Source organism: Bacteroidia bacterium (assembly GCA_041391665.1).
Classification (GTDB): domain Bacteria; phylum Bacteroidota; class Bacteroidia; order J057; family J057; genus JAGQVA01.
In genome coordinates, this window is sequence record JAWKNO010000001.1 from 2306861 (window position 1) to 2768233 (window position 461373).

332 protein-coding genes, 2 rRNA genes, 3 pseudogenes and 2 CRISPR repeat arrays (1 of these 339 running past the window's edge) are annotated in these 461373 nt (G+C 46.2%); of the genes and pseudogenes, 197 read left to right on the forward strand and 140 right to left on the reverse strand.

Going from position 1 to position 461373, the window contains the following annotated elements:
* The first annotated feature begins 22 nt into the window (after positions 1 to 22).
* Positions 23 to 2888 (forward strand): 23S ribosomal RNA (locus R3D00_09565).
* Between the two features lie 112 nt (positions 2889 to 3000).
* Positions 3001 to 3112 (forward strand): 5S ribosomal RNA (gene rrf, locus R3D00_09570).
* A 97-nt stretch (positions 3113 to 3209) separates the two neighbouring features.
* On the opposite strand, the gene R3D00_09575 is transcribed toward rrf, so the two are convergent.
* Positions 3210 to 3497, reverse strand: coding sequence for a hypothetical protein (locus R3D00_09575; GenBank protein ID MEZ4773417.1), 288 nt, complete (start codon positions 3495 to 3497; stop codon positions 3210 to 3212).
* 130 nt (positions 3498 to 3627) lie between these two features.
* Between R3D00_09575 and R3D00_09580 the strand changes: the two genes are divergently transcribed.
* Both R3D00_09580 and dprA read left to right on the forward strand, forming a co-directional pair.
* A complete protein-coding gene (locus R3D00_09580; GenBank protein MEZ4773418.1) occupies positions 3628 to 6477 on the forward strand; it encodes an ATP-binding protein in 2850 nt (949 codons plus the stop codon).
* Between the two features lie 257 nt (positions 6478 to 6734).
* The gene (gene dprA / locus R3D00_09585) at positions 6735 to 7847 is read left to right on the forward strand and encodes a DNA-processing protein DprA (GenBank protein ID MEZ4773419.1); all 1113 of its coding nucleotides are present in this window, start codon (positions 6735 to 6737) and stop codon (positions 7845 to 7847) included.
* Positions 7848 to 7851: 4 nt separating this feature from the next.
* Here the strand turns inward: dprA and R3D00_09590 are convergent, their stop codons facing one another.
* A complete protein-coding gene (locus R3D00_09590; protein MEZ4773420.1) occupies positions 7852 to 9405 on the reverse strand; it encodes a Ppx/GppA phosphatase family protein in 1554 nt (517 codons plus the stop codon).
* A gap of 115 nt (positions 9406 to 9520) precedes the next feature.
* Here R3D00_09590 and R3D00_09595 point away from each other — a divergent pair, with 115 nt between their 5' ends.
* From R3D00_09595 to R3D00_09630, 8 genes are all read left to right on the forward strand, one after another.
* Entirely contained in the window at positions 9521 to 11788 is a 2268-nt protein-coding gene (locus tag R3D00_09595; GenBank protein MEZ4773421.1) for an MMPL family transporter, read from the forward strand.
* A gap of 95 nt (positions 11789 to 11883) precedes the next feature.
* Positions 11884 to 14478: a c-type cytochrome gene (locus R3D00_09600; protein MEZ4773422.1), complete on the forward strand. Its 2595-nt coding sequence runs from the start codon at positions 11884 to 11886 to the stop codon at positions 14476 to 14478.
* Between the two features lie 11 nt (positions 14479 to 14489).
* Positions 14490 to 15380, forward strand: a complete 891-nt coding sequence (locus tag R3D00_09605; GenBank protein ID MEZ4773423.1) for a sugar phosphate isomerase/epimerase family protein — start codon at positions 14490 to 14492, stop codon at positions 15378 to 15380.
* Positions 15381 to 15588: 208 nt separating this feature from the next.
* Entirely contained in the window at positions 15589 to 16419 is an 831-nt protein-coding gene (locus R3D00_09610; protein MEZ4773424.1) for a hypothetical protein, read from the forward strand.
* 10 nt (positions 16420 to 16429) lie between these two features.
* A complete protein-coding gene (locus tag R3D00_09615; protein MEZ4773425.1) occupies positions 16430 to 17827 on the forward strand; it encodes a hypothetical protein in 1398 nt (465 codons plus the stop codon).
* A gap of 26 nt (positions 17828 to 17853) precedes the next feature.
* Positions 17854 to 19047 (forward strand): PQQ-binding-like beta-propeller repeat protein, encoded by a 1194-nt coding sequence (locus tag R3D00_09620; protein ID MEZ4773426.1) that lies wholly within the window; start codon positions 17854 to 17856, stop codon positions 19045 to 19047.
* A gap of 347 nt (positions 19048 to 19394) precedes the next feature.
* Positions 19395 to 19622: a hypothetical protein gene (locus R3D00_09625; GenBank protein ID MEZ4773427.1), complete on the forward strand. Its 228-nt coding sequence runs from the start codon at positions 19395 to 19397 to the stop codon at positions 19620 to 19622.
* Positions 19623 to 19624: 2 nt separating this feature from the next.
* Positions 19625 to 20818 (forward strand): PQQ-binding-like beta-propeller repeat protein, encoded by a 1194-nt coding sequence (locus tag R3D00_09630; protein ID MEZ4773428.1) that lies wholly within the window; start codon positions 19625 to 19627, stop codon positions 20816 to 20818.
* Positions 20819 to 20823: 5 nt separating this feature from the next.
* On the opposite strand, the gene R3D00_09635 is transcribed toward R3D00_09630, so the two are convergent.
* From R3D00_09635 to R3D00_09645, 3 genes are read right to left on the reverse strand one after another with little or no spacing between them, the layout of a single operon-like run.
* Positions 20824 to 21915: a hypothetical protein gene (locus tag R3D00_09635; protein MEZ4773429.1), complete on the reverse strand. Its 1092-nt coding sequence runs from the start codon at positions 21913 to 21915 to the stop codon at positions 20824 to 20826.
* On the reverse strand, positions 21893 to 22465 hold the full coding sequence (locus R3D00_09640; protein MEZ4773430.1) for a hypothetical protein: 573 nt from the start codon (positions 22463 to 22465) through the stop codon (positions 21893 to 21895). Before R3D00_09640 ends, R3D00_09635 begins: the two co-directional genes overlap by 23 nt.
* Positions 22466 to 22487: 22 nt before the next feature.
* A complete protein-coding gene (locus R3D00_09645; GenBank protein MEZ4773431.1) occupies positions 22488 to 23066 on the reverse strand; it encodes a sigma-70 family RNA polymerase sigma factor in 579 nt (192 codons plus the stop codon).
* Positions 23067 to 23307: 241 nt separating this feature from the next.
* Here R3D00_09645 and treF point away from each other — a divergent pair, with 241 nt between their 5' ends.
* Together treF and R3D00_09655 are read left to right on the forward strand one after the other, a co-directional pair.
* A complete protein-coding gene (treF, locus tag R3D00_09650) occupies positions 23308 to 24888 on the forward strand; it encodes an alpha,alpha-trehalase TreF (protein ID MEZ4773432.1) in 1581 nt (526 codons plus the stop codon).
* A 91-nt stretch (positions 24889 to 24979) separates the two neighbouring features.
* Entirely contained in the window at positions 24980 to 25540 is a 561-nt protein-coding gene (locus R3D00_09655; protein MEZ4773433.1) for a YqgE/AlgH family protein, read from the forward strand.
* Positions 25541 to 25559: 19 nt separating this feature from the next.
* Here R3D00_09655 and R3D00_09660 read toward each other — a convergent pair whose 3' ends face one another.
* On the reverse strand, positions 25560 to 25793 hold the full coding sequence (locus tag R3D00_09660; GenBank protein MEZ4773434.1) for a hypothetical protein: 234 nt from the start codon (positions 25791 to 25793) through the stop codon (positions 25560 to 25562).
* Positions 25794 to 26209: 416 nt separating this feature from the next.
* Between R3D00_09660 and R3D00_09665 the strand changes: the two genes are divergently transcribed.
* The 6 genes from R3D00_09665 (at position 26210) to R3D00_09690 (ending at position 36773) form a co-directional block, all read left to right on the forward strand.
* Entirely contained in the window at positions 26210 to 28867 is a 2658-nt protein-coding gene (locus R3D00_09665) for a family 78 glycoside hydrolase catalytic domain (GenBank protein ID MEZ4773435.1), read from the forward strand.
* Positions 28858 to 30984 (forward strand): PQQ-binding-like beta-propeller repeat protein, encoded by a 2127-nt coding sequence (locus R3D00_09670; GenBank protein ID MEZ4773436.1) that lies wholly within the window; start codon positions 28858 to 28860, stop codon positions 30982 to 30984. The genes R3D00_09665 and R3D00_09670 overlap by 10 nt, the downstream gene beginning before the upstream one ends.
* 11 nt (positions 30985 to 30995) lie before the next feature.
* Positions 30996 to 33869 (forward strand): DUF1549 domain-containing protein, encoded by a 2874-nt coding sequence (locus R3D00_09675; GenBank protein ID MEZ4773437.1) that lies wholly within the window; start codon positions 30996 to 30998, stop codon positions 33867 to 33869.
* Positions 33870 to 33887: 18 nt separating this feature from the next.
* Positions 33888 to 35330, forward strand: a complete 1443-nt coding sequence (locus R3D00_09680) for a DUF1501 domain-containing protein (GenBank protein ID MEZ4773438.1) — start codon at positions 33888 to 33890, stop codon at positions 35328 to 35330.
* Between the two features lie 99 nt (positions 35331 to 35429).
* Positions 35430 to 35954 (forward strand): class I SAM-dependent methyltransferase, encoded by a 525-nt coding sequence (locus R3D00_09685; GenBank protein MEZ4773439.1) that lies wholly within the window; start codon positions 35430 to 35432, stop codon positions 35952 to 35954.
* Between the two features lie 306 nt (positions 35955 to 36260).
* The gene (locus tag R3D00_09690; GenBank protein ID MEZ4773440.1) at positions 36261 to 36773 is read left to right on the forward strand and encodes a helix-turn-helix transcriptional regulator; all 513 of its coding nucleotides are present in this window, start codon (positions 36261 to 36263) and stop codon (positions 36771 to 36773) included.
* A gap of 35 nt (positions 36774 to 36808) precedes the next feature.
* Here the strand turns inward: R3D00_09690 and R3D00_09695 are convergent, their stop codons facing one another.
* Both R3D00_09695 and R3D00_09700 read right to left on the reverse strand, forming a co-directional pair.
* Positions 36809 to 37528 (reverse strand): hypothetical protein, encoded by a 720-nt coding sequence (locus R3D00_09695; protein ID MEZ4773441.1) that lies wholly within the window; start codon positions 37526 to 37528, stop codon positions 36809 to 36811.
* A gap of 190 nt (positions 37529 to 37718) precedes the next feature.
* Positions 37719 to 38813 (reverse strand): IS110 family transposase, encoded by a 1095-nt coding sequence (locus R3D00_09700; GenBank protein MEZ4773442.1) that lies wholly within the window; start codon positions 38811 to 38813, stop codon positions 37719 to 37721.
* 369 nt (positions 38814 to 39182) lie between these two features.
* On the opposite strand from R3D00_09700, the gene R3D00_09705 reads away from it, so the two are divergent.
* The gene (locus tag R3D00_09705) at positions 39183 to 39572 is read left to right on the forward strand and encodes a Uma2 family endonuclease (GenBank protein ID MEZ4773443.1); all 390 of its coding nucleotides are present in this window, start codon (positions 39183 to 39185) and stop codon (positions 39570 to 39572) included.
* Between the two features lie 329 nt (positions 39573 to 39901).
* On the opposite strand, the gene R3D00_09710 is transcribed toward R3D00_09705, so the two are convergent.
* From R3D00_09710 to R3D00_09725, 4 genes are all read right to left on the reverse strand, one after another.
* Complete coding sequence (locus R3D00_09710) at positions 39902 to 41368, reverse strand: T9SS type A sorting domain-containing protein (protein MEZ4773444.1); 1467 nt, start codon at positions 41366 to 41368, stop codon at positions 39902 to 39904.
* Positions 41369 to 41419: 51 nt separating this feature from the next.
* On the reverse strand, positions 41420 to 42571 hold the full coding sequence (locus R3D00_09715; protein MEZ4773445.1) for a T9SS type A sorting domain-containing protein: 1152 nt from the start codon (positions 42569 to 42571) through the stop codon (positions 41420 to 41422).
* A gap of 372 nt (positions 42572 to 42943) precedes the next feature.
* Positions 42944 to 47791 (reverse strand): sialidase family protein, encoded by a 4848-nt coding sequence (locus tag R3D00_09720; protein ID MEZ4773446.1) that lies wholly within the window; start codon positions 47789 to 47791, stop codon positions 42944 to 42946.
* Positions 47792 to 47863: 72 nt separating this feature from the next.
* Entirely contained in the window at positions 47864 to 47995 is a 132-nt protein-coding gene (locus R3D00_09725; protein MEZ4773447.1) for a hypothetical protein, read from the reverse strand.
* Between the two features lie 143 nt (positions 47996 to 48138).
* Here R3D00_09725 and R3D00_09730 point away from each other — a divergent pair, with 143 nt between their 5' ends.
* Together R3D00_09730 and R3D00_09735 are read left to right on the forward strand one after the other, a co-directional pair.
* Positions 48139 to 50259: a pyrroloquinoline quinone-dependent dehydrogenase gene (locus tag R3D00_09730; protein ID MEZ4773448.1), complete on the forward strand. Its 2121-nt coding sequence runs from the start codon at positions 48139 to 48141 to the stop codon at positions 50257 to 50259.
* A gap of 9 nt (positions 50260 to 50268) precedes the next feature.
* The gene (locus R3D00_09735; protein MEZ4773449.1) at positions 50269 to 51636 is read left to right on the forward strand and encodes a TlpA disulfide reductase family protein; all 1368 of its coding nucleotides are present in this window, start codon (positions 50269 to 50271) and stop codon (positions 51634 to 51636) included.
* Positions 51637 to 51688: 52 nt separating this feature from the next.
* Here R3D00_09735 and R3D00_09740 read toward each other — a convergent pair whose 3' ends face one another.
* The 3 genes from R3D00_09740 to R3D00_09750 form a co-directional block, all read right to left on the reverse strand.
* A complete protein-coding gene (locus tag R3D00_09740; protein MEZ4773450.1) occupies positions 51689 to 51943 on the reverse strand; it encodes a hypothetical protein in 255 nt (84 codons plus the stop codon).
* A gap of 63 nt (positions 51944 to 52006) precedes the next feature.
* Entirely contained in the window at positions 52007 to 53608 is a 1602-nt protein-coding gene (locus tag R3D00_09745; protein MEZ4773451.1) for a hypothetical protein, read from the reverse strand.
* 89 nt (positions 53609 to 53697) lie between these two features.
* Entirely contained in the window at positions 53698 to 55083 is a 1386-nt protein-coding gene (locus R3D00_09750; protein ID MEZ4773452.1) for a hypothetical protein, read from the reverse strand.
* Positions 55084 to 55366: 283 nt separating this feature from the next.
* Between R3D00_09750 and proS the strand changes: the two genes are divergently transcribed.
* On the forward strand, positions 55367 to 56854 hold the full coding sequence (gene proS / locus R3D00_09755) for a proline--tRNA ligase (GenBank protein MEZ4773453.1): 1488 nt from the start codon (positions 55367 to 55369) through the stop codon (positions 56852 to 56854).
* A 13-nt stretch (positions 56855 to 56867) separates the two neighbouring features.
* Here proS and R3D00_09760 read toward each other — a convergent pair whose 3' ends face one another.
* The 6 genes from R3D00_09760 to R3D00_09785 all read right to left on the reverse strand — a co-directional run bounded on the left by R3D00_09760 (position 56868) and on the right by R3D00_09785 (position 71947).
* Positions 56868 to 59312 carry a glycoside hydrolase family 31 protein gene (locus tag R3D00_09760; protein ID MEZ4773454.1) on the reverse strand — a complete coding sequence of 815 codons (2445 nt, stop codon included), beginning with the start codon at positions 59310 to 59312 and terminating at the stop codon, positions 56868 to 56870.
* Positions 59313 to 59315: 3 nt separating this feature from the next.
* On the reverse strand, positions 59316 to 60968 hold the full coding sequence (locus tag R3D00_09765; protein MEZ4773455.1) for a glycerol-3-phosphate dehydrogenase/oxidase: 1653 nt from the start codon (positions 60966 to 60968) through the stop codon (positions 59316 to 59318).
* 257 nt (positions 60969 to 61225) lie between these two features.
* The gene (locus R3D00_09770; GenBank protein ID MEZ4773456.1) at positions 61226 to 62317 is read right to left on the reverse strand and encodes an RluA family pseudouridine synthase; all 1092 of its coding nucleotides are present in this window, start codon (positions 62315 to 62317) and stop codon (positions 61226 to 61228) included.
* Complete coding sequence (locus R3D00_09775; GenBank protein ID MEZ4773457.1) at positions 62281 to 63453, reverse strand: prolipoprotein diacylglyceryl transferase; 1173 nt, start codon at positions 63451 to 63453, stop codon at positions 62281 to 62283. Before R3D00_09775 ends, R3D00_09770 begins: the two co-directional genes overlap by 37 nt.
* A gap of 60 nt (positions 63454 to 63513) precedes the next feature.
* Positions 63514 to 68331: a gliding motility-associated C-terminal domain-containing protein gene (locus R3D00_09780; GenBank protein ID MEZ4773458.1), complete on the reverse strand. Its 4818-nt coding sequence runs from the start codon at positions 68329 to 68331 to the stop codon at positions 63514 to 63516.
* A gap of 394 nt (positions 68332 to 68725) precedes the next feature.
* The gene (locus R3D00_09785) at positions 68726 to 71947 is read right to left on the reverse strand and encodes a M43 family zinc metalloprotease (protein MEZ4773459.1); all 3222 of its coding nucleotides are present in this window, start codon (positions 71945 to 71947) and stop codon (positions 68726 to 68728) included.
* 492 nt (positions 71948 to 72439) lie between these two features.
* On the opposite strand from R3D00_09785, the gene R3D00_09790 reads away from it, so the two are divergent.
* The 3 genes from R3D00_09790 (at position 72440) to recA (ending at position 74859) form a co-directional block, all read left to right on the forward strand.
* Positions 72440 to 72817 carry a co-chaperone GroES family protein gene (locus R3D00_09790; GenBank protein MEZ4773460.1) on the forward strand — a complete coding sequence of 126 codons (378 nt, stop codon included), beginning with the start codon at positions 72440 to 72442 and terminating at the stop codon, positions 72815 to 72817.
* Between the two features lie 111 nt (positions 72818 to 72928).
* Positions 72929 to 73717, forward strand: a complete 789-nt coding sequence (locus tag R3D00_09795; protein MEZ4773461.1) for a peptidylprolyl isomerase — start codon at positions 72929 to 72931, stop codon at positions 73715 to 73717.
* A 59-nt stretch (positions 73718 to 73776) separates the two neighbouring features.
* Complete coding sequence (recA, locus tag R3D00_09800) at positions 73777 to 74859, forward strand: recombinase RecA (GenBank protein ID MEZ4773462.1); 1083 nt, start codon at positions 73777 to 73779, stop codon at positions 74857 to 74859.
* A gap of 76 nt (positions 74860 to 74935) precedes the next feature.
* Here recA and floA read toward each other — a convergent pair whose 3' ends face one another.
* The 8 genes from floA to R3D00_09840 all read right to left on the reverse strand — a co-directional run bounded on the left by floA (position 74936) and on the right by R3D00_09840 (position 88648).
* A complete protein-coding gene (floA, locus tag R3D00_09805; protein MEZ4773463.1) occupies positions 74936 to 75946 on the reverse strand; it encodes a flotillin-like protein FloA in 1011 nt (336 codons plus the stop codon).
* 161 nt (positions 75947 to 76107) lie between these two features.
* On the reverse strand, positions 76108 to 76560 hold the full coding sequence (locus tag R3D00_09810) for a MarR family transcriptional regulator (protein ID MEZ4773464.1): 453 nt from the start codon (positions 76558 to 76560) through the stop codon (positions 76108 to 76110).
* 531 nt (positions 76561 to 77091) lie between these two features.
* Positions 77092 to 77541, reverse strand: a complete 450-nt coding sequence (locus tag R3D00_09815; protein ID MEZ4773465.1) for a MarR family winged helix-turn-helix transcriptional regulator — start codon at positions 77539 to 77541, stop codon at positions 77092 to 77094.
* 105 nt (positions 77542 to 77646) lie between these two features.
* Positions 77647 to 78108, reverse strand: a complete 462-nt coding sequence (locus tag R3D00_09820; GenBank protein ID MEZ4773466.1) for a MarR family transcriptional regulator — start codon at positions 78106 to 78108, stop codon at positions 77647 to 77649.
* Between the two features lie 416 nt (positions 78109 to 78524).
* On the reverse strand, positions 78525 to 84212 hold the full coding sequence (locus R3D00_09825) for a WG repeat-containing protein (protein MEZ4773467.1): 5688 nt from the start codon (positions 84210 to 84212) through the stop codon (positions 78525 to 78527).
* 14 nt (positions 84213 to 84226) lie between these two features.
* The gene (locus R3D00_09830) at positions 84227 to 85162 is read right to left on the reverse strand and encodes a MoxR family ATPase (protein ID MEZ4773468.1); all 936 of its coding nucleotides are present in this window, start codon (positions 85160 to 85162) and stop codon (positions 84227 to 84229) included.
* A 20-nt stretch (positions 85163 to 85182) separates the two neighbouring features.
* Positions 85183 to 86700, reverse strand: coding sequence for a CHAT domain-containing protein (locus R3D00_09835; protein MEZ4773469.1), 1518 nt, complete (start codon positions 86698 to 86700; stop codon positions 85183 to 85185).
* A gap of 112 nt (positions 86701 to 86812) precedes the next feature.
* Positions 86813 to 88648 carry a UbiD family decarboxylase gene (locus R3D00_09840; protein MEZ4773470.1) on the reverse strand — a complete coding sequence of 612 codons (1836 nt, stop codon included), beginning with the start codon at positions 88646 to 88648 and terminating at the stop codon, positions 86813 to 86815.
* A 131-nt stretch (positions 88649 to 88779) separates the two neighbouring features.
* Between R3D00_09840 and R3D00_09845 the strand changes: the two genes are divergently transcribed.
* Both R3D00_09845 and R3D00_09850 read left to right on the forward strand, forming a co-directional pair.
* Positions 88780 to 89970 carry an Omp28-related outer membrane protein gene (locus tag R3D00_09845; GenBank protein MEZ4773471.1) on the forward strand — a complete coding sequence of 397 codons (1191 nt, stop codon included), beginning with the start codon at positions 88780 to 88782 and terminating at the stop codon, positions 89968 to 89970.
* A 391-nt stretch (positions 89971 to 90361) separates the two neighbouring features.
* Entirely contained in the window at positions 90362 to 92239 is a 1878-nt protein-coding gene (locus tag R3D00_09850; GenBank protein ID MEZ4773472.1) for a M43 family zinc metalloprotease, read from the forward strand.
* An 18-nt stretch (positions 92240 to 92257) separates the two neighbouring features.
* Here the strand turns inward: R3D00_09850 and R3D00_09855 are convergent, their stop codons facing one another.
* A complete protein-coding gene (locus tag R3D00_09855; protein MEZ4773473.1) occupies positions 92258 to 93634 on the reverse strand; it encodes an aldehyde dehydrogenase family protein in 1377 nt (458 codons plus the stop codon).
* 258 nt (positions 93635 to 93892) lie between these two features.
* Between R3D00_09855 and R3D00_09860 the strand changes: the two genes are divergently transcribed.
* The gene (locus R3D00_09860; GenBank protein ID MEZ4773474.1) at positions 93893 to 94822 is read left to right on the forward strand and encodes a succinylglutamate desuccinylase/aspartoacylase family protein; all 930 of its coding nucleotides are present in this window, start codon (positions 93893 to 93895) and stop codon (positions 94820 to 94822) included.
* Positions 94823 to 94829: 7 nt separating this feature from the next.
* Here the strand turns inward: R3D00_09860 and R3D00_09865 are convergent, their stop codons facing one another.
* The 4 genes from R3D00_09865 to R3D00_09880 all read right to left on the reverse strand — a co-directional run bounded on the left by R3D00_09865 (position 94830) and on the right by R3D00_09880 (position 98811).
* On the reverse strand, positions 94830 to 96383 hold the full coding sequence (locus R3D00_09865; GenBank protein ID MEZ4773475.1) for a M28 family peptidase: 1554 nt from the start codon (positions 96381 to 96383) through the stop codon (positions 94830 to 94832).
* 48 nt (positions 96384 to 96431) lie between these two features.
* On the reverse strand, positions 96432 to 97193 hold the full coding sequence (gene tpiA / locus R3D00_09870; GenBank protein MEZ4773476.1) for a triose-phosphate isomerase: 762 nt from the start codon (positions 97191 to 97193) through the stop codon (positions 96432 to 96434).
* Between the two features lie 20 nt (positions 97194 to 97213).
* Complete coding sequence (locus tag R3D00_09875) at positions 97214 to 98464, reverse strand: putative sugar nucleotidyl transferase (GenBank protein MEZ4773477.1); 1251 nt, start codon at positions 98462 to 98464, stop codon at positions 97214 to 97216.
* An 89-nt stretch (positions 98465 to 98553) separates the two neighbouring features.
* Complete coding sequence (locus R3D00_09880; GenBank protein ID MEZ4773478.1) at positions 98554 to 98811, reverse strand: type B 50S ribosomal protein L31; 258 nt, start codon at positions 98809 to 98811, stop codon at positions 98554 to 98556.
* Positions 98812 to 98845: 34 nt separating this feature from the next.
* Here R3D00_09880 and R3D00_09885 point away from each other — a divergent pair, with 34 nt between their 5' ends.
* Positions 98846 to 99349, forward strand: a complete 504-nt coding sequence (locus R3D00_09885; GenBank protein ID MEZ4773479.1) for a hypothetical protein — start codon at positions 98846 to 98848, stop codon at positions 99347 to 99349.
* 10 nt (positions 99350 to 99359) lie between these two features.
* On the forward strand, positions 99360 to 100226 hold the full coding sequence (locus tag R3D00_09890; GenBank protein MEZ4773480.1) for a DUF1460 domain-containing protein: 867 nt from the start codon (positions 99360 to 99362) through the stop codon (positions 100224 to 100226).
* 68 nt (positions 100227 to 100294) lie between these two features.
* Here the strand turns inward: R3D00_09890 and R3D00_09895 are convergent, their stop codons facing one another.
* From R3D00_09895 to R3D00_09905, 3 genes are read right to left on the reverse strand one after another with little or no spacing between them, the layout of a single operon-like run.
* Positions 100295 to 101251: an ROK family protein gene (locus tag R3D00_09895; GenBank protein ID MEZ4773481.1), complete on the reverse strand. Its 957-nt coding sequence runs from the start codon at positions 101249 to 101251 to the stop codon at positions 100295 to 100297.
* Positions 101252 to 101281: 30 nt separating this feature from the next.
* The gene (locus R3D00_09900) at positions 101282 to 102721 is read right to left on the reverse strand and encodes a sugar MFS transporter (GenBank protein MEZ4773482.1); all 1440 of its coding nucleotides are present in this window, start codon (positions 102719 to 102721) and stop codon (positions 101282 to 101284) included.
* Positions 102722 to 102781: 60 nt separating this feature from the next.
* Positions 102782 to 104047: a hypothetical protein gene (locus tag R3D00_09905; protein ID MEZ4773483.1), complete on the reverse strand. Its 1266-nt coding sequence runs from the start codon at positions 104045 to 104047 to the stop codon at positions 102782 to 102784.
* 181 nt (positions 104048 to 104228) lie between these two features.
* On the opposite strand from R3D00_09905, the gene R3D00_09910 reads away from it, so the two are divergent.
* The 11 genes from R3D00_09910 (at position 104229) to dcd (ending at position 114231) form a co-directional block, all read left to right on the forward strand.
* The gene (locus R3D00_09910; protein ID MEZ4773484.1) at positions 104229 to 105251 is read left to right on the forward strand and encodes a LacI family DNA-binding transcriptional regulator; all 1023 of its coding nucleotides are present in this window, start codon (positions 104229 to 104231) and stop codon (positions 105249 to 105251) included.
* A 55-nt stretch (positions 105252 to 105306) separates the two neighbouring features.
* The gene (locus R3D00_09915) at positions 105307 to 106287 is read left to right on the forward strand and encodes a N(4)-(beta-N-acetylglucosaminyl)-L-asparaginase (GenBank protein ID MEZ4773485.1); all 981 of its coding nucleotides are present in this window, start codon (positions 105307 to 105309) and stop codon (positions 106285 to 106287) included.
* Positions 106288 to 106298: 11 nt separating this feature from the next.
* A complete protein-coding gene (locus tag R3D00_09920) occupies positions 106299 to 107042 on the forward strand; it encodes a copper homeostasis protein CutC (GenBank protein MEZ4773486.1) in 744 nt (247 codons plus the stop codon).
* Between the two features lie 85 nt (positions 107043 to 107127).
* Positions 107128 to 107586, forward strand: coding sequence for a pyridoxamine 5'-phosphate oxidase family protein (locus tag R3D00_09925; GenBank protein MEZ4773487.1), 459 nt, complete (start codon positions 107128 to 107130; stop codon positions 107584 to 107586).
* Between the two features lie 50 nt (positions 107587 to 107636).
* Positions 107637 to 107891 carry a DUF4212 domain-containing protein gene (locus R3D00_09930; protein ID MEZ4773488.1) on the forward strand — a complete coding sequence of 85 codons (255 nt, stop codon included), beginning with the start codon at positions 107637 to 107639 and terminating at the stop codon, positions 107889 to 107891.
* Positions 107892 to 107927: 36 nt separating this feature from the next.
* Entirely contained in the window at positions 107928 to 109628 is a 1701-nt protein-coding gene (locus R3D00_09935; GenBank protein ID MEZ4773489.1) for a sodium:solute symporter family protein, read from the forward strand.
* 87 nt (positions 109629 to 109715) lie between these two features.
* Complete coding sequence (locus tag R3D00_09940) at positions 109716 to 111401, forward strand: glutamine--tRNA ligase/YqeY domain fusion protein (protein MEZ4773490.1); 1686 nt, start codon at positions 109716 to 109718, stop codon at positions 111399 to 111401.
* Between the two features lie 14 nt (positions 111402 to 111415).
* Entirely contained in the window at positions 111416 to 112138 is a 723-nt protein-coding gene (locus R3D00_09945) for a metallophosphoesterase family protein (protein ID MEZ4773491.1), read from the forward strand.
* A 37-nt stretch (positions 112139 to 112175) separates the two neighbouring features.
* Complete coding sequence (locus R3D00_09950; GenBank protein MEZ4773492.1) at positions 112176 to 113105, forward strand: hypothetical protein; 930 nt, start codon at positions 112176 to 112178, stop codon at positions 113103 to 113105.
* Between the two features lie 12 nt (positions 113106 to 113117).
* Positions 113118 to 113693, forward strand: a complete 576-nt coding sequence (locus R3D00_09955) for a DivIVA domain-containing protein (GenBank protein MEZ4773493.1) — start codon at positions 113118 to 113120, stop codon at positions 113691 to 113693.
* 1 nt (position 113694) lies between these two features.
* Positions 113695 to 114231 carry a dCTP deaminase gene (dcd, locus tag R3D00_09960; protein MEZ4773494.1) on the forward strand — a complete coding sequence of 179 codons (537 nt, stop codon included), beginning with the start codon at positions 113695 to 113697 and terminating at the stop codon, positions 114229 to 114231.
* Here dcd and R3D00_09965 read toward each other — a convergent pair.
* Positions 114191 to 114625, reverse strand: a complete 435-nt coding sequence (locus R3D00_09965) for a ubiquinol-cytochrome c reductase iron-sulfur subunit (protein MEZ4773495.1) — start codon at positions 114623 to 114625, stop codon at positions 114191 to 114193. The genes dcd and R3D00_09965 overlap by 41 nt on opposite strands.
* 86 nt (positions 114626 to 114711) lie before the next feature.
* Between R3D00_09965 and R3D00_09970 the strand changes: the two genes are divergently transcribed.
* The 3 genes from R3D00_09970 (at position 114712) to R3D00_09980 (ending at position 117790) form a co-directional block, all read left to right on the forward strand.
* Positions 114712 to 115101 carry a hypothetical protein gene (locus R3D00_09970; GenBank protein MEZ4773496.1) on the forward strand — a complete coding sequence of 130 codons (390 nt, stop codon included), beginning with the start codon at positions 114712 to 114714 and terminating at the stop codon, positions 115099 to 115101.
* Between the two features lie 71 nt (positions 115102 to 115172).
* Positions 115173 to 115535, forward strand: a complete 363-nt coding sequence (locus tag R3D00_09975; protein ID MEZ4773497.1) for a hypothetical protein — start codon at positions 115173 to 115175, stop codon at positions 115533 to 115535.
* Between the two features lie 8 nt (positions 115536 to 115543).
* Complete coding sequence (locus tag R3D00_09980; protein ID MEZ4773498.1) at positions 115544 to 117790, forward strand: TonB-dependent receptor; 2247 nt, start codon at positions 115544 to 115546, stop codon at positions 117788 to 117790.
* Here the strand turns inward: R3D00_09980 and R3D00_09985 are convergent.
* Together R3D00_09985 and R3D00_09990 are read right to left on the reverse strand one after the other, a co-directional pair.
* A complete protein-coding gene (locus tag R3D00_09985) occupies positions 117783 to 118382 on the reverse strand; it encodes a riboflavin synthase (GenBank protein MEZ4773499.1) in 600 nt (199 codons plus the stop codon). The genes R3D00_09980 and R3D00_09985 overlap by 8 nt on opposite strands.
* A 3-nt stretch (positions 118383 to 118385) precedes the next feature.
* A complete protein-coding gene (locus R3D00_09990) occupies positions 118386 to 121268 on the reverse strand; it encodes a gliding motility-associated C-terminal domain-containing protein (protein MEZ4773500.1) in 2883 nt (960 codons plus the stop codon).
* A 283-nt stretch (positions 121269 to 121551) separates the two neighbouring features.
* On the opposite strand from R3D00_09990, the gene rplM reads away from it, so the two are divergent.
* The 4 genes from rplM (at position 121552) to R3D00_10010 (ending at position 124120) form a co-directional block, all read left to right on the forward strand.
* Positions 121552 to 121998 carry a 50S ribosomal protein L13 gene (rplM, locus tag R3D00_09995; GenBank protein MEZ4773501.1) on the forward strand — a complete coding sequence of 149 codons (447 nt, stop codon included), beginning with the start codon at positions 121552 to 121554 and terminating at the stop codon, positions 121996 to 121998.
* A 21-nt stretch (positions 121999 to 122019) separates the two neighbouring features.
* Positions 122020 to 122412 (forward strand): 30S ribosomal protein S9, encoded by a 393-nt coding sequence (rpsI, locus tag R3D00_10000; GenBank protein MEZ4773502.1) that lies wholly within the window; start codon positions 122020 to 122022, stop codon positions 122410 to 122412.
* Between the two features lie 6 nt (positions 122413 to 122418).
* Complete coding sequence (gene rpsB / locus R3D00_10005; GenBank protein MEZ4773503.1) at positions 122419 to 123186, forward strand: 30S ribosomal protein S2; 768 nt, start codon at positions 122419 to 122421, stop codon at positions 123184 to 123186.
* A gap of 151 nt (positions 123187 to 123337) precedes the next feature.
* Complete coding sequence (locus R3D00_10010) at positions 123338 to 124120, forward strand: hypothetical protein (protein MEZ4773504.1); 783 nt, start codon at positions 123338 to 123340, stop codon at positions 124118 to 124120.
* 40 nt (positions 124121 to 124160) lie between these two features.
* Here R3D00_10010 and R3D00_10015 read toward each other — a convergent pair whose 3' ends face one another.
* The 4 genes from R3D00_10015 to R3D00_10030 all read right to left on the reverse strand — a co-directional run bounded on the left by R3D00_10015 (position 124161) and on the right by R3D00_10030 (position 129957).
* Entirely contained in the window at positions 124161 to 127220 is a 3060-nt protein-coding gene (locus R3D00_10015) for a DUF2723 domain-containing protein (GenBank protein MEZ4773505.1), read from the reverse strand.
* A 152-nt stretch (positions 127221 to 127372) separates the two neighbouring features.
* Positions 127373 to 128815 (reverse strand): ATP-binding protein, encoded by a 1443-nt coding sequence (locus R3D00_10020; GenBank protein MEZ4773506.1) that lies wholly within the window; start codon positions 128813 to 128815, stop codon positions 127373 to 127375.
* 110 nt (positions 128816 to 128925) lie between these two features.
* The gene (locus tag R3D00_10025) at positions 128926 to 129291 is read right to left on the reverse strand and encodes a DUF1304 domain-containing protein (protein ID MEZ4773507.1); all 366 of its coding nucleotides are present in this window, start codon (positions 129289 to 129291) and stop codon (positions 128926 to 128928) included.
* A gap of 18 nt (positions 129292 to 129309) precedes the next feature.
* On the reverse strand, positions 129310 to 129957 hold the full coding sequence (locus R3D00_10030; protein MEZ4773508.1) for a J domain-containing protein: 648 nt from the start codon (positions 129955 to 129957) through the stop codon (positions 129310 to 129312).
* 238 nt (positions 129958 to 130195) lie between these two features.
* Between R3D00_10030 and R3D00_10035 the strand changes: the two genes are divergently transcribed.
* From R3D00_10035 to R3D00_10045, 3 genes are all read left to right on the forward strand, one after another.
* Positions 130196 to 131893 (forward strand): alpha/beta hydrolase-fold protein, encoded by a 1698-nt coding sequence (locus tag R3D00_10035; GenBank protein ID MEZ4773509.1) that lies wholly within the window; start codon positions 130196 to 130198, stop codon positions 131891 to 131893.
* 85 nt (positions 131894 to 131978) lie between these two features.
* Positions 131979 to 133127, forward strand: a complete 1149-nt coding sequence (locus R3D00_10040; protein MEZ4773510.1) for a serine hydrolase domain-containing protein — start codon at positions 131979 to 131981, stop codon at positions 133125 to 133127.
* Between the two features lie 105 nt (positions 133128 to 133232).
* Positions 133233 to 133805, forward strand: coding sequence for a hypothetical protein (locus R3D00_10045; GenBank protein MEZ4773511.1), 573 nt, complete (start codon positions 133233 to 133235; stop codon positions 133803 to 133805).
* 60 nt (positions 133806 to 133865) lie between these two features.
* Here the strand turns inward: R3D00_10045 and R3D00_10050 are convergent, their stop codons facing one another.
* A complete protein-coding gene (locus R3D00_10050; protein ID MEZ4773512.1) occupies positions 133866 to 136484 on the reverse strand; it encodes an outer membrane beta-barrel protein in 2619 nt (872 codons plus the stop codon).
* 269 nt (positions 136485 to 136753) lie between these two features.
* Between R3D00_10050 and R3D00_10055 the strand changes: the two genes are divergently transcribed.
* Both R3D00_10055 and R3D00_10060 read left to right on the forward strand, forming a co-directional pair.
* The gene (locus R3D00_10055) at positions 136754 to 137785 is read left to right on the forward strand and encodes a histidine kinase (protein MEZ4773513.1); all 1032 of its coding nucleotides are present in this window, start codon (positions 136754 to 136756) and stop codon (positions 137783 to 137785) included.
* A gap of 44 nt (positions 137786 to 137829) precedes the next feature.
* Entirely contained in the window at positions 137830 to 138555 is a 726-nt protein-coding gene (locus R3D00_10060; GenBank protein ID MEZ4773514.1) for a LytTR family DNA-binding domain-containing protein, read from the forward strand.
* 52 nt (positions 138556 to 138607) lie between these two features.
* Here R3D00_10060 and R3D00_10065 read toward each other — a convergent pair whose 3' ends face one another.
* Both R3D00_10065 and R3D00_10070 read right to left on the reverse strand, forming a co-directional pair.
* Positions 138608 to 139750, reverse strand: a complete 1143-nt coding sequence (locus tag R3D00_10065; protein ID MEZ4773515.1) for a DUF3078 domain-containing protein — start codon at positions 139748 to 139750, stop codon at positions 138608 to 138610.
* A 66-nt stretch (positions 139751 to 139816) separates the two neighbouring features.
* Positions 139817 to 142867, reverse strand: coding sequence for a GH92 family glycosyl hydrolase (locus tag R3D00_10070; GenBank protein ID MEZ4773516.1), 3051 nt, complete (start codon positions 142865 to 142867; stop codon positions 139817 to 139819).
* 241 nt (positions 142868 to 143108) lie between these two features.
* Between R3D00_10070 and R3D00_10075 the strand changes: the two genes are divergently transcribed.
* The 3 genes from R3D00_10075 to R3D00_10085 all read left to right on the forward strand — a co-directional run bounded on the left by R3D00_10075 (position 143109) and on the right by R3D00_10085 (position 147666).
* On the forward strand, positions 143109 to 144365 hold the full coding sequence (locus R3D00_10075) for an aminotransferase class I/II-fold pyridoxal phosphate-dependent enzyme (GenBank protein MEZ4773517.1): 1257 nt from the start codon (positions 143109 to 143111) through the stop codon (positions 144363 to 144365).
* A gap of 195 nt (positions 144366 to 144560) precedes the next feature.
* The gene (locus R3D00_10080; protein ID MEZ4773518.1) at positions 144561 to 146534 is read left to right on the forward strand and encodes a dehydrogenase E1 component subunit alpha/beta; all 1974 of its coding nucleotides are present in this window, start codon (positions 144561 to 144563) and stop codon (positions 146532 to 146534) included.
* 106 nt (positions 146535 to 146640) lie between these two features.
* Positions 146641 to 147666: an MlaD family protein gene (locus R3D00_10085; protein ID MEZ4773519.1), complete on the forward strand. Its 1026-nt coding sequence runs from the start codon at positions 146641 to 146643 to the stop codon at positions 147664 to 147666.
* Positions 147667 to 147671: 5 nt separating this feature from the next.
* Here the strand turns inward: R3D00_10085 and R3D00_10090 are convergent, their stop codons facing one another.
* Positions 147672 to 148796: a WG repeat-containing protein gene (locus R3D00_10090; GenBank protein MEZ4773520.1), complete on the reverse strand. Its 1125-nt coding sequence runs from the start codon at positions 148794 to 148796 to the stop codon at positions 147672 to 147674.
* 171 nt (positions 148797 to 148967) lie between these two features.
* On the opposite strand from R3D00_10090, the gene pruA reads away from it, so the two are divergent.
* The 7 genes and pseudogenes from pruA (at position 148968) to R3D00_10125 (ending at position 156289) form a co-directional block, all read left to right on the forward strand.
* The gene (gene pruA, locus R3D00_10095; GenBank protein MEZ4773521.1) at positions 148968 to 150599 is read left to right on the forward strand and encodes an L-glutamate gamma-semialdehyde dehydrogenase; all 1632 of its coding nucleotides are present in this window, start codon (positions 148968 to 148970) and stop codon (positions 150597 to 150599) included.
* Entirely contained in the window at positions 150596 to 151261 is a 666-nt protein-coding gene (locus tag R3D00_10100) for a heme exporter protein CcmB (GenBank protein MEZ4773522.1), read from the forward strand. The genes pruA and R3D00_10100 overlap by 4 nt, the downstream gene beginning before the upstream one ends.
* Before the next feature lie 82 nt (positions 151262 to 151343).
* Positions 151344 to 152120, forward strand: a pseudogene (gene ccsA / locus R3D00_10105) (cytochrome c biogenesis protein CcsA).
* Positions 152117 to 152296 (forward strand): hypothetical protein, encoded by a 180-nt coding sequence (locus R3D00_10110; protein ID MEZ4773523.1) that lies wholly within the window; start codon positions 152117 to 152119, stop codon positions 152294 to 152296. The pseudogene ccsA (R3D00_10105) and the gene R3D00_10110 overlap by 4 nt, the downstream one beginning before the upstream one ends.
* 61 nt (positions 152297 to 152357) lie before the next feature.
* Entirely contained in the window at positions 152358 to 152744 is a 387-nt protein-coding gene (locus R3D00_10115) for a cytochrome c maturation protein CcmE (GenBank protein ID MEZ4773524.1), read from the forward strand.
* A gap of 14 nt (positions 152745 to 152758) precedes the next feature.
* Positions 152759 to 155884 carry a cytochrome c biogenesis protein CcsA gene (gene ccsA / locus R3D00_10120; GenBank protein MEZ4773525.1) on the forward strand — a complete coding sequence of 1042 codons (3126 nt, stop codon included), beginning with the start codon at positions 152759 to 152761 and terminating at the stop codon, positions 155882 to 155884.
* 147 nt (positions 155885 to 156031) lie between these two features.
* On the forward strand, positions 156032 to 156289 hold the full coding sequence (locus tag R3D00_10125) for a DNA-binding protein (protein MEZ4773526.1): 258 nt from the start codon (positions 156032 to 156034) through the stop codon (positions 156287 to 156289).
* Between the two features lie 347 nt (positions 156290 to 156636).
* Here the strand turns inward: R3D00_10125 and crcB are convergent, their stop codons facing one another.
* The 3 genes from crcB to gpmI form a co-directional block, all read right to left on the reverse strand.
* A complete protein-coding gene (crcB, locus tag R3D00_10130; GenBank protein ID MEZ4773527.1) occupies positions 156637 to 157008 on the reverse strand; it encodes a fluoride efflux transporter CrcB in 372 nt (123 codons plus the stop codon).
* Positions 157005 to 157655, reverse strand: a complete 651-nt coding sequence (locus R3D00_10135) for a hypothetical protein (protein MEZ4773528.1) — start codon at positions 157653 to 157655, stop codon at positions 157005 to 157007. The genes crcB and R3D00_10135 overlap by 4 nt, the downstream gene beginning before the upstream one ends.
* A 114-nt stretch (positions 157656 to 157769) precedes the next feature.
* Positions 157770 to 159308, reverse strand: coding sequence for a 2,3-bisphosphoglycerate-independent phosphoglycerate mutase (gene gpmI, locus R3D00_10140; protein ID MEZ4773529.1), 1539 nt, complete (start codon positions 159306 to 159308; stop codon positions 157770 to 157772).
* A gap of 219 nt (positions 159309 to 159527) precedes the next feature.
* On the opposite strand from gpmI, the gene R3D00_10145 reads away from it, so the two are divergent.
* Both R3D00_10145 and nadC read left to right on the forward strand, forming a co-directional pair.
* Positions 159528 to 159941, forward strand: coding sequence for a DUF4783 domain-containing protein (locus tag R3D00_10145; GenBank protein ID MEZ4773530.1), 414 nt, complete (start codon positions 159528 to 159530; stop codon positions 159939 to 159941).
* Between the two features lie 103 nt (positions 159942 to 160044).
* Positions 160045 to 160905, forward strand: coding sequence for a carboxylating nicotinate-nucleotide diphosphorylase (gene nadC, locus R3D00_10150; protein ID MEZ4773531.1), 861 nt, complete (start codon positions 160045 to 160047; stop codon positions 160903 to 160905).
* A gap of 12 nt (positions 160906 to 160917) precedes the next feature.
* Here nadC and R3D00_10155 read toward each other — a convergent pair whose 3' ends face one another.
* Positions 160918 to 162513, reverse strand: a complete 1596-nt coding sequence (locus R3D00_10155) for a helicase HerA-like domain-containing protein (GenBank protein ID MEZ4773532.1) — start codon at positions 162511 to 162513, stop codon at positions 160918 to 160920.
* Between the two features lie 135 nt (positions 162514 to 162648).
* On the opposite strand from R3D00_10155, the gene R3D00_10160 reads away from it, so the two are divergent.
* Complete coding sequence (locus R3D00_10160) at positions 162649 to 163740, forward strand: Gfo/Idh/MocA family oxidoreductase (protein ID MEZ4773533.1); 1092 nt, start codon at positions 162649 to 162651, stop codon at positions 163738 to 163740.
* A complete protein-coding gene (locus R3D00_10165) occupies positions 163740 to 164882 on the forward strand; it encodes an N-acetylglucosamine-6-phosphate deacetylase (protein MEZ4773534.1) in 1143 nt (380 codons plus the stop codon). The genes R3D00_10160 and R3D00_10165 overlap by 1 nt, the downstream gene beginning before the upstream one ends.
* Position 164883: 1 nt before the next feature.
* Here R3D00_10165 and R3D00_10170 read toward each other — a convergent pair whose 3' ends face one another.
* Complete coding sequence (locus R3D00_10170) at positions 164884 to 165408, reverse strand: hypothetical protein (GenBank protein MEZ4773535.1); 525 nt, start codon at positions 165406 to 165408, stop codon at positions 164884 to 164886.
* A 384-nt stretch (positions 165409 to 165792) separates the two neighbouring features.
* On the opposite strand from R3D00_10170, the gene R3D00_10175 reads away from it, so the two are divergent.
* The 7 genes from R3D00_10175 (at position 165793) to R3D00_10205 (ending at position 174583) form a co-directional block, all read left to right on the forward strand.
* Positions 165793 to 167631, forward strand: coding sequence for a 2-oxoacid:acceptor oxidoreductase subunit alpha (locus R3D00_10175; protein ID MEZ4773536.1), 1839 nt, complete (start codon positions 165793 to 165795; stop codon positions 167629 to 167631).
* A 28-nt stretch (positions 167632 to 167659) separates the two neighbouring features.
* A complete protein-coding gene (locus tag R3D00_10180) occupies positions 167660 to 168709 on the forward strand; it encodes a 2-oxoacid:ferredoxin oxidoreductase subunit beta (GenBank protein MEZ4773537.1) in 1050 nt (349 codons plus the stop codon).
* A gap of 123 nt (positions 168710 to 168832) precedes the next feature.
* A complete protein-coding gene (locus R3D00_10185) occupies positions 168833 to 170323 on the forward strand; it encodes a S41 family peptidase (GenBank protein ID MEZ4773538.1) in 1491 nt (496 codons plus the stop codon).
* A 19-nt stretch (positions 170324 to 170342) separates the two neighbouring features.
* Entirely contained in the window at positions 170343 to 171230 is an 888-nt protein-coding gene (locus tag R3D00_10190) for a DUF2807 domain-containing protein (protein MEZ4773539.1), read from the forward strand.
* 7 nt (positions 171231 to 171237) lie between these two features.
* Positions 171238 to 172383 (forward strand): AraC family transcriptional regulator, encoded by a 1146-nt coding sequence (locus R3D00_10195; GenBank protein ID MEZ4773540.1) that lies wholly within the window; start codon positions 171238 to 171240, stop codon positions 172381 to 172383.
* 65 nt (positions 172384 to 172448) lie between these two features.
* Positions 172449 to 173252 carry a GNAT family N-acetyltransferase gene (locus R3D00_10200; protein ID MEZ4773541.1) on the forward strand — a complete coding sequence of 268 codons (804 nt, stop codon included), beginning with the start codon at positions 172449 to 172451 and terminating at the stop codon, positions 173250 to 173252.
* Positions 173253 to 173263: 11 nt separating this feature from the next.
* Entirely contained in the window at positions 173264 to 174583 is a 1320-nt protein-coding gene (locus tag R3D00_10205; protein ID MEZ4773542.1) for a DUF5103 domain-containing protein, read from the forward strand.
* A gap of 4 nt (positions 174584 to 174587) precedes the next feature.
* On the opposite strand, the gene fahA is transcribed toward R3D00_10205, so the two are convergent.
* Complete coding sequence (fahA, locus tag R3D00_10210; protein MEZ4773543.1) at positions 174588 to 175826, reverse strand: fumarylacetoacetase; 1239 nt, start codon at positions 175824 to 175826, stop codon at positions 174588 to 174590.
* Between the two features lie 28 nt (positions 175827 to 175854).
* Positions 175855 to 177015, reverse strand: a complete 1161-nt coding sequence (locus R3D00_10215; GenBank protein MEZ4773544.1) for a homogentisate 1,2-dioxygenase — start codon at positions 177013 to 177015, stop codon at positions 175855 to 175857.
* A 119-nt stretch (positions 177016 to 177134) separates the two neighbouring features.
* On the opposite strand from R3D00_10215, the gene pckA reads away from it, so the two are divergent.
* Positions 177135 to 178715 carry a phosphoenolpyruvate carboxykinase (ATP) gene (gene pckA, locus R3D00_10220; protein MEZ4773545.1) on the forward strand — a complete coding sequence of 527 codons (1581 nt, stop codon included), beginning with the start codon at positions 177135 to 177137 and terminating at the stop codon, positions 178713 to 178715.
* An 18-nt stretch (positions 178716 to 178733) separates the two neighbouring features.
* On the opposite strand, the gene R3D00_10225 is transcribed toward pckA, so the two are convergent.
* Complete coding sequence (locus R3D00_10225; GenBank protein ID MEZ4773546.1) at positions 178734 to 179894, reverse strand: AAA family ATPase; 1161 nt, start codon at positions 179892 to 179894, stop codon at positions 178734 to 178736.
* Complete coding sequence (locus R3D00_10230; GenBank protein ID MEZ4773547.1) at positions 179895 to 181076, reverse strand: heparan-alpha-glucosaminide N-acetyltransferase domain-containing protein; 1182 nt, start codon at positions 181074 to 181076, stop codon at positions 179895 to 179897.
* A 392-nt stretch (positions 181077 to 181468) separates the two neighbouring features.
* On the opposite strand from R3D00_10230, the gene R3D00_10235 reads away from it, so the two are divergent.
* The 23 genes from R3D00_10235 to R3D00_10345 all read left to right on the forward strand — a co-directional run bounded on the left by R3D00_10235 (position 181469) and on the right by R3D00_10345 (position 205888).
* Positions 181469 to 182809: an ATP-binding protein gene (locus tag R3D00_10235; protein MEZ4773548.1), complete on the forward strand. Its 1341-nt coding sequence runs from the start codon at positions 181469 to 181471 to the stop codon at positions 182807 to 182809.
* Positions 182810 to 183490 carry an RloB family protein gene (locus R3D00_10240; GenBank protein ID MEZ4773549.1) on the forward strand — a complete coding sequence of 227 codons (681 nt, stop codon included), beginning with the start codon at positions 182810 to 182812 and terminating at the stop codon, positions 183488 to 183490.
* A gap of 469 nt (positions 183491 to 183959) precedes the next feature.
* On the forward strand, positions 183960 to 184778 hold the full coding sequence (locus R3D00_10245; GenBank protein MEZ4773550.1) for a hypothetical protein: 819 nt from the start codon (positions 183960 to 183962) through the stop codon (positions 184776 to 184778).
* The gene (locus R3D00_10250) at positions 184779 to 185789 is read left to right on the forward strand and encodes an AAA family ATPase (protein MEZ4773551.1); all 1011 of its coding nucleotides are present in this window, start codon (positions 184779 to 184781) and stop codon (positions 185787 to 185789) included.
* Positions 185786 to 187120, forward strand: coding sequence for a VWA-like domain-containing protein (locus tag R3D00_10255; protein ID MEZ4773552.1), 1335 nt, complete (start codon positions 185786 to 185788; stop codon positions 187118 to 187120). Before R3D00_10250 ends, R3D00_10255 begins: the two co-directional genes overlap by 4 nt.
* Positions 187121 to 187306: 186 nt before the next feature.
* A complete protein-coding gene (locus tag R3D00_10260; GenBank protein MEZ4773553.1) occupies positions 187307 to 188986 on the forward strand; it encodes a T9SS type A sorting domain-containing protein in 1680 nt (559 codons plus the stop codon).
* 102 nt (positions 188987 to 189088) lie between these two features.
* Positions 189089 to 189838, forward strand: coding sequence for a methyltransferase domain-containing protein (locus R3D00_10265; protein ID MEZ4773554.1), 750 nt, complete (start codon positions 189089 to 189091; stop codon positions 189836 to 189838).
* A gap of 254 nt (positions 189839 to 190092) precedes the next feature.
* Positions 190093 to 190416 carry a metalloregulator ArsR/SmtB family transcription factor gene (locus R3D00_10270; GenBank protein MEZ4773555.1) on the forward strand — a complete coding sequence of 108 codons (324 nt, stop codon included), beginning with the start codon at positions 190093 to 190095 and terminating at the stop codon, positions 190414 to 190416.
* A 6-nt stretch (positions 190417 to 190422) separates the two neighbouring features.
* Positions 190423 to 190887, forward strand: coding sequence for an SRPBCC domain-containing protein (locus R3D00_10275; GenBank protein MEZ4773556.1), 465 nt, complete (start codon positions 190423 to 190425; stop codon positions 190885 to 190887).
* A gap of 301 nt (positions 190888 to 191188) precedes the next feature.
* Complete coding sequence (locus R3D00_10280) at positions 191189 to 191557, forward strand: DoxX family protein (GenBank protein MEZ4773557.1); 369 nt, start codon at positions 191189 to 191191, stop codon at positions 191555 to 191557.
* A gap of 21 nt (positions 191558 to 191578) precedes the next feature.
* A complete protein-coding gene (locus R3D00_10285) occupies positions 191579 to 192211 on the forward strand; it encodes a YdeI/OmpD-associated family protein (GenBank protein ID MEZ4773558.1) in 633 nt (210 codons plus the stop codon).
* 64 nt (positions 192212 to 192275) lie between these two features.
* Positions 192276 to 192737: an SRPBCC domain-containing protein gene (locus R3D00_10290; GenBank protein MEZ4773559.1), complete on the forward strand. Its 462-nt coding sequence runs from the start codon at positions 192276 to 192278 to the stop codon at positions 192735 to 192737.
* Positions 192738 to 192824: 87 nt separating this feature from the next.
* The gene (locus R3D00_10295) at positions 192825 to 194255 is read left to right on the forward strand and encodes a M20 family peptidase (protein ID MEZ4773560.1); all 1431 of its coding nucleotides are present in this window, start codon (positions 192825 to 192827) and stop codon (positions 194253 to 194255) included.
* Positions 194256 to 194271: 16 nt separating this feature from the next.
* On the forward strand, positions 194272 to 194997 hold the full coding sequence (locus R3D00_10300) for an acetolactate decarboxylase (protein ID MEZ4773561.1): 726 nt from the start codon (positions 194272 to 194274) through the stop codon (positions 194995 to 194997).
* Positions 194998 to 195018: 21 nt separating this feature from the next.
* Complete coding sequence (locus R3D00_10305) at positions 195019 to 195813, forward strand: hypothetical protein (GenBank protein MEZ4773562.1); 795 nt, start codon at positions 195019 to 195021, stop codon at positions 195811 to 195813.
* Between the two features lie 38 nt (positions 195814 to 195851).
* The gene (locus R3D00_10310) at positions 195852 to 196343 is read left to right on the forward strand and encodes a hypothetical protein (GenBank protein MEZ4773563.1); all 492 of its coding nucleotides are present in this window, start codon (positions 195852 to 195854) and stop codon (positions 196341 to 196343) included.
* A gap of 12 nt (positions 196344 to 196355) precedes the next feature.
* Positions 196356 to 196718 carry a hypothetical protein gene (locus R3D00_10315; GenBank protein ID MEZ4773564.1) on the forward strand — a complete coding sequence of 121 codons (363 nt, stop codon included), beginning with the start codon at positions 196356 to 196358 and terminating at the stop codon, positions 196716 to 196718.
* A 246-nt stretch (positions 196719 to 196964) separates the two neighbouring features.
* Positions 196965 to 198761 carry a class I SAM-dependent DNA methyltransferase gene (locus tag R3D00_10320; GenBank protein ID MEZ4773565.1) on the forward strand — a complete coding sequence of 599 codons (1797 nt, stop codon included), beginning with the start codon at positions 196965 to 196967 and terminating at the stop codon, positions 198759 to 198761.
* Positions 198758 to 199693, forward strand: a complete 936-nt coding sequence (locus R3D00_10325) for a PDDEXK nuclease domain-containing protein (protein ID MEZ4773566.1) — start codon at positions 198758 to 198760, stop codon at positions 199691 to 199693. Before R3D00_10320 ends, R3D00_10325 begins: the two co-directional genes overlap by 4 nt.
* Positions 199690 to 201039, forward strand: coding sequence for a restriction endonuclease subunit S (locus R3D00_10330; GenBank protein ID MEZ4773567.1), 1350 nt, complete (start codon positions 199690 to 199692; stop codon positions 201037 to 201039). The genes R3D00_10325 and R3D00_10330 overlap by 4 nt, the downstream gene beginning before the upstream one ends.
* 70 nt (positions 201040 to 201109) lie before the next feature.
* Positions 201110 to 202366 (forward strand): ATP-binding protein, encoded by a 1257-nt coding sequence (locus R3D00_10335; protein ID MEZ4773568.1) that lies wholly within the window; start codon positions 201110 to 201112, stop codon positions 202364 to 202366.
* Positions 202359 to 202907, forward strand: coding sequence for an RloB family protein (locus R3D00_10340; GenBank protein ID MEZ4773569.1), 549 nt, complete (start codon positions 202359 to 202361; stop codon positions 202905 to 202907). Before R3D00_10335 ends, R3D00_10340 begins: the two co-directional genes overlap by 8 nt.
* Positions 202904 to 205888 carry a DEAD/DEAH box helicase family protein gene (locus R3D00_10345; protein MEZ4773570.1) on the forward strand — a complete coding sequence of 995 codons (2985 nt, stop codon included), beginning with the start codon at positions 202904 to 202906 and terminating at the stop codon, positions 205886 to 205888. Before R3D00_10340 ends, R3D00_10345 begins: the two co-directional genes overlap by 4 nt.
* An 88-nt stretch (positions 205889 to 205976) precedes the next feature.
* Here R3D00_10345 and R3D00_10350 read toward each other — a convergent pair whose 3' ends face one another.
* Positions 205977 to 207614: an ABC-F family ATP-binding cassette domain-containing protein gene (locus R3D00_10350; protein ID MEZ4773571.1), complete on the reverse strand. Its 1638-nt coding sequence runs from the start codon at positions 207612 to 207614 to the stop codon at positions 205977 to 205979.
* Positions 207615 to 207710: 96 nt separating this feature from the next.
* Here R3D00_10350 and R3D00_10355 point away from each other — a divergent pair, with 96 nt between their 5' ends.
* From R3D00_10355 to R3D00_10405, 11 genes are all read left to right on the forward strand, one after another.
* Positions 207711 to 208640 (forward strand): RraA family protein, encoded by a 930-nt coding sequence (locus tag R3D00_10355; protein MEZ4773572.1) that lies wholly within the window; start codon positions 207711 to 207713, stop codon positions 208638 to 208640.
* Positions 208641 to 208955: 315 nt separating this feature from the next.
* Positions 208956 to 209417: a hypothetical protein gene (locus R3D00_10360; protein MEZ4773573.1), complete on the forward strand. Its 462-nt coding sequence runs from the start codon at positions 208956 to 208958 to the stop codon at positions 209415 to 209417.
* A 354-nt stretch (positions 209418 to 209771) separates the two neighbouring features.
* On the forward strand, positions 209772 to 210575 hold the full coding sequence (locus tag R3D00_10365; protein ID MEZ4773574.1) for a hypothetical protein: 804 nt from the start codon (positions 209772 to 209774) through the stop codon (positions 210573 to 210575).
* Positions 210576 to 210590: 15 nt separating this feature from the next.
* Complete coding sequence (locus R3D00_10370; protein MEZ4773575.1) at positions 210591 to 210728, forward strand: two-component regulator propeller domain-containing protein; 138 nt, start codon at positions 210591 to 210593, stop codon at positions 210726 to 210728.
* Positions 210729 to 210891: 163 nt separating this feature from the next.
* Positions 210892 to 212424, forward strand: a complete 1533-nt coding sequence (locus R3D00_10375; protein ID MEZ4773576.1) for an acetylxylan esterase — start codon at positions 210892 to 210894, stop codon at positions 212422 to 212424.
* Positions 212425 to 212500: 76 nt separating this feature from the next.
* Entirely contained in the window at positions 212501 to 213271 is a 771-nt protein-coding gene (locus R3D00_10380) for an MBL fold metallo-hydrolase (protein MEZ4773577.1), read from the forward strand.
* An 18-nt stretch (positions 213272 to 213289) separates the two neighbouring features.
* Complete coding sequence (locus tag R3D00_10385; GenBank protein MEZ4773578.1) at positions 213290 to 213865, forward strand: 2'-5' RNA ligase family protein; 576 nt, start codon at positions 213290 to 213292, stop codon at positions 213863 to 213865.
* 50 nt (positions 213866 to 213915) lie between these two features.
* Positions 213916 to 214260, forward strand: coding sequence for an MmcQ/YjbR family DNA-binding protein (locus R3D00_10390; protein ID MEZ4773579.1), 345 nt, complete (start codon positions 213916 to 213918; stop codon positions 214258 to 214260).
* Between the two features lie 106 nt (positions 214261 to 214366).
* Positions 214367 to 215341, forward strand: a complete 975-nt coding sequence (locus R3D00_10395) for a hypothetical protein (protein MEZ4773580.1) — start codon at positions 214367 to 214369, stop codon at positions 215339 to 215341.
* Between the two features lie 2 nt (positions 215342 to 215343).
* Positions 215344 to 217515: a PQQ-binding-like beta-propeller repeat protein gene (locus R3D00_10400; protein MEZ4773581.1), complete on the forward strand. Its 2172-nt coding sequence runs from the start codon at positions 215344 to 215346 to the stop codon at positions 217513 to 217515.
* Between the two features lie 105 nt (positions 217516 to 217620).
* Positions 217621 to 218163, forward strand: coding sequence for a hypothetical protein (locus R3D00_10405; GenBank protein MEZ4773582.1), 543 nt, complete (start codon positions 217621 to 217623; stop codon positions 218161 to 218163).
* Positions 218164 to 218301: 138 nt separating this feature from the next.
* Here R3D00_10405 and R3D00_10410 read toward each other — a convergent pair whose 3' ends face one another.
* Positions 218302 to 218928 carry an NAD(P)H-dependent oxidoreductase gene (locus R3D00_10410; protein ID MEZ4773583.1) on the reverse strand — a complete coding sequence of 209 codons (627 nt, stop codon included), beginning with the start codon at positions 218926 to 218928 and terminating at the stop codon, positions 218302 to 218304.
* Positions 218929 to 219180: 252 nt separating this feature from the next.
* Between R3D00_10410 and R3D00_10415 the strand changes: the two genes are divergently transcribed.
* The 4 genes from R3D00_10415 (at position 219181) to R3D00_10430 (ending at position 224297) form a co-directional block, all read left to right on the forward strand.
* The gene (locus tag R3D00_10415) at positions 219181 to 221169 is read left to right on the forward strand and encodes a histidine kinase dimerization/phosphoacceptor domain -containing protein (protein MEZ4773584.1); all 1989 of its coding nucleotides are present in this window, start codon (positions 219181 to 219183) and stop codon (positions 221167 to 221169) included.
* A complete protein-coding gene (locus tag R3D00_10420) occupies positions 221166 to 221906 on the forward strand; it encodes a response regulator (protein ID MEZ4773585.1) in 741 nt (246 codons plus the stop codon). Before R3D00_10415 ends, R3D00_10420 begins: the two co-directional genes overlap by 4 nt.
* Positions 221907 to 221976: 70 nt before the next feature.
* Entirely contained in the window at positions 221977 to 223095 is a 1119-nt protein-coding gene (locus R3D00_10425; protein MEZ4773586.1) for a helix-turn-helix domain-containing protein, read from the forward strand.
* An 83-nt stretch (positions 223096 to 223178) separates the two neighbouring features.
* Positions 223179 to 224297, forward strand: coding sequence for a serine hydrolase domain-containing protein (locus R3D00_10430; GenBank protein ID MEZ4773587.1), 1119 nt, complete (start codon positions 223179 to 223181; stop codon positions 224295 to 224297).
* Positions 224298 to 224323: 26 nt separating this feature from the next.
* On the opposite strand, the gene hypE is transcribed toward R3D00_10430, so the two are convergent.
* Genes hypE through hypA form a run of 6 tightly spaced genes read right to left on the reverse strand, consistent with a single transcriptional unit; the run spans position 224324 to position 230092 of the window.
* On the reverse strand, positions 224324 to 225376 hold the full coding sequence (gene hypE, locus R3D00_10435) for a hydrogenase expression/formation protein HypE (protein ID MEZ4773588.1): 1053 nt from the start codon (positions 225374 to 225376) through the stop codon (positions 224324 to 224326).
* A complete protein-coding gene (gene hypD / locus R3D00_10440) occupies positions 225373 to 226464 on the reverse strand; it encodes a hydrogenase formation protein HypD (GenBank protein ID MEZ4773589.1) in 1092 nt (363 codons plus the stop codon). Before hypD ends, hypE begins: the two co-directional genes overlap by 4 nt.
* Complete coding sequence (locus R3D00_10445; GenBank protein MEZ4773590.1) at positions 226464 to 226703, reverse strand: HypC/HybG/HupF family hydrogenase formation chaperone; 240 nt, start codon at positions 226701 to 226703, stop codon at positions 226464 to 226466. Before R3D00_10445 ends, hypD begins: the two co-directional genes overlap by 1 nt.
* The gene (hypF, locus tag R3D00_10450) at positions 226651 to 229002 is read right to left on the reverse strand and encodes a carbamoyltransferase HypF (protein ID MEZ4773591.1); all 2352 of its coding nucleotides are present in this window, start codon (positions 229000 to 229002) and stop codon (positions 226651 to 226653) included. The genes R3D00_10445 and hypF overlap by 53 nt, the downstream gene beginning before the upstream one ends.
* A 1-nt stretch (position 229003) precedes the next feature.
* Complete coding sequence (hypB, locus tag R3D00_10455; GenBank protein MEZ4773592.1) at positions 229004 to 229732, reverse strand: hydrogenase nickel incorporation protein HypB; 729 nt, start codon at positions 229730 to 229732, stop codon at positions 229004 to 229006.
* 12 nt (positions 229733 to 229744) lie between these two features.
* Positions 229745 to 230092, reverse strand: a complete 348-nt coding sequence (gene hypA, locus R3D00_10460; GenBank protein ID MEZ4773593.1) for a hydrogenase maturation nickel metallochaperone HypA — start codon at positions 230090 to 230092, stop codon at positions 229745 to 229747.
* 123 nt (positions 230093 to 230215) lie between these two features.
* Here hypA and R3D00_10465 point away from each other — a divergent pair, with 123 nt between their 5' ends.
* Genes R3D00_10465 through R3D00_10490 form a run of 6 tightly spaced genes read left to right on the forward strand, consistent with a single transcriptional unit; the run spans position 230216 to position 237087 of the window.
* Entirely contained in the window at positions 230216 to 231949 is a 1734-nt protein-coding gene (locus tag R3D00_10465) for an NAD(P)H-dependent oxidoreductase subunit E (protein ID MEZ4773594.1), read from the forward strand.
* Positions 231950 to 231985: 36 nt separating this feature from the next.
* Positions 231986 to 233251 carry a 2Fe-2S iron-sulfur cluster-binding protein gene (locus tag R3D00_10470; GenBank protein MEZ4773595.1) on the forward strand — a complete coding sequence of 422 codons (1266 nt, stop codon included), beginning with the start codon at positions 231986 to 231988 and terminating at the stop codon, positions 233249 to 233251.
* A gap of 43 nt (positions 233252 to 233294) precedes the next feature.
* A complete protein-coding gene (locus tag R3D00_10475) occupies positions 233295 to 234746 on the forward strand; it encodes a Ni/Fe hydrogenase subunit alpha (protein ID MEZ4773596.1) in 1452 nt (483 codons plus the stop codon).
* 4 nt (positions 234747 to 234750) lie between these two features.
* Positions 234751 to 235194 carry a hydrogenase maturation protease gene (locus R3D00_10480; GenBank protein ID MEZ4773597.1) on the forward strand — a complete coding sequence of 148 codons (444 nt, stop codon included), beginning with the start codon at positions 234751 to 234753 and terminating at the stop codon, positions 235192 to 235194.
* Positions 235191 to 236291, forward strand: coding sequence for a saccharopine dehydrogenase NADP-binding domain-containing protein (locus R3D00_10485; GenBank protein ID MEZ4773598.1), 1101 nt, complete (start codon positions 235191 to 235193; stop codon positions 236289 to 236291). The genes R3D00_10480 and R3D00_10485 overlap by 4 nt, the downstream gene beginning before the upstream one ends.
* Before the next feature lie 43 nt (positions 236292 to 236334).
* The gene (locus R3D00_10490; protein MEZ4773599.1) at positions 236335 to 237087 is read left to right on the forward strand and encodes a hypothetical protein; all 753 of its coding nucleotides are present in this window, start codon (positions 236335 to 236337) and stop codon (positions 237085 to 237087) included.
* Here the strand turns inward: R3D00_10490 and R3D00_10495 are convergent.
* The 6 genes from R3D00_10495 to R3D00_10520 form a co-directional block, all read right to left on the reverse strand.
* Positions 237084 to 238052, reverse strand: a complete 969-nt coding sequence (locus tag R3D00_10495; protein MEZ4773600.1) for a DUF4249 family protein — start codon at positions 238050 to 238052, stop codon at positions 237084 to 237086. The two genes, R3D00_10490 and R3D00_10495, sit on opposite strands and share 4 nt — an antisense overlap.
* 10 nt (positions 238053 to 238062) lie before the next feature.
* Entirely contained in the window at positions 238063 to 240348 is a 2286-nt protein-coding gene (locus R3D00_10500) for a TonB-dependent receptor (protein MEZ4773601.1), read from the reverse strand.
* Positions 240349 to 240421: 73 nt separating this feature from the next.
* Positions 240422 to 241084 (reverse strand): HAD family phosphatase, encoded by a 663-nt coding sequence (locus R3D00_10505; GenBank protein ID MEZ4773602.1) that lies wholly within the window; start codon positions 241082 to 241084, stop codon positions 240422 to 240424.
* A 158-nt stretch (positions 241085 to 241242) separates the two neighbouring features.
* Positions 241243 to 244026, reverse strand: a complete 2784-nt coding sequence (locus tag R3D00_10510) for a hypothetical protein (GenBank protein ID MEZ4773603.1) — start codon at positions 244024 to 244026, stop codon at positions 241243 to 241245.
* Between the two features lie 8 nt (positions 244027 to 244034).
* Positions 244035 to 244637: a trimeric intracellular cation channel family protein gene (locus tag R3D00_10515; protein MEZ4773604.1), complete on the reverse strand. Its 603-nt coding sequence runs from the start codon at positions 244635 to 244637 to the stop codon at positions 244035 to 244037.
* A 3-nt stretch (positions 244638 to 244640) separates the two neighbouring features.
* Positions 244641 to 245669, reverse strand: coding sequence for a hypothetical protein (locus R3D00_10520; GenBank protein ID MEZ4773605.1), 1029 nt, complete (start codon positions 245667 to 245669; stop codon positions 244641 to 244643).
* A 300-nt stretch (positions 245670 to 245969) separates the two neighbouring features.
* Here R3D00_10520 and R3D00_10525 point away from each other — a divergent pair, with 300 nt between their 5' ends.
* From R3D00_10525 to R3D00_10535, 3 genes and pseudogenes are all read left to right on the forward strand, one after another.
* The gene (locus tag R3D00_10525; protein ID MEZ4773606.1) at positions 245970 to 247424 is read left to right on the forward strand and encodes a GDSL-type esterase/lipase family protein; all 1455 of its coding nucleotides are present in this window, start codon (positions 245970 to 245972) and stop codon (positions 247422 to 247424) included.
* Positions 247399 to 248694, forward strand: a pseudogene (locus R3D00_10530) (MBOAT family O-acyltransferase). Before R3D00_10525 ends, R3D00_10530 begins: the two are co-directional and overlap by 26 nt.
* Before the next feature lie 518 nt (positions 248695 to 249212).
* A complete protein-coding gene (locus R3D00_10535; protein ID MEZ4773607.1) occupies positions 249213 to 250430 on the forward strand; it encodes an FAD-dependent oxidoreductase in 1218 nt (405 codons plus the stop codon).
* 10 nt (positions 250431 to 250440) lie between these two features.
* On the opposite strand, the gene R3D00_10540 is transcribed toward R3D00_10535, so the two are convergent.
* Positions 250441 to 250638, reverse strand: a complete 198-nt coding sequence (locus R3D00_10540; protein ID MEZ4773608.1) for a hypothetical protein — start codon at positions 250636 to 250638, stop codon at positions 250441 to 250443.
* A gap of 456 nt (positions 250639 to 251094) precedes the next feature.
* On the opposite strand from R3D00_10540, the gene R3D00_10545 reads away from it, so the two are divergent.
* From R3D00_10545 to R3D00_10580, 8 genes are all read left to right on the forward strand, one after another.
* Entirely contained in the window at positions 251095 to 252753 is a 1659-nt protein-coding gene (locus R3D00_10545) for a hypothetical protein (protein MEZ4773609.1), read from the forward strand.
* A gap of 11 nt (positions 252754 to 252764) precedes the next feature.
* Positions 252765 to 256208: a GNAT family N-acetyltransferase gene (locus tag R3D00_10550; GenBank protein MEZ4773610.1), complete on the forward strand. Its 3444-nt coding sequence runs from the start codon at positions 252765 to 252767 to the stop codon at positions 256206 to 256208.
* Complete coding sequence (locus tag R3D00_10555; protein ID MEZ4773611.1) at positions 256201 to 256872, forward strand: hypothetical protein; 672 nt, start codon at positions 256201 to 256203, stop codon at positions 256870 to 256872. Before R3D00_10550 ends, R3D00_10555 begins: the two co-directional genes overlap by 8 nt.
* A 163-nt stretch (positions 256873 to 257035) precedes the next feature.
* On the forward strand, positions 257036 to 257290 hold the full coding sequence (locus R3D00_10560; GenBank protein ID MEZ4773612.1) for a hypothetical protein: 255 nt from the start codon (positions 257036 to 257038) through the stop codon (positions 257288 to 257290).
* Positions 257291 to 257489: 199 nt separating this feature from the next.
* Positions 257490 to 258191 carry a hypothetical protein gene (locus R3D00_10565; protein ID MEZ4773613.1) on the forward strand — a complete coding sequence of 234 codons (702 nt, stop codon included), beginning with the start codon at positions 257490 to 257492 and terminating at the stop codon, positions 258189 to 258191.
* 40 nt (positions 258192 to 258231) lie between these two features.
* Complete coding sequence (locus tag R3D00_10570; protein MEZ4773614.1) at positions 258232 to 258603, forward strand: hypothetical protein; 372 nt, start codon at positions 258232 to 258234, stop codon at positions 258601 to 258603.
* Between the two features lie 90 nt (positions 258604 to 258693).
* A complete protein-coding gene (gene dnaE / locus R3D00_10575) occupies positions 258694 to 262209 on the forward strand; it encodes a DNA polymerase III subunit alpha (GenBank protein MEZ4773615.1) in 3516 nt (1171 codons plus the stop codon).
* A gap of 155 nt (positions 262210 to 262364) precedes the next feature.
* On the forward strand, positions 262365 to 262832 hold the full coding sequence (locus R3D00_10580) for a hypothetical protein (GenBank protein MEZ4773616.1): 468 nt from the start codon (positions 262365 to 262367) through the stop codon (positions 262830 to 262832).
* A 105-nt stretch (positions 262833 to 262937) separates the two neighbouring features.
* Here R3D00_10580 and R3D00_10585 read toward each other — a convergent pair whose 3' ends face one another.
* From R3D00_10585 to R3D00_10605, 5 genes are all read right to left on the reverse strand, one after another.
* Complete coding sequence (locus tag R3D00_10585; protein ID MEZ4773617.1) at positions 262938 to 264029, reverse strand: bile acid:sodium symporter family protein; 1092 nt, start codon at positions 264027 to 264029, stop codon at positions 262938 to 262940.
* A gap of 84 nt (positions 264030 to 264113) precedes the next feature.
* The gene (locus tag R3D00_10590; protein MEZ4773618.1) at positions 264114 to 265367 is read right to left on the reverse strand and encodes an alkaline phosphatase family protein; all 1254 of its coding nucleotides are present in this window, start codon (positions 265365 to 265367) and stop codon (positions 264114 to 264116) included.
* 109 nt (positions 265368 to 265476) lie between these two features.
* A complete protein-coding gene (locus tag R3D00_10595) occupies positions 265477 to 266889 on the reverse strand; it encodes a SusD/RagB family nutrient-binding outer membrane lipoprotein (protein MEZ4773619.1) in 1413 nt (470 codons plus the stop codon).
* A gap of 11 nt (positions 266890 to 266900) precedes the next feature.
* Positions 266901 to 269990 (reverse strand): SusC/RagA family TonB-linked outer membrane protein, encoded by a 3090-nt coding sequence (locus tag R3D00_10600; GenBank protein MEZ4773620.1) that lies wholly within the window; start codon positions 269988 to 269990, stop codon positions 266901 to 266903.
* A gap of 116 nt (positions 269991 to 270106) precedes the next feature.
* Positions 270107 to 271111 (reverse strand): ion channel, encoded by a 1005-nt coding sequence (locus R3D00_10605; GenBank protein ID MEZ4773621.1) that lies wholly within the window; start codon positions 271109 to 271111, stop codon positions 270107 to 270109.
* A 58-nt stretch (positions 271112 to 271169) separates the two neighbouring features.
* Here R3D00_10605 and R3D00_10610 point away from each other — a divergent pair, with 58 nt between their 5' ends.
* From R3D00_10610 to R3D00_10630, 5 genes are all read left to right on the forward strand, one after another.
* Positions 271170 to 272042, forward strand: a complete 873-nt coding sequence (locus R3D00_10610) for a hypothetical protein (protein ID MEZ4773622.1) — start codon at positions 271170 to 271172, stop codon at positions 272040 to 272042.
* 12 nt (positions 272043 to 272054) lie between these two features.
* The gene (locus R3D00_10615) at positions 272055 to 272537 is read left to right on the forward strand and encodes a hypothetical protein (protein ID MEZ4773623.1); all 483 of its coding nucleotides are present in this window, start codon (positions 272055 to 272057) and stop codon (positions 272535 to 272537) included.
* A gap of 97 nt (positions 272538 to 272634) precedes the next feature.
* Positions 272635 to 273936 (forward strand): alkaline phosphatase family protein, encoded by a 1302-nt coding sequence (locus tag R3D00_10620; protein MEZ4773624.1) that lies wholly within the window; start codon positions 272635 to 272637, stop codon positions 273934 to 273936.
* Between the two features lie 10 nt (positions 273937 to 273946).
* Positions 273947 to 274921, forward strand: a complete 975-nt coding sequence (locus R3D00_10625; protein MEZ4773625.1) for a hypothetical protein — start codon at positions 273947 to 273949, stop codon at positions 274919 to 274921.
* Positions 274921 to 275382 (forward strand): hypothetical protein, encoded by a 462-nt coding sequence (locus R3D00_10630; GenBank protein MEZ4773626.1) that lies wholly within the window; start codon positions 274921 to 274923, stop codon positions 275380 to 275382. Before R3D00_10625 ends, R3D00_10630 begins: the two co-directional genes overlap by 1 nt.
* A 7-nt stretch (positions 275383 to 275389) precedes the next feature.
* On the opposite strand, the gene R3D00_10635 is transcribed toward R3D00_10630, so the two are convergent.
* The 9 genes from R3D00_10635 to R3D00_10675 form a co-directional block, all read right to left on the reverse strand.
* Positions 275390 to 278494, reverse strand: a complete 3105-nt coding sequence (locus tag R3D00_10635; protein ID MEZ4773627.1) for a two-component regulator propeller domain-containing protein — start codon at positions 278492 to 278494, stop codon at positions 275390 to 275392.
* 15 nt (positions 278495 to 278509) lie between these two features.
* Entirely contained in the window at positions 278510 to 279928 is a 1419-nt protein-coding gene (locus R3D00_10640) for an AAA family ATPase (protein MEZ4773628.1), read from the reverse strand.
* A gap of 91 nt (positions 279929 to 280019) precedes the next feature.
* Positions 280020 to 282200 carry a radical SAM protein gene (locus tag R3D00_10645; protein ID MEZ4773629.1) on the reverse strand — a complete coding sequence of 727 codons (2181 nt, stop codon included), beginning with the start codon at positions 282198 to 282200 and terminating at the stop codon, positions 280020 to 280022.
* 39 nt (positions 282201 to 282239) lie between these two features.
* The gene (locus R3D00_10650; GenBank protein MEZ4773630.1) at positions 282240 to 282680 is read right to left on the reverse strand and encodes a hypothetical protein; all 441 of its coding nucleotides are present in this window, start codon (positions 282678 to 282680) and stop codon (positions 282240 to 282242) included.
* 20 nt (positions 282681 to 282700) lie between these two features.
* The gene (locus tag R3D00_10655) at positions 282701 to 283891 is read right to left on the reverse strand and encodes a hypothetical protein (protein MEZ4773631.1); all 1191 of its coding nucleotides are present in this window, start codon (positions 283889 to 283891) and stop codon (positions 282701 to 282703) included.
* A gap of 470 nt (positions 283892 to 284361) precedes the next feature.
* Positions 284362 to 284592: a hypothetical protein gene (locus R3D00_10660; GenBank protein ID MEZ4773632.1), complete on the reverse strand. Its 231-nt coding sequence runs from the start codon at positions 284590 to 284592 to the stop codon at positions 284362 to 284364.
* Complete coding sequence (locus tag R3D00_10665) at positions 284589 to 287054, reverse strand: glycoside hydrolase family 9 protein (protein ID MEZ4773633.1); 2466 nt, start codon at positions 287052 to 287054, stop codon at positions 284589 to 284591. Before R3D00_10665 ends, R3D00_10660 begins: the two co-directional genes overlap by 4 nt.
* 509 nt (positions 287055 to 287563) lie before the next feature.
* A complete protein-coding gene (locus R3D00_10670; GenBank protein MEZ4773634.1) occupies positions 287564 to 289945 on the reverse strand; it encodes an alpha-L-rhamnosidase C-terminal domain-containing protein in 2382 nt (793 codons plus the stop codon).
* Positions 289946 to 290044: 99 nt separating this feature from the next.
* Positions 290045 to 290524 (reverse strand): gluconokinase, encoded by a 480-nt coding sequence (locus tag R3D00_10675; protein MEZ4773635.1) that lies wholly within the window; start codon positions 290522 to 290524, stop codon positions 290045 to 290047.
* Positions 290525 to 290624: 100 nt separating this feature from the next.
* Here R3D00_10675 and R3D00_10680 point away from each other — a divergent pair, with 100 nt between their 5' ends.
* The gene (locus R3D00_10680) at positions 290625 to 291038 is read left to right on the forward strand and encodes a hypothetical protein (protein MEZ4773636.1); all 414 of its coding nucleotides are present in this window, start codon (positions 290625 to 290627) and stop codon (positions 291036 to 291038) included.
* A gap of 6 nt (positions 291039 to 291044) precedes the next feature.
* Here the strand turns inward: R3D00_10680 and R3D00_10685 are convergent, their stop codons facing one another.
* Positions 291045 to 291464 carry an SUF system NifU family Fe-S cluster assembly protein gene (locus R3D00_10685; GenBank protein ID MEZ4773637.1) on the reverse strand — a complete coding sequence of 140 codons (420 nt, stop codon included), beginning with the start codon at positions 291462 to 291464 and terminating at the stop codon, positions 291045 to 291047.
* A 118-nt stretch (positions 291465 to 291582) separates the two neighbouring features.
* Between R3D00_10685 and R3D00_10690 the strand changes: the two genes are divergently transcribed.
* Together R3D00_10690 and R3D00_10695 are read left to right on the forward strand one after the other, a co-directional pair.
* Positions 291583 to 293649, forward strand: a complete 2067-nt coding sequence (locus R3D00_10690) for a M48 family metalloprotease (protein MEZ4773638.1) — start codon at positions 291583 to 291585, stop codon at positions 293647 to 293649.
* Between the two features lie 3 nt (positions 293650 to 293652).
* Positions 293653 to 295278, forward strand: coding sequence for an FAD-dependent oxidoreductase (locus tag R3D00_10695; protein MEZ4773639.1), 1626 nt, complete (start codon positions 293653 to 293655; stop codon positions 295276 to 295278).
* 817 nt (positions 295279 to 296095) lie between these two features.
* On the opposite strand, the gene R3D00_10700 is transcribed toward R3D00_10695, so the two are convergent.
* The 4 genes and pseudogenes from R3D00_10700 to R3D00_10715 all read right to left on the reverse strand — a co-directional run bounded on the left by R3D00_10700 (position 296096) and on the right by R3D00_10715 (position 301859).
* Positions 296096 to 297502, reverse strand: coding sequence for an alpha-L-fucosidase (locus R3D00_10700; GenBank protein ID MEZ4773640.1), 1407 nt, complete (start codon positions 297500 to 297502; stop codon positions 296096 to 296098).
* Positions 297503 to 297549: 47 nt separating this feature from the next.
* Positions 297550 to 299499: a DUF3857 and transglutaminase domain-containing protein gene (locus R3D00_10705; GenBank protein MEZ4773641.1), complete on the reverse strand. Its 1950-nt coding sequence runs from the start codon at positions 299497 to 299499 to the stop codon at positions 297550 to 297552.
* A gap of 2 nt (positions 299500 to 299501) precedes the next feature.
* Positions 299502 to 301547 (reverse strand): DUF3857 domain-containing protein, encoded by a 2046-nt coding sequence (locus R3D00_10710; protein MEZ4773642.1) that lies wholly within the window; start codon positions 301545 to 301547, stop codon positions 299502 to 299504.
* Between the two features lie 135 nt (positions 301548 to 301682).
* Positions 301683 to 301859: pseudogene (locus R3D00_10715) on the reverse strand (aminotransferase class V-fold PLP-dependent enzyme).
* Between the two features lie 1159 nt (positions 301860 to 303018).
* Between R3D00_10715 and R3D00_10720 the strand changes: the two are divergent.
* From R3D00_10720 to R3D00_10750, 7 genes are all read left to right on the forward strand, one after another.
* Positions 303019 to 303495, forward strand: a complete 477-nt coding sequence (locus R3D00_10720; GenBank protein MEZ4773643.1) for a transcription termination/antitermination NusG family protein — start codon at positions 303019 to 303021, stop codon at positions 303493 to 303495.
* A 384-nt stretch (positions 303496 to 303879) separates the two neighbouring features.
* A complete protein-coding gene (locus R3D00_10725) occupies positions 303880 to 311433 on the forward strand; it encodes a SpvB/TcaC N-terminal domain-containing protein (protein ID MEZ4773644.1) in 7554 nt (2517 codons plus the stop codon).
* 42 nt (positions 311434 to 311475) lie between these two features.
* A complete protein-coding gene (locus R3D00_10730; protein MEZ4773645.1) occupies positions 311476 to 312219 on the forward strand; it encodes a helix-turn-helix domain-containing protein in 744 nt (247 codons plus the stop codon).
* Between the two features lie 73 nt (positions 312220 to 312292).
* The gene (locus tag R3D00_10735; protein MEZ4773646.1) at positions 312293 to 312865 is read left to right on the forward strand and encodes a hypothetical protein; all 573 of its coding nucleotides are present in this window, start codon (positions 312293 to 312295) and stop codon (positions 312863 to 312865) included.
* A 46-nt stretch (positions 312866 to 312911) separates the two neighbouring features.
* Positions 312912 to 321386 (forward strand): neuraminidase-like domain-containing protein, encoded by an 8475-nt coding sequence (locus R3D00_10740; protein MEZ4773647.1) that lies wholly within the window; start codon positions 312912 to 312914, stop codon positions 321384 to 321386.
* A 49-nt stretch (positions 321387 to 321435) separates the two neighbouring features.
* The gene (locus R3D00_10745; GenBank protein MEZ4773648.1) at positions 321436 to 322761 is read left to right on the forward strand and encodes a caspase family protein; all 1326 of its coding nucleotides are present in this window, start codon (positions 321436 to 321438) and stop codon (positions 322759 to 322761) included.
* 275 nt (positions 322762 to 323036) lie between these two features.
* Entirely contained in the window at positions 323037 to 324323 is a 1287-nt protein-coding gene (locus R3D00_10750; protein ID MEZ4773649.1) for a VWA domain-containing protein, read from the forward strand.
* A gap of 19 nt (positions 324324 to 324342) precedes the next feature.
* Here R3D00_10750 and R3D00_10755 read toward each other — a convergent pair whose 3' ends face one another.
* Entirely contained in the window at positions 324343 to 325551 is a 1209-nt protein-coding gene (locus tag R3D00_10755; protein ID MEZ4773650.1) for a cysteine desulfurase, read from the reverse strand.
* 122 nt (positions 325552 to 325673) lie between these two features.
* Positions 325674 to 326270: a hypothetical protein gene (locus tag R3D00_10760; protein MEZ4773651.1), complete on the reverse strand. Its 597-nt coding sequence runs from the start codon at positions 326268 to 326270 to the stop codon at positions 325674 to 325676.
* A 144-nt stretch (positions 326271 to 326414) separates the two neighbouring features.
* Here R3D00_10760 and R3D00_10765 point away from each other — a divergent pair, with 144 nt between their 5' ends.
* Both R3D00_10765 and R3D00_10770 read left to right on the forward strand, forming a co-directional pair.
* Entirely contained in the window at positions 326415 to 327086 is a 672-nt protein-coding gene (locus R3D00_10765) for a response regulator transcription factor (protein ID MEZ4773652.1), read from the forward strand.
* A gap of 25 nt (positions 327087 to 327111) precedes the next feature.
* The gene (locus tag R3D00_10770; protein ID MEZ4773653.1) at positions 327112 to 328374 is read left to right on the forward strand and encodes a HAMP domain-containing sensor histidine kinase; all 1263 of its coding nucleotides are present in this window, start codon (positions 327112 to 327114) and stop codon (positions 328372 to 328374) included.
* A gap of 14 nt (positions 328375 to 328388) precedes the next feature.
* Here the strand turns inward: R3D00_10770 and R3D00_10775 are convergent, their stop codons facing one another.
* The 4 genes from R3D00_10775 to R3D00_10790 form a co-directional block, all read right to left on the reverse strand.
* Positions 328389 to 328763 carry a type II toxin-antitoxin system VapC family toxin gene (locus R3D00_10775; protein ID MEZ4773654.1) on the reverse strand — a complete coding sequence of 125 codons (375 nt, stop codon included), beginning with the start codon at positions 328761 to 328763 and terminating at the stop codon, positions 328389 to 328391.
* A 12-nt stretch (positions 328764 to 328775) separates the two neighbouring features.
* Complete coding sequence (locus R3D00_10780; GenBank protein ID MEZ4773655.1) at positions 328776 to 329021, reverse strand: hypothetical protein; 246 nt, start codon at positions 329019 to 329021, stop codon at positions 328776 to 328778.
* A gap of 113 nt (positions 329022 to 329134) precedes the next feature.
* Positions 329135 to 329803: a GNAT family protein gene (locus R3D00_10785; GenBank protein ID MEZ4773656.1), complete on the reverse strand. Its 669-nt coding sequence runs from the start codon at positions 329801 to 329803 to the stop codon at positions 329135 to 329137.
* 1122 nt (positions 329804 to 330925) lie between these two features.
* On the reverse strand, positions 330926 to 331765 hold the full coding sequence (locus R3D00_10790; protein ID MEZ4773657.1) for an HAD family hydrolase: 840 nt from the start codon (positions 331763 to 331765) through the stop codon (positions 330926 to 330928).
* A 22-nt stretch (positions 331766 to 331787) separates the two neighbouring features.
* Between R3D00_10790 and R3D00_10795 the strand changes: the two genes are divergently transcribed.
* The 4 genes from R3D00_10795 to dapB all read left to right on the forward strand — a co-directional run bounded on the left by R3D00_10795 (position 331788) and on the right by dapB (position 335129).
* Positions 331788 to 332543: a bifunctional hydroxymethylpyrimidine kinase/phosphomethylpyrimidine kinase gene (locus R3D00_10795; GenBank protein ID MEZ4773658.1), complete on the forward strand. Its 756-nt coding sequence runs from the start codon at positions 331788 to 331790 to the stop codon at positions 332541 to 332543.
* 97 nt (positions 332544 to 332640) lie between these two features.
* Complete coding sequence (locus R3D00_10800) at positions 332641 to 333522, forward strand: ParB/RepB/Spo0J family partition protein (protein MEZ4773659.1); 882 nt, start codon at positions 332641 to 332643, stop codon at positions 333520 to 333522.
* 28 nt (positions 333523 to 333550) lie between these two features.
* The gene (locus R3D00_10805; GenBank protein MEZ4773660.1) at positions 333551 to 334393 is read left to right on the forward strand and encodes a DUF5683 domain-containing protein; all 843 of its coding nucleotides are present in this window, start codon (positions 333551 to 333553) and stop codon (positions 334391 to 334393) included.
* Between the two features lie 10 nt (positions 334394 to 334403).
* Positions 334404 to 335129: a 4-hydroxy-tetrahydrodipicolinate reductase gene (gene dapB / locus R3D00_10810; GenBank protein MEZ4773661.1), complete on the forward strand. Its 726-nt coding sequence runs from the start codon at positions 334404 to 334406 to the stop codon at positions 335127 to 335129.
* On the opposite strand, the gene R3D00_10815 is transcribed toward dapB, so the two are convergent.
* Entirely contained in the window at positions 335119 to 336234 is a 1116-nt protein-coding gene (locus R3D00_10815; protein ID MEZ4773662.1) for a serine hydrolase domain-containing protein, read from the reverse strand. The genes dapB and R3D00_10815 overlap by 11 nt on opposite strands.
* A 157-nt stretch (positions 336235 to 336391) precedes the next feature.
* On the opposite strand from R3D00_10815, the gene R3D00_10820 reads away from it, so the two are divergent.
* The 8 genes from R3D00_10820 to R3D00_10855 all read left to right on the forward strand — a co-directional run bounded on the left by R3D00_10820 (position 336392) and on the right by R3D00_10855 (position 345470).
* Positions 336392 to 338854 carry a TonB-dependent receptor gene (locus R3D00_10820; protein ID MEZ4773663.1) on the forward strand — a complete coding sequence of 821 codons (2463 nt, stop codon included), beginning with the start codon at positions 336392 to 336394 and terminating at the stop codon, positions 338852 to 338854.
* Between the two features lie 199 nt (positions 338855 to 339053).
* Positions 339054 to 340232, forward strand: coding sequence for a DUF2341 domain-containing protein (locus R3D00_10825; GenBank protein ID MEZ4773664.1), 1179 nt, complete (start codon positions 339054 to 339056; stop codon positions 340230 to 340232).
* Complete coding sequence (locus R3D00_10830) at positions 340229 to 340846, forward strand: hypothetical protein (GenBank protein ID MEZ4773665.1); 618 nt, start codon at positions 340229 to 340231, stop codon at positions 340844 to 340846. Before R3D00_10825 ends, R3D00_10830 begins: the two co-directional genes overlap by 4 nt.
* Before the next feature lie 126 nt (positions 340847 to 340972).
* The gene (locus R3D00_10835; protein ID MEZ4773666.1) at positions 340973 to 341677 is read left to right on the forward strand and encodes an HAD hydrolase-like protein; all 705 of its coding nucleotides are present in this window, start codon (positions 340973 to 340975) and stop codon (positions 341675 to 341677) included.
* 48 nt (positions 341678 to 341725) lie between these two features.
* Positions 341726 to 342250 carry a WG repeat-containing protein gene (locus R3D00_10840; protein MEZ4773667.1) on the forward strand — a complete coding sequence of 175 codons (525 nt, stop codon included), beginning with the start codon at positions 341726 to 341728 and terminating at the stop codon, positions 342248 to 342250.
* Positions 342251 to 342848: 598 nt separating this feature from the next.
* Positions 342849 to 343391: a hypothetical protein gene (locus tag R3D00_10845; GenBank protein ID MEZ4773668.1), complete on the forward strand. Its 543-nt coding sequence runs from the start codon at positions 342849 to 342851 to the stop codon at positions 343389 to 343391.
* Entirely contained in the window at positions 343388 to 344305 is a 918-nt protein-coding gene (locus R3D00_10850) for a restriction endonuclease (protein MEZ4773669.1), read from the forward strand. Before R3D00_10845 ends, R3D00_10850 begins: the two co-directional genes overlap by 4 nt.
* Positions 344306 to 344408: 103 nt before the next feature.
* Complete coding sequence (locus R3D00_10855; protein MEZ4773670.1) at positions 344409 to 345470, forward strand: CAP domain-containing protein; 1062 nt, start codon at positions 344409 to 344411, stop codon at positions 345468 to 345470.
* Positions 345471 to 345518: 48 nt separating this feature from the next.
* Here the strand turns inward: R3D00_10855 and R3D00_10860 are convergent, their stop codons facing one another.
* From R3D00_10860 to R3D00_10870, 3 genes are all read right to left on the reverse strand, one after another.
* Positions 345519 to 351110, reverse strand: a complete 5592-nt coding sequence (locus R3D00_10860) for an FG-GAP-like repeat-containing protein (protein MEZ4773671.1) — start codon at positions 351108 to 351110, stop codon at positions 345519 to 345521.
* 41 nt (positions 351111 to 351151) lie between these two features.
* The gene (locus R3D00_10865) at positions 351152 to 351748 is read right to left on the reverse strand and encodes a hypothetical protein (protein ID MEZ4773672.1); all 597 of its coding nucleotides are present in this window, start codon (positions 351746 to 351748) and stop codon (positions 351152 to 351154) included.
* A 61-nt stretch (positions 351749 to 351809) separates the two neighbouring features.
* Entirely contained in the window at positions 351810 to 352403 is a 594-nt protein-coding gene (locus R3D00_10870; GenBank protein MEZ4773673.1) for a hypothetical protein, read from the reverse strand.
* Positions 352404 to 352812: 409 nt separating this feature from the next.
* Here R3D00_10870 and R3D00_10875 point away from each other — a divergent pair, with 409 nt between their 5' ends.
* Together R3D00_10875 and R3D00_10880 are read left to right on the forward strand one after the other, a co-directional pair.
* On the forward strand, positions 352813 to 353622 hold the full coding sequence (locus tag R3D00_10875; protein ID MEZ4773674.1) for an Fn3-like domain-containing protein: 810 nt from the start codon (positions 352813 to 352815) through the stop codon (positions 353620 to 353622).
* Positions 353623 to 353768: 146 nt separating this feature from the next.
* The gene (locus tag R3D00_10880) at positions 353769 to 354998 is read left to right on the forward strand and encodes a hypothetical protein (GenBank protein ID MEZ4773675.1); all 1230 of its coding nucleotides are present in this window, start codon (positions 353769 to 353771) and stop codon (positions 354996 to 354998) included.
* 12 nt (positions 354999 to 355010) lie between these two features.
* Here the strand turns inward: R3D00_10880 and R3D00_10885 are convergent, their stop codons facing one another.
* The 3 genes from R3D00_10885 to R3D00_10895 all read right to left on the reverse strand — a co-directional run bounded on the left by R3D00_10885 (position 355011) and on the right by R3D00_10895 (position 361526).
* A complete protein-coding gene (locus R3D00_10885) occupies positions 355011 to 358010 on the reverse strand; it encodes a hypothetical protein (GenBank protein MEZ4773676.1) in 3000 nt (999 codons plus the stop codon).
* Between the two features lie 199 nt (positions 358011 to 358209).
* Positions 358210 to 360351 carry a DNA helicase RecQ gene (recQ, locus tag R3D00_10890; GenBank protein MEZ4773677.1) on the reverse strand — a complete coding sequence of 714 codons (2142 nt, stop codon included), beginning with the start codon at positions 360349 to 360351 and terminating at the stop codon, positions 358210 to 358212.
* Positions 360352 to 360656: 305 nt separating this feature from the next.
* Positions 360657 to 361526, reverse strand: coding sequence for a hypothetical protein (locus R3D00_10895; GenBank protein ID MEZ4773678.1), 870 nt, complete (start codon positions 361524 to 361526; stop codon positions 360657 to 360659).
* 93 nt (positions 361527 to 361619) lie between these two features.
* On the opposite strand from R3D00_10895, the gene R3D00_10900 reads away from it, so the two are divergent.
* Together R3D00_10900 and R3D00_10905 are read left to right on the forward strand one after the other, a co-directional pair.
* Positions 361620 to 362492: a DUF1295 domain-containing protein gene (locus R3D00_10900; GenBank protein MEZ4773679.1), complete on the forward strand. Its 873-nt coding sequence runs from the start codon at positions 361620 to 361622 to the stop codon at positions 362490 to 362492.
* Positions 362493 to 362515: 23 nt separating this feature from the next.
* Positions 362516 to 363115, forward strand: a complete 600-nt coding sequence (locus tag R3D00_10905; GenBank protein MEZ4773680.1) for a DUF6134 family protein — start codon at positions 362516 to 362518, stop codon at positions 363113 to 363115.
* A gap of 2 nt (positions 363116 to 363117) precedes the next feature.
* Here R3D00_10905 and R3D00_10910 read toward each other — a convergent pair whose 3' ends face one another.
* Together R3D00_10910 and pyrE are read right to left on the reverse strand one after the other, a co-directional pair.
* Complete coding sequence (locus R3D00_10910; protein ID MEZ4773681.1) at positions 363118 to 363615, reverse strand: NADH-quinone oxidoreductase subunit C; 498 nt, start codon at positions 363613 to 363615, stop codon at positions 363118 to 363120.
* Between the two features lie 20 nt (positions 363616 to 363635).
* The gene (gene pyrE, locus R3D00_10915; GenBank protein ID MEZ4773682.1) at positions 363636 to 364271 is read right to left on the reverse strand and encodes an orotate phosphoribosyltransferase; all 636 of its coding nucleotides are present in this window, start codon (positions 364269 to 364271) and stop codon (positions 363636 to 363638) included.
* A 27-nt stretch (positions 364272 to 364298) separates the two neighbouring features.
* Between pyrE and R3D00_10920 the strand changes: the two genes are divergently transcribed.
* Together R3D00_10920 and R3D00_10925 are read left to right on the forward strand one after the other, a co-directional pair.
* Positions 364299 to 365006, forward strand: a complete 708-nt coding sequence (locus tag R3D00_10920; GenBank protein MEZ4773683.1) for an NUDIX domain-containing protein — start codon at positions 364299 to 364301, stop codon at positions 365004 to 365006.
* A gap of 31 nt (positions 365007 to 365037) precedes the next feature.
* Complete coding sequence (locus R3D00_10925) at positions 365038 to 366996, forward strand: OmpA family protein (protein MEZ4773684.1); 1959 nt, start codon at positions 365038 to 365040, stop codon at positions 366994 to 366996.
* Positions 366997 to 367879: 883 nt separating this feature from the next.
* Positions 367880 to 368618: a CRISPR direct-repeat array (repeat unit 36 nt; unit sequence GTCTTAATACCCCTCAGGGTAAATGGCCTCCATAAG).
* Between the two features lie 423 nt (positions 368619 to 369041).
* On the opposite strand, the gene cas2 is transcribed toward R3D00_10925, so the two are convergent.
* The 11 genes from cas2 to R3D00_10980 all read right to left on the reverse strand — a co-directional run bounded on the left by cas2 (position 369042) and on the right by R3D00_10980 (position 381596).
* Complete coding sequence (cas2, locus tag R3D00_10930; GenBank protein ID MEZ4773685.1) at positions 369042 to 369332, reverse strand: CRISPR-associated endonuclease Cas2; 291 nt, start codon at positions 369330 to 369332, stop codon at positions 369042 to 369044.
* A gap of 7 nt (positions 369333 to 369339) precedes the next feature.
* Entirely contained in the window at positions 369340 to 370239 is a 900-nt protein-coding gene (cas1, locus tag R3D00_10935; GenBank protein ID MEZ4773686.1) for a CRISPR-associated endonuclease Cas1, read from the reverse strand.
* A 13-nt stretch (positions 370240 to 370252) separates the two neighbouring features.
* Complete coding sequence (locus R3D00_10940) at positions 370253 to 370501, reverse strand: hypothetical protein (GenBank protein MEZ4773687.1); 249 nt, start codon at positions 370499 to 370501, stop codon at positions 370253 to 370255.
* A gap of 616 nt (positions 370502 to 371117) precedes the next feature.
* Positions 371118 to 372279: a CRISPR direct-repeat array (repeat unit 36 nt; unit sequence GTCTTAATACCCCTCAGGGTAAATGGCCTCCATAAG).
* 433 nt (positions 372280 to 372712) lie between these two features.
* Positions 372713 to 373576 carry a CRISPR system precrRNA processing endoribonuclease RAMP protein Cas6 gene (gene cas6, locus R3D00_10945; protein ID MEZ4773688.1) on the reverse strand — a complete coding sequence of 288 codons (864 nt, stop codon included), beginning with the start codon at positions 373574 to 373576 and terminating at the stop codon, positions 372713 to 372715.
* Positions 373573 to 374679 (reverse strand): type III-B CRISPR module RAMP protein Cmr6, encoded by a 1107-nt coding sequence (cmr6, locus tag R3D00_10950; GenBank protein MEZ4773689.1) that lies wholly within the window; start codon positions 374677 to 374679, stop codon positions 373573 to 373575. Before cmr6 ends, cas6 begins: the two co-directional genes overlap by 4 nt.
* Entirely contained in the window at positions 374676 to 375107 is a 432-nt protein-coding gene (locus tag R3D00_10955) for a hypothetical protein (protein MEZ4773690.1), read from the reverse strand. The genes cmr6 and R3D00_10955 overlap by 4 nt, the downstream gene beginning before the upstream one ends.
* The gene (cmr4, locus tag R3D00_10960) at positions 375104 to 375976 is read right to left on the reverse strand and encodes a type III-B CRISPR module RAMP protein Cmr4 (protein ID MEZ4773691.1); all 873 of its coding nucleotides are present in this window, start codon (positions 375974 to 375976) and stop codon (positions 375104 to 375106) included. Before cmr4 ends, R3D00_10955 begins: the two co-directional genes overlap by 4 nt.
* Before the next feature lie 14 nt (positions 375977 to 375990).
* Positions 375991 to 377067: a type III-B CRISPR module-associated Cmr3 family protein gene (locus R3D00_10965; GenBank protein MEZ4773692.1), complete on the reverse strand. Its 1077-nt coding sequence runs from the start codon at positions 377065 to 377067 to the stop codon at positions 375991 to 375993.
* On the reverse strand, positions 377060 to 378817 hold the full coding sequence (gene cas10 / locus R3D00_10970; GenBank protein MEZ4773693.1) for a type III-B CRISPR-associated protein Cas10/Cmr2: 1758 nt from the start codon (positions 378815 to 378817) through the stop codon (positions 377060 to 377062). Before cas10 ends, R3D00_10965 begins: the two co-directional genes overlap by 8 nt.
* Complete coding sequence (locus tag R3D00_10975) at positions 378807 to 379964, reverse strand: hypothetical protein (GenBank protein ID MEZ4773694.1); 1158 nt, start codon at positions 379962 to 379964, stop codon at positions 378807 to 378809. The genes cas10 and R3D00_10975 overlap by 11 nt, the downstream gene beginning before the upstream one ends.
* 21 nt (positions 379965 to 379985) lie before the next feature.
* Positions 379986 to 381596, reverse strand: a complete 1611-nt coding sequence (locus R3D00_10980; GenBank protein ID MEZ4773695.1) for a hypothetical protein — start codon at positions 381594 to 381596, stop codon at positions 379986 to 379988.
* Positions 381597 to 381895: 299 nt separating this feature from the next.
* On the opposite strand from R3D00_10980, the gene R3D00_10985 reads away from it, so the two are divergent.
* Entirely contained in the window at positions 381896 to 383791 is a 1896-nt protein-coding gene (locus R3D00_10985; protein MEZ4773696.1) for a PKD domain-containing protein, read from the forward strand.
* A 1908-nt stretch (positions 383792 to 385699) separates the two neighbouring features.
* Here the strand turns inward: R3D00_10985 and R3D00_10990 are convergent.
* Genes R3D00_10990 through R3D00_11005 form a run of 4 tightly spaced genes read right to left on the reverse strand, consistent with a single transcriptional unit; the run spans position 385700 to position 391061 of the window.
* Complete coding sequence (locus R3D00_10990) at positions 385700 to 386980, reverse strand: amidohydrolase family protein (GenBank protein ID MEZ4773697.1); 1281 nt, start codon at positions 386978 to 386980, stop codon at positions 385700 to 385702.
* Positions 386981 to 387023: 43 nt separating this feature from the next.
* The gene (locus R3D00_10995) at positions 387024 to 388883 is read right to left on the reverse strand and encodes a sodium:solute symporter family protein (protein MEZ4773698.1); all 1860 of its coding nucleotides are present in this window, start codon (positions 388881 to 388883) and stop codon (positions 387024 to 387026) included.
* A gap of 52 nt (positions 388884 to 388935) precedes the next feature.
* Positions 388936 to 389961 (reverse strand): hypothetical protein, encoded by a 1026-nt coding sequence (locus tag R3D00_11000; GenBank protein ID MEZ4773699.1) that lies wholly within the window; start codon positions 389959 to 389961, stop codon positions 388936 to 388938.
* Positions 389962 to 390002: 41 nt separating this feature from the next.
* Positions 390003 to 391061 carry a hypothetical protein gene (locus tag R3D00_11005; protein ID MEZ4773700.1) on the reverse strand — a complete coding sequence of 353 codons (1059 nt, stop codon included), beginning with the start codon at positions 391059 to 391061 and terminating at the stop codon, positions 390003 to 390005.
* A 197-nt stretch (positions 391062 to 391258) separates the two neighbouring features.
* Here R3D00_11005 and R3D00_11010 point away from each other — a divergent pair, with 197 nt between their 5' ends.
* The 5 genes from R3D00_11010 (at position 391259) to R3D00_11030 (ending at position 396273) form a co-directional block, all read left to right on the forward strand.
* Positions 391259 to 392626 carry a sulfatase gene (locus tag R3D00_11010; GenBank protein MEZ4773701.1) on the forward strand — a complete coding sequence of 456 codons (1368 nt, stop codon included), beginning with the start codon at positions 391259 to 391261 and terminating at the stop codon, positions 392624 to 392626.
* Positions 392627 to 392823: 197 nt separating this feature from the next.
* Positions 392824 to 393933, forward strand: coding sequence for an alkaline phosphatase family protein (locus R3D00_11015; protein ID MEZ4773702.1), 1110 nt, complete (start codon positions 392824 to 392826; stop codon positions 393931 to 393933).
* Positions 393934 to 394022: 89 nt separating this feature from the next.
* Positions 394023 to 394439 carry a response regulator gene (locus R3D00_11020; GenBank protein MEZ4773703.1) on the forward strand — a complete coding sequence of 139 codons (417 nt, stop codon included), beginning with the start codon at positions 394023 to 394025 and terminating at the stop codon, positions 394437 to 394439.
* A gap of 154 nt (positions 394440 to 394593) precedes the next feature.
* Positions 394594 to 395454 carry a fumarylacetoacetate hydrolase family protein gene (locus R3D00_11025; protein ID MEZ4773704.1) on the forward strand — a complete coding sequence of 287 codons (861 nt, stop codon included), beginning with the start codon at positions 394594 to 394596 and terminating at the stop codon, positions 395452 to 395454.
* 39 nt (positions 395455 to 395493) lie between these two features.
* Positions 395494 to 396273 (forward strand): SDR family oxidoreductase, encoded by a 780-nt coding sequence (locus R3D00_11030; GenBank protein ID MEZ4773705.1) that lies wholly within the window; start codon positions 395494 to 395496, stop codon positions 396271 to 396273.
* Here R3D00_11030 and R3D00_11035 read toward each other — a convergent pair.
* A complete protein-coding gene (locus R3D00_11035; protein MEZ4773706.1) occupies positions 396268 to 397290 on the reverse strand; it encodes a LacI family DNA-binding transcriptional regulator in 1023 nt (340 codons plus the stop codon). The genes R3D00_11030 and R3D00_11035 overlap by 6 nt on opposite strands.
* Before the next feature lie 177 nt (positions 397291 to 397467).
* Here R3D00_11035 and R3D00_11040 point away from each other — a divergent pair, with 177 nt between their 5' ends.
* The gene (locus tag R3D00_11040) at positions 397468 to 399558 is read left to right on the forward strand and encodes a tail fiber domain-containing protein (protein MEZ4773707.1); all 2091 of its coding nucleotides are present in this window, start codon (positions 397468 to 397470) and stop codon (positions 399556 to 399558) included.
* Positions 399559 to 399563: 5 nt separating this feature from the next.
* A complete protein-coding gene (locus R3D00_11045) occupies positions 399564 to 400340 on the forward strand; it encodes a T9SS type A sorting domain-containing protein (protein ID MEZ4773708.1) in 777 nt (258 codons plus the stop codon).
* 1 nt (position 400341) lies between these two features.
* On the opposite strand, the gene R3D00_11050 is transcribed toward R3D00_11045, so the two are convergent.
* The gene (locus tag R3D00_11050) at positions 400342 to 402297 is read right to left on the reverse strand and encodes a family 20 glycosylhydrolase (protein ID MEZ4773709.1); all 1956 of its coding nucleotides are present in this window, start codon (positions 402295 to 402297) and stop codon (positions 400342 to 400344) included.
* Positions 402298 to 402397: 100 nt separating this feature from the next.
* Between R3D00_11050 and R3D00_11055 the strand changes: the two genes are divergently transcribed.
* Complete coding sequence (locus R3D00_11055) at positions 402398 to 403507, forward strand: carbohydrate-binding family 9-like protein (GenBank protein MEZ4773710.1); 1110 nt, start codon at positions 402398 to 402400, stop codon at positions 403505 to 403507.
* 34 nt (positions 403508 to 403541) lie between these two features.
* A complete protein-coding gene (locus R3D00_11060) occupies positions 403542 to 405521 on the forward strand; it encodes a GDSL-type esterase/lipase family protein (GenBank protein ID MEZ4773711.1) in 1980 nt (659 codons plus the stop codon).
* 7 nt (positions 405522 to 405528) lie between these two features.
* Here R3D00_11060 and R3D00_11065 read toward each other — a convergent pair whose 3' ends face one another.
* Entirely contained in the window at positions 405529 to 408291 is a 2763-nt protein-coding gene (locus tag R3D00_11065) for a gliding motility-associated C-terminal domain-containing protein (protein MEZ4773712.1), read from the reverse strand.
* A gap of 220 nt (positions 408292 to 408511) precedes the next feature.
* Between R3D00_11065 and R3D00_11070 the strand changes: the two genes are divergently transcribed.
* Entirely contained in the window at positions 408512 to 409372 is an 861-nt protein-coding gene (locus R3D00_11070) for an alpha/beta hydrolase (GenBank protein MEZ4773713.1), read from the forward strand.
* Here R3D00_11070 and R3D00_11075 read toward each other — a convergent pair.
* Positions 409364 to 412312 (reverse strand): PA14 domain-containing protein, encoded by a 2949-nt coding sequence (locus R3D00_11075; GenBank protein ID MEZ4773714.1) that lies wholly within the window; start codon positions 412310 to 412312, stop codon positions 409364 to 409366. The genes R3D00_11070 and R3D00_11075 overlap by 9 nt on opposite strands.
* A 15-nt stretch (positions 412313 to 412327) precedes the next feature.
* Entirely contained in the window at positions 412328 to 413284 is a 957-nt protein-coding gene (locus R3D00_11080) for a methylenetetrahydrofolate reductase (protein ID MEZ4773715.1), read from the reverse strand.
* Between the two features lie 211 nt (positions 413285 to 413495).
* On the opposite strand from R3D00_11080, the gene R3D00_11085 reads away from it, so the two are divergent.
* The gene (locus R3D00_11085) at positions 413496 to 414326 is read left to right on the forward strand and encodes a hypothetical protein (GenBank protein MEZ4773716.1); all 831 of its coding nucleotides are present in this window, start codon (positions 413496 to 413498) and stop codon (positions 414324 to 414326) included.
* 12 nt (positions 414327 to 414338) lie between these two features.
* Positions 414339 to 415013, forward strand: coding sequence for a hypothetical protein (locus tag R3D00_11090; protein ID MEZ4773717.1), 675 nt, complete (start codon positions 414339 to 414341; stop codon positions 415011 to 415013).
* Between the two features lie 11 nt (positions 415014 to 415024).
* Here R3D00_11090 and R3D00_11095 read toward each other — a convergent pair whose 3' ends face one another.
* Entirely contained in the window at positions 415025 to 416290 is a 1266-nt protein-coding gene (locus R3D00_11095; GenBank protein ID MEZ4773718.1) for an ABC transporter permease, read from the reverse strand.
* 104 nt (positions 416291 to 416394) lie between these two features.
* Between R3D00_11095 and R3D00_11100 the strand changes: the two genes are divergently transcribed.
* The 4 genes from R3D00_11100 to R3D00_11115 all read left to right on the forward strand — a co-directional run bounded on the left by R3D00_11100 (position 416395) and on the right by R3D00_11115 (position 425548).
* Positions 416395 to 417651 carry an asparagine synthetase B gene (locus tag R3D00_11100; protein ID MEZ4773719.1) on the forward strand — a complete coding sequence of 419 codons (1257 nt, stop codon included), beginning with the start codon at positions 416395 to 416397 and terminating at the stop codon, positions 417649 to 417651.
* A 57-nt stretch (positions 417652 to 417708) separates the two neighbouring features.
* The gene (locus R3D00_11105) at positions 417709 to 419682 is read left to right on the forward strand and encodes a sensor histidine kinase (protein MEZ4773720.1); all 1974 of its coding nucleotides are present in this window, start codon (positions 417709 to 417711) and stop codon (positions 419680 to 419682) included.
* Positions 419669 to 420301 (forward strand): response regulator transcription factor, encoded by a 633-nt coding sequence (locus R3D00_11110; protein ID MEZ4773721.1) that lies wholly within the window; start codon positions 419669 to 419671, stop codon positions 420299 to 420301. Before R3D00_11105 ends, R3D00_11110 begins: the two co-directional genes overlap by 14 nt.
* A gap of 150 nt (positions 420302 to 420451) precedes the next feature.
* Positions 420452 to 425548, forward strand: coding sequence for a T9SS type A sorting domain-containing protein (locus R3D00_11115; protein MEZ4773722.1), 5097 nt, complete (start codon positions 420452 to 420454; stop codon positions 425546 to 425548).
* A 28-nt stretch (positions 425549 to 425576) separates the two neighbouring features.
* Here the strand turns inward: R3D00_11115 and R3D00_11120 are convergent, their stop codons facing one another.
* Complete coding sequence (locus R3D00_11120) at positions 425577 to 427679, reverse strand: pyrroloquinoline quinone-dependent dehydrogenase (protein MEZ4773723.1); 2103 nt, start codon at positions 427677 to 427679, stop codon at positions 425577 to 425579.
* A 622-nt stretch (positions 427680 to 428301) separates the two neighbouring features.
* Here R3D00_11120 and R3D00_11125 point away from each other — a divergent pair.
* The 12 genes from R3D00_11125 to R3D00_11180 all read left to right on the forward strand — a co-directional run bounded on the left by R3D00_11125 (position 428302) and on the right by R3D00_11180 (position 445604).
* Complete coding sequence (locus R3D00_11125) at positions 428302 to 429174, forward strand: phytanoyl-CoA dioxygenase family protein (protein ID MEZ4773724.1); 873 nt, start codon at positions 428302 to 428304, stop codon at positions 429172 to 429174.
* The gene (locus tag R3D00_11130; protein MEZ4773725.1) at positions 429167 to 430306 is read left to right on the forward strand and encodes an alcohol dehydrogenase catalytic domain-containing protein; all 1140 of its coding nucleotides are present in this window, start codon (positions 429167 to 429169) and stop codon (positions 430304 to 430306) included. Before R3D00_11125 ends, R3D00_11130 begins: the two co-directional genes overlap by 8 nt.
* Positions 430307 to 430321: 15 nt before the next feature.
* The gene (locus R3D00_11135; protein ID MEZ4773726.1) at positions 430322 to 431125 is read left to right on the forward strand and encodes an alpha/beta hydrolase-fold protein; all 804 of its coding nucleotides are present in this window, start codon (positions 430322 to 430324) and stop codon (positions 431123 to 431125) included.
* Positions 431126 to 431185: 60 nt separating this feature from the next.
* Positions 431186 to 432175: an aldo/keto reductase gene (locus R3D00_11140; protein MEZ4773727.1), complete on the forward strand. Its 990-nt coding sequence runs from the start codon at positions 431186 to 431188 to the stop codon at positions 432173 to 432175.
* Positions 432176 to 432292: 117 nt separating this feature from the next.
* Positions 432293 to 434143, forward strand: coding sequence for a hypothetical protein (locus R3D00_11145; protein MEZ4773728.1), 1851 nt, complete (start codon positions 432293 to 432295; stop codon positions 434141 to 434143).
* 212 nt (positions 434144 to 434355) lie between these two features.
* Positions 434356 to 437085 (forward strand): hypothetical protein, encoded by a 2730-nt coding sequence (locus R3D00_11150; protein ID MEZ4773729.1) that lies wholly within the window; start codon positions 434356 to 434358, stop codon positions 437083 to 437085.
* Positions 437086 to 437129: 44 nt separating this feature from the next.
* Positions 437130 to 438536, forward strand: a complete 1407-nt coding sequence (locus R3D00_11155; protein ID MEZ4773730.1) for a fibrobacter succinogenes major paralogous domain-containing protein — start codon at positions 437130 to 437132, stop codon at positions 438534 to 438536.
* Between the two features lie 108 nt (positions 438537 to 438644).
* The gene (locus R3D00_11160) at positions 438645 to 441689 is read left to right on the forward strand and encodes a TonB-dependent receptor plug domain-containing protein (GenBank protein MEZ4773731.1); all 3045 of its coding nucleotides are present in this window, start codon (positions 438645 to 438647) and stop codon (positions 441687 to 441689) included.
* 103 nt (positions 441690 to 441792) lie between these two features.
* Positions 441793 to 442230, forward strand: coding sequence for a hypothetical protein (locus R3D00_11165; protein ID MEZ4773732.1), 438 nt, complete (start codon positions 441793 to 441795; stop codon positions 442228 to 442230).
* Positions 442231 to 442262: 32 nt separating this feature from the next.
* Complete coding sequence (locus R3D00_11170) at positions 442263 to 443420, forward strand: ArsA family ATPase (GenBank protein ID MEZ4773733.1); 1158 nt, start codon at positions 442263 to 442265, stop codon at positions 443418 to 443420.
* 31 nt (positions 443421 to 443451) lie between these two features.
* Positions 443452 to 444192 carry a (Fe-S)-binding protein gene (locus R3D00_11175; GenBank protein MEZ4773734.1) on the forward strand — a complete coding sequence of 247 codons (741 nt, stop codon included), beginning with the start codon at positions 443452 to 443454 and terminating at the stop codon, positions 444190 to 444192.
* A complete protein-coding gene (locus tag R3D00_11180) occupies positions 444189 to 445604 on the forward strand; it encodes a lactate utilization protein B (GenBank protein ID MEZ4773735.1) in 1416 nt (471 codons plus the stop codon). The genes R3D00_11175 and R3D00_11180 overlap by 4 nt, the downstream gene beginning before the upstream one ends.
* Here the strand turns inward: R3D00_11180 and R3D00_11185 are convergent.
* The 12 genes from R3D00_11185 to R3D00_11240 form a co-directional block, all read right to left on the reverse strand.
* Positions 445546 to 447288 carry an NCS1 family nucleobase:cation symporter-1 gene (locus tag R3D00_11185; GenBank protein ID MEZ4773736.1) on the reverse strand — a complete coding sequence of 581 codons (1743 nt, stop codon included), beginning with the start codon at positions 447286 to 447288 and terminating at the stop codon, positions 445546 to 445548. The genes R3D00_11180 and R3D00_11185 overlap by 59 nt on opposite strands.
* A 72-nt stretch (positions 447289 to 447360) precedes the next feature.
* On the reverse strand, positions 447361 to 449304 hold the full coding sequence (locus R3D00_11190) for a T9SS type A sorting domain-containing protein (GenBank protein MEZ4773737.1): 1944 nt from the start codon (positions 449302 to 449304) through the stop codon (positions 447361 to 447363).
* A gap of 112 nt (positions 449305 to 449416) precedes the next feature.
* Positions 449417 to 450766 (reverse strand): aminotransferase class III-fold pyridoxal phosphate-dependent enzyme, encoded by a 1350-nt coding sequence (locus tag R3D00_11195; GenBank protein ID MEZ4773738.1) that lies wholly within the window; start codon positions 450764 to 450766, stop codon positions 449417 to 449419.
* Between the two features lie 4 nt (positions 450767 to 450770).
* Positions 450771 to 451148 carry a GxxExxY protein gene (locus tag R3D00_11200; GenBank protein MEZ4773739.1) on the reverse strand — a complete coding sequence of 126 codons (378 nt, stop codon included), beginning with the start codon at positions 451146 to 451148 and terminating at the stop codon, positions 450771 to 450773.
* Positions 451149 to 451369: 221 nt separating this feature from the next.
* Entirely contained in the window at positions 451370 to 452839 is a 1470-nt protein-coding gene (locus R3D00_11205) for a CoA-acylating methylmalonate-semialdehyde dehydrogenase (protein MEZ4773740.1), read from the reverse strand.
* Between the two features lie 36 nt (positions 452840 to 452875).
* Positions 452876 to 453310 carry a nucleoside deaminase gene (locus tag R3D00_11210; GenBank protein MEZ4773741.1) on the reverse strand — a complete coding sequence of 145 codons (435 nt, stop codon included), beginning with the start codon at positions 453308 to 453310 and terminating at the stop codon, positions 452876 to 452878.
* An 8-nt stretch (positions 453311 to 453318) separates the two neighbouring features.
* Positions 453319 to 453696 (reverse strand): hypothetical protein, encoded by a 378-nt coding sequence (locus R3D00_11215; protein MEZ4773742.1) that lies wholly within the window; start codon positions 453694 to 453696, stop codon positions 453319 to 453321.
* 71 nt (positions 453697 to 453767) lie between these two features.
* Positions 453768 to 454343, reverse strand: coding sequence for an LUD domain-containing protein (locus R3D00_11220; GenBank protein ID MEZ4773743.1), 576 nt, complete (start codon positions 454341 to 454343; stop codon positions 453768 to 453770).
* A 71-nt stretch (positions 454344 to 454414) separates the two neighbouring features.
* Entirely contained in the window at positions 454415 to 455500 is a 1086-nt protein-coding gene (locus tag R3D00_11225) for a glycosyl hydrolase (GenBank protein MEZ4773744.1), read from the reverse strand.
* A gap of 24 nt (positions 455501 to 455524) precedes the next feature.
* On the reverse strand, positions 455525 to 458086 hold the full coding sequence (locus R3D00_11230) for a beta-N-acetylhexosaminidase (protein MEZ4773745.1): 2562 nt from the start codon (positions 458084 to 458086) through the stop codon (positions 455525 to 455527).
* Between the two features lie 16 nt (positions 458087 to 458102).
* Positions 458103 to 459020 (reverse strand): sugar phosphate isomerase/epimerase family protein, encoded by a 918-nt coding sequence (locus R3D00_11235; protein ID MEZ4773746.1) that lies wholly within the window; start codon positions 459018 to 459020, stop codon positions 458103 to 458105.
* The gene (locus tag R3D00_11240) at positions 459020 to 460267 is read right to left on the reverse strand and encodes a divalent metal cation transporter (protein ID MEZ4773747.1); all 1248 of its coding nucleotides are present in this window, start codon (positions 460265 to 460267) and stop codon (positions 459020 to 459022) included. The genes R3D00_11235 and R3D00_11240 overlap by 1 nt, the downstream gene beginning before the upstream one ends.
* Before the next feature lie 100 nt (positions 460268 to 460367).
* On the opposite strand from R3D00_11240, the gene R3D00_11245 reads away from it, so the two are divergent.
* Positions 460368 to 461373: the 5' portion of a hypothetical protein gene (locus R3D00_11245; protein ID MEZ4773748.1), read on the forward strand. 569 nt of this gene lie beyond the right edge of the window; the window shows 1006 of its 1575 coding nt (coding positions 1-1006); its start codon is at positions 460368 to 460370; the stop codon falls past the right edge of the window.

A 461373-nucleotide genomic window follows, 5' to 3' on the forward strand; every position in this document is an offset into this window, starting at 1 on the left:
ATTAGCTGTATGCAAGAGTTAGAAGAAAAAAGAGAAGGGTGTACGGGGGATGCCTGGGCATCTGGAGGCGAAGAAGGACGTGGCAAGCTGCGAAAAGCTTCGGGGAGACGCAAGCAGTCTGCGATCCGGAGATATCCGAATGGGGCAACCCATCTGCTACGGCAGATATCCCAGCAATGGGAGGCGAACGCAGGGAACTGAAACATCTAAGTACCTGTAGGAAGAGAAAACAAAAGTGATTCCCTAAGTAGTGGCGAGCGAACGGGGAACAGCCCAAACCGGTGCGGTTACGGCCGCATCGGGGTTGTAGGACCACGAGATGGAAAGAGGGAGGAAGTCGAAGACCGTTGGAAAGCGGCACGAGACGGGGTGATAGTCCCGTAGACGTAACGAACTTGGACCTAGTGGAATCCTGAGTAGGGCGGGGCCGGAGAAACCCTGTCTGAAACTGGCGGCACCATCCGCCAAGGCTAAATACTCCCAGATGACCGATAGCGCACAAGTACCGTGAGGGAAAGGTGAAAAGCACCCTGCATAAGGGAGTGAAAAAGTACCTGAAACCGTACACCTACAAACAGTCGGAGTCTGCTTAGGCAGATGACGGCGTGCCTTTTGCATAATGAGCCTACGAGTTGCTCCTCACTAGCAAGGTTAAGGATTTAAGGTCCGTAGCCGGAGCGAAAGCGAGTCTTAACAGGGCGGAGAGTTAGTGGGGGCAGACGCGAAACCTTAGTGATCTACCCATGGGCAGGTTGAAGTGGCTGTAACAGGCCATGGAGGACCGAACCAGTATACGTTGAAAAGTGTTTGGATGACTTGTGGGTAGGGGTGAAAGGCCAATCAAACTGGGAAATAGCTCGTACTCCCCGAAATGTTTTTAGGAACAGCCTCGGGGTGAGTCTATCGGAGGTAGAGCTACTGATAGGGCTAGGGGGAGTCACATCCTACCAAACCCTGACAAACTCCGAATGCCGGTAGATATCCCCGGGAGTGAGGGCTAGGGTGCTAAGGTCCTGGTCCGAGAGGGAAAGAACCCAGACCATCAGCTAAGGTCCCCAAATGTATGCTAAGTTGAACTAACGTGGTTTGAGTGCGAAGACAGCTAGGATGTTGGCTTGGAAGCAGCCATTCATTTAAAGAGTGCGTAACAGCTCACTAGTCGAGTGCTTGAGCATGGATAATAATCGGGCATAAAGCATACTACCGAAGCTATGGTATCTGCTTAGGCAGATAGGTAGGGGAGCATTCTATGGACAGAGAAGCTGAACTGCGAAGTTTGGTGGAGTGCATAGAAAAGCAAATGTAGGCATAAGTAACGATAATGCAGGTGAGAAACCTGCACACCGAAAGACTAAGGTTTCCTATTCAATGCTAATCAGAATAGGGTTAGTCGGGACCTAAGGCGCACCCGAAAGGGGAAGTCGATGGAAAATCGGTTAATATTCCGATACTTTTTCTGACTGCGATGGGGCGACGCAGGCTTGAAACCACCGCGTGGAGACGGAATTCCACGTTAAAGGGTGTAGATAGAAGTTTTGTAGGCAAATCCGCAGAACTTGTCGAACCTGACAGTACCGCGAGGCTACGGCTGAGCGGAAAGTGTGGGTAAAGACTGCCAAGAAAACCCTCTAAGCATAGGTCAGAGAGACCCGTACCGTAAACCGACACAGGTAGTCGGGGTGAGAATCCTAAGGTGCTCGAGTGAATCGTGGCTAAGGAACTCGGCAAATTAGTCCTGTAACTTCGGGAGAAGGGACGTCTGCTTCGGCAGATCGCAGAGAAATGGCCCAGGCGACTGTTTAACAAAAACACAGGGCTTTGCAAAGTCGAAAGACGCAGTATAAGGCCTGACACCTGCCCGGTGCTGGAAGGTTAAGAGGAGGGGTTCACGCTCTGAATCGAAGCCCCAGTAAACGGCGGCCGTAACTATAACGGTCCTAAGGTAGCGAAATTCCTTGTCGGGTAAGTTCCGACCTGCACGAATGGTGTAACGATCTGGGCACTGTCTCGGCCACGAGCTCGGTGAAATTGTAGTACCGGTGAAGATGCCGGTTACCCGCTACGGGACGAAAAGACCCCGTGAACCTTTACTATAGCTTAGTGTTGCCAACGGTTGAAGAATGTGTAGGATAGGTGGGAGGCTATGAACCGGGGACGCCAGTCTTCGGGGAGCCGTCCTTGAAATACCACCCTTTCTTTAATGGTTGCCTAATTCCGCAAGGAAGACAGCGCTAGGTGGGTAGTTTGACTGGGGTGGTCGCCTCCAAAAAAGTATCGGAGGCTTCCAAAGGTACCCTCAGTACGGTTGGTAATCGTACGTAGAGCGCAATAGCAGAAGGGTGCTTGACTGAGAGACTCACAAGTCGATCAGGGACGAAAGTCGGGTATAGTGATCCGGCGGTTCCGCATGGAAGGGCCGTCGCTCAAAGGATAAAAGGTACTCCGGGGATAACAGGCTGATCTCCCCCAAGAGCTCACATCGACGGGGAGGTTTGGCACCTCGATGTCGGCTCGTCACATCCTGGGGCTGGAGAAGGTCCCAAGGGTTGGGCTGTTCGCCCATTAAAGTGGCACGCGAGCTGGGTTCAGAACGTCGTGAGACAGTTCGGTCTCTATCTGTAGCGGGCGCAGGAAAATTGCGCGGAGCTGACCCTAGTACGAGAGGACCGGGTTGGACCGACCGCTAGTGTACCAGTTGTGGCGCCAGCTGCATCGCTGGGTAGCTATGTCGGGAAGGGATAAGCGCTGAAAGCATCTAAGTGCGAAGCCCACCGCAAGATGAGTTTTCCCTTGAGGGTCGTGGAAGAAGACCACGTAGATAGGCGATAAGTGTAAGTGTGGTAACATATTCAGCTGAGTCGTACTAATCACCCGATAGATTTTCTTCGCTTTGCTTTACTGCAAAGTGCTCCATTTGCTGCTTTATCTTTACAATATGTCGAACTTATAGCGACACAGGGCCGTTTTCGGGAACGGTACTCAACTTGTGTCAACCACCTTTTAGGTGTCCATAGCGTGGGGGTCCACCTCTTCCCTTCCCGAACAGAGTAGTTAAGCCCCACTGCGCCGATGGTACTGCGGTAACACGTGGGAGAGTAGGTCGACGCCACCCTTTGTGAGGTCATTCCACCCGGAATGACCTCTTTTTTTTTGACTAATGCCATCTTTATCCCAACCCTGGTTATTGGTCATTGGGCCTGTCTCTTTTCCTATGCCATCGTAAATATAACCAGGCTTAATAATCCACTCCCCCCTACGCAAATCCAGAAAAGCCAATTGTCAGGAAACCGCCTGGTTGAAGACAAAATAAAATAAACAATTCCGGCTAATAAATTCCCGCCCAAGGCATACAACGGATGTGCGACATATGCCAAACCCTGATTTTTGGGTAACGGAAAAATCTTTGCAATAAGAAACAAAGTCCCCAAACTCACCAAAATGACTAATGCCGTTTTTCCTAAACGAATCAGCCATTCATATTTTTTTAATTCAGCCATATACCTTTTTTACCTAAATAACAATGAAAATATCAGATATGAAATTACCCTATTGGGTAGTTTTTCTTTTAAAACTTACTAGTTATCCCAAAAAAATCCTATTTTAAGAATATATGGTTATTATGAAAAAATGAACCAAACCCTGAAAATTTGCATCTTGTGTGTCTGCGGAGTTGTTTTTTCTCCGTTGCTTCAGGCTCAACCTGAAAATATTGATAGCCTTAAGACATTATATGAATCAGCCAATTATGATTCTCTTCAAGGGCATCTGGCTCACAGAATTGCAGTTTCTTCCCAAAATCAAGGTCTTAGAGAACAACAGGAAGAATGGGCGAAAATTTCCTATCACCATTTCGTAAATGGTGAAATGCCTGTCCCTCAGGCACATAGCCTTTACACCATTGCAGCCAGCTTTTTCTATAGGGGTATTTATGATAGCATGAAGCCCTATATGGAGGAGATGGAAATGATCGGGAAAGATTTGAAAGATCCCAAGGTTCTGGGCAAGGCTTATGTTGGTCTGAGCCTGATGGAAAGCAGCCTCGGAAGGCTTTCCCCTGCTGTTGATTATGCATTTCAGGCATTGGATCAGTTTCAAACGGTGAATGATTCTTTTGGGCTTTCCTCCATTCTTACCAATATTGGTGTTTTGTACTGGAAATTGGGGAATATTGAAAAAAGTGTGGAGTATTTTAAAACAGGCATACCCATTGATTCTGCCCTTGGATATAAGTGGGGAATGGCTTCCAAAACAGCGAATATCGGGACATTGCTTACTGAAAGTGAAAAGTGGGAAGAATCGTTGCCTTATTTGCGTAAAGGCAAAAATCTATATCTCGCCTACGGCGACTCCAGCGCACTTCCCCACCTGTTTGTCAATCTTGCCAATAGTTTCCGGAAACTCCAGACCTATGATTCCACATTTTATTACCTGAGTGCCGCCCGTAAGATTTCGGAACAACGAAATCTTATAGGCGATATTGACCGAATTTACTCTATTTATGGAAACGCTTACCTTGACCAGGGCAATGTAGCCCGGGCAGATTCCTGTTTCCGGGCAAGCCTGGCGTTTGCACTTGAGCAAAAAGATATCATGATTGAGCGAAATTGCTATTTTCATTTGAGTACTACGGAAAAGCAATTGGGCCGATATAAGGAAGCTCTTGACTTCCTGGAAAAATATAATGTGCTCAGAGACAGCATGCTGAATAAAGATCACTTTCAACAGATCGAAGAACTCAATATTCAATATGAAACTGCCCAAAAAGAAGCGGAAATTGCCCGGCAGCAACTAGAACTGGAACGCAGTCAGTCCCGGGAACGTACCCTTTGGTTTGCTGCAATCGGAATCGCTATTCTGGCTTTAGCAGGGTTTGTCATTTACCGAAACCGTCAACAGACCCGCAAGCGCCAGTCAGAATTAACCCTGCGGCTAAAGGAAGCGGAAGCCGAAAACCTTCGGGAGATGGATCAGCTGAAGTCGCGTTTTTTTGCCAATATTTCGCATGAATTCCGAACACCGCTTACGCTCATTCTCGGCCCACTTCAGCAGTTTATCACCGGAACCGTGCAAGGAGAGCCGGGAACCTTATACACAATGATGAAGCGCAATGCGGAAAGGCTGCTTCAACTGATCAATCAGTTACTGGATCTTTCCAAACTGGAAGCGGGAAAATTGCAACTCAATCTCAGCCGCTCTGATATTTATACGTTCTTGCGGGTGCAGGCAGGAAATTTCGAGTCTCTGGCTGAATCAAAAAATATCCGGTTTCATATTACTATTCCTCCTCATCAACTGGTTACGGCGTTTGATAAAGATAAACTGGAAAAAACTATTACCAACCTCCTGTCCAATGCATTTAAATTTACACCGGAAGAAAAAGACGTATGGTTTGCTGTCGAAAAAGTTGGTGATAAATTGGAAATTACTATTCGGGACAATGGAATCGGAATCCCTGAAGACCATCTGGAATTTATTTTTGACAGATTTTACAGAGTGGAAGCAAATGAGTATGAAGGAACCGGAATCGGACTAGCCCTCACTAAAGAGTTGATCGAACTTCACAAGGGGGAAATCAGCGTGAGCAGCGAACCTGGTAAAGGAAGCGTATTTGTAATCCAACTTCCCCTACATGATGATATCCTTACTGAAGAAACCGAAATAATACTGCCTACATCCTCATTTTCTGCACCATCCGAAGAAGAAAAACCCATACAGAAGGGAAAAAAAGAACTTCCGCTAATTCTTATTGTTGAAGATAATAAGGACGTAAGGACCTACCTCGCAGGCCTGTTGCAAACTTCTTATCGGATAGCTGAAGCAGGAAATGGCCAACAGGGATTGGAGACCGCACTGTCAGAAATTCCCGACCTGATTATCAGTGATGTGATGATGCCGGAAATGGATGGAATGGCCTTTACCCATGCAATTAAAACCGATATCCATACCAGCCATATTCCGGTGGTGCTGCTAACTGCCAAAGCCGGACGAGAGAGTAAGTTGGAAGGACTTGGAACAGGGGCAGATGACTATTTAGCCAAACCTTTTGATGAAGAAGAACTGCGTATCAGGATCAAAAATCTTCTCGATCAACGGGAGCGAATCCGGGCCCAGTTTGGCAAAGACATTATCAGACTGAGCCCTGCTGATATTATGGTGGATTCGGCAGATAAGCAGTTTCTCGACCGGGTGATAAAGGTGATCGAAACCTATATGAATAATGAGGAATTTTCCATTGAAGAACTGGGAAGTGAAGTGGGAATGAGCCGCAGTCAGTTGCACAGGAAAATCAAAGCGCTGACAGATCAGTCTCCCTCTGTATTTCTCCGCACCATAAGACTCAAAAGAGCCCGGCAGCTACTGGAAGAAAAAGCCGGAACCGCTGCAGAAATTTCCTATCTGGTCGGATTTGGCAGCCCCGCGTATTTTTCCAAATGTTTTAAGGACCAGTTTGGGGTTACACCAGGCGAAATTTCTTAGAAAAATCTGCGACATAGTTGAAATTCTTTTTGCTCAGAGGTCGGCCCTAATGTTACCTGGCAGCCTGTTTATTCCTCCAATCACATGGCCCATAAAATATCTAAAGAGTAAAGCTGAGTAGAAAAAATGTGTAAGACGCCGTGTCTGAAGACCCAGATCCGGCTATTTTTCAGTTTACCTTTTCATGATTTTTTCCATTGAAAAAAAAATAGGGAACTGCAACTTGTGCTTACAACCATGTCCACAATACCCGTTACGTGAAAGAGCGCAACCTCTATCTGCTGGCACTTGCCCTAACCAAAGGGCTTGGGCCGGTTTCTGTCAAAAACCTCATAGCTTACTGCGGTTCTGCGCAGGCCGTGTTTGACGCCCCCAAAGGTAAACTCCTGAAAACACCCAATATTGGCGAAAAGGCTGTAAATCTGGTACGAGAGTCGCGAAACCTTCAGCGGGCAGAAACGGAACTTGCGTTTTGTGAGAAGGAAGGCGTAGAGGTTATGAGCTATCTCGATGATAACTATCCCCACGCCCTCAAATATATTCACGATGCCCCTTTAATTCTATTTAAAAAAGGTGCAGTAAACCTCAACGCTCAGCCCAATATTGCCATTGTAGGCACGCGTAGAGCTACAGAATATGGCAAAGCAAAAACCGAAGAATTTGCCACCTTTTTTGCCCAAAAAGGGATGAACATCGTAAGCGGACTGGCTTATGGAGTTGATATTGTCGCACACCGTACGGTGTTGCGTACAGGGGGAATTACCACTGGCGTATTGGGACATGGGCTTGACAAAATCTATCCGGTAGGTCATGGTGCCAAAGCACGGGAGATGCTCGAACGCGGAGGGTTGCTGACCGAATATCTCACAGGAACTGATCCCGATGCGCCTCACTTTCCGGCGAGAAACCGCATCGTATCGGGGATTTGCAAAGCAATTATCGTCATTGAAGCGGCGGAAAAAGGCGGCGCACTTATCACAGCACAGAATGCATTTGACCAAAACCGCGAGGTGTATGCCCTCCCCGGCAGAGTGGGGGACCGGTTTTCAGAAGGCTGCAACAAACTGATCCGGGATCAGGTCGCCAAACTTGTTTCGAGGCCGGAAGAAGTATTGGCCGATCTGGATATCCAATGGCAACAACACGAAGATCAGTCGGGACAACTGGAGCTGGCGCTCTCCCCGCCTGAAATTCCGCTCACTGCCGATGAAGTCAAAGTGATTAATTTTCTCGCAAAAGGAGACGCGCTGGTAGATCAGATTACCGTGCATACCGGTATCCCGATGAACCGCCTCAATGCACTTTTGCTATCAATGGAGTTTAAGGATTTACTCAGACAGATGCCCGGTAAAAAATTTTCAAGAAAATAGGCTTTTATTCCTGTAGAATCTCAATACTGCGTTCCAGGGCAGATTCCAATAATTCTTTCATCGAATCTGCATGCCCAATTTCAATGCTTACATCATCTTCAGCATGAATGGTCAGGATGATTTTGTCGGGCTGAACCACTGTATTTATTTGTAAAACCAATCCTCTGTGCCCACGATCCAGGTTGTCGGCTATTCGGATGATTCCTGCAAGGACCAGCACCACACGTTTTTCATAATCAGGAAGAATACTGAAGTGGTAATGTTCTCTTCCCGGAATACTTTTGCGGTGATATCGAACCAGATTTGCCAGAAGTACCAGCTCATTGGTTGAAAACCCGGCGAGGTTGCTGTTCATAATAATATACTGCCCGTGTTTATGATGGCCGCTGGGATGAATAAAATGGCCAATATCATGCAATACTGCCCCATACTGAAGTAGTTCACGTTCTGCGCTACCCAGCCGGTGGAGTTCATACAACTGGTCAAAAATTTCGGTAGCGATTTCACTCACCTTAATGCTGTGCTGCTGATCGTAGTGATATTTTACCCCGAGATTTTGGACTGTTTTTGCGCGAAGGCTGGTATCTACTGCACCGATAAATTTTTCTATCCGTTGTTTTTTCTCCCGGATGTATTGAAACAGAATTCCTTCCTTAAGTGCATTCGAAGAAACCATAATCTCTGTTACCGGCAATTTTTTAAGTAAATAATCCACTGTCGCTGCACCCAGCGTGATCATGTCCACCCTTAGCGGATCCATGCCCTCCATAGCCAGCCTTTCTTCACGTGTGGAAGCAATGATTTTGGCAAAGATGGAGTCAAAATGGCCTTTGTCAAACAGGTAGCCATTGAGATTTTCGGCAGAGAGACGATCGCCTCTTTCAAACGCTATGAGGGTTGCGAGTGATTCGAAAGTTCCGGAGGAGCCTACCATTGTGTTCAGATCAAATTCGCGAAGCTCAGCGAGAAGACTGCTGAGCTCCTGATCCAGTATCTCATACAGCTTGTTGAGTTCGTCCCGGGTAATGGGATCTGAAGGGTTAATGGTTTCCAACAGCCGGGCTGCGCCTATTTTCAGGCTTCTCAAAAGTAAGGGTTGCCGCGCATGGGAGACCGAAAATTCTACACTGCCTCCACCAATATCAACGAGCAATACGTTCTGCCCTGAAGGAAGATGAACACTGTTGACGACGCCGTCGTGGATATAGGAAGCCTCCATATTTCCGTTGATCGGTCTTACATCAATGTCGCATGAATATTTAGCGGCATCGATAAAGTCTTTTCCATTGGAAGCACTGCGAATCGCACTGGTCGCGAAAGCAAAAACTTTCACCACTCCTGCGCCATCCATCAGCTTGCGAAACGTGCGAAGCGCTTCGATTCCCCGCTCAAAAGCATCGGGGACAATCACCGCAGCATTGATTCCTCCTTCGCCCAGTTTTACCGCCTCTTTGAATCGTCCTCTCACTACAAAATTGTCTCTTTCATCCACTTCTGCGATCAGAAGATGGAAGGTGTTGGTGCCAAGGTCGATGATGGCTATTTTTTCGGTTTGCATAAAAATCAGTTATATCCTGATACAACAATGCGGGTGGCTTTCCGGTTTAAGAAATGCTGCTGCGAAAATGGGAAAATTTAGGTTAATTCGCAGGGCGATTTGACAGGTGGACTTCATGAATATTTTACTGCGTTACCGAAAACTGCTTCTTATACTGATTTTATTGCTGACGCTGGTGCTTGGTGCCGGGTTGAGCCGGTTGAAAATTAATTTCAGTTTTGAAAGTTTTTATCCCAAAGCCGATCCTGAATTTCTGTATTATTCTGACTTTCAGGAACTGTTTTCGGAGGAGCAAAACTACGCCGTGTATATAGCCCTCAAATCGCCTGAAAAGGACATATTCGACAGCGCTTTCCTTGCTTTTTCCGATAGTATTTTCAGAAAAATGGCGTCACTTCCCAACGTGGATTCTGCCATTAGTGCCACTTCTTTTGAACAAATACGAAGAGCCGGGCTGGGGGTCAGAAGGCGTCCGTATCTCGATTTTTCCTCCAAAGAAGCAGTCAGCCAATCCCGCCAAAGGATGGAAAGGGATTCTTCCCTGGTTGGCAATCTGGTTACCCGCGATCTACGATATGTATGCACGTATATTTTTATTGATCCGACATTGTTTGATACCGGCGCCAGAGATGTGCTGGTAGATGAAATTGATAAGATACTGGAAGCATCCGGCACAGAATATATCATTTCGGGTATTCCTTATATCCGGACGGGTTATGTAAAAAAACTTCAGTCTGAACTTGCGATTTTTGTTTCGCTTGCTACGCTGCTCATATTCAGTGTATTATTTTTTACCTACCGGCATATATGGGGAATTCTCGTGCCCTTTATCGCCATTAATGTTTCGCTGGTGTGGATTCTCGGACTTATGGGCTGGCTGGGAAAATCGATTAACCTGATTTCGGAAATGCTGATTCCCATTATGTTTGTGGTGGGAATGTCGGATATTATCCATCTGGCGACACGGTACTTATTTGAAATAAAACTCGGAAAAACGAGAGAAGAGGCACTTCGTGCCACCATGAAGGAAATCGGGCTTGCAGTATTTCTGACAAGCCTGACGACCGCAATTGGCTTTGCCTCCCTGCTGGTGTCCAATGTACCTCCGATCCGGGAATTTGGATTATTTGCTGCGATTGGGGTGATGTTTACGTGGTTTATCTCTGTGGTAATCATGCCCAACGCCCTGATGTGGCTGAAGCCGGAAGTGTTTGTGAAAACCGGTTCGTTTGAAAATCATCCGATGTGGAAACGCATACTTTTGTGGGTAAACCAATTGACCTCGCGGCGCTCACCTCAGGTAATGGCGGGTACGGCCATTTTACTTGGCGTATGTATATTTTTGATTTTCCGTATTCCCCTTACTACTTTTTTGATTGAGGATATTGGTGAAAAAGATCCGATCCGCAAGTCTATGTTATTTTTTGAGGAAGAGCTGTATGGATTAAGGCCTTTTGAAATAGGAATTCATGTAAAGGGGAATCATAAGATTACGGACCGCGAGGTTCTGGTAGAAATGGAAAAAATGCAGGATTTTCTGGCTTCCAAAAGCTATTTCAGTCCTTTCTTTTCTCCTGCTACCATAGTACAGCAAGCCAATTATTTTTACCACAACAGCAGTGCACGTTACAACCGGGTCCCCGACACACAGGAGGAAACGGACGATCTGCTGGCGTTTACTTTTATCAACGGAGGGGGGCAACTGTTTGACCGGGTCGTAAGTGCCGATACACTTTCTGCGCGCATCAGCGCGAGGGGCCCCGACCTCGGAAGCGACGTGTTTTATGCCCTTTATTCCGATCTGGACAGTTTTGTAAACACCACCTGCGATACGACCATTTTTTCCTATCGGCTGACGGGGCATGCCTATCTGACCGAGCACAATCTGGAGCATTTACGCACCAGCCTGATGGGCGGCCTGGGGATTGCCTTTGTGGTGATCGGAGTGATTATGGGACTGTTGTTCAGGTCATGGAAAATGCTGATCATCAGCATGATACCTAATATTGTTCCGCTGATTCTTACAGGTGGTGTGATGGGGCTGTTTGGCATTCACCTGACTACCTCCACGGCGCTTGTGTTTGTGATTGCCTTTGGCATTGCGGTGGATGATACGATTCATTTCCTGACCCGGTACAAGCTGGAGATTTCCCTGGGGAGACCTGTGGATGTGGCGGTGAGGAATACCATTTTGGGCACAGGAAAGGCAATGATTCTGACCTCGATTGTGCTGTTGGGGGGATTTATGATTTTATTGACCTCCAATTTTGGCGGAACATTTAATACAGGGCTTTTTACAGGGCTGACCATACTTTTTGCGCTTCTGGCAGATGTGGTATTATTGCCGATACTGTTGCGCAGGTTTTGGGGGAAAGAGCAGTAGTAGAGGAACTATCTCCACCCGCACAGTACAGATCAGTTAGTTTGCCTGTTTTATGTAGATTGAGATTTATTAAATCCTGCTTACTCTACATACAAATGACTGCTCCTGCACATTCGTTTCATATTCATCTCCTGTTACCGGTCGTTATTATCTTTACTTGTTTAGCCTGTAACCCTTCTGTCCCATCACAATATCCACAATTATTAGATTCCCGCCTCCGGCTCGAACTCATTGCATCTGCTCCGCAAGTGAAAACTCCCATTGGTCTGGCCATTGACAGTAAAGACAATATTTATTTTCTCGAATCTCATACTCATTCTACACCTCAGGACTATAAAGGGCCAAAGTTTGACCGGATAAAAAAAGGAATAGACCCAAACGGAGATGGAATCCCCGAGTCGTGGGTAATTTTTGCCGACAGCTTAAACGATGGGATGAATCTTGCATTCTCTCCGGAAGATGTGTTATTTCTTGTGGAAAAAAATAAAGTACTTTCCTTCCGCGATACGAATGGCGACGGGCGAAGTGATGAGACTCTTACTCTGCTGCGAATGGATAAACCCGACGATGTGTACGATCATGCCGGATTGCTTGGGATAACCTATTCACCTGATGGATGGCTATATATATCCCGTGGCAATACCGGCAGCCAGGCCTGGGAGATACAGGGAACAGACGGGACGTCGATTAAAGGATATGGAGATGGGGGTAATGTTTTTCGCTGCAGGCCTGACGGAAGTCAGCTGGAAGAAATCGCAACCGGCTTCTGGAATCCATTTGATTTGAAGTTTACTTCCGATGGACGACTGCTTCTGACTGATAATGACCCTGACAGCCGTGGTCCAAACCGCCTGATAGAAATCGTTCCAGGAGGAGATTACGGTTATCAGTCGTTGTATGGAGGTAGCGGCATTCATCCGTTTTTATCGTGGAATGGAGAACTGCCCGGAACCCTTCCCTACGCAGCAGGTCTGGGGGAAGCACCTACAGGAATGTTGAACGCAGATTTTACCAATTTCCCTGAAGACTACACCGGCAATGTACTGGCTGCAATCTGGGAGGAAAAGCGTATCGTGAAAATTCCAATGGAATTGCGCCAAAGTTCTGTGGCCGGAACTGTACAAGTGCTCATACAAGGCGACAGCTCCTTCCACCCTGTAGCAATGGCCTCCAACAGTAAAGGAGACATCTATATCACCGACTGGCAGATCAGGCATTACCCGGTGCATGGGGAGGGGAGATTGTGGCGTCTTTCGGGTCAGAAACACAAACCCATGAAAAACAAGGAACAGGTTTATGAGAATTTGAAGAAAACGGAAACACCACGATTTAGCCATGGGCAAAATCTGCATTCACCAGCGGATTATAAAAATGTATTTCTTTCCGATGATGTTTTTCTTCAGACCATTGCCCGCCATCAGCTAGCCGTTTCAGGGAATGAAACTGTTATGATGGAAATGATTGAGGATGAAGATGCCGATATTCGTCTTCAGGCGTTACTTACATTACTAAAATCACCTGTTCTAATCTCCCGGACCAGGTTATTAAGATTGCTGGAAGACGAAAATGAGGATGTTCGGCAAATGGCGCTGATCTATACGGCAAAACATTCCCGGATGGACATGTACAATGAAGTCAATGCTATTTTATACAAAGGGAAAATTACCCCGGCACTCTTTGAAACCTGGTTGGCAACGATTCGGCATTTACAACCTGCATTTACGGTTCCCTATCTTGCTCAGTCTGAGCATTACGCCAAACAGATTCCACGTACACTTCCCCCCGGATTTATGCTTTCCATCGTAAAGGATAACCGTGTGAATGCCGAAATCCGGGCAACAGCCATTTTATTACTGGAAAAACCCGAATCCCATGTACCTGATTTACTGGACGTTTTCGCCCAGGCAAATGGTACTTTAAAAACAGCCCTTTTGCAGGTGTTTCAGAAAATTCCAGAGGAAAAAGTTGCACAGGTGTTGTTGAAAACAGCTTGTGATCAGTCGGCGGAAACCGCAGACAGAGCCCAGGCTATCGTATCATTGAGCTGGCAGCCGGCGGATTTTTGTGAGCCGCTTTCAGCTGTTTTGCAGGAAAAGAACAACCAGTTAACCGACGTAGTGGTGCGTTATCTCTGTCGTTGCAGTGATAGGGAAAAAGAACTAATCAAGTTGATTGCTGACTCGGGATCATCGGAAATCTACCAACTTTGTACAGGGAAAATAAACCCCGAAAACCGACCGAAATCCGATGCTGACCGGGCCGCATTTGCCAGCCAGCCAGGAAATCCACAAAAAGGGAAATGGATATTTTTTTCTCAAAAAGCACAATGTCAGAATTGTCACAAAGTAGCAGGCTGGGGTGGAGACTTTGGCCCTGATCTTTCCCATGTAGGTAGTAGTAAAACGGTAAAACAACTGATTACAGCGGTACTTAATCCTTCAGCAGAGATTTCTCCCGAATGGCAGGGATGGTTTGTAACAACTGCCGAAGGACAGACTTTCTACGGGAGGCAGATAGACGTAGGATTAAATAATGCCGAACTGTTGAACGTCAATGGCGAATTTGTCAACTACAAAAACCCTAAAAAATACGGAATGGCTTCTGCTTCCCTTATGCCGGAGGGATTAGAAAATATGTTGACAGAAGAAGAATTTCGCGACCTGATCACCTGGTTATCTTCCCTTAAATAAACACGGAAAAGATGAAAAACTCCCTCAACAGACGAACTTTTGTAAAAAACACATCAGCGTTGCTGGCCGGATTAGGTGCAGGTTTACCGACATTTTCTGCTAAAGAGAATTCCCCGGAAAAAGAAAAAAAAGTAGAACTGGCGATAGCCACCATTTGTCTGGACGGTTTTGGGGACGAATACTTTAAAAAAGCCTTTGAACTGATACCACAGATTGGGATAAAAAACGTGGAGTTTAATGTATGGCATTCCCGCACGATTACCCCTTCAGGTATTCGCAGTATCATGGACCGTTGTTATGAAAAAGGATTGCGTCCCATCTGCCTTCAGGGAACAGCATTTGGCGCGCCAGAGCTCAAAGATGTTACACATAAACTCTGGCTGATGGAGCAGGCAAAAAAACTGGGTTGCCGGCGGGTAAAATTTACCGGAGCAAAACGCGGAGATGCGGGTGGTTTGGAAAATGTGCTTAAGGTCTTAAAAGAACTGGCACCCGCAGCTGAGGAAATGGATGTGCTGATACTTGTAGAAAACCACGCCAACAACAATATTGAAAATATCGACGATTACGATTCTATTTTTCAGGCAGTGGATTCCACCCATGTGGGAATGTGTCTGGATATGGGACATTTCGACGGGGCGGGGGTGAGTAATTTTGATGTCATTGAAAAGTTTCACTCCAAAATTTTCCACATAGACCTGAAGGATTGCCAGTCAGTGGGAACCTATAAAACCGTTTCCTACGGGCAAGGTATTACTGATGGAGAGGGTATTGTACGTGCGATGATCGAAAAAAACTTCTCAGGTTATCTGGTCATTGAGCAGGCGCCGCCGCTGGCGGGCATCGACCTCATCGAAGAGATGCGGCGGATCAAAAATATTTTTGCTCCATTTGAAGGCTGAAAAGCCTACTCCTCATCCTTGCGGTAGACGCGAAGGCTGCTGTGCTGTTTGATTGAAAATCATGGCATTGCTGTCATATATCGAATGACGCCAGTACTATTTTCTGATTTTCTGTAAAAAATATCTCCTGCGGTTTGTGAATATTTTTTTTTTTGTAACATTGGGGTGTCGAACTAATTTTCCTGAGGTTTAAAAATTATTTTCTGCCATGAAAGTTCTGTTTTGGGCTATGATTGCCTTATGGTTATTTTTTGCCGGATGTAATTCTGATCAAACACAAATCTCGGCTTCAGGTAATGGACCGATTCCCGGTATGTCAATTCTTAGTAGTTCCTGCGAAATTTCCTTACATTTAGACATGGAGACGTATTATTTTCGCAGACTGGCGAATCAGGTACAAGGCACCATGAGCTATCTCGACAGTATTGCGGGCATTCCGGTAATTCGTCGGATGGAGCTTCAATATTGTGGCAACCTTACAGGTGAAGGAGAATGGCTGATGGAAAACAAAACGCCGTCGGTTTCCATTCCCTTTGATCATGAGCCAAGGCCGGATGATTCCCCCAAATTTCACATGGCACATATTTCCAATCAGGTGCTTAGAGTATATGATCAGGAGAGGAATCTGATGGAAGGTGTTGAAATTGACCTTCCGGGTTTAAATCAATTGCTCACCTTTTTGCCGGGAAGCCGGGGGCAACTCTGGCAGCAGGCCGTTTCAACCCTGCAAACGGAGGGAACGGTAATAACCGAAATTCCAGGCAGTTTTATGGCCGTGCGAAAAACAGACCAAGGTACAGGAGAAGATGTGGTTTTTTTGTTGAATCTAGAAGACAAAGTTTTGAATGGAACTTCCACTTATACTTCGTCGGGAGAGTTAAAATTCCGGGTGATATTGGATTATGACGATGGTCAGGAACCACCAGTGATTAAGGGAATGCATCAGGTAGAATTTGAAAATTCGGCCAGCAGTGGTGTACCTATGGTATCAGAAACACACACAGTTTTTCATAGTTTTTCCTTTCAAAAAAACCAATAATATGATTGGCATGAGAACGATACGATACGTTTTTGGGGTTTTAAGCCTGGTTTTCTCATTTACCGCAGGCTACTCCCAAAGCCCGGCAAGAAATGTCATTTTGCTTCATGGATTTGGTAATGGCGATAATGGGTGGCAGGTGTACGAAACGATGTTTGAACAGGAGTGGAATATAAATTCCCACCGATTTAACTATAATAATCTTAACGGTGTTCAGAATGCAGCAGATGATGTTTTGCAGAACCTCCAAACACTGGCTGTACCTACGGGTAGCAACAATATTATGATGGGCCATAGTACGGGCGGGCTGGCAATCCGGATGATGGAACATTACCCCAATCCGGCGCAAAAAGCAATCATGAACTCATATTTTGGTGGATACATTACAGTAGGAACTCCGCATAAGGGAATTAAACTGGTGAATTCGTACCAGAACGGCAATCTGGAAGAATTCTTTGATGATGGATGTAAAGAAGTGATTACGGATCCGGTATTATCTATTTTTAACTCAATCTTTTATAGCCCCATATCTCCTGTTGGATTCTTTATCCAATATTTGGGTGGCAAGTTAGTCTGTAATGCTGCCTATGAAAAACTGGAAGACAAACTTTCGCTTTATCTGGCTCCCAATACCCTGGTGGATCTGAAAGTGGGAAGCCCGACCCTTGCAAACCTTCCCTACACCAGTTCCAAACCCCGGATTTTTTTGTATGGTGATGAACAAAGCCCGGTACATTGGCGATTTTTGTCTTCTTTAATAGATTCAATGCCTGTAAATATTCCTCCTCCCCCGGCACCTTATGCCGCCGGAGACGAGGGATATGTAAATGCTGCAAACCAGATCCAAGCTGTTGAAACGGCTGTAGCGGGGCTGGCTGCAACTATTGGGGTAATTAATTCTTTACAGGGGAATTTCATAACCGGGGCGAGTTCATTTTATGTTGCATTTCAGTTTGCGCAGGGAGCCGCCTGGCTTAGCAATAGCGAAATGGGCTGGAACACGCTCATTGGCGCAAATGATACCTATCCCTTTACTATTACTACCAACTCAATGTTTATATGCTGGAGTCAGATTGAGGATATAGAAAGGGACTATCTGGACGGGGTCATAGATTTTCCGACTTACTGGCAGAACCTGAACGCTACGTACCAGAATCCTGCCTGCTGGGCTTCCCAGACATATACGATGCTCATAACCAACAACCAGATCAGCGACGGCCTGGCACCCAGAGTAAGCACCCGCCCCGACCCACTCAGTCCCTGCTTCCTGGGCATCGCCGACGCCAACCACCAGGAAGAAGTCCATCACCCGAATGCGACGGAGCGGTATCGGCAGATTTTTAATAGGGAAACCCCTGTTATTCAAAGCTGTGGATTTGCGGTAGCCAACTTTTTCCGGATACAATAGCCTGCTTCGTAAATAATTGCCATAATATGAAAGCATCTCATACTATTATTACATATATCCTTCTGTGGCTATTATTGGGTTGTAGTGAGCCAACTACAATACCGAAAGCCAAAATACCAAAACTTGTATGGCAAACCTTTCTTGCCTCCACTGGTGAGTTAACTTCGTCAATGAATCCGGTTGTGGGAGAAAATATTGTCATCTTCAGCGTTACAAAAGGTTTGGATTTTCAATCACCTTTAAAGGGATATGATAAGAATACAGGAGAGGAGAAATGGTTTTGGACAGATATTCACCCTGATTCTCGCGCAGTCGGGCCTTTAAATTTTCAATATTCATATAATGGGGTATTAGGATACTCTACCCGAGGGCCGGTATTTGGAGTCGAAATAGAAAGCGGAAATGTTCTTTGGACGAATACCGATTATGTGGATGGACGGCGAGAAAATAAAGGTTTCAGTAATGTGTTGATTAATGGTTTTGAAGAACCTCAGCCAGGGAAAGAACATAAAATCCATTTAGGCATAGCTGATATTGAAAAAGGGGACTGGAAAATTGCAGTTTCTCTTTTGGGTACCGAAATCTGGCGTCCCGATATTACTGATTTCACCGGGCAGGTATTACCTGGTGGGGATACCGTACTATATCTTACCGGGACGTGGTATCGTCCAGATAGTATTATTGCAACGGGTTTCTTAAAAGGCTGGAATATTACAGCAGATACTATGTTATTTGATTTTGAAAATATTGAATCGGCGGGCTATCTTCAACTCCATGAAGACTTTTTGCTGGACGGAGGTTTTTCTCTCCGCTGCTACGACCGTCAGACTGGTGTATTGCGCTGGCAGCGGAATATCCCCAATGGGGTAGGCACTTCGGGAGTCGTGATCACGGGCGACAAGGTGCTGGTCAATGACGGAGACAACTTTGCGCAAAAGCTGCATCTGTTTGACATTGAGACCGGCAGCCGCATCTGGCAAAGCGAAGTCATCGAAACCTACAGTCGTCTGGTGGTGCATAAAGGCGTGATCTACGCCACGGGCGACCGGGAACTCAAAGCCATCAACCTCGAAGATGGAAAACTGTTGTGGTCCATTCCCTCACCCCATGCGAAGACGATTTCGGGCGCATTTTTTGCGCCGGTGGTGGCCATTGACCCCAAAACCGACCGGCTTTTCACCTCCGACTATGTGTATGCGATGTGTTATCAGTTGGAGTGATTTTTCCTACTCATCATCCACATTCTCCGCGTGAAGCAAAACGCGCAAAAGGTTTTTTCGGATTCTCCATGTTCTGTGGCTGTCTGCCCTTGCAGGCGCCCTACGTAGTTCAAACTCCGGGAAGCAATGAAAAAGCACTGAAGACTTTTTTGCGCCTTTGCGAGAAATACTTTTCGTCGACCGCAGGGTTCACGCCAAGACGCAAAGAACTGCAAAATACGCAAAGGGTTTCTTGGCGGACATTGCGAGATACTCATTAAATGAATGATGTGGCTGGGCGAAATTATGATCTTTTTGTAACATTGGGGTGTCGGAATTAGGTAACCATTCAAAAACCAATACTTAACATGAAAAATTTGATTTTAGAAAGGGATTATCTGGACGGCCTGGCACCCAGAGTAAGCACCCGCCCCGACCCACTCAGTCCCTGCTTCCTGGGCATCGCCGACGCCAACCACCAGGAAGAAGTCCATCACCCGAATGCGACGGAGCGGTATGAGCAGATTTTTGATAAAGCTTTAGAAATAGAGACAGCATGTGGGTTAGCTGTGGCAGTTTTTTTTGAAATTTATTAAATATGAAAACGCTTAGATTTTCTTTTCTTTTTGTATTAATAATTTTCGTTGGGTGTAGAGAGGATGAACTGGCACCGAATAATAGGTTTGTTGCCCGATTGCTGTGGAAAACTCCACTTTATGAGAGCTTAGAATTAGCCAGTACTATGCCTCCTGTAGTAGGCAATGAGGCAGTTGTATTTAGCTTCCGTCGGACTTCGGATATTCAATCTCCTCTGATGGGATTGGATATTGGTACAGGTGAAGTGAAGTGGAAATTAACTGATCTTCATCCTGATTCCCGCGCAGTGGGACCCTCCAATTTTCAATACTCATATATCGGGGTAATGGGATACTCTACCCGAGGGCCGGTATATGGAATTGAAATAGAGAGTGGTAAAATTCTATGGACAAATGTCGACTACGCAGACGGGCGACGGGAGAATAAAGGTTTTGACCGAGTATTGATTAATGGCTTTGAAGAACCTCAAGCAGGGAAAGAACAAAATATACATTTAGGTATAGCAGATATTGAAAAAGGGGACTGGAAAATCGCAGTTTCCCTTTGGGGTACAGAAATCTGGCGTCCTGGAATCTCCGCGTTTACCGGCCATATGCTTCCTAAGGGAGATACCGTTTTGTATTTATCCGGCTCCTGGTATCGCCCGGATAGCATTCAGGCTAAAGGTTTTCTGAAAGGTTATAATATCACGACAGATACCATTTTGTTTGAACACGAAGGTCCGGAGTCATTTGGTTTTTTGGAAATCTATGAGGATTATCTGCTTGCGGGGGGTACTTATCTCCGCTGCTATGACCGTCAGACGGGGGTTTTACGCTGGCAGCGAGATATCCCCAACGGAGTAAACTCGTCGGGAGTAGTGATCACGGGCGACAAGGTGCTGGTCAACGACGGAGACAACTTTGCGCAAAAGCTGCATCTGTTTGACATTGAGACCGGTAGCCGGATCTGGCAAAGTGAAGTGATCGAAACGTACAGCCGTCTGGTGGTGCATAAAGGCGTGATCTACGCCACGGGCGACCGGGAACTTAAGGCCATCAACCTCGAAGATGGAAAACTATTGTGGTCCATTCCTTCACCCCATGCGAAGACGATCTCAGGCGCATTTTTTGCGCCGGTAGTGGCCATTGACCCCAAAACCGACCGGCTTTTCACCTCCGACTATGTGTATGCGATGTGTTATCAGTTGGAGTGATTTTCCTACTCATCATCCTTCCGATAGACGCGAAGGCTGCCAAATTTGTTCTGCACATTGACCTGGACCGGCGGACGGGCCTGCCGTGCGGTGGCATCCTGGCTTCGCGACTGATAGTGTGTCTGGTTGGATTCTACCATAACCGAATCTACCAGCATGCTGGGGTCAGAAATGACTACCCCGCCGTTTTCCATGGTTGCGTCGAGGTTCATCTGTGCGTCAGGGTCCAGATAAATATGAAAAGAGCTGAAATTGCCATCAATGTTAATTTTTTCAACTTCGGCGCTGACTTCGCGTACTTCAAACCGGGGTGCGTATTTTACGTTCATGTCCAGCGACTGATTGAGTTTGCCGATGGTAAATTTGGAGGAAGTATAATTTCCCGAAATATCTCCCACCTCGTCGAGTCTGATTTCTCCAAGATTGGCGTATAGTTCGATGTTTTGGACCTTGTTGATTTCTACCTGTGAGGCATTGCTTTTGAGATATAGGAATTCGCTCTGGTCGATATGGAGGCTTCCAAAAGAGAAATCAATGTCGCCTCCATGGAAGTAGCGGATATCCGTTTTTCCAAACTGAAGATGAAGGGTATTCCCTGCACCAAGCAGTTCTCCTGCATAAAAGTCTCCATATGAAAGGTCAATATCCACATTACCTTCGCGTTTTTCCAGCTCGATATCACCAAATTTGTTTTCGATTTCCAGCGGGTTTCCTGCCGGAAGATGAATTTCGTAATTGATTTTGATGGCAGAGGTACCGGCAATGGCCAGTTGAGTACCATCTATGCGGGTTTCAAACTGGATTTTCTGTCCAAATGCTCGTTCCCGAATAGCAACTTCTGCCAATTTTTCCTCTGCTTTTTGTTTTGTTGAAGCTTTTGCAATGATGGTAATGGTGACCTCCATATGCTTTTTGTCCCAGGTGCTGACGGCTACTTTTCCGTATTTATTTTTTACCTCAACAATATCAGCAGGGGTGATGGTATAAGTTTTATTGATAACCTGGGTAGCTTCTTCTCCTGTAGGATTATTGGGATAGGAGAAAAGCAGAGAAGCAGCGACCAGCAGGAGCAGACTAAAGACGGCTATCCTTTTCATTTGTCATGGATTTGATTTGTTCTAAAATCATTAATTGCTGGTTGAGAATCTCCATTTGCATGGTCAGGTTTTGCATCATGGCATTGACCACTACATCAGGGTCCTGGCTTTCGGGTAATTCTTTTCGCAGATCCTGATACAGATCCTGCAGGCGTTGCAGTTGGAAAAACAGTGCGTTGTCGGGTTGTACTCCTCCCTGCTCGAAAAGTCTGATCTGATTTTGTTTTGCTTTGATGGCAGTCTGGTAATAGGCTTCCATCTGATGGAGTTGTGCATTCTCAACATGGGAAGTGACCGGTTTCGGGGAAAGGGGTTGCATGGTCATTTTCCAGAAAAGGCCTCCGCTTACAAATGCAATAACAGCAATAGCGGCGGCGATTTTCCAGGTGAAAAATGGCCTCCGTTGCTGTATAGGTTCAGTTTCAGGTGTTTCTATGGCTACAGGTGTTGCCAAATCGCGGTAAATGCGGTCCCAAAGTTGTGGACTGGGTCTGTGAACATCCAGCTCACGTTTGTTGGCAAGGATGTACTTCTCTAGGTGGTCTCTCATTCTGTTTAATTGTCTTCTGGTGTCATCCCGAACGAGCGAGGCGCAAGCCCGGCTCCACGGCATCTTCCAGCATTTCCCGAAGCTTTTTCTTTGCCCGGCTAAACTGCGACTTCGAAGTAGCCTCTGAGATTCCGAGTATATCGCCAATTTCCTTGTGATCATACCCTTCGATCAGATAGAGACTAAACACGAGCCGGTAGCCCTCTGGCAAATTCATGATCGCTTCCCGAACCTGATTCATATCCCACTGAGCGCTAAATGCTCCTTTTTCCGGTTTTTCCTCACTTACGTCTATTCTGACTTCGTCAATGTCTACAAAGTCACCTTTCCGTTTTTTGAGGTGGTTGATGGAAGTGTTGATCACAATTCGCTTCAACCAGGCTCCGAAGGTAGAGTCGCCCTTAAAACTGTGGAGACTGCGGAAAGCCCTTACAAATGCTTCCTGAAGTACATCCTCCGCTTCCATGGCGTCTCGTGTGATACGCACTGCTACGTTGTACATGGCTTTTGTGTACTTTTTGTACAATTCAAATTGTGCCATCTGGTCGCCTCTCTTGCAGCGCTCGACCAATAGGTTCGGTATTTCTGCTAGTGTTGCCAATGTTTGTTCGTTTAAAATGACAATGAGATTCCTGAAAAGTTGCACCAGCTAAACAAAAGCATATAAAGACCTTTCACCAACCAAACGGAGTGAACCTGTGATAATAGGGAATGAACCTGACTGGAAGCAGAATGAATACCCTTGGGAAAATTGCCGGAAAATTGGGCAAAACCCCTTGTAGCATTGATTCTATCGGTCTTCTTTTTGTACCTTGCTGCTAATACTATTACTATAAGGAAAAATGAATCAGCAAAGGATTGCTCTGTTACTACTCGTCTGGGTGTTGGCCAGTTGCCGGCTTACACCCGAGCCCACCACCACCCATACCCTGGCCGGACCCGAAAAGCGGTTTGGTGAATTGTATGCTGATGTGGAAATGGCCGGTATTTTCCCCGACTCCAAAACATTTGCCGACCATACCCCGCTTTTTCCCGATAGCGAAATCCTGAAGAAATACCAGTCTCAAAAAACATCTGCTGATTTTTCACTGGAAACATTTGTCGAGCAAAACTTCGCTGCACCTCAGGTCGTCGGCTCTGATTTTGTAGCGGATACAACTCAGTCGGTTTCCGCCCATATTGAGCGGCTGTGGCCGGTACTTACCCGCCAGCCTGACCACGAATCTGCGGGTACGTTGATTCCGCTTCCCCATCCCTACATTGTGCCGGGTGGTCGGTTTAGGGAAATCTATTATTGGGACAGCTATTTTACCATGCTGGGATTGCAGGTTTCTGAAAACGCTTCGGGAATGATCCGCAATATGGTGGACAATTTTGCCTGGCTGATCGATACAGTAGGTTTTATCCCCAACGGTAACCGCACCTATTATCTTGGTCGTTCGCAACCTCCATTTTTTGCGATGATGGTAAATCTGCTGGCAGAGGTAGAGGGGGAGACGGTGCTGACTGATTACCTGCCTGCTTTGGAGAAAGAATACAATTTTTGGATGGAAGGAGGGAAATTGCCAGAGGGCGGAGAATTTGCCGTTGCCCACGTGGTGAAAATGCCGGATGGGGAAATATTGAACCGATTTTATGATCGTTTTCCCGAGCCGCGCCCGGAAGCTTATAAAGAGGACGTATTGCTGGCGGAGGAAAGTGGCAGAGATAAAGCAGAGGTATATGGCGATTTGCGTGCAGCTGCTGAGTCGGGATGGGATTTCTGTAGCCGCTGGTTTGAAAATCCCCAGCAAATGACAACCATCCGCACCACTAAAATCGTGCCTGTGGATCTGAATGCCCTGCTTTATACCCTGGAAATGACCCTCGCCCACGCATGGGAGTTGTCGGGGAATGTACAGCGTCAGCAGGAATACCTGAAAGCCGCAGCCAAAAGAAATGATGCAATAATGAAGTATTGCTGGTCGGAAGCCGAAGGGCGTTTTGCTGACTATGACATAGAGAAAAAAGCACATACATCGGTGCCTTCTCTGGCGATGATGTACCCACTTGTTGCCGGTATAGCCTCGGAAGAACAGGCGGTAAAAGTTGCCAAATGGATGAAAGAGGGCTTTTTGCAGCCCGGTGGGGTTACTTCCACACTCAACCAGACCGGCCAGCAGTGGGATGCCCCCAACGGTTGGGCACCGTTGCAGTGGATGACAATCCAGGGACTACGCAATTACAACCAGCTGGAGCTGGCCAATGAAATAAAGACCCGGTGGGTAAATATCGGCAGCCGCGTATTTCAGCGTACCGGCAAACTGACGGAAAAGTACAATGTCATGGACCTGACTTTATCAGCCGGAGGCGGCGAATATCCCAATCAGGACGGGTTTGGCTGGACCAATGGGGTGCTTTTGCGTTTATTATCAGAGAAATGATTTACTTCAGATTTTAAAAATTAATTTCCTTGTTGTATATTGGACTCCATCGTATCTGCGTAACTCTATCACCTGGCTAACAATATGTGACATGCTAACCAGTTCTTACAAACCCGCACCCGGCAGGTTCCTGATATCGGAGCCATTCATGCACGATTACAACTTTAAGCGATCGGTAGTTTTGCTCGTAGAGCACAATGCCCATGGCACCATGGGATTTGTCATGAACCGGCAGCTGAATGTCGCGATCAGTGAGGTGGTAGATGGAATGCCCTCACTTGAATCCCCCGTATTTATGGGCGGGCCGGTGGAGCAAAGTACACTTCATTTTGTGCACCGCCTGCAAGATTTACCGGGGGCAAAGCCCGTATGTCATGGCGTATATTGGGGCGGAGATTTTGACGACCTGAAGCGAAAAATCAGCCTGGGGCATGTGGATGCTTCGGATGTCCTGTTTTTTGTAGGGTACTCGGGGTGGGGACCCAGTCAGTTGGAGCAGGAACTGGAGCGCAAGTCATGGATCATCGCACCAGAGGCTCCATTTTTTGTCTTTCAACCAGACTACAGCGATATGTGGCGCCAGGTATTGCAGAGTATGGGAACCAAATACCGGGTGATCTCCAACTATCCGGTGGATCCCAGAATGAACTAACAGATCAAGCGGTCGGGAATTAATCTTTTGTGTATAGGCTATACTCTGCCGTAGAGGACGGAGGGGTTTCGATTTGTACGGTATTTTGGGTGGTCGGTGCGGCAACCGTATCGTGAGATGACTGATTGTAAGCGCGAATACCAAAAATAACAGCCACATATAAAACCATTGCAAAGAAAATTCCTGCGGTATCCTCACTCATTGTCGGACGAGGGGCAGGGGAAATTTTAGGAGTCTGGGAAAAAGCACGCATACAGTAAAGAATTACGATTCAGGGTGAAAACATAATGCTAGTTAATACATGATATATATATTTCGCATTTCGAATAAGCCTGATTATTACATTTCGGGAATAACCAAAATGCACGTTTCTGCATATTTACCTGAATGGCGGGAATAACAGAGCAAGCCATATTAGGGAATCGAATAATTAAATCTGTCGAAATATTAAAAGTTTCAGACCACTTTTCCAAGTTAAATTATCTCAACCTCGTTTCTATGGCTTACGGGCAGGTATTTTTTTATTAGAGACAATCTCTCTTTTCTTTTTTATTCGGCTTGATGGAAGATCGGCACAATTGTTTTCTGACTCACAGGCATGATGGAATGGGATGGAAATCCTATAACAATTCATTAAATTGTGCTCTTTGAAAAAATAATCAGAACACAATGGCCCGATTTCTTACAATATTCCTGACAGGGCTTCTGCCTGTATGGCTCTTTTCGCAGTCTATCTCTGGGCTTAAATGCGAATATCAGGAAAATCCGCTGTGTATCGGGGCTGAAAATCCCCGATTTAGCTGGATGCTTCCGGCGCTCGGGCAGAATATTGTACAATCTTCCTTTCAAATCAGAATATCCACCTCCGAATCAGACCTGAAGAAAGGCCGAAATCTGATCTGGGACTCCGGCAAAATCCTTTCTGACCAGTCCGTAAATGTCGCTTATGCGGGTCAAACTCCTCTAAACTCCGCGACGAGGTACTTCTGGCAGGTCAGGGTTTGGATCAATGAGGGAAAACCTATTCCATGGAGCGAAACTGCCTGGTTTGAAACCGGACTAAAGCCCAGTGACTGGACGGCTATGTGGATAGAGTCTAATCTATCCGAAGATCTGAAAAAATCATCTCCTTCTCCGATGTTACGCTCGGAGTTTGCTGTAAATGGGAAAATCCGCGATGCAAGACTTTATATCACCGCTCATGGTTTGTATGAAGCCCAGATCAATGGGGAAAGGGTGGGAGAAGATCTGCTGACCCCCGGATGGACCAGCTACAACAAAAGACTACAATATCAGGTGTACGATATAACGGATCAGCTTCGCCAGGGAAATAATGCTATCGGCGTTGTACTGGGCGATGGCTGGTACAGAGGATTTCTCGTTTGGCAAAATCACCGCAATACCTATGGCGAAAAACTGGGTGCTCTGGCTCAGATTGAAGTGCGTTATACCAATGGGAAAACCGCGCGGTTTACAACCGGCCAAAACTGGAAGTCAGCCACAGGCCCTGTAATCGCTTCCGATATTTACAATGGAGAAACCTATGACGCTAGAGAAGAAAAAATGGGCTGGACTTTACCCGGATATGATGACAGCGACTGGACACCGGTCAAAGTGGTGGATTATCCCAAAGAACACCTGATCGCGCAGGTAGGGCCTCCCGTCAGGAAAATTCAAGAGATCTCTCCTGTTTCTATATTTCAGACTCCCAAAGGCGAAACCGTTGTTGATTTTGGGCAAAATATGGTAGGCTGGGTAAAACTGACCGCCAGCGGAAAGACCGGAACACGTATTACGCTGTATCATGCAGAAGTGCTCGATAAAGCGGGCAATTTTTATACAGAAAACCTCCGCGCAGCCAAACAGAAAAACGAATATATTCTCAACGGAAGCGGAACCGAAACGTTTGAGCCGCATTTTACTTTCCAGGGTTTTCGATACGTGAAAGTTGAAGGATTTCCGGGAACCATCACCAAAGATAACCTCACGGGCGTAGTCATCCATTCTGCCATGGCACCCACCGGAAATTTTTCCTGCTCAGATTCGCTCCTCAATCAGCTCCAGCACAATATTCAGTGGGGGCAGAAAGGCAATTTTGTGGACGTGCCTACCGATTGTCCGCAGCGAGATGAAAGACTGGGCTGGACCGGCGATGCGCAGGTATTTGCCCGTACCGCTGCTTTTAATATGGACGTCGCAGCCTTTTACACCAAATGGCTGGGCGATGTGGCGGCAGACCAGACTCCTGAAGGGGCCGTGCCTTATGTAATTCCTCAGGTGCTCCGGGCAAAAGACGTTGGCTCCGCCGGTTGGGCCGATGCCGCAGTCATTATTCCCTGGACAGTTTATCTGACTTATGGAGACACACGCATTCTCGAAAACCAGTATCCTTCCATGAAAGCCTGGGTGGATTATATGGCGGACGGAGCGGGCGAAAATTATTTATGGGATACGGTTTTCACGTTTGGCGACTGGCTGTTTTACAGTTTACAGGATGACACCGACGGCACATCTGCCATCACAGATAAGATCCTGATCAAACAGGCATTTTTTGCCTATTCCACCGAACTCCTGATAAAAACGGCAGCAGTAATAGGGAAAAAAGATGATGTGGAAAAATACAGCCGCTTGCTTGGCCGTGTAAAGGAAACTTTCCAGCGCGAGTTTGTCACCCCTTCGGGACGGCTTGTATCCAATTCGCAGACTGCTTACGTACTCGCGCTAAACTTTGACCTTTTGCCTGAATCACAGCGTCCCGCAGCGGCAAAGCGCCTGGTGGAAAATATCCGCAGCTACAAAAACCATCTGACTACAGGTTTTCTCGGCACGCCTTACCTCTGTCATGTGTTGAGCAGGTTTGGGTATGAAGATGTCGCTTACGATCTGCTTTTTCAGGAAACGTATCCTTCGTGGCTCTACCCTGTAAAAATGGGCGCAACCACGATCTGGGAAAGATGGGACGGCATTCGTCCTGATGGAAGTTTTCAAAATGTAGGGATGAACTCCTTCAATCATTATGCCTACGGAGCCATCGGCGACTGGATGTACCAGCATATTGCGGGCATACAACTCGATCCATCTGTGCCGGGTTACAAAAAAGCCATCATTCGCCCTCGTCCGGGAGGAAAACTTACTCATGCTTCAGGAAAACTGTTGACAATGTATGGTGAACTAACTACCGACTGGAAAATAGAAGCAAATGTGTTTTCATTATCTGTTGTCATTCCTCCGAATACCACCGCGTCAATAGTTCTCCCCAAACTTTCCGGTGATGAAATTCACCAGGTGGGCGCTGGTTCCTACAACTTCTCGTATGAATGGAAATAAAATTTACGACTACTACTATGCACAAAAATGTTTTACTCCCTTTCATTATTCTATTTCTGAGTGCCTGCACGGCTCCTGAAAAAGAGAGCGACAGCTACCGCAACTGGAGCCACTATCTGGGTGATCCAGGTCGTACACATTATTCATCTCTCAACCAGATTACCCCCGACAATGTCGGCCAGCTTCAGGTAGCCTGGGAGTACAACAGCGGAGGGGCAAATGAAAAAACGGCGCTCCAGTACAACCCGATCATGGTCAATGGGCTGGTGTATGGCGTTTCGCCTGACTCCAAAGTTTTTGCCCTCGATGCTGCCACCGGAAAAGAAGTCTGGGCCAATAAACCCATGGAAGAAAGCGGACTCAGTCGCGGCATTCTCTATTGGGAAGACGGGGAAGACAAGCGGGTGATGTTGGGGATTAAACACCACTTTGTCTCCCTGAACGCCCTGACGGGTGAGTTGATTTCGTCTTTTGGCGAGAATGGAAAACTCAATTTGAAGACAGGGCTGGGACAGGACGTCAATGATGTATGGCTTGAAGCAACCACACCCGGGGTGATTTACGGAGATTTGCTGATTCAGGGATTTTTGACGAGCGAACGCCTCCCTGCCGTGCCCGGGCATATCCGGGCCTTTGATGTGCGTACCGGAGAGCAGAAATGGATTTTTCACACCATTCCCCAGCCGGGCGAATTTGGCTACGAAACCTGGCCCGAACAAGCGTGGATGTACACCGGCGGTGCCAACAACTGGTCAGGACTGACCCTCGATGAGGAAAGAGGGATAGTGTATATTCCCACAGGTTCGGCTGCCTCCGATTTCTGGGGCGGAGACCGCAAAGGCGAAAACCTGTTTGCCAACTGCATTATCGCCCTCAACGCCAATACCGGCGAACGAATCTGGCATTACCAGACCGTACACCACGACATCTGGGACAGAGACCTGCCCGCACCGCCGACGCTGGTAACCGTAACCCACAACGGCAAAAAACGCGATGCCATTGCCCAGATTACCAAATCCGCTTTTGTATTCGTGCTGGACCGAGAAACCGGCGAATCACTTTTTCCCATTGACGAAAAACCATTTCCCCAGTCAAATCTTTTTGGCGAGGAAGCCTGGCCTACACAACCCATTCCCCAAAAACCTGAGCCATTTGCCAGACAGACCTTTCCCGAAACAGACATAAACCCCTACTCCAAAGACAAAGACTCCCTGCTGGCGATACTCCAAAAATCAGTAAACAAAGGCGCATATTACCCCCCTACGGTGGAAGGAACCATGCTTTTCCCCGGCTATGACGGCGGCGGAGAATGGGGGGGCGCAGGGTTTGATCCCACTACCGGAATTCTCTACGTCAATGCCAACGAAATGCCCTGGATTCTGAAAATGATCGATGTCAGGGGAAAAGGAGGAACCACCCTTTACGATCAGGGCAAAAAAGTCTATCAGACCTATTGTATGAGCTGCCATGGGGCAGAATTGCAAGGTTCGACTTTTCACGGGACTGCTCCCGCGCTCACAGGCTTAAAAGACCGGTTGACAGCAGATTCGGTGAAAAATATCCTTGCCAATGGCCGCAACACCATGCCCGTATTTGCCTTCCTTTCCGAAGCTGAAAAAACCAGTGTCGCTGCCTATCTCATGGAAGACAAAACTTCCCCCGGCCTAAGTGGAAAAGACGAAATTATTGCTGCGCCCTATGCCCACGCCGGCTACAACCGCTTTGTGGACAGCGAAGGTTATCCCGCCGTATCTCCTCCGTGGGGCACACTCAACGCCATTGACCTTAACAAAGGCGAAATCCTGTGGAAAGTACCGCTGGGAGAATACGAAGAACTCACCGCAAAAGGGATCCCAGTAACCGGAATGGAAAACTATGGCGGACCCGTGGTGACAGCCGGCGGACTGATATTTATCGGAGCATCCAAAGACCGCACGGTGAGAGCCTTCGACAAAGCCACTGGTAAGGAATTGTGGAAATACAAACTGCCATTTTCCGCTATGGCTACCCCCTGTACTTATGAAGTCAACGGCAAACAGTATATCGTTTTCGCAGCAGGAGGAGGAAAAGTTACGAAGGAACGTGGCGATCTTTTTGTAGCTTTTGCTCTTCCGTAAATAAGGTTTTTATGATACCCCTTGAATCTCTCTGGTTTCTGACCTTTTTAGGCCGCCTCCACCCCATGGTGGTGCATTTTCCGATTGCGCTGCTGATAGTGGCTATGTTGATGGAAATGATGACCCTGCGAGGAAAAAATGAAAACTTCCGCAGTGCGATTACCCTTTTGTTGCGGCTAGGCGCTGTTTCCGCTGTTGTATCTGTTGCTTTTGGGTTAATCCTCCACGAGCAGGAAAGTTATGGCGGCGAACTGGTCGAATACCACGAATGGTCGGGGATTGTAACCATGCTACTTTCCCTGTTGGCGGTAGGGCTCAATTATCGTGCAAACAGTAAGGGCCTTGGGCTGAATCTCTACCGGGGTGTGCTGGGTTTGAGTGTGGTTGCCCTTACCGTAGCCGGACATCTGGGCGCCAGTCTTACCCATGGAGAAGACTATCTGAGCAGCACCTTTCCGGGGAATAATGATGCACACGATGACGGAAAAGCGGGCGAATTACTCGCAGAATTTACTTCTCAGCAGTCTTCCGGCGCGTTTTCTCCCGAAGACCTTGACAGGCTGAACCTCGAAGTCAGAGCCATATTTGCCCACAACTGTTACCAATGCCACAGCAAAGAAAAAAGCAAAGGCGATCTGGTACTTCAGACAAAAGATGGCGTCATGGCGGGCGGAGAAAATGGGCCCATTCTCGTCGCGGGAAATGCAGATCAAAGCGAAATGATCCGCCGCTTACTCCTTCCCCGCAGCGATGAAGAATCTATGCCGCCCAAAGGCAAAACTTTACAGAAAGATGAAATCGAACTCATCCGCCTCTGGATCAATCAGGGTGCGCACTGGGCAGATCAGGAACTGAAAATCTTCCGCGAAGCAGAACTCGCCCTGACAAAACCCGAACTTCCGCCCGCAGAAGAGGGCCTGGAAAACCCTGTCGATCGCTGGGTGAACCGCTATTTTCTGGAAAATAAACAAAAATGGACCGAGCCGATAGACGACCACACTTTTGTGCGGCGGGTGTATCTCGATGCAATTGGCCTGCTGCCTACCCCTGAACAAGCGGAGTCTTTTGTGGCAGACCATTCGCCGGACAAAAGAGAAAAATTAGTTGCCCGCCTTCTCGAAGACAATCATAACTACACCCAGCACTGGCTGAGTTTCTGGAATGATCTGCTGCGCAATGACTATTCTGGTACAGGTTTTATCACCGGCGGGCGAAAACAAATCACTCATTGGCTTTACCAGTCGCTCTATGACAACAAACCCTACAACCAGATGGTGAAGGAGCTGATTAACCCAACGCTGGAATCTGAGGGTTTTGTCAAAGGAATACGCTGGCGCGGCACAGTCAACGCTTCCCAACGAACGGAGATGCAGGCTGCGCAGAATATTTCCCAATCCTTGCTGGGGCTTAACCTCAAATGCGCCTCCTGCCATGACAGCTTTATCAGCAACCTGACACTCGATCAGTCTTACGCTTTTGCGAATATATTTGCCGATACGGCGCTGGAAATTCACCGCTGCGATAAACCTACGGGGCGGATGGCTCGGACAGGCTTCATTTATCCCGAACTCGGAGAGGTAGAGGCCAATACCGTAAAAGAACGCCTCGTTCAGTTATCAGAGATTATCGTCAACCCGGAAAATGGCAGACTTCACCGCACGATGGTAAACCGACTGTGGGCAGAACTGATGGGCCGTGGAATCATTGCACCCGTGGACGAAATGGATCGCCTTCCCTGGAGCCAGGAGCTGCTCGACTGGTTGGCGGCAGATTTTCGGGACAGTGGCTTTGATCTGAAACATACGCTTCGTTTGATCATGACTTCAAAGACTTATCAACTAGTTCCTATTGGTTATAAGTCGGAAAATGAACTGATTACCAGCGATTACAGATTCCGTGGGCCGGTGCAGCGGCGGTTGTCTGCCGAACAGTTTGCCGACGTCTTCAGCCAGTCATTGATGCCCGTGTATCAGGCCGTTGCATTTGATCCCATAGGGGACACCCTGGAGGCAAAATGGATCTGGCACCGCGAAATCAAACTCGACCGCGATGTATTGCCCGAGCCGGGGAAAAGATATTTCCGGTATGTATTTGAGCTTCCTGCAAAAGGAGAAATCGCAAATGTTGAACTGCTTGCTACTGCGGACCATTCCTTTCATCTGTATCTGAATGAAAAAGAAATTGCTGCTGGTGACGATTGGCAGGTGGTGCAAAAAGCCGATTTGACCGGGAAAGTGTTGCCTGGGAAAAATATTTTTGCTGCAGAAGCCGAAAACGAAGGCCCTATCGCCAATCCTGCCGGGCTGTTGGTAAGCCTTCAGGTCGAATATACCGATGGCAGCCGGGTGAGATTTTATAGCAATAATCAGTGGAAAACATCTGATGCCGAACCTTCTGGTAATTGGCAGTCGCTTGCTTTTGACGATAAAGAATGGAAAAATGCCCGGAACTACGGCGATTTTTTCAATGGAAAGTGGGGTCGTTTACCGGCATTTACCCACAAAAAATATTCAAACCCACTGCCACCTGTTCGCGCTTCGCTGGTCATGCTTGATCCATTTATGAAAGCACTCGGAAGACCAACCCGGGAAAATGTTACCACAAACCGAGACGATCAGGCCAACCTTTTGCAGGCACTCGAACTCACCAACGGAGAATTTTTCTACCAAACCATTCGAAAGGCGGCAGACCATTGGCTCAGTCTTTCGGGCAGTGATCCTGAAAAATTGCAGGAGCAGGTCTATCTACGGGCATTAGGGAGAAAGCCATCCCCCAAAGAAAAAACCATTGCCCGCAAGCTATTGACAGATTCTCCCGCTACCGAAAATGTGGAGGACTTCCTCTGGACGGTTGTGATGTTGCCCGAATTTCAACTTATTCTGTAACCCATTCAGCCCCAAAAGATGACACAAGAGACAACACGTCGTGAGTTTTTGAAAAAAATGAGTGCCGCTTCGTTAGGCGCGATGGCGGCAACAATCCCTGCGACAAGCTTTTTGAGCAGTTGTTCCGGTCCGGCACGCAACGCTACGGCAGATGCGGTCATATTGCTCTGGATGGGAGGCGGAATGGCACATACCGAAACCTTTGACCCGAAAGCATACGCACCTTTTGAAAAAGGCATGGAAAGCAAACGGGTGTTGAGCACCTTTCCTTCTGTGCCTACCATTGTAGATGGTCTGCATTTTTCCAAAGGACTGGAAAACATCGGTCAGGTCATGGACAAAGGCGCAATCATCCGTTCCTATCGCGCTGCCGATCTGGGATTTATACTCCATACCCGTCATCAATACCACTGGCATACCTGCTATGAGCCGCCACAGCCCATTCAGCCGCCGCATCTCGGTGCGTGGATAGCCAAAGAGCTGGGCCCCAAAAACCCCGCGATCCCCGCTTTTATTGACATCGGGCAGCGGTTTACGGTAGGGGAGGGGGAGGAATTAAAAGCCTTCCACTCCGCCGGATTTCTGGGCAGCGAGTACGGGCCATTTTTTATACCCGATCCTACGAGCGGACTGGAAAGTGTACGACCACCGGCGGGCATGGATCTAAAGCGGTTTGAGCGCCGCTACCAGCTTTACCGCGAACTCTCCGAAAAAAGTCCGCTTGGCCTCCACGGCAGCGATTACCAGCGCGAATCACTGGCAAGAAGCATGGAACAAGCCTATCGTCTCCTCAAATCACCCGAAGCCCGCGCCTTTGATCTGGGGCAGGAAACACCCGAAAAATACGCCATTTACAATACCGGGAGGTTTGGCCTGGGGTGTCTGATGGCCAAACGCCTGGTCATGGAGGGCGCGCGGTTTATCAGCGTTACCACCGAATACGAACCCTTCCTCGGCTGGGACACCCACGAAAACGGACATACCCGGCTCGAAAAAATGAAAGCCTATATTGACGGCCCGGTAGCACAACTGATCCGCGATCTAGACGAAACCGGCCATCTCGACCGGACGCTGGTCATTCTGGCCAGCGAGTTCAGCCGCGATGCACTGATGGAGGGGCGGCCCGGTGCAAAAATCAAAGATCAGGTGGACCAACCCGATGTGATCGAAGACATCAAACATTACGGCATGCACCGTCATTTTACCGATGGATGTTCGATTCTGATGTGGGGCGGAGGGATAAAGAGAGGCCTTGTATATGGGAAAACAGCCGATGAGCGTCCGTGTAAGGCCATTACCGAGCCGGTAGTGATAGACCAGGTACACCAGACCATTTATCACGCGCTGGGGATAGCAGAGGATACCCATTATGTCATAGAAGGAAGGCCCGTTTACACCACACCCGACGGCGCCGGAAGACCCGTGATGGAATTATTTGAAAAACAAGTACCTCATTCGTAATCCCCGATCTTTATGTCAAAAATCATTCGTCCATCATTCGTGAATTCGTGGCCTACAAATTCGTATCTGAAAAATATTTTTCTCTTTGAGTAAGACGCTATGACACATCAGGAAGCCCTGACACTTATCGAAAAAGCAACACCCCGGCGCGGCGGAATCTGGGCAGATCTGGGGGCGGGAAGCGGCACATTTACATTGGCTTTGGGAGAATTGGTGGGACCGGATGGGCAGGTATTTGCCGTTGATAAAAGCCCGGAAATATTCAATATCAATCCACCTGATGCACAGAAATTTGCCGGTGTATTTCCCATCCAGGCAGATTTTACGCAAGCATTGGAACTACCCAAGCTCGACGGAATATTGATGGCCAATGCCCTGCATTTTGTGAGAGATCAGGCAAAATTGTTGCGGCAACTTGCCTCGAATATCAGTCCCGGAGGGCATCTGTTGTTGGTAGAATATGATTCAGACACAGCCAACCCGTGGGTACCGTACCCGGTGTCGCGGCGGAGGTTTCGCGAGATCGCCGAAGCCGCAGGTCTGACCACCCCCGAAGAAATCGGGCGTATGCGCTCGCGCTACCACAACGGCGACATTTATGTGGGGAAGGCGGGGAGGAAATAAGAAAAAAGTTGCTGAATTGTGCAACTATTTTTATATTTACGTATATAAAAGCACAACCATTCCATGCCTTGTATTAAGACAATAGGTTCGATTAGAATCTATATATACTTAAGAGATCACAATCCGCCACATTTTCATGTGATGTACGCCGGGTTTGAAGAGTTGATCGAAATAAAATCCTTAAAAACCTATTCTGGTTGGATTCCCGGTAAACAAAGAAAAGAAATAATCGCCTGGGCAGAAAAAAATCAGCCCTATCTGATTCAAAAATGGGAAGAGTATAATTCCTGATTAAAACCAGCAACAATGAGAAGTATCAAACGAATCATCCGGATTCACAAAATAGAAGGATATAAAGTGTTTTGCCTGTTTAACAACGGGGAGTCGAGAATCATTGATTTTCAAAAGCTGTTTGCACAATGGAATGTCAGCGAAAAAGACAGGGAGTACCCCTTGCTGAAATCCGAAGCCGAGTTTCATCATATAGAAATAATTGACGGTACATTTGTCTGGAAAAACATTGAAATAAAGACAACTGATGAAGATGGCAATGAAATGATCGGATATTATGATTTGGATCCGATCGTCCTTTATCAGGCCAGTGAACCGGATGAAAGCCGCCAACTGGAAATCGGATTAATGATCAGACAAGCCCGAAAAGAACTGGGATTTACGCAGGAAGAGCTCGCCCGTAAGTCGGGAACCTCCAAACACTATATTTCCCGGATAGAGAATAACCAGTCAGGGATCGAATTAGCTACACTAAAAAAAATTGTCGAAGGCGGACTAGGGCGCAGGTTGCAAATATATATTCGGTGAGGTTGTGTTGTTAATAACATTGTAAGTCCCCAATGTCATCTCACTCTAAACCGCCACGCAATTCCGCCCCCGACATAATCGCCGCGCAGCACCTGTGTACTTTGCTGATCGAGGGTAGGGCTGCCGATCGAATAGGCTTGTTGTATATTCATCACAGGATTTAACCCTTTGATAACATGGAAAACCGCAAAAAGTCCGTGCCGGGAGTGATTCAGTACCCGTACATCCCACCTCGCATCCACCGCTAGAAAAGTATGGGGTTCGATCACGCTTTCAAACCTGCTGTACAGGATTTGCCCACCCCGCAAAACATCTTCTACAACCGGCCCTCCTTCCCCAATCGCCCATCTTTCCCTTTCTCGGGCATACAACATGCCCAGAGTGATGCTTAAAGCCGGGAAACGGCGTGTTTCTTCGGAGAGCGTATATCTTAAGTATAAATGAGGCATAAAACGGTAATCGGTTTGGACGCTGATTACCCCAAAAGAAGGATCACCCCGATATTCGAGGGTAAACCGGTTCCGCAGGCCGAGAGAATAATAGGTTAGCCCCCCGCCCAGTTCCCAATGTGGAGAAACCCGATAACCCAGATTTGCCTGTGCATACCCCGCAGGAAAAAGCACTGGTTGAAACGCTGGTGTCCGCTTGCCCTGGAAAAAATTACTTCCGCCGCTGGCGAAAACTTCTACTTGCAGCGATTGTGCTGAGGCCTGAAACCCCGCAATGATCAAAATGAAAAAATACAAATTTTTCATGGATGATAGTGTAAGTAGTTGTAGTTATTTAACAACGGAATTATAAAGTAATTGGGAGAAAGTAATCTTTCCGAAGTGAGGCAGAAACCACCAGGGACACAAAGGCCTCACAAAGGTACTGTGTTGAGAAGCAAGGGAAATTTAAAAAAAAGTTATATCTTAGATATAGAGAAGTGGGTCAAAGACCGCACTATCTCGTGTAGTCCGGGCCTTGAGTCTGGACTACTTCCGTTTTAGGGGCTAGCTGTTGTTTGGGTGTATGTTTGGGTTGATATTTGGGATCATAGGGTCGGTCCGATTTCCATAAGGCATAGATTAAACAAAGGAGTTTGCGTTGTACGGCGACGAGGGCTTTTTTCGTAAGTCCGCCATTGCGCAGGAGGAGTCGCTGGTAGAGGGCAAATAAAGGGCCTTCTTTTTTTCGCAAATGTGCCAGGGCAGGCATATACATGGCCGTTCGCAGGCGGGCATTGCCTTGTTTGGAAATGCGGGTCTTCCCCGAGAGGGTACCGCTTTGGCGTTCAATGACATCATATCCGGCATACTTAGTCAGTTGCTTGGCGGACTGAATGGCACTAAACCCATCGGTCTCTGCAATGACGGTGGCCAGACTGATCCACCCCACACCGGGGAGCGAATGGAGAATCTGCTCAAACCGTTTACAAAGCTGGGAATCGGCACGTATGAGGGCCCTGATTTGGGCTTCAACGGTCCGGATTTCTTTGTGGGTTTGGGCGATTTTCCGTTTGAGGGAACGCACGATTTCCTTGATGGAATAGTGGGCATGTTTATAGGCGTGTAGTTGATTTTCCCATGCTACCCGACTCTCTACCAGGGTATTACGAAACCGAACCAACTGCCGAATCTCATGCAACTGCTCACTGACGGGTTGCCACTGTGTCAACTTACGATGCAGCGCCATCGAGGCCAGCCCTTTGGCATCTTCCTTGTCGGTTTTGGAATCATGCCCCAGGCTTTTGAGATAACTCTTCACCCGTTTGGCCAGCTCCAGACTGACATAATACCCCTGGCCATGGAAGAAATGCAAGAGGTTCTCGTGATAGACCCCTGTTACCTCCAGCAATAGCCTACATGGAATATCGGTATCCTTGCATTTGCTGGCTAGCCATGCTTGCGCAGCCTCAAAACCCGCCTTCGTATTTTGAAAGCTACGTGTAGCGATGATCTTCTCCTGCTCGGCTTCGGTCAATCCTTTGATACAAGCAGAAAAGGTGGCTTTGGACAGGTCGAAACCCACACCGTAACGAATCCAGGACTTTGTCATAGTAGTGTAATTGAAGGTGATACAAAGAATGAATCTCTCCCCTTGACTCTTCTCACCGTTTGATTCAGGATCGCAACTTCAGTCGTCCTTCCTACAGTACTGTTCAGCCTGAAGGAGAGAACCAGATAGGACTTTTCCTTTGTGTCAGTATCGGCTCGCTTGATCCGTACTCGGGCACAAATCGGCTTGCCTATCCGGCCTCATTCTTCTTTTAAGTACTCATCATTTCTTCTACTTTGCAAACATATGAGGACACAAGGAAACTGTGCTTTGTGTCCCTCGTGGCTTCCTGGTGTCCTTCGTGGTTTATCCCAATAAGTTGATAATTCCGTTTAACAATATACAGACAAAATTAAAACTTTACTCGCCTTGTTTGAGCAAGTGCTCTCCCGCAACGACTACGAACCTGACATCTGTTTCTTTGGGCAGGAAAAGGCACAGCACTTTGCGGAAGGGCAGAGTCTCTTTCCTGCACCCGACCTGGCAATAGAGGTGCTTTCCCCCAAGACCGCCATCAACGACCGGGGCATCAAATTTGAAGACTACCGCGCCCATGGTGTGTTGGAATACTGGATCGTGGACCCCATCGCCCGCTCGGTGGAGCAGTACCGTCTCGACGCCGAAAACCAATACGAACTCATCCTCAAATCCGGCAACGGCTATATCCGCAGCGAGGCGATCCCGGGTTTCCAGATCCGCATCGAGGCGATGTTTGATGCGGGGGTGAATCTGGCGGAATTGGGGAGATTGTTGGGGTGAATGGGTACTTCGTTTTGCGAGAAACCCTTTTCGCCAACCGAAGGTTTCACGCAAAGTCCGCCAAGAACCGCAAAATACGCGAAGTACTTCTTAGCGACCTTCGTGCCCCCCATTTTGGGATACCTTTATGAAACCTTTGCGACACCTTTGCGACCTCTGCGAGAAACCCTTTTCGCCAACCGTAGGTTTCACGCAAAGTCCGCCAAGAACCGCAAAATACGCAAAGCACTTCTTAGCGACCTTCGTGCCTCCCATTTTGGGATACCTTTACGAAACCTTTGCGACACCTTTGCGACCTCTGCGAGAAACCCTTTTCTCCAACCGCAGGTTTACTTCTGTACCACAACTTTCCCCTGTGCCAGCACTTCCTGTGCCTCCGTGCGCAATTCATAGAGATATACTCCATCCGGCACCTCCCGCGTATCCCATAGCCATTGGCCTTCTTGCGTGGAGACGGTTTGTCGGGCGACTTCCCGGCCCTGTATATCCCGTACCCGGATTTCGGCGTTGCGGCTGCCCGGCGGCAGTTCCCACTCCACCCGCACATCGCCTGCGGCGGGGTTGGGATAGACCCGCACCTGCGGCGGAGTGGCTGCCTCCACCCCCACTGTATGGCTCAGCCCCAGGATGCGGATCAGCGGCCTGACCACCTGCCCGTCGTATTTCAGAAAATGACCCATCACATAATATTTGTCGTTTTGAGCCGGAATGATGTTGCGCACCGAAGCCGGGTAGTTCACCCAGTTTTTTGAACTGTCAATGCCCTCGCCGTTGAAATATCGCAAGTCAATAAACCCGTTGGCATCGGTCTTGACGATCCGGTTGCGGGGGTATCCCTGATACGAAGTGAAAAATCCACCGATCAGGAATCCCCCGTCCGTGGTCGGGCAGACTGTCGTTACCGAACTCTGCCCATGGATTGAGTTAAAATTATTGAAGGTACTATCCAGCGACCCATCGGGATTTAAGCGGATCAGGCCCAAGGTGTCAGGGTAATTGTGAATCATAAATCGCTCTCCCACAATAATTTTCCCATCGGGTTGAATGTATTTGGGTTGGGGTCCCCCGGAGAAAAAAATTCCCGAGTAGAAAGTGGTATCTAAATTCCCCGCAGTGTCTATCCGGCAGATTTTGTTGACTGGCACGGAGTCGTAATGCGTCATCCATCCCCCATATAATAATAGCCGGGTAGCGTCATAACGCATCGTTTTTTCTACATCAAAATTGGTATTGTGATGAAAACTCGAATCCACATACCCATCGGGACGAATCCGCATAAAATACAGCCGCCGCTGGAAGTTCTGGGCACTCGGGTATTTGCCGCCATCGCCCCCGGTGATTATACTCCCATCGGGAAAAATATACGGAAGATGGGTTCCTCCTGAAAAATGAGTATCCAAGGGTACGAGGTCATTATCTAAAAAGTACCCCGAATAATTCGCCCTTGCAATGCCCAAATAACTGTAAGTAAAGTAATAAATGTCATTCGCTTTCTGGACATTTCCGACTCCCTGAGTGATCCAGACACTGGGGTACCAACTGGGATCAATACTCCCGTTTTCATAAAGGCGAATGATATGCAGCCGCTTATCTTCGGGAAGGTATTGAAAACTCCCCGTTACCATCAGGGAACCATTCGCTTCTTCGTATAAATCCAACACAACCCCTAAATCCCGATGATCGGTGGGATAACGAAAACCATGCACAGGTTGAAAGGTTGTATCTAAGGCAAAGGGTTGCCCCTGCGTGTGCAAAAATGACACTCCAAAGGCAAATAATGCGAAAAGTTTTTTCATCATGAATGAGATTAGGAGGGGAGTGGTTCTGCCGCTCCCCGAAAATGAAGGCTACTTCTTTACCACAATCTTCCCCTGTGCCAGCACTTCCTTTGCCTCCGTGCGCAATTCGTAGAGATAGATACCATCCGGCATCTCCCGCGTATCCCACAGCCACTGGCCTTCTTGGGTGGAGACTGTTTGTCGGGCGACTTCCCGGCCCTGTATATCCCGTACCCGGATTTCGGCGTTGCGGCTGCCCGGCGGCAGTTCCCACTCCATCCGCACATCGCCTGCGGCGGGGTTGGGATAGACCCGCACCTGCGGCGGAGTGGCTGCCTCCACCCCCACTGTATGGCTCAGCCCCAGGATGCGGATCAGCGGCCTGACCACCTGCCCGTCGTATTTCAGAAAATGACCCATCACATAATATTTGTCGTTTTGAGCCGGAATGATGTTGCGCACCGAAGCCGGGTAGTTCACCCAGTTTTTTGAACTGTCAATGCCCTCGCCGTTGAAATATCGCAAGTCAATAAACCCGTTGGCATCGGTCTTGACGATCCGGTTGCGGGGGTATCCCTGATACGAAGTGAAAAATCCACCGATCAGGAATCCCCCGTCCGTGGTCGGGCAGACTGTCGTTACCGAACTCTGCCCATGGATTGAGTTAAAATTATTGAAGGTACTATCCAGCGACCCATCGGGATTTAGCCGGATCAGGCCCAGGGTGTCCGGGTGATTGTGAATCATAAACCGCTCGCCCACAATAATCTTCCCATCGGGTTGAATGTATTTGGGTTGGGGTCCCCCTGAGAAAAAAATTCCCGAATAGAAAGTGGTATCGAGATTTCCCTCAGTGTCTATCCGGCAGATTTTGTTGACTGGCACGGAGTCGTAATGCGTCATCCATCCCCCATATAATAATAGCCGGGTAGCATCATAACGCATCGTTTTTTCTACATCAAAATTGGTATTGTGATGAAAGCTCGAATCCACATATCCATCGGGGCGAATCCGCATAAAATACAGCCGCCGCTGGAAGTTGTTGGCGCTCGGGTATTTGCCGCCCGTTCCTCCCACCAACATACTCCCATCCGGAAAGAGATACGGGATATGGGTACTAATGGAAAAGTTGGTGTCTAAAGGCATTGAAGCACCATCAACGAAATACCCTGATGACGTACCCCTCAAAATTCCGATATTATCCACAGCAAAGTGATACAATCCATTAGCTTTTTGGACATAGTTGATACCATCAATTACCCAGAAAGAAGGATTCCAGTTATTATCAATCCTCCCATTACTATGAAGCTTAATAATATTTTGTTTGATCGAAGCGGAACTCCGTTGGAACCGTCCTACTGCTACAATTGAACTATCATTTTCTTCAAGTAAGTGACTTACATTTCCTAGAAATTGAGGAGAATTCAATTGTAGGAACTCATACTCAGATTGGAAGGTTGTATCCAATGCAAAGGGCTGTGCACCCAGCTCGCACATGCAAATCCTCAATGCTAGTAAGACAAGTACTCTGTACATAAAGTTCTGTATTGCGGAAAGACAGCTTGTTGACTGCCTTTCCCTATAATAATTATTTTACTTCTCAATCACAATTTTCCCCTGGTTTAAGGTTTCACCGTTGCCTGTTTTGAGTTCATAAAAATACATACCCTCACCGATCAAACGCGTGTCCCATAACCAATGCCCCTCTTTTGTAGCAACCATTTGATTGGCTAACTCCCGGCCAAAACTGTCTATAATCCGTAACTGAGCAGGATTGTCTAAATGGACCAAATCCCATCGAAAGGTAGCATACTCACCGGCGGGATTGGGAAATACATTGAGCTTGTAATACGCTGTACGAATCAAGTCCTGGGGATTCTGTGTTGGATCGGCTCTTTTAGCACTACCTCCTTGCTCTTCGGATGCCGGAGGATAATCCACACACCGGCCATAGCCAAAACATAAAATATTCCACGCCATTATGGCTGATCTCCCCTCCGAAGATTCCGCGAAGGCTTGTAGTTGATCTACTTCCTCACTTGTTAATTCCATAATATCCCGCTCAGTGTCGAAAATCGCTTTCCGAAAGTTGACAAACAACACCATATCATCGTGAGATGCCTGCAAGCCCGATTCCGCCAGCGGATATTTGTTGGCGATATGCGAAAGTCGACTCAAAGCGGAATCATAGAGATTATCCGCCATAAAAGATTCTGCTAAGGCATATTCATCCGCCATTGTCCCACGCCTGCGGAGCCAATACCGAACGGAATCCTGCTGATCTACCGTATCTGCCTTTAAATCAATAAGCAACATATTAGAGGTGAAAGCCATCTCACTGCTAAACCGTGCCAATCCGCTTTCTAAGATGGCGCGAGCCGTGGCGGTGTTCCAACTTGCCACAATCATATCTATCATATAGGGAGGCATCGGATTCGAGACTCCGGTTTCCAGAAAATCAATAAACCCCTCGCTGCGAGTGGCCTCCGGATTAGCAAGACATATTTCCAGAAGCATGGCATGAGGAAGTGCGTCCTGTTCAGCGGTTTCCCGCAACACCTCTTCGCTCAAATACGGTGAAAGGGAAATCAATTCCTCTCGCAAGGCCCATGCGTTCTGAGACCAATCAAGCTGAAGCTCGGTCAATAGTGCGGTAGTGCTGCCGCCGTCAATTTCCTGATTGTAGTTATAAAGAATATTGGCAAAAGCTAATTCCGCTACAGAATACTGATTCATCAGTTCGCCTTTTTTTACGCCATTAATGGGCGTGATTATACCGTTTGATAGGTTAGAAGGGCAGGTATTTGCGGTGTCAGCCAGCCCCGTGCTGACTTTAACCGGAGTAATATGGATAGGCTCGGTTGTTCCGCCATCATGGTAATAGCCAATAACCCACTGCGATTGGTTCCTGAAATTTCTTTCAGGATTATTGACAGGGGCGGTTTGGGTAAAGGTGTTTCCTGCTGATAAAGATAGATCACCCTGATAATTTCTAATCCCATGATCACTGGGATTAGAGCCAGTATTGTTGGCTATTCTTACATCAATATCATACTCCCCCATATTATGATGGTTATTGCAGAGGAATTGTAATCCGTTAAAAGCATTACTGAGGTTTCGATTTAACCCTTCCGATGTTAACCCTCTCTCTACTCCACTGAAACTGTTCTTATACACTTGATTATTCGCAGTACCCCCTTCTATAATTCGCACTCCCCAAACGTCATGGAAAAGTGAAGGATTTGACGATTCATAAAACTCGTTTTCTTCAATACGGTAATCCGAGCTTACATCTAAATACATCCCTTCAAAAGGCCTGAGGGTATCATAGCCCGAAACCAGATTTTCACCTAATTCAAATTTTGAGCGAGTAATAGAAACCTGATTCAAACTGGTAACTGCTACGCCAATGACATTGTCCTTAAACAAGCTTTCCGAAACATTGATGGTATGATTTGTACCACTTCCGGATGACTGGATACCTCGGTTAAATCCCTCAAAGACGGTTCTTGAAAGGTTGGATTCTGAGCAGGAGGTGCCAGGAAGACCCACCGAAGTACAAATCCCCTTGACGATGTAGGTGGCATCCATCGAGTGAATTCCATTATTTTTACCCGAACTATAAGTTTTCGCACTTTGCTCGTTCTGGAAAGTACAGGCCGTAAACTGCACATTTTTTACCTGCCACAGGGTGATATGGCTGGCAAAGTCGTCATTGCCCCGATAGTCGTCGTCCACGGTGAAGGTACAGCGGGTAAACTGGCTCTGGTTGTTGAGTTTGAATTTCAAAAACTCTACCGAACGCCGGTTGTTGCGAAAAGTGGCATCGCTGGCAAGTACCAGCCCACCACTGGGTTGCACACCCCCGGGAAAGGACTGCCCCATCGAGATCGCAGTTCGGGCATGTTCGAGAATCGCGCCGTTTTTGAGTTCGACCTTTCCCTGATAGGTCGGTTGTGCCAGCGGAAACTGGTCGTTGGTCGGGTTGCCCCACACTTCGATGCCTTTCCAGAATTCGCCGCAGCGATTGGTCAGCGTGCCACCATCGACAATGAGTCGGGCGTTGGGTTTGACGATGATTTTCTTGCCGATGCCCATATTGAGCAGACCTTTTACCGTGAGTGTTACCCCCGGTTCGATCACAATATCATACCCGGCATGCGTAACGGTTTCTGTATCCAGGGTGGTATTTTGGGTAAACGTGCGGGTTCCCGTTTCCCACAGCGGAGACTCCCAGATTCCCCGGCCATAGGTTCCGGCGTGAATGACTCCCCGGCAGTAGTCAATTTCCAGATCGGTAACGATACAAACTGGCAGCCCGTTATTAAAACACTGCCACGACCCCGTGGGATAGGTTGAAAGATCGTACCGATATACTCCCACATCTGTCGCCGCATACAGCGTTCCTGCCGTTCCCCCACTGCCCTCCTGAAAAACCAGGTCATTGACCGGGAGGTCGTGCTCTATGACAGGTAACGAAGCCCAATTTAGTCCTCCATCTTGGGAGGAGATCACCCGCCCTTGAAATCCGGATAAACCCATCCATACACGTTGATCGTTTTGGGGGTCAATAAGAATCGCATTCGCAAAAGTAGAAGATAAAAAAGGACAATTTAGAGTACTCCAGGTCTGGCCCCCGTTGATGGATTTCCAGAACACACCGGAGTTCTGGAAATCGGTTGCAAGATAAATTATGTTGGGATTGCTTTGCGAAACTTCAAACGTCGAAACATTTCTAAAACCAAGATTTGGGGGAGGAAATAAATAGAGTAGTGAACTAACACCACTGGAAGAAATTTTGTAAAACTTATTTTTTCTTGCCACATAAAGCTCTAGATGATTTATCGGATTTTGACGAAAGGGGTAGGGTTCATATTCATTATAGGGTTCTATCGAAACAAAGGAAGAAAACCCCACCCCCCAGTTTGTCGACTTAAATATCGCTTCATTACTCCGGGCGAAGATAATACCTGGAGAACCCATATCTCCGGTATTTTTCCAATCGACAATCGTCTGCCCACCATCGCCACCTATTTTATGAAGCCAAACATTGTTCCTGATAATTACCCCATTATCCTGTGTTCCTCCACCCATAAAATTGGGATTCTGGGGTGCATTTGCAATATCAAAAAACTGCGTTACAATCAGCGATTTAGTTAAATCCGTTCCGATAGCATTTAAGTTGAGCCAGGTTCCTAAATTCCCCCCCGAAGTGCTTCGATTAATGCCGCCATCGGTTCCCAGTATCAGCACATCATCATTTCCATTGGGGGTTAGACTAGAAGAATAGACATATAGGGCACGAATGTCAGCATGAGTGGAATACGCACCTGCAGGTGGCGTGTAAGCGGTTACTTTGGTGCTAGATTGGCCTCCATTGATGGATTTCCAGAGGTAGTTACCCCCCAAAAACATCACATCGGCATTCTCCTGATTTATTTCAAAAACGGGACGATTTTCGCGAACACCCCTATCATCTGCACCCGAAGGCAAATAGTTGGAGGAAAGCAAATTCCAGGTTGTTCCATAATCCGAAGAAGTTAATATAGGATGAGGCGCAGTTGTGCCTGCTTTGTAATTTAAGAATGTGGTATAGATCACTCCCGGGTTATCATTCGTAGTTGCCAGTATATACGCATCGGGTTGATAGTCATTCGATGAAGGAGTTACTTCAGTCCAACTCGCACCGTCATCCAGACTTACCCAAATTTGCGCATCTTTAGTTCCATCATTACTGGAAGCGGAGGAAATAAAAAGTAAATCGGGATTCCCGGGGGTTTGAGAAGGGATAGATTCCATATCAATTAAATAATTATCCCAATTCGGAAATAGATTGAAAAAATCTACATGAGTCCAGGTGGCTCCTCCATCGCTGGATTTATGGAATTTTTCTTCACTAATAGCATAAATTTTGGCAGAATTGCTCGTATTTAATAAGAGTTTATAAGTAACCGGTTGCCAAACCGGAGACCAGGAAAGGCCTGTGGCACTCCAACTATCCCCTCCGTTGGTAGATTTATATACACCAATTCCATATCGAGGGTATAAAAAAGAACCCGTTTTTCCGGTAGCTATGTAAAGGGTTGCCGTATCTCCGGGATCTCCGACAATAGAGCTTATCCCTAAACCGGGCATTCGGAGAATATCCGTCACACACCGCCAGGTTTGCCCACCATTCGCCGTCTTCCATAATCCCCCAGTATTAGATCCTGCATAAATAACTAAGGGAGTTGTACCTTGACCCGGCGGAGCATAAACGGCGGTTATGATTCCGGAATGCGAGTAGTTAACAATCGTTGGCCCCAATTGTGTCCAGTTTCCGTTTTCCTCGCAGACCCCGCCTCCAGTGGATTCAATGGAGAGAAGGTATTCATTCAGGGTATTGCGATTGCCGGAGGAGTCCACCCGGGGGTTCCAGAACCAGGCCCAGCGGGCATACATTTTGGCAAAATGCGGATCAATGGAATCATGGGTAGTCGCAAACCAGGTTTCCGCCAGGTCGGAGATTTTCCATTAAGAACTGTCGGGTGCTCTCATCAGCGCCTGAATCCATGAGGCCGTGTCGGAATTCAGCGGCGCAAGGGGCTGGGCAAAACTCATCGCCCCCGGCAACAAAAGGCAAAAGAAAATTACGTGTTTTTGCATGTATATTGGGTTTTTGTGATGGCTGAGTGTGGTGAAGAACGTGTTTTTGTAAGATAGGGGAAAATTTGACCTGATGCAAAGGAAATTCCTTCCCCCATTGAAAATCACAATCTTTATGCGGATGTTTAAGAAACATTTTTCCTATGCCTCCTCAATTTAAATTGCTATTCATCGCTTGTATTTTGGTTACTGCCTGCCAGCCGGAAAATGATGCTTACAAGTCCTGGCAGGTCTATAAAGGCGATAAAGAAAGTACCAGCTATTCCTCCATCGATCAGATCAACCGCTCCAATGTAGCCCAACTCGAAGTCGCCTGGACTTACCTCCACGACGATGTACCCGAAGGTATGCGTTTTGGCAAATATGAGTGTAACCCCATCGTCGTTGACGATGTGCTCTACGCTACGTCTTCCCGTAGCTGGGTCTATGCGCTCGACGCATGCTCCGGACAGAAAATCTGGTCGTTTGACCCCTTTGCCGGTGAGCGCGGCGGCGGCATGAAACGAGGGGTTACTTACTGGTCAGATGGAGAAGACAAACGCATTCTTTTTACTGCCGATCATTTCCTATTCGCAGTAGAAGCTCAAACCGGAAAACCTATTCCCTCTTTTGGCACGAATGGAAAAGTCAATCTCAACGAAAACCTCGGCGTCAATCCCGACTCCGTGTGGGTGATTCCCACTTCTCCGGGCATTATTTTCCGCGACCTGATCATTGTTGGTTCGGAGGTCTCCGAGTCCTACGACGCGGCCCCCGGCCATATTCGCGCCTACAACGTGCGCACCGGTGAAATGGCCTGGATTTTTCACACCATCCCCCAGCCGGGCGAACCCGGCTACGAAACCTGGCCCCCCGATGCCTGGAAATACACCGGCGGCGCCAACAACTGGGGCGGTATGAGCCTCGATGAAAAACGCGGAACCGTATTCGCCCCACTCGGGTCGCCTACCTACGATTTTTACGGAGCCAACCGCAAAGGTCAAAACCTCTACGGCAACAGCCTCGTGGCGCTCGACGCCGCTACGGGCAAACTCCGTTGGTATTTCCAGACCACCCACCACGACCTGTGGGATTACGACCTTCCGGCTCCGCCTACGCTACTTACCGTGAGGCACGAAGGCCGCAAGGTGGATGCAGTAGCCCTGCCCACCAAAACGGGCTTTCTCTTTGCCTTTGACCGCGAGACGGGCAAACCGCTGTTTCCGGTCGAAGAGCGAGCTGTGCCTCCTACGAATGTGGAGGGAGAAGAAATCTGGCCTACTCAGCCTTTTCCGCTGAAACCTGCGCCGTATGTGCGTCAGCAGATGACGGAAGCAGATATTTACGATTTCTCGGAGGAGGCAAAAGCCGCTTCTTTGCGGCGGTTTCGCGAACTGAGGGTTGAAGGCATTTACACCCCTTCCGGTCCGCAGGGTACGTTGATGGTGCCCGGAAGCCGCGGTGGTTCTGAATGGGGTGGATTTGCGGCTGACCCCGTTTCGGGAATCATTTATCTCAACGCCAATGAATCGCCCGAGATCATGACCCTGAAACCGGAGAATGACGATGAGGGATCAGGCAGCCCGTATGCGCGGGGAGAACGATTTTACCTCAACGCCTGTGCAATTTGCCATGGCACAGATCGCAAAGGCCAGATGCCATCCTATCCTTCACTGACTGATCTGGAAAAAAAGCTGAAACCAGAAGCTGCGGCAGCAAAAATCAGGTCAGGTGTGGGGAGAATGCCCGCATTTTCCCACCTCAGCAAAAATCAGGAGGCGGCAATCATTGCTTATTTGTACGACCAGAAAGGCGCGGAAAAAGTAGTGATAGAGAATAAAAATCCGGAGAAAAAAAATGGCTTCCGCAATATTACAGCATACAGCTATTTTCACGATCCGGAGGGATTTCCGGCGATTTCGCCTCCCTGGGGAACGCTGAACGCCCTTGACCTGAACACGGGAGAATATTTGTGGAAAATTCCGCTGGGCAATTATCCTGAAAGGCAAAAACCCGGTGCACCGGAGACCGGAACTGAAAACTATGGCGGCCCGATTGTAACTGCCGGAGGGCTGATTTTTATCGGAGCAACACAGGATAAGAAGTTTCGCGCTTTTGACAAAAATACCGGCGAAAAACTATGGGAAACCACCCTTCCCGGCGGAGGTTTTGCGAGTCCTTCCACCTATGTATGTGATGGGAAACAGTATGTTGTAATCTCCGTAAGTGGAACAGAAGAAAGTCCCGGCGGAGCGATCATGGCATTTGCGCTGGGAAATTTGTAATTTTACCCCATGAAACATAGGCATATATTTCTCTGGATACTGTGGATGATGGGAACGGTTTTTCTTTCGGCACAGGTAACCATTAAAGGAAACCTTACCAATTGCGACCGTGATACCCTGTATTTTTTTGAAATGGATGGTATTTCTCTGAGAGCGGTTGCAGCTATTCCGCTGGCAAAACAGGAAAATATTTATGCCTTTCAGTTTGCGCTTTCGGAGCCTCCCAAAGGATTTTACCTGTTTGGCGGAGGCGCGCAGCAGAATACCCGCTGGATGATACTGGGCGATGAGCCGGAAATCTGGATGCGGGGAGAATGTCCAAATCTCAGCCAGTCTCTGTTGGGAAATTCGCCCGACAACGCGACTTACGAATACGCCTTTCGCGCTTCGGGGCAACTCTCACAGGACTTCAACCGCTTGATTGGGCGTTACCGGCAGGCAATGCAGGCGAAGATGGAACTGACCAATATTGAGGAAGATATGGCCAGTCTGGACAAAAAAAGAAAATCCCTGCTGGATTCTATTACGGGGGTTGATCCATTTGTAGGAAAGTCCATTGCCCTGCGAACGTATCAGAGTTATCAAAACAATAAAGAAGGTTATCTCGACGAAGCTGATTATTTTGGTCGGGCATTTTTTCAGTTTTGCGACCTTTCAGATCCCGACTACAATCGTATTCCCGGCCTTCACGATGCGTTTCAGGCGTATGCTTCCACATTAGGCGCGATAGGTCTTTCGCATGACAAGCAGGTTGCTTATGCAGACAGCCATCTTGCTGCGATGGAAAATGGTTCTCGTGCGCGTAAAACAGCGATCATTGGACTCGTCGCAGGATTTCGGGGAAAAAATGAAGATGCGTTGATTTATTATACCGACCGGTACATCAATGAATTTCCCGGCGACAATCCCCGTCTTGCCGAACAGCTCAAAAAAGAAACAGATGCTGCCCGCAGCAAAATGATCGGAGCCCTTGCACCGGATATTGCACTGCCTACGCCGGAAGGCGATACGTTGCGTATCAGCGATTTTAGGGGAAAAGTGTTGCTTGTGGACTTCTGGGCAAGCTGGTGTGGCCCTTGTCGCAAAGAAAATCCGAATGTGGTCAGGATGTATAAACAGTATAAAAACAAAGGATTCGAAATTCTGGGTATTAGTCTTGACAGAGCAAAAGACCCCTGGGTACAGGCCATTGCAAAGGACGGCCTGACATGGCATCATATCAGCGATCTGAAATTCTGGCAAAGTATTGCTGCAAAAACCTATGGTGTCGGATCAATTCCCTATACCGTATTGCTGGACGCAGATGGGCGCATCGTCGCCAAAAACCTGCGCGGTGCGCAGCTGGAGGCAAAAGTTGCCGAACTTTTGGGCGAATAAAAAACCGTCGGCTAAAAGCCGACGGTGTATGCTCTCTTTGATTTTCTTTTTGTCAGGCGCAAATAGACCCGACTTCTTCAGGTAAACGAACACTGTAGATGATTTTCCTTACCGTGTCGAACTGAAGATACGGATACTCCTGAAGAATAGTCTCAATGGCTTCAGCAGACCGCTGTCCATCGTTTCTCAATTCCAGGTAACGCCGTTTGATCTGAAAGTCCCGAATGACTTTTTGGTTTAACAGATTCAGTTCGACGAGCGTCGAGTATAACTCGTCGGAAACAATTTGATAAATGGGATTAGTCATAGCTCCTCCTTTAATGTATGTACAATTAAAAGTAGGGGTGCTTCATATCGTCCGTGTTAGGTTTCAAAAATTGAACCCGACGGACATAACAATGGCATTGGTTATTTTATTATTTACAACCGTAGGCGCAAAAAAGTCCGTCGACTCAAATGAATAAGGATTAATCTTATTCTGTTGTTGCTGATTAACTAAAGTAACGTCCAGATAAAAATTCGGTTGCCTGATTCCTGCACCTGCTGTGAACATTAACCGGTCTCCCAGAATTTTTTTGACCGTTGTCAGATCCTGGTAATCGAGATATTGCGCAGCTTCGTCTGTAAGGGGCGAGCCAAACATAGCTGCTCCTACACGGAATCTGAATATATCCATCCTGAATTCTCCGCCTCCACGTATATTGAGAGAGGGTTTATAGAGGTTCGCTATGCGGAAATTTTCAGAACTAAAGCTGTAAAAATCAGGATCATTAATACTGCCCCCGCTGCTGAGGCTGGAAGAAGAAACATCTGTATATTCGACATCAAGACTGAGCAGACCATTTTTCTGAAGCATATACATCACCCCTGCGGTAACTTTAAAGGGTGTTTTCAGATTGTACGTGTATGTTCCGGGCGAAGAAGGGGTTGCTGTATATTCTTCTGTGCCGCCATTATCCAGATCAATGGAATGGACGAGCGTAGAATTAAACTGATCGGTAAGGCTGAAAAAGGTTGGCGTTTGCCCCGAAATCCCTATCCGGAGATAATCACTGGGGCGAATGATAATTCCAAATTTTCCGTTAATCCCCGTACCATTTGTGCTGAAAGTTTCGGTAAACCGCATCTGGTTTGTGGGTAGTTCCAATGGAAATCCATTATCCGGATCCGGATCATAAAACTGGTAGAGATTATTGATATCCGCTTCGTTGAAGTTGAAGGTTTGTTCATACTTGAGTGACTGGATACCGATGGTGCCTCCGATATAAATAAAGTCGTTGAAATTACCCGCCAGGGAGACAAACCATTCATTCCTTCTGCCAGATTCCAGCATCTGGAGGGTTTGTTGCATTTTGCCGGGATTGGAAAAATAGGTTTGTCCACCCCGGTTGAGTACAGTATCGATCAGCAGGAGGTCGAAGGCCAGTTGTTGGTTGGATTCGGCGGGAAGCCCCGTAGGGTAAATGCCCTGAGAGCGTTCGGCCCACATTTGGGTGATAGAGCTTAACTCGTTGTATGCAGTGGCATTGACCTCATTTTTGTAGTTTTCCAGTTGATTGCTTCCCAGTGCGAATGTATAGGAAATCAGTCCCTTATCCACTTCTTTTCGCACACGGCCATTGTCGTAGTAGTTTTTATTGTTGAATGCTACCCCCCAGTTGTTGAGGGAAAACTGGTTTACGCTTTTGTTACCGGTGTAATCCAAAAAGTCAGTCTGGTTGTTGACCATACGAAATACAGGAGAAATGGTAAAATTGGAGCTTCTAAAAAGTCCCAGGCCGGCGGGGTTAATGGTGGCAGAGGTGAGATCGGCCCCTACTGCCGAATAAGCGCCTCCCATACCGATGGCCCGGGCACTGCCCACGAGGCCATACTGGCTATGTCGGAGCGCATCCAGCTCAGTTTGTGCCATTACCTGAAGGCTGCACATCAGCAGCAGAATCCAGCCTGCATGTTGAAATATTTTTTTCATAATGGTTGATATAGTTCTCATTCAAATGTAAAAAAAAGGGCGGGTATTTACCCGCCCGAATGAAAATCTGTGTATGATTTCTTATCTGATTAATTTCTTCTGCGAACACCTGTGCTTCCGCCGGAGGATCCACCAGAAGAGCTTCCACCAAAGTTGCTGTTATTGCTTCCGGAGCTTCTGATTGTGCTTCCGCTGTTGCTGGGCGCACTGAAAGAAGGGCGGGAATTGCTTGGTGTGGAGAAAGAACCGCTGTTGGTGCGTGAAGGGGTGGAGAAATTTCTGTTTGGTGTGCTGTATGTATTGCGGTTGGTATTGTTGGTAGTACCGGTATTCGGGTTGCGATTGATGGTACTGTTGCGATTGATCGTATTGGTATTGGTGCGACCGGTATTTATTTCAGTCTCTCTGGAGGGACGGGTATAAACACGGGGAGTATTGGTATTGGTGGTAGTACCTACTCTCGCATTATTGGTATTGGACTCCGGACGGGTGTACACTCTTGGAGAGGAGGTAGTACCAGTACGACCGGTAGTAGGCGAAGCAGAACCTGTACGGTTGATTGCGGCACCTTCTGTTTTGTATCTTGGGGTCAGGTAGGGGTCATTACCGGAAGAGGCAGTACGAGTATTAGCGACACCTCTTGGACCCGTATTTCCCGTATTGTTGGTACCGGCAGGTGCGATGCGACCCGTCTGATCACCTGTACGGGGAGTATAATTGGTCTGGGAAGTGGAGGACTGGCTGGAGTTCCGAACCCGCGTATCGTAGGTCTGGGTATTACTGCTGTAGCGTCTCCAGTTGGAAGCAGGTACAAAACCAGTAGGAGGACAGTAGTAAGGTGAATAAAATCCAGAGGAATAACCAAAGGAGTTGTAACCATAACCCCCAAAAGGTGAATAGCCGAAGCCGGGGTTATAACCATAATAGGAATTTACCCACGGATTGTAATAGCTGTTGGCACCGTAGAAATTATTGAAGGGAGAGTATGGGTTAAAGTAGGAATAGGAATTGAATCCGGGCGAACCGAAACCAAAAGAAGCACCGAAGCGGGGCTGATTCCAGTTGTACCACCCATTGTTGTTCCAGGTGTTCCAAGAAGGAGAGCCCATCACATAATACAGGTCATTGGTGTAATAAGGATCATAATAACGCCAGGCATTGCTGGACTGATTAAAACGACGTACTCTGCGTGAGTAGTAAAAATCATCATCCTGATAGTAGGCATCGTTATAGCTGTCCACCGGACGGCGATAGCGGTCAGGATTGTAAACGTAGTTGTCCTGGTCAGGATTGGTATAGACATTCGATTGTTCGTTGCTATAATTGTCTTCCTGAACATCCATCACCACTTCAGATTTATCTGCACTGGTAAAATAGACATCATCGTATTCAGATGAGGAGGTATATTTGGTGCCGGCACAGGATGAAACGGCGGCCGCAACAAACGTCAGTAGTAATACTTTTATTGATTTCATACTTTCAGATTTTTACACGTAACCTAATCTCTGTAAATATACGTAGTTTTGATTGAAAAAACTATGTATAGTCACGATCTATACTATTATGACGCGAAAATCCCGCTTTCTCCATACATTTTCGGGTTGAACTTAATATTCGTGTAGAATTGAGGGATAATCGTGCAACCATTTTTCCATAAATCGTTTGTATAGATTAAACGAAAAAACTTCCGAAGGGATTTAGTTTTGTTTTCCACCCCTCTGCATTTATTTTTGCAATCCATTAATGCTAACTTCAGTTATGGCTAAAGGTAACAAACTGACCACGCGGGCGGAAAATTATCCCGAATGGTACAATGAACTCGTCAAAAAGGCCGATCTGGCCGAAAATTCAGAGGTGCGCGGCTGTATGGTTATCAAACCTTATGGCTATGCAATCTGGGAAAGGATGCAGCGCATTCTCGATGACATGTTTAAGGAAACCGGGCATGTCAATGCCTACTTCCCGCTGTTTATCCCCAAATCTTTTCTAAGCAAAGAAGCCGCTCACGTGGAGGGTTTTGCCAAAGAATGCGCGGTAGTTACCCACTACCGGCTGAAAAATGATCCCAACGGAAAAGGCATTATCGTAGATCCGGACGCCAAGCTTGAAGAAGAACTGATCGTGCGACCTACTTCTGAAACCATTATCTGGAGTACCTACCGCAACTGGATTCAGTCATACCGGGATCTTCCGCTTCTGATCAACCAGTGGGCAAATGTTGTGCGCTGGGAGCTTCGCACCCGGATGTTTCTCCGTACCGCTGAATTTCTCTGGCAGGAAGGCCATACAGCGCATGCTACCAAAGAAGAGGCGGAAGAGGAGACCCTGAAAATTCTGGGTATATACCGCAAATTTGCCGAAGAAACGCTGGGGATACCTGTAATTCGCGGGGTAAAAACCGAACGTGAGCGCTTTGCCGGTGCCGAAGATACTTATACCATTGAGGGACTGATGCAAGACGGAAAAGCGCTTCAGTGCGGAACCTCCCACTTCCTCGGGCAAAATTTTGCCAAAGCGTTTGATGTGCGGTTTGCCAACAAGGAAAATAAGGAAGATTTTGTCTGGGCAACTTCCTGGGGGGTAAGTACGAGGCTGATCGGTGCGCTGATAATGACTCACTCTGACGACGCTGGCCTTGTACTGCCACCAGTACTTGCGCCTATACAGGTTGTGATTGTGCCTATCTACCGGGAGGAATCGGAAAAAACACGGGTAGTGGAAAAATGCTATCTCATTGCTGCTCAACTCAAAGATAAGGGAATCCGTGTCAAAGTAGATGATGACGATACCAAACGCGCCGGATGGAAGTTTGCGGAATGGGAACTGAAAGGAGTACCTGTGCGTCTTGCACTTGGCCCACGCGATCTTGATGAAGGTAAAATTGAAGTTGCCCGCCGCGATTTTCAGACAAAAGAGACCATTGACTTATCCATAGGTTTCAGCGATTATATTGTGAACCTGCTCGATGAGGTTCAACAGGGAATCTACCAAAAAGCACTCGCATTCCGCGAGGCCAATACCCGTAAAGTAGATACATGGGAGGAGTTTACCGCTGCGCTCGATGAAGATCTGCCGGGTTTCCTCTACGCTCACTGGGATGGTACTTCGGAGACGGAAGAAAAAATTCAAAACGAAACCAAAGCAACCATTCGCTGTATTCCACTTGGCAATGAATTGGAGGCCGGAACCTGCATCTACTCCGGGAAACCTTCAAAACAAAGGGTGATTTTTGCTAAATCTTATTAATAGTTCCGCTGAATTACTGGATCGTGATAGTTTCGAAATTCCAGGGAACAACAATTTCTGTGGTGACGGGAGTGAAACTGATACTGGTTTCATTTCCGTCAACTACGCATTTAACCGATTTGTAGGGCAGGCCGTGGAAGATCACACGAAACTTGTCATAAGTAGGTTGAAATGCTCCGTTGCGAAATTGTGAGAGGGTGAATTTTTTACTTTCTCCTGAAACCCTGAAGTTGTGGAGGAGATATTTTCCCTCCAGATAATCATAACCATCTCCCGCATCTGAGTAGAGGATACTTTTTTCCTCACCGTTTTTATAATAAACGTGGAGGGCCATTTCTCTAATGGGTTTTTCGCCTACATATTGCATGACCGGTGCCATGGGTATGATTCCGCCTGCACGTACATACATAGGAATGTCTTCTAACGTAGCATCGGCCCATATTTCCTGCTCTCCGGGAATCGGTTGATTGGTATTAAAGTCGTACCATATACCTTCCGGAAGATACAGATACCGTCCTTCTGCATCCGGCTCTGAGATTGGACAGACCAGCAGGTGATCACCTGTACAAAATTCCTCCATGCGGTGCAGCGTCTCCGGGTCGTGCTGGTCGAGAAAAGACAACGGCCGGAGTATCGGGGTGCCATGGGTACAGTATTGCCAGAAGGCTGTATAAAGCAGGGGTATCAGTTTATACCGAAGTTCAATGGTTTTTCGCGCAATATCTGTATACTCATCGCCAAATGACCAGGGCTCCTGATCTATTTGTTTCCCGCTCTGAAGATTTTCTGCAATGGCAGTTTCATCAATCGCCGAATCTCCTGTCGCATTTGGGCCAATAGAGTGAACGCGATACAACGGGTGAAAAACGCCGAGCTGTAGCCATCTCACAAACAATTCTCCATCTGGCATATCATTAAACCCTCCGACATCGGAGCCCACATGCGAAAACCCTGAAATACTCAATCGCTGAGACTGAATGCTCGCAAGCTGAAGGTGTTCCCAACTAGCAACATTATCGCCTGTCCATACGGAAGCAAACCGCTGTCCGCCGGCATAGGTAGCGCGGGTAATCAGAAAAGGTCTCCTAGGGTACCCAAAATGTTTGACACCGTCATAAGAAGCGCGGGACATTTGCATCCCATAGACATTATGCGCTTTCCGGTGGCTGGTCATATTGCCATCGTAATCGTGCCGCACGTCTTCAGGAAAGGTTTTGTTGGGAACATCAAAGATCGCCGGCTCGTTCATATCGTTCCATACCCCTCTTACGCCCATACGTCGGATAAGGTCGCGGAAAAGACCTGACCACCAGGTACGTACCACAGGTCTTGTATAATCGGGAAAAAAACATTCTCCCGGCCATACCTTGCCTTTTACATAAGGCCCGTCTGACCTTCTGCAGAAATAGTCGTTTTCCAGTGCCTCTTTAAAAACTTTGTAGTTGGGATCAATTTTAATACCCGGATCAATGATTACCACTGTCTTAAAACCCTCTTTTTCGAGGTCGGAGATCATACCTGAGGGGTCGGGGAAATGCTGGTTATTCCAGGTAAAACAGCGATACCCGTCCATATAGTCGATATCCAGGTAGATGCCATCACAGGGGATACGCCGCTGGCGAAACTCTGCAGCAAGATTTCTGACGACTGATTCTGGATAATAACTCCATTTGCATTGGTGAAAACCTAAAGCCCAAAGCGGTGGAAGTTCGGGACGTCCGGTGAGAAGGGTATATCTTTCGGCTACAGAAATCAGTTCCGGGCCATAAATAAAGTAGTAATTCATTTCTCCTCCGTGTGCCCAGAAACTGGTGGCATCTTCCCGCTCTTTGGCGAAGTCAAAATATGACTGGAAGGAATTGTCGAAAAATACGCCATAAGCGCGACCTTCATTTAGTCCGTAGTAAAAGGGAATAGCGCGGTAGAGGGGATCGGTTGTGGCAGAATATCCAAAACAATCAGTCACCCAGTTTTGCAGCCGTTCTCCCCGAAGGTTTAAATGGCAGGACTTATCACCAAGACCAAAATAACTTTCTTCGGGCTGCGCCTTTTTGGACATTTGAACAATGGGGTTACCCCAGTCTCCATTTTCCCAGTGAAAACCCTTATCGTCATCCAGAATGATTTTGCCTTTCAGGTCAAGCAGACTTGTTTGCAGGCCTTTTTTGGCAATCCGGCAGCTGATTTCTTCCGTTTGAATATGCAAAAACCCAGAGGTTTCCGTCATTTTCCAATTACTATGAACAGCCTGGAAAGAGGGATCTATAGCATAGGAAAAATCTTTTTCAGGGTAACCATCAAGCACATATCTGAATCGAAGAATATGCGGTGCAAGGACCGTAATGTGCAGGGCTACCTGATTGTCGCAATAAATCGTACCTGTATATTCGGATTTTTCCCAGTGATGTATCGTTCCCGGAGAAAATTCCTTTTTATTAGATGCTGTTTCTGTGTTCATTGTTTATGATTTTTTGGGAAATTCGGCAGCAATTTCCATGGCCTGATCCACCCATTCGTTTTCCTGCGCCACACGTGCCTGATCCCAACCCAATTGCCGGCTTAGTTCTTCAATTACTGGCTTTTTAAGCTTACGGACGCTGTCTATGTCAAAGTAAAGCCTTCCGGTTCTTCTGCTAAAAAAATCCATAGTTGATTGAACCATTTCAAAATTCAGGCCAAACCACAGCTCTGCCATGACCAGTCCCATCGGAGTATGATCCGCTCCACTGAGGAAATGATCCAAGATAATTTCTGTTTGCTGGCCATAATTATGCACGAGATATTCCGCTTCCCAATGGTCGAAGCCCAGTGGCTGGAGTTGGCTGTGCACTACTTTTTTGAAGATTTCAACATCTTCAGCATTCTTAAAGCCGCCACCTGAAATGATAATATGTTGCGTTGTGCACTTTTGAAAAGTCTGTTGGTATTTTTTTGAAAGCCGTTTCGCTACTACATCCACCACTCTTTCGGCCATTTTCCGGTATCCGGTAAGTTTTCCTCCTGCAATAGACACAAGTTTGGTGGGGGAAATAAATATTTCGTCTTTTCTGGAAAGCTCAGAGGAGGATTTTCCTTCTTCATGAATCAACGGGCGTAGTCCTGCCCAGCTTGACACCACATCTTCCACGGTAAGGTGTGTTGACGGAAACGTATGCCTGACCCCTTCAATCAGATATTGAACATCTTCCAGATTGGTGCGTGGGTTTTCCTTATTTCCGGTATAATCGGTATCGGTTGTTCCTATATAAGTGATTTTTCCTCTGGGGATGGCAAATACCATACGACCGTCGGGCATATCAAAGTAGATCGACTGATGTACGGGAAATTTTGCATGAGGCACAACGATATGAACGCCTTTGGTCAGGTGAAGGCGTTTTTCATTCATGGACTGATTTTGTGTGCGAAGATCATCTACCCAGGGGCCGGCAGCATTGACTACCTGGTGTGCCTTTATTTGAAACAATTCTCCAGAGATGAGGTCTTTACATTCTGCCCCGGAAACTCTGTCATCTTTGTAAAGAAACCCTGTGGCCTCCACATAATTGATGGGATGGGCATGGTATAATGCCGCTGTTTTGAGGACTTCCAGAGTGAGGCGCGCATCGTCGGTGCGGTATTCGGCATATAGGCCCGCGCCTTCGAGAATGTCTGTGCGGAGGAGAGGCTCGCGTGCCATGGTTTCTTCTTTGGAAAGCATGACTCTTTGTTCTGCACTTTCCACACCGGCCAATACATCGTAAACCATCAGTCCCATAGAGGTGGTAAACTTTCCATAAGTCCCGCCCTCTATCAGGGGCAACAACATTTTTTCGGAAACAACCAGATGGGGTGCCAAATGGTGTACGATGGCTCGTTCTCTTCCGACTTCTCTTACAAGTCCGATTTCCAGTTGTTTGAGGTATCGCAACCCACCGTGGATCAGTTTGGTTGACCGGCTGCTTGTACCTGCGGCAAAATCCTGTTTGTCCACCAATGCGACAGTCATGCCTCTTGATGCGGCGTCCAAGGCGATTCCTGCACCTGTAGCACCACCACCTATGATTAGCAGGTCGTATTCTTTTTGAGCAAGAATTTGAATGAGAGATTTTCTTTCTGAGCTTGCAAAGTAATTCATGGCAGGATATTACGGGATTTTCCGGAGAGAAGCCAAATGTGCTGTAAAATAAAAAAAGAGGCACACCAGCAATCACTGCGTGTACCTCTCCTTTCCTCAAAAATTGCTATATAAATACTAACTACGCTGCGAATATCAGTATTTTCCTGATTCAAGTCAATATGTATCTATGCGAAAATGAGACATATCCTTTCCGTAATCGATAACGTGAACCATTTAGAGCATAAAAAATATTTTATTTTTTTTTCAAGCAGCCCTTATTCAGAGGGGTTTTTTGCCCAGTTGCGAAATTTTTCAATTGCCCCGGCCATATCTTCGGGCAAATCTGTATCAAATTTCATGCGCATTCCGGTTACCGGATGATCTAGTGATAGCGATTTGGCGTGTAGTGCCTGCCGGGGCAAAATTTCAAAACAATTGTGAATAAATTGCTGGTATTTTTTTGTAGGAGGCCCGTTGAGTTGTTTGTCTCCGCCATATTCTTTGTCAGAAAAAAGCGTATGGCCGATATGTTTCATATGGACGCGGATCTGGTGTGTCCTGCCCGTTTCCAGTTTACACCTCACCAACGTTACTACACCAAACCGCTCAATCACTTCGTAATGGGTTACGCCATGTTTTCCTGTTTCTCCATCCGGGTAAGGGTAGTAGATCTTGCGGTTTTTGGGGTGTCTGCCAATATGTGCGACAATGGTTCCTTTGTCCTGCTCTACATTTCCCCATACCAGTGCCTGATATTCCCGGTCAGTAGTGCGGTCAAAAAACTGTTTGGACAAATGCGCCATGGCGTATTCTGTCTTGGCAATCACAATGATGCCTGAAGTGTCGCGGTCAATGCGGTGAACCAGTCCCGGGCGGGGATTTTCTGAAGCTGTGAGAGGTTTGGGAAGGTGATCAAAATACCAGAGCAGGCCATGTACCAGGGTATGTGTTCGGTGGCCAAAACTGGGATGACAAACCATTCCGGGTGGTTTGTGAATGATCAGCAGGCTTTCATCTTCATAGCGGATATCCAGCGGAATTTCCTCAGGCTCCAGTTCCGGCGGGGGAGGGTAGGGCAGAAGGAGTTTGACCTCATCGCCAGGCTTCACTTTGTAGGAAACCTTTACCGGATTTCCATTGACAGAAATCGAACCTGTACCAGAAGCATTTTTAATTCTCGAACGAGAGGTGAAAGGCAGAAGGTTGGAAAGAAATTTATCTATTCGCAGGGGCTTCTGTCCACCGGTAACCTGAAGGGTAAAATGTTCAAACAGGCTATCCTCTTCCAATTCCGGCAACTCAGGATCATCTTTCCGGCTGTAGTGTCTGACTATGTTCTTTTCGCCGTTGCGCTCTGCTTTTTCCATTTGAATGTAGCGTAATAAAAAAGAACGATACCAAAAATCATCAACACGGAGGAGATAATCTCTGCCTGAGTAATCTCTGCTCCGAAGATATTGTAGGTGGAATTAACCCTGATTTTTTCAATAAGAAATCGTTCCAGACCATTAAAAAACAGGTAGATCCCGGAAAGCTGGCCCCAATAAGGCATACGTTTTCTGATCAGCCAAAGCCCTGCAAAAATGACCAGCGCCATCACGATCTCATAAAATGGTGTGGGAAAAACGGGCGTTGCGAGCACATGGCAATAATCGCCGGTACAGCCTTCAATGGGTATGCCATCGTTCAGGACGTTGTGAGGGTAGTTATAAGCCCACATCCAATCGGGAAGGAAACTCATCCAGTCTGGTTTCGGTGCTGTATTGGCAATTCCCCAGTCGCCGTCTCCTGCGGTTTGACAGCCAATACGTCCGATGCCATATCCAAGCATTAATGCCGGGGCGAAAGCATCTGCAAAGGGAAGCAATGGATATCCTTTTTTTACCACAAACCAACCAATTCCTACTGCTGCACAGATCAGTCCGCCATAAAATGTAAGCCCGCTGAATGAAAGCAGTGAACCTATCGGATCCTCTATAAAATCGTGGATATATTCGAGGTTGTGAAAGATTTTTGCGCCCAAAATCCCCGCTACAAAAGCAATCGTAAGCACCGTTCCCAATTCATTGAGAATGCCTTGTTCCTGCTCTACAACCTGCGGTTTGTCATTGCGGCGTTTCCAGAATTCATAAAATTTGTATCCTCCCCCTGCAACAGCAAAGGCCAGTCCCCAGGGAACAGAGCCTTTCATCGATAGGATCGCCGCCTGCGGATTGTGGGCAAATGCTGCATAATCGTCGATCATTAAACCGACTTTAAAACCCAGTATCCCAAACAGGAGAAAGTTGATCAGAATTTCCGTCTCTTTAATCGGGCCACCGAGGGTAACCTTTACTTTGTGCGTTTTAAATTCTCCCAGACCCTGTCTTCGTTTCAGGTCTGCTTGTAGCACGAGATATGCTGCAATAAAACACAACGCGACAAAAAAGCCGAAGGACTGGATGGGCAGAATAATATCCCACCCAAATATGTCATTTAAAATATCACTGATTCTTGGATACATGCAGGCAGATTTCGGTGTTTGGCCCCCAAAGATACAAAGATTTGTATTTGTTGGAGACCTTTACCGGATTAATGTTACGGTTCCTGCTCGTTGTACCCGGGTTCCATCGTTAATAGTAGCATCAATAACCCAGACATATACGCCTTCCTGAACGGCATTTCCATTCTTGTTTCGGCCATTCCAGTACTCAGACATATTGTACAGCGTTACGAGGTGATGCCCCCAGCGATCGTAGATATCCATATTCATTCGCACTACACCGATACCCACAGGGAAGAAATTGTCATTATGTCCGTCTCCATTGGGGGTAAATGCATTGGGAACATAGATGGCTCCGGGCGGTATCAGGTAGAAAGTTTTGGTTGCTGTGTCGGGGCAGCCAAAATTTGTATCGTAAGCAATCAGCATTACTGTGTAGATACCCTCTTTGCGATAGGTATGAGTGGGGTTTTCTTCATCTGATTCCCCGCCATCGCCAAATTCCCAGTGATAGGCTATCGCACCCTGAGAGAGATTGGTAAACCTGACACCCTTTTCATTGAAAATAATGGTATCGCTGATCCCCAGATCATGCTCAAAATCTGCAATCGGAGGGTCTTGTGTACCCACGGCAACTTCCAGTGTCTGCACGCAGTTGTTGGAGTCTGTTACCGTTACGGTGTAGGGACCGCCAAAAGGGATTCCATATAAATTGGTGGCGGTAGGGCCTTCCTGGGGCGGAGTAGTTTGCCAGGTATAGCGATATTCGGGAATACCGCCACTTGCCTGTACGGTTGCAGCGCCATTGTCGAGATTACAGAAAGCATTCTCGATGTCAATAATTTCAATGACAATAGGATCTGGTTGAGAAATCGTAACGGTATCAATCAGCACACAGTTGTTGGTATCAGTGACCGTAATTACGTAGTCTCCGGCAGCGAGATCAAATACAGCCTGATTGTCGCCTCCGTTGGACCATGTGTAGATATAGGGGGGGAGTCCGCCCGTAGCCTCAACAAAAGCAGATCCATCGGTACCCCCAAAGCAGGTTACGTCAGTGTACAGGGTAGTATCAAATGCAAACAGGGGTGGCCCGATTACTTCTGTACTTACGGAAATCTGGCAGTCATTGGCATCACTGACGAGTACCACATAGTTTCCTGCGGGTAGATTGGTAATGGTCTGAGTGGTTGCGCCTGTCGTCCATTCGTAGCGGTAGGGAGGCACTCCGCCAGTGATCATGGCAGTTGCAATCGCATTGCTATCTCCGAGGCAGCGCAATTCGGTTACGTCTATTTCTCCCAGGAGTTTGGGCGGTTCGTTGATTTCTGCGGTAGTTTCTGCCGTACACCCATTTGCATCTCTGAGAATGATTGCATAAGGGCCTGCGGGAAGATTATTTAGTGTGGGGCCTGGCACAAATGTATTGGCAGTATCAACCGAAAAAACATAAGGTTGAGTACCGCCGGTTCCTGCAAGAGTAATCGTACCTGATGGCGTACCAAAACAATCAGCATCACTGGTATTGACAACATTTACGCCCACCAGAGAGGGTTCTATAATCTGAACAGTTACAGAGTCGGGGCAGTCAAATTTGTCCTTGACATACAAAGTGTAAGAACCTGCGCCCAGATTGGGGAAAATGCTGTCATTGACATAATTGACTCCATCGATCGAATAGGTAAAGTCTGGCACACCTCCCAAAGCTTGTACTACGATCATTCCATCATGAAGCCCAAAGCAGGAGATATCCTCTTTTTGTGCGATGACAGCATTCAACGGTAGCGGTTCCAGTATTTCAAAGGGAACATCTGCTTCACAACCCTTTATATCTCTGATCGTAACCGTATAATTTCCTGCTGCCAGGTTGAAGAAAATATTGGGGGATCCAAACGGGCCTCCATCCAGGGACATCTGAAAAGGCGAAGTTCCCCCTTTCGCAATAATAGTGGCTTGCCCGGTGAATTCACCATTACATTCTACATCAATTTTATTGCCTACCAGTCCATAAAGAGAATCTGGTTCGGTAATGAAGAAGGCCAGACTATATTCACATATATCGGCATCTATTATGGAGATGAAGTGAGGGCCGGGTGCCAGGCCTGTAAAATGGGTACTGTTGATATATGGACCATTATCAATAGAAAACTGATAGGGTGGCATACCATCTGTCGCAGAGATCCAGACTTCTCCGTCTGATCCGCCATAACACGAGACTGGCTTGATCGAGTCTACCTGTCCCCATGGATCAGAAATTTCAAGGATTTCTGCTGAAACCGTATCCGTACAACCCAGTGAGTCTGTGACAATGGTGAAATAGGTTCCCGGAAAAAGTCCGGAGACTGTTCCACTGGCCGATGGTGGGCTATAACCGGGTATTTCAAAAATATATGAAGGCGTACCACCTGAGGCAGAAACAAATACAGAGCCCAGGTTATTGCTGCAATTGGTATTTATCTGGCTGTCGAGAACTGCAACAAGTGGGGTATTAGGTTGATTGATGGCAATACCGGGGATATTGGCTGTACACCCATTGTCATCCATTACCGTGAAAGTGTAGGTGCCGGCAGTGAGGAAGGAGAATACAGGCACAGATACAAAATTGACACCGTCTATGGCGTAGGTATAATTGGGTGTACCTCCGGAAGCAGATACGGAGATGGTTCCGGTACTGTCGCCAGCACAAAAGATATCTGTCGTACCTGTTATTGCCGGAATAAGCGGTGCTGGTTCGGATATCACTACTACGCCTGTATCTGTACAGCTGGCTGCATCTTGCACGACCACCGAATATGTTCCCGCTGGCAGGTTTATCGCTGAAGCACTGCTGGAAACGTTGGGTGTCCATACAAAACTGTTTCCACCCGCGCCTCCATAGGTAACGACAGTTGCTGTTCCGTCATTGGCACCGTTGCACTGTACGTCTGAAGAACTCATGGTTACAGTCAGCGGGGGGGTAACGTTGATCGTGACATTTTGTACAGATGTACCGCAGCCATTGCTTACGGTAAGTGTGTAAGTTGTGGTAGCGGTAGGGCTAGCCACCGGGTTTCTTATGGTCGGGTCGCTAAGCCCGGTGACCGGCGTCCACTGAAAATTGGCACTGTCGATATTAAGACCGGTTGGAATCAATGTTACACTGTTGCCTTCGCAAATGGTGGGATTGGAGAAAGGATTGAGCAAAGGTATATCGTCTACGATTACCAGTACACTGTCTATATAATTACAATTTAGCGTAGAAACAGTCACCTGATAGAGCGTATTACTGGTTGGCGATGCGATGGGGTTGGGGATACCCGTATTGCTCAGTGCAATGGGGGGGTCCCAGGAGAAGGTAAACGGTACAGGATTGCCTGAAAGAGAAAAAGAGGCATTCAACTGTGCCGAATCGCCTGCGCAAATATGTACAACCGGATCAGTCGTTAGTTCCAGCACGCCTTCCGAATCAATGGTAAACGGTTCTATAATCGGGCATGTGCCGGGAACATTGCTGGTGTAGGAGACGATATAATTGATCGGGAAAGTTGCGCCTGAAGTATTGACAATCGGGTTGCGGATATTAGGGTTGCTGAGCCCTGTAGCGGGGGTCCATAAATAAGTACCTGTACCGCCAGGATTGGGGGTCGAAGCTATGAGCTGAACCAACGAATCGCTTGCAGGACAGATCAGGGTATGATTTGAGGGCAAAATTTCACCGTCGTTGACGATAATATTATAGCCCACATTAGATTTTCCGATAATCGGGCACCCATTGTCCGCTACCGAAACGGAGAAAAAGTAATTGCCGGTATCAGCCACTGTGGTTGCCCATGAGAAGGAACCATTTACCGGGTTAATACCTGAAAAGCCAAGGGTCGCGTTGGGGGCAGCATTTCCGAGATTATAGAAAATAGAAAGCGTATCACCGGTATCAGGGTCAATGGCTGACATGTCGAACGTAAGGGTATTTCCGGCACACACCGAGAAAGTATTGCCATTCAACTGACCTCCGCTGACATTGATAGGGGTGTTGATTAAAGGTGTCTGATTGGTACAGAATATCACCACCATCTGGATATCGCGCATGGTAGAACCGATGAGTACCCCGTTTCGGTATTCTTTGACCCGAAGCGCGACAATACCTTGCTGAAGTCCATTGGGCTGAAAAGCAAACTGACCGGAGTTTGGATCAAAGTTGAATGACCCCGGAGGGTTGGTCGCCATTGGGTAAGATACACTAAAACCAGGATTGTAGGGAACCGGAACCGGAATTCCTCCAATATAATCCAATGGATCAGTCAGTTCGAAAACCAGCGAATCCCCATCATCGTCCTTTACGCCATTATTAAAGAGAAAAGGCTGTCCCTCACAGAGGAAAGGCACAGGAGCGACCGTAAAGTACGGTGAATTGTTGCAGGTTACATTCAGGTTGTCGAGGGTTGCCTCGATATACATACGAGTAATGGTAGTGACCACAGAATTGGTGATGGCATAATTGCGGCAACAAAGCTGCCAGCTGATATTCCAGTCGGGACATTGTTGGGGCAGGGTAGTGACAATCTGGTACGTATGCTCCTCTACACCAGGTAAAATGCCACCATTACACGTACTGCTGGGCTGTTGTGATGGACAAAGCGGAGACAACTCTATCAGCGATGTCCGGTCAGCTTTTAAGATGTAAGGCGCAATTCCACATGAGTCAGAACGAAATACGATATTCTGTTTATCAGTAAGATTGGATCCAATACAATCTCTGTAAATCGTAAGGGTAATGCGATAGGTATTTCCTCCCAGACATTCATATCTGAGATCAGACCCCATTGCATGGGTTGCATAAGCAGAATAACCTGTGATGACTGAAATGACAAGTGCAAGACAGGAATAAACCAGATATTTCAGGACAGTAACCTTTGCGTGCATAAAGCCATGGTTTTAGTTTTCCTTAGGCAAATACCTTCTTTTGAATGATTTCCCCCGTAAGGTTCAATTGAAAAGCATGTTAGCGTCAGGGAAAAATAGATGCAAAGTTTATTGTGCGAACGAAAGACTTTTCGTATAAACCAAATTTCCGCCTGTAAATATAAAACTGAAAAGAACGAAACAAGTACTAAAATCTCCTGACAACACAATAATCACTTGTGATTCGGGAGTAGTGATAATAATTTACTCCTTTCTGTTGAAAGTAAATTAACAATCACAATTCAGGATTCTATGTAAGATTCCTGTGATTTTTGTCGGGATTACAGGCATGAACAAGAACAAGCGATTTAAAGAAAAGGCGAATTGTTGAAGTAACCAAAAAGTTTTAAACTTTTTACGGTGTTCGTACAATTTTCCCTCTGAAGGTCTGGCCCTTATAGAATATTACATAGAAGTATATACCGGGGGACAGACCCGCTATTTCAACTTCATGTGCAAAATGGTCTTTTTGCTCCCATGTATATTTTGCCAGTTCCTGCCAGTTTCCGTTGTAGATGCCAAAAGCTACGGGCGCATCAGCGGTGGAAGCAAATTTTATCTGGAGTTTTTCCTGAAATGGATTGGGATATACCCGAACCAGTTTAGAAACATCAAACGCGATGGTGAAGGTATCTGAATACACTTCAAGGCCGTGTGAATGAATCAGTTTGAGGTAGTACTGATTTTTGCCTTTCTCCGGTGTTTCATCGGTAAACGAATAGCTCACCGGCTGAAGGCTAACCCCACCGGCTGCTAGTTCTCCGATCTTTTCAAAGATTCCCCGGTCGCCTGCCCGGTACACTTCATATGTTTCAGTCTGAATTTCTACAGGTGTAGTCCAGGTGAGTTCGACCTGCTCAAAAATCTGCTCAGCTGTCAGATGAATTTTTACAGGGTAGGTAGCGCCTGTTCTCAGTGCTTCGCCCCCTGTACCCATACCTCCGCTTCCCAGCGTATCTATCTTTACGACTGCCGAAAAATACCTGCCAAAGGTAGCGTCGTGCCATGAACCCGGTTCATTTTTTTCAGTATTTCGGAACTCCTTGTAATATGGACCCGTTACGGTTTCATGACCTTTAAACAGGTCGGGGTTTTGTCCCGGACTCAGCGTATAAAAAATCATATCCTTATGGGACGCCAGCTCCTCTGGTGCAATGGCTTTATTGAGGTCGTTGAAGTCTTTGCTGGTATAGTAAAATCTGAGCGTAACGGTGTCATTGGGTTGTACCGGAGAGGATATTTCATAATATCTGTTCATGGTGTACCACCCTTTGGGGTTGTTGACGTATGGCGCATCTGAGAGATCTTTCCCCATTTCACCGTACCCTTCGGTAACTACAATTTTGACATCGTCAGGTTGAAGATCAATTCCTGCGCTATCAAGGTTTTTAAAAGACAGCAGTAAGAAATCCTGGTCGGAGACCGGGGCTGTACCTGCATTCTTCCAGAAGTGTGTCCAACCATTTTGGTCAGTACATTTTTCATCTGCAACAAAAACGCCGGGGAAGTCAGGGATAGAAGCGGGGGCTGCACATCCGGGCACAGCATCAATACAAATATTATCCAGATAGAGATTCTGGCCGAAAAAAGATTCCAGAATTGCCTCAAAAGAAATATAAATCTGATCACCTACCCACGGATCGAGACTGATGGTTTCCCTGCGCCATTCATTACAACCTGTAGGTTCCCAGGCAACAACATTTACACTAAACGGTGAAATCGCTGTCTGAAGATCCATATGGGACTTCGAGTAAACCTGTGTGAAGTGTTGACCACAGTTACTGGAAACAGACACATCCAGGGTAAGTTCATTGGCCGGATTCATCGCTTTGTATGCCACATCAAAGCTAAGTGTCGCGCTACTCATACCGGAAAGATCAATCAGCGGGCTGACGATTGCATCCTGGGTGCCTCCAGGGCCGGCAGAGACTCCGCCATTGTGCCACATGCCATTGGTATTATATCGCAGCATATGATTTCCTCGGGCTGAGCAGGTAGACATGGAGTAAAGATCAAAAGACAGGAGCTGATCAAAGTTGCCTGCAATCCAGTCTGAAGGTACGGTATTATCCTCAAAGTCCCGGCAATAAGGAAATGTATTAACTACTTCGGTAACTGTGACATAGGCGAAAACGCGGCTGATCTGATCGTCAAATTCATTTTCGTCGAGACCTGCATTGTTTACGTCAGTGACGTGTACCAGAACATGGTGGGTGCCAGGCAGCATATTTTCAGGTTGCAGGCGAACATCCACTGAGTCGGCAGGGGAAAGTTTTCCTGACCAGTAAAAAGTTTTACCGGCACTGTTATCCATAGATTGATGGATTTTCATGGAGGTAATTTCCACATTGCCTGTATTGACCAGTCGAACTTTTGGGTAGAATGGAGGCCCGCAGCTGATGGGAGTGGGTGAAATAAGTTCTTTTACAGATACATTTCTGTAAGGAACATAACAACCCATAGAGGTAAGCAAAGAAGCACGAACACCCAGCAGCGAGTTTCTCATCCGGATTTTCTGCCCGGGGGTAAACATATTCATACAGCCCCAGTTGCCATTGTCCATATAATTTTCATACAAGTCCTGGACATCGGCAGAAAATGGATTATTGGGTCCGGGATCGTCGGCATCAGTCGTACAGGAATTGATGGTCTGGCCAGCGGTGCAATTGACTGTCTGAGGACCGGCGTCCGGAGGGGTGTCGCAGATTCTGTCTCCGTCAAGCAGGCAATTGGAGTTATCGCAGGACGTTTTACCTGGAGGATCAAAATAGGTATCCATCAGGTTGAGATAGTGTCCCAATTGGTGTACAGCTGCAGATATATTATTTCTTTGAGGGTTGAAAAAAGGAGCGGCAATCACAGGGCCATCGAAAGACTGTCCGTGGGCAGCAGCGAGGTAGGAATAACCTTCAATACCGCATTCAGTATTAGAGGCATCTTTACAGATATTATTGACAATCCAGATATTGATGTATTGATGAGAGTCCCAGAATGAAAGCGCCTTCAGACATTCATCTTGTGTGCTGGTACTTCCGGTGCAAAGTTCATCTCGTTTCAGGTTGGAAAGAGGCGTAGCTACACGCGTGATTCCGTTGGTTGGATTTCCGTTGGGGTCATTTTTGGCAAGACAAAATTCAATTTCTACGTCAGCGGCATTGATTCCCGCATTGGAGTGAAACGGCCCGCCGGCGAAAGCACCTGTATTTCTAAAAGCCTGATTGATCAGGTCTATGGCTCCATAAACACGGTCATCGGTGATATTGGATGTACTATTGTCGGGGATTGTATCGCCGGGAAGATGCATGATATGCACTACGACGGGAAGAGTGAGTACCCCTCGTTTGTTTGAGGAGAGGTCGGCCTGGCGAAAAAGCCATGCTTCAATCTCATCCGTATATCGCTGATATGCAGTATCCGTAAGGTATTTTGCCTTATGAACATCATCCGCAGCTACAGTCGGGCCGGAAGTTTGAGACCATGCCGGAACCGCAATGAGAATCCATCCTAACCATACGGACAGTCTCAGGACGCGTGTTCCCGCTGAGATATACCTATACAAACGTCTATAATTCATCATCCTTATTGACAAGCACACAGTGTAAGGACTACAATGCAAGAGAGGGAAAGCGATAAACTCAGAGGATAACAAATCAAAAACCGGGCCGCTATTTTGTGGGAGGCAGAATTTTTCCTAAAAAAAAGGAAAATGGGTTTTAGCCGAATACAGGAGGGGTGCCTGGGGGCTATTTGTGGGAAAGGAGAACAGGAAGCAGGGGTATATAAAAAAAAGAGGGAGCGGCCCTTTGGGAGAGCCGTCCCTACAGCACAACCATGAAAACACAATACATCTTAATCCCGTTGCGGGATATCTTTTATTGCTGACTGCAAACAGTATTTGCAGTTGGGTCAGTGTAGATATTAGAAGAACTTAATGCCAAAATTAATAAATTTAATATACAACAAAAAATTTAATTCTGATTTTTTTTAGATCATTTTGAAATTTTGAAGAATTTTATTCTACCGGGCTAATTTACGTATCTTTGATGAGAAAATGACAATCAAATATAATATGGAAGAAACAGAGACGAAGCTGGATAAACTGATTATCATTGGAGATAGGATCTTGATAAAACTTCGTAACCAGGAAGACCGGACAGAAAGCGGGCTATATCTGCCTCCAGGCGTTGGAGACAAGGAAAAAGTACAAACAGGATTTGTTATGAAAGTGGGGCCCGGTTATCCGATTCCGATGCCACCCGAAGATGATGAGCCGTGGAAAGACCGGCAGGAAGGCATAAAATACATACCACTTCAGGCAAAAGAAGGAGACGTGGCTATATTCCTGCAGAAGGATGCTTATGAAGTGATGTATGCTGGTGAAAAATACTTTATTGTGAGCCAGCATGCGATTCTGATGTTAGAGCGGGACGAAGGATTGTTTGAGTAATCTGCCAAAATTTTTAGTATATCGGAGGCTGTTTGCAGCGGTAATCTAAAATTTTTTATATTTTTTTTTGGTTATTTATTTTTTTACACCTAAATTGCACATATAATTAGCATGAATTCTAATTCGTACTTTGTTTTTCTGATAGTAGGTATAATACTTGGATCAGGATGTGGGAAAGAAACCCAGGTAGCAGTCGAACCAGATGTCATCATGGTCACAGACTATGGTGAAGTCGGGTTACAGTTATATGATGAGACCCCCATTCACAGGGATAATTTTCTCAAGCTCGCCAAATCGGGGTTTTATGATAGTTTAATGTTTCATCGGGTGATTTACGATTTTATGATCCAGGCGGGAGATCCTCGTACCAGGAACGAATCGACCATGCAGGATACTACTTTGGGTGATGATCCGGGTTATACGCTGCCGGCAGAGATTATCGAATCATTTATTCATACGCGGGGGAAACTTGCCGCAGCAAGATATCCTGACGATATGAATCCGGAATGGCGGTCATCGGGCAGCCAGTTTTATATTGTAACTGGTGCGCCGGCTACCTCAGCAAGACTGGACACGATGGAGATGCAGTACAACTATGTGCGGAAAGGTCGGTATTTTACTGATTGGCAGGCAGTTGTAGGAAAAGGGGAATTTTCTGGTACATTTGATGAGTACCTGAAAGCGGAGAATTTTGAGGATTATCGATATACCCCTGCTCAACGCAATGCATATAAAAATGAGGGTGGAGCACCCTGGCTGGATTTTCAATATACAATATTTGGCGAAGTTGTGAGTGGGATGAATGTTGTTGACAAGATTGGTAAAGAAGGAACAGATGCCTACAACCGTCCGGTAAAACCAATACGAATTTTAAAAATGATTGTCCCCGATACGCATTAAGCGTACACTTTTTATAGAACCATAACCATTTACGCAGCAAAAGTAATTTCTTTAAACCAATGGCAAAAGATATCAAATCTGAAAAACTGAAGTCCCTCATGATGACCGTAGATAAGCTGGAAAAGACCTACGGTAAAGGGATTGTAATGAAACTGAGCGATAATCCGGTTTCTGATGTGCCGGCTCTGTCTACGGGTTCGCTTGGTCTGGATATAGCTTTGGGGATCGGTGGTATTCCCCGTGGAAGAATTGTGGAAATCTACGGCCCTGAATCTTCAGGTAAGACTACTCTGGCAATGCATATGATTGCCGAAGCGCAAAAATCAGGAGGACTGGCTGCATTTATTGATGCAGAACATGCCTTTGACCGCACCTATGCAGAAAAACTGGGAATTGATACGGAGAACCTGTATGTCTCTCAGCCAGATTATGGTGAGCAGGCACTGGAAATCGCCGAATACCTGATTCGCTCCAGTGCAATTGATATTGTAGTCATTGACTCCGTCGCAGCACTGACCCCTAAAGCTGAGATTGAAGGTGAAATGGGCGACTCTAAAATGGGCTTACAGGCTCGTCTCATGTCTCAGGCGTTGCGTAAACTTACTGCGGCCATCTCCAAAACTAACTGTGTTTGTATATTTATCAACCAGCTTCGCGATAAAATTGGTGTAATGTTTGGCAACCCTGAAACCACTACTGGGGGTAATGCCTTGAAATTTTACGCCTCTGTTCGTCTGGATATTCGCCGTACTGCGCAGATTAAAGAAGGTACTGATAGCATAGGTAACCGTGTAAAAGTAAAAGTGGTGAAAAATAAAGTAGCCCCTCCCTTTAAGTTTGCTGAATTTGATATCATGTTTGGTGAAGGTGTGTCCATTGAAGGTGAAGTGCTGGATCTGGCCGTAGAAGAGGATATCGTACAAAAGGCGGGCTCCTGGTTTAGTTATAGTGGCGACAAACTCGGACAGGGAAGAGACGCTGCCAAACGGATGCTGTCAGACAATCCTGAACTGATGGAGGAAATAAAAGCAAAGGTAATGGCTGTGAAGGGAATTGGTGCCGGCGCCAGTGCCAGTAAAGCCCGCACAAAATCTTCCGAAAACATTATAGAAGACGAAGTGGAATCTGAACTTGCAGAATAGTACACAACGTAGTTTACATAAAAAAACGGCTGAGAGATTGATTCTTTCAGCCGTTTTTGGTTTCTATCCTAAAAAACTAATCTTCAGTTTCTTCAATTGGGCCATCATCATCTGAGAAGGATCTTCTCATTCTGGTATCGGCTTCAATGTTTTGCAAGCGGTGATAGTCCATAATTCCCAGGTTACCCATGCGGAACGCTTCTGCGATTGCCATTGGAATTTGAGCTTCAGCTTCAATAAGTTTGGCTCTCATTTCCTGTACTCTCGCCCGGAAGTATTGTTCCTCGGCGACTGCTTCAGCGCGTTTTTCTTCCGCTTTTGCCCTGGCAACCTGCAAGGCAGCCGCAGCTTCGTCGGCTTTCAACTGGGCACCTATACTTTTCCCGATATCTATGTCAGCGATGTCAATTGACAAAACATCATATGCTGTACCGGAAGTAAGGCCTTCGTTCATGATTTTTTCGGTGATCAGTCCAGGGTCTGCAAGAATAGATTCGTGTGTTTCGGCAGAACCGATAGAAGCGACAATGCCTTGTCCAACACGGGCTACAACGGTCTCTTCTCCCGCTCCACCTACCAGTTTTTCCAGCCGAACCCGCACGGTAATTCGAGCCTTTACAATAAGCTGAATACCATCTTTGGCCACAGCTTCAATCGCCGGGGAGTCTATGACTTTGGTATTAACGGAATCCCTCACAGCCTGGAGTACATCTCTGCCCGCAAGATCAATCGCCGCGGCCTGGTCGAAGTTTAGGCCGATGCCGGCATTTTTGGCAGAGATCAGCGCATCAATAACGGTATTAACATTACCCTTGGCCAGATAGTGAGCTTCCAGCGCATTGAATCTGACATCGGGGAGGCTGGCTTTTTTTGCTTTGATCAACTCATCGACAATTACTTTAGGTTGCACCCGCCGAAGGCGCATCCCGATAAGCTGACCAATACTAATACGGACCCCGGAAAACTGAGCGGAGATCCAAAGGCCAACCGGAACGAAATAAAATAGAACACCCAAAACCAAAAGAACAACAATGACCACGATAATCGTCACCGTATACAATAAGGTATCTAAAAGAATGATTGACATACAGACTATTTATTTCCTCTAATTTAGCGAATAATTTGATGGTGTAGTGGTATGAAAAAATAAAATTCCCGGTTGCGTATACAATCGGGAAAACAGAAATTTTATCAGAGGCATTGCCGGTTGGCTTTGTCTCTCTATAGGAAATAGATGTAGTGTACCTGTTAATGAGACTGAATAAAGACAAGAATTTTTTCCAATCCATCCAACATCGAGGTGAAGTCATCCGGTTTTGACTCTTTTTGCATAGCTTCAGAAAGACTTTTCATCATATCAGAAAGCTCCGCAAGAAGGTTTTCACCTTTGGAGGTAGGACGGATGTAAATCACTCTTCTGTCTTCTTTAGAGTTCTTGCGTTTAACCAGCTTGTTTTTTTCAAGTTTATCTATGGTGCTGGTCAGTGTACTCAACTTAATGTTGAAGAATTCGCCAATCTCCTTCATTTTCTTCAGATCGGTTTCATTCAGATAGCGGATAATTTCAACATCTTGTTCATTGACACCATACCGGTTAAGAATGGATAATCTTCGCTGATTAAAAGCCTGAACTAGTTCATTCAGGACACTTTCTAACCTAAGGGCATTCGGTTCAACAAATAATTTACTCAAAGTATTCATCAGGTTTCCACAATTTTAATAAAATTATAAATAAATTGAAAGCAAATTTTTCAATAAAGTGAACATCCCCGGTTTATATCTTTTTTGGGCTGGATGCTATCTTTATCAGGGATATTACCTGGGGTTCGGTATATCACGAATTGTTTTACGTTTTTGCCAACCCCCATTTGTTTTTTGTAATCAATAATTAAAATTGTGAAATATTCCGTGATAGTAGTAATACGATCTGTTGTTTTTATATCGAATGTTATAATGTAGAATGATCCGGTACCAAAAGCCGGATCAAATCTATGAATGCTGCATTTTTGAGCTAAAACAGACCGTAAAATATAAATTGGTGACAGGAAAGGCGGATGCCAAAATTGTTGTATTCAGTAAGGAAAGGATATGAAAGAATCACAATTTCCTTCTGACTAACATTTGTGGATTGGTAAAATCTTCGGTTATTCGGATAGTTACTATAAAAAAAATCAGGGATTAGTGAAATATTCTTCCACTAATCCCATTATATGATTAAATGTAACTGGATGATCAGTTGGAGGGCACGGATATTTTTGTGAAAGTCTCCATACTTTCTACAAAGTGATTAAAACGATCCTCGTTCAGACTATTTTGCATTCTCAAGGCAGTTTCGTGAAGAAACTTCCCATAGTCTTCATAAATATTTTTCCCTTTACGGGTATAGTCCAGAAAGACTACACGGCGATCTTCTTTGGAATTGGTGCGTTTCAGAATTCGCTGATTTTCTGCTTTATCAATAATGGAAGTGAGGGTACTAAGTTTGATATCAAAATATTCGGACACAGTTTTCATTTTCTGTGCACCATTTTGTACAACAAACTGGATCAGTTCCATTTCCAATGCAGAAATCTTAAACTTCTCTTTAATAAAATCTCTGTGTTTCCGGAATGCATGGTTTAGAACAACCAGGCTTTGCTCCAGACGTTTGACATCGTTATCGATAACATTTTCAGAAGACATAGCTATTGGGGTTAGGGCGTTCATAAATAAGAAACAGTGCCTGAATGGTTATTTCATGCACAGCAACCGGTAATATGGAAATACAAGAGAAAAGGCAGGGTGAAATCAGGCTTCGGGTTCGCCGGATATTAAACCCGACATTTGTTCGATTCCTTCCAGAAAAGCCTGTATCTGGTTAGATTGCAGGGACTTACACATAAACAGGGACATAGCCTGGATGTAGCGATTGTATTCCTCGTATACTTTCTGTCCTTTGCGTGTAGATTCCAGGTAAACTACCCGGCGGTCATCACGTGAATTTGTGCGACGGACCAGTTTCTGTTCCTCGATCTTATCAATAATGCTGGTCAGCGTACTGAGTTTGATGTTGAAATGCTGGCCGATTTCTTTCATTTTTTTCATCCCCTCCTGCGTGACCAATTGAATGATCTCCATTTCCAGAGAGGAAATCTGGTGTTTGGTTTTGATATATTGCCGGTGTTTCCGGTATACATCACTCATGTCAAACAAGCTTTTTTCAAGTCTCTCAACGGCAAGGGCTTGACCAGCTGTTTCCATAGTTTTCATACGTGAATTGTTAGATTAGCCAGGGAATCAATTATTTCTCAAATAAAATGCAAATATAAAATACGAACTCAAGAATATCAAATTATCTCAAAAAATTAATCCAATAATTTGAAAATACACATCTATGAAAAAACCACGAAATGTAATAGTGGTTTTACACCATATGTGTATAGCTTAAGCGAGCCATTAATATAAGGTGAAAAAATAAATAGAACAACTATTCAATTAAGTTCTTTTTTGAAAAAAAATGTAAATCATTGATTTTGAGGGGATTATTTCTGCGGAGTATTGAAAAAAAAAGTGCCGAATGAATAAAGTAGGAAAAATGGAATGTTTAAGGGTACTTGTATTTGAAAAATCGCAGGGATTTTTCCTGTATGTCACAAGGCTTGTGCAAATACGGCGTGTTGGTTTCTCTATTTTTTCCGGTCTCCTATTTTATTGCCCAGCCGGTCAATTTTGTATGAGACTTTGCCTTCCCTTACAATGGTCCAGCCTCTGATAAACTGACCAGGCGTATCAAACTTAAATTCGATCTGTGGTTTGCCTTCAAGATTGATATATCCCCAAAGTCCGTTTCGCATTACAGCAGCCAGTCCGTCAGAATAATCGCTCGCACCATTGAATACCAGCGGTACGGTTACCATGCCCTTTTCATCTATAAATCCCCACTTCCCGTCGCGTAGTACTTTGGCCCGTGATTCGCTGAATACAATTTGATTTTCGTAAACTGGCGGGGTAATAATTTTGCCTTCGGCGGTTTTGATTCCCCATTTTTCACCTTCTTTGAAAACGAGATATCCGGAAGATGGAATAGTATAGGATTCTGTTTTTACCTGAGTACGTAATTCTGGTGCGGGGCAGCCAAACTTCAAATAACTGACGCATTCTCCTGTCCGATCAATATAATATTGGAGGTTTTGTTTACTGACCATAGACAAAATCCGGCCTTCTTCTTTTTGCGTAAAATACTCTACTGTTTCATATTCAAAAGGAATAACCGCTTTGCCCAGGACATCAATAAATCCCCATTTCCCTCCTGGTCTTTTGACCGCCGCTCGTTCAAAGCTAAAATCATACGCAGATTCATACTGGAAATTGATGATCACCGTATAAGATGGTTCTGCTGCCTGACTGGTCTGGGATTGTTGTTGTTGTATATCAGGAGCAACAAAGCCATATTTACCGCCCTGCATCGCTCTTATGAGGCCATTGGACAGGTTGCCTACAAGTGTGAAAGGTAGGCTTTTATTATTTAATGGACTGTTCTCAGCCTGGAAATCCGTATTATTATTTTTGTTTCCTGATTCATTTATACCCGTCACACTTCCCGGTGCCCGGTACTGAATCTGTACGACATTGTTGCCGGGAAGCTCTGCAAATAATAGGCTTTCATCTTTAAAATTACCCGTTATTTTCTGATATCGGATTCCTCCGTAGTTTTCTTCCGAACCAGACTTATCAATAAAACCAAACAATGACCTGCCAAAGCTTTTCTTTTCTACTTTGGCATATCCTCTGTAAAAATTTTCTACGGAATGATATTTGGGCGGAATAGTAACTATGAAGTTTTCTTTATCCATAAAGCCCCACAGCTGAGTCTGTGCATCTCTGATAGCATAATTCCCTTCTGAGGCGGCATTTACGACATCAAACAAAAGCTGACCTAACGTATCAATACATACATAACGATTGAGTTTGATCGATTTTGCTATCGCAAGATGATTCTTAAACGAGGATGGGTCAAAAAATTCGAAAGGGATAACCAGCTTTCTCTGTTCATTTATGTATCCCCAGAATTTTCCGTCTCTTACTGCTGCAAGGCCTTCCGAATAGGGTTGTATTTCGTCATATCGAAGAAGGGAACATGATCCTGGATCTATCTTGTCTGCGAATGCACATAACTGATCAATTTTGTTTCTTCCTGGTTTATGCGTAGAATATATCTGGAAAAGGAGTGGCAGCAGTTCCTTCCTGCTGTCAAAGTATTCTGGCCGCAGGGTAATAATTGTCTGTAGATCTCTGATACTTTCAGAAGTATGTGCGCTATCAAATGTATTTGCATTAAGCGCCATATAGAGATAGGACAATGCTCTTCCATAACGGGCGTCCACATCTGAAGAATCCTGCCTTACAAGCTCTGCAAACCGAAGTGCTGAATGGGTAAACTGCTCTCTTTCGTAGCTCAGAACGGTTCCATTGTATTGACAATATTGTTTTAGCGAAGAGCTGTTAAACGTTTTGGGCAAAAAACGGAAGCTGGCAAATCCCATACCCTCAACACTCAGCATAAGAAGATAATTTTCTCTTGAATAGGAAAGATAGCCACGATGGAAGTTTTCTGTGCGAAAACCCGGCACCCGCATCGAGAGGATGGGCTGATCATCGCGGTAGTTGAATAGGTGTATCACTCTGGAGCTATGATCATTTCGTTCACCCGCAGTCGCGAGCATACTGCCATCAGGAGAGAATATGGCTTGTGACAAGGTTTCTCCAAAAATTCTTTTTTTCTCTACCGCTTCGCCTGCCAGATTCCAGATAAAAATAGAGCCATTGGCAGAAGCTGTCATGACGAGGCGGCTGTCAGGCGAGAAGGAGGCCGAAATAATGGGTTCTTCCTGCCCGACAAGGTATTGAAGAAATTCTCCTGTATTGCGGTTCCAGATTCCCGTCGTAGAGTCTGCCGAAGCTGTAACGACATAGCGGTTGTCTGGTGAAAAACTTACGTCCAGAACCGGGCCTGTATGGATATATTCCAGGTACTGAATAGGGCGGAGGTTGGCTCTGCTCCAGATAATTGCGAGGTTGTCATCAGAGCCCGTGGCAATATACTGACCGTTATTCGAAATACTTATGGCATTTACGGGATGTTTGTGGCCAATAAGATCTCCGATTTTTTCTCCGGAGAGAAGATTCCAGAGACTCGCCTGATTTCCATTGGCTACCAGTAAGGTCTGGCCGTCAGGGAATACCTCCATTTGTTTTACCGGTGCAGACAGGCTAAGCTCATGCAGAAGATTTAGACTATCCTTCCCAAAAACTTTAATTCTGTTTCCCGAAGCCGTAATAACTTGTGTCCCGTTGGGCGAAATAATGCCTGTACTGATTTCCGGCATCAACACTACCGTATCCGTATTATATTGAGTTGCTCCTGTAAAGAGTGGGATCAGCGAATTGGCTCTGACAAAATCATTGTATGAATCCTGAAGCAGGGAATCTACTTTATTATTGCGGGTCAGCTGATAATTGGCCAGACCTCTGTGATAATAATATACCGGGTTTAGTCTGTCAAGTTTAATCGCTTCTGTGAATGCATTATAGGCACTTCCGTAATCCTGATTGCGGAAGCTCTGAAGCCCAAGGAATCCTAAGTAACGAGCGCTATCTTCCGCATCATCTAATTTGTAATAGGTCCCTTCGATTTCTATAATATTATCAGGTTTTTCAACTACCTGCTTTAAGTCTTTTACATTCTGAATATTTCCATTCCAGACAAATTGGATGACGGGGATGAGAAGGTACACAGCAATTGGTAAAATGATCAGCATTCGAACCCATGAGCGCATGCCTAATAGCGGCATTCCTTCACGGAATATAACCTTCAGCCACGAGTCTGGGATGGGCATACCCGTTATCATGGAGTTGTCCGTACTTTTAAGTTCTCTGAGTACGGTAACATCTTCGATCTCCTCCCGTTCTACCATTTCCTCCATCTGCTCTCCAACTTTTAGCTTTTCGCGGAGGCTTCCCGGATTCATCTTCCAATTTTGTATGACAAGGTTTTTATGATATTGTTCGGCAGCAAAAGTTCCTGTGGGGGGCGGGTTAAACGCCATTACATTTACAATTTCCTTTCTTACGAGTAGTTCTGTTGGGTCAGGAAGGTTATCGATAAGTTCGAGTCGTAATTCATCAGGGATAAATCCTTTTCGAAACCATGGGATATGGCTCATTTTCAGCACATTGTGCTCTGAAATAAGTGGTGCAGATGTCTGGCCGGTTTCTTCCAGCGTTTTACCCAGGTGGAGAGTCAGATCCCATTGAAGTTCAGGGTATATGGCACAGGCCGAAATCCAAAGAAAAAGATCACTTCCCAGGTATACTTCCAATTCATCAAGTGTAACCCCCATCTCAAAATCGGGGGCAGCAGAATAGACCGCCCTGCGCCATTCTCCTAACCGCTGAGGTGCATCAGCTGCAAAGGCATGAAGTAATTGTGTAAGCGATTGTGTATTCGCCGGTAATACACGGAAATGCGCAGAAAGTCTGATTTCCTGAAGGCCCCAGTCTGCCGGTGCAACTGGGGTGAGAACGGCGCGGTCTTTCCAATCAAGAAATTCGAAAGCGTCCTGGTTAAGATCACCGGTAACCGGGTCAAGAAGATGTTCACCTTCGCCAAAAATAATGACGCGGTGTCCGGGATGTCTGACCTGAAGTTCCCGGAGATACAATGGCTTTTCGTCCATTTCTTTCCAGAACATGCGGAAGTCTGATTGAAAATAGTAGGTATCAATATAGATATCCTGGTCCTGGAGTTGTTTGGTCAGAAGAGAGAAGAAGTGCGCCTGATGATCTTTGAAATTTCGTCTTTCAATCAGAATAAGATACTCTGAGGGACGTGTTCCCGGAGAAAATTTAAAAGAAGGAAAGCCACCGGAATCGAGCGTTGCATCGATTGTACCGGGCATATCCAATACAAGCAATTCACTTTCTTGTCGCTGGCGGAGGTGAGTTGCTGCCTGGTAAATAGCCGTTTCTGTGAATACTTCAGCTTTATGGGGAAATCGAAGTGGCCAGGAATATGGCCCATCGGTACTTTTTTCACGGGAGAGGGAAAGTGAGCGTCTGTTTCTGAGGTAAAGTTCATAGAACAGTAACCCAAACAGCAGGAGCAGCGCAAGCGCCAGCCGGATAAAAGGGTAGAATCTGGCGAGCCTGGAAGTTTTCAGGACCGCCAGGTCAAAACTTACTAACGGACGGGTGTTTAATGGAAGCAGGGTACGTGTAGAAGCGGGATCCTGAAGTTCTATTACTTTACAAAACTGGTCCTGACAACCATTTTTAGTTGTGATATCGAGGCACACCCGGTATTCCTGATATTCCTGTAGGGTAGTCGGATAGGTAAATATGGGATCAGCGGAATTAATAATAGTTTTATTATCATCGCCCATATTCCATGTCCAGCTTGTAATTATATCATCATCAGCGACAAGTGAAGTGTCATCGAAGGCTACTTTTTGCCGATCCTGTAAGTCTGGGAAAGAAAAATCAAAGCTTGTCTGGCATGTTTTGGGTGTAGAAATATGAATCAACTGGCGCATCGAAGCTACACATCCATAATCATTGACAATTCGGAGAGAGACATCATAGGTGCCGGTATCTCCATAGAAAACGATTGGAGATAAAGAGTCTTCGAGTGTTTGCCCATTGCCAAAATCCCACTCACGGTGACTGATGGTATCTGAAGCGGTGTTGGTAAATGCTACAGCGATAGCACCACCTTCTTTTACAGATACACGATGAGAGAAACCTATATTTTCCAGATCGTCGCAAAACTGCTTCCTGCCAAGCACGGCATTTAGCATATAGTTTCCGATATATGAAGGATATCTGGAGGGGTCATTGGTAAGTTGATATTTTTCGAGGTAACGACCGATGTTCGTTTTTTGTCCTGACCCCATAAAAACATTATACCCCGCAAAAATAATGTAGCAGAAAAAAGCAGATACCAGTACTGAAAGACTGAGAAAAATCCACCGGTTGGCACTGATTGATTTATTTGTCCCCTTTTTCCGGCGGGTACCCGGTTTTTTTATTTCTGATTCGTTTTGTTTGACTTGTCCAAGCGCCTTTAGTTCAACGTCTTCAATAATTCTGAAGTAGTTGTCAAAGTGCCGGTAGAATTTTGCCTGATCCCGGTCATTTTTGGCAAAAATCGGAGCCAGTATTGTTTTGAGTGTTTCCTGGGGCACATCTGGCCCCAGTTGGTTAAGGATCGTTTGTACCTGAATATAAGTATGCACCCCAACCGGGAAACCGTTTTCACGCAGTTTCTCGATAAATCCCTCAAATGGGAAGAAGGAGCTATTTGATTCAGTGCTCATAGTTTCGGTAGAGATCAGGCTAATCCTCTTCTTAGTTTTTCGAGGTCCTCTTTATTTTTTGCCAGAATAGAATAGCTCATGGCGAGTTTATTGACCTGCGCTTCTATATCGGAGTTGATGTCGATTTCATGTCGGTCGAGGATATGAACCCAGGCAAGTAATTCGGCTGTGGCGGGCAATTTTCTCAAACCTTTGCTTTTGCGTATATCCATAAAGTGATTGATGGCATCTGCCAGCATACGGGATCTGAATGTATCGCTGAGCGCCAAACGGTTGGTGATGATTTTTTCCAGTGTTTCTTTATCAGGAAAGGGAATATGGTAATAGACTACCCGTCGCAGAAAAGCATCAGGCAGGTTTTTCTCTGAGTTGCTGGTGAGGATCATAATCGGCCGGTTTGGTTTGGCTGCTTCAAAGAAATCACCGGTCTCTTTCACATAAAAATTCATATTCTCCAGTTCATTGAGAATATCATTGGGTAAATCTCTGGGGGCTTTATCTACTTCATCAATGAGTACAATCGACCGTTTTTCCCTGGATTCGATAATAGCTTCGCCCATTGCTTCATATTTGATATATTCCCGTATATCTATTTTGGCTTTGTCGCGCAGCTGGGCATCGTGGAAATGTCCGAGAGAGTCATACCGGTAAAACATATCACGGGCAGAGGAGGTGGTTTTCGTATGAAAGACCTTTGGCATTCCAAGGCCGAGTTCATGGGCAATACTATAGGCCAGCCGGGTTTTTCCTGTGCCGGGTTCTCCGGTGAGTAGCAGGGGTTGGCCGAGTGCGATAGCAACATTTACTGCATCGCGGAGTGCAGGGGCGGCAACGTATCCTTCGGGTGCCTCCATTCTGGTGATTTTTTCAAATTCAGGTAGTGTAATGTTCCTGTCTTTGATGGTGCTTCCATCACCTTTGTAGATCTCAAATGTTTGATTATCAGCCATATCCTTTAGATTATGAAGTCTTACATTTCCTGAAGGGCGTATTTTTCGCGAATTGAATTTACCGCTTGTTTTAAAAATTGCTCTACTTTTGCCATTACCAGCCCATCTTTGATAATGAGATCCTGATTAAATATCTGATCGGGGAGCGCTTGAAAATCGTCAATTTCAGCCAGGTTAGTTTCTATCAGCCAGTCTTCCACATGAGGTTTTCTGACTTTATTTAATTCCGAAAGCAGCACGCAGGTTTTGCTAAACTCTGTTGCCAGCTGGTTGAGTTCTGCGATTATTTTACTTTTATAGTATTGGGAAGAAAATAGTTTGCTTACAAAGTTCCCTTCTTTTACTTCCTCCGAATAAAGTACATTTATAAATATAACAAATTGTGGCGCATCGGGATTGTCATTGATGACATTCCAAAAATTTCCGATATACCAGCGGATGAGATCAGCGGTAGATTTATTCCAGTATTCACCCGGAATATTATGTTGCATGATGATAGCATCCTGGCCGGAAACAGCCGTATGATTCATTAGATCCCTGGCCGAAAGTTTTTCGACTGGTTTACCTGCCCAGTTCAATCCTTCAAAGTACTCTGCTATTCTGACTTTCAGGAGCGTTTCGAGGTCACCTTTAAATGGCCAGTTTTTAATTTCTATGGGACGTATATATCGTTTTTTTCCACCTATATATTCGTAGCTAAACCTTGTGATCAGACTTTCATGTTTTTCATCGCGGTGGCCGTGGATGATATAAATTTTGGGTTGGCTGGCACTGGTCTGCACATGGCTGGAAACAAATTCATCGTTTTGCTGATATCTGTTGCACAGGATATGTGCATACTTTCCGATTTTGATATCTTCTACCTGAAATTCTGATTGTTTGCCTGGATTTATCCGCCATTCTGAAGGAGGGTCGGGGTAGATATCCCAGGGGTAAGCGGTAGGTTCTGTGGTCAGATCTTCGAGATAAAGGCCTCGGTAATTTTTGGCGCCGGTGAGGGTCAATATTTCTGCACTGGCATCGGTAAATGATTTCTGGATCGATGCGTATCCACCGATGCCTTTATAAAACCTGATAGCAAATCTTTGAGCAATGGCATCATTAATTTTATCAGAAGTTGCGATTACGGAAGGGATGCCGGCAGCCCGGAGATCCAACGCCTGGTTTTGGGTAGAACAGCCATTCAGGAATACCAGTTCGAGGTTGGCCTGGTTTCCAAGGAAACGGGAAAAGCCATCAGAATTGGCTATTTGGACGTGGTTGTTTTCTGACTCAAGCAGCAACTGGTAGCTATCGGCATGGCCACCATAGTGAAAAACCCTGATTCTGCCGCTGTATTCGGGATCCTGAAATACATCGATAATATCGGCCAGTGTAGCATTTGCACGTTCAACGATATCTACTGCTTTTGCCTGTTTTGCTGCGGACAATGAGTTTCTTATCCCACGCAATTCTTGCGCAAGTCCTCTCAGGTATCGGGCTGAATCTACCTGATCATTGGCGAAGGCGAGGAATATGACCGGTCTGCGGTCGGGCATCAGGAATCTGTAACGCTAAATGGTATTAAGACCGAATAGTTCAACAACGCAGTAAATTAAAAATTATGCACGATTATTAATAATTTTTAATGGAGTTAACCAGGCAATAAGGTCAGATTATTCCATGTAGCGGGCCACCCTTCGCTGCCAGTTGATCTACTTTCCGGGAAATTTCCGGATCTTCAATCAAAGGCGGTGCGTGATGAGGTTTGATCCGGGCATCAATAATCAATGCACCATGGCATCCCCAGTGTTTATGTTCAGTAAAACTGTAAACGCCATATATATCATGAGACGGATTAGATCTGGTAAATGTAACCCACAGGAAGTTGTTGAGGGTATTTGCAGTGAAATCACTATCATCCACCAGGACTATCATCGGCAGATCTTCCGGGAGCATGACCTCGTTCATGAAATCCGCAAAATCTTGCGCCTGTTTTTCTCCTGAAGCAAGGTTTTCGTAGGCAGGTGCCTGAACGGCCATTATTCCCGGGAGTGCAATTTGAGGGTTGGAGAACCCTTCAGGGAGTTTCAATCTGGGTGGCAATTCTGTCCTGAGGTTTCGTTTAACAGAACCTGCGGCTGCAATAACAACTTTTGATCCGGCATTCAGACCTGTTCCCGAGTAGTCAAGGGTATCAATGGTCGTTTTGGTCTGAAAATGAAGATCACGTCGCCAGTCAACTCTTTGGAGAACATGACTAAAAAACGCCTGAAGGTTGCTGATATTGAGCGCAGGGGCATCTTCCTTTGCGATGATCATCAGGTACTTGGCGAGAGAGGCCTGATTGAACCCCAGAATTGCATTGGCAATGGTCAGGATTTCCTTAGGGGAACGATCCTGATAAGGCACATATCGTTCGCTGCCAATAGCAAGCAGAAGTGGATGAACTCCTGCGGCATCTACAGCATGCATGGCGTGGAGGCCCGGAACTGAAACCGGAACCATTGCTTCGGTGACTTCGTGAATAAGATGGCCAAAACTTGTGTCTTCCTGTGGCGGTCTTCCGACTACTGTAAAAGGCCAGATGGCATTTTTTCTATGATATACGGCTTCCACCTTCATTACAGGAAATTCATGGGTGAGGCTGTAGTAACCCAGATGGTCGCCAAAGGGCCCCTCCGGTTTGGTTTGGGTAGGATCAATTTCGCCTACAATACAGAAATCAGCGTCAGCAGAAAGTATATGGCCATTTTTTCGCACATAACGAAAATTTCTACCGGCAAACATACCCGCAAACATCAGCTCAGAAAGCCCTTCTGGCAGTGGCATAACAGCGGCAAATGTATGCGCAGGTGGGCCTCCGACAAATATACTGACTTTCAGTTTTTCCCCTCTTGCCCGTGCTTTTGCATGATGTACGCCGATTCCCCGCTGAATCTGGTAGTGCAGGCCAATTTCTTCATTCGGGATATATTCATTTCCTGAGAGCTGAATCCGGTACATACCAAGGTTTGATTTCATCACTCCCGGCTTTTCCGGGTCTTCAGTAAAGACCTGAGGCAGCGTGATATATGCACCACCGTCCATTGGCCAGGATTTTAGTTGGGGAAGTTGGCTGATGGAAGTTTGCCCGTGAAGGACAGGCGCTTTGAACAAAGATTTTGCCGGAAGTGCCCGGATTGCAGTGAACGGTGCACTCAAAAAACTACCAGGAGCCCGCAGAAAGCTAGTTGGATCCGCTTTCAACTGAACCACTTTCTTTACCTGGTTAATCGTAGAACGGAAGATGAATTCACTGCGTTCCAGCGTACCAAACAGGTTGGCGACTGCGGGAAATGGCGATCCTTTCACTTTTTCAAAAAATATGGCAGGGCCCTGTGCGGCATAAGCACGGCGTTGAATTTCCGCCATTTCAAGGTATGGATCCACTTCATTGGAAATACGAACCAGGTGGCCATTTTTTTCCAGATCAAGGACACATTGGTATAAACTTTTATATCGCAAGCTGAATAAGTTTTGATTGGTAAATATAGAATAAAACCACAGGAAAGATGGATTGTTCAGCAAATTAGCTATTGTCACCCAGAAGACTTTCCGCTACAAAAGTGATTATTAAATTGAGTCCAAATTTTTATATGATGATTCGCAGAATTTACCTCGTGATCTCCATTTGGGGAATGATGATACCTACTTCCTACGCACAATCTGCTTATCGGCATTTATTGCTGGAACATTTTACGAATACCCGTTGTGTATTGTGCCCTGCCCGGAATGCACAATTATATTCGCTGCTCGATCAGTATCCCGGGCAGGTGCATCATATTTCGATTCATCCCAGTGTGCCATATAATAATTGCGTCCTGTATCAGCATAATCCGGTGGATAATAATGCCCGGAAAGACCTATATGGCGTAAATGCTACGCCCAGGGCATTTTTATGGGGTGTTTCTTCATCGGCAGGGACGACACTTTTACCGGAGACAACCCTGCTCAATAGCCTTGGTAAAACAGCTGTGATGGGTCTGACGGTGAATGAAGATGGTCTCGGCCCATTGCCCCAGGTAATGGTAGATATTCGCACATTTGAGACACCAGACTCAGGGGAATACCGACTCTTTGTGGCCATTGTGGAGAGAATCGTAGATTATGCAGCTCCCAATGGGGAGACCGAACACCGGAATGTCTTTCGTATGATGTTGCCTAATGCCGATGGCGAAACATTTACCCCGCACGAAAAAGGGGGGGCAGCATCATTTTCTTATACCTACACGCCTGACGCCGAATGGGATATGGCTCAAATCTATGCTGTGGCATTTGTGCAGAATATGACGACAAAAGAAGTTTTAAATTCGGGTACGGCTTCCGATCTGAGATTAAGTCTTATTGCATCATCAGACGGGATGGCGGTTGCGCAAGCTTTAGGCGGAATACCTCCATACACCTATCAATGGAATGATCCTGACTCACAGACAACAGCTGCAGCGATAGGGTTGGGGTTAGGTTTATATACGGTAAGGGTCACCGATTCCGTTGGTGTAACCATGAGTGATACGGTAAGAATTCAGACAGCTACTGCATTGGTAGATGAAAATGAATACGATCTAAAGGTTTTTCCCAGCCCGGCCAAAGAAAAATTGTTTGTGGATTCAAGGTTTCCTGTCAGCCAGATATACCTGGTAGATTTAAATGGAAGAAAAGTTGGCGATTGGAAGTTGGTACCCGGAGAATCGATAACTCTAAACCTGCCATCAGTGGAGTCCGGCATATATTTTCTGCGAATCTACACCCGGGGAAATGTAATAGACAGGAAAATTTTTGTTGAATAAGCCCTTGGGGAAGTGCTTCAATCAATGTTGTTACTTTTTGTAGGATTTCTGGGGAGATTTTTATTAATTAGTGTCATTATTCTGGGAATTTTTTTTTAACTTGACCCCCGTTAACGGGGGTCAGCCGCCAGAATCCTGATTTTAGCCACTCCCCGGAAATTTACCCTACAACAAAATGTGAACCTCCAATATTCATATTAACCTGTTTGGCGTAAATTTTGCTTTATTTTTCTAAACACACCCTGCCAGCTTCGCGTTCACTGATTAAAAATTATTTATTTGGCGGAAAATTTCTACTTTTTTCAGTTTTTGTAAACATACTCAGGTTTTGGTTTTCGTATGACGAGACCTTTAACCCTTTGTATTGTCTCTGGATTAAAACCCAAACGCCATGAACGTGAACATGATTTCCCGCGCAAGCTACCTATGGATTTTGTCTGTCCTGTTCGTTTTTACAGGAATTGCATTCTCCTCATCCCGTGTCATTGCCCAGCCACAACGTAGCTGTGGTACAATGGATTATTTGAACCAACAGATATCCTCAGATCCCAGCCTCCGTATGCGAATGCGGCAGATTGAAGATGAGACACAGATGAATGCAAAATCTGCTTTTCACCGGGTTTCCGGAAAAATAACTATTCCGGTAGTAATACATGTCGTTTACAGAACACAGGAGGAAAATATTACAGATCAGCAGATTCTGTCCCAAATTCAGGTCTTAAATGAGGATTTTCAAAGGCTGAACCCCGATCGCAATCAAACTCCAGCAGAATTTCTCTCCGCTGCTGCTAATACAGGTATTTCTTTTCAACTGGCAAATACTGACCCTTCCGGAAATCCAACCTCGGGCATTCTCCGTTACCGTACAACACAGTTCGCCTTCTACTCTCACAATAATGGCGTGAAATACAGTGCAATGGGGGGCGTAGATGCATGGCCGACAACAGATTATCTTAATATATGGGTATGTAATCTCGGAATGGGTATCCTCGGATATGCGCAATTTCCCGGAGGGCCTGCTGAAACAGATGGCGTAGTGATTGGCTATCAATACTTTGGCCGAATTGGCAATGTCACGGCTCCCTTTAATAAAGGCAGAACCTCGACTCATGAAGTAGGACATTGGCTGAATCTTCGCCATATCTGGGGTGATGGCCCCTGTGATGTGGATGATTTTGTAGAAGATACCCCCCCTACAGATAAACCTAACCATGGATGCGCCAGCGGACATTATTCCTGCGGAGCACTGAGTATGGTGCAGAATTTTATGGATTATACAGACGATGCCTGTATGAATCTCTTTACCCGAGGGCAGTCAGAGCGTATGCGTACACTTTTTGCACCCGGTGGCTACCGCCGGACGCTGTTGTTTTCACGTGGACTTCAACAAAGCACGATCCCTGAAACACCCATTGCATTTGAACCTCCCAAAGAGTTGAATGTAACCGAGCTGTCAGAAACCGTGGCCCGCCTTTCCTGGTCAGAAGTGCCCTATGCTGAAAGTTATAATGCACGCTTCCGGAGAGCAGGCGCCGGAGATTGGTCTTCACGCAATTTTGAACAAAACTTTGTCCGCACAACCGGTCTGAGAGCCTGTACAGACTATGAGTTTCAGGTTGAGAGTGTTTTTGAGGGCAATGGAACAGGATATTCCGAAGTGAAATCTTTTCAAACGCTGGGCTGTACTGCCGTACCTGTAAGCAATGGCCATAATTCTGATGATGTCCCTACCGGACTTACTGCTTCCAATATCTTTAACGATCAGGCCACGATTCTGTGGAATGAAGTTTCCGGAGCCACAAGCTATAAGCTTCAATATAAAGCCGCAGGCTCCGGACAAGTAATTTCCAAAGTCGTCACTACCAATTCTACCGCTATTTTTGGCCTTTCTGCCGGAGTTGTCTATCTATATCGGGTAAGGGCTAATTTTGGGAACAGCTCTGGCGCGTACTCTGCTACCGCCTTTTTTATGCCCGGGGCTTTTGCCAGTAGATTACGGACAAGTGAGGGAAATATGGAGTACGTTCGTACCATGTCCAATCCCGCTACCGGCAAACTTCAGGTAGAATATAGCCTGCCTGTTGAAGGGGTAGTGGAAATCTCCGTTTTAGATGTGAATGGCGAAGTAATTATGTCGTTTCCTTCTCTGACAATTCAGCAGGGGGTGCCATTTGAACTTGATACCCGGACACTTCGGAGAGGGAATTACCAGCTCCGAATCTCGGATCCCGATGGGTTTTATCAGGTAAAGGAATTTATCCTCAGGTAGATATAACCTGATAGAATATTACTTTTGATATTTGCCTCTCATGTGATAAGCCTTTGGCCTCACAAATGCCCGTATTCCGTGGTACGAAAGGGTCGCCCCCAAGCCTGAGTGCTGACGTCCCGACCACGGGAGTTTTGCACTGACCCTGTCACAGCAATTCCAGTAAACCGTACCTGTATTCATTTGTGCAAGTATGGGAGCAGCACTTTCATAGCTGTCTGAATATACTGCTGCCGTCAGACCATAGGGGGTATCGAGCATGAGTTTCACCGCTTCTTCGTCAGACTTGACTTTTTGAATGCCGATGACCGGCCCAAAAGATTCTTCTGTCATCAAACGCATCGTATGATTGACATCTGTAACAACCGTTGGTATAAAATAGTAACCCAGGCCTTCCCACCGCTCTTCACCAAATACAATTTTCCCACCTTTTAAGATGGCTCTTCCAACCTGCTGCTGCAAAAATGTGACCTGGTCTTTCCTCACCAATGGCCCCACCATCGTATCTTTTAGCATGGGGTCGCCAATTTTCCACTTCGCACTCTCCGCAACAAATGCCTCCAAAAATGGCTTGTACACATCTTTGTGCACATAAATCCGTTCTACTGCACAACAACTCTGGCCACCATTGTAAAAAGCGCCCTCTGCCGCCGCAACTGCTACCGCTTCGATATTGTGATTGTCTGCATTTACATACAATGGGTCTTTTCCTCCCAGTTCCAACTGGCAGGGCACCATTTTATGTGCTACTTTTTCATATATATATTTTCCGGTTTTGTAAGAGCCTGTGAAAAAATAACCGTCTAACGGTAGTTCCAGCAGGGCTTCTCCCGCTTCTTTTCCGCCTGTTACTACCTGGAAGATATCTGTTGGAATACCGGCCTCATGGAGCAATTGTTCAATTTTTAACCCCGTTAGAGTTGTGTACTCTGAGGGTTTGTAAAGCACAGCATTTCCTCCGATCAATGCCGGAATAAATACATTCACCCCTACCAGATAAGGATAGTTCCAGGCCGAAATATTGCCAATTACGCCCAGAGGTTCATAGACAATTTTTTCTCCCAAACCATCATCCGTAGTCATCCACTCTTCGGTCAGCCACTTCTCCGACTGCTCAATAAAAAACCGGATCCTGTTGCGGGCTCCGTTTAGCTCATTGTGCGATTGCCATAATGGTTTGCCCATCTCGCTGGTTAATGTCTGAGCCAGTTCTTCGGCATTCTTTTCCAGTAAAATATCAAATCTTTGAATAGCCGCAATTCGCTCCTTTACAGGCACTTTCGCCCATGAAGGTTGGTTTTTTCGCGCAGTCTGGTATATCGTCCGTATGATTTCAGGTGCGTCAGTTTCAATCGTTGCGATGACCGATTCAGTAGCCGGATTAATAATTTGCATGGGAGGTATTTAATATTGTTACAAATATATATACCTATTTGCGATCAGCCACAAAAAAAGACAGCAGACTTTACATCTGCTGTACTTTACCGTAAATATTTACAATCCTAATGCCTTCTTATGTACTTAAGATGCTATGATCTGTCAGAGGTCACTATATATTTATTTTTTCTGCTGTTGCGTGCATTAGTAAATCGTAAAATATCATCTATTTCTGTGTGCAGGAAATGGTAAATTTACCATCCTAATCAACAAACTATGATCTCAGTCCCTCAACGGATGATTGGTTTTTATACTTCCGGACAAAAAGGTCCTCTGCTTTTTTTTATAGGGGGAATCCACGGCAATGAACCTGCCGGAGTGATTGCGCTTCAACGGGTATTTAATAAGTTATCGGGCTTGTCCCTTCCGTTTGCCGGAAAATTTGTCGGAGTCTGCGGAAATATGCCGGCACTCTCCAACGGTATCAGGTATATAGATAGGGATTTGAATCGCCTTTGGTCTCAGGTGGAAATAAATCGGATAAAAGCTACCCCGGAATCGGAGCTGAATTCGGAGGAAAAGCAGTTGCTAGAGCTGCTGGATATCATTGAATCAACGTTTGATGGTTCCTGTTCTCCCGAAATTTTGATCGACCTTCATACCACTTCTGCTTCCAATGGTCTCTTTAGTATTGTTACGGAAGATGCCGATAACGCTCGTCTTGCTTCTTCACTGTACGCACCAGTGATTCTCCGGCTGACAGATTCGCTTGCCGCTACCACAAATATTTTTGCAAAAAACCGCGGATATAAATCACTTGCATTTGAGGCAGGACAACATGCTGATCCGACTTCCATCGACAACCATGAGGCTGCTATCTGGCTTTTGCTGGAAGCTACAGGTTGTCTTCATAAAGACGATGTCCCTGAATTTGATCGCTGGCAGTCTCAATTGATACACGCATCAAAAGGGCTTCCCCGTTATGTGGAGGTCATTTACCGCCATGAAATTTCAATGGCGGATGGCTATGAAATGTATCCGGGTTTTGCCAATTATTCGAAAGTCAAAGCGGGAGATGTGGTTGCTAAAGACCTAAAAGGACCGGTCACCGCTCCTGCCGATGGCATGATGCTGATGCCACTCTACCAACCACAAGGGGAAGAGGGGTTTTTCCTGATTCAGGAACTGGAAAAACCGTTTTTCTGATTGAATTTTACCGTTCAACAGGTTTGTCCACGACGATTCTTTCTTCCCGGTTGGCAATCTCCCACGCAGTGTAAAATACCTGCCGGGCAATTTTGGCCGTTTTCTCAAAATTGATTTTCTCTACATCATCGGTCGGTTTGTGATAATCCTTATGTGTACCGGAGAAATAGAAAATAACCGGGATGCCGTTTTTGGCAAAATTGTAATGATCGCTCCGGTAATAAAACCGCTGAGGGTCATTATCTGCATCATATTTGTAATCCAGAATAAGACCGGAGTACTCTTTGTTTACCCGCTCACTGATCGCATGAAGTTCTGTACTCAGTCTTTCGGAGCCAATGACATAGGTATAATTGGCTGAGTCAGGAGAATTTTCATATTTGCTGTCAATCCTTCCAACCATATCAATATTAAGATCGACCACCGTATTTGCCAGCGGGTATAGCGGGTTACTGGTATAATATTCTGATCCCAACAATCCTTTTTCTTCACCTGATACAAGCATAAAAAGCATACTGCGTCTGGGTCTGTGACCAGCCTCTGCTGCAAGGGCAAATGCCTCGGCAATTTCCATAATCGAAGATGTACCAGATGCATCGTCGTCTGCGCCATTATTTACCTCTCCGTTTCTGCTTACACCGATATGGTCGTAGTGGGCTGTGAGTACCAATAGTTCATCTTTTTTATCAGTACCTTCAAGATATGCCAGGACATTTTCGCCACTTTTTACGGATCCCTGGATGTCTGCGGAAAGAGAAAAATTCGCTTTTTTAAAATCTAAAACAGCAGGTTTGTCGGATGTCGCCAGTTCTTTTTTCAGATTTTCGGCTTTTGCTTTTGCCAGCCCCAGTAAATAATTGCCTGCAGTTTCAGAAAGGTATATTCCCGCCATCGATACGGTTTGTTCTCCTGTTATAGACATCGAGCTTCTTCCTGCAAATCGTTTGACAACCGTGAATACAGAGTCTGGAAGAATGAGCATGAAGGCTTTTGCGCCGGCGGCTTTATAGGTTTCTCCGCGGCTTCTCCATTCTCTGAGCTGATCCAGAAGCCGGATAGATGTCTCTGCCCCGGGATTGGGATCTCCTGCAAAAACTACCACGAGTTTGTCCTTCACATCAGTATGACGGAAATTGTTGTAGCTTTCTGACGAAAGACCATAACCGCCAAACACAATGTCCCCGGTCAGTTGTGGAGGAAGCCCCGGCCCGTAGTAGGAAAAATCATCTTTGAATGCGAATGTTTTTTTCCCGATGGACATCGTTGCCTCATTTACGCCTGACTGGTTGAGGTAAAATTGCTGGAAATAACTGCCAGATTCCGGAACACCACCCGGAAGTCCCATTCGCAAAAACTGCGATTTGATATACAGACCGGCGATTTTCTGTCCACGCTCACCGGTTTCCCGACCTTCTACCAGATCATCTGCGAGAAAGGATATATGTGCTTTTATATCCCGTGCTTCAATGGTTTTTCCAAATGTTAATGCATTTTCATCAACCTGGGAAAACCCTGATAAAGCAGTCAGTATTGAAAGTAGGATCGTATAAAATGACTTCATATTAATTCGAATTGGTGTTCCGGAAATGTAGCAAAATCTAACAATTTATCACAATGCAGCAATGATTCCAGCAAATTCGGCAGCATTCATACTGGCTCCTCCGACTAAACCACCATCTATATCCTCTTGAGAGAATAATTCTGCTGCATTGGCTGCTTTGACACTGCCTCCATATAACAAGGAGATCTGATCCGCTACACCATCACCATATTTTCCGGAAATCAGAGACCGGATAGTAGCATGCACTTCCTGCGCCTGAGCCGGGGAAGCAGTTTTGCCTGTACCAATTGCCCATACAGGTTCGTAGGCTATAATCAGCTTGCTGAAATTTTCTGCATCGAGATGAAAAGCACCTTCGCTGAGTTGTGTGCTGTTTACCTCCATGGTTTTACCAGACTCGCGCTCTTCGAGCGTTTCTCCAATACAATAGATGGGTACAAGTCCGTGTGCAAGTGCCCGATTGATTTTGGCTGCCAGAATAGCATTGGTTTCTCCAAAATATTGTCTTCTTTCCGAATGACCAATGATAACATGGGTCACACCGATAGAAGTGAGCATGGCGGCAGAGATTTCGCCAGTATATGCACCGCTTTCTTCCTGATGCAGGTTTTGGCCTGCTACAAAAACCCGGTCGTTGGATGCCGCAAGCTCTACCACTTTGCTGAGATAAGGATAAGAAGGAGCGAAAATAACCTGAGCATTTTCTTTGGTATTTCCTTCAAAAGCTTCCAATACACCGCCTGCAAGGCTCCATGCTTCGGCGGCAGTAAGGTTCATTTTCCAGTTTCCGGCTGCAATCTTTTTGCGCATAGGGGTTTTTATTAATGATTCTAAAGTCTGATTTCTGAATTATGTATGTTAAGTTCCCGTGAGCGATATTTTTCGGTGATTTCAAACACTTTGGCCAGGATCATTTTTTCTTCATGATCAAAGAGAATTCCCTTCCTCATCATGACTTTTTCGGCTACTTCAAATGCTTTTTCCAGGCGGTAGGTAGTGGTCTCTTCCCCCCCTCCCCAGGAAAAGTCGGGAATATATGACCTGTGAAATCCCGATCCAAATATGTTGGCAAAAACCCCTACTACCGTGCCGGTATTAAACATGGTATTGATGCTGCATTTGCTATGGTCAGCCATCATGAGTCCGCAAAATTGTTTTCCCGTATCGCGAAATGTTTCAGTAGGGTAGTGCCATAGTTTTACATTCGCATAGTTGTTTTTTAGGTTGGAGGAATTGGTATCTGCACCGAGATTACACCAATAACCTAGTACCGCATTGCCTAAATAACCTTCGTGTCCTTTATTGGAATAGCCCATCAGAACAGAATTGGCAATTTCTCCCCCAACTTTACTATGCGGGCCAATGGTGGAATCCCCTCTGAGTTTGGCGCCCATATTTACATGTGCATAGTCACAGATAGCATGAGCCCTGCGGATAATGGCCCCTTCATTGATTTCCACATTTTTCCCTAAAAATATGGGGCCATCTTCCGCATTGAGTACGGCTGCGCGAATTTTTACACCCGGGCTGACAAAAATATTATCTGCGCCGTAGATTCTTGTGTGAGGGTCATCAATTTTGGCCGAGGTTTCCGTACGTGTGATCAACTCAAAATCAAAGCAGATCCATTGATCGTTGTCCTTAAAAATATCGGGAAGGCAACGGATGGCGGAGGGAGAGATTTCCGTTTTCTCTGCTTTTAAACCCAGGTGTTCCAACAACCCCCGGTCTATAATGCCCCGGTGATCGGCAGGTATCAGAGTGGGCGAAAATCTGGCGACAAGTACTTCCTTTTCAGGACTCAGATAGTAGGTGTTTGGGGCCGATTCGTTGGCCAGGTGGCGAAGCTCAGGTTCAGGAAGAAACTTCCCATTCACCCATACGGCTTCAGCCGGAGGCAGTTCATCATTAAATCTTACACCCAGGTAGTCATAAGAAAGCCGTAGGCAGGATTTGCCCGTTGTGCGGCGCCATCTTTCGATTTGGGTAAAAATTCCTTTCCGGATTTCAAAAACCGGGCGGGTAAAGGTAAACGGAAGCAGGTCGAAATGGGAGGTGTCTTCAAAAAGGATATAGGTCATGGTTGGGAATTTGAGGTAAAAATAACACAAGAAGAGCAGTTCTTTAGAACTGCTCTTCTCCAAATCTTTCCTCAAAAGCAGGAAAATTCCTACTGTTTGTTATTTTTATTGCCGTAACGGCTATAAAATTTATCCACGCGACCGGCAGTATCCACCAATTTTTGTTTTCCAGTGAAAAATGGGTGGGAATCACTGGAGATTTCCAGTTTCACGAGGGGATACTCATTGCCGTCATCCCAGGTAATAGTTTCTCTGGTTTTTACGGTTGAACGGGTTTTAAAGGAGAAATCCGTAGAAATATCCTTAAAAATCACTTCTCTGTATTCTGGATGAATGTCGTTTTTCATTACGTCTCAATTTTTGCACTGCAAAGATAGAAGAATGATTGTAAATAAACAATTGCAAAAGGTAAATTTTCGTTTGGGTCTTGAAAAGGAAAATCTTATTTTTGCTATCGACGCTGTATTCCTGCTTATGAAAGGAAGATATATTACCGGTATACTGATTCTTCTCAATATCCTTCTCCTGACTTATATGGTCCAGGGGCAGAATGTATTGCTTAACTATTTTAGCCTCGCTTCGGATGGCGCCGATATTCTATTAGAATGGGAACTGCCCGACGAAGCAAATGTGGTAGAATACAGAATCTTTCGCCGGATAAACGAGGACACCAATCAGGATCACGTGGTTACCATCCCTTCAGATGGTACCGGTAAGTACCAGTACCTCGACGATGGGATTTTCAAAACCACCTCCCGTGTACTGCATTACGATCTTCAAATTATCACTGCCGGTAAAACCTATACCTTTACCAGTAGTGTCTCTCACAATCCTACCTCCATTCAGCGAACCTGGGGAAGTATAAAGTCGATGTTTAAGCCGTGAGGTATATCCTATGATCCGTTCAAAAATTGTCCTGAACTGGCTGGCAACTGCTGCCTTATTCTTTTTGTATGTACCTGTTTTTGCACAGACGTACTGCACAATAGAAAATAAAGCCCGCTGCGAATCACTACTGACTGATTTCCATCAGGCAGGCTGGCAATCACTTCCTGTAAGTGCTGTCGCTATGGAAGTCGGGAAAAAATTGCTCGGAACCCCCTATGTCGCCAAAACACTGGAAATAGAAGGTGCCGAACAATTGGTCGTCGATCTCTCCGGACTTGACTGTACTACCTTTCTGGAAAATGTCGTGGTGTTTTCCCGCCTGATAAAAAAGGACAAACTCGACTTTGAATCCTTTAGCCGAGAACTCGAAAACCTGCGGTACAGAGATGGTCAGCTTGACGGGTATGACTCCCGCCTTCATTATTTTTCTGACTGGATCTTTCACAACCAGCAAAAAGGAATTATTAAAGATGTGACAAAGGCTTGTGGTGGAAAACCGTATGTAAAGCCAATCAATTTTATGTCCACCCATACTTCAGCTTACCGCCAGCTGGCAGACAGCGCGTTTGTTCGTTCTATCCGGCTTGCCGAAAAGGATATCAATTCACGGGAATACTACTATATACCGAAAGCTGAAATCTTACAGAATGAAAGCCGCATAGAAAGTGGTGACCTGATTGCCATTACTACTTCGATCGCAGGGCTTGATATTGTGCATGTGGGTTTTGCTATCAAGAAAAATGGCCGCACACATTTATTTCACGCTTCTACGGGTTCTATGAAGGTGGAGATTTCTGAAAAACCCATCAGTGAATACCTCGCTGGCAACAAAAACCAGTCGGGTATTATGGTTTGCCGTTTGGTTGAACCATAAAGAAGGGACCATGTAGTATGGTCCCTTGCGTGTTAATCAGCGTCAGAGCTGTGAGTTGATAGTAATCCCTAAATTTCTTTCCAAACCATCGCACTTGCCCCCAAAATAGCGGCATTTACGTCTGGTAGTCCGGATGGAAGAATTTTTACCTTATTTTTGTAAATAGCCAGAAGGTTATCCTCCATATGTTGATAGGTAGGGTCAAGGATCCATTTCCCGGCCTTTGCCACACCTCCAAAAAGGAATATGGATTGGGGGCTGAGGTAGGCAACTGCATCTGATAGCGATTCTCCCAAAATTTTACCCGTATATTCAAAAGCTGCTACAGCTACGGGGTCTCCACTTTCTGCAGCTTCAAAAATGTCTTTTGGCGTAAGTTTTTCGGGTAAAATATGCGCCAGTGGACTTTCATCTTTTGACCCTGCCAACAGTTCCTGAACCGTAAGTACCAGTCCCCGCGCAGAAGCGTAGGTTTCTACACATCCTTTCCGGCCACAGGTGCACATTCTGCCTCCCCTGACTGCACACACATGACCAAATTCGCCCGCAAATCCGTCGTGCCCATAGACAAGTTCGCCATTGACGACAAATCCGCTGCCAACTCCCGTACCCAGGGTAATCATGATAAAATCTTTCAGGCCCTTGGCACCGCCATAGATCATTTCTCCAATCGCAGCTGCATTGGCATCGTTGGTTAGGACTATGGGGACTCCGGGGAAATACTCGCTGAAAAGTTGCGTCATTGGAATTACACCTTTCCACTTCAGGTTGGGCGCATACTCGATCGTTCCCTTAAAATAGTTGCCATTGGGCGCGCCAATTCCTACACCTTTAATTTCTACAGGCTCGGGAAGGGATTCGACGAGGCTATGAATTGCGTTGGAGACTACCCGAACGTATTCTCCCACATCCTCATATTTAGGCGTGGACAGTGAAGTCTCCGCCAATGCATTGCCATGCTGATCTACAATTCCGTATTTGGTATTGGTTCCGCCAATGTCTATACCAATTGCTACTGGGGTCATATGCTTCGCTTAATTCTGTATCTGGTTTTTTTATTCCTGTGCTACAATCTCCGGAGCTTTGCCGATTTTATAACCTTTTAAGCCATAAAACAGGATATATACATAACATAAAATAGGTACAAGGAAAGAAATCTGAAGTCCCGCCGAATCTGCAACTGCTCCCTGAATCAAAGGTACAAGCCCGCCTCCCAGAATCATCATCACCAGCAGGGAAGAGCCCTGAGAAGTGTATTTTCCCAACCCATCAATCGAAAGGGTAAATATATTGGACCACATGATCGAGTTAAACAAACCAATGCCAATCACAGTCCACATCGCGACCGCACCACCTGTACTGACGGTAATCAGCAGCAGCAAAATATTTACCCCCCCAAAAACTGCAAGCGTTTTGGCCGGGAAAGATTGCCCCAGAACAAAAGCACCAATGTTTGCAACTATGAATATCAGAAATGGAAGAACATCGACCAGGCTGAGTGTAAATCCGCTTTTGGTGAGTGCTGCGAAAAAAACAAAAGCAAATACTGCAAGGGTAATCGCCACCATTGTTACAAAAAGTTTTGTATCCAGTTTTTTGGATAGGCTTGCCGCTCCCAGAAACCGTCCGATCATGGCACCTCCCCAATAAAAGGCGAGAAAAACATCCGCCTCATTGGGCTTTAATCCGCCAAGGTTTTCAAGTCCGAGGTAATTGATCAGCGAACTTCCGATCGTTACTTCACCTCCTACATAACAGAATATGGCAAACATACCGAAAACCAGATATGGATATTTGAGCGCTCCGAGACCGGGTTCTACACTTTCTGAGTCTATGGGGGGAAGATTCGTAAACCAGATAACCACACCCACCAGAATAAACATGGCGGCAAAAACAAGGTAAATGGTTTTGACAGACTCAGCCGTAAGTGTGCCAGAGGCATCGACAAAAAAATCAAATACAAAATATCCGCCGATGAGTGGCGCAATGGTAGTTCCAAAAGAGTTGAAGGCCTGAGCCAGGTTTAGACGGCTTGAAGCGGTACGGGATGGCCCGAGTATAGCTACATAGGGGTTGGCCGCAATTTGTAGCAAGGTCAAACCGATTCCCAACAAAAAGAGTGCAGCAAGGAAATATCCATACACCTGATTATGCGCAGCAGGATAAAAAAGCGCGCAGGCTAGTGCCGAAATTCCAAGTCCGGCCATGATGCCGTTTTTATATCCAATTTTTTGAATCGGGTCTCCCGCAGTTGCAGAAATGATAAAGTAGATCAGAGACCCAACAAAATAGGCTCCGAAGAAAAAAGACTGCACCAAATATGCCTCGGTATAGCTCAGGTCAAATACATCTTTCAGATAAGGGATCAAAATATCATTCATACAGGTAATAAACCCCCACATAAAAAACAACAGAAACATTGTGTACAATGCGGTTGGTTTCGCCTCAACGTATTGGGAGGTAGAATTACCGGAAGGAGCAGATGTAGTAGCCATGGGATTAATAATAAGTAGATAATCAGCCCAAACTAAATCGATTTAGGCAAAAAAACAATACTAGTAATTAGGGATTCGCTGAAGGGTAAGGTTTACCTCCGAAATTTTGACATTATTATTAAATGTCTGAATCAGCCGCTTGAGCTTCTCGTCGAGTTCGTTCCGCTTTACATCTACTTTTGCCGTATCTTTGGAAAGCGTTTTGCTTTTATCCAGAATTTCCATCAGCCGGGTATGATAGAGCTTATAGGTAGAAATATATTCATTGCTGATGGACTCTAGTTCCTGCTGAATAAACTGCGCCTGGTTGGCGGCATACAGCGGGTAGTTAAACTTGGGTTCGTTTAACGCTTTCTGGTAATCGATATTTCCTCTCCGATCCTTATATTCATTGACAATTCCATCTAAATGGTAACCAAGTTCTTCCGGGCGATAATATTTTCCCAGAATTTCATGCACTGGAACATTTTCAAGGCTTCCATTGGTCAGGTTGGGATGGAGTGTTGTGACCCTGTCGCTGACAAACGCATCCATGACAGTACGGAGTGCTTCTGTTTTGACCTTTAATTTGTCGAGGTTGGAGTTGAAATCATAACTTGCGCGGGCCAGCGCTTCATAGTGAGAGATATATTTCCCAAGTGCTGCTTTAAACTGTTTCAGGTCATCAACAGAAACTTCCTTTTCTTTCACAACGGTACTTGAGACCAGATCTACAACAGCACTAATAGAGCTCAATGCCGGTACAGAGCTGGTAAGTGCGGTTGTGATCGGGCTTTCAACAATCATCTTTACGATTTCAAGAAATTTACCAGGGTTGCGATCGTTAAATTTGGGATTAGATTTAATGATCTGCTGGTCTATTAAGTCAATGATTTCGGTATTGAGCGAAAAACCGAGATCCTCATTCGTCGGACTGTTGAGCAGGCCAACATCATTGAGATATTCAGATTGGGCCAAAGCAGCGTCAATGGCATCAAAACTATTGATGGAAGCCCTGATAAAACGGGCAGTAGTTACAATTTTTTCCTTCTTTGTCCGGAGACGGGACTCTTTAGACAAAAGATCACTTTCTGTAAGTTTGTTGACCTGCTGGAGACTATTGCTCAGGTCCGTATTTAATCCCGAAATCTGGTTCTGAACATTTTTGTAGTTGGTCTTCACTTTATTGAGCGAATCTTCCAATGCTGCCTTTTCGACCTGAAGCATAAAATATTGCTTATAAATCACGGCGACAGAATCAGAGAGTGACTGCCCCAGGAGCATTTTCCCTGGCAGGAGAATGATAATCAAACTGGCAAAAAATGTAGTTAATCCTTTGATACGCATGAGCAATGGTTTTTGACTGGAAACATTCACTTGGCAAAGCAAATATAAAATTTTTCAGTGCTTCTCATTCTGATCTGAAAAATAAATCCTTTGCCCTTGAGGATATATCATTTAACTAAATCGATTTAGATATATAGTATAAATTTTTATATTTATCCCTAAATCATCGCCCCTGCTTTTTATGAAAAGAACGTCTCTGGCTGATATTGCAGATGCCCTTGGTGTATCCCGGACCCTCGTTTCAATGGTTTTAAACCACCGTGGAGACAAAAATGGTATTAGCAGTGAAACGCAGAAAAAAGTCTGGGAAAAAGCCCGCGAACTCAACTACCAGCCCAATCGTATTGCCAGAGGGCTTCGACTGGGGAAATCCAATACCCTGGGCTTGATTGTCGCCGATATTTCCAACTCGTTTTACGCCCGTATTGCCAGAAGTATTGAAGATGAAGCGGTCAAACATGGATACCAACTGCTGGTTTCCAGTTCCGATGAAAAAGAAAGCCGTGAAAAGGATCTTATTGAGCGTTTCCTTGAGCGCCAGGTCGATGGCTTGATCATTGCCAGCACATTGTCAGATACAGACACCCTGACCGGCCTTTGTCAGCAACAGGTCCCTTTTGTCCTCATTGATCGCTATTTCCCTGATATTCAGACAAACTATGTGATTGTTGACAATGCCTTAGCGGCAGAAAAAATGGTCAGTTACCTGATTGAAAATGGATTTTCGCGCATCGGGCTGCTCACGATTGCACCCGGACATATAAGCTCAATCAATGACAGAGTTAGCGGTTACAAACAGGCGCTGACTAAACATGGAATTGTGTTTGATCCTGATCTGGTAAGGGAAATCTCCTTTGACCGTCTGAATCAAGAAGTGGCCGGCGCCATTCATTCACTGCTTAGTCTTACCAAAAAAGCTGATGCAATTTTTGCGCTCAATAACCATATCGCTGTAGCCTGTCTGGAAAGTCTGTCAGAACTTGGGATTTCGATTCCTGAAGAAGTAGCGCTGGTGAGTTTTGACGATGAAAACCTCTTCCGTTTTTGCCAGCCGCCGATTACGGCTATTTCACAACCGGTAAAAGAGATGGGTAAAAAAGCATTTGAAATTCTGAATCAGGAGATAAACCAAAAAGAATCTACGGAAAACAACCACCAGATTGTTCTTCCCACCAGATTGGAAGTTCGTAACAGCATTAAATAACCCGCGCATCTGGTTTGCAGAGACTGGTTGCCACAATTGTTAAAGTGAAAAACCTATGCCCAACAGAAGATCATTTATCAAACTATCAGCCCTTGGGGCAGCTTTTTCGGGGAGTATTTTGCAGGCATGTGCTGAGTCTCCGACTGCGAAAACGGTTACCAAGCCGATCGTTATCTCTACATGGAGGCATGGATTGGGAGCCAATGAGGCTGCCTGGCAGATACTCTCGAAAGGAGGCAGAGCCCTCGACGCCGTCGAGGCCGGAGTCAGAATTCCTGAATCTGATCCCAACGAACGCTCCGTCGGATTTGGCGGCAGGCCTGACCGCGACGGGATCGTTTCGCTTGATGCCTGCATCATGGACGAAAAAGGGGACTGCGGCTCTGTCGCTTTCCTCCAGAATATCAAAAACCCGATCTCCGTAGCCCGGCTTGTCATGGAAAAAACGCCTCATGTGATGATCGTCGGCGAAGGTGCACTTCAATTTGCCCTCGCAAATGGTTTTCAGGAGGAAAACCTTCTCACGCCTGAATCTGAGGCAGAATGGAAAGAATGGAAAGCCAAACAAGAAGAAACCCGCCCGCCAGAGATTAATGTAGAAAATCATGATACCATTGGCATGGTTGCACTTGATGAGCATGGCAATCTTTCGGGTGCTTGCACCACCAGCGGTGCAGCGTTTAAATACCACGGAAGAGTAGGTGATTCGCCCATTATTGGGGCTGGTCTGTATGTCGATAATGAGGTCGGGGCAGCGACAGCAACAGGTTGGGGCGAGGCGGTAATCCGGGCGGTAGGGTGTTTTCTGGTGGTAGAACTTATGCGCCAGGGAAACAGCCCGGAAGAAGCCTGCCGACTGGCTGTCGAACGTGTGATTAGCAAAAATCCAGACTGGAAGGATATCCAGGTTGGCTTTCTCGCGCTCAACAAAAACGGCGAACATGGCAGCTACTGCATTGCCCCGGGGTTTGACTATGCCGTCTATTCTCCCGAAATCCCCAACGAAATGATCAAAGCAAAAAGTAAATTGTCTTAATCTATTTTACCATGCCTCTTCATACCCTGGAAATATGTATCGACTCCATCGCCTCTGCGATTGCTGCTCAAAAAGGTGGTGCTCACCGTGTAGAATTGTGCGACAATCTCGTAGAAGGCGGAACTACGCCCAGTATGGGGATGATTGATTTGTGCAAACAAAAAGTTTCCCTCGGTATTATGGTGATGATAAGGCCCCGGGGGGGCGACTTTCTGTATGATGATGAAGAATTTGAGGTAATGGCAAATGATATTCTGTATGCCAAAAATGCTGGTGTTCAGGGAGTAGTACTGGGGATGCTTTTGCCTGATGGCCGTGTCGATAAACCCCGGTTGGAGCAGCTGATCCGTATCGCCAGACCCATGGAAGTAACTTTCCACCGGGCGTTTGATATGACCCCTGACCCATTCCGTGCACTCGATGACCTTATCGACCTGGGGATTGACAGGCTGCTTACTTCCGGGCAGGAAGCTGAAGCGGTCGCCGGGATTGAGCTGATTGCCCGTCTGGTTGAACGAGCCGGTAATAAAATAAGCATTATGCCAGGTGGCGGGATCAATGAGTCAAATATCCACCGCATTATCTCCGCAACCGGCGTAACGGAATGTCATTCGACCGCTAAAGATCGGGTCGCCAGCCAGATGAATTATCAAAACCCTAAAGTATATATGGGTAGCCCTGGTTCTGCAGAATATGAGCGGTGGATCGTCAGTGAGTCCAGAGTGAAATCGTTGCTTTCCAACGCAAAAGAATAGTTTTTGGGTAAAAGACAATTGAAAACCCTCGCAGGTATTTTTATTTCTGAATGATTTAACCCATTTTCAGGGCAAAATATATTACATGGTAGGAAAACTCTCATCAACAGAAATCGAATCTATCCTTTCACGGAATTATATCGGCCACCTTGCCTGTACTGATGGCCTGACGCCTTACATTGTTCCCATCACCTATTATTACGATGCACCGCGTAATTCCATTATTGGTTATACGACCGTCGGGCGGAAAATTGAAACCATTCGGAAAAACCCCAAAGTATGTGTGGAGGTCTCCGAAATTACCAATTTGACCAACTGGACAAGCATCATTGCCGAAGGAACATACCAAGAACTGACCGGTAAAGACGCGTTTGAGGCTGTAAAGCTGCTCATGCATGACCTGGCAGAGATTATCAATGCAGAAGGACAGCAAAAGGTCGATTTTATCAGCGATATGGCCCGATTGGCAGAAGATAAAGAAAAGGTGATTTACCGGGTACATCTGGAAGAAAAAAATGGCCGGTTCGAAAAAAGCGAAGGCTGATTCCTTTCACACACACTCCTGCGATATTTATACTAACTAATAGCAATGTTATGCAGAAAGATTTAAAAAAATACTGGCGAACCAATCTCCTGTATATGGCTATCTTACTGGGTATATGGTTTCTTGTATCTTTTGGCTTTGGCATTTTTTTCGTTGATGCCCTGGATACGATACAAATCGGCGGATTTAAGCTGGGGTTTTGGTTTGCTCAGCAAGGGTCCATTTATGTCTTTACCATTTTGGTATTTGTGTATGCCTGGTTGATGAATCGGCTGGATGAGGAGTATGATGTGGACGAGAAATAAAATATTGATTTACCCTGGTAATTAATCTGCAAAGTCATGGGCGTACAAGCGTGGACATTTTTAATCGTAGGACTTTCTTTTGCCCTCTATATAGGGATAGCGATATGGTCAAGAGCGACCACAACGAAAGAATTTTATGTAGCAGGGGGAGGGGTCTCTCCATTAGCAAATGGTATGGCTACGGCTGCTGACTGGATGTCTGCTGCTTCTTTTATTTCGATGGCAGGGCTTATTTCCTTTATGGGCAGAGATGGCTCTATGTATTTGATGGGTTGGACAGGTGGTTACGTCATGTTGGCGCTGTTGCTGGCTCCTTATCTGCGAAAATTTGGCAAGTTTACGGTACCTGATTTTATCGGTGACAGGTATTACTCCAATACAGCCAGAGTCGTTGCAGTCTTTTGTGCAATATTTGTCTCTTTTACCTATGTCGTAGGGCAAATGAAGGGGGTGGGAATTGCCTTCTCCCGGTTTCTGGAAGTCGATTTCACTACTGGGGTAATTATCGGAATGGCCATTGTCTTTTTCTATGCAGTGCTGGGAGGAATGAAAGGAATTACCTATACACAGGTTGCTCAATATTGTGTTTTGATCTTTGCATACCTCGTCCCTGCGATTTTTATCTCTATTCTGGTAACCGGAAACCCGATTCCTCAATTTGGTTTCGGTGGTACAACAACAGCAGCGTATGGCGGTGAGTATCTGTTGGAAAAATTGAATATGCTTCATACTGACCTGGGGTTTAAAGAATATACCTCCGGCGTGAAAAGTACTTTTGACCTGTTCTGCATTACCCTGGCACTCATGGCCGGAACCGCAGGGTTGCCACACGTAATCATTCGGTTTTTTACCGTGCCCAATGTAAAGGGGGCTCGTAAATCAGTCGGATACGCCTTGATTTTTATCGCAATCCTGTACACAACGGCCCCGGCTGTAGCCGCATTTGCCCGCCTGAATATGATCCAGACAATTTCTGGCAAAGCTTATGCATCTGCTCCGGCATGGGTAAAAAACTGGGAAAAGACACACCTGATTACTTTCGAAGACAAAAATGGAGATGGTAACATGCAGTACCTTGCTGACAAAGAAGCAAATGAAGTTACCATAGACCCGGATATCATGGTGTTGGCCAATCCTGAAATTGCCAAGCTGCCCGCATGGGTAGTGGCACTGGTGGCCGCAGGTGGGCTGGCAGCGGCCCTTTCTACTGCCGCCGGGCTGTTGTTGGTTATTTCTACGGCAGTTTCTCATGACCTTTTGAAAAAAACATTTAAGCCTGATATCACCGATAAGGAGGAGTTGTTATATGCGCGTATAGCTGCCGGGGTGGCAATCTTGATTTCCGGCTACTTTGGCATTCATCCGCCTGATTACGTAGCCGCAGTTGTCGCCTTTGCTTTTGGATTAGCCTGTTCTTCATTCTTTCCCGCAATCTTTCTGGGTATCTTTGACAAACGAACCAATACTCAGGGGGCAGTAACCGGGATGCTGGTCGGAATTCTTTTTACCGCAGGGTATATTATCTATTTTAAATTTATTAACGTAACCGCAAATACCCCGGAAAACTGGTGGTTTGGGGTGTCTCCTGAAGGTATAGGCACAATCGGCATGGTCATCAACCTGGTGATTACGCTGGTTGTCTCCCGCCTGACGCCGGCACCCCCGGCAGAAGTTCAACAAATGGTGGAGGATATACGTATTCCCCGTGGATCTTCTGCTCCCATACAGGGACACTAGACATTGAAAGGAATTCCCTAAAGGGTTTACAGATTAAAATGAACAAATTTTATACCTTTGCGAAGGCATAAAAATTAAGGAAGTAGTATGAGTGCAAACGAAGAATACGTCTCGCTCAATTTTATTGAAGCAATCATTGAAGACGAAAAGAAAAAAAATGGTGGAAAACCTATATTAACTCGTTTCCCGCCTGAGCCTAATGGCTATCTTCATATTGGCCACGCCAAATCTATTTGCCTCAACTTCGGTCTCGCACAAAAATATGGAGGGAAAACCAACCTCCGTTTTGATGATACAAACCCCACGACCGAAGAAGTCGAATATGTAGAATCGATTAAAAAAGATGTAAAGTGGCTGGGCTTTGATTGGGAAGACCGTGAGTTTTATGCATCCGATTATTTCGGTCAACTATATGATTATGCCGTAGCGCTGATCAAACAAGGCCAGGCCTATGTAGATGATTCTACTCCTGAAGAAATCCGTCGTATGCGTGGCGTGCCCACCGAAGCGGGAGAGGAAAGCCCCTATCGCAACCGTTCGGTGGAGGAAAATCTCGATCTGTTTGAAAGAATGAAAAATGGGGAGTTTCCCGATGGCTCGAAAGTCCTTCGGGCAAAAATCGATATGGCTTCCCCCAACATGCATCTCCGCGACCCGATTATGTACCGGATTATCCACGCCCATCATCACCGCTCCGGTGATGCCTGGTGTATCTATCCGATGTATGACTGGGCTCACGGACAAAGTGATGCGCTCGAAGGAATCACGCATTCGATCTGTACCCTGGAATTTGAAGTTCATCGTCCTTTGTACGACTGGTTTCTCGACCAGCTTCCTCCCTTTGATCCACGACCCAGACAAATAGAGTTTGCCCGGTTGAATCTGAGTTATACCATTACCAGTAAGCGCAAACTGCTCGAACTGGTAACCGGTAAATACGTGACCGGATTTGATGACCCCCGGATGCCGACGATTTCTGCCATGCGCCGGAGAGGTTACCCTGCCTCCGCTATCAGGAATTTTGCAGACAGAGTGGGAATTGCCCGCCGGGAAAATGTGATTGATGTCGCTCTTCTGGAGTATAGTGTGAGGGAAGAACTCAATAAAACGGCGCCACGTGTAATGGCTGTTCTGGATCCGTTAAAAGTGATTATTACGAACTACCCCGAAGATCTGACGGAAGATTTTGAGGTGGAAAATAACCCCGAAGATCCGGCATCTGGCTCCCGAACTATGCCTTTTTCCAGAGAAATTTATATCGAACGGGAAGATTTTATGGAGAATCCTCCAAAGAAGTTTTTCCGGCTCGGCCCTGGCAATGAAGTGCGGCTGAAAGGGGCTTATATTATTCGTTGCGACGATTTTAAAAAAGATCCGGAAACAGGCGAAATAACGGAAATCTATGCAACTTATGACCCTGATACCCGAAGCGGTTCAGATACCAGCGGGAAAAAAGTCAAAGGAACGCTCCATTGGGTTTCGGTTGCACAGGCGATAGAAGTAGAAGTTCGGCTCTATGACCGTTTGTTTATGGATCCTGATCCTGACGGACACAAAGAACACGACTTTAAAGAGTTTCTCAATCCAAATTCTTTGGTAGTTACCCGTGCATTTGTAGAGCCTGGGCTGAAAAATGCACAGGTGCTTGATCAGTTTCAGTTTATGAGAAAAGGGTATTTCTGCGTAGATCAGGATTCTACCTCAGAAAACCTGGTGTTTAACCAAACGGTAACCCTGAAGGATAGTTGGGCGAAAGAACAAAACAAATCTTAAAATTGCGATAGCAGATGCGAAAAATCGCAATCTCTGATATACACGGTTGTCTGAAGACACTCAAGGCCCTGGTGGAAAATCAGGTAGAACTGACCAAAAATGATCAGTTGTATCTGCTTGGGGATTATATTGACCGGGGGCCAGATTCCAAAGGTGTACTGGATTATATCATGGGGTTAAAAGAATCGGGTTTTTCTGTCAACTGTCTCAAAGGAAATCACGAGGAAATGCTGGTTCAGGCTGCCGAAGATTCACGTGAAATTTCAATGTGGCTTTACAACGGAGGACAGGAGGCCCTTGCCAGTTTTGGTACAGATTCTCCTTCTGAAGTTCCTGAAAAGTATATCAATTTTGTCAAAAATCTTGACCTGTATTACGAAGTAGATGAATATATTCTGGTTCATGCCGGATTAAACTTTGTGGGCGAAAAACCGGAAAAAGATAGTAGCCAGTTTCTCTGGCGATTACATAATCCACTTCGTGACTACAAATCGATGCTGTGGATCAGGTGGTGGTATGAAGATATTGACTGGAACTGGCTTCAGGACAGAGTCATTGTCCATGGACATACCCCGGTCGAAACCGATGAAATATGGGATATGTATGATCTCCTGGAAGAAGACCAGGTCCTTGACATTGACAATGGCTGTTTTGCCAGATATAAAAATGGTATGGGACAGTTATGCGCATTTGATCTGACAAACCGCGATCTTTACTTTCAAAAGAATATTGAATAAACCCTGGCTTGTAGGCCCCGGCAAATCTCAAAATCTATTGCCCATATCTGCAAATATCATCGTTCAACTGAAGCAGGAATACACCGGACATACGGGGTCGGTATTTGCCATGACCGTGAGTGAAGATGAAAAATGGCTGTTTACCTCCGGAGATGATGGCATCATCGCACAATGGAATCTTGAAACTAAAGCGGATCAGGGAAATGCGGTACTGCGTACGGATAAAAGTGTATATACCCTGCTCTCTCTTCCGGGAAACCGGTTGATGGCTGGTACAAGTGATGGGACAATTTATGTCATCGACCTCCTGAACCGCAAAATCACCCACACCCTGCGAAAACCACCTGCGGCGATCTATCATTTGTATCTTGACCAAACGACAGAAATCGTTTGGTGCCTGCATGGGCAGGGCGGTCTGACATTATACCATAGCCATGATTGGCGTGAAATGAGCCATTTGCAATTATCGGTGAAGCATCTGCGTTCTGTATGTGAAAGTCCTGATGGTGAAAATCTTTTCATTGGTACGAGCGATAATCGCATTCTGGTACTAAACCGCGAAAATGCAAACCAGGTATATGAATGGGCGGCTCATAAAAATTCGGTGTTCTCACTTGCCATTTTACCTGAAAGCGGATACCTGATCAGCGGCGGAATGGATGCTCATCTGAATATTTGGGACACAAAAAATTTGTTCAATTTGATAAAAAGCTTACCTGCTCATAATTTTACCGTAAATGACATTGTGATTTCACCCAGTGGGAACTATTTTGCTACGGCAAGTCGTGATAAAACTTTTAAGCTCTGGAATTCTCATACTTTTGATTTATTGAAAGTAGTGGATTACGAACGGAATCTGGCACATCGTCATAGCATAAACCGTATCAAATGGTTGAACGCAGACAACAGTATCATCACATGCAGCGACGACCGGCGAGTAATTCGCTGGGACGTATTGTTGGACTAAAAAAACAGAGCAATGATTACCCCTATTGAAATCAGGCAACATACATTTAAAAAGGCCCTCCGCGGATTTGACAAAGATGAAGTGCAGGCTTTCTTAGTTGCGCTTTCTCAGGAATGGGAGCAACAGCAGGATAAATACAGAGCACTCAGGGAAGAAATGGACAAGGTGCAAGCCAGCTATCAAACACTGAAAGAAGTGGAAGATATGCTGCACCGGACACTTATGCAGGCAGAACAGTCCTCCCGCGATACCGTAGAAAATGCCCGTCAAAAAGCAGAACTGCGAATCCGTGAAGCTGAAAGCCGCGCACATGAAATTGTAAAAAAAGGTATCGAAGACCGAAATACGCTGCAAAGGGAAATCGAAGAGTTTGCCCGCAGAAGAGATCAGATCTTAACTCAGTTGAGGGTTTTCCTCAAAACCCAACTTGATCGTCTGGAATCCTTCGAACTGGCTGAACTTCCCCCTGCTTCTTTCAATCCTCTGGTTCAGGCCGGTGATAAAAATAATATAGACAACTTTCTGGGTTCAGGCGAAAATGGCACTGCAGACAGCAACCTCCTGAATGATATTATGAACGAATTGTAATATGATCCTATCTGACGCGAGAATTCTCGACGAAATCGAAAAAGGAAATATCGTAATCGAACCCTTCCTGAGAAAACGCCTTGGCAGCAATAGCTATGATGTTCATCTCGGTAAATATCTGGCAGTATATAAAGACCGGGTACTCGATGCCCGAAAACACAATCAGATTGAAGAAATCATCATCCCCGAAGAGGGATTTGAACTTCAACCTGACACGCTCTATTTGGGGGTAACCGAAGAATATACCGAAACTCATGGTCATGTGCCTTTTCTGGAAGGAAAAAGCAGTATCGGTCGACTGGGTATTCATATTCACGCTACTGCTGGCAAAGGAGATGTGGGTTTCTGCAATACCTGGACTCTGGAAATTACGGTCGTACAACCGGTAAAAGTATATCCCGGTATGCCTGTAGGACAACTCATCTATTTTGAAGTGGATGGGAATGTGATCAACCCCTACAATCGTAAGGAAAACGCCAAATATACCTCCCGTACGATCAAGCCGGTGGAGTCGATGATGTGGAAAAATCAGTTCTGAGGTATTCGTTGATAACCCAGATTTCATTTCCCCTGATTTCCTGCTTATATCTGTGCAAGGGCGCTGGTGGAGGCCCGTCAACTACCTGCCCATACTTATCATATATCCCCTCATGGCAGGGACACACAAATTGTTCGCTGTCTTCTTCATAAGCGACCGTACACCGCTTGTGCCTGCATACCAGACTGAAAATCACAAGTTCACCCTCCAGGCGGGTGGTCAGAATTTTTTTCCGGTTGAAACGACTGATTATATAAACCTGTTCCTCCAGATCAGACAATCGTCCTACCTTCATTTCCGGCTCATCCAGCAGGCTGCATCCATGGAGTAATCCCAGTGCACAAACCCCCGCTCCGGCGGTAATACTGTATTTTACAAAATGCTTTCTGTCCATCTCAATACACTCACGAGCAAAAGATCATTTGTGTAAAAAAGAACAATTTTTTTAAAAAAAACGTATCTTTACTGACGGAAAATCAAATGAAGAAAATCATTTCCATATTCCTGGGCCTATTTTACCTTATACTTTCGGTTGGGGTAAATGTCAATTACCACTATTGCCTGGGAAAACTGGATACGATTGAAATTTTTATCACCGACACACATAGGTGTTGTGATTATGAAGCGCGTGCCTGGAGTTGTTGTGAAGATGAACGTTTCTTTTTCCAACTGGATGAAGACCATAATCTGACTCAGGCAGATCCTCTTACAATTAGCCTCAAGGTTTCTCTGCTGGCTGATTTTTCCGAAAATCTTATTCCTGATTTTTCATTTTCAGAGGCCCGCATTGTCATTCCTCCTGAAAATGCCCCACCTCCTGTTTGGGAAAAAGCGTGGTTACGTTTTTGTTCTCCTATTATTTATGGTTAGTGGTTTGTTGAACTCGCATTGGCGTAATCCAACGCCTGTATCCGAATGTTTAACAAATAATTTTAACCAAAATGAAATCTTTCATTATTATCTTCTCTCTGGTAGTATCCGGACTTATATCGGGCCAACCCCTTGATGCACAAAATATTTCTAAGGGTGTTACCTCAATTTCGTTTAATGTGGAGGGGGTATGCGGCATGTGTAAAAGCCGTATCGAAAACTCTGCACTGGTAAAAGGTGTGAAAATGGCTGAGTGGGACAAAGAGACGCATATCCTGAAAGTAGTGTATAACCCCAAAAAGATTTCGGAAACAGAAGTCCACCAGGCGGTTATTGAATCTGGCCATGATACTGAAAAAATAAAAGCTTCCGATGAGGCTTACCAAAAACTCCCCGCTTGCTGCGCCTTTCGCGACGGAGTCGAAAACCACTAATAAGCCAGATGAAATATTTATTTGGCAGCCTGCTATTCGCCTGGCTTCTTATCCCTGTCTCAAAACTTGAAGCGCAGCAAGTTCATAAGTTTTTCCAGGGAAAGATATTACAGACGGATGAGTCTGGCGCTCTGCAACCAGTTGCGGGTGCTGGTGTTTACTGGCAAGGAACTACATTGGGTGCCTTGTCCGACAAAAACGGTGAGTTCCGCCTCTCAAGGACGGAACAATCCCAAAGTCTGATCATCTCTTATACCGGAAGCCAGCGCGATACCGTACAAACCGCCGGACTGGATTCGATTATTATTTATCTGAAAACAATAATCGAACTTGACGCAGTGGAGATAACGGCTCGTAACAAAACAACAGGTATTTCTTTTCTGAATCCCTTAAAAACGGAAATCATTTCTGAAAGAGAGCTGCTGAAAGCTGCCTGCTGCAATCTCAGTGAAAGTTTTGAAACCAGTCCCAGTGTCGATGTCTCATTTTCCGATGCAGTTACCGGTACAAGACAGATTCAGATGCTGGGCCTTGCCGGCCCCTATACCCAGATCACACGGGAAAATATGCCGGATGTAAGAGGGTTGTCCTCCCTGTACGGACTTACCTATACGCCAGGCCCCTGGGTAGAAAGTATACAGCTCAACAAAGGTGCCGGTTCGGTAGTCAATGGCTTTGAAAGCATTGCAGGGCAGATCAACGTCGAACTCCGCAAACCCGAAACAGCAGATCGCTGGTACTTCAATCTGTACGGAAATCAGATGGGCCGCATGGAAGCCAATATCAATTATGCTCAAAAGATTGGGGAAAACTGGTCAACAGGCGTTTTACTCCATGCAAGCGACAACTCCATCCGGCAGGACAACAATGAAGATGGTTTTTTGGATAACCCGGTAGGAAATAACTTCATTGCGGTCAACCGGTGGAAGTATATCGGCAATAACGGACTGATGTTTCAGGCCGGTGTAAAAGGAACCCTGAGCAGATTGGTTGGCGGACAAATGGACTTTATGCCTGCAGATAAAGGCTCTTCTTCAATTTGGGGGATGATTCTCAATACACAAAAAGTTGAAGGTTGGTCGAAAATGGGAAAGGTTTTCCCAGATAAACCCTGGAAAAGTATTGGGGTTCAGGTAGCTGGTGGGAACCATATTCAGCATAGCTATTTTGGACTTAACCGGTATGACGCCGAACAGCAGACTGTCTATGCAAATCTGATCTATCAGGGGATATTTGGCAATACCAATCATAAATTTCGTACCGGTACAAGTCTGCAGTACGACAAGTACGCTGAAACGCTGAACGTGAATTCCTACAACCGCACAGAGATTGTTCCCGGGGCGTATTTTGAATATACCTTATCTCTTCCCGACCGATTTTCGATGGTGAGCGGGGTCAGGGCCGATTATCACAATCTGTTTGGTGTATTTGTAACGCCAAGGATACATGCGAGATATGTTTTGGCGGAGCATACGGTTCTTCGTGCATCAGCAGGCCGAGGCCAGCGCACGGCAAATATCCTGGCTGAAAACAATGGTTTGTTTGCCTCTTCGCGGCAGATCATTATTCAGGGAGATGACCGCAATAAACCTTACGGTCTAAATCCGGAAGTCGCCTGGAACTATGGCATAAACATTACCCAAAACTTCAGGCTGGATTATCGCGATGGATATGTGAGTGCAGATTTTTACCGGACAGATTTTAAAAATCAGATCGTCATTGACCTTGACCAAAGCCCCCAGAAGGCGGTTTTCTACAACCTGAGTGGCCCTTCATTTTCCAACAGTTTTCAGTTGATGGCAGAATATGAAGTCGTCAAACGACTGGATGTAAAACTCGCGTATCGTTGGTTTGATGTGAAGACTAGTTATCAGACCGGTTTACTCGAAAAACCGTTGGTTTCGGCCCACAGGGCATTTGCCAATGTCGCATATGAAAGCCGTAGCTATTGGAAATTTGACCTGACTGTCAACTGGCAGGGTAGCAAGCGGTTGCCTTTTACGGGAAGTAACCCGGAAAACTATCAGTTACCGACGCGTTCGCCCGATTTTTTTATGGTCAACGGGCAGGTGAGTAAAGTGTTCCGCGAGAAGCTGGATGTATATATGGGGGTTGAAAATCTCCTGAATTTCAGGCAGAATCGACCATTTATTTCCAGCGAGGCTCCTTTCTCCGAATTTTTTGACAGTTCAATCGTGTGGGGACCAATCTTCGGAAGAAATATTTATCTGGGTCTCCGTTACAAAATCAGGTAGACAAAGACAGATTTTTCAGGATATATTTTCCGAGAATATCAAACTCAAGGTTCACAGGGTCTCCGACCTTTAAATCCTGAAAACTTGTATGCTCAAAGGTGTAAGGGATGATCGTTACAGAAAAACGGTCTCCCAACGCCTCAACCACTGTGAGGCTTACACCATTCACACAAACGGATCCTTTATCGACAAGCAAACCGGCAAATTTTGGGTCAAATCCAAAATAAAACATCCAGGATCCATCTCGCAATTCTATCGAAAGCACTTCACCTCGCGTATCGACATGCCCCTGTACAAAATGGCCATCGAGCCGGTCACCTACCCGGAGGCATCGTTCGACATTTACTTTTTTACCAGTTGTCCATGAACCAAGGTTCGATTTTTCGAGCGTTTCCTGAACAGCCGTGACTTTGTACAGGGCAGGTGTTTGCTGCGAAACGGTTGTAACCGTAAGACAGACGCCATCATGCGCAATACTTTGGTCAGGTTTGATTGTATCTTCAAAAGGCGTTTCCAGCAGAAAGGTGCGGTTAGAACCTTCCTCCAGCACCTCTCTGACTACACCTGTAAATTCAATAATTCCTGTAAACATACCTTAACGCATCAAAGTTACCCATCCTGTGCGCTCACCGGTTGTATTTCCGCCAAGGCCCAGTTCTTCGTAGCGAATATAATAATAATAGACACCTTCTTTTGCTTCTTTGCCGTCAAATGCCTGGCCTTCCCACAATACACCTATATCGGTGGTAGTTGTGTGCATAAGTCTTCCCCACCGGTCAAAGACCTTAAACTCTTTCAGAATCACATCCCGATAGAATTTGGGTTTAAAAATATCATTGATCCCATCCTGATTGGGACTAAAAACATTGGCCATAATAAGATTTGGACAATAATCTATACAGAATGGCTCTGATATCGGGCTGGTATTGCCAAGCGTATCCGTCGTAGTCACCGCATAACAACCAGCATAGCCAGTCAGGTCATTATTAAAGTTAAACTGAAGCAGGGTATCTGTTCCAAAACTTCCATAAGATAGTCGTGTTACCTCACGGTATGGGCCGGCAGGATTATTGGCAAATAAAACAGAGATAAAAGCGGCATCCCCATCACAACCTAAAAGCGGTTTTGTTACAGAAACCTCATGAATGAGATCCTGACAATTGCCAAATGTGGTAATGTCTGGCGGGCAGGGCGGCTCATCATCCTGTGCAAAATCGCAGGCAACCTGTGAGTCATTGAGCAGTGGATCTTTGACTCCCTGTACATTATGACTGCCAGTGGAGCGGATAAAATAACAATACCTGACAGAAGGGTTCAGATTCAAATCCTGATAAGTATGGGTATTGGCGCCTGTACCTGGTATGGTATTGATGAGTAAAAAGGGTCCGCCATTTTCGCTGCGATAAATTTCATAAGCCTCATTCATCCACGGTACAAATTCAGTCCAGGCAAGATCCATGGAGTTGCTGCCGGTTCCGGATGCGGTCAGGTAAATACTGGACCCAATATTTTTTCCGTTGCTGTTGTTGACGAGCAGTCCGAGTCCGTCAAACAATTCTACTCTATAATTATATCCTCTTACATCTGTATCGATCCCCGTATCAGTGAAGGTCGTATCGTTGTAATTCAGGGTGGCGATTTTGATAGCCGGGAATCCATTGTTATTGGCCCGGTACAAATGATAAGTATAGGGCGCCGGGAAAAACTCATCAATCACAGGCAAAGACCATGTTACAAAGATGGAACCATTGACCGGATCCGTAACAGAAACACTATCGTTGGTCATGTATAGTTCATCATTCAAAATCTCAATACAGGCCTCATTGGTTGCACAGCTTTCCAGTGCAGGGATGAGCGGTTCGATCGGTACATCATATATGGCAGTTACCACATAACAAATATCAGTTCCAAGTACACCCTCAAGGTCGGTGAGGGAATCTACAAATTGGGTGGAGAGCCAGCCTTTATTATAATTAATGAGGGTAAAACCAGCATCAGCGGGGCTGATTTCGCAGCAGACGGTATCCTCCATCCAGCCGGGCGTTCCGATTTTTCGATAGACATTGTACCCCAGCACTTTCTCTTCACAGAAGGTCGGTAACCAATTGAGCACTACAGAGCGGGAGCCTTTTGTCACCGAAAGTTCTGAAGGCGGAGGCGGAATTACCCGTATAGAAACCGCTTTATTGGCCGAGAGGGTAGTGCTGAGAGAGTTGGGAGACGAATAGCTCTTATTATCGGTTGCGTAGAAGTCGACCTGATAGAATTGTTTGCGGATATTGTCGCATGCCGTTTCCCACCGGATGGTACCTTTGATGGTATCTACCGGAAGTCCGGCGGTGTTGACTGTACTTACGGGAAGATTGCTGTATGGAAAAGAATTGCCGGGAACGGGATCCACGACCAGACCACTTAACGTCGCCGTATTTGTTACGGAAAACGGCCCATTGTTGCCGATCACCCCATTGTTGAGTTCAAGATATACGCTATCACTTTCATCGGGGTCGTAGGCGAGGTAGTCAAATTCGATGACATCACCCGCATACACACAAGTATCATTGATAGTTTTAATAACCGGAGGATTATTGTCGCAGTCGATCACCCACACGGCCATATCTCTTACGACATAGCCGAGCAGCTGTCCGTTTCGCCATTCTTCTACCACGTAAGCAAAATTAAAGATACCTTCTTTCATTGGGGAGTCCCAGGTGACAATACCAGTCACAGGGTCCATGGTGAAGGTACTAACGCCGAATGCCGCATTGTCAGGAAACCGGTAGCCATTGGCAATGGAGGGAGGGTTGGGGGGATCGTACTGATAGGACTCCCTGAGATAGTAAGCGAGCGAGTCTCCATCAGGGTCAAATCCACCCGGGTTATGAGTCCAGATTTTGCCGAGACAGGCATCATCGAGCGGTTCATTGAGGAGAAGCGGCGTATTATTTGAGCCGATAATGGCAGGGGTAATAAAAATACGGGTATAAACATAAAAAGAAACCTCTTCGGGGGAGGTGATATTGTTGACTGAGCCGTGTCTGGCTATATCCTGATAACGGATTTCGTATTCTCCCGGTCCCGGGAAAACATAGGTAGCATAATAGAGATTTCTTTTTACGGTTCCTTTTACCACGACCCCCGCTTTAGGATTCTGTATATTGCAGTCGCTGGGAATATTGACCAGGTTTCCCCCATTGGCTCGGGGTACTTGTACGAGGGTGGTGAGAAGAATTGGCGGAGAGGATATCGACCAGATTTCAATATCGGCAGAACACCGGTCAACCCCGGCTGGAGCGGGGTCAGTATAAGTAGTCAGAGTGATTTCATAGCTGTTGGAATTGTTGGGATCATTGCGTTGAGCAGTGATTTGGCCTGCAAGGTTGTGTGTAGCCAGGACTTCAGGAATTCCCGAAATAATACCGAAAAGTATTACTACGGCTATTCGTAAAGGAAAAGATATATAGGAGTTACCAGTTAGCATAGGGTGTCTTTTTGTGTTCAGGTAGCCGGAATCGTCTGAATAATATACAAAATTAAGCGAACGTACCCCCAAAACCCCAACGTTTTGTTTGAATACATGACACGCGGGCAGGGATTAAGGTTACTATTATACCATATAAAGACCCGAATGGTTGAGTCTTTCCACAGAGATAAAAAAAAAATACACAAGTGGGCAAGAAGAACGCGAATTCTTTTATTGCAGGTTGCATTTTGTATAAAATTATTCGTAATTGCACGACCATTTCAGGAACCAATAGAAACAGATGGATACTAAAAGTTATAAAACCCTCTCCGCTACCTTAGCTACCATTGAAAAAAAGTGGCTGGTAGTAGATGTTGAGGGTAAAATATTGGGAAGGGCGGCCAGTGAAGTTGCCCGGATTCTTCGCGGGAAGCATAAGACAAATTTCTCTCCACACATGGATTGCGGTGATAATGTGATCATTATCAATGCAGACAAGGTGGTGTTTTCAGGAAACAAACTGGACCAGAAGTCTTATCTTCACCACACCGGTTACCCGGGTGGTCAGCGTGAAGTAGTTGCGCGTAATCTACTGAGCGATAATCCTGTTGATCTGTTTGAAAAAGCAGTCCGAGGGATGCTTCCCAAAACCAAGCTGGGTAAAGCTATTATTAAAAATATGAGGGTATATGCTGGTGGAGAGCATCCTCATACAGCCCAAAATCCACAGGAATATAAGATCTCATAAAGAAATTATTTATTCATTACAATGAGTGATATCGTTAAAGTAGGTCGAAGAAAGCGCGCAGTAGCCCGGATATTTTTTTCTGAAGGCGGCACGGGTAAATTCGAAATCAACGACAAGGAGCTGGGAGTATATTTTCCCGTAGAAACCTTACGCATTAAAGTGCTTCAGCCATTTGCTGTTCTGCAACTTCCTGATGCAGAATTTGATGTAAAAGTGAATGTGAATGGTGGTGGTATCACCGGCCAGGCAGAAGCAGTAAGAATGGCCCTTGCACGGGCGCTGACCGACATGAATGAAGAATACAGAAGCCCGCTTAAAAAGGCTGGGCTGCTTACCCGTGACCCACGGCGTGTAGAGCGGAAAAAATACGGACTGAAAAAAGCAAGAAAGAGTACTCAATTCTCCAAGAGATAAGCGGATATGGAGCAACCTACCTACCAAGCATTACTGGACGCAGGCGTTCACTTTGGCCACCTCAAAAAGAAGTGGAATCCCTATATGTCTCCATACATTTTTATGGAGCGCAATGGAATCCACATTATTGATTTGAATAAAACGCAACGGATGCTCGATGAAGCAACCCGCGCTGCCAGACAACTCGCAATCTCCGGTAGAAAAATTCTTTTTGTCGCTACAAAAAAGCAGGCTAAAGATATCGTCGAAGCAGAAGCAAACCGCGTGAATATGCCGTTCGTTACCGAACGCTGGCTCGGTGGTATGCTTACCAACTTCGCCACTGTACGCAAGAGTATCAAACGGATGAAAAACATCGAAAAGATGAAGTCCGATGGTACTTTCGAACGGATTAACAAGAAAGAGCGACTGATGCTCTCCCGCGAACAAGCCAAACTTGAAAAAATCCTGGGTGGTATCGCTGAGCTCAATCGTCTGCCTTCAGCTCTGTTTATTGTGGATATCAAAAAAGAACATATCGCAGTCGCTGAGGCTCGTAAACTGAATATCCCTACCATAGGCATGGTGGACACCAACAGTAATCCTAATCTGGTGGACTTCCCGATCCCTGCCAATGATGATGCTACCAAGTCGATTCAACTGGTTCTTTCTACCATCTCAAACGCTATCGCTGATGGTCTTGACGAGCGCAAAAAACGCCGTGAAGATGATCGCGTGAAACACGAAGCTAATCGTCAGCGTGAAGATGAAGCTGTTTCAGTTGATGAAAACTAATTGATATAACTGAAATTCAATCCAGGAGGCTGTACCTTTAAGGTGCAGCCTCTTTTTTTATATGCAGCATTTTGGATTCTTCTTTCGTCTCACTGGAAAATGATCTATGCTTCAACCTATTCTTCCCCCGCCCCCTAAACCTCAGTTCCTGATGCTGTGGCTTCTGGCCATTCTTTTCCTGCCCGCGACCTTGCAGGCTCAGAGCTATGAAGATGTGCTATACCTCAAAAATGGATGGGTTCTTCGCGGTACACTTATTGGCTCGGCCAATGATTCGCTGGTCCGGATAGAAACCCGTGACCAAAATTTATTTGTATTTCCCCATGCTGAAGTATTGCGTGCCGAACAAAAAGTATGGGTTGCGAAAAGAACCTCACGGCCAGTTCCTGCTTATCGTACGACAAAAGAAATCAACTATCGGGATAAAGGCTATTTTCTGCTTGCGCAGATAGGTACGCTGGCAGGCAGTGTCAGTACCGTCAACAATGAAAACCCTAACGTGTTTAACCCTCATATTATCAATGGATACCGGTTTAATCACTTTGTCTCGGCAGGTGCAGGGGTTGGGATAAATCTTCTCGACAGGGGCGCTTATATGCCGGTTTTTCTGGATGTCAGAGGTGATCTTCTGAAACAGAAGATGACACCCCACTATTATACAAATGTAGGATACGCCATTCCGTTATATGCAAGGGAAGATGTCGTGGGTTGGTGGGGAGAGCCGATTATGACTGACTTTAATGCCAAAGGTGGTATCCTTATGGATGGCGGTGCAGGGGTTAAAATCTATACTCCATCGGGATTCGCGTGGTTGCTTACTGGTGGATACCGTTTTCAGCAAGTCGAAGAGTCGTATAAAACCTGGGGGGATGTATTGATCTCTGAGAAATATACCATCCGGCGTATTTCCCTTCAGGTAGGAGTAATGTTTTAGGCTAAGGAAGCAATATTACTTCCTTAGCCTGAAACATGGTTTATTTCATCAACCGAGGATCAATCTTTTGCATTTCTGCAGTCAGCAGATCAAGTTTTTCTTGTTGTCCTGTCTGGCTGTAATGCTGCTGAAGCATTTGAAGAGGAAAGAAAAATTCGCGGGTTTTGGGGAAATAGTCTTTGTTGGATGAATAGTACAACAATGTTTCCATCGCGAGTTTTTTCCCGTAATCAAAGAGTTGATCTCTTTTTTCTGTTTCTCCCAACCGGTCATAGATCAGACCATTTCTCACAATCATATATGGGTCAGGGGTTACTACCTCTACCGGGAATTTTGCCTCTGTGAAGTCCATGACTTCTTTGGCATACACTTTATTTTGATTGATCCGCTGCTCATGCGCTGCAATAACTTTTGCCACGCTGTCTGCTACTGCCGGGTTGCCGGCATTACGTGCACGAAGGGTATTGATTTCCGTCAACAGATCCTGATTTTCTCTTAAATACCCATTTGCCAACCTGTAGAACGTATTGTGATAATTGCCCAACATCCGCATGATGTTTTCATCGTAGTAGATTTTGGGGTTATCGAGGTTGGTGTATTTGAATACGGTGGTCATATTTGTGCGCATTCTTTCCAGATCAAGATCTCCGGAGAATGGATCGTAAGGATCATTTTTCCGTGGTTTTTTTAGCGGTACAATGCGGTATGCCAGACCTTCGAGACGGAGGTATGGATCCAGACCGAGGAAGCTGTTTGGCGTAACCGTATTGGCAAAATAGATAGGACGCTCCCAGTTGTTGGCAGCGGTATTTTCCAACAAGTTGAGGATAAGAATATCCTTAAGTTCCAGATATTTATTATTCTGTCCACCTCGTGTCGGCACTTCCCATGACATGGGAGACTGAACAAACGGCATATCTTCTGGATAAATAATTCCTTTCTCCAGGAGTGATTTGCCATTTGCGGGAAGAGAAACCGGCAGTTTGTTGCGGTCTCCAAAAGATCTGGATTGATTGGCCTGACCTTGGTAATCCTTTTGTTTAAGGCTTAGGGGCAATGGTTCAGATTCATTGACCTTTTGGTACATCTGATCTATATACCAGTCAGTATTGACGTAACTGAGACATAATACCCTTACATCCGGTCGCACACCTTCTACCTCCTGAATGTACCAAAGCGGGAAGGTATCATTATCTCCGTTGGTGAAAAGCACAGCATTGGGCGCTACTGAGTTGAGCAGGTTGTACGCCGACTCTGGTGCTACATAGTTGCCAGCTCTTGAGTGGTCGTCCCAGTTTTGAGTACCCATAAGCAAAGGCGCAATGATACCAATACCAGCGGCGATATAATGGGCAGAAGAGCTCAGAACATTCGCCAATAACTGATACAGGGCAATTACTCCTAACCCCACCCATATTGCATAGGTCTGAAATGATCCGGCAAATGAATAGTCGCGCTCTCTGGGTTGGGACGGATATTGATTGAGGTAAATGATAATGGCAAGTCCTGTGAAGAAAAATAGAAGCCCGATAACTGCGGCATCATTGGGTTTTCTGATAATTTGCCATACAAGTCCCAAAACTCCCAGCAGAAAAGGCAACATATAGTAATGATTTTTGGCCGGACTGTTTTTCATGAATTCAGGCATTTTGGAGGTTTTCCAGAATGCTAACCCACTTTCCCAGTTTAGATCCTGGATATCCCCTTCTTTACCCGCAAAATTCCACATAAAGTAGCGCCAGTACATGTGAATAACCTGATAGCGCCAGAAATAGGTCAAATCTTCGAATCCCGTGGGCTTGTCATCGTTGGGATCATTGGGTTTGCCCGTATTTTCCACATAGTTTGTATAAGCGTGAGGGCCCATATTAAACCGGCCTTTCTCATACATTCTTGGGAAAAGCTTCATATCCTTGTCCTGATATACATACTGGCGTTTGACACCGATTTCTGTATATCTGTTTGCATTGGGCTCCAGAATAAATTCCTTGCCGGTTTCTTCAAGGTCAACCGGGACGGCATTATATAAAGGTCCCCGGAACAGCGGACGGTTGCCATACTGTTCCCGTTTCATATAAGATAGAAAAGTCTGTGTATTGTCAGGATTGTTTTCGTCAATCGGAGGATTGGCGTTTGAGCGGATCGGAATCATCAGATAGGAAGAAAATCCAATATAAATGACAATCGTGCTCAGCAGGGCTGTATTCAACAGAAGCATATTTTTCTTGTTGGAATAGTAGACCGCCCCTATAAGCCCGCCGAAAAGCAGAACGAAAAAAACAATCAGTCCTGTTCCCACCGGAAGGCCCAATCCGCTTTTTGAAGCGCCGTTGGGGTATTGAATGCCGGAGAAAAACTGTTCAAATGCCCATGCAAAGTCAAAGGTATAAAGGATAATGGCCGTCTGAATAACTCCCAGAATAGCAACTGAAACAGCGCCTGTAACCAAAAGTCCCTGGATGGAAAATGGATATTTGCGGAAGTAATACACAAACGCCAGCGCAGGAATCGTGAGGAGGTTCAACAGGTGGACCCCAATCGAAAGCCCCATAAGATAGGCAATGAGAATAATAAACCGTTCGTTGCCGGGCTCGTCTGCACGGTCTTCCCACTTAAACATCAGCCATACAACAACAGCTGTGAAGAAGGAACTCATCGCATAAACTTCTGCTTCAACGGCATTAAACCAGAATGAATCAGCAAAAGTACACACCAAACCTCCCACAACTCCTGCGGCCATAATGGCAAAGGTTTGTGTGGATGAAGGTTCTTCTCCATTCTGAAGCACGATTCTGCGTCCGAGGTGTGTCGTAATCCAAAAGGTAAATAAAACGGTAAAGGCACTGGAAAGTACGCTTAGAAGGTTGACCATGAAGGCGATTTTCGTCACATCATCAAAGGCAAACATGGCAAATATTCTGCCCAGCAGCAGAAAAAACGGTGCTCCGGGAGGGTGAGGAACTTCCAATTCATTGGAACATGCAATAAATTCACCGCAGTCCCAGAAACTGGCGGTGGGTGCCATTGTCAGTAAGTAAGTCACCAGCGCAATCAGAAAAACGCCCCAGCCAGTGTAGTTATTAATCCTGTTGTATATCATTGTTTAAATCAGGTTTCGGGTTTTGCGAGCCGAATATAGGCAAAACTATCCAACAATGCTGAATTGCAAAGCCAGAAATGTCATTCAAAATAAAATACACTTTAAAACTGTGGAGGTTCAATGGCGGGAGGTTCGAAACGATAAAAGTCCTTTTATCTTTTTTCAAACAGATCATCCATTGTCAGGGCGTAATCAACCAAGCCGAGACTGTAAGGATTTTCTTTAACACCGAAAGTTGTGATCATGGTCAAAAATACCTGTTTTCGCGTATGCGAAACTTCCTTAAATTTCGCTATCCGATTGCGATATTTCATTGCGGTGGCCTTGTCAATGGTATATTCTGCGGCATAGAATTTTATCTCGCAGAGATTGATGACATGGTCATTTCGGTCAATCAACAGGTCGAGTTGAATGCCTTCTTCGTTCTCATTGCCTTTTTTAAAATAGGAGTAAACAATGGCATAAACCCCAGAGATACCCAGTGCCTTTTTGATTTGAGGTATATGTTTAAAGCATATATTTTCAAAAGCATAACCTGCCCAACTGACGTACGCTTGAGTTTTGCTCAATTGTTGCCAAATATTTGCGCCCCCAGGCAGGTTTTGTTCCATGAATTGGAAATAAAAAAGGGAAAACTCGTCGGTTAAACGGAACAAACTATCTTTTTTCTTTTTCCCAAAAGGTAAATAAACTGAAATAAAGCCCGAGTGTAATAACTCTTCTATCACTGTGGAAATACCGCCGCCTTCGGACAAAGTTGTGTTTTGAACGATTTCGGAACGTGTGAACCCTTTTTGTTTACTGGCTAATGTTCGAATAACTTTTACATGTGTTTCAGAATTGTCAAACAAGGAGGAATAGAGTTTAGGAAACTCGTCCCGTAATAGCCCGTTTTGGGAAAAACAAATAGCATCTATATTTTGAGCGGTACTTTTCCCACCCTCGACCTCCTCCAGATAATGTGGCACACCACCCAATGCCATATAAAGTTGGAGGATTTGGTAGCGGTCAAAATTTAGGTTTTTCGTTTTGAAAAAATGTTCTGTTTCTTCTAAATCGAAAGGTTGGAGGTAAATGCGTTTGGTGATTCGATTGTGAAGCCCTCCTTTGTCATGTACCACTTTTTTTATCATCCAGGATGCTGCCGAACCGCAAACTACAACAACAATATTTTGATTGACCGCCCAACTATTCCAAAACCAGCCTAAGCCTTTCAGAAAGCCTGACTTATGGGTTGCCAACCAGGGTAATTCATCCAAAAAGATGATCTGTTTTTTTGATTTTTGTTTCCCTTCTAAAAATTTAGAAAGCAGATAAAATGCTTCCAACCAATCTTTTGGTTGGGTTATTGGAAAACGCCCCGAAGAATATTTGGCGATTTGCATCATAAAATTGCGCAATTGCTCCTGCCGGGAGGCATGTTGAATTCCGGTTATCTCATAATCAATCCGGTCTCCATAAACTGATTTGACCAAAAAGGTTTTGCCAATTCTGCGCCTGCCAATGACAGCAACCATTTCCGATTTAGGGGATTGGAGGGCAGTTTCCAATATTTTCTTTTCTTCAAGCCGGCCAACTAGTGGGTTTCTGTTCATGAATAAGTTTCTATTGCTCGCGAAATCGGTACTAATTTAACCACATTTCGCGAGCAATAGAAATTTATTGCCCGCGAAATCTTCTGCCCCAATCTCGGGCAAATATTTTATCACCTTACCACTAATACCACAATCATCGCAATAATGGCGGGAACTGCCTGAACATAAAAAATTCGCCGCTGTACAGTGAACGCGCCATAAATCCCCGCGACAATGACACAGCCCAGAAAAAATACAGCGACATGCTGCGACCATTCTGGTGTGCCGATGAGCAGCGACCAGATCAACCCAGTCGCGAGAAACCCATTATAAAGGCCCTGATTGGCTGCAAATACTTTGGTCTTTGCAAACAGCTCTTTGGGTAAGGATGAAAAGGCCTTGCGACCCATCGTATCCCATTTAAACATCTCTATCCACAGGATGTATAAATGTTCGATTGCCACGACTGCTATCAGAATTTTTTCAATAATGGTCATAAGGCTTGTTCTTTAAGATTAGCTTCCCAATTCCAGAATGGTGTGTTTTTCGATGGCCTTTCGAATCTCGTAGGGGTCAATTTTTACGACTTTTCCTTCAATGACAAAAGAAGATGTGCGCCCTGAAATATGGCTAAACAACCATTGAACAATATCTGCAATGGAATCTTCAGTACCAAATGCGAGTAACACTTTTACACTTTCCCGGAAACCGGTTGCGGCTACAGATGAGAAATCGAGCAGAGAAATCAGGCGGGCTTTGGTTCCGGGAATGATTGCGTAGTCGCCTTTGTAAATAATGCGGGTTCTGAAAAGCTGATACTTGAGGTTTTTGTCAGAAGTCATGATATCGATATGGATTCCTTCGGTTGCGTAGAAAGCCTGGTTTCCGGTTTTCCCTCCCTGGGTTTGATTTTGTATATCTTCCAGCGATTTTCTGTTTTGAAGGTAGTCCTGAAGTTTGCTGGCCAGCACTTCTATCTGTTGAAACCGTTCTTTCGCCATTTCCAATACGGTTTCATCTTCAAACTTTGTAAAGTTATCGGGGTGATATTTTTTGCGGGCATTTTTATGTGCCTCTTTCAGTTCTTCCTCAGATATTTTTTCCAGATCCAGCCCAAAGTATTTTTTTGCATTGCTGAGATCTTCTGGCGTCAGTCGGTTCATATTTGGAATGTAAACGAATGAAAAATATAGAATGATTGCAGTTCTAAAACACAATTCCTTCAAAAATTGTGACAAGTGCAATATTCTTGTTATGGATAAATCTCACGGAAGTCGCTTAAGATAATGAATATATGAAAGATTGCTTGTTTAGGCAGCGAGAATTTGTATTTTTAGTTCAAATCACCAAAGACTACCTGTGAAAAATTCCCACCTTGTCCTCCTGTTTTTACCTCTGTGTATGGCCGCCTTTTTATCAGGGTGTAAGCCTCCGCATGAGGTTGCGATTGCGTTTGATTTTCGCATTCCTGCCGAAAAAATCGATTCAGTCGCTGACGGTCGGTTATTTTTGCTGATTTCGACCAATGATGAGAATGAACCGCGATTTTTGGTTGTAGATGGCCCTTCAAGTCAGCAGGTGTGGGGAATGGATGTTGAAGGCCTGAGACCAGGGATAGTGACAACCTTCATTTCGGATGGAATTGGTTATCCGTTGGCATCACTGAAAGACTTGCCTGCGGGAGATTACTTTGTACAGGGGCTGTTTCACCGCTACGAAACCTTTCACCTGGCTACGGGAAAAACGGTCAAACTGCCTATGGACAGAGGGGAAGGTCAGCATTGGAACATTGCTCCTGGCAATTTGTACAGCAAGCCGATACGTATCCATCTGGACCCATTTTTCTCCAATCGTATCGAACTCAACCTGGATCAGGAAATTCCGCCCATAGTAGCGCCAGAGGATACAAAATATATCAAACATATAAAGCTACGCAGTAAAATGCTTTCAGCGTTTTGGGGGCGCCCCATGTTTCTTGGTGCACATGTTTTATTGCCCGAAGGGTTTGATACGCATCCGGAAGCGCATTACCCGCTGGCTGTTTATCATGGACATTACCCTTCTGATTTTGGCGGATTTCGGATGACTCCGCCCGATCCTGACCTCAAACCCGTGTATAGCGAGCGGTTTGGGATTGAAGGATATAACATCGTCGAACAGCAGATGGCCTATGATTTTTACAAAGAATGGACCGGGCCAGATTTTCCGAGGGTGATTGCGATTGAAATTCAGCATGCCAATCCTTATTATGACGATTCTTATGCGGTCAATTCTGCGAATCTTGGGCCTTATGGTGATGCCATTACCTATGAGCTCATTCCTTATATCGAGCAACAGTTTCGGGGAATTGGCGAAGGTTGGGCGCGGTTTGTGTATGGTGGTTCTACCGGTGGGTGGGAGGCGCTGGCTGTTCAGGTACTGTATCCTGACGAATATAATACCTGTTATGCAGCTTGTCCGGATCCCATTGACTTTCGCGCGTATTGCCAGGTGGATATTTATAAGGATTCCAATGCCTATGTAAATCAGGGCCCTTTTTATGGCGTTGAGAGACCTGGAACACGGGATTCCCTGGGGAAGGTAAAAGCCAATTTACGGGAGATGAATTACAGAGAGCTGGCTCTGGGTACAAAAAGTCGTTCGGGAGAGCAGTGGGACATATGGGAAGCTGTATATTCTCCTCAGGGCGAAGACGGGTATCCGGTAAGGATTTGGGATAAAATCACGGGTAAAATAAACCCGGAAGTAGCCGCTTATTGGAGGGAAAACTATGATCTGACTTATATTATGAAGCGCGACTGGGCAACGCTGGGGCCGAAACTTAAGGGAAAAATCCACTTGTATTGCGGGGATATGGACAATTATTATCTGAATAATGCCGTTTATCTTGCCGAAGCATTTCTCGAAAACACAGATGAGCCCTACTACGATGGGGAAGTTGATTACGGCGATCGGGCTGAACATTGCTGGAATGGTGACCATACAAGAAGCAATGGCTATTCGAGGTTGCGTTATCACCAGATGTTTATTCCTAAATGGACAAACTGGGTACAAAAAAATGCTCCTGTGCACGCCGATCTTAAAAGTTGGCGTTATTAGCAGATACCCGTTACCATTCCCGAAAAGCGTGATAAATGGCGCAAAACTTGCCGATAATTGTTATGTTTAGGAATTGGAATTGCTTATGACACTGCGAATCGGCGTGGTTTTAATCACCACCGTTCTTCTTTCCTTGCTTCCTGAGACTGGATTTCAACATTCACAGGCATCTGTGGCTGGAAATTCTCCTGACAGCCTTTGGGCACAGTGGGAGCATGTATCTCTGCGCCTGATGAAGGAAGATGGGTTGTCTGAATACTTTGAAAAACTTCATCAGGATCGACGATTTAACGGTGCCGTATCGGTTTCCCAGAAAGGCATCCTGTTGTATGAAAAAGGGTTTGGGTTGGCGAATGAGAAAACAGGGCAGGCGATCACTCCGGATACGCCATTTCAGCTGGCTTCTATGTCAAAGATGTTTACTGCTACCGCAATTATGCTGTTGTACCAGGAGGGGAAGCTGGACTTTGACGATGAAGTTTCTCAACATCTTCCCGGCTGGCCTTATGAGGGAATGACTATCAGGCACCTGCTCAACCACCGTTCGGGGCTTGCCCGTTATGAAGCGGTTTCGTCGTGGTACTGGAAAAATTACCGTGAACCCCTTTCCAATACCGATGTCCTCAATCAGTATATTAAGTATAAACCTGTCATATTTTTCACTCCGGGCAATGGGTTTAATTATTGCAATTCCAATTATGTGATTCTGGCCTGTATTGTCGAAAAACTATCGGGGATGCCATTTGCAGAATTTATGGCTTCGAGGGTTTTTCAACCGCTTTGTATGGACCACTCGGTCATCTACAGCCGGGTCAATGATCCAGAAATTCCGGGGAAAGCCATCGGATATAAACCTGGCAGGCGGGGATATTATCCTGCCGAAGGCGATTACCTCGATGGGGTAGTCGGGGATAAAGGGCTGTATGCGAGTGTGCGTGATATCGAAAAATTTGATGCGGCCTTGTCTTCCTATGTGTTATTACATCCATCTACGCTGGAAAAAGCATTTGAGCCGGGCAGTGGCGGACGTACCTATAATTATGGATTTGGCTGGAGACTTAAACTATCGGGCGATCAGAAAATCATTTATCATTTTGGCTGGTGGAGAGGTTTTCGTACCTGCTATATCCACGATCCGGAGAGTGAACGAACACTTGTGATTCTGACCAATAGAGATGAACCGGGTTTTTATGTAGATTATTGGGATGTATTTGATGCCGTTTCCTCTATATAAATCCGTTTGCTAAAAAAGTAAATTTTTGCTAATTAAATTGGTATTGTTTTTTATTTTCATGGGTTTGGATTATCTTTATAAGGAAATCTAAACCATATTTAGCACATGCCTGCCACAATCAATGAAATCAGAGAGATCCTGCGCGATCTCGCCATTGCCCAAAAAGAAACCGACGCAAAGTTTAAAGAAACCGACGCCAAGTTTAAAGAGACTGATGCCAAGTTTAAAGAAACTGATAAACGCATCAAAGATGCTTTCAATCTGTTTGAAGGTCAATGGGGAAAACTAATGGAAAGCCTGGTTGAAGGAGACCTCGTTCGCCTGCTAAGGGAACGGGGAATTGACATTCACCAGACGTCTCAAAGGATCAAAGGATCTCGCGACGGACATAATTTTGAGTTTGATATCATTGCCCACAATGGGGATGAAATCGTAGTCGTAGAAGTAAAGACCACCCTTCGTGTCAAATCTGTTCATCAGTTTCTGGACAAACTCTCCCACATACATACCTGGTTTAAATCGTATGCAGATTGCCGCGTGTATGGTGCCATCGCATATCTCAAGGCTGAGGAAAACAGCGATGTCTATGCCGAACATGAAGGGCTTTTTGTAATTCGAGCCACCGGCAATTCAGCCTCGATTGTCAATCCTTCAGATTTTAAGCCAAGGATATTTTAATAAAAAAAGCCGGGGACGAACATCCCCGGCTTTTCATTTATCTGAAAACAGATCAGGCTTTTACATCATATCCATTCCCTGGTTGTTCATCTTCATGTTTTTACGTTTGAAGAGCGAAGCATCCATTTTCCCAAACCGATAGGAGAAGTTCAGGCGGAAGATTTGCGCATCCCTCGTCCGCCAGCTATCCTGAATAAAAATATCGGAAACGGTATAAGTGCCATTTCTTCTGGTCCGGAAAACATCATTTACATTCAGCGTCAATGTCGCTTTTCTGTCCATGAAAGTTTTGCGGAGGGATATATCCATAAACCAGTTAGCCAATGTATAACCCTGGGCAGTGTTGGTAGTCGTCATTGCCCATGGCATCTGGCCTCCACTATTAGGTGTAAATGCAGCCCTGCTGCGATATTCGCCGGAGAACTGAATCATAAAATTGGCAGGCAGACTGATCTGCAGATTTTCTTTGAGAAACCAGCTAAGCTGATTAATAACCAGATCAGTTTCCACATTGCTCGCATCCACCCGCGATTGATACATATTGAAGTTGGAGGTCAGGTCTATTTTTTTGAAGAAGTTGTTTTTTAATGTTATCTCCCCACCATATGCCTGGCTGCTGTTGGAGTTTGCAAAAGTTGCTACTACCACTTCGCGGTTCAGATCAGCGTTGAATTCATTCACCAGATACGTGGTGATCAGGTTAGATGCCTGCTTATAATAAATCGATGCCAGGAGGTTATGACCTTTAGAGAATATCTTCTGATATGATACCTCCATAGAGTTGACAAATTCCGGACGGAGTGTCGGGTTTCCTCTCCGCAAATTCAGGGAGTCTGAAAAGTCCGTAAAAGGCATTGTCTGGAAGAAATTGGGGCGGTTGATTCTGCGGGTATAGGCAAACTGGATATTGTCGGTTTCGTTGAGTTTTTTTGTCGCAAAAAGGCTTGGGAAAAAACTGAGTGGATAAGCGATGGTAAATGAAGAATCCGTATCCACCAAGGCACCGGAATATACGCTACTCTCAGCACGAAGCCCGGCCTGGTATCCCCAGGTTTTAAACTGATGACTAAACTGGCCATAAGCCGCATATACATCGTCGTTGAATTTAAAATTATCAGCCAGACTGGTTATTCTGACCCATTGGTCAGTTGCCGGGTCATAGTATGTATTTTCGATGCTATTGGTATTGAGTCGGAGTGCTGCACGTACGCCTCCTTCCAGTTTCATCTTACTATTAAGCGGATTGACAAAATCTGACTGGATAGTTACAAACTGACCGTTGCCTGTGCCATTTTGCTCCTCCTGAGAAGTGCGGCCGTTGTCATATACTGTGGAATATTCACTTCCACCCATAAACCGTACCCTGTTGTAGTTGACGTCCGCTGTCCATTCTGCACCTTCTTTAGGGAAAAGGTGTTTAAACAAAACGGAGCCACCAATATTTCGGAAATTCCGGTCCTGAAGGGATGATCGCACATACTCACTCGTGACAGTACTGTCATTTTTAAACAAAAACTCCGTGGTGTTGGTGATTTCGTCTGACGGTCTGAATTTTCCCCGGGTGTAACTTCCTGAAACGGTAATGGTATTGCGGTTGTCAATAAACCAGTCGATACCCGCTCTGCCATTGGCAAAAAGCCCATTCATTATCCCATCGACACTTTGAGTAAGGTTGGTGTAAGGATTGCCAAACAGGTTTTGTCTGTAAGTCTCCCCGACAGAATAACCTTTATTTTGATTGAGGTTGCCGCTTATAAAGATATTGGTTTTTTCACCCCGGGCATTCAGGTCGCCGCCTGCGTTATATCCTCCACGGGTATTGATACCGGTTCTGATATTGCCATTGTAGCCAAGTTTCCTTTCTTTTTTCAATACGATATTGATAATACCGGCTGTACCGCCTCCCGCGTCAAACTTGGCAGATGGATTGGTAATTACCTCAACGGATTCGATGGCATCGGCTGAAATCTGATCCAGTGAAAGGGTGGTCGGGCGGCCATCCACAAATATTTGCGGGGATCCGTTGCGCAAGGCAACGTTGCCGTCAATATCCACAGAAAGAGAAGGCACATTTTTTAACGCATCCTGTGCATTGCCTCCGGCGATAGAAGCATCTTTGTCCACACGATATACCTTTTTGTCCAGGGCGAGCGTCGCTACAGGAATTTCTGCCGTCACTGTCACCGTATCAAGTGTTACGTCTGAAGCTTTGAGGGTAAGATTGCCCAGATCTTTTTCAAAACTTCCGCCACCGGGAAACCCACCTCCAGCCGGAGGTGTACCGGGCGTACCGCCTGTGATCTGTTTCATACCAAAGGATACGACCTGGGAGGTTTGTGCAAAACCGATATAAGATATCCTCAGCGTGAAATCACCCATAATGGGGAGGTTTTCGAGACTGAAATCTCCGTTGTCTGCGGTAAGCTGACCGGAGATAATTTTTTCTGTCGTTTTTTGCGTCGTGGGGTCTGTTTGACTTTTCAAAAGCTGCACATTGGCATAGGCGATACCCTTGCCACTTTCATCCACAACCTTTCCGTAAAAACGTCCAATATTCATATTGGGGGCTTTCCCGCCGCCGGTAGCGCCTCCCGGTGCTCCGGGATATTGGGCTTCAAGCCCTGAAAAAATAGAAAGCAGGAACAAAAACAGCCCTGCGCGTAAAGTAAAATTTTGCATTTTGGAGGTATTCATTATGATCTGGTCATTAAGGAAAGGATTCTATTGAGTACTTATTACGCAAAGCAAACTACGATAGTCAGGTATTGTTTTAACTAGTAGATGATCAGGGGTATACGGACGATGAAACCTGCATTTGGGGAGATTTGACTTTCCGATTGTGAAAAACCATTTATCTCGGCGGTTTCATCTTCGGAATTGCCGGTTTGATCGGTTTCTCTCTGAACCTTATGTCTATATTGCTAAATTGGGCTTTCAGGTATCTGCCAATGAAACGTTTTAATTACAATCTTTCCACTGATCTTCTCTTTCGGCTATTATTCCATTTGGTATTTTGGGTGGTGTGGATTGGCTTTCCGATTATCAATGCCGGCGAAAATGAGAATTTCAGAAAATTTTATATCGCTATTTTACCTGTGGTTTTTACCAATATTCCCCTCTTCCTCATCAATAGTGAATGGTTGATTCCCCGGATTTTCCGCCGAAAAGGGTTGGGAACTTATCTTTTATCTCTGTTAGGGCTGATCATTGCGTTCTCTTTCCTTCAATTGACGATGAAAGAATGGTTGATTCCGGAGGCGCTTGTGCGCCGTCGCTGGGATATTTTCTGGACCGTGATCCCTGTTATATTTTTAACGGCCGTCAGCACGGGGTATGGTTTTATTGTTTTTCTTCTCAATCAGGAAAAAGGCCGGCAGGAGGAACAGCAGGAAAGGCTTCGCTCCGAACTTTCCTTTCTCCGCTCCCAAATCAGTCCGCACTTTATCTTTAATATTCTAAACAGTATCGTCTATTTGATCCGGGCACGTTCAGATCTTGCCGAGCCCGTTACCATTAAACTCTCCGAGCTGCTGCGTTATCTGCTCTACAACTCCGGTGAAGCCCAGGCACCCCTGGATCAGGAACTGGAATATCTGAAAAACTATATAGAGCTTCAGAAAATACGCTTTGAAGAAGATGTGGATATCCGGCTTACTATTGAAGGTGAAGCGAATATGCAGTTTATCGAACCTATGTTGCTGATTCCATTTGTCGAAAATGCGTTCAAACATGGGGTAGGATTGATTGAGAATCCTGTCATTGATATACAAATGAATGTATCAGACGAGGGATTGGACTTTCATGTTAAAAATAAAACCAGTGCTGATGGCGACAAAGATCCCGACTCGGGGATTGGTCTGCGCAATGTAATCCGGCGGTTGGACTTATTGTACCATGATTCGCATACATTAACAATCAATACGGATAATGGCTGGTTTGAAGTAAATCTTAATCTCAGCTTTGTGCGCAAGAATACCTGATTGTGAGGGACTTTTATTATTTTTGAGTAAATATTCCCAATATCATGAAACTTCGCTGCCTTGCTGTTGATGACGAAAGTCCTGCCCGCAAACTACTCGAAGAAAATATTCGACAGATACCTTTTCTTGAACTGGCAGGTATGTGCAAAAATGCTTTTGAGGCGATGGAAGTACTGCAAAACGAAAAAATTGATCTTCTTTTTCTCGACATCCAGATGCCGGGCATGCTGGGAACCAAGTTTTTGTCGAGCCTCAGAGACCGGCCAATGGTAATCTTTGTGACAGCTTATGCCAACTACGCGTTGGAAAGTTATGATCTCGATGTGATCGACTATTTGCTGAAACCTGTGAGCCTTGAGCGATTTACCAAAGCCGCCTATAAAGCCCTCGATTATGCGGTAAAAAGTCAGCCCGCTCCCCCCAATCCCTCTGCCGTTTCATCCCCTGCCATACCCTTGCCTCATTCTTTCTTTGTGAATGTAGAATATGCACTGGTAAAAATTGTAGTGGCTGATATTTCCCATATTGAGGGGATGAAAGACTACGTGAAAATCTTTCTCACATCGGCTCCCAAACCTGTTCTTACTAAATCTACCCTGAAAGCGATAGAAGAAAAATTGCCAGCGACCGGATTTATGCGGGTACATAAGTCCTACATTGTCAATCTGTCAAAAATTGAGTCTATTCGCAGCCGGCAGATCATGATCGGGAAACATGAAATCCCGGTCAGTGAGGCATTGGTGGAGGACCTGTTGCGGGCAATTAGCTAAACTTCTCCCCGCGAATTTTTGCAAGCTGCTTTAGGTTTATAGGGAATTTTGATCAGAACTTATGGATCAAGCCGATATTTAATGCTTCGTGAAACTGCGTGCGGGGTCCTTTTTTTCCGGTAGGTTCCCCGCTCGCATCTGCAATGTCAAACTGAATATCCTGGTCGTAAATAAGATGTGTGAGGATATTGGCGGAAACATATTTATTGACCTTGAAATCCATTTTTGTTTCCCAGTTCACGTCTACTGATCCAAAATCTTTGAGGTGGTTGGCGAAAAAATCTGCATTGGTTTGAAACACTATGTTTTTAACAATTTCTTTTTTGTAATTGATCTTCAGGTAAGAGCCCAGTTCGTACCGCCGTGTCTGTCCGATCAGGTCTTTGGGCATATAAAACTGAGAAAGTATAGAATCCTGCACCAGCGTAACCTTCGAGTTGAGTGGCGAATAGTAAATGTTTAGTCCCAACTCTTTCGATTTATAGTCCATGCCTGTTCCAAAGTTGAAATAACCCGGGGCGAGAAAGTCCGAACGCAACTCTCCCCGGCTTCCATCTTTTTCGATCTTATATCCCTTGCGAATCTGGGTTCGGATATTGAGCAGGGCTGTTGTGAGAAAATGTTCACTGAATCTTCGCCCGTACTCAGAGTTCAGTTCTACCAGATCTTCGCTGGTGAGGAAATCGTATTCGCCCTGCTTGAGGACGCCATGTTTGATTGAAAAGCTATTTTCCCAGTCCTGCCGGGCTTTTTTATATTTTGCATTGAGGTTGACTTCTCCGCGAATGGCCATCGAGTTGGTACTTCCTTTCTGCCAGTAAGGACTATATGCGTGCTGGGAAAAGTGGAGACTTTCTGAGCCGTCAAATATCCAGTTTGGCTCAATCTCTACCTTCACCGTATCTTTTGTACCAAAATTTTTCTTTTCGATTTTGTGTGTTTTAGTTCTAAACCCCTTCCCTTTAATCTCCAGCGTATATTTGTCCGGGGAAAGATCGGTGACGCAGATGTAGCCGTTCTGATCCAGATGGAAGGTGTCTTCTTTCTGGGCTACCTGAACCACCACTCCTGACACGGGCTTTCTTTTTACCCGGCTGGTAATTTTGATGTGAAGAGTGTCCTTATTTTCGGGAAAAGCAAATAGGGATGACATTGACAATAAGCCAGCCAGAAAAAAAATAATGATCCGAAGCATAAAACAGTTTTTGGAGGTTTGATAGAAATACAGAGGTTCCAGCCGCGAGGTTGCAGCATTTGTCCTTTATTCTATCATAATTTCATCTATAAACAGCCAGACTTTTCCGCCAGAGGCTGAGTGCCATTCAGGCGCAGTGCCTGTGTTTTTGGCAATAATACGCAGATAGGAGGCATCCTTACTGGTAAAATTAACTAAAAATGTCCGGATCTCCGAACCGTTTTTCTGCAAAATCTCCGGTGATACGGTTCCTGCCGGCATAAAATCCTTCCCATTCTCCGAAACCCAGACCTGGATTTCTTTAGGGAAAAATATCCACGAACCCTGATTCTGCATGACACTGACAGAAACTTTGCCAACCTTCTGATTTCCTTTCAGATCTATAAAAGCCTCCAGATCATTACCTTCAAAACCCAGCCATCGCCCATCGTGAAAATTGGAAGTGCCTCTTACCCCGTCGATAAGACTTAGCCCACCTCCGGCCGGATAACGCTCGTGTGGCGGATTTTTTAGCGATACTTCATAGTTATTGGGTAAATGGATATAGGTCTTTGATATTTCCTGACTTTTGTAAAACCCTTCTTTTAAGGCGATTACCCTGAGAACCGAAGATTCCGTAATTTCAATGGAACCATTTACGACTTCACCTTTGATCGGAGAACTGCCGTCGAGCGTATAGCGAAGTGTTGCATCCGGGGTGGGACAAGAGACTTTCACCGAAAACTTATTCCGAAAATGCGTAGGCGCTTCACTGATTAATGGCATTTCTACTGTGGGTTTGATCGACGGCGTGGCAATAGGCTTTTTCTGTAAATCTTTGAGCGGGAAATCATTTTGCAGGGAAAATGGCAGACTTTCGTCGGAAATTCCCCGCGACTTGTTAGGTTGAGAACCCATTTCAAAATCGACTTCCCCCCCAGCTGCCAGTTCTTTGTGGCTAAACCAGGTGCGGTCGGTTTCCTCGCCATTGATTCGTACTTTTTGTATATATCGGTTTTCATCAGAATTTTCGGGTGCGGAAAGCACCAGGGTTTTTCCATTGGGAAGGTGCATGGTTACTTTTGTAAACAAAGGCGCGCCCATTACATATTGAGGTACACCCGGGCAAACCGAGTAAAAGCCGAGGGCAGAAAATATATACCACGCAGACATTTGCCCGTTGTCTTCATCGCCGCAAAGGCCGTCGGGTCCGGGGCCATACAGCCGGTTCATGACTTCCCGCACCCAATACTGCGTTTTCCAGGGCTGGCGGGCATAGTTGTAGAGATAGATGAGATGGTGAACGGGCTGATTTCCGTGGGCATATTGTCCCATATTTCCCTTCACCATTTCGGTCATTTCGTGGATTTCATTGCCGTAAGAGCCCACCAGAAAGTCGGGAGGAGTAGCAAATAGGGTATCCAGTTTATCGGCAAACAGCTGATCTCCGCCCATAAGGTCGATCAGACCGCGGGGGTTTTGCATGACCGACCAGGAGTAATGCCAGGAGCTTCCTTCAGTAAAAGGGCCGCCCCATTCGAGCGGCGAAAAATCAGGCCGCCACGAACCATCCGCCTGTCTGCCCCGCATAAAACCAACTTCCGGGTCGAATACATTTCGGTAGTTGTAGCTGTTTCTATAAAAATAATCCCTCTCGTTATTTTTTCCGAATCCATCCGCCAATTGCCCGATACAAAAGTCTCCGTAGGCAAATTCGAGCGTACGGGCGGTAGCTTCATGCACTTTATCAGAAGGTACATATCCCAATTCTGTATAATAATCGTTTCCTCTTCGACCTTTTCCGCCCTGTCCGCCATTTGCCATGCCATCTTTCACCATACCTTCAAAAGCCGTTTCCACATCAAAATCGCGGATACCTTTATTATATGCATCGGCAATAAGTGAAGCGGTATGTGTGCCAATCATGACATCGCGGTATCCGGGGCTGGTCCATTTGGGAAACCAGTCCCCCTCTTTATAGGAGTTGACAAATCCCTGAATGATTTCAGCATCGCGTTCGGGGTACATGAGGCTGAAAAAAGGAAATACTCCACGGAAAGTATCCCAAAACCCATTGTCTGTGTACATCACACCCGGGTGAATCTGCCCGTCATAGGGGCTGAAATGATACGGACTACCTGCCGAATCCGGTTCATACCATACTCTGGGAAAATTAAGGAGTCGGTAGTAAGCAGTATAAAAAGTCGTCATTTGTGCTTCTGTTGCACCTTCTATTTCTATACGGGAAAGCTCTTTTTCCCAGGTTTGCTGCGCTGCATCCCTTACCGCCTCAAAGGATTGTTTTCCAATTTCCGTATCGAGATTTTTCTTCGCCTGGAGTGTGCTGATGAAGGACGTGCCAATTCGTACATTTAGCTGATCACCCCGATGGGTAGAAAACTGAAGATATGCACCACTATTTACGCCAAGTATAGTTTTTTCCCCTTCACGAATCGCATCTCCCTGCCATACACCGTAAGTTTCAAACGGTTTGTCAAATACTGCCACAAAATAGCAAGCAAAGTTTTGTGGTACCCCACCCGAGTTGACACGTGTAAATCCTGAGATCGTCTGGTTTTCCGGATCTATGACGACATTCCCTTCCGCGGCGCTCATGTCAAGTACCAGAAAAGCCTTTTCGGCATCGGGGTAAGTGAAACGGAGCGCTGCGGAGCGTAGGGTTGGCGTTACTTCTGCTCTGGTGTCATAATCATCAAGGTGAACATTGTAGTAAAAAGGCGTGGATTTTTCGTTTTCGTGTTTAAAAGCAGAAGCTCTCTCATCATCTCCTGTTTTTAAGACTCCTGTCATCGGCATGAGTGAAAACTGTCCGTAGTCTCCCATCCAGGGACTGGGCTGATGTGTGGCACGGATTCCCTGTATTTTTTCGGACTGATGGGTATATATCCAGCCAAATTCTCCCGTTTGGGGTGTCCAGGCAGTCATGCCCCAGGGAAGGCAGACAGACGGATAGGTATTGCCATGGGAAAAAGACGGCTCCGACAAAGTCCCCAAAAGTGGGTTTACATAAGCGGTAAGTGGCTGAGTAGCATCTTTACGGGTTTGGCAGCCGGCTACCAGGAAAAGACATGCCAGGCTAACAGCGATTTTTGAAGAGATGATTCTGATTGGGGACATAAGGTAAGTATTTTACAATTTTTGAGGGACTTTGATATTGATTTTGAGAAAAAATCTGGTACAATTATCCATTTTTTTCATTTAATAATTATCCCAAAAGCTCCATTTTCCCTTATTAAAAGAAAGAATTGATCCTTCGGGTTTGGTACAACTTGAGAATTTGTATCCTTTCAGCAGGCCTGAGGGTGTAATAATTTTACTTCAGGAAAACAAAATTAAACCCTGGCAACAATAGAATATCATGGTTACAAGTAAAACTGCTGAAAATCTTGCTACAATTAACAAAACCATCATGCAGGCGCGAAATGCAGGCGCCATTCATCTTTCGACGGAGGATGAATCGTTTAATGGACGTGAAATCCTGGTAGATGGAAAAAAACTGGTCAACTTCAGCTCTTGCAGTTATTTGGGTCTGGAACTGGATCCGCGTATGAAAGATGCGGCAATCGATGCGGTATTGCGATATGGGACTCAGTTTTCCAGTTCGAGGGCTTACGTTTCAATGGGTATGTATGATGAGTTGGAGGAATTGCTCTCTCAAATATACCAGTCCCCTGTACTTGTTGCACCTACGACAACACTGGGACATATGTCGCTGATTCCTACCATCGTCGGAGATGAGGATGTGGTTATCCTCGATCATCAGGTACATGCGAGTGTGGCACTGGCTGTCCAAACCGTCAAAGCCCGCGGCGTAAAGGTCGAAATGATTCGCCACAACAGTTTAGAAATGTTGGAACAGCGGATTCTTAAGTTGAGGAATGATTATCAGAAAATATGGTATTTCGCCGATGGCGTATATTCGATGTATGGCGACTATGCTCCCATGGATGATTTGATTTCACTGCTGAATAAGTATGACCAACTGCATCTGTATATGGACGATGCACATGGCACTGGCTGGACGGGCAAAAACGGGTCCGGATTTGTGAGGAGTAAAATTGGCAACCATCCCAGGATTTTTATTACGGGTTCAATGGCTAAGGGATTTGGTGCGGTAGGGGGGATTTTGGTACTTCCTGATGAGGAAACCAGGCAGATGGTGCGCAATTGTGGGGGGACAATGATTTTTTCCGGACCTATCCAGCCTGCTTCACTTGCTGCAGCGGTACAATCTGCCAAAATCCATCTTTCTCCCGAAATTGATATTCTCCAAAACCAGCTTGCACAGCGTATATCCCGATTCAACCAAAGCGCGAATAAACTGAATATCGAACTGATCTCCGAATCCAGTACGCCGATCTGCTTTGTTCACGTTGGTATGCCGGAAGTAGGGTTCAACCTGGTGCGAAAACTGAAAGATCGGGGTTATTTTGTCAACATTGCCGTTTATCCGAGTGTGCCTTATAAAAATACAGGTTTGCGCCTGACCATGCACAATCACCTTCGGCTGGAAGACATCGATAATGTGTTGGGTTTGATCGCAGAACTTTTGCCACAGGTATTGAAAGAAGAAAATCAGAAAGTGGTATTACCCTCGCATACGGTGGCTGCGTAACGCAAACACTAACTGGTATTACCCCTTTTTATTAACCTATTCTTTTCATCAGAGCTGAGCGCATCCGGATTTACAATCTGCATATTATCAGGTTCCCTTTGCAGGTTGCTTTTCCCTTCCGGAGTGCTCAGTTTTTTTTGTTTTTTCTTTGTGGGTTCGTGAGATTTGCCGGTTGTTCCCATGAATCCAACTGCCATGATATATCAAAGGAAAAACTTGTCTGACGAATTTTTAAGAGAACTTTATTCAGATATTCTGTATCCCCGGCTGATTGAGGAAAAAATGCTGATTTTGCTTCGTCAGGGTAAAATCAGTAAATGGTTTTCCGGTATCGGGCAGGAAGCTATTTCCGTAGGTCTCACCAAAGCCCTTAAGTCTGAGGATTATATTCTGCCGCTTCACCGCAATTTGGGGGTATTTACTACCCGGAATATGCCTTTGCGCAAACTAATCGCTCAGTGGCAGGGAAAATTATCGGGCTATACAATGGGCCGGGACCGCTCCTTTCACTTCGGATCTCCTGAAGACCGGGTGATTGGCATGATCTCCCACCTCGGAGCCATGTTGCCGGTAGCAGATGGACTGGCGCTGGCAAGTAACCTCGATAAACAGGATTTTATTGCGGTTCCCTTCTCCGGTGATGGCGGTGCAAGCGAGGGCGATTTCCATGAAGCACTTAACGTGGCCTCTGTCTGGGATCTGCCTGTTTTGTTTATGGTCGAAAATAATGGCTATGGTCTTTCAACTCCTGCGTCAGAACAATTTCGCTGCAAACAGATTGCAGACCGGGCCAAAGGTTACGGAATCAAAGGACACACCATCGACGGAAATAATGTGCTGGAGGTGTATCACAAGGTGGCAGAAATTGCAGAAAAAATGCGCAAAGATCGCAAACCTGTTCTGCTGGAGTGTATGACTTTCCGCATGCGTGGTCATGAGGAGGCTTCCGGTACCAAATATGTGCCGCAAGCGTTATTGGACGAATGGGCGACCAAAGATCCGGTGAGCAATTACGAAAAATGGCTGATAGAAACCGGCGTGATGAGCGAAGAGGAGATAAGTTTGGTGCGTAAAAAATTGAAGAATGAAATTAATGCAGATGTGGCGGCCGGATTTGAAGCGCCCGATGTATCACCAGACGCTCATGTAGAAACCGGAGATGTATATGCCCCAATGACCGCTTCACTTACTGCTGCGGGTGATTTGGGCGAGGAAAAACGCCTGATCGATGCTTTGAGTGAGGGGTTGCAGGAGTCGATGAGAAAACACCCTGATATGGTCATTATGGGGCAGGATATAGCCGAATATGGCGGGGTGTTTAAAATAACAGATGGATTTGTCAAAGAGTTTGGAAAAGATCGGGTGCGCAATACCCCCATTTGTGAATCTGCCATTCTGGGGGCAGGTTTGGGGTTATCGCTTCGGGGAAGGAAATCTGTCGTAGAAATGCAGTTTGCGGACTTTGTTTCCTGTGGCTTTAACCAGATCGTAAACAACCTGGCAAAAAATCATTACCGCTGGGGCCATAGTGCAGATGTGGTTGTCAGAATGCCTACCGGGGGAGGTACCGGTGCAGGACCTTTCCACTCACAAAGCAATGAATCCTGGTTTACACATGTACCGGGGCTCAAAGTGGTATATCCATCCAATCCGGCAGATGCCAAGGGGTTGCTTACCACATCGATTCTCGACCCCAATCCGGTCATATACTTCGAACACAAGCTGTTGTACCGATCCGTTTCAGGTCATGTACCTTCCGGGTATTACAACCTTCCCTTGGGAGAGGCAAAAATTGTAAAAAAGGGGAATGATATGACCATTGTTACCTATGGGATGGGGGTACACTGGGCGATGGAAGCCGTCGATAATCAAAGCGATTCGATTGAAGTGATTGACCTTCGCACCTTGATCCCATGGGATACCGAAACGGTCTATGCTTCGGTGAAAAAAACAGGGAAGTGCCTGGTTTTGTATGAGGACACCACTACGGGTGCATTTGGCGCAGAAATCGCTGCCATGGTGGGACAGCATTGTTTTCAGTATCTCGATGGGCCGGTGATGCGATTGGGGTCGATGGATACACCGATACCGTTTCACCCACGGTTGGAGGCACAATTTATGGCTAAATCCAGACTGGCTGAAACGATCGCTACCATGCTTGCTTATTGACTTGTCAAAAAGATTGTGACAAGATGGGTTGGGTTTGCTATTGAATCATTTTGGGTAATAAGGGGGTTTTATGTAGCTTTATCGGCGCAAACCTACAAGACCCGCTATGAAAATCAGCAATGAGGTAAAATTTGGTGTGATTGCAGTGGTAACCATTGCCATGATTGTCTATGGCCTGAATTTTATGGCAGGATCGCGTTTTTTTGGCTCATCTCTGATTATATATGCCAAATATCAGGACGTACAGGGGCTGATTGAGGGAAATCCGATCATGGTCAACGGGCTGAGAGTAGGGAAGGTGTCCCGGCTTCAACTCGAAGATATGAAATCTGGTCTGGTAACGGCTACTTTTGAGATCACCCAGAACCTGAATGTGCCCGAGAATTCTATTGCCATGATTTACAACTTTGACCTGTTAGGTTCAAAAGGGGTGAAATTATTTGTTCCGGACTCATTGCCTGCTTCTGACAAATACCTGAAAAGTGGTGATATGATCAAAGGTTTTGTGGAGGCTGGTGTATTTGATGAAGCTTCTGATCTGGTAAAAACACAGGGTTCACAGATTCTTATTGAGGTCGCAAAGCTGGCCGTTCAAATCAATGATATTGTGAAGCTCACCAAAAACCTGCTTACCGATACCGAAAACAACAACACAATGCGGGCCACGCTCGACAATATCCGGGAGACTTCCAATAACCTGACGAGTATCACCCGAAAGGTGGATAGTCTTGCGGGTGAAATCAATGGTATTGCCTCCAATGCAGGTAGTATCGTCCGGAATGTAGAAAATAATAATGCCAATATCGAAGCAATCATTTCCAACATCCGATCTACCACAGACTCCCTGGTAAAAGCCTCCGATGAAGTGAAAGAACTGCTTACAGATGCCAGTTCTACAGTCTCGAATATAGAAAGTATGGTCGCCAAACTGGATACTACCGGAGGTACACTGGGTTTGTTATTAAATGATACCCGTCTTTACGACAGCCTCACGGTTACTACAGAAAACCTCAACTCTGTACTTCGCGAAGTGAAAGCCAATCCCCAGCGATTTTTTGACGATATTAAAATATATCTGATTGAGCGAAAGGACAAGGCCAGAAAGCCGGAAAATGAGGTGAATCCCCGTTGAGTATTTCACTCTTTTCCTCCTACAACTTCATTTCCGATTTCCACAAAATCTTCGGCATCTGAAAAAACCGGTTCGATCAACCATTCTCCGGTAGTGGAAATGTACCCCCATTTTCTTGATTTTCTTACCCGGGCAATACCATTGGAAAATCCTCCTGCATATTCAAATTGCGGCTCTGCAATCCATTCACCTTGCAGATTGAGATAGCCCAGTTTGGTACCTTTTTGGGCAGCGGCAATTCCATCCTGAAAATCAGCCACGACGACATATTGGGGATAGATCAACCATTCGCCTTCTTTGTTGATAAACCCCCAGTCGGTTTGCAGACTGGCACGTGCTACGCCCTCGTGAAAATCACCGACATCCAGAAATCCGGGAGAAACTTTCCAGTCCCCGGAGGGCAGAATGAATCCCCAACGCGATGAACCGGGCCCTTTGACCCGCGCCAGTCCATTGAGAAAACTTTCGGCTTTTGGAAAAAATGGTTTTATTACCCAGTTTCCTTCTCTATCGACATACCCGTATCCGGCTTCAATACCTACAAGGGCAAGGCCTTCCGAAAAGTCGTGGGCTTCAGTAAACCGCGGCAAAATCATCCAGTTGCCCAAATGATCAATATAGCCCCACAATCCGCCTTTGTTTACTCTTGCGGCGTCTTCGTAAAAATCTTGTACATCGTCAAACCGGAGTTCTTTGAGCATGGTCCCGGTAAGGTCTATAAAACTCCAATCGCCTTCCTCGCTTTTTACGCGGGCAAAGTTTTCGTGAAAATCGCCGCAGTCTGTAAATTTTTCTGGAATGACCATTGTGCCCTGAAGCTCAATATACCCCCATAGCCGATTTTCCCTTACACGGGCAACTCCTTCCAGAAAATCACCGGTCTCTTTGTATTTAGGATTAACCAGCCATTTGCCGGAAACATCAATAAATCCCCACAAACCGTTACTTTTCACCGCAGCAAGCCCTTCGGAAAAATTTCGGGAGTCTTCATATTGGGCCTGGATTACCCATTCTCCAGAAAGATCGATATAACCCCATAGCCCTTTATCTTTGGCCCTGGCTCTGAAATCCTGCGAGAAAGAATGCGTTAAAGTTGAGCAAAGTAAAGCCGTCAGAAGGTAAAACCGCATGCTTAATAATAACGATAAATGAACGATTTGGCAAACCTATTTTCATATTAATGATTTTACTCAGCCCGATCGTTTGGACAAACCCGACAGATAACAGTATATTTGAATATTTCACCCTAAAATATTCACCCTGACATTTGCCAGGGGAAATTCAATAAATACTACTCCATTATGCAGAAAGCATTTTTCCAGGTACCAGTTCCGGTAAACGAACCCGTTTTAAGTTATGCACCCGGCAGTTCTGAAAGGGCGATGGTAAAAAAAGTTTTGGCCGAACTCTCTGCTCAACAGAAAGAGATTCCCATGGTGATAGGTGGGCGGTCGGTATTTACGGATCATCGCAAAGCGATCAGCCCGCCACATAACCATAAGCACGTGATCGGGCATTTTTCAATGGGAAACAGTACCCACGTCAGGGCTGCTGTTGATGCCGCATTAGCCGCTAAAACGGATTGGGAAAATACTTCCTGGGAGCATAGAGCGTCTGTATTTTTAAAAGCCGCCGACCTCCTGTCGGGGCCTTACCGGGCTCGTATGAATGCCGCCACGATGTTGGCTCAGTCCAAAAATATCTATCAGGCAGAAATTGATGCAGTTGCAGAGCTGGCAGATTTTTTTCGGTTTAATGTGGCCTATATGACCCAGATTTATCAGGATCAGCCCATGTCATCACCCGGAATGTGGAATCGCCTCGAATACCGTCCGCTGGAGGGTTTTATTTTCTGCATTACTCCCTTCAACTTTACCTCTATTGCAGGAAATCTTCCCGCTGCTCCGGCACTTATGGGAAATGTGTGCGTATGGAAACCCGCAGACAGCCAGATATACTCTGCCCATGTGATTATGGAGATATTAATGGAAGCAGGGCTGCCAGACGGCGTGATCAACCTCGTATATGCCGATGGCCCTGAAGCCGGTGAGGTGGTTTTCCACCATCCAGATTTTGCGGGCCTGCATTTTACAGGCTCTACAGGAGTATTTCGCCACTTATGGAAAACCATAGGCGAAAATATTGCCACCTATAAAACCTATCCCCGCATCGTGGGCGAGACCGGAGGCAAAGATTATATCATGGTGCACCCTACGGCTGACACAGAGGCTGCGGCTGTGGCCATTGCCCGCGGAGCCTTTGAATTTCAGGGGCAGAAATGCAGCGCGGCTTCACGGGTCTATATTCCGGATTCGCTTTTTGATTCGATTATCGGGCGTGTAAAGCAGGATGTCGCTTCTTTTAAAATGGGCGACCCTTCCGATTTTTCCAACTTTATCAATGCAGTCATCGACGAACGAGCCTTTGACAAAATCGCTGGATTTATCGATCAGGTCAACGCCTCACCCGATGCGGAAATCATTATCGGCGGAGATTATGATAAGTCCGAAGGATATTTTATCTCGCCTACGGTCGTGCTTGCCAAAGATCCTTTTTTTCTGACCATGTGCGAAGAGATTTTTGGACCGGTTGTCACCATTTACCGGTATGCAGATGCTCAGTTTGAGGAAACGCTCGATATCCTGGATAAAACAAGTCCCTATGCGCTTACAGGGGCACTGTTTGCCCGTGACAGACTGGTGATTGACAGGGCCGCCCGCAGGCTTCAGCATACTGCCGGTAATTTTTATATCAATGACAAGCCCACAGGGGCTGTCGTGGGACAACAACCCTTTGGCGGAGCGAGAGGGTCTGGTACCAATGATAAGGCAGGTTCTTATCTCAACCTGTTGCGGTGGGTTTCCCCACGCACGATTAAGGAGACCTTTGTACCTCCCAAAGATTACCGTTATCCCTTTCTTTCCGAATCATGATCAAAGAAGTCCTGCACCTCCTGCAAAAGGAATTAATGTTGGAGTGGAAACAGAAATACGCCTTTAACGGGCTGGTTCTGTATGTGCTGAGTATGGTTACGGTCATTTCCCTTGCATTCGTGGATAATATGGAACCGGGAACCTGGAACATCATTTACTGGATTATTTTGTTGTTTGTGGCGATCAACGCGATTGCCCGCAGTTTTTTGGCCGAAAGTTCTGGTCAAATGATGTATCTGTATAGCATGGCGCACCCGACGTCAGTGATTGTCGCCAAAATTGTGTACAACACGCTGCTTTTGTTTTTGATTGCGGGTATTACGCTGGTTGCTTTTCAGTTTCTCGGCGGCGTGAAAATTCTTGCCCCCCTCAGACTACTGGCGATCACCTTTGCGGGCAGTGCGGCCCTTTCTGCAAATCTTACGCTGGTATCTGCAATCGCTTCCCGGGCCGAAAACAAAACCACGCTGCTGGCAGTGCTGGGGTTTCCGTTGATTGTGCCGATTCTGTTGTTGCTGATCAGAATTTCACGTTCTGTCATCGAAGGCGCAGGCGGCACTATCGCTACTGACGGAAACGATAGCCTGCTGATGATCGGAGGGATTACGTTTGCCCTGGTGGCATTCTCCGTGATATTGTTTCCATTTGTGTGGCGGGAATAGGAAAATATGAGTGAAATGATAACCAATTGAGCTTAAAAATGGTTAACTTTACAAACACAATAAAGTAACTTTTGTATGGGTTAGCTTCTATATCATGAGTCAAAAAAGTATTCTCCGAATATCTTACAAAGTTCTTGCTATTGCATTGATTTTATATGCAGTCGTATTTGGTATGGTAACCCGCCTTCCCGATCTTCCTCCACTTCAGCAGAGTAGCCGGAATGTGTTTTACCACGTACCGATGTGGTTTGCCATGCTGACGATGATGGGGATTTCGCTTTACCACAGTATTCGCCTGCTTCGCATGCTCGATCCGGAGTATGAGTCACAGGAAAGTCCGCTTTATGCGGACGCCAAAGCGCGTGAATCCGCAGCTGTAGGTGTGGTTTTTAATATTTTAGGCCTGGTTACCGGTATTATCTGGTCGCGGGTTTCATGGGCAGAAGATCGCCCTGCGTCTGAGTTTTCTACGTGGTGGGCCTGGGACCCTATTCAGGTAGGTGCACTGGTCGCACTGTTGATTTATCTGGCGTATTTTCTGCTTCGCAATTCTTTTACAGAACCAGAAAACCGCGCGAAAGTAGCTGCTGTTTATAATATTTTTGCCTTTGCAACGCTGATCCCTCTGTTTTTTATCATCCCCCGTATGTTTGAAGGGCTTCATCCCACGGCTGGTAAAGGCTCTTTTATTTTTGATAAAAGCCAGATCAGCAATGAGTTTCGTATGATCCTCTATCCCGGCATGCTCGGCTTTATTCTTATTGGCGTATGGATATTTGAACTCAGAAGCCGTCTCGAAATGATCCGGTTAAAACTGGAAGAAAAACTCGCAGAAAGAGAATATAAAAATAACGCATGAACCCTACCTTCTTACAATCATTCATTTTGCTTCAGACAGAAAAAACCTGGCTCCTGATGAGCGATAAAGTATATTCTGTACTGACAGTGTTGCTGCTGATATTCGGCGCTCTGATTGGATATCTTGTTCTTACAAACCGGAAGATTCGCGACCTGGAGAAAAAACTGAAACAATAAAAAACCGCATAGTCTGAATGGGGAAATTCTACCCAGACATTCTTTACACCAAAACTGAAAAATGAAACCTTCCAAGATTATCATACTCGTTGCTCTGGCTGTTTTTGTAGTAGCTTTGGGAATTAATTTTTCTGAAACAGCCAGCATTTACACGGATTTTGGCACTGCCAAAAAAACAAAAAAAGAAGTCCATATCGTAGGCAGTTGGGTTGACCGTGAACAGTCCTCTTACGATACGGACAAGGATATCTTCACTTTTTTTATGCAAGACACCCTTAATCAGGTGGAAAAAGTGATGTATTACGATCCCAAACCAATTAATTTTGAACAGGCAGAGAAAGTCGTGGTTATCGGTTCTTACAAAGAAGATGCTTTTGTAGCCGATAAAATCGTGATGAAATGCCCTTCAAAATATGAGCCTACAGATATAACCAGTGGAGAGAAGTAGGAAAATAAAAAATTATGGATTTACTAACCGGAGGCAAACTCGGAGAACTATTTACTTCAGCTGCTTTTGCAGGCGCATTAGTGGCGACGTGGAGTTTTTTTATAGCCGAACGTTCTGAAGGAGACGATAAAAAAAGCTGGGAAAAACTCGGCAAAGGTGGATTTCTGGTGCATGCAGCAAGTATTTTCGGAATTATTGCTACGCTGTTTTACCTGATCTATTCCCACAAGTATGAATACCATTATGTCTGGTCTCATTCCTCAAATGAACTTCCCGTTTACTACATGATTTCCTGTTTTTGGGAAGGCCAGGAAGGGAGTTTTTTGTTATGGTGTTTCTGGCATTCGGTATTAGGTACGATTCTGCTGTTTAACCGGTCCTCATGGCGCAACCTGGTGGTGGGGGTAATTGCCTCTATAGAGATGGTCATTAGCTCTATGCTTTTGGGTGTATATATCGCTGATTCATGGGTGATGGGTATTTTTCTGCTACTGGGGCTTGTCAGTGGTGGTTATCTGGCCTGGCAGTACGTATTCCATCGCGATAAGCTACCTTTTGACGGGCTCTTCCATCTCGCCTCCGTGATTATGGCGGCAGGATTTTCGATTCTCCTTTTCAGAGGACAACTGGGGGCTGGCACCAGGTATATTTTCTGGGGAACATGGGGGGGCTGGGATGACCTGGCATTTGTGGTATTTGGAAAAATGATTTTGGCCTACCTGATCTTTCTGACGATTTATGTGTTGAGAGTTGCCCGCCAGGAAAATATCCCTATTGGTGAAATTCTCGCTGCGGTGGTTCTGGGGGGAATTGTCTTTGTCGGAATGGGCACTGAACCCGACATTTGGAAACTGGGTAGTACGCCATTTGCCACACTCAAATCTGTGTTTCCCAACAATCCGGTTTACCTGCAGAATCCTGCCTTTATCCCTTCTAATGGAAATGGGCTGAATCCACTGCTTCAAAATTACTGGATGGTTATTCATCCGCCCACTTTGTTTCTGGGTTTTGCCTCAACCGTTGTCCCATTTTCATACGTGATTGCAGGTTTACTGAAAAGACAATATAGTGAGTGGATTCGCCCGGCACTTCCCTGGATGGCATTTTCCATGATGATCCTGGGTGTTGGTATCATCATGGGGGGCTACTGGGCTTACGAAACATTAAATTTTGGTGGCTACTGGAACTGGGACCCGGTGGAAAACAGTTCGCTGGTACCGTGGTTATGCGGGGTCGCAGCGCTTCACGCCATGTTGATTTACCGGAAGACAAAATCCTATCTGAAACTCACCATGCTGCTGATTATCAGCACATTCTTACTGGTGTTGTATAGTACTTTTTTGACCAGGAGCGGTATTCTTGGCGAAACCTCTGTTCATACGTTCACAGATCTTGGCCTTTCCGGTCAGCTGTTGGTACTGGTAATGACCTATGTGGTATTTGTCGTTGTGCTCATGATGCTCCGGTGGAAAGAAATTCCCGAACGGGCGGATGAAAGTAAAGTCTGGTCCGCAGAATTTATGCTTTTTGTGGGCATGCTCATTCTCGTTTTTTCAGGGCTCGTGATTATCATCACCACTTCACTTCCTGTATTTAATCAGATATTCGGCACGAAACTGGCGCCTCCGCCCAACGTTCAATTGTTTTATTATCAATGGAATGTCTGGTTTGCTATCCTGTTTGGGGTGGTCTCGGGTATTGGTCAGTTTTTGTGGTGGCGAATCACTGCCAAAAACTCAGTAAGTGATGCGCTGTTTCGCCCCTTCGTACTTACAATGATTGCAGGCGGGTTGATTTTGCTTGCGACCTTTTTCACAGAAATGAACTTCGCTTACGACAAGACATTCCATGATATGGTGTCTCCTGAAGCACTGGCCTTTAAGTCGGCTTTTGGGAAAATGTTTGCCTGGTTGAAGTTTGGTATTCTGTCTATTTCCAATGAATTGCTGCTGTTTTCAGCGTTATTTGGGGTAATGGCGAATGCGGATGTATTGGTCAACCTGCTTCAGAAAAACCGTAAAGGACTGAAAGTGATGGGGGGTACCATCGTTCACCTGGGATTTGCGCTGATGTTGCTGGGGATGTTGTTTTCATCGGGCTATGATGAGGTGATTTCCAAAAACCTCCGTCCTGAAGACCTCGCCTCTTTTCCGGAGCAGGAGAAAAACGACAATATTGCCATTGACCGCCGCAGCCCTAATTATCTAAAAGGGTATCAGGTCAAATATCTGGGACAAAAGAAGGCCCAATCTCCGGTCTCCGACCTTCGGGTGCTGGAAGAAACTTCTACCCGGTTTAAACTCAGTTTTGACGATGCAGATGGGGAAACTTTTGCGATCGTACTGGACCGGGCGCCGTTTATTCTGGAGGAAGACCGGCACTTGCTGGACGTACATGCGACCTCTGAAAATGCAGATCCTTTTGCCAAACCCGTTGGCCGGCTTGATCTCACAAGACTGGAATCGCTGCTCAATGAAGATGTCGCTGCGTTTGAGCCAAAACTTATCAATAATCGAACGTTGTATGGCCTGGAGTTTTCTGCCCTGGACAATCCCGACAAGCAGTTTGTCCTGTATCCCGAAGCAGAAATTAATGAATCTATGGGAAGCATTCTGGCACATCCGGGAAGGAAGATATTCTGGAATAAAGACATCTATGTATTTACTTCCAGTCTGCCTACACCAGAATCCATGGAGCCGAAGTTTTTCAGCTTTGGTATGAAAATCGGAGATACCGTGCAAATCGGCGACACCAGACTGATGCTGGCCGAATTACGCAATCTTACCAGCAGACCCGACCTTCAGAAGTACGACGTAGCGGCCGCAGCTCATTTGATCGCATTCTCAGAGCAGGACACTTTTATTGCCAATCCATTATATGTCATTGAAGGTAACCGTCCCGGAATGATTACTTCACAAATAGAGGAACTGGGGATGGATCTGGCTTTTGTCGGCATTACGCCTGATAAAGATATAATCCATATTCAGGTACGGCAGGTTGATCCTCATTCAGATTTTGTGGTGATCAAAGCGATTAGCAAACCCTTCGTAAATCTTTTATGGCTGGGAACTTTCATTTTGGTGTTTGGTTTTGGTATTTCTATTTATCGAAGATGGGTGGAGAGCAGGGCAAAGTCTTGATTGTTAGAGAGTTGTGATCAGTTTATTGGATTTGGTCTGGTATAGAAAATAACAGGTTACCTTAGAAAAATGGGAATAAAACATTTGGATTTTTAGTGAATATTAATATATTTACGGATAGCACATCATCCTAAAAAATCTGTTATTATGACTAAGACTATAACGTTCAATGAGCTTCGTAAAATCAAAGACAGCCTGCCAGATGGCAGCATGGAAATGATTGCCCGTGAATTAGGCGTAACAGTAGAAACTGTACGCAATTATTTTGGTGGTTCAAATTTTAGGAAAGGCGAATCTGTAGGCTTTCATATTGAGCCGGGACCTGATGGTGGTGTCGTTCAACTTGATGATACTGCAATTCTCGATCGTGCACGGTCTATTCTGGCTACAGCCTCTGCAGATTGATTGTGTTTCATTTCGTCCCCTCTATGGAAGGGTACGTGACTTCGGTCTGCGTACCCTTTACTTTTTTTATCCCATCCATATAAAAGCAATGGCTCCGTCTGAGGATAGACGGAGCACATTGAGTTTGGGGTATTAGGTAGGTTAATAGGGAAGGTCTAAATGAGGTTCTCATTGTTCGACCTTCTAAACTAAAGGTAGAAAAAAAATCCCCACCTGCCAAATATCGTTTCCATATTTAAACTATTGCAGGATCGTAATGACCGTAAAACCCTGCATTTTTCCTGCTTTTTGTATATCCCCCTCCCAAAAACTTACATCCCCGAATGTGTTCCAGGCGGTAAAGTCTTTCATCCCTGGGCAAACAACCGGGTAGTAAAAACGAGGATCAGCACACACATCAGAATAGAAAGACAAATATAGCCTGCGGCCATCATATACTGCCCTAACTGGAACATCTTCATGGTCTCAAGGCTAAAAGTAGAAAAGGTGGAAAAACCTCCACAGAAGCCTACCATGAGCAGCAATTTGACGGAAGAAGACACTTCTGTATATCGGCTGAAATAACCCCATGCAAGGCCCAGCACGATACAGGAAAGTATATTTGCCGTCAGGGTGCCTACGGGGAATCCTCCTTCCGTAGTACCCAGCCAACGGGAAATGCCATAACGGGAAATACTGCCAATGCCCCCTCCGATGAATACGGCAATCCATTCACTCATGGGTATTGGGCTTTTCCGGTGATGTCTGCTTTTACCTCCTGCCTGATCATCGGCACTCTCGTGAAAAGCGAAAGACTGTGGTGCTGATAAACACCCACACTGTCAAATGAAACCGCGATATGCGTTGTGACTGTATATAGCCAGTTTTTCTTATGAGTGGTTACCTCAAAATACTTGATATATCCCCGGGTATTCGTAGAGACCTTCTGAAGATGCAGCGGAATGGTCATTTCTGCACCCGGGTTAATGGTTGCGATCAAAGTATCCTGATGTTGAGATACGGTAAGGTAATCTCTTATATAGGGTGCATCATAAAATTGATCCAGCGCGTACCCCATATCCTGAATCAGAAGCCAGGATATGGAATCTCTCTCTTTACCCCTGCTGATAATAATTTCCGGAACAGGCTGATATATGGTGTCTTCTGTAACGGGAGGATCAGTTTGCAGGTCTGTTACAGATTTGTGATAGGAGATACCGGGAATACGACAACTGTTTTCCAGCTGTAGCATCAGTTGTTTCCGTATCGGGTGGGTGAGTGTATGTTTATCTTTTCCTTTACATCCGGCCAGCAGAATCAACATGCCAGCAACCATCAGTACAACGGTAGGATGACGAAAAAAACGAACATTGACAGCTCCATTCATGATCAATTATTAAGAAAGAACTACCTGATCCGGCAATAGATTAACATGCGTTGCAGGCAATATTCCTTGCAGTTTGATATTTTACTTACACCGATAAAATTTTTTCTAAAAAAATCAGTTCTCGACCACCAGAACTTCACCCGTCATCTCTTTGGGGATGGGTAATCCCATGATGGTAAGAATGGTAGGTGCGAGATCACCCAGCTTGCCAGGCGCATCTCTAAAAGAATATTTGCCTTCGGGATCTGCTATATACAGTGGTACCTGTACGGTAGTATGGGCGGTGTGTGCGCTTCCGTCAGGGTTTTTCATTTTGTCGGCGTTTCCGTGGTCAGCGGTTACCAGTGCGACATAACCATTTTCGAGGGCAGCTTTGACTACATCAGCGGTACAGGTATCTACAACTTCACAGGCTTTGACGGCCGCTTCAAATACACCCGTATGACCGACCATATCGGGATTGGCAAAGTTAAGGCAAATAAAATCTGCATCTCCTTTTTCGATCTCGGGGATAATGGCATTTCGAATATCGTTTGCGCTCATTTCCGGTTGAAGGTCATAGGTAGCGACTTTCGGTGAAGGACAGAGGATATGAGATTCTCCCGGCATGGCTTTTTCCCGTCCACCATTAAAGAAAAATGTCACATGAGGATATTTTTCAGTTTCGGCGATTCGTATTTGTTTTTTGCCATTGTTGGCGAGGTATTCTCCTAAACCATTGCTGATATTATCCTTTTCATAGAGAACATGTACACCTTTAAAAGATTCGTCATAGCGGGTCAGTGTTGCATAATAGAGATCGAGGGTATGCATGCCGGCCTCGGGCATTTCTGCCTGGGTAAATACATGAGTAAGCTGGCGCCCTCTGTCTGTGCGGAAGTTGAAGAAAAGAACAGCATCACCATCCTGAAGCGTAGCTACAGGTTTCCCATTTTCCTGAATGACAATAGGCTCTATAAACTCATCCGTAACCCCTTCCGCGTAAGCGGCTTTGACTGCTGCAACAGGATCGGTCGCAGGTGTTCCCACACCATTTACAATGAGATCATAGGCCTTTTTTACCCGCTCCCATCTTTTATCTCTATCCATGGCAAAGTACCTTCCGATGACTGAGGCGATTTTGCCTGTACCACATTCATGCATGCATGACTGAAGGTCGGTAATATAATGTTCACCTCCATTGGGAGACGTATCTCTTCCATCGGTAAACACATGGATATATACTTTTTTCAGCCCTTGTTCTGCAAGTATTTTAATAAGACCCTTCAGTTGATGTATACTACTGTGGACACCACCATCTGATAGTAACCCCATGAGATGCAGCGGTTTGTCTTTTTGCGAACAATATCTTACAAGGTTTTGGAACTCCGGATTCTCAATTATTTTTTTCTGTTCCACCTCAATATTGATTCTCACGAGGTCCTGATACACGACACGCCCCGCGCCAATATTCATGTGACCAACCTCCGAATTGCCCATTTGGCCATCGGGCAACCCTACAAATAACCCGGAAGCCTCCAGGCGGGTGGTGGGAAATGTTTGAATCGCCGCATCGTAAAAGGGCGTATTTGCTGCATCAACTGCGCTAACCGACGGGTCATCTGCGATACCCCATCCGTCCATAATAATGAGTATGACTTTACTGGAATTCATGCCCCAAAGGTAAAATTTAATCCGAAAATTCCTTTAGCTAAATGCAGAAATTGTGAAGATGGTTTGGCTGGTTTGAGAGGATGGAAAGCTTGTCCCTGAAACATTTGGCAAAACCTGTAGAAAACTTTCGCTTTTTTTTTATTGGCACGGTTATGGTAATAAACAGAACATAGATATAACATTGGTTTTATAAATGATTGATTTCAAGGGACTGAAAGTATGAGACTCTTATATGCCATAACTTTGCTTTTGATTGCCTTCGGGATTGGCCTGCAGAAGGGATATGCGCAAACACCTGACCGTGTGTTGGATGAGGTGACTGAGAGCCTGGTTGATGGCGATTCAGATAAACTTTCCAAACATTTCAGTGAGCGGGTAGAAGTTACCGTTCTGGGAAAGAGACAACTTCTAAGTAAAACGCAAGCCACGTACGTGATCCGGGATTTTTTCAGCAATTATCCACCAGATTCTTTTAATACGCTGCACAAGGGCAGTACAAATGGGACTCTCTATGCCCTGGGGGTATTGAGAAGTGAAAAAGGTCAGTTTGAAGTGAATATTTTTATTCAAGTCTCAGATGTGAAAATCAATGAAATCCGTTTTGAGCGGAGCAGTTCAGCCACACGTCAGTAGAACCATACTTTTTCAAAATAGCTAAACCTACATATTTAAGATAGCGGTATGCTTTATGAGCATACCGCTTTTTCTTTTGCCGGGGGTTTCAGAACTTTCGGGCATGATAGATTTTCTCAATCACCCCGAAACCGACCGTATCATACGGGAAGCTTTTGCCGAGGATGTCGGGCCCGGCGACTATACCAGTCTCTCGACGATCCCCGCAGGGCTCACTTCAAGCGCAAGAGCCATTATCAAGGATACCGGTGTCCTGGCCGGTGTAGCGCTGGCCCAACGAATCTTCCATACCGCAGACCCGGCATTGGAAACCCAGATCCTGATTGCCGATGGGACTCCCGTGAAGCCCGGAGATATTGCCCTGACGGTTACCGGTGATCCCCGGTCGATACTCTCTGCGGAGCGACTGGTGCTCAACCTCATGCAACGCATGAGTGGTGTAGCCACGATGACCCGGCAGGTGGTCGGGATGCTTGCCGGCACAGGTTGTCGTGTACTCGACACCCGAAAAACCACGCCGCTGATCAGGCATTTTGAAAAATGGGCAGTTGTCATTGGGGGAGGGACCAACCACCGGTTTGGGCTCTATGATATGATCATGATCAAAGACAATCATGTCGATTATGCGGGGGGAATCGTGCCGGCTATCCGTGCCTGCAAAGCCTATCTGAAAAAAAATAACCTCAATCTGCTGATTGAGGTCGAAACGCGTAATCTTTCTGAAGTGCAGGAAGTGCTCAGCGAGGGCGGTGTCCACCGGATATTGCTGGATAATATGTCCCCTGCAATGATGAAATCGGCGGTGGCCCTGATCGGAGATCAGGCTGAAACCGAAGCCAGCGGCGGCATTACCCATGAAACTGTCAGAGCAGCCGCAGAAAGCGGTGTCGATTTTGTCTCTATGGGCTCGCTGACTCATTCGGTGCGTAGCCTGGATATCAGCCTGAAAGCCATTCCTGGGTAAGGCCGAAAACGCTTACCTGCGGGTTGTTTTCTTTTTGGTAGAACTGGTCGCGCGTTTGCTTCGGGTGGTACCGCCCAGCCCCAACACGCCTAAAAGTCCGCGGGTAAGCTCTCGGGCAACTGTATTCCCCAGTTGGCGAACCATCGTGTTTTTGGCCAGCTTCTCAATCATTCCGGGCTCTTCACGAGTTTTGGCAGAACGGCTACTTTTTGCAGCTTCATGCTGTTTTGCCATTTCTTCCTGTTGTTCGTCCTTGTTAGCTTCTTCGATTTTTGCAGTCAGCAGTTCGTAAGCACTTTCCCGATTGATCTCCTCATTGTATTTCTCCACCATGGCAGATTTCTGGATGATATCTTTGATTTCTGCATCAGTAAGTACATCCATCCGCGACTGGGGGGCGCGCAACATCGTGTGAACCAATGGGGTCGGAATACCTTTTTCGTTGAGAACGGTTACAAAGGCATCTCCAATACCAAGGGAAGTAATGAGTTCTTCTACATTATAGAAAGAGGATTCCGGGAAGTTCTGAACCGCCAGCTTAATTGCTTTCCGGTCTTTTGCGGTAAATGCGCGTAGTGCATGCTGAATTTTGAATCCCAGCTGACCAAGGATATCTTCGGGAACGTCCACGGGGTTTTGGGTACAGAATATAAGCCCGACGCCTTTGGAACGAATCAGTTTTACAATGGTCTCAATCTGATCCAGCAGCTCCTTCGAAGCATTTTCAAACATCAGGTGTGCTTCGTCGATAATGATCATCAATTCGGGCTGGTCGGCATCTCCCTGCTCCGGAAAAGTTGAATAAATTTCCGCCAGAAGACTCATCATAAAAGTAGAGAACAACTGCGGACGGTCCTGAAGATCGGTAAGGCGTAGAATAGAAACAATACCCCGTCCGTTTTTATCCAGGCGGCAGAGGTCGTCCACATCAAAAGATTTTTCACCAAAAAACCTGTCTGCACCCTGTTGCTCCAACGTAATCAGTTTCCGGATAATGGTTCCTACTGAAGCCATGGAAATCCGGCCATATTCTTTTTCTATTTCTTCTTTGCCTTCGTTGGTGATATACTGGAGGGTTTTTTTGAAATCGTCCAAATCCAGCAGCGGGAGGTTTTGGTCATCACAGTATTTGAACACTACAGAAACCACACTGGCCTGTACATCACTCAGATCTAGAATTTTGGAAAATAACACTGGGCCAAACTCCGTAACTGTTGCCCGAAGCCGTACCCCAGGTTCATCCGAAAGCGTCAGCAGTTCTACCGTACTTCCGCTGGCTTCGAAAGGGATTCCCATTTGCCCGTGGCGCTCATCGATTTTGGGATGGCCGGCACTGGCAACCGCGATGCCGCTCAGGTCTCCTTTGATGTCCATCATCAGGGAGGGAATGCCAAAACTGGACATTTGTTCGGCGAGAATCTGAAGGGTTTTTGTTTTCCCTGTACCCGTTGCGCCTGCTACCAGTCCGTGGCGATTGAGCGTTTTCAGTGGGATCTTAACAAATAGTCCTGTTTGTACTTTTCCTTCAAATATGGCTCCGCCCATTAGTACGGATTCACCCTTGAAGGTATAACCATTGGTTACGGATTCGATAAACTGTTCTTTCATTTCGTTTTCCTTATTCTACTGCAAAATAGCATTTTTCCTTTATAAGCAAACCAGATGATTCGCAATTGCGGCTGTAGATATGATCGGTAAAGTTTCTATATTATTGTTCTGGTTTTACCTGTAAACAAATTTTATATGAAAAATATATCCCGAAGGGAAGCTTCCAGAAAGATCGCTATAGGTTTGGGGTCATTGGCCGGTATTTCCTCTTTGCCAGTCTTGGGCGCCAGCCATGAAAAGAAAAAATATGGTGTAGCCCTCGTCGGTCTGGGGAATTACAGCAATATTTTGCTGGGGCCGGCATTTGCTCACAGCCAAAACTGCTACCTTGCCGGAATCGTCACCGGCACTCCGTCGAAGGCTACCGAATGGGCCGCAAAACACCATATCCCTTCCGGCAATATCTACAATTACGAAACCTTTGATAAGATCGCCGATAATCCCGATATCGATATTGTCTATATTGTATTGCCCAACTTCCTTCACGCCGAATATACCATCCGGGCAGCTAAAGCCGGAAAACATGTAATCTGCGAAAAGCCCATGGCGCTGAATGTCCGGGAATGTGAGGCGATGATCGAAGCCTGTGATAAGGCCGGAAAGTTGCTTTCTATCGGATATCGCCTGCATTTTGAACCTCATCATCAGGAGGTCATGCGTCTGGGAAAAGAAAAACCGTATGGCCCCATCAATCTGATTGAATCCTCTCTGGGATATCACCTGGCAGATCCTACGCTTTGGCGGCTTGACAAAAAAAAAGGTGGGGGAGGCGCAATCATGGATCTGGGAGTCTATGCCATTCAGGGAGCGAGGTATGTGGTGGGGGAAGAACCCGTGAGTATCACAGCGCAGGGAATACTTCGGGACAAAAGCCGTTTTCGCGATATTTATGAAACGATTTTTTTTCAGATGAATTTTCCTGGGGGGGAAGTGGCCAATTGCAGTACGACCTATTCTTCCTATGTAGATCGGCTATATGTCAGTTGTTACAAAGGCTACTTTAGCTTAAAACCTTCGTTTGGGGGAAATGGGACGGAAGGAGAAACCAGTGACGGGCCTATGACTTTTCCTGTAGTCAATCAACAGGCAGCGCAGATGGATGGCTTTGCGCAATGTATAAGCGAAAATCGGCGTTCTCCGATTTCCGGAGAAGAAGGTCTTCGCGACCTTCGGGTGATTGAAGCAGTACTCAGGGCCGCCGATACCGGCAAAAAAATCAAACTGTGATGTCTCAGTCAGTAAAAGCCCGCCATTACCACACCGGCCAGGCAATAGAGGTTTTTTTTGAAGGAAAGACCATTGCCCGGATAGAAAATATTGCTTCTGCCCCAAACCTTCCGGCGATTTTTCCCGGCCTTGTTGATATTCAGGTGAATGGGTGGAATGGTACAGATATCAATCGTCCAGGCGTTGAACCCCAGGACTTTGTAAAAATTACCCGCGACTTGCGGCGGAAAGGCATCACCACCTGGATTCCTACCCTGATTACCCAGTCTGTCGAAAATCTCGAAGCTACCCTGCGCGCTTATATAAAAATGTATCCTCAGATCCGTTCTGCGGCTCCGGGCATTCACCTGGAAGGGCCGTTTATCTCCCCTGAGGATGGGGCGCGCGGTGCGCATCCTGCACAGTTTGTGCGATCACCGGACTGGAAACTGATGGAAAAGTGGATCGAAATCAGCGAAGGGAATATTCGTTTGATCACCCTCTCCCCCGAGTGGCCCGAAGCGCCGGATTTTATCAAAAAATGTGTGAAGGCAGGCATCCGGGTTTCGATTGGACATACGGCGGCGGAAAGTTCACAGATTCAGGCAGCCGTTGCTGCCGGAGCGACACTTTCCACCCATTTGGGAAATGGTTCACATCAGATGTTGCGGCGACATCCCAACTATATCTGGGATCAGATGGCGGCAGATGAACTGTTTGCCACAGTCATTACTGACGGATTTCATCTTCCGGATGTGGTCATCAAAACGATTTTGAAAGTCAAGGCCGAAAAGGCCTTGCTGGTGAGTGATACAACCGCCATCGGAGGACTTCCTCCGGGGGAATACGATGCGCCGATAGGAGGAAAGGTTGTGCTTACCCCAGCGGGCAAACTCCATATGGAAGCCAACGCCAATATGCTGGCAGGTTCTGCTTCCAATCTGCTGGACTGTGTGCGTTATCTGGCCGGAACCGGTATGGAATCATTGCCCGATGCGTGGGATCGCGGTTCTGTTTTGCCGGCAGCTTTTATGGGTTTGCCGCAGGCAAAGGGCCTTACGCCGGGTGCCCCGGCAGATTGGGTGCTGGTCAGACAGGAACATGGAAAATTTGACCTGGTCGAAGTTTGTAAAGACGGGATTCGTTATGAGTGTGAAATGTAGATTATCTCACCGACATACTCAATTGCCCGCGATCTACCGTATTTACCGGGCGAAAAACCATCTCAGTCATGCCATGGCGGCCCTGAAGTCCAAGAACCAGCTTCTCCGCAGAATATGATTTTACGATATAATGAAGCGTTTCCGATTCCTGGGAAACAGACTTGCCATTGATTTTTTGGCAGGAAAGAATCAACTGCTGATGTTCAAGATTGTATTCCCATCGTCCTTCTTTTTTTTCATCGTGATCAAAAAAGGTATAAGTATGGTTTACAGCAAGGATAAAGAACCGGGGATTGTTGGGAAGTGAGCGAAGCACCTGTCCATCATTGTATGGGTCGTAGTTATAATCAAATTGCCATACAAGGATTTGGTTTTCGCGGATATCGCTGAGGAGGGTATCAAAGTCATTTCCGGGGGTATTTTGTACACCTGTAAAACTGAAAAGAATAGCAGTGGAAGGAATGGCAAGAATTGCAAAGATCCAGTTCCATGAAATGCGGGCGGTTTTGTGTGTCGATCGGTTCATACTTTCTGTGGTTAGGGGTTGAGGTGATTGTATTTTCCGAAAAATTTCTTTCAGTGATTCGAAGGATAATATTCAAGAACCATTCCCCTATGCCATTGAATTATTTTATTCTGATAATCAATGACTTATGATTTTTGCAATCGATTACAATTTCTCATATTGAGAAAAACAGCACCAATACGGAACCAAAAAAGTGCGTGTCGTGGAAATGAATTTTGAAACTTACAATGCTAAAAATCATCCGGAAGGCAAAAAAAGTTCCATGTTTAGAAAACAAAATCTTTTACCTTGGTATGTAGCATATTTATAAAGGTTTGAGGAAAAACCATTCCAAAAGAATACCTTTGTAACAGATCTGGATAAACGCCTAATATTGGAAAACCAATGAGTAGTACCACCTTAAGAGACGAAGTAACCGTAAAGTTTGCCGGTGATTCTGGCGACGGTATGCAGCTTACAGGTGATTTGTTTACCACCAACACTGCACTTACCGGAAGCGATCTCGCTACTTTCCCCGATTTCCCTGCAGAAATTCGCGCCCCGGCCGGCACGCTGGCTGGTGTGTCTGGTTTCCAGCTCCATTTTGGCAGCAAAGAAATTTTTACTCCGGGAGATCAGGTGGATGTACTGGTTGCTATGAATGCAGCAGCACTCAGAGCCAACCTTCATCAGATCAAAAAAGGGGGAACTGTGATTGTCAATACTGATGGGTTTGACAGTAAAAACCTTCGCCTTGCAAAATATGAAGACAGCGAAAACCCGCTGGAAGATAAAACGCTGGAGGGATATGAAGTTTTTAAGGTACCGGTTACCAAACTAACCCGTGAGGCATTAAAAGATTCTTCACTGGGTACCAAGGATAAAGACCGGTGTAAAAATATGTTTGTGCTCGGGTTTATTCTCTGGCGTTACAACCGGAGTATGGATTCGGTTGTCAAAACCCTCAATGCCAAGTTTGCAAAGAAGGCAGACGCGCTCGAAGCCAACATTGCGGTATTGAAAGCCGGTTACTATTTTGGCGATACAACAGAGACCTTCACCACTACCTATTCGGTAAAACCTGCAACGTTGGCTCCTGGTACTTACCGGGGCATTACCGGCAACCAGGCATTGGTCTATGGGCTGATCGCTGCTGCGCAAAAATCCGGACTTACCTTGTTTTATGGATCTTACCCGATTACGCCTGCCTCAGATATTTTACATATGCTGGCAGCACAGAAAAACTTCGGGATACAGACCTTCCAGGCAGAGGACGAGATTGCGGCTATTTGTTCGGCAATTGGTGCGTCTTATGGCGGCGATCTTGCTATCACCGGTACATCCGGCCCCGGTCTTGCCCTGAAAGGGGAAGCGATGGGGCTCGCCCTTATGCTCGAACTTCCATTGGTGATTGTGAATATTCAAAGGGGAGGGCCTTCTACGGGTCTGCCTACCAAAACAGAACAGGCCGATCTGCTTATGGCCTATTATGGTCGTAATGGAGAAAGCCCGATTCCGATTGTTTCGGCCAGTACCCCCGCCGATGCCTTTGAAGCGGCCTTTGAAGCTTGCCGGATAGCGATACAACATATGACGCCTGTCATTCTGCTTAGCGACGGGTATATCGCCAACGGCGCAGAACCATGGCGTATTCCAAACGCTGCGGATATTCCTGAAATCCCTGTGAAATTTGCTCCACCCAAAGCAGATGGAGAAGTATTCCTTCCCTACAAGCGGGATGAAAAGCTGGTTCGCCAGTGGGCATTGCCTGGTACACCGGGACTTGCGCACCGGATCGGCGGCCTGGAAAAAGAAAAAGACACCGGAAACGTTTCCTATGATCCCAAAAACCACGAATACATGGTGAAAACCCGTGAAGCAAAAGTGGAAAAAATTGCGGATTTTGTGCCTTTGCAAGCATTGGAAATGGGACCCGAAAAAGGGAAAGTACTCATACTCGGCTGGGGCTCAACTTACGGGGTGATTAAATCCGTCACAAAAGAATTACTCGATGAAGGGTATTCCGTCGCACATGCCCATATTCGGTATATGAGACCTTTCCCCCGCAATCTTGGGACATTGCTCAACAATTACGATACGATCATTATTCCAGAAATCAACAACGGGCAACTGTCCAAAGTAATCCGGGATAAATTTTTGATTGATGCCGCCCAGTTTAATAAAATACAGGGAATTCCAATTACCCATTCGGAGCTGAAGGATTTTGTAATGCAACAATTCTGATCCCAGGTTTCGGTTAACACTCATGGATATGACAAACTTGCCCTCATCAAACGGCGCTTCTACACTGAAGGCCAAAGATTTCGCCACAGACCAGGAAGTCAGATGGTGTCCGGGTTGTGGTGACTACTCCATATTAAAACAAGTGCAAACGGTCATGGCCGAATTTGGTCTTGACAAAGATCATGTAGCCGTAATCTCCGGTATTGGGTGTTCCTCTCGTTTTCCATACTATATGGATACGTATGGCATGCACTCCATCCACGGGCGTGCACCTGCCATTGTCTCCGGGCTCCGTATTGCCAATCCAGAACTCAGCATCTGGATGGTTACCGGCGATGGTGACGGGCTCTCTATCGGTGGCAATCATTTGCTCCATATTCTCCGCCGGAATTTTGATGTGAACATCATGATGTTCAACAATCAAATCTATGGACTGACCAAAGGCCAGTATTCACCGACTTCAGAAGTAGATAAATATACCAAGTCTACTCCTATGGGCTCACTGGATTATCCGGTCAACCCATTAGCATTTGCAATGGGAGCAGGTGGTACATTTATCGCCCGTTCGCTCGATCGCGATCCCATTCATATGAAGGATATGCTCCGGCGCTCTCAGGCTCACCGAGGAACCAGTTTCCTCGAAATCTACCAAAATTGTAACATCTTCAATGATGGCGCCTTTTTCCCTTTTACAGAAAAGGATACCAAAAAAGCCAACGGCTTGTATATGGAACAGGATCAGCCGCTGATCTTTGGCGAAAATGATGAATATGGCATCCGGCTCGATGGCTACAAACCGGAAATTGTATCGATGACAGATGGTTCCTTCAGCCCTGCGGATCTCTGGATTCACGATGAAAGGGATATGTTTAAAGCGCAGATGCTTACCCGGTTTTTTGATGACCCGCACCACAAAGAACAGGGATACTTCCCCCGGCCTTTTGGGGTCCTCTTTGAAACCGAAAGACCGTGTTATGAAGATCTGCTGCATCGGCAAATAGAAACCGCCAAATCCAAAAAAGGATTCGGAGATCTCGACCAACTCCTCCGCGGCAATGCTACCTGGGAGATTGTGTAACGGGTTATCAAAATAATTTTTTAGAAGTGAGACGTCTCAAATCAATTTGGGACGTCTCATTTTCTTTTATTGGGGCGAATGGGCGTTTTCCTATCCGCAGTTTTGGGATATAAATAGCTGTATATGAAAAAACTTATTTCCCCGATCTATTGCTCATTCCTGCTGGCTTTCTTTTTGTCAGCTACTGCCCTGTCAGCGCAGACGCTTTATACGCCACAACAATTGCAGGAGGAGTTTCTGCTTATCAAAAAAGCCTATACTTCTCTCCATCCTGGTCTTTACCGGTATATGACGGAGGCTGAGGCTGAAGCGGCTTTTCTAAAATTGAAAGCCCGGCTCCAGCAACCCAGAACCAGAAGTGAGCTGTATAAGATTTATTCGGAGTTTCTCGCTGGTTTTCGCTGTGGACATACTTACTGCAACTTCTGGAACCAGCCGGAGGAGGTGAAAAAGGAAGTGTTTTTCCAGTCCGATAAGCTGCCTTTTACTTTCCGGCTCGTGGACCAGCGAATGATTGTTCTGGAAAATGTGTCTGGCGTCAATCTTCTCGACCGGGGTGCAGAAATAACTCATATAGATGGGGTAGCGGTACCGGTCGTCATCGATAGTCTGGTAAAATACGTCAAAGGCGACGGATTCAAAAACCATAAAAGGATTAGTGATTTGCAGGTTTTTGGAACAGAAGAATATGCGTGGTTTGATATTTTTTATCCGCTGATTTTTACACCGGAAGATTCTGTACAATTAGATGGGCAAAATATATTGTCCGGTGAGAAGTTTCAGGTAAAAATCGCGCTGACCTCGGCAGAAGCCCGTGGAAAGGCTCTGCAAACTATTTACGGGAAAAAACAGCTTAGAGCAGATGACCTGTGGAAATTTGAAATATCAGATAAGTCCACAGCCTATTTGCAAATGGGAGACTTTACGACATGGACCATGAAGATGGATTGGAAAAAATTCCTGAAGGACGCTTTCGGGCAGATGAAAAAGGAGGCTATTCCCAACCTGATTATTGATATCCGGGACAATGAAGGCGGTGCAGATGAAGTACTGCTGGAGCTGTCAAAGTATATTTTAAAAAAGAAAGTAGTGATTCCCTGTGAAGATGACCAGCTTCGTTATCAGAAGGTTACTGAAGATGTGAGACCGTATGTATCGACCTGGGATAACAGTATTTTTGATCTCTCCCAAAGATTGGTTGCTTCAGATAAAGGCTATTTTACCTGGAAAAAAAAGAATTGCAAGGAAGTTTATCCTGCATCTCCGGAGGCATACCAGGGGCAGATATATTTGCTTGTCAACGCAGCAAACAGTTCGGCCACCTTTTTTCTCGCACGTAATGTCAAAGAAAATAAGCTGGGTATCCTTGTCGGAGAAGAAACCGGCGGCAACCTTAATGGAATCACAGGTGGGATGATGTTTTTTATGACGATGCCACATTCCCGGATAGAAATGGATATTCCCCTCATTACCAATTTTCCTGATCAGCCAAAAACCGACGGCGGTATTATCCCAGATATCCCTGTAAGAACCAATCCCGCGGATATCGTAAATGGAACCGATACCTGTCTGGAAGTAGTGAAAAGCCTGATCGCTAAACAATTGTCCGAGTAAATGACTTTATCAAAAGAATATGAAAACATCGATAACCAGTATTCTGTTGGGGATTTTTTTGCCCATCGTTTCCTTTGCCCAGATCAATGGCAACGGAAAAATCATCACCACGACACGTTCGGCAGGTATTTTTACCAGTGTGGAGGTAGATTTTCCGGCTGAAGTAGAGATTATTTGCCAGACCATTCCCCATCTGGAAATTACGGTGGATGAAAACGTATTGCCCTATATTGACGTGAAAACAGAAGGCGCAAAACTGAGAATTCTGCAGGGAAAATGGATCGAACCTTCTCAGAAAGTGCGGATCAAAATAGGCACTGCTTTTCTGCACAAACTGGAAACAGGCGGTTATGGAGAATATTGGGTCAGAAATATAGATTCACCCATATTTACCTTGCTCAATCCTGTGGGGACAGTGGAGGTTGAAGGGAAAACAGATAATTTTCAGGTTACTGTCAATACCGGAAAAGTGGATGCCTCCCAGCTTGTTGCCAAACAGGTCAGCGCACAAATCAATTCCCGGGGGTGGGTAAAAGTTCATGCAGTGGATTTGCTGGAAACTCAGATAGCAGAAAACGGGAAAGTCATTTATACAGAAAAGCCCGGAAAGATCACCGGAAGTGGGCCTGTTGTTTCTGCTGATCAGGTTGAAAATGAAGTAGTTCCGGAAGTAAAGTATATTAAACTGGAATTGTTGAACAACAGTTCTTCCAAAATTGATATTGTCATTCAGGGGCCGCCACACCGTCGGTTTAGCTATGGCATACCATTTAAAGCAGGTCAGCGAAGGGCTGAAAATGTTCCGGTCGGAACCCGCCTTTATCTGGATCAAATCATTACCCGGAAATTGCTGGTAACGATAACAGAGGAAAATGAAAATCAGGTGGTGAAATTATTTGATAAATAACCCCACTATGTCGGTCAATTTTAATATTTACTCAGTCGTACTCTTGTTTGGCTTTGTGCAGGCGGTGATTTACAGTATTTTACTGGTAGTCAGAGGACTCCGGGAGCAGCGTTTGTCTGATCATTTGTTGGGGATATTGCTTCTTTTGGCCGGAATGGTTCTTCTTCCCTATATGTTGGGGTTTATGGGAATACCGGTTATCTGGACAACGCTGTTGTTTTTCCCCACAGACCCCGGATTATTATTTGGACCGGTAGTGTATTATTATCTGGTAAGCCTTACGGACACGGATTTTCGGTTTCGAAAACAACACCTCTGGCATATTTTGCCATTTGCGGTATATGTGATTTATCGGCTGAGTGTATTTTTACAGGGAGCTGCATTTGTGCAAATATGGATAGAAGAGGTGGATATCCCCTACATACGGATTTTGGTCGAATTGACCACGCTTGCCTCCAACTATCTATACCTTTTTTTTACAATCAGACATTACGACCATTACCGGAAATGGGTAGAAACAGAATATTCCAACACATCAGAGATCAGTTTTTCCTGGTATAGAAATTACCTGTTGCTGATTGCGATCGTATTCTCCTGTTCATGGATATTCAGCCTGATGAATACATTGGGCGTCCAACTTTCCTTTACGCAAAACTGGTGGGAGTACGTATTTATATCTGTGATCATCTATATCCTCAGTATCAGAGGCTATCAGCAGAAACCGCCGGTTTTGATTCACTTCCCCTCCGGAGACACCGAAACAGGCGGGCAGGAAAAAGCCCGGTTTCCTGAAAAAGAAATCGCCCATGTCTTGCCGATGATCCGCAACCTGATGGAAAAGGAACGATTATACCTTCAGCCAGATCTTTCTCTTCGCGATATGTCCCAGCGTCTGGGCTTGTCAAACGCGATAGTTTCTCAGGCGATCAACTCTGGATTTGGACAAAACTTCAACCAGTTTGTCAATACTTACCGGATTGATGCCTTCAAACATGCTGCCCAAAGTCCATCCTTTCGGCATTTAAGTCTGCTTTCCATTGCTTTTGATTGCGGGTTTAACTCCAAAGCTACCTTTAATCGCGTTTTTAAGCAAACCACAGGGGTTTCTCCAAGGGAGTTTCTGGAGCAAAATCAGGGTAAGTCAGACCCATAGGAGATGGAATAATTTTTGTGCAAAAAGTTTTTGCAACAGAACCTTTTTCCCCCCAAATTTGTGACATGCCACAATTTGTACTTTCTTCACAACCTCATCAAACACTTCTGACGCTAAAAGAAGAGTTTTACCAAACCCTCTCCGCCCCACAGGACGGAATGTGGCATGCGTTTACCGAGCAGGCAAGTCAATGGGAGATCTATGCCGAGAATAAACTTTCCGGCTATTTCTGCTTAAATGAATCCGGGCAGCTACTGGGCGCATATCTCAAAGACAATTTGCTTACTTCCGCTCCGGAGATTTTTGCATCTATTTTGAGGGAGCATAAGATAACCGAAGCAGTCGTTGGGACCAATAATCCCCTCTTTTTGTCGCTTTGTATGGATCATGCAAAAAGTGCATTTACCCATACCCTGCTGTATCGCGACCATCAGAAGATAAGCATTAGTTTGCCCTTACCTGTTTCCAATGCCAATTTCCGTCATGCCAGTCCTGAAGATGCCGACCGGTTGAAAGTGTTTTTTACGGAAAATATTCAGACGGATTTGGACTGGTACGACGAATACGTAAAACAACTCCTTTCAAAAGGTGAGATCTATCTGCTGGAACTCAACGATGACATTATTGGTATCAGTGAAATACGGAAGAGTAAAGCGCAGTCTGATTTTGCAGATGTGGGAATGCTGGTAAGCGAAAAACATCGCAGGCAGGGACTTGGGGCGTATTTGCTGGCCAGTGCAAAAGCGGTTTGTTACCGGTACGGCGTAACCCCTGTCTGTTCCTGTAAATTTGAAAACGAAGGCTCCCGGCATGCGATTGAAAAAGTAGGTTTTATCAGTAAACATCGGATGCTCAAAGTCCGGTTCTGAGCAAATAAATTATGAATAAATGCTTCCTGATCGCTGCCGCAGGTTTATCCGGATTATTACTCTCCGGTTGCCCTTCGACAACGCAATCTATCCAGTCTGGTGCTTACCCGGAAGAAAAACAGCTGGTCTACGATGACTATATTTATGAATCGGCCTTTCGCACGCCGCAGCTGTACCAGATGGGCATTGAAGAGTCTTATCCGGTTATTTACCTTGGCACCACAACGCCACTGCAACTGGAGTTTGATGAATTGATTCCCGAAACAGCCTATGAATCCAATCTTTTTGTGGATTTTATTAACTGTGATGCTTTCTGGAATCCGACAGGCGTACTTCCTATAGAGTTTTATGAGGGTTTTACGCAGGACAGGATCGAACTTTTTGAGCGATCAACCTTTACCAAAGTGCCTTATGTACATTATTCGTATGCTTTCCCTCAGGAGAATGAGTTTTTTAAATTGAGTGGAAACTATTTGCTGATTGTATATCGCAACAACAATAAAAAGGATGTGGTGCTTAGCCGTCGGTTTGTCGTGGCGGAAAACAAAGTTTCTGTTTTGCCCAAATATATGCTTGACAACCGGATCGAGCGTGTGCGTATGACCGAATTCAGCTTTGATCTTGCGGTGCCTCCGGGACTGGGTATTTACAACCCGGCCAATGATCTGACCATCCGGGTTTTGCAAAATTTCAGATGGGACAATTCTATCACTTTGGGCAACCCCCGATTTTCGGGTGATAATAAATATGAGTTTTATCTCGACATCGCCAATCTTTTCAACGGGGGAAATGAATACCGCCGTCTGGACATTCGAAGCACGCGTTTTTACTCCGAAGTAATGCAGGAGGTAGTCGAAAAGGATCATATCTATGAAATTACCCTTTTCCCCGATCAACCCAGAGCGTTTAATGTTTTTTCAACCCGCCGTGACCGAAATGGAAGTTTTAAGCCCTGGGTACAGGAGTGGCCAAATGCAAAAACGCAGGCTGATTATGTCAGCAATCATTTTATTCTGGAACGCAACGAGCCCGTTCCCAATGGGGAGGTGTTTGTTACCGGCAGGTTTTCTGACTGGCAATTTCGTGATGATTACCAACTCACCTATAATGCCGAAACCAGGCGTTATGAAGGAGAGGTAATTCTGAAACAAGGCATTTACGACTATGCCTATGCGGTCAGACGTGCTGGCGATCCTGTGCCTGACGAGGCTACGCTGGAAGGCCGCCACCTTGAAACAGAAAATTTCTACACAGTCATCGTCTATTACAAAGGACCCGCCGACCGATCGCCCAAGATCATCGGTTATGCACCGATAAACTATTACGAATAAAATTTCATCCTGAAATTTTCCCGATAACTTCTCCAAAACCTACGCGGATTCCTGCTTTTTCTGCAAAACCACGCATCGATACGGTATCTCCGTTTTGAATAAACGTGCGGGAAGTTCCGTCATTTAAGGTAAGCGGCTTGGTTCCCGTCCAGGCAAGCTCCAGCATCGAGCCGTAGGAGCCCGGTTCTTTTCCGCTGATCGTACCGGAAGCCATCATATCCCCAACTCTGATATTACAACCATTGACGGTATGATGGGCAAGCTGTTGTGCCATATTCCAGTACATATACCGGAAATTTGAGCGGCAAATGATATTTTCCTCCCCATTTTCAGGTGTGAGGGATACGCTCAGGTTGATATCGTAATTTTTCCTCCCCTCATATTGCAGATAGGAGAGCACGGCGGGGGTCTGTTCCGGGCCTTCTTCGCGGAAGGGTTCGAGTGCGTCAAGTGTTACGATCCAGGGAGAGACCGATGAGGCAAAATTTTTCCCCAGAAATGGTCCGAGCGGAACGTATTCCCACTGCTGGATATCACGGGCAGACCAGTCATTGAATAAAACAAGACCGAAAATATAATCTTCAGCAAGATGGGTAGAGACAGTTTCTCCCATCGTGGTTTCCTTTCCAATGATAAAAGCCATTTCCAGCTCAAAATCCAGTCTTGCAGAGGGACCGAAAACAGGGGTAGGGGAGTCTTTGGGTTTTACCTGCCCGTAAGGCCTGTGAATGGGGGTTCCGCTGACGACGATGGAGGATGCGCGTCCGTGATAGCCCACCGGCAGGTGGCGCCAGTTGGGCAGGAGTGCATTCTCCGGGTCGCGAAACATTTTTCCTACATTGGTGGCGTGTTCTATGCTGGAATAAAAATCAGTATAGTCGCCTACGGCTACCGGCAAGTGCATGACCGCCTGCGATTGCGGGATAAAAACCTCCGGATGGTTTTTCAGCGGAGAGCGAGTATCACAAAGCGTCTCCTGGATTTGTGTTCTTACAGCGCCTGTAACAGATTTTCCCAGGCTGATAAAATCATTGAGCGTTTCACGGGTAAATACCTGCGGGTCGAACCTGATTTGATCAAATATACCGGTTCGCGCAGCGGTAAACAGATCCAGAATCTGTGAGCCAATCGCGATTCCTGCTCTGGGACTTTGCCCCGAAACCGAATAAATCCCGAAAGGAATATTGTAAATGGAAAAGTCAGATTGATGGGGTATTTCAACCCAGGTGTGGAGGTCAGACATAAGGTAAAAGGATTAAAAAAGCGAACGGTTAGTGCTCCAGCCAGGATTGGTAATATTTGCCGTCATCCAGCTTTAAAGCATTTTCTGTTATCATTAATGGTTTGAACGTGTCGATCATCACAGCAAGTTCTTCCGTAGAAGTTTTGCCAATACTGCGCTCGTACGCACCGGGATGAGGCCCGTGGGGAATACCGCCCGGGTGGAGCGTGATATAACCTTTGTCAATATTATTGCGGCTCATAAAATCACCATCCACATAATACAGCATTTCATCGGAGTCTATATTTGAGTGGTTGTAAGGCGCCGGGATGGCTTTGGGGTGATAATCGTACAGCCTTGGACAGAAAGAACAAATCACAAAAGCCGAAGTTTCAAAGGTTTGATGTACCGGTGGTGGCTGATGTACGCGGCCTGTGATGGGCTCAAAATTGTGAATGGAGAATCCGTAAGGGAAATTATAACCATCCCAGCCAACGACATCAAAGGGATGTGTGGTGTAGATCAGCTCGTGGAGGAATCCCTGTTTTTTGATTTTCATCAGAAATTCCCCTTGTTGGTCAATAGTTTCCAGTTGTTGCGGGAGTTTATAATCTCTTTCGCAGAAAGGAGAATGTTCGAGCAATTGTCCAAACCAGTTGCGGTAGCGTTTGGGGGTATAAATCGGGTGAAAGGATTCTGCGTAAAGGATACGATTGTCTTCCGTATCAAAATCTATCTGATAAATCATCCCTCTGGGTATGATAAGATAGTCGCCATATTCGAAGGGAATATGGCCCAGAAAAGTCCGCAGTGTGCCTGTTCCCCGGTGAATAAACAGCATCTCGTCTGCGTCTGCGTTTTTGTAAAAGTATGAAGTGAGTGATTTGCGCGGCGCAGCCAGGCCGATATGGATATCGCTATTTACCAGAACAGGCTCTCTGCTTTCGAGAAAATCGTCTTTGGGGGGAAGTTCGAAGCCTTTGAGCAATTTGGCCGTCATATTTTTCTCTACCGCAATTTTAGGGCTTACATCCTTTGCCCCGACAATTTCCTTTACCATAGTTGGGCGGTGGGTATGGTACAGCAGGGAGGACATTCCATCAAAGCCAATAGTTCCAAACAATTGTTCATAATATAACCCGCCGTTAGGTTTTTCGAATATTGTATGGCGTTTGGGAGGTAATTTTCCTAGTTTGTGATATATGGGCATAGGGTTGGAAATTAGGGGAAAAGGTTTGGTTTTCCGGGAAAAATATGAGAAGTTTCGGGTTTTTCCTTTACAAGCAAAACTGAAATTTAAGCAAAAAAAGAAAATTTATATAACTTCTTATGGAGACAACCAAAATCCTGAATCAACGAAAAAATCTCACACCTGCTGCTCTTGTTGAAAAAAGTATTGTCCTCGGTCAGGGAAAGCTCAGTAGCACTGGCGCCCTCGTCGTGAATACCGGAAAATTTACCGGAAGATCACCCAAAGACCGGTTTATCGTTGAAGATGAATCTACGGAAAACCTGGTGGACTGGGGCGGATTTAACAACCCGATCAGCCCTGAAAGCTACCAGAAACTATTGGCAAAAGTGCTTGAATACATGGACGCCCAAGAGGAAGTATTTGTGCGCGATGTGGTTGCTTGTGCAAACCCCAATTACCGGCTGAAAATCCGTGCTTTCACCGAATATCCCTGGCAGAACCTGTTCGTGTTTAATATGTTTATCCGCCCCGCGGAGAAAGAACTCAATGGGTTTACCCCCGACTGGAAAGTATATGCTTTTCCGGGCCTGTTGGCTGACCCTGCGGTCGACGGTACCCGCCAGGAAAACTTTGCCGTTTTGAACTTTACGGAACGCACCATTTTAATAGGAGGGACAGCCTATACCGGTGAAATCAAAAAAGGAATATTTTCCGCATTAAATTTTTTGCTGGCTTCAAAATTTAATGTGCTGCCTATGCATTGTTCTGCAAATGTAGGAGCGAGTGGCGATACCGCACTTTTTTTCGGGCTTTCGGGTACAGGCAAAACTACTTTATCCAACGATCCTGAAAGACATTTGATCGGCGATGACGAACATGGCTGGTCCAAAGAGAGTATTTTTAATTTTGAGGGCGGTTGTTATGCCAAAACAATTGACCTTTCCCCGACCAAAGAGCCCCTGATCTTTGATGCAATCAAGTTTGGTGCATTATTGGAGAATGTAGGTTTTATGGAAGATGGGAATACTGTCGATTTTAAAGATGCTTCCATCACGGAGAATACCCGGGTAAGTTATCCGATCTATCATATCCCCAATATCATGTACAATTCAAGGGGAGATATTCCGCATAATATTTTCTTTTTGACTTGTGACGCATTCGGGGTGTTGCCACCAATTTCGCGGCTGACTGTGGAGCAGGCGATGTACCATTTTCTCTGTGGTTATACCGCAAAAATTGCCGGAACGGAAGAAGGCATTACGGAGCCGGAGGCGACTTTCTCTACTTGTTTTGGTGCGCCATTTTTGCCACTGCATCCTACCGTTTACGCCAATCTTCTGGGTGAAAAGCTGCGGCAGGGGAGTCAGTTTTCGGATGGCAGCATTCATGTCTGGCTGGTTAATACAGGCTGGACGGGCGGTGGTTATGGAATAGGATCGCGAATCGAACTTTCATTTACCCGCTCGATAGTAAAAGCTGCGCTGAATGGCTCACTCGACCATGTTGAATATCATACCGACCCCATATTTGGGCTCAGCATTCCCAAACGCTGCCCCGATGTTCCCAATGCGATCTTATACCCTCGCGACACGTGGCGCAACGAAGAAGAGTATGACAAGGTAGCCATTTCACTCGCGGAGCGATTTATCAAAAACTTTGAAAAATACGCGGATCAGGCATTGCCTGAAGTTAAGGCAGCCGGGCCGATTATATCTTAAGTGGGCTTAGGGGGTTTACTACATCCAGAAAGAAGTAAACCCATCTTCTTCAAAGCGTCGGTGCATGAGGAGCAGCTTTTCCAGCGTGCGGGGAAATTTATAGCCTTTTTTTCGGGGGTCGCCCAGTTTTTCTGCAATTTCGGAGGCGTAGAGGCCAGGCTGCAGATCGATCGTCGAAGGCGAAAATTTACGGATCAGTTCAAACAGTACCCGCCCTACGCGGCGCGAGCTTCCGTGAATGCGCGGCAAAATTTTCTGCATCACCTGAAGATCGATCGCCTCCTGTTCGGAGATAAGCTCGCGTATCTCGTGGCGGTTGAGCATATAAAAAGCAATCTCGTCGCGCACCCGGTAGCCAAACTGCAAATCCGCCTTTTTGAGGATCTGGTTAATGTCTGTCAGGAGTTGCAGGGTGCTGTTCATTCGCTGTTTTTCGGCTTCGCTTACATCTTTGGGCTGGACATAAGGCGAGAGCAGAAAATCGTTGTACACGTCTTCGATGGGTGCTACCACTTCATCGGCGACGGGCCAGTCGAGGTGAACGTCATTCATTTCGATCGAATTGGCGCGGTCGAGGACTTTACGGCTGAAAGGATGAGTAGTTTCGTCCATATTCACCGTGCCTATGAGGTATAGGTTGTCGGGGAGGCCGAGTGGAAAATTAGTCTCAGTTAACGATTCTCCCAGCATATCAACTGTGAGAATAGGGTCAGAGACAATCCTTTCACCCACCCTTTCCCGCGTTTCCATGATACTGAGGATATCGCTGAGATAATGTTCGACCCGTGCGAGGTTCATCTCGTCGAGGATGACAAAAAATATTTCCTCCGGATGCTGATGTGCCCTGATTATCGCTGAGAAAAGCGCCTTTCCTCGAAATTTTCCCGACAGATCGGTATAACCCAACAGGTCGGCGTTGTCGGTCCAGTCGGGGCGCACGGGGATAAGGGTGCAATTGTCCTTACACCCGATGGCCGCTGCAAACTGGCGAACGAGTTGTGTTTTCCCCGTTCCCGAAATCCCTGCCAGTATAACAAAAGGTTTGGTTTTGAGGGAAAGATAAAAATTGGCGATATCCTGTTTGGTAAAAAAAAAGCCCTGTCCCGAGATATATTCGTGAATATGGCCCAGGACAGCGCGGGCATAATGTTGGGTTTTTGTTTGTGCCGGGAGCGACATTTATATTTTGATGAAAATCTTCTTCCTGTACAGAATCCAGACCGGGATAAAGATAAACGCCGTATAGGAAAGCGCCCAAAGGAGGGAAACAAATCTGGGATCAAGTCCGGTGCTGTTGAGCCCATCCACAAAAGCGGCATTGATATTAAACCCTTTCAGGCTAAAGAGAAAATGCAGCCCGCTGTGGAGGACATAAGCGGTGATGGCATTGGCGCCGAAGACCTTAAAGATATAGGTGTATTTATCTTTTTCCAGCACATCGATATACCAGTAGAAAAATCCCAGCAACATCGAAGCGAGTCCGGAAGTGTACATGACAAAACTACTGGACCAGAGATTTTTATTGAAGGGAAAAAACCAGTCCCAGACATTGCCGAGGGTCATAGCGAGAAAACCGCCAACCATCAGGCCTATCACCTTTTTTTCAGGTTTTTGTTTGCCCGTAAGGAGCGCTCCTGCGAGCATACCGGTGATACCGGAAGCAATCGCGGGGAAAGTGCTGAGTACGCCTTCGGGGTCCCAGGTGTATTGGTAGATGCGGAAGGGGACGATGAGGCGGTCTATCCATGCTTCCATATTGGTACCCGGTTCGAAGTTACCGGCGATAAAACCCTCCGAAACCTGCCGGATATATCCGATATCGATCATACCGTGGCGCGAATTCACCTTGCCGGTGGCGAGAGCGGTAGAAATCGTTTCGTCGATGGGTACGGGGACAAGTGCCATAACCAGCCAGTAGCCCACGAGCAAGCCGGCGGCGAGCCAGGCCTGCGTTTTCCAGTTGGTTTTGAGGAAGATAAATGAACAAGCGAGGAAAACGAGGGCGATTCGTTGGAGCACACCCGGGAGGCGGATGTTGCCAAAGTCAAACCTCGGCCAGAGCCAGAGGAACACACCGAGGCCAAAGATGATGGCAGTGCGGGTGAGGATTTTGCGGGTAATCTGCCCCATGGGCGGATTGTCTTTGAGGACACGGGAGTAGGCGAGGACGATGGAAACCCCCACGATAAAGAGGAAAAAGGGGAATACAAAGTCAGTGGGCGTAATCCCATGCCAGGAGGCATGTTCGAGTGGCGTATAGATAGCTTCGGAACCGGCATCATTGACTACGATCATTCCGGCGATGGTCAGGCCACGGAAGACATCGAGGGAGATCAGGCGTTTTGACAGAGCGTTTGACATTAGCAGGGGCTATTAAGGTGTAAGAAGCCTAAAATATCGGACTTTTCCGGAAAGAAACAATAACATAGGGTAGAAGAAACGCCGAAAATCAGGGGTTGGGAGGCTGAAGGGAGCGGTAAGACAAAAAGGTGGTACTTGTGGGTAAAATATTTGGAGAGTTGAAGGGAATTGGGGAGATTTATGGATGATGAGTGGGTTTCCAGTGAGGGATATAGAAGATATTTAGGGGATAAACGCAATGGGTGGCGTGGATAGGGATGTTGGTGGAAAGTCTAACAAAGTACCCGGCAGAAGTCTTAAGCGTGAATATCTCACGCTTAAAATGAGTTTTAAGTTGAAAATGTTTGTAAAATCAAGAATAAGAACTATTTTTGCGTGAAATATTCACGGCAATGCTGATTCGATTTATAGCTAAGAACATATATTCGTTTAAGGACGAAACAGAGTTCAACCTTTTTCCTAACAAGTCACAAGGACTTCAACACCATAAGGTCAAAATTGGTGATTTTGACTTTTTGAGATTTAGTGCAGTATATGGGGCTAATGGCTCAGGAAAATCAAACCTAATCAAAGCCATCTCACTTTTAGAAACTTTAGTTGATGAAGGAAAACTGCCTTCAGACACAGAAGATTTAAAGTTTAAATTAAATGTAGACAATTTAAAAGCTCCTATATCTCTTGGTATTGAATTTATAGCAGATAGTGAGCCATTTTTCTATACAATTACCTTTAATGAAGGTAATATTCTTTATGAAAGCTTAGCAAAAAGCAATAAGAGTGATGATATTTTAGTGTTTGAAAGAAGTTATGAAAATGGGATTCAAGAGATAAAATTTCACGAAGATTATTACAAAACTGATAAGGAAAAACTCTTTGCAGAAGTTCTTTCTGAAAAATTAATTCAGAAGAATGAACTGCTTATTGCGTTTTTAAGCAAGAAGTATCCAGAAGACTTTAAATCAACTTATTCTGCATTTAGATGGTTTGATGAAACATTAGTTATTATTAAGCCAGATGCAAGACCAGGTGGTATTGCCCATATTTTAGACAAAGAACCAACAATTAAAGAGTTTGCCAATAAATTCATTCCGAGTTTAAACACAGGTATATCTAAAATTGAAATTGAAACAAAAAAGTTTGAAGAGTTTTTTGGCGAAAGAGGAGATGCCAAACTTAAAAGAAAAATAATAGAAGATTTAAAAAGCGAACCAAATAAGCTATCACTTTTAACACACAGTGAAACAGGAGAAGAAGTTACACTTGTATATGAAAATAATGAAGTGTTTGCAAAAAGACTTGTTACTAAACATCAAAACGCACTAGGTGAAAGCACAGACTTTAATTTAGGTCAAGAATCAGATGGCACACGAAGACTTATTGATTACATTCCAGCTTTCCAAGGGATAGTTAACGACAATAAAGTCTTCGTTATTGATGAAATTGAAAGAAGTATTCATCCAATGACGATAAAAGAAATAATGACAAAATTGGCATTAGATGAATCTGTTAAGGGACAACTTATATTCTCAACACACGAATCAAATTTATTAGACCAAAGCATATTTAGAGCAGATGAAATATGGTTTGCACAAAAAGATTTTGATGGTTCAAGTAAAATATACTCGCTTAGTGACTTCAAAATACATAACACTATCAATATAGAAAACGGATATTTAAAGGGCCGTTTTGGTGGTATTCCTTTTTTAAGCAACTTAAAAGCCTTGAATTGGTAGATGAAGTATTTAAGCCGACATAAAGTTTATGAAAAGGTTGAGCCATTCAAGAATGCAAAGAAAATATATATCTTTTGCGAAGGAGAAAGAAAGGAAATAGACTATTTCAAATTCTTTCAAGGATTTTCTTCAAACATTGACATTATTCCCATTCCAAATGAAAATGGAAAATCTGACCCGACCAAACTAAAAGCTCAAGCAGAACAAAGCTTTGAAAACAACTCTCTTACACTATCAAAAGAGTTAGAAGATGAGGTGTGGTTTGTTATTGATACTGATAGATGGAATGAAGGAAATAAAATTGATGATTTAAGAAAATTTGTTGAAGAAAAGCGGCAAACCTACAATGGATGGTTTGTTGCGCAAAGCAATCCTTCTTTTGAAATATGGCTTTTTTATCATTTCAATTCTGAAAAACCTATTGCAGGCGAAGTAGAGGCCGCACAAAGTTTTAAAGATTTTGTTGCGACAAAAATTAAAGGTGGTTTTGACAATCGTAGTATGCCATTAGAAATTCAGCAAGCAACATTAAATGCCGAAAAGAATTTTGAAATAGAGAATGGACAACCAAAATTATATTCTACCGAGATTTTCAATCTTGCTAAGCAAATAATAAGATTTACAAAATCACAGTTAGACCAGTGCTTGACAGACTTGAAGATAAAGACCAGCCGCCAATAGCACCTACCCAAAAGTGGCGGTTCAGTGGTTTAATCAAGCTTTGTGTCCGCCTAAAGCGGATTTCTGCTTGGTTGACAGTGAATTGCTTTGAAATCGCTACCTTCGGGTAGCTGCAAAACGTTGTAGGTGATTCTTGAAAATATGAAAAGTTATAAGTCCATTCTAATCTTATTCATTTGGTTGGTTTCTATCATATTCTTTTTTGGTAGGATGATGTACTCCCCCCAAAAACTGGACAGTAAATTAAGTACAAAATAATAACTTACTACAATGAGGTGGTCCCCAATTCTGTCCAATGATTGGGGACCACCTCACACAGGGAAGCGTAACGTTCTCAATAATAAGAAATGAACACTGAATGATCATGCTCCCAGACTTGTCGGAAAATTGAACTTGCATAACACAACCTAAATTTGTGTAGGACGTACTAATTCAATCATCCAGGCTTTAGACTTAATTTAACAAGATCATGAAGGTGATAAATGAAATAATAGATTACCTTTTAGGGAGACGCATGCTTAATCAAGACGATTTAGCTTTCCTGAAAGCCAAAGGGTTTTACGTGACTTCTCAGCGTGATGGCGATTATGGTGAATATGGTGAATATTATGGCTATAGTGGTTATTGTAACTGTGGCAGGATACTTTTTTTTGGCTATGATTGTATTTATTGCAGTCTATACTTTAACATTGATGAGACAATTATTTATGAAGTTGAAATTGAAAATGAACTGGCAGACTCAAGGAGAAGAAAGCAAGGGAAATTTGGGTATTTTAACGGCGCAAAAAAAAGATATACGGCAAACAAGAAGGCAGAATTAGTGTTAAGTGCAGGTGAAAAGAAACCGGACTTAAATAATATCTGGTGGAATGCGCCTAAAAATATACAGCCTGATTCTGAAGAGCTAAACTCACAATTGGAATGTGAAATCAGAGATTTTCTGAAGAATCAAGATAGGAAATTGGAAGCCTATTATACCAGAATATTTGATCATCTTGGTTATGGTACATCTCCTCATTTTCCCGAGTATTGGGATACAGTTGTTTCTATTTTGGGGTGGAGTCGTTTCCTTAAATGTTCGGAGGGATTGTTGCAAATATTTGAGGTAAAAGATCATACATCAGATTGTGTTATGTCGATCAAACCCAACGCTTTTTATGAATTACTGAATACAAAAGTGGTTATAAATAAAGAAAAGTGGTCCCTGGGGTTAATGTTAAATGACGGCTATTATCTTTCAATTACAAATGAGTTTGGTGAAAAAGATCTTCGAAAAAGTAAATTATAAATGGAAACAATAACATTAAGTCAGGCAAAATCTTTAATCAGGACGCTTGCTGGCAAGGAAAGCATTTTGTTGTTATCTGCCCCAGGTGTCGGGAAATCAGACATAGTAAGACAGGCTGCGCTGGAAGAAGGTCTTGAATGCCGTTCTTTGCTGGGCACACAAATCGCGCCTGAAGATGTGAGCGGTATTCCCAAAATTATAAATGAACGTTCGGTGTTTTGTCCACCGCGAATACTTTTGCCAGAAAACCCAGAACCATTTTGTCTATTTCTGGATGAATTTCCTGCGGCTGCACCTGATGTACAAAAAGCGTTATATGCCTTATTGTTAGAACGTCGTTTAGGTGAACATAAGCTGCCGGAAGGAACCTGGATTGTTGCGGCTGGAAACCGACAGGAAGACAGGGCCTTAGTAAGGCAGATGAGCAGTGCATTAGTTAATCGTACTTTCATCTTCCAGGTGAGGGTAGATGTAAAAGAATGGTTGATTTGGGCACAGGAAAATAAAATCAGGAGAGAGATTTTGTCTTTTATTGCTTTTTTCCCGGAAGCATTAATGCGTAACGTTCCAAATGAACCCGTACCATTTTCCACACCAAGAGCCTGGGCTTCTTTATCAAATGCACTTGATCTGGCTGAAAAATCAGGGATTTTAAATAAAGAACTATTTAAAGTGCTCAGCTTTGGTAGAATTTCGGCGGCAGACGCGGCAATTTTCTGCACACTTGCAGAAACGCAAATGGATAAACTATTGTCGATTGAAGAATATATTAAATATCCCCAAAAACTGCCTAAAGAACACACCTCACTATGGTTCTTACTTAACCTAATTCGCAAAAGATTACTAAACAAAGAATTACAATTTGATCGTGAAGATCTAAACAATTTTTTAATGCAATTACCGCAGGAACACCGGTTTGCGTTATTCGCAAATGCAGTGCCGGAATGGGGCAGTCTTGGTGTAGAGCAGGCATTACTTGATACATTGTCAGAAATTACCGGCTTAAAATGAAAAACAATGCTGAAATACTGGAATTTGCTAAAAAAGCGTTGCATTTAGTCCGTATAAATATTCCATATCTGGCTGAATTAACTCATAATATTGAGCTTATAGCTGTAGATGAAATATCTACAGCCGGAATTTTTGCTTCAGGCAGATTGATAATTAACCCTGATTGGTTTGGTAAGCTGTCTATCAAAAATGCAACATTTGTGATAGCACATGAAATCATGCACCTTGCCTTACAAACGCACTATCGTGCCAATTCTGAAGATCTGAGCTTATTTAATATTACACACGATTTTATTATAAATGAATTTTTGAAAGAAACATTTAATTTGTCCAAAACTCCGGTAGAAGGACTGGATTGGGTAAAAGAATATAAGGGTTACTACTCAATAAAGGACAAATCAGCAGAAGAGTTAATGCGATTTATCAAAGACGCATTGGAGAGCGGAAAATTAAAAAATAGTATTTTTAAAGTTCATTGGGGAATAGATTTATTGCCGGATAAATCAGAGCTAAATCTGCCTTTTGAAGATAGGCTGAAAGATTTGTACTTTGATCTGGCTTTAAATGAAATGCAATCTGGTAAAACTTATACTCAACTTAATTCCGATATTTTAACTGAAGAATTTGAAAAAAAACTATTTCCCGAGTTAAAAAGAGGTGCTATTTCAAAGCAGAATGAGGAAATAAAGAAAACGGTAAGTCATGTTTTAAGCAGTAAATTAATAACTGAAAAAATTGATGATTTTTTCAATAGCAGTACGATTGATAGTAGTGTTTCTGCCGGTTTTTCAGTTACATATAACTTAATTCGTTCCTTATACCAACCACCCTGGGAAATCGCATTACAAAAATGGTTAGAATTTACGACACGATCAGGTCGTACTTATGCACGTCCAAGTCGCCGTGGGCAAAGCAATGAATATGTACGGGCAGGTTCGAAAAGAGAAGGTCATACTTTACATATAGTTGTTGATACAAGTGGGTCAATGGCTGAAATGTTAGTTAAAGTATTAAGTACTATTGCTTCATTCTGTGAAAATTTACAAATACCGGAAGTACATATAATCCAGTGCGATAGTAATGTAAGTGATGATTCTTGGTATTCACCATCAGACCTGTTGAACTTTGAAGTTAAAGGATTTTGGGGCAGTGATATGACGCCGGGAATGCTTCGACTAAGCGCTGATAATGAGGTGGACTATGCACTTGTAATTACAGATGGTGAAATATTATATCCGCAAACGCCAATGCCGTACGAAGTGCTTTGGGTTTTGACCGATTCAGTCGATGATTTTAAACCACCTTATGGTACAGTTATATCAATTGACTAATTTTTCAATCAGCCATATTCAGCCATTGGCCTGATTGGTGATTGTACAAGGAAAATGCTGTTTGAAAGCGGGGAATAAAATCTGAAATCGGGAGGGCGTGTGTTAACCAGAGGCAATTTTTCTACATATCCCTATAGATTGAGTTCTTTCATAAAAATTCAAGTTTTACCCTGGCAAACAAAACCCATGAAAAAATTATTATTTGTTCTGGTTGTCCTTGCAGGCACACCCCTGGTTACCATTTCCCAAAACCCCGACCTTTTTGGCGCTGCTCCCTCCTTCCAGTCGTCAGACCGGATTGTGGCTACCACCTTTTTCCACTGGTATGCTTCCGGTGGCGGACAACTCAGCGGGCCCTGGCCGCCGCTGGAAGGCAGGCAAAACTGGACAGGTCTGACCCCCTGGTGGAAAACACAAATCAAACAGGTGATGATGGCCAATATTGATGTGCTGTATGTACATCTCATTGACGATGCGGAAATCAGGAGGGAATTGTTTTTTAATGCCCTGCACGAACTTCGCGCAGAAGGGTACGATGTGCCCAAAGTCGCTCCCTTCCTCGATCCGCTGATTACCTGGTACAATGAGCCTAATTTGGATCTGGCCACCGTGGCGGGTAAAGACACTTTTGTGCAGCAGTATATCAGGTTTTACAACCAATATTTTCAGTATAATACCGATCCCCATGCTGCCAGTTACCTCGCAAAAATAGACGACAAACTGATGTTGTCCACCTGGCACTTGTTTGTCAATATCAACAATGCCAATCAGTTTACACGCAATGACCTGGAAAGCAGGTTGTCTGCGGCATTTTCTGGCTTACCTGCCTTTCAGCAGGGAATTTATATGATCACACCTGCGTTAAACAATCCTACCTTCAGCTTTACCGACGAGCGGGTACCCCTGTTTGAAATCAACGTATATTTCAAAAGCAATACCTTCAACAACCGCAAAACGGTTCAGCTCAAAGGCGGGTACTGGGATCAGAATGTGCGTAACCCGGGCGACTTCCTGCCGAGAGATGGGGGGATTCATTATGCAAATGCATGGGGCCAGGTAGATACTACTTTCAATCTGGTATACATCGAAAGCTGGAACGAATACGATGAAGGCACCGGCATTTACGCTGCGATGCAAGACACCAATCACCTGATTAACAATAACCCCAATACGGATGTCTGGTCCACTACGGATGACCCTTTTGAATATATCCGGACCACTGCCAACGGAGCCACCAGCTATAACACCCGTCCCGAGCTGGGAAGTATTTTTCTGACTCACAACCTTCCTGATACCGTGGTAGCAGGTATGCCTTATCCTGCGCAGATGATCGTTCGCAACGAGGGCGATATTTCATGGACCGGCAGTGAAGGATTTGCGCTCCAGCAGGTGAGCAGCGACCCGGTACAATTGGGTCTTCAGGGAGGTGCAATCAACGACACCACCAATGAAATTCCGTTTTACGGGGGTATTTTCCGGGGAAGGCCCATTACGTTTTCTGTGAATATTACGGGCCCTGCGCAGCCTGGAACCATTACCACCCACTGGCGGATGCATCAAAACGGAGTGCCTTTTGGCGATACCCTCACCCATTCAATGGAAGTGATTTTGGGTACAGGCATCGAAACTGTTGAAAAGTTTGATTTTCGGGTTGCGCCCAATCCGACACGTGATCAGGTTGTGGTCAACTGGCGTGGGCCGCTTGCAGAGCAGATCGTATTGTACAACCTTCAGGGACAGGTTCAATCCAGCCTGCACAATACGCCCTCAGGAATTGCGCTTTCCCTTCCCGATACGCCCGGCTTATATTTACTGAAAATCACGATTAATGGGCAGGTATTTACCCAGCCAGTGATAAGGCAGTAAATATCCGTGTAAAATGAACCCCACAAAATCTTGAAATATCGTATTTTTACTTCATATCCCATTTGCGTTATTATTCTGAATTAAAAAACGAAGACTGCCGGCATGAATTGGAATACAAATCTATACGACCAGAAGCACGATTTTGTATCAATGTATGGCGAGGCGCTGATAGATCTGCTGAAGCCAAAGGAAGGCGAAATTGTTCTGGATCTGGGAAGTGGAACCGGAGACCTGGCTGCCCTTATCAGTAAGTCGGGAGCCAGGGTAGTGGGGATGGACAGTTCGGAAGAAATGGTAAAAAAATCGAAGGAGAAATACCCCGGGCTGGACTTCGGGACAGGTTTTGCCGAAGATTTTCATTTTGAAGAAAAATTTGACGCAGTTTTCTCCAACGCTACCTTACACTGGGTGCTGGAAAAGGAGAAAGCCGTGGACTGCATTTACGGTTGCCTGAAAGAAGGAGGCCGGTTTGTTGCCGAACTGGGCGGGAGAGGGAACGTGCAAAACATCGTTTCTGCCATCAGAAATTCCCTGAAAAAACGCGGTTATGAAAATGCGGCAAACAGGCAGATATGGTATTTCCCTTCCCTTTCAGAATATACTTCGCTGCTCGAAAATAAAGGTTTTCGGGTAACCTGGGCTGCCCATTTTGACAGAGATACACTGCTGAAAGACAATGATGGAATCAGAAACTGGATTTACATGTTTGGCAAATCCTTTTTTGAGGATGTCGATAACAATCTTATTCCCCAAATCCTGACAGAAGTTGAGGAACAGCTAAGGCCCACAAATTTCAAAAACAATCAATGGTATGCCGACTACGTCAGGTTGAGGGTTGTTGCGGTTAAATAGACCAACGGAAGGCCGAAGAGGCCCCTTTCGGGGAGGGACCTTTAAGCGTTAAGTCGAGACCGCGACATTTTGAATTGCACCCACTCACAAAGGCCTCACAAAGGAACAAGGAAACTGCGCTTTGTGTCCCTCGTGACTTCCTTGTGTCCTTCGTGGTTTATCCCAATAAGTTGATAATTCCGTAGACAAAAAGTTTCTATAAAATTTGCGTAGTTAAATGGCTACATATATATTTGTAGTCAAATAGCTACGTAATGAATCTGAGACGAGACGTATTTCAGGCCATCGCAGATCCCACAAGAAGAGCCATACTCCTTCTGGTTGCCTCTCAATCCATGACCGCAGGGGCGATCGCAGCCAATTTTGAGACTGCAAGACCCACAGTTTCCAAACACCTGCAAATCCTCACCGAATGCGAACTGCTGGAGCAGCAGCAAAGCGGAAGGGAAATCTATTACCACCTCAATCCCCAAAAAATCAAGGAAATCGCTGACTTTATTGAGCCCTTCCGCATGTTATGGGAGGAGCGGTTTAATAAACTCGAAGACATCATGAAAAAATACCAGGAGAAAAAATAAAATCGAATGGAACTAAAAACAAAAATCCATGCCGAGGACGGCAGGCAGGAACTGGTGATTACCCGCGAGTTTGACCTGCCCGTCGAACTGCTTTTCAAAGCCTATGTTGAACCGGAAATTGTGGAGCAATGGATGGGCACGAAAGTCATAAAACTGGAAAATAAAAAACATGGAAGCTGGCAGTTTATTACCACTGACCCTAAGGGAAATAAACACGGCTTCAATGGTACCATCCACGAGTTTGTGCCCGACCGTAAAATCACCCGCACATTTGAAATGGAAAACACATCTTTTGGTGCCCAACTGGAGTTTCTCGATTTCGAAAAACTTACCGAAAACACCAGCAAACTCAGCATGCATATTGTGTTCAGATCTGTGGAACTGAGAGATCAGTTGTTGAAACTTCCCTTCGCCCAGGGAATAAATATGGCGCATAACCGCCTTCAGGAATGTGTAAATAAATTAACTTAATTATAAACCTATTGGGATCATAAAATGCACTTCTGCGAAACTTTGCGCGAACCCTCAAGATGTTGATCGAAGATCATTCCCCTGTTTTTGAACGCAAAGTAACGCAGAGTACCACGCGGAGGAACGCAGAGACTACAACACCCTTTGCGTTACTTTGCGATTCCTTTGCGGACTTTGCGTGAACCCTATCATCTCAGATCGAAGACCAGTTTCATTAAGTTGCAACCATATGAGGACGAAGAGGAAGCGCAAGGTTTCGCAGAAACTCCCAATTACTTTATGAAAATTAAAATAATCCACTATGAAAAAGAGAGATAAAATCATTTATTGGGTTGCGACCCTTTGGCTGGCTTTAGGAATGACATCCACGGGAATTGTCCAAATCATCAGAATGGATGAGGAGGTGGAACTAATGACCCGTCTCGGTTATCCCAATTATTTTATGACCATAATAGGTGTCTGGAAAATATTTGGCGTGATAACCGTTCTTATTCCTAAATTCCCTCTGGTAAAAGAATGGGCATATGCAGGCTTTTTCTTTGCCATGTCAGGTGCCATTATTTCGCATTTTGCCGTGGCCGATGCAGCCATAGAATATTTTGGCCCGACCTTGTTACTGGTTCTGACAGTGGTTTCGTGGTATTTCAGACCAGCGGATAGAAAAATATAGCAATTACCTTATAAAATCAAAATGGATAATAGCAAGAATCCGGCGGTAGATCAGTATCTGGCTGAGGGCTGTAAACGTTGCCCTTTGGGAGGTACGCCTGCATGCAAGGTTCATACCTGGGAGAGGGAGCTGCCATTATTGAGAATGATCCTTCTCGATTGCGGACTGACCGAGGAAAGGAAATGGAGTGTTCCGACCTATACCTTTCAGTCGAAGAATATCGCCGTGATGGCTGCTTTTAAAGAGTATTGTTCGATCAGTTTTTTCAAAGGTGCGCTGCTGGACAATTCCCACGGACTGCTGGAATCGCCGGGTGAAAATTCGCAGTCTGTCCGCCTGATCCGTTTTACTTCTGCTGAACAAATCATGGAGAAAGCAGACCTGGTTAAGGCATGTATTTTTGAGGCGATTGAAGTGGAAAAAGCCGGACTAAAGGTGAATTTTAAAAAAATAGATGAATTCCCCATCCCCGACGAATTTCAGATACAGTTGGATACATTTCCCGACCTGAAAGCGGCTTTTGAGGCACTGACACCGGGACGGCAGAGAGGATATATCCACTATTTCTCCCAACCCAAACAATCCAAAACCCGGGAGGCGAGAGTGCAAAAATATATTGAAAAAATTCTCAATGGAGAAGGATTCCATGATTAGTATATTCGTACGAGGAATAGCTAACTCCCAGAAAAACAAGTCTTTATTTATCAATAATCCCGCAATGAAAAAGCTGCAATTCACAAAAAACATCAATGCCTCTCCGGAGAAGGTTTACAATGCTATGCTGGGTATCAGCAATATTAAAACCTACGAACAATGGACTGCCGAATTTAATCCATCTTCAACTTATGTAGGCAACTGGGAAAAGGGCTCGAAAATGCTGTTTGTAGGTGTTGACGCAGAGGGAAAACGCGGGGGAATGGTCTCCGAAGTCGCCGAAAATACTCCTTTTACGTTTGTTTCCATTCGCCATTACGGAATGGTGGACGGAGAACAGGAAATTACGGAGGGCGAAGAAGTGGCAAAATGGGCAGGCAGTATGGAAAATTATCACTTTGAAGGGAATGATAGCGGAACAACAGTAACAGTAGAGATCGATGCAGTGGAAGATTATCTGGATTATTTCAACAAGACGTATCCACAGGCTTTAAACAAGCTTCAGACGATTGCAGAAAGTCTGTGAAAAAGTCGTAATTGCAGTTACTGACTTTTTTAATGGTACATTCATAAAATGAGGACATTCAAAAGGGTAATTCTTTTGGTTTTATCAATGCTCCTGCTGTTTATCGCCTGGCTGGCAGGAAATACATTCACCTTCCAATCGAAACAGATTCAATATGACCCGGTGGTAGCGATTGAAATCAATTCTGCTTCCACTGTCAATTTCTCCCATGCCATACAGATCAGAACCGTTTCACCCGAAAACCCTGCCGATTTTGACTCCACACAGTTTTACCAGTTTGCGGCGTTTTTGAAAACTACCTATCCACTGGCCGACTCGCTGCTGGAAAAAAAGGTGTTTAACACGTTCAGTTACCTGTACAAGTGGGAAGGTGCTGACCTAACCTTAAAACCGATCGTATTGATGGCGCATCTGGATGTGGTGCCTGTGCTCAGTGAAAACATTCCCCACTGGAAACATGATCCTTTTGGCGGCAATATTGTCAATGACACGATATGGGGTAGGGGAGCCATTGACGATAAAATCGGGGTAATCGGTATCATGGAGACGGTGGAAAGACTGCTTTCCGAAGGTTATCAACCCAAACGCACCATTTACCTGTCTTTGGGACATGATGAGGAAATCGGCGGAACCAACGGCGCCAAAACCATCGCTGCCTTTTTGCTGGAGCAGGCAGTGGAGGCCGAATTTGTGATAGATGAGGGCGGAACCATTTCTCAGGGACTCGTGCCCGGCCTTGAAAAAGATGTCGCACTGATTGGCATTGCAGAGAAAGGCATTCTGACTCTGGAGCTGTCTGTGGAGATCGAAGGCGGCCATTCTTCCATGCCCGAAAAAGAAACCGCCATTGACGTACTTTCCGCCGCCATAGCACGGGTGAAAGAAAATCCGCTGCCTGCAAAAATTACTCCACCTATTGATGCTTTTATCGAGGCCCTGGGGCCGGAAATGCCTTTTCTCAATAAACTTGCCTTCGCCAATAAAGGGGTATTCCGGTCAATGATTATCGGTGCATACGAAAAAAGCGCTTCGGGAAATGCGCTGGTGAGAACCACAACTTCCCCTACCATTTTCAACAGCGGGGTAAAAGAAAATGTCATTCCCCGTTCTGCAAAGGCAATTGTAAATTTCAGGGTTTTACCGGAAACTACTTTTGAAGAAGTGGAGGCGTTTATAAGGAAGGTGGTAAACGACGATCGCATTTCCATAACAGCGGTCAAAACCCGGTCAGAACCTTCGGCGGTTTCTTCGGTCAGTTCGCTGGGATATCAGACCCTTGCCCGTTCCATTGCGGAGGTGTATCCTGAGACGCTGATTTCGCCTTATCTGGTTGTCGGAGCTACAGATTCGCGGCATTTTAAGGATATATCTGCGGATATTTACCGGTTTTCCCCGATCAAAATCAACCGGGGAAATATCAAATCATTCCACGGCCTGAATGAAAGACTGGCCGTAGCAGAACTGGAAAATGCCCTTCGGTTTTATTATCAACTGATCAAAAATGGCGCTTCGGAATAAAACATTTTGCATCAAAATGATAACTAAAAAATTATTTCCAACTGTGCTGATCGTCTGGCTCGTGAGCTGCCAGCCCTCCGGTAAGGATTCAACAACTGAAGCCCGTCATTCTGACGTAAAAATTGCAGGTGCGATGAAAAACGTAATGTGGAAAGGCGAACTGGCAGGCGTAATTAACCTTGACACCATCGAAAATACAACAGGCCTTTACGGATTGGGGCCATTGAGTTTTCTTTCAGGAGAAATTCTGATCAATGACGGGAAGTCCTATGTTTCACGCGTAGTTTCTGATTCGGAAATGTCGGTTGAAAAGACCTTTCAGGCATCAGCGCCATTTTTTGTATATGCGAATGTGGATGAATGGGCGGAAACAGATTTACCCGAACATATCATTACCCTCAAAGAACTGGAGGCTTTTGTGGATGAAAAAACCAAAGACCATCCCCGCCCCTTTGCCTTTAAGATGAAGGGAACCGTGTCGAATGCCTCCATTCACATTCAAAACCTACCCCCCGGAACAAAAGTATCTTCACCCCAGGAAGCGCATCAGGGGCAGACCAACTATAAATTGGAAAATGAGCCGGTCGAAATAGTCGGTTTTTTTTCGACCGACCATAAAGGCGTGTTTACCCATCATGACTCATTTTTACACTTGCATCTGATTACCGCAGATGAAAGCAAAATGGGGCATCTTGACGAGGCTCAGTTTGGAAAAATGACACTATTTTTACCAAAGAAATAGGATACTGCCAAATACAAAACAATGAAAAATTATCCCTTCGAATATAGACTACTGGCTCTTCTGGGAGCAGTATGGTTTTTATGCTCCTGTAAGCCCGTGATTGCCCAGTCCGGCGCGATGGATAAAGAACCCAAATCTACCCACACGTGGCTGGATTCCGATAAAAAAGAGATTTATAACTACGATATAGACATCCGGGTTACGAATTTTCCCACAAATCCGGATCGAAGCTGGCTGTACTATTTTTCCCTTCAGGTCAACTTTACCGACCATGACGAATGGGCACATGGCGGACTTCAGTGGGCAGGCGTGGAAGAATTTGCCAACAACAATAACCAAGGCGTCAACTGGGGTGGGGGATCAGACTGGGCAGGTTATGGCGGTATTGGCCGTACCAACACGCCCTACACATGGGAACTGGGCAAATGGTACCGATATCGCGTATGGCGGCTTGACAAAAACGCGGAAGGTTACTGGCAGTGGGCATTTTTTGTGCTCAATTACGAGACGGGCGAGGAAAGGCAACTGGGAATTGTCATCACCAAATCCGCATTTATGAAGGATGCCACGGTCTGGATCGAGACGGGGTATGGCGTCGGCTGCGATACAGAAAGCGCACGCGTGGAGTGGCGAAACCCGGTATTCCGCTGCACCACCCCGGGCGAATTTACCCCCATCCACGGTACCGCCACCTACAACGGCACCTGCGACGGCAAAAACAGCACCAATCAGGGTTTGATTTCCGCTTCTCCTTTGCAGTGGTTTCAGGCGACCCGTTCGGCCAGAACCGTCAAAAACAACCAAAGACTTTGGTGAGGAGGGGAAATTTCGGTGGCGCATCAGGAGACAACCAAATGACCTCCCCAAAAACAATCAGATATGGTATCGTAGGATTCAGCAGGGATCAATTTGATAAGAAAGCAGCTTATCTGATTTTGGATAAAATTTTCAGAAGAATTAAAGAAGCGCATCAGGACCAACCTATTGAAATAGTGAGTGGATACACGAATTCCGGAGTTCCCAAAATCGCCTATGAGTTAGCAGATAAGTATAGGTTCACGACAACCGGATTTTCGGCTAAACAGGCATTGCAGGTGAAAAGCGGAGTATATCCGGTAAATAAATGTATCCTGGTTGGTGAAAAATTTGGGGATGAATCAGTATCTTTTGTGAGATATATTGATGCCTTAATCAGGATCGGTGGCGGAAAACAAAGCAGAAATGAGGTTGAACTGTTCAGGAAAATGAACGTTGACAAGCCCATCGCATCCTGCCTGGAAGAGTATGAAATAGAAGGGTATGGCGAAAAACCTGAAGCGCCCGACGACCAATTGTTAAAATCCTGATATACCTTACATATGAATTTTTCACAGTTAGTGCCTGGTGTGTTTTATATCAATATTTTAGACGGGTTAAAATTATTTGTTGACTGTCTGGAATTTACAATTGTACACGAAGATCTAAAAGCCTCACAACCATATTGCGTATTGGAAAAGGAAGGAATAAGGATTATGGTTTTTCAGGACGAGAAATTAGCGAAAGAGCATAATCCAGAGCTAAGGCTGGTAACAAATAATATTGATGAAGTATATGAAAAAATAGCTGGATCTTTTCCTTATCTGCTTCATCCTAATCTTAATAAAGTAACCCTGAGGCCCTGGGGGGCAAAAGAATTTGCTATTGCAGACAACCAACTTGGGATAAGATTTCAGCAATGGTAACAACTATACCAGTGACAGTAACTGGTACAGGTTCTGTTATTAGTTTGTCACATGCAAGCGGTGAAAACCGGGAGGATGTTGGAAAAAATACAGTAAATTTATAGCGTAAGAGGGTAGTTTTCCATTAGGGAAAAGATGGGCGGCACCAGCATGTGCAGAAGGGTGGGAAAAGTGAAAGAACTTGAGTTTTTGTTCACGGCACGACAGAGACAGAATAATAACATTGATAAACAACAAAAGACTTAAATGAAGAATTTTAAAGAAAAAGCAGACCTGATTTGGAGAGTGGCAGACCTGTTGAGAGGAGATTACAAACAGTCTGACTATGGAAAGGTAATTTTACCCATGACAGTACTCAGACGACTGGACTGTGTACTCGAACCGACCAAACAGAAAGTGCTGGACTACCTACCCAAAGTAGATTCACTAAAAGAAAGTGCCAAAGACATTGCGCTCAATAAAATTGCGGGTTTCAACTTCCACAACAGAAGCCAATTCAACTTTGATAAACTCATTGCTGACTCTGATAATGTTGCTATAAATCTTAGAAACTACATCAATGGCTTTTCAACCAGTGCCAGGGAAATTATTGAGTACTTCAATTTTGATGATCAAATAGACCGAATGGACGGCCCCCAGGCCGATATTCTTTTTCGTGTCGTTAAGTCTTTTCAAGAAATAGATTTAACCGACATGGATTCCATGGAAATGGGGTACACCTTCGAAGAACTCATCCGAAAATTTGCGGAACAATCCAACGAAACAGCCGGGGAACACTTTACACCAAGAGAAGTCATTCGCCTGATGGTAAATGTACTTTTCATTGAAGATAAAGACATACTTACCCAAGACGGAATTGTAAAAACACTTTATGACCCTGCCTGCGGTACTGGCGGAATGCTTTCGGTAGGTGAGCAATATGTAAAAGAACTCAACCCGAAAGCTGAACTAAAAGTGTTTGGTCAGGAAATCAATCCTGAATCCTACGCCATCTGTAAATCGGATATGCTGATTAAAGGTCAAAACCCAAGCAACATCAAGTTTGGAAACACCTTTACAGTGGATGGACTGGAAGAAGAAAAGTTTGATTACATGCTTTCCAATCCGCCTTTTGGTGTGGACTGGAAAAAAGCCGAAAAAATCATCAAAGCCGAAGCAGACAACAAAGGCATGAGCGGACGTTTTGGGGCAGGATTACCAAGAATCAATGATGGTTCTTTGCTTTTCCTGCAACACATGATTTCTAAAATGAAATCAGGAGGAACTCGAATTGGAATTGTTTTTAATGGCTCGCCATTGTTTACGGGTGCAGCTGAAAGTGGCGAAAGCAATATCCGGAAATGGATTATTGAAAATGATTGGCTGGAAGCAGTCATTGCCCTGCCCGATCAACTCTTTTACAACACAGGCATTAGCACCTATATCTGGATAATCACCAACAACAAAAGTGCCGAGCGAAGCGGTAAAGTGCAATTGATAAATGCAACTGGTGCAAAAGATGAAGAACTGACCAAAGAAGGCAAACTCGATTTCAACCGCTTTTGGCAAAAAATGGACAGAAGCCTGGGCAATAAACGCAAGAAAATTGCTGAAAACGGAAATGAAAAAGGCATTGGCTTCATTACGCAACTCTATGGCAATTTTGAAGAAAACGAGTTTTGCAAAATTCTGCCCAATGAGTTTTTTGGCTATTGGAGAATTACGGTTGAACAGCCGCTAAAGGAAAACGGCAAGGTGGTAAAAAGTAAAGGACAACCCAAGCCCGACACTTCTTTGCGTGATTACGAAAATATACCTTTCCTTGTAAAGACAGGGTATGCCCTGTCTCCTCAGACGATCGAGGGTTATTTTGAGCGGGAAGTAAAACCCCATCTACCCGAAGCGTGGATAGACCACAGCAAAACCAAAGTTGGTTATGAAATAAACTTTACCAAATATTTCTATGAGTTTAAGCCATTAAGGCCACTGGCAGACATCAAAGCCGATATTTTGGCTTTAGAGGAAAAAACGTTGGAAACTGAAAAAACGGTATTGGACTCATGAGTAAAATAGAAAATATCATCCTAAATAAAAGCGACCTGCTTTTTAAAGGTATTGACACACTCATTGAGCATGCTAGAAGCAAAGTTGCGATATATGTCAATCAAGAATCTACCTTGCTGTATTGGTCTATTGGGCAATTTATTAATACTGAACTAAAGACAGAAGAACGCTTGGAATATGGAGCAAAAATAGTTGCGACACTGTCGCAACAATTGAGTTGGAGTCACTTGATTGAGTTGGCTAATATTGACAATGCCTCCAAACGCCTTTTCTATAGCCGTATGAGCATCCACAACCGCTGGGGTGTAAGAGAACTTAGAGAAAAAATAGACAGTATGACTTTTGAGCGTACGGCAATAGCCCTCAAAGACGAAAAAGACATCGTTAATTTGCTCTCTTCATCACCCAATGAGACGCTAATACCTGAAATGGTATTTAAAAACACCTATGTCCTGGATTTTTTAAACCTACCCAATTTTCATTCAGAGAAAGAGCTAGAAAATGCCATCATCCTTCAATTAGAGCAATTTATTATGGAATTGGGCAAGGGCTTTGCTTTTTTAGAACGCCAAAAACGCATCTCTATTGACGCCATTGATTATCATTTAGACCTACTATTTTATCATCGAAAACTTAACAGGCTGGTAGCTATTGATTTGAAATTGGGCAAATTTAAGCCTGAGTACAAAGCCCAAATGGAACTCTACTTGCGGTATTTGCAAAAACACGAAAAACAAACACACGAAAACGACCCTATAGGCTTGCTCTTGTGTAGCGAGGGCAATACCGAACACATAGAATTACTTATGCTGGGCGAAGAAAACATCAAGGTAGCCCAATACCTTACCGAACTGCCCGACAAACAGTGGTTTATTGACAAAATGCACCGTGCTATAGAGATTTCTAAAATGAACATAAACAGCAAGCCATGAGAAAATACGATGCATACAAAGATTCTGGCATAGAGTGGATTGGAGAGATTCCGAGTCATTGGGAATTAGTACCAATAAAATATTCATTGTCAATTCCATTAACAGATGGTCCGCATGAAACCCCTGAGTTGGTAAGTGAAGGTGTTATTTTCATTTCAGCTGAAGCCATAAAGGAAGATAAAATTGATTTTGAGAAGAAAAGGGGAAATATCACAATAGAAGACCATGAAAGATTTTCCAAGAAATATAAACCTCAAAAAGGAGATGTGTATATGATTAAGTCTGGTGCTACTACAGGAAATTTAGCTAGAGTAGAAACAGATACGGAATTTAATATATGGTCTCCATTAGCTGCTTTTCGTCCAGATCCCGAGAAAATAACAACTGATTTCTTGTTTTTTTATATGAAATCTAAACGCTTTTTCACAGCGATTGAACTTGGCTGGAATTATGGAACTCAGCAAAACATTGGAATGAATGTCTTAGAGAATTTAAGATTGGTGCGACCAACCATAGAAGAACAAACCGCCATCGCCCACTACCTCGACCGTAAAACAGCCGAGATAGACGAACTGATAGCCGACAAAAAACGCCTGCTCGAACTCTACGAAGAAGAAAAAACAGCCCTCATCAACCAGGCCGTTACCGGTAAAGCCAAGGCATGCCTTGGCTCAGATGCACCTATGAAAGATTCAGGCATTGAATGGCTGGGGGAAATTCCGGAGGAGTGGGAGGTGAAGCGGTTGAAATTAATCGTTTCTAAAATTGGAAGTGGAGTAACTCCATCAGGTGGCTCTTCTGTATATTTAACAAGTGGAATACCATTGATTAGAAGCCAGAACATCCATTTTGATGGTATAAGGCTTGATGATGTAGCCTATATATCCGAAGAGATTGATGAAGGAATGAGTAATAGCAGGATTCAAGATGGTGATGTGTTACTAAATATTACAGGTGCTTCAATTGGTAGATGTTTTTATGTGCCTGATGGATTTGGAAAAGGAAATGTTAATCAGCATGTATGTATCATTCGTCCTATTCTGGAAAAAGTAGAAACAATTTTTCTCTATTATATCATGCGTTCCGAAATAGGACAAACACAAATTAGACTTCAGCAAACAGGTGCTAATAGAGAGGGCTTAAATTTTGAACAATTGAAGAATTTTATTTTACCCTTACCAGAATCTAACGAAGAACAACAAGCCATCGTCCGCCACATCGAAACGGAAAATGCCCGTATAGACGCCAAAAAATCCAAAACCGAAAAATTGATTGACCTCTTAACTGAGTACCGCACGGCGCTCATCAGCGAGGTGGTGACTGGGAAGGTGAAAGTAAGCGATTGAGCAACTAAAAGCTTGCTTTTGGTATTTTATATGTTATTTTTGGAATATTTTTACAAAAATAGCCTGCAAAATGGTACTCGAAATACGCATAAGCAATTTTTTCTCTATCAAGGAGGAACTCAGGCTCGATTTTCGGGCAGCCCCTATACGGTCGGCCCATGCGCGCTCGCTGGATCGCAATATCTTTTCATACACGGATACCGAGGTGCTGAAAACTGTGGTGATCTATGGGGCCAATGCCTCAGGCAAAAGTAATCTGATCAAATCTATCCGGTTTTGCCACAACCTGGTACTGCAATCACACTTGCACAACGAAAACGTCACCTTTAATTTTCAGCCCTTCAAATTTGACGGCTTCGCCAACAAGCCCAGCAGCTATAGTATCCGATTTGTAATCGAAGGCATCGAATACGAATACGCCTTCAGCATCACACGCAACGAGGTTGTAACTGAAAGCCTGCATTATTACCCCAAAGGACGTATCAAGGAAATTTTTACCCGCGACGAGCGGCGGGGCAAAGACAAACGAGACATCTACACCTTTGGCAAGGTGATCAAACGCCCCTTCGATGTGGCGGAAAGCACCTCCGTGAAAACCTTGTTTATCAGCCGGGCCAGCCAGATGGATCGGGATATTGCTAAAGAAGTGTACCGGTTTTTTCACACAACCTTTATCCTCCAGTATTTGGGCTTTGGCGTGGCGGCTATCGAGAACCTGAGCACAGAGAATAAACATCAACTGATTGAAGCCCTCAAAATTGCAGACAGCGACATTGTGGACGTGAAGATCAAAACCCTGAAACAACCTGGTAAAAATATCAATGCCGACCTGACCAGTATGACCCTCACAGCCGAAGATGTGGTGCATGAGCGGCTTCAAATCACGACTCACCACCGCCGCGATCCTGGTAGAACATTTGATTTTCTCACAGAGGAGTCGCAGGGTACCATCAAGCTCTTTTTTATTATGCTTACGATCCTCGACATTGTGAAGCACAACAAAATATTGCTGATAGACGAGATAGAGGAAAGCCTTCATCCCAAAATCATCGAGTATATTTTCAACTTCTTCAGAGCTGGCGAACAAGCGCAGTTGCTGTGCACCACCCACAATACCAGATTTCTGGACTTGAAGCGAATGCGAAAAGATCAGATCTATTTTGTAAACAAAAAAGAAGACAGCTCTACTGACATGTACTCTCTGTATGACTACAGCGATTTCAGGGATACTATGGATTTGGAAAAAGCCTATCTGCAAGGGCGGTTTGATGCTGTGCCTTATGTAAACGATTCTGAGGAAAACATCAAGCGGATATTGAATGAGTAAACGCAGCAAGCCACTGGGTAAAAAGATTAAACCTCAGATATGGGTTTTTTGTGAAGGCGAAACCGAAAAAGCCTACGTGGAATTCCTGCGTGCTAAGTACCGTTTACCTATTGAAATTGAATCGCGGATTTCGGGCTCCTCTATTTCCAGCCGCTATATCAGCCAATGTAAAAAAAGCAAACCTGCTCACCCCAAAGACCTTGATTTCCTGTTATACGATGCCGATGTACCTGCGGTCCTTCAGCGCTTACAATCTATCAAAGAAGCCACCCTGCTCCTCTCCAATCCAGCCATTGAACTTTGGTTTCTGCTCCATTTCAAAAACCAAACCGCAGCCCTGTCATCAGAACAATGTGAACGTGACCTGAATCGACGTACAGGTTTTATAAAAGGCACAATCAATACCAAATTGGGCAGAAAACTGGAAGAATGCGTGGTTCAGGCATGCGAGAAGGCAAAAAAACTGCCCGAAAATCAAAATCCTTCCTCAAATGTTTATATTTTTATTGAAAAGCTGGATCAAATAAAACGCGAACCATGAGCATCACAACCGAAAATACCTTTGAAACCGCCTTGGTGCAGTCGCTCGTGGAGCAAGGCGGCTACACCGAAGGCCATGCACCCGATTACAGCCCTGATCTGGGTATGTTCAAGTACGAAGTGATTCAGTTTTTACAAGAATCACAGCCTAAACGCTGGGAAAAGATTGCTGCCATTCACGGAGCAGATGCAGAAAATCGGGTTATTCAGCGGTTGTACAAAGAACTGGATTTGCGTGGCAGTTTAGATGTGCTTCGGAATGGTTTTGTGGATTATGGGGTGCGTTTTCAAATGGCGTATTTTCAGCCTGCTTCGGGTTTAAATCCTGATGCGGTAGCATTCTACAACAAAAACAAGCTGAAAGTTTACAGACAGATCTATTTCAGCAACAAAGACCGGAAAAGTGTGGATGTGGTACTTTCTCTGAATGGATTACCCGTAGCCACTTTAGAGTTGAAAAACCAGTTTACGGGTCAGGGTGTTGGCAATGCCTTAAAACAATACAGTACCACCCGGGATAATCGGGAATTGCTTTTTGCCTTTAAAAAACGTGCTTTGGTTCACTTTGCAGTTGACCAGGACGAAGTATTTATGACCACCAAATTAGACGGAAGTAAAACCTACTGGCTACCCTTCAACAAAGGAGCAAACAAGGGCAAGGGTAATCCGCAAAATCCCAACGGATACAGAACCGCTTATTTATGGGAAAATATTTTGCAAAAGGATAGTTGGATGGAAATCATTCAACGCTTTGTGCATTTACAAACGGAAGAAATTGAGGTGGATGGCAGAATTTACAAGAAAGAAAAGTTGATTTTTCCGAGATACCATCAGTTGGATGCAGTAAGAAGCATTGGCGAGAATGTTTTACAAGTTGGTATTGGGAAAAACTATCTGATACAGCATTCCGCAGGTTCGGGCAAGAGTAATTCCATTGCATGGTTGGCGTATCGCTTATCGAGTTTGCACAACGCCACAGACGAGCGGATTTTTGATTCTGTCATTGTCGTAACCGATAGAAAAGTACTTGACCAGCAATTGCAGAACACCATTTACCAGTTTGAACATAAAACAGGCGTAGTTCAAAAGATCGATAAAGACAGTTCGCAATTGGCTTCTGCTTTGGGTTATGGCACAAACATCATCATCACCACTTTGCAGAAATTTCCTTTTGTAGTGGACAAAGTGGGAGAATTACCAGATAGAAAATATGCAGTCATTATTGATGAAGCCCACAGTTCACAAGGCGGCGAAGCAAGTAAAAAACTCAAAGAAGTTTTGACCTCCAAATCATTGGAGCAAGCCATCACAGACGACACTGACGATTACACAGGAGACGATTTCATAAGAGAACAAATTGAGAAGTCGGCAGCAGCCAGAGGGCAACAACCCAATATTTCGTTTTTCGCCTTTACAGCAACCCCAAAATATAAAACCTTACAAGTTTTTGGAGACAAAGACGAAAATGGAAAACCCAGGCCTTTTCACTTGTATTCCATGCGTCAAGCCATTGAAGAAGGGTTTATTCTGGATGTGCTGCAAAACTATACTACCTATGAACTGTACTTTAAGTTGACCAAAGCCATTCAGGACGACCCACAACTCAATAAGAAAAAAGCAGCGAAAGCCATCGGGAAATTCGTATCTCTTCACCCACACAATCTGGCTCAGAAAACGGAAATCATCATAGAACATTTCCGGGATATTGTTTCCAAAAAGATTGGAGGCAAGGCAAAAGCCATGTTGGTATGTGGTTCAAGACTACATGCCAAACGCTATTTTGAAGAATTTGGCAGATATATCAAAACCAAAGGCTATGGAAACGAAATCAAAATATTGGTTGCTTTTTCAGGAAAGGTAGTAGATGATAATGCACCGGACGGTATTTCAGAGCCTCAACTAACAGGTTGGGGAGAAAAAGAATTGCCAGGGGTTTTTGAAAAAGACGAGTACAAAATCCTGATTGTAGCGGACAAATACCAAACAGGATTTGATCAGCCATTACTACATACTATGTATGTGGATAAGAAGCTATCTGGAGTTAAAGCAGTTCAAACGTTATCTCGTTTAAACAGAATGCACCCAGGAAAAGAAGATACATTTGTGTTGGATTTTGCCAATGATAGGCAAACTATTTTAGATTCGTTTCAGCCTTACTATGAAATCACTTCTGTGACTGAAGAAACGGACATCAATCATTTGTATGACCTGAAAGCAAAGTTAGATGAGTTTCAAGTTTATTGGGCACAAGAAATTGAAGCTTTTGCCAATGTGTATTTCAATCCGGCCACTAAACTGAACAATCCCAAACACCAAAAGCATTTGTACGCTTTTACAGATCCTGCGGTTGACAGATTCAAAGCAATTGCCGAAGAAGAAAAACGGGATGAGTTCAAAAAAGGCTTACGCTCCTGGACAAATTTGTATGCTTTCCTTTCTCAAATTATGCCTTTTATTGATTCAGAATTCGAGAAGTTTTATGCCTATGCTAAACTCCTTCAAACCCGACTTCCAAAGCGAGAACTCTCAGAATCGTTGCATTTAGATGATGAAGTGGCTTTGGAGTATTACCGTTTACAGAAGATTAAAGAAGGTTCAATTGAACTACAAAAAGGAGAAGACGGCGAACTAAGCGGAACATCGGAAGCCGGACTGAAAAGAGCCAAAGACGAAGAAGCCTTACTTTCTGAAATCATCAACGTGCTGAATGACCGTTTCGGGACAGAATTTGAAGAAGCCGACAAACTTTTCTTTGACCAGATAGAAGCGGAGTTGATGGATGATGAAACCCTGCAGACACAGGCAAGAGTGAATAAAATCGATACATTTAAATTTGCCTTCAACGACAAGTTTATTGATAAACTCATTGGCCGCATGGACCAAAATCAGGAAATCTTTGAAAAGATTCTGGAGGATCAAGTCTTCGGGGACTTAGTGAAAGAAATAATGATGAAAAAGATTTATAAAAAGCTGAATGAATAATCCCAACCCTCAGCAGTCCCCCACATTTCCCAAAACCCCACAAGCCAAAGCTTTTCGCAGCGGAATGGTAAATGTATTGACGCCCCCCTTACTTCATCAGGTTGATCTCTGCGAGGTTTTTGAGGCGGTTGCGCTCCAGGAAGGCGTCAATGGTCTCAAAATGTTCGATCACGCGCTGGTCTTTAAATTCGAATACCTTTTGTGAAAGGCCCTGAAGAAAATCCCTGTCGTGTGATACCAGAATCAGCGTGCCGTCAAAGCCCAGCAATGCTTCTTTCAGCACATCTTTTGACTTCATGTCGAGGTGATTGGTAGGCTCATCGAGGATGAGCAGGTTGACGGGCTCCAACAGGAGTTTTACCATCGCCAGACGGGTTTTTTCTCCGCCCGACAATACGCTCACTTTTTTGTCCACGTCCTCACCGCCAAACATAAATCCTCCCAGAATATTATTGATCTGCTTGCGGATTTCGCCCTTCGCGACCTCATCCACTGTCTGGAAAACGGTCAGTTCCGGATTGAGCAGCGACGCCTGATTTTGCGCAAAATACCCGACTCTTACATTGTGCCCAAGTTCACACGTTCCCTCTACCTCTATTTCCCCCATAATCGCCTTGATCATGGTCGATTTCCCCTCCCCGTTTCGCCCCACAAAGGATACTTTTTCGCCTCTGGAGATGGACATGCTGGCATTCTTAAACACCACCTGATCGCCATACGATTTGGATACATCTTTTACTGTTACCGGAAAGTCGCCGGAACGGGGAGCCGGAGGAAAACGCAGGTTGAGGGAAGAGGTGTCGATCTCGTCGATTTCGATAATTTCGAGCTTTTCCAGCATGCGCTCGCGGGAATTTACCTGGTTGGTTTTGGAATAAGTGCCTTTGAAGCGATCAATGAAAGTCATGGTTTCAGCAATGAATTTTTGCTGCTCTTTGTAGGCTTTGATCTGATGCGTTCTCCGCTCTTCCCGCAATTGTAAGTAATGCGAATATTTGGCCTTATAGTCGTAAATACGACCCATAGTAACCTCAATGGTGCGGTTGGTGATATTGTCAACAAAGGCTTTGTCGTGAGAAATAACCATCACGGCCTGGGCCTTATTGACCAGGAAGTCCTCCAGCCAGATGACAGATTCAATGTCTATGTGGTTGGTAGGCTCATCGAGCAAAATAAGGTCGGGCTTTTGCAGCAGGATTTTCGCCAGTTCGATCCGCATCCGCCATCCGCCGCTAAACTCGCTGGTCTGCCGGGTAAAATCACCCTGCTTAAATCCCAGCCCCTTCAGCGCTTTTTCCACCTCCGCATCGTAGTTGATATCTTCCAGGTTGTAGAATTTTTCCCCCAGCTCGGTTACCTTCTCGATGATGGCCATGTACTCATCGCTTTCGTAGTCTGTGCGGGTTTCGAGCTGATGGTTGAGTGCATCGATCTCGTCGCGCATGGCAAATATATGCGCAAAGGCTTTGGCCGCTTCTTCGAATACCGTGCAGTTGTCTTCGGTCAGCAGATGTTGCGGCAGATAGGCAATCACAGCGTCTTTAGGCGCGCCGATCGTGCCGCGGGTAGGTTTTTGTACACCGGCGACAATTTTCATGATGGTTGACTTTCCCGCCCCGTTTTTCCCCATGAGCGCGATTTTATCTGTGGGGTTAATCACAAAAGAAATCCCGCTAAACAAAGTCGAGCCATTAAATTCTACCGCAAGATTATCAACAGAAATCATAATTTGTTTTTGAGGCTGCAAAATTACGAATATCTTTCTCTTGGCAAACCACTTTTTGTTGCCTATATTTTTGCGAATAATCTTAACCTCATTGCTATGCTTAGAACTACACTCGTTATTGTATGGGTATTGTCGTGTCTGATCGTAAATGCCCAGAGTATTGGCGCCTCTCCCGACTACGTAAAAACGCTGACTTCCCGTTGGGAGGGCGAGCGGTTTGCTGACGGCCGGCCCATGGTCTCCGATGATATTCTGGAGAGATTGCAAAACTGTACCCTTGAACAGATCTGGGGGTATCTGGGAAAACGCGGGTACCGCAATCAGATCGAAAAGGACTGGATCATTCTCAAACCCGGCGAAACGATGGTAGGCCGTGTGGTTACGGCGCAGTTTCTGCCGACAAGGCCCGACCTCGACTCGCTGGTGCGGGCAAGAGGAAAAGAAGAAGGGCGCAATCAGCGCGGCGGAATCAACATCTGGCCGATTGATGTATTGACCAAAGGCGATATTTATGTCGCCGACGGGTATGGGAAAGTCAAAGACGGCACGCTGATCGGCTCAAGCCTTGGCAACGCGATCTACGGAAAGACTGGCAAAGGCGTAGTATTTTATGGCTCTATCCGCGATATGCAGGAGTTGAAGGAAACCGAAGGATTTAACGCCTGGATCAAGGGACACGATCCATCCTTTATCAAAGACATGACCCTGGCTTATATCAACACCCCGATCAGGATCGGGGAGGTTACGGTTTTTCCCGGAGACGTGGTGTTTGCCAATGATTACGGTGTGATATTTATTCCCGCTTATTTGGTGGAGGGACTGGTAACTACTTCCGAGATGATCGGATTGCGCGATGAGTTTGAGCGGTATATGTTGCAGTTGGGCAAATACCCTTCGGGCGAAGTACATGGCGATTGGGCCGACAATATGAAGGATGAGTTCCGCAAGTGGTTTGCCAAATACCCGAAGAAAACTGGCATTACCCAGAAGGACATCGAAGCTTACCTCGCGAAGGAGGAGCATTGAGACCCCCCTTCTACTGTTGGCTGAGGTCATCCCTTGATGGGATCTCAGCCTTCCATAAGGAAGCCTCGACTCGAAGTCAGTCCCTCATTTTAATGGGGGACTGGCGGGCTAATTGTGGACATGGTGGCTTTTTAGTTGGTTTTCAGAAACGAACCCCCGGATTGTGGTTACAATTAACATTTATTTTCGTATCTTGAAGTATGGAAAAAGTAGTCAAAATAGTAGGCCTTCATGAACAACACTCAGACCTGATGTACTGGCTGAGTAAAACCCCTCAGGAACGTCTTACTGCAATTGAAATCCTTCGCCTGCAATATGTCCGACTCAAAGGTATTCAGCCCAGACTTCAGAGAGTTTGTCGAATTGTTAAATCGGCATGATGTCCGTTATTTGGTTACTGGTGGTTATGCTGTCGGTGTATATGGTTATCCAAGATACACCGGTGATCTGGATTTCTGGGTTGAATCATCGCCCGAAAATGGTGAAAAACTTGTAAAAGTATTCCATGATTTTGGGCTTACTTCATTTGGACTAACATCTTTAGATTTTACCACAGCCGATCAAATTATTCAAATTGGATATCCTCCATATAGAATTGATGTAATCACCAGTATTGATGGAGTGAATTTTATAGATGCGTATCCAAATAGGAATATCATTGATGTGGATGGGATGTCTGTAAGCTTTATTGGGCTGGAAGATCTGAAGACCAATAAAAGAGCATCTGGCCGGGGAAAAGATTTGGAAGACCTAAAAAACCTGGAAAAAGGAAAGTAGAACTGCGCTGACGAGTAGGCGAATACCCTGAAAATCAAACTTTCTTAACGCTGTTGGTTTCGACTCCAAATCGGGTAGGTGAGAAGTCGCATAACCCGGAGGGTGAGCGTAGTCAGGTAATCCGGTGGGTGAGCGTAGTCGAACCCCCGGATCCGCGCCTCCGGCGCAATTATAATAAAATGAATAGATGCTATTTCCTCACAAATTGTTTGCGGGATTGAAGTGAATTATGGAGATTTATGGGATGTGGAAATTGGAAATCTCAAAAAAGAGCAGAATGGCAGGCAGGAATAAAATTCTTGCTGAAATTGCCTTCAATTTAGTTGTAAAGATTTAATGTAACATTCTAACTTCATGCACGCCAAAATATCTCTCAGGATTCTCACCCTTGCCGCAATCATGGTTATAACTATCCTTTCCGGATGCCAGTTTCTTCTGAATACTTTAAGTTATCGGAATACATCCAAAGAATTTATGGAGGCATTGATCCGGGAAGATTATGATCAATGTATGAGCCTATTTGCGGTAGAATATGAATGGGAAGACAAGATTCATCCCGATACGGTTAGGGCTTTGTTGCCTGCATTTCGCGATTTGGTAGTCAACAATTTTGGCGAAGATCTTGATTACTCGCTGATGCAATCAGAAAAGAAGATTTCCACTGAGGAAGAAAACAGTACTCCACCTAATACGACGCGGGTATATATTCAGATTGCCAATAAAGAAGAATTTGGCGTCCTCAATTTGATGTTTTATGATCCTGCAAAAAAGATTGTGAATGTGAGCCTTATGCAGATCAAAGAGAAGATTCCGAATATGCTTCCCTTCTGGCTATTCGGATTTATTGCACTTTGTATCCCTGCTTTCAACATCTATGTCATCAATCAAATCAGAAAGAGTAACTTCAAAAGGAAATGGCTGAAATATCTGGCTGTCATTGTTTTTAATGCACCTACCATTACCTATTCAGCAATTAGTGGATTCACCTTTAAACTGTTATTTTTTCAAATTCTTTTGGGAGTCAGCTTGAGTTATACGGGTTATATGAATGCTATCTGGTCATTCGGGATTCCTTTTGGCGGTCTTTATTGGTTATGGAAGGTAAAGGCGGCAAAGGAAGCAGCTGAATGGGATGAGATATCTGGTCCATCCAGGTAAGCGAATATATTCGCCGTGTTTTTCAGGATAAAAGCGGGAATCAGGTATATATTTCAGGACAGCAAGGGCAATCTCTGGTTGGGTACGTGGGGGCTTTACCGTTATGATGGGAAGGGGTTTTTTAATGTCACAAAGAATGGGCCGTGGGATTAGTTGCCGGCCAATGTCATGGTTGAGCATACCGCACACCTGAAAATTTCGGCGTCAGACAAGTTTTTTCAGCCTTTTGTTGTAGATTAGAAATCAGTATGTATCTGTGATATGTATTGTTTTTCGCACAACCATACCGTATCCTCAAAAATCAACAACTGACTACATGAAAAAGCTTCTGTTTGTATGGCTTGCCATGGGATGGGGACACCTTGCCTCAGGGCAGAACAACGGACATCCTCCCCTCACCACATTTACCGCACAGGAAGACCACGCCCAAATGATGAAACAGTTGGGAATCACCCGGTTGAGGCCTGGCGCCAACGGCAACGAATCTGCTCCCAATCACGCCAATTATGACGAATCTGCTGCCAATCCCTGCCCGGAATTGCCCGACGTACTCACAACCAATGCAGGCAAAAAGGTAAATTCTGCCGACGTCTGGTGGAAAAAACGCAGACCGGAGCTTATCGAAGATTTTGAACGGGAAGTGTACGGACGGCTTCCCGCCAATATTCCCAAAGTCACATGGACAGTCGAAATCACAGACCGGGAGTTTGTCGGCCGCACACCCGTCATCGCCAAACAACTGGTCGGCCATGTGGATAACAGCGCCTACCCCCTGATTGATGTCAATATCAACATGATGCTGGTGGTACCCACAAATGTAAAAGGGCCTGTGCCCGTGCTGATGATGTTTGGCCGTCCTTCTTTTCCCGCTCCTGCCCAACCTTCGCCAGAGGATATGGATAAGCTGAATACCACTTTTAAAGAGATGATGATTCAGTACAATCCAGAGATGAAAGAAATCTTTGACCGGTATCCGGCTTATACACCAATCACCCGATTGCCCCGCCCCAGTTTTTTTGCCCCGCCCGTTACCGGCGACTCTCCCCCTACGGAGCAACTGCTGGCAGCGGGGTGGGGGTATGTAACCATTGACCCTTCGAGTATACAGGCAGACAATGGCGCAGGCCTGACAAGAGGGATCATCGGTTTGGTAAACAAAGGACAGCCGCGTAAACCTGAGGACTGGGGTTCGCTCCGGGCCTGGGCCTGGGGAGCCGCCCGGGGGCTCGATTATCTCGAAACAGATACGTTGGTGGACGCAAAAAAAGTGGGCATTGAAGGCGTATCGCGTTATGGCAAAGCTGCATTGGTGACCCTCGCATTTGAAGAGCGGTTTGCCCTCGGTCTGATTGGCTCATCAGGTAAAGGAGGCGCAGCCCTCCATCGGCGTGTATTTGGCGAGGCGGTAGAAAACCTTACCGGCTCCGGAGAATATCACTGGATGGCGGGCAACTATTTAAAATATGGGGCAGAAGAGGCCGCCTTTGGCCGCAAAACCGGCTGCGACCTGCCTGTCGATTCGCATGAATTGATTGCGCTTTGCGCGCCGCGTTTTACTTTCATCAGTTATGGAATACCTGAGAAGGGAGATTCCCGGTGGCTGGACCAGCAAGGCAGTTATATGGCGACGGTTGCCGCAGGTTCTGTGTTCAAATTACTGGGCGCACACGATATCGGGGTTTCCAATCATTATTTGACCGAAACCATGCCGCCCATGCTCACCGATATGCTGGAGGGCGAACTGGCCTGGCGGCAGCACGACGGCGGACATACCGATGCCCCCAACTTTCAGTACTTTATTCCCTGGGCGAGCAAGTTGCTGAACTATGAAAGGACACCCGCACAATAAAAAATATCTTTCCCGGATGAGACGGCGGTCTGTACCAACATTCTCATCCATTTATTTCTTTCCAACATAATCAGTTATGAAAAAAAATAGCGTTTACCTATTCCTTTTCCTCGGTTTATCCCTCTGTTTCCATGCAGGGTATGCCCAGCTTCCGGCAGCAGATATTATCCAGACAAAAAAAGGTGACCTGAGCATTCAGCCGGTGTTTCACGGCGCTTTGGTATTAAACATGGGACAGAAAACCCTTTTTGTTGACCCCTATAACGGGGCAAATGCTTACAAATCGTTGGGCACGCCTGACCTGATTCTGATTACGGATATCCATCAGGATCATATGGATACGACTACGCTAAACGCAATCAATACTTCCCAGGCAAAACTTATCGTTCCTCAGGCTGTAGCAGATTTGCTGCCGGCAAAGTACAAGGATAAACTAGTTGTGTTAAATAATGGCCAGACCATCGACATGTTTGATATTTCCATTATGGCCATACCGATGTACAACCTGCCTGAAGATGAAACCTCCAGACATACCAAAGGCCGGGGCAATGGGTATGTGCTGACATTTGGCGGAAAGCGGATTTATATCTCCGGTGATACAGAGGATATCCCCGAAATGCGGAGTTTGAAAAAGATAAACGTTGCGTTTGTCTGCATGAATCAGCCCTTTACTATGACCATCGAACAGGCTGCCAGTGCCGTACTTGAATTTAAACCCAAAATCGTTTACCCCTACCATTTCAGAGGCCGGGAAGGGTTGAGCGATGTGGAAGCGTTTAAGGGAATGGTTACAAAGGATAATAAAAAGATAGAGGTGAGGCTGCGGGACTGGTACGTGAAACAATAACATAACTCAACGAAAAAAATGAATATCACTTATCCGGAAAATATAGACCACTGGGAAAAATGGCAACAAGCCTATCGGTTTGGGCTGATATTAATTATGCCACCAGAACCGGTATTTTCGCAAGTTAATGCCCTTCGTTCTGAATTCGATCCCCGCTCCCAGTCGTATTGCGATGCCCATATCAGTCTTTCTTTGCCGATACCCCGACCCATCACAGAAGCCGACTGGGCAGAACTGGTTGACATAACATCGCAAGTAAGGCCATTTGAAATCCATTATGGGAAATTGAAAGATTACCCTCCTTACCCGGGGGTAGTGATTTCCATTGAACCTCAGTCGATGGTTAAACAAGTGCAGGAAAAAATTGAAAAGGCTTCATTGTTTAAAGACGCGACGCCAAGAAAGTTTCCGTTTAATGCACACATGACAATTGCAGAATTTATTTCGGTTGAAACAACCGCATCTCTCCTGAAAGAGCTGGAAGGAAAAACACCGGAAGGTACATTTTTGTGTGATAGCCTCGTTTTCATTGTTCCGGACGACAATATGCATTTCCACGTTGTGAGAAAACTCCATTTGGGCGGGCTGTCTTAATACTCTGTGCCAATAATGTCCAGTATGTCGTTTAATAAAAATCTTCCCCAATGATCACCATCCATACCCTAAGAGAACTTGCTCTTTCCTTTCCCGAGGCGACGGAAGAGCCGCATTTCGAGAACACTTCCTTTCGGGTAAAGAAGAAGATATTTGCTACATTCGACCCGGTCAAAAATCTCGCCTGCCTGAAACTCTCAGAGATAAATCAGGACGTTTTTTCAACAATGGCTCCTGCGGTCATTTATCCCGTTCCCAACAAATGGGGCAAACAGGGCTGGACGCTCGTGCAACTCGACAAAGTAGGGGCGTCCGTATTTCAAGATGCGCTGACCACTGCTTACTGCACAGTTGCACCCAAACGCCTGGGTGAGCTGGTGCAGGAGTTCCCGTGATATTAAATCACAGAATCTAAAAACAGAATGAACATGATAACTACAAACAAAACTTCCGGCATACAGTCCACCAGGTACTTGTGAATGATCCCAATGAATTTTATCCATGAAAAAAATATTTACCATTATTATTATCTTGTCTGCTTTCTTAACAGGGAGTAAACCAATGGACCAATTTCCGGAAGCTGAAATTTCAAATGGAATCATTCACGCCCGCCTCTATCTGCCAGATGCTGAAGAGGGGTATTATCGCGGTTCCCGCTTTGACTGGGCAGGGGTCATGCCTGACCTTTCCTACAAAGGGCATACTTACTTTGGTCAATGGTTTGAAAAATACAGCCCCACACTTCACGACGCGATTATGGGCCCTGTGGAGGCTTTTTCTCCCGTGGGGTATGAGGAAATTAAGCCCGGCGAATCTTTTCTCCTGATCGGCATCGGAATGGCTGAAAAGCCGGTAGAACCCAAATATTTTTTTACCACCCCTTACCAGATCACCAACCCCGGTAAGTGGAAAATAAAAAAGAAACCGGATCTCGTCAGGTTCTCCCACTCGCTGGCAGACAACGCGTATGCCTACGAATACACCAAAACCGTTCAGCTCACCAAAGGCAAACCTGAAATGGTGCTGGCCCATAGCCTGAAAAACACCGGATCAAAGACTATAGAAACAAACGTTTATAACCACAATTTTTTCCTCATGGATAATCAACCCATCGGGCCTGATTATGTGGTTTCTTTTCCTTTTCTGCCAACCGTTGAGCCGGGGGAAACGAGTGCTATGGGCGAAATAAACGGCCATCAGATCCTGTTTACTAAAGAGTTGGGAAATAACGGCCACCTGTTTTACCGAAATCTTCAAGGCTTCAGCGACCGTGCGGAAGATTACGATATTAAAATTGAAAATCGAAAAAGCGGTGCCGGCGTCCGTATTACGTGTGACCAGCCGATTTCGAAATTTGTTTTCTGGTCTGCGCACAAGACCGTTTGCCCTGAGCCGTATATTCATCTGAAAATCGAACCGGGCGAAACCTTCACCTGGCAGATTCTGTACGAATTTTACGTTATGGATACCCAATAAGTATGACTTCAAGACTACTACTATTCATTTGTCTGCTGGTTTGTATGGGGTGTAATAATCCTGCTGAATACAGCGGCGGCACGGGCAGAGACTATCCTGCCTACGGCGGAAACAAAGCGAATAACCGCTATTCTCCCTTAACTCAGATCACCGCAGACAATGTCGGCAATCTCGACGTCGCCTGGACTTATTTTGCCAAAGATAGCAGTAAAGCTGCTTCGCGGGGAAGAGAAATACAATGTCAGCCGATCGTCGTGAATGGCGTACTTTATGGTACATCTGCCGAACTGAATCTGTTTGCTTTACATGCAGGAACCGGCGAAGAGCTATGGAAATTTGAACCCGATCAGGAAGGGTTGCGCCTTCACAGTAGCCGGGGCGTAATGTATTGGGAGGAGGGCGAGAACAAGCGGATTTTTTATACCGCTGGTGCTTTTCTCTATGCTGTGGATGCATTGACCGGACAACGGATTCCTTCATTTGGCGAAAATGGAAAGACAGACCTTCACGCCGGGCTGGCCGCCGGACTTGACCACGAGGTAACTAACCTTACAGTTGCAGCTACCAGTCCGGGAGTGATATACAAAAATACGCTGGTGATCGGATCTACCGTTTCTGAAGGAGGTGATGCTGCTCCCGGACATATCCGGGCGTTTGATGTGATCACGGGAAAACTGAAATGGGTATTTCACACCACGCCCCATCCTGGAGAACCGGGATATGAAACCTGGCCGGATGGTGCGTACAAGTTTATCGGCGCCTCAAATAGTTGGGGGGGGATGTCTGTGGATGAAAAACGCGGGGTCGTCTATTTTGGTACCGGTTCTCCAGCTTCCGATTTTTATGGAGGAGCCCGCGAAGGGATGAATCTTTTCTCCAATTGTATCATGGCGCTGGATGCCGAAACCGGGGAAATGAAATGGTATTTTCAGGGCATCCACCACGACCTTTGGGATCGCGACTTTCCCTGTCCGCCCAACCTGGCTACGATTAACCATAATGGCAGGAAGAGAGATGTGGTAGTACAGGCCGGGAAAGATGGGTTTATCTATGTACTGGACAGGGATAGCGGGGAGTCCATTTTCCCGGTAGAAGAAAGGCCCGTGCCGGTAGCGGGTTTGCCCGGTGAACATCCCTATCCCACCCAGAAGTTTGTGCTAAAGCCACTGCCGCTTTCCCCGCAACTGATGACCGAAGAAGACCTGACAAATATTTCTCCGGAGGCCCATGCATTTGTCAAAAAACGATTTCAGGAATTCCCCAAAATGGAGAGCCGGTTCCAGCCTCCGGGCGAAGCCGGGACGATACTTTTTGGTTATAACGGCGGCGCAGAATGGGGCGGGAACGCCATAGATCCGGATGGGATTTTATACCAGAACGCAAATATATCGCCCTGGGAGTTGAAAATGACCGATGTAAAAACCCGCAATGCCGAGATGGCTTCCATGTCTCCGGGACATGTCCTTTACCTTAGAAATTGTTCCGCCTGCCATGGCGAAGATCGCAAGGGAAACAGTACGTTGGTGCCCAGCCTGGTAGAGGTCGGGAAAAGGCGCAAGGCTACGGAGATCGATTATTTGATCAAAACCGGAAACGGCAGAATGCCTGCGTTTCCTTACCTTTCAGAAGACAACCGGAAAACACTCATTGCCTATCTGCTCAATGAGGAAAAGTTTACCCCCAAAGTTGCTGAAGGGCAGGACAAGCCCCTTGCCGCAACACCGGCAGAACCCCAAACATTTCCCTACAAACCCGAATACGTCATTAAGGTCTGGGACCGTTTTGTGGATCCCAACGGGTACAATGCCAATAAACCACCCTGGGGAACGCTCAATGCCATAGACCTCAATACGGGCGATTACCTGTGGACGGTTCCTTTGGGTGAGTTTCCCGAGCTTACGGCAAGAGGGATTCCCATTACAGGCACTGATACCTATGGCGGCCCTGTGGTAACCGGCAGCGGGCTTATTTTTATAGCCAGTACCAGAGATGAAAGGATCAGAGCTTTTGATAAAAAGACAGGAAAAGTCGTTTGGGAATATCAATTGCCCGCGGGCGGTTTTGCCACACCGATTACCTATGAGGTAGACGGGAAACAATATATAGTCATCGCCGCAGGAGGCGGAAGAGGCGCTAAGCCGGGCGGTTGGTATATGGCTTTTGCATTGAAATAGCTACAGCCTGCCGAGCGGAAAATAAATGATTTTGGGAAAACAAAACTGCATGACGGATCGTTGTACAGGGAACCATTTTTTATTCCAGAATAAAATAAACACAATATGAATCCCAAATTTATGTTTAAGCTCAGCGTGGTAATATTCGCATTATTATCATTGGTTTCCTGCCGCCAGGATGTTGAACCAGATTACGATTATATAAGCTTTGAAATGGATGGCAATTCAATTGAACTCAAAGCAGAATATGATTCGTTTTGGAATACCTATATTAAATCCACAAACCAGGATCAGCTAGGGCTTGTGCTGCAAGATGAAAACAAAGAGATGCTTGGGCAGATATATGTGCTTGATTCGGACTTTCTGAATAAAACGCTGCCTTATACAATTGATAAACAACGTGAAGTTTTACTGGAAGGGTATGCCGAGATGAGCCTCATCAATCTGACCAATCCTGTTGATACCCTTTTTAACAATAATGACAGTATCAACTTTGTGGGCTACTCGTATGAAGATTTTACCCTTACGATTAATGCTTTTGAGGATAGCGTATTGAGTGGTGATTTTTTTGGCGTGCTAAAAACAAGAACCGGCAAAACAAAGAATATTGAAAATGGGCAGTTTAAGGTGAAAATAGACTTCAAATAGCCACGGGCTATTTGGCTTTTTGTAAAAAAACCACAGAGATTTCAGAAAACAGGGCGTTAATAAAATTCCCCTGATATCTGATACCTCTGTGGTTCGTTTTATTTATAAACAAACAAAAGCTTTATTTACAGAAGGGTATCAGGAAATTGCCTGTACCATTACCTTGGTATCTTCAAACGCTTTATCGAGGTTTGCCTTCGCAATCTCCATAGTTACATCCATCGGCTGCGCGTTGATGAAAGTGACATCGGTAATACCTGTCATCCCAAATATCGATCGGAGATAAGGCTCCTGGAAGTCAAACTGATTCATATAACTGCCCGGGCTGTAGTCATTGCCACGGGTAGTAATACAAAACATTTTTTTGTTTTTGGCCAGGCCTTCCACACCCTGTTCAGTAAATCTGAAAAGGTAGCCAGGCTGCATGATTATATCAATATAATGTTTCAGTTGGTAAGGAACCGAGAAATTCCACATCGGGCTGGTGATCAGATACAGATCATAGGACAGAAAATCGGTTGCATATTTCGTGATGACTTTAAACCGGTTTTTCGCCTCGCCTTGTGGTTCTATACCCCCCATCATCATATACTTGGCATCAGCTGATGCTCCATCCAGAACAGGCAGCGATTCTTCAGATAGATTCAGGGTTTCAACAATAAGGTCAGAATATTTGGATTGTAAAACACCCAAAAACTCATTGGAAATGCTGAGAGTTCTTGATCTGTTGCCTCTGGGCGAAGCAATAATATGAAGCAGTTTCATAAGGATTGATGGATTAATGGTGATTTGTTGTAAAGGATTGTAATGAGATTATGGAGACGAACATAAAATTGTTATTCAAACAAAATAAATTTCATTTTTTGAAACTATATTATAAAAGTATTATCTTGACTCCTAAAATCTTCGTTTGATTGACCCGACGACAGGTTTGGTTGTCCGAAGGTTTGGTTTTATTGACCGACCGGGATTACAATGATGAAATGTTCATGGTTATTGATTAACTTCAAACCAATTATGGGAGAAGCGCTGACCCACTCGATAGCTGATGGATATTGGTCCATTTTTGTTTATTTTCAATTTCGAACCTGGGTATTTCGCGGGTTTCGTACCTTTTTAAGACTGGGAAAAACCTTTATTCTCTTTTGTATTCCCCTCCATACGCTCTTCGCCCAAAATGCCCAGCTTGACAGCCTGGAAAGGCTTTTTGCCACCGAAAAAGCCCCCGAACAAAGGTTGGAGCTGGTCAGCCAAATGGTGAATATGGCCTTTATGACCAACCTTGAAGAAGCGCTGACTTATGCCAAACGAGGTGTTGCGCTGGCCGAAAAAACAGCAAATAAAGACTGGCAGCCCCGGTTTTATGATTTGGAGGGAAGGATGCATGCAAACCTTCTGCAACTGGACTCCGCCACTGTGTGTTTTGATCAGGCAATGGCCGGCTACCTGGCGGTAGGAAACAAGCGCGGGCAAGCTACCACATGCTTTAAAATAAGTTGGGTTTTCAAAAAGAAAGGCGATATCGAAAGCGCCATGAAATACGACCTCGCAGCCTTAAAACTCATGGAAGAACTGGACGATAAGTTAGGAATTGCGAATGCGTATGAACGGTTGTCTGAAGATTTGAATCGGCAGGAAAAGCCCAAAGAGGCGCTGGAATATGCTCAAATGGCCATTAAGATAAGTGAGGAAAATGCCCTTTACGGCGAATTGGTGTATGCGCTTTGCCGGGCGGGAGATGCCGCCATCTCTTCCGGAGAAAATGAACAGGCACTGGCCTATTATGAGCGAACGCTTGCGTTGGCTAAGTCACAGAAATTTGGGGTTACGGTTTTGTGTGATTTTGTCAATTCGCGGGGAAATGCCCTCAAGCGTTTGGGCAGATATAAAGAAGCGCTGGCGGATTATGAGGAGTGTCTCAAGATGGCAGAAAAAATCAATTATCCCAATGCCATTTCAACCGCTATTGCCAACCTCGGGGAGACCAATCTTCTGTTGGGCAACCATTCGAAAGCCTTGTATTATCAGTTGCAAACCATCCGTTTGCAGGAAAGTAATGGGGATTTTACCAACCTGGTCGAAAACTATCAGCATGTAAGCAAAACTTATGAAGCGCTGGGGGACTATCCTTCTGCATTAATATTTGAGCGAAAGTCGCGGAATCTGCGGGACAGCCTCATGACACTGGAAAGCGATGCCGCAATGTCAGAGTTGCGGACACAATATGAAACGGAAAAAAAAGAGGCCACCATTGCCTTACAACAGCAACAGATTTCAAGTCAGCGGGTGGTCCAATGGCTGAGTATAGGTGTGGTAATCCTGCTCGCAGGCTTTTTATTTTTCCTGTACCGCAGTTATCGCGCCCGGCTCCAAACCAATCAGTTGCTTGAGGCCCAAAATGCAGAGAAGGAGCTGCTGTTGAAGGAAATTCACCACCGCGTAAAAAATAATCTTGAGATGGTTTCCAGCCTGCTGGCTTTGCAATCTGCACAAATTGAAGATAAAGGCATTAAAGATGCCATGCTGGAAGGGCAAAACCGGGTTCAATCTATCGGCATTGTTCACCAAAAACTGTATCAGGGCAAAAATCTGGGTGCCATTGAGATGAAAGACTATTTTTTCAACCTCAGTGAAAGCATTCTTAATTCTTTTGGCGCAGAGGATCGCGTGGAAATCGAGTGTATGATGGATACACTGGATATGGACATTGATTCGGCAGTTCCCCTTGGCCTGATTGTCAACGAGTTGCTTACCAATACGCTGAAATATGCATTCCCTGACGGGAGAAAAGGATCGGTTCGCATCCAGTTGGAAGAAAAAAAGGAAGGCATCCTGCATATGGTAATCTCCGACAATGGTGTGGGAAAAAGCAGTGTGATCCAGGGAACCGGGTTCGGAGGGCAGCTGGTGGCCCTGCTGACACGGCAATTGCAAGGTTCGATGTGGGAAGAAGTGAAAAATGGAACGACTATTTTCTTTGACTTTAACCTGAAAAGTGCAGTATGAAAGAAAACCCCATCAAAGTTTTGGTGGTAGAAGACGAAATGATTATCGGGGCGAAGATCTCCCTGCTTCTCACCGAACTCGGTTATGAGGTTATGGATATCATTCCCCGGGCTGAAGAAGCGCTGCTTTACCTTACAGAGAATACGCCTGATATTGTTTTGCTCGACATCCAGCTAAAAGGCCGTATGGACGGTATCGCGTTGGCCCAGATAATGCGGCAGACCCATCATATCCCCGTGATTTTTCTCACAGCCAATTCTGATGATGCTACGTTTCAACGGGCAAAAGAAACAAAGCCCTATGCCTTTCTGACCAAACCCTTCAAAAAACTGGATCTTCAACGCGCAATAGAGCTAGCGCTTAGTCTTATGGCCACCCCTAACGTTACGGAAGAAAAACCTATAGCAGATTTTCCTTTTATTCTTTCAGACAGAATTTTTGTTCACCACAAAGAAAAAAAGGTAAAAATCCTTTTGGATACGGTTCTTTATGTGGAAGCAGAGCGAAATTACTGCCGTATTATCACCCAGACAAAGGATTACCTCCTGACAATGCCCATGAAAAATCTGGAGGAAAAATTACCCGCCGCCTTATTTCAGCGTATTCACCGCTCTTATATTGTCAACCTCAGACATGTCGATGAGGTAGATGAAAATACCGTGTTGGTGGGGGGCAAAAGTTTGTTGTTGAGTAAAGCTTACCGGAAAGAGTTGCTGACGCGGATTCAGTCGATTTGAGCCTTTGATATAAATTAAAATTAGTTAGGTTTCTGGTAATAGCCTATATTCAATATTAATAGCATTTGGTTTGATTGAAATTCCCTTAAAAACTTCGGTGGTTCTTATTGGTACGGTAATCGCACAGGGTTTTTTTGCGGCATTGCTTCTCCTGATTCAACAAAATAACCTAAAGGCAAACAAGTATCTGGGGTTGTTGCTGCTCACTTTTTCATTGTGGTTGTGTGATACCTTTTTTAATATTTCTACCATTTATCAGCAAAATCCCAACTTCTATTTTCTGCCTATTTACTTTTCCTTAGCATTTGGTCCTTTAGTGTATTTTTACACCCTTGCGATTACGGACAGTCGGTTTACCTTCAGTTTTAGGGAAATCGGACATTTTCTACCGGTACTTATTCAGGCTTCGCTGTATGTATTTCTGCAACTCAGAGATTATGAATTTCGCAGGTGGTTTTGGCTTGAGGTTCATCGACCCATTACCTACGATCTTGAATTTAACCTAAGCCTGATTTCGCTCATTTTGTACCTGTTTTTGTCCATTCGGTTGATAGTCCGATACCAAAAGTGGCTCAACAATCATTTCTCTGAAGTTTCAAAGATCAGCCTTAACTGGTTGAAAATAGTCCAGAGTCTGATGATTGTCATGAGTTTATTGTGGCTGGCAGATTTATTTGTCAGAGAAATCTGGCAATACTATGCTGACCAGCGATATTCTGCAATAGGTATGGGGATCTCTATCCTGGCACTGGCTGCAGGAGGGCTGATGCAAGCCAATCTTCGCCTATCTGGCTTTTCCTCAGAAACAGAAGAAAAAAATCCCGCAACTGAGGTTATTATTGATACAAGTCTGGTGGAAAAAATTAAAACAGAAATGGCTGAGGGGGAATATTACCTCAACCCGGACCTGACGCTGGAAGCTTTTGCCCGGCAATTAAAATTGCCTTCCCGGCTGATTTCTGCTCAGATCAACCAGGGGTTTGGGATTCCATTTATCGATTTTGTGAATCAATACCGGGTAGAAAAAGTAAAAAGGCATATACAGGATAAGGATTTGCAACATATGACACTATTAGGAATTGCATTGGAATCGGGGTTTAATTCGAAGTCGACTTTCAATCGGGTATTTAAAAAATTTACGGGCAAAAGCCCATCCGAATATCAAAAATTGTCCCAAAACGTTTCCTGATACTTCCCAAAACACGTTTTGAGACGATTGGCAGGTGGAAATACCGCAGATTTGAGCCATCATTTACCATTAACTCTATGATTATGGCTTCTGCAATTATCCTTCTGCTTGTTATTCAATCATTTTTCTCCCTTTGCCCACCTTTAGCGGAGAATTACCCCTCCTTCCCGGTGCAGCAAGATGCTAACCACTCAGAAATCGATGACTCGTTAAAGATCGCAGTATTTGTAGAAAAATATGTTAGCGAAAAACTGTTTTCCGGAACGATTCTGGTTGCAAAAGCTGGAAAATCAGTTTTTTATCAATCATATGGCCTGGCAGATATTCATAAAAAAATAGTCATCAAAAACGAATATCACTATTCAATAGCATCAATCACCAAACTCTTTACTTCAATCCGGGTGTTGCAACTGGTGGAGGAAAATAAGCTGGAATTGACGATGACCCTGAAAGATTGCCTTTCTGATCTGGCAATTCCCGGTTCTTCAGATATTACTGTTCACCATTTGCTGTTGCATATTTCTGGTTTGCCCAATGAAAAGAACGAATCATATAAGAAAACAATGGATCCGGAAGAGATGGTGTCTATTGCCATGGCAAATGAATCTGGAGCAAGATTCGGGTCTTTCCATTACAATAACATTGACTATATTCTGCTGGGACTGATCATAGAGCGCGTTACAGGTAATTCTTGGAAAGAAGAAATTCAAACCCATATTCTTGACAAATTGGAAATGAATGATTCCGGCTTTCTCGAACATAACCGATACCCGGAGAATTTTGCCGGTACTTTCAGCTATAAAAAAAGCGACAAGCCTAAAAAGGATCCCCGGTTTTATATTGAAAATTTTTATGCAGCAGGTGCTATGTATTCGACTGCTTCAGATCTCCTAAAGCTGGATCAGGCGTTGTATGAAAATATACTTCTGAATGAAGAAATGTATAAGTTATTATCTCAATCCTATTCGGAATACAATTACGTTGGATATGGGGTTTGGAATTATCATTATCCATTTGTCCCCTCACAGCCACTTGTTATGGAACGTCGAGGTGGTATCATGGGGGCAAATACAGTACTGGTAAGACTACCCGATACACAACATGCTATTATTATCCTGAGTAATAATGACCAATTTAATCCAGATTCATTTGGTGACGGAGAAAATCTCCGGGAGGCGTTGATGCGAATAGTAGCCCGATGAAGAACAGGGCAAGAATGGCAGATAAATCAACAAATCCGGGGCAATTGCTCTCCGGGTAACATGCCCAACACGCGCCTGCCATTGATTGTACTTCTCATCACCACCTGTCTGGCATGGTTTGCGGTAACTTCACCAATAATGGCTGATTTTTCTCCTTTGGGGCTTCTCTTCAGAATTTCCACGGCTTTATCTGCCACAGATGCTGAAACGACAGCTAAAAACTTGCCTTCATTTGCCACATACAGGGGGTCTAGTCCCAGCATTTCGCAGGCGGCATCAACCTGTTGATCTATTGGAATCTGAGCCTGGACAATGTCGATTCCCAGGCCTGATTTTTGCGCGATTTCGTGCAAAGTTGTGGCAATGCCTCCCCGGGTGGGGTCACGCAGGAAATGAATCTGGTCGCCGAGCTCTTCCAGCAGGTTGCTGACCAAATCATTCAGATTGGTACTGTCGCTGCGTATATCTGCCTCAAATTCTAATCCTTCCCGTACAGACATGACGGCCATTCCATGTGTGGCGATTTCACCACTGAGAATTACTTTGTCTCCCTGCTGTATACGTCCGGCACGAATATTTGCATTTGGGTGGAGGGTGCCAATGCCGGTCGTATTGATAAAGATCTGGTCGCCTTTCCCTTTTTCCACCACTTTGGTGTCGCCTGTTACAATCTTCACCCCCGATTGAAGGGCGGCATAGCGAATCCCTACGATGATTTCCCAGAGGTCGTCCATTTTCAGCCCTTCTTCTATGATAAGAGCGAGCGAAAGGTATCGGGGAATCGCACCGCACATGGCCAGGTCATTGACCGTGCCATAGACAGCCAGTTCGCCGATATTGCCTCCGGGGAAAAATATGGGAGAAATGACAAAGCTATCTGTGCTAAAAGCTACCTTTCCCGGTAGATTGAGGTATGCGCCATCGTGTTGCTCGTCGAGAAATTCATTATCCAGTAGCTTCCTTACGCATTCATCGAGCAGCCGGTGGGTCAGCAGGCCACCGCTTCCATGGCCGAGGGTGATGACGTCAAAGTCGAGCTTTGGCAGAGGGCAGTTTAGTTGGACAGAGCGTTTGGTCATAGCTGGAAGTTGTATTGAAAATAAGCAGAACAAGCGCCTTCTGACGACACCATGGGTGCGCCCAGTGGGCATTCAGGGGTACATTTTGTGCCAAAACTGGGGCATTGCGGCGGCTTTTTTATTCCTTTTAGAATCGCCCCGGCGATACACGCTTTGTTTTCCTCGACCGGAGACGGCAGTTGTATATTAAATTTTCTCCGGGCATCGTGCTGGGCATAGGTTGGGTTGATCTGGTAACCGCTCCGGGCGATGTTACCAATCCCCCGCCAGTTTCGGTCGGAGATCTCAAAAACTTTTGAGATATGTTGTTGGGCAGGTTTGTTGCCCTTCGGTTGTACAACACGTGCATAAGGGTTTTCCAGCTTTGTTTCCCCCCGCTCCAGTTGTCGCACTGCCATTAATATTCCCTGAAGCAAATCCACCGGTTCAAAACCCGTAACAACAATGGGTATATGGTACTTTTCAACCACCGGAAGATATTCTTCTATTCCCATAATGGCACATACATGGCCAGCCGCAAGGAATGCATCAATCGTATGCTCCGGGTCGTCGAGAATGGCTTCCATGGCCGGGGGAACAAGCACGTGAGCGGTGAGAAGGGAAAAGTTTTTTAATCCTAGTTGATGGGCCTGAAGTACGGAGAGCGCATTGGCCGGAGCAGTGGTTTCAAAACCTACGGCAAAAAATACAACCTGACGCGACGGATTTTCTTTTGCCAGTTTTACCGCTTCCAGTGGTGAATAAACCATGCGTATATCAGCGCCATTTGCCTTTGCTTCGAGCAGACTTTTTTCTGAGCCGGGTACGCGGAGCATATCCCCAAATGAGCAAAGGGTCATGCCTTGTTTTTCGGCAAGCCATATCGCCTCATCAATCGCTTCGGATGGCGTTACACAAACGGGGCATCCCGGACCGTGAACCATTGTAATCTGCTGCGGGAGCATATCCAGTATGCCATTTTTTACCAGACTATGGGTTTGTCCTCCGCAAATTTCCATGATCGTCCAGGGGCGCGTGGTGATTCGGCGAAGTTCGTCAAGGTATTCTTGCACAACTTCAGGATTGCGGTATTCGGTGAGGTATTTCATCATTCGTCCAGTTCGCCCATTTGTTTCAAATATTCAAAAGTCGTTTTTGCTTCCTCTTCGTCTACTACGCTTATCGCAACGCCGACATGTACGAGCACGTAGTCGCCTGGCTGCGCCTCCGGCACCATAGAAAGATTGACTTCCTTCAGTATCCCGCTAAAAGAAACTTTCCCTGTTCGGAAAAGCTCATCCGGTGTGTCGTTGGTGGTGACTATTTTCCCTGGAATTGCTAAACACATGATAGGTTGTTTTGGGTAAAGAGGAACAGACCAGTTGGCCAAGAGATATACACTCGTCATTGGGTGATAGTTCTTTGTGGAAATACAGCGCATACTTTTTGCCCAACTTCTCTATGATCAGATCTGTCAGGAGGGCATTTTGAAAAACGCCACCGCTGAATGCCAGTTTATGCATGCGATTTAACCCTGCGATTTCTTCTATCCATGAGACAAGGGCGAGGTGGAAGTGAAAGGCTATTTTGCTTTTGTCCACTCCGCGGAGCAAATCATCAAGGATATTTTTTAATAGCGATTTTCTCTCTGTCTGATACATACCGTTTTCCGCTGGCAGTCGCGGGTATTGATCTGCCAGTGCTTCGAGCCGCATGGCGGCTTCTCCTTCAAAACTGGATACAGACTGTATGCCGAGCAGATCTGCCACACCATCAAATAAACGCCCGACACTGGAGGTTTTGAGGTGAGCGGTCTGTGCAAATAGCTTTTGATAAAATGCCCATTCTTTTTCTGAAAAATGGCGACTCAGCAGAAGATTTGCTTCTGGCAGATCCTCGCACATTGCCAGCGCCGAAAGTCTGGGTTCTGTCGCCATTTTATTTCCTAAAATATGGGAAAAGTAGTCCAGATGTGCCACCCGTTTGAAGTCGCCATTGTCAAAAACAAAAAATTCCCCTCCCCAGATTTCATCGGTACCCGCATTATTGGCATACCCCGTCCCGTCCCAAATGATTCCCAGCACAGGTTCTTGCTGCTGAATAAGATCATTTTCGGCGAGTACGGCTGCAAAGTGGGCGATATGGTGTTGTACTTCTTCAATGGGAATCCCTGCTTTTTCTGAGAAATCGCGACCCCTGGCAGATGAAAAATATATGGGGTGTTTGTCCACTAAAACTTTGTCCGGTTTGGCATCAAGCAGATAGAGAAAGTGGCTGAGGGTTTTATCAAAGTTTTTCTGTGTGTCGTAACTCTCCAGATTGCCGAGGTATTGGCTTATGTATATATTTCCTGCATGCTGCAGCGCGAAAGTGCTTTTCATGTCTGCACCCATCGCTATCAGGGAAGGCTGGGCATCGGGTATATGGGAGTGGATATAAGTTGGCGCGAAACCCCGTGATCTGCGGATGATTATTTTGTGTTTGTATTTGCCGGTAAACTGTATGACACTATCGTCCTGAGGGATAAGGATATTGCGGTTGTGAATGAGGAACAAGTCCGCAATTGTATCGAGGTTTTCCTTTGCTTGTTCATCTTCATAGAAAATAGGCGACCCACTCATATTTCCGCTGGTTGCGATGAGGGGTTTGTGCCATTTTGATAAAATCAGCGCCATTAAGGGTGTATAAGGCTGCATTGCGCCTATACGGTGGAGTCCGGGAGCAATGCCGGTGATATCGATACCACTTTTAGGGTTTTCCCGCAGCGAGCAAAGCACAACCGGGCTTTCAGCGCTGTTAAATGCATTTGCTTCCTCTTCACATATGTAAACATCCTCTGCCAGCATTTCCAGGCTGGGATACATAAGGGCAAATGGTTTCGAAGGGCGATGTTTGCGTTTTCTCAGCGAGGCAATGGACCGTGGATTGGTTGCGTCGCAGATGAGCATGTATCCGCCGATACCCTTTATGGCAATAATTTTACCCTCAGCCAGTGCCTGTACAGTAATAGCTATACATGCTTCCGGGCTGAGCCCAGAAGGTAATTGCAGTTGCCTGCCAGCTTCTGTTTGTCCGGCTACGATTTGTAACATCACAGCGCAATCCGGGCAGGAATTAGTCTGGGAAAAATGCCGCCTTATGGATGGGTTATCGTATTCAGCCTGACAGGCCGGGCACATAGTAAATGGTGCCATTTCTGTATTTTCTCTGTCGTAGGGCAGTTCGCGGATAATCGAATAGCGGGGCCCACAGTTGATACAGGTAATAAAGGGGTAGCCATAGCGCCTGTCTCCGGGGGTATGCAGTTCTTTCCGGCAATCGTCGCAAAGCCCCATATCAGGCGTAAGCAGGAGATTAGATTGCCAGCCTGTGCGGCAGCTTTCTACGATATCAAACTGAGTGAAAAACAGCGGATCGGTTTTCTCCAGTTTGTAGCGAAGAATTTTTGCTCCCGGGGGTTTATTTTTCAGTAATTTTTGGCAAAAACTTTGGGCAGACAAGGCGCATGTATTAAAATAAATGTGCACTCCATCCAGCCCATTGTTCACTACCCCTGCCAGGCCGAGTGACCGGGCGAGTTGATAGACAAAAGGCCGGAAGCCGACGCCTTGTACCTGACCCTCAATATGGATGTGGTAGGTAGCCATTTCAATGGGATTTGAGCCACTCATACCATTGATCCATGCCCTCTCCGGTCGTTGCGGAGATTTCGATAAATTGAGTAATATGACTGACTCTCCGGGCGTATTCTTTTACCTTTTCGACGTTAAAATCGACATAGGGGAGGAGGTCTGTTTTATTGATGATACAAAGTTGGGAGGTGTGAAACATGTCAGGGTATTTGAGCGGTTTGTCGTCGCCTTCGGTTACGCTGATGATGACCACCCGCATACTTTCGCCGAGGTCAAACATAGCAGGGCAGACGAGGTTGCCCACGTTTTCGATAAACACAATGGAATGTTCGACAGGTTGTAATTGTTCCAGTGCGTGTTGTACCATATTTGCTTCGAGATGGCAGCCTTTGCCGGTATTAATTTGTACTACCGGTGCGCCGGTGGCTGCTATACGGTCGGCATCGTTGCTCGTTTGTTGGTCGCCCTCAATCACAAAACAAGGTATTTTACCCTTCATGTATTGAAGGGTTTGTTCTAAAATGGCTGTTTTTCCGCTTCCCGGAGAGCTGACGAGGTTAATGGCGAAAATATGATTTTCCTGAAAAAACCTCCGGTTGTTCTCTGCAAGGAGTTTGTTTTTACCCAAAACGTCCTGTTCTATTTGCAATACAGTTTTGCCTGCCTGAAATTTTACAGGATGGGTATTGACCGCCATAACTGTCAGCGTGTTATCGTTTTGTCCGCATCCGCAAGTTCCACACATATGTTTACTAAATTAGTTTGTGTTAAAAGTCAATGTTTTGATAATCAATTCTTTTCCTTTGATAATTGTGTTTTCATAAGAGCCGCAAGAGGGGCAGGGGTCAAACAATTCGCGGATATCAAAGACGGTTTGGCAATGGTGGCAACTTGCTTTCCCCGCAACCCGGTGAATATTACATGCAGCATGTTCCAGTACGGACTGGCTCACCCCCTCCTCCCAGGCAAATTCAAATGCTGAAAACTCTATTCCGGCCAGCTCACCTACTTCGAGTTCGATCGCATCGATCTCATTTACCCCAGCCTTATTTGCTTCGGTGGTAGCGATATCGACGATTTGGGATATGATGGATAGTTCGTGCATAAGTAGAAATTTAAACACAATACCCTCGTTCCGATATGACTTTAATCAAGGGTTTTATATGATTAAGATCATACTTTTTCACGGTCAGGAAGCGGAAATTACCAATAACCTAAATGCCTGATTATGCAATCAATTAGTCTCGCCCGCTCACAATTGCTCAATGCTATTTGGGCGATGCATGATGTAAAAGGTTACCTCGACAAAAGCGATATCTCCCAGTTGGCGATCCTGTTTAATACCTCAGCGGTAGAAATAGAAGGGGTCGTTTCTTTTTACCATTTCTTCCATTTTCAGCCTTCGGGGCACCATACCATTTATCTCAACAACAGCATTATTTCCGACTTTGAAGGGTTTGATGCCGTGAAACATGCCTTTGAAAAAGAAACAGGTGCAACCATGGGTAAGGTGGATAGCTCGGGAGCGTTTGGATTTTTTGAAACTTCCTGTATAGGATTGAGCGACCAGGAGCCTGCGGCACTCATTGATTTCTATCCATTTACCCGGCTTACCCCTGAAAAAGTAGAGAAGATCGTGGGTAAATTGAAAGAAGGAGAATCTGCATCAGCATTGTGTGATGAGCCTGACGACAATATCCGATACACGCCAGGTGAAAAGACCTTTATTTTAAAAGATTATGAGCCAGGCACAATCATCAAAAAACTGAGAACCCTGGAACCCGGTGAAGTGATAGAAAAGATTAAAGAAGCCGGGCTAATGGGGATGGGGGGCGCATTTTTCCCTACGGGTATCAAATGGGAAACGTGCCGGCGAAATATAAGTAACCGGAAATTTGTGGTATGCAATGCTGACGAGGGAGAACCCGGCACTTTTAAAGACCGGGTATTGCTGCACACCCTGCCGGCATTGGTCATAGAAGGCATGGCGCTTGGTGCTTACAGCGTCGGTGCTTCTGAAGGGATCATTTACCTTCGGGCGGAGTATCGGTGGCTTAAAGAAAAGCTGGAAAAAACGCTCGAAGATTTTCGGGATAAGGGCTGGTTGGGAGACCATATTGCTGCGAAACAGCCTTTCTCTTTTAATATAAGGGTACAACTTGGCGCAGGCGCATATGTCTGCGGTGAAGAAACCGCTTTGCTCAACTCACTGGAAGGAAAGCGGGGGGAACCAAGAACCCGGCGCTATTTCCCGGTAGAACGAGGTTTTCTTGAAAAACCTACCCTTGTAAACAATGTGGAGACCTTCGCAGTCGCAGCCCGAATCATCGAATCCGGGCCGGAGAAAATGCATGCGCTGGGCACAAAAGATTCTCCCGGAACAAAACTTATCTCCGTAAGCGGAGATTGTGGCAAACCCGGTATTTATGAAATCGAATGGGGAATGCAGATTGGCGAATTACTGGCGCTCTGCGAAGCACAAGACCCCTGGTATATACAGGTAAGCGGGCCGAGTGGGATAGCCATTTCGATGAAAGAACGCAACCGCCGCCTTTGCAAAGAAGACCTGCTTTGTGGCGGTTCGTTTATGATATTTAACAAACACCGGGATCTGCTGCATATACTGCTGAATTTCAACAATTTCTTCAAGCACGAAAGTTGCGGCATCTGTACGCCTTGCCGTGCCGGCAATTTTATCATGAACCGAAAACTGGAGAAAGTACAACTCGGTTTGGGCAGTTTGAGAGATCTGGTCGAACTGGAAGACTGGGGGCGGACGATCAGGGAAAACAGTCGATGTGGTTTGGGGCAGATGGCGTCCAATTCTATTGTAGATGCGATCCATAAGTTTCCGGAATATTTCGATCAACGGGTAGACAAGTCCGGCAGCCAGTTTAGCCGGGGTTTTGATATGACCTATGCCGTGAAGGACTATGACGATGCCGTGGCCAAACATGAATAATACATTTCCCCAACCCCAGATTCAAAGCTGATAATTATGGAAAAACCAATCACAATCACTATAGATGGCATAGAGGTTCAGGCCGATGAGGGGGAATTGTTGATAAACGCAATCCGAAAAGCGGGGCTGGACATCCCTTCGCTTTGTTATTACGAGCATATAGATCCACCCCTTGGCACCTGCAGAGTTTGTACTGTGGAGGTAAACGGAAGACATGTTGCCTCCTGTACCACGCGGGTCAAAAATGGCATGAATGTAGTTATTCACGCCCAGGATTTGCACGATACGAGAAAAGCAATGGTGGAAATGTTATTTGCTGAAGGAAATCACTTTTGCCCAGCTTGTGAAAAAAGCGGAGACTGTGACCTTCAGGGAATGGGCTATCAGTTGGGCGTAAATGCGAGCCGTTTTCCCCATCTGTTTGTAGATCGCATTGTTGACTACAACCCACGCAGAATCGTAATCGAGCACAACCGATGTATCCGTTGTCGCCGGTGTGTGGACGAAGTGCTCACAAAAGAAGGAAAAAGAGTATTTAGTTTTGCCAACAGGGGAAATGCAACAGAGGTTGCGATAGACTACAAGCAGGAATCCACACTGACCGAAGCACAAGCGATTCATGCGATGCATATTTGCCCTACCGGTGCGATATTGGTGCGGGGCAAAAGCCTTTCACGGCCATTTGGCGAGCGCAAGTATGATATTGGCGAAATGGTCCATCAGGAGAATTTACCCCTTGACGTTGATCAGAAAGAGTATAAGAAAAAAGTTATTGCGACAGTATCCCTGGCCGGTTGTTTTGGTTGCCACATGTCTATGCTGGACATCGACACCGGGATTTTGGATATGGTAGAACTCGTTGAGTTTAACAAATCGCCTTTGACAGATATCAAAGAATTTTCCAAAAAGGTGGATGTTGGCATTATCGAAGGCGGCTGTTGCAATTCAGAAAATGTGAAGGTGTTGCGTGAATTTCGGAAAAAATGCGATGTACTGATATCGATGGGAGAATGTGCGATCTGGGGCGGGCTTCCTGCCATGCGCAACCTCGTACCGCTGGAAGAATGTCTGGAAGAAGCCTATTTACATTCGTTTACGAGTGAGGAAGGCGCAGAAGTCATCCCCTATCACGAAGATATTCCTAAGATTTTAGATAAGGTATATCCATGCAGTGAGGTAGTAGAGATTGATTATTTCATACCCGGTTGTCCACCGGGATCCAGCCATATCTGGGATATGGTAAAAAATATTCTCTTTGGCGACGAGTATTCTTTGTTGCGCTCCCGGTATAAATACGACTAACCTTATGATGAGTAGCCGTTGAATGTATTTTGAAATATGTCATATGTCTAAAATAACTATAGAACCCGTTACCCGTGTTGAAGGCCACGGAAAAGTAACCATCCACCTTGATGATGAGGGGCGGGTGGCAAACAGCTTTTTTCATATTGTGGAGTTCCGCGGGTTTGAGCGATTTATACAGGGTAGGCCGTATTGGGAGGTGCCTGTATTGGTTCAGCGATTGTGTGGTATTTGTCCGGTGAGCCATCATATTGCTGCGGCCAAGGCCATTGACCAACTGACAGGACTTGACCCCGGAGATCTTGCACCAGCCGCGACAAAAATCCGGCGTCTGTTGCATTACGGGCAGATTTTCCAATCGCATGCGCTCCATTTTTTTTATCTCGCCTCCCCTGACCTGTTGTTTGGACTGGACGCGCCTGCTGCCCGGCGAAATGTAGTGGCGGTTGCATTGGAAAACAAAGAACTTGCGCGGAGAGGGATTACCATGCGCAAGTTTGGGCAGGAGATCATCCGTGTGATTGCCGGTAAAAGAATTCACGGAATCGCTGCGGTGCCAGGTGGGGTGCACAAGTCCATGAGCATTGAAGACAGAGACTATTTTTTGAATGGAAAAGATATTCCGAATGTGGACACCATGATTGAGTGGTCCAGGGATGTTGTGGATTTTATCAAAGATTACCATGAGCAAAACGGTCATTGGCTGGACACTTTCGCTTCCTTTCCAAGCGGTCATATGGGGCTGGTCAATGCTGCGGATGGATCGCTCGAACTTTATGACGGACAATTACGGGCGATAGATGCAGAGGGAATGCGCACGCTTGACGATGTACGGGCTGTTGATTATATGAAATATTTCTCCGAGGGAGTGGAAAAATGGTCATTCCTGAAATTTCCCTATTTGCGGCATTTAGGAAGGGAAAACGGATGGAATCGCGTAGGGCCACTTGCCCGCCTCAATGTTTGCGACCGGATCAATACACCATTAGCAAATGAGGAGTTGCGGCAGTTTAAAGCCTATACAGCTGGGAAGCCCAACAACCATACGATGCATTTCCATTGGGCGCGCCTGATCGAAATGTTGCATTGTGCAGAACTAATGAAGGAATTGTTGCTGGACAGCGATATACTTAGCGACGATATCCTGCGAACAGGCGAACGCCGGCCAGAAGGTATCGGCGTTGTAGAAGCACCCAGAGGCACGTTGATTCACCATTACCAGGCAGATGAAAAAGGGATGATCACCCGATGTAATCTGATTGTATCTACGACGCATAATAATGAGCCGATGAACCAGGCTGTGCGCTGGGTAGCCAGCAATATTCTGGACCGGCAGCCAAAATTGACGGAGACGCTGCTCAATCAGGTCGAAATCGCTATACGCGCTTATGATCCTTGTCTGAGTTGTGCCACCCATGCAATTGGGCAAATGCCGCTTCAGGTGATTTTGTATGATTCGAATGGAAATATATTGGCGGAGAAGTTTAAGGACTAAAACAATGAAAAAAGATATACTTGTCGCTATAGGCAATAGCGGCAGGAAGGACGATGGACTGGGCTGGGCATTTGCAGATGAGATCACACAGGCAGGCCTTTTTGACGGAGATATCCACTATCGATATCAATTGCAGGTAGAAGATGCCGAAATGCTTTCGCAGGCTGAAAAAGTCATATTTGTTGACGCATTCAAAGGCCAATTGCCTGGAGGTTACCTGTGGCAAAAAATAGGGCCTGCGGCTAATTTTGAATTTTCCACCCATGCACTTTCACCTGAGTCAGTATTATATTTGACTGCGGATTTGTATGATGCTAAGCCAGAGGCCTGGGTACTTTTGATTGAAGGAAAAGAATGGGAATTGGCCATGGGGCTCAGTGAGTCGGCAGCGCATCATCTGGAAAGTGCTATAAAGTTTTTCGGGAAGATAAAATCTGAAAATCTATGAAACAGACAGTATGTATTCTGGGAGGGTATGGAGGTGTAGGAAAATCACTTTCCCAGGCACTGCTGAAATATACCGATTGTAATCTGATCATTGCCGGGCGGAGGAAAGCACTGGCTGAAGAATGGGGAAAAGAATTGTCGCGGATATTCCCCGAAAGAAAGATAATGGCCTGTTTTGCAGACACGTGTAATCATGCCGCGCTTACCGACGTTTTTCGCCAGGCTGATTTGGTCGTGGTTACAGCCACCGTAGCGGATTCGATGGGAGAGATTGCTTCGGCAGCAATTGACGCTGGTACAGGCCTGATAGACATTATGCTAAGAGGAGATGTCGCGGAGAACCTTTTGCGATACGAGCCCTTGATGAAGGAAAAAAAACTGAGGTTTATTACTCAGGCGGGTTTTCATCCGGGGCTCGTTGCTCCGCTGATCCGGTCTCTAATGCCTAAGTTTGATCAATATCATTCTGCTACGATTGGGCTGGCAATGGATCCTATTTTCAGAAACCCCGAATCTACGCACGAACTGTTTCATGAGATTGTGGCTGTCAAACCGATGATTCTTCAATCAGGAAAATGGAAAGAGGGATCTTACCGAGATCTTGTCACCCTTCACTTCCCCCGGTATTTTGGACTAAAAAAATGTTTTCCTTTTGCCTTGAAAGAAATACAGGACATTGAAAAGGTCACCGGTCTCAGGGATGCGGGGGTTTATGCTGCGGGGTTTGACTTTTGGATTGACTGGGTAATATTTCCGGTAGCGATGGTCGCCGGGCTATTTAGTGCCAAATGGAGCAAAATCCTCGGCGGCAAGATGCTATTTGCCCATATAAAAAAGCGAAAGGATCAGCGCCCGCGGGTAGAGATGGTGCTTGAGGCAACGGGTATAAAAGATGGAAAAGAAAAAAAGGTAAGCAGAACCCTGAGCGCCGAAGACGGATTTGACCTGACTGCGTATGCGGTATTGGCTTGTATCCGTCAGTATTTTTCCGGAATCCTCGGAGCGCCCGGATTATATCTGATGGGGCAGATCGTGGAAGAGAAATCATTGCTGGAAGACCTGAAAATAATGGGCGTTACCATTACTGACAGGGAATAATTTTTCCCTTTTCCCGGTATCTATTCTCTGATATTTTTACGGCATGATCAGGAGGACACTTATTATTGCATGGCTGCTTTTGATGGCGGTCTCAATGAGGGCACAATTTTTTGGAAGTAAAGATTCCACCCACGGACGAATGTGGAATATCCGTTTTGTTTTGGACGGAGGCATGATTCCCCTTTCATTGCGGTTATCAGATTCCTACAGTGGGGAGAGTTACCCTGTGCTGTTTAGGCCAGACAGTACTACTTATCAGGAATGGCGATGGGAAGAGTGGCAGCGGGATACTATATATTCGATGCAGGATAGCTGGCCGGGTACTGTGCGGCTGGGCATTATGGTGAATGTTGTAAAAAAACTGTATGCCGGTGTAAGTTATTCCGGGCATTTTTTCAGAATGTATAATTCTTCCGGCAATCAAAGTTACCGTGCAGTAATTCCCTTTGGTACGTTGGAAGGAGCGCTCAGCTATGAGTTGCCGGTGCCTGGTATAAATCGAATCAGGTTAATGCCAACCATTTATGGAGGAACTTACGCCTCAGATGGCTATTACGGTTATGAAGGTGTAGGGCGGGAAATAGCAGTAGGCGGGAGGTTGGCATTGGGGCTGCAATTGCACAGGAAGTACCAGCATATGTTTCGCATTTGGGTTTCGTATCATCAACTCACTTACAAGGAAAGGGAACCCAGTTTCATTTATGAGGGCAGATTCCGCGATTATGAATCACGGTGGCAGGTAATGAATATGGGTTTTGGTCTATTGTTTCATATTGGGATAATGGAAGACCGTTAGTAAGGGACTCGCACAGTTACAGGAGCAGACCGGGACATTCCCCCAAGGATTCCCTGACCATTTTCCACATTGGTTTTTAGCAGCACAGGCTCTGCGAGCGGGTCATAACGTTGGGAATTTTGTTCATCGGTTGAGCGGAGGAATTTTCCTGTAGTGTAGTCCATGGTTTCCAGGCTAACGGTATATTCATTAAAAATAGAAACAGAGCCATCTGGGTTAACGAGAAGCTGCTCCCGGATACCATAGTATGGAGGTATGATATCAATGGACATTTCCTTTCCCTGATAGGGGTCATCCAAAATAATATCGGAGAAAGAGTGGTAAACAGAATATGCACTGTCCTCTCTAAAATCATTGGTAATGGGGTCAACAATCCAGAAAAATGACAAACCCGCCTGCGTGATCCGGAGTCGATAGGCGTTTTGTTCGTTGGCGTTATCCTGAAAAACCATTCGGATACCTTTTTCAGTCCAGGTAGAGTTTCCGCTTCCCTGCACGACATCTACAGGCCCGGTGGAGATGATTTCTGCGGAAGGGGGTACATGTGTCCGGGCAAATATTTCTTTTCCTTCCCATTTGAAAGAGAGTTCGTAAATATGGTCAGGTTTTATCGCTTCGATGCCTTCATACCAGTTAAGGTTTACGGTATCGGTCCCCCCCCACCATATATTCTGTTGTTCGACAGAAGTTCCACTTGCCTCTTTAAGCGGAAAGGTGTAGAGACCGTCAAATAGTAGGGGTGAAAGCTCTTTTATGAACTCATTGTTGAGTTTTGATTCCAGCCAGCCTTCAAGGGCGATATTTTGATAAATGAAGATACGGGGTACAGAGTCGGCCATGAGTAACCCCCAAACCACGGGTTTGTGCTGGAAGTCATTTTTATCAATCCGAATGGTCTGTTCGCAACTGATCAGGAGCATTACCGAAAATATAAAAAGGTATAAAAAATGGATTGGGTTTTTCATAATCGAGTGCTTAGAAGTTGAAAACATAAGTCAGAGAAGGAATCATGGGCAAAAGAGAAACCTGGCGGGTGACAAACTGGTTGGCATTGGCTCTCTGGTCGAAAGCAAAGTCCTGATAGACAAAAAATGGATTCCGGCGGTTGTAGGAGTTGTAAATATCGATATGCCAGGCGTAGGTGTATTTAGGTTTTTTGACCACATACCGAAGGCCCAGATCCAGGCGGTGATAAGATTTGAGGCGATAGCCATTTCGTCCGGAGAAATCGTCATACCAGGCGAAGGGATCTGCCCAGCCATTGATGGGTACCAAAAGTCTGCCGGAGGGAACCGTAAGCCAGTGTCCGCTTCCGTAGACAAAAGCAGAGGAGAAAGACCATTTTTCATTAAACTTATAGACAGTTACGATCGACAAATCATGTCTTCGGTCATATTTGGCAGGGTAGGGGCGGCCCAGGTTCAACTCATCAAATTGCCGCCAACTCCAGGAGAGCGTATATCCAATCCAGCCGGTGAGTCTTCCTGCGCGTTTTCTAAGGAAAAACTCCCCGCCATAGGCCCACCCTTTGCCAAAGACCAGTTCGGACTCAATATCATCCCGGAAGAAAAAATTAGCCCCTTCACGGTAGTCTATCTGGTTGGACATCTGTTTGTAGTATAGTTCTACACTCGCTTCATATTGGTCATTTCGTAGGTTTTGGAAATAGCCGATCGCCCCCTGGTGGGCTAACTGAGGTTTGACGATATTGCTGCTCGGCGTCCAGATGTCAAATGGCAGAGAAATTACCGAACTGCTCACGAGGTTCACGTATTGGTTCATCATGGTATAACCGGCCTTTACAGACCGGTTGGGGCCCAATGTATATTTGACGGTAAGCCGGGGTTCGAGTCCGTAGTAGGTCGTCTGACCACTTACGAAAAAAGGCGCGCGAAGACCAATATTTACTCCCAGTCTGTCGGTTACAGAAATTTCATCGTTGATATATGCTGCTGACTCGTGGACAAATTTACTTTTCCCCTGAACTTCCAGGGTATCGGATTGTGCTGTTTTTACCCGGGTAGAAGAGGGCGTAAAGGTGTGATAAATATAGTTGAGTCCAAATTTAATCTTATGGCGGGGTGTTGGGTAATAGTCAAAATCGATTTTACCGTTGAGATCTTCAATGCCAGAAAACAACACAGTTGCATCCTTACCGAAGGCCTGAGTCACTTTATAGTCAAAGTTGCTGTAAATGAAGGTGGCATTGGAAAAAAGTTTTGGGCCGAATAAATGATTCCATCGTGCGGTGAAGGTAATATTTCCCCAGTTCATATTGAGGAGGGAGGTATCCTGAACAGTTTTGGTTTCATTATATATTTTGTCTCTTCCATAATAGCCGCTGATAAACAGTCGGTCTTTATCTGAGATACGGTAATTGATTTTTGCATTAAAGTCATTAAAGTGATAACCAAAACTTTGGCCTTTGGGGAGAAAGGGTTGGATGAGTAAATCCCAGTAGAATCTTCTTCCCGATACCATGAAAGAAGCTTTGTCTTTGATGATCGGCCCTTCAACCGTAATTTTTGAGCTAATAAGACCGATTCCCCCTTCCCCGTGAAATTCTTTCATATTTCCCTCCTTCATCCCAATATCGAGAATGGAGGAAAGTCTGCCGCCAAAATTGGCAGGAAAGCTGCCTTTGTAGAGTGTTACATTGCGGATGGCGTCGGTATTAAAAATACTGACATACCCTGCCATATGAAAGGGATTATATACGATAGCCTCATCCATGAGGATGAGGTTTTGGTCTGCACCGCCCCCGCGGACATAATATCCGGCGGAAGCTTCTCCGCCGGACTGCACACCGGGGAGGAGTTGAATGCCTTTGAGTAAGTCTTTTTCTCCCCCGATGAAAGGCAGCATCTCGATTTCTGTTACGTTTACATCGATGGCACCCATCGAGGCTTTATCGACATTTTCGCGAGATTTTTGTTCGGTGATTACGACCTCATCAAGGCTGATTTCTTTTTCGGTCAGGGAAAAATCAATTGAATGATTCTGATCCATTGCCAGCGCAACAAACTGGGAGTTAAATCCAGGGTAATCTACCCGGATTTTTACCGAATCCACTTTCAGCGTAAGGGAATAAAATCCATAGCTATTGGTGTAGGTGCCGGTTTTGAGTTGCGGTTCTGCGACGATTGCACCTACCAGAATTTCTCCACTACTGGCATTTCGGACATACCCACTAATGGTTTTCTGAGCGCGGAGTTGCAGGGCGAAGAAAATAAAAAGCAGAATTAGTAAGAATTTTTTCACGGGTGTCTGATGATTTTCTCTGGCAAGAATACATATTAACTGTCAAAACACCAGTGTAAAATTTTTTACTCCTTTATGTGAGAAAGCCATTTTTTGTAAACAGAGATTTCAGCTCTTCCGCGTTATGAACCAGGTAATCGACTCCGATTCTGGTAAGTTTTTCACTATGGTTTTCTGTAATATGTCCCCCACCCAGGAAGCCTATGACGGTAAGTCCGGCAGCTTTAGCTGCGGTTACCCCCGCTTCGGAGTCTTCAATGACGATACAGGTTTCGGGGGACAAACCATGGCTTTTGAGTGCAAGTTGATACACGTCTGGCGCTGGTTTGGGATGGGCGACCATTTGGGAAGTGAAAATATGAGCGACAGGCATATAAGGAATTCCTGCACATGAGAGGCCGTGTTGTACGTGTTCGAGGTGGCTGTTAGAGACAATGGAGACAGGAAGTGAAAGGCTTCGAATGAGTTCGCCCATACCCTGTATGGGAAGAAGCCGTGTCTGGAATGCCGCAGCAGCTTCAGTTTTGAGTTCGTCATGAAAGTCTGGCGACAGATAAATATCGTTTTCTCTGGAGATAATCTCCAGAATTGCGGCATCCATCATCCCGGAGAACCGGCGGCAATAAGTAAGGGTATCGGTATGGTAGCCAACGGTGGCAAGTTTTTGCACGGCGATCTGTGCGTAGAGGATTTCAGAGTCAATGATTACGCCGTCGCAGTCGAATATGAGGTGCATAAAAATATGGGGGAAAGAAAACGGTGTTAAAAGGAGTGGATGAGGAGGGTTTTTATCAAGTGTTTTGGCTGCTTACCCCCGTTAACGGGGGTAAAGTTATGGAAAATTCTCCAGAAATTAATGCATCTATATTAAAAATTTCCTTAAAAACATCCTAACTAAAAATCAAGAGAGTTTGCGCGATTGTTAAGTTTCGTGATTTCCTTACCAGAATATATAATTTCTATTTGTGCTTCCCCGACATCTTCCTGTGATTCAAATTCTATTACTGCGGTTTGTGCCGCCATGTTTAGAGGGGCCGGTAATCTCGCAATGAGGTGCTTTCCTGAGTCTTTTCCATTTACTCTGCATACAACCGTAATATTTTCCGCTGTCTGGTTACCGATATTGTGAACGGTTGCCCGAATGGTTCTTCCATCGACTACAATATCTCTGGAATTGATCGCAAGATCTGCAGATGGGAAAAAGGTGTCCTTCGAAATTTTTTCTGCTTCTATTTCCACATTTAGCAAAATTCCCTCTGGTATCATTATGGGGATCATTTGTCCTCGCTCTGTGACCTCTATTCGCGTCGTGCCGGGCAGTCCATGAAGGGAATACAAACCTGGTTTCAGCCGCCATAGTTGCATCTGGATAGTTTTTGCGGGGCCAAAATTATAAATCTGGACTTTCAGACGCCCGGGTGTTGCTGCTTCTGTCAGCACAGCGATTTCTCTGCCGGTATTTTTCCAGGTCACTGCCATGCCTGGGTATTCGATGCCTTTACCGGGATGCCCGGTATACATTCCCGAAAGTAAGTCTTCGCCTTCTACATACACCCGATCGGTAAATTTTACCTCTGTCGTCCTAAGGGGAAGGTTGTAGCGAAGTGCTTCAACTGCTTCTTCCAGTCCCGATTCGATACGTGATATGTTCCCATCCAGGGTGTATTGCAAATAAGGGGAACCGTATGCTCCAAGAAACGCGTCAAACTGGTTGTTCCCGGTTATTGTCCGCGCAATATTCATCATGGAAATGCCGTCTCTTCGGTGGTTTTCATCATCTGCGACTTCTCCTCTGAGATATGCACCGGCCCATGCAGCAGAACCTTCGACCTTCGAATCCCCCTTGCCTTTTGTGTCCCGCGCCAGACGGATGGTCTCATTTACGGGTATCAGAAATGTTTCGTCTCCGGTGATGTCATACATACCAATCAGTTGATGATACATTTCGCTTACCCCGCCCATATGCTGCCAGTTGTAGTAATCCCACCCCTGACGGGGGAAATACCACTCGGGCGAATAACCCCCAATCTCATCGCCGGGAAAAGATACTGCCGCAGGTAACAATCCCTTTGGCTTGCCTTTTTCTGTTCGTGCTGCGTCTTCCACCCAGGCTTTCCCCCATTCGGTGAAAAGTTGTACCAACTGTGGATTGTGGCTGTACCAGGCAGCCCAAAGTCCGGGAAGGGTGGCGCGTGTGTTCATCGGCACATCCACGCCGAAAGGCGGACCCTCACGCATCGCTGTAGCGGAAAAATGGCTGGACTTAATATGCCTGTGCCCCCGGGGGGTGATGCCCGTCCATACGTCGCGAAAATTCTGCATACTGCGCAGACACCGCTCTACATATTCGGGGTCTCCATAATGAATCATCAAAAGTGCGGAGTGAGTGTCGCGAAACAGTTCTGCCGCATGTTCGACATCTTCGAGCTTTTTTGAATAGGCATTTTCTAAAGTCCCGCTCTGCCAGACGCCTTCTGCCAAACGGGTATATCCTACCCGTGCCAGTGAATCATCTGCCCCCAAAATGGCAGGCAACCACCAACGAAGAATTTCGACGTCATCGCCAAATTTTCCCCCGAGTTCGCCATTTTCCGCCTGCTTCTCACTTACCCACCAGTGGATGATTTCCAACATTCGGCACATGAGTTCGCGCTGTAATACTGCCCACCGGGGCGCAGTAGGATCTGCGTTATTACAAGGGCTCTCATACGTAATTTTTTCCCCCCGGTACATTCTCAGAAGTTCAAAGTCTGGATAACGGTCTCCCAGCAAATCAAAAAACTCCCGGGCTTCGATTTTGTCATGGGCGAATTCCTGCTCCAGGTATAGCCAGTAATGTATTTTACCCAGCAAATAGGCAGCGCGGTCATACAAGGGATCATTCGGATCTGCAACGATCTGACGCAGATAGTCAGAGGCTACATCAAAGCGGGGGAAAATGCTCATTTTGGTTGCCTTTACTGCCCATGACCACCAGCCAATATCGTAGTATCTGGCCGCCTGTAGATATTTCAGGGATTGAATCCATTGTGCTCTCAAAGCAGTATTTTGAGGATCATGCTTTAGCTTGTTCTCCAGTTCATCTGCCAGTTTCCCTACAATTGCCGTATCGGTTTCAAGACCGGAAGGGAGAGGGAAATAGTCCATTACGGGTTGTAATTCAACGGCTTTGATTAATCCCTGGCCCAATTGGGTGCGGAATGTAATGACCAGCGAGTCTCCGGTAATTTCAATCTTTTCCCGAAAACTCTGATGCCGGATTCTTCGCCATGGAAGTTCTGCATGCCACTTTGTTTGGTTTGTCTCAATCTCTACAATGGCTGTATCTCCGGCTTGCCCTACTGTAGCTGTCAGGAAATAGGTGCCCGGCTGGGTTTTTATTTTGAGGACAGCCTGTTCTTTGAATAACAAACCGTCTTCAAGCAGTGGAAGCCCCGGCCGGTAGTCTGTATGCCAGACAGCTGAATCGGGTTTTGTTTCCCATGTCCAACCATTCTCCGGATTATCTGCTGAAGAAAGTAAATCATATCCGGGTGAAAGGGGGCTTTCCATAGTGCCTGCATCCAGCCAATAGGCGGGAAGATTACGGGACACTGGCGTACATGCATATAAAAAACATGCACCAAGGGTTATGATAATACTTATTTTCGGACAATAAGCGGCACGAATCTTTTTCATTATAGCTGTTATTTCAAAGGGGGAAAGGACCATTTTTTATACACGGCAAGAGATCGAATGGTAATGACAGATGCAACAGTCAACCCCATTCGGATATTGGGGGCCAAAGAAGTTTCCCGCAATAAGAGATAAATAACTCCTCCGGCAAGACAAGCGGTGGCATAAATTTCTTTTCGGAAAATAAGTGGAATACGATTGGAAAGGGTGTCTCTGATCACACCGCCAAATACAGAGGAAACCATTCCCATCAACACGGCTACAGCGGGTGATAAGCCCAGGTCGAGCGTTTTTTGCAATCCCAGAACCGTAAATAATCCGATTCCGATAGTATCAAACCAAAACATGGTTTTGGGAAGTTTGGCTATGATCGCGCGAAATACAATCGACGCGAAAACACCCATCAAAATCACAAAAATATAATTGGGGTCTTTCATCCAGCCCACCGGGGTGCTTCCGATCAGCAAATCCCGCAATGTGCCTCCGCCTACGGCTGTCACAAAGGCAATTACCGCTGCACCAAATATGTCCATCCGACTCTCCCGGGCCGCATTCACGCCACTGATCGCAAACACAAAAGTTCCCACAAGGTCGGCTGCGTAAATCACATTCATGCGCTAATTGTTATCAATAAGTACCTGAAGACTGAAATTTACAATTTCACCCATCGATTTACAGGAGAGGAATCGATTGTCCTTGTAATGTTCTGCAAGCTCTTCTTTGAGTTGACTTACATATTCGGGACGCGACAACCGCGAATAAACCATATACTTCATCAGGTCCTTGATCTGCTGGGTGGAATATCTGATCCGACTTGCGATCATCGCCCGCTCTTCCTTCTGATACTGTCTGACTGTCGTCGGATTCATGTGCTTTAGCCCAACATCAATGATGGCCATGTTCTGCTTGAAATACTGCGGCATATAAATGCTTTTCCTGGGCTCATACGACTGCTGGTCAAAGTCAATCGCCCTGATCCGGTAGTGGACATCTTCAAAGTCAGGCATAATCTCCACTACATAGTTGCTGGAATGCATGTCTCCCAGCAGCCGGACAAAACATCTTTCATTAAATTTGACAAACTCTTTGGCTAGCCGGATTTCATTGGCAACTTTACCCTGAAGCAAATACTGTGTGATAAATTCCTGCCCCGGAATCCCCGCGATATGTTCCTCAATCAAGGTATCCTGATCCAATACATAACTGATCCGGTTGGGGGACAACAAGTGCTCCAGTTCCAGCCCGTATATACGTGAAGCGTCAGCAGTTTTTATGTAAAAATAGTCGAAGTTGTCGTTGATTTTGTTGACGATACGCACGCGAAAAGGCTGCGAATTTCCATATAGACAAAGGTCTATTCTGTCTACATACAGGTGCTCCATGACAGATAAATCTCCGTTTGCCTTCAGGATTGCATAGATCTCTTTCAAAGCCAGATTGATATGCTTCAAATCGTCCTGAGCGTACATCATCGACAGCCAATGTGTATCGTTTCCAAACTTGTCATACAGGGTTACCCCTTCGCTGGAGCGAAGCAAATCGGAATATAAAATCGGAAGCCTCATATCCCTTCCGTAGTTCCTGAGGTATCTCCGCAACCCGTTATCCACGGGATAGGAAATCTTTTTTTCAACAATTCGAGCCATGGGATTAAGTTACAATCTCAGGCGAAGGAATCAAAAGTTGAATAAGGATTCCGAGAATTTTGCTTTACTTTGGGTCTGATATTTTTGTTAATTGGGTAATTGTACAGGGTATGTGATTTTTGGGGATTCTGGCACTAGATTTGAGACGGAATTAGCATTTGATCCAACCCAGCAGAGACACACCCATCATCTCGTACGCTTCAAGCTAAGTATCCAATGACGTTAGGATCCAAAAGCCGTTCTCTTTCCCTCCTGTTAATAATCGGTATTTTCTGTTTTTCTGCAGGAATAGCTCAGCCTATGGCAAAGGTTGAAAAAATACCTGAGTATTCTTTTATAAGAGAAGAGATCAATCAGATCGACAATTCCTATAAAGGACTGAAAAACTTCTACGACCGGTTGATGTTGCTGGAACAAGGTCGTACCCGCACAGTAAATATTGTCCATATCGGCGATTCTCATATTCAGGCTGACTGGTTTTCCGGAATGGTTCGCGCAAAACTTCAGGCTAAGTTTGGCTCCGCAGGGCGAGGACTCGTATTTCCCTATAGTGTGGCAAAAACCAACAGTCCTACCGATATCAAATCGTATAGCAACGCCCGCTGGGATGCCCGCCGCAATGTGAATACCTATGGTTCTATGCCTATCGGCATCAGCGGCATCAGCCTGAAAACTTATGACAGTAATTTTTTCCTGAAACTGGAAATCGCCAGTTACCCTGAAAAAATAGACTACCGGTTTAATAAAATCACGCTGTTTACCGACAAAGGACCGCAAAATTTTGATGTCAAAATCAACAGCCCGTCCAATACTCCCACCTACCGCCCGCCGGTTCCTACCCTTACGGCAAATCCTTCCCGCATTTCAGCCGAAACAGATGTCTATCACGAAGTGCAACCCGGGGAGTCTCTCGGGATTATTTCGGCTATGTACAAAGTGCCAATTGAAGAACTGCGAAAAAATAACCAAATAGAAGGTAGTCTGATTTATGCCGGACAGAAACTACTGGTAAAACAGACAAAAGTCCTTCGGGGAAATTCGGAACTTTCTTCCCAAAATGGAGATGATTTATTCCTGAAAGATTTGGGTGCACCCAGAGGAGAAAACTATCGCACGGGCGGCGGTCGTTTTGTAAGTACCGTCTATTTGCCCGAACCGGTCAATACCGTATATCTTCGCGGCGAAAAAAATAAAGAATCCCAGCGCGAAGCGACCATTTACGGAATGGTGCTCGAAAACTACGACCAGTCAGGGATCTTGTACCATACGATCGGCGTCAATGGCGCCCGGTTTGAGAACTATAATACGTCTACTTATTTTATGGATCAGTTGCAAATGCTGAAACCTGATCTCATTATCATTTCTCTCGGTACCAATGAAACAATCGGTGAAGGTTTTAATCGTACCGCGTTTTTCCGTCAGATGGATGAATTGGTACATACACTGGAACAGTATACACCCAACGCAGATATTTTGATTACCACGCCTCCCGATGCTATGAGAGCCAGTCGGTATGTCAACCATAATATTTCGCAGGCCCGTGATCTGATACAGGAATATATCATGGCCAATGATCTCTCCTCCTGGAATTTTTATGATGTAATGGGTGGCGAAGGTGCAATTCAGAACTGGTACAGCTCAGGTTTGGCTCAAAAAGATCATCTTCACCTGACCCGTACAGGATATGAACTTCAGGGAGTTCTCCTTTATGAGGCTTTAATGAAAGGATATGGAGCTTACAGGGCTAATAGATAATCTAAAAGAATATTTGGTCTATAATCCGGAAAAACCGCTGATGTTCAACAGTGGTGCTTTTCTGTTTATATTCCTGATTTTCCTGGGGTTTTATATCGTTCTGGCTGACCGTAAGACGCTTCGTGTTGTTTATGTTCTGGCATTTTCTCTCTTTTTCTACTACAAATCCAGTGGAATATTTTACCTCCTCCTCGTCGTCTCTACGTTGGTTGACTATACGCTGGGACTGCTGATTCATGTCTATCACCCGGGGCACAGGCATATCCGAAACCGACTCGTATTTCCCGGCGTGCGGATGAATGTGATCGATCTTTCCCTTGAGTTTACGATCACCCCGATCAAACGCCTGGGAGCATTTTATGAGTTCCTCGTGAAGGTTACCTTCCGTATCCTTAGTGTTTTTATTACGCTTCTCGACCGAATGACTAATGTGTTTATTCGCCCGGAAAGAGAATCCGCCAAACGTAAATTTTACCTCATCCTGAGTATCTGCGCGAATCTTGGCCTGCTGGGCTATTTTAAATACACCAATTTTTTCATCGATACGCTCAATACGGTCTCCGGGCTAAATCTCTCTTTTACGCATATTTTCCTTCCGGTCGGGATTTCTTTCTACACCTTCCAGACGATGAGCTATTCCATTGATATCTACCGGAAAAAACTTACGCCGGTGATCAATGTGCTGGATTTCGCCTTTTTTGTCTCCTTTTTCCCCCAACTTGTCGCCGGCCCTATTGTACGTGCTACTGATTTTATTCCTCAGATCAGGGAAAAAATTCGTGTATCACATGATGATATAGGAAAGGGATTCCTGCTGATCTGTACCGGCCTGTTTAAAAAAGCGGTGATCTCGGATTATATCAGCATCAACTTCGTTGACCGGGTATTTGAAGATCCTTCGCTTTACTCTGGGTTTGAAAATCTGATGGGAGTATATGGTTATGCGCTTCAGATTTACTGCGACTTCTCGGGTTATTCTGATATGGCTATTGGGCTGGGACTGCTAATGGGCTTTCGCCTGCCGGTCAATTTTAATGCTCCCTATCAGTCCAACAGTGTTCAGGAGTTCTGGAGAAGATGGCATATCTCTCTTTCCACCTGGCTGCGCGATTATCTGTATATTTCTATTGGCGGAAACCGGAGAGGAAAATTCCGGACATATCTCAACCTTTTGATAACCATGGTTTTGGGCGGTCTGTGGCACGGTGCTTCATGGAAGTTTGTCTTCTGGGGATTTTTGCACGGAATTGCATTGGCTCTCGACCGCGTATCTCAGGATATCAGGGAATTTATTTCCCGAAAGTTTGTAGAGTTTATGGACTGGCTGGATGAAAGGGCTTTGCTCAATGAAAAAGGAACCGACACGACCAGCCGCCTGGGCGAAATTATCCGCCAGATTCAATGGTTTATGCAAGGCTGGATGTCGCTGGTACTAAGTGTTGCACTTCATTTGGGTGGTGTATTTTTCACTTTCCACTTTGTGTGTTTTTGCTGGGTATTTTTCCGGGCAGAATCATTCGCCATGGGCTGGGACATGATCTATCAGGTCATTTACAATTTTCAGGGACAAATTGCCTGGCAGGTATTGTTGGGATATAGGGAGGTATTTCTGCTGATGTTGCTGGGTTATATTCTTCATTTTGTACCAGATGATGTGGACCTTTTTGTAGAAAAAAGGTTTATTACCTCTCCCATACTTGTAAAATCTCTTGCATTGGCGCTGGTTATCTGGATGGTGATTCAGACTCGCTCGGCAGATATTCAGCCATTTATTTACTACCAGTTTTGATTAATCGCTGTATCATCATCGGGGCCGGCCATGCTGCTGCGCAACTTGCCCCCAGCCTCCGCCAATATGGCTGGACAGGAGAAATTATGGTTATCGGTGAAGAGCCACTCATTCCCTACAATCGCCCGCCGCTTTCCAAGGAGTTTCTTCAGGGAAAAAAGACAGAAGATCAGATGTTTATCCGCGGTGCTGCTGTTTACGAAAAATCAGACATTCAATTTCTGACCAATACCCGTGTCGAACATATAGACCGACAAAACAAATCGCTGCGCCTTCATAACGGAGAAACTCTCGCTTATTCCAAACTCGCCATCACAACTGGTGCTTCTGTGCGAAAACTTCCTGTTCCCGGCGCGACTTTACCCGGCGTATTTTACCTTCGAAATCTCCATGATTCTTCTGCCATCCGCTCTGCCGCAAAACCCGGAGGGGTAGCCGTTGTCATAGGTGGAGGGTATATCGGACTGGAAACAGCCGCTTCACTTTCTGCTTTGGGCATGAAAGTAAAGCTCTTAGAAACCGCAGACCGTTTACTTTCCCGTGTAACCCATCCGATCGTTTCTCAGTTTTATACCCGCATTCATCAGGAAGAAGGGGTTGAAATTCTCACCAGCGAAAAATTGGTGCAGATAGAAAAAACCGGAAAATCCCTTCAAACCAAAACAGAAAGCGGGACGGAAACAACCTGCGATCTGGTTGTAGCCGGCATAGGGGTGGAGCCTGAAACAAACCTCGCCAAAAGCTGTGGGCTTGAAGTGGAAGATGGTATAGTGGTGGATGAATACAGCCAAACCAGTGATCCGGACATCGTGGCGGCAGGAGACTGTACCTGGTTTCCCAGCCAGCTGTATGGATACAAAACACGGCTCGAATCTGTGCCCCATGCCACTGACCAGGCCAAATCAGCTGCCGCTACAATCTGTGGGCAGCAGCATCGCTACGAGGCCCTTCCGTGGTTTTGGTCCGAACAATACGATGTGCGGCTGCAAATTGCCGGGCTTCATCAGGGATACGACGAAGTCGTGGTGAAAGGTGAGCCGACGGAAGGGCGGAGTTTTACCCTATGGTATCTGAAAGAAGGGAAAGTGATCGCGGCGGATTGTGTTAACCGGCCGAAGGATTTTATTGTTGCCCGGCAGTTGATTCCGATGCAACGCAGCGTAGCCCCGCATCTGCTGGCAGATGAAGCGTATGATTTGCGGGCGGAGTTAAAATAGAAAATGTACCTTAACGGATCAGGCGCTGTCCTTTGGAGAGCGTGTCGTGCCATACAACCCCTGCGGCAGAGTCAAGCAGAGACTGAGGGGAATCAACCATATTGGTATTGGCAGCAACAGGAGCCGGCGTTTGAAAAAGCGCATACAGCGTAACCACCAGCAGGCAGATGGAGACGATGAGAGTGATTATGTAGCGCAGCTTTTTCATAATAAGAGGACGACTACGAAGATTACAATCAAAAGTATTCATCCCCTACGAAAGATGACAGAGAAACTGAGCGAACGTGCATATTTACTGAATAAACGTGTCGTTTGGGTGCGTGAAAGATCAAGTGGGGGGGGGTATGATAAATGCAGAGCCAGGCAGGAATCCTTCGTATCAAATCATATAGATTTTTTTTGTACTTTTTTAAATGATGTTCTTTGGTTTTGGCAAATGGTATAAAAAAAAATTGCATATAGCTCGGCTGGTGTTTTCGTGTTTGTAAAGATGGAAATTGTGGGACTCTCTGTCATATTATTGGGCCTGGGGTAAAAATGTTATATTACTCATGTGGGGAGCATGAATCAATTTAAAACAATTTTCTACTTAAGATTTTAGCTGAATAAAATTTAACAGAAAAATTGACGGAATATGAAGCGAAAATACTAAAAAACTCATAAAATGAAACCCTCAGTCTATCTTATCTGTAACCCAGAACAGGCCCTTAATGTATGGTCGTTTGACCCAAAATGTATTTGTGATAGTATAGCGTTTGAAAAATTTGTCAACGAGTCTCATCAACCCAATCTGGTTATTGTAGTTGCCGGACTTTCGTGGGAAGGGCGAAACTACACACATCAATATGGCCTGGACCTGATCCCAAGGCTTCGGGTTGAAATGAAATTGACGTGTCCTGTCATTGTTTCCTGTTTTTCGGATCCGGAAGAACTGGGCATCTCTGACAAAGAAGGCCGATATCGTTTCTGGAAGGATCCCGCAATATCTTATGTTCCTTTGGAAGAGCTTCCCTCATTGGACTCATCGGCTATTTTAGCCCGGGCAGAAAATCCTTTGGAGGATCGGTTACTGGAAGATATTGTTCATTATCTGTATTCAAAAGAAGGTGTGGTAAAAGAAATATTTCACTGGCTGCAGAATAGGCTGCTGCAGCATCAGGAGTCTGATCCTACAGAGTATGTCGAATATACATTTCGCAAGCTCATGAGAGTATTTTCTGAAATCTATCAGGAAAGAATCTACAAGATCAAACTGGATTTGCTGAATATGCTGAAAAAACCCAATATGGAATTTTCTTCCACAGCTTCTTCTATTGCGACTGCCCTGAACCATGTGTTGAGTTTTATCCAATCCTCCTCAGAGTATAAGCGCGTAAATCGTGAGGCCGAGCCTCAAAGAACAATTGAAGTGATATATATTGATGATGAACCGGGGCTGGAATTGGTAATGAGCCGAGTCTTATCTTTCGCAAATATAAAGTGTCACTTTTTCTCTGATCCTGACGAAGCAATTCGTAAGCTCAAAGAGGATGAGGACAATCATATAAAAGTTGCCATTGTAGATTACAGGTTAAACTATCCGGATGGAAGATTAAGCAGAAAACAAGGATATCACCTTATCGAAGAAATTCTTCAACTTGATAATTATATTTCACTGGTAAGCCTTACCGGATTCGACCACCATCCTTTCAATCCGGATGTACATAAAAACCGGGTTGCAATATTTCACAAAGGATATGCACTAAGCAATCAAGCCAATCAAGAACAATTCGATTTTATTACACATATAACAAAAGAAGCAGAAAGAATTGAAAACCTGTTATTGGGGCTTCCCCGGCTGGATAATCGCAAAAAAGAGTTGTATAAAATCCACCGGAATAGCCCTGATTATGAAAGTGAGGAACGCCGTATTAATAAAGCTTCAGAAGAATTTCTCGCAAAGGTCAATGATACAGAAACCGGGAACCAGATTCCAGGTTTTGTGCACCAACAATTCAGGGGAAATCTGAACGCAAAGGAAGAAGAAGATAATCTTCAAATGTTTCGATGCAAACTTATTGGAAGGAGAATCACACTGGGGTTATTTCTCTTATTAATTGAGGATTATAATATAAACAATAAAAAGGGATTGTGGCTGACCATTTATAGCCTTTTGACTACGGGCCACAAGGAGGAAAAGGCAGATGAGAGCGGGTTGACCGATTTGTTTAATACGCATCTCAAGTTGTCAATACGGAAGGATTATCGCATCAACTCAATACAGAGTAAGGAGATTACAATTGAAGAACGCAACTGGTTGAGAGGCTTAAGAAACCGATATTAATCTTTGATAAAATGGAAAAATGTAATTGTCCCGGGAAGGTGACCGTGAAAAATATCCCTTTTCGAAGGTTGTTTTCTGAACCTCATTATTTTGAAGAGATGCAGCGAATATATGATTCTCTCCCAGCAGCAGACGAGAAAATTATACCTCGCCGTATTTCCAGCCTGGATGTGTTAGAACCGGGTATGGGAAATGTGTTTTTTGCTTATTGTGATGATTATGTGGTTGGATTTATGACTTGTTTTATCGGGAGGCCTGATAAGTACTCCAGCGCTTTAAGAGATCATTTAAAACATGATCTTTGGTTTGCTGAGGAGTTAATGTCAATTGGGCGGTTTGTGTTTCAGGACCAGATTATTATACATCAGGATTTCCAAAAGAAAGGTGTGGGGTCAGAAATCCTTTCCGAGATGGAAAAATACTATAAAAGCCAACATATTGTTTTGATTGGAGGGGTAATTCCTGAGCAAAATATCCCGACACACCAGTTTTTCAAAAAGGCAGACTACCACTTTATTGACCATTTTGTGGAAGAGTCTTCGCATAAATACTGGTGCAGGATTATTAAAATATTCAATAAAAACAGTTTCTCCCGGCAAATTAATTCTCATACCCTTCCTGAAGCTTTCAAAACCCTGATTCCGCTTCAATTGAATATGGCGACACAAAATGTAAATGCACTGATCCACCGGATGGGTGCAGAGGTGACCTGGTCGGCATTTTTTCATAAGGACGATCATATATCCCGGTACTTTGGTATCCCTCAGATATATATGGGCTATTACGCTCCCATTCTTGAAGCTCGTTCGAAGGCCGCTTTTGATGACACTCTCGCAACATTAAAAATGCTTTCCTCCTATTTTAAGAAGCTTCCTACAGAAGCGAAAGCTGCTTCCCTGACAGAGGGAATGAGAAAAAAGGGTTTTGAGTTTTTTATTATTGACCAGAAGGTTGAAGATCAGGATTTCGAATCAACATTTATTAATCCCGTGGTTTTTAATATCCGTGAGTTGAATATCAGGGAAATAAAAAACAATTATCATCTTTCAGTTGGCAGACCCCTTTCAAATTCGGAAAGAATAGAATTGCGCAGGGTGCTCAACACGATTAGCAATCAAAAGTCGAAGCCGGTTTCTGCTGGTATAAAATCATTGTGGGTAAAATGGAAAGACTTGCTTTCCATTACCGGGGAAGAAGAAAACTTACTAATTCAATTTTTTAAGGATAAAAACCAGGGGCGCACCACTGATAGATCAAAGTTGCTTTTAGAGATTGAACAACGCAGGTTGCTTTCTGAAGAGCAAAAAAGAATATGGGAAGAGTGGCTATTGATCCACCGAATGTTGTGGAAAACTGATATTAAAAATCAGGAAGAGCAGGTGAATTGGTGCCATGCCGTTGTACCCATTACTTTTTCCGGGGGACCTACACGGATCATGTTTTCCTTTATCGTAAAAAATAATCCCACAGATCCGACACTGATCGCTGATCTGGCTTATATTATATCTAATACCCTTGCAAAGAATATGTTCAATGTTATGCTGAAACTGAAAAACAGCATGCTAAAATCACAGCAGGTAAAACAGGCTGTTTCCAAAGTTCAGATTCGTAACCTGGCTCATAATATGGGGTCGCATATTCTGGCGCATTTATCCAATCCCAGGCATCTGGATCGTTTTTTTTATGATCATTCCCAGCCCATCAATATAGAAGAACTTGCAAAGTTTTTTGCCTATCTCCAGACCCGAATGGATTTTCTGGCCGATCTGGCGACATCCGACCCGGTTGTTGCAGTTTCCCGGAGACTCAATCAGGAACTAATCGCTAATTTTAATCAGGAGAAAATTATCAGAACATTTGTCAGTGGGACAAGCCTGCGATGTAAGGAATTGAAGTTTGAAAATCGAGTAAGAGGGAAAAAGGATCTGTTGGTGCAAATACCCAACGGTGATCTTGGTAACCATGCGTTCTATAATATCCTGGAGAATATTATTCGCAACAGTGCTAAACACGAAGCTGGAGCTGGCGTGAGTGAAATCCTGCTTCAGATTAAATGTGAAGCACCATCAAACTTTCCCAGACATTATAAAATCACGATTTACGATAATATCCCACGACAACATGATTCTACTTTAGCAGAAAATGATCGGCTGGTCAATAAAATTAATAGCAGATTCATTAACCGATATTTTCTGGACAACGACAATGAAATCAGACAGGATGGATGGGGGATTATGGAAATGCAGATTGCCGCAGCCTATCTGCGCAAAATTCCCACTCAGCTAATCGATGATGATGGGCGAGCTTTGCCTTTGCTGAAAGCCGTAGAGGTATATGGCGGAAAAAATAAAAAGAACTACTTTCTCGGATATGAAATTTACCTGAAAAAACCTCGGGAACTGCTTATCATGGATTGTGAAGATATGCTGATGATCAATAATAAGCAGAATCTGCAGAAGTATGGTATCCGGATTTTAGGTAAAAATGATATACACGACAAAGACAAAAATATTTATTCTCATAGTATGGCAGCCGTAATTGGCGATTATCCAGATAATAATATTACAAGAAGTAAGATATTTCCTTTGCGGAAAATTTATATCCGTTCTGGAAAAGAACTTATTTCGTTTGAGAAAAAGCTGAATGAAAATCCCGAAAAACTTATTGCTAAATGTTATAATAAATGGATTGCAGAACTACAGGTAAAAAAACAAATTAAAGATACAACCCTGACTGTGAAAATGGATGGTGGGGCGCCATTGGATCTGCCGTTATCTACAATCTCAAATAGTATATTGTTCGACCATCATTTTATGTCATATGCTCATGACAAATTTCATCCTGATGCGCTATTTTATTACGAAGGGTTTTCCACTCCTTCCCCAACAGGTATGTTGCTCTCCCATTTACATAAGGAAAGTAGAAATGTGCGAAACAGGATTTTCCTTGAGTTAAAGGAAGCCGCCCTGACTCGGGTAATTGTTCTGGATGAAAGGATTCAGAAAGAGGTCATGAACAAGCAGACGCCGGATCTTCCAATGGAAAATACCTATCTGGATGAATTGCGATGGGCAAATATTTTTATTCCACATACGGATGAAATTAATCTCTACGATGATAACACCTATTCGAGAAAAGAAACAATTACGCTCTGGCTGGAAAATAAGCTAAGTACACTTTCTCCTGATTTTTGTGTCATTCATATAGGCATACTGGAAAAAATCGTGGGTAGTTCACCTGAACAGCTGCTGGAATATTTCATAAGGCTGCAAAAAATCAACTCTAAGTCACATATTGTTCTGATTACAGGGCGGGGAAAGCCGCATTATATTCCGGAAGGCACACTTTTTCTTCACTTCTCAAATATTGCCAAATATATCCTTCAGGAAAAAAGTAAATACCATCTAACCAAAGTTTTGTTTTCCGCCAGAACAAGAAAACCCAATGATGTCTAATTCCCTATTCCTTATATTCACGATCTTCGACGATTTGATTAAAGATTATTCATCGTTGTTAAATCTGACCGACGAACCTGGGCCTAAGGCTATACTTTTTGATAAGGTATTCCAGGGCCCCGAATTTCGCCATGTGGTTTCCTGTGATATTATTTTGCTGCCTGATAATACTTCAGAGTATCCGGACATCAGTCATCTGGCATTATCTCCGCATAAAATTTATGGGGTATTACACAAAAGCAGTAAGGACCTTATCTTGCGTAAGCACTTTATTCAGACCGTTGCCGGGGAAAAACTCCAGCACCCCTTACTCATAGAACACCACAGTTCCGGACGGGTGTTTGAATTCCTCGTAGAGTTGGGAAAAGCATGGCAACGCCGCTCCCTGGAAGGGTACAATGACGCTATACGAAAGTTCACCACGCTTTTCAGCTTTGACCTTGTGAAGGAGGCTCGCTTGGAATTTCTTCACCTTACTCATACAATTGAAGGTATAGAGAGAATCCTTGGTCGAAATTTCCCCCGATCAGCTACCCGAGATGTGCTTTTCGATTTGTCACAGAACCCCATTCTGCGAAGATTGCTCTATGATCTGAAAGCCTTTTTCCACGAAGCCGAAAAAGCTGCAAAGATCAGACAACAAATGAATGATTTGATGAGATGAAAATGGTCTCATTATCTCTTAAAATATCTTATCCCGCCTTGATAGGCGGGATAATTGTTTAAATAATTACAAACAAGTATTGAGGTTCTTCTTTTGTAATTGTATAGATGCCTTTTGGGGCAGATCTATTAATCAGGACTTACAACTACAAAATATACAACCTATGTGGTATTTTACAATCTTTATTCGTTATGAAAGCACACACACCGACTCATCTCTGGTGTATCAAGTCGTTTCCAGTATCTGGGAAGGTGTCGTAACTTATCTCCCCCAAAACCATTCGGTTTCTTTTTACCCAAACGCTGTGCCCGAGCACGTAATGGCTTATCTTAAACATCGCATGCCCCGACTGTATGAGGTAAACCCCTATGGAATGGTCACAGAAATCATCAGAGTGCGACAAGACGACTCCCGATAACCCGATGGGTATTACATTGAACTCATAATGAACATAAGCCATTTACAAACAAACTAACACTCAAACTATGAAGATTTCAGCATTTAATCCTGTTCGTGATTTTGCTCACAACCTTTTCCCTTTTTCGCCACAAATTTATGCGACTACCGCCCCCCCAATGTTGATTCTCCCCAACTCAACCTACTTAATCTGCTGAAACATGGAAAAAACAACAAATAAAACACGATTTTCTCCCTTGGAGACGCTGTTTATTTCTCTTGTCCTGATTAATGGAACCATCTGCCTGATCGCTTCCGCCTATGCAGATTTTGAAATTTCCAGCCAGTTGGATAGTTGTTTCAAATCCGCAACCCGTGGTTTTCCGGTCTTCACCCTGATGATGTTATGCATTCTTTTCCTTTACATATCATTTGTATATTATGATCAATGGGAACGCTCCCACAAAGGGCACCCTATCAAACAGCTGGCCCGGATCAATCGTTGGGCAAGACTCCTCCTCACGTGTATAACGATGTTTTGCACAACAGTCTTTTCCTTTAAATCTGTTTCGGAATCTCTCGAATTGCTGTATGTGCAAAATCAAATCTATCCAGAACAGTTGTTAGCCCTGGATTCGACAGACTACGATGAAAAGTTTTTGGCTCCCGGTACCATTACTCCGCTGAAAAATATTTTCATAAATAAAAACATTGACAGCAGTAATAATGAATCGCCAAAATCGCCAAAAATTGGTAGGACCCCTGCTTCCCGCTTTGCCAAAACCGAGGTTATGATGATCCCAGGAGTTTTTATCTCTGACTATATTATCATTTTTATTTGCTCCCTCACAATCAGCTTCATCATCACCTGGATCGCGAATGAGGGGTTAAAAATGATTGGGTATCTGTTATCTGTATTGTAGATTTTTGATGACTGCACTTTACACTTAAACCTAATTTACCATGAAAAAGCTTTTGCTTGTCTTTGCCGGCATCATTCTGATTGGTGCCAATTACACCCGTATGGGACAGGTGGCTGATTCTCACCCAGCACCGATTCCTATGGAAATTTCTGTCTCCATTGGCGAAATTTATGCCAATCCCTCCCAATTCATGGGTGTCAGTGTTTCCGTTAAAGCCAGTGTGGATCAGATAGTTAATGCTATAGGCTATAGACTGTTGATAGTTAGTGACTCTACCGGAACGCTGTGGGTAACCCCACATCCGCAAAGGATTCTGTTGCCCAAAAAAGGTGATACACTCCAATTTACTGGCAAATTGAGCGAAGTGTATGTTTGGGGCAGTCAACGACTATACCGGCTGGAAGAAGAATGACTCCTCCCAGATATTCACAGTTATCTGTGGATATCCCATTTACTCATTCTCCTATTTCCTTTGTAACTTACGCGGTACAAATCTGTTTCTATGCCTTCATTTGTCCAACTCCACAATCACACCGAATTCAGCCTCCTCGATGGTGCTGCCAAAATCTCCGATATGGTCAAAAAGGCCTGCGATTGCGGCATGTCTCACGTCGGTATCACCGACCATGGCAATATGTATGGGGTGCCCAAATTTGTCCTCGAAGCTCGTAAATATGGGCTCAAACCCATCGTCGGCTGTGAGTTTTATATCACCGATGGCAATGCCCGCGAAAAAGACAAAAATGCCAAACGCTTTCACCAGATCATGTGGGCCAAAGATAAAACCGGCTACCAAAACCTGGTCAAACTCTGCTCCTTCGGCTATACCGACGGCTATTACTACAAACCCCGTATCGATAAAGAAATCCTCCGCCAACATGCCGAAGGGATCATCGCCTCTACCTGCTGCCTCGCCAGTGAGGTAAACCAAACCTATCTCAACAAAGGCGATGAAGCCGCCGAAGCTGTCCTCAAAGACTATATTGATCTCTTCGGTAAGGAAAATTATTATATCGAAATCCAGCGCCATACCCTCGCTGATATGGACAAATGCAACGAATGGCTGATCCGGATGGCGAAAAAACACGATATCCGGGTCATCGCTACCAACGATGTCCACTATGTCAATCAGGAAGATTCGGAAGCGCATGACCTTCTCCTCGCTCTTCAGACTCAGTCTGACTACAATGATCCCAACCGTTTCCGCTTTACCGACGATAAAGGCCGCCTGAATCCCCGGTTTTATTTCAAAACGCAGGACGAAATGCTGGAGCTGTTTCAGGATATCCCCGAAGCGCTCGACAATACCATCCACCTCGCCGAGCGCTGTACTTTTGAACTCAACCTCGCCGGAGATATGGTTCTCCCGCAGTACAAAGTTCCACCGCAGTATAAAGATATGGATGACTACCTCGCTGCACTTGTTTGGGAACGCGCCCCCAGGCGTTATCCCAACATGACGGCTGATATCACTGAGCGGATTGAGTTTGAGCTGAAAGTCATGAAAAAAATGGGGTACGCCGGTTACTTCCTCATTGTTCAGTCTTTCACCACAGAAGCCCGTAACCGCGGGGTTTACGTCGGTCCCGGAAGAGGTTCCGCCGCCGGTAGTGTCGTCGCGTATGTACTGGGAATCATCGATATCGATCCGCTGAAATACGACCTGCTTTTCGAACGGTTTCTCAACCCCGAACGGGTATCCCCTCCGGATATTGATATAGATTTTGATGATGAGGGTCGGCAGGAGGTGATTGATTATGTCATTGGCGAATATGGCCGGAAATCGGTAAGTCAGGTGATCACCTACGGAACCATGGGCGCCAAAACTGCGCTCCGCGACGTAGGACGTACCTTGCAGATTCCGCTCAATGAGGTCAACCGCATCGCGAAAATGGTGCCCGACCGACCCGGTATGACCTTTCGCAAAGCAATGGATCATGAGGTGAACCCCGATTTTGCCGACGAACTCTCCAAACTCTTCGAAAGCAAAGACCCGCAGATCAACAAACTCATGCGGTTTGCCCGTACCTTGGAAGGAACCGCCCGCCATACCGGCGTTCACGCCTGTGCCGTCATCATCGCTCCCGGTGATGTAACCAACTACGCCCCCGTTGCCGTAGCCAAAGATGAGTCTCTCGTCACCCAGTACGACGGCCCCATGGCTGAAATGTGCGGACTGCTGAAAATGGACTTTCTCGGTCTTCGGACTCTCTCCATTCTCAAAACAGCCATAAAGCTGGTGAAGGAAAACCATAATGTGGAAATAGACCCGGACAATATTGATCTCGAAGACCTCAAAACCTATGAACTGTATCAGCGTGGTGATACCGTGGCGACCTTCCAGTTTGAGTCCGACGGTATGCGCAAATACCTCCGCCAGCTGAAACCCACCAATATAGAGGACCTGATCGCGATGAACGCCCTCTATCGCCCGGGGCCGATGGATAATATTCCTTCATTTATCAACCGTAAACATGGACGGGAGAAACTGGAATACCCTCATGAAATGTTAGCGCCCATCCTCAAAAATACCTACGGCATCATGGTATATCAGGAACAGATCATGCAGGTGGCCCGAACGATGGGCGGCTATACCATGGGTGGTGCTGACCTTCTTCGCCGTGCGATGGGAAAGAAGAAGATCGAGATCATGGAGAAAGAAAGGGCCCACTTTGTAAAGGGGGCAGAAGAAAATGGCGTAGATAAGAAGGTTGCCGGTGAAGTATTTGCCCTGATGGAAAAATTTGCCTCCTACGGTTTCAACAAATCACACGCGGCAGCTTATTCTATTCTGGCATTTAAAACAGCATATATCAAAGCGCACTACCCGGCAGAGTATATGGCTGCCGTACTGACTCACAATGTCAGCGATATCAAAAAGATCACCTTCTTCATCGAAGAATGCCGCCGCATGGGTATCGAGGTTTTGCCGCCGGATATCAACGAGTCGCAGAGTCTGTTCTCGGTCAATAAAAATGGACAGATTCGTTTTGGTCTGGAGGCTATCAAAGGGGTAGGGCATGCCGTTGTCGCTGAACTGATTGCCCAGCGCAACAAAGATGGTCGTTTTACCTCCCTGTTTGACCTTACCACCCGCATGCCGCTCCGTACGCTCAACAAAAAAGTCCTGGAATCGTTGGCCTATGCCGGTGCTATGGATGGTTTTGGGGTAGAAAGATATCAGTATTTCCTCGCAGCTTCTCCCCGTGAAGAAGTCAATGTGCTGGAAAAAGCGCTGAGTTATGGCAGCAAAGTACAACAGGAACGACTCTCTCCACAGGTCAGCCTTTTTGGAGATATCAGTGGAGGTGATTCTTCTCAGGCCGAACCCGCCATTCCCGGAGGTACGATGCAGGATGGCCGGATCGCAGAGGCATGGACAGAACTCGAAAAACTCAATTACGAAAAGGATGTCATCGGCTTTTTCCTTTCCGGCCACCCGCTCGACCGCTTTAAATGGCAGATTGAAGCATTTACAACGGTGACACTCTCAGAACTGGAAGAAAAGAAACCTCGCGATGTGCGGATTGCCGGGATTGTGACCAGTGTCCGGGAAAGAGTCTCAAAACGGGGAAATAAGTTCCTCTCCTTTTCCATTGAAGATTTTTCAGACTCGTATGAAATTGCCCTTTTTGGCGATCAGTATGAAAAATTCCGCGGCCTGATACGGCAGGATGAAATGATTTTTATCTCAGGAACCTTCCAGGCCAAAAAATTTGACCCTACCGACTATGAGCTTCGCATCCTCGATATTCGCCTGATGAATGATGAGTTGTTTGATAAAATGGTGCGCCACCTATGTATTGAAATCAGCAATGAAGAGCTCGATGATGAACTGTTGAAACAACTGGAAAGTCTGTTTAGCCTGCATAGAGGTAGAAAAGATCTGAAGTTTCGGGTCGTAGATCACAGTATGCCCGCCGATATTTCCATGGTTTGTTCAGACTGGCAGGTTGATCCCAACAATAAACTTGTCCGGGAATTGAGGGAAATGGGGCTGAAATATACGTTAATCTGATGCGCGGGATTCTTACCGGTCATGCAGGAATATTTCCATTTAGGTAGTATTCCTGACCGGTCAAAGCAAAGGGTATATCCAGGCCGTAGTTATTGCGTTTCTTTGAATATCAAATCAAACGACACCCACGACTAGAACCAATAACAGATCAGACAATGAAAAACTTTTCAATCCTTCTTCTCCTTGCTTTGGCTGTATTTACAATGAACGTAAGCGCACATAACACAACTGGTAATGAGCCGGCATCACAGACAGAGACGATGGTATATGAAAATGTGTATTTCAATATTGACCTGGTCGTTTACTCCGAAATTGAGGCTGGTACAAAAAGCATGAAGTACGAATTTGTCGTGTACCCTGGTGGGGATCCCCGCGAAATCTCCATGACTTTCAGCCGTGAAGGGGAAGAAATTCTGGAAGATGGCAAAGTAGTTGTCAGCGGTAATGTAGCCGATCTGATTTCCAACACTCCTCAGGCTTTCCAGGAAAATGGTCGCGGTGAGATTGAATCTGTAGATGCAGGATTTGAATTCAATGGCAATGCGTGTAACCTCACCACTGGCGATTACGAGCAAGCTCAGATTTTGACCATCACTTACCAGCAAAAATCCATTCTGCCCTAAACAGAATAAAGAATCAAAGGAACAGGAATAATTTTTTCATATTTGCGAGAAGCCCCTTTCCACCAGGAAAGGGGCTTTTTATTAATACTCATCAAAGTGGTTCTTTTATTTCACAGTTTCTGCTCCCGCAACAGGCCTTCCTCTCCACCAGGTAGCCAGAATCGAACCCGAAATATTCATAAATGGACCAAATACAGCCGGAGCAAGCCCCATCGTAGCGACCTTGCCCATTCCTACAGCAATACCTGAAGCGAGGCCGCCATTCTGCATACCTACTTCGATAGCAATCGTCCGGCATGACTGTTCGTCCATCCCTGCCAGTCTGCTTGTCCAATAGCCCAACAGATAACCAAAGGTATTGTGAACAATAACCAGGAGTACCAAGGTAATACCAATACTCAGGAGAGAATCTCTTCCCAGTGCGGTAATGATTGTAATCACAGCCCCAATTCCCGCCATCGAGGCGATCGGAAGGCTTTTGTCCAACCATTTAAATTTGCCGTGGAAAAAGTGATTGAAAATCAGCCCGGCAATCGTAGGGATAAATACGATTTTCATAATGTCCAACAGCATCGCCCAAAAGCTCACGTCAACCAACTGGTCTGCCAGTAATTTCATCATAATGGGTGTCATAACGGGTGCTACCAGGGTTGCTACCATCGTGATCGTTACTGAAAGCGGGAGGTTGGCGCCGGCGATGTAGTTCATAACATTGGAAGCCAGACCGCTGGGCGCACACCCGATCAGAATAATTCCTGCTGCAATCTCTGGCGGGAAACCTGATAATTTAGCCAGGCCATACCCGAGAAAAGGCATAATCGTAAACTGACATAAAAGCCCGATAATCACCCCTTTGGGCATTAAAATCACACCCATAAAATCTTTAAAACTCATGCTGGTTCCCATCCCAAACATGATCACCATCAGTATGGGTACGATGAGGGTTTTGGTCTGAAAGGTACCGACCGCTGTAAAAAGACTGGGGTAAAACATGGCTGCCGTCACTGCCATAAATATGACCATGGTGAAGGAATAACCTTTTAGTTTTTCCTCCTGATTCATACCTATTGCAAGGCAGAGAAACATAAGGATTAAAAACGGACCTGTAGCCGGCAACCCGGCAACAAACCCCGCGATAAGGGCTATTGCCAGACATACCGCAGATGCGAGGAAAAAAGTAGTAGATAGCTTTTTCATGTAAGGATAAGGATTAACCTGTGAAACAATCAATTCTCTGTGGAATATAGAGAAGAATTTCACAAAGGCCAACCTGTACCGTGGTCATTCTGCTTCTGCAATCGTTATCCATCGGTTGCCGACATTCATGGGCGCCCGCAAAACGACCTTGATAATGCCAGACTCATGATACTTTTTCAACTGATCTTCGGTAAGTGTGAGGGCCGCATTTCCTGCTTTTACGGGTACTGTAGTAGCCGTTATATATTCGTCTTCTCCTCCGGCAGCAAAATGGTTGGTAAATGCCAGCCGTACTTCTGCGTCTCCTCTTTCGTTTACCACGGCCCAGTTTACAAGCAGATGATTTTCATCCAGTTTTGCACGAAGGGTATGGAAGGAAATGTCTCCGGTAAATGGTATTCCATCCATTTCATCTGCTACTTCCTGTGGTGGCGTGATTCCCAGATGTCGCAACAGCGAAACGCCAATATCCATGATGGCGGGCTCGGTCTGCTGAAATTTCTTATTTAAATTTTGGCTATTGGTGGTGATCCAGGTCGTTCGCTCCCGGTCGCTCTGGCCACCGTGGTCGTGCCCGGTCGCATCGCGTCCGTGATCGGTAGTCACGACGATCATCCAGTCTTCGCCCATCGCCTGTCTTTTTTTGACCGCTTCCCATATTTTTTCTATCTGTGTATCCGCTGTTTTTATGGCATCGTAAAATTGTTCGCTATCGCCAAATGAATGGCCCATATCATCGGTATATTCGAGGTACACCCAGCTCAGATCAGGCGCATGGGTGGCGATATACTGCGCGGCTTCTGTGGAGACCAGTTCGTCTATCGCGAGTATATAGTCTGACCCGTTGTTGTGGGGAAACCGCACAGTATCTTTTTCAAATCCGTCAAAAGCATAATCAATCCTGAAATCTCCTGCTTCCGGATTTCCTTCTCCTATCAGTATCGTGCGGTTGTCTAGCCAGGTGGAAAATACGGCCGTAGTAAGTTCGGGCTTTACGGTTTCCACTGTGCGAAACACGTTCCAGTAATGGTAATTGGGCGAAAGACTGTCATTGCCCCAAACATTGTGTTTATGAGCCCAGGTGGCGGTAATGAGGCTCATATACCCGGGAGCGGAAATGGTTGGGGTTTCGTTGTATTCACCAGGCTCTCCACCCACATAAGCGCGGGTGTATCCTCCTGCTTTAGATATGTTGTCTAAAGCAGGAGTACTTACCTTTTCAATTACATCGGCCGGGATTCCATCTACAATAATAAAAACAGCCTTTTTGGGTGCAGGTTTTTCGCAGCTCATCGCCAGGCCTGCGATCAAAATCAGATAAAAATAAATTTCCTTCATATAAAAAATTATAAATATTACCTCTTTGATCCTCTCTGCGCTTGCAGATGCCCGACGCCTGGTTGCCTTTGCAGATGGTTGCATTGAAGTAAAAATCTCCTTTACTTCTCTATTTGTCCCACCAAACGCGCGAATTAATATTGTCACCGCCAATCCGCTGTGAGGCAGTGTTGTAATTGGAACCGTTGACAGATTGCTCCAGGCTGGGATACATCAGTCGCACAGGGATCTTGTTGCCATTCAGGTTGCCGGGGCCAGGCTGTAAGAAGGCAGGTTTGCCAGTTCTTTTCCAATCAAACCATGCCTCTACGCTAGTGTGATATAAGGCCAGCCATTTTTGTTCAAATATACGGTCCGTATTCCCTGCCTCATAAGGCACTACGGTGGTCAGAAAATCTGCCGACATTTCTACATTCCACTGTGCGAAGGAAGCCTGCACCCCTGCTTCGTAGTAGTTTTGAGCATTTCCGCTGATGAGCCCGGTTTCAGCAGCTTCAGCCAGAATAAAATTCAATTCGCTATAAGTCATAAATATTCCGCTGATTTTTGCCGGTTCGCTAAAATAGGAGGTGTCTTTAGACGAAAAATCGCCGGGTCTGCCTATGTCGCCCAAAACCTGCCCGGGCGCAACACCAAGGTATTCGAGCGAACCATCATCATTTACTTTATACCCCAGCCATTCGTGAATGCGGGGATCATTATTGGCCAAAAGCAGATCTACGAAGTGATTGGTTGGCATAGCAATAAAATACTCGTACTCCCGGCCTCTGCCTGAAGAGTAGGGGGAAAGATCGGGGGTAGACCCTGCATAATAGTAGATCGCATCATCTCCGGTACTTTCAAAAACCGGGTAGGTCGCCGGATTGTCCACCATTTGCTGTAAGGTGCTGGAGATATCTTTTACGTTGGAGATGCGCATAAGAAGTCTGACGGTTAGTGAATTGGCAAACTTCTTCCATTTGTTCATATTACCCTGAAACAGAATGTCTCCAGAAATGGTACCCGACGGATCTATGAGGGTATTGGCTTTTTCCAGACTGCTAAGAATGCCCTCGTAAATCGATTCCTGGGTATCATAAGCCGGGGAAATAATGCCTTCCGCCGCCCGGTTGGCCTGTGTGTAAGGCACGTCTCCATAAGCATCGGTGAGTATGCTGAAACAATACGCTTCAAGAATCAATGCAACGGCCTCATAGTTGGGAAGCGCATTTTTTACCCCAAAAGCTTTGATATCGCTGATGTCCTGAAGGTAATCGTACATGCCCCAAAAGCGGCCATCGCTTGTCCAGCGATAAATATCGATATCGTTGTATTCGTAGTTTGCAGTGTACTGAGCGACAACGTCGCCAAATCCGTAACTTTGATTGACGCTCATATCTGCCAGATTAAAAATTACGGTTGGCAGCAACAAATCTCCTGAAACTTCGACTGCTTCATTGGGATTTGTGTTTATTTCTTCGAAATGATTGGTACAGGCATAACTTGTCAATACCAAAATCAACAGAGATAATATTTTTTTCATTGTGCCTGATATTAAAGGGTAAGGTTGATTTTAAAGCCGTATGACCGTGTGGAGGGAAGCTGTGTGACTTCAAAACCCGGTACCAGCGTTCCGCCATTGAGGGCCTGTGCTTCCGGGTCGATATAAGGCACATCAGTCCATAAGAAAAGATTATTCCCCACTGCTGCGATAGACAATCCTTTGATTCCGGCTTTGGATAAAAATGACACAGGTAGCGAGTAGCTGAGGTTTATTTCCCGAAGTTTTACATAGGATGCGTCAAAGCTGTTGGCTTCAGCATTCTCTCTGGGGTAAATGCCGCCATAGTAAAAATCTTCCGCCGAAACCAGGGTAGTATTGGGGCTGTAACTGCCATCCGGATTTTGAACAACACCTTCTCCAATAATGCCATCTTCCCGGCCTGCAAGGGTAATAGGGAGAATGCCGCTTTCTGTTCCGATGGCATGGGTATAGGAGTAAATAATACCGCCTTTTCTGAAGTCAAACAGTGCATAAAGATTTAATCCTTTAAAGCGAATGCCTGAAGAAAGACCCAACATCCAGTCGGGATTGTAGTTGCCTACATTCGCCCGGTCGCCAAGAAGCGGTAATCCATTTTCGTTATATACAATTTCGCCCTTATCTGATCTCACATAGGTATTTCCGTAAATGTCGCCCATTCTGCCGCCCGGTCTCGCTTCGACTGTTACGCCATCCGGACCTTCTCCGATGATATACGATTCCAAATCTTTGTAAAGTTCGATGACTTTGCCGCGGTTACGGGTAAAATTGGCGTTGATATTCCATTCGAAGTTTTTTGTTTTTACCGGCACTACGCCCAACACAAGCTCGACGCCTGCATTTTCAATTCGTCCTGCATTGGCAAATATGGACTGATACCCTGCCGACTGCGAAATCGCAAAAGATATGATCTGGTTGGTACTAATGGTTTTATAGACACTGAGATCCACTCTTACTCTTCTTTTGAGGAGATAACTTTCTATCCCGAATTCATAAGAATCGGTTTGTTCGGGTTTCAGATCTGCTACGGGCAGTTGGTTGGGGTTTGTAACGCTATTGGGCAAAGTGGCAAACCGGTAGGTTTTTGACAGTAAAAACGGGTCTGTGTCTTTTCCTACCCGGGCAATGTTAAACCTTGCTTTCAAAAAATCTACGGTATTTCCCATATTCAGTATTTCGGAGGGAATCACACTGAGGGAAACCGATGGGTAGAAATAGGAGTTTTCTCCGGTCGGCAGAGTAGAAGACCAGTCGTTTCTGCCGGTAATGTCCATATATACAAAATCTTTATAGCCGAAGTTGGCAAATCCGTAAAAGCTATTTACCCGCTTTCTTCCGTCATACCGGTAAAGACTCGGCGTAACATTGATATTTCCGAGCGAATAAATTCCCGGTATAGCCAGTCCTTGTCCTTCGATCAGGCTTTCGGAAGTGCTCTGGTCAAGTCTGTTTCCTCCCACAGAAACTCTGGTACTAAAGTCCCCCAAAGTCTTTTCATAGCTAAGCAGAAAATCTGCATTTACTTCGCGGTATCCGATGGTCTGCTCCCTGTACATCCCGTTGCGGTGATAAACCGATCCCATAGGCCTTCTCGACTGGCGGAAATCGTTGGAATAATCCGTTCCTATCCGCAGCATCAGCGACAACTCCGGGGTGAGATTGTAAACCGAAGATATTTTTCCGAAGAGCCGGTCTTTATTAAATCCGTTGATATGCTCATTGGCAATCAGGTAGGGATTGTCGGCCCATGTGAAAATATTCCGCTGTACCCTGTCTTTTTCCAGCCAATAGTCTTTCAGCCAGTTCATATCCACATTGGTGTAGTTCCACAGCAGTGCGTACATCAGTCCCTGACCGCCATATCCCGCTACCGGGAGATTGTCGCTTTTGCTTTTAATATAGGTAGAACTGACATTGATCTTCCAGTTTTCATTGGGGCTATAGCTGGTATTCAGGCTAAAATTGTCGCGGGTGAGATCGGTATTGGGTACGATGCCGGTATTATAGGAATTGGCGTAAGCCAGTTTGAAGCTTCCCTTATCACTGCCTCCGTTTACAGATACCTGATTATTGGTCGAAACACCTGTCTGGAAAAAGTCTTCCAGCCTGTAGCGGTAACTGAAATTTTCGGCCTGGCTATTGTCATATCCAGGGCTTCCGTCTTGCACCACAGAAAGTCCCTGATTTAGGGAAGGGCCAAAATTTGTCCCGAAATCTGCATAGTACTCCAACCCCCAGCCGCCACCGTACTGGTTTTGTACTTCAGGAAGTACCAGTGGGCTGCTAAACATCGTGGAGGAGCTAATGCTCACCCCCAGTCCCTTCTGGTTTTTGCCAGATTTGGTGGTAATGACGATCACGCCATTGGCAGCACGGGAGCCGTAAAGGGCGGAAGCTGCGGCGCCTTTCAGCACGCTGATGGATTCAATATCGTCGGGATTGATTTCGGCGGCGCCATTGCCGTAGTCGGTGGGGAGATTTGCCTGATCGGTATTGCCGCCGCCGATGCCGTAAATGGAGTTGTTGACGGGGACGCCATCTACGATAAACAACGGGGAGTTGTTGTTGATATTGAGCGAGTTTTCACCGCGTATTACTACCCTCGCCGAACTGGCGAGGCCGTTGTTGGCTCCGGTAACCTGTACGCCGGCAAGTTTTCCGGAGAGGTTGTTGATCAGGTTGGTAGAGCGTGTCTGGGTGATATTTTCGGATGAAATACTTTGTACTGCATATCCCAGTGCTTTTTTATCTCTTTCGATTCCCAGTGCTGTGATCAATACTTCTTCGGCATTGGCCGTATTCTCGGAAAGAATGATATTCAGCACAGTTTGAGCTCCAATCGCCACTTTTTGAGGTTCGTAACCGATATATGAGACAAAAAGTGTATCGCCTTTTTGGGCGGAAATTTGAAATGCACCGTTCTCATCCGAAAGTGCGCCATTGGAAGTATTTTGTACCAGAATGGTCGCACCTGTGAGCGGTTGACCGTCTGGATCAGATACTTTTCCGGAAATGTTCATTTGCCCAAAAACAGGCAACGCCCATGCGCCCAACAGGCAGATGACTCCTAACGGCTTTAGCGCAGGAAAGGCGGATTTCATGAAAGAAAAAATTCTATTCATATAATTCGGGTTAAGATTTGAAACAAAGGTATTACGCCCGGGCAAAAAAACATTACCCGGGGCGTTAAGGAAAGATTAAGAAATGGGAGAAGGGCTTAATTCAGCTGCACTTCGCTGTGCTGATCGACCTTATCAACTTCGACGATGATCATACCGGTTTCTTCGTCGGTGTGATAGATCATGTCAAATTTTCTACCCCAGGCGAGGTCATAATACTTATAGGAAGTGCGGCTATGGACGATCTGAGCAAAGGTATCGTCAAATCCCTGTATCATAATCATAAACTCAGCGTTCATTTGTTCGACATCCTGCTGATTTTTTCCATAAAGAGGGCTCTCAGGGGTGATGGGGTGCACAATCGTCCAGGAAAGTGGAAAGAGGGTTACTTTGTCGCGCTCAAGAGGAAGTGGGGCAAATTTTTGTTTAAATTCGTTTCCCACTCTTTCATACCAAGACATGGTTACCACAACGGAAAGCTCGATCAGTTGATTTTGCCTCCGGTTGATCGTGCGAAACATGAAGGCGTTGATATCCTGATAGGGCGCGATCAAAGCTTCCTTGCTGTATTTGATCTTGGCGGTAGCTTTGGAAAACCGTCCGTAAAGTACACCTGTAATCAGGGCAAATGCCATCAGACCGCACAGTGCTTCTATGCCTGCAATCATATTGGTCGCAAACCCCATAGGACTGATGGAACCATATCCTACGGTCGTAAAAGTCTGCATGCTGAAAAAAAATGCGTGTAAAAAGTCTTCCAGCCACCCGGGCATGGTTATGCCCATTTCGGGTGTGCCCGTGAGATTGTGAATACCGGTGAGAAGGTATAGTCCCGAAAACAGGCTGTTGATACTGATATAGAATATGCCTACTGCCAGATGAAACTTTGTCCATGAAATGGTGATCAGGTATTGGTAGGGGTGAAATGCCCCCAATCCCCCTCCGGTACGGCGGACATTAAAGCTTCCGTCCTGATTGATCATACGTTTGCTGGTTCTGCCAATTTTGGAACCAAATCCCAAATCCTGGTAAGTGGCCTGAGCGGGTTGGGCGGACTGCGCACCGGTATTTTTGGCGGATGGAGTTTTTTTGTTGTCAGACATTTTTTTCTAAACCTTTTACAGCATTCAAAGTCTAAAATTCGTCCTAAAATAAAAACTTATGAAGCACCTGCAATTTTTTCTCTTTCCGGTATTCGTTGTGGTGCTTATGGCCTGCCAGCCGGAACAGAAAATCATCCTCGTCCCCGACAATACGGCGCCACCAGACTATAGTGTGCCGCAGGCTGTGAAAGAAAATTATGTAAACAAACTGTATATCACTCTGCTTGGCCGCAAACCTACTGCTGGCGAGTTTCAGGCGGGAATAGCCATATTGGAAGCGGATAATGTTTCGGAAGAAAACCGGGAAGGCCTGATGAACGTAATTCTCGGCAGCCCCGATTTTTACCGGCGAATGTATGACATTGCCCGTGTCGAAATTCTCAACAATCTCGATACCACCGACATAACTTTTCAGATTGCGGTGTTTAAAGATCTGTTGAAAGAGCCTGTGTATGCGCCTTTTTATGATTATATCCAGTTTGAAATCAATCGGTTGCAAAATCTGAAAAATGTGCCGCTACAATTACTAAACGGTCAGATCGGTCGTGTAGAATTGCACCGGCGGTTTGTCAACAATTCTTTCTATGATGAGATCAACATGGGGACACAAAATTTTGTTTTGTCCATGTTTGAATATTTTCTCCACCGCTACCCTTCCGATGCCGAAGAGGCGGCCTGTATTGCTATGGTAGATGGGCTTGATACAATTGTGTTTGGCAAAGAAGGGCATGACAAACAAGACTTTATTGACATATTTTTTGATTCGGACAATTACTACGAGGGGCAGGTGATCGACATTTACCGGGATTTCCTTTTCCGCTCTCCCTCTTCACTCGAAATGAGCCAGGCTACGATCGCCTATAAAACACATAAGGACTACAAAAAGCTTTTAATAAGCATTCTTATTACGGACGAATTTCTGGGCATCTGATATTTAAATATTATGCGAAATCTGATCATTCTTCTGTCATTTTTTTTCCTATGGTCCTGTAAGCCCACGGAAAATATCTATATGTACGAGGTAAATGAAGTTTCTGTCACGCAGTCGGGCATCGGCAAAAATACTCCTAAAAGCGATCTGGAGTTTATTTCCCTCGCTTATTCCGATCTATTTGGAAAAACCATTCCCGAAAATGCTCTCCAGAGTATGGTGCTTGCCTATAATGCCATGGGTGATAAGGCATTAATAGCTGACTTGATTATCCGCAACATGCTCAACAGTCCGGAAGCCGATGTGCCTTCCAGCCAGGCCATGCGTGCCGATGTGGATGGTTTTATCGTGGCCACTTTCAAAAAGTTTTATGTGCGCGAGCCGGGAGAGTACGAGCTTTGGTACTTCCGCAGCCTGATTGAAGGCGACAGTCAAATCACTCCGGAGATCATTTATTATGCAATTCTCACTTCTGATGAATACAGGTTTTATTAGAATTTCCCTGTGGCTTCGAGAGCCTCAGCCACCAGGATCAATAACCGGTGGCTGAGGCCCTCGATGCCCCGGTTATCCATTTCCCTAAAAGAGATTTATGAAAAGAAGAAGTTTTATCAAAAAATCTGGCGTGGCAGCGGCGACTGCTTTTGTTGCGCCCTATATTCTTCCTTCAGGGCGGCTCTTTGCCCGCACGATGAGCCGTAAGGCAAACCATGTAGTATTTTGCCTGTTTGCCGGCGGGGTACGAAATATGGAATCTGTTCATCAAAATGAAGGAAACCTGATGCCCGCAATGTTTGACGGTGTGGGGTCGGCCATTCCCGGACTTGATCCTGTACCTGCTTCACCCTGGCCGGTAAAACTGCGTTCAGAGGGTACTTTTTTTCAGGAAATGCGGTATAAAGAAGGCCCTACCGGCCACTTCAACGGACATACGGTTGCGGTTACGGGCGTGTATACCAATACCGGGCTGAACCTTCGCGCCAATCCCGATTATCCTACGATTTTTGAATATTATCTCAAACACAATTCCCCGGCGGTAACGGCCAAAAACGCCTGGTGGGTTTCCAATGCACTTGGCCCATACCCGGCGCTGAACTATAGCAATTACCCCGGCTATGGTCCGCTGTATGGTGCCAACCATATTGCACCTACGTCTTTAATCAGTCTGGCTACTTATCCTTCTATTGGTCAGCCCAAACAGTTTCAGTTTCACGAAGAGGAAAAAGTGCTGGGAATCCGCGACTTTCTCAATAAAAATTTTGACAAATCGCTCGACAACAGCAATGCAGGCAACTACAATACCCCTGACGACGCGGCGCAAATCCGGTCATTTATTCAATCCATGTTTGATAAAGGGGTTTCCGGTCAGTTTTTAAATCCGCTCGGCGTCCCTACAGCCAACGCAAACAATGACATTTTCACCATTCTTTTTGCTGAAGAGGTGATTAAAAATTTTCAACCAGAACTGCTGGTGGTAAATATGACCGATGTGGATGCCTGTCACCAAAACTTTACCCAGTACTGCAACAATCTCCGAAAGGCAGATTATGCTGTGGCGCATCTTTGGAAAACGATTCAGGAAACGCCTGGAATGGCCGATGATACTGTGCTCATTGTCGTTCCCGAACATGGACGTAACCTTGAAGGCAATACGGTAAAAGATATTTACGGCAGATTTGGTATTGACCATACCGGAGATAATACTTCCCGGGAAATCTTTTCTCTGATACTTGGACCGGCAGGAGTTGTCAACAAAAACCAAACGATCGGTACGCCTTCAAATCCGGTGGGTGAAAGCATCGACATCGTACCGACCATCGCCCATATTCTGGGATTTGACGTTCACATTCCGGCTGGAATGCTGCCCGGCAGAGTATTGACCGAAGCCTTCTAATCTATTTGCCATGAACCATATCAGACCTGCATTATTCAAAGTATTGATCTGGGCTTTTTTATCAGGCCTGTTTTTTTCTGCCTGCCAGCCTGATGACACGCCGCCGCCGCCCAACCCGTATGATCTGGTAAATTATGGAGAGCCGCCCGTTCCGTTGCCTCAGCCAGACTCGGGTACTTTGGTGGGGCTTCATACTTACATTTTTTCCCAAAGCTGCGCTGTACCGGGTTGTCACGATGGAAACTTTGAGCCCGATTTCCGTACGGTACAATCCACCTATTCGACGCTGGTTTTTCAGCCGGTGGTAAAAAATAATACAGCCCAATCGTATGTGTACAGGGTGTTGCCTTTTGATGTGGGTGGATCATGGCTGTACAACCGGATCACCACAGATGACCAGACCCTCGGACGGATGCCTCTGTATGACAACCCGCTTACGCCCGGACAGGTAAAGGCCGTTGAGAAATGGATTAATGCAGGGGCCCCCGATATGTTTGGGAACGTTTCTTCTTTACCCAATACCCAGCCTCAGTTTACGGCTATGGCGGCATTTGCAGATTTTAATGGAGTCGAGTACCGAATTGATACCATCAGAGGCGGCAATACCTTTAACCCGTTTGCCTCGCTCAAAAATCTGAATGTAACAATTTGGGTGGCGGTCAGTGACGACAGTACAGCAACCGCTGCACTGAAAAACAGCCGGATGCGTTTTTCCGAAGCGTTTGACAACTTTGGAAGTAGTGCCACACAGATCACAGCTGTTTATAGCGCTACGCCCAAATTGATTCCCAACTGGTACGGCACAGGCAATACGGCCGAACTTCACTGGAAAATCACTTTTAACACCAATATTTTCCCTGTTGGAAAAGTGACATTCTTCCGGTTTTACACCAATGATGGTACGCATAGCGAAGATTTCGAGTTTCCGCGTAATACACATCCCAATGAGTTGAAAACCTTCATGTCCTTTTATATTGTCCCATAATGAAATCTCCACATTACCTGCGAATCTTCCCTGCCCTTGCTTTGTTGAGTATGATGCTCTTTTCGTGCTCACATCTGGATGAAATTGCCCCACCTTCAGCGGTGCCCGAAATACAACTCATTAGCGTTTCTCCCTTATCGGTGAAAGCGCATCAGCAGGAAATTGTCTTTAAACTTGAGTACACAGACGGTGATGGCGACCTGGGCTCTAATAACGACACAGATCGAAATGTATTTGTGCGGGACAACCGGATTGATATTACCCACGAATTTCGGCTAAAGCAGCTTGCGCCTGATGGGGCGGTCATACCGATTACGGGGATATTTGAGGTTATTCTGCCGAATACCATTATCACTGACGGGTCAGGGGAGGAGAAGGTTGTCTTCTCCATTTACATTGTAGATCGGGCGGGAAATGAAAGCAATGTGGTGGACACACCGGAAATCACAATCACCGAGTAGCCTGGGATTAGGTTGACCGATGGCTTTTGGGGACTGTAAAGAAAAAAGTTGTACCTTTTCCCGGTTCTGATTCAGCCCAGATCGTGCCGCCGCGTACTTCGACAATACGTTTACAAATAGCGAGCCCGATGCCTGTTCCGGGAAACTCACTGACATTCAGTCGTTGAAATGGTTCAAAGATCTTGGCAAGATATTCTTCTCCTATCCCCACGCCGTTATCTTTGACAGATACAATATAATAACCCGGACTGTCTTTTGCTTCTATGATAATCAGCGGGTTTTCTGAGCGATTAAACTTCAGACCATTGCCAATAAGATTCTGGAAAAGGAGTTCCCATTGGTAGGAAGAACCAAAAAATTGCGGCAGAGGGAGTACTTCAATTTTTGCCTTTTTTTCTTCTATCAGGTTGGTTAGGTTTTGGGTTACTGTATCAACAATTTCATTAAGATTGAGTTGTTCTCCCTCCATTTCCTCATTTCCCAGCCGGGTATAATCAAGGAGGTCGTTGATAATATTAAACATGTGTTTTGCACCCTGGACGGCATAGTTGATAAAAGATTGTCCTTCTTCATCAATCTGATGCATATATCTTCTTTCCAGCAGTTGAAGGTGGCCAATAATCGTTCTCAGGGGTGTTTTCAGGTCATGAGAGGCCACATAAGTAAACTGCTCCATATCCTGATTATTTCGGGCGAGTTCTTCCACTTTTTGGGTAAGCGCCAGCGTTTTATCCCTAACTGTCATTTCCAGTTGAACCTTCTGTTTTTCGGAAGATAAAAATCTGAAAAGGAAAAATAACATGAGCAGCGCCAAACATATAAGTATGACAATAAACCACCAGGTTCGGTAAAATGGCGGCTGGATGACAAGGGTGATTTTTATAGGCTTTTCACTTATCGGCCCATCGCGACTGATGGCGCGAATCGTAAAAATATATTTGCCGGGAGACAATGCCTGAAAATCGATCCAGGGTTGAGTGGTAACCGCCCATGCGTCTTGCTCGCCAACCCCATATTTTTCCAGCTTATACTGGTAAGAAAGTTTCCCCAGATTTCTGAAGGAGATCCCTGAATAGTGGATACTGATTTTATTTCCTTCATCAGGATAAGTATAATGATCTTTTAAGTCTACTTCATTTCCATTTAAAACTACCCTGGTAAGGTAAACGGGCGGCTTAAATTCATCTTTCTGAATTTTTTCTTCATCAAAAACAGTTAGCCCCAAATCTGTAAGTACAAAGATATCATGTTTATACTTGATCACCTTTTTTACCTTATCTGAAATAATGCCATCTTTTTGATCAAACCATTGATTATCAATATTTTTCTGACCAAATACATAGTTTTGTATTTTGGCGATTCCCCGGTTTGTCGCAATCCATATTTTTTTTTCACTTTCATCAAGTAATATGCTGTTGCAAACATTACCTTTTAATTCTTTTTGAAGATCAAGTTTATGGTAGCCTCCATTTTTGAGGACTATCGTCCCATTTCCCTGCGTTGCCAGCCATACCGTACTGTCCGTACCTGTTTGGATATCGACGATAGAAGTTCTAAATATATTTTCCTTCTCATAGTAATTAATCATATTTTCTCCCAGTCCGGATGAAAGTCCTTTTGGCCAGCTATACCAAATAGTACCGGTGGCATCTCTGGCCGCAATTTGAGTCCTGGGGTTGCTATGAAAATTATTTCGTTCCGTAAGGTTATCGATAAAGGAACTTACCCCGTCAGGCTTTAAGAGTAAGTATAAATCTTTCCGGGTACAATCCAGCAAATACGAATCTGTAAGAATCAGAATATTGCCTGCCTTATCCTGAGAAAGGCGATGTGGGGCCTTTAGTGTTTGCGCAGCACCAAAGCCATGGAGGGATTGCAGGGTATTATTTTCCCAAAGACAAAGTCGCAGATTCGTCAGTACAAGGATGGTGTTTCCCTGAAGCGGGAGGAAGCTGGTAATAATTTCTCCGGATTTTAGCGAGTCCTGGAAATCAAATACCTGTGGGATGGTTTTCTCAATTTCACCTGAAACAGAAAGAATATGGCCGGATGAAAGGCCCAGCATAAGTCTTCCATCCGGACTCTCCTGTATGTCATAGATTTGGTTCGTCTGGGAAATTCCGAGATTTTTCATTACGAGTGCATTTCTCTCCAGAATCCCATTTGCGTTGGAAAGTAAGAGAAATACTCCATTGCTCTGGGAAGTAAACCAAAGGTTGCCTTCCACATCTTCCATTACCTGACTGATTGGGATACCGGCAAGGTAGTGATCTACCGGTTTCCATTTTCTGCCAACCTGCTGAAGGCGAAAAGCACCGTTTTTGCTTCCTATCCACAAATCTCCTGAATGATCTTCAACGATAGCGTTAACGGGGCCATCTGTGATTTTATCAGAAATAAGCACTTGTTCCCCGTTTGATCGTATATTCACCAGGCCCAGATCCGAAGAATAAACAATTTCTTTGTTGTGGAGAACACAGGTTGCAGGCGAAAAATTCTCATTATTAATGGCGAATGACAAGGGAATATGCCGGAAAATGGTCTGACCGTTGAGTACATGAAATCCGTCCTGATTATATATCCATATCTTTCCTTCATCATCGGTTTCTTTCAGGTAGGGCGTGCCTGATATGCCCATTGTGCCAGGGTCAATATCTGTAATACTGTCAACGGGTAATCCTGCCTTTTTATAAAATAATGTACGGGCAGAAGAAAACCACATATTGCCTGAAGAGTCTTCCAGAACACTAACTATCCGTTTATCGCCCATCCCGATATAGGTGAAATTATTCCCATCAAAATAGGACATCTCTCCCTGGGTAAGAATCCATAACTGTTTTTTCTTATCCTGAATGACTTTTCGGATATTATTTTTGGGGATTCCGTCTTCTACTGTATAATTTTTGAAGGAATAACCATCAAATTTGCAAAGCCCGGCCTCTGTGGCAAACCATATATAGCCTTTTTCGTCCTGCAAAACGTCCTGAACGAAGTTGCTGGGCAGGCCCTCTTCAATGGTGAGATGATGAAAATTTTGCCATACCCCCTGACCTGTTACGGTAAAGGGCATGAGATAAACCCCAAAAATGATATACCGGAGAATATTCGGCATATTCAAAAATATGAATTAATCTTTGTAAAAAGGACAATTTAACATAAAAACTCGTTTTTCGGCACGTGTAAAAACTGTATAGGTCCATCTTACATAAGCCTGGAGGTCATTTCCATAGTCCGGTTCAAAGGCAATAATCACATTTTCCCATTGGCCTCCCTGTGATTTGTGGCCGGTAATAGCATATCCGTACTTAATCTGTAAGGCATTTATGTAAGGGTCGGTACGCATCATTTCTGCGGCTTTGCTTTTGGGAAGGCCTATATACTCTTGCCGCCGTTCCTGCAACACGCGATACATCACTTCCGAAGGAAGCTGTGGCTGTTTGTCCTGCAATAGATTCAGCACTACTTTACATTCTACCGGAAAAGGTTCGCCCCGGGTATCCTGAAACTCGATTTCCACATCCATAAACTCCAGCCCATACTTTTTTTCACGGGTTTCGGGATGTACGTGGCGAATGGTTCCCATTTCTCCGTTGGCGATGAAGGGAAATTTTTTCGGATCGCCCCATGCATAGTTATTTCGCACCACCATGACCAGATCTGAAGCTACCAGCAATTCTTCCTCCTGTATCATCTGGTTGCGGATCGCCTGATTGACGCGGGTAGCCTGGTAATTGGAGTAGGTGAGAAACACCACCCTGTCCTGATCTCCGGCTACAAAATACCCCATATAGGTTTCCAGCGCTTCCCATGCATTTTCCAGTACCTGAACATCGCGGTTGGATTCAATCAGAAGCTTTTTGGGTTTACCTGCCTGATAGGCATCGCGGATCAGGACGGCATTTTCCAATACACCTGAGTCCACCAGTTGGCGGCGCACCTCCGACAGGTGGGCGTGAAATACCCGGAGGCCACCGCTTTTAAGCAAAAGATCAGGGTCAAGCGCCGGAGAATCATTGTGGCCGACTGGTGGCAACTGCACCGGATCTCCTACAATGATCAGCTTGTTGCTATCATCATTGGAATAAACATAAGCCAGCAAATCCACCAGCAGATTGTTTTGTGTATTGCTGTCGCGGTGGTTGCCGATCATGGAAGCCTCATCGACAATATAGATCACACGGCCCGTTTCCTTGTTTTCTTTCAGGTCAAAATATAGTTCTCCCGCGCTGTTTTCGATGGGAGAATAGATATGGTGGTGAATGGTATAGGCGAGGCGTTTGGTGCGTTTGCTGATCACTTTGGCAGCTCTGCCGGTAGGTGCAAGCAGGATAACCTTAAACCCCGATTTTCGCAAAATTTGGGTAAACAGACTGATCAGAAAAGTTTTACCCGTACCCGCAGAACCCGTAAGCAGATAGGCAGAAAAAGCCTGCTTGCTTCGCAGAAAATCAATAAAAACATGCAGGGCATCATCCTGATCCTCGGTTAGTGTAATATCATCCTTTCCCAGCAGGTCTTTGAGTAAATGGGATTTGGGATCGGGCATGGAGGTTTATTTAGAGAAAACAGAATGATAATTCATCCCAAATTAGCATTTTCTTATGTGATTTCCTTGAATTGAATCACCGGCTTTCCATTCACACCATCATCAGCCCTCTTGTTTTGAGTTCGCTCCACAAATCGGACTGAATCAAATCCTCAAATGGGCCCCAGCGTTCTTCTTCCCATTCGGTCTTTAGTTCCTGAAAAAGCATAGGATTTTCTGCTCCGGGCAAAAACCGCGGAAACCGCTCATAAAGCCACTCTCCGATCTTATAGGATGTCTGTAACACCCAGTCTTCGTTTTTGAGGTAAAAGGTAAGCCGGGTGCGCGTTTGGGGGTTAAGATAAGAGTCTTTCTCCGGCAAAGGCCCGATCCAGGTTACGCGGCTCGTGGGGGCGTGTGTACGGTCTCTTTTCTCAATTTCATTCCAGATGTAATTCCCTGGGACAGATGGCTCCGGCATGGCAAAATCAAACCAGTCTCCCAAAGGGCGATCCAACTCATATCCCAGCATATAATAATGCAGCGACTTCTTTAATCCTTCGCTAAATGCCTCGTGATCCGCACCCTCCGGATCGTCGTGAAACAAATCATTGTCAGCAAATCCGCCAAAGTCCGGCCCCGACCGCACTACGCCGTATGCCGCCGGATCAAATCCTACCGGGCTGTGCGCCGTCATCGCAAAGTGGTGCCAGAAGCCTGAATGAATGATGTTATTGTAAAACATCTGTCTGACCATTTCAAGGGAATCTACAGTCTCTTGTGCAGTCTGTGTCGGGAAACCGTACATCAGATAAGCGTGAACCATTATCCCTGCTTCATAAAAAGCTTGAGCTACCCGTGCCACTTGTCCTACTGTTACGCCTTTTTTCATTTTTTTGAGCAGCCGGTCGGAGGCTACTTCGAGTCCGCCCGAAACTGCGATGCAGCCAGAAGCTTTGAGTAGGCGGCACAGGTCAGGGGTAAACCGTTTTTCAAAACGGATATTGGTCCACCAGACTACGGTCAAACCTCTGCGGATGATTTCGAGGGCGAGGTCGCGCATCAGGGCAGGCGGGGCGGCTTCATCCACGAAGTGAAAACCGTTTTCTCCTGTCTGTGCCATGATCGTCTCCATCCGGTCGCAGAGCAGGGCGGCGTCCACAGGTTCGTACCGGCTGATATAGTCTAGGCTGATGTCGCAAAATGAACATTTACCCCAATAACATCCATGTGCCAGGGTCAGTTTGTTCCACCGTCCGTTGCTCCAGAGGCTGTGCATGGGGTTGGTCAGTTCGATCACAGAGAGGTATTGCTGAAGCGACAACCCTTCGTAATCGGGAGTACCGACTTCCCGCTGGGGAATGTCTTTTTCGGGGGCGCCGTTGAGAAAGCGAACACCTTTATCGGTGCGCACAAAGGTGCGTTTGAGTTGGGATGCTGGGCGCAGCCCTTCGATATGCTCAAGCAGGCAAAGCAGCGGCGCCTCGCCATCGTCGAGGCAGACAAAATCAATATAATCAAATACCCGGGGTTCGCGCAGGCGGCGAAGTTCGGTATTGGCGTAGCCGCCGCCGAGGGCGATTTTGATTTCGGGATAATGGGTTTTGAGGTACTGCCCGGTTTTTAGGGCGGCAAAAAGGTTGCCGGGAAAAGGCACGGAGAGACATACGAGTTGTGGTTTTTCCCGGCGAATATATTCTTCGACGATTTCCTGAAGATAGCGGATAACCAGCGTATCAGGCACTTTAAGCTCGGTTTCCAGTTCATCAAAATGGGTAGTGGTGCGACCCAGCCTTTCTGCGTACCGGCTAAACCCAAAGTGCGGATCAATGGTCTCTTTGATCAGATCGGCAAGGTCTTCGAGGTAAAGCGTCGCCAGATGGCGGGCTTTGTCCTGAATGCCCATGGTGCCAAACTCTTCCTCAAGGTCATCTTTATGCTGAAAACGGCTGGCCTCGGGCAGATAACTCCGGTCGCAGATGCGATGCGCGAGGGTAGGGTTTTTGTGCTGAAGAAACCGTATCACCGGCTCAATGGTATTCAGGTATTGGTTACGCAACTGATAGATCCGGTAAACATTTTCGGAGACTTCCATCTCCAGGGTTTCGAGTTCGTCAAAAACGTCCTGCAACCCCGCGCGTGAAAACATGCGGAGTATCACCTCCATTCCCAGATCGGCCTGAGCGGCTTCGTATCCTTTGGTGTTGAGAAAACCTTTGAGATACATCGTCGCCGGATAAGGCGTATTCATCTGGGTAAAGGGCGGGGTAAATAGCAGGGTTTTTGGTTTCATTTGTTTAAGCAGATATCCCCCTGCAATTATACTCAGATTTTATTGTAAAACGATTTCTATATCGTAGGCTTTGGCTTTCAGTTTTTTTAGGATAAAAGATTGTGTTGTTTCCAGATTGTCGGAAAACGAATTAACAGAGGAACCATTCAGGGGAGATCGGATATAGAAATGAATTTCGGTGTTTTCTTCGATTCCGCCAAAGTCTATGATGGGGTATAAAGACAACATTCCCTGCGCAGAGGTGGATCTCAAAATGGCTTCTGAATATGTTAGCCCCAAAGAATCTACTTTCGCGGCGATTTGTTCAGCGGTTTCCTCCACGGAAAAATAAGCGTAGGCTTGTTCTACAGGCTCTCCTTGTTCATTTACCACGCGCAGCGTCAGTTCGAGCGCCAATGGATTAGAAAGTTCGGTGCTACAGGAATAAAACAGCAATAACGAAAAAGCTATCAACACAAAATAAGTCTTAAAATTTTTCATAGTTGAAGGATTTAAAGAGTTTATTCAGAATATAAATGACGAACCAGATCAAGCGTTCCTCCCCCATCACCTACAGCATGTACATTTACATCCATTTGTGTCACTCGGAAAAGCTCGCAAAAACCATCCATCACTTGAAAGATACCATGGGGATAAAGGAATTCATATTGCCAGGCAAAATTATCTGCCGGAACAATCTCATCAACAATGGGAGACAAAAAATGATTGTTATGTGAGTTATTGCCATTCGACCAGGATGAATAAACAGAATAATTAATATTACATCCATGAGGATCATTTTTGCCAAATTTGTGTACCCAATTACCCGCTATGTGAAAATTAGGCCGATAGCTGCTCCTTGCTGCCCATTCACCAAAACTCTTTTTCTGAGCATAAAGTTCAAACCAGTGTTCGATTGTAATGTCTGTTGGATTTGGTATAGAATAATCAGTAGCCCAGCCTCTTAATTGATACGCTGCTCTGCGTTTTGGATTTGATCCCGCTTCATAAACCCACCTATAGAAATATGAAGCAGATCCCCATGAAGCAGCACTTCTTTGGTTTCCGTTTTCGGGTGTGTTTGCAACCAAAATCCCTGACGAAAAATTACTGTTAGTGACCCTAAAAAGATAATGTCTGTTCTCTATTTCCCCATCAATCCAATGTCTTATACTGCCTCTTAATAATAGAGAAAGAGTATCCCCTACTATCACAAAACCTTCCGCGCTCAGGCAGGTAGCATGGGCAATAGGAGAATTAATTGTATATGTACTTGCTGTATCAGAATCTTCATATATGATAATTTCGTTCTTGCTTCTAGCTTCCAAATATAGTTCTGAGTGCTTTGGTTTAGGAATACCTAATGCTACGATTTGATCGTCATTATATCCCTGATCCAAATAAGTCCGATAATATTCTAGCTCTCTTTGTTCTTCGGCTTCCAATATATTCTCAAATATTGAAGCTCGTGAAATAAATCCATGTTGAGACTCCCAAGATCGTCGTTTTTCTTTGGAGAGGTTTCCTAAAGAATCGGCCAGTTTATAAAAATCCTGCCAGTTTTCAAAAGCGAGTATCCCTGAATGAACAGATATGGCTATAGAATTACTCTCTTTTTTCGGTTGTATAATGGATTCATGGGATTGTTGACAACTGATTAAAAATAAATTAATCATAATGGACAAAATAATGTTTAATTGTTTTTTTTGCATGTTTTTGGGTTTAATGAAGTTGAATAAAGTCAAGGCAAATTATCTGTAGATTTTGTAAAAATGAAGCATAATTGGGATACTACAATAAGGATGGTGTCAAATAACAAATTTTTAAGAGAATTGTCAAATATATATTTCGATTTTCGGATCATGTAAAAAACCAGTGCATCTGCAATTTAGGGAGTGGAAAAAAATAACTTCCAGATTTTACTAAGGGATTTTGTGCGAAGACAAGGAAGAAAAACCGAGTTTGGCGAGCCAAATGAGGCTTTTTCTGACGCAATATTCGTGCAAAAGACCGCGTCAAAAGCGGAAGTTATTTTTTGACTGTCCCTTAGTGAAGTCACTTTCAATGGGAATAAGCCATGAGCAATGTGGGGGGTAAAGACAAAACGGATTCGGTTACCTGGATTTTTGAGAAATTTTATTCTTGATAATCGGGATTTGAGGATGCCTTTCTTGCCAGCAGACTAAGGTTTCGGATAGATAGATGTTGGGTTAGTAACTATCCCAATTTGATCCATAAAAACATCCTGCAACCCCGCGCGTGAAAACATGCGGAGTATCACCTCCATTCCCAGATCGGCCTGAGCGGCTTCGTATCCCTGGGTTTTGAGAAAACCTTTGAGATACATCGTCGCCGGATAAGGCGTATTCATCTGGGTAAAGGGCGGGGTAAATAGCAGGATTTTTGGTTTCATTTCTGTAGTAAGTCTCGCGCTGCGAGTGCAAGAAACATAAAATTTGTGGCACCGCCACCCATCACATATTCAGTTTGTTGCCAGAAGTAAGGCCATATTTTCAGCTCGGGGAGGTCGGGGCGAATGAGGGCTGTGCCCGAAACCGATCCGCCCGGTATATACGACCATTCGTCGCGGTTGACGCCATACGCCACAATGATCGATTCGACCCCAACTCCCGACACAAAAGAAGCAGTATTGTTGCCGGGGTGTACACCCAGCACAAAGTTGAGTGAATTGAGCATAGGTTCGGCGGGGAAAAGGTCGGGATATCCTTTGTGGAGGAAATACTGATTTACCCCAAAACTCTGAATGCCCCAGCCTGCGCCCCAGATATTGGGCCGGTATTCTACGCCGAAAGGGGTTTCTTTCACCCGCTCGGCCTGCGTTTTGGCGTATTCGGCCATCGCCGCGCGAATGGCCATGTTAAACTTTTTATCCTGAATTACGCCTGCAACTCTGGCCAGCGATGGGCCTGACCAGCCGATGGCTTTGACGATTTGTTCCTGTCTGCTGACGATAAAAGTCTCATACTTTTTATCTTTGGTAGCAAGGAGTAATTCTGCGGCCAGATCGATCATTCCCGGTTGCTGGGCATCTTTGTACTGTTCCCAGATCGCCTGCGCGATGCCCAGGCAATCATTGGCGAGGGTATCGTTGTAGCCTTTGAGTGCGCGGTAAGCCACGGCCATACTGGAGGCCACGCCGATTTCGCGGCGGGGATTTTCTTCGGTAAATACCCAGCGGTCGTCCATGATGCCGGAAGTGGTTCCGGTCCGTTCATTTTTTTTCAGGGAAGGGTCGTATTTGAGATTGTCGGTCATGACCATTCCGTCGCCCAGCAGCGTGTATTGGCGAAGGTCGGAACAGATGATTCCGCGGTAGAGGCGACCCAGTGCTTCATATCCGCCGACAACGGTAAGCGCCCCGTGTTCAATCTGCTGGAGCACATCGGGTTTGCCGTCGGGGCGGTGCATTTCAACGATTTTTCCCGCCTGATCAATGGTCGTGGCGTCGTAATTCACCCCAAACAATTCGTACATATAGGCCAGCATCCGGGTAGTGGTGGCCTGGGATTCGACGCGGAGGTCGTAGTCGCCTGCGTCATGCCAGCCGCCGACATTGAGGCCGGGTACGGACTGGTGGGGTTGATATTGGGTTAATGTGGATTTACCCTGCACATAACCGTCAAAATGATTGAGATCGACCGGCGCCATCAGCGCGTCGTCGTCGTGACAGAGTCCGTGCCAGACTTTGTACCGGTCATTGATGCGCATATGGCACATTTGTACGGGGAGGTAATATTCGAGTGTAGGCTGCCATACGTGGCGGTCATATACGGCTGGGCTGATCTGGAAGGGAATCGAAAGCGTTTCCCCGTATTTTACCTGATACATACCTGCAGATTTGACATCGGAAAAATCAAACCGCAGGTAGTTGTACCGCAAAAATTTCCCCCAAAACTCCGGCTGAGCGGTTTTCACTTTTTCCAGTCCGCCATTTTCCGAAACCTTCCACAGGCTGATTTCTCCGAGCCCTTTATCGGTCGCGTCAAGCTCTATCACTGCAGTTTTAGGCTGGCCGGGGTGATATCCCACCTGCGACACCTGAATGACGGGCGGGTATTTCCAGTCTTTTTCATGGCCGGGGGTGATAACCATTTCCAGTACATTTTTTAGTTTGCCTTTTTGGGCGAGGGTACGGACGACAAACCAGCCGTTGTTAAATTCTCCCCTGCCGTCGAGCAGTTGCACTTCCTGTCCATTTGCTTCAAAAACGATCATCTCCGATTTTTTTTCAGGGACAATTACCAGTCTTTTTCCTGAAGCAAGTGCCTGGGAGTGGATTTTTTTATCTCCGTCATAACTTACCGGCCCGTTTACCTGACGGGGGAAAATGCCCAGTTGGTCATCCATGATGAAAGATTTCCCAAAGTAGAAACCGGGAAACAATTCGATATTAAATCCGACCTTCCCATACCATTCGTCAGGAAGCGGTTTGTCGAGGTCAATAGAAACGCGAAACGATTCGCCTTCAGATTTCACCCTGACGTGGTAGGTAAAGTTGAGGTCAGGATAATCGATAGGATTAAACCCTGTACGATTTTTGGAGGAGTCGGGATACCATAGTGTTACGCGGATTTCGTTGTTTTCGCGATCGATGTCTGTTTTACCCTTTTTAGGTACGGGCGACCATTGTCCGGGCGTGGGTTCGAGGCGAAGATCGCCGTTGGCTGCAACACGTTCGCCATTTTGTACTATTGTGACTCCGCCCTGATGGCCGTCTGGGTAAAAGTCCTGAAAGACCATGACGTTGAGTCCGGGTACTTCGAAATAATCATTTTCGCTGATGGGGATGTTGTTTTGAGCGGATGTAATTCCGGCCATCAGCACACAAGACAAGGATAGAATGTAGTTTTTCATTTTGAGGAAAGATAATTTGAATGTAATCTACAAACGCTTTGCGTACTCTCCGAGAACTGAGAGATATTTTGATCGAAGATCATCTCTCAGCCTTTGAACGCAGATTACGCAGAGTACCACGCGGAGGAACGCAGAGACTACACAACACCCTTTGCGTCTGCCCATGCAGATGCGATTCCTTTGCGGACTTTGCGTGAACCATAAAGATGTTGATCGAAGATCATCTCCCTGCCTTTGAACGCAGATTACGCAGAGTACCACGCGGAGGAACGCAGAGACTACAACACCCTTTGCGAAACTCTGCGATTCCTTTGCGGACTTTGCGTGAACCATAAAAATGTTGATCGAAGATCATCCCCCTGCCTTTGAACGCAGATTACGCAGAGTACCACGCGGAGGAACGCAGAGACTATACAACACTCTTTGCGTTACTTTGCGATTCCTTTGCGGACTTTGCGTGAACCCTCAAGATGTCGATCGAAGATCATCAAAATCCGTAAAGGAATTATTTAAATTTTAACCAAGTTTTTCCCCGGCGAAAGCGGATATTCTTTCCCCTTCCATTCAAATACGCCTGACAGCCCCTGAGGCAGTTCCACCTCGGCTTTGAGTTTTTTGCCCTGATTGTCGAGGGTCATGGAAATGGTTCCTGAAGGGTGCGGCATGGAAGCGGTGAGTTGCTTCAGATCTCCCAGTGCCGGGGCAATCCTCACAGTTTTGAAGCCTGGAGAAGCTGGTGTGATTCCCGCAACGGTGGCCAGCAAATCGTAATTGGGGCTGGCACTCCACGCATGGCAATCGGAGCGGGTAGGATCGGGTTTTTCGGCGAATGTCGTCAGTCCGAGGTCAAGCATATCGCGCCAGGGCTGAATCTGGGGCAGGTACTGATCGGCCATTCCGGTTTTGACCAGGGCGCGGAAAAGGTAAAATTTGAAGTAAAACGTCGCCTGGATCAGGCTTTTGTCTTCAAGTATTCGCTGCATAAGTTTTGGCTGCTCCTGTTCTGCCACGGCATCGGTGAGAATGGCGAGCATATTGGCGTGCTGCGAATAAATATCCTGCCCGGGAACATCCGAAAACAGGCCTTTCTCCGAATTCCAGCAACGCTGATACACCGCCCTGACAATCTGTTCTCTTTGTTTTTTGTAACGGTCGGCGTAATAGTTTTCTCCGAAGGCGCGGTGAAGTTCTTCTGCCTGCCGTAGGGTATAAGCATACTGAAGGCTGAGGATACTGCTGTTTCCCTCTGCATCCTGTACAGGGATTCCCCCAATTCCCGCATCTGGGTCGTTTCTCCATTCGTCGGTCCAGTCCACAAAATTCCACCAGAGGGTTTTTTTGAGGAGATTCTGGCTGTTCATCTGTGTTTCGTACCAACCGAGTACAGCGCGTGTTCCCGGCAGAAGCGAATGAATATAGGCGGTATCGGGCCGGTGCATCCAGTAGTCGTGGATCATAGAAACCCAGAATAGCGAGTACGTGGGAATCAACTGTAGTTTCTGGCAGGGATAACGGCTCTGCGTTAGGCCGTTCCACAGCCTTGATTCCTCAAAGTCGTTGATGGCGCGGCGCATCAGGCGGTCATCGCCCGCTACATATAGCGAAATCAGCGCCTGGATCCTGGTGTCGCCGACATATTGAAGTTGTTCGTAGTAGGGGCAGTCGTAATAGGTCTCTCCGGCGCAAAGTCGTGCCGTTCGCCAGCCGGTTTTCCATACGTCAGAAAGCCAGGGCTGGTCTGTGGTGATCCGGGCTTTTTCTTCGAATGGATAACCGGTATAAGATGCCTGAATATCTTTCAACACCAGCGGCTGATCTCCCGTCTGAATATCGAGCTGCATATACCGCCAGGTGCGAAGCCAAAGGGGGCGAAACACGCGATTCTCTCCTCCATCGGGCATAAACCGGTCTGCATACCCTCTCATCTCTTTCCCCTCGATTTCGTTGCGGTTGCCCTTTTGCCGGTTGGCGTCAAATAAAGCTTCGCTATAGCTAACTTTAATTTCTGCTTCAGCGCCGCCATTTACCGTAAACTCAGGATAACCGGTAACCAGATACGTTTGGTCGAGCAGCATGCTGACGGTTGTATTTGCCGGAATGGTTAAACTGGTGGTTCCTTTGAGAAGGTTTGCCGGAACATCAACTCCGCTGCTTCTGCGCACTTGTTGCAGTCTTACCGGGAAACTTTCCATCATCGGTATGTCGCGTGGCATAAGCAGCCAGTTGCCGTCGGTTCCCCGTCCAAATCCCTGCCCGGTTGATAACTGTCCGGCGGAAACCCAACCGCTGTCGTCGTATCCGGAAGATTCCCAGCCCCACGGGTATTTTTTGCCATCTACAATATCACCCGGGCCTACGACAATATAGGTGTGAAGATCCCAGAAACTTTTCAGTTCGGGTGAATAGGCCTCATTTTGCACCACCTTCCACGAAACGTCGGTATTGACTATTTTTTCGGCTTCACCTTCTCCCTGAAGGATAAAAGCAGTTTGCTGTGTCGTCTGAGCTGCGGGGGAATGTTTTCCAAAGTTCCATACGACGGCAGCCAGCACATTTTCACCTGTATGAAGATGCTGCGCGATATCGACACTTTCAAATCGCCAGTGGCGGAGATCGCCGCGGGCAGGGCCGAGGCTTACTTCTTTGCCATTAACCAAAAGCCGGTAACGGTTGTCAGCGGAAACATGGACGATAAAAGTGGACGGAACTGTCGCCAGGTCAAACTTTTTGCGGAAGTGATACACTCCGTATTCCTGTGCAGGAGCAGTGGGGTGAATAATCCATCTGGCTTCCCAGAAACCATTGATCCATTTGGGATTGATAGGTACATTCTGGGCCTGACTGGCGGGTAAAAATAAAAGTGTGAGCAATAGGAGGAGAAGATTTTTCATCGGAGGAGGCGTTAGTTGGAATATCTTGAAAGCCACGAATAACACAAATTCACACGAAAATTTACCCATAAGATAAACAGAACCTTTCTTTATAGTATCCTATTCTGTGACGATCTGAGCGATAATTTCTTCCGGAGAAAGGGAAATATCGATCGTAATGGCGTTGGCAGGCATTTCAAGCGTTTGAAATTGCGAGGTGAGCAACGCCGGCGGCATAAAGTGATCTTTGCGCTGCAACATCCTTTCTTCAATGATCGCTCTGTTGCCGTTAAGAAAAATCCATTCGGTTTGCCCTTCGATTTCTTTGGCAAGGATACGCCGGTACTCTTCTTTCAGTGCAGAACATGCAATCACAGCACCGGCACCAGCCAATTGGTTTCTGGCCGTAACAGCGATATTTTCCAGCCAGGGGATGCGATCCAGGTCGTTGAGCGGCTGGCCGCTTTTCATTTTTTCGATATTGGATGGTGGGTGGAAATCGTCTGCATCGAAGAACGGGATATTCAGTTTTTCAGCCAGCATTTTCCCGATGGTGGATTTGCCCGAACCAGCTACGCCCATTATGTAGTAGATTTTCATATACCGCGTTTTTCCTGTGAATATAGTAGTTTGGCCATTACAGAAGGGTGATATCAGGTATGATTGTATTTATTCTATTCAACCATTATTTTTATAAACTATGAATCAACACAAAATTATTCTTATCCTGATTGCGATGTTTGTATGGGCTGGCTGTCTCAAACAAGATTTCAACAAGCAGGCCGGCGAGGGACTTTACACGGGTAATATGTACCGCACCCTGCAATCACTGAATCCACAGTCCGGCCTGACTACATGGGACACTACGTACACAGAGACAATAGAAGTTGTAACCACCACTGACAGCATCTGGTTTGTGGTAGGAGATAATCCTCCATTGGGGTTTATCCTGGAAGATGATAAATCATATGAAAATGCCTACGGTTCTGGTAATGGGCGGAGTTTTCACCTTACCGGGAAAGACAGCCTGATTTACAATGAGGGAACTTATTATGGCAATGGTACTACCCAATACGAACAGACCAGTGCCAGTTTTCAGGGTAAGAGGAAGTAGGATCGTTTATTTCCATTGCCTGCTCAGTTCATCCCAGGTCAGGAGTACACATTTTTTGCGGGCGGGGAAATCCCTGGCTGCCTGAAAAACAAACAGCGGTTCCGGAAGATCGGTGGGTTGGGGGAAATTTGCTTCCGGTGAAACCAGCGCCTGGAAAGGCTGATGAAGTTTTTCAAATGTCCTTTTATCCATTCCCGGCAGCAGCGATACCAGCAGAGAAGCCGAAGCTTTGGACAGGGCGCAGCCATAGCCATGAAAAGAAGCATCCGCAATCACTTCACCTTCAAATTTGATATACAGGAAAAACTGATCCCCGCAAAACTGGTTGTAGGCTTCAACCACGCGGTCGGCGTCGGGCATTTTTTCATACCTTACCGGATGGTCATTGTGGTGGAGGATCGTGGGATGGTAGAGAGAGTGGGACATGGGGGTGAAAATACCTGATTTTTCTCTTTCGATAAAAATTTAGGGAAATTTTCCTTAATTGTGTTTCCATTTTACCGAATAAATGGCATAAGTGAATAAAGCTTGTTAAATATTCGAAATGAAAGATATTCAGGTTTCCCAAGAGTTTAGAACAGGTGTTGTGAAAGCGGTCCTGGCGATTTTAATGTTTTTTGTAGTATATATTCTGCTTGTCCTGCTATCAATAGCAATGACGGTTTTATGTGGTTATCTGGGCATTTGGCTAATCATCTCATTTCCCAGCATCATAGCCCTTCTCGGTGGGATTGGTTTAATAAGTTTAGGGATTCTAATATTGATTTTCCTGATAAAATTTTTATTCACAACCAGGGAAGTTGAACTTGATGACTGGGTAGAAATCAGTAAAGAAGAGCAACCTGGGTTGTTTGAACTTGTTGACGGTTTGGTGAAAGAATCAGGAACTGATTTCCCCGGCAAAATCTATGTATCAAGTCAGGTAGGTGCTTCAGTCTTTTATGATTCCAGTTTCTGGAGTATGTTTTTTCCGATAAAAAAGAACCTACATATTGGTCTGGGGTTGGTTAATTCTGTAACAATTGAAGAGTTAAGAGCGATTCTTGCTCACGAGTTTGGCCATTTTTCGCAAAAAAGCATGCGTTTGGGAAGTTTTGTGTACAATGTAAACCGGGTGATTTATAATCTGGTATTTGAAAACGAGTCATACAATAAACTGATCGAGCGTTGGGCCAATATAAGTGGATATTTTTCGATTTTTGTTTCTCTGGCTGTATATATAATTCGTGGGATTCAATGGTTACTAAAAAAGACCTACGAAGTGGTTAATCTCAGCTATTTGAATTTATCCAGAGAAATGGAGTTTCATGCAGATGCAGTTGCTGTCAGTGTGACGGGGGGAAGCCAGTTTAGATCCGGATTATTGCGTGTGCCTTTTGCAGAGCATGCGTATAATTCTGTCTTGCAGTTCTACGACCTAAAAGTTAAAGATGGAATTAAAAGTAAAAACCTGCTTGAAGAACAATTCTTTGTCATGGATTTCTTAGGAAAGGAAATTGGGCTGGATTTTGAAAATCATTTACCCCAAATTAACCTAGACAATCTGAATAAATACAACCAGTCAAAACTTGTCATCAAAGACCAATGGGCATCTCATCCAGCAATAGAAGATAGAATTGCAGCAATAGGGAAACTGGATTCTGGAGAAAAATTACTGATATCCCCGCCCGCCAACGAACTTTTTTCTCATCTTGGTAAGATTCAGGAACTTGTTACAACGCTGATCTTTTCTTCTGTAAACTACTCCCAAAAACCTTCTGATAATAGTTTGGAAGATTTTATCAGAGATTTTGTCGAAGTGCATGAAAAAAACTCATTTGATAAAATATACAATGGCTTTTATAGCGACAGGATACCGGTTTTATTTGATGTAGATAGTATTGACTATAGTCAGTCTGCATTTGCTTTTGAAGAGCTTTTTGCTGAAGATAAACTGAAAATGGTGTATTCTGCAAAAGAGATTGAGCAAAATATCAGGTTTTTCACGGCAGTTATGAACAAAGAAATCAAAATTAAAAGCTTTGATTATGACGGTGTTAAATATGGTGCGAAAGACAGCAGAATGCTCAAAAAGAAGCTGGAAAATGAGTTGACAGAGCTGAATAATTTGCTTGCCCAACACGATAAGGATATCTTCATCTTTTTCTGCCACCTTGCCCAAAGCCAAGGACTGGACTCCATTCTGAAAGATAAATATAAATGCTACTTTACCTATGATCAGGAACTTGACCAGAAGCTTGAGTTTATTTCTGAACTGATGAAATTGGCTTCATTCATGCATCAAGAGACGCAAGTTGAAGCAATTAAGACAAATATGATCGAGCTGAAGAGAATGGAAAATAGTAGGCTAAAGCCCGATATTGAGCAGATGCTTGGGAACGAATTGCTCCAACAGGAAATTACTCCAGAGATTAGGGAAACGCTCGAAAAATATATTTCCAAAGACTGGGTTTATTTCAGGAGTCCGGATTATTTTGAGGATTATATTGAAATGTTTTTCGACGCAGTAAGGTATTACCAGTTTCTGTTATTGCGGACTTACTTTTTGCTGAAAAAAGACTTACTTCATTATCAAAGGCAATTGCTTCCTTCCACCGACATAGCAGCTTAAAAAATGCGGATATCGAAATGGGTAACTCTCTGGATTTTAATCCTCTTCCTCTCCTGCACCTCAACCGATGGGCCGGTCGTTCAAACCGACATCTTCATCCTCAGCGGCAGCGAAGCGGGTTTTACTGCCGCCATTCAGGCGGCGCGGATGGGCAAGTCGGTCGTGCTTGTCGAACCTACCGGCCACCCCGGCGGTATGATGGTTGAAGGGATTGTAAAAGATATTCGCTTTGGTAGCTCGGTCGTTATTGGTGGCATCGCCAGAGAGGTATATACCGCACTCGAAGCGCATTATGGCCGCGAACCCCGGTTCGGGGATTTTGACTGGTATTCGCCTTACGAACCTTCCGTCGCCGAAGACATTATTGAGGATTTCCTCGCCCGCGAAAAAAATATCACCCTCATCCGAAATACCCGTATCCGGGAAAATAAGGGGGTGAAAAAAGACGGGGCCTCCATTCGCAGTGTCGTGCTCGAAAACGGAATGGAAGTTCGTGCCAAAGTATTCATCGATGCCTCGGTCGAAGGGCATCTCCTGCATTTTGCGGGGGTAACTACCGAAACCATCCGCGAAGGCAATGCCAAATACGACGAAACTAAAAACGGCATACAGATCAAAAATGATTACCGCCAGTTTTCGGTAAATGTCGATCCCTATATTGTTCCCGGTGATCCTGAGAGTGGGCTTATTCCGACCATTCAGCCGGGTAAAATCGGCGAAAATGGTGCGCCGGACAAATATATTCAGGGTTTTTGCTTTCGGCTGTGTCTTACCCGTGATTCTGCCAATGTGATTCCTGTCCTGAAACCACAAAACTACAACCCGCAGACGTACGAAATCTATCGCCGCTACCTCAAAGCTGGCGGTCAACTGTTTTCCCCCTCCGCAAACCGCGAAAATGGAAAAACAGACCTGGGAAGCTGGCACGATCTTTCCGCCAATCTCTACGGCGAAAACTGGCGATATCCTTCAGGAAATTATGCGACGCAGGATAGTATCGTCAGGTATCACCGCGATTTTACCCAGGGACTGATCTGGTTTCTGCAAAACGATCCCGCCGTGGATTCGCTTACGCGCGCCAACTGGGCCGGGTGGGGGTTATCCAAAGATGAGTTTACCGACAACGGCGGCTGGCCACGGCGACTGTATATCCGCAGCGCCCGGCGAATGGTTTCCGATTATGTAATCACCGAACACCATACCCGCAGGGAAAATCCTAAAGTCGCTGACGATGTTGTTGCCATTGCCTGGTGGCCGCCCGATACACATCATGCGCGGCGGATTGTCAAAGACGGGTTTGCCTACAATGAAGGATTTGTTTTCGGCGGAAATGACTGGCGACCCTTTCCTATATCGTGGCGTGCGCTGATTCCCCGCCGGTCGGAATGCACCAATCTCATCACGCCGACTTGCCCATCATCAAGTTATGTGGCCTACGGTGCGATAAGGATTTTGCCCACATTTATGATTTTGGGGCAAAGTGCAGGGAGTGCAGCCGCGATGGTAGCGGATGAAAATATTCCGGTTCAGGAATTGGATTACAGCCTGCTCAGAGAGCGGTTGCTGGATGACGGGCAGATTCTGGTTATTCCGCCAGACTGGCTACGATATGTGATGTCGGAGGGGTGAATTTCTTATTATTAGATCATTGTTTTTCGGAATTATAAAGTAATTGGGAGTTTCTGCTAGACTTTGCGCTTCCTCTACGTCCTCATATGTTTGCAACTTAATGAAACTGATCTTCGATCAACATTTTTATGGTTCACGCAAAGTCCGCAAAGGAATCGCAAAGTAACGCAAAGGAAGACAAGGTGCTCTCTGCGTTAATTCCTGTCTGCTCTTGCAGATGCGTTGTACTCTGCGTAATCTGCGTTCAAAGGCAGGGAGATGATCTTCGATCAACATTTTTATGGTTCACGCAAAGTCCGCAAAGGAATCGCAAAGTAACGCAAAGTAACGCAAAGGAAGACAAGGTGCTCTCTGCGTTCCTCCGCGTGGTACTCTGTGTTACTTTGCGTCCCCACACAGGGAAATGATCTTCGATCAATATTTTTATGGTTCACGCAAAGTCCGCAAAGGAATCGCAGAGTTTCGCAAAGGAAGACAAGGTGCTCTCTGCGTTCCTCCGCGTGGTACTCTGCGTTACTTTGCGTCCCCACACAGGGAAATGATCTTCGATCAATATTTTTATGGTTCACGCAAAGTCCGCAAAGGAATCGCAGAGTAACGCAAAGGGTGTTGTGACTTCTGCGTTACTCCGCGTGGTACTCTGCGTTACTTTGCGTCCCCACACAGGGAAATGATCTTCGATCAACATCGTGAGGGTTCACGCAAAGCTTAGCAGAAGTGCATTTTATGATCGCAATAGGTTTATAATTCTGGTTAAAAAACGTCTCTGATTGCATAGTGAGATACAATAAAAGACTCCGTCTCAATGGGGCATTTCCTAAACCTCCACCCCCTTAATCTTAATCGTCCATGCGTATTTTGTCAGACGGTTATTTACCTGTTGAAGGTCTGTGGGGATGGTAATGACTACTTCGTCTCCTTCCATTTTCCATGAAAGGGTTCCTTCATATCCAAGCATGGTGATTTCGCTACCGGCTTCGGGACGTACCTGCTTGAGACGCAGGGTATTGCCGGGCCAGGCTGTTGAAATCGCGTAAATGAAGGCGCCGTCTTTGCTCCGGGTGTAGAAGGTGTGATCTCCTTCATGAAATTTGTTGAGCCGGCTGGTGGCATAGATGGCTTCTTTATTTACATCCAGCCAGTCGCCCATTTCGGCGAGTCGCTCGACACTCGGTGCAGGAATCAATCCTTCGGAAGTTGGTCCGACATTCAGCAGGTAGTTTCCGCCTTTGGCGGTAATTTCGATGAGGTTGTGTATCAGCATTTCCGCTGATTTCCAGTTGTTGTCGCCTGATTTGAAGCCCCATGTATCATTCATGGTCATACACGATTCCCAGTCTGAAGCAGCGGTGCCTTCCAGAATCTCCTGCTCAGGTGTGCCAAAATCGCCGGCGTAGTTGAGATCGTTTTTGTTCATCCCCTGCATCCCTTGTCTGCCTTTGTCCACCCGGTTGTTGATGATCATGGCGGGATTCAGGCTGCGGAGGTAGTTGTAAGTTTCCAGTCCATCCTCGTGGGTCCAGTCTGTAATCCATTCTCCGTCAAACCACATGACCGGGGGGTTGTATTTGTTTACCAGTTCGGTGAGCTGGGGTTTGAGGTAGGTCTGTACATAGCGATCGAAGTTGGGGTTCGTCTGGTTCTTGTCGTTGTATTTGGGGTAGAATGGCGCCTGTGCATCGGGGTGGTGCCAGTCCATAATCGAATGGTAAAAACAAAGTTTGATTCCGGCCTCATCGCAGGCGGTTTTGAGTTCGCCGAGAATATCTCTTTTGAAAGGGGAGGCATCCATGATATCGTAGTTGGATACTTCCGAATCCCAGAGGCAGAATCCATCGTGGTGTTTGGATGTGATGACGATATATTTGATGCCAGCATCTTTAGCGATAGCAGCCCATTCTTTTGCGTCAAACTTTACGGGGTTAAACTGGGCCACAAACTGTTCGTATTCGGAAACGGGTATCTGGGCTTTTTCCATAATCCATTCACCGATACCCGGCACTTCTTCTCCTTTATAAACACCGGCAGGTACAGAATATGCCCCCCAGTGGATAAACATACCAAAAGTTGCATCGCGCCACCATTCCATCCGCTGGTCAAATGCTTCAGGAGTTTCGTGAGTAAAATCTTGTACCGGTGGTTCGGCGGCAGACTGTTGTGCAGGTTTGCAGGAAAAAAGCATCAGGGCGCAAATGCCGGTCAGAAGCAGGATGTGGTATTTCATAACGTGGTAGTATTAGCCAGACAATCACTGGCTAATTTAACCCATTCCTACGATTTTCCCGACAATACCACCTGTATTTTATCGGCTTTAATGATATTGCGTATGAAGTCCCGGTAGGGTTCATAGGATTCTGCTGGTTTGCGGGTTTTATGCATCAGCAGGCTTCGCGTGTAAATAAGTTTTCCCACTTCGGGTTGAAAGTCAATATTCGCCTCATAAACGCCAAAATCGCTCTCCACATGCAGAGGCATTTCCGGCATGCTTTCGATCACAAATCCTTCCGGCAACTGGTATTCAATCGTGTCGGTATCCCAGTATGGATATTTACTTACGACCGGCTGAGTGCGGCTTTCAACTTTTTCAGGAAGGTTGCTGTATCGTTCCAGCTGGTTGGGCGCGAGGAAAAATCGGGTTCCTGAAGCCGTTGCCCAGTTGACCGCATTGAGGTCATACGAATAGCGGTAAGTGGGTAATTCTGAAGCAATTGCGCCATCAAACTTAAATCCTGTCAGTTCAAAGCTTTTGGCGGAAATACTGTTTCTGATCCATTTTTCTTTTTCCCCTTCAGAAAGTGTAACAATGCCCTGCGCCAGATTATCCTGCTGATAACCGGTAGAAGTTACAACTACCTTTACCACTGCATTTCCTTTTTTGTCAAGGCTAACCGAAGCCTTTCTTTGTTGTTGGTTTGACTCAGGCGGGCTGGATGGCGTACGGGTGAGTTTTCCTCCTTCCGGCGTTACGACCAGTGCATATCGGTCTTCGGTAAACATCCCCAGATAGCCCGCCGGGTGATTGTTCATCGTACAGTCCATCCAGATCGTATCTTGTTCATTGGGTACACACAAGATGACATGGTTAAACTGGCTGCTGGAAAAATCAGGCAAAATATCTGAGGTAAAATCTCCCGCTTTGATGAGGACTGCGTGAGAATTAATTCCCACAGCGCTGAGCATACTTTTGGCATAATTGCTGAGTGCTTTGCAGTCGCCGTAGCCATTGTTATAGACATATTCTGCATCAAAGGTTTGCCAGCCGCCGATACCCAGTTGAATGCCCACGTAACGTGTATTCTCCTGAAGGTAGCGGTAAATGGCCTGTACTTTGGCTTCTTTTGTCGGAAGCTTTTCTGTAAGTGCGATGACTTTTTTCTCCAGTTCTTCGGGCAATTTATCTCTGCCTGCATTTAGCGTATGGAAAAACATGCCAAAATCGCTCCAGGACTGGTTTTTTCCTTTATATCCTTGTATCTCAAAAGAAGTTGGGGCAAGGTAAACCACCGGCACATATTCCCGCCAGGGAGGCCCCATCGGTTCGGTTTCAATCGCGGGCAGGCTATTTACCTGCCATAAGTAATGCGTGCTGCCTTTATCCTCGACGATATAGGGCTTTTCAGGCATATTTACCACTTTATAGCGGAAGTCCTGGCCTTCTGCGGTGATGATCTCCAGCCGGGCCTTTTCGACAGAGACATTCTCATCATCCTGTGGCATCCATGCCGGGAACCCAAACAGTCCGTTTTGCCCCAGGATATAGCGGATATGAACAGTATAGGGATATCGGTCGTGTTTCAGAGTGGCTACATATGCCCTGCTATCGTTGACAAAACTGCTGCCGTCGTCGGGCACAATATCTTCGATTTCATTGTTTTTTAGTTTTCTCACGAGATTTCCTGCTGCATCGTAGATTTCTCCGGAAATCTCTTTGGCGGTGAAAAATTTATCATGAGGAACAAAAATCGTAGTCAGATCGTCTGCATTGCGGTTGATGATGGTAATGGTGCGATCCACCGTAATCTCTGACTTCCTGTCGCTTTTCATCATGATAATCTCGTCAGACTGGCGAATGACTGCATTGGCGTCTTTCAACAGGGAGTCGGGAATCAGCGAAACCGCCAGTTGGGCAGGAAGCAACTGCGGAAGGCAAAAAAATAAAACGGTATAGGAAAATGCCCGGAAAAAAGATTTCCAGTTAGTGGCTGTTATTGTGTCAATCATCGTTATTCAATTTTTTTGAGCACAATCTGCTCGCTGTGTTTGGTTACGATATGGTCAAAAAACAGTTTGATATACTCGTATTCATCGGGTCTGAAAACGGTTTGTGCAATGACAATATCACTCACCAGTTGAATCTGGTTACTGCCGATTTCTTTGGCCTGATAAAAAAAAGTCGCGCCATTGTCAGGCAGTACAACCTTGGTCGCTTTGGGTAATTCTTCTATCTTAAATCCTTCCGGGATCAGAAGATTTAAAAAATATTTCTCATGAATCGGAATGGCAAAATCTACCGGATAGGTGCGTTCTGTTAATTTGAATGGATTTTCTTTTTGTGCTACAGAGAGGAGGGGTTGGACATAAATGAAATCTCCGGCGACATTGACAAAATCGGTTCCGGTGATATGACAGGATACTTCGAAGGGTTTTGCAGGATTATCCGCAGCGGTTGTTTTGACTTCAGAATATTCGACTTCACTCCATTCGTCGGTAATATGATTTTTGACAAACTCCTCTTCGTCTTTGTTTAGCTCACTCAGGCTAAAACGTGCATCTGCGGCGGCATACCCATTGGCGGTATGCGAAAGACTGCCATCGAGCGTTCCTTCTTCATCGAGTCGCATATTGACCATCCACGTGGTTTCCTGATTGTGGTTGGGATTGACATCTACCCATGCAGGCGAATTTTCGCTCAGGATAAACCCGGTTTCGTTGAGGTCAGTGGCCGGAAGCATACCCAGCGGCATAAAATCATCGATTGCATCGAGCAGGATGGGGCCTGATTCGACTCTCGCCACAACGATCACATGGTTAAACTGCGAGTAGATCGGGAAAATCTGCTGAATTTTGCCATGAGAGCGGGTGCTGAGAATCACGGGTTGTGCATTAATCCCTGCTTCTTTCAGCATATCGAGTAAGATCAGATTGATTTCTCCGCTGGAGCCTTCTTTTCTTTCAAATGCTGTATGCAAAGGATTTTGTGCTATGGTTTGAAATTCGCCATTCCACTTCATCGAACTGCGCACAAAATTGTAAATCAGTTCTGTTTGTTCTGCCTGTGTTTTTCCTTCCAAAGGCAGATCCTTTACAAGCCTGCGGATGCGGTTGTCGTTGAGCCGGAGTCCGAATGACTCGTCCTGCATATATTCTCTGGCCAGCTGCTCCCAGCTTCCGAGTATGGGTTTGGGCGGCTGCTGCGGGTAATGTATCGTTTGTAACTGAAACTGCAGGGAGGAGAGATAATCGGAAACGGTAGTTATATAAGGTTCCCTGACAAAACCAGGGACATTTTTCATGATATAATAGACATCTTCTCCCCGATATTGTACGGTCTGGGATTGTGAGTTTCCTGTTCTATAGTCTCTCAACCCCGAAGAACCACGGTCAAAATCAGTGAAAGTAACCGACCGGCTGAAGCTGGATGATTTGCGGTCGGTAAGAGCCAGGCTTCCTTTAAGCAGAGGCAGGAACTGGTACCATTCAGGGATACGGGTTCGGTATTCACTATGCACCACCGGATAATAATGTTGAAAATACCAGGGTTTGATTCTGGAAATATAGCCTGAGGTAATCTGGTAGGAGTATTCGAATACAGATCCTTCTTTTAATTGAGGGAGTGTAAATTTGATACTTCGCCAGCCATCTCCAATATCTGTATCTGTGATGTCCTTCTTCGAAATCTCATAAGATTTAACCTTATTCCCTTCCATATAGTAGGTGGCAGCTCTGACATTGCCGATTTTTTCAATGCTTTCTCTGTCCAGGTAGTTAATCTCCACTTCGGCAAGATCAAACGCCGATTCTTTGAATACCTTGGCTCTAAAATATTTTGTGGATTTAAGCTGAAAATCACCACCCCCTGGCTCGATATAGGCTTCACCATAATCCATAAGAATGACTGCTCCTGCATCCGGATCTGCTTCATAGCTGGTCATTTCAAGCTCTTGTTTTATCTCATTTAAGTCAATTTTGGCGGGTTGTGCAAAAGCTGGGTGGAATGGTATGGTAAAACCTGCAAGAGTAATGACCTGCCATATCAGATGATTTTTCATATGGGTTGGTGTTTTAGATCCTATGAAATATTTTTGGTAAGATATGAAAACACCAAAGTTTCCACAAAATAAAAATCCTGAATTTTGGTTAAACCCTGATTAATTATTCTTTATTATAACATACCTGTGATCATTTCACCCAAACACCCCCCGCACCCTTTCCAGCGCCTCTATTAACAGGTCTATGTCTGCGGTTGTATTATAAACCCCCAGCGAAACTCTCGCCGTCCCGGGCAGCCCCAGCAGTTGCATCAGGGGCTGGGTGCAGTGGTGTCCGGCGCGGATGGCTACGCCCGATTCGTTGAGGATCGTAGGGTAGTAGTGCTGAAAACGCCAGGGTATGATTGCGCCCAGGCTTTCGGAAATGAGCATATATGAATCTTCAAACACAGCACCTCATATATAAATAGCCGTTTAGTCGGGCTTCGAGGACGGGTATATGAGACCAGCCGCAACCCCCGGATTTGCATGGAAATACGAGCATTGGGATGTTTTGCAATTGTAGAAATAAATAATTTGGACATCAGAAAAATTTAACGTAACATTATAACGATAATTCCTGCTTCTGTATCAGAATAGCCTCAATGGGACTTTCTGTGGCGGAGCCTTATTTCACAATTCACATTATTGAGGATTTTTGTGTCTAAATTTTCTCGAAAAACAAAATTCCAACTCTTAATTTACAGCTATATCCAATCCCGGATAGGGCTGGCGGGTTGCAAACCGGGGAATGCCCATATGCACTGCTCGTTTCTTCGCTTTTTTTTACATTCTCATGAATCCGATTCTCGCCCATGAGTCTTCCAAGCCAGCCTTTGTGATGTATTTGCTGGGCAAGTACAGCATCTGGCCCCTGTTTCAGAAAGTCTGCCAGCAGTTTCTCGACCAGTCTGCGGGCAGTCCCTCTCTGCGTCTAAACTTCAGAACCGACCCCAGGCCCGGGCGGCCTGCCGGTAATCTGGCGGAACGCCCCGCGCCTGCTTTGGATGTAAAGCGGCTTGGGTCGGGAGGAAGCCGATCACAGCCTCCGGCAGATTGCCCGGGAGGAAGCCCCCAGCGACCACGGGCTGAGCCCCCGCGAGCTGGATGTGCTCACAGGCCTCCGCGACGGCCTCACCTACGAGGGCATTGCCGACCGCAATTGCGTGGCGGGGGGCACCATCAAGCAGCAGGTAAACAACATTTACCGCAAGCTGGGCGTGAAGAACAGGACCAAAGCCATCAGGAAGACATTTGGTTCAGGGGGGTGGGATATTTCATGAGAAGGGATGGTTGCGGAAGCGACAAATCTCCTTAATCTTTCCATCATTGTGAAAAAGCAGGATATGCGAGCAAAGAAAAATGACTGGTTCGCCCTGTAGCAAAACCCATGCTTTTGTCACTAGCGCATTCCCCATACAATCAAGATGCCTTTTGGGCAGAATAATCATTCGAATTCACCTTGCTATTTACGATGATGAGTTGCTATGTTTTGTATTCAAGAGCTAAGGCCGAAATTGTTGCAGCAGAGAACCTCAGAGCGCTGGGAATCGCTGCTTACGTGCCTACCAGGCGGGAGCCAAGCAAAACCGGAAAAAACTGGCTGAAAATCCCTTTGTTTCCCAGCTATGTGTTTATTGAAGCTGGCCCTGAGCGATTGCGGGATATTGAAAAAGTGACCCAGATCTCCCGCTTTGTCCAAATTGGCAAGGAGTATGCCCGGCTTACTCCTAAAGACCTTGTAAAAATCAAGGCCGCTGATTACTCAGAAGAACCTGTGACAGTAGAACAGTCACAACTGATCATTGGCAAGCAGGTAGAGATTCAAAACGGGGCATTCATCGGTTTGACAGGAGTCGTCGTTGACCCAAGCCGGAACAACAAGGTCTATCTGCTGATTGAAGGGCTTCGCTGCTATGTTTCTGTGGAATCTGCCGAACTGCGCTACCGGATCTTGTCGCAGGAGTAAGCGACCTGAAATGGGACCAGGCATAGACCTTCCGGGGCTATTGTGGGCGGAGCCATGTGCAAAAATATGTGCTGGTTTGATTCAGTAATATCACAAATGAACCAGAAATAAAGTTTTTTTTTCTTTGGATAAGCAAACTATTTGCCCTGTTCAATTTTTCTGCTTAATATCGCTCATGGTTTCCCGGATTCATTTCAGAATCGAAAGAAATAGGCCCCAAAGGCTGTTGAGGGCGGAGCCATAAAAACTCAGAAAACAACTTTGCACATTTTACCTCTAGCTAACAACGCTGCTTGATGATCCATCTTCGAGCATTGCGCCACATTACAGCGAACTAGTATTTCTTTGCCCGCCTGCCCCGCAGGCCCTCCCCCGCATCTTTGTATGCAACAGCCCGCCAACACCAAAGCAGCTTCCTCCCAGGCATCATCGTCCGGGGAGGCTTCCAACTCCTTCTTCCTGGAGACTCCGCAGATCTCGCTGCCCAAGGGCGGCGGGGCGCTGAAGGGAATCGATGAGAAGTTCCAGGTGAATCCCGTCAACGGGACGGCATCGGTAAGCCTGCCGCTGCCGTTCTCGCCGGGGCGCAACGGGTTCATGCCCGCCATCGGACTGAGCTACAATTCCGGCGCTGGCAATGGCATCTTCGGGCTGGGCTGGGACCTCGGCTTTCCGTCTATCCAGCGGAAGACAGACAAGCTGCTGCCCCGCTATCTCGAAGGGGAGCAGGAGGACATTTTCCTCCTCAGTGGAGCAGAAGACCTGGTGCCCTTCCTCGTAGAGGATCAAGGCAACTGGGTGCGGGATGAAAGGCAGGAAGGCGGCTACACCGTCCGCCGCTACCGCCCCCGGATTGAAGGAGGCTTTGCCCGCATCGAGCAGATTTCCCATCCCCAGAACGGGATGTGGTGGAAGGTGACCTCCCGGGACAACATGGTCACCTTTTACGGAAAAAACCCTGAATATCGGATTGCCGACCCCGCCGATCCCGGCAGGGTATTCCAATGGCTGCCCGAACTGAGTTTCGACGACAAGGGCAATTGTGTCTTCTACGCGTTCAAAGCAGAAGACGGCGTTGGCTATGGGAGCGACTTGCAGGATGCCAATCGTTTTGAGGAAAACGGCAAGCCCCGCTTCACCAACCGCTACCTCAAGCGGGTGTACTACAGCCCTAAAGCTTCTTTCAGGCCGAACATGAGCCAGCCAGAAGGCCTGTACGAGACTGTCAACCCGGCACCTGACAGCTTCCTGATGGAACTGGTCCTGGACTACGGCGAGCACGGAAACCTGCCAGAAAGCATTGAGGGTAACGCACAGGTTTATTATGAAGATACTCAGCAGACATGGCCGACCCGGCACGATGCTTTTTCCAGTTATCGCTCCGGTTTTGACATCCGCACCGCACGGCTCTGCCAGCGGGTGCTGATGTTTCACCACTTTGATGACCTTGGAGCTGTGCCCTGCCTCGTCAGCTCGCTGGACCTGCGCTACCGTGACTGGCAAGCCCAGCCCGGGCCGGGCGAAGGCCAGAAGCTGGAAGTTACCTATCTGGTTTCCGGGGCTATCCGCAAGTATGTCCGGACAGCGCCGGGCACCTCATACCGCTACCGCGCACTTCCGCCCCTGGAGTTTGCTTATCAGGAACTGCAATGGAACACGGAGGTAAGCACTGTCAGCAAAGAAGATGCAGCCAATGCACCTGCGGGGCTTACCTCGGGCTACTTTTTCACGGACCTCTACAACGAGGGCATCTCCGGCATCTTCACAGAGCAGGGAGAAGGCTGGTTTTACAAAGAAAACCTCGGCGGTGGCAAGTTTACGCCAGCCCAGCCCGTGCTGAGCAAGCCTGCCATGACGGGAATAGCCGCCGGGGTGCTGCAACTGCAAGACCTGGAGGCCGATGGCAGAAAACAGATTGTGGTCAGCAGCCCCGGGGTGAACGGCTATTTTGAGCTGAAAGACGACCGGAGCTGGGAGCCTTTCCGCGCATTTGAGCAGGTGGCCAATATTGACCTCCGAGACCCATATACTCGCTTGCTCGACTTAAATGGCGATGGCAAACCGGAAATTGTCATTACCGAAGAACAGGTCTTTACCTGGTACCCATCAGCTGGGATTCGGGGATACAACGCACCTGAAAAAACGCTTAAGCCCTTCGACGAAACGCAAGGTCCGGCCATTGTTTTCTCCGATCCCGAGCAGCGCATCTTCCTGGCCGATATGAGCGGCGACGGCCTCACCGACATCGTCCGCATCCGCAACGGCGAGATCTGCTACTGGCCCAACCTTGGCTATGGCCGTTTTGGCCGCAAGGTTACCATGGCCGGCAGCCCCTGGTTTGATGCGCAGGACCTCTTCAACCCCGCCTACCTGCAACTGGCCGACGTCAGCGGCACAGGCGCAACGGACCTGATCTACCTCGGGCAGGGGCGCTTCCACGCCTGGCTCAACCTCAGCGGCAATGCCTGGTCTGAGCCCTGCGAGATTACGCCGTTTTTCGACACCACCCTGCCCAGCCAGATTTCCGTAACCGATTTCCTGGGCAACGGCACGGCCTGCCTCGTCTGGTCCTCTCCCCTGCCTGAATATGCCGAAACCCCCATCCGCTACATAGACCTGATGGGCGGCAAAAACCCGCATATCCTCACTTCCTACAAAAACAACCTCGGCGCCGAAACCCGCTGGGAATACAAAAGCTCCACCCATTTTTACCTGGAAGATAAAAAAGCCGGGAAGCCCTGGGGCACCCGGCTGCCCTTCCCGGTGCAGGTGGTCAGCCGGGTGACGGTAACAGACAAGTGGCGCAAGACCACGTTCAGCACCCAGTACAGCTACCATCACGGCTACTTCGACCACGCAGAGCGCGAGTTTCGCGGCTTCGGGCGGGTGGAGCAGACCGATGTGGAAGATTTCGGCGTATTTGCCGCTGGCAATAGTGCCAGCCCCTACATTACCGACGACCAAACCCTGTACCAGCCGCCGGTCAAGACCATTACCTGGTTTCATACCGGCGCTTTCCTCAGCCGCGACCGCATCCTGAACCAGTTTGAGCAGGAGTATTTCCGGCCCAATGGCGGCAGTTTTTATGAAAACCAACTGCCGGAGCCTGACCTGGAAGCCGCCAGCCTGAGCGCGACCGAATACCGCGAGGCCCTGCGCGCCTGCAAGGGCATGACGCTGCGCAGTGAGGTCTATGAACTGGGCGTGGACGATGCGGGCCACGTAACCGATCAGCGGGTAAAATACTTCTCCGCCGCATTTCACAACTGCCACATCCAGCGCCTGCAGCCCCAGGGGCCCAATCCCTATGCCGTTTTTCTCGCGACCGAGAGTGAGGCCATTACCTACCACTACGAACTCGCGTTGCAGAACGGGCAGCCAGCAGCCGATGCCAATCCGCGCATCGCCCATAGCCTGATCCTCAAGACCGACGAGCTCGGCAATGCCCTGCAAACCCTCGCCGTCGCCTACCCGCGCTGGGAATCCGCCGATTTTGACGATCCGCTGTTTCCCAACGGATCCGTAAAGCTGATTCAGGGCGTTCAAGCCGAAATGCATATCGCTTATACCGAAAGCCGCTTTACAGCAGACATCGACCAGCCAACAACCTATCGCCTGCGCATGCCAGCAGAGGTTCTCAGCTATGAGCTGACAGGCGTGAAACCACAGCCAGGGAATCGCTATTTCCGGCTCGATGCACTGCGGCAGTATCAGTTCAGCCAGGTGTACCTGTCTGATACACAGGTACCGATCGGGGTAGAAGAACTGGCCTACCACTTGCTCCCAGACCCCCAGAAGGTGAAGGTGCAAAAGCGCCTGGTGGAGCGGGTGCGCATGCTGTATTTCCAGCAGGATCTCGTCAACCCCTTGCCTCTGGGCGAGCATGGCCCCTTAGGCCTCCCCTACGAAACCTACAAAATCGCGCTGACGGAAGGGTTGTTGCAAGACGTTTTGGGTGACAAACTGCCGACGCTGGAAAACCCGGGCGAGAGCAGGTCTTCCATGCTCGACCGCGTGCTGCCCCTGGGCGGCTACCACAAAATGGACGGTGACTGGTGGATACGCTCCGGCATTGCCGGTTTCCAGCCCGATGCCGCCGCGCATTTTTACCTGCCCGAACGCTATACCGACCCCTTCGGCGCTGTAACGACCCTGGCCTACGACCCGCTGGACTTGTATATCAAAAGCAGCTTGGATCCGTTGGGCAATAAGGTGGAAGTGCCGGCTTTCGACTTCCGCGTCCTGGCACCGCTGGAGATGAAGGACCCCAACGGTAACCGGTCGGAGGTGGAATACGATGTGCTGGGCATCCCGGCGAGGATGGCCCTGAAAGGCAAAGGCGACGAGGCGGATTCCCTCACCGTAGCGCCTGCCGCCCTCACCCTTGCCGAAGTGGCCGCCTTTTTTACAGACCCCTACGACGAGGCCAGGGCCCGCAGCCTGCTCAGGGAGGCCACTGCCTACCACGTGTATTACTTCGGCGAAACCCTCGGCGCAGACGGGAAGGTCAGCTACGCCCAACACCCCGCCTGCGCGGCAAGCATCCTGCGCGAGCGGCACCACAAAGCCTCATTGGCTGACGGGGTAGTCAGCCCCCTCCAGATTGCCTTCGAATACAGCGACGGCAGCGGCCAGGTGATCGCCACCAAAGTGCAGGCTGAGCCCGATCCCAATGCTGGTGCTAACGCTCCCCTGCGCTGGATCACCAACGGCCGCACCGTGCTCAACAACAAGGGCAATCCCGTCAAGCAATACGAGCCGTATTTCACCCCCTTGCACAGCTTCGAGGGGGACCCGGACGCGTCAGGCGTTACGGCGACGATCTACTACGACGCCGCTGGCCGCACGGTTCGTACCGAAATGCCCGACGGCACCTACAGCCGGGTGGAGTTTTCGCCCTGGTTTTTCCGCGCCTGGGATGCCAATGACACCGTGCTGGAACCTGGAAATGCCTGGTATGCAGCCTTCTCGACCGGCACGACTGCCCAGCAAGAGGCCGCTGCCAAAGCAGCGATCCACGCCAACACCCCCGCCGAAACCCATACCGACAGCCTGGGCCGCGAGGTAGTGGCCATCGTCCACAACAAGCAGGATGGCCTGGAAGAAAAACACCTCACCTACACCAAACTCGACGCTGAGGGCAAGCCTCTCTGGCTGCGGGATGCGCGCGGAAATTATGTGATGGTCTATGCCCGCGTGCAAAACCCGGCGGATTTTCAGGACATGGCGATGGCAAGCGATTATGTGCCCGCCTACGACCTCGCTGGCAACCTGCTCTTCCAGCACAGCAACGAGGCTGGCGACCGCTGGATGCTGCCCGACAGCACAGGGCAGCCCCTGTATGTCTGGGATGAAAATGAATATGCCGGGGCACTGGAAAAGCGCCTGATACGTACGGAATACGATGCCCTGAGCCGCCCAACCCGCCAATGGCTCGGGATCAATGGCGGGGCAGAGAAAGAAATCAGCCGCATTACCTATGGCGAAAGCCTGCCCACTCCCGAGGACAAGAACCTGCGCGGGCAGGCGGTCATCTCCCTCGGCCCGGAAGGCCGCACGGAAGCGGTGAAGTTTGACTTTAAAGGCAACTTGCTGAAAAGCCGCCGACAACTGCTGGCCAAGGCCGACGTGCATACCATGGACTGGAGCGGCTATGTGGAAGGAGCGCCAGGCTATCTCTCCACCGAGGTGTTCGTGCAGCGCACCGAATACGATGCCCTGAGCCGCATGACCCGGCTGTACAACTGGCACAGAGCAGGTACCACGCCTGCGGTGTACACCCCCACCTATAACCGCCGGGGCGTGCTGGAAAGCGAAACCCTATCCGTAAACGGGCCTGCGGCGACCCAAGCCATCCAGCGCATCGAATACAATGCCAAAGGGCAGCGCACCCTGCTGCGCCTGGGCAACGGCACCAACACCCACTACACCTACGACCCGAATACCTTCCGCCTTACCCGGCTCCATACCAGTCCGCCGCTCGGTGGTCCAGGCCTGTTGCAAGACCTGCACTACACCTACGACCCTGTGGGCAATATCACCCAGATCGAAGACAAGGCGCAGGACACCATTTTTTTCCGAAACAGACAGGTGAAACCTGTACAAGCCTATGAATATGACGCGCTGTACCGGCTCATAACAGCCTCCGGGCGGGAAAATGCCAGGAATACTTATCCCGGACCGGGTACTTATCCTTTCGGCCCGATTGATACCGTCATCCCCGGCAGCAGCGCCCTGCGAAAATACACCCAGTACTACACCTACGACCCGGCGGGCAACTTCACCGAGATGCGCCACTTCGCCAATAGCGGCAACTGGACCCGGACCTACGAGACCGACCCCAAGAGCAACCGCCTCCTGCGTACCTGGCAGAGCGGCGACGAAATAAACGCTGTAACCTACCAGTACGACACCCACGGCTCCATGCTCAACTTCAGCGGCAGCATAGCCCAGCACCGCTGGGACTATCGCGACATGATCCATACCCTGAACCTCGGCGGGGGCGGAAACGCTTATTACCAGTACGACGCCGGTAAGCAGCGCACCCGGAAATACATCGTGCGCAATAATAACGAATACTGGGAGCGCATCTACCTCGGCGGCTATGAACTATACCGCCGCTATGTGGGCGGCGTAGTGACCGAAGAAACCGAAACCCACCACCTCTTTGCCGACGAGCAGCGGGTGCTGATCGTGGAGGATGTACGCACCCCCTCGGCTCAGCCGACTGCAAGCCAGCTCTACCGCTACCAGTACAGCAACCACCTGGGCTCTGCCGCCCTGGAGCTGAATGCCGATGCCGACATCATCTCCTACGAGGAGTACCACCCCTACGGCACCACGGCCTACCAGGCACAGAATCAGATGATAAAAGCCGAAACAAAGTATTATAGATACTCTGGAAAAGAAAGAGACAAAGAAACGGGATTGCATTATTTTGGTGCAAGATATGCGGTACCTTGGCTTGGAAGGTGGCTAAGTATTGATCCCTTAATTAAAAAATATCCTTACATTAGTCCTTATAATTTCACTTTAAATAACCCTATAAGAGTAATTGATCCCAATGGGGCAGATGTATACGTATTACTTTATACCTCTGGAAATAAGAGAGGTGATGAGATGTTTAAATCCGCAGCTTTAACAAGAGGAAACAATCTTCAATATGCCATAGATCCAGCCAAAGATGAAATATTTGTTGGAGAAATAGCAGATATTTCACTAGTTGGGGATTATTTAGATGAAATAAATAGAATAAAAAGAAAGACATCTGGCAAAATAACTGAATTGAGTATCTGGTCTCATGCGGGGACAGATGGGCCTACTGGAACCAGAGAAGCTTCTAAAAATCCAATAGATAAAAACCAAATGAGCCTACAGGGTTGGGCAGATATTTATGTGGACTGGGCGAATAACGGAATAGGAGCAAAAGCAAATTTTTTCGGTTGCAATACTAGTTCGTTTGCTGAAAATATTTCTAATCTATCCTCCTTCCATAATGTAGAAGTTGCAGGACAATATACATCTTCGTTTCCTTCCAGGTTTACAGACTTTAGATTAAATTCAGAAGATGGGGCTGATAACTTTGTAATAAGCGAAAACATAGGGCTGCTGGGTCAGATTTATTATGAGTTTCAAGCAACCTACTTAGTAAGCGGTGTTGAAAGATTGGATGATTTGCAGGGAGTAGCACGACATAAAGCAATCGGAATGGAGGTCTATAAAAACGGGAAATCAATTGACTCTAGATTTCAGGAAGGCACACCTGCACCTAGCTCGGTCAGGTCTATGCCTGATAATAAGGTTGAGAGTGTTCGACTTGGCGCCCCTATGCGAATAATTATTGGTTTCACCGAAGCGCAGTTCCCTATTAAAAGGGTTGAAGTGTCCCCCCGTTTTGCACCTGGATACTTGAACTTGACCCCAATGTTTGGACAATAAAATGGGACAGTTGAATAAGGTGGACAAATTGCAATTTATCACATGAAAAAGAGAATGCCAGTGAAGCAAAAACACAGAACATTCACTGGGAGCAATGGGAGCGAGAAGGCAAAGATTGCCCTGGCGGCGTTGCAAGAACGTCAGACTTTGTCGGAAATCGTGCAGGAGTATGGGGTGCACCCCAATCAGGTGAGTCAATGGAAAAAGCAGGCCCTGGTGGTGGTGAGTGGCTTTGAGGATCAGCGAAAATCGGATCGTGAGTCGAAAGCGCAGGAAGATCTGGTCAATGATTTGCACCAACAGATCGGCCTGCTCACTGTAGAGCGGGACAAGTTTTTTGATGCCCGCTTCAACTTCAAGCTCCGGGCGCTGGAGGAGCTGCTGGGGCCAATCTACCTGCAATTGATCCGGAGCAAAATCACCCTCAGGGGCTATCAAGGCAACGATGCCTACCGCGAGAAAATCCTCAAGCAGTGCAATGAAACCATTCGCGGGCTGCTGCTGGAAAAAGGCCATCTCATCCCGGTGGAGTTGCTTCCTTACGCTGAGCAGTTTATCAGCCATTACGATGAATGGCTGCAGCATTATCATAAAACCAGGGAGACACAGGATCAAACTGAGGTAACGCATCTGTTTACCCACAACTTTCCTCACGACGCCGAAACTGCCTTTCGGAAAAAGTATGAGGCCTACCGGAAAGAACTCGGGATCGAAGGATCGCTGGGGGAGGCAGTTTCACTGAGCACGCAGCAGGAGGCGGCAGCTGTGGCAGAAAAGAAAGAGTAGGTTCATGGTTGTTAGCGCAAGCCGACGATCCACTTCGCTGTAGCCCCATCATCACCCCTGACAATCGCTTCTCATGTCTGATCAGCAAGCGCCCCCCGCCCCTTACCATCCGGACGCATACAGCCAGCTCTGTGCGTCATACCGGGCCATAGATGATTTCCGGGGCAAGCTCCTGGGATTTCTCCCCCTGGTATCAGGCCTCTCGATCTGGAGCACAGGCTGGGGCGGCACCAATGCAGTACCGGAAGATATGCACCCCGCGATGGGGGTTTTTGGCCTGCTGGTCACGCTGGGCCTGGCCCTCTTCGAGATGAAGGGCATCCAGAAATGTACGGCCCTCATCCGGGCGGGCCAGCAGATGGAAGCCACCCTGGGGGTAACAGGCATGTTCACTGCCATCAAAGATTCGCACTGGACCCGTTTTGTTGTAACCGAACCCGTAGCCTCAGCTATGATCTATGCCACCGTAGCCGCTGTCTGGGCGTATGTCGCCTCCCAGTCTAGTGTATGGTGCGCGGTTGTATGGGGCCTGGTGGTGCTGGTGCCCATGTATGTTTACTGGCAAGGGCCTGTATCACGGCCTGACAAGCCGACCTCTGGTAAGTCTGTTGTGAATACAGGTACTGACCAGGCTGAGCCGAAATAAACCCTGACGCATTTATTCTTCTGAACTCAAGTAAAAGACCGCTCATATGCCAACCCTCACTGTATCCGGCATCGTCCGTTATCAAAACGGCACCCCCATTACGGGCCTTCGCGTAGTATTGGTAGAGCGCCTGCTGCGCAACTGGCGCACGCTGGTATCCACCACAAGCCAGCGGCAGGGCCATTTCAGCCTTTCCCTGGCCGAGCTGCCCGACGTGGGCCGCTACTATGTGGAGGTGCTGGACGAGCGGGGCGCTACCCTGGCCAAAGAAGGCCCGCTGTCGCTTCGCGACGGCGATGTCCGGCTGGTACTGACCGTGTCAGATACCCGATACCAGGGCGAAGCGGTCTTCAGCACCCTCAGGCCGTCGCTGCAACCCTATGTGGAGGAACTGCGCCAAAGCCAGGACGAAGCCGTGACGCTGGAAGATGCCCGGCTGGTATCGGCCCGGACACAGGTGCCGCTGGGCGAGGCCTGGGCCTGGATGAAGGCACATGAGCTTGAAAACCAGGCAAAATCAGGCCAAAACACCATTCCGGCAGATGTGTGGTATGGTTTGCTGAAAGAAAACCTGCCAGCCAGCATCCCTTCTCTGGCCCAGGTGCCTTTGAGTGAAATCGAAGCTGCGCTTGAGCGGGCAAAGGAAGCCAACCACATCCCGGCCTCGGTTTCGGTGAGGGCGGTAATGAAGCAATGGGTAAGGGTGCTGTCGGAAAAGGCGCTGGACGAAATACCCGCCGGGCTCGATGCTTCATTCGGCCAAATCCTGGAGCTGACAGGAGCCTCTCGCCCCCAGCGCCTGCGGCTCATGGAGCTATGGTCTGCTCATACGGGAGATTCAAATGCCTTCTGGGCCAAGGCGGGCACTGTGCTACGAAATCCCAGGCTGGTATCCAAGGTGCGCCGGGCTATTCAGTTGTCGGCATTCACGGGCTTTCAGCCGCAGATGATCGAGACCCTCCTACGTGTGCAGATACCGGACGATGTGCACGCAATGGCGTTTCTTGCAGATATGGATGCTGCGGCCTGGGGAACGATGATCCGCAATGCAGGGTCTGCCGGGGCTGAGGACCGCGCAGTGCCGACTTTTATCAAGGGAAATACCAGCCGCGAGCGGATCGCTGCCTATGCAAAAGGGCTGGCGAGAGCGACTGAGCGGGCCTTTCCGGAGCACGCATTTTTCGGAAGGCTGGACACCGGCTCTGGTTTCGCGGAGAGCAAGGACATGCTGCGGGCGTTTTTCAGCAGTAATCCTGATTTCTCTTTCCGGAAAACCTCGGCTCGCTCGCTTGCAGACGGCACAGACCTGAACCTGACGGACATAGATAAGCCCGGGTTGCTGCTGAAGGAACTGCAGAGTGTGCGCCGGATGCAGAATTTCACCGACCGCATCTCCCTGATATATGAGTTGCGGAAAAACGGCCATGACTCAGCATTCAGTCTGTCTGCCATGAGCCAGAAAGGGTTTCTGAATACATATCGGGACTTTTTTGAGACAGAAGCCGAAGCCGAAGAAACCTACCGCAGAGCGGGCACTGTAAGGCGGCGGGCCTACCATACTTCCACGAATGCGCATTCCAGCCAGTCCATAGAGACCGAGGCGACTGTTGGCCCGACGATCGAAAACATCTTCGGCAGCCTCGATGCCTGCGACTGTGAGCACTGCCTTTCGATGTACAGCCCGGCAGCATATCTGACGGATTTGCTGCACTTTTTGGAAAAAGAGGAAGACGTATTCTCCGAGCTGAAAAGCCGCCGTCCCGATTTGCTCAAGCTGCTGCTCAACTGCGAAAATACCGAGACGCCGCTCCCCTATACCGATCTGGCGATCGAACTGATGGAGGCACTTGCGGTTTCGGACCCAACTCAGGCGCACCAGACCACCCTGAGTGCTGCCGAGCTGGCGGCCCATCCGGAGCACCTGCATGCTCCGGCGTATGACCTCCTCAAGGGTGCCATTTACCCCTGGAGCCTGCCGTTTGATTTGGCCCTGGAAGAAAGCCGGGTGTACTTGTCACATCTCCGGGTGACCCGTGCCGACTTGATGACCCGGTTTTTTAAGGGTAATCAGGAAGAAGCCGTCAAAAGCCAGGCGATCGCCCTGGAGCGCTTGGGGCTTTCTGTAGCGGAGCTGAAGATCATCACGGGCGACACCCAGGGAGATGGCAGCCCCGGCGCAGGGATATGGAATTTCTACGGCTTTAACGCTGAAACAGGATATGCCCCCCTGACAGACCCCCTGGATGGGGGGGGGCTCAACCCGGCAGGCACCTGGCTGGAACAACTCTCTGAAAGAGTGGATGTCTTCCTGCAGCAGACCGGGCTGACGTATATCGAGTTGCTGCAATTGCTGGATTGCACGTTTATCAACCCAGGCAGGTCCAAAATCGAGTTGAAAAACGCACCCGATGCAAAGGCAGGCACATGCAAGTTGGATGAAATCAAACTGGCAGGCCTGGAAGTCGGCGACCTGGTGCGCTTGCATCGTTTTGTGCGGCTGGCCAGGAAGCTGCATTGGACCTTTGCAGAGCTGGACCAGGCGCTGCATGCGCTGCAAATCACAGGTGTGGAAGCCAATGGAACAGCTAAATCTTTGACGGCTTATCTCACCAAGAAGGAGGTAACCAGCCTGGCCCAAATCGAGCATATCCGGAAAGACCTGCGCCTGACAGTAGAAGAAGTCCTCGTGCTGTGGGCTTCTCTGGGCAGCGTTATCTACACCGACTACAGCGGTGAAAAGCAGCAGCCCAAAGCCAGTCTGTACCAGCGGAGGTTCTACAACAAAACGGTGATCAATCCTCCCATCTTTCCGGAAGATCCGCAAGACCTGGGTGCCCTGAATATGCAAATCGGAGGCAGGAAGCCTGAGATCATGGCGGCGCTGGAAATCGGCGAGGAAGACCTGCGGCTGCTGATGAAGGATTTGGAGCCGCTGAACCAGGCTAACCTTTCGATCCTGTACCGCAAGGTTATCCTGGCGAGATCCCTCGGAATAAGCATCCGGGATTTACTTTCAAGGATTGCCATAACGGGCTCAGACCCCTTTTCCACCGTAGAGAAAACGCTGACCTTTCTCTATCGCAGTGACCTGATCAGCAGGCTGGGGTTTTCGGCAGAGGAACTGGATTATCTGCTGCGCCATCAGGTTCAGCCTGGGTCGCGCCTTGAGCCACAAGATCAGGAAATCACGACATTCTTCGAGGAGGTTGATGAGCTGCGCAAGTCAGATGACTCCGATAAGGCCCTGGTCGAAAAAATAGTGACAGCCTTTGGCCTTAGCATAAAGGCAGGCATCCTGTTGCTTGAGACGTATCTTGCAAGTACTGAAGACCCCGCCGAGCGGCTGCTAAAGGACTTTGCCTCTACGGATGCCCCCCGCAGGAGAAAAGCCTATCTCAAAATGAGCAAGGTAGCCAAGCTGATTCACGATCTGGGGCTGACCGACAAAGAGTTGACCTATGTTATGGCAAATGGCCCCGGCTTGGGAATGCTCGACATGGACAAACTGCCATGGGCTCCTCAGAATACTGCCGACTTCAGTGGCTTCGTAAAGCTGGCCCAGTTAGCGCTGGCGCGCAAGCTGCTCAAAGAAGATTCGGACGGGCTGGAAAAAGTGCTGACATTAGCCAGCGATCCTGCGTCAAATGAGGCAGGCTGGCTGGCCGCGCTTGCCAAGGCGAGCGGCTGGGAGCTTGATACGCTCACGGCGTGCGACACAGCCGTTGCGGCTATATTCCCTGGCGACTATCAAGGCGCTGAGATGATCCTCACACTTGCGGCTCGCCTGGAAATGCTGCGCAGCACAGGGCTGCCTGTTTCAGCCATTAATGCAGCAGTAGCCGCAGAGCCTGATGCTGCCAATGCCACAGCAGTCAAGCTCGCGGTGAAAGCCAGCTATCCGGAGAGCCGCTGGAATGCCATGGCAAAGCCTCTGCGCGATGCCCTGCGCGAGCGGCAGCGAAGTGCGCTGGTAGCATATCTCGTGCAGAAACTGCCGAATATCAAGGACGCAAACGACCTGTATGCCTACCTCCTCATTGATGTGGAGACCAAGCCTGTGGTGATGACATCCCGGCTCAAGCAAGCCATCAGCAGCGTGCAGCTCTTTATTGACCGCGTGCTGATGAACCTCGAGCACAAGTCATCTGACAACACGCTTTTGAAGCTGGAGCCAGAGCAGGCAGAGGAGTGGAACACCTGGCGCAAGGTTTACCGCGTCTGGGAGGCCAACCGCAAGGTGTTTTTATATCCGGAAAACTGGATCGAGCCGGAGCTTCGCGACGATCAGAGTCCCCTCTTCGAGGATGCGGTATCTGCGCTGATGCAAAATGAGCTCACCCCCGAAACGGTGGAAAATGCCTTCTCGGGATATGTGAGAGCGCTCGACGAGGTGGCGAGGCTGGAAGTGGTAGGCATTGTGCATGAGCAGGAACCGGCTGTAGAGGACCGGCCGGCCGTTGATATCATGCATGTGATCGGCCGCAGCCATGCCCAGCCTCACGTATATTTCCACCGCAAGCAGGAGCATGGCGAGTGGACACCCTGGCTGCGCATAGAGGGAGACATAGATGGAGATCACATCGTGCCCGTGATCTTCAACCGCAGGCTCTGCCTGTTCTGGCTGTTCTTTACCCAGCAGTCGGAAGAATCAAGCCCGATCGACCCGAGTGCCAAGGTACCTAAAACCAAGTTTTACTGGAAGGTGCAGATAGCCTGGTGTGAATACCATCAGAACACCTGGTCGGCGAAAAAACTTTCCAAAAGCTATATCGCCACCAGCAAGACCGACAGCAACGAAGAGCTTAACGCGCGGAAAAAAAGCGGGATTTTTCTTCGGCATTACTTCGGAACGGATGGGACATTGCGGATTAATCTTATATCTAGTAGACTAACCCATAATCCCAATCTTATTACAATGGATCATTTTGTGCAGGCAGGATTTGAGAATAGCTCAGATGCTACTAAATGGTGTGCAGTATCTTTTGTCTTTGAAAATACCAGGGATGAGCCGGTTGTTACTCCTGGTGAATTTATTCCTATAGGCCACTCCTTTTCTTTGCCAAATGGCCTGTATTCAATGGCCAATCAGAAGGTTATATGGAAAAGCGGCTCACTTGGACTTTTCCTGAACTTTCAGAGTCTTACTTCAAGCGGAGCCTTTGCTGTGAGCAAAACTGTACCACTCCTGAAAAGCTCACCTAAAGGTAATCAATCCATGGTGATTCAGGCGGGTGCTGCGCAGCCGTTTTTGAGATCCTTTTCTTTTCAGGACGCCCAGAAAAGTTTTTGGATAGAATTGATGTCCGAGCCTGCGTATGTTCCGCCTCTCTATCAACCAGAATTAGGCGATATGCCAGATGAAAAATACCAGATTCAATTAACTTATTCCCAGTGGTCTTCTACCCAACCGCTTACTCTGGAACAGGGATACAGAAGCAGCTCCATTATGTATTTTTCACATATCTCAGAACTGCAAATGGTAGGTTTTGTAGATAATTTTGGGGAGTTAATAGTAAAGGTCTTGTCTTGCGAGGGAAACGTTTACACCGAAGCACTGAGCAGAAACACGGGTTACCAAGTTCCTCGAAACCAGGCTCCCGTCAAAGGGCTTAAGTACCAGGTTACGCCCTTCTACCATCCACAGGCAAAGGAATTTATCCGCTTGCTGAACCGGGGTGGGGTGCGGGCCCTCCTGAAGCAGAGCACGCAGGCGGGCGCAGGCCCGGTAGATCTGCTGCTCCCGTACACACCAACTGATGTGGTGAAATACACGCCCATGCCGCTGGTGGACTTCTCCTACGGCAGTCCCTACTCGCAGTACAACTGGGAACTATTCTTTCATCTGCCCATTCATATTGCCTGCCGGCTGAGTTCAGACCAGCGGTTTGATGAAGCCCGGAAGTGGTTTCATTTCATCTTTGACCCTACCACGGGAGACCCGGGTGATCCGGACAGTGGCTCAGAAAACCGGGAACGTTTCTGGCAGTTCCAGCCCTTCCGGGAGTGGGCAAAAAAAGCGCCTCAAACCCTCGAAGACCTGTTTGAATCCGAAAACGCTGATGCCTTGGACGAACAATTGGATAAGTGGGCCGCCAACCCTTTTCAGCCCCATGTAATCGCCAGAATGCGGATTTCGGCCTACATGAAATTCACCCTGATGAGATACCTCGATCTGCTCATTGTCTGGGGCGACCAGCTCTTCCGGCGCGACACCATCGAGAGCATCAACGAAGCCACCCATCTGTATATCCTGGCTGCGAATATCCTCGGTGCGCCTCCTCAGCGGATTCCTCCCAGAACCCAGCGAGCCGATGAGTCTTTCGAAGACCTTGCGGATAACACATGGACCGGCCTTTCTAATCCGCTGGTGCAGATTGAAAGCTTCATACCGCCATCAGCACCCAGCGGGGGCAGCGGATTTGGCTTGGAGAGTATGCCCATACCCTATTTCTGCCTGCCCAGGAACGAGCAGTTGCTGCGGTACTGGAGTGCCGTTGCCGACCGTCTCTTCAAAATCAGAAACAGCCTCAACATCGAGGGAGTAGCTCGCAGCCTGCCGCTGTTTGAGCCTCCGATAGACCCCGCTTTGCTGGTCCGTGCCGCTGCGGCCGGCATCGATCTCAACACCGCGCTCAGCAGCAGCAGTTCCGGCCTGCCGCACTACCGCTTTGCCTACATGCTGCAAAAAGTCAATGAGTTCGTGAACGAGGTCAAAAGCCTGGGCGCAGCCCTGCTCTCCGCAATCGAAAAACGCGACGCAGAAGCGATGGCCCTCCTGCGCTCCGGGCATGAGCAGCACCTGCTGGCTGCGATCCGCCAGCTTCGTGAGCAGCAGGTCAAGGAGGCGAAGGAACAAATCAGGGCCTTGCAAAAAAGCAAAGAGTCGGCTGAGATTCGGGAGAATTATTATAGTTCGAAGCAGCTAACTAATTCTCAAGAAGCAGGGCAGCTAAGACTTGCAGACAGCTCATTGAGGAAAAAGGCAATGGCTGGTGGATTTCAACAATATGCAGCCATATTGCAGTTTTTTGGAAGTTTTAAGCTTGGAGGACCTACAACAGTAGGTCAAGAGGTTGGACCTAAGGATGTTGGTGATGCAAGCATTAGTGTGGCACGGTTCATTGAAACTACTGCCTCAATTCTGGATTCTCAAGGAAGCAACATCCTCACGGCCAACGGCTACGTCCGCCGGAAAGAAGAATGGGACCTCCAGGCAGACCTGGCTAAAAAGGACATCGAGCAGATAGAGAAGCAACTGCTGGCGGCGGAGATCCGGCAGGCAATCGCAGAGCGCGAACTGTCCAACCACCGCTTGCAGATGGAGCAATCGGAAGAGACGGATGCGTTTATGCGCAGCAAGTTCAGCAACCAGCAGCTCTACAGCTGGATGTCCGGGCAACTGTCAACCCTCTACTTCCAGACCTATCAGCTAGCCTTCGACATGGCCAAACAAGCGGAGCAATGCTTCGATCTGGAGTTACCGCACAACAAGCCCACCGGAGGCTATATCCAGAATGGCTACTGGGATAACCTGAAAAAGGGACTCCTCTCAGGCGATCGCCTGCAGTATGACCTGCGCCGGATGGAAACTTCTTACATGACGGAAAACAGGCGCGAATTCGAACTGACCAAGCATATCTCGCTGCAGCAGCTCAATCCGCTGGCTCTGCTCCAACTCCGCGTAACCGGAAAATGCGATTTCTCCATCCCGGAAGAATTGTTCGACCTCGACTTCCCGGGGCACTACCTGCGGCGCATCAAGTCAGTGAGCATCACGATCCCCTGCATCGCAGGTCCATACACCACCGTGAGTGCGACCCTGCGGCTTGAAAAGTCCTACATCCGGAAGGACGGGGACAAGGTTGACCTTAGCGATGCGAGTGTGCCGGTCATGAGCAATGTAGCCACCAGTTCGGCCCAAAACGACAGTGGCGTATTTGAGTTGAGCTTCCGCGACGAGCGCTACCTGCCCTTCGAGGGAGCAGGGGCTTCCGGAGACTGGGCGCTGGAAATGATGACAGATGATAGCCTTCGGCAGTTTGACTACAACACCATCTCCGATGTGATTGTCCATGTCCGCTATACCGCCAGAGAGGGTGGCAGCACCCTGCGGGATGAGGTTCAGGCAGGCTTGAAGGACCTTCTCAACGAGCTTAAGATAAGTTCATCCGCCAACGAAACGGGCCTCTTCCGCCTCTTCGACCTTCGCCACGACTTCCCCAACGAGTGGAACAAAATGCTCAAGAGTACAGACACAGACAAAGCCCTAACCCTCAAGCTGGAAGCCTCCCGGTTCCCCTATCTGGCCCAGCTCGCTGGTCCGGAAATCGAAGCATTGACGCTTTACACGGATGGTACAAAAAAGGATGAAGCTGTCGTTCCACCGCTAACTGACGATAAATTGAAAATGAAATTGTACGAGCTTCTTCCCAAGCGTGATATAGGCGAAGAACTGACCATCACTTTTGACCAGCTTCCGGCCCAAGGGTATCTGCTGATCCGGTACACGCTGAATCCGTAACCTGTGCAGAAACGATGTTCTGGTTCTATCACACTTGAAACCCCAACCCATGTCCCATCGCATCCTCTTCTGCCTCTTCCTTTTGCTAACCGCAGTTGCCGTCGCCGCCCAACCCGGTCAAAGCTACGCCCTCTTTTTTGCGGTGGATACCTACCAAGACAGCAGCGCCTATCGCCCGCTGGAGACACCGGTGCGGCAGGCGAAGTCCCTAGCGCGGGTGCTGGAGCGCGCGTATGGGTTTCAGACGGAGGTGGTGGAAAATCCTTCCCTTGGGCAGATAGAGGCGAAGCTCGCGGAGTATGCCACTCGTTTTGCAGACAGCACCTACGCAACGGACGGTCAGTTGCTGGTCTTTTTCAGTGGAAGAGGACAGGCGCACTATGGCCAGGGCTATTTTCTTCCCAGCAATACACAGTCTTCTAGGTTGCACCAAAGTGCCTTTATGTACTTCATGGGCAAGTATCTCCTGGAATCCATTCCCTGCCGCCATCTCCTGGTGGTCGTGGACGCGCCTTACAGCTACTATGTTGGTTCAGCAACAGACACCGAAAAAGCAGCCTTTACAGGTTCGGGCGAAGGTGAAAAAATGCTTCAGCAGCATCAGGAAACCCGGAGCCGCTTAGTGCTCACCTCTGGCGACAGCACCGGCCAAACGCCGGATCAGTCGGATTTTGCAGAAAGATTTCGGGAGGCCTTGGCGCAATCGGGCGGTGCAGACAGCACCCTGACCTTTCCTGAGCTATGCGGCCTGCTGGGGCAGGGAGGGACGGACATCCACCGGGGCAGTTTTGGCAAACACGAGGCAGGCGGCAATTTCCTGTTTATCAGAAACATCGCCGCCGCCGACTCCCTTTCCTGGCAACGAGCTATGAGGGCAGGTAGCTGCACAGCCTATCAAAGCTACATGGCAGATTATCCCGCCGGAAAATACCGGGAGGCAGCGGCACAACTGGTAGAAATGAGGTGCGGGCAGCAGGATTCCACACAGGTGGAGGCTAATGCGCCGATTGGAAATACGTACAACGACGGTTGGCCGGTCCAGTTAGAGAGGAATCCGGATTTTCATTGGTTTATATATGCAGAGTTAGAGCCCAAAGCCCTTAACTACGGCGAAGTATTATCCCTGATTGGCGACCCGCTGGAACCCTTTCCCAAAAAAGGGGATACAAAAAAAATCAAGGTTTCAGTCATAGTCCGAATATTGGTGGATGACCACGGCAACTATGTGAGGCATAGGGTAATCAATGATGGACACCCTATTGTCTCAAAAGCCATTGTGCCACACCTTCCTAAGCTCATCTTCACACCTGCCATCCAGCACGGGAAACCCATCTACTATTGGGTTAATATGGGCTTTCATTTCGAGAGAAGTTAGGTTCATCATCCGAAGGAATCAGGCTTGAGCCCGAATGTAGGTCTGTTTGGGATGCGGTTTCGTTCCTAACTTCTAATACCTGAATGTATTTTTTGAAGAAGAACAAGGTTTATGGTTGGGTGGTTTTTCCCTGCTAATTTTTTCAAAAAAATCAAATTAAGCTGCCAGTAAGGTCGTTTTATTGTTAAGATTGTTGTATTGCGTCATCCGGTTTTGCGATGCACCAACTTGTAATTGGTTTACCTTATTTCCAAACGGACTTAATCCAAATCCCCATGCCCTCTTTGTCCTTCTCCACCGCCGCCAACGCCTTATGGCTCGACTCCCTGCCCAGGCAGGAATGGTACCTCTATTTCGAAATCCAGGGTGCTGATGCGCCGCCTTCCGAGCAACGCGTGCCACTCAACCTCGCCCTCGTGCTTGACCGCAGCGGCTCGATGCAGGGCGATAAAATCGCCTATGTCCGGCAGGCTGCGGCATTTGTGGTGGACCACCTCGGTGCAGAAGACACCCTGGCCCTCCTGCAGTATGACAGCGTGGTCGATGTGCTCAGCCCTTCCGCGCAGGTGCGGGACAAGGCCGCGCTCAAGCGACAGATTCAGGCCATCGAGGCCCGAAACAAGACTAACCTCAGCGGGGGACTGCTCGAAGGATTTACGCAGGCCGGAAGTCAGAAAGCGGCCAACCGCGTGAACCGCGTGCTGCTGCTTACGGATGGTCTGGCCAATAAAGGGGTGACCGAGCCCACCCAGCTTCGCAAGCTGGCGCAGGACAAATTTCGCCAGGAGGGTATCGGTGTCTCCACCTTTGGTGTGGGGGCAGACTTCAATGAGGTCATGCTCATGGGGCTGGCCGAATACGGTGGCGGCAATTATTACTTCATCGAAAATCCCGACCAAATTCCCGGTATCTTTCAGCGCGAATTGGCCGGACTGCTGACGGTTGTGGCCCAACAGACCGTGCTGATGATTTCTTTTGGCGATACGGGCCTGCGCTGCGAAAGGGTGTACGGTTATCCGGGAGAAATCTCCGAAGGAGCCGTCCGGGTGAATTTCAACGATGTGTTTGCCGGGGAGAAAAAGGCTGTGCTGCTCAAACTGGTGGCCGATGCCCCCCTGACGCAAGAAGGGCTGTCTTTCCACGCAGAACTAAAATACGTGGATGCCCTGGCGGGTTTTGAATCCACTACCTCACACAAAACCATCGGGATACACCGCACCGCCGACCAGCAGGCTTACGATCAGGGACTTGATCCCAAACTCGCCGAACAAATAGCCCTGTTCCTGGTAGTGGACTGGCGGGAGCAGGCTCAGAACTGTGCCGACCTCCGCGATTTTCAGACGGCAAACGCGCTTGCCCAGCAGGCCCGGGCGTACCTCGAAGGTTACTTCAGCAGCCACGCGCCGAGCGAAGAACTGAACCGTCTGTACCAGGAATTGCTACAATACGAAAAGGTGCTGGAGGAAATGCCGCAGATGAATGCGCATATGTTCAGTTCATCAAGCAAGGCGTCCCGCTATTCGTCCTATATGAGGCGCTCGAAGCGGGAAGAAGAGGATTAGGAGAAAGAGTACCCGGTTGTCACCCAAACACCCCCCGCACCCTTTCCAGCGCCTCTATTAACAGGTCTATGTCTGCGGTTGTATTATAAACCCCCAGCGAAACTCTCGCCGTCCCGGGCAGCCCCAGCAGTTGCATCAGGGGCTGGGTGCAGTGGTGTCCGGCGCGGATGGCTACGCCCGATTCGTTGAGGATCGTGGCTATGTCGTGCGGATGGACATTTTTCCAGGTGAAAGAAATAATGCCGCTCTTTTCGGCTGCCTGTCCCACAATCTGCAATCCTTCCACTCCGGCCAACTGCTCGGTCGCATAATGCAGCAGTTTCTCTTCCTGCCGCCGGATGTTTTCCATCCCGATATTTTCCAGAAAGTCTATCGCCGCTCCCAGTCCGGCGGCGCCTGCAATATTAGGTGTTCCCGCCTCAAATTTCCACGGGAGGGTGTTCCAGGTGGTTTCAGAAAAGGAGACCGACCGGATCATTTCCCCGCCAAACTGATAGGGATCCATTGCCTCCAGATGTGTTTCCTTTCCAAATAGAATCCCTATACCCGTCGGACCGTACATCTTATGGCCGGAGCAAACGAAAAAATCGCAATCCAGGGCCTGCATATCTACGGGTTGGTGGGCGATGCTTTGTGCTCCGTCAATCAGCACCGGAATATTTTTTTCACGGGCAAGCGGGATGATTTTTTCGAGCGGATTGCGCGTTCCCAGCGTGTTGGAAATATGTGTAAGGGCAAGGAAACGGGTGCGGTTGTCGAGCAGATTAGGAATGAGGGAAAGATCAAATTCTCCTTCCCTGGTAAGCGGGATAATCCGCAATTCGGCAGCCTGTTTCTGGCAAAGCATCTGCCAGGGAATCAGGTTGGCGTGGTGCTCCAGGGCTGAGATGACGACATTATCACCCGGGAGGAGTTTGGGCTTTACAAAAGATGTTGCGACGAGGTTGATGCCATCGGTTGTACCTTTGGTAAAAATAATTTCGCGGGTTGAAGTTGCGTGGATAAACTTCCTGATTTTCTCCCGTGTTCCCTCATAGATTTCGGTAGCCTTTACGGCAAGGTCATAAGCGCCTCGGTGAACATTGGCGTTTTCGGAGGTATAATAGCGGGAAATCGCGTCAATCACTGTCTGCGGCTTCTGCGTAGTGGAGGCACTGTCGAGGTAAACGAGTGTGTCCGACGCGAAAATCGGGAATTGGAGGCGGGTATGCTGGCGGAAGTCAGTCATAGTATTTGATTCATACGGAAGTTAGGTAAAATTTTATTTGTAATCGGTGGGATTGTATTGGTTTGGAATCGAAGCGTCCTGTAAGGACCAATCTGCCAAACAAATTTTCTCTCCTGCCAATTTCACAGCTCTGGCAAAACCACCAGATTAATAACTGAAGAATACGATCCCAGGTGAATTTTTTGCTCCAGTAATGAAGGTAGTCCGCTTTCCTGCCGCACATCTTCGGTTCCCAGTTCAAAAAGTAATTCAAATTTATTTTTTTTCCCATTGCCGGCATTTCCCTGTGCATGGGAGGTGATGATTTCCGCTTCATGGCCCAGTGTCTGTATTTTGGATGGATTTTCACCCGTACCAAACATTTTGAAATTTCGTCCGGTTTTGTTCAGTCCGATACTATTGACTCTGTACCCAAAATTATTGATATCCAGCGAATACCCCCACGCATTGATCATAGGCGTAGCAGAAAGCATTACCCGAAAGTTGACCGTAGAATTTACCTCAAATACAGGCGTGGCAGAAGCCGGTACACCATGAGTATAATCGCTGATAGAATTGACCTGAAATCTCACATTCCCTCCCTGTACAATATTCAGTGCGATAGAACTGTTGCCGGAGGGCGATTGCAGCATCAATTCCAGATCATCAGCCTGAGCAAGTAACCAGACGGCATTCAGAATCAAAACAAGCAGCAACGAGGTTTGTTTTATGAAAAACATGGGTTTATTGAATGGATTTCAAGAATAACCCGAAGATATACAACAGACGGTGTGCGATAAAACCTGTTTTGAATCAGGCATTACACGCTACTGATTTTGCTCCTTCAGACTCTCTTCAAAAAGTTGATGTATATTTGCCTCTGTATGAAAGTATTAATAGTAGAAGACAACGTACAGCTTTCTGAAAACATCACCACGTACCTTTCCAAGGAAGGATACATTTGCACGCCCGCATTCACATATTATGAAGCGCTGGATCGCCTGCTGTCTTTTTCCTATGATATTATTGTACTCGACATTATGCTTCCTGACGGAGACGGGCTGAATGTCCTTAATGAACTCAAAACCCAGAAAAACAATACCGGGGTAATTATTTCCTCCGCCAAAAATTCGCTTGACGACAAATTGCGCGGGCTTGATCTGGGGGCCGACGACTATATTACCAAACCCTATCACCTTCCGGAGCTCAATGCGCGGATCAAAGCCATTTACCGGCGCCGCAATTTTGAAGGAAACCGCCTGATCACCTTCAACGAAATCAGCATAAATCCCGATACAATGGAGGTGACGGTGAAAGAAACCCCCATTATTCTTACCCGTAAGGAATATGAATTGCTGGTGTATTTTATCGCCAACCGAAACCGTGTCCTCACCAAACAATCCATTGCCGAACACCTTTGGGGAGACCATATGGATCTGGCAGACTCTTTTGACTTTGTGTATCAGCATATAAAAAACCTTAGAAAAAAAATAACACAGGTAGGGGGAAATGATTATATTTCAACTATTTACGGACTTGGCTACCGGATGACCTGAACTACTTGTGAAAAGCTGACGTGATATGAAACTACTGATTAAACTCACGTTTTATTACCTGCTGATTACCCTGGTGGTATTTGGAATTGGAGGAATAATGACCTTCAATATTATCCGCCAGACGGTGATTCTGGAACTGGACCGCTACCTTCGGCATGAGCTCCGGAAAGTATATTCGGCCATAGAACAGGATGTTCCTGTCAGCGCACTAAACCGAAGCAACCTGCACATTGTACAGCTTCAGGAGGAAAACCCCATTGAAACGGGTATTACCATCACAGATACCGTCGCCTATCATATCTATCTCAAACGAAATGAGCCCAACCGAAAGGCGTCGGTTGTAAAGGAAATCAAAGGCAATTATTACAGCATTACGATTTATGACCAGATCGTTGAAGATGACGATATCTATGACAGTTTGGTGCTGGGCTTATCCCGGATGTATATTCTGCTGACAATTGTAGTGATTATCGCAGGACTATTTTTGTCCAAAAAACTTCTGGCACCTTTTGAGAACACCCTCAGAACCATCAAAACCTTCCGGCTTCAGGATCATCAGCCGTTGGAATTCCCTAAAACACGCACAAAGGAATTTGCCAACCTCAACAATTTTATCACCTTGATGACGACCAAAGCACGCCATGACTATCTGAATCTCAAGGAGTTTACAGAAAATGCTGCACATGAGATGCAGACCCCCCTGGCTATCGCCAAGGGAAAACTGGAGCTTCTGCTGGAATCAGGTCAGCTCAATGAGGAGCAGATTCATATGGTGAATTCGGCCTATATGGCGATCAACAAACTTTCCCGGATGGGCAATTCGCTGGCGTTGCTCACCAAAATTGAAAATATGGAGTTCGCCAATCTCAAAGAGATAGACTTTTCCGATATGGTGGAGGAAAAATTGTTTGATTTTCGCGAACTGGTAGAGATGCGGGAAATCCGGATGAAAACTGAAATTGAGCCTGGGGTAAAGGTGGTGATGGACCCTATGTTGCTGGACATTCTGCTTACCAATCTCCTGCAAAACGCCATCAGGCACAATATGGAAAGCGGAATCATCGACATTCATCTGGACCACAGACGGCTCTCCATCAAAAATACGGGACTTCCGCCCAGTCTGCCACCTGAACTGATGTTTGAACGCTTTAAGAAAAATAAACAGTCGGGCGAATCCAATGGCTTGGGACTCAGTATCGTGAAGAAGATTTGCGAAGTGAACAACTTCACCATCAATTACGATTACCACAGCGACTGGCACGAAGTCGGAGTTGAGATTGGGGGGTGAAGGGAGCTTGTGTTTTAGGACGTTTTATCCACAGGATTTACTAATGCAAGACCTGTAATGTGAGAAAAATCCCGAATATTTCGGGTATTTAATTCAAATCCATATATTAAAGCTGTCGCTGCTATAATAGAATCACCGGCAGACATACGTTTAGCCTGTCTTAGTAGAATAGCCTGACTCAAAATATCTTCTGTTACAGGTATCCGGATTATTTGTCTAAATACTGATTCGAACCAGTTTTTTTCTGATTCGGAAAGCCCTGAATATCCTAGCACTTCTAATCTTGTGAAATCGGAAACAACACAGGATGGCTCTATCAGTAATGGTCTAAGATGAGAAAACTGTGGTTGTGAGGCGTAAATAAGGATATTGGCGTCCAGAATTTTCATGTACAATTAGTTTTAATCCTTTCTGCCTGGCAAAGATTTGTCTTTACGGCTTTCTTCAAAGTCCTGTATAAATGCCTCAAAATCGGTACGGGTTGGGAGCCCTTGAAGAATAATTTTTTGATCGGAATTATCCTGTAAAATGGATGCTGGCGTTATATTTTGCTTATTTTCTATAACCCTTATGTTGAGTCTTTTGCATAAAGCCAGCAGAAGGCTGATATCCTGACGTTGAGGTATTTCGAGAATTAGTTGAGTCATAGCGTTATTGATAGACTTCTAAAAACAAACTTATTTTTGTTTTACGTCATCTAAAGATATGGGTTATTGTGGAAAATCAACAGCAAATTTTTGCTTGTTTCTTCCACACCTTTTCACTCCTCAACCTTTTTCATGTTTCCCCAATCCCGGTACAAAATGCTGTAAATCGCCATATCTACGGTTTGCCCGTTGACGGTGCCTGCATCATGCTCCAATCCCTCCCACGAGAATTTTAACCGCAGGGGAATGGCCTCACTCCGGAAATTTTTGGTTGCGCATTTGATCACTACCCGGTGCAATTGCTGTACTTCAAAAACGTAGTCCAGGCATTTGGCAACAGATTTTGTGACGATGCCTTTCCCCTCGTGTTCTTCACTGATCCAGTATCCGAATGAGACCTGATTTTGGGAGCGGTCGCCTTCGTTAAAATCTATTAAACCTTCAAGTTTACCCTGATACCAGATGCTGTACACCCATTTTCCGGCAAAAATATCCCGGTAACTCACGTGGCGGATAAAACTACGACATTCCTGAATGGATTTCACCTTCTCGATCCAGCTGAGCCATTCCTGAAGATGTGCCCGGTTGTTTTGCACAAGATCGTATATGCGTTCTGCATCCTGAATGGTAATGGGTTTCAGCGAAATATCTCCGTCAACAACTAGCTCCGGAGCAGTTTTCTGCCATAGGGACTTAAGGGTAGCCCTGACAGGAAATTTGTCTTTAAAAACGGTCGTTTTCGGTTTAGAGCCAGTGGGTTGAGGTGTAGACCATTTCTTCATGAAATAACTCTTCTGCAAAAACAGAACCAGTTTTTATTTATGCTGGCTGAGTAGTAATTTATGAGAAATAAGTAAAACTCACGCAAAACTATGACACAATTTTCCTGTATTCTGTATGTTTTTCGGTTTATCTTCTTCTATGTAATGTGGGCGGTGGTGGCAAATGCAGTGTACAGCCAGGAGAAAACCATTCACGTTTTTGTAGCGCTCATATGTTTGCAAGGGAATGATCTTCGATCAACATCGTGAGGGTTCACGCAAAGTCCGCAAAGGAATCGCAGAGTAACGCAAAGGGTGTTGTGACTTCTGCGTTCCTCCGCGTGGTACTCTGCGTACTCTGCGTTCAAAGGCAGGGAGATGATCTTCGATCAATATCGTGAGGGTTCACGCAAAGTCCGCAAAGGAATCGCAGAGTAACGCAAAGGGTGTTGTGACTTCTGCGTTCCTCCGCGTGGTACTCTGCGTAATCTGCGTTCAAAGGCAGGGAGATGATCTTCGATCAATATCGTGAGGGTTCACGCAAAGTCCGCAAAGGAATCGCATCTGCATGGGCAGACGCAAAGGGTATTGTAGTCTCTGCGTTCCTCCGCGTGGTACTCTGCGTAATCTGCGTTCAAAGGCAGGATGATGATCTTCGATCAACACCGTGAGGGTTCACGCAAAGTCCGCAAAGGAATCGCATCTGCATGGGCAGACGCAAAGGAAGACAAGGTACTCTCTGCGTTCCTCCGCGTGGTACTCTGCGTAATCTGCGTTCAAAGGCAGGGAGATGATCTTCGATCAACATCGTGAGGGTTCACACAAAGTCCACAAAGGAATCGCATCTGCATGGGCAGACGCAAAGGGTGTTGTGACTTCTGCGTTCCTCCGCGTGGTACTCTGCGTAATCTGCGTTCAAAGGCAGGATGATGATCTTCGATCAATATCGTGAGGGTTCACGCAAAGTCCGCAAAGGAATCGCATCTGCATGGGCAGACGCAAAGGGTGTTGTGACTTCTGCGTTCCTCCGCGTGGTACTCTGCGTAATCTGCGTTCAAAGGCAGGGAGATGATCTTCGATCAACATCGTGAGGGTTCACGCAAAGTCCACGCAGCGTTTCGCGGAGGAATCATATTCATAAATTCACTGATTGATCTGACTAAAAATATAATCAATCACACTATCTGTCTCATTGGTGCCGATGACCTCCGTCGCAAGGGCTTTCAGCTCGTCCCGGGCATTGCCGGTGGCGATGCGGTTTCCCGCGGTTTCAAACATACTGATATCATTCAGGTTGTCGCCAAACACCGTCAGGTGTTCATGACTGTACCCCATCTCCTCAATCATCATCGAAATGGCGCGGGCTTTGGTAGCCATACGGTCGTACACTGAAAGCCAGAACCAACCACTGCCGTGGCCATTTTCATATATGTAAGTCTGTAACCTCCCCGGATAGATGCGGTGAAGCTCCGCCTGCATTTCCTCCATTGGTCCAATCCTGTCAATCATATTCAGACAAATGACTTTTTCATGCAAGACGGTAAAAACATCATGAACATCCTTTAATCTTTGATCCCCCATTGCGATTCTGTCCAGCCGGTAATGTTTCATACCTTCATTCAGGGTTGGCTCGATATAGAGATTGTCCCGTCCCTCATGCCAGCTGCATACAAAGGGATGAAATCCGGCATTCTTAAAAAACTTGAGCAGTTCATGATCCATAGGCTTTTCGAGAGAATGAATCGCTCGGTGGCCTCCGGTTCGGAGATCAGATAGGTAAGCGCCATTGGAACACACTACCGGCAGCTTCAGCGGCAGGTCGCCCATAATAAGTTTTACCGAAACAATACTTCTCGCAGTAGCAAAGGATATGGGGATATCTCTTCGAATTAATTCCTCCAGCCCTTCCCGAGCATAAGCTGAAAGCGTGGCATCATTTCTCAACAATGTGCCGTCGAGGTCTGTGATAAATATTTTTTTCATATATTCAGGTTTGCAAACTACTATGAAAATTTTAACAATCCATAGCTTCGCTGTACATGGAACGGCGAGTCTGAAGGCAATTGTCAGTCTTTTGGGGACAAGAGTCCTGCCTGTACCCAGTCTGTTTTTGAGTGGGCTCACCAATATCCCCGACATTGTCAAAGCCGAAACCCATCTTTCCGAAATTCTGGAAAGCACATTTGCTATTTCCCGTGCCCGTGAAGAAAAGCTGATTGTATATGTGGGGTATCTCGGCGATAAAGACCAGGTAAAGCTGATTCGTAAACTCATTGAGGCAAACCGGGATATTATTAAAAATATCGTCGTAGATCCTGTTTCGGGCGACCATGGGAAGATGTATGTTCCTCAGGCAGTTGTCGATGCATGGCCCGGACTACTTGAAATAGCCGACTGGGCTTTGCCCAATTATACCGAACTTACCCTGCTCTCCGGTGCAGGAGCGTCTGCGACGGAAGAAGAGCATCTTCAGGCTTTTCGCGAAAAATTTCCCTCACTCAGCTATATCGTTACCAGCATGCCTCACCCCGACCAGCTGAAGCTATTGCTTCACCACAATGGTATCGCACAACAATATCTGCATAAAAAGGAATCCGTCAATTATAGCGGAACCGGCGATATATTTGCCGCTCATTTTATTATGAGTTACTTTTTCCGCCGGCAATCTCCTTTTCAGGCTATGCGAATGGCCTCAGAAGCCACGCATACAGTCATTCGCCGCTCGATCGAACTGCGAAGCAACGATATCGTACTGGAGTAGGCGTTCCCGCTTCGTTTCAGGGTGGATACAGAAAAATAGCATTGGCAGAGGTGCGGATTATGTGTACTTTAGCGGAGAATTCGAAGAACAAATAAACATGGCCAAGACCAGAAAAGCATTGGGACGAGGGTTGGAAGGCCTTCTTCCTACCAATCTTCCCGCCGGAAAACCCGAGGTAGCAGCTGTTACCACCATCAACCTGATACCCGTAGATCAGATTGATGCAAACCCGTTTCAGCCACGGCATGATTTTGATAATGAAGCATTAAAAGAACTGGCCGATTCCATTCGTGAACAGGGGATTATTCAGCCGCTTACAGTAAGAAGGCTTGCAGATAAACAATATCAGCTGATCGCCGGTGAAAGGCGCCTCAAAGCTTCCAAAATTGCCGGACTGAAAGAAGTCCCTGCATATATCCGCACTGCCAATGACGAGCAAATGCTTGAAATGGCCCTTATCGAAAACATTCAGCGGGAAGACCTCAATCCTATAGAAATCGCCCTTTCCTACCAGCGAATGATCGACGAAATCGGGCTGAGACAGGAAGATCTGGGAGATAAAGTAGGCAAAAACCGCGCGTCAGTTTCCAATTACCTTCGCCTCCTGAAACTACCACCTACCATTATGAGCGGACTGAAGTCAAAATTGATTTCATTTGGACATGGAAGAACGCTGATCAGTATAGAAAATCCGATACTTCAGGAAGATATATTCAACGAGATTATCTCCAAAGGACTCTCTGTTCGTCAGACAGAAGAAATGGTGCGTCAGGCAAATCAGCCCAAAGAGAAAAAAACGGCTACGCCTGAAAAACCTTCCTCCGACCAGATTTTGCTTCAGAAAGTAGCGGCTGACCTCACCCGGAAATTCGCCCGCAAAATCAAACTCCAGCAAAATAAAGATGGAAAAGGTGAAATCACCATTCCGTTTGATTCCAGCAAAGACCTGAACACTATTCTCGAAATCCTTGACATCTGATTTTTGATCCAACCAACTTCACAGGCGGATGGATACACTTTGGATATATATGGGGCGGATGGAAACGATTATTAAATTTTGTCTAAAGGTCGCAACCGGGCTGTTTCTGCTTGCGGGTAGCCTGAATCTGTATAGCCAGACTGACTCGCTACCGCCAGATACTTCCGGGCGGATGAATGCTTTTATTGATTCAGTTTCTAAGATTCATCAGGCTCCCTTGCCTATGATTGTGCCGGAGCCTGTTCCCAAAGCCGCAAAACTCAAAGAAATAGCAGAATCGGTAAAAGGTGAACTACCCCGGCTGGAAAAGGCTGACGAAAAACTCCGCCTTCGCATTCAGTTTCCCTGGCGCGACGATATCCTGATCCCCCTGCCCAAAGCATTTGAGCCTACCGGCAGGCGTCCGCCGTTTGACCCGACGGTCGCCTACCAGCGAAGCCTGATCCTCCCCGGATGGGGACAGGCCTACAACAAAAGTTATTGGAAGATCCCGTTTTTTTACACTGGCTATGGCGCTTTTATCTGGTGGATTAACTACAACCAGCAGCAATATCAGCGGCATGGCGTAGCTTACCAGTGTGCGCTGGGGCTGTTGCCAGATTGCGTACTTGACCCGGAGTTTGCCAGCTTCGATGCACAGGGGATCCGCACACGCCGCAATAAGTTTCGGCGCGACCGGGACTACGGTGTCATCCTGATGCTGGGATGGCATGGCCTGCATGTCATTGAAGCTTATGTAGATGCGCATCTTAAAGGATTTGATGTTTCCGAGGATCTTTCGTTTAAAGCCCGGCCTGCAATTGTAGATCCACTGCAAGGGTATAGTGCTACTGGTTACGTTCCGGGTATTTCCTTTACTTTTGCTTTCTAATTCTTTCGTTATGCTTCGAATTGCGCTTATTGGTTATGGGAAAATGGGCAAAGCCGTTGAGCAGGAAGCCCTTGCCCGGGGACACGTGATCAGCCTGATTGTAGATATGGACAATCAGCAAAGTATTTCTGCAATCTCTCCAGCCAACACGGATGTTGTCATTGAGTTTACCCAACCTGACAGCTTTTCCGGAAATCTGAAACAGGTGATGTTGTCTGGTGTGCCAATGGTTTCCGGTACAACCGGCTGGTATGATCAACTGGCGTCCGTAACTGAACTTGTGAAATCATCAGGCGGAGGTTTGATGTACAGCTCCAATTTTTCTATCGGAGTAAATGTGCTCTTTAAACTCAACCAATATCTGGCGCAACTGATGAACCGGTATGAACAATATGACTGTTTCGTAGAAGAGCGCCACCATCGACATAAAGCCGATGCGCCCAGTGGAACGGCCCATTCCCTCTCCATGCAGATCATCTCCGGGCTGGATCGGAAAACGCGGGTGGCAGGCGAAGAACTTCGCAGCCGTAAACCTGCGGCAGAAGAACTCTCCGTAGGGTATGTGAGAAGCGGTGAAATCATCGGAGAGCATACCGTAGGCTATACTTCTGATATTGATACGATCACGATTTCACACCATGCACATAGCCGAAGAGGTTTTGCATTGGGTGCGGTGATTGCTGCCGAGTGGATGGCCGGGAAATCAGGTGTATATGAATTTTCGGCTATTGTTTAGAAGCCGCATTTAATAAATAAAAACCACTGTTTGTTGCCTCCTGTGTGCTGCTGGTTGCGGTGTTCATCAGGATTACGATGCCGATATTCTCCTCAGGCATAAACCCTATAAAACTCTGGTAACCACCTGTAGCTCCGTTGTGCCAGAGCGTAATCTTTCCATCATCAGATGTACGGATCATCCATCCCATTCCAATTTGTCCCCTGTTCCCATCCGGTCTTTGTGGTATATGAGTAAGGGAAATGGCGGAGTCAAGGGAGCTATGAGTTATCCCCATCTGCGCTTCCAGATAGAGAAACATATCGCTGAGGTTGGATTTGATCGCTCCTGCTGCCGCAAACGCATCGGTAAAGTCCCAGTTGGATACGAGGTCTTTTTTGCTGTAGGGGAGGGCCAGATTCTGGCGTTGGCTGTCGGTGAGTGAAAGCGTTGTGTGAGTCATTTTTAGCGGAAAAAGAACCCGCTGTTGCAAGGATTGTTCGTAATCTGACTGGTTGATTTTGCCCAATGTATGCCCGAGTAACCCTACACCCAGATTGGAATATTCAAAAGAGTTTCCCGGAGCTTTTTCGGGTTTGTATTTGGAAAGCCAACTGTACAATTCACTAACCGGGTAGGCCGCGTAAGGGTTTTCGGCGTCTTTCAGTATATAAAAACCAATATTGGAAGGCATTCTTGGCAAACCCGAAGTATGGGTGGTAAGATCCAGTAAAGTAATCGGCGTGTTTTCAAATTCGTTAATAGACAAATCCGGCAAAAAGTTTTTTACAGGATCTTCAGGCTTACATATACCCGCGATTATCAGGTCTGCCAAAAGCGTAGCCGTGAAAGTTTTGGTAATAGAACCAATTTCAAATATTGTCTGCTCATCGGGTTTTTCGTCCGCTTTAAGGTCTTTGGTACCAAAAGCATACACCTCTCGTTTGCCGTTGCGTATTACCCCAACTACACATCCTGCCACAGGCCCATTGGTAATATATTCTGTACCTGCAAAATTAATTGCCTGATCAAAATTTGAAGCCTCCGGCAGCTGCTTTACCGCACTGCCTCCGCAACCGATACCCAGTAACAGGGTGATAATTAATAGTTTACAGTGATTGAGCATGGAAAGAAAATTTCAAATACTACATAGTTATTGTAGCCCAAATTAAGTTTTTTGTATTAAAAATCATCCCAAAAACCAATTCTTCAGAATTCCTTCAGATTTACTACAAATTCTAATCAGAGTCTGCCTGTACTTTTGCATTATGATACATTCCTCCATGAAAAAACTAAGACTTCTATTCATTTTCCTTTCCTTTACATTGTGCTATAAATCCGATGTACTGGCCCAGCAACGGGCCGGTACAAATCGGACCTTCAAAGTAGTTGGAACAATCATTAACGCGGACGCAGACAGTCCGCTGGAATACGCTTCCGTTGCATTGCTTCGCAAACAGGATTCGGTAGGTGTGAATGGCGGAGTAACAGATGTAAGCGGAAAATTCGAGTTGGAAGTTGCAGCTGGCGAATATATTCTTCGTGTAAACTTCCTCGGTTTTGAAAGCCAGTATATCCCTGATATTGTCCTTGACCAGGAACATCCGGTCGTAACGCTTCCGGAGATACGGTTAACTTCAAAAGCTACCACACTGGACGCGGTGGAGATTTCTGCCGAAAAAAGCCGGATGGAATTTGCGCTGGATAAAAAGATTTTCAACGTAGGTAAAGATCTTTCCAATAATGGGGGCACAGCTTCTGATTTGCTCGACAATATTCCTTCGGTAACTGTGGATATCGAAGGTCAGGTAAGTCTTCGCGGAAGCAGCGGTGTGCGGCTGTTGATCAATGGAAAACCCTCTGGTTTTACCAGTGTCAACAGTGCAGATGCACTCAAACAACTCCCCGCCGATATGATTGAAAAGGTAGAAATCATTACCAATCCCTCTGCCCGATATGAAGCCGAAGGATCGGTAGGGATTATTAATATTATCCTAAAAACCGAACGTAAACAGGGCTGGAATGGATCTTTTGCGGTTACCGGTGGCTGGCCTCAAAGCCATAATGCATCTGTAAACCTGAACTACCGCCGGGAAAAATTTAGTTTTTTTACCAGCACAGGCATACGTTATCGCTGGACACCCCGCCTTTCCAACGAATCCCGTGAAATTTTTAATGCAGATACCTCTTATTATCAGGATCAGATTGAAAGAGGGTTTCGCGGTGGTACTTCCGGCAATCTTCGCCTTGGAGCAGAATATCATCCCGATAAATATACGACCCTTACCGGCTCTATCTTAATGCGAAAAGGTCTGGATCGCAATGAAGGATCGATCAGATATCTGAATTATGACTTTCAGAAAATACTTGATAATATTCTTCTCCGCAAAAATGTAGAAAATGAGAATGACCACAGCATAGACTATACCCTGAACTTTGAGAGAACTTTTGACCAAAAAGACAGGAAACTAACCGCAGATGTAATTTACAATTCAGGTAAAGACACCGAAGCAATGGATGCGGTTAACGAAGAATATGATGCCTATAATGAATTGTTAGGGGTTCCCGATATATTACAGCGTATCAGAAACTCTGAAGATCAAAATGAACTGACCGTCAAAGTTGACTACGTACATCCGGTCGGGAAAGAAGGGAAATTTGAAACCGGTTACCGCACAGGCATTCGCAATATCGACAATACTTACAAAGTAGAGGAATTCAATAACGAGCTCGCTCAATGGTCGGTGCTGGATAATATCAGTAATGATTTTTCATACGATGAGCAGATTCATGCCTTGTACACTTCTTATGGAAATAAATTCAAAAAATTTAGTTACCAGTTTGGTTTGCGGGGAGAATTGACAGCGATATCTACGGTTCTTCGCACCACCAACGAAATCAATAAAAGAGATTATCAAAACATTTTCCCCAGTGCTTTCCTGAGTTATGAGATCAATCAGGGGAATTCGATCCAGGTGAGTTACAGCCGCAGACTTCGCCGCCCCAACTTCTGGGATCTGAATCCATTTTTTACCTACGCCAATCCGCAGAGTATCCGCAGCGGAAATCCCAATCTGAACCCTGAGTTTTCTCATTCCATGGAGATCGGCCATATCAAATACTGGGGAGATGCTTCATTGAGCTCCAGTGTTTACTATCGCCATACCGATGGGGTATTCTCTCATATCAGCACAGTTTCAGCGGAGGGGGTGAGCATTTCTCGTCCCGAAAACCTGAACACACGTGATGATATCGGTGTGGAATTTAGTCTGAACTTTTCGCCAGTCAAAAAATGGGATGTAACCTGGAGTGGTAATCTTTTTCAGGGAAAACTCAACGCTGAGAATCTGGGTTTTGCAAACCAGACCAACTTCTTCAGCTATACTTCCCGGTTGAATACCAAATTCTCATTGCCTTATGATTTTGATTTTCAGGTAATGGTCAATTACCGGGGACCTGAAAGAACTCCTCAGGGAAAAAGATACCAGACGCTCTATACCGACGCTGGCATCAGTAAAGATATCATGAAGCAGAAGGCTACGGTTAATTTCCGGATGACCGACATTTTCAACACCAGCTGGTACAGGTTTGAATCATCAGGTGAAAATTTTTACATATTCCGTGAAGGGCAGTGGCGTACCCGCAGACAAGTATTCCTCAGCTTTACCTACCGCCTCAATCAGCAGAAAAAACCCCAGCGCCAACGCGACTCCGGCGGCGGCGGTTTTGAAGGTGGTGAAGAGTAGATAAGAAACATTGGCTTTATTATTTTGTCCCCCGCAGGAGAGTGAGTCCTGGGGGGATTTTTTTTGTGGTGAAATAAGTTTCATATTGTGTAATATTTCCCGGCTATTAGGTTCTGATGACTGAATCATAATTCATATTATTGTATCAGTGAAATACAGTTAATGAATTATGGATCAGAAGAATATACCCCGAAATCGCATGTCTCAACTTCTGGGAACCAAGCTTTCCAACCGGAGAGAAGTTGCAGGAACATCCATAGCAATTATGGCCGCTATTTTCCTCACTGTCAGCCTTGGCGGCGTAGGTAATATGCCGGGCTATAAGTGGCGTCAGGCATTTTATGTCGATGGCCAGTTGGTACATGGTGAAACCAATCTGATTGATTTTCCGGTCTATGTAAAAATCTCTGCCCCGCAGTTGAAGTTGGCAGCCTTTGGAGGTAAAGTTGAGCAGGCACAGGGGTATGATATCCGGTTTACCGACGCAGACGGCGCCACCCACTTACCAATGTTTATCGAAAATTATAACCCTCAGAAGGGAGAACTGACAGCATGGGTTGTGCTCGACACATTATACTCCGGAAAGAATACGCCTTTTTTTATGTATTACGGCAATACCGATGAGAACAAACCTGCCTCAGAAATGGTGGAAGCGGAGAGATTGCACGGATATTTTCTCGATAAAGAAATTCAGGAGTCGGGCACATCGGAGATCTATGCGCCCGAATGGCTGGAAACAGAAGCTTTTAACCATTCCAATCCGACCCAGTTTGTCATAGCCGGTGAGGAAGAATATATCAACAAACCCGTACCGGTAGATTTTGCCTATATGAAAGCAGAATTAAAAGGCAGTAATATGGTGCTGGTGGAGTGGGGGACAAAGGGAGAAAATGACAATGAGTCTTTTTTTATAGAAAAAAGCACGGATGGTAAAAAATTTCAGCCCATGGATAAGATGGCAGGCGGAAGACGTACACGTGCCACCTTGGGTTATAGTTATTCCGATGCCCAGCCCAATGCAGGTAAAAATTACTACAGACTAAGGCAATTGACCAATACAGGAGATTTTTCATATGCGCCCACGTTACTGGTAAACTATAATGCACAGGCTTCGGGTTTGGAAATACTGTCAGTAGAGCCACTCAGTTTTACCGACGATTTGAGGATAAATATGCGATCTGACAATCCCGAAAATGTAAAAATTCAGTTTTACACTGAAAATGGAAACCTCCTTTGGGAGGGCGAAACCCAAAACAAACCGGGAGAAAACGCATTTTCACTTCCAGATATTGCCAGTTATCCCAAAGGGAGATATGTACTTGGGGTTTCGGGTGAAAACAGAAAATTAAAAACTTTTTTACTTACCAAAGAAAAATGATAGGCATTTTCAGAATCCCTGTTCTGGCGGTTTTCTGTATGAATTTGTTGATGGTAAGTGCACAGGAAATAAAAAATCCTTCATTTGAAGGGCCGCGAGGCCCTTCAGTCATACCCGCAGGCTGGGAGCCATGTGGTCAGGGCAGTACGCCCGACACCCAGCCAGGGAGTTGGCTGGTCAATACACCGCCATCGGGCGGTACTTCCTATCTCAGCATGATATGCAGGGGGAAAGGTGTCCCATTTCCCGACAAGTGGGAAACCTGTCAGCAAGTGCTCGACGACCCGCTGGAAGCGGGTGGGTGTTATCGGTTTTCGATCGATCTTGCGCGATCCAGTACCTTTTCGGCCGGTTCGTCTTATTTTACCGGCTCAGTTGCGCTCCACGTCTGGGGCGGTAAACAAGGCTGTGGGCGCGACGAGCTGTTGTGGGATTCCGGAGTCGTCAATCAGACAGATTGGCTTACTTACGAATTTACCATCGCTCCTCAGGATGGCGACTACAAGTACCTGATCCTCGAAGCCTATTATTCGCAGTTTCCTACCTACTCGGGCAATGTCCTGATCGACAACTTTTACTTTCTCGGGCCTTGTGTTCCCATGGCGTTTAAGTAAGTGATATCCCTGTCAGATACTTGTAAGTCTGAGGGAAAGAGAGGATATTGTACGAGGCAATAAAAAATATACGCTACAGGTGGCGTATATAAGGATGTTCTATGCCACCAAAAGAAAAAAACGTAAATGAAATTTGTAATTTTTGATATAGATGGAACATTAACAGATACTAAAAAAGTTGAAGATAAATGCTTTATGAAAGCGTTTGAACAAACTTTTGAAATAGATATTTGGAATCAAAAATGGGAGAACTTAAAGAATGTTACAGATTGGGGAATTACAGAAGAAATAGTTCAAAGAGAGTGGAAGAGAAAACCAAGAAGAAACGAATATGAATTGATGATTTCAAACTTTGTAGCGAATCTGAGAACGGAAAGAAAAAAAGACAAGTTTCAATTTAGTGAAGTTGAAGGAGCAAAAGATTTTTTTAACGAACTAAAAGAAAGTGAAGAATTCAAATTAGGAATTGCCACGGGCTCTTGGGAAAAATCTGCAAAATTGAAGCTTGAAACTATTGGTATAGGATTAGATGAAATTTGCTTTTCACATAGTGATTACCACAAATCAAGAGAATCAATAACAAAAGATGTAATTGAACAACTAACAAGAAAAAACAAAAAAACACCAGAGCAAATAATTTACTTTGGAGATGGAGAATGGGATTTTAAAACGTGCCAAAACCTTGGGATTGAATTTATTGGAATTGATATTGAGAATGATGGCAGATTAACAGATCTTGGGGCAAATACAGTATTCTCGAACTACTTGAATAAAGAGCAAATAATGGATAAATTAAAAAGGCGGCATAGAACAATGTATATAAAATCATAGCCGCCTATCGGCAGGCTACGCTTCATATACTAACCGTTGTAGAACATTATGAAAAAACTCATCTTCGGAATTATAATTTTGTTTTTCATTTCAGCTTGTGGCTCGGAAAAGGACAACTATCTGATTAGATTTTCTGTGGGCGAATCAGACGACATGGAGAGTCTTTCAGGCTATCTGAATTCAAAAGGTGACACAATTATACCCATTGGAAAATATGATTATTATTATTCCGACACGATCCGCAGTTTCGGAATGGTAGTCGAAAAAGGAACGGGGAAAATACTCGGAATTGACCAAAATGGAACTGAGTTGTATGAAGTCTTTAACTATGATAATGGACCTGACGAAATACAAAGCGGGTTTTTCCGGATCATTAAAAACGGGGAAATTGGGTACGCCGACCCTGATGGAAAAATAATCATCGAACCAAAGTTTGCCTGCGCATATCCTTTCGAGGGAGATTTTGCGAAAGTTTCCGACGATTGTGAGACAATCAAAGAGGGAGAGCACTCCATGTGGGAAAGTGAAAATTGGTATCAGATTACAAAAGACGGAAACCGCGCAGAAAAATAATGTGCTACCGAAGCATCTCAACCGCATGAAGTTGCGGAATTATCAACTCATTGGGATCAACCACCAGGGACACCAGGAAGCCACGAGGGACACAAAGCGCAGTTTCCTTGTGGCCTTTGTGAGTCTGCCTTAGCAGATACGTAAACTTTGCGTCCTCTGCGTGTACTTTGCGTCCTCTGCGTGAACCCTATGTTTACTTGTCAAAGACAAATAAATACACGTAAAACGCAGATTTTCGCAAAGTACACGCAGAGTTTCGCTCATTGGCGGTCTCTTTGTGATCGATGCCTATTCTATGTCCCAATAAGTTTATAATTCCGTTACTTTATAATTCCTTAAGTTAAGCTCCAAACGCCCGGATTCACAAGCACTGTTACAATGTAAGTGATCGCTGCCTGGCCCGGGCCATGACCGGGGCCTGCGCCGTCCGGCAACACAAACCCGCATCGCCACCCGACAGCCTGGATATATCCTTGCCAGATATTTGTAAATCTGGGGGAAAGGGAGGATATTGGTGAGAGGCGAGGAGAAAGTAAACGGAACGCGTCGCGTATATGCGGATGTTATCGGGCAGCCTAAAAGACGACACAGAAAATAAATGACAGACTTCAAAACATACTACAACTCAAATTTTCAAGACGACATAAATCGGTTCTTCTCGACAATACCTGATGAAAGTAAGTTTCACGAAGACAATCAAAACAAACAGACATTTTCAATTCAATACGAACGACTAACACCAGTCCTTGACCATCTTAACTTTTTAGACAAAGACAGAAAAGAATATTTTGCAGTAGCACTCTTCCTGACAATTTTAACAGATATGGTTTGCTTTTCGCACTTTAAACCTAATTACGATAAATTCAGAAGTCTGACAAGATATCCAAAGTTTATTGGCAATTGCCCAAGTGGATGCAACTACCATTATCATCCAAGCGACATATTTTTTGCTATGAACAAAGGACGTTCTGCAAGCGAACAACATTTAGTTTTCTATGACAAGTTTTTAGAAGCAATAGAAACTATGAAGGCGGGGACAATTAATTTTTTCAGAGAACATTTATCGGAAGTAAATGGAGAGATATTTTGGGAAAAATGCCAAAGAGAATTTCCATACAGACCACAAAAAGAAAATATATGATACCAGACTACCAATCCTTAATGCTTCCATTACTTAAACTTGTTTCAGACGGACAAGAATACAAATACAGAGACTTGATTGAAAGTTTAGCAATCGAATTTCAAGTAACCGACGAAGAAAGGAAAGAGCTTTTAGCAAGTGGCAACCAAGCAATTTTTGACAACAGAGTTGGTTGGGCAAAGACTTATCTAAAAAAAGCAGGGCTACTTGACTCTCCGAAACGTGCAACATTTGTAATTACAGATATTGGCAGACAAACATTAGCAAAAAATCCTGAGAGAGTTGATGCGAAATATCTAAGACAATTCCCTGCATTTCTAGAATTTCAAAACGCTTCAAGAAATGATGATACTGAAGAAGATGAAATCGCAACCATCGAGACCAATGAACAAACTCCTGAAGAGAATTTAGATAAAGCATATCAAAGAATAAGAAAGTCCTTAGCTTCTGAATTACTTAATAAAGTGGTTGAACTATCACCTGCATTTTTCGAGAGACTTGTAGTTGAACTGTTAGTAAAAATGGGTTACGGTGGTTCGATCAAAGACGCAGGTAAAGCAATGGGAAAAAGTGGTGACGAAGGAATTGACGGAACAATCAAAGAAGATAAACTCGGACTTGACATTATCTACATTCAAGCCAAGCGTTGGAAACCAGGAAATGTTGTTGGACGCCCAGAAATTCAAAAATTTGTTGGTGCACTTGCCGGACAAGGAGCTAAAAAAGGAATTTTCATCACGACATCAAATTTTACTAAGGAAGCATTGGAATACACACCGAGAAATGAAACAAAAATTGTTCTCATAGACGGTGAACAGTTGGCTCAACTAATGATTGACTATAATCTTGGTTGCACAACACAACAGACTTACGAACTCAAAAAACTTGACAGTGACTACTTTGGAGAAGAATAAAACATACGGACGACAAGAAGGCCGAAACCCGCACTACGCATAGCCAAAACCCTCACTGACAACCTTAAAAACAAACTCAGTTACATAAATAATTATAACCCTTATGAAATTAAAAGCATTGGTAATATTAGTATTTTCGATGTGCTCGTTAGCTGTACTTTCCCAACCCACGGGTAAAGCGTCTGACATTTTTAACCTTATCAACGAGGCGAGAACCAATCCCGGTAATTTTTTGACTACCTATAAAACAATAATTAATGAATATGAACCGAAGTTCATTTCAGTACTTGAAAAATCCTCACCCATAGAGAAAGTAATATGGGATGAAAACTTAGCGCTGAATTGTAAACAAATGGTTGATGGAAACCTTAATCCTGAATACGAGGGGGTTAATAAAATGTGTGGTTTTGCTTATGGTAGCGGCAGCGGTTATTCCGACAAAAGTGCTTTGTATTTTTTATGCAGTTCCTATACACATATCATGAACGAAGACGATTTGTATTTTGGATTTTATATTAGTTCAAAAGGACACGCTTTTACATGGGGAGAATCGTGTGAAACTACCAAGTATATCTTTGAATTTAAGGGAAGAATAGATAGTTCAAAAGTTGATTTCAGAAAAATCAGCACCGCTAATGGTGAAACTGGCATTAACGCTATGGACAAAGAAATGATTAGAGAAATTAATTTTGTCAGGCAATATCCCAAAGTGTATGCTTCTATTGTGGAAAGTTATTTATCAGACAGATCAAAATATTGGGGTGGTTTGGCAAAAGATGAATATGAAGCCGGAAATGAGCTGATTGAAGAATTGAAAGTAATGACTCCCGCACAAATTCTTTTTCCCAAAAAATGTGTGTATGAAGCGGCAAAAAAACATGGAGAAGATTGTAAAAAAAGAGGTTTTACAGACCACACTGGTTCTGATGGGTCAAGTCCATTTTCCAGGATTTCAAGTTTTTGCAGTGGGCTGTCAGGAAATGAAAATATCGTAGGGGGAACAAAAGATGCAAGAACTTTAGTAATTGAATTGTTGATTGATAGTGGAATCAGTAGCAGGGGACATCGCTATAATATGCTGGACCCAGATTGGAAATATGTAGGTTGTTATGGATATGATGGAGGTGATATGTATAATTATATTCAGAACTTTGCAAAGGATTAAGGGAAAGGCAGTGCCCTCCCCATTCTCCGAACATCAAAAATTAAAGCACTACTCAACAATCATTCGCCCGAGATAACTGTTCCCTTCATGATCCCATCCTTTCATGATATATACGCCGGGCAGGAATTCTGAACGCAATACGGGGATTTCTACCTGGTTGAGATCTGTCCAGTGTCGTACCCTTATTCCCGCCGAATTGATAATCTCCACTTCTTTGAGCGGGATCGGCAACAATCCTTCCTCCAGACTTTTGGTCATGATGGCCGAACGGTCGGTAACCGGGTTGGGAAATGCGGTCAGCTCGAGCAGATAATCGTCCTGGTAGTTACTGCGGTTGCTGATGGTATTAAATACCTCATTGGTGTAGATCAACTCGTTGAAGTCAAACTGTATGGACGCGCTGTTTTTGATCATGGTTCCATGTGGCAGGTCTGCCTTGGGTTTGATTTTAAATAATACAAACCCGTGACTTTCAGGCTCATTGGCTCCGCTGTCGGGCAGGTTGATATTGTTGAATGTCCACTTCAGAATGCCTGACTCGCCCATAATCACATATCCGTCATGACTCATTGGTCCCGGGATAAAACTCGACAATTCCAGGTCGGGAGATAATGTGTCAAAAACGATTACTCTGCTGGCCAGATAGTTACCTACGTTCTGGAAGCGGATTTTGTAACTCAGGGTATCATTTGTGCGGATATAATGTTTATCTCCATACCCTTTGGGCCATACCTGCTTGTCGTTGGGGTCATAAGAACCTACCACTTCATCGGTGGAGGCCGAGATATTGTCAATCGAATCACAATCTGCTTCCGCAGCAAATATCGAAGCAGTCGTAGTGATAAAACTGCCAAATACAGCTTCTGGTTTTACTGAGTCGGTCAGTACGATGGTCTGGGTAGCAAGGGCCGGGATGGTGTTAAACGCCCATCGATACGTAGCGGCTTTATTGCCAGGGATGGAATCGGTCCATGGAAGACTCGTCCTTCGGGCGTTCAGGTCGTTGCTCATGACTACATCCAGAATTACGTCTGTAGCTGCAACAGAACCTTTATTCCGTACATTGATGACAAAATCATTTTCAAAGCCCCGGCGAAGGGCGGAAGTTCCAATGGTAACCGCAAGGTCCGGATAGTTGCACAATCCTGCATTGGCAAAGTCATAATCTGTATATGCAGTATTTCCCGAACCGTCGTTGCAGGGTTCTCCTTCTACCAGTATAGAGCAGTCGATCGAGGAGAATGTACCCAGACTGGCGTACATTTTTTCGATGCCTGTCTGGTCGCAAATATCAATATATCCTGTAAGCAGCGATCCCACTTCCATTTCGGTATTATTGGAAACGGCGATGCTTACGCCCGGTCTGTTGGGGCCGGTGAGCGTGGATTTCAGGACGAGGTCCACCGTTTCAAGTCTGGAGTTTTTACCGAAAGTGTTGGTGCCGGATTCTGTAAATTCAGTTTTACCATTTGACTTCAGATATCCTTTGTGGGTAAATATTCCCTTTTGGACAAAGTCTCCGGTCAGGGTCGTTTTACAATAATTGTTGAATGTCGCGCTTTCGACATTTTCCATTTTTCCCGAAATCACCATTGTGCCATAGTTGTCGATTGTGCCCTTATTGTCCACGTTCGAACTGATATTTAATGTTCCGGAATTAAGGATTTTGCCATTTCCATCCATATCAAAACCCGATATGTTCATGGTACCGTGATTTTCAAAAATACCTTTGATGCTCAGATTGCTGATTGAGACATTAGGGCTGTAGTTGATAAATGCGGTATTGGAGGCCTCGATCTGTACCTGGCTGGTGAGCAATGTACCCGAACTGCTGACGATGATTCTCGCGCCGCCATTGTTATTGACTTTGATTTCACTTGGAGTAGCAGTACCACAAATGACGATCACACCATTTCCGTTGAGGGTGATTCTTCGGGTGAATGTAACGCCAGGCGCAATACATACTCTTTGACCATTGTTGACGGTAATGTCGGAGTTGTTGTTGTTAATGGTGCGGGTACAGCCTGCACTGCAATCGGTGATATCAGACACGCTGGTGTAATTATAAACCGGCGTTCCGCCTCCGGGTAAAATCTCCACGGAGTATGAAGCAGGTTCCTCCGGACAGATTTGCGCCCAGGCGCTATTGGGGGCCTGCGAAATGGTATAAATGCCGTTGTGAAGGTTCAGTTTATAATTTCCTCCCGTATCAGTAACGGCATAAAAATCGCCCGGCATGATATGGATCAGCTGATTGGGAATCCCCGCTTCGCCGGGAGAGAAAGTGCAGGAGCTATCTGCATCAAAAAATACTTTTCCGGTCACCGGGGTTCCGCTGGCCTCTTCGATGACATAAAGCTGGTCGGCTGCAACATCTGCCTCAAATTGCTGGAAGCCGGAAGGCCATTCTACCTGAATCGAGTCAATCGTGGTTGCATCTCCGATACCAAAATGTGCAACCAGGCTGTTTTGGCTGCTGGCACCGCCGCTGCTTTGCCCTGATACAGATCGCATCATCCAGGTTTCTTCGCCACGAAGGTTGACCTTTACTCTTACCGTAGCCCCGATTGCTGTCCGGTTGGAAACTGTGCCAACCAGTTTTACTTCAAACCAGTGATTGTCTGTACCGTTATTGGTGAAAAAATAATTGGGTGCGCCGAGGTGGTTGGCTACCACTACATCCAGGTCTCCGTCATTGTCTATATCGGCAGCAGCCGTGCCCAATGACACATCCGGCAGTTTAATCAACGGCTCAGTCATATCGCTGGAAAAGGAACCGTCTCCATTGTTGAGGTAAAGGCTTCGGTTGGGCTCTTCTGCATGGGTTACGTATAGATCCAGGTCACCGTCGTTGTCAACATCGCCCCAAAAACTTCCCTGAGATTCCCCTTTGTCATTGGCAATTGCTCCGTCGGTGATTCGGGAGAAGGTGCCATCTCCGTTGTTGTTGTAGAAGAAGTTTACCTGTTTGTTGATATTGGTGACAAACAAATCCATATCACCATCATTGTCATAATCTCCCCATGCACTGCCTACAGAACTTCCACCGTCGTTGACAATCGCGCCTTCGGTGATTCGGGTAAACGTGAAATTTCCCTCATTTCTGTAGAGAAAATTGTTTTCCCCATTGGAGTTGGGTACAAACAGGTCCATATCGCCGTCATTGTCGTAGTCGCACCAGGTAGCGCCGATGCTGTACGAGGCTTCGGGAAAAGTTTTGGTTTCGTCGAGTTTGGTAAATGTTTCCTCTCCGCTGGTTTTGAATGAACCTTCTCCGTTGTTTTTGTAGAGGAGATTGCGCCGGTTGGAAATATAGTCGGAGACAAACAGGTCGAGATACCCGTCATTGTCTGCATCTACCCACGAAACGCTATAACAATGCCCGGTATAAGATACTTCCTCTCCTTTGGTTTCTTTGCGGAAAGTGCCATCGCCGTTGTTGGTGTAGAGTTTGTTTTTAGAGCCGACATTTCCCACAAACAAGTCAAGGTCGCCATCGTTGTCGTAGTCTCCCCATGTGCCTCCGACCGCTGAGCCTAAATCAGTTACAATATCTCCCGTAGTGATTTTGGTAAATGATTTATCTCCGTTGTTTTTAAAGAGGAGGTTGGGCTCGCCGGAATTGAACCCTCCCATAAATATATCCTGGAACCCGTCATTGTTATAATCTCCAAATGATACACTGAGATGATCACCTGTACTGCTTACCAATGGGCCTCCATTTTGGACGCGGTAAAAAAGCGTGTTGAGATAGTTTTGGGTCTCGTTTTTAATTCCTACGGAAGTAGCTGCCTGCTGGAAGTTGCCGTTGACTTCTCCCGAAACAATCGTTTCAACCGACACAACTGTATTATTGGGGATAAGATCCCCGTTGTGGAAGTTGCCGTCGAGGATGATTTCGGTTTCTGTCGAATAGGACTTATGTGGATCGAGGTCGGAGACATTGTCAAAAGTGATTTTTGTTTCCCCGGTAGAGGCATTTTTATTGATATTTCCTCCGGTAGCAGTTTGATCCGTATTGTTGAGGAGGTTGGATTCGACAACGGTTGCGCCGTCGCCGATGACGATTTCGATCACCGCCTGGGTCAGAGAGTCGTTGCCGGGAAGGATGATCTGATTGACAATGGAAATGGAATCTCCGGGCGTAGAGGCTTCTTTTTCAGGAACCCCATTTACCCCAAAATCCTGCGTCTGGGATGTGCCAAAATAAGACATCCAGTTGTCATTGAAATTGGTGTTGAACACACTGATTGCTCTGTCGGCAGTGATCAGGATATAAGGTCTTTCGGGGCCGGCACTGGCGGTTCCTGTGCCATTGTAAATGCTCTTCCATTCGTCCAGGGTAAGAAAGCAGTCGGCATAATCTCCAGGTACAATCGTATAGGAACGGTTCAGCACCTGACCTTTGGTATGTGCATCCACAACGGTAACGTGAGCGGTATCACGGGAGAAGATGTAGGCATGGGTAGCCTGTGTATATTTTGTCCCTGTTTTGGGATTTCTGACATTATTTTCGTTTCCCGGGGGCGCGAGGTAAACCAGAAAGGCATCGCCGGCGGTTGTGCCATCTCTGGAAGATACCATGGAAGCGATATCAGAAGTGCCGGGTGATCCGGTTTCCAGCCAGTTGGCTTCAAAGACAGACACTTTTTTTCCGGGCGAACAGGTAATGCGGAATACCTTTGTGATGTTTCCCGAATAGGAAACCCAGTCGCCGGGTTCCAGTTCGCCCAGGTTCCAGGATTGGATATTTTTCCAGCTGCCATTATCAAAGTAGTCCAGCGTAACTGCATTATTGGGATCCCACGAGACGATTCTGATTTCTTGTTCTCTGTCAGCCTGATAGTGGACAGTAAAATAAAATAATTCGCCGGAGGAAGTACCATTTCCTGAGGGTACATAACTGCCTCCATCCCGGGCGTTTCCGTGTAGTGCGCCGTATTGAACCGTTACGGGCTTGTTGGTTTCAATGATATAGGTGCCGCCAGACTTCATAATATCCCGTCCGTCGGTATGGTAGTTGATGATATCCTGTCCGATGTGGATGGTTCTTTGGGCGACGATTTTGTTTTGCCTGCCGTCTATTTGCGTGTAGCCGGTTGTTGTAGTGTATGTGGTAGATATTTCGCGGATCGTAACTTCTGTGGAATCCTGATAGGCATAAACATTCAGGTCTCTCGGTGAGTAGGAGGTAGGAGGCGAAAAAACAATAAACTTGTTCCCAAGGGAAGTTTTATTGGTGGCGGGTACCCAGTCGTGCTGCCAGTCGGAGTTGGTGGATTGGGAGGCGAAAATGAGGTTATCGGCAGTTACAATAAAAAAATCTCCGTCCTGTTTGGCGCCGCTTTGACCGGGCGGATTGGCGTCATCGTTGACCGCGCCATCTTTGATATAGAGTACATATGACTGCCCGCTCATCAGCATACCTGTTACTGAGTCATCTGTGTCGCCATCTTTGCCGTCGTCAGTGATGGTAAAATAGGTGCTGTCATATAATGCGGTGATAATGAGAGACACATCACGTCTTACAGCATCATTGTTGGGCGGGACAAATATCTCAAAATAGGTAGAAGCTTCACCGACTGCGAAAGTAGAAAAGCGCAAGAGCAGGATAAACGTGGTAATGATCCACTTTTTCATAATTCAGTACCTTTGGGAGATTAGAAGTTTGTGTCGCTGTATCAGGGCATCGCAGAGGCGGTAAGTGTAACTACACCTGTATAAGTGCCGGGAATAATATTCTGATCAAGGAGAGCGGGAAGTGCACTGATTGCGCGAACGGCAGGCGTACCGAGTTCAAACTGAAGGCGGAAAGCATTGGCGGAAGCCGGACCTGCATTTCCGCTACCGGTAGCGGTGACAATTTCGGTATTTGGCCCCAGCATGGCTACTGCGGAAGGGCTGTTGACATCGCCGAGCAGCAAATGGTTTACTCCCACGGTATAGGTTCCGTTGTCGATGATCCTATACCCAAAATTTCCCGCGTTCAGGGTGTTGCCCGCTGCATCGGTAAAGTTGGTGGAAGAGAGATCCACTTTAAAATTGACACTTGAGTTGACCACAAAGTCGGAAATATAATTGTAGGGGCTGGATACGCCGCCTGTGTATTCTCCCAATGTGGCAACCACAAAATTGATATTTGCGCCGGAAGTGACAGTGAGGTCAATGGAAGATGAAAAGGCAGCGGAAATCTGGATATCGTCGGTTTGAGTGAAAGCGGGCTCCTGCACTAAAGCAATCATTCCCCATGTCAGGCATAGAAAGAAGATTCTTTTCATTTTACTTAAAATAAGACCAGATACCCGAAGGTATCTGGTCAATGAATGAATTATCAAATTATCAGGGCATAGCGCTTGCTGTGAGTGTTACTACAGCCGTATAAGTACCTGGCGTAATATTTTGCTCAAGCATAGTCGGAAGTCCACTTACCGCTCTGGCGGCGGCTGTACCTAATTCAAACTTCAGTACATAGGCGTTGGCAGCTGCATTGCCTGCGTTTCCGGAGCCGCTAGCAGTTACAATTTCGTTGTTGACGCCCAGTACAGCCATAGCTGACGGAGTGTTGACATCACCCAAAAGGAGATGATTGGTGCCTGCTGCATTGGTTCCATTATCAGCAATGGTATAGCCAAAGTTTTGTGCGTCCAACACATTTCCCGCTGCATCGGTGAAGTTGGTGGAGGTCAGATCTACTTTAAAGTCTACACTGGAGTTTACTTCAAATTCTGAGTTGTAAGCAGTAGGATCGGCGAGCCCGTTGGTATAGTTGTCAAGTGTGGCAACTACGAAGCTGATATTAGCGCCGCTCGTTACAGTTAGGTCAATAGATGAAGAAAACGCCGCTGAGATGTTAATGTCATCTGTTTGCGCATTCATAGCATTTGCAAAAACCAGGGAGATTGAAAGAAGCAGAGAGAATTTTAAAACCTTCATAGATTGTATAAAAATTAAATTGAATTTGTTGAGTGCAAATTATGTCACTTAAATTATTTTACAGCCTGATGTTTTTGGTATATATTACAGAATGTGAAAAATTATTTTATTGATATATAATAGGTAATATTTTTTATGAATAGTTATTCAATTTTTGAATATGAATATGAAAGACTGAGTTTTGATATAGCTTGACATGCGATTTTAACTGTCAATAGCATGTGTTAATTTATGATATTTTGCAACCAGATTTTATTTTTCCTGGTTTGGACTCCCAGATTTCTCTACATGTATTCATGCTTTGTTACTACCCTATTGCGCCTTAAATACAAATTGTGGAAATTTCGGATATAATAATAAAATCAAACTTATTATTGTTTGTGTAATTTCTAATCGTTTAACAAAAGCTATGAAAAAGTTAAAATTCGTGTTCTCTCTTATTATGTCTGTATGTTTTGTGGCTACATTGAGCTTTGGTCAGGGACTGGAATTATCTCCTGTCAGAATTGACTTTTCTCTGGAGCCCGGCAATTCACAGGCACAAACCATCACTGTCCGTAATACCTCTAATACAAAGGCGTCTTATACATTGACTGCCGCTGACTGGTATCTCGACGAATACGGTAATGTGGTCAGACAGGAAAAAGGCGCAAGCAAAAGATCATGTGCAGAGTGGATTTCTTTTACTCCGGCTTTGGTAGAGCTTGGTCCTAATGAATCTAAGGAAGTAACCGTTTCCCTCAATGTCCCCAGCCGTGATGCTGCTACCAAATGGGCGCTCGTGTATGTCACTTTGAAAAAGGAGCAGACAGCGCCAAAAGCAGACAAAGACCTTGCAATGGGTATCGAAGTAAACCAGGCAATCGGTCTGTTTATCACTCAATCTCCTCGTTCCAACCAGAATGCAAAAGCCAAACTGGGTGAGTTTAAAGATGTTACACCTGAAGGTGGCAAGGAAAAGAAGTTTATTGTAAGAACCCAGAACGTGGGTGACAAAATCCTTGATTGCAATATGTACCTGGTAGTTTCCGATCTCCAGAATGCAAAAGAGGAAAAACTCGATCCGGTTACTTTTAAAGTTCTTCCTGAAGGAACCGCGCTTACGGAATTGTCACTTCCTAAAAAACTCAACAAAGGTTCTTATCTGATCGCAGCAGTGCTCGATTACGGTCCAAACTATCCACTGGAAGGCGTTCAGATGCAACTGGATGTAAAATAATCTCAGGTTTTCCCATCTGAAACTATGGGCTGAAGTTATATCTGACCAGATAATTTTTTAATTGGTCAGATGTAATTTCAGCCTTTTTATTGTGTTTGATTGTGTGATTCTGCGGTTTAAGTTGCATATATAATATGCCATATATCATGCGCTATATAAAATATTTTCCGCTGTCCTCCTTTCTCTGCGTCTTGTTTTTTCAGGCTTATGCCCAACAATCTACTTCCCTATATTATGCGGAGGAAACGGCGCAGGCCCGGGAGATTATCCGCACATGGTATAATGAGGCCAACCATGATCTCAAGGAAGAATATCAGGTAAAACAAACAGAAAATGGAAAAGTGCGCCACGGGTGGTACAGGATTTTTTATGATAATGGAAGACTCTGGCAGGAAGGGCAATATGAAAACGGCGAACTCGAAGGTCTTTGGAAGATCTACTATAAAAATGGGGTTCTCAAACAAAAAATCACCTATGTAAACAGTCGGAAAGTGGGGCTGTTTGAGACTTTTTACCATACCAATAATCAGCTAAAGGAAATCGGTACTTTCCTCTTTGATAAAGTGCATGGTGAGGTGAAAATCTACTATGAAAATGGTAAACTTCAGGAACTGGCTTATTATGAACAGGGGGCACTAAATGGGGAAGTGTTGGATTATTACGAAGATGGACGCCTCATGCAAAAGGTTTATTATAAGGAGGGGCGGGTAGAGGGGCCATGGGAAAAATACTATTCCAATGGCTTTATTAAAGAAAGATCATACAAAATCGGCGATCAGTATGAAGGCCTGTTTATCGGTTATTTTAAAGACTATGAAGACGGTACCAAACAAAAAGAATGTTACTACAAAAATGGGGTACTCAACGGCACCTTTAAAGGCTTTCACCCTACCGGCGAACTGGAAATGATCTGTCACTATATTGACGGTAAAATTCAGGGGAAATATCAGGGGTTTTATTCAGACGGCTCTCTCTTTGAAGAAGGATATTATGTAGACGATGAAAGAGTCGGTATATGGACTACCTATCACCCTGCCGGGGGAAAATATCTTGAAGGCGAATACAAAAATCGGCTGTTTGAAGGTGAATGGAAAGGCTGGCATGAAAACGGACAACTCAAACAAACAGGGGTATTCCACAACGGTAAGTCAGAAGGATTCTGGGTTTTCTACTATGACAACGGTAATATTAAAAAGGAAGGTAATTATGTGCTTGACAGAGCAGAAGGCCTATGGAAACAATATTACCCCGAAGGCGGCATTCAGATTGAAGCCGAATATCTGAAAGGGATGCTGCACGGTGTCAAAAAAGTGTATAACCCGGATGGCAGTCTTCAGACAGAAGAGCGATACGAAAATGGCGCTTTAATCCCCTGACAGACGTTCCTGCTAGCCGCCAAAATTGACGGAACGGCCCTTTTCCTTGAAGTGAAAATTTACTTCAAACCGAATTTCGTCGGTAACGTCAAATTCCTGGTCTGAGTCGGGCAGGTCAAATTTATCTCCCAATACATTTTTCATGCTCACTACATAGTGCTCGGAATAAGGCACAGTGATGACATAATTGCCCCGTTCATCTGTAAGCGAATAATAGTAATCTCCGTTTTTGTCTTTCACTGTCACCCGGATATTCGAAGGGGTGATCCCGTGTATGCGCGAATATTTGTCCCGGGTAATCTCCACTTTTCCCACAATCGTCACACTTTTGGAATACGGCACATAAAGGGTAATATGTTTGTTCATCGTGACCTCCAGATCCGCCCCTGACATATTGGTATATTGCATCGGGGCAAAGAGTTCTGTCAGGCCCAGCAGATAATGCCCTTCCGGGACCCTGAAAAAGCTCACCGTACCGGTCTGGTCTGCCATAATTCCCGGTGGATTATATTTGACAATTTTTACGCCCTCTTCCGTTTCTACAGGTTCCTCCGCCCTTTCGATTTCTACCATGACATTGCCTACGCCGGGCTCCAATTCCCGCTCCAACTGTTTGTTTCCATTATAGTCTTTAAAGAAAACAACCATTAGGGTATAATATTTCAGTCTGGGTTGTGGCACATCAAATACCTTTTGCGCGCCAAAACTAAATGAAGCCAGTTCGGAAAGGGTAGTGGAGGCTCCGTCTTGTCGTTTGAAAAACCTGGCAGGATTGAGGTTGACCCCCATTTTGAAATTCCATCCATCTTCTCTTTCATACCTGAGGCTTGAGTTTAATGTCGATTGCAGGAGTTTTTCATCCACATTATAGGACGCATTGCCGGAGACATCCAGAAGGAGTGACTTCGGCACCAGCTCCCATCCATAACTGGTGCCCAGGCCTACCGTTTTTGAGTAAACACTTTCTTTTTCCTGCTCATAAGCTGCCTGTGCAGTCGGAAGTCCCGGCGCATACTGGTAATCTGCGGAGATGGAACCATTCTTAAGATTGGCCCGAAACCCGGCTTTGGCCTGAATAAAACTGGTTGCCGACATATTTTCCAGATCGTTGGCATCGGTAATTTGTGTCATACCAATCTGGATGCTGGGGCTAAAAGACACATCCGAATTATTTTTGCTTTTGATCATGGTTCCCGCCGCAAATCGCGTATTTCTTGTCCCAAAGGCGATCGTGGTATCCAGTGAATAAATATCTCTTTCGAGATTCATATTATCCATTCCTGCTGCGAGCGCGATAGGGATTTTTCCTCCAATCAGGAAATTATATCCCAGCGCAATTTTTTGGGTTGTCTGCTTATTGTTGACCAGAATTTCTCCATCATCTGAGCGATCTTCTGAACCACTGCTGATGCCTGAGTAGGTAAACTTGATATTGCTGTTATTGACAAATTTATAAGCCGCTTCTCCATCAACCTGAAATACACCCGCCCCGTTTCCCTGATAGTCACGGGTTGCATAGGTATTTTTGAGGCCGATTTTCAGATCTCCGATGCTGGCATTGTAGTTCAATTGATACCCGATTCCTTGTTTGTCAATGGGTTTTATGCCACGACCATAGGTACTCATTTTGGTGGCCGTGGTGACAAAACTCAGGTACTGACTTTTGCCTGCTCGTCCCGTATTGAGGTTAAATCCCGCCGAAGGCGCATAGAGTTTGGTATGCGCCTCTTTGTCTTGTTTATAAGTAAGCGCACCCAATACCTGGAGGTTGTCGCCGACTTTTCTTTTCAGGGAAAGTGCCGCGCCCCAGTTGGGATTGCGCACATTGCTGGCCAATGTGCCGGTGATTTTGGTATTTCCGATCATACGACCTACAGAAATGCCTCTGCCTGATGCACTTACCCCAATACCCCCACTGACATCTCCCAGCCGGTAGAAGTCTTCCTGATCTCTGTATTCTGCCATGATACGGGCATTTTTCCACAACATCTTACTGGCAGAATTGGGGTTACCGGAGAAAAGAGAATTCTGAAATTCCGCGATATAGTTGATTTCCCGTTCGCCTTTCAGGAGAATATTCCCGGAAAAATTAATATTTGTAGATGTCTCTGCATTCAGCAGGTCTGATTGATTGAGTGTGATGATCAGGGGCGATTCGGCTTCGTTGAGTTTCAGCCGGTAGGAGTCTTTGATACTTTCGAAGATGACGGTCAATTCTTCTGAGGTTTCACTTCCCAAACTTTTGGTGATAAGCCGCAGTCGGTTGCGATCACCCGGCGACTCTTCCTCTCCATAGGCTTTGCAACGGATACGCGCTTCAATGGTCGTATCGGTTGAAGGTCTTAGCCCGAATGAAAGAATGTAGCCATTATTAACGGATTCCTCCATTTCCAGGAGGGCGCCCAGTTGGAAGTCCATGGAAATTTTCTCCAGGGTATTTCCCTGATTGTAAAGCGTAAAAAATACGGAGGTGTATTCGTCGCTGTTGCTGGAAGAATAGGTTTTGCTCAGCGGAGTGGTAATGCGCCATTTGCTCACCTTCTGGTAAGTTACTTCGGTGGTAACGGGTTTTCCGAGGGTTTTTCCGTCCGCTTTTTCGAGGTGGGCCACGACCGGGTACACGATACCTCCCTGCGCGTCTGTAGGAAATGAAACGCGGATAGGGATAAATCTCGATTCACCGGGTTTCAGAATGATTTTGCCCATGTCGGCATCTTGCAAAATCATTTTGCATTGATTGGGGATGTCATATTTTACTTCAAACTCCAGGGTTTGTTCACCGTGATTTTTTAGTTTAAAAACATTAAAAAACATGACGCCGGGGGGAAGTTCTTCTCCACTTTTGACAAAACCAGTCTCGATCCCGTCCATGAGTGATTCCGCCTCCGGATCAGCCTGCGTTTTTGCCGGAGAAACGATATCTCCATCAGGGATTGCCTGTGCATATACTTTTGGCATCAAAAGGGAAAAAAATCCACATGCAACAACAATATGAAGGAGAAATGACCTCATAGTCAATCGATTAATTCTCAGGAGTGTCCTGGAAATATCTATTGACACAGAAGCAAAATAGTAGGGAGATTACGGGGAAACGGGTGGTTCTAAATTTCAAAAAGGAAAAAATGTACGTATCTATATTTATATAAAAATACATTTTCCCTCAGCCAAAAAAAGGGCATTAACGCTTGATGTAATACATGTCAACGGCCCTTTACTTCCGCTCTAAAACAGAAATAGCCAGCCGGATTTTGCTGTAATCTACCGCCCCATCGAGGTGCTCATGAAGTGTTTTCATCAGATGCGCGCTGCCTACGGCTTTCACCGCGCCCTTTACCAATGCGATTTCTTCTTTGCTCACATATTGATATATGTCTATATCATGTCCCTGGGCGAAAAGATACCCCAGGTGTGAAAGAATTGTGCTATGCCCGAGGTTGCGTTTTTCCGCAATTTCTTCTGCATTTAAACCCTGCCGGTAATATTCGTAGGTAATATCGTAGGTACTTTCCCTTTTGGCTGGAGCAGAAAACAGATCGGGGCCTTTTGTGCGGTCGGATTGTTTTTTTGCAAAGGCGAGGATTTTTTTCATGAAAACTTTCCCATACCGTGCAAATTTCACTTCACCCACGCCGGATATCTGCCGCATGGCTGCTTCTGTCACCGGAATTTTCGTCGCCATTTCCCGGAGGGTCGCATCACTGAAAACCAGGTAAGGCGGAACAGCAGCTTCAATGGCCAGCTCCCGGCGTAATTCGCGCAACTCCTGAAACAGCGATTCTTCAAACAGTTCCTGTTTGGATTGTACTTTTTCAGGTCGGGCAGGTTTTTGTTTCTGATAGCTGGTAAACTGCGCGAGGCTTACTTTTCTTCCGTTGAATAAAACATCCTGGCTGGCAGGAGTAAGTTTGAGCACATGGCCCTGATCATAGGCAATTTCGATCAGGCCAAGTTGCAGAATCTGCAACAGACATTGTTGCCATTCCAGTACACTCATATCACTTCCCGCCCCATAGGTTTTAATCTGGTCAAATCCTTTTTCTATGATCTCTTTGCGCTGCGAACCACGCAGGATATCAATCAGGAGATTCATGCCCACAGACTCTTTGAGCCGGGCGATCGCGGAAAGCGCTTTTTGGACAAGAATGGTACCGTCAAACCGCTGGGGAGGATCTGTGCAAATATCACAATTGCCGCAGTTTTGGGCGATATGTTCACCGAAATAATTAAGCAGGATGCGGCGGCGGCAGATTTGGGCGTTGGCAAATTCTTCCATCCGCTCCAGTTTTGCCAGTCGTAATTCCTGCAGTCCACCGTCTTCGATAAATTTTCGCTGCTGGATCACATCTGCAAAGCTGTAAAACAACAATGTGTCACTTTTCAGCCCGTCACGTCCTGCCCGCCCGATTTCCTGATAATAGCTTTCGATATTTTTGGGCAGGTTGTAGTGAATAACCCAGCGAACATTGGATTTATCAATGCCCATCCCAAACGCGACGGTCGCGCAGATGATCGGCACCACATCGTTGATGAAATCTTCCTGCGTGCGTGCCCGGGCTTTGGCCGTCATGCCTGCATGATAAAATGCGGCGGGAATGCCATAAATCTGTAGTTTTTCGGCGATTTCTTCCGTAGATTTTTTACTGAGACAATAGACAATTCCCGATTGCCCGGGCCTTTCCCTGATAAAATCGATGATGGTTTTCAGCCGGTTTTGCCCGGGTTTTACGGTAAGTGAAAGATTGGGCCGGTCAAAGGAAGCCACAAAAAGGCTTGGCTCATTGAGTCTGAGCTGATCGATAATATCTTTTCGGGTGAGTTTGTCTGCTGTAGCGGTCAGTGCGGTAACCGGTATATGAGGAAATTGCTGACGGATAAATCGCAGCTGGTTGTATTCCGGTCTGAAATCATGTCCCCAGGCAGAAATACAATGCGCCTCATCGATTGCGATGAGGTTGATTTTCACACTTCGGAGAATATTGGCAAAGTCTTCGGAGACCATCTTTTCGGGTGAAACATAGAGAAGTTTTACTTCAGCGAGCAATACTTCCTGTGTTATGGCTGACTGTTCGGCAAAAGTCTGGCTGCTATTTAGGTAAGATGCCGCGATCCCATTGGCGCGTAAACCTTCTACCTGGTCTTTCATCAGTGAAATCAATGGCGACACCACCACACACATTCCCGGTTGGATGATCGCCGGAATCTGATAACAAATGGATTTCCCCCCACCGGTTGGCATAAGAATCACCGTATCTACCCCCTTCAAAATCGTTTCAATGATTTCTTCCTGCATGGGGCGGAATGAGTCGTAACCAAAATATTGCTTTAAGGCCTGCCGGGCTGATTCGAGATTCATATTATTTTTTTCCGGCTTAAAGATAAAAAAAAAAGACAGAGGTAACGACCCCTGCCTTCTACGTAACTACATCTAACCTAAAAACTAACTAACTACTATTACCCGAATAATTTTTGTGTGTAACTGGTTGGCGGTGATCATATTTATTGACCACTGAACTGATAAAAACAAATCCCGTGCCTAAAACCAGTTTGGTGAAAAAAAATTCGCGTAAGGAAATATACAAGTTTGGACGAAATATGAGACGATATCCTTTTTTGAACGATAGGGCAGCGGTTTTTGCAAAAAACCGGGGTGTAAGATTTTTATCTAAATTCGTAGATATTTCTTACGAATCCCGGAACCTTTCCCCTTATCGTTTTTTTCTTTTCGGTGAGATTTCCCTTATTATCGTATTTGTAAAGGTATTCTGTGTCTCCGGCTTCTTCTTTTATCAATAATCCCTGCGCATCATAATAATATCTGGTAAACGCTTTCATCTGTCCGGAAACATCGTAATAAACCGATTTTGCCAAATGCCCTTTGTCGTCATATTCGTAGGTTTCTTTTTCTCTCGTAGTGGTTTCTCCTTCGAATGTGTGGGTACGGGTAAAGTAGAAGGTCGTTTTTCTTCCTTTTGCGTCGTACTGCCAGGAGTACGTTCTGGTGAGAAATTCCTGTGTTTCGGTTTCTTCTTTCAGCAATCCATTGTCGTCATATTCCCAGGAGTGGGTGGCGATGATCGTGCCATCCGGACTTACGTCTTTTTCTGTGATGAGTCTGCCTTCAGAATCGTAGGAATAGGCTTTATAAACAGCGGTATTGCTGTTGTGCATTTCGCTGATAAGATTGTTTTCATATCTGTATTGCCAGGTTACGGTAAGGGTATCGTTGTCTTTGTGCCGGACCAACATTTGGAAAACTTTATTTCCCCTTTCATCATAGCGAATCTGTGTACTGGTCTCCGGCGAACTTCCTTTCCCATAATCTATTCTGCCGATTAATTTCCCTTCCGGATTGTATTCAAATTTTTCTGTTTTAATTTTTTCCGGCGTGCCTTCTGCGGTAATCTGGAAAGTAGTGGTGGTCATTGCCCGGATATGTGCCTTTTTGATTTTTTCGGGGGTAAGTTCTTCTGCCTGTGAAAATAGTATTACAGGCAGAAGCCCAAACAACCCTATGGCCAATAGTCGCATGATATTCAGGTTTTATTTGTAATCAGTTAAAGATAAAACATAAATTTCTTCCGTTCCCAAAGAGAACGTATCTTCCGGCCTTCATTTGCTGATATGTCATACAGAGTAAAAAGTTTTTTGTGGATTTTCACTGCTTATGCGGTTGCTGCTTTGGCGGCCGGAGCTGCGGGCTGGTATGTACGGGATATGCATCCCCTGTGGGTAATTGCATGGGCGGATGTGGCCGGGACTGTGGCCATTTTTGTTTTTAGTCTGATTTTCCGGAATGCTTCATTTTATGATGCGTACTGGAGTGTGGCGCCCATTGCTATTGGGATGTATTACCTGCTGGAACCTTCCGCTGACCCGCGATATTTCCGGGCGATTATCGCTTTTTTGCTCGTATTGACGTGGGGATTGCGTCTGACATGGAACTGGGCACGTGGCTGGTCAGGGTTGGACCATGAAGACTGGCGTTACGGAGACTTACGGGCAAAAACCGGTAAATGGTATCCGTTTGTCAATTTTACCGGAATCCATTTTTTCCCTACGGTAATGGTTTATCTGGGCTGTTTGCCGCTGTATATTTCCATGTATAAAGGCGTTGCACCATTTTCGGTTCTCGATATCATTGCAGTATTTGTGGCGGTTGCAGGGATTTGGGTAGAAACGGTTGCCGATATGCAGTTGCGCAATTTTCGCAAGACGAAACCCGCGCAGGAAAAAATTCTGAAGTCAGGCATCTGGAGTTATTCACGGCATCCCAACTATTTTGGAGAGATGACTTTTTGGGTGGGTATTTTTTTATTGGGTCTTGCGGCCGATACAACAACCTTGGCGTGGGGAGCGGGTGCAGTATTAATGATTCTGATGTTTGTGTTTATCAGCATACCGATGATTGACCGGCGGATGTTGGCGCGTCGTCCGGGTTATGCAGCCCACCGCAAGCGAGTTTCTGCCGTTATCCCGTGGAAGGGTAATCCTTGAATTATATAGTTTATTTGCCACTGATGAATGTGAAATTATTACTACTGCCGTTGGTTTCATTCCTGCTGCATGCAGACCCTTTTTCCCCCAGTAAGCTGGTTTATGATGTTTACAAAGGCCATTCACTCATAGGTGAGATGTCGGTTTCCCGTCGGGCAGAAGGCGGAAAACATATCTATGCGTCTACGAGCCAGATGACGGTGACTTTTCTGATGTCTTTTGATCTTCGGTTTACCTATGAGTCGCAATTTGAAAACAACAATCTGTGTTCATCCATGGCAGCCAATTATCGTGACGGGAAGCAATTGAATCTGTCCGTGGGCAGGCGTGAGGGAGCCGGGTATTTCACCGATGTAAGTGGAGATAAGAAACATGTGCAGGCTTCGCGCATAGACTATAGTATTCTCAATACCTACTTTTTGGAGCCTGTTGGCCGGAGTAAGGTATTTTCTGAGCGCTGGGGCGAATATGTAGATTTTCTCCCGGCAGGACCTAACAGATACGCCATGCATCTTCCCAATGGAGATGTCAATTATATGACCTATAAAAATGGCATCTGCCATACGATTGAGGTAAATCACTCAATCGCATCTATAAAATTTGTGTTGCGGGAAAAAAATTGACCCTACCGGTATTCTTTTGGCGGATCTTTTTCGGGGAGAACCATAGAGCCGGGGATACCCAACAGCGGAAATTCTTTGCGGAGCGGGAACCAATCGTAGTCTTCTGGCATATACATGCGGCGAAGGTCAGGGTGATTGTTAAATTTGACACCGATCATATCAAAGGCTTCACGCTCAAACCATTCTGCCGATTTCCATATGGTAACTACGGAGTCAACTTCCGGGCTTTCTTCTTCGACACGGCAGGCAACACGAAGGCGTTGTTTTCCTTCCAGGTTGACGATATTATAGGAGACTTCAAATCGCAGTACGTCGGTATAGTTGTCCGAAGCCGTAATGTCAGCGAGGTAATTGAAGCCAAACTTTTCCTTCATCGTCTTCAGTACTTCGTAAATCTTTTCAGCTTTTACCTCAATGGTCATCTCATTGGCGTAACTCCTGACATCCACGATATAGTCCTGAATGGAGCTGGATTTGATGGTATCTAAAAAATTGCTCATAATGAAATACTAAAAACGCATTATTGATTACTACCCTTCCAGTTTGCCGGGTCTTTTTGCCACTCAAATATGGTAGCCATCTCTTCGGGTCGAAGATAATCAATCTCCGCCGCTTTTTGCAATAATTCCTGAAGATTTGTGAGCGGAGAATATCCGGTACCTGTTTCGGCGTAGGCTGCATCTGCCTGAGGGAAGCCGTAACTAAAAATAGAATAAGTAACCAAAACCGCAGCACCGGTTTCCTGAATGGCTTTTACCGCTTTTACACTGCTACCACCGGTAGAAACCAGATCCTCAATTACCACATATTTACCCTTTGGATCGACTTCACCTTCCACCATATTCTGGAGTCCGTGACCTTTGGGCTGGGGTCTCACGTAGATAAAAGGAAGGTTCATCGCATCTGCAACCAAAGCACCGCTGGCAATGGCACCGGTAGCTACTCCTGCAATAGCGGTAACTTCCGGGTAGTTATCGCGTATTTTTTGTATAAAGGCATCCCGGATAGCCGTCCGGATTTCCGGATAGGAGAGCGTCAGCCGGTTGTCGCAGTATATTGGCGACTTCCAGCCCGAACTCCAGGTGAAGGGCTCACGGGTATTGATCCTTATGGCTTTGATTTTAAGTAAATACTCTGCTATTTTGCTGTACTCCACGGGCATATTCCATTTAGGGGCAAAACTATGAAAATTTTTGCATTAAATTTCTGTCTAGAGTTTGACGTAAAGAACCCTGGTCGCAATTACGATTTTGAATCAATTGCTTTTGAAGAATTGATGGGGCATTTGTTTAAAGGAACAGATTTCAACGGCCAAAAGTTCTACGTAGATGCTGATGATACAGAAGAATTTCTTCAGTACGCATTTGATCTTCAGGCAAATGATGTGTGGCGCGAAGTTGACCTGACGGTTTGTTTTCGTTTTGCCAGTCAGGCGCAGCGCGAGCGTTTTCTCGATGCTTTTGTCGATCTTTTCCAGCAGGTAGATGCTGCGGGCGGACTGGTGGAAAATGAAAAAGGCGAATATCTCAGTATATTCAATCGCGAAAAGTGGACGCTACCCAAAGGTGGTGTCGAATGGCGCGAAGCAATCGAAGACGCCGCAGTGAGAGAAGTAAAGGAAGAGACCGGACTCGAAACCCTCGAACTCGGCGAAAAAATCGGGGAAACCTTCCATACCTTTAAGCGTGGGAAAAAATATGTCTATAAAACGACCCACTGGTATAAAATGACCGCCTCTGCTGATGCACACATTTCCCCTCAGACCGAAGAGGGAATAGATGATGTGCGATGGATGTCGAAAAAAGATTGGATAGATTTAAAGGATGAGGAAACCTACCCATTAATCCGCCATTTGTTTGAAATGGTTTTTACACAAAGCCTGATTGCCTAGAATTCTGATTATCTCAAACCCGATAGTACCGATGAAGATATTCCCGCGAATCTGTATAGTGGTAATGCTGATCGGGGTAAAGGTTGTGCCCGCATTTTCCCAAATTGCTTTCTGGCAAAAACTGATGGGGGGCTCCAATTATGACCGGGGAAAAAGCCTCCTGATGCAGAAAGACGGAACCATGGTCATCGCAGGTGATGTTTATTCTACCAATGGTTTAGGAGAAGGGAACCACAGCGCTTCAGGCGACTGGGTTATTTTTAAATATGCCACCCAGGAGAAAATATTCTGGAAATATATCTATGGCGGCTCCGGTCGTGAAGAGCTCTCAGACGTGATTGCGACCCGTGACCAGGGGTTTCTCTGTGTAGGTGCAACTGATTCGCCCGACGGAGATGTGGGGCAGAATTACGGAGGAAATGATGTCTGGATTCTCAAACTCGATCCTCAGGGACGCATTCAGTGGACAAAAGTATTTGGCGGAAGTGGTGATGATCAGGGGATTACGGCTATTCAAACAGAAGATGGCGGATATCTGGTTGGTGGAGAATCCGGCTCCGTAAACGGAACCATGCTTTCCCGGCACCATGGTGGACTCGACAGTTGGATTGTGCGGTTGGATAAAAATGGCGAAGTGCTGTGGGAAAAACATTTTGGCGGAAACGGCAACGAAAAAGTTACCCGGATACACGAAATGGAACCCGGTCGATATATTGTTATCAATTCTTCCGATTCCAAAGGACAGGATGTAAAACAAAGTCTGGGACTCAAAGACTGCTGGGTATTTGAGATGGATGACTATGGACAAATGGGCTGGCAAATGAGTTATGGAGGGGAGGAAAATGACGACATTCACAGCAGCCTGATTGATATCGATGGCGGAATTGTCATGGCTGGAACTACTTTTTCTGCCACCGGTCACATTCCTGAGCAAAGAGGTCTGGGCGATTTCTGGTTGTTGAAAATCGACCCGAAGGGTGGGGGACTGTACTGGAGCAATACTTACGGTGGCCGCAGAGAAGAAGGCATTAACGATATTATTCTCGCAAATGACAGCAACTATGTCGTCTGTGGCATGACCAAATCACGCACTGGCGAAGGCGATATAGAATTTAACGGCGGATATTACGACGGCTGGCTGGCAAAAATAGATCGTACGGGAAAACGCCTCTGGTCGCGCACGCTCGGATATGAAGGAGCAGAAAGTATGCAGAAAGTGGTCCAGCTAAAGGACGGCGGATTTCTGACTATCGGCTATTCGCAGATACCGCGCAGAACCGTTCCCATCGGCGGGTACAAAGGCAGCGCAGATATCTGGATGACTAACTTTGGTGACCCCAAAATCTCGTCGGTTCGCCCTTACATTACTCCGCCATTGTTGTTTGGCGTGGTGAAGGATAAAGATACCGGGCGGTTTATCGAAGCGGAGATTACCCTCACCAATAATGTTACCCTGGACTCTATCACTGGCACTACGGCCAATCCCGATGACGGGTCGTTTGTCCTGCTTTTGCCCTCGTATGGCCTGGTGAGTATCAATGTGGTAACGCCCGGATATTTATTTTACGGACAGGATATACGCCTCGATACGATCAACTCAGAGACATCGGCAGAGTTGATTATTGAGTTGGAAGCCATTCGCATCGGGAGTTCGCTCATTTTGAAAAATATCTATTTCGAAACCGGGAAATGGAATCTTTTGCCTGAGTCCAATGCAGAGTTGGAGCGGGTGGTAAAATTTATGAAAATCAATCCGCGCGTGCATATTCTGGTAAGCGGCCATACTGACAATACCGGCAACACCGCGCAGAAAAACCAGTTATCCCTCAACCGCGCCAATGCAGTCAAAAATTATCTCCTCAAAAAAGGCATCATCGATGCCCGTATGAAAGTCAAAGGCTACGGCATGTATCGCCCCATTGCCACCAACAAAACCCCCGAAGGCCGTCAGCAAAACCGGCGTGTGGAGTTTGAGGTGATTAATAAATAATTTCCGTATCCGTAACGCGGGGTTGAAACCCCGCGCTACGGATATTTCCTATGCAGATTTTGCCGCAGGCAAAAGGCCCGTTAGGGTCTCAATAATGATGGCCAACGGCGATCCCCCAAAATTAAATATTCTCAAAAACATCTCAACGTGGCGTAGCCAGGATCCCGGAGGGATCAAATGTTTGTAGCTACAGGCCACCTCCCAAAATTTCCCATCCCAATTGGCGCGTCGTAGCACGCATCTAGCCGCGCGGGGTTGAAACCACCGCGCTACAGATATATCCTATACAGATTTTGCCGCAGGCAAAAGGCCCGTTAGGGCCGCAATGGCGGTAGCCAAAGGCCCCCCCAAAAAAATTTCCCATTCCAATTGTCGCCTCGTTGCACGCCAAAAAACGTAGGGCCGGCATTACAATCCTGCCCTGTATCTTAATACCCCTCAGGGTAAATGGCCTAAATAAGTTTTTGAGCAAGGCAAGTTCTTTTTCCACGTCTGTGTTTTAATACCCCTCAGGGTAAATGGCCTTCATAAGAAAGTGATCTTTGCGGGGAACGACATGGTTTCGTCTTAATACCCCTCAGGGTAGATAGACCACCTAATCCCATGGTGAAAATGAAGCACATTTCAACCAAAGATAAATTCGGTAACTAAACTGTGGCCCCCCAAAAAACCTAAATGGGGCGCAGCCCCGATCCCGGCGGGATCAAATGTTTGTAGCCCAACGGCCATCCCCAAAATTTCCCCTCCATTTTGCGCGTCGTAGCACGGATAGATCAGAGTGCTAAAAGCACAGCTCCGTAGGCGCGCAATAACGGTAGCCCATGGCATCCCCATTTTTAATTTCCCCCATCACTGCGTGTCAAAGCACGCCAAAGTTTCCCCAAAATGAATACCCCTCAGGGTAAATGGCCTCCATAAGTAGTCCTAATTATAGCCTCCTACCTGGGAGGATGTCTTAATACCCCTCAGGGTAAATGGCCTCCATAAGATGCCTGTACAGGTCAAGCCTATAACTTCGAGGGTCTTAATACCCCTCAGGGTAAATGGCCTCCATAAGGATGATGGGGACTCTTATAATCGAGTGGCGGCTCGGTCTTAATACCCCTCAGGGTAAATGGTCTCCATAAGCTTGTATCTAAGCGTAACGTCACCCCCCTAGCGGAGTCTTAATACCCCTCAGGGTAAATGGTCTCCATAAGTCAAAGTGGCCCTGGTCTGAACATTCTGGTTATGACGTCTTAATACCCCTCAGGGTAAATGGCCTCCATAAGTTGGTTGACACTCTGTCCACTAATAATAATCGCGTCTTAATACCCCTCAGGGTAAATGGCCTCCATAAGATAGAATATCTGCCTTCTTATGCAGGGCGGCCTGGTCTTAATACCCCTCAGGGTAAATGGCCTCCATAAGAGTTTCGTTAACCAGATACAGGTTAACGTGAATGGTCTTAATACCCCTCAGGGTAAATGGCCTCCATAAGAATTTCTTAACCTTAATTCCAAGTTATGTGTAAATGTCTTAATACCCCTCAGGGTAAATGGCCTCCATAAGCTGACGCGGTGCCCGAGCTGCAACTGCGTAGTAGTGTCTTAATACCCCTCAGGGTAAATGGCCTCCATAAGGCATTGAGAATGAGGCTGTTGGTATAAACCCCAAACGCATATACTTATGCAGAACTCCTCTAAGTTAATCAGTGTGAATCAATTATCCAAAAAAAGTTTTGGTTTCGCACGGGGGGCGCAGGCTGAGGTCAAAATTGGCGGTTTTGAGCCATAAAAAATTATAAATATTTGATTGTGAGACTTTTATGATAAAAATTGTTTCGAACGTATTTAGGTTGATCTCAAAAAAGTATGCCCGTGCGAAAAATGGCTATTATTTACCGCTTTTATTTTTAAATCAGAGCCGGTTTTACAAACTGCTTTCGCACGGATTGTCGAAAGCGTACTATTTTTTGCCCCGTGCGAAAGTTTTTGGCGATTAAAAATTAATCAAAAATCGTAAATGATTGATATATAGTCATATATACTTTCGCACGGGATTGACTATATTGTTGTAATTGCCTCCGGCCATGGACCGGGTGCTTCGGGCCACCACCATGCCCGGCTGTAGCAGGCCGTGCATACGGGATAACAGGCAACCGCATCGGTTTCAGGATCAAGGAGTTCGCTAAGATATACCATCAGCCCCTCTACGTCTTCGGGCGGTACCAATACCTCAAATACGCTTTTATTTACCCGCCGCCCGCCCATATCTTCCAGCAGGTTGCTGCATCGGGTTCGGTCCCGATCCGAACTTATATCATAAGTCACCAGATAAAGGTTGATTTGTGCCATATTGTTTTTACCATTTTCCTACGTAAGGTTTGTATTGGGGTATTTCTCCCCGAAGATATGCCGCTAGCCGCCGTGCCTGTCCCTGTATATGGTCTTCAAGCGGCAGTTTTTTTCCATCGAATGTTTCCGCACGGGAAAGCCTCTCTATCACTTTTTTTGCCAGTGCATTTCGTTGTTCCGGGGAAAGGAATTCGCCTTTAATTTTGATGGGCCCTTCGCGTTTCAGCCAGGCATATACCATTCGGTCCACCGCCTGTGGCCGAAACTCCTCGATAAGGTCAAACGCAAGGGAGGGTCTTCCTGCATCACCCGGCGAGTGAAGATAGGCCATATGAAGGTACAATCCCGCTCTCGCGAGCGCATTCTGTACTCTTGCATAAAGAATGCCGTAGCCATAATTCAGACTCATATTTACTACGTCATTGGCTTCCTGTGGTTTTCGCCCCGGAAATACAGCTTTTTCTCCCAGGGCTTCTTTGAAAAAGTCCCAATACGCGCCCGCTGCCCGACCTTCATGCGCCATGATAGCGCCTCTAAGGGCGTCCATCGGTTGCTCGGGTGTTTCTTCCCTGATCCGCCGCAGTTCGGGTTCCATACGCAACAGAGCCGCTTCTCCTGCCAGTGCCAGGAGTGGATTAGATCGCGCGCCTGATTTTACGATAAATTTTATAAGCGCCATCTGGTTTCGCAGTTTTCCCTCCGCAAAGGCAGCCGCAAGTTTTGCTCCTTTCCCGTTTTCATAGGCGCGAAGCTGAGCCAGTCCGTTTTCAACTGAAGGATGATCACGGTCGATCAATACTGCATAGGATAGTCCGGAGGAATCCAGAAAATGAACCGGAATATTTTTTTCCATGCACATTTGAATCACATCTGAGGAAAAAGTGATTCCCTCAGCCTGTATGGTCACCTGGTCGAGGTGGTCAAAGGGCGTTTGTGCAATTTATGCGAAATTCCCCATCATCTTTAGGTATTTTCACCTCCAGGTAAGGTTCCGGCACATACGTTTCCTCCTGCAATTCCTGATGGAGTTGCACCAGAAATACCGCAGCATTTTGCTCAAAAGATTCGACCGACACGCGATCCACTCCACCTGCTTTTCCCGCCCCTTTTACCTGTACCCATGCAGATTCCAGCATATCGGGCCGTATCATATCCTCAAAAAGTGCCATAAGATAAATGTTTGAACTCCCTTCTGCTGGTGGCTGAGTTATCCAAAACCGGTGGCTGAGGCAAACTCGAAGCCACCGGAACTGCGCCTTCAGCGCGCCAATTTGACCGGGGCTTCGAGTAACCTCAGCCACCGGTTATCCAATACCCTTCAGCATAAATGTTTCCCAAAATCAAATTTTAAGGCGCAGTCTGGACTCCCCGGCAGGGGCCTTTCGGCCGGAGGAGTCCATATATCCTATACAGATTTTGCCGCAGGCAAAAGGCCCGTTAGGGCCGCAATGGCGGTAGCCAAAGGCCCCCCCAAAAAAATTTCCCATCCCAATTGGCGCGCCGTAGCGCGCATATAGCCGCGCGGGGTTGAAACCACCGCGCTACGGATACCCTGATAATCTTTTGTCAAAAGCATAACCGCGAAGCGAAGCAGATCCCCAGAAAGTGTGTTTGGATTATAGCCATCGCAAAATAAATATTCTCAAAAACATCTCAACGTGGCGTAGCCAGGATCCCGGAGGGATCAAATGTTTGTAGCTACAGGCCCCCCAAAAATTTCCCATTCCAATTGTCGCGTCGTTGCACGGCAAAAAACGTAGGGCCGGCATTACAATCCGGCCCTGTATCTTAATACCCCTCAGGGTAAATATCCCCCAAAAGTCGTAAGGGCGAACCTATGTGTTCGCCCTTATCCCCTCAGGGTAAATGGCCTCCATAAGTCGCCTAGCAATAGAGCTTGCCTGGGAAATGTTCCAGTCTTAATACCCCTCAGGGTAAATGGCCTCCATAAGCTATCCTTAATTCCGACACGCTCATTGTGTATCGTCTTAATACCCCTCAGGGTAAATGGCCTCCATAAGCAAAAGATTGCCTATGTAGATCAGGTCCGACAAGCGTCTTAATACCCCTCAGGGTAAATGGCCTCCATAAGCCTGAGCCAAATAGTGAAACCATTTATCCAATACTATGTCTTAATACCCCTCAGGGTAAATGGCCTCCATAAAACGTTTAGCGTCCCGAAAGGGACAAGCAGAACCTGATGAATGGTCTTAATACCCCTCAGGGTAAATGGCCTCCATAAGTCGTCTGCTGGTGACGCACTGTTATCAGTACGACATGGTCTTAATACCCCTCAGGGTAAATGGCCTCCATAAGAGGTCGTCCTCTCTCTATTTCTCTTTGTTTGGGCTTGTCTTAATACCCCTCAGGGTAAATGGCCTCCATAAGCATCTGGAACAAACTGGTCAAGAAATACGGCGAGTCTTAATACCCCTCAGGGTAAATGGCCTCCATAAGTTTGTCTTACCCAATCCCGGGATGGCCAAAGGTCGTCTTAATACCCCTTAGGGTAAATGGCCTCCATAAGGGAGGCTTTGCCGTCCGACTAAGACTATAGGTCTGTCTTAATACCCCTCAGGGTAAATGGCCTCCATAAGATGCTTGTGTAGCAACATACACAGTAGACTCACCGTCTTAATACCCCTCAGGGTAAATGGCCTCCATAAGCGAGGCCACAATTGTTTTGGCCTGGAACCGCGGTCTTAATACCCCTCAGGGTAAATGGCCTCCATAAGATGCGTTACACTGTTTCGATAGGAGTATCGAACATGTCTTAATACCCCTCAGGGTAAATGGCCTCCATAAGTTCAATATATATGACCGTGTATGATGAATACACGTCTTAATACCCCTCAGGGTAAATGGCCTCCATAAGATCCAGAACTGCTGGATAGCAGAGTGAGGGAAGAAGGTCTTAATACCCCTCAGGGTAAATGGCCTCCATAAGGCATTGAGAATGAGGCTGTTGGTATAAACCCCAAACGCATATACTTATGCAGAACTCCTCTAAGTTAGTGAGTGTGAATCAATTATCCAAAAAAAGTTTTGGTTTCGCACGGGGGGCGCAGGTTGAGGTCAAAATTGGCGGTTTTGAGCCATATAAAATTATAAATAGTTGATTATAAGATTTTTATGATAAAAATTGTTTCGAACGTATTTAGGTTGATCTCGAAAAAGTATGCCCGTGCGAAAAATGGCTATTATTTACCGCTTTTATTTTTAAATCAGAGCCGGTTTTACAAACTGCTTTCGCACGGGTTGTTGAAAGCGTACTATTTTTTGCCCCGTGCGAAAGTTTTTGGCGATTAAAAATGAATCAAAAATCGTAAATGATTGATATATAGTCATATATACTTTCGCACGGGATTAGGGTAAATTTCCTACTTTTTGCTTTCGCGAAGGTGGTAGGAGTGCCCCGGCAACCAGTAGGTCTGGATTTGTCCCAAACCCCAGGCAGCTCCTTTTCCCACGCCAATCGAGTGCCCGGCTAGTAACAGGGTGGCCAGCGGGGCAGTGATATTGTGAACCTGCCATTTTCCTGTCCAGCCGGGTATGTCCATTTTCCTGCCCTGGCGGGCCGAGTAGCGGGTGGTTTCATCACGGGAGAGGCGGCGGTCGGTAGTTTGGGTTTGAGCGGCTTCTTCTCTCCAGGCAGTGATATTTTCGGGCATGGATCCCTCACAGAAAAAATGGGAAAGCCAGCCCGCCCGCTCTGCAAGGGATGAAGCAAAGTCCTCAAATACAGGTGTTTGAGAATTTCCGTTTACCCAGGGGGTGGTCAGTTGTATGACGGCTGCTCCGGCATAAGGCAGGCGTTGAAGTTTGCTCCAACTCATAACCGGCAGTACTTCAAATCCTTCCCAGGCCATTCTGACCCGATCTGGGCCCCAGGCTTCGCCCATTCGCTGATAAACGGGTGCCATTTGCAAAAGCAGTTCGACAGGTTTTCCTATCAGGGTGAAAAATATTTCGATTTCCTGCCCTGCTTCGATCTTCTCGTTTTGCATATCAGGTACAACCAGCACATAAGGAACCGGCCCCTGCCTCAGGCGTCTGCCTGCGGGATGCAGGGGCGATACTTTGTTTTCAAATATCTGATAATACCAGCCCAGATGCAGGGATTTGAGGGCATGGCCCAGCATGCCCCTCCAGGCAGAACTTTTGTGTTTGCCCACCCATCCGCCGGTTTCGGCGCGATATACAAGCCGGATTGTCTGCCAGTAAAGGGGGAATTCGTCTGTCATTGTACCAGTTCAAAGTTGAAATCTTTATGATCTGTGATCAGACTGGTGATTTTGATTTTTACAGAAGTCCCTAATGGAAAGTCTCGAATATCTTTGACAGTTCGTTTCCGGGAGTTTTTCTCTTTAGTCTGTAACTCCAGAATCAGCCTATTTTTTTCATACCCAATGACCTTACAGTCTATTTCCTCCCCTACGGTATAATCTGAAAAACTGCGTGTCGATCTGCCTGGTTTGTGGGAAGACTGAGGCTTCTGGTTAACCTGCTTTAAATTCTTTTTAAAGGGCACCAGCCTGCCATAGCCCGACCGGCTTTTGGCGCCGATCCCCCAGTCTTTCAGTAGTTTTTCAAATAGTCTGGACTTGGCTTCCTCACTCAGCGTGAGATCCTGAAAGCTAAAACTTTCCAGCCGGAAAGTAAACCGTATAGAAACTCCCGGCAATATTTTCATAAACTGAACCGGGATCGGATTTTTCAGCGGATTGTTTCCATGCGGTGTGATAAAATCAGGTCCAAGAAAAGCCGATTTTGTATTTTCAGAGGAAAAGGGAAACGCATCAAAAAATACGTCCCGCTTGTAAGGGTGATCCGGGCCTTCGAAAGTGGTTTTAATAAAAGTATCAAGCCAGGGGATGATATTTTCACCCGTAAGTGCCAGACCAGAGGCATCGCTGAGATACGTGGCGGTTTCAGAAGGATATTGCTTGGCTGCATTCAGCATTTGTGTGAGATAATGTCTGAGACAACCTTTAATGGATGAGCCGGGAATGACGGGAAGCCCCGTGGAGGGATCAAATTGAAAGCCGAGTTTGATTTCTCCCTGTGCACCGGTTTCATGGCTTACCCCTGCACCGATAAACAGACCCGGGTAGGTGGTTTGCAGTTCAAACTTAAAATATCCGGCCAAATCTTCCAGGTCGTACGCGGGCCAGGCATCTCCGGTAAAATTATCCAGCTTTGCGCCGAAAAGTTTTTGGTTATATATATTCAAAACCTTTTCATAATCCTCTTTTTGTTTTTTATTCTGATGTTTTTCCGGGTCTTCGATTTTTTGGTAATATTCTCTGTAGAAGATATACCCCAGATTGGCTGTTGTTTTACTCATGGATTTTCTTTTTTCGAGGGAGTAAGTTCAAAGGTTCGAAGGGCCATTTTGAGTGCCAGCGCGGCATCGAGTATATTCATTTCTTCGGCTTCTGTAAGCTGGTTTGTTTTTCCCAGCAGGTAGTTTTTCAGAGCCGCATGTTTATCAGTTTCTACCTTTTTGTCCGGGAAAATCAGCCGGTAAATGCACCAGGTAACCTTCCATCGGGCTTCCTGAGGCCCGGTATTGGCCTTTCCGCCTTCTTTCTGGTTTTCTTTTTGCCCATAAAAAATTACGGCCGGGAGAAGGCCGCTTTGCACCACGGCTGCTCCAAAGGAGGCAAAATATCCTTTAAATTTGTCGGGAATGGTTGTTCCTCCATTTGCCACTTCTGATTGCAATACTTCGATGGCTTTCGGAATCATTTGTTCGATACGCGGATTTCTCATGATTCGACGTTTTGAGGGGTGGGCGATGTATGAAGGGCCGTCCAGCGTGTAAAGCCATAACCAACGGAGGCATTTCCTCCAATCTGAATGACACTTGCCTGGTTGTGGGTATCAAAGGAATTCACAAGGGTATCACCTTCAGGGGCAATGATAAAAGCGACCATACGGGTCTGACGTGGCAATACCTGCTCATACCAGAGATTGACTGACTCTCCATCATTCAGGGCATTCCTTGCAATTACCGGCAGGTGAAGGTCATTACACAGCTTTCTGAAAGTTTGATCCGGTACAATTACTACCGGCCCTTCTCCGATCAGGTTTTTCAGGGAAGATGCTGCCGTGCCAAGATCACCAGAGACAGCTTTCAGATCAATTTTTATATCCCACAACCAGACCGGCCCCTGACAACTTATCCCTATGGGCAGTTTCTCGTCTTTTATATCTTTAAATTTTTTCCATTCATCATTACCCTCCTGTACAAAACCCAATTGTTCGGCAAAATCAGCAAGGGTACGCAGGAGCATCGGTGAGGTGACCATGACATAGGTGTGTTTGTCCGTAGCTACTGGCAAGGCCAGCAAATGTGCACCGAGAAAGGCATATTCGCCGGTCTGGTACTGGCCGCTTTTTCCGGTTTTATTGATCTGAGCATCGCTGCCAAAAATATAAATCTGGTCGGCTGAGGACATTCCCTGATGATCAAGATATTGTTTGAGCGCACCCTTCAGACTTGAAGGATGGATACAGGGGATACCGGTAAGGACATCGCGTTGAACCAGTTTGTCAATGAGTCCGTAGTTTTCTTCACCACTTCCTACATGCAGGTTGGTGAGCGCACGGATATTATAGGCTAAACATGTATCAGACATGGCGGATTATGAATTTATTTTGGGGTGGAAAAATAGTTATAGCCGATTTTATAGTAGGCTTCGTGATTGAGCCAGGTTTGAAGTGCGGTTAAATCCGGTTCGAATAAAAGGCCTCCTCTGGAAAGCAACAGTCGGGGAGTATGGGCATGGTCTCCAACGGGTTTTTGATGGTAGGAAAATTCTGGATCAGTCAGAGTCTTCTGATTCCGGAAAATGACCGTATCCGTTGCTGCGAGTTTTGCCCCATGTGTTGCGCCATCCGCTACATACGCATCGGAGAGCAGGGTCGAGATACCGGAAAGATGGAATTGATCTGCCTCCGGGAAAAAGAGGTTTACCTTTTCAAAATTCATCTGAAAAGGGGTTCGGTTTCCTCCCAGATATACAAGTCCGCTACCTGATTGGGGCAGCCCATGGCCGGTTTCCAGCGAAGCGTAAAACTGATATGCGGCGCGGGGATGAAGATGAAGCAGTTCCATCTTAAAGAAGCCGTCTTCTTTGGGCTGGTGTTTGTATTGTTTGGTAATGCCGATTTTGACAAATTTGGTGAAAGCCCAGGGGTCTGAGAGTTTGTCATTTTCCTCTTTTTCCACTTTCAGTGTTTTTTGCAGGTCATCCTCGCAGAAAAAAATTTCAGACAAATGGTATTCTTTGACATTGTATCCCGGCAGGCAATAGAGATGATCGGTTTTACTTCCGCTGCTGGAATAGGATTTTCCCGGAATCGTCATAGCCTGAAAGTTTTTGGGGTTTTTGACCAGAAACCAGGCTTTGTTTTCAAACTGGAGGAATACAGGCGATAGTTTTTCAATTTTTCCGAAAGTCTGCTGGTCAGCTTCAGTGCCGGTAAAGCTATTTTCCCCAATCAGGCCTTCTGCTTTTTTCTGGTCGTTGATTTGATAACCCTTTCCCCTTTGATAGGTGAGGGTTTGGTTTCGCCTGAGCAGTTCGTACCGCAGCATACCCAGAATGGTAGTCTGTTGGGGAAATAGGCGGGTACGAAGGAAATAATCGTCCTCCGTAAGACCATGTTCTCCCCCAAAATATGCAGGGGAGAGCGGTTTAAGGGTAAACAAATAGTATTCAGGCATCGTCTTCATCTTTGCTGTTGATAAGGTGAATAAACCGCAGCAGGGCGTAGGTGAGATCAAGATCAGCTTTTCCGGTTTTTAGCCTGCTGATGGCAATAAAATCTTTCAGGTATTCGAGAAAAGGACTGAGTCTGTCTTTTTCAGCGCGATTGCGGTGAACCTTTTCGCTAAACTGGTTTAAAAACAAAGGATCGAGAAGAGACTGATAATAAAGGTCAGGGCCTTTTCTGCTTTCTTTCTCCGTATCTCGGTCGAGAACCACTTCCAGCATGTCTTTCATGCGGTCGAGTTTGTGGGCAACACCTGCGATTAATGCGTAATTTTCTTTATCCTTGACAGACTTTTTCTTGACTATTTCCTGGCCGGCATGATCCTTCAGGTTTTGGTTTAACATCAAAAACCACTGGCTATAGAGATTGGAATCATTTTTATTGATAATGCCACCGTAATGCTGACCGCTATGGCGCAACACTTTAAAATTAATTCGGTTGCGGTCTTTATATTCGGGTAAATCCTGTTTGATCTGGGCAAGCAGGCGGCGGCTTTCTTCCATCGCTTCCTGAAGCGGATATTTGTAATAGGAAATGGAAACACCGTAGGAGAGGGTGGGGACTACGCCTTTTTCCTTATACTTTTTGAATGTTTGGGCAAACGCCTGATCAATTTTCTGGATAAGGTGAAAAACCGTCTCGAACTGACCGGTATGATTATTTCTTCGGGCTACCGGAGCAAAAAATACCAGATCATCTCCACCCAGATACAGAGGCGCCGCGCCATAGCCATAGTCCTGGGGGTTTTCTGTGTGGCGGTCACCTGCGAGGATTTGATTGGCTTCTATGCCAAAGGCAATAAGGTCTTCTGAAAAACTCTGTACAGCTTCCTCATCATCTCCCAATTTTCCCAGCAACTTGCCTATTCCATCACCATCGGCGTTTACTATGGCAATATAGCGGTGCCGGGTACTCATTTCTTTTCTAAAATCAGGGTGGCTGGTCAGTCTGTCGAGCAAGTCTTGTTCTTCATTTTTGTCTTTTTGATCAAAGTCAGCTTTTACGATTTCTTCATAAGCCGTTGGGTTGATGGGGCGAAGGTCACTGGTAGCGACCTCTATCAGAGACTCAAACTTAAACCGGGGATGAAAAGCATCTTTAATGAAAAAGGACCTGTGAACAGCCCGTAGTAAATAGGCCATGTAATCGGGCTCCAACGGGGCAATCTGGGCAGTGAGTTCCAGATGGTCGAGCAGATAGTTGATTTTTTTGACAAACGAATCTCCGGCTGCGGGCAGGTCTCTTTCTTCAATTTCGAGGCACGCCAGGCGGAAATACTTAAAGAAACTGTTTTTTATCGGCACATAAGTATTAGGGGCAACAAACTCAAACTGATTTTTGAGATAAGCGGCTTTTTCTGTGCGGGTAAATTCTTTGTAGGTTTCGTCGGCAAGTTTTTCTACTGTTGAGTTTACCGCATTTTGGAGTGCATGAAATTCATTGCCGTCTGCACTTAATATAAGGCGGTCAGGCCATACACCTACACCGATTTTCAGATCAAAAGTTTCGAACTGCTCCGGATAATAAGGCAGAATAAAAGATTTTACCGGCACATTGCCATTTGTACGCAAGTGCTGGATAACCGATTTCATGATCCATGAAAACACGTAGCTGGCAGCCCAGAACTCCCGGGTTCGGCGCGCTTTTTGGGCGGTCTGATAAATCGGACCTATGGTTAAGGCAACATACTTATTTGACATGGGTCCAGGTGTTCAGAAGTTTGAAAAATTCATCCCAATTAAAATGTGCAGGAGTTTGCAGGTTTTGAGACTTTCTTTTTCCTGTAAACAGGAAACTTGCACCCAACATAACTTTGGGAATCGGGCGTGCGATTAAGAATAGCTGGTCTTTAGCGGGTTTCAATAACAAGGGAGAAGCAAATCTTTCGATTTTGTCTTTGGGTACCGATTCAATTGTGATTTTAGCTTTGTTGATCGGATAAGATAGTTTAGGATAGTCATACAATTCCGCCAGACCAAATAATGCGCGCACATAATGAACCCGAGGCCCTGGTGCGCCGCCTTTTTCCTGAGCAAGTTCTTTGCTCACAAAGTTTTTTTCCCATTCAATATTCTTCGATGCAAAATAGTCTTTCAGTTTGGAGCTATTGGTGGATTTGCCGTTTGCAAACCCTACTTTATTTTTTAGTGCTTTATACTCAGTATTGATCTTTTCAAGAATTTTTTCAGGTTTTGCATCAGAGATATTTTGTTTACCTATTTTTATAAAGGATGGATTTTCTGCCAAATGCTTTTCCAATTCGGAAGAAGACATGCCTTCAGGTAAAAATGATCCAAAACCCTTGCTTTGGCGGGTACCAAAATTATGATATGCCAGCACGTAGGGGATCGCCTTTTCGACCAGGTCCAACACTTTCGGATCAAAAGAAGACAGCCTTATCGTGAGGGGTTCATCGTAGAAAACGGCAAGGCGGAGGGCGTCTTTATTCCCGTCGCGTTTCAGTGGTTCTGCATTGGCAAAATAGGCACTGTTGGGAATTCCGGTAATTGGGCCGGTTCCAAAGAATTTACTTATTGTATTTCCGTCAGCGGCATCGTATTTCCCGGCCACAGGGAGATACCATTTGGGATCAGAGTTGGGAATCACATCGAGCCGGTAAGGTGAGGGCCTGGGCTGGCCATCTTTGTCCGGAAGGAATTTTTTGATTGCCTCGACATACTCTTTGTTATTATACAGCGAGTTATCTACTCTTTTTAAATCTTCGGTGATAAACGTCTGTATTTTGGGTTTCAGTTCGGTAGCTCTGAGACAGGGATTCTCCTGAGTCCATTGGAAATGGATCAACGGTGTAATCTGAACGATTGGAATGGTTCTTATGAAGGTCATCGGGTGCGAATTTTACATAGTTTATCTATTCCCTCTGAAATATTGGATACCAACTGCTATTATTCCACCCAATGCCATTAGCCCGGATGAAATCAAGATACTCCACTCAACAACAGGGGGTACAACAACTTTTCCTGAAGAGAACTCTGTTATACCCAAAAAGGCCAGCAAAACAGAAGGCAGCAAAAATAACCCACCTACCCAGGCAATTAAGTCCAACTGTTTATTACGGCGGTCTTCCTGCACCAATTGGCCATATTGATAGAGCGTGGCGATTTCTCCTTCCAGATCTTTTACCTGTTGGGGCAAGCGGAGTGTTTGCTGGAGTTTATCGTACATTTCTATGCCCTGGTCTTGAGCAGTTATTTCCCTGAAATAGATTTTATTGATAAATCGCAGGTAATTTTGGTGTAATTCTTCTAATCTCCGCAGTTCCTGTTTGGAGATTTTACCCAGTTTTTTGCGGGACAAATTAGTCGCCTCATCCGAAAATCTAAGAATCATGGCACGTTGTACAAGGCATAGTTCAGCCATTCGGAAGTAAATGGTTTCCATGTGAACCTGTAAGGGATCAAATCCTGAGAGTGCCATCAGAGAGTAACGGGTAACGCCAAACAGGCTGCGGTATCCGCTCCATCGGGTGTAGGTAGCCTGTTCAAGGAGATCTGTTGTAAAACGATCGTTAACTGATGTTGGGCCGTCATGGTCGATATAGATATATTGGTACCAGAAGTCCCGTGCTGCATCAGAATAGGTTTCTTTTATAGCAAAATCAATCCTTTTGGTAAAAAGATCTTTTGGTACACTTTCATCTGGTTTATACCATGATACGACAAACATCCGGTCGTCAAGGACAGGGTAAATGCGAATTCCTGATGGCAACGCGTCTTCATCATTCAACCCTTGTATTGCGCCTTTTGGGAATATGGCGTTGAATATACGGGGAACCATGAATGGATTTTTTTTCACTTTTCGCTCGATATCTGCGTATCTGGAGAAGTTGTCATAAGATTCCTCAATCTGCCTGTATTCGGAATGGCCTGCAAATTTCTGAATACACATCCACTCAGGTAAAAGGGTGTCCTGGACATCAAGCAAAGGATTTAATCCAAAAGTAATAAACTGTGGAAAAAGTCTTCGCCCAAACTGATTGATTTTCAGAATATCTGCGGCAACAGGGTATTTGTCATTGATCAGGTGAAAAGATAAAACCCCTACACCCATTTCATAAAAATTGACAAGAATAGAGTCAATCCGAAGGTGATATGGTTCTTCTACCCCTTTTACCTTAAAGGAATAATAAGTGGGAATTTCCCTATGTTCAAGATTATGTTGCAAGTGAAAAAAAAGTTCAGGAGAAATTTCACCATAGGAAGTAGGTTCCTGGCCTTTGAGATAGGCTTTTAAGTCATTTCCCTGATCATATAATGCTTCACCGGCAAAATCATAAAAATAAGTGAATTCATTATACGCTTTGGGATTGTCAGCTTCAAAGCTAAATGGTTCCAGTTTTCCAAGTGGAGTTTCATTTTCTTTTAATCCTTGAATGTATGTTTCAAGATGAAAATTTTCGGGAGAGACCGGATACCATTTGAAAGGGAAAAGGAAGATGTGGTTGCTATATTTGGTCATAGTTTTTTCATTCAATCAGAAACATTCGTTTTGTTGTCAATATGAAGTGCTAATAAGATGATTTTTTGAATCTATAAAATATTTCGATATGGTCAAAAAGTTTCAAGTGAAAAACAATTTATTTTTCAGCACAAATCGAATTTCTAATACATAAAAGATGTATTGACGTCACAAATACTTCCAAGTGTAAAGTTTCTCCATTAATTTGTAGCGTGAAAAGAATCCACTCCCCACATTGAGGGATGCAATGAATGGCGGATTGTATAATCTTTGTGTTTTATCATTCTAATTGCTCACGAATGAAAACAAAGAATATTTTTCAGATTGGACTTTTTGCATTCGGTTTGTCTGCTATATGCTCTTCCGGTAAGAGCCAGACTGCCGAAAGATTGTTGGTTCATGAAGTCGAGGCCAATCTTACCTATGTTTCCTGTGCCGTGGATGGCGATGGCAATATATACAGCGCAACGAGTTATACGGATGCTTATACCTATGAAGGTGAGGCGATTGCCAAACTTCAGGCAAATTCTCAGGAAGAAATTCTCTATTGTGTGCACGACTCCCAGGGCGAATTGATTTTCTATAAACGAATTGCAGTTACGGGTGGAAATAATTCCACTGTCGGACGTATCGAATTTATGGCTGTTGATAGCCTGGGTTATGCTTATCTCTCTACGCAGGGAACTGCCGGAAATGGATTCCTTCGAGTGGAGAATGATTCTTTATCCATCGGTGCCAGCTCCCTCGCCGGGAATATGGTCATTCAGCTGAGACCTGATGGTTCGCTCCGGTCTGTCAGGCGGTTTGCCGGCATCCGGAATGTAGCTGCATCGGATTCGCTGATGTATATGGCTTTTCAGGATAATCTGGACGCCAATAAAGTGAAGTTCCAGTGTTTTGACAGCACGTTTACTACCCCCCGATGGAGCCTGGAGGGAAATGCAAATATGGTCATCGGTGCAGTATCGTTTGACCGTACGCAATTGTCTGTAAGTCCAGATGGCAACCTGATCGCCCTGCTTGTGAAAGAGGGCAGTGCCGGCTCCCCTGTTTTTGGCGGGCAACCGGTTCCCTTTCAGACTACCCAGGGATTTGATGAGATGGCGGTGATGATTGCAGACAGGGAAGGAAATCTTCTGGGAATACGCACATTTTTTGGTTCGGCATCCACCAGCGGCATGGATGAATTGCCCAATGCCGTAGCTATTGGCAATGATACCAGTGTCTATCTTTCGTGTTATACGTCGGGAACGGTAGATTTCGCAGGGAATATCTATGCATCCGTATCCGGGTTTAGCTCCAGCTACGGGCTGATCGTGACATGGGATAGTCTGGGTAATGAAGTATGGGCCGTGCAGATGTTGAGTCAGACACAATCTCCCCGGATCGACGGACTGGCGACAAATGCAGCAGGCGACCTTCTGTTTGGGGCTTCGTGGGCAGGGAAAGTGCAACTGGGAGATAGTCTGCTGGCCACAGGCGCTTCGCAACGGTCATTGACAGGCAAAATCAGCGGAAATAACGGAAGCCTGGTGTGGAGCAAAGTGCCGGTGAGCGCAGCCAATACTGTAAACGGGCAGCGAATTTCCATTATCGGAGGAGACCGGTTTGTGATGAGTGGAAAGAGTGCACAGGGATATGCGTATGATTGCCTGGAACCAGTTGGAACTGGCGGAAAATCACAATTTTTGCTGATCATCAACGAAAATATCCCCCCGGTGGCAGCGGCGGCGTTTGATTTGGTTCAAAGCGGGGTTACTATCACTTTGACAAATCAATCAGCAGGCGCTACAGAATATCTGTGGGATTTTGGGGATGGTATTACCTCGACGGATTTTTCTCCGTCGCATACCTATACGGTAAACGGGACTTATACCGTTTCGCTCATAGCCAGCAATTGTCTGAACAACGATACGACCAGCGTGGAGGTAACGATACTTTCCGTCGGTTTGGCCGGGCAGATCAGTCCCGATTTGAAGATATATTATGAAGAAGAAACAGAACAACTTCACCTAGAAGTGATACAGGGAAAAGGAAATTGGCGGTTGATGGATGTTCAGGGCCGGTATTTGGGCGAAGGGCGATTGTTGCCTGGCAGGCAGGAAGTGAATCTTGCAGGACAGGCGAGAGGGGTGTATGTTTTGCGGTCAGAGCTAAGCGGTGTATCCGGGGTGCTCCGATTTGTAAGGCATTAAAGGATACCGTTGCTACTATCGAAAAGAGCAGTCAGGGGAATTGGCCGCAGATAAAAACAAAATAAATTGCGAATAATGGAAATTCAGGCACTGCTGAGTAGTGTGGAAACGGAGTATACCGTTTCCACAATTTTTTTGATTACCTAATAAAGTGGGGTGCAAACCAAGATGTCGCAAGGCTTAAAAATAGAGAAAAAGACCCTTTTCCATCCGGAGAAGCACGTTTTTATTGACACAACAGGTCATTCCGACGACCGGAGGAAGGCCGAGAGGGCCCCTTTCGGGGAGGGACCTTTTCGGCGAACCGACCGTAGTGCAACATTTTGTTTGCGGCCAATGAAATGAGTCCTGTAAGGTCGGTTTTGCAACCGAAGAGCCCATTAAGGGCCGGTTTCAGTGGTTTGCAGCGGATTTTTGGCTGATTTTGGGAGTTAGGTAATTGATTAGTAGGGATTTGCGAATTTTTGTATCCGTTTTTAACGGTTTGAAGCGGTTTGAAGCGGGTTTATGGCTGATTTAAGGGGGGAATCAATTGATTATTAGGACTTTATCAATTTGCATATCCGTTTGCAACGGTTTGCAGCGGGTTTATGGGAATCGAAAGGATTTAATCAGTTGATTATCAGTGATTTGTGTATTTTCCTATCCGTTTCCAACGGTTTGTAACGGATTCCAACGGTTTGTAACGGATTTTTGAAAAGAGTTACGATTTAAATATTTGAATATCAGCACATTATGATGGGGGTATCCGATTTAAACGGTTTCAAACGGTTTCCAGGCGCAGGGTCCATTAAGGATTGGTTTGAAACGGGTTCCTGTCTGATTTAAGGGTTTAATAATTTGATTATCAGCGACTTGTGGATTTTGGTATCCGTTTGTAACGGTTTGCAGCGGTTTGAAACGGGTTTATGACTGATTCAAGTGGGGAATCAATTGATTGTCAGGACTTTGGTAATTTTTGTGCCCGTTGTAACGGTTCGAAACGGTTTGTAACGGATTCCAACGGTTTGTAACGGATTCCAACGGATTCCAACGGTTTCCAACGGTTTCCAACGGTTTGTAACGGATTCCAACGGTTTGTAACGGATTCCAACGGTTTGTAACGGTTTGTAACGGTTTGCAACGGTTTGTAACGGATTGCAACGGATTTTCGAAAAGAGCTACGCCTTAAGTATTTGGCTATCAGTATATTATGATGGGGGTATCCGATTTAAACGGTTTCAAACGGTTTTAATCGTTTTTAGCGGTTCTTCAATGGATTTTGGACTGAATTAGATATTTAATTAATTGATTGTCAGTACTTTGGTAATTTTTGCGCCCGTTGTAACGGTTCGAAACGGTTTGCAACGGTTTGCAACAGTTTGCAACGGTTTGTAACGGATTTTCGAAAAGAGCTGCGATTTAAATATTTGAATATCAGTGCATTATGATGGGGGTATCCGATTTAAACGGTTTCAAACGGTTTCAAACGATTTCCAGGCGCAGGGTCCATTAAGGATTGGTTTGAAACGGTTTGTAGCGGGTTTATGGGAATCGAAAGGATTTAATCAATTGATTATCAATAATTTGTATATTTTTCTATCTGTTTGCAGCGGTTTGTAACGGATTGCAACGGTTTATAACGGATTCCAACGGTTTGTAACGGTTTGAAGCGGGTTTATGGCTGATTCAAGTGGGGAATCAATTGATTATTACGACTTTCTCAATTTGCATATCCGATTCCAACGGTTTATAACGGATTCCAACGGTTTGCAACGGTTTGCAGCGGGTTTATGGCTGATTTAAGGGGGGAATCAATTGATTATTAGGACTTTATCAATTTGCATATCCGTTTGCAACGGTTTGCAACGGATTCCAACGGATCCCAACAGCTTCCAACAGCTTTTCACATAATCTGCGGGCAATTTTTCACTCTTTTTTATAAACAACCCCATCCTTCATCACAAATCTTACGCTGCCCATACTGGTAATGTCTTCTGCCGGATTGCCCTCAACAGCGATGATGTCTGCCAGCTTACCCGTCTCAATAGTGCCTAATATATCAGATACGCCCAGCAGGTCTGCGGCGTTGATAGTGGCAGTTTTAATTGCTTCCAATGCAGGCATCCCTGCCTCGTTCATGTAGATAAACTCCATCCAGTTTTTCCCATGCGCAAATACGCCTGCATCTGTCCCAAAGGCGATTTTGACTCCGCCTTTCCAGGCTTTGCCAAATGTATTCTGGCTAACTGGTCCGACAACCCGAACCTTCGTCGCTACTACTTCCGGATAATAACCGGGAATGGCTGCCGAATCAGCGGTTGATCGCCCTGCGGTTACGGTTGGTATATAATAGGTTCCGTATTGTTTAAACAATTCAATGGCTTCGTCGTCCATATAGGTGCCGTGTTCGATCGAGTTTACTCCCGCCCGAATCGCGCGCTTCATGGCCTCCGCACCATGTGCATGTGCGGCAACCTTAAAGCCGTAATCTTTGGCAGTACTAACTATAGCTTCGATTTCTGTTTCGGTAAACTGGGGATTGTCAGGACTTTTTGCCATACTGAGTACACCCCCTGATGCCGTGATTTTGATCAGGTCGCTGCCTTCCTTATACCGGCTCCTGACTGCTTTTGCTGCGTCCTCAGAACTATTAATCACGCCTTCTTTGGGCCCAGGATCACCCATGAGATCCTGCCGGATTCCATTGGTGGGGTCTGCATGGCCGCCTGTCGTGGCAATCGCTGTCCCCGCAGTGTAGATTCTCGGTCCTTTGACCAGCTTTGCATTGATAGCGTTTCGGAGAGAAATATTTACCCCAAATGCTCCTCCCAAATCCCTTACCGTCGTAAATCCTCCCATCAACGTCCGCTCCGCATAAATCGCAGCACGAAAGGCTATATCCGCCGGATTGAGCGTAAATTCCTCCAGGTAATTGTTCCGGCCAGTCTCGCTGGTAATATGCACATGCATATCCATCAACCCGGGCATGACCGTATATTTTTTGAGGTCTATGATCTGGTCTGTTTTTTCTCCTTTTAGGTATCCTTTCGCTACGGCAGTGATAGTATTTTTTTCTACAACCACAGTCATCTCGCTCTGGATTTGCCCGGCAACTACATCAATCAGCTTGCCACAATGCAAAATGGTTTTTTGTGAGAATGCGCAAAATGGAATAATAATCAGCAGAAAAAAGGTCAGTTTTTTCATAAAAATGCTTGTCTTAGATACTGTCTGTTGAAAGTCAATTTTTTCAATCCTCCAGCTTATCCCACCAGTTGATTTTCAACAGCCAGGTAGTTACGCCAAGCACTATAGCTGTGGGAATAACATATGTCCAGTTGCGGGTGATCAGTACAACCGGCAAAACAACCAGGCCCATTTGCCAGATGATGCCTATTACAACGTTAAGTGTGTCTCTCCCAAAGTCTTTGTTGGGGCGAAATGTTGAATCTTCCGCCATAACTTTTTCTTTTATTGGGCCCCAAAAACCCCATGGACGGGTTTTGCGATAGAAGTTTTTCAACGTCGCTTCGTCATCGGGCGCCGTTAGCAAACAGCCTCCGATACTTCCCGCCACGGCAATCAAAAACAGGAATGGAAACTGCTCAATAGCCAGCAGATGCCAGCCTAGCGCATCAGTGATCATGGGCAATATCGCTACACCTATCATGCCTGTAAGCATTCCAAAGAAAAATCCGTAACCGTTAAATCGCCACCATATCCATTTCAACACATTCGCAGCCACATAACTTCCGTACAGTAATCCTACAATCCAGTCTGTCCGTGCCTGTATATTTCCGCCAATCAACCCAAAAATCAGCCCAATGAATACAAGGGAGAAAGTAACAATATAACTCAGTCTCACATAGGTGCTGTCAGGTGCTTCCGGGCGAATATATTTTTTGTAAATATCATTGACTACATAGGCCGATCCGGCATTGATAAATGCTGCATACGTGGACATAAATGCTGCAAGCAGTCCGGCAAGCAGTAATCCCTTAAATCCGGTGGTTACATATTCGCTGATGGCAAAGGGTAGTACTTTCTCAAAATCGAGTTTCTGGACGGTAACTCCTGCTGCATCGGTAACCGACTGGGTGATGCTGGAAGGATCCATATACACCAGGGCAAGAACGGTTATCCCTGCAATCATAAAGTATCGGGGAACGGAAAGCACGACTGGGGTAAGGGCAAACATTTTTGCAGCTTCCGTAGGTGTACGGGTGGATAATACCCGCTGCATATCATAACTGGGCACAGGGCCCGCCATACTCGCCCATATTCCCTTAAACAACATCAACATAAATATAAATCCAAACATCGAATACCCATCTTCCTCAATCCGGGCCTGTGCCAATGGAATTTTTTCTGTCCAGTCAATACCAAGATCCCAACCAAACCACAGGGAATTCCAGCCATCGGGGACGGCTGCTGCGATTTGTTCGGGTGTCGTATGCATAACCGCGATAATTCCTACTACAATACAGGCAATAGTCATGATCAGAAACTGCATCACTTCCGTACCCACCACACTGTAAAACCCCCCCTTGATCGTGTACAGGGTCGTAATACCAATAATCAACAATGCGTAAGTATCTTCGCTGCTGATCTGGAAACCACCCACAGACCACGACATATCCCAGGGGAGAAACTGTGCTGCAAATTTGCCGATGCCTTCGACAAAATAAGCCATAAACGAAATCACAATAATCACGGCAAACACTACCACAATGATATGCGAAAGCGTACTGCCTGTCTTATTGCCAAACCGGAAAGTGATCCATTCTGCACCCGTGAGCACATTGGAACGCCTCATCCAGATCCCAAGGAAAATCATCATGAATATCTGGTTCCAAATCGGCCATAGCCAGGGAATCCATACACTTTTTAGTCCGTAGATAAACATCCACGTAACGGCGATCATCGTGCCTGAGACATCAAACATGCCGGAGGCGTTGGAAAGACCCAAATAATACCAGGGAATATCGTTTCCCGCGAGGAAATAAGTTTTGATACTTTTTGTCGCGCGTTTGGCTAACCAGAATCCGATATAAACGGTCCCGATCATATATGCCGCCAAAATCAACAGATCCAGAAGTTCCAGTTTCATTGTAGTTGTAGTTACAACTGCATCTTAGGCATTTTTGGGGAAAATACAAACTTTAGGGAACTGTGATTGGAGGTACGATATCTCCATTTACTATTAGTTTCCTGGCTAGCTTTCCATATCCGTAAGCTTTAGGCCAGTACTTAAAAGAAAGATTGTAACCCGGAATAATGAAGAGGCCTAACACAGGTAAAACCATTATCATAACTAAATTGACAAAGGAACTGACCATACCAACCATGAGGGACCATAAATAGGCAGCAAGGGTTGATCGGGGATATTTTTTGTAAATCGCAAATGCTTCTCTTATCTTTTTTATGGAAAAAAGTTCTTTCCAGGTGATTTCCCCAAATGCGTAACGGAAAGTCATAATTTTAAATGCAGGGGTTACAATCAGGCCATATAATGCCAGTAATACTAATTCCAGTGCAATCCCGATTCCAATATCATCCAGAACACTGGTTCCCAAATAGGCACTTCCTTCATTTTTGGTAGTGAGGTAAATCCAAAACCCACCTATATCACCCCGAGTGCCAATATATTTCGTCATCCATTTCCCAAACTCAAATACGAACTGAATAATTTTAGCACCAAAAAGAGCAAGGAATATGACTCTGGGTAACTCGTAAAAAGTTCTTGCAGTCATTAGCTTTATGCCCTGTTTGATATAACCGCCTATATCCTGAAGGTTTTTTACTTTTGGTGAAAGTATATTGTTGCCTTCTCCAATTCTTTTTATGATTTCCAGGCTCCAGCCATGTGCAAAAAAACGGTTGAGGTTGAGTAGGCCATAACTCAATACTGAGTAAAGGAGGGTAAGGACAAGGGTCTGTTGTTTACTGGCCTTATTTCTAAATAACAATTTAACAGCATTAATCTGGCCTCTTATATATTCCAAAATTCCCCAGATACCATATAGTCTTACTGTATTATCTGTTAAAACGACGTTTTCCCAAACGATATTTTCATCCTTACCAAAGAAGATCGATGCAGGGGACCCCGCTTTTGGAAAATCTGTAAATGATTCTCTTTTGGCCGGTGTATACCCTATCTGGAGTTTATATTTTGTAATTTTTTCCATGATTATTGTTGGTGAAAACAACGTGTAAAAAAGTGATGAGGTTAGAATACAACGGACTCATTTGCAGGCTGATGGGCTGTTTTTGGTACCAATGAGTGTTGTATTTTTGTAGCTAACCAACCATAGGCATAGGCAATGGGCCAATGTCGTATAAATACCAGTAAAAAAGGCACTGCAACATAGGCAGCTCCAAAAGTAAATGTTGTCAGCAGGCTTAATGAAACCACGCAAAAGAAATTGATACACAGGTAAAAAAAGCAAATACCCAAAACCAGGTCTGCATTTTCCCTATAAACCATAATACTGTGTCTGATTTGTCCCGGACTCAGAAACTGATATCCCCTTATAAGGCCTTGGGCATACTTGATCATATTGATGCGATAGATGGGCCATACAATCAGAAAGTATAGAAGTACCATCACAAATTCAATGATTACTGATACCATTACTTCGGGGATTTTTGCGATTAAAAACTCTAGAATAGTTTTTTTATCGCCCGTAATAATGTCCCAAACCCACCAGAAAAAATCTATAAATAGGTTAAATAGCTGTGGCGTTACGATTGTTAGAACAAGTAAATGTGGGAGAAAATATATTGCTCGCATGACGATTAAAACCAATCCCCTTCTGAAAAATGTAAATAGATTAGGAATGGTTTCCGGAATAGTTTTCTCTCCATTGGAAAGAGCCATGTTTTTAACAATCTCCAGTCTCCACCCTCTCAAAAAGATTGTATTGATCATTGCCATGAAGGTGAACACCCATGATAATAGCGCCATAACTATCGCCTGTGATAAATTTCCACTGGTTGAGAATGGCTTCCTTAAATGCTCATATCCTTGCCTGATTGTCATTTTGAATTCATCCCAGGGTTGTTCGCTTTCGCTAATAAAGGATATTCCATCTGCATGGGCTTCCAGATGAAGAATCTCATGGTGGTCAGGTGGCGCCTGTTTTGAATGATTCCCAAATGAAATTGTGGGATTAAGCTCTTTGAACGCTTTTTTTTTAAATTTGACAATTTCCTTAAGTAAATTCTGATCCAGATTTTTCTGATCATCAGAAAGGTATACAGTGAGCCCGTATTTTTTGCTTTTCATAAAAATGGTTGATGTATTACCAAATCTATGTTATGGGGAGTTTAAAAACAAGGGGCGCATGAATTTATTTTCCATCTCACCGAATATTTCTATCTTCCACATGACATAATTTTCTAAATACTCATATTATGCTTCGACTAACTACCTCTCCTTTTATTCGTCTCAGTTTTTTCTGCGGGATAATTATGTTTCTTGGGATGTCTGGATGCGCTTCTTCTAATGAAAAAAGTGGTGTTTCTCCGGACTCACGCCCGCCCAACTTCATTGTCATCTTTACCGATGACCAGGGATACGGCGATCTCGGGGTCTATGGGCACCCGACCATCAAAACGCCAAACCTGGATCGCATGGCCTTTGAAGGACAGAAATGGACGCAGTTTTATGTTTCCGCCAATGTTTGCACTCCCTCCCGCGCAGGCCTCCTCACCGGGCGATATGCCATCCGCAGCGGGATGACTGACGAAAAAAACTGGGTGCTTTTCCCTAATTCTGAAGGGGGACTCCCCGCAAGCGAAATTACCATTGCCCGCCTGCTTAAAGGTGCTGGTTATGCCACTGGCGCTATCGGTAAATGGCACCTCGGTCATTTGCCTCAATACTTACCTACCAATCATGGCTTCGATTCGTACTTTGGTATTCCCTACAGCAATGATATGGACAGGGTCGATGCCGCAGGTGTGGACGTATTTGCTCAACCCAAAATCGAGTCGTTTAACGTGCCGCTCATGCGCAATGAAGAAATCGTGGAAAGACCTGCCGACCAGAATACGATAGTCAAACGATATACGGCAGAGGCGAAACAATTTATTCTTGAAAACAAAGAAAAACCGTTTTTCCTCTATCTGGCCCATAATCTGCCGCATGTACCGCTCTTTGCCTCCGATGATTTTCGCAATACCAGCGAGAGGGGGCTTTATGGGGATGTCATTCAGGAAATTGACTGGAGTGCGGGCGAAATTCTGAATACGCTCCGTGAGCAGGGACTGGACAAAAATACGCTGGTAGTTTTCACCTCCGACAATGGCCCCTGGGCAATTTTTGGTGACCACGCGGGCAGTGCGGGTTTACTGTATGGTGCAAAGGGAACCAGCTATGAAGGCGGGGTAAGAGAACCTGCAATTTTCTGGTGGCCGGGAACGGTCAAACCGCAGGTTGTAAGTAAACTGGGCAGCACCCTCGATCTCCTGCCTACTTTTGCCAGTCTGGCCGGGGTTTCGCTTCCCGATGACCGCGTGTATGACGGATATGATATTTCTGGTGTATTGAAGGGCGAAGACGTCTCCCCGCGAAACGAAATGTTGTATTACCACAACACCCGCATTTTTGCCGCGCGCAAGGGTGATTTTAAGCTGTATTTTTATACCAACAATCCGCTCGGTTATCCTGCACGGGTAGAAAAGCTGGAAAAATATCAGCTGTTCAACCTTGCCCACGATCCGTCCGAAAAAATCGATGTAGCAGATCAATACCCCGAAGTGGTAGCAGAAATCGAAGCCATGGTCGCCCGGCATTCTGAGACTGTTGTACCCGTGGAAAGCCAGCTCGCCAAAAGGACGGGGCAGTAAATTGCTACGGAATTATAGTAATTGTGAGAAAGTAATCTTTCCGAAACGAAGCAGAAACCATCTGCATAGGCAGACACACGAAGGGTTTGTTTAATTGGCGAAGCAAAGGGAAATTTAATCAATCCTTAATGCAGGTTATCTTGCAAATTAATCTCAGTGAAGTTGCTTCGAAGCATCACTCAATGAATATAATCATTATGCAAAAATTTTTTCTCCTAATCATTTGTCTGGCAGGGATTTGCCTTTCTGCTAATGGTCAGAATCAAGGTCTGAAAACAGAGAATATCATTCTTATTACCTTCGACGGCCTTCGCTGGCAGGAGGTATTTGGCGGCGCAGATTCTGTGCTTTTGTATGACAAAACATTCACCCCCAAGCCCGAAGAACTGGCAAAATCGTTCTGGGCTGAGACTCCTGTTGCCAGAAGGGAAAAACTTATGCCCTTTTTCTGGTCTGTCATCAGCAGTCAGGGGCAGTTGTATGGCAACAGAAAATATGACAATAAAGTAAATGTCTCCAACCATATGTGGTTTTCATACCCCGGATACAATGAAATTCTGAGTGGTTTTTCGGATGATGAAAGAATTAAGTCCAACGACAAAATCGACAACCCCAACCAGACAGTTCTCGAATTTATCAACAACCAGCCGCATTTTAAAGGAAGAGTGGCTGCCTTTGGGTCGTGGGATGTGTTTCCCTATATCATTAATACCCATCGAAGCGGAATTCCCGTAAACGCAGGTTTTCCTTCTGCTCCTGCCGGTGAAAATCTGACCGAAAAAGAAAAACTTTTATATGAACTTCAGGCTCAGATTCCCGAAGAATGGGGTTCTGTGCGGTATGATGCATTTACCCATCATTTTGCAAAAGAATACATACAGAAAAATGCGCCGCGACTGGTGTTTATTTCTTATGGCGAAACGGATGATTTTGCCCATGACGGCGCTTATGATGAATACCTGAAAGCCGCACACCGCACCGATGCATTTATTGCGGATATCTGGAGTTTTGTGCAAAATCACCCTGCATACAAAGATAAAACTACGCTCATCATTACTACCGATCATGGCCGCGGCACTGTTCCCATCGAAAACTGGAAACATCACGGTACGAAAATACCCCATGCAGATCAGATATGGATTGCAGTAATGGGGCCTGATTCGCCGGCTTTGGGAGAAGTCAATTCTGCTGGCCAATTGTACCAAAATCAGATCGCACAAACGGTGGCCACTTTGCTGGGGCTCAAATACAACAATGAAAAACCAGTAGGATCTGCCATTTCAAGTGCTGTTTATAAATCAAAATGAGAATAGTGGGTAATTAATGTGGATTTTAGTAGCCATTTCATTTACTTATCCATCGTTTTATCTTGTGGATAGGAACTCGAGAATTGGTTATGAAAAAAAAACTTAACTGCATATTACTCATTGACGATAACCCTGATGATAATTTTTATCATAAACGGGTTATCAAAAAAACGAATTGCTGTAACAACATTGTTGCTATAGAATCAGCTTTAGAGGCCTTAGACTTCATCAAAGCCAAACCTGAACACCCGGAAACCCACCCTGATCTGATTTTCCTGGATATCAATATGCCTGGTATGAACGGGTGGGAATTTCTGGAAGAATACAATAAGCTGGAAATTAATCTTCAGAGCAGAGTCGTGGTGGTGATGCTTACGACCTCTCAAAATCCGGATGACCGTAATAAAGCAAAAGCACTCAATATCATCTCAGAGTTTGAAACCAAACCCCTCGAAAATGAAAGCCTGGAGCGAATTTTAAAGCAGCTTTTTGCAGATTATTTCTGACTGCTGCGCCTGCGTCATTTTCCTGCTAAAGCTTACCGGCAGGCTGATAGGTATTTCTGAAACCTTCTGCGAAAAGCATTTCCGGCAGACTTCTTTAGTTGTTATGCCGAATTATGTTTTTATTATTGTAAATAAAACCACCTGAGACTCTTTTATGAAACTATTTCGCTTTGGCCCTGAAGGTAAAGAAAAACCCGGAGTGATACTTTCCAATGATCATCGTATTGATGTTTCTGCTTTTGGTGAAGATTATGACGAAAGCTTTTTTCAAAATAACGGCCTTCAACGACTGGAATCATGGTTGCAAAAAAATGCCAGCAATGCACCGGTTGTTCCCGAAAATGTCCGGCTGGGCTCACCTGTCTGCCGTCCTTCCAAACTGATCTGTATCGGACTCAACTATGCGGACCATGCCCGGGAGAGCGGAATGGATATTCCCAAAGAACCTGTTGTATTTTTTAAAGCAACGTCTGCGATTTGTGGGCCTGATGACGATCTGATTCTCCCCAAAGGTAGTGTCAAGACTGACTGGGAAGTAGAGTTGGCATTTGTCATCGGTAAACGCGCTTCCTATGTCGAGGAATCTGAGGCGATGGATTATGTGGCAGGATATGTCCTCCATAATGATTACAGCGAACGCGAATTCCAACTGGAGCGTTCCGGCCAATGGGTAAAAGGGAAAAGCTGTGATACATTTGCGCCTTTGGGGCCATTTTTGGCTACCAAAGAAGAAATCGATGATGTTGATAATCTTCATCTCTGGCTCGAAGTAAATGGCGAACGTGTCCAAAATGGAAATACCTCCAATCTTGTGTTTGGGATTCCTGTTTTGGTCAGTTATCTCAGTCGCTTTATGACCCTCCTTCCCGGTGATGTTATCTCCACCGGTACCCCTCCCGGTGTGGGACTTGGCTTTAAGCCCCCCCGCTATCTGAATGAAGGGGATGTCGTAAAATTAGGGATTGAAGGGCTTGGAAGCGCTCAGCAAAAAGTTGTGCCTTTTCGAATAAAATAGCCGTATCTGCCGCCCAGGATTTATTTTTAAGCCAATGTCATGGATCTATATTTGCATAACAAGGTAATGATTGTTACTGGAGGCGAGCGCGGTATCGGAGAAGGTATCGTTAGGGGGATGGTTGCCGAAGGTGGGACTGCGGTGATCGCCGGAAGACTTCGGGATGAAGGTGAATCTCTGGCCAATGAGCTAAATGCGGGTGGTGGACAATGTTTGTTCATTCATACGGAATTAACTCAGCCAGGGGCATGTCAAATGGTCATTGACCAAACGATGAAACTTTTTGGCAGAATTGATATCCTTGTCAATAATGCAGGCGTGAATGACCGGGTCGGACTTGAAAAAGGAAATCCTGCGGATTTTATAAATTCTCTTTCTATCAATGTTTCACATTATTACTGCATGGCGCATTATGCCATTGAAGCATTGAAAGCCACAAAGGGTACCATCATCAATATCAGTTCTAAAACCGGTGTAACCGGTCAGGGCGGCAACTCTGGTTATGTTTCTTCCAAAGCTGCTCAACTGGGCCTTACCCGGGACTGGGCCATCGAATTGCTGCCTTATGGCATAAGGGTAAATGCTGTCCTGCCAGCAGAGGTAATGACCCCGCTTTATATGAACTGGCTGGAAGGATTTGCCAATCCCGGCGAAAAACTCAAAGCCATCACAGAGCGAATCCCCCTTGGCCATAGAATGACCACAGCAGAAGAAATCGCTGACATGGTTTTATTTCTCGCATCAGAACGCGCCTCACATATTACCGGTCAGTATATGCACGTTGACGGAGGGTACGTACATCTTGACCGGGCTTTATAAACGCCGGGTGCTATCTCTTAAGATCAGCTGTGTCTCCAATACTTCCGTCCGAAAAGGAATCTCTCCTTCCTCACTGTTGAGTTGCTCAAACATCAGTTTCACCGCAACTTCTCCAATATGGAAGGCGGGCTGAGCTACCGTTGTAAGGGCAGGTTCTATCATTTCGCTCAATGGCTGGTCGCTAAAACCAACCACCGAAATATCTTGGGGGATTTTTAACCCCATTTTTTTGATCACCCGGATGACATCGTAAGCAATGTTGTCATTGAAGGTAAAAATCGCATCTGGCCGGTTAGGCATTGTCAGCAATTCTTCAGTGATTTTCATCGTGAGCTCCCGGTTCATATCACAATGCCGGACCAGAGAATCATCATCAGGAATGTCATATTTATCCAATGCAGCAAGATAGCCATTGAGCCTTTCGGTACTGTTGGACAAAGGAGCGGGTCCTGCCAAATGGGCAATTCGCCGACAGCCGGTTTTAATCAGATATTCTACTGCGGAAAGAGCCCCTTCGAAGTCATTCACGACTACTTTCGAACCCTGAAAGCTCATACTGATCCGGTCAAAAAATACAACCGGAATATCTTTTCGGAGAAATGTTGCAAAGTGTTTAAAGTCTTGCGTTTCTCCTGAAGGACAAACCAGCAGTCCATCGACCCGACTGGACAGCAGGGCATAAGAAATGGCCTTCTCCCGTTCATAAGACTCATGCGACTGGCAAATCATTATATTGTACCCCGCGGCAAGTGCAGCTTTTTCTATCCCGCTGATTGTCGTTGCAAAAAAATTATGGGCGATCTCAGGAACAAGCACGCCAAGCGAATAGGTCTTGCTTTCCCTGAGACTTTTTGCAGAGGGATTCGGCTGATATTCCAACTCTTCCGCCAATGCTTTTACCCGGGAACGGGTGGATTCACTGATTCGATGTCGGTCGTTGAGTGCACGTGAAACTGTAGATGGAGAGAGGTTTAGTCGTTTTGCCAGTTCCAGTAACGTGACCTGTTTTTTCTTCATTGTTTGAGTTAATCGTTATAGCTTTTGATTTTTCAGGAAAATAATAATTTCTAAGTTAGATTTTCTCGGTTAAAGTGAGACCGGTTGTGGCAGTGATTATGCTGTAAAATTAAAAAAACTTTCTTGTATGGTAACTATTTTGCCCGGAAAGGTACATGATTATTAAAACCCTAGAAAATGAGCCAGTATCTACGCATAATTATCGTTGCGATTTTTTCGGCAATTTCCACCTCAGTCATGACACAGGTGCCTCAGGGCATCAATTTCCAGGCTGTTGCTCGCGACGCGAGTGGAATCCCCATGGCAAATACGAGTATTTCCGTAAGATTTTCTGTTCAGAATCAGGTTCCGGCTACGGTATATCAGGAAATACATTCAACCCTTACCGACGTATACGGGCTTTTTGACCTTGTCATCGGAAAAGGAATCCCTGTCTCTGGCACTTTCAGTGCTGTCGATTGGGGCAGCGGACAGCACCAGGTCGTTATCGAAGTCGATGCCGGCTCAGGATATGCAACGCTGGGTACCTGCCAGTTTCAGAGTGTACCTTATGCGCTCTACGCAGAAAATGGCTCTGTTTGGAGCGAAAATGCATCGGGGGCTTTCTATAACAAAGGGAGAATTAGTGTGGGTACCAGCTCCCCGCTCGCCACTTTGCATCTTGCCGATACTTCAAATGTCTTGTTTGGCAACGGACTTACCGGTTCGGGATTTAAGTTTTTATGGTACGGGGCTAAGGGGGCATTTCGTTTTGGTTACCTTACCCCACCTTTTGGCGGGTACAATTACGATAAGTTCTGGGATTACGACAGTATCGGTTACTACTCTTTTGCAGGTGGTCAAAACGCCCGCGCCAAAGGATTTGGTGCTTTTGCCTGGGGATCATTTGGTTGGGCCGATGGTTCCAGTTCGGTCGCCTTTTTTGGAAATGCCAAAGGCAACAACAGCTATACCTTTGGCGGAAACTCCAAAGGGAGAGGGAGTTTTACGGTAGAAGGAACGGCCGAAGATGAGGGTGGGATCGCTATGTATGGTTATACCGGCGGGCGTTATGGTGTGGCTATCGGCGGAGGTACTACCGGCCTTGGTGCATCGTCTGCGCGGCAGAACTACAGTGTGGCTATCGGCTGGAATGCCGATGCACGGGGAGAAGCTGCCGTTTCTCTGGGGCCCAATGATGCCTATGGCTATACTTCTTTTTCTACGGGTTGGGTTACTGAGGCGCGTGGAAATTATTCTTCTACCTTTGGGCTTCGAACCATTGCTTATCCTTACGGTTCTATGGCTTTGGGACGATATAATATTTCTTCGGGGGACAGTGCCAACTGGATTGCTACTGATCCTGTATTTGTCATAGGCGACGGGACCTCTGATGCTGCGCGTTCCAACTCTTTTATCATTCAGAAAAATGGGCAAACCGCCGTCGGATATGACGCCCCAACCGGCATGCTTCAGGTCAGCAGTGCGCTGGGTAGCTTGAATAATGCGGGTACATTTGTTCCAGCCAATTCTTCTCTTCTGTTGGGGACAACCACCAACGGCCTGGCTTTTGACCCCAACCAAATCGAAGTCATCGGAGATGGGCTTCACCTCAATTTTAATTCTCCTGAAAATGTCTATCTCGTCAATGGCGGCGGTTCGGTGGGCCTTGGTACGGCAGCACCCTCGGATCGCTTTCATATTGCCGCACTGGCTGGCCAAAACGCGCTTCGCGTACAGATCAACGGCACTACGGCCTTTCGGGTCCACAGCAATGGTGGCGTTTCTATCGGAGTCAACAGTATTCCCCCTGCCAATGGCCTCGTTGTCAATGGAATCACTCAGCCTTTTTCTGATAATTTATTTACCCTCGGTGCTTCTACCCGCCGATGGACCGCTGTGTATGCTGTAAATGGCACGATTCAGACTTCTGACTATCGCCTCAAAACTCATATTGAACCCATTTCTTACGGACTGAAGGAAATCCTGCTCATGAATCCTGTTTCCTATAACTGGAAATCTACGCCTGATTCTGAATCTAAGATTGGGATGATTGCGCAAGAACTGGCTGAAATTGTTCCGGAGGTGGTGTATGGTTCTGCTGATTCTCCTGAAGATGAACCTATGGGGGTAAATTATGGAGAACTGGCGCCAGTGATGGTAAAAGCTATACAGGAACAACAAGCGATCATTGACCGCCAGTCCGATAAGATCAGCCAACTCGAAGAAATGCTGAATCGGCTTTCGGAAGAACTACATTCCCTGAAACAGACGATCTCCCAGAAATAAACATTATGAAATCCTTATTATTAGCCATTCTGGTTTTCTTAAATGTGGGTAATTTGTCTGCCCAGTTTCTGGAGCGAACAGTATTGGGTTGCTGTGGCACGACTGCTCCACTTGGAGGGTTTTACTATAGTTATACCATAGGTGAAGCGGTCGTCGGAACAAAAAATGCTTCTTTGCCTGCGCTCACGATTGGTTTTCAACAGCCTGATTATAATCCGTTGCTGCCGGTAAGCCTGGTTGATTTTGTTGCCGAATGGCGCAATTCGCAGGCTTTACTTTCCTGGAAGACTTTGTGGGAGTTGAATACGGCTTCTTTTGTGGTAGAAAGATCTCTTGACGGCCATATTTTTGGTGGTATTGGTATTATTCCTGCCGCGGGTTCTGTGTTTGAAGCCAATGAATATTTTTTCCCGGATCAGCATGTTTCCAAACTGGGGGCAGGAATTGTTTACTATCGGCTTAGGGTGATTGATGAAAATGGAAGCTTTTCATTCAGCCATATAGAAGAATTGCACATACCTCTCACAGGAGGCCAGCTGACCATTTTCCCGAATCCTGCAAAAGATTTTGTCTCGGTTATAGCTACGCATGCGCCGGAACATTTTTTCAGAATATCTCTGCTCAATCAGTTGGGGCAGGAATTGTTTTCCGAAGACTTCCTTCATTCCCCCCAATCGAACAACTGGCAAATAGATGTCAGCGGTTTTCCTGAAGGCATTTACTACCTGAAGATTCATTTTGATGATCAGGTGATCTATGAACAGCTGGTATTAAGGCGCTGAGTTAATTTAAGAGATTAATTACCAGCTCTTCAATCGCATCCACAACCTGAAGTTCGGTTCGTCCGCCCTGTCTGCGCGCTTCTGCAAATACATTTGCGGAGGCCGAGCGCTCACCTCTTATGGATCCTTCCATTACGCTCAGTCCGATTCCTGCAATTTTTGAAAGATTACGGGAAAGTTCCTCTGCTTCTGCCAGTGCAGGATTTTGCCGGATTAGCGGAAGCAAATGCTCGTGGTTACTTTTCCACATTCTCAGGTGATTCATGATAAATCGCCGATCTTTTGTATGGGGTTCCTTCAGGTAAGCTGAAACAGCTTCCTTAAACAGGCGGGCAATTCTTGCGTCAGGTCTGGCTGCATCTGCCAGCAGGGTAAAAGGCGAAAACATGCGATAAAGTTCCCCGTCCGGATTTCGGGTATAGATTTTCATCGGCTCGATCACATCTACGAGGATCTGGAGCGGAGCGATATCTCTTCCCCGGCACAGGCTCCGCATGATGACGTCGCGGGCGGTATTGTGCTGCAATCCCAGTTCTTCCAGACGGAGGTCGGTTTGTTCGAGCCTGCGGTACATATCGTTGATGTCTGTGACATGGGCCTGAGACCAAAGCCTTTCGGCGATACAGGCAGTACGTGGCCAGATTCTGGAATCGACTGTCAGTGGCGTTACGAGTTCGCTCCACATCGTAGCTTCTCCCCCAAGGATGCAAGACTTTGCTGCATCAGAAAGTTCCATATCAGGTGGAAGCGGGTCATTGTGATAATGGCTTGTCGCCGGCAGGGCAAGGTCAATGTAATATCCATTTGATAGCACACACTGATAACCTTTGTTTGCCGCCTCATACAGCGACTCTTTTCCCCGCCAGCTATGAATAACCGCATCCAATGGAAGATCAGGCTGAAGTATTTCGTCCCATCCCATCATTTTTTTTCCAAGCCGGGTAAGTATTTTCAGAAGTCTTCGGTTGAACCAGGTCTGAAGCGACTGGTTGTCAGCGATGCCTTTTTCCTGCATAAAATGCTGAATTTCAGGATTGGCATCCCATTGTTTGCCTTCATTTTCATCTCCGCCTATGTGAAAATATTCGTCAGGGAAAATGCCCGCTACTTCGGTAAACAGCGTTTCCAGAAATTCATAAGTAGTTTCCCGACTGGGATCGAGCGTGGGGTGCATGATGCCGGCTTTCCTTTCAATCGCATAAGGCCCTGGTGCACTCGCAAGTTCCGGATAGGCAGTCAGTATGGCTGTTGCATGGCTGGGCAGGCCGATTTCCGGTACCACACGAATTCCCCGGTCTGCGGCATATTCAATAATTTCAGTCAGCTGGGCACGGGTGTAGTACAGGCCGTCTGAGCCTTGTTCGTGAAGTTTTGGAAAACATTGGGTCTCAATCCGAAATCCCTGATCATCGGTAAGGTGAAAGTGCAGCACGTTCATCTTCACGGCTGCCAGCCCGTCAATATTCTGTTTGACTTTTTCCACAGGCAAAAAATGGCGTGCCACATCGAGCAATAACCCCCTCCACGGAAAACGCGGTCTGTCCTGAATCAGCAGGCAAGGGAAAAACCATCCTTTTTCGTCTGCATCTGCGAGTTGTAGCAGCGTCTCAAACCCCCGGATAGCGCCAATGTCCGTATTCGCCAACAGGTGGATTTCCTGCTCATTAATCTCCAACTCATAGGCCTCATCCATCATAAGATTTACCTTCCCCCGGGACTTGACCGTGATTAACAGTGGAGCCGAATCAGGAATATTCTCAGGTGTAATAAAGCCCTGGCTGAAAAATAGTCCCATACGCCCATCGAGTCGCCGTAAAAAGCGGGTGGCTGCGCCGTAGATCCGATCATCAGGGTTGCCACTAATGGTCAGGGTAAACATACCATCAATCCGGAATTTTCCTTCGGAAAGGGTAATACGATCTGGAACGGGAAGCAGATTCAGCGTTTGGGCACTCATTCGGTAAAAAATTAAAACAGCAATTATTTTATATATGGCAATAAATTCAAAAGAATTGGCATATTTGAGACTACGTACAAAACAAACTTTCTGCAAAGATATGGATTCTCCCATTCGAAAATCTGTCCTTTCTGTCGTTTTTGGCTTCTGTATCATCGTCCAAATCGTTGCCCAGCAGCCTATACGCATTACCGAACTGCCGTTTCACCCCGAAACCTATGTTTGTTACCGTGCCGAGACCCCGCTGGTCATTGACGGAAAACTTGAGGAGTCTTCCTGGGCAGAGGCACCATGGACGGATGATTTTCAGGACATTGAAGGCGAAAAAATGCCTGCGCCCTTCCACCGCACGCACGCAAAAGTTTTGTGGGACGACAAGTATCTCTATATGGCGGCATGGCTGGAAGAGCCTGACCTTTGGGCAACATTAAAGGAGAGAGAATCCGTGATTTATTACGACAATGATTTTGAGGTGTTTATCGATCCGGATGCCGACACCCACCTCTACTACGAATTTGAGGTCAATGCATTTGCCACCGAGTGGGATCTGATGCTTGTGAAGCCCTATCGTGATGGGGGTCCTTATCTCAATGCCTGGTCAGTCAATGGGATGAAAGTAGCTGTTTTTGCAGATGGTACGATAAATCAGCCCGGCGATCGCGACAGAGGCTGGACGGTGGAAATCGCCATGCCCTGGGAAATGTTGCGTGAAGCTGCCGCCGGAAGAGCTTTGCCCAAAGCCGGTGATCACTGGCGCCTGGATTTTTCCCGTGTGGAATGGCGATTGGATGTGGTCAATGGCAAATACCAAAAACGACTGAATCCCACAACCGGAAAACCATTTCCCGAATACAACTGGGTATGGTCTGCTCCCGGAGTGATCAATATGCACGAACCTGAAAAGTGGGGATACCTACAGTTTTCAGACAAAACAGCCGGTTCCGGGGAAGATTTTTTTGTCTGGAACCCCGACGAAAAAATCAAATGGGCCCTTCGCGAAATTTATTATCTGGAGAAAAAATACTATGAAACAAATAAGACCTATACCGCAAACCTCGCCGATTTGGGCGTAAGTGAAGTATGGGTGGATGGAAAAAAACTTTCAATCGAACTAGAAACCACCAGCAGGCAATTTCTCGGCAGCGCCTGGAGTGCTGACCGGAAACGCAAACTGTACATCAGAGAAGATAGTAAAACCTGGGTGGAATAAATTTGCTGTTGAGATTCGTTATAACTTGCTCATAATGAATAGCTTATTTTTTAGAATCGCACTACTGCTTTTATCGGTTTTTTTCGTATTTCAGGGATGTAAACCTGCTGTTGAAACTACATTTCCTGGTCAGGTGGATACCTGGATGGGGTACGAAAGGCATACGTTTACCTATGAAGGGAAAACCAGTTATGTCGTCATCCCCAAAGAAATTGCAACCGGTACGCCTTGGGTGTGGCGCGCCCGATTTTGGGGGCATGAACCACAGGTTGACATTGCCCTTTTGTCTCAGGGATTCCATATTGTTTTCAACGATGTCAGCGATATGTATGGAAGTCCGGCAGCGGTAAAACAATGGAACAGCTTTTACAAATACCTCACTACCCGTCACGGATTTTCGGCCAAACCTGTATTGGAGGGATTAAGCCGTGGGGGGTTAATTATTTACAACTGGGCCATAGCCAACCCTGAAAAGGTAACCTGTATTTATGCCGATGCGCCGGTGGTAGATTTTCGGAGTTGGCCAGGTGGGAAAATGAGTGCCAAAGGGAGTGCCGAAGACTGGGAAAAATGCCTGAAGGCATATAACCTGACAGAGCCGGAGGCGATGGCATATACACAAATTCCTGACCGGCTTAAGCCACTGGCCGATGCAGGCGTGCCCTTGCTCCATGTCATCGGCGAGGCAGATGATGTGGTGCCTATAGCTGAAAATACGCTTGTTCTTGAAAAAAAATATCAGGAACTAGGCGGAAAAATCAAGATTCTCTCCAAACCGGGTGTCGGACATCATCCTCACTCTCTGGCATCGCCCTTGCCGATCGTGGATTTTATTCTTCGCTTTACAGGAATCCGGTACCAACCTGATAAATTTTCCTACTTCCAGTTGCGCCGTGGGCTTAATAATAGCCGTATTCACTTCGAACAGGACAAAGTAGGGACAGTTGCTTTTTTGGGTGGCTCCATTACCTGGAACCCCGGCTGGCGGGATATGGTGAGCGAATACCTGGAGGCGCGTTTTCCTGAAACAGAATTTACTTTTATCAATGCCGGTATTCCTTCCACAGGCTCAACACCGGGCGCTTTTCGCCTCGAACAGGATGTCCTTAGCAAAGGCCCGATTGACCTTCTCTTTGAGGAAGCTGCGGTCAATGATGCTACGAACGGACGTACAGAAACCGAACAAATACGCGGGATGGAGGGTATTGTCCGACACGCGATGACGGTCAATCCTGAAATGGATATCGTGTTGATGTATTTTGTCGATCCTGAAAAGATGGCCGATTACCAGGCCGGAAATATTCCGGCTGTCGTGGTCAACCACGAAAAAGCTGCCGAACATTACCATATTACCAGTCTTGACCTTGCAAGAGAGGTGACGGAGCGAATTTATGCGGAAGAATTTACCTGGGAGGATGATTTCAAAGATTTACACCCTTCTCCTTTTGGACAGGAAATTTATTTTAAGTCCATAAAAAAAATGCTGGAGACCGCCTGGGCAGATACCTTGACAGCGGATGCAGTTCCTTTGGATTTTGAAGTTCCGGCTGAGCCGCTGGATATGTATTGTTATGATGAAGGCGGGTTGCTTCCGCTCGAATCCGCCGTAGTGGGAAAAGGCTGGAAAATAAATCCGGAATGGAAACCCGAAGATGGGGCAGACACACGCCTGGGGTTTGTAAATGTACCTATGCTCGTAGCTGAAGCACCAAACTCAACCCTTCGGTTTACATTTTCCGGCAGAGCCGTAGGCATCTGGGTAGTTGCCGGTCCCGATGTCGGGAAAGTCGCCTGGCGGGTGGATGGCGGCCCGGAAAAAACACTGGATCAGTTTACCCAATGGAGCAGCTTTCTTCATCTTCCCTGGGTATATATGCTTGAAACAGAATTACCCGAAACCAACCATACCCTTGAGCTGCGCACCCTTCCCGAAAAAAATCCGGAGAGTAAGGGTACAGCTTGTCGGATCGTTCATTTTGTAGTGAACGGCGTGCGGGAGAAGGTGGGACAATAAAAAGTAGTTACCGCAAAATGGTAACGGTGCCTGTCTCTGTATTGGGAATACTCCAGCCCCGGGCCTGATACTGGTATCGAAGTACCCAAACATATACACCTTCGGGATTGGCTCTGCCACCGGTGCGTCCGTCCCATGCTTCGTCGGGGTTTGTACTGGCAAAAACTTCCTGCCCCCAGCGATTATAGATATGGAGGGAATAGGACTCGAAACCACACTGATATCCCACGGTAAGAAGTTCGTTGACGCCGTCGTCATTGGGCGTAAAGCCTGTCGGGACAAATACATTGCACCGGCAACTTCGCATATCGATAAACATCGAATCCTGATCAACGCCGCAATTATTGCTCACCTGAAGGGTATAGAGCCCGGGTTCCGTAACCTGATAGACCGTGCCGGAAGCACCATCCTGCCAGCGGTAATCGCCAGGTCGCTCCTCTGCCCGCAGAGTAATCGGAAAATCTTCTTCGCAGAGGGTCGTATCGTTGCCAATTTCTGCTTTGGGGTATAAACTGAATCCGATCCACACAGAATCCTCATCAACTCCACAGCCGGTTTCTATTCTGACCCGGTACACGCCTGTCTGATCAATGATTCTTACCGGATCTGTTTCCCCATCTGACCACAAATACGTAGCATCACTGACCGGAATGGAAACATCTCTTACCGAAAATCCATTTCCCTCCGAACAAATAACGCCGGATATCCCCAGATTGACCACAGGCGTAATGGAGGTTTTTACGATGACCGAATCTCTGATTCGCCCACACTGGTTTCTTACATCCACATAGTACGTTCCTCTCTGCTGAATCGGATAAGTCGAAAACCTCGAACTATCCTGCCAGATATAACTCTGTGCACCCGGAACAGTTGCATCCAGAACGGCCGATTCTCCATCGCAGAGGAATCGGTCGGGACCCAGATTGAGCGCGGGAATTGAGTCTCCTGTGATTATGATCGCATCCGTAGTCGGGCAGTTTCCATTGGTCGCGGTAACCGAATACGTCCCCGGACCCGTGGCGACAAAAGTAGACAAGGTCGAATTATCCTGCCATACATAAGTTGCTCCCGGAGAAAAGGCATTCAGCTGCAGGTTGGTTCCTTTGCAAAGGACTGTATCTGCACCCAGATTTACGACCGGGTAATTGAAGTAAGTGACATTCACCGAGTCTCTGGACGATCCGCAACGGCCCGTAAGCGTTACTGTATATAATCCTCCGGTGTTAATGGTATAAAAAGGATTGGTGTTGTTGTCCTGCCAGAGATAGGTTGTATTTCCCGGGGCACTGGCATTCAACAAAATTACATCCCCTTCACATGCCTGACGGTCGGGACCCAGTTCTGTGGAGGGAATAGAATCTACCACCACCTGGATACTATCTCTGAAAGTGCCGCAAAGATGCGAGAGCTGCACCCAATACAATCCGGTATTCGTAACGGAAAGGGTAGGGGTAGTGGAAAGATTCTGCCATTGATAAGTTACTGCCGGAGCGGTTGCATCGAGCAGGAGGTTATTTCCTTTGCAAATGGCTGTATCTGGCCCCAGACTTATAGACGGGACGCTGGTTGTGGAAATTACTACAGAATCCCGCACGATCCCACATTTATGAATAACTTGTACCCAGTACAATCCCTGCGAAAAAACCGGAATTGTCGGACTAAAGGCTCCATTGCTCCACTCATAATTGCTGTTGAGGAATGTTGCATCAAGCGTAATCGTATCTCCGATACAGATCGTGGTATCATTGCCGAGATTAACCTGTGGCAGCGGATCTATGCTTAAGGTAATCGTATCACTGGCCGAGCAGATGCCATCATCAACGGTGACCCAGTATTGTCCGGCTGTATTGGCAGAAAAAGTGGAGTTGGCAGAATTGTTTTGCCAAATATAAGTTGCCCCCGGATTTTGTGCGTCAAGGATTAACGTTGTGCCTGCGCAAATGGCTGTGTCTGCGCCCAGATTTACTGTTGGAGCCGGGCTGAATGTAACATTGATACTGTCTCTGGCGATACATCCGTTTACATTTACTTCTGCCCAGTATGTACCTGTACTGTTAACCGTCAGGGTGCTGTTGGTAGAGCCATCGGACCAAAGATAATTGGCGCCGGGATAAGTTGCGTCGAGCAGGAGTGATCCACCCTGACAGAGCGTTGAGTCATTTCCCAGATCGACCGAGCAGGTAGCAGGAATGGCACAGCCGGGGCAAAACGACAGAAACATACCAGAACTCCCCGTTGCACCTGTGTGAATGACCAGCCAGTCATCCCCGTTTTGAGCCGCAGAGGCTGTAAAGGTAATGGAGTTGGCCGTCCATGCATTTCCTACAGCCGGAAGATTGCCAACATTAAATGCCCCTGCAAGATTGGGCGCTGTATTGGTCTGGAATGAAGGCGCAAAACTTCCGGTGCTACCTGTACCATGACTGGCATAAGTAAAGGAAAACGTATAGGAAACACCTGTAGCCAGCGGAGCCGTCAGTTTAAGGGCAAACCCTTCTCCACCTGTGGTCCATAAGGTGCCGCTTCCTATCCATATCGCCCGGCAGTTGTTGTTGTTGGGTGGCGGAAGGGTAATATTGGCAGTGGGAAACCCACCTGTCCATGAAGTACCGTTGAATGAAAGTAAATCTCCATCCATATTGCCCAGGGCTGGTGTATTGGCAAATGAAGTACCGGGAGTACCGGTTGAAAAGCAGCTATCCACAAGTGCCTGTCCAAAGGAAGGCATGGAAAAACATAAAAGACAGATCAGTAAGGTATAATTTCTCACAAACAATGGAATTTTGTTGTACAAGCTCATGGGGAAAATACCTCCGAAAATAAGAATAATCCGGATATGTCAGGAACTCTGTTAAAACAACGATGAAAATAAGATTTCTGTTGTAAGGAATATTTTGTTTTTCCTTCATCCTATATTGTCTGGTAATTGAGGATTTTTGTAAATTTTGCGGATTACTGAAGATTTCAGTGTAAATAGTTTTTAAATGCATATGCCACCGCTGATCCGACAGTTGAGTAATGTAGGTAACCGGTTTTTTACGACTGCCGGTTATATTAATCTGGAGTATCTCCTGACAGGTGATCCTGCATCTGAGACGGTGCTTTTCTTGCATGGGGTAGGGCTGGGTTGCCGGGTTTTTTTGCCTAATATTGATCATTTTGCCAAGGATTATCAGGTGTTGGCTGTCTCCCTTCGCGGCCATGGGCTCTCTGCGCCGCCGATGGAGTCTTCGGAAGAAAACTACGCCATTGAAGTAATGGTACACGATCTGGTGGAGCTTACCTGGTCGCTCAACATCCAGCAATTTCATCTGGTCGGCAATTCTTTGGGCGGGGTGATTGGTTATGAACTGCTTCGCAGGGATCCCGATAGTCTTTTGAGTCTGACAACCTTTGGTGCTCCTCCCCGCCAGGAAGGTGGGCGCTGGGCCATTTCCCTGTCTGACAAACTCCTGAATGCAACCGGAAAAATACGTGGTCGGAAAAAGCAGGCGCAAATTCTCGCCCGACAATTGTCGGACAATGATGAAACAATTTCTTATCTCGTAGATGAAATCTTCCCGACTACCAACTGGGATGCCATACGGCAAGTGCGTTATAATCTTGCCCAAATAGACTATATATCCACCCTGGTGGAAAGTGATGTTCCATTATTTTTTATCGAGCCGGAGGAAGATTTTATGGGAAAACTCTCTTCCGCCCGCCGGGCTTTCCATGATACACTGCGCGCATTGGAAAACCGCGAGCATGTTCGCCACGAAGTTTTGCCCGGTGCAGGCCATTTAGCCAATCTTGATCAGCCCAAAGCGTTTAATGAACTGCTGCTGAGTTACCTCAAAAGCTTAAGGTAGGTGTATTGCCGGAATCTCATTTAACGTGTACCACGCTTCTGTTGACCATAGCTTTTGTCCAGAACTACCCATCATCTCCGGTGTCAGGTGAATGTATAATACATGGCCGGCCTCCATTCCCTCAATCTGAAGCTGTACGCTTTTCCTGTCCGGAGAAAGGGTACTACCCGTAATCTTCAGCTTTTTTTCGTCTATTTTCGGGCCTCCGTATTCTTTTGTCGGAATATACCGCCATTGGCTTACCTGAAATTCTTTGCTTGTATTCCCACTATTGGGAGCAAGTGGTTCTGTAAATGTGATGGTCAGCCCGTTGGGCGTTGCGTTTACAGCCAGCATCTCAAAAGTGGTTTTTCCATTATACCTGATTTGCTGCAACCCATAACGAAGTTTTCCCTCCTGCCCCCAGTTTCCCGCAGCACCTACTCCTCCGGCAAAAATACCTCCGTCAGGGCTGTACCTCAGCCGGTTGACGCCGGCTTCCAATCCTTGGGTAAACCTGAAAACCGCCCCCTGATACACCCCATTGATTTTCTCCAGATTTGCGCGTTTAATGCCGCCATGGGTCACATCGCCATAGAGCATTTGACCGGCATAAGGGCCATCTTGTGAAAAAATGATCTGGCTGGGAGAATTGGCGATTTCCGTTTGTTGTAACCACAACATCGGCGCGGTTTCTTTCCAGTCTTTCATCTCTTCCGGGTTGCGATCACGGTATCCATAAAATGCGCCTTTCTGCACCTGTACAATTTTATTTGCTGGCAGCCAGTTTCCCTGATTGTCAGCTACAAACATTTCTCCTTCTGCATTCATCCCAACCCCGTTGGGCGTGCGGAAACCATTGGCGAGAATTTCATATTTACCATTGGCAGGGTTGATTTTTACAGCAGAGCCGCGTTCCGGATAATGTACATTCACCGCTCCCAAAGGGGAGGAAAGCGTTGCATAAAAAAATCCGTCCCAATACTCCAGTCCAAAGGCAAATTCGTGGAAATTGGTAGTCACCGGCCAGGAATTACAAATGGTGCTGTACTCATCCGTTATTTCATCGCCGTCGTGGTCAACCAGCAACGTGAGTTCCTGTTTTTGAAGTACGTAGATTTTGTCCTCGGCAACTTTCAGCCCCATGGGTTCTGCAAGCCCTTCAGCGATTTGTTTTACCTGTATTTTCTCCGGGTCAGGTTGATTCAGGTTGTCGAGTAGGTAAACAAATCCTTCCCAGGTACAGACTACCATTCGTCCGTCTGACAGAAAGTCAATTCCCCCGACCCTTGGCTGAAAACTTTCGAGCCGGGCCTGCATCAGATCATAGCTTGGGTGAAGGCCTGGCAAGGGTGCTCCGTCGCCAGCCGGTGGGAGCAGGAATTTGGGAAAATCTACATCTGCCAGATCATTTTTATTGAATGAATAGGCTTCCGTAGGTACAACTTCAAAGTCTTCCGTTTCGGGCTTTAACCAAAGGAGAGATATGCCCCCGCCACCGGCCCCCTGAAAATAATCTATCAGCAGGCTGTGAGTGCCTGCTTCAAGCGTGAAAACCCCATCTTTTGGGCCAAATCCATGATTCCCGTCGTAGAGGATCCCTGTTTTCCCATCTATTTTCATCCTGGAACCATCATCACTGTAAAGGCGAAAGTGATAAGTTCCTGTAGTGGGGATATTTATATTGCCGGTAAACTGAAGGTGAAAATTTTCAGAAAGGGGCTGTAAATGATTGATGGAAGGGAAGTGAATCCCAGGTACAATCGCAGATACAATGGGTTGTTCTCCGGAAGGAATTTTGGGGTCGAGGGTTTGTTCTCCTTTGAGCAGGTGCCCATTTACCGCGAGCCCGTGATCAGGCAGTACAGTTGCCCGTTGAAGTACGGCGTCGGCAAGATTATAGCCAGGCGTTGCCATAACAGGATTTGCCGGCCGGTCTTCGGTGTCCAGTGCGAGAATCCATTCTACCATCTTTTCTGCATTTTCCTGTGAAAGATCGGGATGAGCGACCATCACATTTTTTCCCCAGACGCCGGTTCCTCCACTGATTACCCGTTGGGCCAGTGTTTTGAGTGTGCGGGCGTTGGACTTGTATTTTTGAGCAATGGCCTCATAAGACGGGCCCGTAAGATTCTGTTTCTGGTCATGGCAGGTTTTACAGTCGGTCTGGTCGATAAGCGCGAAACCAGATCCCGGATCAGGGCCTTTCTCCGAAATATCAAAGGGATTAGGAAGCACAGGGCCGGGCAAAAACCATGTAGTCAGCAGGGTGGGAGATTTATCCCGAAAGCGGAGCATGGCAAGGAGTTCAAGCCCATAAGTGGCAGAGTCCTGCTGAGAGGGAGGGCTAATGATTTTGAGTTCTCCGTTGGTTTTGATATAGTTTCTTCCAGGTATGGAATTGAGCATCGTTCTCAGGACAATGGAGTGGTTTTCCGGCATATCCTGAACCAGAAACTCCCGCTGTAAACCCGGGTATCCGTCTTTATGGCGTACAAACTCAGGGATTTCCTTTATCCGTATCGATTTGCCAGATGCCGTCTGGATCAGGTAGTTGAGTTCTACTTTTCCGTTGCGAAACCGATGTCCGGTATAGTAAACTTTGTGAAATACCGCAGACCCCCCTTCTTGAATTTCCCAGGGGCTATCAGGTGGGTTTTTGAGGAAAAAATTCCCTTTTGTAGAGGGGTGCCTGCCATGTCGGGTGGTATAAACGGGGCCGTCAAAATTGACCCCGTCGCGCCAGACTATTGAGAGGGCCGCATATTCTGTCTGATAAGCCACCCAAAAGCTATCGGAAAGTGCAGCCACCAGCATGCGGGGCTGGTCGTCGAGAGATGTTCTGAATACCCAGGGACTATGACCTCTTTGCGGCGTAGGTTGTGTACAACCAGCAAACATCAGCGCCACTAAAATGGCACCGCAAAAAGAAAAAAACAGACTTCGTAGTAGCGCGTTCATTGCATTGGAAGGTTTTTACAGCTTTTTCTCCAGCTTTTCCATCAGCTTGAGGAAAGGAGAAGTATTTTGCATAATATAAAAATGCAGATAAGGTACTCCTGCATCCAGAAGTTCGAGAGACTGTTTGTAAGCCCATTCGACCCCTACCTGAATTTCCTCTGTACGGTCTTTGGCACTAAGTAAACGGTCTGTGAGTTCTTCCGGTATGTCAATATAAAAAACAGCCGCCAGAGTGGACAGTTGTTTTTTGGAAGTAATGATTTTTAATCCGGGAATAATGGGCATCTTCACCCCTTCCTGCCGTGCTTTTTCGACAAAAGAGAGGTATTTGGATGTATCGTAAAACATCTGGGTAACCGCATAGTGTGCACCCGCTTTTTCCTTTTCCTTCAGGACATTCAGGTCAAAGGTTTTGTTAGGCGCTTCAAAATGTTTTTCGGGATAAGCCGCCACGCCGATGCAGAAGTTGGTTTTGGTAGCGTCGATCAGTTCGTCGATATATACGCCACGGTTCATCGCTGAAATCTGTTTTACCAGTTCCACTGCATGGCTATTTTGCGTGCGGTCTTGCGGGAGCGGGCGGTAATTGATTTTATCTCCACGGATGGCGAGGACATTTTCTATTCCCAGATAGTTGAGTTCGATCAGCGCATCTTCGGTTTCTTCACGGGTAAAACCTCCGCAGAGAAGATGGGGCACAGGTTCAAGGTTAAATTTATATTTAATGGCTGCACATAGCCCGAAGGTTCCGGGACTTTTTTTCTTTACTTTTTTCTTAAAACTCCCATCTTTCATCTCTTCCCAGGCCACTTCCGCTGCATGACTGGTAACGTCAATAAATGGGGGATGAAAAGGTAATACGGACTCAATCGCTTCGTGTAATTTCTGGATGTTTCCACCGCGTTTAGGGGGAATAATCTCCAGGCTGACGGTTGGGGTTTTGGCAGTATTCAGGTGGTCTATTACTCTCATGTAACATTTCGTATCAGGCGGCAAATATACAAAGTATCCACACACATATAAATCTGAATTTGCAGGTACGATCACTTGTTTTTTTTCTGAAAACCGGATAAATTTTATTTTTTATAACATTTTTTGGTGTTATATTGTTACTAATATTTCATGGTAGCCTGATTATTGTTTTTGCGTATAATGATTGGGGCTTAAGGTGTCTTGTGAATAAATGATACAGATTTTAGAATATGTTCGTGAATCCCCTTTGGATGAGGTGGTTGAGAAATTGAATTTATTGCTGCTCGAGGATTCTGGCTGTAGAAAAGAGTGGGTATTGATTTCAACCCGTTTTCACGATTACAGACGTGCCGTACTTCGTGGTACCCTGTCTGAGGAGCAAACAGGGTTGGAGGGCAGAAGAATATGGGCCAGCTTGCTGGAGTGGTTGGCAACTGTACCCGAAGAGGACTGGGACAGTAGCATTATCGATTCGGTTTTGCCCGCGAAAAAGGGCAAAGATGCAACCGGGAGTTTTGAAAACCTGCGAATGCGCTCACGCAGTGAACTGGAAAACTATATTGACTATTATAAACAGCAGACGCAAAAGAACCGGCGGGATCATTTGGCTTATATGGGATTGGGTTATTGTTACCTGCATCTGGGGTTGTTTGACTTTACTGTTGTGCAATTCCAGGCCGCGATACAGTTGGCGCCTGATTTTGCAGATGCATACTATTACCTGGCCATCGGGCAGTCGAGAGGAAGAAAGCTGGTTCGTTTAAACCTGCCGGTAGTCAGAGAAATGGAGTCTCTGTTGCATTCTGCGATCAGTCTGGATGAAGCGGAGTCTAAGTACCATTATTTTATGGCTTTGATTAAGAATGACTATTATTTTCATAATGGTATGACCGTACCGGCTCCGGGTGTTGCAGAACATTTGCGGTTGGCCTCAGATCCATCGATGCGATACGATTACTGGGAATTGGAGCGACTAATAGATGTCCTGAAACTGGAAAACCCACAATGGAAATCAATTCTGCTCAGACAAAACAACCAATAACCTGACCCTAACATGATTACAGAAAAAGGTAAAAAAATTAAAAATTATTTTTCCAAGTCCTTTATGGCCAGCCGCCCTTCAGACGAGCAATATGATTCATGGGTGAATGAGGATTTAAACCAGTTGTGGGATAGAGCGATGATAAAAACGAACCTTGATCGGTCTGATTGCATCCGGCAGCCTGTTATGATCACAGGTCCCCGGTTATTTAATATTGGAGGCGCTCATGTCGGTGTTCGGAAAGGAAAGGACGATTTTATCCGTTTTATTCCCATAGGAGTTACGATTATCAATTTTACGGCGCACCAACTCGTTATTTATCAATGTGCATTTGACCCTACGACCAGTAACTCACTGGCGGAAAGTACTCACGAGTATTTTTATCAGGATATCGTTTCGTTAGAAACGATTACAGAATCCCGGACAGAGAAGAGTTATACTTTTTCAGAACAGGTTTTGTTGGAGATTCCCCTGTTGAAAGGATTGGCGCAGGGAAAAGTAGAGCAGTACAATGATGCCGAGACATTCATCCTGACAACCTCAGGGGGTACAAATATTCGGGTCGCACTCTCCGAGCGGATTCTTGCCGAGTCAGTGGGAGGCGGATCTATTCCTACCCATTTGTCAGAACAGTCAATACGGGCAGTTCGGAAAATGCTACGTGAGAAAAAGTCGAATTACAGCTGATTGCGGCGTTTTTATGCCTGTCTGATCGCATTTACCGGATCGAGTGAGGCTGCCATAGACGCTGGCAGGATGCCCGAAACAAGCCCCGTAAATACCGAAAGCCCGACACCGGTCATCAGATCTCCAAAGGCAAATGCGACCTTTAGGGGCAAGTCCAGGCTGTTCATTGCGGTTTGGATGAGTGCGCCTATTCCAAATACAAACCCCAGGCCGATGAGCCCGCCCATAAAGCAGATCAATACAGCCTCCATGACAAACTGATACAGAATAAACCCTTTTGTCGCTCCAAGCGCTTTTTGAATGCCGATTTCCCGGGTTCTTTCTTTGACCGATATATACATGATATTACCGATACTAAAACCACCAATCAGAATGGAAAATATGCTGATAAACCAGCCCCCGGTCTTAAGGTAGCCAAACATTTTATCAAACTGCGACATCAATGCTTCCTGCTTGTTGATGGCAAAATTGTTTTCAACCTTAGGGCGCAGGCCCCGTGCGACTCTGATCAGACCAATGGTTTCACTTTCGATATAGGGTAAATCCTCATAATGAGAGGCTTTGATGGTAATTACTTTTTCGGAATTGCGGGCATTGAGGTTAAACATTTTGGGCAATACCGAATAGGGGACATATACTTTGTCATCTTCACTTGCCCCACCAAAAAGCATATTGGAGCCCACTTTTTCCATGACGCCCGTAATCATGAGCCTTTGACCCGAAATACGGATATATTTTCCCACTGAATTTCCGTCGGGAAACAGGTTGTCGCTGATATTATAGCCCACAATGCATACCGCACTGCCCAGGTGTTGCTCTACTTCAGAAAAATACCTCCCCTCAGTAAACTTCAAATCCCGGACTTTGCTCATATCGGGGGTAGAACCTACCAGTTGTACATTTGAAATGCTTCTCCCGTCTGATCTTACCGTTTGACCGCCTACAGTAACCTCGTAACAGACCCCCTCCACACGGGTGAGGTTTTGTTTGAGCTTCTGATAATCGCGGTAGCTTACTTTGGGTCTGTTGATAAATTTATACCAGTCGTTGCGGTTGTCAGCCCAGGGCCAGTGATGTACGAAAATGGTGGTATTTCCCAGCGCAGAGAGGTTTTTGGTGATGGAAGTCTGCATAGAGTTTACCATCGTCAGAATCCCTACAATCGCAAAAATGCCTGTGCCAACGCCCAGCATTGTCAAAACCGCACGCATACGGTTGGCTCCGATTGCTGCAAATGCTATTTTGATGCCTTCTGTAAAAAACTGGATGAAGTTCATACTGCTAAGTTAAGAAAGTAACAACAATAAAACCTCCAGGTCGTTTAATCGAACATAAAATATCCCTAAATTTTTGCTAACTTTTCAGGAAATTTGCCACAGTTATGAAAAAAAGTATTCTGCTTCTCTCCATTCTCTGGTTGTCGTCCTATGCCCGTGCTGACTATTTGCTCGTGCCCATGGATTATGCACAGTCAGAGCATCTGAAAGCATACGGCATCGCCTATTGGGTGTTGGAGTATAATGTGGATGTTGACTGGCTGCTCAATTATCGGGGCGGGAGTTTTATGTTTAAATATACGTCTGTATTTGAACAGGAACTTCAGATACGCGGGGTGAGTTTTGAAAAAATTTCAGACGCCAAATCCAGCCAGATTCTGGCTTATGTCACTTCTGATGAGGTGAATATGGACGCGGTCAAACTGGAAAAGGCGCCCAAAGTTGCGGTATATTCTCCGAAAAGTAAACAACCCTGGGATGACGCCGTAACCCTGGCGCTTACCTATGCTGAGATTCCTTACGAAGTCATATATGACCCTGAAGTCCTCGACGGCAAACTCTCAGAATATGACTGGCTCCACCTTCATCATGAGGATTTTACGGGGCAGTATGGCAAATTTTATGCTTCTTACCGCAATGTAAAATGGTATATGGATGAAGTCGCCGCACAGGAAGCTACCGCCCAGATGTATGGTTATTCCAAAGTCAGCCTGATGAAACTGGCTGTTTCCAAAAAAATAAAACAATTCCTCACCGATGGCGGCTTCCTCTTTGCCATGTGCTCGGCTACTGATACCTATGATATCGCCCTGGCTGCGGAGGGGGTGGATATCTGCGAATCAATGTTTGACGGAGATCCAATGGATCCAGCCGCACAGGATAAACTTGACTATTCCAAGGCGCTGGCTTTCAAAAATTTCCAATTGGTACGCAGCCCTTATCAATACGAATTTTCAGATATAGATTCAAATCTCGGCCGCAATGTGCCTGAGCATATGGACTATTTTACCCTGTTTGAGTTTTCTGCCAAATGGGATCCTGTGCCCACCATGCTCTGCCAAAACCATACCCGCACCATCAAAGGTTTTATGGGGCAGACAACTGCTTTCCGTTCCAGCCTGCTCAAACCCGAAGTGCTGGTCATGGGCGAACTTAAAGCCTACGGAGAAGCGCGTTATGTCCATGGCAACCTTGGCAAAGGCATGTGGACTTACTACGGCGGGCACGATCCCGAAGATTACCGCCATTATGTGGGCGAAGACCCCACCGAACTGGCCCTCCACCCGAGTTCGCCCGGTTACCGGTTGATTCTCAACAATATCCTTTTCCCTGCTGCAAGAAAGAAGAAGCAAAAGACGTGATGGGAATACTGGCGAAATTTTTTCTGAAATAATCTGTTTCCCGTACCAGTCATGCTTATGGTTGCATTCCACATAAGACACTATGTTGCCGGGGTCATGATGGCTTTATGGTGGACTTGTGGAATGGCTCAATCTGTTGAAAAAGATAGCCTGAAAAACCTGTTGTTGCAGGCAAACAGAGATCCTCAGGTGGATACTTATTTGACTTTGGCCGAAAGTTGGCAAAAAACGGATGTGGACAGCTCGTACTTTTTTCTTACAAAAGCCTATGATCTGGCATTTGAGTCCGGGCAACAGGAGGTTCTGGCAAAAATCAATAATGCACGGGCCATACACTGGTTTTTCCGCGGTGAAACCGACAGTGCGCAGGTTTATATCACCTTTGCTATGGAACAGGCCTCTGACCAGCCTTCTCTTATTCGGGTGACTACCTATAGCCATTATGGACTTATTCTGGCCCAACAGGGGCAATACAATGCTGCTGCCCAATGGCATATCAAAGCCCTGGAGGATGCCACCACGCTGGGCGATAGTCTGAGTATGATCCGCGCGCAGAATAATCTGGGGAGAGTTTACCAGGCACTGGATGATATAGATCATGCGATGAACTGGTACAATCATGCGCTCAGACTAAGCAAGTCGCTTGGCGCTGATGCACATTCTGCAAAGATTCTGGGCAATATGGGACAGATTATGCTCACGGAAAACCGGCTTGAAGAAGCATACCGGTATCAAAAAGATGCACTGCAAATCTTTGACCGCTTAAATGACGATTTTTCCCGGTCTATTACGCTGATGGATCTTGGACAAATATCTCAAATGAGGCACCTGCCTGATACCGCGAGGTGGTATTATAATCATTCCCTTGCCCTCAGCCGGCGGATTCGCGACGAAATCGGGATCATTTATACGCTCGCCAACATCGCCTCTCTGGAAAGTGAACGGGGCAACTATTTCGAAGCCCTAACCTATCTCGACACTGCCCTTCGCCGGAGTCAGGAGCAATCTTTCCCTGAGGGGATAAAGTTTAGCTACGAAGGGCTGGCAGAAACTTATACCCGCATGGGAGATTATCCCAAAGCGATGGAGTATCACCTGCTATACGACCAATGGAGAGACAGTCTCGCCAGCAGAGATTATCTGGAAACCATTCGGGAACTGGAAACAAAATACAGGTCGGAACAGCAGCAGAATGAAATCTATCGTTTGTCTGAGCTCCAGCGTCAGCAGACAGCCTCTATTCAGGCTCGCGATGACCTGATCATGATTCTGGTCTTCGCCGGATTGCTAGTGCTGATAGTGGCGATATTTGGATTTGTATTTTTTCAGCAGCACAGCCAAATGCAACAGCAGCAGAAAGTATTCAGCGCTATATCGGAAACGGAAGTTGCTGAGCGTACGCGGATTGCGCGGGATTTACATGACAGTGTGGGTGCCATGCTCGCAACGGCCCATCATCACCTCTCAGGTATGGAAAACATTTTTGCCAACCAGCCGGAGAAACGGGCAGAATTGAGCGGTCTGCTCAAAAAAATATCGGAAGAGTCCCGCCAGATTGCCCATAATTTGATGCCGGAGACGCTCTCCCGCTTTGGGTTGGTTCCAGCTGTGGAAAGTCTTATTGCCCGGATCAATAGCGGCGATCGCCTGAATATTCAGATTCTTGCACATGGAATGGGGCCCCGCCTTCCTGCCAACATAGAACTGCATTTGTTTCGCATCATTCAGGAATTGCTGCAAAATGTGATAAAACATGCCGATGGTGCATCCCGCGCTACTTTATACCTCACCCGCTACCCTCGGGAATTAACCCTGATGCTCGAAGATAATGGAAGGGGGTTTTTGTTATCGGAAGCTCCTGCCGGCATGGGGTTGTCTAATGTCCGCAACCGTGTCAATTTACTTGGAGGAACGTTTGTAATTGACTCAGGTCCCGGCCAGGGGGCCACCATTAGCCTGACTATCCCTATTCCTCCAGTCCCGATTCGTCCGTTTCCAAACGATGGTTTTTCTTCCCATGACACCCATTAGACTGATTATCACCGACGACCACAAGATTTTCCGTCAGGGGCTTGTATCCTTGTTGGAGAAAGAGCCCCATATTCAGGTGACAGGTGAGGCTGCCAATGGCGATGCGCTGAAAGCGTTGATGAAAATTAACCCTCCCGATCTGGTGCTTATGGATGTGGAAATGCCACATACCGATGGACTGGCTGCCACACGCTGGCTGAAAGAAAACCATCCGGGGGTCCGGGTACTGGCGATGACTTTTCATCGGGAACCTGCTTTTATCAAAGGCATGCTCCATGCAGGTGTGGATGGCTATCTGTTGAAAGATACGGGTAAGGAAGAGTTGTTGCAGGCGATTGAAGTTTTGTCTGCGGGGAATACCTATTTCTCCCCCGCTGTTTCAGGGCAGATCATGGATTCGCTGCGTCCCAATGCGCAGATATCACCGATTTTGTCTGAAAGAGAAATGGAAATCATCCAGTTGATTGCCGACCAGCTTACTACCCGGCAAATCAGCAAGAAGCTGAACCTCAGTCACCTGACGGTTGAAACCCATCGCAAAAACATTTTCCTCAAGCTGGGCGTTCGCAATGTAGCCGGCCTGGTAAGACTCGCTTACAGCAAAGGCTGGATTCAGTAACGATACCTGATTTCAGGTAGCAGGTATTTACCCGTTTACAGCGATAAAACTGAAGGTGCGGTTTGATATGTTTGTTTTTATTCCCATCCCACCATTTCCCTGTATCTCTGGCTTTTATGGGAATGCCAAACAATCATAAAACCCATCCTGATGATTTCAGCCATTTTTAACCTATTCAGATTCCCGATATGTCTGATGTTTGCCCTGATGCTGGCCCTGCAGCAAATGGCCGCACAGCCACTGACTTTCCCCAACAATTTCCACGCATTTGTGGACTGGGCAGATATCGATCAGGACGGCGACCCCGATTTATTGTATTCCTACCGGGTTTTAAACAATTCACAGGCGTGGACCCGGCTTGCCCTGAATACAAATGGTAGTTTTGCTTTTGCTGCGGATACCATAACCCAGACATTTGGTTTTGTCAAATGGGGCGATTTTGACAACGACGGCGACCTGGACTTCGCCCAACTGGGTGCTCAGCCGGGGATATATGAAAACACAGGAAATCTGACATTTTCCAAGCTTCCCACCGTGTTGCCAGCCTATAAAGGGGAACTCGACTGGGGCGATTATGACAACGATGGCGATCTGGACCTGGCGATTGCCGGAAATGTATCCGGCAACTGGTATGATACGGCCTATATCCATCTCTTTCAAAATGATGCAGGGGGTTTTAGTGAATTAACCGGTTTTAACCCGGTGGCAAATCCATTGTTTGACATTAAAGATATTCAGTGGGTGGATTATGATGTGGACGGCGATCTGGATCTAACTTTCAGCATGTTTGGCTATTCCGGTCAGGCTGGCCGGAAAGGAGCGATTTTGCTGGAAAATAATGGCGGGATTTTCGCTGATTTGGGTCTCACTATGAAGGGCCTTCGTGCAGCATGGGGGGATATTGACCAGGACGGCGACCCGGATGTAAACTGCGGACGTAATTTTAATAACGCTTCTCAAAGCATTTCTTACCTACAGACATTACCCGGAGTATTTCAGGATAGCCTGTTGGTGAGTCTGGGCGGCCTGGCCCATATGGGGCTTTCAAAACTGGGGGACTGGGACAACGATGGCGATCTGGACTGGATGATTGCCGGAGGACTGGATGCTACCCCGGTAACGGGCAGATTACTGAACAATAGCGGGGGAAGTTTTTCCCCCGGAACCAGTTTTGCCAGTTTCAAATCGCCGGTAAGTGGGGGTTTTGCAGATACAGACGGCGATGGCGACCTCGATTTTCTGATTTCCGGGGTAGATGGATTTACCGGATCAGAAACCTATGCCACACTGTTGTATCAAAATTCAGCCTCCATCTCCAACACCCCGCCTTCTATACCTTCAGGGCTTGCAGGCAATATCAGCGGCGGGAATTGTGCCAATGTGACCGTTATATTTCAATGGAATCCCGCTACTGACAACGAAACCGCATCGGCGGGCCTGACCTATCATCTGCGTGTGGGAACCAGCCCCGGCGGTCATGAGGTGTTTTCAGGCGCAAAACACTGGCAACCGGGCCCTGGCAATGTACAGCAAAACACAAGCTGGACGATTGAAAATCTTAACCTGAGCCAACCCTTGTACTGGAGCGTAGAAGCGGTGGACAATAGTTTTGCCACTTCGGGGTTTGCACCCGAACAAGTACTGCTTCCCCCCGGGGGGAATGCCCTTTTTGCCGATGCAGGAATATCTTTTCCCGGGATCGGGGTTGGTTCATTGGAGTGGGGAGATTTTGATGCTGATGGCGATCTGGATATCCTGGCAAGTGGAGATCAGCAAATCAATGGTCCGGGCACGACCCGGCTGTACCGCAACGACGGAGGTAGTTTTAGTCTGGTCAGTCCCCTGCCTTTCGCGAATCTGAAAGAGGGAAGTGCCAGATTCATCGACTTTGACCGGGACAATGATCTCGACGTCATCCTGATGGGGAGAAATAGTTCCAATACGCCCCTGACGATTCTGTATCAGAATGCTTCGGGTACTTATTTGCCGGTGCTCAATCCCAATTTTACAGGCTTATACCGGGGCTCGCTCTCCGTAGCCGATTACGATGACAATGGCTATGCAGATGTTGTGGCAATGGGGCTGAATGCCGCAGGAACCCCTCAAACCATTTTGTATTCCAATATCGACGGAACGTTAGAGCAAAGCGGCATACCGCTGACCGGCCTGTATGATGGCGATATTTCCTGGCATGATCGTTCGGACCGGTTTCCCGACCTTGTCATATCAGGAAAGGGTTTTCTTGGCGATGCTTATACCTTCTATTACCAGAATATAGAGGGAGACCTTACCCAGGTAGGCAGCAATAACCTGCTGTCCCCGATGGCTGAATCAGCTATTGCAGCTAATAACCGGGATGGAGCTGGATTTTACGAGTATGTGGTGATGGGTTCAACGTCTTCGTCGCCGCAAACTTTTGCCTATGTCTTCGACGATCAGACGGAGTCGCTACCGGGTTTTTTGTATGGTGATATTGTCTGGATCGATTTTGACAGTGACGGAGACAATGACCTGGCCATGACCGGGTTAGACCTTCAAAGCAATCAGGTACAGACCCGCCTGTACCAAAATATCAATGACAGCTATTCGCTGGTTTGCGGTGCGGTGCCGGAGGAAGGAAATGACCGGAGCCGCCTGGCCGTGGCCGACTTTGACCAGGATGGAGACCTTGATCTTATGTTCACCTCGTTTGACGGAAACGGGCAGGCTTTTGGCCGTCTTTACCAAAATGATAATAATGCGGTTAACACTCCCCCTTCCCTGCCGCCGGGTTTTTCTTTGTCTGCCAATTGTAATGTGTTGGAACTGAGTTGGGACCCCGCCAATGACAATGAATCCCCCTCCCATGCCTTGAGTTATGCTGTAAAAGCCGGAACGAATGCCGGAGGAAATGATATTTATCCCGGCCAGGCCCTGTCTGACGGAAGCCTCCTGTTGACCGGAGAAGGCAACAATGGCAGTCTTACTTCTGTCCGGATTCCGGTATCTGCCTCCGGGATGTATTATGTGGGCGTACAAACCATCGACAATGGATTTGAAGCTTCGGGTTTCCTGATAGATTCCATTGCTGTGGTAATTGTGCCTGATAGCCAGTTGGTTGTGAGCGAAGTGCCTATTCAGTTTCCCCGGGCAAATAGCCGTGGACAGCAAATTCGCCTGTTTGATCTGGACGAAAACGGATATCCTGACGTCTTTACCAAAACCAGAAGAGGATCCAATATTCCTTATGTGGACAGCACCTGGGTGTTATTGAATGATGGCTCATCGTATTCGCTGGACACCCTTTTCTCTCATGACGAAATAAGCACCTTTGTCGATTTTGACGATTTCAACGGGGATGGACAAATTGACCTTTTATATACGGTTGACTTTTCTCCCATCATAGGTCAGCCTGATTCAACTTATATTTATCCCGGTTTGGGAAATGGCGCATTTGGCGCTCCGGTCAAAGATACTCTTCCCGATTTTTTGAGTGTCAGTTCTGGTCAGGTGGTTGACTATAACCATGACGGAAATACGGATCTGCTGGTAAGTGAACAAAACCTGGCCAGTAAACCTTATAAAATTCTTTACTACGATGATTCCAGGGCAGTGCTTGATGTAGTAGAACTGGATAGCTCTACCTATACCTCCACTTTTTTCCGTTCCCTTAACAGATTTCAATTTGATCTGAATTCAGATGGTTATGCGGACTTAGTGGTGGGGAAACGAGATTCTGCAACATTTTTTTTATTCAGAAGAAATCCGCTAACCTACATCAATGATCAAAACGGAGGGTTTACCCTGTATGATCATATCCGCCCTGACACTGCTGCTATTTACCCTCATCTGGAATATTATCCCGGGGATCTGGACAACGACGGAGACCAGGACCTGATAGCGAGATATCTGATCGGAGAACCCGGTACTCCGGACCGGAGATCGGTATTCAGGTTTATGCGAAATGACGGCAACCTGGTTTTCACTACCCTGAATCTGGCAAGTACGGAGGACTCTCTGGTCATATTAGCCGGGCCTGGTGCTGTCTTTGATTTTGATAATGACGGTGATCTGGATATTCTTACCCTCGAACTCAGTTTATCAGGAAGTATTCACCTGATTGAGAACTTTGGGAACTTTGAATTCCACGAGCGGAAACTATGTCTGGACTATGAAAAACCATCCCTGATATTGACTGATCTTAACGGCGATCAGAACATGGATCTTATCGGTATTAGTTCAGGAGGAATAGCACCTGTACTCAGGCAGGCCACTTATCAAACCGCCTCCCCCAATGTTGCCCCGTCTGCTCCTTCCGGTCTGACCGCAGTTTACCGGCCGGCAGACTCTGTACTCACCCTTTCATGGCTCCCTTCGACGGATGACAAAACCCCCGCTCCGGGCCTGAGTTATAACCTCCGTATGGGCAGTGCTCCCGGAGTTGCCGATATTATACATCCCCTGTCTGTCATTGATACCGGAAATCCGCTGGATGGGCGACGCCTGATTACAGAAATTGGCAATGCTTTTCAGCAGACCGCATGGAATTTTCATAAAGTAAAAATCGGTGTGGATTATTACTGGTCAGTACAGGCCATTGACCATAGTTATGCAGGTTCAGCATTTGGGGCAGAACACATCGCCGCCTCCAACCGTTCCAACGGCAACGGCGCTGCATCCGGTACAATGGGAACCGGTAACCCCGATGGAAGATACGGCGCTGGAAGGAGTTCCGGTCTGGATGTGCCTATTCCCGATGCTTGGATTGCCCTGACTGACGACCTCTCCGGAGACACCTTGCTTGTGGACAAAACCGACAGTCAGGGACACTTCGATTTTTTAAATCTGCTCTCTGGGGATTACCGCATTGTAGCAGCTTACAACAACCTCCCTATGCATCCGGACAATCCTGTGTTAAGTCTGTCTTCGGGCAATGAAACGTTTGCGGTTACTGTGCTGGCTTCCACAGATTATATCTATGTGGTGATTGATTCCGTGACGAGTAGAATACAATCGGGGCTTTCACCTGACAAACTGTTGGTGTACCCCAACCCTGCAGAAGATCTGGTGGTAATAGAATATCCTTACCATGCGCCAGGCTCCGCCGAGGTTCAACTGGTAAATATGCTGGGGGAATGCCTCACACGCCAGCCCTGGGATGGTTTCGGGAAGATGAAACTGGATCTGAGTCCTTTTCCTTCAGGTTTTTATCTGCTAAACTTCGTTTCGCCTACCGGAACACTGAGCCGCAAACTGGTGATAAACTGACGTTTGAATCTGGTTAAATTTTCCTGCCTCATGGTAGCGCAAACGCCACATAACTATCTCCGCTTTTGGTGAGTTGTTTTCCTCCGCCTCCGGCGGCGATGACGACATACTGTCTGCCTTCGTACTCGTACGTCGCGGGTGTCGCGTAGCCGCCGGCAGGGAGGGTGGTTTCCCACAGAATCTGGCCATTTGACTGATCGTAAGCGCGGAATTTTTCATCTTTGGTTGCGCCCAAAAATATCAATCCACCTGCGCTAGCGATCAGGCCGCCAAAGTTTTGTGTTCCGGTTTTGGGCATTCCTCTGGCGGTCAGCTCGGCAAATTCTCCCGAAGGAACCTGCCACACGATTTTGCCTTCATTCAGATCAATGGCTGAAAGTGTCCCCCACGGTGGAAGCGTGGCCGGATAGCCGTCCTGATCGCGAAACTGAACATATCCGTTGATAGAAAATCGCGGCACAGTTGACTTTCGGGCGGTTTCTGTGGTGCTCACCAGGTAATCTGCAATCGCTGCTCTTTCCGCCTCAGACAATTGCTCAAACGCAGGCATTACGCCTCTGCCTGTGAGGATTTGTGCCGCAATTGACGCGGAAGAAAGGCGGTTTCCCACTGTCGCGAGCGAAGGATTCGAAGCCATACCTTTCAGATCGGGGCCGTGGCAGACCGCACACTGCTGAAGGTATAATTCTTTCCCCTTTTGGGCAGTTTGGGGATCAATGGGCTGTGGCGGTGTTTTGGGCGTGAGTTGGAGGATATTGGCGATTTCGTTGGCATTGACATACAACCAGCCTTTTTGCGGGTCAAAGGCGCCGCCATTCCACTCCGCGCCGCCGCGCATTCCCGGTACAATCAACGATCCCTGCGCGCTGGGTGGGGTGAACATGCCTTCATTTCGCAGGCTGCGAAATTTTTCCAGCGCATAAGCATGCGCTTCGGGTGTGCGGTCGGTCAGTTCATTTTCTGTAATCGACTGCCGCACAAATGCCGGAGGGGCCGAAGGAAAGGGTTGTGTGGGCCATGATTCTTCGCCCTCAAGGTCAGACTGGGGTACCGGGCGCTCTTCAACTGCAAATAGTGGTTCTCCGGTTTCCCTGTCCAGCAAAAATACAAATCCGTTTTTGGTAAGCTGAGCCACGGCTTCCACCGGTTTGCCATTGTGTTTTATGGTAACCAGGTTGGGCGGACAGGGCAGATCGTAGTCCCACAAGTCATGGTGAATGACCTGGTAATGCCAGATTTTTTTGCCAGTTGTTGCATCCAGTGCCAGAACAGAATTTCCATACAGATTTTGCCCTTTTCGTTCCCCCCCGTGAAAATCGAAAGAGGGAGATCCTGTCGCCAGAAAAACCATTCCCCGCTGTTTGTCCAGACTGAATCCACTCCAGGCATTGGCTCCGCCGGCAGTTTGCCAGCTATTGTTTTCCCAGGTTTCGTTTCCAGGTTCTCCGGGCAGGGGAATGGTTCGGAATATCCATTCCATTTTCCCCGACCTCACATCATAAGCGCGGATATGGCCGGGTGCGCCGTCGTAGGATTCGGCCACATAAGAACCGAGAATGAGCAGGTTTTGGAAAATGATACCCGGAGAGGTTGCATTCACCCAGAGGTTGGTGGTGTCCCGGTCCAGTCCCGGTCGCAAATCTACGACCCCTTCATTGCCAAAGGTGGAGATTGGTACGCCGGTATCAGCATTCAGCGCGAAAAGATGGTGGCTGTAAGTAACCAAAATTCTTTTGTCTGTACCTTCTTGCCAGAAGGTAACGCCCCGGTTGACGCTGTTGCTCCCTTTTCCGCCTGTCGGGTCAAATGACCATTTTTCTTCCCCGGTACCAGGATTTAATGCAACTACTTTCATGGCTGGAGACGTGATGTACAGCAGGTCATTGACCATGATGGGATTGCACTGGATCGTAGGGCGACCTTCGGCAGGAAGATCTCCGGTATGATAGGTCCAGGCTACAGCCAGTTTGCCCACATTCGACTTATCTATTTGAGAAAGGTCAGACCAGGCATTACTGGCTTCATTGCCGCGGTGAACCTGCCATGTTTTGACGGGCTCATTGTTTTGAGGCGAACAGGCACAAGCTAAAATCAGCAGTACCAGCAGAGAGATTGGAGGGGAAAGGCGCATGAGAAAATCATTTTACCAAAGTTAAAAACGGAATTAAGAAAAAGAGGATAATTTATGTGGCCTCACTTCGTGAAAGAATTGCAATGATCTTCGATCAACATTTTTATGGTTCACGCATCTGCTAAGGCAGACAGGAAGGAATCGCAGAGGAATCGCATCTGCACGGGCAGACGCAAAGGCATCTGCGTTACTTCCTGTCTGTTCTTGCAGATGCGTGGTACTCTGCGTTTATATCAACGCCACTGATCGTAGATCAACATATTGAAGGTTCACGCAGAGGCCGCAAAGGAATCGCAGAGTTTCGCAAAGGGATCTGCGTTACTCTGCGTGGTACTCTGTGTTACTCTGCGTTTATATCAACGCCACTGATCGTAGATCAACATATTGAAGGTTCACGCAGAGGACGCAGAGGAATCGCAGAGTTTCGCAAAGGCATCTGCGTTACTCCGCGTTCCAAAACAGGGGGTGATCTCCGATCAACATCGCGATGGTTCACGCATCTGCTAAGGCAGACAGGAAGGGATCGCATGAGAAAATCGTTTTACCAAAAATAAAAATTAAAGAAAGGTCTTTTCAGATAAATGATATACCTCTAAATTGGATCACTCAAAAATATCCGAATATGGTAAAAGACCTTTCCCTCGAACACAGACTCGTTTCTGATCTTTTTCAATGGCCACAATCTCCCGAAGAATGGGACCAATACAGGCTGAATGAAGACCAGATCGCCTTTTTTCGCGAAAATGGCTACGTCTCCAATATAAAGCTGCTTGACGAAAAACAGGTAGCCGCTCTCCTCAAAGAATTGGACGAAATCGCCGATCCGGCGCATCCGGGGCATTCATTGTACTACGAATTTCACTCCAATGAGTCTTCAGATCCCAATGCCGTATTGTTTCACGCCCTGGGCGCGTGGCGGCTGGCACCAGCTTTTCACGATGTGTTATGGAATCCGGCATTTGTCATGGCCAGCAGTCAGTTGCTCGGCAATGTGCCGGTGCGTTTCTGGCACGACCAGTTATTCTGCAAACCCGCCCACCACGGTGGGGTAGTGGCCTGGCATCAGGACTATTCGTACTGGACCCGCACCAAACCCATGTCCCACCTCACCTGCTGGGTTGGGCTTGATGACGCCCGCCTCGACAACGGCTGCCTGCATTATGTGCCCGGAAGCCACCGCTGGGGATTGCTCGACAAACCCGACCTCGCCGGCAATATGGACGGACTGATGGAATATCTCACCGAAGAACAAAAGTCTCAGTTCTCCACTGTTGCGATCGAAATGGAAAAAGGTCATGGCACATTTCACCATCCCCTGCTGGTTCACGGTTCCTATGAAAACCGTTCGCCCCGGTCAAGGAAAGCATTTGTGTTAAATGTTTTTGCCGATGGAGTGAGATCCGATACCAATGACGCTGTTTTGGATGGCGTACCGGCGATTGCCAAAGGTCAAAAAATGGAAGGACAGTTTTTTCCGCTGTTGTATCATGGATAACCTAACCAAAATGCATCAGGCCAAAGCCATCATCGCTCATCCCGACAGATCATTTTCCCTCGAAGATATAACCGTCGCCGCTCCGCAGGGCGATGAGGTCGTGGTCGAAATGCGGGCCGCCGGAATCTGCCATACCGATTACGATTCCCTCCGCTGGGGAAAACACCTCGTCATCGGCCATGAAGGTGCAGGTGTGGTTCTTGAAACGGGCCCACTGGTAACCTCCGTCAGACCCGGCGATCCGGTGATTCTCAACTGGGCAGTGCCCTGCGGGCGATGTTTTCAGTGCCAGGAGGGCAATCAGCATATCTGCGAAAACCAGTCGCCCGTAGTGGCGGGAAACAACGGATTTAATGCCGGGCATCCTCCATTGGAAAGAACGACCTGGAATGGCCAGCCCGTAGAACGATCGTTTAACCTCGGTACATTGTCAACTATTACGCTTGTGCGCGAAGCTGCCGTGGTGAAAATGGCTGTAGAGATTCCCTTTTCCTCTGCTGCTATTGTGAGTTGTGGCGTGATGACGGGGTTTGGCTCTGCGGTGAATACGGCAAGAGTGAAAGCCGGGAGCTCGGTGGTCGTGCTGGGCGCCGGAGGCGTGGGGCTGAATGTGATTCAGGGAGCGCGGATATCAGGCGCGGGAAAAATTATCGTCGTGGATGTCAACCCAGGGAAGCTGGAAATGTCGAAAAAATTTGGTGCGACGCATACACTTCTCGCAGACCGGGCCGACAAGGGACTGTTGGCTGCTGCCAAAACTGTCAAAACCATGACAGACGGAAGAGGTGCCGATTATTGTTTTGAGTGTACGGCTGTTCCCGATCTGGGCGCAGCACCTTTGGCAATGGTGCGCAATGGTGGCATGGCTGTGCAGGTAAGCGGAATTGAGCAGGAAATTGTCTTTAATATGGAGCTGTTTGAGTGGGACAAAATTTACATCAATCCCCTCTACGGCAAGTGCCGGCCACAGATAGATTTTCCCATTCTGATGAACCTCTACCATAAAGGCGACCTGCTGCTCGACGAAATGGTGACAAAAACCTATTCCCTTGACCAGATGCAGCAGGCTTTTGACGATCTTCTTGCAGGGAAAAATGCCAAGGGGGTTGTGGTGATGAAACAGGACTTCTGACTTAATAGAATCAGCATGCAAAAACCCTTATTCCGTACCTTATCCTTTTCCGATCCCGCGTATGAGTTTGGCGGATTGCGGTTTGTTACGGTCAAAAGCGCAACGTTGGGTCATCGGGCGGATGTGTGTGTATTTGTACCGCAAGGCCATACAGGTGAAGACTTGCCTGTAGTGCTCTTGTTACATGGCGTGTATGGCAGTCATTGGGGATGGGCGATGAAAGGCGGTGTGCACCTGACTGCGCAGCGGATGATCGATGAGGGAGAGATTCCCCCGATGGTTTTGGCCATGCCTTCAGACGGGCTTTGGGGCGATGGCAGCGCCTATTTGCCCAAAGGAAAAGCCAATTATGAAAAATGGATTGCGGAGGATGTACCCGCACTTTTGATCAGTGAGTTTCCCGCAGTGTCGGAGCAGTCTCCGTTTTTTATTGCAGGGCTTTCTATGGGCGGATTTGGCGCGTTGCGGATCGGGGTGAAATATCACCAACGGTTTCGCGCAGCGGCGGGCCATTCGTCCGTCACTACAGCCGCCCTTTTGCAGCAGTTTGTGGAGGAAAACCCGGAGTTACATCAGACCGAAAACCCCGATGATCAGAGTGTGCTGGCAACCATACTCGCCAACCGGCAAAACCTGATTCCCCTGCGGTTTGACTGCGGCGTAGATGACACCTTGCTGCCACACAACCGGGAACTGCACGAGTCCCTGGAAAAAGAAGGCATACCGCACGAATATCAGGAGTACCCCGGCGAACATACCTGGGATTACTGGGCGGAGCATGTGAAGAAGACCTTGCGGTTTTTTGGGGGATTGTGCTGATGGGGTAAGGTATTTTAAGGATAATTGTATATTTACCCCACAATAAACAATTCAATTATCATGGAATATCGCAAACTGGGAAACACAGATCTCGAAGTTTCCGTCATTACTTTTGGGGCCTGGGCCGCCGGCGGCTGGATGTGGGGCGGTACCGACCACATGGAATCCATTCGCGCCATCCGCTCCGCGTATGATCTGGGGGTAACCTCCATCGACACCGCTCCGGTTTACGGCCAGGGTACCAGCGAAGAGATTGTCAGAGAAGCGCTCAAAGGCATTCCCCGCGATAAAGTGCAGATTCTCACCAAGTTTGGCATGCGCTGGGATCTGACGGAGCCTAAAGGCGATTTTTCCATGCGCAACAAAAACAACCAGGGTATTGATACCGACTTCTACCGCTATGCCGGGAAAGAAAGCATTATGAAAGAAATCGAAGACAGTCTGCGCAGGCTGAATACCGATTATATTGACCTTTACCAGCTCCACTGGCCCGATACCACTACCCCCATTCAGGAGACATTTGAAGCCGTGGCAAAACTGCTGGAACAGGGCAAAATCCGCTATGCCGGGGTCTGCAATTACAGCGCAGCACAGATGGCCGAAGCAGAAAAGTACGCCCCCATCATTTCCAATCAGGTACCCTATAGCATGGTGAACCGCAAAATCGAAGAGGAAACCGTGCCCTATTGTATCGGCCACAATAAGTCTGTTCTCGCCTACAGTCCGCTGGAAAGGGGACTGCTTACCGGCAAAATCATGCCCGGCCACTCCTTCGCCGAAGGCGACCACCGCGCCAAACATCCTTCATTTTCCGAAAACAGTATCCTCCGCACCAATGCTTTTCTCGAAAAGATCAAACCGATAGCAGAAGCTAAAGGCGCAACCCTCGGGCAACTGGTGCTCAAATGGACCATCGAACAGCCGGGAATTACCATCGCACTCGCTGGTGCGCGGAATGAAAAACAGTCCGTAGAAAATGCCAAAGCGGCTGAGATTATCCTGAGTGCTGAGGAAATCGCTTTTATCAGCCAATGTCTGGCGGAGCGGTAGAGAGAATGATAAATCAGCACTCCCTGTTGTCCTTGATTTTATCCCACCGGCTCATCCCGACTGGACGCCATAGGGATCTGTTTATAGATTGCTTCAATCTAATTTTAACAGATCCCTATGCAAAAACTACTAAAGTATCTCTTTGTATGCCTGCTGGGCCTTTTCGCACCAACATCTGTGATACTCGCCCAAAGCTGGATCAAACAACTGACGTATAACTTTAACCTCTCAGGGCAAATCATGACAACCACTCATGATCATGGGACGGTTTTGTGTGGCACAATCGATGACCAGGTCAACCACGATGACCTGTTTGTATGCAAGCTAGATACAACGGGTACACCCATCTGGCAATACACCTATAGCGGCATTTTGGATATTGAGGGCAGAACGATTCAGGAACTGGCAGATCATGGGTTTATTATCCAGGGCAATATTCCTTCCGGGGCAGATAAGCTGATTATCAGGTTGGATTCTGCCGGACAACTTCTATGGGCAAAAAAAATAGAAGAAAGTGGTTTACTGACCTCCTTTTCATATTCAAAAATGCTGGAAACTTCTGCCGGGCATTTGCTTTTTACCATGTATGAGTCCTTATATACCACATACCCTTCCCTGGTTGTTTTACTAAACGCAGATGGCAGTATCCGCTGGAGAAAACGCATTAGCTGGGGCCATGAGATTAACCTGCATTCGGCAGTGGAATTGGAAAATGGAGACTTTTTGCTGTACGGGCAGGCATGGCTTAGTACACTTTGGGATATCCTGCTTGTCAGGGTTGATTCTTCAGGAAATATTCTTGGAAATTACTATTTCGGGCGAACCAGTTCCTCGCAGAGAGATGTGGTGTTGGAAATCAAACCCGGTACAAATGGAAGCCTCTATATGGCAGGTCATACCCGCCAAAGCGGATGGAGTTTGGGATGGGGGTTTCTGAGTAAGTTAGACAGCAACTTCAATATAGTCTGGGCAAAAAGGTACGGTACCTCAACCTCATCGACAGTTATTCATGATTTTCAACTGACGGGAGATGGAATCGTTGCAGTCGGGGCCACCGACCAGATTGGAAATGGCGGTACCGATGCATGGTTGTTGAAAACAGATTCGATTGGTCGTATCCTCTGGCAACAAACTTATGGCTCCTCCGGAAATGATGAATTTCAGTTTGTAGATATTCTTGACAGCAATACCTTCTGGGCATCGGGTATTCTATCGTCTCCGGTTTATGGAGCGCAAACCCCTGTTGTGGCATTATTGGATGAAAACCAGGCCATGTGCAACAGCGGCGCAGGATGGGTGAGTATTGATACACTCATATTTGTTAGAAATACCCTTTCAGGTCTCACTGTTTCAACTGTTTCTAACCCAATCGATGCTTTTAGCCTTACGGCCAGTAGTCTGAATCTGGTGATGTTTGACCCATGTCAACCGCTAGCCGCCGTTACGTTATACCTTGAGGGCGGGGAAAAAAACGGGATGGTGAATGTATCCGCTTATAGCTCTTTGCCGGAAGGCCGCTATATACTCGAAAGAAGTATCATTCCGGATCAGTGGGAGACGATTTTGCAAGGCAATTGGGATCGGGGAAATAACTCCCTTCAGCTCACAGATCCCCATCCTGTACCCGGTTTGTGCCTGTATAGGCTACGACAGACCCTCGATGTTCGTGAGGTGCAGATCAGCAATCAGGTCGAAATTGCTGTGCCTGAGGTGCAGCATTTTTTTGTACATACCAATGAAAGCGGATACCCGGTCTTGGATTGTGTGACAGGAAGCCAAACATCATTACGCTGGAGCCTCCTGGATTTACAGGGGCAGGTTATTTATTCGGGTGAATCGGGATCAATAACTCCGGGAAACTACCAATGGGAGTTTGCCACACGGCCACTTTCTCCCGGTATTTATCTGATTCGTATTTCGGACGCTTATCAGTCCTTTCCTGTGATCAAATGGATGCGTGCTTATTAATGAACACCTTTTAGGTCCGGTTTTAGCCGTATGCATTTCCTGTCATACGAGAGATGCACAAAACACAAACAGGTAAATATACCTATTCCAGCAGGTATATTTACCTGTTTTTTTAATCAGGTAAATATACGCTGTTACCGCGATACGCTGCCCGCCATCTTTGTACTATTCCATTAAGCCAAAATAAACGATCATCCTAAACTTATTGACTTATGAAAAAGTACAAATTCCTGTTATTGCTGATCGCAATCCTGACGTTTGCCGGATCAGCCTTTGCCCAGCAGCCCACGCTTCCGATCAATCTGACAACCTCGCTTGCCGGTTATCCGAATCAGACCTTCCAACTAAGGATAGATAACTTCCTGTATGAAACTAGTGAGTCTCCCGAAAAAAAGTATGGTCAACACGAACTCACCAATATCACTTACGATCTGTCTGAGTTTCCGATTATACAATGCACCAAAAAATCTGACGGCTCAATCATCGCGTTTGATCTTACGTCAAGGCGCTTTCAGGATGATCTTCAAACGATCACGGTCAATGGTACCGCTTATACCCTGAAAGCCAACCGGGAGATATTTAGTGGAACCACGAAAATTGGTTCCGACGCAGGGGTACTGCGCAATGAAAACCAGAACCTGCTCAAAGTGGACAAAAATACGGGTACGCTTTTTCGCTACAAGGGTGGAACTGCCTGGGAAGAAGTAAAACAAATCGTGACTCTTCACGGCACCTCCTATGTGGTGAAAACCAACAACTCACTCTGGGTAATTTCTCCTGATGGAACAATGGATGAGCAAATTGGCACCAACGTCAAACTCATTCTCTCCAATGAAAAAAATGTAAGCGCCAATCTGTTTGTCCAGACTACCACCAACCAATACCTCAACTACGACCGCGCCAAAAAAACCTGGCCAGCAGTAGGCCTGAAACCGATTGCCCTCAGCCCCAATGTCATTGATCCGGGGATCTGGTTTGTGCTTCAGAGCAGGTCTGACCTTACCAATCAGAATATGGCACTGAAAGTCAAAGATGATGGTACTACCGAAATGGGCGCTATTCCTCAGACAGGCCCTATGGACGAGTTTTTGTGGCGGGTTGACAATACTGCGAGTGGCAAGTACCTGTTAAACAAAAAAACAGGCGGTATGGCGCTGAATGTAAATGCCGGAACCACGAAAATGACCAATAAGGCGAATGTTCCTACACAACTTTGGGCGTTTACCCTCGCCAATGTGGATGTGCACGGCACCAATGCCTATACCGTCAAAAATAATGCAGGCAACTTCCTATCCAAAAGCGGAAATGCCATCAGCCTCACCACAACCGGAAGTGCCGAATCTCAAATTTGGCTGGCGCAGCCCATGGACGTGCTTACCGGATACAGACTCCCTGCACAAAATGGAACCGAAAAATACGACGCCTACAACAAAGTCCTGAAAGTACCCAACGGTCCCACCATATTCGGAACCACGAAAGTCAGCGAGTGGAGCATGCTGCAAGCCTATTTGATCGTGCACAATATGCTCAATGCACTCAAAGTAAAACCCACTGGTGCTTCACTTACAGCCCTCAACAACCATAAAATTGTTGTGATTGGAAAGGATGATGCTTATCCCGCGGTGGCTGATTATCCGATCATCACCGGAAACAAAATCCTGGGTTTTTACCGCGGGTTAAATGCAGGGGCTGCTTACACCGTATTCACCGAAGAAATGATGTGTATGAATGGCGTAGTCAACCGGTTTGCAGATTTTGGCGAGCGGCGATTTGACCATATTACCCATGAGTTTGGGCATGGAATGGACAATATGCTGGGTTGGAACGGACAAAATACCATTGGCGACTCAAAGACCACCACTTGGTTAAACACCCAAAAAGTCGAACTGATCGCCATCTCTGTGCAGGCCTGGTTTGACTGCAACTATCCGGGGAGTTATTCGAGTTTTCCTCAGACAAGAACACTTCTGCTAAGTCAGGAGAATACAACTCCCCCGGCAGGTGAAACCAAAAAGAACCCCTATCAATACATGGCAGACAAATTTAACACTGCCAACACCTGGAAACCACCCTACCGCATGCGGAAGTTTCCGATGACAAATACCGCGGGTAATCAGGTGATAAGCAGCCTGAAATCCCAGAACGGGCAGTACAAACTTTCGCTTAATGCCGCCGGCAACCTCTGTGTGTATAACATTACAGGCACTTCAGAAACTGAACTCAAAACACTTGCCGAAACCTCCGGCCAAGGCAAAAAACTGGTAATGAAAAAAGACGGAGGCCTGGTGATTTTGAACAGCGCGGGCACAGAAATCTGGACATCCAAAACAGCCGGTGACAACGGCGCATATCTGGCTGTAGAAGATAATGGAGATGTGAAAATCTACTGGGAAAATCCCGCAAAAGGGGTCTGGGAACAAAGCTGGCCCATGTGGATCAAACATTTTGCCGGAGGCGGTGTATATCAGATCGAAGGGGTGAAAGCCTATGAAGGAAAATACTGGACAGTAACCGGCACGGGTACTAATGATCAGCTGGCTTTTCTTCCTCTTCCCGCCAATGCCACACAGGCAGAAACCAACAAAACCCTGTTTAAAGTCGTGATTGAAAATCGAAAAATGGGGGGAGGGGCTGTGTCATTTGAGAGCGTAAGCAATCCTGGCTATTTCCTTTATCCGATCCGTCCCACCAACATGCCCTGGATTATCGGCGTAAGACCAGGTGTTACCGATACCGACAGGGAGTTTATCGTCAATGGCGCCATTACCGGAGTCTCTGAGCAGTTTAGCTTATTTCCCCGCAAAAATCAGGCATGGACAGTGGGCTCTGCGGTTATCCGCGGGATCGGATTTCACATGCCCGGTGTGCTCCGGTATATGCCGACCTATGGAGATGCTGGCCTGATCAAAGGCGCTTTTGTGGCAAAAGAGTATCAACCATAAATGCTACGCTAATCTTTTATTGGGAACCACAAATAATACTTAAAATGAAATCAGTAATTATAAATAACCTCCGCCAATTCAAAATTCTGCTGCTCATTTCCTGCTGCCAATGGCTGATGTATATGCCGCTTCTGGCCGAAAATACAGGTATTTCCGCCAATCCGCCTTTTTCCGGCACGATATGGATTGCGCCGAAAACGATAGAAAGTACTGATAAATCTTCTTTCAAAACAATTTCCGATAAGGCCACGGTCGAAAGCTCTGTTGAAATCTACGACCGAGAGGCGGCGTCCGGAGCAGGGGCGTTTATCAAAGTGGATGTCTGGGCGTTTGACGTTACCTATACCGACAATATTACCATGAAGGTACGGGTGCGGAAAAGTGATTATTCAGAATCCGAAGCCAAAACCCTTGCCAATCAGTATGCCTTTATGATGGGACAACTTCCCGGCTGTCTGCGCAAGGGGGTTGAGTTTGTCAACCTGATGAAAGGCGACAGAGAGTGGGGCGGAAACGGAAGCACCAAAGCCCTCGATATACAAATCGGAACGGTCTCAGAGGATTATCAAAGCCGGGGTATTCTGGAAGAAACGCTGGTACACGAAGCCTGCCATGCGGCGCTGGATTATACTTACGCTGCTGCAGCCGGATGGAAAGCCGCCCAGCAGAAAGATCCTGCATTTATTTCTACCTATGCCCGCGACTATCCTGATCGTGAGGATATTGCCGAAACTTTTCTGATGTTTCTGACTGCGGAGTATCGCAGCAACCGGGTGGACAAAACCCTGCTCAATAAAATTACCTCCAATGTCCCCAACCGGCTGAAATATTTTGAAAGTCTGAACCTCAACCTCAGCCCTTTTGCAGAAACCGTGATGGATATCGATGGTAATGTGTATAAAACTGTCGAAATCGGAAACCAGACCTGGATGGCCGAAAACCTTCGCGTTACAAGTTGTAATGATGGTTCTCCCATTGCTGAAGTGAAAGATCAAAGCATTTGGGTAACAAAAACTACGCCTGCCTATAGCTGGGGCGATTTTACTACCGTTGAGAAGAAAAAACAATACGGCGCATTCTACAATGCCTATGTGGCTCAACAAGCCTGCAATGTTTGCCCGAATGGCTGGCATGTACCTTCACAGCCCGAATACCAGCAATTTCTCGATGGACAAATGCCCAATGCCCAGGTAAAACTCAACGATCCCGTCATGTGGCCCAATGGTACAGTTGCTGACAACGCCAGTGGCTGGAGTGCCGTTCCTGCCGGCGGACTGGGCGGCGATGTGCCGGGTGCTTATGATTTTAACCGGTATGCCTACTTCTGGAGCACTTCTCCAAGGTCAGCAGGTGGCGTATATCTTTTTGTGATTCATGCACAGGATGCCGGCGCGCTGGGTGTTGCCTCGCATAAATATGGGTTTTCAATCCGGTGCATAAAAAATCAATAACATAATTTTTTTGTGTCCACCATGCAGTTTACTGCTTTCAGTGGTCTATGGTGTGTAGGGAATCCTCAATATCGGGATTCCCTGCTCATTTACCTAAAGCTCCCTGTTATGCGTAAACTGCTACTTTTGACTACGGTGTTTACCGTTACCCTGAGATTTGCCGGACTGGCACAGGAAACTACCCCGAAAGCATCCAAAGCCGATTCCGAAGAAAAAATTCCTTACATCCTGGGAATAAAAAAATCTCCCCACACGCTGCCTCATGCTGTGGAAACCTTCTCCGGAGAAGAACTCCTCACCGCCGGTGCTCCCAGCCTCCCCGAAGCCCTGACAGGGCGCGTCGCAGGACTGGAGATACTAACCCCCGGCGCTTTACCCGGAACCACCTCCCGCCTGAATTTCAGGGGTATTCGCTCCCTTCAAAACGGCGCAAATCAGCCCATCGTCATCCTCGACGGGGTGGAAATTGACAATAATATTTCGGGTGCAGGCGCTACCTCCGCCCTGGATGGGGGCGCAGACTGGGGATCTGGTATCAATCAGATCAATCTCTGGGATATCGCTTCTGTTACGGTGCTCAAAGGTCCCGCGGCTACAGCTCTTTACGGTAACAGAGGTGCCAATGGCGCGATTATCCTTACCAGCAAAAGCCCCGAAAAAAGTACCGGTGTCAGCATTGGCTTCAACATGAGCCGGATACAAACCGACATCTGGAAAAGCCGCGAAGTGCAAAACCTCTTTGGCGAAGGCAAAGCCTGGGAAGGCAGCCAGGAATTTGAAACCGACGACCAGGGCGGGAATCTCCTGCCCCGTGTAGATCCCGATATGGCCGGTGCCAGCTGGGGACCGGCTTTTGATAACAGCCCCGTCATCTGGTGGAACGGACAAGTTCTCCCATGGGAATCTCAACCCGCCAATATTGCCTCCATTTTTCAACCGGGCCTTTCTACGTCGTATAATCTTTCGCTTTCCGGCGCAAATGAAACCGGAGGTTTTCGTGGGTCCATTACCCAAAATGAAACAACGCCTATTCTGCCCAATACATCTTCCCGGCAGACTACCCTGCATCTCAGTTCGCAGCTCCGGCCTGCAAAGGGATGGGAAGTAAATTCTTCGATCAATTTGCTGAGATACCAGGCTCAAAATGCTCCTGTATCGGGCATTTCCCATTCGTCTATCGGCCATGAACTGTTGTGGAACCGTGGCAGAAGTTTTCGCCCCGATCTGGAGGAAAACAGTTATCAGAATAGCGATGGTTCGCAGGCTATTGCAGGCGTAGGATTTCCTGTCGATAATGCACTGGGGCGGGGGAGAGGTATTTCCGGACCATTTTTCTGGAATCTGAACAACAACCAGGACTCATGGAAGACCGACAGAATGTATGGCTCATTCAGTATAACCCGGCAAATTCGCCCGTGGCTTTCATTGACCGCGCGCTCTGGCGCAGATTATTCTACTTCTTCTTTCGAATCGCTGCACAGGCCTACAGATACAACCGGACTGGCTGGGGGAAGATATGGACTTACGCTGGGAAACAAGCTGATGACAAACCACACGCTGATCCTTGAAGCAAGAAAAAATTTCACCAAACATATTCACCTTTCCGCTTTTGCCGGAATCGAAAAATGGTCAACCCGCTTTCAGGAAATTCGTGGAAGTAATGGCGGTTTTGATTTCCGGGAACCCGACTATTACGCCTTCTGGAATGCCTATACGGACACTGCTTCTATACGAACGATTTTTGATAGAACCATTCCCGGAGAATCGCGGTACAGTCAGTCGGTGAATGCCGCATTTGCTTCAGCCGATCTGAATATCAGGGACAGGTACTTTCTGCGTATCAGCAGCCGTACAGACCGGTTTTCTACCCCGGCAGGCAATCAGCCTGCGGTTACCTATCCCTCCGTAGATTTTGGGTATGTATTTCGCGATGTGGCGCGCACTTCACGTAAGGTATTTACTTACGGGAAACTTCGTGGATCCTATGCTTATGCAGGCAATCAGGCAGATATTTACAGCCTGCACCCTGGCTATTTTTCAGGGATTTACACAGGCATTTTCCCGACACAAAATCTGGTCAATGAAAAAACCAGCACGCAGGAATTTGGTCTGGAAATGGCCTTCTATCACGGGCGAATCAAACTTGACGGAGTTTGGAATCAAACCCTGACCAGCAATCAGATTTTGCCGGTTCAAACGGGTGATGGTCAGCCTGGCTGGATCAACAGTGGAGAAATTGAAAATAAAGGACTGGAACTGACCGCCGAAATCATCCCTGTTCGGAGCAAAGGTATTGAATGGCGAATTCGTTTTTCCGGCGCAGGGTACCGCAATCAGGTGCTTTCACTCGCCGATGGCGTAGAATCTGTCTCCCTGGGCGGAATGCTCGAAGCCCGTGTCGGGCAACCGGTTGGGGCGATTGTGGGTTACGACTATTTATATTTTGACCAAAACGGAAATCAGGAGACGGATCCTGAAGAAAGAACGCCTGAAAACCGCATCATTTCTTCCGATGGAAAATGGTACGGTACAACGGACGAAAAAGTAGTGCTGGGAAATGTTAATCCCAAATGGTTTGGCGGCATCACCAATACCATCACTGTGATGGGCGTAACTTTCCGCGGGGTAGTGGACATTCGGCAGGGAGGAGATGTATTCTGGGGCTCGCAGGCCGCTGGCCTGGCTTTGGGACAGTCGCCCGCGACGCTCGAAGGCCGTACCGCATTACTCGGTGGCCTTCCCTATACGGATGTGTATGGAATCGAACGCGACATGGGCGTGATCAAAGAAGGCGTATATGCCGACGGAAAACCTAATAAAACCGTCGTTCCCTATTACTACAAATACCAGGACGTATTTTCACGACCCGACGGGAAAGGCCCGGCAGCGGCAACCATCTCCGCTGGCTCATGGGTGAGGGTAAGAGAACTATCGCTGACTTATCAGTTTCCCGATCGTATGCTTCAGAAAAACGGAACCATCAAAGGGCTGCGTGTCAGTGCCGTGGGCAGAAATCTCTGGTTTCTCCGCAATACTGCCCCCGACGGACTTGACCCGGCGGGAGTGCTGAGCAGTGGTATGGGACGGGGAATGGAATGGGGGCAGATGCCCACAACCCGCAGTTGGGGATTTGTGGTAAATCTTGGGTTCTGACCCTAATACCGGGAATAAACAGATGAAACTATTTGTCTAAAAGCCCGAAAGGACATCAAGTCCTGTATCAACAATTATCACCCTTGAGCCAATGATTATGAAAATGATGAAATTTATCTGTTTATCGCTGTTTGGCCTGTTTGCTTCAGGCTTAGTTGCCCAACCCGGTGGCGGAAATTTTGATCCCCAGGCAATGGTACAGCGTCAAACCGACGAAATAGCACAGGCACTGGAACTCGACGAGACAACCAAAGCCAAAGTAAAGGAGATCAACCAGGCTTCTATGGATCAGATGCGCAAAGCCCGCGAGGAAAATCAGGGAGACTGGGAAGCCATGCGTGGGATCCGTGAGCAGGTCAATGCCGAAAGAGACGAGCAGTTTAAGATTCTCTTCACTTACGAGCAATGGACCAAATACGAAGCCTGGCAGGCAGAAAGAGCTGCCAACCGCCCACAGGGAGGCCGCCCAGGTGGACAGCAGGGAACACCGCCCGAAGGAGGTCCCAAAGGAAAAAAAGGGAAAAAGCCTGCTGGAGAATAAGGTGAATGGCAATTCTTCACTACCTTTACCTTATGCGAATCATTCTCTTTACAGGTAAAGGTGGCGTAGGAAAAACCACCACGGCAGCGGCGACTGCCCTTCACGCAGCCCGACAGGGCATCAAAACGCTGGTCATTTCCACTGACCCCGCGCATAGTCTCTCCGATGCCCTGGATGTAGAACTTTCGCCCGAACCCACGGAAATAGAACCCAACCTCTGGGGGCAGGAGTTTGACGTGTACTACTCCATGAAAAAATATTGGGGAAATATGCGCGAACTGATGCGAACCATTTTCCGCTGGCAGGGTATGGACAATATCGTAGCCGAAGAACTCTCTGTCCTCCCCGGGATGGAAGAAGCTTCGGCTTTTTTGTGGATTGAAAAATATTATTCTGAGAATAATTACCAGCTACTGGTCATCGACAGTGCGCCTACCGGAGAGACCTTGACGTTGCTCAGCTTACCGCAGGTAACGCAATCCTGGCTGACCAAGGCCTTCCCCGGTCAAAGTTTTGCCGTAAAAACGATGGGCAAAATCGTAAGAAAAACGATGGACATTCCCCTCGACAAAGGATATGAAGAGCTGGAAACGTTATTTGCCAAACTCGAAAAAATCCAGAAGATATTTGTCAACCCCAATATCACTTCCATCCGCCTCGTGGCAAACCCCGAGCGAATGGTCATTCAGGAAGCCAAACGCGCCTATACCTATCTTCAGCTCTACGGCTACAATGTGGATGCGGTGGTCGTCAACCGTGTGATCCCCGCCCGTTCTGGGGGTAAATTGTTTGAGAAATACCTGAAATCGCAGGTCACGCATTTGCAGGACATTGAGGAGAGTTTTGCTCCGCTGCCAATTTTGAAGGTAGAACATATGGGGCAGGAAGTATTTGGGCTCGAATTGCTGGCTCAGATAGGACAAAGTCTCTACGGAAAAAAAGACCCCACGCCTGTATTCCACAATGAAAACCCATTTGAAGTAAAAGAGGTAGGGGAACTGTACCGCGTCCGAATCAAACTTCCGCTGGTGGAGGAAGAGGATGTCGAACTAAAAAAATTTGGCGATGAACTGGTTATCAATATCGGCAACCGGCGTCGCAACGTTTTCCTCCCAAAATTTGCTAACTTTCTGACGCTTGACAGCTATCATTACGACTCACCGTGGCTTACGGTGTGGTTAAATAAGTGACAAGCTGTTCTGAACCATAAAGAGGAAACCATTGAAAATCGGCCTTTTCATTCCCTGTTATATAGACCAGTTTTACCCACAGGTAGGGGTTGCTTCGCTTGAAATCCTCCAAAAACTAGGCTATTCGGTTGAATTCCCCCTCAACCAGACCTGCTGTGGCCAACCTATGGCCAATTCGGGGTGTGAAAAGGATGCTCAGGCTGCAGCCAGCCATTTTGTGGATATATTCTCCGACTGTGATTACATCGTCGGGCCTTCGGGCAGCTGTGTCTATTTTGTGCGAAAACATTACGACTTCCTGCCTGCTTCGGATGCGCTTTCTCATGTTCAGACCCGCACCCTTGATATCTGCGAATTTCTCTATCAGGTTGCAGATCTGGACAAAATAAAGGCCCGTTTTCCCGCAAAAGTAGGGCTTCACCCCAGTTGCCACGGTTTACGTGGATTGCACCTCGGGAAAGGATCAGAGCTTATGGGCGATGCGTTTTCCATTCAGGAAAGTTTGCTGCACAGGGTTGAAGGGCTGGAACTGGTGCCGCTCGACCGCAGCGATGAGTGTTGTGGTTTTGGCGGAACGTTTAGTGTCTCTGAAACGGCTGTTTCTGTCAAAATGGGCAATGACCGGGTGAAAGACCACTTAAACCACGGGGCCGAAGTCCTCACCGGCGGTGATATGTCATGCCTGATGCATCTCGAAGGACTGATTCGCCGGCAGAAAAAAAATCTCAGGGTCATGCATATTGTGGAAATCCTCAACCAGACAGCGGTATGAACCATTCGACAGAAGCAAAAAAATTTAATCAGGATGAGGCCCGCACGACCTGGCACGACCAGACGCTCTGGCATGTAAGGCAAAAACGCGACCTAATTGCGGCGTCGGTTCCAGAATGGGAAACCCTCCGCGAGCTTGCCAGCCAGATCAAAGCGCATACCCTTTCCCGTCTGGATGAATATCTGGAAGAATTTGAAAAAAATGCTACGGCGAATGGTATCGTTGTCCATTGGGCGGAGGATGGAAAAGCTCACAACCGTATCGTTGCAGACATTCTCCAAAAACACAAGGTGCGCAAGCTGGTCAAAAGCAAGTCCATGCTTACCGAAGAATGCCACCTGAATCCTTTCCTCGAAAAACAAGGCGTGGAAGTCATCGACACCGATCTCGGCGAACGAATTGTGCAACTCGCCCAGGAACCGCCCAGCCATATCGTTCTTCCGGCTATCCATAAAAAGAAAGAGGAAATCGGGGTGCTTTTCCATGAAAAACTGGGCACAGAAGCAGGGGCGACCGATCCGCAATATCTTACCGAAGCCGCACGCCAGCATCTCCGGCAACAATTTTTATCTGCGGATGCCGCTCTTACCGGTGTCAATTTTGCCATCGCCGAAACCGGCGGATTTGTGGTTTGCACCAACGAAGGCAATGCCGATATGGGGGTTCACCTGGCGCCTGTGCATATTGCCAGCATGGGCATTGAAAAACTAATCCCCAAAATGGCGCACCTCGGAGTGTTTTTGCGCCTCCTCGCGCGCAGTGCTACCGGGCAACCCGTTACTACATACAATTCTCACTTTTTTCGTCCACAGCCGGGACAGGAAGTGCATATTATTCTGGTGGATAACGGGCGAACTGAACAACTGGGGCGCGAAGATTTTCGCCGATCTCTCCATTGCATTCGTTGCGGAGCATGTATGAATACTTGTCCCGTGTACCGGCGAAGCGGCGGTTACAGTTATGGCTCGACTGTGCCGGGGCCGATAGGGTCAATTTTGTCGCCGGGAATAGATTTAAAAAAGTACAGCAGCCTGCCTTTTGCCTCGACGCTTTGCGGTTCGTGTTCGGATGTATGTCCGGTGAAAATTGATATTCATGTGCAGCTATACAAATGGCGGCAGATCATCGCGGAGGAAGGCCACCTCGATAGCGGAAAACGCATAGGAATGAAAATGGCCGGGAAAATGTTTGCCAGACCCAAACTCTATCAATGGGTAGGGCGAATGGGGCGAATGGCTTTGCGGATATTGCCAGGCTTTATGGTCAATCATCGGCTGAATCCGTGGGGAAAAGACCGGGAAATGCCCATTCCTCCCAAACAAAGTTTTCGCGATTGGTATGTAAAAAGCCAATCTACTTCTTCCTTGCCATCAACCCCCAGTACAACAAAAACGCCACGCCAAACCCTGTAAACCAGCTCAGATTATACAAAAACGAAAGCGCCGGAACCCATAGTCCGATCAGAGCCGCCAGGACGCCGATGGTTACTGAAATCAACGCGTTTACATTATATCCATGGCTGAACGAATACACGCCATTTATCTTATATAATTCTGCCAGTTGAAGCTCACGCTTCCGGACCACAAAATAGTCGCAAATCAAAATACCCAGCACTGGCCCGAGCAAGCCGCTGACAAAGAGCAGCAATCCGCTGATTTCGTCCATCAACCACCAGGGGCAGATCAGAATGCCCATTACGCCTGTAACCACCCCACCACGGCGGAAGTCGAGTTGTTTGGGAAAAAGGTTGGAGAATGCATTGGCCGGGGCAATCACATTGGCGGCAATATTGGTGCTGAGCGTAGCGATAATCATAAAAAGCTGTGCGACTACCACCACCAACGGGTTGTCAAATCTGGCAATCAGCGATACCGGATCCCAGGGCGCATCGTCGCCAATAAGAATGTCCTGAAAATTGACAACAGCTGCGCAGGTAACAAATATTCCCACAAACGAATACAAAATCATGGTTCCCGGTAGTCCAATAAACTGTCCGGCAACCTGATGTTGCTGGCTACGCGCATACCGGGTAATATCTGCGATACTGATAGACATGGTTGCCCAGAACCCAACCATTGCCGTAAGCCAGAGGATATATCCCCACCATTTGGAAGCGGGGTGAGCATAAGCCTGAAAATCAAACTTTGCTGTGACAGTGGATGATTCCACAAACCCACTTTCTGTCTGCGCCCGAAGCTGGATCTGCACTTCGCGGCTTCCATTGGTAAGACCGTCAATATCGATCTGCGGCTCGCGGATTTGCTCAAGCACAATGGCTGCACCTGGAGGTGGCAAAATCTGCCAGCCCATGTCTTTCATTCCATCTTCTGTCGGGACGACCATTCGGTATTGTGTGGCTTTGGCCATACCATCGGCAAGCGTCAGCGGATTGATCTGCAATACCATACCCTGCGGGTCCTCTATCTGAAGGGCAAACGAAGGTTTTTCCAACTGCCTTCCCTGGCGCAATACATTGGCAAAACCGCCACCATTCCATGCGCCCCATCCGATCAGAAATATACCCATCAGAACCAGAATCGGCGCAGACCAGTCTTCCAGCCAGCGGATACTTTCGGTACCCTTCCAGACGAAATACATATTCATGACCCAAAAAAGGGCAAAGCCCGCAAATTTGCCGAAAGACAGCCCCGCATCTCCGGGCTGCCCGGTAATGGCGTTCCAAATGGCATAAAGTGCCAGACCGCCAATCCAGGTCTGGATCCCAAACCAGCCGCAGGCCACAATCGCCCTTACAATCGCCGGAATATGAATCCCTTTGGTACCAAAAGCAGCTCTTCCTACTACGGGGAAAGGAATACCATATTTTACCCCGGCATGACCATTGAGTACCATTGGAACCGTAATGATCAGGTTGGCAATACCTATAATGATCAGGGCAACATACCAGCTTACGCCTGAGCGAATCATATAGGAAGCCAGCAGGTAGGTGGGAATGCACACAGCCATGCCAACCCAGAGTGCAGCGAGATCGAATATCCCCCAGGTGCGGCCTTTGGCCGGAACCGGAGCGAGATCTTCACTGTAAAGCGGAGAAGACGATATATCTTCCTTTAATTCAACAATTTTGGTGTCCATGAGACAAAATATCGTTTTGTTCACAGACACCAAAATAAAGTTCTTTTCAATCAGAACAAACCGCGGGTTGCCTTACTTAATGATAAACCGGCGGGTTTCGGTTTTGGATCCGTTGCTCAATCGCACAAAATAGTTGCCGGACGGCCATTGAGACGGACTTAAGGTGATGCTATTTTCACCTTTGATTCCACTATGGCTTTCCTGATGAAGTACGGTCCCCCTGATATCCTGAATGGTGATTCCCACTGTATTATTTTCCTTCATATAAAAACTCAGGTGGAGGTCCGCATCTTGTGGTAATGGATTGGGATATACATTAAAAGCTGCAACACTTGCATCCAGAGAAATTTCTACTTTCTGAGAGTAGGAGAAGGAACCATCCAAATCTGTTTGTTTGATCCGGTAAGTAGCTGTGCCTGTCAATGGGCTGGAATCTGTAAAAGAATAATTGGAAGTTGTGCTGGCATTCCCAACCCCTTTTACATTTGCAAGCGCGGTGAAGACCACGCCATCCTGCGATCTCTCGACCGTAAAGTAGTCGTTATTCAATTCGTGTCCGGTTGCCCAGTTTAGCGAAATATGATCACCTGCGGGTTTTACTTCGAGGAAAAGAAATTCTACCGGAAACTGAAAATCGCGTGCGCCCAGCGTAAAAATATCCCCGTCTTCCAGATTTACCCCTGAAAAGGTAAGCCGTTGTGCGGCAAAATTAAAGATACCTTCCAATGGGGGGAAATCCAGTGTTTTAAAATTGTCACCACTTCGCTCAATGATCAGTCGAAGTTGTGAGGGATCATCCACCTGAGGAAGTGAGGAAACTTCAAACTCAACCGATACAACGCCAACTCTGCCGGTAGCTTCTACTGCCCATGTTCTTTCCAGGCGGCTTTTTATTTCTACCCCATCTACATCTTCTGCATTTCCCTGGGAGAGATTGACCCCATTTTGTCCCCAAAACAAATATTCTCCATCTTCCAGATCGTTGGGCTTGTAGATTCTGACAATCCCGTGGCCTTTGGCATCCTCATGACTTTCTCCATTTGCCTGCCCGATACCTGCAACTTCGTAGCTATGTGTATCATCATGGGAGTAGTAATCTTCGGGAATAATAATATCATATTTGGCAGCGAGGTAATTTTGAATAATCACTGCCTGGGCAGGATTCAGGATTTTGTTGTAGGTGATAAACTCCATAACAGATCCTTTGAAATAATTACCGGTAGTACCCACTGCACCCGTAGCAGAATAGGAACGACCATTCACTCCTCCCAGACCAATTCCGCCACTATCGCTAAATAGTCTTCCTATTCCATTTGCTTCACCTATAAAATTTCCGTTGAGATACCCACTGAGGGTTCGGGAAGGTTGGTCAAAATAAAAGGTCAGCATATAAGTGGTGGAAGGAGTAACTGCTGTGGATACAAACTTATACCCCCAGGGTGCGTATCCGCCGTCTTTTGCGAGATTATGTCCGCCAATGTAGAGGTGGCCAGCTTCGATATAAATATTTAACCCGCGGGTCTCGCTGCCCTGTTCGTAGATAAACTGACGCGTAGTTACATCCGAACTGGTGTTAAAGGCGATAAGGAAGGTTTTTTCCGTGTAAGGACCACCTGTATTTAGGTCGGTATTTCCGGCAATTTGAAAATAATCATCATTGCCATCGAAAAAAACAACAGGCCTTCCGTGAACTATATTTGAGTAAAACGCAGGCATTTGTTTGCTGCTGGTTGATGCATCATAACCATTGGAGGAAAAATCTTTCCAAACAGGAATCTTTTTACCATCAGCAATTCCGGCAATTTTATCTGCCAGCAGCCACATCTTCAGGTCTGTATCATTTCCTATGCCGCCCGGGCCCTGGTTTCCAATCACACCAGAACTATTGCTCTGTCTGGTAAACATAAAAACAGCTGCGAGAATCATCGTGACTATGCCCGCAGAGAGCGTCATGGTCCGTACAGTGGTGGTTTGCTGGAGACTATTTCTGGGGTTATTTCTTTTGTTTCGATCCATGGGTTTGGTTTAATAGTACCATGACCGAAATTAGCAGCACACAGCATCAACCCACGACCGAACAGGTTACATTAATTACACATGAAAGAATCCGTGCATTATCGCAGTTCGCTTACTCTGTATAATACTCATCCGCAATGGTTATTGCCTCCGAAATAATTTCCAGTCCTTCGTCGATCTGCGCTTTGGTAATGCTCAGTGGCGGCGCGATAAAAATATAATTCCACCGCACAAAGGTAAACATGCCCAGTTCCCGGATCTTTGCCGCCATACGGTTAGCGGGCCCCATATCCTGCGGTCCTGCATTCCAGGGCACAACCGGCTCTTTGGTCTGGCGGTTTTTTACGAGTTCGATTCCTCCCAGCAAACCGGTATTTCTAAAATCTCCGATGGAAGGATGTTTTGCCTTCATTTCCTCTACCTTTGTTTCGAGGTAAATCCCCATGCGGGCAGCATTTTCTATCAAACCTTCCTCCTCATAGACATTCACCACGGCCAGCGCCGCAGCACATGCGAGCGGATGCGCCGAATAGGTCAGGCCCAGCGGAAGTGCCCTGTCGTCAAAATGTTGGGCAATTTTGTCGTGAACAATAATTCCGCCCAGAGGAACATAACCCGAAGTAAGGCCCTTGGCCATGCAGATGATGTCCGGAACCACGCCGTGATGATCGATGCCAAACATTTTACCTGTTCGCCCAAATCCGCTCATCACCTCATCGTCGATGAGCAAAATGCCATACTTATCGGCAATTTCTTTGATCAGCCGCCAGTAGTTGGGGGGATATTTGATGCAGCCGGAAGAACCCGATTCCCCTTCCATCAGGATAGCGGCTATGCTTTGCGGATTTTCAAACTGAATCACCCGTTCCATATGAGCCGCAGCCCGTTCACCGCATTCTTCTATCGATGAACTGTACCACGGGCAGCGGTAAAAATAGGGGTTTTCGACATGAATAAAATTGGGGACGGAAAGGCTGTCAATGGGGTGTTTGCGGGGATCGCCACCGGCAGACATGGCGCCATAAGTGCCTCCGTGGTAGGAACGGTAAAGAGAAATAATCTTCGATCGTCCCGAATATACACGTGCCAGCTTAATAGCATTTTCAATAGCCTCAGCTCCTCCAAGGGTAAAAAAGACCTTATTAAGTCCTTCGGGGGCAATTTCTGCCAGTTTTTTGCCCAACAACCCCCGCACTTCGGTAATCATCCCCGGATAGACATAACAGAGTTTTTCCATCTGTTGCTGCATTGCGTCAAGCACTTTCCGGTTGCCGTGTCCGATGTTGACATTCATCAGTTGGGAGGAAAAATCGATATATTTTTTCCCGTGGTTGTCATAAAAATATATTCCTTCTGCACGGTCAACCTGTATGGGGTTGAGTCCAGACTGCTTCGACCAGGAAAACAACGTATGATCCAGGTTGTATTGCAAGGTCTGTGATTGGGAAATGGGCTGATTCATAGGATTATAAGCCGTTTACGACTCTTTTGATATTCTCTTTCAGGACAGATGAATTAAAGTTAATTAATAATCCCAGTTTTTTTCCGGAAAGTCTCAAATAGGTTAATGTCTGTGAAAAATGAATAGGAGCGAGAAATTCTACGGATTTAAGCTCTACAATTACCTTGTCATCAACCAATATATCCAGTCGAAAGGCTGTCGGGAACTCCATTGTTTTGTATTCTAATGGAACATCAACCTCTGTCTGAACATAAAAACCCGCTTCTGTCAGCTCATAGGCTAATACTTTTTTATAAACAGACTCCAGCAATCCCGGCCCGAGAAATTTGTGTACTTCGATAGCTTTGCCGATGATTTCATAGGAAAGTTCATTCTCAGTCATATCAAAAAAATGATTTTGCTTTTTATGCAAATTTGTTCTCGCCAAGGTCGAAAAATACGTAAATAGAAACACTTTCCGCCACCCGAAGGGTTCACGCCAAGGTCGCCAAGAACCGCAAAATACGCAAAGGGAACCTTCGTTCCGCAAGAAATTCTTGGCGTCCTTCGCGGTTCTTTGTGGACTTTGCGAGAAACACTTTTCTGCCACCCGAAGGTTGCTTCTTAGCTCATCCAGTTGGTGCGGGCCTCGGGGTTCCACTTGACAGTGGTTTTTTTGAGTTGGGTCCAGAATTCAATAGAACTTTTGCCAGTGATGTCGCAGACACCAAATTTGGATTCATTCCAGCCACCGAAGGAAAACGGTTCTCGGGGCACGGGCACACCAATATTCACCCCGATCATGCCGGCACTGGCTTTTTCCTGCACATAACGCGCCATGCCTCCGCTTTGGGTAAAGACTGACGCAGCATTGCCGTAATTGGAACTGTTTTCGATGGCGATGGCCTCATCAATATGTTTTGCCCGAATGATTGCAATCACAGGCCCGAACACTTCTTCTTTCGCGATGGCCATTTCCGGAGAAACATAATCAATGATCGTCGGTCCGACATAATATCCACCTTCACTTCCGGGAACGCTCGCATTTCTTCCATCCACGAGTACTTTGGCGCCCAGCGTTTCGGCCTCGGTGATATATCTTTCGATCCGCTGTTTGGCTTCAAGGGAAATCACTGCCCCGAGATTTTGGCCGGGAATCACTTTTTTTGCCTCACGGCACATTTCTTCGATAATAGGTTCTACCGGCCCCACTCCCACCATAGCGGAAGCAGCCATACAACGTTGCCCGGCGCAGCCCGACATAGAAGCCACAACGTTCATCGCGGTCATTTCTTTATGCGCATCGGGGAGTACCAGCAGGTGGTTTTTCGCTCCACCGAGGGCCACACAGCGTTTGAGGTTACTGGTGGCGCGGCGATAGACAATTTTGGCTACTTTGGTGGAGCCTACAAAAGCCACGGCTTTGATGTCGGGGTGGTCGCAGATTCCTTCGACGATTTCCTTATCTCCATGAACGATATTAAACACCCCGTCGGGGAGACCCGCTTCTTTGAGAAGTTCGGCCATACGGCAGGCACTGAGGGGAACCAGTTCCGAAGGTTTGAGCACCATACAATTGCCCAGGGCAAGGGCGTTGGGGGCAGTCCAGTGAGGCACCATCAGCGGAAAGTTGAAGGGCGCGATAAAAGCCACCACCCCTACGGGTGCGTACTCCGTGCGGCATTCGACCCCACGGCTTACTTCCATGACTTCACCGGGAACCAGTTGGGGAAGCGAACAGGCAAATTCGGTAAGTTCGATGCTTTTGTCCACCTCTGCGCGGGCTTCGTCGAGGGTTTTGCCATTTTCGGCCTGTACCAGCGCAGAGAGCTCGTCGCGGTCGCGGATCAGCAGTTCGCGGTAGCGGTAGAAAATCTGTACGCGCTCTTTGATAGGCAGGGCAGCCCAGCGGGGAAACACCTCCTGCGCGGCGCGCACGGCCTGATCGAGTTCGGCTCTGCCGGAGAGGGGTAAAGAGGAAATTTCGGTTCCGTCGAGCGGGCTGAAAACAGGCATTCGGCGTGATTGGTCAGAGACGTATTTACCGGCGAAAAAATTGCGGGCTTCGGGGTATTTGTTGATGGTTTTGGGCATGGTTAGTATTTTTTGAGTGTTTCCCAACAATTTACATTAAAGCTCGCCGATATCCTCGTTCCAGAGTTGGGGTTTTTCGGCGATAAACTGCGTCATCATCGAAATACATTCGGCGAGGTCGAGGTCAATGACTTCCACTCCGTGAGACTCCATAAATGCTCGCGCACCGGGAAAAGTTCGCGATTCGCCGACAATGACTTTTGGGATTTTAAACTGCACGATGGTTCCTGCACACATGTAACAAGGCATCAGGGTCGAATAAATGACCGTATCGCGGTAACTGCCAATCCGTCCGGCGTTAAACAGGCAGTCCATTTCGCCGTGAAGGATAGGGTTTTGTTCCTGTACTCTTTTGTTGTGGCCGCGGGAAATAACCTCACCGTTTCTGACAAGTACGGAGCCAATGGGAATTCCTCCCTCATTCAGCCCGTATAGTGCCTCATCAATGGCTGCCTGCATAAATGGATCCATAACTATGGTTATTTAGTCCGTTCTGCCACTATTGGAAAGTTGTCGTACCCCGCCACGACAAAGCCGGTAAATGATTCGCCCGAAAAAGTTCCTTTAATGTCCAGATCATTGCCGGAGAAGTATAAACTCGCTTTGAGTTTGTTTTCATCATCTATGACGATATTTTTTAATTCGATTTTTGAGCCTGCGGCTTCGAGATAGCCGGTATAACCCTCTTCAGCCTGGGTTAGAACCATCACTCCTTTGTAGTCGCCCTCAGGGGTATTGGTAACACTGAAATCCCAGTTACCGGCGGCGGAGTAAGACACCGACTTTGTGCTTTTGCAGCCGGAGTATAGTGCAATTGTCATCAAAACAACAACCAGAATTGAAAAATACTTTTGCATGGAGGTGGATTTAGTTTTTGGGTGAATTTATGGTTTTTCTGGTATCTATAGAAGAATTTATTATCAATATATCAACCCCAAACCACCGTCAGACTTCGCGGGCCGTGCGCACCTATTACCAGCGACTGCTCTATATCGGCAGTTTTGGAAGGACCGGAAATGAATAAACCAAAACCGGTATCGCCAGAACCGATTCGCTCATAAGCCTCGTGCATATTCCAGACGAGTTGTTCAGCAGATAAAAAGATCACCAGGTGCTGACAGATAAAGGGTGCAGCACGATGGCCCAGCGCTGTTTCCGTTACCCAGATCGCTGCATTTTCTGCCACGCCAAATTCGCCTTCCATGACCATGACATCGAGATTTTCGAGTTCGTGCGGGTCGCTGATGGAGGTTAGTTCTACATTTCCCTTCCAGGATTCCAATAAAGCGCCTGCGGTGTTTCTGGCATCGGGAAAACGGTTATTTAACCAATCGGCAAAGGTTTCCTCCGGGGAGAGGTTCACAGCCTGTCCGCCTACTTTTTTGAGGGTTTCTTCGAACAGATTTTTGAGCGCTCCCGCAGGCCGGTCAAACTGCGGGATTTCCGGTAGGGCGACTTCGGGCGGTTTGTTCTGGCGGATTCTGGAAAGAATGGAGTTTTTCATCACCATCGGATTTTGAACATTTCGTTATTAGATATGAGAAAACAGCGCAGAACACATAGTTACTTCAAAAATCACACAAAAACTGCCGAAAAAATTCTGGGTAAACTGTGATTAATCATTTTCCACGACTCACCTCTGTCGGAGGAAATATATAAACAACCGGAAATAGTCCCAAATGCTAATTCGTCGCCAGAGACTGCCAATGCATGCCGCAGTACAATGTCATAACAATTTCCCTGAGGAAGCCCGGTTCGGAACGTTTGCCAGGTTTTACCGCCGTCATCGGTGCGCTGCACAAATAGCGACCTGTCGATAGCTACACGTATTTTGTCGCTGAGTGCCGGTATTACCCAGGCTACATGAGGATTATTGTGGTCAATGCCAAGCGCAAATCCGTAGTAATTGCTCCCATCAGGAGAAGTTATTTCCTGCCAGTTATCTCCTCCATTCACCGAGCGATAGACACCGCAATGATTTTGCTGCCATAGAATATCGGGCTCAGAAAAGCATGCGAGGAGCAGATGTGGATCATAACCCGCTTCCGGGTAAGGATTAGGCAAATAATCGGCTTTTAACCCATTGTGTTTCATTTCCCAGGTTTGGCCATCGTCTTTGGACGCAAAAACGCCTGCACAGCTCACTGCAATATGGATATGTTTTTCATCGCGTGGGTCAACGACAATCGAGTGAATGCCTGCATGGTTTCTGCCTCCGCCAAACCAATGTTCCGGTCGGGTGGGGTGATTCCAAAGGCTTTGGTTGAGTGTAAAGGTTTCTCCTCCATCATCGCTGGAAAACAACCCGCCCGGCTCTGTTCCGAGATAGAGCCTGTCTGGCTGATTTTTGCCGCCTTTGGCAATGGTCCAGATATACTTCATCGTTGCGGGAAGCCCGGGGCGGATTTCTTCTCCTTTGGGATAAACAGGTGCGGGCATTTCCTCCCAGGTTTTTCCCTCATCGCGCGAACGATGGAGTTTCTGTCCCCAGTGTTTGTGATCGAGTGCTACCCACCAGTAACCGGTACGGTCATCGGCAAGCACCGTAGACACCGAAAATCCCTGGAAAAAGTCGCCGGAGAATAACCATTTTCCCTTTACTCGCCTGTAAACGATTAATCCCTTTCCGGTTGCGAGTAATAATGTATCAGATGTGCTCATATTTTGTAAAGATAGTCCTGCACCTCAATCCAGTATCCGGTACTTTTGCTTGTGATTGCGTACGATTTTGTCAGGCAACCGGAACGAAAACCCCCAATCTCCCTTCCATTGCTCTACTTTGATAAGGATATGGTTATTCCCCTCGACTAATGGCAGCATACATTCGTCTTCATCGGGAATCAGGCTTCTTTTGGCCAGTTTTTGAAACACTCGTTCTCCGTTGCAGAATACTTCGATTCCGTCATTACTTCCGAATGTTGCCCGCACATTTTCTGCTTTGGGGCTTTCGATCCGGCAATAGGCATAAGCGACGGCTTCGGTATTTTGCTCATAAAGTGTTGTAAAATCAACTCTGTCTGAAAGTAGCGATGCGTGTTTATCCCACATGAGGGTTCTGCCATCCGGAGTCTGAAATAATTGTCCGGGAATAGGTTTTGCCATTTTTTCTCCGCCCATATCTATGAGAAAATCGGCCTGTGGAATATGTGGTTTTTCGATGTGAAAGGGTCCGGTCGTCAACCAGAAGGTAAAAAACTGTCCGGCAGTTTCTGACACGGCGAGTCGAACTTCTGTAGGAGGAGGTAAAAAATTTCCGGACAAAACGAGTCTCCCGGCATCTTCCAGAAGTTCTACGGTTTCGTGAAGGTCGGCCAGCCGCTGGTCATAAGGCATCAATGCATGGTCAAGCCAATATGTACGGTTTTCTTCCATCCACAGATTTTGAAATTCACTGCGAAGGCGGGTCCAGGTTGTGGTAAGTTCGTCAATATGGCGGAGTGAAAGTTTGAGGAAATAGACCGTCGAGTCCCGGTTTTGGTACTGGTACATACATGCTTGTCTGTATTCTGCAGCTGCCTGAATCACTTTTTTTCGGCTTTCTACCGCTGCCATGTACAAATCCCAGGTAAATTGCCAGTACCGCAGTTCCTCACCAAAGGTTTTTTTATACATGGGCCGAAGAAAAACCCCCGCTTCTTCCAGTTGTGTTTCGACTTCGCTCCAGCCACTCATATTTAGTTGCACCTCATCACCACGGGCCGGCAGGAGGGTTTGCCACAACATATCATTGTTCATTTCCTGGGTGGGTGCCAGTTCGGCGAGACCATTCATCATGTGGAGGAATTGTGGTTGACGGGTTTCGGGGTCAGCATAACCCGCAAGGGAAAACCTTCGGTCAAATTCCAGCACTTCTTCTCTGTTTGGATTCCAGCTCTGGTCGGCACCGTAAAAAACGCCATACCAGTCGCGGCTAAAAAAATGGCTTCCGCCATCGTCCCAAACTGTATTGAGCAAACCCAAAGCGCCTTTTTCAAGCCCTTCATTGGCGAAGTTTTGAATATTGACAACAGTTTCGTTAAAGTCGGGCATCATACGATTGGAGTTGAGCACCCCGGAACAAACAATAAAGTCAAATCCCCTGGCCTTAAACGGATCGATAAATGCTGCAAAAGATGTATTTGCGCTGTAGTCCCATGTCCCGATGATTGTTTCTTTGGGAATCAGATCCAACACATCGGGATGCGCGAGGGCCATATCTCCCCACATGAGCGGTCTCCGACCATTTTCCTGCACATGTTTGATCAGCGGATTTACATGGCTGGCAAATATTCCCCCAACCCCAATATTAGCTGCCAGAGCTTGCTGATTTCCTCTGCCCAGGTCCCAGGCTTCGTCGCAGTTGATGGCAAATATGTCTGAAGAAAAGGCTGGATACATTTCGGTATAAATGTCTGTCAGAAACCGTATCACCTCGGGGTCGCCGGGCTTTAGCATTCGGTTGGTCGCAGCCAAATGGGCATACTGAGGGAAAGCCAGGATATTGCTGAAATGCCCCAATGACTGAAAGCTACCGATAAGTTCAATATGATATTTTGCGGCGTAGTCGGAAAGTTCTTTCCATTCTGCGAGGGTAATGCCGTCCTGCGGGGCAAAGTCTCCGTATTTTTTTGTGCGAATAATATGCTCAATATAGAAGGTAACCCGGTTGATTTTCATGGAGGCATACCGCCTGATTTGCGATTTCATAAAATCCATATTGGGTAGTGGCCCCCGGCTGATATCATCCATTACTCCGCGGAATTCAAAATCAGGCCAGTCAGTGATTTTCATACAGGGAATATTTCCCGGAAGATAGGCACGTCGAAGCTGGAGAAGGGTTTGAAGGCCATAAAAAAGCCCCTGAGAAGTGTTGGCAGCGACAATGATCTGTCTGGAGGATACGACAAGGGTATATCCTTCCTTCCCCCATTGGGTTTCTTCCTGAATCCCTGCCGATTTGCAGAGTTGCTTAAGCTCACGGTCCTGCTCTGGTATGCCTATCCATATAGCTGGACGCGGATCTGTGGTTTCTCTGCCGTGCATTTCGGTGAGTTGTTCTTTCAATACATCGTCATTCTCCTGAACCGAAAGTCGGAAAAATGGCCGGTCAGGCATGGAAAAACTTCCGTTGCGGAATTCGGTTTCCTGCGGTAGCGGTACTACAGGAGGTGTCTGTGCATACAGGTTTAAGCCAGGTATCAGTCCGGCGAAAATGAAAATAATCCATGCTGGGGGCAAACAGAAAATAGAGAAAGAAAATCTGGACATTCGGATGGGTTTGGGGTTAAATCAATCGGTCTTTCAGCCAGGTTGCAGATGTTATATAAGCATTTCTAATATCATCAATTGCTGTTTCTGCACCACCGACGTCTATGCCAAAGTGGCCATTAAATCCTGTCGATTTTATCATATCAAAAAAACGATCCCAGGAAATATTGCCTTCACCGGGGGGCAGGTGCTCCATTTTTCCCTCCCGGCAATCAGACAGGTGAATATAGTCTATTCTTTCTGCCAGACGCAATAGCGCAAGGGCAGGATTTTCCTGTAAGGCAAAAAGATTGGCTGTATCAAGGTTATATCGAAGGTTATCGCGGTTGACTGCATCTGCAAAATAAAGAAAGGCATCGGGAGTTGCCGCCAATACCCCCAGACAAGGGTGGAGGTGATAAGAAAGCCCAAAGGCTGCAGCTATGTCGCAGGCTTCCCTGAATGTGTCGATGAGATCCTTCCAATAGGTTTTCCAGTTGAGTCCGGGCCCCAATCTGGCCGCCATGATCACTTCCCGGTCATAATGCCTGACTACCGGAATATCCGCAGGAAAATGATAGGGTGGGAGAGGGGCATTGTCCAGCACGCCGCTAGCACCGATATGATGCGCCGTTTCGCATCCTATCGCAAACCGTCTGAGGTTTTCCTTTCGGATTTCGGCATTGTCGGCACCCAGTCCCGGCAATACCACACAGAAATAAGGGATGTAAAGATCTCTTTCCTGCAATTTTGCTTTAATATCAAAACGGAGGTCATACATCTCCCGGATGTGCGTCTCTCTGATCCCTTCCAGTTCGACAGACTGAAAACCCATATCGGCCATCTCGTCGAGATAAGCCAGGGTATGCTCAGCCGGAGGCGGATAACCGTATCGACTGATGACATAGAGGTAGGCACAGATGATATTTTTCGAAAATTTTGTTGTGTGTTCCATTATGATTGAAATAATTTTTGAATGTCTTCCCACAACCCGGTAGCGCCGGCTACAGCCATCAGCAGGGTGAATATTCCGATGAGTCCGAGTGTCAGATTTTTTGCAGGTGAAGCGGTATATTCTCCCATAATTGATTTTTTATTGAGCAAAATCTGCATCAGAATTAAAATCAGCGGTGTGGCGATGATCGTACCTGCCTGAGATACAATCATCAGGTAGACAGGCCTTCCGCCAAATAACGGAACAACAAGCCCGAGTGAGAAACCAAATAAAACCAAAATTCTGGATCGCGTTGACTTCATATCGCGAGGTTTTCCCTCAAAGTCAGCCAATAACCATGGCGCCAGCAGTGCATTGGGAAATAAGGAGGAAAGCCCCGCACAGACAATTCCGGCTACAAAAACTGAAACCGCAAATCTCCCCGCCAATGGTTCCATCAGGTTCACCATATCCATGGCGTTATCGATTTTCAGACCTTGCGGGAAAAGCGTTCCGGCAGCAGCCGCCATCACTGCCGCACTCAGAAAAAACATCAACCCTGCAGAAATACCCGCATCTCTTCTCTCTAGTTTCAAGTCTTTGGCGGTCCATCCTTTTTCCTGAACTAAAATAGACCGTACTACATAAAGAACGCCTCCCATCGTTGTTCCGACCATTCCCGCCATGATCAGCATTTTCTCAGAAGTGCGGGGAATTTCAGGGACCATGCCGCGCATAATTTCTACAGGGTCAGGGATAACCATAAACATCGTCATGACAAAACTCAGCCCCATGATTGCGACAAAAAAAGCGAGCACACGTTCAAAAAAGCGATGTTTTCCCTGCCAGAAAATATAATACAACACCCCAATAAATATCGCCGCCATGATTAATGGGGAGAATCCTTCGCCCGTACGGGTCAAGGGGCGCGACCATTCTTTTACTACTTCTACAACGATCGCCATGACTCCCATGCAGGAAACCCATTCGCTGATCAGCAAAGATGCCAGCACAAGGAGCGACACCCCGGAGCCAAAATGAATTCTGAATGCATGAAGCGCCGTGAGGCCTGTAATGGCCGTAAACCTTCCAAAGGTAACAATCAATATATAGGTAAACACGCAGGAAAGTAACAGCGGCCAGGTCATGGACATTCCATAAGCAGCGCCGGAAGCGGCCATTGTGGTGATGCTTCCCGTCCCAATATTGTAGCCAATCAGGAATATGCCCGGCGCTATAGACGCGAAGAAAAGTGCGATTTTTTTCATTACCCTAAATATGAAAAAAAATGAAAGATATCTGGCAAACTCAATTCTGCGGTTAAAACAAAATTCCCCTTATCTTTATAGCTGAAAACCCATTCAATCTATGAACATCCGCCAACCGGCATTCCTGCTCCTGCTCCTGCTTTTTACCGTAAAGGTATATGCTAACCCGTCACACAGCGCCAGCATGTCCTATGGATATGATGTGCGGTCTTATGATCTGGAAGTCAAACTTGATGCAAAACTGCAACGCATTGCAGGTCGCAACAAAATTACCTTTCACACAGAGCGTCAGCTTGAGACGATGCTTGTGGATCTCGCCGGGAATATGGTCGCTGCCCGGGTGCTTTTTTCCGGCAAACCCCTGAAGTTTGAACAGAAAAATGGGCTGCTGGAAATACGTTTTGCCCAGCCGTTAAAGAAGAGTTTCACGGCAACTGTGGAGATATTTTTTGCCGGAAATCCGCGTGCCACCCGATCGGCAATGCCCATTTGGTCAAAAGCAGAAAATGGAAAAGACCTGATCAGCCTTGCGCCTGATATGCTGGCACCTGAAGAGTGGTGGCCCATAAAAGCAGACCCGGAAGATGTCGCCGACAGTATTTCTATATCCGTGATTTTTGACAAGGATGCAGCGGTAGTGGCCAATGGCCAGATGAAGGCCAAAACTAACCTGCCCGGTGGGTTTACTCAATGGCAGTTTGGTTATTCGGGTAAAATCAGCCCGCAAATTGTCGGGATTCATATCGGAGATTTTGTGCTTGTTACCGATGTGTACAACAATAAATCGGGTGCTCATCAGATGCAGGCATGGGTTACAAGGGCGCATCAGGCCAGAGCCAGAGAATATCTCTATGAGTTGAAAGGGATGATCGGGTTTATGGAGAAATATTTTGGCCCTTATCCTTATTGGAAAGATGGCTACCGAATCACAGAGGGAAATTCCGGACATCGCCTTGATCCAGAAGAACAGCCGAATGTACAGGGTGAATCGGGTTTTGTTCAAAACGGAGATCGCTACCTCCTGCGTCAGGTTGCTTACGATTGGATTGAACGTCCACTGGATATAAAGGATGAAAAAGATACCTGGATTTATGAGGCGCTGTACA

Coding starts and splice junctions, on each gene's coding strand:
- R3D00_09575 (MEZ4773417.1), bottom strand. CDS start 3,497: ATGGCTGAATTAAAAAAATATGAATGGCTGATTCGTTTAGGAAAAACG.
- R3D00_09580 (MEZ4773418.1), top strand. CDS start 3,628: ATGAACCAAACCCTGAAAATTTGCATCTTGTGTGTCTGCGGAGTTGTT.
- R3D00_09590 (MEZ4773420.1), bottom strand. CDS start 9,405: ATGCAAACCGAAAAAATAGCCATCATCGACCTTGGCACCAACACCTTC.
- R3D00_09595 (MEZ4773421.1), top strand. CDS start 9,521: ATGAATATTTTACTGCGTTACCGAAAACTGCTTCTTATACTGATTTTA.
- R3D00_09600 (MEZ4773422.1), top strand. CDS start 11,884: ATGACTGCTCCTGCACATTCGTTTCATATTCATCTCCTGTTACCGGTC.
- R3D00_09605 (MEZ4773423.1), top strand. CDS start 14,490: ATGAAAAACTCCCTCAACAGACGAACTTTTGTAAAAAACACATCAGCG.
- R3D00_09610 (MEZ4773424.1), top strand. CDS start 15,589: ATGAAAGTTCTGTTTTGGGCTATGATTGCCTTATGGTTATTTTTTGCC.
- R3D00_09615 (MEZ4773425.1), top strand. CDS start 16,430: ATGAGAACGATACGATACGTTTTTGGGGTTTTAAGCCTGGTTTTCTCA.
- R3D00_09620 (MEZ4773426.1), top strand. CDS start 17,854: ATGAAAGCATCTCATACTATTATTACATATATCCTTCTGTGGCTATTA.
- R3D00_09625 (MEZ4773427.1), top strand. CDS start 19,395: ATGAAAAATTTGATTTTAGAAAGGGATTATCTGGACGGCCTGGCACCC.
- R3D00_09630 (MEZ4773428.1), top strand. CDS start 19,625: ATGAAAACGCTTAGATTTTCTTTTCTTTTTGTATTAATAATTTTCGTT.
- R3D00_09635 (MEZ4773429.1), bottom strand. CDS start 21,915: ATGAAAAGGATAGCCGTCTTTAGTCTGCTCCTGCTGGTCGCTGCTTCT.
- R3D00_09640 (MEZ4773430.1), bottom strand. CDS start 22,465: ATGAGAGACCACCTAGAGAAGTACATCCTTGCCAACAAACGTGAGCTG.
- treF (MEZ4773432.1), top strand. CDS start 23,308: ATGAATCAGCAAAGGATTGCTCTGTTACTACTCGTCTGGGTGTTGGCC.
- R3D00_09655 (MEZ4773433.1), top strand. CDS start 24,980: ATGCTAACCAGTTCTTACAAACCCGCACCCGGCAGGTTCCTGATATCG.
- R3D00_09660 (MEZ4773434.1), bottom strand. CDS start 25,793: ATGCGTGCTTTTTCCCAGACTCCTAAAATTTCCCCTGCCCCTCGTCCG.
- R3D00_09665 (MEZ4773435.1), top strand. CDS start 26,210: ATGGCCCGATTTCTTACAATATTCCTGACAGGGCTTCTGCCTGTATGG.
- R3D00_09670 (MEZ4773436.1), top strand. CDS start 28,858: ATGGAAATAAAATTTACGACTACTACTATGCACAAAAATGTTTTACTC.
- R3D00_09675 (MEZ4773437.1), top strand. CDS start 30,996: ATGATACCCCTTGAATCTCTCTGGTTTCTGACCTTTTTAGGCCGCCTC.
- R3D00_09680 (MEZ4773438.1), top strand. CDS start 33,888: ATGACACAAGAGACAACACGTCGTGAGTTTTTGAAAAAAATGAGTGCC.
- R3D00_09685 (MEZ4773439.1), top strand. CDS start 35,430: ATGACACATCAGGAAGCCCTGACACTTATCGAAAAAGCAACACCCCGG.
- R3D00_09690 (MEZ4773440.1), top strand. CDS start 36,261: ATGAGAAGTATCAAACGAATCATCCGGATTCACAAAATAGAAGGATAT.
- R3D00_09695 (MEZ4773441.1), bottom strand. CDS start 37,528: ATGAAAAATTTGTATTTTTTCATTTTGATCATTGCGGGGTTTCAGGCC.
- R3D00_09700 (MEZ4773442.1), bottom strand. CDS start 38,813: ATGACAAAGTCCTGGATTCGTTACGGTGTGGGTTTCGACCTGTCCAAA.
- R3D00_09710 (MEZ4773444.1), bottom strand. CDS start 41,368: ATGAAAAAACTTTTCGCATTATTTGCCTTTGGAGTGTCATTTTTGCAC.
- R3D00_09720 (MEZ4773446.1), bottom strand. CDS start 47,791: ATGTATGCCCGCTGGGCCTGGTTCTGGAACCCCCGGGTGGACTCCTCC.
- R3D00_09725 (MEZ4773447.1), bottom strand. CDS start 47,995: ATGCAAAAACACGTAATTTTCTTTTGCCTTTTGTTGCCGGGGGCGATG.
- R3D00_09730 (MEZ4773448.1), top strand. CDS start 48,139: ATGCCTCCTCAATTTAAATTGCTATTCATCGCTTGTATTTTGGTTACT.
- R3D00_09735 (MEZ4773449.1), top strand. CDS start 50,269: ATGAAACATAGGCATATATTTCTCTGGATACTGTGGATGATGGGAACG.
- R3D00_09740 (MEZ4773450.1), bottom strand. CDS start 51,943: ATGACTAATCCCATTTATCAAATTGTTTCCGACGAGTTATACTCGACG.
- R3D00_09745 (MEZ4773451.1), bottom strand. CDS start 53,608: ATGAAAAAAATATTTCAACATGCAGGCTGGATTCTGCTGCTGATGTGC.
- R3D00_09750 (MEZ4773452.1), bottom strand. CDS start 55,083: ATGAAATCAATAAAAGTATTACTACTGACGTTTGTTGCGGCCGCCGTT.
- proS (MEZ4773453.1), top strand. CDS start 55,367: ATGGCTAAAGGTAACAAACTGACCACGCGGGCGGAAAATTATCCCGAA.
- R3D00_09760 (MEZ4773454.1), bottom strand. CDS start 59,312: ATGAACACAGAAACAGCATCTAATAAAAAGGAATTTTCTCCGGGAACG.
- R3D00_09765 (MEZ4773455.1), bottom strand. CDS start 60,968: ATGAATTACTTTGCAAGCTCAGAAAGAAAATCTCTCATTCAAATTCTT.
- R3D00_09770 (MEZ4773456.1), bottom strand. CDS start 62,317: ATGGAAAAAGCAGAGCGCAACGGCGAAAAGAACATAGTCAGACACTAC.
- R3D00_09775 (MEZ4773457.1), bottom strand. CDS start 63,453: ATGTATCCAAGAATCAGTGATATTTTAAATGACATATTTGGGTGGGAT.
- R3D00_09780 (MEZ4773458.1), bottom strand. CDS start 68,331: ATGCACGCAAAGGTTACTGTCCTGAAATATCTGGTTTATTCCTGTCTT.
- R3D00_09785 (MEZ4773459.1), bottom strand. CDS start 71,947: ATGATGAATTATAGACGTTTGTATAGGTATATCTCAGCGGGAACACGC.
- R3D00_09790 (MEZ4773460.1), top strand. CDS start 72,440: ATGGAAGAAACAGAGACGAAGCTGGATAAACTGATTATCATTGGAGAT.
- R3D00_09795 (MEZ4773461.1), top strand. CDS start 72,929: ATGAATTCTAATTCGTACTTTGTTTTTCTGATAGTAGGTATAATACTT.
- recA (MEZ4773462.1), top strand. CDS start 73,777: ATGGCAAAAGATATCAAATCTGAAAAACTGAAGTCCCTCATGATGACC.
- floA (MEZ4773463.1), bottom strand. CDS start 75,946: ATGTCAATCATTCTTTTAGATACCTTATTGTATACGGTGACGATTATC.
- R3D00_09810 (MEZ4773464.1), bottom strand. CDS start 76,560: ATGAATACTTTGAGTAAATTATTTGTTGAACCGAATGCCCTTAGGTTA.
- R3D00_09815 (MEZ4773465.1), bottom strand. CDS start 77,541: ATGTCTTCTGAAAATGTTATCGATAACGATGTCAAACGTCTGGAGCAA.
- R3D00_09820 (MEZ4773466.1), bottom strand. CDS start 78,108: ATGAAAACTATGGAAACAGCTGGTCAAGCCCTTGCCGTTGAGAGACTT.
- R3D00_09825 (MEZ4773467.1), bottom strand. CDS start 84,212: ATGAGCACTGAATCAAATAGCTCCTTCTTCCCATTTGAGGGATTTATC.
- R3D00_09830 (MEZ4773468.1), bottom strand. CDS start 85,162: ATGGCTGATAATCAAACATTTGAGATCTACAAAGGTGATGGAAGCACC.
- R3D00_09835 (MEZ4773469.1), bottom strand. CDS start 86,700: ATGCCCGACCGCAGACCGGTCATATTCCTCGCCTTCGCCAATGATCAG.
- R3D00_09845 (MEZ4773471.1), top strand. CDS start 88,780: ATGATGATTCGCAGAATTTACCTCGTGATCTCCATTTGGGGAATGATG.
- R3D00_09850 (MEZ4773472.1), top strand. CDS start 90,362: ATGAACGTGAACATGATTTCCCGCGCAAGCTACCTATGGATTTTGTCT.
- R3D00_09855 (MEZ4773473.1), bottom strand. CDS start 93,634: ATGCAAATTATTAATCCGGCTACTGAATCGGTCATCGCAACGATTGAA.
- R3D00_09860 (MEZ4773474.1), top strand. CDS start 93,893: ATGATCTCAGTCCCTCAACGGATGATTGGTTTTTATACTTCCGGACAA.
- R3D00_09865 (MEZ4773475.1), bottom strand. CDS start 96,383: ATGAAGTCATTTTATACGATCCTACTTTCAATACTGACTGCTTTATCA.
- tpiA (MEZ4773476.1), bottom strand. CDS start 97,193: ATGCGCAAAAAGATTGCAGCCGGAAACTGGAAAATGAACCTTACTGCC.
- R3D00_09875 (MEZ4773477.1), bottom strand. CDS start 98,464: ATGACCTATATCCTTTTTGAAGACACCTCCCATTTCGACCTGCTTCCG.
- R3D00_09880 (MEZ4773478.1), bottom strand. CDS start 98,811: ATGAAAAACGACATTCATCCAGAATACAGAGAAGTGATTTTTAAGGAT.
- R3D00_09885 (MEZ4773479.1), top strand. CDS start 98,846: ATGATTGTAAATAAACAATTGCAAAAGGTAAATTTTCGTTTGGGTCTT.
- R3D00_09890 (MEZ4773480.1), top strand. CDS start 99,360: ATGATCCGTTCAAAAATTGTCCTGAACTGGCTGGCAACTGCTGCCTTA.
- R3D00_09895 (MEZ4773481.1), bottom strand. CDS start 101,251: ATGACCCCAGTAGCAATTGGTATAGACATTGGCGGAACCAATACCAAA.
- R3D00_09900 (MEZ4773482.1), bottom strand. CDS start 102,721: ATGGCTACTACATCTGCTCCTTCCGGTAATTCTACCTCCCAATACGTT.
- R3D00_09905 (MEZ4773483.1), bottom strand. CDS start 104,047: ATGCGTATCAAAGGATTAACTACATTTTTTGCCAGTTTGATTATCATT.
- R3D00_09910 (MEZ4773484.1), top strand. CDS start 104,229: ATGAAAAGAACGTCTCTGGCTGATATTGCAGATGCCCTTGGTGTATCC.
- R3D00_09915 (MEZ4773485.1), top strand. CDS start 105,307: ATGCCCAACAGAAGATCATTTATCAAACTATCAGCCCTTGGGGCAGCT.
- R3D00_09920 (MEZ4773486.1), top strand. CDS start 106,299: ATGCCTCTTCATACCCTGGAAATATGTATCGACTCCATCGCCTCTGCG.
- R3D00_09925 (MEZ4773487.1), top strand. CDS start 107,128: ATGGTAGGAAAACTCTCATCAACAGAAATCGAATCTATCCTTTCACGG.
- R3D00_09930 (MEZ4773488.1), top strand. CDS start 107,637: ATGCAGAAAGATTTAAAAAAATACTGGCGAACCAATCTCCTGTATATG.
- R3D00_09935 (MEZ4773489.1), top strand. CDS start 107,928: ATGGGCGTACAAGCGTGGACATTTTTAATCGTAGGACTTTCTTTTGCC.
- R3D00_09940 (MEZ4773490.1), top strand. CDS start 109,716: ATGAGTGCAAACGAAGAATACGTCTCGCTCAATTTTATTGAAGCAATC.
- R3D00_09945 (MEZ4773491.1), top strand. CDS start 111,416: ATGCGAAAAATCGCAATCTCTGATATACACGGTTGTCTGAAGACACTC.
- R3D00_09955 (MEZ4773493.1), top strand. CDS start 113,118: ATGATTACCCCTATTGAAATCAGGCAACATACATTTAAAAAGGCCCTC.
- dcd (MEZ4773494.1), top strand. CDS start 113,695: ATGATCCTATCTGACGCGAGAATTCTCGACGAAATCGAAAAAGGAAAT.
- R3D00_09965 (MEZ4773495.1), bottom strand. CDS start 114,625: ATGGACAGAAAGCATTTTGTAAAATACAGTATTACCGCCGGAGCGGGG.
- R3D00_09970 (MEZ4773496.1), top strand. CDS start 114,712: ATGAAGAAAATCATTTCCATATTCCTGGGCCTATTTTACCTTATACTT.
- R3D00_09975 (MEZ4773497.1), top strand. CDS start 115,173: ATGAAATCTTTCATTATTATCTTCTCTCTGGTAGTATCCGGACTTATA.
- R3D00_09980 (MEZ4773498.1), top strand. CDS start 115,544: ATGAAATATTTATTTGGCAGCCTGCTATTCGCCTGGCTTCTTATCCCT.
- R3D00_09985 (MEZ4773499.1), bottom strand. CDS start 118,382: ATGTTTACAGGAATTATTGAATTTACAGGTGTAGTCAGAGAGGTGCTG.
- R3D00_09990 (MEZ4773500.1), bottom strand. CDS start 121,268: ATGCTAACTGGTAACTCCTATATATCTTTTCCTTTACGAATAGCCGTA.
- rplM (MEZ4773501.1), top strand. CDS start 121,552: ATGGATACTAAAAGTTATAAAACCCTCTCCGCTACCTTAGCTACCATT.
- rpsI (MEZ4773502.1), top strand. CDS start 122,020: ATGAGTGATATCGTTAAAGTAGGTCGAAGAAAGCGCGCAGTAGCCCGG.
- rpsB (MEZ4773503.1), top strand. CDS start 122,419: ATGGAGCAACCTACCTACCAAGCATTACTGGACGCAGGCGTTCACTTT.
- R3D00_10010 (MEZ4773504.1), top strand. CDS start 123,338: ATGCTGTGGCTTCTGGCCATTCTTTTCCTGCCCGCGACCTTGCAGGCT.
- R3D00_10015 (MEZ4773505.1), bottom strand. CDS start 127,220: ATGATATACAACAGGATTAATAACTACACTGGCTGGGGCGTTTTTCTG.
- R3D00_10020 (MEZ4773506.1), bottom strand. CDS start 128,815: ATGAACAGAAACCCACTAGTTGGCCGGCTTGAAGAAAAGAAAATATTG.
- R3D00_10025 (MEZ4773507.1), bottom strand. CDS start 129,291: ATGACCATTATTGAAAAAATTCTGATAGCAGTCGTGGCAATCGAACAT.
- R3D00_10030 (MEZ4773508.1), bottom strand. CDS start 129,957: ATGAACCGACTGACGCCAGAAGATCTCAGCAATGCAAAAAAATACTTT.
- R3D00_10035 (MEZ4773509.1), top strand. CDS start 130,196: ATGGCCGCCTTTTTATCAGGGTGTAAGCCTCCGCATGAGGTTGCGATT.
- R3D00_10040 (MEZ4773510.1), top strand. CDS start 131,979: ATGACACTGCGAATCGGCGTGGTTTTAATCACCACCGTTCTTCTTTCC.
- R3D00_10045 (MEZ4773511.1), top strand. CDS start 133,233: ATGCCTGCCACAATCAATGAAATCAGAGAGATCCTGCGCGATCTCGCC.
- R3D00_10050 (MEZ4773512.1), bottom strand. CDS start 136,484: ATGCAAAATTTTACTTTACGCGCAGGGCTGTTTTTGTTCCTGCTTTCT.
- R3D00_10055 (MEZ4773513.1), top strand. CDS start 136,754: ATGAAACGTTTTAATTACAATCTTTCCACTGATCTTCTCTTTCGGCTA.
- R3D00_10060 (MEZ4773514.1), top strand. CDS start 137,830: ATGAAACTTCGCTGCCTTGCTGTTGATGACGAAAGTCCTGCCCGCAAA.
- R3D00_10065 (MEZ4773515.1), bottom strand. CDS start 139,750: ATGCTTCGGATCATTATTTTTTTTCTGGCTGGCTTATTGTCAATGTCA.
- R3D00_10070 (MEZ4773516.1), bottom strand. CDS start 142,867: ATGTCCCCAATCAGAATCATCTCTTCAAAAATCGCTGTTAGCCTGGCA.
- R3D00_10075 (MEZ4773517.1), top strand. CDS start 143,109: ATGGTTACAAGTAAAACTGCTGAAAATCTTGCTACAATTAACAAAACC.
- R3D00_10080 (MEZ4773518.1), top strand. CDS start 144,561: ATGATATATCAAAGGAAAAACTTGTCTGACGAATTTTTAAGAGAACTT.
- R3D00_10085 (MEZ4773519.1), top strand. CDS start 146,641: ATGAAAATCAGCAATGAGGTAAAATTTGGTGTGATTGCAGTGGTAACC.
- R3D00_10090 (MEZ4773520.1), bottom strand. CDS start 148,796: ATGCGGTTTTACCTTCTGACGGCTTTACTTTGCTCAACTTTAACGCAT.
- pruA (MEZ4773521.1), top strand. CDS start 148,968: ATGCAGAAAGCATTTTTCCAGGTACCAGTTCCGGTAAACGAACCCGTT.
- R3D00_10100 (MEZ4773522.1), top strand. CDS start 150,596: ATGATCAAAGAAGTCCTGCACCTCCTGCAAAAGGAATTAATGTTGGAG.
- R3D00_10110 (MEZ4773523.1), top strand. CDS start 152,117: ATGAACCCTACCTTCTTACAATCATTCATTTTGCTTCAGACAGAAAAA.
- R3D00_10115 (MEZ4773524.1), top strand. CDS start 152,358: ATGAAACCTTCCAAGATTATCATACTCGTTGCTCTGGCTGTTTTTGTA.
- ccsA (MEZ4773525.1), top strand. CDS start 152,759: ATGGATTTACTAACCGGAGGCAAACTCGGAGAACTATTTACTTCAGCT.
- R3D00_10125 (MEZ4773526.1), top strand. CDS start 156,032: ATGACTAAGACTATAACGTTCAATGAGCTTCGTAAAATCAAAGACAGC.
- crcB (MEZ4773527.1), bottom strand. CDS start 157,008: ATGAGTGAATGGATTGCCGTATTCATCGGAGGGGGCATTGGCAGTATT.
- R3D00_10135 (MEZ4773528.1), bottom strand. CDS start 157,655: ATGAATGGAGCTGTCAATGTTCGTTTTTTTCGTCATCCTACCGTTGTA.
- gpmI (MEZ4773529.1), bottom strand. CDS start 159,308: ATGAATTCCAGTAAAGTCATACTCATTATTATGGACGGATGGGGTATC.
- R3D00_10145 (MEZ4773530.1), top strand. CDS start 159,528: ATGAGACTCTTATATGCCATAACTTTGCTTTTGATTGCCTTCGGGATT.
- nadC (MEZ4773531.1), top strand. CDS start 160,045: ATGATAGATTTTCTCAATCACCCCGAAACCGACCGTATCATACGGGAA.
- R3D00_10155 (MEZ4773532.1), bottom strand. CDS start 162,513: ATGAAAGAACAGTTTATCGAATCCGTAACCAATGGTTATACCTTCAAG.
- R3D00_10160 (MEZ4773533.1), top strand. CDS start 162,649: ATGAAAAATATATCCCGAAGGGAAGCTTCCAGAAAGATCGCTATAGGT.
- R3D00_10165 (MEZ4773534.1), top strand. CDS start 163,740: ATGTCTCAGTCAGTAAAAGCCCGCCATTACCACACCGGCCAGGCAATA.
- R3D00_10170 (MEZ4773535.1), bottom strand. CDS start 165,408: ATGAACCGATCGACACACAAAACCGCCCGCATTTCATGGAACTGGATC.
- R3D00_10175 (MEZ4773536.1), top strand. CDS start 165,793: ATGAGTAGTACCACCTTAAGAGACGAAGTAACCGTAAAGTTTGCCGGT.
- R3D00_10180 (MEZ4773537.1), top strand. CDS start 167,660: ATGACAAACTTGCCCTCATCAAACGGCGCTTCTACACTGAAGGCCAAA.
- R3D00_10185 (MEZ4773538.1), top strand. CDS start 168,833: ATGAAAAAACTTATTTCCCCGATCTATTGCTCATTCCTGCTGGCTTTC.
- R3D00_10190 (MEZ4773539.1), top strand. CDS start 170,343: ATGAAAACATCGATAACCAGTATTCTGTTGGGGATTTTTTTGCCCATC.
- R3D00_10195 (MEZ4773540.1), top strand. CDS start 171,238: ATGTCGGTCAATTTTAATATTTACTCAGTCGTACTCTTGTTTGGCTTT.
- R3D00_10200 (MEZ4773541.1), top strand. CDS start 172,449: ATGCCACAATTTGTACTTTCTTCACAACCTCATCAAACACTTCTGACG.
- R3D00_10205 (MEZ4773542.1), top strand. CDS start 173,264: ATGAATAAATGCTTCCTGATCGCTGCCGCAGGTTTATCCGGATTATTA.
- fahA (MEZ4773543.1), bottom strand. CDS start 175,826: ATGTCTGACCTCCACACCTGGGTTGAAATACCCCATCAATCTGACTTT.
- R3D00_10215 (MEZ4773544.1), bottom strand. CDS start 177,015: ATGCCCATATATCACAAACTAGGAAAATTACCTCCCAAACGCCATACA.
- pckA (MEZ4773545.1), top strand. CDS start 177,135: ATGGAGACAACCAAAATCCTGAATCAACGAAAAAATCTCACACCTGCT.
- R3D00_10225 (MEZ4773546.1), bottom strand. CDS start 179,894: ATGTCGCTCCCGGCACAAACAAAAACCCAACATTATGCCCGCGCTGTC.
- R3D00_10230 (MEZ4773547.1), bottom strand. CDS start 181,076: ATGTCAAACGCTCTGTCAAAACGCCTGATCTCCCTCGATGTCTTCCGT.
- R3D00_10235 (MEZ4773548.1), top strand. CDS start 181,469: ATGCTGATTCGATTTATAGCTAAGAACATATATTCGTTTAAGGACGAA.
- R3D00_10240 (MEZ4773549.1), top strand. CDS start 182,810: ATGAAGTATTTAAGCCGACATAAAGTTTATGAAAAGGTTGAGCCATTC.
- R3D00_10245 (MEZ4773550.1), top strand. CDS start 183,960: ATGAAGGTGATAAATGAAATAATAGATTACCTTTTAGGGAGACGCATG.
- R3D00_10250 (MEZ4773551.1), top strand. CDS start 184,779: ATGGAAACAATAACATTAAGTCAGGCAAAATCTTTAATCAGGACGCTT.
- R3D00_10255 (MEZ4773552.1), top strand. CDS start 185,786: ATGAAAAACAATGCTGAAATACTGGAATTTGCTAAAAAAGCGTTGCAT.
- R3D00_10260 (MEZ4773553.1), top strand. CDS start 187,307: ATGAAAAAATTATTATTTGTTCTGGTTGTCCTTGCAGGCACACCCCTG.
- R3D00_10265 (MEZ4773554.1), top strand. CDS start 189,089: ATGAATTGGAATACAAATCTATACGACCAGAAGCACGATTTTGTATCA.
- R3D00_10270 (MEZ4773555.1), top strand. CDS start 190,093: ATGAATCTGAGACGAGACGTATTTCAGGCCATCGCAGATCCCACAAGA.
- R3D00_10275 (MEZ4773556.1), top strand. CDS start 190,423: ATGGAACTAAAAACAAAAATCCATGCCGAGGACGGCAGGCAGGAACTG.
- R3D00_10280 (MEZ4773557.1), top strand. CDS start 191,189: ATGAAAAAGAGAGATAAAATCATTTATTGGGTTGCGACCCTTTGGCTG.
- R3D00_10285 (MEZ4773558.1), top strand. CDS start 191,579: ATGGATAATAGCAAGAATCCGGCGGTAGATCAGTATCTGGCTGAGGGC.
- R3D00_10290 (MEZ4773559.1), top strand. CDS start 192,276: ATGAAAAAGCTGCAATTCACAAAAAACATCAATGCCTCTCCGGAGAAG.
- R3D00_10295 (MEZ4773560.1), top strand. CDS start 192,825: ATGCTCCTGCTGTTTATCGCCTGGCTGGCAGGAAATACATTCACCTTC.
- R3D00_10300 (MEZ4773561.1), top strand. CDS start 194,272: ATGATAACTAAAAAATTATTTCCAACTGTGCTGATCGTCTGGCTCGTG.
- R3D00_10305 (MEZ4773562.1), top strand. CDS start 195,019: ATGAAAAATTATCCCTTCGAATATAGACTACTGGCTCTTCTGGGAGCA.
- R3D00_10310 (MEZ4773563.1), top strand. CDS start 195,852: ATGACCTCCCCAAAAACAATCAGATATGGTATCGTAGGATTCAGCAGG.
- R3D00_10315 (MEZ4773564.1), top strand. CDS start 196,356: ATGAATTTTTCACAGTTAGTGCCTGGTGTGTTTTATATCAATATTTTA.
- R3D00_10320 (MEZ4773565.1), top strand. CDS start 196,965: ATGAAGAATTTTAAAGAAAAAGCAGACCTGATTTGGAGAGTGGCAGAC.
- R3D00_10325 (MEZ4773566.1), top strand. CDS start 198,758: ATGAGTAAAATAGAAAATATCATCCTAAATAAAAGCGACCTGCTTTTT.
- R3D00_10330 (MEZ4773567.1), top strand. CDS start 199,690: ATGAGAAAATACGATGCATACAAAGATTCTGGCATAGAGTGGATTGGA.
- R3D00_10335 (MEZ4773568.1), top strand. CDS start 201,110: ATGGTACTCGAAATACGCATAAGCAATTTTTTCTCTATCAAGGAGGAA.
- R3D00_10340 (MEZ4773569.1), top strand. CDS start 202,359: ATGAGTAAACGCAGCAAGCCACTGGGTAAAAAGATTAAACCTCAGATA.
- R3D00_10345 (MEZ4773570.1), top strand. CDS start 202,904: ATGAGCATCACAACCGAAAATACCTTTGAAACCGCCTTGGTGCAGTCG.
- R3D00_10350 (MEZ4773571.1), bottom strand. CDS start 207,614: ATGATTTCTGTTGATAATCTTGCGGTAGAATTTAATGGCTCGACTTTG.
- R3D00_10355 (MEZ4773572.1), top strand. CDS start 207,711: ATGCTTAGAACTACACTCGTTATTGTATGGGTATTGTCGTGTCTGATC.
- R3D00_10360 (MEZ4773573.1), top strand. CDS start 208,956: ATGTCCGACTCAAAGGTATTCAGCCCAGACTTCAGAGAGTTTGTCGAA.
- R3D00_10365 (MEZ4773574.1), top strand. CDS start 209,772: ATGCACGCCAAAATATCTCTCAGGATTCTCACCCTTGCCGCAATCATG.
- R3D00_10375 (MEZ4773576.1), top strand. CDS start 210,892: ATGAAAAAGCTTCTGTTTGTATGGCTTGCCATGGGATGGGGACACCTT.
- R3D00_10380 (MEZ4773577.1), top strand. CDS start 212,501: ATGAAAAAAAATAGCGTTTACCTATTCCTTTTCCTCGGTTTATCCCTC.
- R3D00_10385 (MEZ4773578.1), top strand. CDS start 213,290: ATGAATATCACTTATCCGGAAAATATAGACCACTGGGAAAAATGGCAA.
- R3D00_10390 (MEZ4773579.1), top strand. CDS start 213,916: ATGATCACCATCCATACCCTAAGAGAACTTGCTCTTTCCTTTCCCGAG.
- R3D00_10395 (MEZ4773580.1), top strand. CDS start 214,367: ATGAAAAAAATATTTACCATTATTATTATCTTGTCTGCTTTCTTAACA.
- R3D00_10400 (MEZ4773581.1), top strand. CDS start 215,344: ATGACTTCAAGACTACTACTATTCATTTGTCTGCTGGTTTGTATGGGG.
- R3D00_10405 (MEZ4773582.1), top strand. CDS start 217,621: ATGAATCCCAAATTTATGTTTAAGCTCAGCGTGGTAATATTCGCATTA.
- R3D00_10410 (MEZ4773583.1), bottom strand. CDS start 218,928: ATGAAACTGCTTCATATTATTGCTTCGCCCAGAGGCAACAGATCAAGA.
- R3D00_10415 (MEZ4773584.1), top strand. CDS start 219,181: ATGGGAGAAGCGCTGACCCACTCGATAGCTGATGGATATTGGTCCATT.
- R3D00_10420 (MEZ4773585.1), top strand. CDS start 221,166: ATGAAAGAAAACCCCATCAAAGTTTTGGTGGTAGAAGACGAAATGATT.
- R3D00_10430 (MEZ4773587.1), top strand. CDS start 223,179: ATGGCTTCTGCAATTATCCTTCTGCTTGTTATTCAATCATTTTTCTCC.
- hypE (MEZ4773588.1), bottom strand. CDS start 225,376: ATGACCAAACGCTCTGTCCAACTAAACTGCCCTCTGCCAAAGCTCGAC.
- hypD (MEZ4773589.1), bottom strand. CDS start 226,464: ATGAAATACCTCACCGAATACCGCAATCCTGAAGTTGTGCAAGAATAC.
- R3D00_10445 (MEZ4773590.1), bottom strand. CDS start 226,703: ATGTGTTTAGCAATTCCAGGGAAAATAGTCACCACCAACGACACACCG.
- hypF (MEZ4773591.1), bottom strand. CDS start 229,002: ATGGCTACCTACCACATCCATATTGAGGGTCAGGTACAAGGCGTCGGC.
- hypB (MEZ4773592.1), bottom strand. CDS start 229,732: ATGTGTGGAACTTGCGGATGCGGACAAAACGATAACACGCTGACAGTT.
- hypA (MEZ4773593.1), bottom strand. CDS start 230,092: ATGCACGAACTATCCATCATATCCCAAATCGTCGATATCGCTACCACC.
- R3D00_10465 (MEZ4773594.1), top strand. CDS start 230,216: ATGCAATCAATTAGTCTCGCCCGCTCACAATTGCTCAATGCTATTTGG.
- R3D00_10470 (MEZ4773595.1), top strand. CDS start 231,986: ATGGAAAAACCAATCACAATCACTATAGATGGCATAGAGGTTCAGGCC.
- R3D00_10475 (MEZ4773596.1), top strand. CDS start 233,295: ATGTCTAAAATAACTATAGAACCCGTTACCCGTGTTGAAGGCCACGGA.
- R3D00_10480 (MEZ4773597.1), top strand. CDS start 234,751: ATGAAAAAAGATATACTTGTCGCTATAGGCAATAGCGGCAGGAAGGAC.
- R3D00_10485 (MEZ4773598.1), top strand. CDS start 235,191: ATGAAACAGACAGTATGTATTCTGGGAGGGTATGGAGGTGTAGGAAAA.
- R3D00_10490 (MEZ4773599.1), top strand. CDS start 236,335: ATGATCAGGAGGACACTTATTATTGCATGGCTGCTTTTGATGGCGGTC.
- R3D00_10495 (MEZ4773600.1), bottom strand. CDS start 238,052: ATGAAAAACCCAATCCATTTTTTATACCTTTTTATATTTTCGGTAATG.
- R3D00_10505 (MEZ4773602.1), bottom strand. CDS start 241,084: ATGCACCTCATATTCGACTGCGACGGCGTAATCATTGACTCTGAAATC.
- R3D00_10510 (MEZ4773603.1), bottom strand. CDS start 244,026: ATGAAAAAGATTCGTGCCGCTTATTGTCCGAAAATAAGTATTATCATA.
- R3D00_10515 (MEZ4773604.1), bottom strand. CDS start 244,637: ATGAATGTGATTTACGCAGCCGACCTTGTGGGAACTTTTGTGTTTGCG.
- R3D00_10520 (MEZ4773605.1), bottom strand. CDS start 245,669: ATGGCTCGAATTGTTGAAAAAAAGATTTCCTATCCCGTGGATAACGGG.
- R3D00_10525 (MEZ4773606.1), top strand. CDS start 245,970: ATGGCAAAGGTTGAAAAAATACCTGAGTATTCTTTTATAAGAGAAGAG.
- R3D00_10540 (MEZ4773608.1), bottom strand. CDS start 250,638: ATGAAAAAGCTGCGCTACATAATCACTCTCATCGTCTCCATCTGCCTG.
- R3D00_10545 (MEZ4773609.1), top strand. CDS start 251,095: ATGAAACCCTCAGTCTATCTTATCTGTAACCCAGAACAGGCCCTTAAT.
- R3D00_10550 (MEZ4773610.1), top strand. CDS start 252,765: ATGGAAAAATGTAATTGTCCCGGGAAGGTGACCGTGAAAAATATCCCT.
- R3D00_10555 (MEZ4773611.1), top strand. CDS start 256,201: ATGTCTAATTCCCTATTCCTTATATTCACGATCTTCGACGATTTGATT.
- R3D00_10560 (MEZ4773612.1), top strand. CDS start 257,036: ATGTGGTATTTTACAATCTTTATTCGTTATGAAAGCACACACACCGAC.
- R3D00_10565 (MEZ4773613.1), top strand. CDS start 257,490: ATGGAAAAAACAACAAATAAAACACGATTTTCTCCCTTGGAGACGCTG.
- R3D00_10570 (MEZ4773614.1), top strand. CDS start 258,232: ATGAAAAAGCTTTTGCTTGTCTTTGCCGGCATCATTCTGATTGGTGCC.
- dnaE (MEZ4773615.1), top strand. CDS start 258,694: ATGCCTTCATTTGTCCAACTCCACAATCACACCGAATTCAGCCTCCTC.
- R3D00_10580 (MEZ4773616.1), top strand. CDS start 262,365: ATGAAAAACTTTTCAATCCTTCTTCTCCTTGCTTTGGCTGTATTTACA.
- R3D00_10585 (MEZ4773617.1), bottom strand. CDS start 264,029: ATGAAAAAGCTATCTACTACTTTTTTCCTCGCATCTGCGGTATGTCTG.
- R3D00_10590 (MEZ4773618.1), bottom strand. CDS start 265,367: ATGAAGGAAATTTATTTTTATCTGATTTTGATCGCAGGCCTGGCGATG.
- R3D00_10595 (MEZ4773619.1), bottom strand. CDS start 266,889: ATGAAAAAAATATTATCTCTGTTGATTTTGGTATTGACAAGTTATGCC.
- R3D00_10600 (MEZ4773620.1), bottom strand. CDS start 269,990: ATGAAATCCGCCTTTCCTGCGCTAAAGCCGTTAGGAGTCATCTGCCTG.
- R3D00_10605 (MEZ4773621.1), bottom strand. CDS start 271,111: ATGTCTGACAACAAAAAAACTCCATCCGCCAAAAATACCGGTGCGCAG.
- R3D00_10610 (MEZ4773622.1), top strand. CDS start 271,170: ATGAAGCACCTGCAATTTTTTCTCTTTCCGGTATTCGTTGTGGTGCTT.
- R3D00_10615 (MEZ4773623.1), top strand. CDS start 272,055: ATGCGAAATCTGATCATTCTTCTGTCATTTTTTTTCCTATGGTCCTGT.
- R3D00_10620 (MEZ4773624.1), top strand. CDS start 272,635: ATGAAAAGAAGAAGTTTTATCAAAAAATCTGGCGTGGCAGCGGCGACT.
- R3D00_10625 (MEZ4773625.1), top strand. CDS start 273,947: ATGAACCATATCAGACCTGCATTATTCAAAGTATTGATCTGGGCTTTT.
- R3D00_10630 (MEZ4773626.1), top strand. CDS start 274,921: ATGAAATCTCCACATTACCTGCGAATCTTCCCTGCCCTTGCTTTGTTG.
- R3D00_10635 (MEZ4773627.1), bottom strand. CDS start 278,494: ATGCCGAATATTCTCCGGTATATCATTTTTGGGGTTTATCTCATGCCC.
- R3D00_10640 (MEZ4773628.1), bottom strand. CDS start 279,928: ATGCCCGATCCCAAATCCCATTTACTCAAAGACCTGCTGGGAAAGGAT.
- R3D00_10645 (MEZ4773629.1), bottom strand. CDS start 282,200: ATGAAACCAAAAACCCTGCTATTTACCCCGCCCTTTACCCAGATGAAT.
- R3D00_10650 (MEZ4773630.1), bottom strand. CDS start 282,680: ATGAAAAATTTTAAGACTTATTTTGTGTTGATAGCTTTTTCGTTATTG.
- R3D00_10655 (MEZ4773631.1), bottom strand. CDS start 283,891: ATGCAAAAAAAACAATTAAACATTATTTTGTCCATTATGATTAATTTA.
- R3D00_10660 (MEZ4773632.1), bottom strand. CDS start 284,592: ATGAAACCAAAAATCCTGCTATTTACCCCGCCCTTTACCCAGATGAAT.
- R3D00_10665 (MEZ4773633.1), bottom strand. CDS start 287,054: ATGAAAAACTACATTCTATCCTTGTCTTGTGTGCTGATGGCCGGAATT.
- R3D00_10670 (MEZ4773634.1), bottom strand. CDS start 289,945: ATGAAAAATCTTCTCCTCCTATTGCTCACACTTTTATTTTTACCCGCC.
- R3D00_10675 (MEZ4773635.1), bottom strand. CDS start 290,524: ATGAAAATCTACTACATAATGGGCGTAGCTGGTTCGGGCAAATCCACC.
- R3D00_10680 (MEZ4773636.1), top strand. CDS start 290,625: ATGAATCAACACAAAATTATTCTTATCCTGATTGCGATGTTTGTATGG.
- R3D00_10685 (MEZ4773637.1), bottom strand. CDS start 291,464: ATGTCCCACTCTCTCTACCATCCCACGATCCTCCACCACAATGACCAT.
- R3D00_10690 (MEZ4773638.1), top strand. CDS start 291,583: ATGAAAGATATTCAGGTTTCCCAAGAGTTTAGAACAGGTGTTGTGAAA.
- R3D00_10695 (MEZ4773639.1), top strand. CDS start 293,653: ATGCGGATATCGAAATGGGTAACTCTCTGGATTTTAATCCTCTTCCTC.
- R3D00_10700 (MEZ4773640.1), bottom strand. CDS start 297,502: ATGAAATACCACATCCTGCTTCTGACCGGCATTTGCGCCCTGATGCTT.
- R3D00_10705 (MEZ4773641.1), bottom strand. CDS start 299,499: ATGATTGACACAATAACAGCCACTAACTGGAAATCTTTTTTCCGGGCA.
- R3D00_10710 (MEZ4773642.1), bottom strand. CDS start 301,547: ATGAAAAATCATCTGATATGGCAGGTCATTACTCTTGCAGGTTTTACC.
- R3D00_10725 (MEZ4773644.1), top strand. CDS start 303,880: ATGCAACAGCCCGCCAACACCAAAGCAGCTTCCTCCCAGGCATCATCG.
- R3D00_10730 (MEZ4773645.1), top strand. CDS start 311,476: ATGAAAAAGAGAATGCCAGTGAAGCAAAAACACAGAACATTCACTGGG.
- R3D00_10735 (MEZ4773646.1), top strand. CDS start 312,293: ATGTCTGATCAGCAAGCGCCCCCCGCCCCTTACCATCCGGACGCATAC.
- R3D00_10740 (MEZ4773647.1), top strand. CDS start 312,912: ATGCCAACCCTCACTGTATCCGGCATCGTCCGTTATCAAAACGGCACC.
- R3D00_10745 (MEZ4773648.1), top strand. CDS start 321,436: ATGTCCCATCGCATCCTCTTCTGCCTCTTCCTTTTGCTAACCGCAGTT.
- R3D00_10750 (MEZ4773649.1), top strand. CDS start 323,037: ATGCCCTCTTTGTCCTTCTCCACCGCCGCCAACGCCTTATGGCTCGAC.
- R3D00_10755 (MEZ4773650.1), bottom strand. CDS start 325,551: ATGACTGACTTCCGCCAGCATACCCGCCTCCAATTCCCGATTTTCGCG.
- R3D00_10760 (MEZ4773651.1), bottom strand. CDS start 326,270: ATGTTTTTCATAAAACAAACCTCGTTGCTGCTTGTTTTGATTCTGAAT.
- R3D00_10765 (MEZ4773652.1), top strand. CDS start 326,415: ATGAAAGTATTAATAGTAGAAGACAACGTACAGCTTTCTGAAAACATC.
- R3D00_10770 (MEZ4773653.1), top strand. CDS start 327,112: ATGAAACTACTGATTAAACTCACGTTTTATTACCTGCTGATTACCCTG.
- R3D00_10775 (MEZ4773654.1), bottom strand. CDS start 328,763: ATGAAAATTCTGGACGCCAATATCCTTATTTACGCCTCACAACCACAG.
- R3D00_10780 (MEZ4773655.1), bottom strand. CDS start 329,021: ATGACTCAACTAATTCTCGAAATACCTCAACGTCAGGATATCAGCCTT.
- R3D00_10785 (MEZ4773656.1), bottom strand. CDS start 329,803: ATGAAGAAATGGTCTACACCTCAACCCACTGGCTCTAAACCGAAAACG.
- R3D00_10790 (MEZ4773657.1), bottom strand. CDS start 331,765: ATGAAAAAAATATTTATCACAGACCTCGACGGCACATTGTTGAGAAAT.
- R3D00_10795 (MEZ4773658.1), top strand. CDS start 331,788: ATGAAAATTTTAACAATCCATAGCTTCGCTGTACATGGAACGGCGAGT.
- R3D00_10800 (MEZ4773659.1), top strand. CDS start 332,641: ATGGCCAAGACCAGAAAAGCATTGGGACGAGGGTTGGAAGGCCTTCTT.
- R3D00_10805 (MEZ4773660.1), top strand. CDS start 333,551: ATGGATACACTTTGGATATATATGGGGCGGATGGAAACGATTATTAAA.
- dapB (MEZ4773661.1), top strand. CDS start 334,404: ATGCTTCGAATTGCGCTTATTGGTTATGGGAAAATGGGCAAAGCCGTT.
- R3D00_10815 (MEZ4773662.1), bottom strand. CDS start 336,234: ATGCTCAATCACTGTAAACTATTAATTATCACCCTGTTACTGGGTATC.
- R3D00_10820 (MEZ4773663.1), top strand. CDS start 336,392: ATGAAAAAACTAAGACTTCTATTCATTTTCCTTTCCTTTACATTGTGC.
- R3D00_10825 (MEZ4773664.1), top strand. CDS start 339,054: ATGTCTCAACTTCTGGGAACCAAGCTTTCCAACCGGAGAGAAGTTGCA.
- R3D00_10830 (MEZ4773665.1), top strand. CDS start 340,229: ATGATAGGCATTTTCAGAATCCCTGTTCTGGCGGTTTTCTGTATGAAT.
- R3D00_10835 (MEZ4773666.1), top strand. CDS start 340,973: ATGAAATTTGTAATTTTTGATATAGATGGAACATTAACAGATACTAAA.
- R3D00_10840 (MEZ4773667.1), top strand. CDS start 341,726: ATGAAAAAACTCATCTTCGGAATTATAATTTTGTTTTTCATTTCAGCT.
- R3D00_10845 (MEZ4773668.1), top strand. CDS start 342,849: ATGACAGACTTCAAAACATACTACAACTCAAATTTTCAAGACGACATA.
- R3D00_10850 (MEZ4773669.1), top strand. CDS start 343,388: ATGATACCAGACTACCAATCCTTAATGCTTCCATTACTTAAACTTGTT.
- R3D00_10855 (MEZ4773670.1), top strand. CDS start 344,409: ATGAAATTAAAAGCATTGGTAATATTAGTATTTTCGATGTGCTCGTTA.
- R3D00_10860 (MEZ4773671.1), bottom strand. CDS start 351,110: ATGAAAAAGTGGATCATTACCACGTTTATCCTGCTCTTGCGCTTTTCT.
- R3D00_10865 (MEZ4773672.1), bottom strand. CDS start 351,748: ATGAAAAGAATCTTCTTTCTATGCCTGACATGGGGAATGATTGCTTTA.
- R3D00_10870 (MEZ4773673.1), bottom strand. CDS start 352,403: ATGAAGGTTTTAAAATTCTCTCTGCTTCTTTCAATCTCCCTGGTTTTT.
- R3D00_10875 (MEZ4773674.1), top strand. CDS start 352,813: ATGAAAAAGTTAAAATTCGTGTTCTCTCTTATTATGTCTGTATGTTTT.
- R3D00_10880 (MEZ4773675.1), top strand. CDS start 353,769: ATGCGCTATATAAAATATTTTCCGCTGTCCTCCTTTCTCTGCGTCTTG.
- R3D00_10885 (MEZ4773676.1), bottom strand. CDS start 358,010: ATGAGGTCATTTCTCCTTCATATTGTTGTTGCATGTGGATTTTTTTCC.
- recQ (MEZ4773677.1), bottom strand. CDS start 360,351: ATGAATCTCGAATCAGCCCGGCAGGCCTTAAAGCAATATTTTGGTTAC.
- R3D00_10895 (MEZ4773678.1), bottom strand. CDS start 361,526: ATGCGACTATTGGCCATAGGGTTGTTTGGGCTTCTGCCTGTAATACTA.
- R3D00_10900 (MEZ4773679.1), top strand. CDS start 361,620: ATGTCATACAGAGTAAAAAGTTTTTTGTGGATTTTCACTGCTTATGCG.
- R3D00_10905 (MEZ4773680.1), top strand. CDS start 362,516: ATGAATGTGAAATTATTACTACTGCCGTTGGTTTCATTCCTGCTGCAT.
- R3D00_10910 (MEZ4773681.1), bottom strand. CDS start 363,615: ATGAGCAATTTTTTAGATACCATCAAATCCAGCTCCATTCAGGACTAT.
- R3D00_10920 (MEZ4773683.1), top strand. CDS start 364,299: ATGAAAATTTTTGCATTAAATTTCTGTCTAGAGTTTGACGTAAAGAAC.
- R3D00_10925 (MEZ4773684.1), top strand. CDS start 365,038: ATGAAGATATTCCCGCGAATCTGTATAGTGGTAATGCTGATCGGGGTA.
- cas2 (MEZ4773685.1), bottom strand. CDS start 369,332: ATGGCACAAATCAACCTTTATCTGGTGACTTATGATATAAGTTCGGAT.
- R3D00_10940 (MEZ4773687.1), bottom strand. CDS start 370,501: ATGGCACTTTTTGAGGATATGATACGGCCCGATATGCTGGAATCTGCA.
- cas6 (MEZ4773688.1), bottom strand. CDS start 373,576: ATGACAGACGAATTCCCCCTTTACTGGCAGACAATCCGGCTTGTATAT.
- cmr6 (MEZ4773689.1), bottom strand. CDS start 374,679: ATGAGTAAAACAACAGCCAATCTGGGGTATATCTTCTACAGAGAATAT.
- R3D00_10955 (MEZ4773690.1), bottom strand. CDS start 375,107: ATGAGAAATCCGCGTATCGAACAAATGATTCCGAAAGCCATCGAAGTA.
- cmr4 (MEZ4773691.1), bottom strand. CDS start 375,976: ATGTCTGATACATGTTTAGCCTATAATATCCGTGCGCTCACCAACCTG.
- R3D00_10965 (MEZ4773692.1), bottom strand. CDS start 377,067: ATGCCTGAATACTATTTGTTTACCCTTAAACCGCTCTCCCCTGCATAT.
- cas10 (MEZ4773693.1), bottom strand. CDS start 378,817: ATGTCAAATAAGTATGTTGCCTTAACCATAGGTCCGATTTATCAGACC.
- R3D00_10975 (MEZ4773694.1), bottom strand. CDS start 379,964: ATGACCTTCATAAGAACCATTCCAATCGTTCAGATTACACCGTTGATC.
- R3D00_10980 (MEZ4773695.1), bottom strand. CDS start 381,596: ATGACCAAATATAGCAACCACATCTTCCTTTTCCCTTTCAAATGGTAT.
- R3D00_10985 (MEZ4773696.1), top strand. CDS start 381,896: ATGAAAACAAAGAATATTTTTCAGATTGGACTTTTTGCATTCGGTTTG.
- R3D00_10990 (MEZ4773697.1), bottom strand. CDS start 386,980: ATGAAAAAACTGACCTTTTTTCTGCTGATTATTATTCCATTTTGCGCA.
- R3D00_10995 (MEZ4773698.1), bottom strand. CDS start 388,883: ATGAAACTGGAACTTCTGGATCTGTTGATTTTGGCGGCATATATGATC.
- R3D00_11000 (MEZ4773699.1), bottom strand. CDS start 389,961: ATGGAAAAAATTACAAAATATAAACTCCAGATAGGGTATACACCGGCC.
- R3D00_11005 (MEZ4773700.1), bottom strand. CDS start 391,061: ATGAAAAGCAAAAAATACGGGCTCACTGTATACCTTTCTGATGATCAG.
- R3D00_11010 (MEZ4773701.1), top strand. CDS start 391,259: ATGTCTGGATGCGCTTCTTCTAATGAAAAAAGTGGTGTTTCTCCGGAC.
- R3D00_11015 (MEZ4773702.1), top strand. CDS start 392,824: ATGCAAAAATTTTTTCTCCTAATCATTTGTCTGGCAGGGATTTGCCTT.
- R3D00_11020 (MEZ4773703.1), top strand. CDS start 394,023: ATGAAAAAAAAACTTAACTGCATATTACTCATTGACGATAACCCTGAT.
- R3D00_11025 (MEZ4773704.1), top strand. CDS start 394,594: ATGAAACTATTTCGCTTTGGCCCTGAAGGTAAAGAAAAACCCGGAGTG.
- R3D00_11030 (MEZ4773705.1), top strand. CDS start 395,494: ATGGATCTATATTTGCATAACAAGGTAATGATTGTTACTGGAGGCGAG.
- R3D00_11035 (MEZ4773706.1), bottom strand. CDS start 397,290: ATGAAGAAAAAACAGGTCACGTTACTGGAACTGGCAAAACGACTAAAC.
- R3D00_11040 (MEZ4773707.1), top strand. CDS start 397,468: ATGAGCCAGTATCTACGCATAATTATCGTTGCGATTTTTTCGGCAATT.
- R3D00_11045 (MEZ4773708.1), top strand. CDS start 399,564: ATGAAATCCTTATTATTAGCCATTCTGGTTTTCTTAAATGTGGGTAAT.
- R3D00_11050 (MEZ4773709.1), bottom strand. CDS start 402,297: ATGAGTGCCCAAACGCTGAATCTGCTTCCCGTTCCAGATCGTATTACC.
- R3D00_11055 (MEZ4773710.1), top strand. CDS start 402,398: ATGGATTCTCCCATTCGAAAATCTGTCCTTTCTGTCGTTTTTGGCTTC.
- R3D00_11060 (MEZ4773711.1), top strand. CDS start 403,542: ATGAATAGCTTATTTTTTAGAATCGCACTACTGCTTTTATCGGTTTTT.
- R3D00_11070 (MEZ4773713.1), top strand. CDS start 408,512: ATGCCACCGCTGATCCGACAGTTGAGTAATGTAGGTAACCGGTTTTTT.
- R3D00_11075 (MEZ4773714.1), bottom strand. CDS start 412,312: ATGAACGCGCTACTACGAAGTCTGTTTTTTTCTTTTTGCGGTGCCATT.
- R3D00_11080 (MEZ4773715.1), bottom strand. CDS start 413,284: ATGAGAGTAATAGACCACCTGAATACTGCCAAAACCCCAACCGTCAGC.
- R3D00_11085 (MEZ4773716.1), top strand. CDS start 413,496: ATGATACAGATTTTAGAATATGTTCGTGAATCCCCTTTGGATGAGGTG.
- R3D00_11090 (MEZ4773717.1), top strand. CDS start 414,339: ATGATTACAGAAAAAGGTAAAAAAATTAAAAATTATTTTTCCAAGTCC.
- R3D00_11095 (MEZ4773718.1), bottom strand. CDS start 416,290: ATGAACTTCATCCAGTTTTTTACAGAAGGCATCAAAATAGCATTTGCA.
- R3D00_11100 (MEZ4773719.1), top strand. CDS start 416,395: ATGAAAAAAAGTATTCTGCTTCTCTCCATTCTCTGGTTGTCGTCCTAT.
- R3D00_11105 (MEZ4773720.1), top strand. CDS start 417,709: ATGGTTGCATTCCACATAAGACACTATGTTGCCGGGGTCATGATGGCT.
- R3D00_11110 (MEZ4773721.1), top strand. CDS start 419,669: ATGACACCCATTAGACTGATTATCACCGACGACCACAAGATTTTCCGT.
- R3D00_11115 (MEZ4773722.1), top strand. CDS start 420,452: ATGATTTCAGCCATTTTTAACCTATTCAGATTCCCGATATGTCTGATG.
- R3D00_11120 (MEZ4773723.1), bottom strand. CDS start 427,679: ATGCGCCTTTCCCCTCCAATCTCTCTGCTGGTACTGCTGATTTTAGCT.
- R3D00_11125 (MEZ4773724.1), top strand. CDS start 428,302: ATGGTAAAAGACCTTTCCCTCGAACACAGACTCGTTTCTGATCTTTTT.
- R3D00_11130 (MEZ4773725.1), top strand. CDS start 429,167: ATGGATAACCTAACCAAAATGCATCAGGCCAAAGCCATCATCGCTCAT.
- R3D00_11135 (MEZ4773726.1), top strand. CDS start 430,322: ATGCAAAAACCCTTATTCCGTACCTTATCCTTTTCCGATCCCGCGTAT.
- R3D00_11140 (MEZ4773727.1), top strand. CDS start 431,186: ATGGAATATCGCAAACTGGGAAACACAGATCTCGAAGTTTCCGTCATT.
- R3D00_11145 (MEZ4773728.1), top strand. CDS start 432,293: ATGCAAAAACTACTAAAGTATCTCTTTGTATGCCTGCTGGGCCTTTTC.
- R3D00_11150 (MEZ4773729.1), top strand. CDS start 434,356: ATGAAAAAGTACAAATTCCTGTTATTGCTGATCGCAATCCTGACGTTT.
- R3D00_11155 (MEZ4773730.1), top strand. CDS start 437,130: ATGAAATCAGTAATTATAAATAACCTCCGCCAATTCAAAATTCTGCTG.
- R3D00_11160 (MEZ4773731.1), top strand. CDS start 438,645: ATGCGTAAACTGCTACTTTTGACTACGGTGTTTACCGTTACCCTGAGA.
- R3D00_11165 (MEZ4773732.1), top strand. CDS start 441,793: ATGATGAAATTTATCTGTTTATCGCTGTTTGGCCTGTTTGCTTCAGGC.
- R3D00_11170 (MEZ4773733.1), top strand. CDS start 442,263: ATGCGAATCATTCTCTTTACAGGTAAAGGTGGCGTAGGAAAAACCACC.
- R3D00_11180 (MEZ4773735.1), top strand. CDS start 444,189: ATGAACCATTCGACAGAAGCAAAAAAATTTAATCAGGATGAGGCCCGC.
- R3D00_11185 (MEZ4773736.1), bottom strand. CDS start 447,288: ATGGACACCAAAATTGTTGAATTAAAGGAAGATATATCGTCTTCTCCG.
- R3D00_11190 (MEZ4773737.1), bottom strand. CDS start 449,304: ATGGATCGAAACAAAAGAAATAACCCCAGAAATAGTCTCCAGCAAACC.
- R3D00_11195 (MEZ4773738.1), bottom strand. CDS start 450,766: ATGAATCAGCCCATTTCCCAATCACAGACCTTGCAATACAACCTGGAT.
- R3D00_11200 (MEZ4773739.1), bottom strand. CDS start 451,148: ATGACTGAGAATGAACTTTCCTATGAAATCATCGGCAAAGCTATCGAA.
- R3D00_11205 (MEZ4773740.1), bottom strand. CDS start 452,839: ATGCCCAAAACCATCAACAAATACCCCGAAGCCCGCAATTTTTTCGCC.
- R3D00_11210 (MEZ4773741.1), bottom strand. CDS start 453,310: ATGGATCCATTTATGCAGGCAGCCATTGATGAGGCACTATACGGGCTG.
- R3D00_11215 (MEZ4773742.1), bottom strand. CDS start 453,696: ATGCAAAAGTATTTTTCAATTCTGGTTGTTGTTTTGATGACAATTGCA.
- R3D00_11220 (MEZ4773743.1), bottom strand. CDS start 454,343: ATGAAAAACTCCATTCTTTCCAGAATCCGCCAGAACAAACCGCCCGAA.
- R3D00_11225 (MEZ4773744.1), bottom strand. CDS start 455,500: ATGAGCACATCTGATACATTATTACTCGCAACCGGAAAGGGATTAATC.
- R3D00_11230 (MEZ4773745.1), bottom strand. CDS start 458,086: ATGTCCAGATTTTCTTTCTCTATTTTCTGTTTGCCCCCAGCATGGATT.
- R3D00_11235 (MEZ4773746.1), bottom strand. CDS start 459,020: ATGGAACACACAACAAAATTTTCGAAAAATATCATCTGTGCCTACCTC.
- R3D00_11240 (MEZ4773747.1), bottom strand. CDS start 460,267: ATGAAAAAAATCGCACTTTTCTTCGCGTCTATAGCGCCGGGCATATTC.